377 protein-coding genes, 1 tRNA gene and 13 pseudogenes (2 of these 391 running past the window's edge) are annotated in these 459,351 nt (G+C 72.2%); 151 read left to right on the top strand and 240 right to left on the bottom strand.

Features of this window, described 5'->3' with window-relative positions; translation table 11 throughout:
• The 4 genes in view from ACLIN4_RS30385 to ACLIN4_RS30370 are tightly spaced (each overlapping or abutting the next) and all read right to left on the bottom strand, a layout consistent with a single transcriptional unit that may run on beyond the window.
• Positions 1-54, bottom strand: partial view of a CDP-alcohol phosphatidyltransferase family protein gene (locus ACLIN4_RS30385; protein WP_107479460.1) — the beginning only. 726 nt of this gene lie to the left of the window's left edge; the window shows 54 of its 780 coding nt (coding positions 1-54); its start codon is at positions 52-54; its stop codon lies beyond the left edge, outside the window.
• Entirely contained in the window at positions 32-1,093 is a 1,062-nt protein-coding gene (locus ACLIN4_RS30380; RefSeq protein WP_269957408.1) for an iron-containing alcohol dehydrogenase family protein, read from the bottom strand. The genes ACLIN4_RS30385 and ACLIN4_RS30380 overlap by 23 nt, the downstream gene beginning before the upstream one ends.
• Positions 1,081-1,833 (bottom strand): sugar phosphate nucleotidyltransferase, encoded by a 753-nt coding sequence (locus ACLIN4_RS30375; protein WP_107479461.1) that lies wholly within the window; start codon positions 1,831-1,833, stop codon positions 1,081-1,083. The genes ACLIN4_RS30380 and ACLIN4_RS30375 overlap by 13 nt, the downstream gene beginning before the upstream one ends.
• On the bottom strand, positions 1,830-3,683 hold the full coding sequence (locus ACLIN4_RS30370) for a DUF5941 domain-containing protein (RefSeq protein ID WP_307651778.1): 1,854 nt from the start codon (positions 3,681-3,683) through the stop codon (positions 1,830-1,832). Before ACLIN4_RS30370 ends, ACLIN4_RS30375 begins: the two co-directional genes overlap by 4 nt.
• 465 nt (positions 3,684-4,148) lie before the next feature.
• Here ACLIN4_RS30370 and ACLIN4_RS30365 point away from each other — a divergent pair, with 465 nt between their 5' ends.
• Both ACLIN4_RS30365 and idi read left to right on the top strand, forming a co-directional pair.
• Positions 4,149-5,087: a cation diffusion facilitator family transporter gene (locus ACLIN4_RS30365; RefSeq protein WP_100048380.1), complete on the top strand. Its 939-nt coding sequence runs from the start codon at positions 4,149-4,151 to the stop codon at positions 5,085-5,087.
• Between the two features lie 299 nt (positions 5,088-5,386).
• The gene (gene idi, locus ACLIN4_RS30360; protein ID WP_043377593.1) at positions 5,387-5,980 is read left to right on the top strand and encodes an isopentenyl-diphosphate Delta-isomerase; all 594 of its coding nucleotides are present in this window, start codon (positions 5,387-5,389) and stop codon (positions 5,978-5,980) included.
• 6 nt (positions 5,981-5,986) lie between these two features.
• Here idi and ACLIN4_RS30355 read toward each other — a convergent pair whose 3' ends face one another.
• A complete protein-coding gene (locus ACLIN4_RS30355; protein ID WP_100048379.1) occupies positions 5,987-6,439 on the bottom strand; it encodes an ATP-binding protein in 453 nt (150 codons plus the stop codon).
• 205 nt (positions 6,440-6,644) lie between these two features.
• Here ACLIN4_RS30355 and ACLIN4_RS30350 point away from each other — a divergent pair, with 205 nt between their 5' ends.
• Entirely contained in the window at positions 6,645-7,412 is a 768-nt protein-coding gene (locus ACLIN4_RS30350) for an enoyl-CoA hydratase/isomerase family protein (RefSeq protein ID WP_107477175.1), read from the top strand.
• On the opposite strand, the gene ACLIN4_RS30345 is transcribed toward ACLIN4_RS30350, so the two are convergent.
• Positions 7,399-8,034 carry a DJ-1/PfpI family protein gene (locus tag ACLIN4_RS30345; protein ID WP_289907659.1) on the bottom strand — a complete coding sequence of 212 codons (636 nt, stop codon included), beginning with the start codon at positions 8,032-8,034 and terminating at the stop codon, positions 7,399-7,401. The genes ACLIN4_RS30350 and ACLIN4_RS30345 overlap by 14 nt on opposite strands.
• A gap of 38 nt (positions 8,035-8,072) precedes the next feature.
• Complete coding sequence (locus ACLIN4_RS30340) at positions 8,073-9,035, bottom strand: GlxA family transcriptional regulator (protein WP_289907658.1); 963 nt, start codon at positions 9,033-9,035, stop codon at positions 8,073-8,075.
• A 126-nt stretch (positions 9,036-9,161) separates the two neighbouring features.
• Between ACLIN4_RS30340 and ACLIN4_RS30335 the strand changes: the two genes are divergently transcribed.
• From ACLIN4_RS30335 to ACLIN4_RS30325, 3 genes are all read left to right on the top strand, one after another.
• Entirely contained in the window at positions 9,162-10,031 is an 870-nt protein-coding gene (locus ACLIN4_RS30335) for an SCO6745 family protein (protein WP_289907657.1), read from the top strand.
• Between the two features lie 139 nt (positions 10,032-10,170).
• Complete coding sequence (locus tag ACLIN4_RS30330) at positions 10,171-10,302, top strand: LPFR motif small protein (RefSeq protein WP_257101505.1); 132 nt, start codon at positions 10,171-10,173, stop codon at positions 10,300-10,302.
• 115 nt (positions 10,303-10,417) lie between these two features.
• Positions 10,418-12,778, top strand: a complete 2,361-nt coding sequence (locus tag ACLIN4_RS30325) for a Tex family protein (RefSeq protein ID WP_107477171.1) — start codon at positions 10,418-10,420, stop codon at positions 12,776-12,778.
• Between the two features lie 188 nt (positions 12,779-12,966).
• Here ACLIN4_RS30325 and ACLIN4_RS30320 read toward each other — a convergent pair whose 3' ends face one another.
• Together ACLIN4_RS30320 and ACLIN4_RS30315 are read right to left on the bottom strand one after the other, a co-directional pair.
• Positions 12,967-14,610 (bottom strand): ABC-F family ATP-binding cassette domain-containing protein, encoded by a 1,644-nt coding sequence (locus ACLIN4_RS30320; protein WP_289907655.1) that lies wholly within the window; start codon positions 14,608-14,610, stop codon positions 12,967-12,969.
• A gap of 35 nt (positions 14,611-14,645) precedes the next feature.
• Positions 14,646-15,683, bottom strand: a complete 1,038-nt coding sequence (locus ACLIN4_RS30315; protein ID WP_290013065.1) for an oxidoreductase — start codon at positions 15,681-15,683, stop codon at positions 14,646-14,648.
• A 66-nt stretch (positions 15,684-15,749) separates the two neighbouring features.
• Here ACLIN4_RS30315 and ACLIN4_RS30310 point away from each other — a divergent pair, with 66 nt between their 5' ends.
• Positions 15,750-16,703: an FAD-dependent oxidoreductase gene (locus tag ACLIN4_RS30310; protein WP_411576444.1), complete on the top strand. Its 954-nt coding sequence runs from the start codon at positions 15,750-15,752 to the stop codon at positions 16,701-16,703.
• Between the two features lie 112 nt (positions 16,704-16,815).
• On the opposite strand, the gene ACLIN4_RS30305 is transcribed toward ACLIN4_RS30310, so the two are convergent.
• From ACLIN4_RS30305 to ACLIN4_RS30295, 3 genes are all read right to left on the bottom strand, one after another.
• A complete protein-coding gene (locus tag ACLIN4_RS30305; protein WP_107477167.1) occupies positions 16,816-18,546 on the bottom strand; it encodes a BCCT family transporter in 1,731 nt (576 codons plus the stop codon).
• Positions 18,547-18,626: 80 nt separating this feature from the next.
• Positions 18,627-19,919, bottom strand: a complete 1,293-nt coding sequence (locus ACLIN4_RS30300; protein ID WP_290013063.1) for a M14 family metallopeptidase — start codon at positions 19,917-19,919, stop codon at positions 18,627-18,629.
• Entirely contained in the window at positions 19,916-21,877 is a 1,962-nt protein-coding gene (locus tag ACLIN4_RS30295) for a Xaa-Pro dipeptidyl-peptidase (protein WP_307651781.1), read from the bottom strand. The genes ACLIN4_RS30300 and ACLIN4_RS30295 overlap by 4 nt, the downstream gene beginning before the upstream one ends.
• Before the next feature lie 164 nt (positions 21,878-22,041).
• Here ACLIN4_RS30295 and ACLIN4_RS30290 point away from each other — a divergent pair, with 164 nt between their 5' ends.
• Positions 22,042-23,535, top strand: a complete 1,494-nt coding sequence (locus tag ACLIN4_RS30290; RefSeq protein WP_289907650.1) for a M1 family metallopeptidase — start codon at positions 22,042-22,044, stop codon at positions 23,533-23,535.
• A gap of 16 nt (positions 23,536-23,551) precedes the next feature.
• Here ACLIN4_RS30290 and ACLIN4_RS30285 read toward each other — a convergent pair whose 3' ends face one another.
• Together ACLIN4_RS30285 and ACLIN4_RS30280 are read right to left on the bottom strand one after the other, a co-directional pair.
• Positions 23,552-24,037: a macro domain-containing protein gene (locus tag ACLIN4_RS30285; protein ID WP_289907649.1), complete on the bottom strand. Its 486-nt coding sequence runs from the start codon at positions 24,035-24,037 to the stop codon at positions 23,552-23,554.
• Positions 24,038-24,109: 72 nt separating this feature from the next.
• Positions 24,110-25,573 carry an amino acid permease gene (locus tag ACLIN4_RS30280; RefSeq protein WP_107477163.1) on the bottom strand — a complete coding sequence of 488 codons (1,464 nt, stop codon included), beginning with the start codon at positions 25,571-25,573 and terminating at the stop codon, positions 24,110-24,112.
• Positions 25,574-25,816: 243 nt separating this feature from the next.
• On the opposite strand from ACLIN4_RS30280, the gene ACLIN4_RS30275 reads away from it, so the two are divergent.
• The gene (locus ACLIN4_RS30275) at positions 25,817-26,620 is read left to right on the top strand and encodes a MerR family transcriptional regulator (RefSeq protein ID WP_289907648.1); all 804 of its coding nucleotides are present in this window, start codon (positions 25,817-25,819) and stop codon (positions 26,618-26,620) included.
• A gap of 9 nt (positions 26,621-26,629) precedes the next feature.
• Here the strand turns inward: ACLIN4_RS30275 and ACLIN4_RS30270 are convergent, their stop codons facing one another.
• The 3 genes from ACLIN4_RS30270 to ACLIN4_RS30260 are packed head-to-tail and all read right to left on the bottom strand — an operon-like array spanning position 26,630 to position 31,244.
• Positions 26,630-28,807: a 3-hydroxyacyl-CoA dehydrogenase NAD-binding domain-containing protein gene (locus ACLIN4_RS30270; protein ID WP_289907647.1), complete on the bottom strand. Its 2,178-nt coding sequence runs from the start codon at positions 28,805-28,807 to the stop codon at positions 26,630-26,632.
• A 53-nt stretch (positions 28,808-28,860) separates the two neighbouring features.
• Entirely contained in the window at positions 28,861-30,075 is a 1,215-nt protein-coding gene (locus tag ACLIN4_RS30265) for an acetyl-CoA C-acetyltransferase (RefSeq protein ID WP_257101506.1), read from the bottom strand.
• Between the two features lie 11 nt (positions 30,076-30,086).
• Positions 30,087-31,244, bottom strand: a complete 1,158-nt coding sequence (locus ACLIN4_RS30260) for a CaiB/BaiF CoA transferase family protein (protein ID WP_289907646.1) — start codon at positions 31,242-31,244, stop codon at positions 30,087-30,089.
• A 240-nt stretch (positions 31,245-31,484) separates the two neighbouring features.
• Between ACLIN4_RS30260 and ACLIN4_RS30255 the strand changes: the two genes are divergently transcribed.
• Positions 31,485-32,663, top strand: a complete 1,179-nt coding sequence (locus ACLIN4_RS30255) for a saccharopine dehydrogenase family protein (RefSeq protein WP_307651784.1) — start codon at positions 31,485-31,487, stop codon at positions 32,661-32,663.
• Positions 32,664-32,840: 177 nt separating this feature from the next.
• Here the strand turns inward: ACLIN4_RS30255 and mmpA are convergent, their stop codons facing one another.
• Positions 32,841-32,990 (bottom strand): morphogenic membrane protein MmpA, encoded by a 150-nt coding sequence (gene mmpA / locus ACLIN4_RS30250; protein WP_100045570.1) that lies wholly within the window; start codon positions 32,988-32,990, stop codon positions 32,841-32,843.
• Between the two features lie 182 nt (positions 32,991-33,172).
• On the opposite strand from mmpA, the gene ACLIN4_RS30245 reads away from it, so the two are divergent.
• A complete protein-coding gene (locus ACLIN4_RS30245) occupies positions 33,173-33,367 on the top strand; it encodes a hypothetical protein (protein ID WP_107477160.1) in 195 nt (64 codons plus the stop codon).
• Here the strand turns inward: ACLIN4_RS30245 and ACLIN4_RS30240 are convergent.
• Positions 33,355-34,056 (bottom strand): endonuclease V, encoded by a 702-nt coding sequence (locus tag ACLIN4_RS30240; RefSeq protein ID WP_411576443.1) that lies wholly within the window; start codon positions 34,054-34,056, stop codon positions 33,355-33,357. The genes ACLIN4_RS30245 and ACLIN4_RS30240 overlap by 13 nt on opposite strands.
• A gap of 42 nt (positions 34,057-34,098) precedes the next feature.
• Between ACLIN4_RS30240 and ACLIN4_RS30235 the strand changes: the two genes are divergently transcribed.
• The gene (locus tag ACLIN4_RS30235; protein ID WP_107477158.1) at positions 34,099-34,395 is read left to right on the top strand and encodes a YciI family protein; all 297 of its coding nucleotides are present in this window, start codon (positions 34,099-34,101) and stop codon (positions 34,393-34,395) included.
• A gap of 12 nt (positions 34,396-34,407) precedes the next feature.
• Here the strand turns inward: ACLIN4_RS30235 and ACLIN4_RS30230 are convergent, their stop codons facing one another.
• Complete coding sequence (locus tag ACLIN4_RS30230; RefSeq protein WP_100045574.1) at positions 34,408-34,737, bottom strand: plasmid stabilization protein; 330 nt, start codon at positions 34,735-34,737, stop codon at positions 34,408-34,410.
• Positions 34,738-34,808: 71 nt separating this feature from the next.
• Positions 34,809-35,786 carry a WD40/YVTN/BNR-like repeat-containing protein gene (locus tag ACLIN4_RS30225; RefSeq protein ID WP_411576442.1) on the bottom strand — a complete coding sequence of 326 codons (978 nt, stop codon included), beginning with the start codon at positions 35,784-35,786 and terminating at the stop codon, positions 34,809-34,811.
• A gap of 262 nt (positions 35,787-36,048) precedes the next feature.
• Between ACLIN4_RS30225 and ACLIN4_RS30220 the strand changes: the two genes are divergently transcribed.
• A complete protein-coding gene (locus ACLIN4_RS30220; protein ID WP_107477157.1) occupies positions 36,049-36,465 on the top strand; it encodes an SsgA family sporulation/cell division regulator in 417 nt (138 codons plus the stop codon).
• Positions 36,466-36,522: 57 nt separating this feature from the next.
• Here the strand turns inward: ACLIN4_RS30220 and ACLIN4_RS30215 are convergent, their stop codons facing one another.
• A complete protein-coding gene (locus tag ACLIN4_RS30215; RefSeq protein WP_107477156.1) occupies positions 36,523-37,185 on the bottom strand; it encodes a GOLPH3/VPS74 family protein in 663 nt (220 codons plus the stop codon).
• Between the two features lie 338 nt (positions 37,186-37,523).
• Here ACLIN4_RS30215 and ACLIN4_RS30210 point away from each other — a divergent pair, with 338 nt between their 5' ends.
• The 4 genes from ACLIN4_RS30210 to ACLIN4_RS30195 all read left to right on the top strand — a co-directional run bounded on the left by ACLIN4_RS30210 (position 37,524) and on the right by ACLIN4_RS30195 (position 43,482).
• Positions 37,524-39,146, top strand: a complete 1,623-nt coding sequence (locus tag ACLIN4_RS30210) for an ABC-F family ATP-binding cassette domain-containing protein (RefSeq protein ID WP_411576441.1) — start codon at positions 37,524-37,526, stop codon at positions 39,144-39,146.
• A 10-nt stretch (positions 39,147-39,156) separates the two neighbouring features.
• The gene (locus tag ACLIN4_RS30205; protein WP_107477154.1) at positions 39,157-41,415 is read left to right on the top strand and encodes an ATP-binding cassette domain-containing protein; all 2,259 of its coding nucleotides are present in this window, start codon (positions 39,157-39,159) and stop codon (positions 41,413-41,415) included.
• 104 nt (positions 41,416-41,519) lie between these two features.
• Positions 41,520-42,296, top strand: coding sequence for a dimethylargininase (gene ddaH / locus ACLIN4_RS30200; protein WP_107477153.1), 777 nt, complete (start codon positions 41,520-41,522; stop codon positions 42,294-42,296).
• A 211-nt stretch (positions 42,297-42,507) separates the two neighbouring features.
• Complete coding sequence (locus ACLIN4_RS30195; RefSeq protein WP_107477152.1) at positions 42,508-43,482, top strand: acyl-ACP desaturase; 975 nt, start codon at positions 42,508-42,510, stop codon at positions 43,480-43,482.
• Between the two features lie 306 nt (positions 43,483-43,788).
• On the opposite strand, the gene ACLIN4_RS30190 is transcribed toward ACLIN4_RS30195, so the two are convergent.
• From ACLIN4_RS30190 to ACLIN4_RS30170, 5 genes are all read right to left on the bottom strand, one after another.
• Positions 43,789-47,148 carry a hypothetical protein gene (locus ACLIN4_RS30190; RefSeq protein WP_411576440.1) on the bottom strand — a complete coding sequence of 1,120 codons (3,360 nt, stop codon included), beginning with the start codon at positions 47,146-47,148 and terminating at the stop codon, positions 43,789-43,791.
• A gap of 40 nt (positions 47,149-47,188) precedes the next feature.
• The gene (locus ACLIN4_RS30185) at positions 47,189-47,446 is read right to left on the bottom strand and encodes a WhiB family transcriptional regulator (RefSeq protein WP_100045581.1); all 258 of its coding nucleotides are present in this window, start codon (positions 47,444-47,446) and stop codon (positions 47,189-47,191) included.
• Positions 47,447-47,596: 150 nt separating this feature from the next.
• Positions 47,597-48,301, bottom strand: a complete 705-nt coding sequence (locus ACLIN4_RS30180; RefSeq protein WP_107477007.1) for a B3/4 domain-containing protein — start codon at positions 48,299-48,301, stop codon at positions 47,597-47,599.
• Between the two features lie 50 nt (positions 48,302-48,351).
• Positions 48,352-48,999: an FMN-binding negative transcriptional regulator gene (locus ACLIN4_RS30175; protein WP_107477006.1), complete on the bottom strand. Its 648-nt coding sequence runs from the start codon at positions 48,997-48,999 to the stop codon at positions 48,352-48,354.
• 27 nt (positions 49,000-49,026) lie between these two features.
• Positions 49,027-49,863: a DMT family transporter gene (locus tag ACLIN4_RS30170; protein WP_107477005.1), complete on the bottom strand. Its 837-nt coding sequence runs from the start codon at positions 49,861-49,863 to the stop codon at positions 49,027-49,029.
• A gap of 118 nt (positions 49,864-49,981) precedes the next feature.
• On the opposite strand from ACLIN4_RS30170, the gene ACLIN4_RS30165 reads away from it, so the two are divergent.
• Positions 49,982-50,566 (top strand): helix-turn-helix domain-containing protein, encoded by a 585-nt coding sequence (locus ACLIN4_RS30165; protein WP_107477004.1) that lies wholly within the window; start codon positions 49,982-49,984, stop codon positions 50,564-50,566.
• Between the two features lie 319 nt (positions 50,567-50,885).
• Here ACLIN4_RS30165 and ACLIN4_RS30160 read toward each other — a convergent pair whose 3' ends face one another.
• The gene (locus ACLIN4_RS30160; RefSeq protein ID WP_290013053.1) at positions 50,886-51,935 is read right to left on the bottom strand and encodes a LacI family DNA-binding transcriptional regulator; all 1,050 of its coding nucleotides are present in this window, start codon (positions 51,933-51,935) and stop codon (positions 50,886-50,888) included.
• A gap of 216 nt (positions 51,936-52,151) precedes the next feature.
• Positions 52,152-53,159, bottom strand: coding sequence for a multicopper oxidase domain-containing protein (locus tag ACLIN4_RS30155; protein ID WP_289907638.1), 1,008 nt, complete (start codon positions 53,157-53,159; stop codon positions 52,152-52,154).
• A 209-nt stretch (positions 53,160-53,368) separates the two neighbouring features.
• Here ACLIN4_RS30155 and ACLIN4_RS30150 point away from each other — a divergent pair, with 209 nt between their 5' ends.
• Both ACLIN4_RS30150 and ACLIN4_RS30145 read left to right on the top strand, forming a co-directional pair.
• The gene (locus tag ACLIN4_RS30150) at positions 53,369-55,846 is read left to right on the top strand and encodes a ThuA domain-containing protein (protein WP_411576439.1); all 2,478 of its coding nucleotides are present in this window, start codon (positions 53,369-53,371) and stop codon (positions 55,844-55,846) included.
• Positions 55,847-55,860: 14 nt separating this feature from the next.
• A complete protein-coding gene (locus ACLIN4_RS30145; protein ID WP_307653534.1) occupies positions 55,861-58,053 on the top strand; it encodes an OmpL47-type beta-barrel domain-containing protein in 2,193 nt (730 codons plus the stop codon).
• 1 nt (position 58,054) lies between these two features.
• On the opposite strand, the gene ligD (ACLIN4_RS30140) is transcribed toward ACLIN4_RS30145, so the two are convergent.
• Complete coding sequence (gene ligD / locus ACLIN4_RS30140; RefSeq protein ID WP_100045587.1) at positions 58,055-59,080, bottom strand: non-homologous end-joining DNA ligase; 1,026 nt, start codon at positions 59,078-59,080, stop codon at positions 58,055-58,057.
• A gap of 94 nt (positions 59,081-59,174) precedes the next feature.
• The gene (locus ACLIN4_RS30135; protein ID WP_411576438.1) at positions 59,175-60,869 is read right to left on the bottom strand and encodes a TlrC/CarA/OleB/SrmB family ABC-F type ribosomal protection protein; all 1,695 of its coding nucleotides are present in this window, start codon (positions 60,867-60,869) and stop codon (positions 59,175-59,177) included.
• A 256-nt stretch (positions 60,870-61,125) separates the two neighbouring features.
• Between ACLIN4_RS30135 and ACLIN4_RS30130 the strand changes: the two genes are divergently transcribed.
• The gene (locus ACLIN4_RS30130; protein WP_107476998.1) at positions 61,126-62,193 is read left to right on the top strand and encodes an ATP-dependent DNA ligase; all 1,068 of its coding nucleotides are present in this window, start codon (positions 61,126-61,128) and stop codon (positions 62,191-62,193) included.
• A 36-nt stretch (positions 62,194-62,229) separates the two neighbouring features.
• Here ACLIN4_RS30130 and ACLIN4_RS30125 read toward each other — a convergent pair whose 3' ends face one another.
• Complete coding sequence (locus tag ACLIN4_RS30125; RefSeq protein ID WP_411576437.1) at positions 62,230-63,420, bottom strand: zinc-dependent alcohol dehydrogenase; 1,191 nt, start codon at positions 63,418-63,420, stop codon at positions 62,230-62,232.
• Positions 63,421-63,630: 210 nt separating this feature from the next.
• Here ACLIN4_RS30125 and ACLIN4_RS30120 point away from each other — a divergent pair, with 210 nt between their 5' ends.
• On the top strand, positions 63,631-64,617 hold the full coding sequence (locus ACLIN4_RS30120; RefSeq protein ID WP_290013045.1) for a DUF3048 domain-containing protein: 987 nt from the start codon (positions 63,631-63,633) through the stop codon (positions 64,615-64,617).
• A gap of 26 nt (positions 64,618-64,643) precedes the next feature.
• Here ACLIN4_RS30120 and ACLIN4_RS30115 read toward each other — a convergent pair whose 3' ends face one another.
• The gene (locus tag ACLIN4_RS30115; protein ID WP_107476996.1) at positions 64,644-65,108 is read right to left on the bottom strand and encodes a MarR family winged helix-turn-helix transcriptional regulator; all 465 of its coding nucleotides are present in this window, start codon (positions 65,106-65,108) and stop codon (positions 64,644-64,646) included.
• Positions 65,109-65,354: 246 nt separating this feature from the next.
• Here ACLIN4_RS30115 and ACLIN4_RS30110 point away from each other — a divergent pair, with 246 nt between their 5' ends.
• From ACLIN4_RS30110 to pcaD, 7 genes are read left to right on the top strand one after another with little or no spacing between them, the layout of a single operon-like run.
• Positions 65,355-66,110, top strand: coding sequence for a CoA transferase subunit A (locus ACLIN4_RS30110; protein WP_107476995.1), 756 nt, complete (start codon positions 65,355-65,357; stop codon positions 66,108-66,110).
• The gene (locus ACLIN4_RS30105; protein WP_107476994.1) at positions 66,110-66,754 is read left to right on the top strand and encodes a CoA transferase subunit B; all 645 of its coding nucleotides are present in this window, start codon (positions 66,110-66,112) and stop codon (positions 66,752-66,754) included. Before ACLIN4_RS30110 ends, ACLIN4_RS30105 begins: the two co-directional genes overlap by 1 nt.
• Entirely contained in the window at positions 66,751-67,953 is a 1,203-nt protein-coding gene (locus ACLIN4_RS30100; protein WP_289907631.1) for a thiolase family protein, read from the top strand. Before ACLIN4_RS30105 ends, ACLIN4_RS30100 begins: the two co-directional genes overlap by 4 nt.
• Positions 67,954-67,971: 18 nt before the next feature.
• The gene (pcaH, locus tag ACLIN4_RS30095; protein ID WP_100049295.1) at positions 67,972-68,745 is read left to right on the top strand and encodes a protocatechuate 3,4-dioxygenase subunit beta; all 774 of its coding nucleotides are present in this window, start codon (positions 67,972-67,974) and stop codon (positions 68,743-68,745) included.
• A gap of 4 nt (positions 68,746-68,749) precedes the next feature.
• A complete protein-coding gene (gene pcaG / locus ACLIN4_RS30090) occupies positions 68,750-69,355 on the top strand; it encodes a protocatechuate 3,4-dioxygenase subunit alpha (protein WP_382087824.1) in 606 nt (201 codons plus the stop codon).
• A complete protein-coding gene (pcaB, locus tag ACLIN4_RS30085; protein WP_107476991.1) occupies positions 69,352-70,689 on the top strand; it encodes a 3-carboxy-cis,cis-muconate cycloisomerase in 1,338 nt (445 codons plus the stop codon). Before pcaG ends, pcaB begins: the two co-directional genes overlap by 4 nt.
• Positions 70,686-71,807, top strand: coding sequence for a 3-oxoadipate enol-lactonase (pcaD, locus tag ACLIN4_RS30080; RefSeq protein ID WP_289907633.1), 1,122 nt, complete (start codon positions 70,686-70,688; stop codon positions 71,805-71,807). Before pcaB ends, pcaD begins: the two co-directional genes overlap by 4 nt.
• Positions 71,808-71,809: 2 nt before the next feature.
• On the opposite strand, the gene ACLIN4_RS30075 is transcribed toward pcaD, so the two are convergent.
• On the bottom strand, positions 71,810-74,488 hold the full coding sequence (locus tag ACLIN4_RS30075; protein ID WP_411576436.1) for an ATP-binding protein: 2,679 nt from the start codon (positions 74,486-74,488) through the stop codon (positions 71,810-71,812).
• A 275-nt stretch (positions 74,489-74,763) separates the two neighbouring features.
• On the opposite strand from ACLIN4_RS30075, the gene ACLIN4_RS30070 reads away from it, so the two are divergent.
• Positions 74,764-75,798 (top strand): DUF2510 domain-containing protein, encoded by a 1,035-nt coding sequence (locus tag ACLIN4_RS30070; RefSeq protein ID WP_107476988.1) that lies wholly within the window; start codon positions 74,764-74,766, stop codon positions 75,796-75,798.
• Positions 75,799-76,004: 206 nt separating this feature from the next.
• Here the strand turns inward: ACLIN4_RS30070 and ACLIN4_RS30065 are convergent, their stop codons facing one another.
• Entirely contained in the window at positions 76,005-76,619 is a 615-nt protein-coding gene (locus ACLIN4_RS30065; protein WP_269957209.1) for a TetR/AcrR family transcriptional regulator, read from the bottom strand.
• A 211-nt stretch (positions 76,620-76,830) separates the two neighbouring features.
• Between ACLIN4_RS30065 and ACLIN4_RS30060 the strand changes: the two genes are divergently transcribed.
• Both ACLIN4_RS30060 and ACLIN4_RS30055 read left to right on the top strand, forming a co-directional pair.
• A complete protein-coding gene (locus ACLIN4_RS30060) occupies positions 76,831-77,634 on the top strand; it encodes a phosphatase PAP2 family protein (protein ID WP_107476986.1) in 804 nt (267 codons plus the stop codon).
• The gene (locus ACLIN4_RS30055) at positions 77,631-78,620 is read left to right on the top strand and encodes a hypothetical protein (protein WP_290013038.1); all 990 of its coding nucleotides are present in this window, start codon (positions 77,631-77,633) and stop codon (positions 78,618-78,620) included. Before ACLIN4_RS30060 ends, ACLIN4_RS30055 begins: the two co-directional genes overlap by 4 nt.
• Positions 78,621-78,651: 31 nt before the next feature.
• On the opposite strand, the gene ACLIN4_RS30050 is transcribed toward ACLIN4_RS30055, so the two are convergent.
• Complete coding sequence (locus ACLIN4_RS30050) at positions 78,652-80,706, bottom strand: phosphocholine-specific phospholipase C (protein ID WP_411576435.1); 2,055 nt, start codon at positions 80,704-80,706, stop codon at positions 78,652-78,654.
• Between the two features lie 172 nt (positions 80,707-80,878).
• Here ACLIN4_RS30050 and ACLIN4_RS30045 point away from each other — a divergent pair.
• From ACLIN4_RS30045 to ACLIN4_RS30030, 4 genes and pseudogenes are all read left to right on the top strand, one after another.
• Positions 80,879-82,154 (top strand): annotated as a pseudogene (locus tag ACLIN4_RS30045) (MFS transporter).
• A gap of 96 nt (positions 82,155-82,250) precedes the next feature.
• Positions 82,251-83,324, top strand: a complete 1,074-nt coding sequence (locus ACLIN4_RS30040) for an aromatic ring-hydroxylating dioxygenase subunit alpha (protein WP_107476984.1) — start codon at positions 82,251-82,253, stop codon at positions 83,322-83,324.
• Positions 83,321-83,494, top strand: a complete 174-nt coding sequence (locus ACLIN4_RS30035; RefSeq protein WP_411576434.1) for a hypothetical protein — start codon at positions 83,321-83,323, stop codon at positions 83,492-83,494. The genes ACLIN4_RS30040 and ACLIN4_RS30035 overlap by 4 nt, the downstream gene beginning before the upstream one ends.
• A complete protein-coding gene (locus ACLIN4_RS30030; RefSeq protein ID WP_411576433.1) occupies positions 83,491-84,429 on the top strand; it encodes a PDR/VanB family oxidoreductase in 939 nt (312 codons plus the stop codon). Before ACLIN4_RS30035 ends, ACLIN4_RS30030 begins: the two co-directional genes overlap by 4 nt.
• Here the strand turns inward: ACLIN4_RS30030 and ACLIN4_RS30025 are convergent.
• Positions 84,380-85,210, bottom strand: coding sequence for an IclR family transcriptional regulator domain-containing protein (locus ACLIN4_RS30025; protein ID WP_289907555.1), 831 nt, complete (start codon positions 85,208-85,210; stop codon positions 84,380-84,382). The two genes, ACLIN4_RS30030 and ACLIN4_RS30025, sit on opposite strands and share 50 nt — an antisense overlap.
• A gap of 235 nt (positions 85,211-85,445) precedes the next feature.
• Between ACLIN4_RS30025 and ACLIN4_RS30020 the strand changes: the two genes are divergently transcribed.
• Genes ACLIN4_RS30020 through ACLIN4_RS30005 form a run of 4 tightly spaced genes read left to right on the top strand, consistent with a single transcriptional unit; the run spans position 85,446 to position 88,790 of the window.
• Entirely contained in the window at positions 85,446-86,417 is a 972-nt protein-coding gene (locus ACLIN4_RS30020; RefSeq protein ID WP_411576432.1) for an ABC transporter substrate-binding protein, read from the top strand.
• Entirely contained in the window at positions 86,414-87,187 is a 774-nt protein-coding gene (locus tag ACLIN4_RS30015; RefSeq protein ID WP_307651796.1) for an ABC transporter permease, read from the top strand. Before ACLIN4_RS30020 ends, ACLIN4_RS30015 begins: the two co-directional genes overlap by 4 nt.
• Positions 87,184-87,963: an ABC transporter permease gene (locus ACLIN4_RS30010; RefSeq protein ID WP_307651797.1), complete on the top strand. Its 780-nt coding sequence runs from the start codon at positions 87,184-87,186 to the stop codon at positions 87,961-87,963. Before ACLIN4_RS30015 ends, ACLIN4_RS30010 begins: the two co-directional genes overlap by 4 nt.
• 20 nt (positions 87,964-87,983) lie before the next feature.
• Positions 87,984-88,790, top strand: coding sequence for an ABC transporter ATP-binding protein (locus ACLIN4_RS30005; protein ID WP_290013035.1), 807 nt, complete (start codon positions 87,984-87,986; stop codon positions 88,788-88,790).
• 45 nt (positions 88,791-88,835) lie between these two features.
• Here the strand turns inward: ACLIN4_RS30005 and ACLIN4_RS30000 are convergent, their stop codons facing one another.
• A complete protein-coding gene (locus ACLIN4_RS30000) occupies positions 88,836-89,495 on the bottom strand; it encodes a hypothetical protein (protein ID WP_289907558.1) in 660 nt (219 codons plus the stop codon).
• Between the two features lie 225 nt (positions 89,496-89,720).
• On the opposite strand from ACLIN4_RS30000, the gene ACLIN4_RS29995 reads away from it, so the two are divergent.
• The 3 genes from ACLIN4_RS29995 to ACLIN4_RS29985 all read left to right on the top strand — a co-directional run bounded on the left by ACLIN4_RS29995 (position 89,721) and on the right by ACLIN4_RS29985 (position 91,321).
• Positions 89,721-90,377, top strand: a complete 657-nt coding sequence (locus ACLIN4_RS29995) for a helix-turn-helix domain-containing protein (protein ID WP_411576791.1) — start codon at positions 89,721-89,723, stop codon at positions 90,375-90,377.
• 32 nt (positions 90,378-90,409) lie between these two features.
• On the top strand, positions 90,410-90,949 hold the full coding sequence (locus tag ACLIN4_RS29990; protein ID WP_179342340.1) for a toxin-antitoxin system, toxin component: 540 nt from the start codon (positions 90,410-90,412) through the stop codon (positions 90,947-90,949).
• A 135-nt stretch (positions 90,950-91,084) separates the two neighbouring features.
• Positions 91,085-91,321, top strand: a complete 237-nt coding sequence (locus ACLIN4_RS29985; RefSeq protein WP_107476977.1) for a hypothetical protein — start codon at positions 91,085-91,087, stop codon at positions 91,319-91,321.
• Positions 91,322-91,369: 48 nt separating this feature from the next.
• On the opposite strand, the gene ACLIN4_RS29980 is transcribed toward ACLIN4_RS29985, so the two are convergent.
• Both ACLIN4_RS29980 and ACLIN4_RS29975 read right to left on the bottom strand, forming a co-directional pair.
• The gene (locus ACLIN4_RS29980; RefSeq protein ID WP_107476976.1) at positions 91,370-92,050 is read right to left on the bottom strand and encodes a 4'-phosphopantetheinyl transferase family protein; all 681 of its coding nucleotides are present in this window, start codon (positions 92,048-92,050) and stop codon (positions 91,370-91,372) included.
• Complete coding sequence (locus ACLIN4_RS29975) at positions 92,047-92,916, bottom strand: metallophosphoesterase family protein (RefSeq protein ID WP_107476975.1); 870 nt, start codon at positions 92,914-92,916, stop codon at positions 92,047-92,049. The genes ACLIN4_RS29980 and ACLIN4_RS29975 overlap by 4 nt, the downstream gene beginning before the upstream one ends.
• 281 nt (positions 92,917-93,197) lie before the next feature.
• Between ACLIN4_RS29975 and ACLIN4_RS29970 the strand changes: the two genes are divergently transcribed.
• On the top strand, positions 93,198-94,355 hold the full coding sequence (locus ACLIN4_RS29970) for an ATP-grasp domain-containing protein (protein WP_411576431.1): 1,158 nt from the start codon (positions 93,198-93,200) through the stop codon (positions 94,353-94,355).
• Between the two features lie 211 nt (positions 94,356-94,566).
• Here the strand turns inward: ACLIN4_RS29970 and ACLIN4_RS29965 are convergent, their stop codons facing one another.
• Positions 94,567-95,904 (bottom strand): 6-phospho-beta-glucosidase, encoded by a 1,338-nt coding sequence (locus ACLIN4_RS29965; RefSeq protein WP_290013030.1) that lies wholly within the window; start codon positions 95,902-95,904, stop codon positions 94,567-94,569.
• Between the two features lie 162 nt (positions 95,905-96,066).
• Between ACLIN4_RS29965 and ACLIN4_RS29960 the strand changes: the two genes are divergently transcribed.
• The 5 genes from ACLIN4_RS29960 (at position 96,067) to ACLIN4_RS29940 (ending at position 102,990) form a co-directional block, all read left to right on the top strand.
• Positions 96,067-97,026: an IclR family transcriptional regulator gene (locus ACLIN4_RS29960; RefSeq protein ID WP_290013028.1), complete on the top strand. Its 960-nt coding sequence runs from the start codon at positions 96,067-96,069 to the stop codon at positions 97,024-97,026.
• A 33-nt stretch (positions 97,027-97,059) separates the two neighbouring features.
• Complete coding sequence (locus ACLIN4_RS29955; RefSeq protein ID WP_411576430.1) at positions 97,060-98,268, top strand: sensor histidine kinase; 1,209 nt, start codon at positions 97,060-97,062, stop codon at positions 98,266-98,268.
• Positions 98,265-98,933: a response regulator gene (locus tag ACLIN4_RS29950; RefSeq protein ID WP_100049441.1), complete on the top strand. Its 669-nt coding sequence runs from the start codon at positions 98,265-98,267 to the stop codon at positions 98,931-98,933. Before ACLIN4_RS29955 ends, ACLIN4_RS29950 begins: the two co-directional genes overlap by 4 nt.
• A 166-nt stretch (positions 98,934-99,099) precedes the next feature.
• Positions 99,100-101,205: an MMPL family transporter gene (locus ACLIN4_RS29945; RefSeq protein ID WP_382087404.1), complete on the top strand. Its 2,106-nt coding sequence runs from the start codon at positions 99,100-99,102 to the stop codon at positions 101,203-101,205.
• A 387-nt stretch (positions 101,206-101,592) separates the two neighbouring features.
• A complete protein-coding gene (locus tag ACLIN4_RS29940) occupies positions 101,593-102,990 on the top strand; it encodes a glycoside hydrolase family 16 protein (RefSeq protein ID WP_107480041.1) in 1,398 nt (465 codons plus the stop codon).
• A gap of 72 nt (positions 102,991-103,062) precedes the next feature.
• On the opposite strand, the gene ACLIN4_RS29935 is transcribed toward ACLIN4_RS29940, so the two are convergent.
• On the bottom strand, positions 103,063-103,980 hold the full coding sequence (locus ACLIN4_RS29935) for a helix-turn-helix transcriptional regulator (RefSeq protein WP_107480042.1): 918 nt from the start codon (positions 103,978-103,980) through the stop codon (positions 103,063-103,065).
• Between the two features lie 156 nt (positions 103,981-104,136).
• Here ACLIN4_RS29935 and tkt point away from each other — a divergent pair, with 156 nt between their 5' ends.
• The 7 genes from tkt to ACLIN4_RS29900 all read left to right on the top strand — a co-directional run bounded on the left by tkt (position 104,137) and on the right by ACLIN4_RS29900 (position 114,157).
• Positions 104,137-106,221 (top strand): transketolase, encoded by a 2,085-nt coding sequence (gene tkt / locus ACLIN4_RS29930; protein WP_411576429.1) that lies wholly within the window; start codon positions 104,137-104,139, stop codon positions 106,219-106,221.
• A gap of 30 nt (positions 106,222-106,251) precedes the next feature.
• The gene (tal, locus tag ACLIN4_RS29925) at positions 106,252-107,397 is read left to right on the top strand and encodes a transaldolase (RefSeq protein WP_100049537.1); all 1,146 of its coding nucleotides are present in this window, start codon (positions 106,252-106,254) and stop codon (positions 107,395-107,397) included.
• Positions 107,394-109,163, top strand: coding sequence for a glucose-6-phosphate dehydrogenase (gene zwf, locus ACLIN4_RS29920; RefSeq protein ID WP_289907565.1), 1,770 nt, complete (start codon positions 107,394-107,396; stop codon positions 109,161-109,163). The genes tal and zwf overlap by 4 nt, the downstream gene beginning before the upstream one ends.
• Positions 109,160-110,095, top strand: a complete 936-nt coding sequence (gene opcA / locus ACLIN4_RS29915) for a glucose-6-phosphate dehydrogenase assembly protein OpcA (RefSeq protein WP_019330299.1) — start codon at positions 109,160-109,162, stop codon at positions 110,093-110,095. The genes zwf and opcA overlap by 4 nt, the downstream gene beginning before the upstream one ends.
• Entirely contained in the window at positions 110,088-111,746 is a 1,659-nt protein-coding gene (gene pgi / locus ACLIN4_RS29910; RefSeq protein ID WP_411576428.1) for a glucose-6-phosphate isomerase, read from the top strand. Before opcA ends, pgi begins: the two co-directional genes overlap by 8 nt.
• Before the next feature lies 1 nt (position 111,747).
• On the top strand, positions 111,748-112,629 hold the full coding sequence (gene gnd / locus ACLIN4_RS29905; RefSeq protein ID WP_100049190.1) for a phosphogluconate dehydrogenase (NAD(+)-dependent, decarboxylating): 882 nt from the start codon (positions 111,748-111,750) through the stop codon (positions 112,627-112,629).
• 67 nt (positions 112,630-112,696) lie between these two features.
• Positions 112,697-114,157 carry a membrane-associated oxidoreductase gene (locus tag ACLIN4_RS29900; protein ID WP_411576427.1) on the top strand — a complete coding sequence of 487 codons (1,461 nt, stop codon included), beginning with the start codon at positions 112,697-112,699 and terminating at the stop codon, positions 114,155-114,157.
• On the opposite strand, the gene ACLIN4_RS29895 is transcribed toward ACLIN4_RS29900, so the two are convergent.
• Together ACLIN4_RS29895 and ACLIN4_RS29890 are read right to left on the bottom strand one after the other, a co-directional pair.
• Complete coding sequence (locus tag ACLIN4_RS29895) at positions 114,144-115,940, bottom strand: bifunctional sugar phosphate isomerase/epimerase/4-hydroxyphenylpyruvate dioxygenase family protein (RefSeq protein ID WP_289907568.1); 1,797 nt, start codon at positions 115,938-115,940, stop codon at positions 114,144-114,146. The two genes, ACLIN4_RS29900 and ACLIN4_RS29895, sit on opposite strands and share 14 nt — an antisense overlap.
• 14 nt (positions 115,941-115,954) lie before the next feature.
• Positions 115,955-116,833, bottom strand: coding sequence for a shikimate dehydrogenase (locus tag ACLIN4_RS29890; RefSeq protein ID WP_307651802.1), 879 nt, complete (start codon positions 116,831-116,833; stop codon positions 115,955-115,957).
• Between the two features lie 160 nt (positions 116,834-116,993).
• Here ACLIN4_RS29890 and ACLIN4_RS29885 point away from each other — a divergent pair, with 160 nt between their 5' ends.
• Positions 116,994-117,659: a TetR/AcrR family transcriptional regulator gene (locus ACLIN4_RS29885; RefSeq protein WP_107480095.1), complete on the top strand. Its 666-nt coding sequence runs from the start codon at positions 116,994-116,996 to the stop codon at positions 117,657-117,659.
• Between the two features lie 230 nt (positions 117,660-117,889).
• Positions 117,890-119,248 (top strand): MFS transporter, encoded by a 1,359-nt coding sequence (locus ACLIN4_RS29880; protein WP_411576426.1) that lies wholly within the window; start codon positions 117,890-117,892, stop codon positions 119,246-119,248.
• Positions 119,249-119,311: 63 nt separating this feature from the next.
• Here the strand turns inward: ACLIN4_RS29880 and ACLIN4_RS29875 are convergent, their stop codons facing one another.
• The gene (locus ACLIN4_RS29875; protein ID WP_107480097.1) at positions 119,312-119,920 is read right to left on the bottom strand and encodes a TetR/AcrR family transcriptional regulator; all 609 of its coding nucleotides are present in this window, start codon (positions 119,918-119,920) and stop codon (positions 119,312-119,314) included.
• 142 nt (positions 119,921-120,062) lie between these two features.
• Between ACLIN4_RS29875 and ACLIN4_RS29870 the strand changes: the two genes are divergently transcribed.
• Complete coding sequence (locus ACLIN4_RS29870; protein WP_289907572.1) at positions 120,063-120,947, top strand: NAD(P)-dependent oxidoreductase; 885 nt, start codon at positions 120,063-120,065, stop codon at positions 120,945-120,947.
• Positions 120,948-121,013: 66 nt separating this feature from the next.
• Positions 121,014-122,243, top strand: coding sequence for a serine hydrolase domain-containing protein (locus ACLIN4_RS29865; protein WP_411576425.1), 1,230 nt, complete (start codon positions 121,014-121,016; stop codon positions 122,241-122,243).
• A gap of 15 nt (positions 122,244-122,258) precedes the next feature.
• On the opposite strand, the gene ribA is transcribed toward ACLIN4_RS29865, so the two are convergent.
• On the bottom strand, positions 122,259-122,921 hold the full coding sequence (gene ribA / locus ACLIN4_RS29860) for a GTP cyclohydrolase II (RefSeq protein ID WP_289907666.1): 663 nt from the start codon (positions 122,919-122,921) through the stop codon (positions 122,259-122,261).
• An 81-nt stretch (positions 122,922-123,002) separates the two neighbouring features.
• Between ribA and ACLIN4_RS29855 the strand changes: the two genes are divergently transcribed.
• Positions 123,003-123,761: a creatininase family protein gene (locus tag ACLIN4_RS29855; RefSeq protein WP_411576424.1), complete on the top strand. Its 759-nt coding sequence runs from the start codon at positions 123,003-123,005 to the stop codon at positions 123,759-123,761.
• A 323-nt stretch (positions 123,762-124,084) separates the two neighbouring features.
• Here ACLIN4_RS29855 and ACLIN4_RS29850 read toward each other — a convergent pair.
• The 5 genes and pseudogenes from ACLIN4_RS29850 to ACLIN4_RS29830 form a co-directional block, all read right to left on the bottom strand.
• Positions 124,085-124,843 (bottom strand): annotated as a pseudogene (locus ACLIN4_RS29850) (lysylphosphatidylglycerol synthase transmembrane domain-containing protein); the annotation flags it as partial.
• Between the two features lie 149 nt (positions 124,844-124,992).
• Positions 124,993-126,252 (bottom strand): hypothetical protein, encoded by a 1,260-nt coding sequence (locus tag ACLIN4_RS29845; protein ID WP_411576423.1) that lies wholly within the window; start codon positions 126,250-126,252, stop codon positions 124,993-124,995.
• Positions 126,249-127,433 (bottom strand): glycosyltransferase family 4 protein, encoded by a 1,185-nt coding sequence (locus ACLIN4_RS29840; protein ID WP_411576790.1) that lies wholly within the window; start codon positions 127,431-127,433, stop codon positions 126,249-126,251. The genes ACLIN4_RS29845 and ACLIN4_RS29840 overlap by 4 nt, the downstream gene beginning before the upstream one ends.
• 20 nt (positions 127,434-127,453) lie before the next feature.
• Positions 127,454-127,852, bottom strand: a complete 399-nt coding sequence (locus ACLIN4_RS29835) for a 6-pyruvoyl trahydropterin synthase family protein (protein ID WP_381911579.1) — start codon at positions 127,850-127,852, stop codon at positions 127,454-127,456.
• 142 nt (positions 127,853-127,994) lie between these two features.
• Positions 127,995-128,981: a zinc-dependent alcohol dehydrogenase gene (locus ACLIN4_RS29830; protein WP_411576422.1), complete on the bottom strand. Its 987-nt coding sequence runs from the start codon at positions 128,979-128,981 to the stop codon at positions 127,995-127,997.
• Between the two features lie 108 nt (positions 128,982-129,089).
• Here ACLIN4_RS29830 and ACLIN4_RS29825 point away from each other — a divergent pair, with 108 nt between their 5' ends.
• Positions 129,090-129,881: a CDP-alcohol phosphatidyltransferase family protein gene (locus ACLIN4_RS29825; protein WP_381911314.1), complete on the top strand. Its 792-nt coding sequence runs from the start codon at positions 129,090-129,092 to the stop codon at positions 129,879-129,881.
• A gap of 90 nt (positions 129,882-129,971) precedes the next feature.
• On the opposite strand, the gene ACLIN4_RS29820 is transcribed toward ACLIN4_RS29825, so the two are convergent.
• From ACLIN4_RS29820 to ACLIN4_RS29800, 5 genes are all read right to left on the bottom strand, one after another.
• Entirely contained in the window at positions 129,972-131,207 is a 1,236-nt protein-coding gene (locus ACLIN4_RS29820; protein WP_381911317.1) for an MDR family MFS transporter, read from the bottom strand.
• Positions 131,204-132,988, bottom strand: coding sequence for an ABC transporter permease subunit (locus ACLIN4_RS29815; RefSeq protein ID WP_411576421.1), 1,785 nt, complete (start codon positions 132,986-132,988; stop codon positions 131,204-131,206). Before ACLIN4_RS29815 ends, ACLIN4_RS29820 begins: the two co-directional genes overlap by 4 nt.
• 3 nt (positions 132,989-132,991) lie before the next feature.
• The gene (locus ACLIN4_RS29810) at positions 132,992-134,500 is read right to left on the bottom strand and encodes an ABC transporter substrate-binding protein (RefSeq protein ID WP_411576420.1); all 1,509 of its coding nucleotides are present in this window, start codon (positions 134,498-134,500) and stop codon (positions 132,992-132,994) included.
• Positions 134,501-134,615: 115 nt separating this feature from the next.
• Positions 134,616-135,152, bottom strand: coding sequence for a GNAT family N-acetyltransferase (locus ACLIN4_RS29805; protein WP_411576419.1), 537 nt, complete (start codon positions 135,150-135,152; stop codon positions 134,616-134,618).
• Positions 135,153-135,320: 168 nt separating this feature from the next.
• Positions 135,321-137,090, bottom strand: a complete 1,770-nt coding sequence (locus ACLIN4_RS29800) for a hypothetical protein (RefSeq protein WP_290012996.1) — start codon at positions 137,088-137,090, stop codon at positions 135,321-135,323.
• 592 nt (positions 137,091-137,682) lie between these two features.
• On the opposite strand from ACLIN4_RS29800, the gene ACLIN4_RS29795 reads away from it, so the two are divergent.
• The 3 genes from ACLIN4_RS29795 to ACLIN4_RS29785 all read left to right on the top strand — a co-directional run bounded on the left by ACLIN4_RS29795 (position 137,683) and on the right by ACLIN4_RS29785 (position 140,039).
• Positions 137,683-138,255, top strand: coding sequence for an RNA polymerase sigma factor (locus tag ACLIN4_RS29795; protein WP_107478765.1), 573 nt, complete (start codon positions 137,683-137,685; stop codon positions 138,253-138,255).
• A complete protein-coding gene (locus tag ACLIN4_RS29790; protein WP_257101724.1) occupies positions 138,252-138,629 on the top strand; it encodes a hypothetical protein in 378 nt (125 codons plus the stop codon). The genes ACLIN4_RS29795 and ACLIN4_RS29790 overlap by 4 nt, the downstream gene beginning before the upstream one ends.
• Before the next feature lie 324 nt (positions 138,630-138,953).
• Positions 138,954-140,039, top strand: coding sequence for a trypsin-like serine peptidase (locus tag ACLIN4_RS29785; RefSeq protein WP_219179241.1), 1,086 nt, complete (start codon positions 138,954-138,956; stop codon positions 140,037-140,039).
• A 64-nt stretch (positions 140,040-140,103) separates the two neighbouring features.
• Here ACLIN4_RS29785 and ACLIN4_RS29780 read toward each other — a convergent pair whose 3' ends face one another.
• From ACLIN4_RS29780 to ACLIN4_RS29770, 3 genes are all read right to left on the bottom strand, one after another.
• Positions 140,104-140,403: a hypothetical protein gene (locus ACLIN4_RS29780; RefSeq protein WP_411576418.1), complete on the bottom strand. Its 300-nt coding sequence runs from the start codon at positions 140,401-140,403 to the stop codon at positions 140,104-140,106.
• Positions 140,404-140,655: 252 nt separating this feature from the next.
• Positions 140,656-141,675 carry an alpha/beta hydrolase gene (locus ACLIN4_RS29775; RefSeq protein WP_411576417.1) on the bottom strand — a complete coding sequence of 340 codons (1,020 nt, stop codon included), beginning with the start codon at positions 141,673-141,675 and terminating at the stop codon, positions 140,656-140,658.
• A gap of 71 nt (positions 141,676-141,746) precedes the next feature.
• Entirely contained in the window at positions 141,747-143,387 is a 1,641-nt protein-coding gene (locus ACLIN4_RS29770) for a phosphodiester glycosidase family protein (protein WP_411576789.1), read from the bottom strand.
• A 219-nt stretch (positions 143,388-143,606) separates the two neighbouring features.
• Between ACLIN4_RS29770 and ACLIN4_RS29765 the strand changes: the two genes are divergently transcribed.
• Genes ACLIN4_RS29765 through ACLIN4_RS29745 form a run of 5 tightly spaced genes read left to right on the top strand, consistent with a single transcriptional unit; the run spans position 143,607 to position 151,096 of the window.
• A complete protein-coding gene (locus ACLIN4_RS29765) occupies positions 143,607-144,125 on the top strand; it encodes a hypothetical protein (RefSeq protein ID WP_100047408.1) in 519 nt (172 codons plus the stop codon).
• Complete coding sequence (locus ACLIN4_RS29760) at positions 144,125-145,528, top strand: hypothetical protein (RefSeq protein ID WP_289907614.1); 1,404 nt, start codon at positions 144,125-144,127, stop codon at positions 145,526-145,528. Before ACLIN4_RS29765 ends, ACLIN4_RS29760 begins: the two co-directional genes overlap by 1 nt.
• Positions 145,525-146,985 (top strand): VWA domain-containing protein, encoded by a 1,461-nt coding sequence (locus ACLIN4_RS29755; protein WP_289907615.1) that lies wholly within the window; start codon positions 145,525-145,527, stop codon positions 146,983-146,985. The genes ACLIN4_RS29760 and ACLIN4_RS29755 overlap by 4 nt, the downstream gene beginning before the upstream one ends.
• 59 nt (positions 146,986-147,044) lie before the next feature.
• A complete protein-coding gene (locus tag ACLIN4_RS29750) occupies positions 147,045-148,169 on the top strand; it encodes an ATP-binding protein (RefSeq protein WP_100047407.1) in 1,125 nt (374 codons plus the stop codon).
• Positions 148,166-151,096: a hypothetical protein gene (locus ACLIN4_RS29745; RefSeq protein ID WP_307651819.1), complete on the top strand. Its 2,931-nt coding sequence runs from the start codon at positions 148,166-148,168 to the stop codon at positions 151,094-151,096. Before ACLIN4_RS29750 ends, ACLIN4_RS29745 begins: the two co-directional genes overlap by 4 nt.
• A gap of 233 nt (positions 151,097-151,329) precedes the next feature.
• Here ACLIN4_RS29745 and fusA read toward each other — a convergent pair whose 3' ends face one another.
• Entirely contained in the window at positions 151,330-153,375 is a 2,046-nt protein-coding gene (fusA, locus tag ACLIN4_RS29740; RefSeq protein WP_307651820.1) for an elongation factor G, read from the bottom strand.
• A 427-nt stretch (positions 153,376-153,802) separates the two neighbouring features.
• Positions 153,803-153,887, bottom strand: a tRNA-Leu gene (locus ACLIN4_RS29735).
• A 141-nt stretch (positions 153,888-154,028) separates the two neighbouring features.
• Between ACLIN4_RS29735 and ACLIN4_RS29730 the strand changes: the two genes are divergently transcribed.
• On the top strand, positions 154,029-155,387 hold the full coding sequence (locus ACLIN4_RS29730; protein WP_290012251.1) for a DUF2254 domain-containing protein: 1,359 nt from the start codon (positions 154,029-154,031) through the stop codon (positions 155,385-155,387).
• A gap of 36 nt (positions 155,388-155,423) precedes the next feature.
• Here the strand turns inward: ACLIN4_RS29730 and ACLIN4_RS29725 are convergent, their stop codons facing one another.
• Genes ACLIN4_RS29725 through sucC form a run of 3 tightly spaced genes read right to left on the bottom strand, consistent with a single transcriptional unit; the run spans position 155,424 to position 159,048 of the window.
• Positions 155,424-157,004, bottom strand: coding sequence for an aldehyde dehydrogenase family protein (locus tag ACLIN4_RS29725; RefSeq protein ID WP_290012250.1), 1,581 nt, complete (start codon positions 157,002-157,004; stop codon positions 155,424-155,426).
• Entirely contained in the window at positions 157,001-157,903 is a 903-nt protein-coding gene (gene sucD / locus ACLIN4_RS29720) for a succinate--CoA ligase subunit alpha (RefSeq protein ID WP_107479098.1), read from the bottom strand. Before sucD ends, ACLIN4_RS29725 begins: the two co-directional genes overlap by 4 nt.
• 14 nt (positions 157,904-157,917) lie before the next feature.
• Positions 157,918-159,048, bottom strand: a complete 1,131-nt coding sequence (gene sucC, locus ACLIN4_RS29715; RefSeq protein ID WP_381911392.1) for an ADP-forming succinate--CoA ligase subunit beta — start codon at positions 159,046-159,048, stop codon at positions 157,918-157,920.
• Between the two features lie 142 nt (positions 159,049-159,190).
• Between sucC and ACLIN4_RS29710 the strand changes: the two genes are divergently transcribed.
• The 4 genes from ACLIN4_RS29710 to ACLIN4_RS29695 all read left to right on the top strand — a co-directional run bounded on the left by ACLIN4_RS29710 (position 159,191) and on the right by ACLIN4_RS29695 (position 165,769).
• Positions 159,191-160,873: a thiamine pyrophosphate-binding protein gene (locus ACLIN4_RS29710; RefSeq protein ID WP_100049095.1), complete on the top strand. Its 1,683-nt coding sequence runs from the start codon at positions 159,191-159,193 to the stop codon at positions 160,871-160,873.
• An 11-nt stretch (positions 160,874-160,884) separates the two neighbouring features.
• Entirely contained in the window at positions 160,885-162,117 is a 1,233-nt protein-coding gene (frc, locus tag ACLIN4_RS29705; protein WP_382019471.1) for a formyl-CoA transferase, read from the top strand.
• Positions 162,118-162,121: 4 nt separating this feature from the next.
• Positions 162,122-164,266 carry an acetate--CoA ligase family protein gene (locus ACLIN4_RS29700; RefSeq protein ID WP_411576416.1) on the top strand — a complete coding sequence of 715 codons (2,145 nt, stop codon included), beginning with the start codon at positions 162,122-162,124 and terminating at the stop codon, positions 164,264-164,266.
• Between the two features lie 123 nt (positions 164,267-164,389).
• A complete protein-coding gene (locus ACLIN4_RS29695) occupies positions 164,390-165,769 on the top strand; it encodes an OFA family MFS transporter (RefSeq protein WP_107479109.1) in 1,380 nt (459 codons plus the stop codon).
• A gap of 79 nt (positions 165,770-165,848) precedes the next feature.
• Here the strand turns inward: ACLIN4_RS29695 and ACLIN4_RS29690 are convergent, their stop codons facing one another.
• From ACLIN4_RS29690 to ACLIN4_RS29600, 19 genes and pseudogenes are all read right to left on the bottom strand, one after another.
• Positions 165,849-167,051 (bottom strand): sugar phosphate isomerase/epimerase family protein, encoded by a 1,203-nt coding sequence (locus tag ACLIN4_RS29690; RefSeq protein WP_307651826.1) that lies wholly within the window; start codon positions 167,049-167,051, stop codon positions 165,849-165,851.
• A 115-nt stretch (positions 167,052-167,166) separates the two neighbouring features.
• Positions 167,167-168,582 (bottom strand): nucleotide pyrophosphatase/phosphodiesterase family protein, encoded by a 1,416-nt coding sequence (locus ACLIN4_RS29685; protein ID WP_381911400.1) that lies wholly within the window; start codon positions 168,580-168,582, stop codon positions 167,167-167,169.
• Complete coding sequence (gene eboE, locus ACLIN4_RS29680; protein WP_289907625.1) at positions 168,579-169,823, bottom strand: metabolite traffic protein EboE; 1,245 nt, start codon at positions 169,821-169,823, stop codon at positions 168,579-168,581. Before eboE ends, ACLIN4_RS29685 begins: the two co-directional genes overlap by 4 nt.
• A gap of 3 nt (positions 169,824-169,826) precedes the next feature.
• Positions 169,827-170,675 (bottom strand): TatD family hydrolase, encoded by an 849-nt coding sequence (locus tag ACLIN4_RS29675; RefSeq protein WP_411576415.1) that lies wholly within the window; start codon positions 170,673-170,675, stop codon positions 169,827-169,829.
• A complete protein-coding gene (locus ACLIN4_RS29670; RefSeq protein ID WP_107480545.1) occupies positions 170,675-171,346 on the bottom strand; it encodes an EboA domain-containing protein in 672 nt (223 codons plus the stop codon). Before ACLIN4_RS29670 ends, ACLIN4_RS29675 begins: the two co-directional genes overlap by 1 nt.
• Complete coding sequence (locus tag ACLIN4_RS29665) at positions 171,343-172,323, bottom strand: sugar phosphate isomerase/epimerase family protein (RefSeq protein WP_257101979.1); 981 nt, start codon at positions 172,321-172,323, stop codon at positions 171,343-171,345. The genes ACLIN4_RS29670 and ACLIN4_RS29665 overlap by 4 nt, the downstream gene beginning before the upstream one ends.
• On the bottom strand, positions 172,320-173,444 hold the full coding sequence (locus ACLIN4_RS29660; protein WP_373428982.1) for an SCO3242 family prenyltransferase: 1,125 nt from the start codon (positions 173,442-173,444) through the stop codon (positions 172,320-172,322). Before ACLIN4_RS29660 ends, ACLIN4_RS29665 begins: the two co-directional genes overlap by 4 nt.
• A complete protein-coding gene (locus ACLIN4_RS29655; RefSeq protein ID WP_107478926.1) occupies positions 173,441-174,736 on the bottom strand; it encodes an inositol-3-phosphate synthase in 1,296 nt (431 codons plus the stop codon). Before ACLIN4_RS29655 ends, ACLIN4_RS29660 begins: the two co-directional genes overlap by 4 nt.
• A gap of 224 nt (positions 174,737-174,960) precedes the next feature.
• Positions 174,961-178,664 (bottom strand): annotated as a pseudogene (locus ACLIN4_RS29650) (ThuA domain-containing protein).
• A 307-nt stretch (positions 178,665-178,971) separates the two neighbouring features.
• Complete coding sequence (locus ACLIN4_RS29645; protein ID WP_100048062.1) at positions 178,972-179,970, bottom strand: sugar phosphate isomerase/epimerase family protein; 999 nt, start codon at positions 179,968-179,970, stop codon at positions 178,972-178,974.
• 16 nt (positions 179,971-179,986) lie between these two features.
• Complete coding sequence (locus ACLIN4_RS29640; RefSeq protein WP_289907630.1) at positions 179,987-181,282, bottom strand: Gfo/Idh/MocA family protein; 1,296 nt, start codon at positions 181,280-181,282, stop codon at positions 179,987-179,989.
• A gap of 84 nt (positions 181,283-181,366) precedes the next feature.
• Entirely contained in the window at positions 181,367-182,410 is a 1,044-nt protein-coding gene (locus ACLIN4_RS29635; RefSeq protein WP_100048064.1) for a substrate-binding domain-containing protein, read from the bottom strand.
• 17 nt (positions 182,411-182,427) lie between these two features.
• Positions 182,428-183,447, bottom strand: coding sequence for an ABC transporter permease (locus tag ACLIN4_RS29630; protein ID WP_100048065.1), 1,020 nt, complete (start codon positions 183,445-183,447; stop codon positions 182,428-182,430).
• Positions 183,444-184,961 carry a sugar ABC transporter ATP-binding protein gene (locus tag ACLIN4_RS29625; RefSeq protein ID WP_100048066.1) on the bottom strand — a complete coding sequence of 506 codons (1,518 nt, stop codon included), beginning with the start codon at positions 184,959-184,961 and terminating at the stop codon, positions 183,444-183,446. The genes ACLIN4_RS29630 and ACLIN4_RS29625 overlap by 4 nt, the downstream gene beginning before the upstream one ends.
• Before the next feature lie 142 nt (positions 184,962-185,103).
• Complete coding sequence (locus ACLIN4_RS29620) at positions 185,104-186,285, bottom strand: ROK family transcriptional regulator (RefSeq protein ID WP_100048067.1); 1,182 nt, start codon at positions 186,283-186,285, stop codon at positions 185,104-185,106.
• Between the two features lie 260 nt (positions 186,286-186,545).
• Positions 186,546-187,223 (bottom strand): GntR family transcriptional regulator, encoded by a 678-nt coding sequence (locus ACLIN4_RS29615; RefSeq protein ID WP_411576414.1) that lies wholly within the window; start codon positions 187,221-187,223, stop codon positions 186,546-186,548.
• A gap of 134 nt (positions 187,224-187,357) precedes the next feature.
• Positions 187,358-188,308, bottom strand: a complete 951-nt coding sequence (locus ACLIN4_RS29610; RefSeq protein WP_307651829.1) for a beta-ketoacyl-ACP synthase III — start codon at positions 188,306-188,308, stop codon at positions 187,358-187,360.
• A gap of 138 nt (positions 188,309-188,446) precedes the next feature.
• A complete protein-coding gene (locus ACLIN4_RS29605) occupies positions 188,447-188,590 on the bottom strand; it encodes an MFS transporter small subunit (RefSeq protein ID WP_167343782.1) in 144 nt (47 codons plus the stop codon).
• Positions 188,559-189,899, bottom strand: a complete 1,341-nt coding sequence (locus tag ACLIN4_RS29600) for an OFA family MFS transporter (protein WP_107478923.1) — start codon at positions 189,897-189,899, stop codon at positions 188,559-188,561. The genes ACLIN4_RS29605 and ACLIN4_RS29600 overlap by 32 nt, the downstream gene beginning before the upstream one ends.
• 218 nt (positions 189,900-190,117) lie before the next feature.
• Between ACLIN4_RS29600 and ACLIN4_RS29595 the strand changes: the two genes are divergently transcribed.
• From ACLIN4_RS29595 to ACLIN4_RS29570, 6 genes are all read left to right on the top strand, one after another.
• Complete coding sequence (locus tag ACLIN4_RS29595; protein ID WP_411576413.1) at positions 190,118-191,089, top strand: 2-dehydropantoate 2-reductase; 972 nt, start codon at positions 190,118-190,120, stop codon at positions 191,087-191,089.
• A complete protein-coding gene (locus ACLIN4_RS29590) occupies positions 191,086-193,008 on the top strand; it encodes a molybdopterin oxidoreductase family protein (protein ID WP_307651830.1) in 1,923 nt (640 codons plus the stop codon). The genes ACLIN4_RS29595 and ACLIN4_RS29590 overlap by 4 nt, the downstream gene beginning before the upstream one ends.
• Positions 192,989-194,917, top strand: a complete 1,929-nt coding sequence (locus tag ACLIN4_RS29585) for an NAD(P)H-dependent oxidoreductase subunit E (protein ID WP_411576412.1) — start codon at positions 192,989-192,991, stop codon at positions 194,915-194,917. The genes ACLIN4_RS29590 and ACLIN4_RS29585 overlap by 20 nt, the downstream gene beginning before the upstream one ends.
• Positions 194,914-195,774: a 2Fe-2S iron-sulfur cluster-binding protein gene (locus ACLIN4_RS29580; RefSeq protein WP_289907544.1), complete on the top strand. Its 861-nt coding sequence runs from the start codon at positions 194,914-194,916 to the stop codon at positions 195,772-195,774. Before ACLIN4_RS29585 ends, ACLIN4_RS29580 begins: the two co-directional genes overlap by 4 nt.
• Before the next feature lie 5 nt (positions 195,775-195,779).
• Positions 195,780-196,628, top strand: coding sequence for a formate dehydrogenase accessory sulfurtransferase FdhD (gene fdhD / locus ACLIN4_RS29575; RefSeq protein ID WP_100045243.1), 849 nt, complete (start codon positions 195,780-195,782; stop codon positions 196,626-196,628).
• A gap of 217 nt (positions 196,629-196,845) precedes the next feature.
• Positions 196,846-198,759 (top strand): exo-alpha-sialidase, encoded by a 1,914-nt coding sequence (locus ACLIN4_RS29570; protein ID WP_411576411.1) that lies wholly within the window; start codon positions 196,846-196,848, stop codon positions 198,757-198,759.
• Positions 198,760-198,810: 51 nt separating this feature from the next.
• On the opposite strand, the gene ACLIN4_RS29565 is transcribed toward ACLIN4_RS29570, so the two are convergent.
• Positions 198,811-199,815 (bottom strand): bile acid:sodium symporter family protein, encoded by a 1,005-nt coding sequence (locus tag ACLIN4_RS29565; protein WP_179342388.1) that lies wholly within the window; start codon positions 199,813-199,815, stop codon positions 198,811-198,813.
• Positions 199,816-199,982: 167 nt separating this feature from the next.
• On the opposite strand from ACLIN4_RS29565, the gene ACLIN4_RS29560 reads away from it, so the two are divergent.
• The 3 genes from ACLIN4_RS29560 (at position 199,983) to ACLIN4_RS29550 (ending at position 203,916) form a co-directional block, all read left to right on the top strand.
• Positions 199,983-200,867, top strand: a complete 885-nt coding sequence (locus ACLIN4_RS29560) for a LysR substrate-binding domain-containing protein (protein ID WP_107477418.1) — start codon at positions 199,983-199,985, stop codon at positions 200,865-200,867.
• Positions 200,868-201,169: 302 nt separating this feature from the next.
• Positions 201,170-202,996 carry an AMP-dependent synthetase/ligase gene (locus tag ACLIN4_RS29555; RefSeq protein ID WP_381940883.1) on the top strand — a complete coding sequence of 609 codons (1,827 nt, stop codon included), beginning with the start codon at positions 201,170-201,172 and terminating at the stop codon, positions 202,994-202,996.
• An 83-nt stretch (positions 202,997-203,079) separates the two neighbouring features.
• On the top strand, positions 203,080-203,916 hold the full coding sequence (locus tag ACLIN4_RS29550) for an aldo/keto reductase (RefSeq protein WP_289907542.1): 837 nt from the start codon (positions 203,080-203,082) through the stop codon (positions 203,914-203,916).
• A 51-nt stretch (positions 203,917-203,967) separates the two neighbouring features.
• On the opposite strand, the pseudogene ACLIN4_RS29545 reads toward ACLIN4_RS29550, so the two are convergent.
• The 3 genes and pseudogenes from ACLIN4_RS29545 to ACLIN4_RS29535 all read right to left on the bottom strand — a co-directional run bounded on the left by ACLIN4_RS29545 (position 203,968) and on the right by ACLIN4_RS29535 (position 207,322).
• Positions 203,968-204,431, bottom strand: a pseudogene (locus ACLIN4_RS29545) (SDR family oxidoreductase).
• 90 nt (positions 204,432-204,521) lie between these two features.
• The gene (locus tag ACLIN4_RS29540; protein ID WP_289907541.1) at positions 204,522-205,436 is read right to left on the bottom strand and encodes a class I SAM-dependent methyltransferase; all 915 of its coding nucleotides are present in this window, start codon (positions 205,434-205,436) and stop codon (positions 204,522-204,524) included.
• Between the two features lie 149 nt (positions 205,437-205,585).
• Positions 205,586-207,322: a glycoside hydrolase family 6 protein gene (locus ACLIN4_RS29535; RefSeq protein ID WP_411576410.1), complete on the bottom strand. Its 1,737-nt coding sequence runs from the start codon at positions 207,320-207,322 to the stop codon at positions 205,586-205,588.
• 510 nt (positions 207,323-207,832) lie between these two features.
• On the opposite strand from ACLIN4_RS29535, the gene ACLIN4_RS29530 reads away from it, so the two are divergent.
• From ACLIN4_RS29530 to ACLIN4_RS29520, 3 genes are all read left to right on the top strand, one after another.
• A complete protein-coding gene (locus ACLIN4_RS29530; protein ID WP_411576409.1) occupies positions 207,833-210,754 on the top strand; it encodes a glycoside hydrolase family 48 protein in 2,922 nt (973 codons plus the stop codon).
• A 245-nt stretch (positions 210,755-210,999) separates the two neighbouring features.
• Positions 211,000-213,654, top strand: coding sequence for a cellulose binding domain-containing protein (locus ACLIN4_RS29525; protein WP_381911441.1), 2,655 nt, complete (start codon positions 211,000-211,002; stop codon positions 213,652-213,654).
• Between the two features lie 140 nt (positions 213,655-213,794).
• Complete coding sequence (locus tag ACLIN4_RS29520) at positions 213,795-214,040, top strand: hypothetical protein (protein WP_107477411.1); 246 nt, start codon at positions 213,795-213,797, stop codon at positions 214,038-214,040.
• Positions 214,041-214,056: 16 nt separating this feature from the next.
• Here the strand turns inward: ACLIN4_RS29520 and ACLIN4_RS29515 are convergent, their stop codons facing one another.
• The 3 genes from ACLIN4_RS29515 to ACLIN4_RS29505 form a co-directional block, all read right to left on the bottom strand.
• Positions 214,057-215,934, bottom strand: a complete 1,878-nt coding sequence (locus ACLIN4_RS29515) for a rhamnogalacturonan lyase (RefSeq protein WP_411576408.1) — start codon at positions 215,932-215,934, stop codon at positions 214,057-214,059.
• A gap of 86 nt (positions 215,935-216,020) precedes the next feature.
• Positions 216,021-216,761 (bottom strand): class I SAM-dependent methyltransferase, encoded by a 741-nt coding sequence (locus ACLIN4_RS29510; protein ID WP_411576407.1) that lies wholly within the window; start codon positions 216,759-216,761, stop codon positions 216,021-216,023.
• A gap of 5 nt (positions 216,762-216,766) precedes the next feature.
• On the bottom strand, positions 216,767-217,072 hold the full coding sequence (locus ACLIN4_RS29505) for a 4a-hydroxytetrahydrobiopterin dehydratase (RefSeq protein ID WP_107477409.1): 306 nt from the start codon (positions 217,070-217,072) through the stop codon (positions 216,767-216,769).
• Positions 217,073-217,194: 122 nt separating this feature from the next.
• Here ACLIN4_RS29505 and ACLIN4_RS29500 point away from each other — a divergent pair, with 122 nt between their 5' ends.
• A complete protein-coding gene (locus ACLIN4_RS29500) occupies positions 217,195-218,010 on the top strand; it encodes a helix-turn-helix domain-containing protein (RefSeq protein ID WP_100045230.1) in 816 nt (271 codons plus the stop codon).
• On the opposite strand, the gene ACLIN4_RS29495 is transcribed toward ACLIN4_RS29500, so the two are convergent.
• Positions 217,992-218,417, bottom strand: a complete 426-nt coding sequence (locus ACLIN4_RS29495; protein WP_100045229.1) for a hypothetical protein — start codon at positions 218,415-218,417, stop codon at positions 217,992-217,994. The two genes, ACLIN4_RS29500 and ACLIN4_RS29495, sit on opposite strands and share 19 nt — an antisense overlap.
• A gap of 218 nt (positions 218,418-218,635) precedes the next feature.
• Here ACLIN4_RS29495 and ACLIN4_RS29490 point away from each other — a divergent pair, with 218 nt between their 5' ends.
• From ACLIN4_RS29490 to narI, 6 genes are all read left to right on the top strand, one after another.
• On the top strand, positions 218,636-219,499 hold the full coding sequence (locus ACLIN4_RS29490) for a helix-turn-helix domain-containing protein (protein WP_107477407.1): 864 nt from the start codon (positions 218,636-218,638) through the stop codon (positions 219,497-219,499).
• A gap of 47 nt (positions 219,500-219,546) precedes the next feature.
• Positions 219,547-220,362 carry an SAM-dependent methyltransferase gene (locus ACLIN4_RS29485; protein WP_100045227.1) on the top strand — a complete coding sequence of 272 codons (816 nt, stop codon included), beginning with the start codon at positions 219,547-219,549 and terminating at the stop codon, positions 220,360-220,362.
• Between the two features lie 105 nt (positions 220,363-220,467).
• Positions 220,468-224,163: a nitrate reductase subunit alpha gene (locus tag ACLIN4_RS29480; RefSeq protein ID WP_411576406.1), complete on the top strand. Its 3,696-nt coding sequence runs from the start codon at positions 220,468-220,470 to the stop codon at positions 224,161-224,163.
• A complete protein-coding gene (narH, locus tag ACLIN4_RS29475) occupies positions 224,163-225,758 on the top strand; it encodes a nitrate reductase subunit beta (RefSeq protein WP_411576405.1) in 1,596 nt (531 codons plus the stop codon). The genes ACLIN4_RS29480 and narH overlap by 1 nt, the downstream gene beginning before the upstream one ends.
• Before the next feature lie 4 nt (positions 225,759-225,762).
• A complete protein-coding gene (gene narJ / locus ACLIN4_RS29470) occupies positions 225,763-226,257 on the top strand; it encodes a nitrate reductase molybdenum cofactor assembly chaperone (protein WP_107477405.1) in 495 nt (164 codons plus the stop codon).
• Positions 226,254-226,976, top strand: a complete 723-nt coding sequence (gene narI / locus ACLIN4_RS29465; protein WP_107477420.1) for a respiratory nitrate reductase subunit gamma — start codon at positions 226,254-226,256, stop codon at positions 226,974-226,976. Before narJ ends, narI begins: the two co-directional genes overlap by 4 nt.
• 12 nt (positions 226,977-226,988) lie before the next feature.
• On the opposite strand, the gene ACLIN4_RS29460 is transcribed toward narI, so the two are convergent.
• From ACLIN4_RS29460 to ACLIN4_RS29435, 6 genes are all read right to left on the bottom strand, one after another.
• Positions 226,989-227,414: an OsmC family protein gene (locus ACLIN4_RS29460; protein ID WP_043377849.1), complete on the bottom strand. Its 426-nt coding sequence runs from the start codon at positions 227,412-227,414 to the stop codon at positions 226,989-226,991.
• Positions 227,415-227,499: 85 nt separating this feature from the next.
• Entirely contained in the window at positions 227,500-229,311 is a 1,812-nt protein-coding gene (locus tag ACLIN4_RS29455) for a DUF2201 family putative metallopeptidase (RefSeq protein ID WP_411576404.1), read from the bottom strand.
• Complete coding sequence (locus tag ACLIN4_RS29450) at positions 229,308-230,369, bottom strand: ATP-binding protein (protein ID WP_411576403.1); 1,062 nt, start codon at positions 230,367-230,369, stop codon at positions 229,308-229,310. The genes ACLIN4_RS29455 and ACLIN4_RS29450 overlap by 4 nt, the downstream gene beginning before the upstream one ends.
• Before the next feature lie 77 nt (positions 230,370-230,446).
• Complete coding sequence (locus ACLIN4_RS29445; RefSeq protein ID WP_107477402.1) at positions 230,447-231,859, bottom strand: amino acid permease; 1,413 nt, start codon at positions 231,857-231,859, stop codon at positions 230,447-230,449.
• Between the two features lie 84 nt (positions 231,860-231,943).
• Positions 231,944-234,088: a phage holin family protein gene (locus ACLIN4_RS29440; RefSeq protein WP_381940853.1), complete on the bottom strand. Its 2,145-nt coding sequence runs from the start codon at positions 234,086-234,088 to the stop codon at positions 231,944-231,946.
• Between the two features lie 129 nt (positions 234,089-234,217).
• A complete protein-coding gene (locus ACLIN4_RS29435; protein ID WP_100045218.1) occupies positions 234,218-234,619 on the bottom strand; it encodes a hypothetical protein in 402 nt (133 codons plus the stop codon).
• 82 nt (positions 234,620-234,701) lie between these two features.
• On the opposite strand from ACLIN4_RS29435, the gene ACLIN4_RS29430 reads away from it, so the two are divergent.
• Together ACLIN4_RS29430 and ACLIN4_RS29425 are read left to right on the top strand one after the other, a co-directional pair.
• Positions 234,702-235,475, top strand: coding sequence for an MBL fold metallo-hydrolase (locus ACLIN4_RS29430; RefSeq protein WP_179342387.1), 774 nt, complete (start codon positions 234,702-234,704; stop codon positions 235,473-235,475).
• Complete coding sequence (locus ACLIN4_RS29425; protein WP_107477401.1) at positions 235,472-236,098, top strand: DedA family protein; 627 nt, start codon at positions 235,472-235,474, stop codon at positions 236,096-236,098. Before ACLIN4_RS29430 ends, ACLIN4_RS29425 begins: the two co-directional genes overlap by 4 nt.
• 50 nt (positions 236,099-236,148) lie before the next feature.
• Here ACLIN4_RS29425 and ACLIN4_RS29420 read toward each other — a convergent pair whose 3' ends face one another.
• The 8 genes from ACLIN4_RS29420 to ACLIN4_RS29385 form a co-directional block, all read right to left on the bottom strand.
• Positions 236,149-237,210, bottom strand: coding sequence for an MBL fold metallo-hydrolase (locus ACLIN4_RS29420; RefSeq protein WP_107477400.1), 1,062 nt, complete (start codon positions 237,208-237,210; stop codon positions 236,149-236,151).
• The gene (locus tag ACLIN4_RS29415; protein WP_381940850.1) at positions 237,207-238,487 is read right to left on the bottom strand and encodes an aminotransferase class I/II-fold pyridoxal phosphate-dependent enzyme; all 1,281 of its coding nucleotides are present in this window, start codon (positions 238,485-238,487) and stop codon (positions 237,207-237,209) included. The genes ACLIN4_RS29420 and ACLIN4_RS29415 overlap by 4 nt, the downstream gene beginning before the upstream one ends.
• A 146-nt stretch (positions 238,488-238,633) precedes the next feature.
• Complete coding sequence (locus tag ACLIN4_RS29410) at positions 238,634-239,509, bottom strand: hypothetical protein (RefSeq protein WP_290012232.1); 876 nt, start codon at positions 239,507-239,509, stop codon at positions 238,634-238,636.
• A 381-nt stretch (positions 239,510-239,890) separates the two neighbouring features.
• Positions 239,891-240,685 carry an RNA polymerase sigma factor SigF gene (locus tag ACLIN4_RS29405; protein ID WP_100045215.1) on the bottom strand — a complete coding sequence of 265 codons (795 nt, stop codon included), beginning with the start codon at positions 240,683-240,685 and terminating at the stop codon, positions 239,891-239,893.
• A gap of 374 nt (positions 240,686-241,059) precedes the next feature.
• A complete protein-coding gene (locus ACLIN4_RS29400; protein WP_143657632.1) occupies positions 241,060-241,476 on the bottom strand; it encodes a VOC family protein in 417 nt (138 codons plus the stop codon).
• A 5-nt stretch (positions 241,477-241,481) separates the two neighbouring features.
• Positions 241,482-241,910, bottom strand: a complete 429-nt coding sequence (locus ACLIN4_RS29395; protein WP_043377867.1) for a helix-turn-helix transcriptional regulator — start codon at positions 241,908-241,910, stop codon at positions 241,482-241,484.
• A 62-nt stretch (positions 241,911-241,972) separates the two neighbouring features.
• On the bottom strand, positions 241,973-244,363 hold the full coding sequence (locus ACLIN4_RS29390) for an excinuclease ABC subunit UvrA (RefSeq protein WP_289907527.1): 2,391 nt from the start codon (positions 244,361-244,363) through the stop codon (positions 241,973-241,975).
• Positions 244,364-244,470: 107 nt separating this feature from the next.
• Positions 244,471-244,611, bottom strand: a complete 141-nt coding sequence (locus ACLIN4_RS29385; RefSeq protein WP_179342767.1) for a hypothetical protein — start codon at positions 244,609-244,611, stop codon at positions 244,471-244,473.
• 201 nt (positions 244,612-244,812) lie between these two features.
• Between ACLIN4_RS29385 and ACLIN4_RS29380 the strand changes: the two genes are divergently transcribed.
• Genes ACLIN4_RS29380 through ACLIN4_RS29370 form a run of 3 tightly spaced genes read left to right on the top strand, consistent with a single transcriptional unit; the run spans position 244,813 to position 246,081 of the window.
• A complete protein-coding gene (locus ACLIN4_RS29380) occupies positions 244,813-245,220 on the top strand; it encodes a DUF2795 domain-containing protein (protein WP_100045213.1) in 408 nt (135 codons plus the stop codon).
• 20 nt (positions 245,221-245,240) lie between these two features.
• Positions 245,241-245,483, top strand: coding sequence for a CBS domain-containing protein (locus tag ACLIN4_RS29375; RefSeq protein ID WP_381911464.1), 243 nt, complete (start codon positions 245,241-245,243; stop codon positions 245,481-245,483).
• 55 nt (positions 245,484-245,538) lie between these two features.
• Complete coding sequence (locus tag ACLIN4_RS29370) at positions 245,539-246,081, top strand: type 1 glutamine amidotransferase domain-containing protein (RefSeq protein ID WP_100045211.1); 543 nt, start codon at positions 245,539-245,541, stop codon at positions 246,079-246,081.
• Between the two features lie 234 nt (positions 246,082-246,315).
• Here ACLIN4_RS29370 and ACLIN4_RS29365 read toward each other — a convergent pair whose 3' ends face one another.
• Entirely contained in the window at positions 246,316-246,594 is a 279-nt protein-coding gene (locus ACLIN4_RS29365; RefSeq protein WP_100045210.1) for a DUF6158 family protein, read from the bottom strand.
• 63 nt (positions 246,595-246,657) lie between these two features.
• Between ACLIN4_RS29365 and ACLIN4_RS29360 the strand changes: the two genes are divergently transcribed.
• Positions 246,658-247,779, top strand: a complete 1,122-nt coding sequence (locus tag ACLIN4_RS29360; protein ID WP_107479226.1) for a Vms1/Ankzf1 family peptidyl-tRNA hydrolase — start codon at positions 246,658-246,660, stop codon at positions 247,777-247,779.
• Positions 247,780-247,814: 35 nt separating this feature from the next.
• On the opposite strand, the gene ACLIN4_RS29355 is transcribed toward ACLIN4_RS29360, so the two are convergent.
• The gene (locus ACLIN4_RS29355; RefSeq protein WP_107479227.1) at positions 247,815-249,434 is read right to left on the bottom strand and encodes an ABC-F family ATP-binding cassette domain-containing protein; all 1,620 of its coding nucleotides are present in this window, start codon (positions 249,432-249,434) and stop codon (positions 247,815-247,817) included.
• 111 nt (positions 249,435-249,545) lie between these two features.
• Here ACLIN4_RS29355 and ACLIN4_RS29350 point away from each other — a divergent pair, with 111 nt between their 5' ends.
• The 3 genes from ACLIN4_RS29350 (at position 249,546) to ACLIN4_RS29340 (ending at position 252,195) form a co-directional block, all read left to right on the top strand.
• Positions 249,546-251,051 carry a bifunctional phosphatase PAP2/diacylglycerol kinase family protein gene (locus tag ACLIN4_RS29350; protein ID WP_382024434.1) on the top strand — a complete coding sequence of 502 codons (1,506 nt, stop codon included), beginning with the start codon at positions 249,546-249,548 and terminating at the stop codon, positions 251,049-251,051.
• A 97-nt stretch (positions 251,052-251,148) separates the two neighbouring features.
• Positions 251,149-251,988, top strand: coding sequence for a class I SAM-dependent methyltransferase (locus tag ACLIN4_RS29345; protein ID WP_107479228.1), 840 nt, complete (start codon positions 251,149-251,151; stop codon positions 251,986-251,988).
• Between the two features lie 36 nt (positions 251,989-252,024).
• The gene (locus ACLIN4_RS29340; protein WP_019328661.1) at positions 252,025-252,195 is read left to right on the top strand and encodes a hypothetical protein; all 171 of its coding nucleotides are present in this window, start codon (positions 252,025-252,027) and stop codon (positions 252,193-252,195) included.
• Positions 252,196-252,266: 71 nt separating this feature from the next.
• Here ACLIN4_RS29340 and ACLIN4_RS29335 read toward each other — a convergent pair whose 3' ends face one another.
• The 13 genes from ACLIN4_RS29335 to ACLIN4_RS29275 form a co-directional block, all read right to left on the bottom strand.
• Positions 252,267-252,551: a gas vesicle protein K gene (locus tag ACLIN4_RS29335; protein ID WP_257003004.1), complete on the bottom strand. Its 285-nt coding sequence runs from the start codon at positions 252,549-252,551 to the stop codon at positions 252,267-252,269.
• 5 nt (positions 252,552-252,556) lie between these two features.
• Positions 252,557-252,739: a gas vesicle protein gene (locus ACLIN4_RS29330; RefSeq protein ID WP_003972471.1), complete on the bottom strand. Its 183-nt coding sequence runs from the start codon at positions 252,737-252,739 to the stop codon at positions 252,557-252,559.
• Positions 252,736-253,515: a GvpL/GvpF family gas vesicle protein gene (locus tag ACLIN4_RS29325; RefSeq protein ID WP_107479229.1), complete on the bottom strand. Its 780-nt coding sequence runs from the start codon at positions 253,513-253,515 to the stop codon at positions 252,736-252,738. The genes ACLIN4_RS29330 and ACLIN4_RS29325 overlap by 4 nt, the downstream gene beginning before the upstream one ends.
• Entirely contained in the window at positions 253,512-253,838 is a 327-nt protein-coding gene (locus tag ACLIN4_RS29320; RefSeq protein WP_100045204.1) for a gas vesicle protein, read from the bottom strand. Before ACLIN4_RS29320 ends, ACLIN4_RS29325 begins: the two co-directional genes overlap by 4 nt.
• On the bottom strand, positions 253,835-255,031 hold the full coding sequence (locus ACLIN4_RS29315) for an SRPBCC family protein (protein ID WP_411576402.1): 1,197 nt from the start codon (positions 255,029-255,031) through the stop codon (positions 253,835-253,837). Before ACLIN4_RS29315 ends, ACLIN4_RS29320 begins: the two co-directional genes overlap by 4 nt.
• A complete protein-coding gene (locus ACLIN4_RS29310; protein ID WP_100045202.1) occupies positions 255,028-255,747 on the bottom strand; it encodes a DNA primase in 720 nt (239 codons plus the stop codon). Before ACLIN4_RS29310 ends, ACLIN4_RS29315 begins: the two co-directional genes overlap by 4 nt.
• Positions 255,744-256,007 carry a gas vesicle protein GvpG gene (locus ACLIN4_RS29305; RefSeq protein WP_073730587.1) on the bottom strand — a complete coding sequence of 88 codons (264 nt, stop codon included), beginning with the start codon at positions 256,005-256,007 and terminating at the stop codon, positions 255,744-255,746. Before ACLIN4_RS29305 ends, ACLIN4_RS29310 begins: the two co-directional genes overlap by 4 nt.
• Positions 256,008-256,011: 4 nt before the next feature.
• The gene (locus ACLIN4_RS29300) at positions 256,012-256,785 is read right to left on the bottom strand and encodes a GvpL/GvpF family gas vesicle protein (RefSeq protein WP_100045201.1); all 774 of its coding nucleotides are present in this window, start codon (positions 256,783-256,785) and stop codon (positions 256,012-256,014) included.
• Positions 256,782-257,219, bottom strand: coding sequence for a gas vesicle structural protein GvpA (locus tag ACLIN4_RS29295; RefSeq protein ID WP_100045200.1), 438 nt, complete (start codon positions 257,217-257,219; stop codon positions 256,782-256,784). The genes ACLIN4_RS29300 and ACLIN4_RS29295 overlap by 4 nt, the downstream gene beginning before the upstream one ends.
• Before the next feature lie 124 nt (positions 257,220-257,343).
• Complete coding sequence (locus tag ACLIN4_RS29290; protein ID WP_289907514.1) at positions 257,344-257,736, bottom strand: gas vesicle protein; 393 nt, start codon at positions 257,734-257,736, stop codon at positions 257,344-257,346.
• Positions 257,737-257,847: 111 nt separating this feature from the next.
• Positions 257,848-258,777 carry a non-homologous end-joining DNA ligase gene (gene ligD, locus ACLIN4_RS29285; RefSeq protein ID WP_289907513.1) on the bottom strand — a complete coding sequence of 310 codons (930 nt, stop codon included), beginning with the start codon at positions 258,775-258,777 and terminating at the stop codon, positions 257,848-257,850.
• Positions 258,774-260,621, bottom strand: a complete 1,848-nt coding sequence (locus ACLIN4_RS29280) for a transketolase (RefSeq protein WP_289907512.1) — start codon at positions 260,619-260,621, stop codon at positions 258,774-258,776. The genes ligD (ACLIN4_RS29285) and ACLIN4_RS29280 overlap by 4 nt, the downstream gene beginning before the upstream one ends.
• Entirely contained in the window at positions 260,618-262,576 is a 1,959-nt protein-coding gene (locus ACLIN4_RS29275; protein WP_411576401.1) for an FAD-dependent oxidoreductase, read from the bottom strand. Before ACLIN4_RS29275 ends, ACLIN4_RS29280 begins: the two co-directional genes overlap by 4 nt.
• 159 nt (positions 262,577-262,735) lie before the next feature.
• Between ACLIN4_RS29275 and ACLIN4_RS29270 the strand changes: the two genes are divergently transcribed.
• Complete coding sequence (locus tag ACLIN4_RS29270) at positions 262,736-263,698, top strand: LLM class F420-dependent oxidoreductase (RefSeq protein WP_289907508.1); 963 nt, start codon at positions 262,736-262,738, stop codon at positions 263,696-263,698.
• 70 nt (positions 263,699-263,768) lie between these two features.
• On the opposite strand, the gene ACLIN4_RS29265 is transcribed toward ACLIN4_RS29270, so the two are convergent.
• Positions 263,769-264,284 carry a phage holin family protein gene (locus ACLIN4_RS29265; RefSeq protein ID WP_289907506.1) on the bottom strand — a complete coding sequence of 172 codons (516 nt, stop codon included), beginning with the start codon at positions 264,282-264,284 and terminating at the stop codon, positions 263,769-263,771.
• An 81-nt stretch (positions 264,285-264,365) separates the two neighbouring features.
• On the opposite strand from ACLIN4_RS29265, the gene ACLIN4_RS29260 reads away from it, so the two are divergent.
• Positions 264,366-264,713 (top strand): VOC family protein, encoded by a 348-nt coding sequence (locus tag ACLIN4_RS29260; RefSeq protein WP_100045515.1) that lies wholly within the window; start codon positions 264,366-264,368, stop codon positions 264,711-264,713.
• A gap of 18 nt (positions 264,714-264,731) precedes the next feature.
• Here the strand turns inward: ACLIN4_RS29260 and ACLIN4_RS29255 are convergent, their stop codons facing one another.
• Entirely contained in the window at positions 264,732-266,774 is a 2,043-nt protein-coding gene (locus ACLIN4_RS29255; protein ID WP_289907503.1) for a DUF5107 domain-containing protein, read from the bottom strand.
• Between the two features lie 120 nt (positions 266,775-266,894).
• Between ACLIN4_RS29255 and ACLIN4_RS29250 the strand changes: the two genes are divergently transcribed.
• Positions 266,895-267,242, top strand: a complete 348-nt coding sequence (locus tag ACLIN4_RS29250; protein WP_100045516.1) for a DUF6204 family protein — start codon at positions 266,895-266,897, stop codon at positions 267,240-267,242.
• On the opposite strand, the gene ACLIN4_RS29245 is transcribed toward ACLIN4_RS29250, so the two are convergent.
• From ACLIN4_RS29245 to ACLIN4_RS29205, 9 genes are all read right to left on the bottom strand, one after another.
• Entirely contained in the window at positions 267,214-267,780 is a 567-nt protein-coding gene (locus ACLIN4_RS29245) for a GNAT family N-acetyltransferase (RefSeq protein ID WP_107479202.1), read from the bottom strand. The genes ACLIN4_RS29250 and ACLIN4_RS29245 overlap by 29 nt on opposite strands.
• A gap of 36 nt (positions 267,781-267,816) precedes the next feature.
• Positions 267,817-268,740: a S66 peptidase family protein gene (locus tag ACLIN4_RS29240; protein ID WP_289907499.1), complete on the bottom strand. Its 924-nt coding sequence runs from the start codon at positions 268,738-268,740 to the stop codon at positions 267,817-267,819.
• A complete protein-coding gene (locus ACLIN4_RS29235) occupies positions 268,737-270,692 on the bottom strand; it encodes a S9 family peptidase (protein ID WP_290012220.1) in 1,956 nt (651 codons plus the stop codon). Before ACLIN4_RS29235 ends, ACLIN4_RS29240 begins: the two co-directional genes overlap by 4 nt.
• Positions 270,693-270,747: 55 nt before the next feature.
• Entirely contained in the window at positions 270,748-272,073 is a 1,326-nt protein-coding gene (locus tag ACLIN4_RS29230) for a M20/M25/M40 family metallo-hydrolase (RefSeq protein ID WP_411576400.1), read from the bottom strand.
• Positions 272,066-272,899, bottom strand: a complete 834-nt coding sequence (locus ACLIN4_RS29225) for a M55 family metallopeptidase (RefSeq protein WP_100045521.1) — start codon at positions 272,897-272,899, stop codon at positions 272,066-272,068. Before ACLIN4_RS29225 ends, ACLIN4_RS29230 begins: the two co-directional genes overlap by 8 nt.
• A 90-nt stretch (positions 272,900-272,989) precedes the next feature.
• Complete coding sequence (locus tag ACLIN4_RS29220; protein ID WP_100045552.1) at positions 272,990-273,715, bottom strand: class I SAM-dependent methyltransferase; 726 nt, start codon at positions 273,713-273,715, stop codon at positions 272,990-272,992.
• 162 nt (positions 273,716-273,877) lie between these two features.
• Positions 273,878-276,361 carry a SpoIIE family protein phosphatase gene (locus tag ACLIN4_RS29215; protein WP_411576399.1) on the bottom strand — a complete coding sequence of 828 codons (2,484 nt, stop codon included), beginning with the start codon at positions 276,359-276,361 and terminating at the stop codon, positions 273,878-273,880.
• 144 nt (positions 276,362-276,505) lie between these two features.
• Positions 276,506-278,914, bottom strand: coding sequence for an MFS transporter (locus tag ACLIN4_RS29210; RefSeq protein ID WP_411576398.1), 2,409 nt, complete (start codon positions 278,912-278,914; stop codon positions 276,506-276,508).
• Between the two features lie 177 nt (positions 278,915-279,091).
• Positions 279,092-279,535: an SRPBCC family protein gene (locus ACLIN4_RS29205; RefSeq protein WP_100045523.1), complete on the bottom strand. Its 444-nt coding sequence runs from the start codon at positions 279,533-279,535 to the stop codon at positions 279,092-279,094.
• A gap of 184 nt (positions 279,536-279,719) precedes the next feature.
• Here ACLIN4_RS29205 and ACLIN4_RS29200 point away from each other — a divergent pair, with 184 nt between their 5' ends.
• The 4 genes from ACLIN4_RS29200 (at position 279,720) to ACLIN4_RS29185 (ending at position 283,421) form a co-directional block, all read left to right on the top strand.
• Positions 279,720-280,763, top strand: coding sequence for an Rv2578c family radical SAM protein (locus tag ACLIN4_RS29200; RefSeq protein ID WP_289907485.1), 1,044 nt, complete (start codon positions 279,720-279,722; stop codon positions 280,761-280,763).
• A gap of 119 nt (positions 280,764-280,882) precedes the next feature.
• Positions 280,883-282,460, top strand: a complete 1,578-nt coding sequence (locus ACLIN4_RS29195) for an alpha/beta hydrolase (RefSeq protein WP_290012217.1) — start codon at positions 280,883-280,885, stop codon at positions 282,458-282,460.
• 38 nt (positions 282,461-282,498) lie between these two features.
• Positions 282,499-282,897, top strand: a complete 399-nt coding sequence (locus tag ACLIN4_RS29190) for a RidA family protein (protein ID WP_107478526.1) — start codon at positions 282,499-282,501, stop codon at positions 282,895-282,897.
• Positions 282,898-282,917: 20 nt separating this feature from the next.
• Entirely contained in the window at positions 282,918-283,421 is a 504-nt protein-coding gene (locus ACLIN4_RS29185) for a GNAT family N-acetyltransferase (protein WP_289907481.1), read from the top strand.
• 106 nt (positions 283,422-283,527) lie between these two features.
• On the opposite strand, the gene ACLIN4_RS29180 is transcribed toward ACLIN4_RS29185, so the two are convergent.
• Positions 283,528-284,121, bottom strand: coding sequence for an adenylosuccinate lyase (locus ACLIN4_RS29180; RefSeq protein ID WP_107478525.1), 594 nt, complete (start codon positions 284,119-284,121; stop codon positions 283,528-283,530).
• Between the two features lie 383 nt (positions 284,122-284,504).
• On the opposite strand from ACLIN4_RS29180, the gene ACLIN4_RS29175 reads away from it, so the two are divergent.
• The 9 genes from ACLIN4_RS29175 to pssA all read left to right on the top strand — a co-directional run bounded on the left by ACLIN4_RS29175 (position 284,505) and on the right by pssA (position 295,357).
• The gene (locus tag ACLIN4_RS29175; protein WP_289907478.1) at positions 284,505-286,310 is read left to right on the top strand and encodes a 3-hydroxyacyl-CoA dehydrogenase family protein; all 1,806 of its coding nucleotides are present in this window, start codon (positions 284,505-284,507) and stop codon (positions 286,308-286,310) included.
• 160 nt (positions 286,311-286,470) lie between these two features.
• Positions 286,471-287,286, top strand: a complete 816-nt coding sequence (locus ACLIN4_RS29170; RefSeq protein ID WP_100045528.1) for a TetR family transcriptional regulator — start codon at positions 286,471-286,473, stop codon at positions 287,284-287,286.
• A gap of 342 nt (positions 287,287-287,628) precedes the next feature.
• The gene (gene ccrA / locus ACLIN4_RS29165; protein WP_179342538.1) at positions 287,629-288,966 is read left to right on the top strand and encodes a crotonyl-CoA carboxylase/reductase; all 1,338 of its coding nucleotides are present in this window, start codon (positions 287,629-287,631) and stop codon (positions 288,964-288,966) included.
• Between the two features lie 12 nt (positions 288,967-288,978).
• Positions 288,979-291,006 carry a protein meaA gene (locus ACLIN4_RS29160; protein ID WP_290012216.1) on the top strand — a complete coding sequence of 676 codons (2,028 nt, stop codon included), beginning with the start codon at positions 288,979-288,981 and terminating at the stop codon, positions 291,004-291,006.
• Complete coding sequence (locus ACLIN4_RS29155) at positions 291,003-291,965, top strand: HpcH/HpaI aldolase/citrate lyase family protein (RefSeq protein WP_290012215.1); 963 nt, start codon at positions 291,003-291,005, stop codon at positions 291,963-291,965. Before ACLIN4_RS29160 ends, ACLIN4_RS29155 begins: the two co-directional genes overlap by 4 nt.
• 5 nt (positions 291,966-291,970) lie before the next feature.
• Positions 291,971-292,483 carry a MaoC family dehydratase gene (locus ACLIN4_RS29150; protein WP_019328623.1) on the top strand — a complete coding sequence of 171 codons (513 nt, stop codon included), beginning with the start codon at positions 291,971-291,973 and terminating at the stop codon, positions 292,481-292,483.
• A complete protein-coding gene (locus ACLIN4_RS29145) occupies positions 292,484-293,689 on the top strand; it encodes an acyl-CoA dehydrogenase family protein (protein ID WP_100045532.1) in 1,206 nt (401 codons plus the stop codon).
• A gap of 170 nt (positions 293,690-293,859) precedes the next feature.
• A complete protein-coding gene (locus tag ACLIN4_RS29140) occupies positions 293,860-294,516 on the top strand; it encodes a phosphatidylserine decarboxylase (RefSeq protein ID WP_043377941.1) in 657 nt (218 codons plus the stop codon).
• A gap of 22 nt (positions 294,517-294,538) precedes the next feature.
• Positions 294,539-295,357, top strand: a complete 819-nt coding sequence (pssA, locus tag ACLIN4_RS29135; RefSeq protein ID WP_019328620.1) for a CDP-diacylglycerol--serine O-phosphatidyltransferase — start codon at positions 294,539-294,541, stop codon at positions 295,355-295,357.
• A 211-nt stretch (positions 295,358-295,568) separates the two neighbouring features.
• On the opposite strand, the gene ACLIN4_RS29130 is transcribed toward pssA, so the two are convergent.
• Positions 295,569-296,711, bottom strand: coding sequence for a glycerate kinase (locus ACLIN4_RS29130; protein ID WP_411576788.1), 1,143 nt, complete (start codon positions 296,709-296,711; stop codon positions 295,569-295,571).
• Between the two features lie 161 nt (positions 296,712-296,872).
• Here ACLIN4_RS29130 and ACLIN4_RS29125 point away from each other — a divergent pair, with 161 nt between their 5' ends.
• Both ACLIN4_RS29125 and ACLIN4_RS29120 read left to right on the top strand, forming a co-directional pair.
• Complete coding sequence (locus ACLIN4_RS29125; protein WP_100045534.1) at positions 296,873-297,367, top strand: NUDIX domain-containing protein; 495 nt, start codon at positions 296,873-296,875, stop codon at positions 297,365-297,367.
• Positions 297,368-297,431: 64 nt separating this feature from the next.
• The gene (locus tag ACLIN4_RS29120; protein ID WP_411576397.1) at positions 297,432-298,157 is read left to right on the top strand and encodes an SIR2 family NAD-dependent protein deacylase; all 726 of its coding nucleotides are present in this window, start codon (positions 297,432-297,434) and stop codon (positions 298,155-298,157) included.
• A gap of 87 nt (positions 298,158-298,244) precedes the next feature.
• On the opposite strand, the gene ACLIN4_RS29115 is transcribed toward ACLIN4_RS29120, so the two are convergent.
• The 3 genes and pseudogenes from ACLIN4_RS29115 to ACLIN4_RS29105 form a co-directional block, all read right to left on the bottom strand.
• Entirely contained in the window at positions 298,245-298,736 is a 492-nt protein-coding gene (locus tag ACLIN4_RS29115) for a methylated-DNA--[protein]-cysteine S-methyltransferase (RefSeq protein WP_411576396.1), read from the bottom strand.
• A gap of 19 nt (positions 298,737-298,755) precedes the next feature.
• Positions 298,756-300,240: an AlkA N-terminal domain-containing protein gene (locus ACLIN4_RS29110; protein ID WP_307651855.1), complete on the bottom strand. Its 1,485-nt coding sequence runs from the start codon at positions 300,238-300,240 to the stop codon at positions 298,756-298,758.
• A 55-nt stretch (positions 300,241-300,295) separates the two neighbouring features.
• Positions 300,296-302,229: pseudogene (locus ACLIN4_RS29105) on the bottom strand (heavy metal translocating P-type ATPase).
• Positions 302,230-302,285: 56 nt separating this feature from the next.
• Here ACLIN4_RS29105 and ACLIN4_RS29100 point away from each other — a divergent pair.
• On the top strand, positions 302,286-302,648 hold the full coding sequence (locus ACLIN4_RS29100; protein ID WP_043377953.1) for an ArsR/SmtB family transcription factor: 363 nt from the start codon (positions 302,286-302,288) through the stop codon (positions 302,646-302,648).
• Here the strand turns inward: ACLIN4_RS29100 and ACLIN4_RS29095 are convergent.
• From ACLIN4_RS29095 to ACLIN4_RS29085, 3 genes are all read right to left on the bottom strand, one after another.
• On the bottom strand, positions 302,629-303,507 hold the full coding sequence (locus ACLIN4_RS29095) for a DUF72 domain-containing protein (protein WP_107478521.1): 879 nt from the start codon (positions 303,505-303,507) through the stop codon (positions 302,629-302,631). The two genes, ACLIN4_RS29100 and ACLIN4_RS29095, sit on opposite strands and share 20 nt — an antisense overlap.
• A gap of 39 nt (positions 303,508-303,546) precedes the next feature.
• On the bottom strand, positions 303,547-307,467 hold the full coding sequence (locus tag ACLIN4_RS29090; RefSeq protein WP_411576395.1) for a glycoside hydrolase family 2 TIM barrel-domain containing protein: 3,921 nt from the start codon (positions 307,465-307,467) through the stop codon (positions 303,547-303,549).
• Positions 307,468-308,028: 561 nt separating this feature from the next.
• Positions 308,029-309,072 (bottom strand): saccharopine dehydrogenase NADP-binding domain-containing protein, encoded by a 1,044-nt coding sequence (locus tag ACLIN4_RS29085; RefSeq protein WP_411576394.1) that lies wholly within the window; start codon positions 309,070-309,072, stop codon positions 308,029-308,031.
• An 81-nt stretch (positions 309,073-309,153) separates the two neighbouring features.
• Between ACLIN4_RS29085 and ACLIN4_RS29080 the strand changes: the two genes are divergently transcribed.
• Entirely contained in the window at positions 309,154-309,783 is a 630-nt protein-coding gene (locus tag ACLIN4_RS29080) for a TetR/AcrR family transcriptional regulator (RefSeq protein ID WP_269959637.1), read from the top strand.
• A 13-nt stretch (positions 309,784-309,796) separates the two neighbouring features.
• Here the strand turns inward: ACLIN4_RS29080 and ACLIN4_RS29075 are convergent, their stop codons facing one another.
• The 9 genes from ACLIN4_RS29075 to ACLIN4_RS29035 all read right to left on the bottom strand — a co-directional run bounded on the left by ACLIN4_RS29075 (position 309,797) and on the right by ACLIN4_RS29035 (position 319,954).
• Entirely contained in the window at positions 309,797-311,392 is a 1,596-nt protein-coding gene (locus tag ACLIN4_RS29075) for an alkaline phosphatase D family protein (RefSeq protein ID WP_269959638.1), read from the bottom strand.
• 146 nt (positions 311,393-311,538) lie between these two features.
• Positions 311,539-312,198: an ABC transporter ATP-binding protein gene (locus ACLIN4_RS29070; protein WP_289907437.1), complete on the bottom strand. Its 660-nt coding sequence runs from the start codon at positions 312,196-312,198 to the stop codon at positions 311,539-311,541.
• Complete coding sequence (locus tag ACLIN4_RS29065; RefSeq protein WP_289907436.1) at positions 312,191-313,228, bottom strand: ABC transporter ATP-binding protein; 1,038 nt, start codon at positions 313,226-313,228, stop codon at positions 312,191-312,193. The genes ACLIN4_RS29070 and ACLIN4_RS29065 overlap by 8 nt, the downstream gene beginning before the upstream one ends.
• Entirely contained in the window at positions 313,225-314,121 is an 897-nt protein-coding gene (locus ACLIN4_RS29060) for an ABC transporter permease (RefSeq protein WP_290012210.1), read from the bottom strand. The genes ACLIN4_RS29065 and ACLIN4_RS29060 overlap by 4 nt, the downstream gene beginning before the upstream one ends.
• Positions 314,122-314,126: 5 nt before the next feature.
• Positions 314,127-315,095: an ABC transporter permease gene (locus ACLIN4_RS29055; protein ID WP_411576393.1), complete on the bottom strand. Its 969-nt coding sequence runs from the start codon at positions 315,093-315,095 to the stop codon at positions 314,127-314,129.
• Positions 315,096-315,127: 32 nt separating this feature from the next.
• The gene (locus tag ACLIN4_RS29050; RefSeq protein WP_411576392.1) at positions 315,128-316,720 is read right to left on the bottom strand and encodes an ABC transporter substrate-binding protein; all 1,593 of its coding nucleotides are present in this window, start codon (positions 316,718-316,720) and stop codon (positions 315,128-315,130) included.
• A gap of 111 nt (positions 316,721-316,831) precedes the next feature.
• Positions 316,832-317,344, bottom strand: a complete 513-nt coding sequence (locus ACLIN4_RS29045; RefSeq protein ID WP_382052716.1) for an O-acetyl-ADP-ribose deacetylase — start codon at positions 317,342-317,344, stop codon at positions 316,832-316,834.
• Between the two features lie 31 nt (positions 317,345-317,375).
• A complete protein-coding gene (locus ACLIN4_RS29040; RefSeq protein WP_107476252.1) occupies positions 317,376-318,785 on the bottom strand; it encodes a phytoene desaturase family protein in 1,410 nt (469 codons plus the stop codon).
• 239 nt (positions 318,786-319,024) lie between these two features.
• A complete protein-coding gene (locus ACLIN4_RS29035) occupies positions 319,025-319,954 on the bottom strand; it encodes an AraC family transcriptional regulator (RefSeq protein ID WP_179342250.1) in 930 nt (309 codons plus the stop codon).
• A gap of 118 nt (positions 319,955-320,072) precedes the next feature.
• Between ACLIN4_RS29035 and ACLIN4_RS29030 the strand changes: the two genes are divergently transcribed.
• The gene (locus ACLIN4_RS29030; protein WP_257002924.1) at positions 320,073-320,753 is read left to right on the top strand and encodes an NAD(P)H oxidoreductase; all 681 of its coding nucleotides are present in this window, start codon (positions 320,073-320,075) and stop codon (positions 320,751-320,753) included.
• A gap of 58 nt (positions 320,754-320,811) precedes the next feature.
• On the opposite strand, the gene ACLIN4_RS29025 is transcribed toward ACLIN4_RS29030, so the two are convergent.
• The 36 genes from ACLIN4_RS29025 to ACLIN4_RS28850 form a co-directional block, all read right to left on the bottom strand.
• On the bottom strand, positions 320,812-321,660 hold the full coding sequence (locus ACLIN4_RS29025) for an inositol monophosphatase family protein (RefSeq protein WP_307651862.1): 849 nt from the start codon (positions 321,658-321,660) through the stop codon (positions 320,812-320,814).
• A 121-nt stretch (positions 321,661-321,781) separates the two neighbouring features.
• On the bottom strand, positions 321,782-323,641 hold the full coding sequence (locus tag ACLIN4_RS29020; RefSeq protein WP_411576391.1) for a gamma-glutamyltransferase family protein: 1,860 nt from the start codon (positions 323,639-323,641) through the stop codon (positions 321,782-321,784).
• Between the two features lie 225 nt (positions 323,642-323,866).
• Complete coding sequence (locus tag ACLIN4_RS29015; RefSeq protein WP_107476247.1) at positions 323,867-324,853, bottom strand: BtrH N-terminal domain-containing protein; 987 nt, start codon at positions 324,851-324,853, stop codon at positions 323,867-323,869.
• A gap of 89 nt (positions 324,854-324,942) precedes the next feature.
• Positions 324,943-326,721 (bottom strand): carbamoyltransferase, encoded by a 1,779-nt coding sequence (locus ACLIN4_RS29010; RefSeq protein ID WP_381911547.1) that lies wholly within the window; start codon positions 326,719-326,721, stop codon positions 324,943-324,945.
• Between the two features lie 15 nt (positions 326,722-326,736).
• Entirely contained in the window at positions 326,737-327,132 is a 396-nt protein-coding gene (locus ACLIN4_RS29005; RefSeq protein WP_100044370.1) for a pentapeptide repeat-containing protein, read from the bottom strand.
• A 15-nt stretch (positions 327,133-327,147) separates the two neighbouring features.
• Positions 327,148-328,185, bottom strand: coding sequence for a BtrH N-terminal domain-containing protein (locus tag ACLIN4_RS29000; RefSeq protein WP_107476243.1), 1,038 nt, complete (start codon positions 328,183-328,185; stop codon positions 327,148-327,150).
• A gap of 4 nt (positions 328,186-328,189) precedes the next feature.
• Positions 328,190-328,942 (bottom strand): DNA alkylation repair protein, encoded by a 753-nt coding sequence (locus ACLIN4_RS28995; protein WP_257002928.1) that lies wholly within the window; start codon positions 328,940-328,942, stop codon positions 328,190-328,192.
• Positions 328,939-330,438, bottom strand: a complete 1,500-nt coding sequence (locus ACLIN4_RS28990) for a B12-binding domain-containing radical SAM protein (protein WP_100044371.1) — start codon at positions 330,436-330,438, stop codon at positions 328,939-328,941. The genes ACLIN4_RS28995 and ACLIN4_RS28990 overlap by 4 nt, the downstream gene beginning before the upstream one ends.
• Before the next feature lie 6 nt (positions 330,439-330,444).
• Positions 330,445-331,287 carry a carbon-nitrogen hydrolase family protein gene (locus ACLIN4_RS28985; protein ID WP_100044372.1) on the bottom strand — a complete coding sequence of 281 codons (843 nt, stop codon included), beginning with the start codon at positions 331,285-331,287 and terminating at the stop codon, positions 330,445-330,447.
• Entirely contained in the window at positions 331,287-331,991 is a 705-nt protein-coding gene (locus ACLIN4_RS28980; protein ID WP_269959654.1) for a class I SAM-dependent methyltransferase, read from the bottom strand. Before ACLIN4_RS28980 ends, ACLIN4_RS28985 begins: the two co-directional genes overlap by 1 nt.
• Positions 331,981-333,360 (bottom strand): coproporphyrinogen-III oxidase family protein, encoded by a 1,380-nt coding sequence (locus ACLIN4_RS28975; protein ID WP_290012205.1) that lies wholly within the window; start codon positions 333,358-333,360, stop codon positions 331,981-331,983. Before ACLIN4_RS28975 ends, ACLIN4_RS28980 begins: the two co-directional genes overlap by 11 nt.
• Complete coding sequence (locus ACLIN4_RS28970; protein WP_107476240.1) at positions 333,357-334,331, bottom strand: ABC transporter ATP-binding protein; 975 nt, start codon at positions 334,329-334,331, stop codon at positions 333,357-333,359. The genes ACLIN4_RS28975 and ACLIN4_RS28970 overlap by 4 nt, the downstream gene beginning before the upstream one ends.
• The gene (locus ACLIN4_RS28965) at positions 334,324-335,100 is read right to left on the bottom strand and encodes an ABC transporter permease (protein ID WP_257002931.1); all 777 of its coding nucleotides are present in this window, start codon (positions 335,098-335,100) and stop codon (positions 334,324-334,326) included. The genes ACLIN4_RS28970 and ACLIN4_RS28965 overlap by 8 nt, the downstream gene beginning before the upstream one ends.
• A complete protein-coding gene (locus tag ACLIN4_RS28960; RefSeq protein WP_290012204.1) occupies positions 335,100-335,951 on the bottom strand; it encodes a carbon-nitrogen hydrolase family protein in 852 nt (283 codons plus the stop codon). Before ACLIN4_RS28960 ends, ACLIN4_RS28965 begins: the two co-directional genes overlap by 1 nt.
• Positions 335,948-337,129: a tyrosine decarboxylase MfnA gene (mfnA, locus tag ACLIN4_RS28955; RefSeq protein WP_289907408.1), complete on the bottom strand. Its 1,182-nt coding sequence runs from the start codon at positions 337,127-337,129 to the stop codon at positions 335,948-335,950. The genes ACLIN4_RS28960 and mfnA overlap by 4 nt, the downstream gene beginning before the upstream one ends.
• A 1-nt stretch (position 337,130) precedes the next feature.
• On the bottom strand, positions 337,131-337,919 hold the full coding sequence (locus ACLIN4_RS28950; protein ID WP_411576390.1) for a carbon-nitrogen hydrolase family protein: 789 nt from the start codon (positions 337,917-337,919) through the stop codon (positions 337,131-337,133).
• Positions 337,916-338,851, bottom strand: a complete 936-nt coding sequence (locus ACLIN4_RS28945) for a carbon-nitrogen hydrolase family protein (protein ID WP_100044380.1) — start codon at positions 338,849-338,851, stop codon at positions 337,916-337,918. The genes ACLIN4_RS28950 and ACLIN4_RS28945 overlap by 4 nt, the downstream gene beginning before the upstream one ends.
• A gap of 69 nt (positions 338,852-338,920) precedes the next feature.
• Complete coding sequence (locus tag ACLIN4_RS28940; protein ID WP_411576389.1) at positions 338,921-339,973, bottom strand: hypothetical protein; 1,053 nt, start codon at positions 339,971-339,973, stop codon at positions 338,921-338,923.
• On the bottom strand, positions 339,970-343,005 hold the full coding sequence (locus ACLIN4_RS28935; protein ID WP_411576388.1) for a flavin reductase: 3,036 nt from the start codon (positions 343,003-343,005) through the stop codon (positions 339,970-339,972). Before ACLIN4_RS28935 ends, ACLIN4_RS28940 begins: the two co-directional genes overlap by 4 nt.
• Positions 343,002-344,504, bottom strand: coding sequence for a 4-hydroxyphenylacetate 3-hydroxylase family protein (locus ACLIN4_RS28930; protein WP_289907400.1), 1,503 nt, complete (start codon positions 344,502-344,504; stop codon positions 343,002-343,004). The genes ACLIN4_RS28935 and ACLIN4_RS28930 overlap by 4 nt, the downstream gene beginning before the upstream one ends.
• Before the next feature lie 11 nt (positions 344,505-344,515).
• Complete coding sequence (locus ACLIN4_RS28925; protein ID WP_107476232.1) at positions 344,516-345,985, bottom strand: hypothetical protein; 1,470 nt, start codon at positions 345,983-345,985, stop codon at positions 344,516-344,518.
• 7 nt (positions 345,986-345,992) lie between these two features.
• Complete coding sequence (locus ACLIN4_RS28920) at positions 345,993-346,241, bottom strand: ferredoxin (protein ID WP_107476231.1); 249 nt, start codon at positions 346,239-346,241, stop codon at positions 345,993-345,995.
• Positions 346,231-347,607, bottom strand: a complete 1,377-nt coding sequence (locus tag ACLIN4_RS28915; RefSeq protein WP_289907399.1) for a phenylacetate--CoA ligase family protein — start codon at positions 347,605-347,607, stop codon at positions 346,231-346,233. Before ACLIN4_RS28915 ends, ACLIN4_RS28920 begins: the two co-directional genes overlap by 11 nt.
• Complete coding sequence (locus ACLIN4_RS28910; protein ID WP_411576387.1) at positions 347,604-348,590, bottom strand: BtrH N-terminal domain-containing protein; 987 nt, start codon at positions 348,588-348,590, stop codon at positions 347,604-347,606. Before ACLIN4_RS28910 ends, ACLIN4_RS28915 begins: the two co-directional genes overlap by 4 nt.
• Entirely contained in the window at positions 348,577-349,254 is a 678-nt protein-coding gene (locus tag ACLIN4_RS28905) for a hypothetical protein (RefSeq protein WP_411576386.1), read from the bottom strand. Before ACLIN4_RS28905 ends, ACLIN4_RS28910 begins: the two co-directional genes overlap by 14 nt.
• The gene (locus tag ACLIN4_RS28900) at positions 349,251-349,940 is read right to left on the bottom strand and encodes a class I SAM-dependent methyltransferase (protein WP_289907395.1); all 690 of its coding nucleotides are present in this window, start codon (positions 349,938-349,940) and stop codon (positions 349,251-349,253) included. Before ACLIN4_RS28900 ends, ACLIN4_RS28905 begins: the two co-directional genes overlap by 4 nt.
• Positions 349,933-352,005: a molybdopterin-containing oxidoreductase family protein gene (locus tag ACLIN4_RS28895; protein ID WP_257101397.1), complete on the bottom strand. Its 2,073-nt coding sequence runs from the start codon at positions 352,003-352,005 to the stop codon at positions 349,933-349,935. Before ACLIN4_RS28895 ends, ACLIN4_RS28900 begins: the two co-directional genes overlap by 8 nt.
• Positions 352,002-353,036, bottom strand: coding sequence for a BtrH N-terminal domain-containing protein (locus ACLIN4_RS28890; protein WP_289907393.1), 1,035 nt, complete (start codon positions 353,034-353,036; stop codon positions 352,002-352,004). Before ACLIN4_RS28890 ends, ACLIN4_RS28895 begins: the two co-directional genes overlap by 4 nt.
• Positions 353,037-353,085: 49 nt before the next feature.
• Entirely contained in the window at positions 353,086-354,357 is a 1,272-nt protein-coding gene (locus ACLIN4_RS28885; protein ID WP_289907392.1) for a TrpB-like pyridoxal phosphate-dependent enzyme, read from the bottom strand.
• 306 nt (positions 354,358-354,663) lie between these two features.
• Positions 354,664-355,587, bottom strand: a complete 924-nt coding sequence (locus tag ACLIN4_RS28880) for a ParB/RepB/Spo0J family partition protein (RefSeq protein WP_289907390.1) — start codon at positions 355,585-355,587, stop codon at positions 354,664-354,666.
• 502 nt (positions 355,588-356,089) lie between these two features.
• Positions 356,090-357,448, bottom strand: coding sequence for an MFS transporter (locus ACLIN4_RS28875; RefSeq protein ID WP_289907388.1), 1,359 nt, complete (start codon positions 357,446-357,448; stop codon positions 356,090-356,092).
• A gap of 3 nt (positions 357,449-357,451) precedes the next feature.
• A complete protein-coding gene (locus ACLIN4_RS28870; RefSeq protein WP_382022184.1) occupies positions 357,452-358,315 on the bottom strand; it encodes an ABC transporter ATP-binding protein in 864 nt (287 codons plus the stop codon).
• Entirely contained in the window at positions 358,312-359,364 is a 1,053-nt protein-coding gene (locus ACLIN4_RS28865) for a FecCD family ABC transporter permease (RefSeq protein WP_382022187.1), read from the bottom strand. The genes ACLIN4_RS28870 and ACLIN4_RS28865 overlap by 4 nt, the downstream gene beginning before the upstream one ends.
• Complete coding sequence (locus tag ACLIN4_RS28860; protein ID WP_382022190.1) at positions 359,361-360,404, bottom strand: FecCD family ABC transporter permease; 1,044 nt, start codon at positions 360,402-360,404, stop codon at positions 359,361-359,363. Before ACLIN4_RS28860 ends, ACLIN4_RS28865 begins: the two co-directional genes overlap by 4 nt.
• A complete protein-coding gene (locus tag ACLIN4_RS28855) occupies positions 360,401-361,450 on the bottom strand; it encodes an iron-siderophore ABC transporter substrate-binding protein (RefSeq protein ID WP_289907382.1) in 1,050 nt (349 codons plus the stop codon). Before ACLIN4_RS28855 ends, ACLIN4_RS28860 begins: the two co-directional genes overlap by 4 nt.
• A 227-nt stretch (positions 361,451-361,677) precedes the next feature.
• The gene (locus tag ACLIN4_RS28850) at positions 361,678-362,448 is read right to left on the bottom strand and encodes a helix-turn-helix transcriptional regulator (RefSeq protein ID WP_107476216.1); all 771 of its coding nucleotides are present in this window, start codon (positions 362,446-362,448) and stop codon (positions 361,678-361,680) included.
• A gap of 120 nt (positions 362,449-362,568) precedes the next feature.
• Here ACLIN4_RS28850 and ACLIN4_RS28845 point away from each other — a divergent pair, with 120 nt between their 5' ends.
• The gene (locus tag ACLIN4_RS28845) at positions 362,569-363,633 is read left to right on the top strand and encodes a lipoate--protein ligase family protein (RefSeq protein WP_382022193.1); all 1,065 of its coding nucleotides are present in this window, start codon (positions 362,569-362,571) and stop codon (positions 363,631-363,633) included.
• Positions 363,634-363,659: 26 nt separating this feature from the next.
• Here ACLIN4_RS28845 and ACLIN4_RS28840 read toward each other — a convergent pair whose 3' ends face one another.
• Together ACLIN4_RS28840 and ACLIN4_RS28835 are read right to left on the bottom strand one after the other, a co-directional pair.
• Positions 363,660-364,331 carry a response regulator gene (locus tag ACLIN4_RS28840; RefSeq protein WP_107476213.1) on the bottom strand — a complete coding sequence of 224 codons (672 nt, stop codon included), beginning with the start codon at positions 364,329-364,331 and terminating at the stop codon, positions 363,660-363,662.
• Entirely contained in the window at positions 364,328-365,449 is a 1,122-nt protein-coding gene (locus ACLIN4_RS28835) for a sensor histidine kinase (protein ID WP_289907378.1), read from the bottom strand. Before ACLIN4_RS28835 ends, ACLIN4_RS28840 begins: the two co-directional genes overlap by 4 nt.
• 167 nt (positions 365,450-365,616) lie before the next feature.
• Between ACLIN4_RS28835 and ACLIN4_RS28830 the strand changes: the two genes are divergently transcribed.
• The 3 genes from ACLIN4_RS28830 to ACLIN4_RS28820 all read left to right on the top strand — a co-directional run bounded on the left by ACLIN4_RS28830 (position 365,617) and on the right by ACLIN4_RS28820 (position 367,744).
• Entirely contained in the window at positions 365,617-366,618 is a 1,002-nt protein-coding gene (locus ACLIN4_RS28830) for a carboxymuconolactone decarboxylase family protein (protein WP_289907377.1), read from the top strand.
• Positions 366,615-366,905 carry a hypothetical protein gene (locus tag ACLIN4_RS28825; RefSeq protein ID WP_107476208.1) on the top strand — a complete coding sequence of 97 codons (291 nt, stop codon included), beginning with the start codon at positions 366,615-366,617 and terminating at the stop codon, positions 366,903-366,905. Before ACLIN4_RS28830 ends, ACLIN4_RS28825 begins: the two co-directional genes overlap by 4 nt.
• A gap of 176 nt (positions 366,906-367,081) precedes the next feature.
• On the top strand, positions 367,082-367,744 hold the full coding sequence (locus ACLIN4_RS28820) for a hypothetical protein (RefSeq protein ID WP_100044400.1): 663 nt from the start codon (positions 367,082-367,084) through the stop codon (positions 367,742-367,744).
• Here ACLIN4_RS28820 and ACLIN4_RS28815 read toward each other — a convergent pair.
• From ACLIN4_RS28815 to ACLIN4_RS28780, 8 genes are all read right to left on the bottom strand, one after another.
• Complete coding sequence (locus ACLIN4_RS28815) at positions 367,735-369,279, bottom strand: NCS1 family nucleobase:cation symporter-1 (RefSeq protein WP_107476207.1); 1,545 nt, start codon at positions 369,277-369,279, stop codon at positions 367,735-367,737. The genes ACLIN4_RS28820 and ACLIN4_RS28815 overlap by 10 nt on opposite strands.
• Positions 369,280-369,394: 115 nt before the next feature.
• Complete coding sequence (locus ACLIN4_RS28810) at positions 369,395-370,417, bottom strand: TIGR03842 family LLM class F420-dependent oxidoreductase (protein WP_289907372.1); 1,023 nt, start codon at positions 370,415-370,417, stop codon at positions 369,395-369,397.
• Positions 370,418-370,428: 11 nt separating this feature from the next.
• Positions 370,429-371,832, bottom strand: coding sequence for a dihydropyrimidinase (gene hydA, locus ACLIN4_RS28805; protein ID WP_219179103.1), 1,404 nt, complete (start codon positions 371,830-371,832; stop codon positions 370,429-370,431).
• Positions 371,833-371,866: 34 nt separating this feature from the next.
• Complete coding sequence (locus ACLIN4_RS28800) at positions 371,867-372,709, bottom strand: nitrilase-related carbon-nitrogen hydrolase (RefSeq protein ID WP_107476204.1); 843 nt, start codon at positions 372,707-372,709, stop codon at positions 371,867-371,869.
• 114 nt (positions 372,710-372,823) lie between these two features.
• Complete coding sequence (locus ACLIN4_RS28795; RefSeq protein WP_100044404.1) at positions 372,824-374,422, bottom strand: PucR family transcriptional regulator; 1,599 nt, start codon at positions 374,420-374,422, stop codon at positions 372,824-372,826.
• Between the two features lie 108 nt (positions 374,423-374,530).
• Positions 374,531-375,814 carry an aspartate aminotransferase family protein gene (locus ACLIN4_RS28790; RefSeq protein ID WP_107476201.1) on the bottom strand — a complete coding sequence of 428 codons (1,284 nt, stop codon included), beginning with the start codon at positions 375,812-375,814 and terminating at the stop codon, positions 374,531-374,533.
• Positions 375,811-376,653 carry a nitrilase-related carbon-nitrogen hydrolase gene (locus ACLIN4_RS28785; RefSeq protein ID WP_411576385.1) on the bottom strand — a complete coding sequence of 281 codons (843 nt, stop codon included), beginning with the start codon at positions 376,651-376,653 and terminating at the stop codon, positions 375,811-375,813. Before ACLIN4_RS28785 ends, ACLIN4_RS28790 begins: the two co-directional genes overlap by 4 nt.
• A gap of 156 nt (positions 376,654-376,809) precedes the next feature.
• Positions 376,810-377,073 (bottom strand): helix-turn-helix domain-containing protein, encoded by a 264-nt coding sequence (locus ACLIN4_RS28780; RefSeq protein WP_107476198.1) that lies wholly within the window; start codon positions 377,071-377,073, stop codon positions 376,810-376,812.
• Positions 377,074-377,136: 63 nt separating this feature from the next.
• Here ACLIN4_RS28780 and map point away from each other — a divergent pair, with 63 nt between their 5' ends.
• Complete coding sequence (gene map / locus ACLIN4_RS28775) at positions 377,137-377,913, top strand: type I methionyl aminopeptidase (RefSeq protein ID WP_382022203.1); 777 nt, start codon at positions 377,137-377,139, stop codon at positions 377,911-377,913.
• 166 nt (positions 377,914-378,079) lie between these two features.
• Positions 378,080-380,614 (top strand): ATP-dependent Clp protease ATP-binding subunit, encoded by a 2,535-nt coding sequence (locus ACLIN4_RS28770; RefSeq protein ID WP_289907362.1) that lies wholly within the window; start codon positions 378,080-378,082, stop codon positions 380,612-380,614.
• Between the two features lie 6 nt (positions 380,615-380,620).
• Here ACLIN4_RS28770 and ggt read toward each other — a convergent pair whose 3' ends face one another.
• Positions 380,621-382,423 (bottom strand): gamma-glutamyltransferase, encoded by a 1,803-nt coding sequence (ggt, locus tag ACLIN4_RS28765; RefSeq protein WP_411576384.1) that lies wholly within the window; start codon positions 382,421-382,423, stop codon positions 380,621-380,623.
• 235 nt (positions 382,424-382,658) lie between these two features.
• Between ggt and ACLIN4_RS28760 the strand changes: the two genes are divergently transcribed.
• Complete coding sequence (locus ACLIN4_RS28760; protein ID WP_411576383.1) at positions 382,659-384,104, top strand: aldehyde dehydrogenase family protein; 1,446 nt, start codon at positions 382,659-382,661, stop codon at positions 384,102-384,104.
• A 125-nt stretch (positions 384,105-384,229) separates the two neighbouring features.
• Here the strand turns inward: ACLIN4_RS28760 and ACLIN4_RS28755 are convergent, their stop codons facing one another.
• The 8 genes and pseudogenes from ACLIN4_RS28755 to ACLIN4_RS28720 form a co-directional block, all read right to left on the bottom strand.
• Entirely contained in the window at positions 384,230-385,204 is a 975-nt protein-coding gene (locus ACLIN4_RS28755) for a hypothetical protein (RefSeq protein ID WP_290012192.1), read from the bottom strand.
• Between the two features lie 336 nt (positions 385,205-385,540).
• Positions 385,541-385,948, bottom strand: coding sequence for a DUF6278 family protein (locus ACLIN4_RS28750; RefSeq protein WP_100044412.1), 408 nt, complete (start codon positions 385,946-385,948; stop codon positions 385,541-385,543).
• A 109-nt stretch (positions 385,949-386,057) separates the two neighbouring features.
• Positions 386,058-386,837: an exodeoxyribonuclease III gene (locus tag ACLIN4_RS28745; RefSeq protein WP_411576382.1), complete on the bottom strand. Its 780-nt coding sequence runs from the start codon at positions 386,835-386,837 to the stop codon at positions 386,058-386,060.
• A gap of 65 nt (positions 386,838-386,902) precedes the next feature.
• Positions 386,903-387,538, bottom strand: coding sequence for an MBL fold metallo-hydrolase (locus tag ACLIN4_RS28740; protein ID WP_107476192.1), 636 nt, complete (start codon positions 387,536-387,538; stop codon positions 386,903-386,905).
• Positions 387,539-387,582: 44 nt separating this feature from the next.
• The gene (locus tag ACLIN4_RS28735; protein WP_381914677.1) at positions 387,583-388,944 is read right to left on the bottom strand and encodes an alpha/beta fold hydrolase; all 1,362 of its coding nucleotides are present in this window, start codon (positions 388,942-388,944) and stop codon (positions 387,583-387,585) included.
• Positions 388,923-389,180, bottom strand: coding sequence for a hypothetical protein (locus ACLIN4_RS28730; RefSeq protein ID WP_257101596.1), 258 nt, complete (start codon positions 389,178-389,180; stop codon positions 388,923-388,925). The genes ACLIN4_RS28735 and ACLIN4_RS28730 overlap by 22 nt, the downstream gene beginning before the upstream one ends.
• Positions 389,181-389,223: 43 nt before the next feature.
• A pseudogene (locus ACLIN4_RS28725) lies at positions 389,224-389,989 on the bottom strand (alcohol dehydrogenase catalytic domain-containing protein); the annotation flags it as partial.
• 79 nt (positions 389,990-390,068) lie between these two features.
• Positions 390,069-390,261, bottom strand: a pseudogene (locus ACLIN4_RS28720) (MFS transporter); the annotation flags it as partial.
• Positions 390,262-390,515: 254 nt separating this feature from the next.
• Between ACLIN4_RS28720 and ACLIN4_RS28715 the strand changes: the two are divergent.
• Entirely contained in the window at positions 390,516-391,427 is a 912-nt protein-coding gene (locus ACLIN4_RS28715; RefSeq protein ID WP_107477698.1) for a helix-turn-helix domain-containing protein, read from the top strand.
• Between the two features lie 196 nt (positions 391,428-391,623).
• Here the strand turns inward: ACLIN4_RS28715 and ACLIN4_RS28710 are convergent, their stop codons facing one another.
• The 5 genes and pseudogenes from ACLIN4_RS28710 to ACLIN4_RS28690 form a co-directional block, all read right to left on the bottom strand.
• Positions 391,624-391,752, bottom strand: coding sequence for a hypothetical protein (locus ACLIN4_RS28710; RefSeq protein WP_257101597.1), 129 nt, complete (start codon positions 391,750-391,752; stop codon positions 391,624-391,626).
• A 363-nt stretch (positions 391,753-392,115) separates the two neighbouring features.
• The gene (locus tag ACLIN4_RS28705; protein WP_289907340.1) at positions 392,116-393,243 is read right to left on the bottom strand and encodes an alpha/beta hydrolase; all 1,128 of its coding nucleotides are present in this window, start codon (positions 393,241-393,243) and stop codon (positions 392,116-392,118) included.
• Positions 393,244-393,372: 129 nt separating this feature from the next.
• Positions 393,373-393,573 (bottom strand): annotated as a pseudogene (locus ACLIN4_RS28700) (MBL fold metallo-hydrolase); the annotation flags it as partial.
• On the bottom strand, positions 393,521-393,910 hold the full coding sequence (locus tag ACLIN4_RS28695; RefSeq protein ID WP_411576381.1) for an IclR family transcriptional regulator domain-containing protein: 390 nt from the start codon (positions 393,908-393,910) through the stop codon (positions 393,521-393,523). The pseudogene ACLIN4_RS28700 and the gene ACLIN4_RS28695, both read right to left, overlap by 53 nt.
• A gap of 346 nt (positions 393,911-394,256) precedes the next feature.
• Positions 394,257-394,574: pseudogene (locus ACLIN4_RS28690) on the bottom strand (VOC family protein); the annotation flags it as partial.
• 47 nt (positions 394,575-394,621) lie between these two features.
• Here ACLIN4_RS28690 and ACLIN4_RS28685 point away from each other — a divergent pair.
• Together ACLIN4_RS28685 and ACLIN4_RS28680 are read left to right on the top strand one after the other, a co-directional pair.
• Positions 394,622-395,041: pseudogene (locus tag ACLIN4_RS28685) on the top strand (CoA-transferase); the annotation flags it as partial.
• A 179-nt stretch (positions 395,042-395,220) separates the two neighbouring features.
• Positions 395,221-395,433: pseudogene (locus tag ACLIN4_RS28680) on the top strand (CoA-transferase); the annotation flags it as partial.
• 338 nt (positions 395,434-395,771) lie between these two features.
• On the opposite strand, the gene ACLIN4_RS28675 reads toward ACLIN4_RS28680, so the two are convergent.
• Positions 395,772-396,659, bottom strand: a complete 888-nt coding sequence (locus ACLIN4_RS28675) for a helix-turn-helix transcriptional regulator (RefSeq protein ID WP_107477701.1) — start codon at positions 396,657-396,659, stop codon at positions 395,772-395,774.
• Between the two features lie 216 nt (positions 396,660-396,875).
• Here ACLIN4_RS28675 and ACLIN4_RS28670 point away from each other — a divergent pair, with 216 nt between their 5' ends.
• The 3 genes from ACLIN4_RS28670 (at position 396,876) to ACLIN4_RS28660 (ending at position 398,554) form a co-directional block, all read left to right on the top strand.
• Positions 396,876-397,196 (top strand): carboxymuconolactone decarboxylase family protein, encoded by a 321-nt coding sequence (locus ACLIN4_RS28670; RefSeq protein WP_107477702.1) that lies wholly within the window; start codon positions 396,876-396,878, stop codon positions 397,194-397,196.
• 69 nt (positions 397,197-397,265) lie between these two features.
• The gene (locus ACLIN4_RS28665; RefSeq protein WP_107477703.1) at positions 397,266-397,700 is read left to right on the top strand and encodes a cupin domain-containing protein; all 435 of its coding nucleotides are present in this window, start codon (positions 397,266-397,268) and stop codon (positions 397,698-397,700) included.
• Positions 397,697-398,554, top strand: a complete 858-nt coding sequence (locus tag ACLIN4_RS28660) for an aldo/keto reductase (RefSeq protein ID WP_289907330.1) — start codon at positions 397,697-397,699, stop codon at positions 398,552-398,554. Before ACLIN4_RS28665 ends, ACLIN4_RS28660 begins: the two co-directional genes overlap by 4 nt.
• Positions 398,555-399,149: 595 nt before the next feature.
• Here ACLIN4_RS28660 and ACLIN4_RS28655 read toward each other — a convergent pair.
• Positions 399,150-399,932, bottom strand: a complete 783-nt coding sequence (locus ACLIN4_RS28655) for an MBL fold metallo-hydrolase (protein WP_373428986.1) — start codon at positions 399,930-399,932, stop codon at positions 399,150-399,152.
• Positions 399,933-400,047: 115 nt separating this feature from the next.
• Between ACLIN4_RS28655 and ACLIN4_RS28650 the strand changes: the two genes are divergently transcribed.
• Positions 400,048-400,641, top strand: coding sequence for a CGNR zinc finger domain-containing protein (locus ACLIN4_RS28650; protein WP_289907324.1), 594 nt, complete (start codon positions 400,048-400,050; stop codon positions 400,639-400,641).
• A gap of 619 nt (positions 400,642-401,260) precedes the next feature.
• On the opposite strand, the gene ACLIN4_RS28645 is transcribed toward ACLIN4_RS28650, so the two are convergent.
• The 6 genes from ACLIN4_RS28645 to ACLIN4_RS28620 all read right to left on the bottom strand — a co-directional run bounded on the left by ACLIN4_RS28645 (position 401,261) and on the right by ACLIN4_RS28620 (position 408,313).
• Complete coding sequence (locus ACLIN4_RS28645; protein WP_307651884.1) at positions 401,261-402,229, bottom strand: carbohydrate kinase family protein; 969 nt, start codon at positions 402,227-402,229, stop codon at positions 401,261-401,263.
• A gap of 181 nt (positions 402,230-402,410) precedes the next feature.
• Entirely contained in the window at positions 402,411-403,877 is a 1,467-nt protein-coding gene (locus ACLIN4_RS28640; RefSeq protein WP_411576380.1) for a glycoside hydrolase family 32 protein, read from the bottom strand.
• 76 nt (positions 403,878-403,953) lie between these two features.
• Positions 403,954-404,826 (bottom strand): carbohydrate ABC transporter permease, encoded by an 873-nt coding sequence (locus tag ACLIN4_RS28635; RefSeq protein ID WP_107477708.1) that lies wholly within the window; start codon positions 404,824-404,826, stop codon positions 403,954-403,956.
• A gap of 1 nt (position 404,827) precedes the next feature.
• On the bottom strand, positions 404,828-405,763 hold the full coding sequence (locus tag ACLIN4_RS28630; RefSeq protein WP_382020652.1) for a carbohydrate ABC transporter permease: 936 nt from the start codon (positions 405,761-405,763) through the stop codon (positions 404,828-404,830).
• Between the two features lie 65 nt (positions 405,764-405,828).
• Positions 405,829-407,130: an ABC transporter substrate-binding protein gene (locus tag ACLIN4_RS28625; protein WP_290012188.1), complete on the bottom strand. Its 1,302-nt coding sequence runs from the start codon at positions 407,128-407,130 to the stop codon at positions 405,829-405,831.
• A gap of 148 nt (positions 407,131-407,278) precedes the next feature.
• Positions 407,279-408,313 (bottom strand): LacI family DNA-binding transcriptional regulator, encoded by a 1,035-nt coding sequence (locus tag ACLIN4_RS28620; RefSeq protein WP_193777900.1) that lies wholly within the window; start codon positions 408,311-408,313, stop codon positions 407,279-407,281.
• 269 nt (positions 408,314-408,582) lie between these two features.
• Here ACLIN4_RS28620 and ACLIN4_RS28615 point away from each other — a divergent pair, with 269 nt between their 5' ends.
• Both ACLIN4_RS28615 and ACLIN4_RS28610 read left to right on the top strand, forming a co-directional pair.
• Positions 408,583-411,516, top strand: a complete 2,934-nt coding sequence (locus ACLIN4_RS28615; protein WP_411576379.1) for a GH32 C-terminal domain-containing protein — start codon at positions 408,583-408,585, stop codon at positions 411,514-411,516.
• Between the two features lie 202 nt (positions 411,517-411,718).
• A complete protein-coding gene (locus ACLIN4_RS28610; protein WP_411576378.1) occupies positions 411,719-414,508 on the top strand; it encodes a GH32 C-terminal domain-containing protein in 2,790 nt (929 codons plus the stop codon).
• Between the two features lie 526 nt (positions 414,509-415,034).
• Here the strand turns inward: ACLIN4_RS28610 and ACLIN4_RS28605 are convergent.
• The 5 genes and pseudogenes from ACLIN4_RS28605 to ACLIN4_RS28585 all read right to left on the bottom strand — a co-directional run.
• Positions 415,035-415,802 carry an SDR family NAD(P)-dependent oxidoreductase gene (locus ACLIN4_RS28605; RefSeq protein ID WP_107477713.1) on the bottom strand — a complete coding sequence of 256 codons (768 nt, stop codon included), beginning with the start codon at positions 415,800-415,802 and terminating at the stop codon, positions 415,035-415,037.
• 38 nt (positions 415,803-415,840) lie between these two features.
• On the bottom strand, positions 415,841-417,115 hold the full coding sequence (locus ACLIN4_RS28600) for an MFS transporter (RefSeq protein ID WP_411576377.1): 1,275 nt from the start codon (positions 417,113-417,115) through the stop codon (positions 415,841-415,843).
• Positions 417,116-417,155: 40 nt separating this feature from the next.
• Entirely contained in the window at positions 417,156-417,689 is a 534-nt protein-coding gene (locus tag ACLIN4_RS28595; RefSeq protein WP_307651889.1) for a cyclophilin-like fold protein, read from the bottom strand.
• A pseudogene (locus ACLIN4_RS28590) lies at positions 417,686-418,027 on the bottom strand (dehydrogenase); the annotation flags it as partial. The gene ACLIN4_RS28595 and the pseudogene ACLIN4_RS28590, both read right to left, overlap by 4 nt.
• A 9-nt stretch (positions 418,028-418,036) precedes the next feature.
• Positions 418,037-418,147 (bottom strand): annotated as a pseudogene (locus ACLIN4_RS28585) (IMP dehydrogenase); the annotation flags it as partial.
• Positions 418,148-418,369: 222 nt separating this feature from the next.
• On the opposite strand from ACLIN4_RS28585, the gene ACLIN4_RS28580 reads away from it, so the two are divergent.
• From ACLIN4_RS28580 to ACLIN4_RS28570, 3 genes are all read left to right on the top strand, one after another.
• Positions 418,370-419,263 carry a helix-turn-helix transcriptional regulator gene (locus ACLIN4_RS28580; RefSeq protein WP_107477715.1) on the top strand — a complete coding sequence of 298 codons (894 nt, stop codon included), beginning with the start codon at positions 418,370-418,372 and terminating at the stop codon, positions 419,261-419,263.
• Positions 419,264-419,577: 314 nt separating this feature from the next.
• On the top strand, positions 419,578-420,297 hold the full coding sequence (locus tag ACLIN4_RS28575) for a DUF6152 family protein (protein WP_179342434.1): 720 nt from the start codon (positions 419,578-419,580) through the stop codon (positions 420,295-420,297).
• 11 nt (positions 420,298-420,308) lie between these two features.
• Entirely contained in the window at positions 420,309-420,791 is a 483-nt protein-coding gene (locus tag ACLIN4_RS28570) for a DUF6644 family protein (RefSeq protein ID WP_257101601.1), read from the top strand.
• A gap of 604 nt (positions 420,792-421,395) precedes the next feature.
• Here ACLIN4_RS28570 and ACLIN4_RS28565 read toward each other — a convergent pair.
• Complete coding sequence (locus ACLIN4_RS28565; RefSeq protein WP_257101602.1) at positions 421,396-421,959, bottom strand: hypothetical protein; 564 nt, start codon at positions 421,957-421,959, stop codon at positions 421,396-421,398.
• An 846-nt stretch (positions 421,960-422,805) separates the two neighbouring features.
• Here ACLIN4_RS28565 and ACLIN4_RS28560 point away from each other — a divergent pair.
• The 3 genes from ACLIN4_RS28560 to ACLIN4_RS28550 all read left to right on the top strand — a co-directional run bounded on the left by ACLIN4_RS28560 (position 422,806) and on the right by ACLIN4_RS28550 (position 426,515).
• Entirely contained in the window at positions 422,806-424,533 is a 1,728-nt protein-coding gene (locus ACLIN4_RS28560; RefSeq protein ID WP_107477717.1) for a SpoIIE family protein phosphatase, read from the top strand.
• Positions 424,534-424,870: 337 nt separating this feature from the next.
• Entirely contained in the window at positions 424,871-425,374 is a 504-nt protein-coding gene (locus ACLIN4_RS28555) for a DUF5994 family protein (protein ID WP_107477719.1), read from the top strand.
• 100 nt (positions 425,375-425,474) lie between these two features.
• Positions 425,475-426,515 (top strand): fatty acid desaturase family protein, encoded by a 1,041-nt coding sequence (locus ACLIN4_RS28550; protein WP_107477720.1) that lies wholly within the window; start codon positions 425,475-425,477, stop codon positions 426,513-426,515.
• Here the strand turns inward: ACLIN4_RS28550 and ACLIN4_RS28545 are convergent.
• From ACLIN4_RS28545 to ACLIN4_RS28510, 8 genes are all read right to left on the bottom strand, one after another.
• Positions 426,460-426,786, bottom strand: coding sequence for a hypothetical protein (locus tag ACLIN4_RS28545; protein WP_289907297.1), 327 nt, complete (start codon positions 426,784-426,786; stop codon positions 426,460-426,462). The two genes, ACLIN4_RS28550 and ACLIN4_RS28545, sit on opposite strands and share 56 nt — an antisense overlap.
• Positions 426,787-426,791: 5 nt before the next feature.
• Positions 426,792-427,382, bottom strand: a complete 591-nt coding sequence (locus tag ACLIN4_RS28540) for a DUF5994 family protein (protein WP_107480582.1) — start codon at positions 427,380-427,382, stop codon at positions 426,792-426,794.
• Between the two features lie 468 nt (positions 427,383-427,850).
• Positions 427,851-429,296 carry a class II 3-deoxy-7-phosphoheptulonate synthase gene (locus tag ACLIN4_RS28535; protein WP_382088375.1) on the bottom strand — a complete coding sequence of 482 codons (1,446 nt, stop codon included), beginning with the start codon at positions 429,294-429,296 and terminating at the stop codon, positions 427,851-427,853.
• A complete protein-coding gene (trpC, locus tag ACLIN4_RS28530; RefSeq protein WP_107480536.1) occupies positions 429,293-430,069 on the bottom strand; it encodes an indole-3-glycerol phosphate synthase TrpC in 777 nt (258 codons plus the stop codon). The genes ACLIN4_RS28535 and trpC overlap by 4 nt, the downstream gene beginning before the upstream one ends.
• The gene (gene trpD, locus ACLIN4_RS28525) at positions 430,066-431,091 is read right to left on the bottom strand and encodes an anthranilate phosphoribosyltransferase (protein WP_382088379.1); all 1,026 of its coding nucleotides are present in this window, start codon (positions 431,089-431,091) and stop codon (positions 430,066-430,068) included. Before trpD ends, trpC begins: the two co-directional genes overlap by 4 nt.
• The gene (locus ACLIN4_RS28520; RefSeq protein WP_411576376.1) at positions 431,084-431,686 is read right to left on the bottom strand and encodes an anthranilate synthase component II; all 603 of its coding nucleotides are present in this window, start codon (positions 431,684-431,686) and stop codon (positions 431,084-431,086) included. The genes trpD and ACLIN4_RS28520 overlap by 8 nt, the downstream gene beginning before the upstream one ends.
• Positions 431,683-433,218: an anthranilate synthase component I family protein gene (locus ACLIN4_RS28515; protein WP_411576375.1), complete on the bottom strand. Its 1,536-nt coding sequence runs from the start codon at positions 433,216-433,218 to the stop codon at positions 431,683-431,685. Before ACLIN4_RS28515 ends, ACLIN4_RS28520 begins: the two co-directional genes overlap by 4 nt.
• Positions 433,215-434,261, bottom strand: coding sequence for a methyltransferase domain-containing protein (locus ACLIN4_RS28510; protein WP_411576374.1), 1,047 nt, complete (start codon positions 434,259-434,261; stop codon positions 433,215-433,217). The genes ACLIN4_RS28515 and ACLIN4_RS28510 overlap by 4 nt, the downstream gene beginning before the upstream one ends.
• A gap of 267 nt (positions 434,262-434,528) precedes the next feature.
• Between ACLIN4_RS28510 and ACLIN4_RS28505 the strand changes: the two genes are divergently transcribed.
• Both ACLIN4_RS28505 and ACLIN4_RS28500 read left to right on the top strand, forming a co-directional pair.
• Complete coding sequence (locus ACLIN4_RS28505; protein ID WP_107480009.1) at positions 434,529-436,919, top strand: HAD-IC family P-type ATPase; 2,391 nt, start codon at positions 434,529-434,531, stop codon at positions 436,917-436,919.
• A 730-nt stretch (positions 436,920-437,649) separates the two neighbouring features.
• On the top strand, positions 437,650-439,551 hold the full coding sequence (locus tag ACLIN4_RS28500; protein ID WP_107480008.1) for an AfsR/SARP family transcriptional regulator: 1,902 nt from the start codon (positions 437,650-437,652) through the stop codon (positions 439,549-439,551).
• Between the two features lie 66 nt (positions 439,552-439,617).
• On the opposite strand, the gene ACLIN4_RS28495 is transcribed toward ACLIN4_RS28500, so the two are convergent.
• The 7 genes from ACLIN4_RS28495 to ACLIN4_RS28465 form a co-directional block, all read right to left on the bottom strand.
• On the bottom strand, positions 439,618-439,833 hold the full coding sequence (locus tag ACLIN4_RS28495; protein WP_019328564.1) for an MbtH family protein: 216 nt from the start codon (positions 439,831-439,833) through the stop codon (positions 439,618-439,620).
• A 130-nt stretch (positions 439,834-439,963) separates the two neighbouring features.
• Positions 439,964-441,130 carry a lipase gene (locus tag ACLIN4_RS28490; protein ID WP_289907275.1) on the bottom strand — a complete coding sequence of 389 codons (1,167 nt, stop codon included), beginning with the start codon at positions 441,128-441,130 and terminating at the stop codon, positions 439,964-439,966.
• Between the two features lie 230 nt (positions 441,131-441,360).
• Complete coding sequence (locus tag ACLIN4_RS28485; protein ID WP_381943135.1) at positions 441,361-441,792, bottom strand: hypothetical protein; 432 nt, start codon at positions 441,790-441,792, stop codon at positions 441,361-441,363.
• Positions 441,793-441,865: 73 nt separating this feature from the next.
• Complete coding sequence (locus ACLIN4_RS28480) at positions 441,866-442,723, bottom strand: prephenate dehydrogenase (protein ID WP_107480459.1); 858 nt, start codon at positions 442,721-442,723, stop codon at positions 441,866-441,868.
• An 80-nt stretch (positions 442,724-442,803) separates the two neighbouring features.
• Complete coding sequence (locus ACLIN4_RS28475) at positions 442,804-443,259, bottom strand: phospholipase (RefSeq protein WP_019328560.1); 456 nt, start codon at positions 443,257-443,259, stop codon at positions 442,804-442,806.
• Between the two features lie 176 nt (positions 443,260-443,435).
• Positions 443,436-444,233 carry an ABC transporter gene (locus ACLIN4_RS28470; RefSeq protein WP_289907265.1) on the bottom strand — a complete coding sequence of 266 codons (798 nt, stop codon included), beginning with the start codon at positions 444,231-444,233 and terminating at the stop codon, positions 443,436-443,438.
• Between the two features lie 6 nt (positions 444,234-444,239).
• Entirely contained in the window at positions 444,240-445,193 is a 954-nt protein-coding gene (locus tag ACLIN4_RS28465) for an ABC transporter ATP-binding protein (RefSeq protein WP_289907262.1), read from the bottom strand.
• 136 nt (positions 445,194-445,329) lie between these two features.
• Between ACLIN4_RS28465 and ACLIN4_RS28460 the strand changes: the two genes are divergently transcribed.
• Positions 445,330-447,069, top strand: coding sequence for a sensor histidine kinase (locus ACLIN4_RS28460; RefSeq protein WP_381915487.1), 1,740 nt, complete (start codon positions 445,330-445,332; stop codon positions 447,067-447,069).
• An 18-nt stretch (positions 447,070-447,087) separates the two neighbouring features.
• Complete coding sequence (absA2, locus tag ACLIN4_RS28455; protein WP_107479253.1) at positions 447,088-447,756, top strand: two component system response regulator; 669 nt, start codon at positions 447,088-447,090, stop codon at positions 447,754-447,756.
• A gap of 14 nt (positions 447,757-447,770) precedes the next feature.
• Here the strand turns inward: absA2 and ACLIN4_RS28450 are convergent, their stop codons facing one another.
• From ACLIN4_RS28450 to hppD, 3 genes are read right to left on the bottom strand one after another with little or no spacing between them, the layout of a single operon-like run.
• Positions 447,771-449,096, bottom strand: a complete 1,326-nt coding sequence (locus ACLIN4_RS28450) for a PLP-dependent aminotransferase family protein (RefSeq protein WP_411576373.1) — start codon at positions 449,094-449,096, stop codon at positions 447,771-447,773.
• On the bottom strand, positions 449,093-450,274 hold the full coding sequence (locus ACLIN4_RS28445) for an alpha-hydroxy acid oxidase (protein ID WP_382020697.1): 1,182 nt from the start codon (positions 450,272-450,274) through the stop codon (positions 449,093-449,095). Before ACLIN4_RS28445 ends, ACLIN4_RS28450 begins: the two co-directional genes overlap by 4 nt.
• Positions 450,271-451,344, bottom strand: a complete 1,074-nt coding sequence (gene hppD, locus ACLIN4_RS28440; protein WP_289907248.1) for a 4-hydroxyphenylpyruvate dioxygenase — start codon at positions 451,342-451,344, stop codon at positions 450,271-450,273. Before hppD ends, ACLIN4_RS28445 begins: the two co-directional genes overlap by 4 nt.
• A 312-nt stretch (positions 451,345-451,656) precedes the next feature.
• On the opposite strand from hppD, the gene ACLIN4_RS28435 reads away from it, so the two are divergent.
• Positions 451,657-459,351 carry the start of a non-ribosomal peptide synthase/polyketide synthase gene (locus ACLIN4_RS28435; protein ID WP_411576372.1) on the top strand. 14,187 nt of this gene lie beyond the right edge of the window, so the window shows 7,695 of its 21,882 coding nt (coding positions 1-7,695); the start codon lies at positions 451,657-451,659; its stop codon lies beyond the right edge, outside the window.

Genomic DNA, 459,351 nt, shown 5'->3' with positions numbered 1-459,351 from the left:
GACCCCGGCGGGGTGGACGACCGGACGTAGTTCAGCTACCGATGGCCTTGACATAGTCGGCGTACAGGTCCTTGATCTGGTCGGTTTTCAGGTCGAGGTGCTCGAGGATCGTGTAGCGGCCGGGCCGCGTCTGCGGGGCGAACTCCACGGCCCGGACGAACTCGTCCGGCGTGAACCCGATCTCCTCGGACAGCACCGGCAGTCCGTGCCGGCGCAGCACCGAGGCCATGTGGGCGGACTCCTCGTGGGCCCCGCGCAGGTACATCGCGAAGGCCGCGCCCAGGCCGCACTGCTCGCCGTGGGCGGCGGCGCGGGTGGGGTAGAGCAGGTCGAAGGCGTGGTTGATCTCGTGGCAGGCGCCGGAGGCGGGCCGCGAGTCACCGGAGACCGACATGGCGATGCCGGTCAGGACCAGGCCCTCGGCGAGGACCTGGAGGAAGTCGTTGTCGCCGACGCCGCCGGGGTGCCGGAGCACGGCCTCGCCCGCCTGGCGGGCCATCGCCGCGGCCAGGCCGTCGATCCGCTCGCCCTTGACGCGGTTGGCCAGCTCCCAGTCCGCGATCGCGGAGACGTTGGAGACCGCGTCCCCGATGCCGGCGCGGACGAACCGCACCGGGGCCTCGCGGATGACGTCCAGGTCGATGACGACCGCGATCGGGTTCGGGACGCCGTAGGAGCCGCGGCCCGCGTCGTTGTCGAGGGTGGCGACCGGCGAGCACAGGCCGTCGTGCGCGAGGTTCGTGGGCACGGCGACCAGCGGCAGGCCGACGCGCGCCGCGGCGAACTTGGCGCAGTCGATGATCTTGCCGCCGCCGAGGCCGACGACCGCGTCGTAGTGGCCGCCCTTCATGGCACCGGCCAGCTTGATCGCGTCGTCCAGGGTGCCGCCGCCGACCTCGTACCAGTCGGCGCCGGGCAGGGACGGGGCGACGCGCTCGCGCAGCCGGGCGCCCGAGCCGCCGCTGACGGCGACGGCGAGCTTGCCCGAGTGGGAGATGCGCTCGTCGGCGAGCACACATCCCAGGTCGTCGAGGGCACCCGCGCGGATGTCCACGACGACCGGCGACGGGATGAGCCTCGTCAGTACTGGCACGCGATCTCCCGGCCCTTGGCGAGGTCGTCGTGGTTGTCGATCTCGACCCACTTGACGTCGCCGATCGGTGCCACGTCGATCTTGAAGCCGCGGTCGACCAGCTCCTGGTAGCCGTCCTCGTAGTAGAGCTGCGGGTCGCGCTCGAAGGTGGTCTTCAGGGCGTCGGCCAGGTCGGCGGCGGCCTCGCCCTCGATGAGGGTGACGCCGATGTACTCACCGGTCGCCTCGGCGGGGTCCATGAGCTTGGTGATGCGCTGGACGCCCTTGTCGGGGTCGACGACGACCTTCATCTCCTCGTCGGCGAGGTTCTTCACCGTGTCGAGGGCGAGGATGATCTTCTTGCCGTCGCCGCGGGCGGCGAGCAGGGTCTTCTCGACGGAGACCGGGTGGACGGTGTCGCCGTTGGCGAGGATCACGCCGTCCTTGAGGGCGTCACGGCCGCACCACAGGGAGTAGGCGTTGTTCCACTCCTCGGCCTTGTCGTTGTCGATGAGGGTGAGCTTGACGCCGTACTTCTGCTCCAGCGCCTCCTTGCGCTCGTACACGGCCTCCTTGCGGTAGCCGACGATGATCCCGACCTCGGTCAGGCCGACCTCGGCGAAGTTCGCCAGGGTCAGGTCCAGCACCGTGATGCTGTCCTCCGCCCCCTCGGGGCCGACCGGCACCAGTGCCTTGGGCAGGGTGTCGGTGTAGGGGCGCAGACGCCGGCCGGCGCCGGCCGCCAGCACGAGGCCGATCATGCGGTTTCTCCTTCGTCGTGTACGGCGGGTGCGCCGCCCTTGTGGGCGGCGACCCAGAAGCGGATGCTCTCGACGAGCACCACGAGTGCCACGGCCACGGCGAGGACCGTGAGCGCGAGCTTGAACTGTGTGGCGGTGAGCAGCACGGCGAGCACGGTGATCACCAGCGTGCGGCCCTCGTGCCCCCCGATCGTCCGCACCAGCCACGCGGGCGGCGCGCCCGCACCGCCGCGGATGCGGTAGACCGTGTCGTAGTGATGGTAGGCGACCGCGGCCACCAGCCCGAAAGCCGCCGGAAGGGCGCCGTTCACGTCCGCTTTCGCCGCCAGTACCAGGACGGTGCCGTACTCGGCGGCGCGGAAGAAGGGCGGGACCAGCCAGTCGAGGGCGCCCTTGAGGGGGCGCGCGACGGCGAGGGCGGAGGTCAGGACGTGGGCGACCGCGGCGACGAGCGGCCAGGGGCCCCCGAAGTCGGTGAGCGCGGCCGTGGCGACGACGGCGAGGCCGCCGAGCAGGGCGACGGCCGGGGCGGTGAAGCCGGGCAGGCGGCGGGCCGGCTTCCCGAAGCCCTTGGCGGCGGCCTCGGCGAGCGGTCCCGAGTCCGCCAGGTCGGCCAGCGCCTTCGCCGCCCGGTCCGTCCTCGTCGCCTTCCGGGTCAGCGAGCGCAGCACCCGGCCGGCCGTGGTGTACGTCGCGGCGAAGGCGCAGCCGATCAGCAGCGCGTAGAAGGTGATCCGCGGGGTGGCGACGGCGGTGAGTACGGCGATCATGGCCCAGCGTTCGCCGATGGGCAGGACGATCATGCGGCGCACCCAGACCGTCCAGCCGACGCTGTCGAGCCGGTCGGAGAGGGCGGCGGTGGGGCTGGTGTTGGCGGCGGCGTCGTGGTTGGCCTCGTTGAAGGAGAAGTCGACGACGTGCCGGCAGGTCTGGAGGACCATCGCGCCGAGGGCGAGGGCCCACACGTCGTCGCCGCCGCGGGCGGCGCCGAGGGCGAGGCCCGCGTAGTAGGCGTACTCCTTGGCGCGGTCGAAGGTGGCGTCCAGCCAGGCGCCGAGCGTGGAGTACTGCAGGGAGTAGCGGGCGAGCTGCCCGTCGGTGCAGTCGAGGACGAAGGAGGCGATGAGCAGCACGCCGGCGGCGACGAAGCCGCCGCGGGTGCCGGTGGCGGCGCAGCCCGCCGCTATGAGCGCGGTGATCAGCGAGGCGGTGGTGACCTGGTTGGGGGTCAGTCCGCGGCGTGCGCACCAGCGGGCGATGTAGCGGGAGTACGGGCTGATGAAGAAGGTGGTGACGAAGCCGTCGCGGGCCTTGACGGCCGACTTCAGACGTACGGCCTCGTCGTCCACGGCGGCGACGGCCTGCCGGGCCTCGTTGCGGGCCTGCGGGTCGGCGGGGACGGTGGCGACGAGGCTGCCCAGCTCGGGCCGGTGCACGTCGGCGCCGTCGGCGTCGAGGGCGGCGGTGATGCGGTCGGCGAGGCTGTCGGCGTCTCCCGCGTACGGCTCGGTCCGCGCGAGGGCGGCCCCGTGTGCGGTGCCGCCGGCCGCGGAGTGCTCCCGGGCCATGGCGCGGGTCAGGGCCTGGCGGGCCTCCGGCTGAGCGGTCACCGCACCCGGGATCGCGGCGAGCGGGAAGCGCGGGTCGGTGAGACCGAGGCGCAGGGCGTGCACGTGGCCGACGAAGCGGGTGTCGACCACCGCGACGCGCTCCCCGGCCGGCACCCGGGCCAGCGCCGCCTCGGTGTCGGCGGCGTCCGGGGCGAGCTCCACGTCGAAGCCCAGGGACCGCAGCTCGCTCTCGATCGACGAACCGGGGACCAGCTGACCGGTGAGGATGGCGGTCGACAACCGAACTCACTCCCTGGGTGCCGACACCGGAGCGTCGGTCCTGTACATGGTGGGGCGCCCGCGCCTGCGGCACCCGGGCGGCATGTCGGCCGAGGTTATCGGATGCCGGGAACGCCGTGTTCACCGCCTGTTTCACGGACGGTCGACGTCACTTGCACCCGCCTTGGCCGCGATCATCATCGTGGATGCGGGGCCCGCCCCACAAACCGCGCCCCCAGAGCGGACATCCCGGGCATCGCGCAGGGTCTACAGGCGTGCGCCCTGCGTCAGGGCCGCCTCCCCGCAGCCGCCCGCCGGCCTCCTCCGGACGGACCCCGCACGCCACTTCGAACGCCCTGACCTGCACACCGTTTCCGCAGGTCAGGGCACATGACAACGGTGTTCAGTGCCGCGTTGCCCGATACCCCCTACCCGTAGTTCACTGTGGTCCGACGCCGGACGACCGACACGGAGAGGCGGCTTCCCATGGGGGCTGGGCACGATCACGGCCACGCGCACGGGGCGCGCGGCGGCGGGACGGCGAGCGCCGCGTACCGGGGCAGGCTCCGGGTGGCGCTGGCGATCACCGTCTTCGTCATGGTCGTCCAGATCGTCGGCGGCCTGCTCGCCGACTCGCTCGCCCTGGTCGCCGACGCGGCGCACATGGCCACCGACGCGCTGGGCCTCGGCATGGCGCTGCTGGCCATCCACTTCGCCAACCGGCCGCCGAGCGACCGGCGGACCTTCGGGTACGCCCGCGCGGAGATCCTGGCCGCCCTGGCCAACTGTCTGCTGCTGCTCGGGGTCGGGGGTTACATCCTGTTCGAGGCGGTCGAGCGGTTCGTCACGCCCGCCGGTACCGACGGCGGGCTGGCCGTCGTCTTCGGCGTGATCGGCCTGGTCGCCAACATGGTGTCGCTCACCCTGCTGATGCGGGGGCAGAAGGAGAGCCTCAACGTGCGCGGCGCCTTCCTGGAGGTGGCGGCCGACGCGCTGGGCTCGCTGACCGTGATCGTCTCCGCGCTGGTGATCCTGGCCACCGGCTGGCAGGCGGCCGACCCGATCGCCTCGCTGGTCATCGGCCTGATGATCGTGCCGCGCACGGTACGGCTGCTGCGCGAGACGCTGGACGTGCTGCTGGAGGCCGCGCCCAAGGACGTCGACATCGCCGAGGTGCGCGCCCACATACTGGCGCTGGACGGCGTCGAGGACGTGCACGACCTGCACGCCTGGACTATCACCTCGGGCATGCCGGTGCTGTCGGCGCACGTGGTGGTCAGCGGCGAGGTGCTGAGCGCGATCGGCCACGAGAAGATGCTGCACGAGTTGCAGGGCTGCCTGGGCGACCACTTCGACGTGGAGCACTGCACCTTCCAGCTGGAGCCCGGCGGGCACGCGGAGCACGAGGCCAGGTTGTGCCACTGAACCCGCCCGGCCCCGGTGAGCGGGACCAGGGGGCGCCCGCACAGGGGGTGCGCGCCGTGGAGTGCGGCCGCCCGCCGCCCGAGCGCCTCCCGTCCTCCGCCCCACCCTTCCGGGACACGTTCCCGACGGTTCCCGGACCGCGCCGCCGGGAATGATCAACCCTCGGGCCCCTCCTCGGCGTCCGACCGGTCAGACCGCCACCCGCCCGCCGCGCGGGACATGCGGAGTGCCGGGAAGTGCCGAGAGTGCCGGATTCGTACGGCACACTTGGGGCGCGAGGACCGAGTTGAAGGATGGGTATGCCGATCACTCCTGCCACCGAGACGCACAGTTCGTCGAACGGCACCGCGGACGCGATCTTGCTGGAACTGGTCGACGAGCACGGTGTGACGATCGGCACCGCGGAGAAGCTCTCCGCGCACCAGCCGCCGGGACGGCTGCACCGCGCCTTCTCCGTGTTCCTCTTCGACGAGCGGGGCCGGCTGCTGCTCCAGCAGCGGGCGCTGGGCAAGTACCACTCCCCCGGTGTGTGGTCCAACACCTGCTGCGGTCACCCCTACCCCGGTGAGGCGCCGTTCGCGGCGGCGGCCCGGCGGACGTACGAGGAGCTGGGCGTCTCCCCCTCGCTGCTCGCCGAGGCGGGCACGGTGCGCTACAACCACCCCGACCCGGCCTCCGGGCTGGTGGAGCAGGAGTACAACCACCTCTTCGTCGGCCTGGTGCAGGCCGGGCCGCGGCCCGACCCGGAGGAGGTGGCCGAGACGGCCTTCGTGGACCCGGCCGAGCTGGCCGAGCGGCACGCGAAGGACACCTTCTCGGCGTGGTTCATGACGGTGCTGGACGCGGCCCGGCCCGCCGTCCGGGAGCTGACGGGCCCGTCGGCCGGGTGGTGAGCGGCCCTACCGCAGGGCGTGCTTGAGCGGCAGGGCGACCCAGATCACCTTGCCGCCGCTCGGCGTGTGGGCCACGTCGCAGGCTCCGCCCGCCTCCCGGGTGATCTCCCGGACCAGCAGCAGCCCGCGCCCGCCCGTCTGCCCGTGGTCGGCCTCCAGTGCGGTCGGGCGGTAGGGGTGGCTGTCCTCCACGGACACCCGCACCCACTCGGGGCCGACGGCGACCTCCACGGCGAGCACCGGCGACAGCACCGCCGCGTGCCGGACGGCGTTCGTGACCAGCTCCGAGACGATCAGCAGCAGTCCCTGCGTCACGTCGTCGGAGACCGGCACGCCCTGGCGCACCAGCAGGTCCCGCACGGCGTGCCGCGCCTGCGGGACCGACGCCTCCACGGCGGGGGCGGTGAACCGCCAGACGCCTTCGTACGGCAGCGGCCCGGCGGGCCCGGTCTCGTCCATCGTCCGGTCGCCACCCCTGGGCTCGATTGTGACCACACCCCTGAGTGTTGGTAACGCGTCGCTCCGTTCCGGATGTCTGAACACAAGTCAGCTGGTATCGAACGGTTCTGACCGTTGGCGTATGACACGGTCAGTTGTGGGACCGTTCCTGTCCCGCTCCTACCGCCCGTACGAACCCAACGGGTCGGCGGATAGCATCCGGCCCATGGAGCCCCAGCTGCGCCACCGGGTCGCCGACTCGGTCGCGACCGTCGTCGTCCACCACCCGGCCAAGCGCAACGCCATGACGGCGGCGATGTGGCGGGCGCTGCCGCCGCTGCTCGACGCCCTGGCCGGCGACCCGGCGGTGCGGGCGCTGGTGCTCACCGGTGAGGGCGGCACGTTCTGCGCGGGGGCCGACATCTCGACTTTGCGGGAGTCCGCGGAGGAGGCGCAGGGGCTCGCGGTGCGCGCCGAGGAGGCCATGGCGGCCTTCCCCAAGCCGACGCTGGCGGCGGTCCGCGGTCACTGCGTGGGCGGCGGGGCGCAGTTGGCGGTGGCCTGCGACCTGCGGTTCGCCGAGGAGTCGGCGCTGTTCGGGGTGACTCCGGCCAAGCTCGGGGTCGTCTATCCGGCGTCCTCGACCCGGCGGCTGGTCGGCCTGACCGGACCGTCCGCCGCCAAGTACCTTCTGTTCTCCGGAGAGTTGATCGACGCCCGGCGTGCGTTGCGCACCGGCCTGGTCGACGAGGTGCTGCCGGAGGGGAAACTCGGCGAGCGGGTGGCGGAGTTCGCCCGTGTTCTCGCGTCCCGGTCGCGGCTGACCCAGGCCGCGGCGAAGGAGTTCGCGGACGGGCGTACCGACCGTGACGCGTACTGGACAGCGCAGGCACGCGGCAGCGGCGACCTCGCGGAGGGGGTCGCCGCCTTCCTGGAGCGCAGACAGCCGAGCTTCGGCTGGGACGTGCCGGGGAACGCGCCTACGTCAGGATGAACCGGCTCCCGCTCCGGAACTCCTCGACGAGGTGCGCGGGAGCCTTGTCGGGCGAGCCCGCGTCGTAGGGCGGCTGCGGATCGTACTCGGTCAGCAGCTGGACCGCCCGCGCGTGGTCGTCGCCGGCGATCCGGCCGAGCAGGGTCAGGCCCATGTCGATGCCGGAGGAGACGCCGGCCGCGGTGACGTACTTGCCGTCGGTGACCACCCGTTCCCCGGTCGGTTCGGCGCCGAACCGCTCGAGGAAGTCCAGGGCCAGCCAGTGCGAGGTGGCGCGGCGGCCCTCCAGGAGTCCCGCGGCGGCGAGCAGCAGGGAGCCGGTGCACACGGAGGTCGTCCAGGTGCTGGTGGCGTCGGCGGTGCGCAGCCAGTCCAGCAGGGTCTCGTTCTCCATCTGCGGGCTCTGGCCGGGACCGCCGGGGACGACGACGATGTCCGGGGCCGGTACGTCGGCCAGGGTCCGGTCGGCGGTGAGCGCGAGGTTCCCGGTGTCGGTGCGCACCGGGCCCGCCTGTTCGGCGACGAAGACGGTCTCCGCGTCCGGGAGCCTGCCGAGGGTCTCGTACGGGCCCACGGCGTCCAGCGCGGTGAAGCGGTCGAAGAGGACGACGGCGATCTGCACGGGTTTCCTTCCGGTCGGTGTCGTGGTGGCAAGGGGACTCACTGGACGGGCGCCGGGCGGAAGCGGCGGCGGTACTCGGCCGGTGAGGCTCCGAGGCTTCTGACGAAGGCGCGCCGCATGGCCTCCGGCGTGCCGTAGCCGCTGACGCGGGAGACCTCCTCGATGCCGTCCCCGGTGTCCTCCAGCAGCCGGCGGGCGTGTTCCAGCCGGACCCGGTCGACGTAGCGGCCCGGTGTCGTGCCGGTCTCCGCCTGGAAGGACCGGGCGAAGTGGCGGGGCGAGAAGCCGGCACGGGCGGCGAGCGACTCGACGCTCAGGTCGGCCCCGGGATGCTCGGTGATCCACTGCTGGACCTCGCGCAGGGGCTCGCGCCGTGCGGTCTGTGCGGCCAGCTGTGCGCTGAACTGGGCCTGGTTGCCGGGCCGGCGCAGGAACACCACGAGGTGGCGGGCGACGGTCAGGGCCGCGTCCCGGCCCAAGTCCTCCTCGATCAGGGCGAGGGCGAGGTCGATGCCGGAGGTGACACCGGCGGACGTGGCGACGTGGCCGTCGCGGATGTAGATCGGGTCGGGGTCGACGTCCACGGCCGGGTGGTCGCGGGCGAGCCGGTCCGAGTACGCCCAGTGGGTGGTCGCGCGGCGGCCGTCCAGCAGCCCCGCCCGGGCGAGCAGGATCGCTCCCGTGCACACGGAGACCAGGCGCCGGGCGCGAGGGCCGTGCCCGCGCAGCCATTCGACCAGGTGCCGGTCGGGGCGCCGGGTGCCCTGACCACCCGGGACGATCAGGGTGTCCGGGTCCTCCGAGGCCGAGGTGAGGGCCTGGTCCGGTACGACGGTCAGACCGCTGGACGTGCGCACGGGCGCGCCGTCCAGCGAGGCCGTACGGATGCGGTACGTCCCCGGCGTGTGCTTCTCCGCTCCGGCGAAGACCTCCACGGGGCCGGTGACATCGAGGCTCTGGACGTCGTCGAAGAGGACGACCAGGACGGTTCGCTGCGCCATGGCGTCGATTCTTCGCCCGGCACCGGACGGCCGCAATGACGAGCACCCCACCTTTCCTGCCATGCCGCATACGGACGGAGAACGCGACCCTGGAGGACATACTGAGCGGTTGGTAACGTGCCGGGCATGACCACTGCCGCCATCGACGCACGCGCCGGCCGCCGCTGCCACAACGCGCTCAACTCACTGCATTCGACGCACTACTTCTCACCCGACACGGGCCGGGAACTGGGCGCTCTCGGGGTCACCGACCCCCGGGCGGTCAACTTCGCGGTGCGCGCCGCCGCGCTGGGTCCGGTCGGCGCCGGCACGGTGACGGCGACGTTCTACAACTACAAGCACGATCTCGTCGCCCGGCACGTGCCCGCCGTGTGGGAGACCGTCACCCCCGCGCAGGCGCTGGCGGCACGCGCGCGTGCCGTCGACTCGACCCTGCGCCGCCTGCTGGGCGAGGAGGCCCTGGGGTCCCCGGAAATGTCGGAGGCGGCCGGCCTGGCGCTGCGCGCCGCCGAGGGCTGCTCGCGCAGCGCGCGCCCGCTGTACTCGGCCCACGCCGACCTGCCCGTGCCCGAGGCACCGCACCTGGCGTTGTGGCACGCGGCGACCCTGCTGCGCGAGCACCGGGGCGACGGCCACCTCGCGGCGCTGGCGGCGGCGGAGCTCGACGGTCTCGAGGCGCTGGTGACGCACACCGCGACCGGCAAGGGCATGACACCGAAGTGGATCTTCAGTACCCGCGGCTGGAACCGGGAGGAATGGGAAGCGGCGACCGACCGGCTGCGCGGGCGCGGGCTCGTCGACGACGCCGGAGAGCTGACCGAGCGCGGGGTGGCGCTGCGCGACGGGATCGAGCGGGAGACGGACCGGCTCGACGCGGCCCCCTACGCGCACCTGGGACCGGACGGCGTGGCGCGCCTCACGGAGATCGCGACGGCCTTCGCCCGTACGGCACTCGGCGCGGGCGCCTTCCCCGCGGATCTGCTCGGCAAGCGCTGAGCGGGGGTTCGCGCGTCGCGGGTCACCGGTCTCACGTCGCGTGTCGCGGATCTCGGGCCGCCTGCGGGCATGCCGCGCCGATGAGGAGGTACCCGTACTCTCCCGGCCGGAGGGGCCGGGGAGACGAGAGGGGCTTTTCGTGTTCCGTGCCATCGCAGACGTACTGCGCCAGATCGGTGGCGCCATCGCCACCGTGGTGACGCTTCCCTTCCGGGCCCTGGCCCGGCTCTTCGGCGGCGCCTCGTCCGCCGGCCGCGGCCGCAGGGTGTGACACCGGCCGCGGTGCGACCCGGCCGCGACGGGCCCGGGTGCCGCCCTGATCCCCGATTGTCGGTGCCACCTGCCACAATTGCCGCGCAACCTCAGTGAGAAGGCGGTACGGGATCGTGACGACACCCGGGTCCAGCGCGTCCAGCGACGTGAGGTCCATCGAAGGCAGGATCGCCGAGGAACTCGGCGTGCGGGAGCGGCAGGTGAAGGCCGCGGTGGAGCTGCTCGACGGCGGCTCGACGGTGCCCTTCATCGCCCGCTACCGCAAGGAAGCGACCGAGATGCTCGACGACGCGCAGCTGCGCACGCTCGAGGAACGGCTGCGTTATCTGCGGGAGCTGGAGGAGCGGCGCACGGCGATCCTCGACTCGGTGCGCGAGCAGGGCAAGCTCACCGAGGAGCTGGAGGCGCGCATCCGGACGGCCGAGACAAAGGCCCGCCTGGAGGACATCTACCTGCCGTTCAAGCCGAAGCGGCGGACGAAGGCGCAGATCGCGCGCGAGGCGGGTCTCGAACCGCTGGCCGAGGGCCTGCTCGCCGACCCGACGGTGGACCCGTTGGCCGCGGCCGCCGCTTTCGTGGACGCGGACAAGGGCGTGGCCGATCCGCAGGCGGCCCTCGACGGTGCCCGCTCGATCCTCACCGAGAAGTTCTCGGAGGACGCCGACCTGATCGGCGAGCTGCGCGAGCGGATGTGGGGTCGCGGACGGCTCGCCGCCAAGGTGAAGGAGGGCAAGGAGGAGGCCGGCGCCAAGTTCGCCGACTACTTCGACTTCGCCGAGCCGTTCACCGAGCTGCCCTCGCACCGCGTCCTCGCCATGCTGCGGGGCGAGAAGGAGGGCGTGCTCGACCTCGTCCTGGAGCCCGAGGAGGCCACCGACGGCCCGTCCTCGTACGAGGGGATCGTCGCGAGCCGCTTCGGGATCGCCGACCGCGGCCGGCCCGGCGACAAGTGGCTGAAGGACACGGTCCGCTGGGCCTGGCGCACCCGCATCCTGGTGCACCTCGGCATCGACCTGAGGCTGCGCCTGCGCACGGCCGCCGAGGACGAGGCGGTGAACGTCTTCGCCGCGAACCTGCGCGACCTGCTGCTGGCCGCCCCGGCGGGCACCCGCGCGACGCTCGGCCTGGACCCGGGCTTCCGTACCGGCGTGAAGGTCGCCGTGATCGACGCGACCGGCAAGGTCGTGGCCACCGACGTGATCCACCCGCACGTCCCCGCCAACCGCTGGGACGAGGCGATCGCCAAGCTGGCGCGGCTCGCGAAGGAGCACGCGGTCGAGCTGATCGCGATCGGCAACGGCACGGCGTCCCGCGAGACCGACAAGCTCGCCGGAGAGCTCATCGCGAAGCACCCGGAGCTGAAGCTGACCAAGGTGATGGTGTCCGAGGCGGGTGCCTCCGTGTACTCGGCCTCCGCCTTCGCCTCGCAGGAGCTGCCGGACATGGACGTCTCGCTGCGCGGCGCGGTGTCGATCGCCCGCCGGCTCCAGGACCCGCTGGCCGAGCTGGTGAAGATCGACCCGAAGTCGATCGGCGTGGGCCAGTACCAGCACGACCTGTCCGAGGTGAAGCTGTCCCGCTCGCTGGACGCGGTGGTCGAGGACTGTGTGAACGGCGTGGGCGTGGACGTCAACACCGCGTCGGCGCCGCTGCTCGCCCGCGTGTCCGGCATCACCTCCGGGCTCGCCGAGAACATCGTCGCGCACCGGGACGCCAACGGGCCGTTCACGTCGCGGACCGAGCTGAAGAAGGTGTCGCGGCTCGGCCCCAAGGCGTACGAGCAGTGCGCGGGCTTCCTGCGGATCCGGGGCGGCAGCGACCCGCTGGACGCCTCCAGCGTGCACCCCGAGGCGTACCCCGTGGTGCGCAGGATGGTGAAGACCGCCGGGCAGGAGGTGGCCGGGCTGATCGGCAACACGTCCGTGCTGCGGTCGCTGAAGCCGGCGGACTTCGTGGACGAGACGTTCGGTCTGCCGACGGTCTCGGACATCCTGCGGGAGCTGGAGAAACCGGGGCGCGACCCGCGGCCTGCCTTCAAGACGGCCACCTTTAAGGAGGGCGTGGAGAAGATCTCCGACCTGTCGTCCGGGATGGTGCTGGAGGGGGTCGTCACGAACGTGGCCGCCTTCGGGGCGTTCGTGGACGTCGGTGTGCACCAGGACGGGCTGGTGCACGTGTCGGCGATGTCCAAGACGTTCGTGAAGGATCCGCGGGATGTGGTGAAGCCCGGGGACATCGTGAAGGTGAAGGTGCTGGACGTCGACATTCCGCGGAAGCGGATCTCGCTGACGCTGCGCTTGGACGACGAGGCCGCTGCGCAGGGGGCTCCTCAGCGGGAGCGGGGAGGTAAGCCGCCTCGGCAGCGGCAGCAGCGGTCCGGGGGTGCCGGCGGCGGGAAGGGACGCGGTTCGGCCGCCCCTGCGCCGTCGAACGGGGCGATGGCTGACGCATTGCGGCGGGCCGGGTTGGCGTAGGCGCCCGGAGGAGTGGGCGGGGGGCGGTGCGCAGCCCGGCGTTTGCGGGGCTGCGCACCGCCCCCACCCGTGCCGCCCCTCGGGGCACCTTCCAGGCCGTTCAGGCACTCGGGGAGGCACGACTGGCTCGGGAGGGGCCCCGGCATCCGAGGCCGGTGCCTGATCCACGAAGTTCCGGACGACGCCTCCTAGGTGCGCTCCACGACCTTCCCGTCCGTTACCTCCAGGCGGCGAGTCACCCTCACCGCGTCCAGCATGCGGCGGTCGTGGGTGATCAGGAGAAGGGTGCCCTCGTAGGCGTCCAGGGCCGATTCGAGTTGTTCGATGGCCGGGAGGTCGAGGTGGTTGGTCGGCTCGTCGAGGACCAGGAGGTTGACGCCTCGGCCCTGGAGGAGGGCGAGGGCCGCCCTGGTGCGTTCGCCCGGTGAGAGGGTCGAGGCGGGGCGCGTGACGTGGTGCGCCTTCAGACCGAACTTGGCCAGCAGGGTGCGGAGGTCCGCCGGTTCCGTGTCGGGGACGGCGGCGCGGAAGGCGTCCAGCAGCAGCTCGGGCCCGTGGAACAGCTCGCGGGCCTGGTCGACCTCGCCCAGCAGGACGCCGGAGCCGAGCGCGGCGTGCCCGGCGTCGAGCGGCACGCGGCCCAGGAGGGCGCCGAGCAGCGTGGACTTGCCCGCGCCGTTGGCTCCCGTCACCGCGACCCGGTCCGCCCAGTCGATCTGGAGGGACACCGGGCCGAGGACGAAGTCGCCCCGCCTGACCTCGGCGTCGCGCAGGGTGGCGACCACGGCACCGGAGCGGGGCGCCGACGCGATCTCCATGCGCAGTTCCCACTCCTTGCGCGGCTCCTCGACGACCTCGAGGCGCTCGATCATGCGCTGGGTCTGGCGGGCCTTGGCAGCCTGCTTCTCGCTGGCCTCGCTGCGGAACTTGCGGCCGATCTTGTCGTTGTCGTTGCCCGCCTTGCGCCGGGCGTTCTTGACGCCCTTGTCCATCCAGGCGCGCTGCGTCTGGGCCCGGTCCTGGAGGGCGGCCCGCTTGTCGGCGTACTCCTCGTACTCGTCGCGGGCGTGCCGGCGGGCCACCTCGCGTTCCTCCAGGTAGCCCTGGTAGCCGCCGCCGTAGAGGTTGATCTGCCGCTGGGCGAGGTCGAGTTCGAGGACCTTGGTGACGGTGCGGGTGAGGAACTCGCGGTCGTGGCTGACGACGACGGTGCCGGCACGCAGACCGGTGACGAAGCGTTCGAGGCGTTCCAGGCCGTCCAGGTCGAGGTCGTTGGTCGGCTCGTCGAGCAGGAAGACGTCGTAGCGGGACAGGAGCAGGGAGGCGAGGCCGACGCGGGCGGCCTGGCCGCCGGAGAGCGACGTCATGGGCTGGTCGAGGCCGACCGTCAGGCCCAGGGCGTCGGCGGTCTCCTCGGCGCGTTCGTCGAGGTCGGCTCCGCCGAGGGCCAGCCAGCGCTCCAGGCTCGTGGCGTAGGCGTCGTCGGCGCCGGGCGCGGCGTCGACCAGGGCCTGGGTGGCCTCGTCCATGGCCCGCTGGGCCTCGGTGACGCCGGTGCGGCGGGCCAGGAAGGCCCGGACGGTCTCGCCGGGCCGGCGTTCCGGCTCCTGCGGGAGGTGGCCGACGGTGGCGGTGGGCGGGGACAGGCGCAGCTCGCCCTCTTCCGGCGCGGTCAGCCCGGCGAACATCCGCAGCAGGGTGGACTTGCCCGCGCCGTTGGCTCCGACGAGACCGATCACGTCGCCGGGGGCCACGACGAGGTCGAGTCCGGTGAACAGGGAGCGGTCGCCGTGGCCGGCGGCGAGGTTCTTGGCGACGAGGGTGGCAGTCATCAGACCGTCGATCCTAGCGGCGGTCCGGCGCCCTCTCAGCCTGGTTTCCCGTGGGTCACCGCCGTCACCAGCACGCTTCCCGGGGCTCGCGCCACCAGGTAGGACTCCCCCTTCACCGTCCCGGCGTCCAGGGCGACGCGGTGGACGCCCGGGTCGAGGACGCCGTCGAAGACCTCGTGGGTGCGGGTGCGGTGGAGGCGGTCGAGACGGTACGCGGTGAGCCGCACCCGGCAGGGCGAGGTGACCTCGACGTCCGCGGCGGCGCCGGTCGCCGACAGGCGGGTCAGCCGGCGCCGGCCGGCCGGGCCGTCGTCCAGGGCGTGTTCGATCTGGGCGACGAGGAGCGGGACGATCGGGGCGAGGCCGTCGACGTGGGGCACGTCCACCCCCGCGTCCGCGAAGGCACGGCGCACGGCCGCCCGCTGCTCGTCGCCGACCGCGGAACCGAAGGCGACCGCGCCGTAGGCCCGCAGCTCGTCGGCCGGTACGGCACCGGCGTCCTGGGTGATGTCGGCGCCGATGCCGATGGTGCGCAGCGCGGCGGCGAGCCTGGCGAGCAGGGCGACGCGGGCGCCGATGAGCAGGACCCGGCGCGGGGTGCGCGCGGTGCGGTCGCCGTCGAGCAGGGCGGCGAGGGCGGCCCGGTACTCGGCGCCGGGGAAGCGGTACGGGCCGATGCCGTGGTAGCCGTTGAACTCCAGGTCGGCCTGTTCGCCCGTCTGCCAGGCGAAGTCCCGCCAGACGAAGTCGTCGCCGTCCCTGAGGATCACGGCGGTCACCGCGCCGCAGGCGAGGTCCGCGCACTCGGGGCAGCCGTAGATGACGTAGCGGCCGCCGGGCAGGGGTGCGTCGGTCTCCAGGAGCAGGCTGCGGACCTGCGCGGTGAAGATCGCGGGGGGCACGTCGGAGGCGAGCGGGGAGACGGCGTCGAGGTCGGACAGGCGGAACAGCAGGGAGCGCCCGTCGACGATGAAGTCCGTGAAGTCGCGGTGGACCTGATAGTCACCGTCGGCGAGGACCCCGCCCGCCCGCATCGCCGGTGCCAGGCCGAAGGTCGCGTACTCGGCTGCCATGCGGTGAGTATTCCCGGCGCGGAGCCGGTCTGCGCACGGCATGCCATGATCCGCTAACGTCCCCGGATGGAAACCGAACTGGGTGACGAAGTCGTCGTGGTCGGCGGCGGGGTGGTCGGGCTGACGACGGCCGTCGTTCTCGCCGAGAGCGGCAGGCGGGTACGGCTGTGGACGCGGGAGGCCGCCGAGCGGACCACCTCGGCGGTAGCGGGTGGCCTCTGGTGGCCGTACCGCATCGACCCGCCGGCGCTGGCACGGGCGTGGGCGCTGCAATCGCTGGACGTGTACGAGGAGTTGGCGGCGCGGCCGGAGGTGAGCGGCGTACGCATGGTCGAAGGGGTGCTGGGCGAGACGGGCCTGGACGAGGTGGACGCGTGGGCCGCCGCCCGGCTGCCGGGACTGCGCGCGGCGACCGCCGAGGAGTACGGCGGGACGGGGCTGTGGGCGCGGCTGCCGCTCATCGACATGCCGGCACATCTGTCGTGGCTGCGGGAGCGGTTCACGGCGGCGGGCGGGGTGCTGGAGACCCGCGCGGTGGACCGTCTCGAAAAGGTCGAGGCGCCGGTGGTGGTCAACTGCACGGGGCTGGGCGCCCGGGAGCTGGTGCCGGACCCGTCGGTGCGCCCGGTGCGCGGTCAGCTGGTCGTCGTGGAGAACCCCGGCGTCGACACCTGGTTGGTCTCCACCGACCCGGTGTCCGGGGAGATGGCGTACTTCCTGCCGCAGCCGGGCCGGCTCCTGCTGGGCGGCACGGCCGAGGAGGACGCCTGGTCGACCGAGCCGGACCCGGCGGTCGCGGAGGCGATCGTACGGCGGTGTGCGGCGCTGCGGCCGGAGATCGCGGGGGCGCGGGTGCTCGACCACCTCGTGGGGCTGCGGCCCGCCCGTGACTCGGTGCGACTGGAGCGCGAGCAGTTGCGGGACGGGCGGCTGCTGGTGCACAACTACGGCCACGGCGGCGGGGGCGTCACCGTGGCCTGGGGCTGCGCGCGGGAGGCGGCCCGGCTCGCGACGTACTGAGGGCGACGGCCGACCGGACGCGACGTGTCCCACGGGGAAGGGGCCGGCACTTCGGTGCGTGCCGGCCCCTTTCCGTACCCCGTCCCCGGTTCACCGGCCGGGGCCGCGTGGGTCAGTGGTGCTTGCCGATCGGGTCTCCCTCCACGTCCGGGCCGGCGCCCGGTCCGATGCGGATCTCGAACTCGCCCTCGTAGCGCTTGTGGCCCTCGATGACGGCCATCTCGACGGCTTCGGAGGCCATCTCGCCGCGCACGATGAGCGGGTCGCGGCGCAGGTCGCGCATGAGGGCGACGCACATGCCGATCATCACGATGACGAAGGGCGCCGCCGCGAGGATCGTGAGGTTCTGCAGTCCGGTCAGCGCGTCTCCTTCGCCGCTGCCGACCAGGAGCATGATGGCGGCGACCGCGCCCGTGACCACACCCCAGAACACGACGGCCCAGCGGCTGGGTTCCAGCGCGCCCTTCTGCGAGAGGGTGCCCATCACGATGGAGGCCGCGTCGGCGCCCGAGACGAAGAAGATACCGACGAGGATCATCACCAGCAGGCTGGTGACGGTGGCGATGGGGTACTCCTGGAGCACGGCGAAGAGCCGTCCCTCGGGAGTCGTCTCGTCACCGAGCCGGTTCTGCTCCTGGAGCCGCATCGCCGAGCCGCCGAAGATCGCGAACCAGATCAGGCTGACCGTGCTGGGGACGAGGATGACGCCGCCGATGAACTGGCGGATGGTCCGGCCCCGGCTGATGCGGGCGATGAACATGCCCACGAAGGGTGTCCAGGAGATCCACCACGCCCAGTAGAAGACGGTCCAGCTGCTCAGCCAGTCCGCGACGCCCTCACCGCCGCTGATCTCGGTGCGGCCGGCCATTTCGGGCAGGTCGCCGAGGTAGGTGAAGACCGAGGTCGGCAGCAGGTCGAGGATGAGGATGGTGGGTCCGGCCACGAACACGAACACGACCAGGAGCAGGGCCAGCACCATGTTGGTGTTGGACAGCCACTGGATGCCCTTCTCGACGCCGGAGATCGCGGAGGCCACGAACGCCACGGTGAGCACCGCGATGATGCCGACCAGCAGCCCGGTGCTCACCTTGTCCATCCAGTCGAGCTTCTCGACGCCGGAGCCGATCTGGAGGGCGCCGAGCCCGAGGGAGGCCGCGGAGCCGAAGACCGTCGCGATGATCGCCAGGATGTCGATGACCCGGCCGCCGGTGCCGTTGGCGTGCTTCTCGCCGATGAGCGGGGTGAACACGGCGCTGATGGTCTGCCTGCGACGCCTGCGGAAGGTGCTGTAGGCGATGCCGAGGCCGACCACCGCGTAGATCGCCCACGGATGGAGCGTCCAGTGGAACAGGGTGGTGGCCATGGCCGTCGCCATGCGGTCGCCGGTGTCGGCGGGGCTGCTGCCGGGCGGGGCGGTGTCGAAGTGCGCCAGCGGTTCGCTCACGCCCCAGAACATCAGACCGATGCCCATGCCCGCGCTGAACATCATGGCGACCCAGGACACCGTGCGGAACTCGGGCTGCTCGCCCTCGGCGCCGAGGTGGATGCGGCCGTAGCGGCTGGCCGCGAGCCAGAGGGCGAAGACGACGAACCCGGAGGCCGCCAGCACGAAGGCCCAGCCGCCGTTGTGCATCAGGCCGCTGAGCATCGTGCCGGAGGCGTCTTCCAGCGAGTCGGTGCCGATGGCGCCCCAGAGGACGAAGGCGAGGGTCAGGACGGCGGTGACGCCGAAGACGACGCGGTCGGTCCGCGGCTTGTGCTCCTGGCCCGGCAGGCCCGCTTCCGAGCCCGGCAGCGTGCCTCTTTCGTGGTGTTCCTTGTCGCTTGGTCGGTCCTGCGTCACAGGCGGCACCTTTCAAGTCGGTGAGGCTGAAAATACTCCTCCGCTACGCCCTTACCACGTGCGACGCAGAACTCACCCCTTCAGCAGCGGGTGTCGGGTTCACCCACCGTCAGGTGGTACGTCGCCCGCTCGTCGAGGAGCAAGGGCACGAGGGCGCGCAGCGGCTGGCGCAGCGGTACGTAGGCGCCCTCCTCCCCGGCCGAGCGCGCGTGTACACCGTGCAGGGCCAGTTCATCCCGAATGTCCGTGTACTGGGCAGCGGTCAGCCGGTAGCCGCAGGGCGGGTCCTGGATCACCTCGTCGGGCCCGGCCGGGTCGTTGTCCGCGCCGCCGACGTACACGGGACCGGTGTCGGCCAGGCCGGACCACCGGGCGGTCGCGGTGGCCGACTCGACGCGGCCGCGCCGCTGGTCCGCGTAGCGGAACATGCCGTCGAGGGCGGCGAGCTGGGAGTTCACCCGGCGCCGGTTGTTCAGGGCCTCGTCCGCGCGCTCGGCGTCGGTGAGCGCGTCGACACGGCTCTCGATGAGCAGGCCGACCGCGTGTTTCACGCCGGACATGTTCCGCAGGATGCGTTCCTGGCCGTCGCCGGCGGTCTGCTTGATCGGGTCGCCGGTCTCCGGGTCGGTCCAGATGCCGTACGTCCCCGTCGAGTGGCCGGCGTCCTCGGCAGCCGGGCGGACGTACGCCCCGGACAAGGTGCGGGCCTCGTCGTGGACCCCGGCGTGCGTGTTGAGGTTGCGGGGCCAGAGGTCGAAGAGGTCCTTGTCGTAGTACGGGGGCGTGGCGCCGTACTCGTGCAGGTCGTAGAGGACGTCGGGGCGCCGGTCGCGGACGACGGCGGCCAGGGCGCGTGCCTCGGCGGTCTTCAGGGAGAGGTGGTCGCGGTTGATGTCCACGCCGTCGCTGTTGCCGCGGGTGTCGGCGGCCCGGCCGTCGGGGTTGGCGGTGGGCAGGACCAGCACGGTGGTGCGATCCAGGAAGTTCCGGGTCCGCCGGTCCTCGGCCCAGGCCAGGTCACGGACGGTCGACAGGCAGGCCTCGCGGCCGGAGGGCTCGTCACCGTGCTGGCTGCACACGAGGAGCACCTTGCTCGGGGCGGTGGGCCTGCCGATGGTCACGAGCTGGAGGGGGCGGTTCTGCTTCGTGGTGCCGATGCGGTCGACGGCGACGCGGTCGCTCGCCCGGTCGGCGGCGGCCAGCAGTGCCTGCTCCTCGGGCTGGGTGGTCCAGCGGGCGCCGTGCGTCTTCTCGAAGCCGGTGCGGGGCGGTTCGGGGGCGGTGCCGGCGTGGGCCGGGGCGGTGAGGAGGGACGCGGCGAGGGCCGCGGTGGCTGCCGCGGTGGTCACGGTGAGGGTGCGCAGGTGGTTCATCGGGCTCCCTTCGGGACGCGGTGCGTGGTGTGCGGCGCGGTCACGCCGTCGAGGGGCGTGGGTGCGGGGGCGGCGGTGGCCGCACCGGCGGTGGCCTTGGCGAACGCGGCGGTACCGCCGACGAACGGTACGCGTGCCGACGTGCGGGAGAGGTCCAGCGTGAGCGTCGGCGTGTCGGCGGGCGGGTCGATGAGGTCCTTGTCGGTGCCGGCGACGATCAGCGCGAGGCGGTGGCCGGCGGGGACGACGTGGTCGGTGGCCGCCAGGTCCAGGGTGATGGTGTATGCCTTGCCCGGAGTGAGCGGGCGGCCCCGCCACTTGGAGGCGTGGTTGCCGAGGTCGGCCCAGCCGCGGCTGACGACCGTGTAGTCCACGTCGGTGCTCTTCGCGGCCGTTTCCAGGTAGCAGGAGGAGTCGCCCGGGGTGCTCGGGCCCCAGCAGGTGCGGTCGGTGCGGGTGGTGACGCCCTCGCCGCGGTCGGCGTAGTCGCGGATCGTGGCGGGGCCGAGGTCGACGAGTACGGCGGAGAGGTGGGCCGTGGGGGTGCTGGAGCGCGCGGTGACGGTGACCTCGGATGCGCCGGACAGGCGCAGGTCGCCGGTGAGGGGGCGGGTGACGAAGCCGGCCTTGCCCGGCGTCGGCTCGTCGATGTGCGCCGCCCAGTCGGTCTCGCTCAGTGCCGGGTCGTCGGTGAAGGTCTCGGTGCCGTGGTCGCGGCGCAGGCCGAGGGTGCCGACGCCGTCCCGGGTGCCTTCGGCGGGGCGCAGGGTCGTGGCGGACGTGGAGCGCGGGGGCCAGGTCCGGGAGGTCTCCCACTGGTCCGGGTGGCGTTCGATGTCGGCCATCGGTTCGCGGTCGATGCCGTTGTCGTAGCCGAGCAGTTCGTGGTCGAACCAGCGGTGGAGGGTGTCGACCCACTCGGCGCGGCGGAAGTCGAAGGGATCGACGTGGCCGGTCTGGGAGAGCCAGATCTTGCGGTCGACGCCGTTCTTCGCGAGGGCGTCCCACCACGGACCGACGTGCTGCATGCGGACGTTGAGGTCCTGCATGCCGTGGATCAGGAAGACGCTCGCCTTCACCTTGCTCGCGGCCTTCACGTAGTCGCGCTCGGACCACAGCTTCGTCCAGTCGCCGGTGCGCGGGGCGCCGTCGACGAGCTTCTGCTGGACGGCGTCGCACTCGGCGCGGGCGTCGGGGCTGTTGACGTAGTCGGACAGCCAGTCGGGGCCGGAGCCGTAGAGCGGGGCGCCCTGGCTGAAGTAGTAGTCGTACCAGGAGGAGATCGCGGCGATCGGGACGATGGTCTCCAGGCCCTCGACGCCGGTGGCGGCCACGCCGTTGGCGATGGTGCCGTCCCAGCTCTTGCCGATCATGCCCGTCTTGCCGTTGGTCCAGTCGGCGTCGGCGCGCTCGTCGCCGGTGCGGGTGGTGTACGCCTTCGCGCGGCCGTTGAGCCAGTCGACGACGGCTTTGGCCGACTGGACGTCGGAGCGGCCACCGACGTCGACGCAGCCGTCGGAGCGGTTGGTGCCGGCCAGGTCGACTCCGACGAAGGCGTAGCCGCGCGGCACGAAGTAGTTGTCGTAGTACAGCGGCATCCCGACGACGTTCCCGTCGGCGTCGTACGTCTTCTTCTGGCTCTCGTTGCCGCGCCCGCAGCAGGAGTAGTACGGGCTGGCGTCCATGATGACGGGGATCTTCCGGCCCTGGGCGGCGGGTTCCCGGGGACGGACTATGTCGACGGCGACGCGGTCGTCCTCGCCGTCGCCGTCCCCGTCGTAGCCGGTGTCCACCCAGACGGCCTCGCGGACTGCGTCCTCGTAGGAGTGGACCGGTTCGCTCTGCCGCGGGGTTGCGGGGTGCGCAGCCGCGACGGGGGTGAGGAGGGTTGCCATGAGTGCGGCCGTGGCCGCCGTCGCGAGCGGTCTCCAGATCGTGAAGCGCGTGCGTATCGGCATGCGCGGGACGGTACACAGGTCAACTGCCGTACAGAAGAGGGCAACCCGGGTCTCGTGACGGCCGAATGGCGATCGTGTGACAGGCGTGGCCGTGGACACCACGGCACGCACAGGGACTGAATAGGCTGCGGACAGACTTCGTGCCCCTACGACTTGGAGCTTGCGTGCACCGCAGAATCATCGTGCCGGGCGCACTGGGCGCCGCCCTGTTCATGCTGGCGATCCCGGCGTCGGCGGCGGCCCACTCCCCCGGCGCTCCGGGCATCGGCGACCCCTACTACCCGGCGTACGGCAACGGCGGATACGACGTCTCCCACTACGACCTGCGCCTGAAGTACCGGCCGGACTCGGACCGGCTGGAAGGGACGGCGACGATCCTCGCCCGCACCACCGAGGACCTGTCGCGGTTCAACCTGGACTTCCTGCTGGACGTCGGCGAGGTGCGGGTGAACGGCACGAAGGCGTCGTTCACCACCTCGGGCGAGCACGAGCTGGAGATCACCCCGAAGCGCCCGCTGCCCAAGGGCACGCCGGTCACCGTCGTCGTCCGCTACAGCGGGGTGCCGTCCGCGAAGGAGGCGTACGGCTTCACCAGCTGGCACCGCACCCCGGACGGCGGTGTCGCCGCCAACGAGCCGGAGGCCGCCTGGTGGTGGTTCCCCAGCAACGACCACCCCCTCGACAAGGCCACCTACGACGTGTCGGTGCAGGTGCCCGACGGCACCCAGGCCATCTCCAACGGCACGCTCCAGTCGAAGAGCTCACGGCTCGGCTGGACCCGCTGGAACTGGCGGTCCGACAAGCCGCAGGCCACCTACCTGGCCACGCTGGCCGTCGGCAGGTTCGACCTCACCACCGGCACCACCGAGAGCGGCATCCCGGTCGTCAACGCCTACAGCGAGGACCTCGGCGCGAACGACGGCGCGGCGCGGGCCAGTCTGGAACGCACCGGGGAGGTCGCCGACTGGCTGGCCGGGTACTTCGGTCCCTACCCGTTCGACGCGCTCGGCGGGTACGTGCCGAACACGGACACCGGGTACGCGCTGGAGACGCAGACCCGGCCGTTCTACAGCCCTCGGCAGTTCGCGAACGGCTCCAACGTGTCCGTCGTCGTGCACGAGCTGGCCCACCAGTGGTACGGCGACCTGGTGTCCGTGCGCGGATGGAAGGACATCTGGATCAACGAGGGCTTCGCGCGGTACGCCCAGTGGCTGTGGTCCGAGCACGAGGGCGAGGGCACGGCGCAGGAGCTGGCCGACTACACGTACGCCTCGCACCCGGCCGACGACCCGTTCTGGACGGTGCGCCCCGGTGACCCGGGGCCGGAGAACCAGTTCGACATCGCGGTCTACGACCGGGGCGCGCTGGCCGTGCACGCGCTGCGCAACGAGGTCGGGGACGAGGACTTCTTCGCGATCCTGAAGGGCTGGCCCGCGAAGTACGCCCACGGCAACGCGTCGGTCGCCGACTTCCGCCGGTACGCCGAGGAGGTGTCCGGCGAGCCGCTGGCCGCGCTGTTCGACACCTGGCTGTTCCAGCCGTCGAAGCCGGACGCGCCGGCGGCGCGCGCGGCCTCGCTCGCGAAGGCGGCGGACGCGCCCGCGCAGCCCCGGTCGTGGCGGAAGATCGCCGCGACGAACGACGTGCACGCGCACTGACCGGCGGGACCCGGGCTCAGGCGCCGTCCCCGTGGTCGTAGACGGTCACGGGGACACCGCGCCGCGCGAGGCGCTCGGTGACCAGCGGCTCGACCCGGGACCACTTGCCGCCGGCCAGCCCGCAGCCTATGCGGGGCATGTGCACCGACGCGTCCAGCTCGGCCGCCTTGTCGGCGAGGCGGCCGAGCGCGGTGTCGATCGCCTCGTAGCGCACGGGCACGCCCTTGCTGCCGGTCCTCGTGCCGCGCTGGCCGATCATGTTGGCGACCCAGACGTACGGCTCGACCTGGACGAACTGGACCGCGCCGAGCCCGAAGTCGTTGGACGCGCGGTCACGGTGCCAGGCGCGGTAGGCCGCCTCCGGCTGGGGCCAGCGGCGCGACAGGGCCAGGACGAAGCCCTTGCCCCAGCCGCCGAGGTCGTTGCAGACGTGGGCTATCACCTTGACGCCCTTGACCGACGGGACGGTGGCGTCACCCCGGACATACCTGATCTCCGACATGACGCCACCGTAGAGGCCGCCACTGACAACGGTCCTGGGGCGTCGGCCGCGCCCACGGCCGGTGCTTCCCGGCTACTTGGTGAGGCGGCTCAGCTCCTGCTCGGCGTTGTGCGCCACCCGGCGGCGGACGCCGAACCAGCCGGCGACCAGCATGACCGCGAGCACGGGGATGAGCAGGAGGGTCTTGCGGCCCACCTCGGGGTCGTTCCACATCATGCCGAGGCAGGCCAGCAGGAAGGCGATCGTGGCGATCTCCGTGACCGGACTGCCGGGCAGGCGGAAGTGGGGCCGGGCCACCAGGCCCGCCCGGGACCGGCGCACGAAGACCAGGTGGCAGATCATGATGATCACCCAGGTGCTGATGATGCCCAGGGAGGCGACGTTCAGCACGATCTCGAAGGCCTGGCTCGGCACCAGGTAGTTCAGGCCGACGCCGAGGACGCAGATGCCGCAGGTCAGCAGGATGCCGCCGTAGGGGACCTGGCTGCGACTCATCACGCTGGTGAACTTGGGCGCGGAGCCCGCCATCGCCATGGAACGCAGGATGCGGCCGGTGGAGTACAGGCCGGAGTTCAGGGACGACATGGCGGCGGTGAGGACCACGAGGTTCATCACGTCACCGGCCGCCGGGACACCGATCTTGGACAGGACGGTGACGAAGGGGCTCTCGTCGCCGGAGTAGAGCGAGCTGGGCAGCAGCAGGGCCAGCAGGACGACCGAACCGACGTAGAACAGGGCGACCCGCCACATGATCGAGTTCACCGCGCGCGGGACGACCTTCTCCGGCTCGGCGGTCTCGCCGGCGGCGACGCCGACCAGCTCCAGGGCCGCGTAGGCGAAGATCACGCCCTGCATCACCAGGACGACCGGCATCACACCGTGCGGGACGACGCCGCCGTTGTCGGCGATGACGCCGATGCCGGGGGTCTGGCCCCCCACGTCGTGCTGGGTGGCCAGCAGGAAGATGCCGATCAGCATGAAGCCGATCAGTGTGGCGACCTTGATGATCGCGAACCAGAACTCCATCTCGCCGAAGATCTTCACCGAGATGAGGTTCACGGCCAGGACCACCGCGAGGGCGATCAGCGCCAGCACCCATTGGGGGATGCTCGTGAACATGCTCCAGTAGTGCGTGTACAGCGCGATGGCGGTGATGTCCGCGATGCCGGTGGTCGACCAGTTCAGGAAGTACATCCAGCCGGCGACATAGGCGCCCTTCTCGCCGAGGAACTCGCGCGCGTACGAGACGAAGGACCCGGAGGAGGGCCGGTAGAGCACGAGCTCGCCGAGCGCCCGGACCACGAAGAAGGCGAAGACGCCGCAGACCAGGTAGGCGATCGCGAGCGCCGGGCCGGCGTCGCGCAGGCGCCCGCCGGCGCCGAGGAAGAGGCCGGTGCCGATCGCGCCGCCGATGGCGATCATGTTGACGTGGCGGGCCTTGAGGCCCTTGCTGTAGCCGGCGTCGCCCGCGTCCGCGGGTCGTTCGGCCGCCTGTGGGTCGGCGGCCTGTGCCGTGGCGACGGCGTCCTTGCTCACGGGTGGTTCCACTCTCTGGTGCCCCGGGCGGGATACGCCCAGGTCGTCCGTACAGTGACACGGCCCGCACCACCCTTCGCGGCACAGACCAAGGCAGCACCTTCCCACGACGCTGCGTCGTCATGCGGTGGTTCAAGTCACACAGCGTGACTTCTCACATGATCCGCCACCGGTCTGCACCCGGTGCACAAGAGGTGCCGGAGCAGGTGTCACAGCATTGGTGAGACAGCGATACTGCTGCACATGACGACGAGCGACACCGGGGCCGGCACCGAGGACCCGACCCTCACCATCGACGAACTGGCCGCGCGGGCCGGTGTCACGGTGCGCACGGTCCGCTTCTACGGCACCAAGGGGCTGCTGCCGCCGCCGGTGATCGGCCCGCGCCGGGTGGGGCACTACGGCGGGGAGCACCTGGCCAGGCTGGCGCTGATCGAGGAGCTGCAGCACCAGGGCATGACGCTGGCCGCGATCGAAAGGTACCTGAACCAGCTGCCCCCGGACCTGAGCGCGCACGACCTCGCGCTGCACCGCGCGGTGGTGGCCTCCTGGGCGCCGGAGACGGTGGAGCGCGTCACGCGCGAGGAGCTGGGCAGACGGGCGGGCCGGCCGCTGACCGACGAGGAGGTGGGGCGGCTCACGGCGATGGACGTCGTCGCGCGCGACGGTGACCGCTACCGCGTCGACGCCGGGCTGCTGCGGCTCGGCGTCGAACTGCTCGACGTGCCCTTCTCCCCCGCGACGGTCCTCGCCGCCCGCACCGCGCTCCTCGAGCACTCCCGCGCCGCCGCGCGCGACCTGTCGCGGCTGCTGCGCGACGCGGTCGCCGAACGCGACGCGCGGGACGTGCGGTCCCTGTCCGCCCACATGCACCCGCTCGTGGTGCAGGCGCTGCTGACCACGTTCCAGCGGTCGCTGCGCCAGGAGCTGCGGGCGTGGCTCGACAGGGACACCGGCAACGGCACGGGCGAGGCCACCGGCGAGGACGTCGGCACGGGCCCGGGCGGGGACACCGGTAAGGGCCCGGGCGAGGACGCCTCCGGGTGACCCGGCGGCTCAGCGGCCGTCCGTGAAGACCTCCCCCTTCTCCGCCTTCTCCACCAGCAGTGCGGGCGGCGTGAAGCGCTCGCCGTAGCGGTCGGCCAGCTCGCGCGCGCGGGCGACGAAGCCGGGCAGGCCGCCTTCGTAGCCGTTGATGTACTGGAGGACGCCGCCGGTCCAGCCTGGGAAGCCGATGCCGAAGATCGAGCCGATGTTGGCGTCGGCGACGGAGGTCAGTACGCCCTCCTCCAGGAGCTTCACGGTGTCGAGCGCCTCCGAGAAGAGCATGCGCTCCCGCATGTCCTCGAAGGGGATCGTGTGGCCGGGCCGGGTGAAGTGCTCGCGCAGGCCCGGCCAGAGTCCCGCCCGCTTGCCGTCGACGTAGTCGTAGAAGCCCGCGCCGCCCGAGCGGCCGGGGCGCTCGAACTCGTCGACCATGCGGTCGATGACGGCCTCGGCGGGGTGCGCGGTCCAGGTGCCGCCGGCCTCCTCGACGGCCCGCTTCGTCTCGTTGCGGATCTTGCGGGGCAGGGTGAGGGTCAGTTCGTCCATCAGGGACAGGACCTTGGCCGGGTAACCGGCCTGGGCCGCGGCCTGCTCGACGGAGGCCGGCTCGATGCCCTCGCCGACCATCGCCACACCCTCGTTGATGAAGTGGCCGATGACCCGGGAGGTGAAGAAGCCGCGCGAGTCGTTGACCACGATCGGCGTCTTGTTGATCTGCCGGACCAGGTCGAAGGCGCGCGCCAGCGCCTCGTCACCGGTCCGCCCGCCCTTGATGATCTCGACCAGCGGCATCTTGTCGACCGGCGAGAAGAAGTGCAGCCCGATGAAGTCGGCCTGCCGGTCGACGCCCTCGGCCAGCGCGGTGATGGGCAGGGTGGAGGTGTTGGAGCACAGCAGCGCGTCCGGGGCGACGACGTCCTGGATCTCCTGGAAGACCTTGTGCTTGAGGGAGGTGTCCTCGAAGACGGCCTCGATGACCGCGTCGCAGCCCGCGAGGTCGGCCACCTCGGCGGTCGGCGTGATCCGGGCGAGCAGCGCGTCGGCCTTCTCCCGCGTCGTACGGCCCTTGGCGACGGCCTTGGCGCACAGCTTCTCGGAGTAGCCCTTGCCCTTGAGGGCCGATTCGAGGGACACGTCCTTGAGGACGACGTCGATGCCCGCGCGGGCACACGAGTAGGCGATGCCCGCGCCCATCATCCCGGCGCCGAGGACGGCGACCCTGGTGACCTTGCGGGACTCGACGCCCTGGGGACGGTTCGCACCGGAATTGACGGCCTGGAGGTCGAAGAAGAACGCCTGGATCATGTTCTTCGAGGTCTGTCCGGCGGCCAGCTCGACGAAGTAGCGGGCCTCGATGACCTGGGCGGTCTCGAAGTCGACCTGGGAGCCCTCGACGGCGGCGGCCATGATGTTGCGCGGCGCCGGGTAGGGGGCGCCGTTCGTCTGCTTGCGCAGGTTGGCCGGGAAGGCGGGCAGGTTGGCGGCGAACTTGGGGTGGGACGGGGTGCCGCCGGGGATGCGGTAGCCGGGCTTGTCCCAGGGCTGGGCGGACTCCGGGTTGGCGTCGATGAAGGCGCGGGCCTTGGCGAGCATGTCCTCGCGGCTGTCGGCGACCTCGTCGACAAGGCCGTTCTCCAGGGCCCGGCGCGGGTTGTACTGGGTGCCCTGGAGGAGGACCTTGAGCAGCGCGTCGGTGATGCCGAGCATCCGGACGGTGCGGACGACGCCGCCGCCCCCGGGGAGCAGACCGAGGGTGACCTCGGGGCAGCCGATCTTGGAGCCGGGCGCGTCGAGGGCGACGCGGTGGTGGCAGGCGAGGGCGATCTCGTAGCCGCCGCCGAGGGCCGCGCCGTTCATGGCGGCGACGACGGGCTTGCCGAGGGTCTCGATGCGGCGCAGGTTCCGCTTGATCGCCATGCCGCCGTCGAAGAGGTCCTGGGCGGTCTCCGGCGTGACGCGGATCAGGTCGCGCAGGTCGCCGCCGGCGAAGAAGGTCTTCTTTGCGGAGGTGACGATGACGCCGCGGATCGAGTCCTTCTCGGCCTCCAGGCGGTCCGTGATCACCGCGAGGGACTCGCGGAACGCCTGGTTCATGGTGTTGGCGGACTGGTCGGGGTCGTCGAGGACGAGGGTGACGATCCCGGTGTCGTCCTGCTCCCAGCGGATGGTGGTGCTCTCGGTGCTCATGACAGGGGTCTCCAGTGAGGTCTTCGGTGGCCGGGGTGGCGCTTCCGCGGGGATCAGACGCGCTCGACGATCGTGGCGATGCCCATGCCGCCGCCCACGCACAGGGTGGCCAGGCCGTAGCGCTTGTCCTGGCGCTCCAGTTCGTCGACGAGCGTGCCCAGGATCATCGCGCCGGTCGCCCCGAGGGGGTGGCCCAGCGCGATCGCGCCGCCGTTGACGTTGACCTTGTCCAGCGACAGGCCCATGTCCTTCACGAACCGCAGGACCACCGCCGCGAACGCCTCGTTGATCTCCACCAGGTCGATGTCCTCGATGCTCAGCCCGGCCTTGGCGAGCGCCTTGCGGGTCGCCGGAGCGGGACCCGTCAGCATGATCGTGGGCTCCGACCCGGACACGGCGGCGGAGACGATCCGGGCCCGGGGCCTGAGGCCGTAGCGCTCACCGACCTCCTTCGAGCCGACGGCGACCAAGGAAGCGCCGTCGACGATCCCGGAGGAGTTGCCCGCGTGGTGCACGTGATCGATCTTCTCGACCCAGTGGTACTTCTGCAGCGCCACCGCGTCGAAACCGCCCAGCTCCCCGATGTCGGCGAAGGACGGCTTCAGCTTCGCCAGCGAGTCGGCGGTGGTGCCCGGACGCAGGTGCTCGTCGTGGTCGAGGACGGTGAGGCCGGCCCGGTCCTTCACCGGTACGACGGACCGCTCGAAGCGGTTCTCCTTCCAGGCGGTGGCCGCACGCTCCTGGGAGAGGGCCGCGTACTCGTCGACGTCACGGCGCGAGAAGCCCTCGATGGTGGCGATCAGGTCGGCACCGATGCCCTGGGGGACGAAGTTGGTGGCGAGGTTGGTCATCGGATCGTTGAACCAGGCACCGCCGTCCGAGGCCATGGGCACCCGGGACATCGACTCGACACCGCCCGCCAGAACCAGGTCCTCCCAGCCGGAACGGACCTTCGCGGCGGCCAGATTGACCGCCTCCAGACCCGAGGCACAGAAGCGGTTCTCCTGGACGCCCGCCACGGTGTCCGGCAACCCCGCCGCGATCGCCGCGATCCGCGCGATGTCGGAACCCTGATCACCGACCGGACCGACGACACCGAGCACGATGTCGTCCACGGCGGCCGGGTCGAGATCCGGGAAACGGGCGCGGATCTCGTGGATCAGGCCGACGACCAGATCGACGGGCTTCGTGCCGTGCAGGGCGCCGTTCGCCTTGCCGCGTCCGCGCGGGGTGCGGATCGCGTCGTACACGTACGCTTCGGTGCTCACTGGCAGGCCTTTCACTGAGGGTTTCGGGATGGGGTCGCGAGCCGGGGGACGTCCCAGTCGCGGGCAACCGCGTCGGTGTCGGCGCCCGGCAGCGCGGGCCCGGTGCGGACGGTGGTGGGGGTCGCGGAGAAGCGGGGGGCCGGGGCGGGCTGGGTGATGCCGTCGTGGTCGGTGAAGGTGGAGCGGGCGGCGAGGTGCGGGTGGTGCGGAGCCTCACGCAGCGTCAGTACGGGCGCCGCGCAGGCGTCGGAGTCCGCGAAGACCGCCGCCCACTCGTCGCGGGTACGGGACTTGAAACGGGCGGCGACGGCCTCGCGCAGCTCCGCCCAGCGCGCCATGTCGTCGCGGGCGGGCGCGTGCTCGGGGATGCCCAGGAGTTCCATGAACTCGGCGTAGAACCGGGGCTCCAGGGCGCCGACCGCCATGTACCGGCCGTCGGCGGTCTCGTAGGTGCCGTAGAAGGGGCAGCCGCCGTCGAGGAGGTTGGCGCCGCGCCGGTCCTGCCAGGTGCCGGCGGCCAGCATTCCGTGGATCATCGAGGAGAGGTGGGCGGTGCCGTCCACGATGGCGGCGTCCACGACCTGTCCGGTGCCGGTCGCACGGGCGTGGTGCAGGGCGGCGAGGACGCCGACGACCAGGTAGAGGGAGCCGCCCGCGTAGTCGCCGAGGAGGTTGGCCGGGGCGGCCGGCGGCCGGTCGGGGACGCCGATCATGCCGAGGGCGCCGGTGAGCGCGATGTACCCGATGTCGTGCCCGGCGCGCTGGGCGAGCGGCCCGTCCTGGCCCCAGCCGGTCATGCGGCCGTAGACGAGGCGCGGGTTGCGGGCGTGGCAGTCGTCCGGGCCGACGCCGAGCCGTTCCGCGACACCGGGGCGGTAGCCCTCGATCAGCACGTCGGCGCGTGCGGCCAGGTCGAGGACGAGGGCGGGGCCGTCGGGCGCCTTCAGGTCGATGACCACGGACCGCTTGTTGCGGTTGGTGACGTCGTGGGCGGGGTCGATCGCGAGGCCCGGGCCGCCGGGGCGGTCGACGCGGACGACGTCGGCGCCCAGGTCGGCCAGGAGCATGGCGGCGAAGGGTCCCGGTCCGATGCCGGCCAGCTCGACCACCCGCACGCCGGTGAGCGGACCGTCGCCCGGCGACCGCGTCTGCCTCTTCGCTTCCGACATCGAGCCCCCAGCTCCGCGATGCTCTGCTCTGATTCCGCTCTGCCACCTCTGTGACACAACTGATGTAACACCAGTGATGCTAAGAACGTGTTCCACTGGGCACAAGACCCGGGCGAGCAAGCGCTTAGCCCATTATGGGGCGACCCCTCTTCGGGCCGGCAGTCCTCACGCTAGCCTCAGCCACCGGCAACGGCGCGTGCTGCGGGCCCAGGGGTTGCCGACGGGTGACGAAGGGGTGTCATGAGCGGGCAGAACAAGGCCGACCGGCCGTACGACATCGTGCTCTTCGGAGCGACGGGTTTCGTCGGCGAACTCACCGCGCGGTACCTCGCCGCGCACGCGCCCGAGGGGCTGCGCTGGGCGATCGCCGGCCGCAGCGAGGAGAAACTGAACCGGCTGCGGGAACTGCTGCCCGGCGCACCGGACGTGGGGGTGCTGCGCGCCGACGTGTCCGAGCCGGGCTCGGTGCGCGAACTCGCCCGGCAGGCGCGCGTGGTGGCCACGACGGTGGGCCCGTACGTCCGGTACGGCGACGCGCTGGTCGGTGCGTGCGCGGAGGCGGGCACCGACTACCTCGACCTCACCGGTGAGCCCGAGTTCGTGGACCTGACGTACGTCCGCCATGACGCGCGGGCGCGGGAGACCGGGGCGCGGCTGGTGCACGCCTGTGGCTTCGACTCCGTTCCGCACGACCTCGGCGTGTACTTCACGGTCCGGCAGCTGCCCGAGGACGTGCCGCTGACCGTGGACGGCTACGTGAGCGTCGACGCCGCCTTCTCCGGCGGAACGTTCGCGTCGGCGCTGGGCCAGTTCGCGCGCGGTCGGCAGCTGCGCGCCGCCGCTCTGGAGCGCCGGCGGCACGAGCCCCGGCTGGTGGGCCGCCGCGCGGTGACGCCGACGGGCGCGCCGAGGTTCGCCGGGGAGGTGGGCGCGTGGGTGCTTCCGCTGCCGACCGTGGACGCGCAGATCGTGCGCCGCTCCGCGAAGGCCCTGGACCGCTACGGCCCCGACTTCCGCTACCGCCACTACGCGGCCGTCCGACGGCTGCCCGTCGCGGTGGGCGGCGTGGCGGCGGTGGGCGCGCTGGTGGCGGCGGCCCAGGTGCCGCCCGCGCGGCGGTGGCTGGCGGCCCGGCTGGAGCCCGGTGAGGGGCCGAGCCCGGAGAAGCGGGCGAAGAGCTGGTTCTCGGTCCGCTTCGTGGGCGAGGGCGGCGGCCGGAAGGTGTTCACCGAGGTCGCGGGCGGCGACCCCGGCTACGACGAGACGGCGAAGATGTTCGCCGAGGCGGCGCTCTCCCTCGCCCTCGACGACCTTCCCCCGACGGCGGGGCAGGTCACGACGGCGGTGGCGATGGGTGACGCGCTGACCGGGCGCCTGCGTGCCGCGGGCATCCGCTTCCGCGTGGCGGCCGACCGCTGACCGGCCCTTACGGAGCTGTCCAGACCGGGCTTCCTCACTGGGCTGCCTCGACCGGGCTTCCTCACCGAACAGCCCCGATCGGCTGTCTTCCGGGCGGTCCGGGCGGCCTTCGTCCTGGGCTGTCCCGGTCGGTCTTCCTCCTCGGCTGTCCCGGTCGGTCTTCCCCCTGGTGGCGCCCTAGCCCGACCAGCCGACGATCGTGTAGATCATCCCGCCGACCCAGGCCAGTCCCGCACCCACGGCGAGCACCAGCCCGGCGACCACCGCCCGCTCAGTGGGCTGTGCGGGCCGGCGGGCGGACTGCTCGGGTGTGCGGTGCGTCGTCATGCCCTCCAGCCTGCCGCCGCCGCGACGCGGGCACATCCGTACGGGTACTCAGCCGACGGCTGAGCACCGGCGCGCGCCTGCCGTCCCCACACGATTTGAGACTTTTCCCGCCGATGGACGGCCCCACGTGCGGCCGTGCACGGCAGAGTCCCAAGAAGGAGTTCAATGAAACCCTTGAAGTCATGAAGTTCCTTCTCGAAGTCACGATGGACGAGGGCGCGCTCGCCGAGGACCCCACGGCCGAGTTGCAGCGGATCCTGCGCTACTGGGGCGGCAATCTGACCCACTACGGACTGCGGCCCGGCGACGGATCGGTGATCTACGACTCGGCCTACCGGGAGGTGGGCCGCTGGAGCATCGAGGGTCAGGCCGAGTAGGTGGCCGCCCGCAGGGCCTCGCGGCACAGGGCGTCGGCCCTGCGGGTGGTTTCCGGCAGGCGGTACGCCGGGGCCAGCGCCAGGGTGTGGGCGCAGGCGTTGTCCAGGCTGATCCGATGGCCGACGGAGACGAAGACCGGCTTGACGCCGGCACGTGTGCGCACGGCCCGCCCGACCTCCTCGGCACCGTCCAGCAGCGGCGACGTGCTGCCGCGCGGTGGGTCCGGTTCGCCGTGGGCGAAGGTGAACGGGTTCTTGGCGACGCCGATCGTGGGCAGGCCGGTGAGCACTCCGAGGTGACTGGCGAGACCGAATCGGCGCGGGTGGGCCAGGCCGTAGCCGTCGCAGACGACCAGGCCGGGCGGGCAGGGCAGCGCGTCCAGGGCGGCGAGGACGGTCGGGATCTCACGGAAGGCGAGCAGACCGGGCACGTACGGGAAGGAGATCCGCCCGACGGCCTTGGCCTGCGCCACGACGGTGAGGGTCGCGGCGTCGAGGACGACGGCCGCCGCCGCCACGACGTCGCGTTCGTCGTCGTAGGCGACGTCCACGCCGGTCACCCGGCCGGTGCCGGGCGGCGGGCCCGGCTCGTCGAGCACCACGCGGACCCGCAGGTCGTCCTGGACGGCGCGGGCCCGCTCCTCGGTCGCGGGCCAGTCGGCGGGCGTCTGCGCGGTCACGGTCGTCATGGTGGCCGCAAGCCTACGGGAGCCACGAGTAGGCTCGCGATCATGTTCGTACTGGAACTGTCCTACACCGCCCCGCTGGAAGCCGTCGACGCCCTGCTGGCGGACCACGTGGCGTGGCTCGACGAGCTGTACGAGCGGGGGGTGTTCCTGGCCTCCGGACGCAAGGAACCCCGCGACGGCGGAGTGATCATCGCCGTCGCGGAGGACCGTGCGCGGATCGAGGCGATCACGGCGGGCGACCCCTTCGTCAGGGCGGGTGTGTGCGCCTACCGCGTCACCGAGTTCGTCGCCACGAAGACGGCGCCGGCCCTGGCGCCGTACCGGGAGACGGTCGCCTGAGGGCGGTGCGGCTCACTTACCGAGCGCGCGCTGGAGCTCGCCCTTGTTCATGTTCGAACGGCCGCTGATGTCCCGGCGCTTGGCTTCCTGGTACAGCTGGTCGTAGGTGGGCCCCTGTGGGCCCTGCCGGTTCCCGGAACGCTCGCCGCCGCGCTTGCTCGGCGACTTGTCCCGCGTGGACGTCCGGCTCGCGGTCTTCGACTCGCCGGACTGCGCGCGCTCCTTGTTGACCGTCCGGGCCGCGATCTCCTTGGCGCGCTTCGTGCTCGCGCCACGGTCCTCGGCACTGTCCTTGATGTGCTCGTACTGCCGCTCCCGCTTCGAGCTGGAACCGCGTGGCATGTCCGTTCACTCCTCTCACGTTCGGTGAACGGGTACCCACGTTACGGACGGACACCCGTCCCCGCGCGGCGTCAGCGCTCCAGCCGGGCGACCCGCCCCTGCTCGCCGGCCGCCCAACAGCCCAGGTCGGCCGTGCAGTCCACGGTGTCGTACGAGCCCGTGTCGACCGTCCGCCAGGTGCGGCCGCCGTCCGTGGTGAGGTCCGTGCCGGTGGGGCCGACCGCGAGGGCCGCCGTGCGGCTGTGCGGGAGCCAGGCGACGCCGGAACGGTAGGCGTCGGGCGAGCGCTCGGCGGACCGCCAGGTGCGGCCGCCGTCGGTGGTCCGCGCCGCCGCTCTCGGGGAGGTCCGGTCGGGGCGGAAGTCACCGCCGACCGCGAGGCCGTGGAGGCGGTCGCGGAAGGCGAGGGCGAACACGCCCCGGGCCGGGTCGCCCGCCGGGACCGGGGCGTCGGACGCCGTCCAGGTGAGGCCGCGGTCGGCGGAGTGCAGCACGCGCGCGCGTGCCGCGCCGCCGGTGGCCAGCCAGACGTCCTCGGGCCCCGAGGCGACCAGGCACTGGCCACTGGCCGCGAACCCGGCCTCGCCGTCCTGCGCGGCGGGCATCCCCCGGCTCGGCAGCACCTTCCAGGAGCGTCCGCCGTCGTCGGTGCGGTAGACGCGGGACGCCTCGCCCTCGCCGATGGCCAGGACCACGGCCCGACGGGCGTCGAACGCCTCGACGTCCCGGAACTCCAGCTCCCCGGCGCCCGGCGGCGACACGTTCCGCCAGGTGTCGCCGCCGTCGGTGGTGCGCAGGACGGTGCCCCGGGAGCCGGCCACCCAGGCGGTGTGCCTGCTGACGGCCGCCAGGCCGCGGAAGTGGACGTCGGACGCCCCGGCGGCCCCGGTGTCCTTCAGGTCCCAGTGCGGGCGCTGGTGTGCCTGCGCGGGCGCAGCGGCCGTCAGCGCGGCGAGGGCGGCCGCGCACACCGCCCCCGCGATCACCGCCCGTCCCGTGCGCCCGCCGCCCGTGCGGGCGGAGCGTGCCGTGCGGACCGTACGTCGCATGCTTCCCGAGCGCCTCATGGCGGGCGAAGCCAGCCCACCGCTCCCACGCCGTCCAGAGGGCCGGGGACGGCACGCGCGCGTGAGCACGAGGGGCCCAAGTGCCGTGCGTGGCACGCGAGGAGAGTCACGTCACTCCCGTGCATGAACGCGGTGACAGAGGTCACTCGCACATCGTGTGCACGGATTGGCTGATTCCGTCGTCTCTTCAAGTGCCCGGCCCTACCACCCCCCGCCCGTCCAGCCGTCACGAGGGAGCAAGGCGTTGTCCACCGTCATCGAACAGCCGGTCGAGGCGCGTCTCGTCGCCGCCGCGCCGCGTATGCCGAGCATTCCCGCCACGCTGCGCTACGACCGCGGCGACCCGTTCGCCGTCCGCATGACCTTCCCGGCCCCGGCCACCCTCGAAGGGGTGGAAGTGTGCTGGACGTTCTCCCGCGAGCTGCTCATCTCGGGCATGCAGGAGCCGGACGGCCACGGCGACGTGCGCGTGCGGCCGTACGGGTACGACCGCACCGTCCTGGAGTTCCACGCACCCGAGGGCACCGCCGTGATCCACGTCCGCTCGGGAGAGCTGCGCCGGTTCCTCCAGGCCACCGGCGAGCTGGTGCCGGTGGGCCTTGAGCACCTCCAGCTGGACCTGGACCACGACCTGGCCGAGCTCATGCGCGGCACCTGCTGAGGACACCCGGGGCCGCCCGCCCGCGGTGGCCCGCCCCGGACCGTCTCAACCGCCGCCCTACGAGGCCACGGCGTCCGCCGTCTGAGCACGCAACGCGCCCGCCACCTCGGCCATGATCTTCCGCAGGCCGGGCGCCGACGCCGCGCCGCGCTCGGTCAGCTCGGCGATCCGGGCCTCTCCGCCCGCGCCGGCCCCGGCGGGCGCGACGGTGCGCGGTTCCGCGGCTGCCGCCAGTACGGCCACGGCCGCGTCCCGCTCGGGGATCTCACCGGCCGGCACCGCGCCCTCCAGGACGGAGCGCGTCCGCGCACGGAGAGCCCGCCCCGCAGCCGGGCCCGCCAGGACGTACTCCACGGACGGGAAGACGCCGAGGACCCGCTTCCTCTCGGCGCGCAGGTGACCCTCGGCCACCAGCTGCTCCCGGACGGCGTCGAAGGTGACCCGGGCGTACCGCCGCACCCAGGTCCGCCACCGGTGCGGCATGGACTCGCGGACGAGTTCCAGCAGCCCGTCCAGGACGGCGTCCCCGGTACGGGAGTCTAGGTCGACAGGGGTGGCGACGCCGTCGTCGTCGGTGAGCAGACCTCGTCGCGCCAGCTCGACGAGGGCACCCGCGCGCACGAGGTGGTGGACCCGGGCGGTGTCGGTGGCGCCGGGCCGCGCGGGGTCCCAGGCCAGCAGGCAGAGCCGGGCCGGCAGTGAGAGCGAGCCGTCGGGCACGGGGGCCTCCCAGGGGCCGTGAGACCGGTTCCACGAAATGGCGTTGACAGCCCGACCGGCCTCTTCTACGGTCTACAACGCTTCTGTTGCCGCCGATTGGAGAAGGACGTTGCTCGTCTGAGGTCCTGAGACACCGCGTCACACATGTCGATGTCTGCCACATGTGTACGCCGCGTGCGACCTCGGCGTTCGAGCCGTCCCTTGCGGAACAGGGCATTCTTCGTGCCGTGCCCCGCGCTCCTCGGGACCTCCTTCCCTCGCCCGACGGCGGTCGCCGCCTCCCGGTGTCTCGATACGCGTTTGCCCCTGACCGCTTCGAGCAACCGCGGAGACCCCGTATGTCTATGTCGATCACCTGTACGTCCCTCTCCTTCGCCTGGCCCGACGGCACCCCCGTCTTCGAGGGACTGGACACCTCCTTCGGCCCCGGCAGGACCGGGCTCGTCGGCGCCAACGGGTCGGGAAAGTCCACCCTGTTGAAGCTGATCGCCGGGCGGCTCGCTCCGGCCGACGGCGCCGTCCGCGTGGCCGGTGAGGTCGGCTACCTGCCGCAGAACGTCACGCTCGACACCGCGCTGCGGGTCGACGAGGTGCTCGGCATCGCCGGGCGCCGGGCCGCGCTGCACGCCATCGAGGCCGGTGACGTGGCCGAGGAGCACTTCGAGACCGTCGGCGACGACTGGGACGTCGAGGAACGCGCCCTCGCCGCGCTCGGTGAACTCGGACTCGGCCACGTGGGTCTCGACCGCACCGTCGGCGAGGTCTCGGGCGGCGAGTCGGTGCTGCTGCGGCTGGCCGCGCTGCTGCTGCGCCGGCCCGACGTGCTGCTCCTGGACGAGCCGACCAACAACCTCGACCTGTACGCGCGCAGGCGGCTGTACGCGGCCGTCGAGTCCTGGCCGGGCGTGCTGGTCGTGGTCAGCCACGACCGGGAGCTGCTGGACCTCGTCGACCAGATCGCCGACCTGCGGTCCGGGCGGATCACCTGGTACGGCGGCAACTTCACGGCGTACGAGGAGGCGCTGGCCGTCGAGCAGGAGGCCGCCGAGCGGATGGTCCGCGTCGCCGAGTCGGACCTGCGCAGGCAGAAGCGCGAGCTGACCGAGGCCCAGGTGACGCTGGCCCGGCGCAAGCGGTACGGGCAGAAGATGTACGACACCAAGCGCGAGCCGCGGGCGGTGATGAAGCTGCGCAAACGCTCGGAGCAGGAGTCGGCCGGCAAGTACCGCATCATGCACGAGGAGAAGCTCGCCGAGGCCAAGGAGCGGCTCGACGACGCGGTGGAGGCCGTGCGGGACGACGACGAGATCCGCGTCGACCTGCCGTACACGGCCGTGCCACCGGGCCGGACCGTGCTCACCCTGCGGGACCTGGAGCTGCGGTACGGGGCCCGGGTGGGCGGTTTCGACCTGCACGGTCCCGAGCGGATCGCGCTGATCGGCCGCAACGGCGCGGGCAAGACCACGCTGCTGCGGACGGTCGCCGGTGAGCTGGAGCCGGTGGCGGGCGAGGCGACGGCGCACGTTCCGCTGCGGTTCCTGCCGCAGCGTCTCGACGTCCTCGACGGCGAGCTGACCGTCGCCCAGAACGTGGCCCGGTTCGCGCCGGGTGCCACCCACAACCGGATCCGGGCGCGGCTGGCGCGGTTCCTGTTCCGGGGCGCCCGCGCCGACCAGCAGGCGTCGACGCTGTCCGGCGGCGAACGCTTCCGGGCGGCGCTGGCCGCGCTGATGCTGGCGGAGCCCGCGCCGCAGCTGCTGATGCTGGACGAGCCCACGAACAACCTGGACATGGCGAGCGTCCGGCAGCTCACCACGGCGCTGGAGTCCTACGAGGGGGCGCTGATCGTGGCCAGTCACGACATGCCGTTCCTGAAGTCGATCGGCATCACCCGGTGGCTGCGGATGGAGGGGGGAGAACTGCGGGAAATCACGCCAGAAGCTGTCGGGTATCCCGCCTAGCGTCGCCCGCATGAGCGAGTTCATCACCATCACCGGAGCCAGGGAGAACAACCTCCAGGACGTCACCCTCCGCATCCCGAAGGGCCGGCTGACCGTGTTCACCGGCGTCTCGGGGTCGGGGAAGTCGTCGGTCGTGTTCGACACGATCGCGGTCGAGTCGCAGCGCCAGCTGAACGAGACGTTCACCTGGTTCGTCCGCAACCGGCTGCCCAAGTACGAACGCCCGCACGCGGAGGCCTTGGAGGACCTCTCCCCCGCGATCGTCGTCGACCAGCGGCCGGTCGGCGGCCACTCCCGCTCCACCGTCGGCACCATGACCGACATCCACTCGGTGCTGCGGGTGCTGTTCTCGCGGCACGGCACGCCCAGTGCCGGGGCGGCGACGGCCTACTCGTTCAACGACCCGTCGGGCATGTGCCCCGGCTGCGACGGCCTGGGCCGCACGGTGCGGCCCGACTGGGACCGCATCCTCGACCCGGGCAGGTCGCTGGCGCAGGGGGCGGTCCGCTTCCCGCCGTTCGCGGCCGGGACCTGGCAGGGGCAGGCGTACACCAACACCGACGAGCTGGACCCGGACAAGCCGGTCGGCGACTTCACGGACGACGAGCGGGCGTTCCTGATGCGCGGGCGGCCCGGCAGCAAGGTCACCGTCAGCGGCACGGGCGGCACCTGGACGACCGAGTACGAGGGGCTGGCCGACCGTTTCGAGCGGCTGTACCTCAAGCGGGACCTGTCCGGGATGAGTGAGAAGACCCGGAACCTGGTGCGGGAGTACCTGGTCGAGGGCAGCTGCCCCGACTGCGGCGGCGCCCGGCTCAACGCGGCGGCGCTCGCGACCCGGATCGACGGGCACTCCATCGCCGACTGTTCCCGCATGCAGGTCACCGATCTGATCGCCGTGCTCAAGGAGATCGACGACCCGGTGGCCCGGCCGGTCGCCGCTGCCGCCGTGGCCGCGCTGGAGCGCATCGAGGCGATCGGCCTCGGCTACCTCAGTCTCGACCGGGAGACGTCCACACTCTCCGGGGGCGAGGGGCAGCGGCTGAAGACCGTGCGGCACCTGGGCTCCAGCCTGACCGGGATGACGTACATCTTCGACGAGCCCAGCGTCGGTCTGCACCCGCGTGACGTCGGCCGCCTCGGCGACCTGCTGCTGCGGCTGCGCGACAAGGGCAACACCGTGCTGGTCGTCGAGCACGACCCGGACGTCATCGCGCTGGCGGACCACGTCGTCGACATGGGACCGCGGGCGGGCGCCGACGGCGGCCGGGTGGTGTTCGAGGGCACTCCGGGCGAACTGGCCGCGGCGGACACGCTCACCGGCCGCTGCCTCCGGCGCCGTACGGCGGTGAAGGCGGACCCGCGCACGCCGACCGGCGAGCTGTGGGTGAAGGGCGCCGACCGGCACAACCTGCGGGACGTGACGGTCGCCTTCCCGACCGGGGTGCTGACGGCGGTCACCGGGGTCGCAGGGTCGGGCAAGAGCACGCTGGTCGCGGAACTCGTCGCCGCGCACCCGGACGCGGTGGTCGTCGACCAGTCGGCGATCGGCATCTCGGCACGCTCCACCCCGGCGACGTACCTCGGGATCATGGACACGGTGCGGAAGATCTTCGCACGGGGGACGGGCGCCGATCCGGGGTCCTTCAGCTTCAACTCGGCGGGCGCGTGCGGCACCTGCGAGGGACGAGGCGTCATCCACACGGACCTGGCCTTCATGGACCCGGTGACCACGACCTGCGGCGACTGCGAGGGCCGGCGCTTCCGGGAGGAGGTGCTGCGGCTGACGGTCGACGGCCGCTCCGTCGCCGACGTGCTGGCGATGACCGCCGGCCAGGCCCTGGACTTCTTCACCGACTCGGGCGTACGGCGGCGGCTGCGCGCCCTGCGCGACGTGGGCCTCACCTACCTGACTCTCGGGCAGCCGCTGTCCACGCTCTCCGGCGGCGAACGCCAGCGCATCAAGCTGGCCACCCGGCTGCACCGCACCGGCGCCGTGTACGTCCTGGACGAACCGACCACCGGGCTGCACATGTCGGACGTCGAGGGACTGCTCGCCCTGCTGGACCGGCTGGTCGACACCGGCAACACCGTCGTGGTCGTCGAGCACAACCTGGACGTGGTGGCGCACGCCGACCGGGTGATCGACCTCGGCCCGGACGGGGGCCGGGACGGCGGCCGGGTGATCTTCGAGGGCACCCCGCGACAACTGCTCGCGGCCCGGGACTCCAGTACGGCGGAGCATCTCAGGAGGGCCACGGGACACTGACGGGGGTTCCGTCCGCGCGGCCCCGCCCTGCATGATGGCCAGCCGGCGCCACGACACGGGCGCCGGACAGCCAGCACCGATTCGGAGACCCCGGAGACCCCCTCGTGCCCAGCAAGAAGGCCCTCGTCCGCCGCCCGAGCCCCCGCCTCGCCGAGGGGCTGGTGACCCACATCGAACGCGAGCGGGTCGATCACGGCCTCGCCGTCGAGCAGTGGGAGGCGTACGTCGAGGCACTGCGCGCGCACGGCTGGGAGACGCTGGAGGTGGACCCGGCCGACGACTGCCCGGACTCGGTCTTCGTCGAGGACACCGTCGTCATGTACCGGAACGTCGCCCTGATCACGCGGCCCGGCGCCGAGTCGCGGCGCGCGGAGACGGCGGGTGTCGAGGAGGCCGTGGCGCGGCTGGGCTGCTCGGTCAACTGGATCTGGGAGCCGGGCACTCTGGACGGCGGTGACGTCCTGAAGGTCGGCGACACGATCTACGTGGGGCGCGGCGGGCGCACCAACGCGGCCGGCGTCCAGCAGCTGCGGGCGGCGTTCGAGCCGCTGGGCGCCCGGGTGGTCGCCGTGCCGGTCAGCAAGGTGCTGCACCTGAAGTCGGCGGTCACCGCACTGCCGGACGGCACGGTGATCGGGCACATCCCGATGACGGACGTGCCGTCGCTGTTCCCCCGGTTCCTGCCGGTGCCGGAGGAGTCCGGGGCCCACGTGGTGCTGCTCGGCGGCGGGAAACTGCTGATGGCGGCGAGCGCTCCGGAGACCGCGGACCTGCTCGCCGGCCTCGGCCACGAGCCGGTGGTCGTGGACATCAGTGAGTTCGAGAAGCTCGAAGGCTGTGTGACGTGCCTCTCGGTCCGACTGCGCGAGCTGTACGCCTGAGCGTCCGGCACCTCACGCCCTCCGGCCCCGGGACCTGCGGGTCCCGGGGCCTTCGCGTGCCCGGGGCGGGGACAGTGCTGATCAGGGGCCTTTACGGTGTGTTTAACCTACGCTCTCGTAACCTACGGTTTCGTAGCCTACGATCCCGTAGGTTCACCGGCACCGCTCGCCGGTCGCTTTCCGCTCTGTCGCACGTCCCCTGGAGTTATTCGTGACGATCGTCTCCCCGCACCTCGGCAGTTCCGCCGAATGGACCGACGCCCGGCTGCTGTACGCGCTCGAGGAAGTCGTCGAGAAGGAACTGAACCGGCATCTCAAGGTCGCCAAGGACTGGATGCCGCACGAGTACGTGCCGTGGACCGACGGCCGCAACTTCCCGGGCCTCTTCGAGGACGGCGAGGCCTGGGAGAAGGACCAGTCGAAGGTCACCGAGATCGGGCGCATCGCCCTCGTGGTGAACCTGCTGACCGAGGACAACCTCCCCAGCTACCACCACGAGATCGCCAGCCTCTTCGGCCGCGACGGCGCCTGGGGCACCTGGGTGCACCGCTGGACCGCCGAAGAGGGCCGGCACGGCATCGTGATGCGCGACTACCTGCTCGCCTCGCGCGCGGTCGACCCGGACAAGCTGGAGCAGTTCCGCATGGCCCACATGAGCGAGGGCTTCGAGTCGGACAACCGGCACTCGATGCTGCACTCGGTGGCGTACGTCGCCTTCCAGGAGCTGGCCACCCGCATCTCGCACCGCAACACCGGCCACCAGTCCGGCGACCCGGTCTGCGACCGCATGCTGGCCCGCATCGCGACCGACGAGAACCTGCACATGGTCTTCTACCGGAACCTGCTGAAGGCCGCCTTCGATCTCGCGCCCGACCTCACCATGCAGGCGGTGCGGGATGTGGTCGTGAACTTCCGGATGCCCGGCCACGGCATGCCCGGCTTCGAGCGGGCCGCCGCGCAGATGGCGATCGGCGAGGTCTACAACCTGCGCATCCACCACGACGACGTGATCCAGCCCGTGCTGCGCTTCCTGAAGATCATGGAGATCGACGGCCTCGGCCCGGAGGGACAGCAGGCGCAGGAGGAGCTGGGGCTGTACATGAGCGGGCTGGACTCGGAGGCCGCCAAGTTCGACGAGAAGCTGGCGGCACGCAAGGCACGGATGGCGGCCCGGGCGGCGGGCTGACCCACCCGCCTCCCCGCGCGTGGCCGCACCCGGCCGCCGGGCTGTCGGGGCAGGCCTCGACGGCCGCTGTCACGCGCAGCGGCCGTCGCCCGTGGAGGACCGGCGGCGTCCGGGGCGCCGGACCGCGATTCCAGGGGGGCGCCCGAACCCCGGGGGCGCCTCCGTCCCGCCCGCACGGTCGCCGTCACGCGCAGGCCCCCACCGCCCGCCGCGCACAGCCGTCGCGGGCGGTGGTGCGTCGGCCGCCGTCGCCCGTGGGCCGGAACGGAACGCGGGTCGTAGGCGGCGAGACGGGTCGGTTCGCCGTCACTCGTAGGCCGTCGTTTCCTCCAGTGCCGCGTCGCGTACGTCGGGGACCGGATGGCGGCGCAGGGCCCGCAGCCCTTCGCGCCACGGTTCCGGCCAGTCCTCGCGGCTGCCCAGCGCGCCGGTGACCGCGACGGCCATCAGTCCCTCGGCGTGTCCGCCGTGCGAGGCCAGTGCCGCGGCCTCCACGCGCAGTGCCTCGGCGTCTCCGGGCTGTTCCCGGCTCTCCAGCCGGCCGCGCACGGTGTCGGCGACCCGGGCGGCGAGTACGGGCCGGCCGGGACCGGCCAGGGCGGTCACCCGGTCCAGGCGCGGCGGTACGGCGGCCAGGTCGACGCACTCGGCCGCGAGCACGGCGGCCTGCGCGGCGTAGGCGTCGTTCGCACCGAGGAGTTCGGCGGCCGCCAGTGCGACGGGGCGGCGGGCGGCCTCGGAGCCGAGGCCCGATCCGCCGAGCTGCTCCGCGAGGAGCACGACGCGCTGTCGTGCCGGGCGGTCGCGCCGCTCCCCCGCGTCGTCGTCCTCGTCGGCCGTCGATCCGGCGAGCGTGCGCAGGGTGTCGAGGAGCGCGGCCAGGCCGTGCGGTGCGCCGGACGCCGCCTCGATGAGGGCGCTCGCCGCCGAGCGCCACGTCTCGCGGTTCGTGAGGTCCGTGACGGCCGCGGCCAGCACTCCGGGCGCCTCGGCCGACCACGGGGTCCAACGGGCCAGCGCCCGCAGGGCGCTGCCCGCCGTGGCGGGGTCGTCGGTCGCGGCGACCCCGCGCACCAGCCGCGCGTACCGCGCGCGATGGGTCTCGGGCAGATCCAGCGGCGACACCCGCAGCAGCGCCGCCCGCAGGACCGGCGCACCGCCCGCGGCGTCGTGCAGCAGCTCCCAGACCTCCTCGTGCCCGAGCAGCCCGCCGGCGGCCGCGACACAGGCGGCGCGTACGTCGGGATGGGTGCCCTGACCGGCGTACACCTCGGTGACCAGCACGGCCGCCTCCGGTACGGGAAGCCGGGCGGCGGCGATCCGGACCGCCTCCTTCTGGCTGGTCACCTTGGCGTCCGGCGCCCGCAGTACGTCCTTCAGCTGAGCGGCGAGCCGCGACGGCGGTGCGTGCCGGGACGCCCGTGCGGCGGCGTACACGGCGACGCGGGCCCGGTCGCCGCCGGCCTGCGCCAGCAGCTCGGGCAGCGCCTCGGCGGCCCGGTCGGTGCGGGCGAGGGCGGCGAGCGCGGCCTCGGCGATCTCGACGTCCGGCGACGCCGTCCAGCGGCGTGCGACGTCGGCGCCGCCGTCGGGCACCCCGGCGGCCTCGGTGACGGCCTCGGCACGCTCGCAGTGCGGCAGCGAGGTGTCCGCCGCCCGCGCCGACAGGCGCCGCAGCAGCAGTGCCCGCTGACGCGGTACCCAGCGCCGCGCGTCCGCGGCTTCCACCCACATGGTGGGCTGCCTGCCCTCGGGCAGGAACCGACCGTGCGGCGGGGTGTCGGCGAGCAGCACGCCGAGCAGGTCGGTGCGGCGCCGCACGAGCAGCGACCACACCACCGGCAGGTCGGCCGCCGACGGGTCGTGGGCCAGGACGCGCGCCACCCGTTCGTCGCGTGTGCGGACCGGCTTCAGCCACTCCAGCAGCGCACTGCTCGCGGCCGTGACGTCGCCGTCCCGGAACGCCCGCCACAGCATCTCCTGGAGGGCGCTCATGCCCTCGGCCCGGCGGCCGACGGACTCGGCGAGGGCCAGGACCGGACGGTGGTCGCCCTTGCCGGCACGGGCGTCGAGCCACGGCCGCAGGGCCTCGAACACGAGGTGTTCCTGACCGCGCCGCAGGGTGCGGTCGAGGCGGCCGAGGTCCACGCGGCCGGCGCTCTCGGCCAGGCGGACCAGGGTGCGCAGCGACCAGTCGACCAGCGCGCCCGGGCCGCCCGCCGCGTGCTCACCGAGCACGGCGAGCGCCAGATCCGTCAGCGGCCGACGGGTCTCGCCGGAACAGTCACGGGCCTCGACGGCGTCGGCGGCGACGCGCTCCAGGTGCGGGACCGACTCCTCGGTGAACAGCGCGGCACGGGTGCCGGCCAGGGCCCGCAGGGCGGCCGACCGCACGGGGTCCTGTTCGTTGCGCAACCGCGCCATGTCCCGCAGGGCGGCGGTGACGGCGGCCGGGTCGCCGGAGCGCGCGGCGTTGCCGATCAGCATGGGCCAGACCCGGGCGCGGTCCTCGGCGTCCGGGCGCGCGGTGGCGGCCAGCAGCCCGTCGCGGACCTCGGCCACCGGCAGGAAGGACTCGGCGGTGAGGACCGTGACCGCGTAGGCCCCCGTCTCACGCGCGCGGGCCGCGGTCTCCCGGGCCTCCTGGGCCGCGTGGCGGCGCGGCAGCACTTCGAGCAGCTGCGCGTCGACGACCACCGCTCCGGTTCCGCGTCCCTCGCGGACGGCCGTGTACAGGGCGTGGCGCCGCGCGGGCGGGAGCGCCTTCAGCAGCCGCGGCAGGCCGCCGTACGGCATCAGGGTCCGGCCGTAGGCGACGAGTTCGGGCGAGTGGGTGCGGGTCAGCCGGTACAGCGCCGTGCGCCCCAGCCGGTGGACGCCCACGACGGAGTTCCAGGCGGGTGTGGGCAGCAGCCGAAGTACCCGCTGCGGGTCGGCGGCGGCGAACGCGGGGAGGTGGACGCGCAGCCCGGCCGGCAGCCGGCTCGGCCCCTGCCGGTCCAGCAGTCCGAGCACCCGTCCGGGCGCGAGGGGGGCGAGGGTCGCCATGGCCTGCGCGTACCGGTGCCACCAGGTGTCGTGCAGGGCTTCGGGCAGCGCGGTCAGCTCCCCTTCCAGCACGTCGAGCAGCGCCGTGCGGTGCCGCTCGGCGAGCGTGCGCCAGGCCAGGACGGCGTGCAGCAGGCCGGGCAGCAGCCGGGCGACCACCGGCGCGGAGCAGCCCGGCAGCAGGCGGGCCGCCTCGGCGTCGCCCCGGTCGCGCCGGAGCCCGTCGACCAAGCGGTCGGCGAGCGCGGTGCGGCGGCCGGCCACGACGGCGCGCAGGAGGTCACGGCGGGCCGCCTCGGGGGCGTCGGCGAGCGCGGCCTCGAACGCCGCGTCCGGTATGCGCAGGCTGTCGGCGACCCGCAGGGCGTGGCCACGCACGTACGGGTCGGTGTCCGCGATGCGGTCCGCGATCCACCCGGCGTCGCCCGTGGCGGACGCGGCGACCACGGCGAGCCCGCGCCCGTAGGCTCCGTGCCGCTCCAGTTCGACGAGAACGGGCCGAGGAGTATTCAACTCCCTCGCACGGACGAGGAGTTCCCGCATGCGGCGCGGGTGGTCGAGCGGGTCGAGGGCGTGCAGCAAGCTCTCGGCCTCGTGCTGTGCGGAGGTCGGCGACATGCGGGGATTGTGCCTGCCGTGGCGGGCGGGGCACAGCGAATTAACCGCGACGCAGGGCCAGTCTCTCCTTCTCCGACAGCCCGCCCCAGACGCCGAACCGCTCGTCGTGGCTCAGGGCGTACTCCAGGCAGACCGAGCGGATCGGGCACAGGGCGCAGATCCGCTTCGCGTCCCGTACGGAGCTGCCGGGCTCGGGGAAGAAGAAGTCGCCCCCGGTCTGTGCGCACAACGCCTCCTCCTGCCAGGCGAGGTCGGGCGTCGCGATGGTGTCGGGCGTCGCGATGGTGTCGATGTGCATGGCAGGAGCGTGCCTGGCGGCGAAAAACGTTCGATCAACGCGCGATCAACGGCGCGCCGCCTGGCTCCCCGGCCGACCCGATGGTCCCCTGCCCGGTGCTTCGTCGCACGGCGGCGCGCGCAGGCGTCTTTTGTCAGTGGACGGTGCGGGTCAGGCGGCCCGGTGGTTCTCCCGGTGGAGGTGGAGGACCTGCGTCCGGTCGGCGTGCGGGGTGAGCAGTTCCCGCAGCTCCGCGACGGCGGTCTCCAGGAGGTGTCCGTCGCGGTCGGCGTGGAGGGTCTCGAGGACGAAGGCGACCTGGGTGGAGTCCTCGGTGACGCGGGTGCGGTGGGCGTCGCGGTGGTTCCAGTGGCGGGTCAGTACGTCGGTGGTGTCGGTGTAGATGATCTCCCCCGGCTTGGGGTGTTCGGTGGTGTCGGGCTCGCCGAGCGGGGTGAAGGTCTCGGTGCCGTCGGCGTGGCGGATCTCCACGTCGCCGGTGACGTGGTCGAGGTCGAAGGCGCCGGCGGGCAGACCGTGGCGGACGGAGACCGCGTTGTAGGAGTCGACGGCCGGGTTGATCCGGGGCAGGGTGCCCTTCTTCGCCATGCGGCGGCCGAGGGCGTCGACGCTGGGCCGGATGCGGCGGGGGTTGGTGCCGAAGGAGCGGTAGGCGGTGTGCCATGCCTCGATGCGCGGGTCGTTCTCGTCGGCTGGCTGCCAGGTGCCGTCGGCGAGCTCCCGTTCCAGGTTCTCCAGGGCGCTGGTGGTGGCCGGCCAGTGTTCGTGGCCGCGCAGGCCGGTCGCGGTGACGACGGCGATGAGGGTGTCGGGGAAGGCGTCGGTGACGGCGGGGCTGATGCGGAAGGAGGTCACAGGGGGTCCGTTCGAGATCGGGGTGCGGTGGCGAGGGCGGGGCGTGGGGGTCAGGGCTTCCAGGGGCCGATGCGGTCCAGGCGGCGCAGCTGCTGACCGGCGGTCGGCGCGTCCAGGGGCCGGCCGCGTTCGGTGAGCCGGCGGGCGGTGTCGGCGCGCTGCTCGACGGGCTTGTGGTCGTCGTACTTGAACTTCGCGCGGACCTCGGTGATGTCCAGGCGCAGGCCGCGGATGCCGGGCAGCATCCGTCCGTACGGGGGCTGGTCGGCCTCGATGGGGGCGTGGTCGCCCTCGGGCTGGAAGTGCGCCATCTGCCGGCGCAGCAGCTCGGCCTTGTCCGCGGGGTCGTCGACGACCATGGCCCGGCAGGTGAACTGGACGGCCGCGTAGTAGCTGGTCGGGACGCCTTCGGTGGGAGGGGTGCCGGGCTTGGCGCGCCAGGGGCCGGGGACGAAGGCGTAGTCGCCGGTGACGGTGAAGGTGACGTTCGGGTCGGTCTCGATCGGCTTCCAGACGGGGTTGGGGCGGGCGAGGTGGATCAGCAGGGTGCCGCCGTCGACGGCGAAGTGGGTGGGCACGACGATCGGCGCGTGTCCGGGCGGGCCGTTGACGGCGAGGAGGCCGAAGTCGTGCCCGTCGGCGATCCAGGCCCGCCACTCGGCGTCGTCGAGGGCGGCGTCCCAGGGCTGGATGAACATGCCGGTATCCCTTCGGGGGTGTGGGGGTCAGGTGAGGGCGAGGAGGCTGACGGCTACGGCAGCGGTGCCCAGACCGATCAGCTGGCCCCGGTGGATCCGCTCGGCGAGGACGCCGCGGGCGAGCAGGACGGTGCCGGCCGGGTACAGGGCGGTGATCACGGCGACGACGGCCAGGTCGCCGCTGCGGGCGGCGAGCAGGAAGAGCAGGTTGGCCACCGAGTCCAGCACACCGGCCGTCGCCGACACGGCGTACGCGGGCCTCTCGGGACCCAGCCGCCGGAACATCAGGCCGGCGGCGGCCAGCGTGACCGCGGAGGACACGGCCCGGCCGACGATCAGCGGGCCGACGCCGCTGTCGGACGGCGCCTGGTGCAGGAAGACCAGTTGCAGGGCGATGGCGGCGCCGGCACCGAAGGCCAGGAGCAGCGCGGTCCGCGACGGCCGGGCGCTGCCGGCGCCGTGCCCGGCGCTGACCAGCACCACCGCCGCCAGCGCCAGCGGCAGGCCGATCAGCCCGGCCGGGCCCAGGTGCTCGCCCTGCACCAGTCCCACGCCTACCGGCAGCATCGCCGAGACCAGTGCGGTGACCGGGGACAGGACGTTCATCGGTCCGATCGCGAGCGTGCGGTAGAGAAGGGCGAACGCGGCGGCCGACGCGACACCGGAGGCGGCGCCCCAGGCGAGGGTGGCCGGGGAGAAGGAGGCGCCGAGGAAGGGCCACAGCAGCAGCTCCACGGTGAGCGAGGCCGGGGCGGCGATCATCACGGTGCGCAGGACGTGGGCCTTGCGGGCGCCGAGACCGCCGAGGAAGTCGGCGCATCCGTAGGCGAGGGAGCTGCCCAGGGCCAGCAGCAGAGCGATCACGGGGACATCCCTTACTATCAATGGAACGACCACACCGTACAACGCACCGACCGGAAGTCGTCAACCGAACGACCGCGCGGTGCAATGCACTGACTCACTGCCTGGAGGGGTGACAGCGATGGCCGAGACCGAGGCGGCCTTGCGGACGCTCGCGCACAACGTCCGCGCGGCCCGCACCCGCGCCGGACTGTCCCTGGACGAACTCGGCCGCCGCGCCAAGGTCAGCAAGGGCGCCCTGGTCGGCTTGGAGAGGGCCCAGGGCAATCCGAACTTCGCCACGCTGGTCCGCCTCGCCGACACGCTCGGCGTCTCGGTGTCGGCGCTGATGGAAGGGCCCGCCGAAGGCCGTGTCCGGGTCGTGTCGGCCGACGCCGTCATGCCCTTGTGGGCCGGGGAGAAGGGCGGCGAGGCGCGGCTCATGCTGACCACGACGGGACCGGCCCCGGTCGAGGTCTGGCGCTGGAGACTCGAACCGGGCGAGGAGTACCCCAGCCACCCGCACCAGAGCGGCGTCGTGGAGACCGTCAGCGTCACCGCCGGGCAGATGGTGCTCGTCGTCGACGGCACCGAGCACGCGGTCGAGGCCGGGCAGACCGCCACGTTCGACGGCGACGCCCCCCACACCTACCGCGGCTCGGGCTCCGGGACGTGCCACCTGATCATGACCGTCCACATCCCGCCCGGCCCCGTCTCCCCGGCTTGACCGGCGGGTCGTTCGCCGCCTGCCGCCGGTCGTCATCGATGACCGGCGGGGCGTTCACCCCTTGCCCGGCCGGTCGTCGCTGATGACTGGCGGGGCGATCACTCTTACCGCCCGGTCGTCATCGATGACCGGCAGGTCGATCACCTCTTGCCGCCCGGTCGTCACTGACGACCGACAGGGCGATCACCCCTTGCCGCCCGGTCGTCGCTGATGACCGGCGGTCCGGGCCCGGTGCCGGTCGTCCGTCGCCGTGGCGACCGCCCGGCAGCCGTGGGGCGGGCCAGGGGCCTCGCCCCGGCGGCCGTCTCCGCCGCCCGCCTCACGCGCTGGCGCGGCGGACCAGGGTCGTCGGCAGGATCACACCCGACGGCGCACCGGCCGATGCCCCGTCGGTGGGCTCGGCCGCGGTCCCCCGGTCCAGGCCGCGCAGCAGCAGACGGGCCATCAGCCTCCCCATTCCCTCGATGTCCTGACGAACCGTGGTCAGCGGCGGGTCGGTCTCCTCGGCGACGGGCAGCATGTCGTCGAAGCCGACCACGGCCACGTCATCGGGCACCCTGCGTCCGCGCTCGCGCAGCACCCTGAGGGCGCCCGCCGCGGTGAGGTCGTTGGCGGCGAAGACGGCGTCCAGGTCGGGATTGCGGTCGAGCAGTTCCCGCATCGCCCGCTCGCCGCCGCCCGAGGTGAAGTCCCCGCGCGCGACCAGCCCCGCGTCGGCGTCCGCGCGGACGTCGCGGAAGCCGGCCAGCCGGTCGGCGGCGGAGGTCTGGTCGAGCGGGCCGGTGATGTGCGCGATCCGGGTGCGGCCGAGGCCGGCCAGGTGACGCACGGCGGCGCGGGCACCGCCGCGGTTGTCGCTGTCCACGTAGACCACGCCGTCCCGGCCGTCGTCCCAGCCGGGGCGCCCGCCGAACACGGTCGGCACACCGGCGCCGCGGACGAGGCCGGGCAGCGGGTCGTCGAGGTGCAGGGAGAAGACCAGCGCGCCGTCGACGTGGCCGCCGGCCAGGTAGCGGCCGACGCGGGCGTGGTCCTCGCGGCCCTCCGTGAGCAGCAGCACGAGCTGGTTGTCGTGGGCCGTCAGTTCCTTGCTGATGCCGCGCAGTTGCTGGGCGAAGTAGGGGTCGGCGAAGACCCTGGTCTCCGGCTCGGCGGCGACGACGGCGACGGCGTCGTGGCGTCTGGTCACGAGGGAGCGGGCGGCCTGGTTGGGCACGTACCCGAGTTCCTCCACCGCGCGCCGGACCCGGTCGGCCAGCGCGTCCCGAACCCCCTGCGCACCGTTGACCACCCGGGAGACGGTGGCCCGCGAGACCCCGGCCCGCTCGGCCACGGCCTCCAGCGTGGGACGCGGCGCTGTGTCGGTCACTTCGGGGCTCCTCGTCGGCGGCTGCGGCCCAGAATAGCGGCAGCCGCCGCGGCACGAAGAGCGCTCTCGGCGCGGAAACCGGCTTGCCCGGCACGTCCGCGCGGCGGGACGATCGGCGCATGTTCCCGAGAACGGCCCACCACTCCTGACCGTCCCGTTCCGACGGCGGGACCGGCCGTCCCCGCCCCGACGACGGCGGGCACGGCCGGGTCTCCCTCAGTGCTGGTGCGCGGGCGCCTCCGCGGTCTGCTCGCCACCGCCGTGCGCGTGCTCGTGCGGGTCGTAGCCGGGAATCGTGCCGTCCGGCTTCTTCACCAGGAACAGCCCCACCATCCCCATGTCGGAGTGGCTCTGCACGTGGCAGTGGTACATCCACGCCCCGGCGCCCACCCCCTCCCCCGCGATGATCTGGAAGCCGAAGGAGTCCGCCGGCCCGGTGATCTTGTTGTCGATGACCTGGCTCGGGTCGTCGGGGCCGGTGAGCATGCCGGTGCGGTTGTCGGCCCAGCGGTGACCGTGCATGTGGAAGGTGTGGTAGTACTCGCCGTGCGTGATCATCACGATCTCGACGCGGTCACCCACGGTGGCCTCGAAGTTCGGCCCGGTGTGCGGGTCGCGGTTGTTGATGAGCATGTCGTTGAAGACGATCGTGTGCGTCGCGTCCGGCAGCACGTCGCCCTTGCGGCGCACGATCACCGGGCCGTACAGGCCCTTGCGGATGCCTCCCGTGCCGTGCTCGGTGCCGACGACGTGGTCGTGGTAGTGCCAGTAACCGGCGCTGCCCGCCCGCCAGGTGCCGTCCGCGCGGCGGCCGGGCTTGTGGGTGCGCCAGGTGTAGGTGCGGGTGCCGCCGGGCTCGACGTCGCTCTTGTTCATCGCGGTGCCGTCGCTGGAGATCTCGTAGTCCAGGCCGTGGACGTGCAGGCTGGCGCGCACGTCCATGGTGTTGGTGAACTCGATGTGCAGCGTGTCGCCCTCGTTCAGCTCGATCAGCGGGCCGGGGACGGACGCCTTGCCCTTCTCGAGGCCGTAGCCCATCTGGCCGTCGGGCAGCTTCTCGGCGTACATCTTGATGTGTCTCACCTCGCCGCCCGCCGGTGCCGTCCTGGCGGTGACCCCCTTGGGCTCACCGGCCGCGCCCGCGGTCTCCGGCGCCATGGACAACGATGTCGCGACGGCCGCGCCGCCCAGCAGTACCCGTCGGTTGAAGCCTCGCCTGTCCATGCCGAACTCCCCACGCTGATACGGAAATTGCGGAGACGCACCAATGGATGGTCCTGATTGGCTGTGATGAACCTGTGGGACCGTACCGGCTGCCGACTGGTTTATCCACACTCAGGACAAAGTTCGTTGGATCCCGGTCATACCTATTGGCGAACCGCGCAAAGAGGTCTAGCTTCCTTGGCGCTGCTGCCGTGACCTAGGAGGTGCCCATGCCCTTAAGAGGGTTGAGCGCGAGAAGTAGAGGCTGGGCGGCGTTCGCCACCGCCGGTTTCGTCGCCGCGGGACTGCTGGCCGGCCCGGCCGCCAGCGCGCGTCCGGCGCCGGATCCGTCCCTGACAACGATGTCGATCAAGTCGCCCCCGGGCGGCGCGAACGTACGGGTGCTGATCTTCTACGGGTCCGCCGCGGCGGGCGACGAGTCACCGGTCGTGAACGCCGGTATCTCGGCCATCGAGCGGATCGGGCTGTCCGGCCCGGCGAAGGAACGCTTCCAGGTCGAGGCCACGGACAACGCCAACGTCTTCACCAACGACAAGAGGCTGAGCCGCTTCAACGCGGTCGTGTTCCTGACCGGCGGCGGCGACGTCCTGACGCCGGCGCAGGAAGCGGGCCTGGAGGCGTACATGGAGGCCGGCGGCGGTTTCGTCGGCATCCACGACGCGGCCCGCGCGGAGCCGTACTCGGACTGGTTCACCGGTCTGGTCGGCGCCCGCCCGGCCGCCTCCAGCCCGACCAAGGTCCAGCGGGCCACCGTCGAGGTCGGTGACCGGCGCCATCCGGCCACCAAGGACCTGCCGATGGAGTGGAAGCGGCCCGACGCATGGCTGAACTGGCAGAAGAACCCGTCCGGTGAGGTCCACACCGTGGCCCGGGTGCGCGAGTCGACCTACGCGCCCGGAGCGAGCGCCAACGGAGCGGACCACCCGGTCAGCTGGTGCCGGGACTACGACGGCGGCCGGTCGTTCTACACCGGCATGGGCGGCACGGTGTCGTCGTACGACGAGACCGACTTCCGCGCCCACCTGCGCGGCGCCCTGATGTGGACGACGCGGCTGGCTCAGGCCGACTGCAAGGCCACCATCACCGGCAACTACAAGGCCGAGCGCCTGACCAAGCCCAACCAGGCGGGCCAGAACGACCAGATCGGCGAACCGCACGGCCTGGTCACCGCCCCCGACGGCCGCGTCTTCTACATCGGCCGCGGCGGCGCCGACTCCTCCCAGCCCGTGATCACCGACTGGAACGACCCGGACATCGGCAAGGGCAAGGGCGAGATCCACGTCTGGGACCCGAAGACGAAGGAGGTCACCCTCGCCGGTGAGCTGACTGTCTTCGGCAACAAGGGCGGCGGCGACGAGCTGACCAAGGTCGAGGAGGGCCTGCTCGGCATCGAACTGGACCCGAAGTTCTCCGAGAACGGCTGGGTGTACCTGCACTACACACCCCACTCCGAGATCAACCGCGAGACCCACATGGCCGAGCGCCGTGTCTCCCGCTTCACGCTCGACCGGGCCACCAACAAGCTGGACCTGGACAGCGAGAAGGTGCTGCTGAAGTGGCCGGTGCAGATCCACAGCTGCTGCCACGCGGGCGGCGGGATGGCCTGGGACCCCAAGGGCAACCTGTACATCGCGACCGGTGACAACAACTCCAGCGGCTTCAGCGACGGTTACTCGGGCAACAACCCGGAGCCCAACTTCAAGGGCGTGTCCTTCGCCGACGCCCGCCGCACCGCCGGCAACACCAACAACCTCAACGGCAAGATCCTGCGCATCCACCCGGAGCCGGACGGGACGTACACGCTCCCCGAGGGCAATCTCTTCACCGGCAAGGAGACCGCCGAGGGCGGCGGCAAGACGCGCGGCGAGATCTACGTGATGGGCGTCCGCAACCCGGCGCGCATCTCCGTCGACAAGCAGACCGACACCCTCTACGCGGGCTGGGTCGGACCGGACGCCGGCGCCCCGTCGCCGACGTGGGGTCCGGCCAAGTACGACACCTTCGCCGTGATCACCGAGGCGAGCAACCGCGGGTGGCCGTACTGCATGGGCAACAAGCAGCCCTACCGGGACCGGAACCTGCCGGACCCGTCGAAGCCGCTGGGCTGGTACGACTGCGACGCCCCGAAGAACGAGTCGCCGAACAACGACGGCCTGGTCAACCTGCCGCCGGTGACCGGCAACAACATCTGGTACTCGCCGCAGGGCGGCGGCCCCGACTTCCCGCGCGACGAGAACGGCGTCCCCTCGTACAAGCAGGAGGAGGGCACGTACAGGCTGCCCTGGCTCAAGGGCGGCGGCCAGGCCGCGATGAACGGCCCGCTCTACCGCTACGACGCCGACAGCACGAGTGACACCAAGTGGCCCGCGTACTGGGACGGCAAGTGGTTCGTCGGTGACTTCTACGACGCCGACCAGCCGCGCAACGCGGTGCTGATGGACCCGAGGACGCAGGGCGACGGCGGTCTGCCGGTGCACTCGGAGTCCCTGAAGAAGATCGTGCCCGTCGGCAACGACGGCATCAAGAACCTGATGGGCTGGAAGTTCGGCCCGGACGGCGCGCTGTACGTCCTCGACTACGGCCGCGGCTTCTTCACCTCGGACTCCAAGTCGGCCCTGTGGCGGGTCACCTACGAGGGCGGCGGCCCGACGCCGGCCGCCGGACAGCTGGCGAGGGGGACCGAGTGATACGTGGACGAAGAATGTGGGCCGCGCTGCTGGCCGGCCTGCTGATGATGCTCGGACTGCAGGCGACGTCCGCCTCCGGGCAGACCGGGACCGAGGCGAAGGCCGCCGCGGCGGACCAGGTCCTCACCTGGACCGCCGGAAACGACATCACCAAGTACACGTCGGCGCCGGAGACGGCGGTGGCGGGTCCCGCCACGATCGTCTTCGAGAACAGTGAGGCGACCGGCAACACCACCGGCATGCCGCACACGCTGACGTTCGTGACCAGCGACCCCGAGTACAACCAGGACGTGCAGCTCAACATCCTGGCCAACCCCTTCGACGACCAGGGCGGCAAGCACACCGCCGAGGTCACCCTCTCCCCCGGCCGCTACCTCTACCACTGCACCATCCCCGGCCACGGGGAGATGAAGGGCGTGCTCGTGGTGACCGAGGGCGGCGGTGGCGAGGACACCACGGCCCCCGCGACGTCGGCGGAGGTCGGCGGCGTGCAGAACGCCGACGGCGCCTACGTCGGCTCGGCGACCGTGACGCTCGCCGCCACCGACGAGGGCGGCTCCGGCGTCGAGCGGATCGAGTACGCGATCGGCGCCGACGGCGCCTGGCAGCCGTACACCACGCCGGTCGTGGTCGACCAGGTCGGCGAGCACACGGTGCGCTACCGGGCGTTCGACAAGGCGGGCAACGCCGCCGAGGAGAAGAGCGTCACCTTCGCCGTGGCCGCGCCGGACACCGACGACACGACCGCGCCGGAGACCTCGGCGACGGTCAGCGGCGAGAAGAACCCGGACGGTGCCTACATCGACATGGCGACGGTGACCGTCACCGCCTCCGACACCGGTTCCGGCGTCAACACCATCGAGTACGCCGTCGGCGCCGACGGCGCCTGGCAGCCGTACACCGCGCCGGTCATGGTGCACGCGGTCGGTGAGCACACCGTGCGCTACCGCGCCACCGACAAGGCGGGCAACGTCGCGGCGGAGAAGAACGTCTCCTTCACCGTCGTCGCCGCTCCCCCGCAGGACACCGTGCCGCCGGTGACCGGCGCGACCGTGGAGGGCACCAAGGACTCCGACGGCGCGTACGTCGGCAGCGCCAAGGTGACCGTCAGCGCCACCGACGAGGGCGGCTCCGGGGTGGCCGGCATCGAGTACTCCCTGGACGCCGGGCCCTACCTGGCGTACACCGGGCCGGTCGTCGTCGACCGGGTGGGCCGGCACACCGTGAGCTACCGGGCGAGCGACAAGGCGGGCAACACCTCCGCGCCGCTGACCGTGAGCTTCACGGTGGTGTCGGGCCAGGTGCCGCCGCCGCCCTGCCCGGAGTACGACGAACGGCTCACGGTGATCGTGGGCACGGTCGACACGGGTGTGCCGAACCGGGTCACGAACAACCGGTGCCGGATCAACGAGCTGATCGAGGACGAGAAGGACTGGTCGTCGCAGCAGCTCTTCCTCAAGCACGTCCGCGAGGTCACGGACGCGCTGCTGGACGAGGGCGTCGTCGACCGACGGGAGTACCGGGCCATCAACAAGGCCGCCCGCCAGTCGAAGATCGGCGTGCCCGGCCAGACCGAGGGCTACCGCGCGATCCTGGACGGCTCCCAGGAGTCCTTCGCCAAGTGGCAGCAGGTGGGCGGCGGTTCGTTCGCGCTGAACGAGGACGGCTCGATCACCTCCAGCACCAGCACGCCCGGCATGGGCATGCTGTGGTTCCCGGAGCGCAAGTACGGGGACTTCTCGCTGAAGCTCCAGTGGCGGGACGACGCGCCCGGCACGGCGAACACCAACGGCGGCGTCTTCGTGCGCTTCCCGCAGGTCCACGACCACCCGGAGGAGTCCCGGCCGGAGTGGGTCGCCATCAAGTACGGGCACGAGGTGCAGGTGTTCGACAGCCCGACCGGCGACATGTACAAGTCGGGGTCGATCTACGGCTTCGACCGGGTGGGCCTGGCCGGCGCCGGGGTGACGGAGAAGGGCACCTGGAACGACTACGAGATTCGCGTGGTCGACCAGCACTACTCCATCTACCGCAACGGCGTGCTGATCAACGAGTTCGACAACACCGGCGGCCAGGACTTCTACCCGCCGCGCTCGGACGACCCGGGCACGGACGGGCGGCGGTACGCCTCCGGCTACATCGGGCTCCAGGTCCACGGCACCACGGACGTGGTCTCGTACCGGGACGTGAGGATCAGGGAGCTGTAGCTCAGCTCTTCCGAGGGCGCGGCTTCTTCGCGCGGCTCGGCTGTACCCGGCTGGGTTCCCCCGGCATCTTCGGATACTCGGGCGGGTACGGCAGATCACCGAGCCCGTGGTCGTGCTCGTCCTTCGTCGCCAGCTCCAGCAGGGCGTCGAGGGAGTAGGAACGGTCGTCCATGCCCGCGTGCACGTCGCCGAGTTCGGCGAAGCGCGCGGGCATGGTCGTGATGTCGAAGTCCTGCGGGTGGGCGACGCCCACCTCGTCCCAGGTCAGCGGCGCGGAGACCGGGGCGTGCGGGCGGGGGCGCACCGAGTACGCGGAGGCGATGGTGCGGTCCCGGGCGGTCTGGTTGTAGTCGATGAAGATGCGCTCGCCGCGCTCCTCCTTCCACCACTTGATGGTGACCTGATCGGGCATCCGGCGTTCCATCTCGCGTCCGACGGCGATGGCGGCGCGCCGCACCTGGGTGAAGGTCCAGCGGGGCTCGATCGGCACGAAGACGTGGATGCCGCGTCCGCCGGAGGTCTTGGGCCAGCCGCGAAGCCCGCCGAACTCCTCCAGTACGGCGCGGAGTTCGTGGGCGGCGCGGGCGGCGTCGTCGTAGTCGGTGCCGGGCTGCGGGTCGAGGTCGATGCGCAGCTCGTCGGGGTGGTCGACGTCGTCGCGGCGCACCGGCCAGGGGTGGAAGGTGAGGGTGCCGTACTGGGCGGCCCACAGGACGGCGGCCTCCTCGGTGGGGCACATCTCGTCGGCGCTGCGACCGCTCGGGAAGGTGATGTGCGCGGTGGGGATCCAGTCGGGCATGCCCTTGGGGGCGCGCTTCTGGTAGAACCACTCGCCGGTGATGCCGTCGGGGTAGCGCTGGAGGGTGGTGGGCCGGTCGCGCAGGGCGCGCAGGATGCCGGGGGCGACGGCCTGGTAGTAGCGGGCCAGGTCGAGCTTGGTGTAGCCGTGCTCGGGGAAGAAGACCTTGCCCGGGCTGGACAGCCGCACGGTCCGTCCGCCCGCTTCCAGTTCCACCGCTTCCGCCATGCGAGCCACGGTAGGCGCAGCCGGGCGACCTCGCACATCAGGCGGCGGGCCGCCCGGGGCCCGTCCCGACGGACGTCCCGGGCGGCGCCGCGCGCTACCCGGTCAGGGTCCCGCCGCTCATCCTGACCCGGCGGCCGGTGAACCGCCGGGCGACCATGCGGTCGTGCGAGACCATCACCAGGGCGCCGCGGTAGTGGTGCAGGGCGTCCTCGAAGTCCTCCACCAGGGCGGGTGAGAGGTGATTGGTGGGTTCGTCCAGGAGCAGCAGGTCCACCGGGTCGCGCAGCAGCCGGGCCAGCGCGAGCCGGCGCAGCTGTCCGGTGGACAGGTCACCGACCGCCGTCGTCAGGTCGGGGACGCGGAACAGACCGAGGCCCAGCAGGGCACCGCGGTGCTCGGCCGGAGCGCCCGGCAGTCCGGCCGCGTAGGTGTCCAGCAGGGTCCGCCGCGGGTGGGTGACCGGGGTCTCCTGGGGCAGCCAGCCGATGCGTTCGGGGCGTGCGCACGTGCCCCGGTCGGGTCGCAGGTCGCCGGCGAGGACCCGCAGCAGCGTGCTCTTGCCGGCGCCGTTGGCGCCGGTGATCAGGATCCGTTCGCCCGGGTCGACGGTGAAGCCGTGGACGTCGAGCCGGTCGCCGACGGCGACCCGGTGCAGGTCGGCGAGCGGGCCCTTGCGGTCGGCCTCGCCGCCCTCGACGCGCACCCGGAAGCGCAGGGGCGCCGGGGGCGGCGGTACCGGGTTCTCCTCCAGGCGCCGGACCCGCTCCTTGGCCTGCCGGACGCGCGCGGAGATCTGCTTCTCCACGCTGCGCTGGTGGCGCTGGCCCTCGCGGTCGGCGTTGGCCCGGCGCCGGGGTCCCGCGGCCATGGTGTCGGCGGCGCGGCGGGCCAGGGCGCGCTGCTCCGCCAACTCCCGCTGCCAGTCCGCGTACTCCTGTTCCCAGCGGCGCCGGGCGCCCGCCTTGGCGCGCAGGTAGCCCGCGTAGCCGCCGCCGTGCCGGTGCACGGTGCGGCGCTCGCCGTCCACCTCCCACAGGGCGGTGGCGACGCGTTCCAGGAAGACGCGGTCGTGGGAGACGGCCAGGACGCTGCCGCGGTGGGCGCGCAGGTGGTCCTCCAGCCATTCCACGGCCGGTACGTCGAGGTGGTTGGTCGGCTCGTCGAGCAGGAGGAGCTGGGGTGCGGCCGCCAGCAGGCAGGCCAGGTTGAGACGGGCCTGTTCGCCGCCCGAGAGGCTGCCGAGGCGCCGGTCGGGCGTGATGTGGCGCAGGCCCAGTCCGTGCAGGGCGGACTCGACGCGGGCGTCGGCCGCGTAGCCGTCGCGGGCCTCGAACGCCTCCAGGAGTTCGCCGTACGTGGCGAGCAGACCGTCGAGCTCGTCGGGCCCGGCCTCCGTCAGCGCCTCTTCGGCCCGGCGCAGGGCGGCCTCCAGGGCCCGCAGGTCGGCGAGGGCGTGGTCGACGGCGTCCTGGACGGTGTCGTCCGGGGGGAGGTCGGGGGTCTGCGGGAGGTATCCGGCGCCGCCGGGGGCGTGGACGCGGACGTGTCCGGCGTCGGGCCGGTCGGCGCCGGCCAGGAGCCGCAGCAGGGTCGACTTGCCGGTGCCGTTCTCGCCGATGACGCCGATGCGCTCGCCGAGGGACACCGACTGGTGCACGCCGTCCAGGAGCGGCCGGCCGCCGGGGGCGCGGACGACGTCGTCCAGGACGACCTGGAAGGCGCCCGAGCCGGGCGTGGACCGGGCAGGGGTGGTGGGGCAGGTGGGGGCGTCAGAGGTACGCCGATGCATGGGTGATCCGCCATATCGGAAGACGTGAACAGGTGGCCGATACGGAGGGAGGGGTCACCGGCGGGCGGTCGGACGGTGTGAGAGCGGCACGACGGCCTGGCCCGGGGACCCTGACGGGCAGCCGGAATCACGCCGCTTGCGCGCGGCGGCATCGGCGCCCGGTCTCCCGGGGCGGTATCAGATGTAGAAGTAGTAGAACCTGATCACCAGGCAAGCTTAACAGGCGAGGTCCCCTGCCCGCTCATACAGTCGGACCATGGATCTGCCCGTCATGCCGCCCGTGAAGCCGATGCTCGCCAAGTCCGTGGCGAAGATCCCGCCGGGGATGCACTACGAGGCCAAGTGGGACGGGTTCCGGTCGATCGTGTTCCGCGACGGCGCCGAGGTCGAGCTCGGCAGCCGCACCGGCAAGCCGTTGACGAGGTACTTTCCGGAGCTGGTGGCGGCGGTGCGCGAACGGTTGCCCGAGCGGTGCGTGGTGGACGGCGAGATCGTCATCGCACGGGAGGGGCACCTCGACTTCGACGCGCTCACCGAGCGGATCCATCCGGCGGACTCCCGGGTGCGGATGCTGGCCGAGAGGACGCCCGCCTCGCTCGTGGCCTTCGACCTGCTGGCGCTGGACGACGAGTCCCTGCTCGACGTACCCCTCGCCGACCGGCGGGCGCGCCTGGTGCGGGCGCTGTCCGGGGTCACGCCGCCGGTGCACGTGGCGCCGGCGACGGACGACATCGAGGTGGCCCGGCGGTGGTTCGAGCAGTACGAGGGCGCGGGTCTGGACGGTGTCGTCGCCAAGCCGCTCGACCTGCGTTACCGGCAGGACGAACGCGCCATGTACAAGATCAAGCACGAGCGCACCGCGGACGTGGTCGTCGCCGGTTACCGCCTGCACAAGAGCGGCCCGGTGGTCGGTTCGCTGCTGCTCGGCCTGTACGACGACAAGGGCGTCCTCCAGCACGTCGGGGTGAGCGCCGCGTTCACCATGAAGCGGCGCGCCGAGCTGGTGGAGGAGCTGGAGCCGCTGCGCATGGACGACGTCGGGGGTCATCCGTGGGCCGCGTGGGCCGAGGAGTCGGCGCACGAGGGGGCGCGGCTGCCCGGCGCGCCCAGCCGCTGGTCGGGCAAGAAGGACCTGTCCTGGGTGCCGCTGCGGCCGGAGCGGGTGGTCGAGGTGGCGTACGACCACATGGAGAACGGCGCGCGCTTCCGGCACACGGCCCGCTTCCGCCGGTGGCGCCCGGACCGGACGCCGGAGAGCTGCACCTACGCCCAGTTGGAGGAGCCGGTCCGCTACGACCTGGCGGAGATCCTCGGCGGCCCCTGACGGACCCGGTCCGGGGCTGCCGGCCCACCACGGCCCTCACGGCTTCATGAGCACCTTGACCGCGCCGTCCTGCTTCTTCTGGAACATCTCGTACGCGTGCGGCGCCTCGGTCAGCGGCACCCGGTGGGTGGCGAAGTCGTCGACGCCGAGCGGGTCCTCGTCCGTGAGGTACGGGATGATCTCGTCGCTCCAGCGGCGTACGTTGGCCTGGCCCATCCGCAGCTGGATCTGCTTGTCGAACAGGGTGAGCAGCGGCATCGGGTCGGCCATGCCGCCGTAGACGCCGGACAGCGAGATCGTGCCGCCGCGCCGCACCAGGTCGATGGCGGTGTAGAGGGCGGCGAGCCGGTCGATGCTGAACCGTTCCGCCAGCGGACCGCCGATGGCCCGGGGCATCACCGCGGCGGCCTGTTGCACCATCTTCGCGGCGGCGCTGCCGTGCGCCTCGGTGCCGACCGCGTCGATCACGGCGTCGGGTCCGCGGCCGTCGGTCTCGTCCTGGATCGCCGCGACGAGTTCCTTCTCCTTGTCGAAGGACCGCAGGTCGTACGTCTCCACGCCCCGCTCGCGGGCCCGCCGCAGCCGTTCCGGCACCAGATCGATGCCGAAGACCCGCCCGGCGCCCTTGGCCCGGGCGACCCGGCAGGCCATGTCGCCGATCGGGCCGAGGCCGAGCACGGCCACGGTGCCGCCCTGCGGGACGGCGGCGTACTCGACCGCCTGCCAGGCGGTGGGCAGGACGTCGGAGAGGTAGACGAAGCGGTCGTCGGCCGGGCCCTCGGGCACCTTGATCGGGCCGTACTGCGCCTGCGGCACGCGCAGGTACTCGGCCTGACCGCCGGGGACCGCGCCGTACAGGCGGGTGTAGCCGAAGAGCGGGGCACCCATGCCCTCCCCGGTGACCTGGGTGGTCTCGCACTGGGTCGGCAGTCCGGTGCCGCACATGTAGCAGTGCCCGCACGCGATCTGGAACGGCACGACGACCCGGTCGCCGGGCCTCAGTCCGGTCACCTCGGGGCCGACCTCCTCCACGATGCCCATGGGCTCGTGTCCGAGGATGTCGCCCGGCGTCATGAACGGCGTGAGCACCTCGTACAGGTGCAGGTCGGAGCCGCACAGTCCGGAGGACGTGACGCGGATGACGGCGTCCGTCGGTTCCTGGATCCTCGGGTCGGGCACCTCCTCCACCCGCACGTCCCGCTTGCCCTGCCACGTCACTGCCTTCATCGCCTCGCGCTCCCTCCGTCGCCCGTGCACGTCGGTCCTACGTGGCGGCCGGGTACCCGAGGGGCGCTCCACCGAACCGCCGCCGGTTTCGTCCGAACAGCGGATCATGTACCGCTCTCCGCGTGCCGTATCAGATTCGGTCAGGTATCGCACTAAAAGCTTCTAGAAGCGCACAATCAATGACAGAGGATGGGCGGGCGGGTGGTCGGAATGCGACGAAGGACGCGCAGGTGGCGCGGCGGCGCGCTGCTGACGGCGGCGGTTGCGGTCTCGCTGGCGGCGGGCTGCACGCCCGGGCCCGGGGCCCCGGAGGACGGTAGGGCACCGCACCCGGAGTCCTCTTCCAGCACGCGGTCCGGCCACCCGGCCTCGGTACTCGCCGTGAAGGTGGACAACGTGCGCGCGGCCCGTCCGCAGACCGGCCTGGACGCGGCGGACGTGGTCTACGTGGAGCCGGTGGAGGGCGGGCTGAGCCGCCTGATGGCGGTCTACGCGACCGAGCTGCCGAAGTCGGTCGGACCGGTGCGCAGCGCCCGCGAGTCGGACCTGGAACTGCTGCGCCAGTTCGACCGGCCGACGCTGGCGTTCTCCGGCGCGCAGGGCAAGCTGCTGCCCCTCATCGACAAGGCGCCCCTGCGTGCGGAGCCGCCGGGCGAGAAGTCCGACGCCTACGTCCGCGACGCGGACCGGCCCGCCCCGCACAATCTCTATGTGCGCCCCGGCGAGCTGCTGTCACGGCCTCCCGGCGCAGACGCCCTGACCACGGGCTACCACTACGGCGAGGCTCCCGAGGGCGGCCGGACCGTGTCGTCGCGCACGGTGCGCTATCCGTCGGCGTCCTTCGCCTTCACCTGGTCCGAGAGCCGTGACCGCTGGCTGGTCGGCATGGACGGCGACCCGGCCCGCACGGCCGAGGGCGGGCGCCTGGCCCCGGCGACGGTCGTCGTGCAGCACGTGGACGTGCGCGAGTCGGAGTTCCACGACTCCCGGGGCAACTACTCGCCCTACGTCGAGACGGTCGGCTCCGGGGAGGCGGAGGTGCTGCGGGACGGGCGCGTGTACGACGCGACCTGGAAGCGCGGCGCGGCGACGGACGGCACCGCCTTCACCGCGCGGAACGGCACGCCGCTGAACTTCGCGGAGGGCCAGGTGTGGGTGGTGTTCGTCGACTCGACGAACTCGGCGGACAAGCCCTGATCTGCGGTCCTGACCAGCGGACCCGATCAGCTCGGCGCGGTCGCGGGTTCCGCCGGGTTGCGGAGCCCTTCGGCGGCGTCCGCGACCCGGCGGATGAGGTCGAAGAAGACGGTCTGCTCGTCGGCGGAGAGCGGGGCGAGGAAGACCTGGTTCATGCGAGCCGTCCGCACGGCGAGCTTGCGGTGGACGCGCAGGCCCTCCTCGGTCGGACGCAACAGGAAACGGCGGCCGTCCTGCGGGTCGCGGACCTTGTCCAGCAGCCCCCGGCGGCCGAGCCGGCTGATCACCTCGGCGATGGTGGACCGGTCCAGGCCGACCCGCTCCCCGGCGGTGCGCTGGTCCACCCCCGGCTCGGCGACCAGGGCGTTGAGGACCGCGAACTGCGGTGACGTGATCTCCTCCGAGACCATCGTGTTCCACAGCAGGTAGTGCGCCTGCTGAAGCCGCCGGGCCAGATGCCCGGGATGGGTGGTCAGGTCGACCGCGGCCATGTGCACTCCTGGGGTCCACTTTGGTTAGTGCACTGACGATACATGGGTCCGGTGGCGGTTGTCCGACGCCTCGCCAGACGATCTACCTCGCACTTCTCCGGGTCTTGACGCCCCGGGCGTCCAGTGGCAGCGTGTGGGAAACCTCGCTGAAATACTCAGTGCCCTGATTAATTCGCGGTCGGTGCGGCCGACCACGACACGGACCGACACGGACCCGGGGCGCTCGGAAGAGATGGGGCTTCTCGGATGGACAAGGTGGTGGCCACCGCCGCTGAGGCAGTGGCCGATGTGCCGGACGGTGCGTCGCTGGCGGTGGGCGGTTTCGGACTGAGTGGCGTGCCGAACGTGCTGATCCAGGCGTTGTACGAGCGCGGGACGGGTGGGCTGTCCGTCGTCTCCAACAACTGCGGGGCGATGGAGTCGGGTCTGGCGGTGCTGCTGGCCGCGGGGCGGATCGCCCGCGTGACCGGTTCCTACATCGGGGCGAACAAGGAGTTCGCGCGGCAGTACCTCGGTGGTGAGCTCGAGGTAGAGATGATCCCGCAGGGCACGCTGGCCGAGCGGCTGCGGGCCGGCGGGGCCGGCATCCCCGCCTTCTACACACCGGCCGGTGTCGGCACGCAGGTCGCCGACGGCGGGCTGCCGTGGCGCTACGACGGCTCCGGCGGGGTCGCGCTGGCCTCACCGCCGAAGGAGGTCCGGGAGTTCGACGGCACCGAGTACGTGCTGGAGCGCGGAATCCGCACCGACTTCGCGCTGGTGCGCGCCTGGAAGGGCGACCGGCACGGGAACCTGGTGTTCAACAAGTCCTCGCGGAACTTCAACCCGCTCGCGGCGATGGCCGGACGGGTGACGGTCGCCGAGGTGGAGGAACTGGTCGAGCCCGGCGAGATCGACCCGGACGCGGTGCACCTGCCGGGGATCTTCGTGCAGCGGGTGGTCGCGCTGACGCCCGAGCAGGCGGCGGACAAGAAGATCGAGCGGCGGACGGTGAGTTCCTGATGGCCTGGACGCGTGAACAGATGGCCGCGCGGGCGGCCCGGGAACTGCGGGACGGTCAGTACGTCAACCTGGGCATCGGCCTGCCGACCCTGATCCCGAACTACCTCCCCGAGGGCGTCGAGGTCACCCTGGAGTCCGAGAACGGGATCCTGGGCACCGGCCGCTACCCCACCGAGGACGAGGTGGACCCCGACCTGATCAACGCGGGGAAGGAGACGGTGACGGTCCTGCCGGGCGCCTCGTTCTTCGACTCGGCGCTCTCCTTCGGGATGATCCGGGGCGGGCACATCGACGTCGCCGTACTGGGCGCGATGCAGGTCTCGGCCTGCGGTGACCTGGCGAACTGGGCGATCCCGGGGAAGATGATCACCGGGATCGGCGGGGCGATGGACCTCGTCCACGGCGCCCGCACCGTGATCGTGGTGATGACCCACACCGCCAAGGACGGCAGCCCGAAGATCCTCCAGGAGTGCGCCCTGCCGCTCACGGGCAAGGCGTGCGTGAACCGTGTCATCACCGACCTCGGTGTCCTCGACGTCACCGACGACGGCCTCCTCCTCGTGGAGTGCGCGCCGGGCGTGAGCGTCGACGAGATCACCGCGAAGACCGATGCCGAGCTGACCGTCGCGGAGGACCTGAAGTGAAGGACGTCTACGTAGTCGACGCGGTCCGCACCCCGTTCGGCAAGTACAACGGCTCCCTGGCGGGCGTGCGCCCGGACGACCTGGCCGCCCACGCCGTCCGCGCCCTCCTCGACCGCACGCCCTCCCTGGACCCCGCGCGCATCGAGGACGTGTACTTCGGCAACGCCAACGGCGCCGGCGAGGAGAACCGCAACGTCGCCCGCATGGCCGCCCTCCTGGCCGGCCTGCCCACCACCGTCCCCGGCGTCACCGTGAACCGGCTGTGCGCCTCCGGCCTCGAAGCGGTGATCCAGGCCGCCCGCGCCATCGCCCTCGGCGACGCGTCGATCGCGCTGGCGGGCGGCGTGGAGTCGATGACCCGGGCGCCGTACGTGCTGCCGAAGTCGGACCGGCCCTTCCCCGCCGGGCACACCGAGCTGTACTCCACCACCCTGGGCTGGCGCATGACCAACCCGCGGATGGACCCCCAGTGGACCATCCCCCTCGGGGAGTCGGCGGAACTCATCGCGGACAAGCACGAGATCTCCCGCGAGCAGCAGGACGAGTTCGCCCTCGCCTCCCACCACAAGGCCGCCCGCGCCCAGGCCGACGGCCTGCTGGACGTGGAACTCGCGCCCGTCCCGGTGCCGCAGCGCAAGGGCGACCCGGTGGACTTCGCCGCCGACGAGTGCGTACGCCCCACGGCCTCCCTCGAAGCGATGGCCAAGCTCAAGCCGTCGTTCCGCAAGACCGACGGCACCGTCACCGCCGGGAACGCCTCCCCGCTCAACGACGGCGCCGCCGCGCTCCTCCTCGTCGACGACGAGGGGCTGAGGGCCACCGGCCGCGAACCCCTCGCCCGGATCTCGGCCACCGGCGTCTCGGCGACCGACCCGCACTGGTTCGGGCTCGCCCCCGTCGAGGCCGTGAACCGCGCCCTCGCCAAGGCCGGCCGCACCTTCGCCGACCTGGACGTCCTGGAACTCAACGAGGCCTTCGCCGCCCAGGTGCTGGGCTGCGTCGCCGAGTGGCCCGAGTTCGACCCCGCGATCCTCAACCCCCAGGGCGGAGCCATCGCGCTGGGCCACCCCCTGGGCGCCTCCGGTGCCCGCCTCGCCGGCACCGTCGCCCACCAGCTCGCCCGCAAGGGAAGCGGAACCGGCATCGCCACCCTCTGCATCGGCGTCGGCCAGGGCCTCGCCCTGGTCCTCGACCGCTAGTCACCCACGGGAACCCTGATGACTCTCACCCAGCACGACATCGACGCGGAGATCGCGGCCGAGCACGCCGCGTACGAGAAGCGGGTGGCCGACGGCGGGCCCGTCGAGCACCACCCGCGCCGCGACTACGCCCCGTACCGCTCCTCGGTACTGCGCCACCCCAAGCAGCCGCCGATCGCCATCGACGTCACCAAGGACCCGGAGCTGGTCGAGCTGTCCTCCCCCGCCTTCGGGGAGCGGGACATCACCGAGATCGACAACGACCTGACCCGGCAGCACACCGGGGAGCCGGTCGGCGAGCGCATCACCGTCTCCGGCCGCCTCCTCGACCGCAACGGCAAGCCCGTGCGCGGACAGCTCGTGGAGATCTGGCAGGCCAACTCGGCCGGCCGCTACGCCCACCAGCGCGAGCAGCACGACGCCCCGCTCGACCCGAACTTCACCGGCGTCGGCCGCACGCTCTCCGACGACGACGGCTTCTACCGCTTCACCACCGTCCAGCCGGGCCCCTACCCGTGGCGCAACCACGTCAACGCCTGGCGCCCGGCGCACATCCACTTCTCGGTGTTCGGCTCGGCGTTCACGCAGCGGCTGGTGACCCAGATGTACTTCCCGAACGACCCGTTGTTCCCGTACGACCCGATCCTGCAGTCCGTGACGGACGACGCGGCGCGGCAGCGGCTGATCGCGACCTACGACCACAGCCTGTCCGTGCCCGAGTTCTCGCTCGGCTACCACTGGGACATCGTGCTCGACGGCCCGAACGCCACCTGGATCGAAGAAGGACGCTGACCCCATGACGAAGATCGACACCAGCAGCCCGGAGAACGTGCTGCCCACGCCGTCGCACACGGTCGGCCCGTTCTACGGGTACGCGCTGCCCTTCAGGGGCGGCGAGGACATCGCGCCCCTCGGGCACCCGGACACGATCACCGTGCACGGGTACGTGCTCGACGGCGAGGGCGGCCCGCTGCCGGACGCCCTCGTGGAGCTGTGGGGTCCGGGCCCGGACGGCGAGCTGCCGACGGCCGACGGCTCGATGCGCCGCGACCCGGCCTCCGGCGGCTTCCTCGGCCGCAACGGCGTGGAGTTCACCGGCTTCGGCCGCATCCAGACCGACGCGAACGGCCACTGGTACGCGCGGACGCTGCGGCCCGGGGCACGCGGGAAGAGCGCGCCGTACGTCAGCGTGTGCGTGTTCGCGCGCGGGCTGCTCGTGCACCTGTACACCCGGATCTACCTGCCGGGCGACCGGGCGGCGCTCGCCGCGGACCCGCTGCTGTCCCGGGTGGACGCGGAGCGCCGGGACACGCTGATCGCCGCGGACGAGGGCAACGGCACGTACCGTTTCGACATCCGCCTTCAGGGCGAAGGCGAGACGGTCTTCCTGGAGTTCAAGTGACATCAGCTCCCGAGGCCTCCGACGCGGGCCTGCTCGCCCCCGGGCGGGCGGGCTCCCCGGCCGCCGAGGCGACCGACGACCGCGCCGTCCTGCGGGCGCTGCTGGACGCGGAGGCGGCCCTCACCCGGGCACAGGCCGGGCTGGGACTCGCCCCGGCCCGGGCGGCGGACGCCGTGACCGAGGCCGCCGACCCGGCCCGCTTCGACGCGCGCTCCCTGGCCGAACGCGCCCGGGGCGGCGGGAACCCGGTCATCCCGCTGGTGGCCGACCTGACCGAGGCGGTCGGCGAGGAGTACGGGCCGTACGTCCACCGTGGCGCGACCAGCCAGGACATCATGGACTCGGCGCTGATGCTGGTCGCCGCCCGCACCCTGGACCTGCTGCTCGCCGATCTGGCCCGCACGGAACGGGCGTCGGCCCGGCTTGCCGCCGAGCACCGGGACACCGTGATGCCGGGCCGCACGCTCACCCAGCACGCCGTGCCGACGACCTTCGGGCTGAAGGCGGCCGGCTGGCGCACGCTGGTGCTGGACGCGCGGGACCGGATCGGCGCCGTACGCGACGCCCTGCCGGCCCAGCTCGGCGGTGCTGTGGGCACCCTGGCCGCGTTCGAGGCGTACGGCGCGGCGGACCCGACCGCGCTGCCGGCGGCGTACGCACGCGAACTCGGGCTGTGCGCGCCTGCGCTGCCCTGGCACACCCTGCGCACCCCGGTGGCCGACCTGGCCGGCTGCCTCGCCTTCGCCGCCGGGGCGCTCGGGAAGATCGCCGCGGACGTGCTGACGCTGTCCCGCACCGAGATCGGCGAGGTCGCCGAGGGCAGCGGCGGCGGTTCGTCGGCGATGCCGCACAAGGCCAACCCCGTACGGTCCACGCTGATCGCGGCGGCCGCCCGGCGTGCCCCGCAGCTCGCGGCCACGCTGTACGGCTCCCTGTCCGCCGAGGACGAGCGGCCGGCCGGCTCCTGGCACGCCGAGTGGGAGCCGCTGCGCGACCTGCTGCGGCTGACCGCCGGCGCGGCCCGTGACGCCGCCGAGCTGACCGAGGACCTCCGGGTGCGCCCGGACGTGATGCGCGCGCACCTCGGCCTGACGCACGGGCTGATCGTGTCCGAGCGGCTCTCGGCCGAACTGGCACCGGTGCTCGGGCGGGCCCGCGCCAAGGCCCTGCTCACCGAGCTGGCCGGGCGGACCTACGAGGAGGGCCGAAGCATGGGCGAACTGCTGGCCGAGGTACCGGAGTTGAAGGACCTGGACCTCGCTGCCCTGACCGACCCCACCTGTTACACCGGCTCCGCGGGAGCCCTGACCGATCGTGCTCTGGAGCGACGTTGACCCTCCTCAACCACCTGGCCGAAGGCCCCGCCTCCGCTCCCCCGCTGCTGCTCGGGCCCTCGCTGGGCACCTCGTACGCGCTGTGGGACAAGGTGGCGCCGGAACTGTCCATCGGGCACCGGGTGATCCGCTGGGACCTGCCCGGGCACGGGGGTTCGGCGGCGGAGCTGATCGGGCCGGGGGCCACCGTCGGTGACCTGGCGGACCTGGTGCTCGCGCTCGCCGACTCGCTCGGGGTGGAGCGGTTCGCGTACGCGGGCGTGTCGCTCGGCGGCGCGGTGGGGCTGCATCTGGCCGTGCACCATCCGCAGCGGGTGTCGTCGCTGGCCGTCCTGTGTTCGTCGGCGCACTTCAACGGTGCCAAGGCCTGGGAGGAGCGGGCCGCGACGGTGCGCGCGGAAGGGCTGGCGAAGCTCGCCGAGGGCGCGGACGGGCGGTGGTTCACGCCCGGCTTCACCGTGCCGCGGCTGGTCCAGGACCACCGGGACGCCGACCCGGGGGCGTACGCCGCCTGCTGCGACGCGCTGGCCGCCTTCGACCTGCGGGACCGGCTCGGCGAGATCGACGTGCCGACGCTGCTGATCGCGGGCCGCGAGGACCCGGCGACGCCGCCCGCGCATCTGCGGGAGATCGCCGACGCGGTGCCGGGCGCGACGCTGACCGAGCTGCCGGGCGCCTCGCACCTGGCGCCGGCGGAGCGGCCCGAGGCGGTGCTGACCGCGCTGCGGGCGCACTTCGACGGCGGCGCCCGGCGGGGCATGGCGGTGCGGCGCGAGGTGCTGGGCGATGCGCACGTGGACCGGGCGCAGGGGCGGCAGACCCCGTTCACGGCCCGCTTCCAGGACTTCATCTCCCGCTACGCCTGGGGTGAGATCTGGACGGACGAGACCCTCTCGCGCCGCGAACGCAGCATGATCACGCTGACCGCGCTGGTCGCGCACGGCCACTACGAGGAGCTGGCCATGCACGTACGGGCGGCGCGGCGCAACGGGCTGACGCCGGACGAGATCGGCGCGGTGCTGCTCCAGACCGCGGTGTACTGCGGCGTGCCGGCGGCGAATTCGGCGTTCGCGGCGGCCCAGCGGGTGCTGGCCGAGGAGGACGGCGCGACCGGCTGACCTCAGCCCACGTGCCCCGCCGCCAGTGCCTCGCGGGCCCGTGCCACCAGTCCGTCGGCACCGCACGAGTCCGCCAGGTCCAGGCCGCGGCGCAGTTCGGCCTCCGAGCGGGCGGCGATGCCGTACTCGACGCGGGCGGCGGCGTGCTCGTACTGGCAGGGCGATGCCTCCAGGTAGGCGACGGCCTGTGCGGCGAGCCGGACCGCGCGCTGGCCCGTCTCCAGTGCGGCGGCGCAGCGCAGGGCCTCCCCTATCGCGGTGTCCGTGCCGAAGCGTTCGGCGTGGCGGCGGGCGTCGGTGACGAGCCGGGCGGCGCGGCCGGGGTCCTCCGTGGCGAGGGCGCGGGCCAGCTCGGTCGCCCAGGGGTGCACCACCGGGTTGTGCCGGCCGCGTGCCGCTGCCGCCTTCTCGGCGGTCTCCAGCTCGTTGACGCCCTCTTCGGTGCGGCCGGTCGCGAGCAGCAGCCGGGCCCGCACGGGGCGCGGGTCGGGCAGCACGATGGTGGACGGGTAGGGCGGGTCGAACCCGTACCGGTCGGCGACGGACCGGGCCTCCTCCACGTGGCCGCGGGCGAGCAGCGTGTCGATCAGGTTGCAGACCGCGGACCAGTACAACGGCAGTCCGCGGCCGACCCGTTCGGCGATGCGCAGCGATTCGCGCAGGGACTTCTCGGCCTCCCGGCGCCGTCCTCGCCTGCGGTGGCCGAGGCCGACGTAGGTGTGGGCGAGGGCGAGGTGGCCGCCGCTCCAGCCGGCGGTCTCGTACGTGTTCAGCGCCTCGGTGAACAGCGCCTCCGCGCGGTCGAGCCGGTCGGTGTAGGCGTAGGAGGTCGCCAGCATCATCGGCAGTTCGAGGCCCCACTCGGTGTCGGTCCAGCCGAGCCCGGGGGCGAGGCGGCCGTTGACGAGGGCCCGGTCGCACAGCTCGACGACCTCTTCGGCGTTCTCGCCGCGGGTCATGGCGTCGAAGCCGCGCAGGATGAGCAGGGCGCGCTCCGCGTTGTCGCGGCCGGTGCAGGTGGCGGCGAGTTCGGCGAGGCGTTCGGACCGTCCGGGTGAGGAGGTCTCGCCGGGGTGGATGCCCTCCCACATGTACTGGACGGCCTGGAGCCGCAGCCGGACGGACGGGTCCGGGTTGCGGGCGGCCTCCGCCTGGACGGTGCGGACGGCCTCCTCCAGCTGGTTGTTGTGGAGCAGTGCCTCGGAGAGCCGGAAGACCGCGTTGACGCGCTGCTCCCCGTCCAGGCCGGGCAGGGCGAGGGCGGTGCGCAGGTGGCCGATGGTCGTGGCGGGCGCGGTGAGCAGGGTGGCGCAGCCCAGTTCGTACAGCACCCGGGCGTGGATGTCGGGCAGGGGCGGTTCCTTCAGGGCCCGTTCGAGGCAGCGGCGGGCCGCCTCGGGGGCGCCGACGGCGAGGTGTTCGCGGGCGGCGTCGCGCAGTTGGGCGACGACTTCCGGGTCGTCGTCGGGGTGCACCTGGAGGAGGTGGCGGGAGGCGGCCGCCGCTCCGAGGCCGGAGTCGGTGACCAGCTGGGCCGCTATGCCGTGCATCGCCGTGCGCAGCGCGTCGGGGATGGAGTTGTAGACGGCGGTGGCGATCAGGGGGTGGACGAACTCCAGGTCGTCCGCGTCCGGTTGCCCCGACGCGGGGTCGGGCGCGGTGAGGATGCGGGCGCCTCGCAGCAGTTCGGCGCAGCGGGCGGCGTCGGCGCGGTCGAGGGTGGCGAGCCGCGCCACCATGTCCACGGTGATGCCGTCGCCGAGGACGGCGGCGGCCCAGGCGAACCGGGTGGAGTCGACGCCGAGTTGCTCCAGGCGGGCCACGAGGCCGCCGCCCCGGGCGGAGCGGTTCAGCTCGCGCAGTTCGGCGGCCTCCGCCTCGACCGGTTGGAGTTCGCTGTCCTGGACCTTGGCGAGGAGTTCGACGGTCTCGTAGGGGTTGCCGCCGGTGACGGCCCACACCTCACGGCAGAACGCGGCGTCCGCGTGGTCGCCCAGGGTGGCCCGGGTGAGGCCGGCGGTGGCGTCGGGGCTGAGGACGTTCATCGGGAGGAGGGGCCGGCCCGCGGCGGCGGCCGCGTCCAGGAGGCGGGCGCTGTCGCCGCTGACGTCGCCGGGGCGGCGGGCGACGACGACCAGGGCGGAGGTCTCGTCGAGCCGTTCGGCGAGCGCGGCGAGCCAGCGCAGGGTCTCCTGGTCGGCCCAGTGGGCGTCGTCGATCAGCAGGACCAGGGGCCATTCCCGGCGGGCGAGCCGGCGCACGGCGGCGACCAGGCCGTCGCACACGCCCTGCGGGTCGGCCTGCCGCTCGCCCGGGTCCGCTATGCCGAGGGCGGGGCCGGCGATGCCGTACCAGTCGCCGAGGTACTCGCGCGCCTCCTCGGGGAGCATGGAGACCAGCGCGGGCTGGAGCAGTTGCCGTACGACGTTGAAGGGGACGGACCTGAGGGTCTCGCCGCCGCGCGCGGACCAGACGGTGCAGCCCCGCGCCTCGGCGATGCGGCGGGTCTCGGCGAGCAGCGCGGTCTTGCCCAGTCCGGCCTCGCCCCGTGCCACCAGGAGGGTGCCGGGCGAGGAGCGGTCCGCGCACAGGGTGTCGACGGCCCGCGTGATGGTGGCGATCTCCTCGTCGCGCTCCCAGAGGGAGGCCGAGGCGGCGGCCGTCCGCCCTACCTCCGTCATCCCGCTACCTCCCCATGTCGCCCGAATGACGTACAGAGCCCGAGCCTATCCGTCCGGGAGGCCGAGTGGTGGGCGGTCCGGACAGCAGTTGCCGTGATGGGTGACATGCGGTAAAGCGCGGGCGACGCACCGGGTCCGTCATCAGGCGCGGTGCCCGCCGGCGGCGTCAACTCGTCGCGGTGGCACCGCCGGCCGGGGGGGGCGGTCGTCCCGCCGGTTCTCCTTGCGGCCGGGCCTCTCATCCCGCTTTCACCGACGCCTCATACGGTGGCCCCATGACGCAGGCGACTCCTCCCGGGTGGTACCCGGACCCCGGACAGAAGCAGGACGGTCCCGCCACCGAGCGCTGGTGGGACGGCAAGGCGTGGACGGACCAGGTCCGTCCCGCGGGGCCGGCAGCCGCGGCGGGGCCGCCGCCCGAACAGCCTCCCGCGCAGCCGGCGGCGCCCGCGACCGCGGCCGGGCCGTACTCTGTGCCGCCCGGTTATCCCGTGCACCCGGGCTATCCCGGGTTCCCCGTCCAGCCGCCGTCCGCGCGGCGGCGACGGCTGCGGACCGGCATAGCCGTCGCGGCGGCCGTGGCCGTGCTGGCCGGGATCGGGGTCGGCGTGTACGTGCTGACCGACGACGGTTCGGGCGGCGGCAGCGCGTCGTCGCAGCAGGACCGGCGCGGCCCCGGTGGCCAGAACGATCCCTTCGGCGGCGAAGGCGGCGGGGGCGGGGACGGCGAGTCGCCCGCGCCCGACTCCCCGGGCGCCTCGGAGCCGCCCACGATCGACAGCGGCACGGTGACGGACCCGGTCAACGACATCAGCCTGCCCATCCCGGACGGCTGGTCCGGCCAGCAGCTCTCGGTCGGTGCGCAGGTGACCTCCGACGACAGCTACCAGTGCCCCGGCGACCCCGCCGAGACCTGCACCAAGGGCGGCGCGTACTCGGCACCCCAGGAGGTGCTGGGCACGAAGGGCGGTACCGCGGAGGAGGTCGCGAAGGCCGACATCGAGGTGAACGCCAAGGAGTCCTACGGCGACGCCTACGGCGGGATCACCTCGCACGAGGAGCTGGCGTCGAAGGCGGTCACGGTCGCCGGGCAGAAGGGCTACCTGGTCCGCTGGAAGGCGGTCACCAAGGAGGGCTCGGACGGCTACGTCGAGTCGCTCGCCTTCCCGGCGCCCGGCCATCCCGAGCGCATCGTCCTGGTCCGCTTCGGCGTCGACGTCGAGGAGGGCCTGTCGGTGATCGACGAGATCACCGAGGGCATCGAGGTGGACTCCTCGGGCGGCGGGGGCGGAAGCGGCCAGGACGTCTGACCGGCGCTCAGCAACCGGCGGTCGGCCTCCGGAACGCCCCGCGAGGTCCGGCCCCCTCCCGGGGCCCGGCCGGAGAACGGTCGGCCGGGCGGGGCCCCCTCCGCTCAAAGGGGCCCCGCCCGGCCGGGGGTGCGCGCCGCCCCCGTCCCCACGGTGCGGCGCGGGCAGGCCACCGTCCAGTCATCCCGTGGACGGCGGCCTGAGTCTCAGGGGAGGCCGAGCGCCGGCAGCACGACGGCCTCCACGAACCGGACGAGGTACTCCCCGTCGGCCTGCTCGCCCTCGACGACGGGCCGCATCCGCAGCATGCCGAAGAGCTGCGTCGGCACGTACTCCAGCGCCGGACAGCCGGCCGGGACCTCTCCCCGGGCGACGCCGCGCTCGAGGATCCCGCGGAGCGCGGCGATCTCCGGCTCGACGAGTGCCTCGCGCAGCGCGCACTTGAGTTCCGGGTCCTCCATGACCGCGTGGCCGAGCGCCTGGAGCAGCCCCGTGTCCTTGCCCGCTCCCTCCCCCGCGGCCCGGGCCGCCTGGCGCAGGTCCTCGGCGAGGGAGCCCGTGTCGATGTCGGCGAAGCGCACCCGGCGGTGGGAGCGCAGCGCCGCGGCCACGAACTGGGGCTTGGTCTTCCACTGCCGGTAGAGCGTGGACTTGCTGCACCGGGTGCTGGCGGCGATGCCCTCCATGGTGACGGCGTCGTAGCCGCAGGACCGGATCTGTTCGAGCACGGCGTCGAAGAACTCCTGCTCACGCTCGGGCGTGATCTTGGAGCGGCGCGAGGCGCCGGCCGTGTCCGGTCGGTCCGCGTCCTGCGACGTCATCGGCTCTGCTCCTCACCAGGTCCAGCGGCTCTACGGCGGGGTTCGAGGACCCCGTAGTCCAGTGTGTCGTAAGTCTATCGATACGCCAGTGTACCGGTACATCACCGTATCGGTACACTGGCGTATCGGAACGGGGTCGTATCGATGAGAACCGTCACACGGCCCCGCACCTGTGAACCACACGCACCGCCGTCAGTGAAGGGGCCGGGGGATGAATGCCCGCACCGAGCCTGCAGAAGCGGGACCGGGCGCACCCGCGCGCCCGCCGCTCGTCCGTGAGCTCCTGCTCGTCGCAGGGCTCTTCCTCGTCTACAAATTCGGCCGGCAGCTGGCGACCGGACACACCGCCGAGGCCTTCCGCAACGCCCACCGCGTGTGGGACTGGGAGCGCGCGCTCCGGCTGCCCGACGAGGGCAGCGTGCAGTCGCTGCTCCTGCACGGCGACACCCTGATACACACGGCGAACACCTACTACGCCGTCGTCCACTTCCCGGCCACCGCGGCCTTCCTCGTCTGGCTGTACCTGCGCCGGCCGGCGCACTACGTCTGGGCCCGGCGGGTACTGGCCGCCCTGACCGGCGCGGCGCTGGTGCTGCACCTGGTCTTCCCGCTGGCGCCGCCGCGCATGCTGGGGGCCGTCGGCCTGATCGACACGGCGCGGATCTTCGGCCCCTCGGTCTACGGCCCGCCGCGCACCGACGAGTTGTCGAACCAGTTCGCGGCGATGCCCTCGCTGCACTTCGGCTGGGCCCTGATGGTGGCGGTCGGCCTGGTCGTCGCGACGCGGTCGCGATGGCGGTGGCTGTGGCTGCTGCATCCGCTGCTGACGCTGCTGGTGATCGTGGGCACCGCCAACCACTACTGGCTCGACGTGATCGTGGCGACCGCCCTGCTCGGCCTCGCCCTGGCCGTGCTCCGCCCGCCGCACCCGCCGCGGCGCCCCGTGCCCCGCCGCCACCCGGAGCTTCGGCGCCGGACGGCCGAGCGGCGCGAGCTGGTGGGGGCGGGCCGATGAACGCCGCGCTCCTCGCCGTCCTGCTGTCCCTGGTCTCCGCGTGCGCGTACGCCGCCGCGGCGGTCGCCCAGGAGCGGCTGGCCGCCCGCCATTCCGGGTCGGGCGCGCTGCGGCTGCTGGGCTCCGGCGCCTGGTGGTGGTCGGTGGCGCTCAACGCCTCGGCCGCGCTGCTGCACGTCGTGGCCCTCAAGTACGGGCCGCTGACCGTGGTCCAGCCGCTCGGTGCACTCACTCTGGTCGCGGCGGTGCCCCTGGGGGCGCGGCTGGCGGGCCGGCGGGTCAGTGCGGTCGAGTGGCGGGGCACCGGGCTGACGCTGCTCGGTCTCGGCGCGCTGCTGCTCACCGCGTCGGGACCGGCGCCCGACGACGTGCTGAGCACGCCGGAGGCGCTGGCGGTGTCCGGCGCGACGGCGGCGCTGATCGCACTGCTGTCCCGGCCCGGCGCCCGGCCGGGACTGCGGCACGCGACGGCGTCCGGCATCGCCTCGGGTGTCGCCTCGGCGCTCACCCAGACGGTGACGGTGGCCGCCACGGACCGCTCGGGCCCGCTGCTCAGCGCCCAGGTGATCGGGGTGGCGGTGCTGGTGGCCGCGTTCGCGGCGGGCGGTCTGCTGCTGTCGCAGACGGCGTACCGGGGCGGTCTGGGTGCCCCGCTGGCGGTGGTGACCCTGGCCAACCCGGTGGCCGCCGCGGTGATCGGGCTCTCCCTGCTCGGTGAGCGGCTGCGGGGCGGCGCGGGCGGAGTGCTGCTCGCGCTCGCCGGCGCGGCGCTGGCCGCCTGGGGCGTGGTCCAGCTGAGCCGGGCGACGCCGCCCCGGATCGACGACGCGGGTCCGGTGGCGGCCGGGGCGTCGCTCGACCCCCGGTGGAGCGGGTCGCCATCGGCAGGACGGCCATCGGTGGGACCGCTGCCGACGGGACCGGAATTGGTCGGGCCGGCCCCGGTGCCCCGGCAGCCCGTGCCGGGGCACCTCACGCGGCTGTAGGCCGTCGCCGGTCACACGACCGCGAGCGACGTCAGTCGGTGACGATCGCCGGGTCGCTCACCCCCGGCCGCCCGTTCTCCACGTGTCCGGCCAGGCGCCGCAGGAAGGCCGGGTCGGACTCGGACGTCACCGTCACGTCGTACCAGCGCCGGCTCCGCGCGAGGCCGACGGTGTGGTGCACGGTGGCGCCGGGTCGCACGGTGACGGTCCGGCTCCGGCCGCCGTAGGCGTCGGCCACGCGGAGACGGGCGGTGCCGCTCCCGGCGTTGGTGAACGTGAGCCGGAGGTCGTCGCCGGTGTGCCGGGCGGTGACCTCGGCTCCGGTGGCCCTGCCGGCGCCCCGGAAGGCGCGCAGGAAGCCGTTGGGGCCGTGCACGGTCAGGTCGTAGGAGCCGCCCGAGTACACCGAGTTCCAGGTGTCCGCGATGGTCTTGCCGGCCTCGGTGGTGTACGTCCAGGGGCCGTCGGTGCGGTTGCCGGAGGTGACCAGGAAGGCGGCACCCGCCCGCGGGCCGGAGGCGAAGGTCAGCGTGAACTTCCCGGCCGCCGCGTCCACGGCCCCGTCCACGTACGGGACGTACCTCAGGGGACGGGCGGGGCGCAGGCCGCGTTCCTGGCGGGGCATGTCCGGGTCGGCGGGGGGCGTGGGGCGGTAGTCGGGGTGGCGTTCGCGGTCCGGCGGCTCGTAGGCGTCCGTGTCCGGCAGGCGGGCGGGGCGGCTGTCCTTGCGGGAGAAGTCGAAGGCGCTGGTCAGGTCGCCGCAGACGGTGCGCCGCCAGGGCGAGATGTTCGGTTCGCGCACACCGAAGCGGCGCTCCATGAATCGGATGACCGAGGTGTGGTCGAAGGTCTCGGAGCAGACGAAGCCGCCCTTGCTCCAGGGCGAGACGACCAGCATGGGCACGCGCGGGCCGAGCCCGTAGAAGCCCTCCCGGTGCTTCGCGCCGCCCTCGTAGACGTCCAGCGAGACGTCCACGGTGGACCGGCCCTGCGCTGCCGACTTCGGCGGCAGCGGCGGCACCAGGTGGTCGAAGAAGCCGTCGTTCTCGTCGTAGGTGATGAACAGGGCGGTCTTCGCCCAGACCGCGGGGTTGGAGGTGAGCGCGTCCAGGACCTGGGAGATGTACCAGGCGCCGTAGTTGGACGGCCAGTTGGAGTGCTCGGAGAACGCCTCGGGGGCGGCTATCCAGGAGATCTTCGGCAGCCGGTCCGCCTTGACGTCGGCGCGCAGCCGGTCGAAGTACCCGTCGCCGTTCTTCACGTCGGTGCCGGTGCGGGCCTTGTCGTACCAGGGGTCGCCGGGCTTCGCGTTCCGGTACTTGTTGAAGTACAGCAGGGAGTTGTCGCCGTAGTTGCCGCGGTAGGCGTCGTCGATCCAGCCCCAGGAACCGGCCGCGTCGAGGCCGTCGCCGATGTCCTGGTAGATCTTCCAGGAGATCCCGGCTTCCTCCAGCCGCTCGGGGTACGTCGTCCAGTCGTAGCCGAGTTCGTCGTTGCCGAGGACCGGGCCGCCGCCCTCTCCGTCGTTGCCCGTGTGTCCCGACCACAGGTAGTAGCGGTTGGGGTCGGTGGAGCCGATGAAGGAGCAGTGGTAGGCGTCGCAGACGGTGAAGGTGTCGGCGAGCGCGTAGTGGAAGGGGATGTCCTCGCGGGTCAGGTACGCCATGGTGGTGGTGCCCTTGGCGGGCAGCCAGCGGTCGTACTTGCCGTTGTGGTAGGCGTCCTGGCCGTCGGACCAGCCGTGCGGCAGCCCTTCCAGGAACTGCATGCCGAGGTCGTCGGCCTCCGGGTGGAAGGGCAGCACCTCCGTGCCGTCGCCCTTGGCCTGGTGCCACACCGACTTGCCGCTGTCCAGCCGCACCGGGTGCGGGTCGCCGAAGCCCCGGACGCCGCGCAGCTTGCCGAAGTAGTGGTCGAAGGACCGGTTCTCCTGCATCAGGACGACGATGTGCTCGACGTCCTCGATCGTCCCCGAGCGGTGGTTGGCGGGGAGCGCGGCGGCGCGCTCGATGCTCGCGGACAGTGCGCTGAACGCCGCCGTCGCGCCCGCGACTTGGAGGAATCTGCGCCGGTTGACATCGGGCATGGGGTGAAGGACCTCTCGCCTTGGTGGGGGTTCAACCGGCCGGACGGTGCCGGGTGATGACGTAATGCGCGCGAAAGGAGTGTTCCAGGAGCTCCAAACGTCAGGGAAGGGTCCGGTGGCGCCCGTGTGAAACTCCTCGGTACGTGAGGTGTGACGGGTCCGCCGCCCGGGGATGGTCGCGATCATGACAGGCATGCACGTGGATTCCCCGCCCACCCGACGGCCCGTACGCCAGCTCCTCGCCGCCTCGGTGGGCAACGCCGTGGAGTGGTACGACTGGTACGCGTACACCTTCCTGGCCACCTACATCGCCGACCAGGTGTTCCCGAAGAGCGCGGACAACTCGCTGGTGCCGCTGCTGTCGACGTTCGCCGTGTTCGCGGTGGGGTTCTTCATGCGGCCCGTCGGCGGACTGCTGATGGGGGCGATCGCCGACCGGCGCGGACGGCGCGCCGCCCTGACGGTCACCATCCTGCTGATGGGCGGCAGCAGCCTGCTGGTCGGCCTGACCCCGACCTACGCGGCGGCCGGCGTGCTGGCCCCGGTGATCCTGGTCGCCGCCCGGCTGCTCCAGGGCCTTTCGGTGGGCGGCGAGTTCGCGGCCTCGACGACCTTCCTGGTGGAGTCCGCGGGGCCCGGCCGGCGCGGGCTGTTCTCCAGCTTCCAGTACGTCTCCACGACGGCCGGGCAGCTGGTCGCGTCGGGCGTGGCGACGGTGCTGGTGGACACGCTGAGCGAGGACCGGATGAACGGCTGGGGCTGGCGCCGTGCTCAGCCTGGTCGGCTTCTGGATCCGGCAGGGCGCCGAGGAGACCCGCAGCGCCGAGCAGCGGCGGGCGCCGCGTCCGGGCCTGTTCGAGGCGCTGCGGCGCCATCCGCGCGAGTCGCTGCTGATCTGCGGCATCACGGCGGGCGGCACCATCGCCTACTACACCTGGACGTCGTACCTGCCGACGTACGCGGAGCTCAACACCGGGCTGGACAAGTCGGACGCGCTGCTCGTGGGCACCATCTCGCTGGCCTTCTTCGCGCTGCTCCAGCCGCTCGGCGGGATGCTGTCGGACCGGTTCGGCCGCCGGCCGCTGCTGCTGTTCTTCGGGGTGGGCTTCGCCCTGCTCAGCGTGCCGCTGCTGCACGCCCTGCGTGACTCGTTCGCCGTCCTGCTGCTCGTGCAGTGCGCCGGCATGATCCTGCTCACCGGCTTCACCTCGATCAGCGCGGCCGTCAACGCCGAGATCTTCCCGCCCCGGGTCCGGGCGGCGGGCATCGGCTTCCCCTACTCCCTCACCGTCGCCCTGTTCGGCGGCACGGCGCCGTACGTGGGCACCCTGTTCAAGGACCTGGGCCACTCCGGGCTTTTCCCCTGGTACGTCGCCGTGCTGTGCCTGCTGTCCTCGCTGGTGTACCTGCGGCTGCCGGAGACGGCGCACAAGGAGCTGGCGCGCTGACGGGCGTCGTCCCTTCCGTGGGACGGAAGCGGCGTTGCCGCCCCGCGAGGCGCTGTCCGACGATGCCGGCATCCACGACGGACGGGAGCCGCAACGATGCCGCACATGACCGCCTTCGCAAGGAACCAGTGGTACGTCGCCGCCTACAGCCACGAGGTAGGGCGGGACCTGCTCGGCCGGACGATCCTCGGAGAGCCGCTCGTCCTCTACCGCACCGAAGAGGGCGGCACCCCGGTCGTCCTGCACGACCGCTGCGTGCACCGCCGCTATCCGCTGTCCGAGCCGCCGACGCGCCTCGACGGTGACCGGATCGTGTGCGGCTACCACGGGTTCACCTACGACACGACCGGCACCTGCGTGTACGTGCCGGGGCAGAAGCGCGTCCCGCGCACGGCGCGCGTCGCCTCCTACCCGGTCCTCGAGCAGGACTCCCTGGTGTGGGTGTGGATCGGCGACCCGGCCCTGGCCGACCCCGGAGCCGTGCCGCGCGCCCGGCACCTGGACTCCCCCGGCTGGGTCACGGTCCGCGGCATGGAGCCGATCGACGCCGACTACGGCCTGCTGGTCGACAACCTCCTGGACCTCTCCCACGAGACCTATCTGCACGGCGGTTACATCGGCACGCCCGAGGTCGCCGAGACGCCGATCACCACCGAGGTCGACGAGGGCGCGGGGATCGTCCGGGTCAGCCGGCACATGGACGACGCCGAGTGCCCGCCGTTCTACGCCAAGTCCACCGGCGTGGAAGGCCGCATCGACCGCTGGCAGGACATCGAGTACCACGCGCCCTGTCTGTACCTGCTGCACAGCAGGGTCGCCCCGACCGGTGTGCTGCCCGCGGCCGACGGCAGCGATCCGGACGGCTTCCACACCGAGATCACCTACGCCATCACGCCGTCCGGCGACGGCAAGGTGTACGACTTCTGGGCGGTCTCCCGGGACTGGGCGACGGACGACGCCGAAGTCACCGAGTTCCTGCGGAAGAACAACCACACGGTGGTCATGCAGGACGTCGACGCGCTCAACCTGCTCCAGCGCACGCTCGGCACCGAACGCACCGGCTACCAGGAGCTGAGCATCAACATCGACACCGGCGGGCTGGCCGCCCGCCGCATCCTCGCCCGGCTGGTCGAGGAGGGCGACACGCCCGTCGAGCGGGCGGCCCGGTGAGCGCGCCCGCCGGCGAGGTCTACCGCATCGACTGGCTCCCGGGCACCGACCTGCTGCACGGCATCTGCCACTGCGGCGCCCGGCACACCGCCGAGGACCCGGTCGCCATGTGGGACTGGATGCTCGCCCATCCGCAAGGACACCACCACCCCCGGGAAAGCGGCTCATGACCCCGTACGAGACCGAACTCGTCGTCGGCCGCCGGGAGAGGGCCGCCGACGGCGTACTCGTCCTCTCCCTGCGCCATCCGCTGGGCGAACCACTGCCCCTCTGGGAGGCCGGCGCCCACATCGACGTCGCGCTGGGCCCGGACCTGGAACGGCAGTACTCGCTGTGCGGCGACCCCGCCGACCGGGAGACGTGGCGGATCGCCGTGCTGCGCGAGGCGGAGGGACGGGGCGGATCCGCGTACGTGCACGAGGAGTTGCGGACCGGGGACAAGGTCCGGGTGCGGGGTCCGCGCAATCACTTCCGGCTGGAGCGGGCCGCCCGCTACCACTTCGTCGCGGGCGGCATCGGCATCACCCCGATCCTGCCGATGCTGGCCGCCGCCGACCGTGCGGGGGCCGAGTGGACGCTGCTCTACGGCGGCCGGACCCGCGCCACGATGGCGTTCACCGGGGAACTGGAGCGCCACGGCGACCGGGTCACCCTCGCTCCCGAGGACGAGACCGGGCTGCTGGACCTGGCGTCCGTGCTCGACGACGTGCCCGAGGACACCCTGGTCTACTGCTGCGGGCCCGCAGCGCTGCTGGACGCGGTCGAGTCGCGCTGCCCGCCCGGGCGCCTGCGCGTGGAGCGGTTCAGCCCGAAACAGGCGGAACCGGACGTCTCCGACGGGGAGTTCGACGTCGTACTCGCCCGCAGCGGGCGCACGATCACCGTCCCGCCCGGCGTCTCGGTCCTGGACGCCGTCCGCACCGCCGGCGTCGAGGTGCTCTACTCGTGCACCGAGGGCACCTGCGGCACCTGCGAGACCGACGTCGTCGAGGGCGAGCCCGACCACCGGGACTCGGTGCTCACCGACGAGGAGCGGGCCGCCGGGGAGACGATGCTCATCTGCGTGTCGCGCTGCCGTGGCCGGCGGCTGGTGCTGGACCTGTGATTCCCGCGCCGGTGATCCGGAGGTCGGCGTCGATCCGGGCGACCGTCGCCAGCAGGTGCGGCAGCAGGTCCCGGCGCACGGACTCCACCGAGTTGCGGCCGGCGTGCACCGCGATGTTCACGCCGGCCACCACCGCGCCGTCCCGGTCCCGCACCGGCGCGGCGACCGACCTGAGGCCGTCCTCCAGTTCCTGGTCGACGAGGGCGTAGCCCTGCCGGCGCACCCGGCGCAGTTCCGCGCGCAGGGCGTCCGCCGAGGCGAGGGTGCGCGCGGTGTGCGGGCGCAGGTCGGCCCGGGCGAGCCGGGTCTCGATCTCGGCGTCCGGCAGGTCGGCGAGGATCACCCGGCCCACGGAGGTGAGGTGCGCCGGGAAGCGGGTGCCGACCGTGATCGACGCGGTCATGATCCGGCTGGTCGGCACCCGCGCGACGTACACCACGTCGTCACCGTCCAGGACGCACAGCGAGGACGACTCCCGTACCTGGGCGACCAGTTGCTCCAGGTACGGCTCGGCGATCTGCGGCAGCGTGAAGCCGGCCAGGTAGGAGTAGCCGAGCTCCAGCACGCGCGGGGTGAGCCGGAAGAGCCGGCCGTCGGTGTGGACGTAACCGAGGTCGGCCAGGGTGAGCAGGAAGCGGCGGGCCGCCGCGCGGGTCAGCTCGGCGGCACGGGCGACCTCGCTCAGGGTCAGCGCCGGATGGTCGGCGTCGAAGGCCCGGATGACGGCGAGGCCCCGTTCGAAGGACCTCACGAAGTGCGGTGCGCGGGCTGCATCGGGCATCTGGCCTCCGGCGAAAGCCTCACGGCAGGACGTACGGCACGGACGGCCGTACGCAGTGCGCACGCTACGAGTGCCCGACTCGCACTGTCAACGACGCTCGTCGCCCTTCCCAACGGCCCATGTCTGCAAGGGCATTGACCGCGCCACGACGCGAGCCCTACGTTCCCGCTGAGCACGTTCGTGCTGTCTGCGCACAGCCTGTCGGAGTACCTGGTCCGGTCCCACAGGGGGAGTCATGCGTCGTCTGTTCGTCGGCCTCACGGCCGTGTCCGTCCTGGCCGCCGCGACGGCGTGCGGCTCGTCCGACTCGGGAGGGCCGGACGACTCCGGGTCGTCCGGCGGCGGCACCACCACGGTGAAGGTGGGCCTCATCCCCATCGTCGACGTGGCGCCCCTGTACCTGGGTCAGAAGAAGGGCTTCTTCGAGGAACGCGGGCTGAAGCTGGAGTTCTCCAGCGCGCAGGGCGGGGCGGCGATCGTGCCCGGCGTGGTGAGCGGCCAGTTCCAGTTCGGGTTCTCCAACATGACCTCCCTCATGATCGCCCGGTCCAACGACGTACCGGTGAAGGCGGTGGCCAACGGCATCGCCTCGACCGGCGTGGCGGGCAAGGACTTCGAGGCGCTCACCGTCAAGGGCGACAGTCCGATCAAGTCGCCGAAGGAGCTGGAGGGCAAGAAGGTCGCGATCAACACGCTCAAGAACATCAACGAGACCGCGGTGCGGGCCTCGGTGCGCAAGGCGGGCGGCGACCCGGACGCCGTGGAGCTGGTCGAGCTGGCCTTCGACCAGATGCCGGCGGCGCTCGACGCCGGGCGGGTCGACGCGGCGATGGTGGTGGAACCGGCGCTGGCCACCGTCAAGAGCCAGGGCGGCCGGGAGATCGCCAGCCCCATGATCGACATCGCGCCGAAGCTCACGGTCGCCATGTACTTCACCTCCACCCGGTACGCGCAGGAGAACCCGGAGACGGTGAAGAAGTTCCAGGAGGCCACCGCCGAGTCCCTGGCGTACGCCGACGCCCACCCCGACGAGGTCCGCGAGATCGTCACCACGTACACGAAGATTCCGGCGGACGTGCTGGCGAAGGTGACGCTGCCGAAGTGGCCGGCCGAGCCGGACCGCGCCGGGATCGAGGAGCTGGCGAAGCTCGGCCGGGAGGACGGCCTGTTCGAGAAGGCGCCGGACCTGGACGAGCTGCTGCCGTGAGGGGTGCGAACGCCGCACTCGGGGCGGCCGGTCTCGCGGCCTTCCTCGCCCTGGGCGAGGCGGTGCCGCGGCTCGGTCTGGTCGAGGAGGACTACTTCCCGCCGACCAGCCGCATCGCCGACGCGCTCGGCACGGAGATCGCGGACGGCGCCTTCTGGACCGCGCTCGGCGACACCCTCACCGGGTGGGCGCTGGGCCTGGCGATCGCGGTCGGCGCGGGGATCGTCATCGGGGTGGTCCTCTCCGTGGTGCCGTACCTGCGCGAGGCGACGGCGTCCACGATCGAGTTCCTGCGCCCGATCCCGTCGGTGGCGCTGATCCCGCTGGCGGTCCTGCTGTACGGCACCGAGCTGAGGTCGGTGCTGCTCCTGGTCGTGTACGCCTCCTTCTGGCAGGTGCTGATCCAGGTCCTCTACGGCGTCCAGGACGTCGACCCGGTAGCCGAGGAGACGGCGCGGTCCTACGGTCTCGGCCCCTGGGCGCGGGTCCGGCACGTGCTGTGGCCGACCGCGCTGCCGTACGTCATGACCGGCGTGCGCCTCGCGGCGGCCGTCGCGCTGATCCTCGCCATCACCGCCGAACTGGTCATCGGCGCGCCCGGACTCGGCGCCCGGATCGCCGTGGCGCAGACCTCGCAGGCGGTGCCCGAGATGTACGCGCTGATCGTGGTCGCCGGCCTGCTGGGGCTGCTGATCAACGTCGGCGCCCGGTCGGTGGAGCGACGGGCGCTGGCCTGGCACCAGTCGGTGCGCGGGGAGGTGGCGGTGTGAGGCGGGTGCTGCTGCGGCTGGTCTTCGTGTTCGCGCTGCCGGCCGTGCTGGTGACCGTGTGGTGGGTGGCCTCGGCGGGCAGCGAGGACGTGTACTGGCCGCCGCTCGCCACCGTCCTGGAGACCTTCCCGGACGTGTGGACGGGCGAGCGGTGGCGCGGTGACGTACTGCCCAGCGTGCTGCGGCTCGCGGCCGGCTACGCGCTGGCGGCGGTCGTGGGCGTCGCGCTGGGCACGCTGGTCGGCTCCTACCCGCGGGTGCGGGCGGTGTGCGAGCCGGTGCTGGAGTTCCTGCGGGCGGTGCCGCCGCCGGTGCTGGTGCCGGTGATCATGCTCTTCGCGGGCATCGGCGACACCATGAAGATCGTCGTCATCGCCGCCGGCTGTGTGTGGCCTGTACTGCTCAACACCGTGGAGGGGGTCCGGGCGGTCGACGCGGTGACGGCCGAGACGGCCCGCTCCTACGGGGTCACGGGCGTGGCGTGGCTGCGGCACGTGGTGCTGCTCTCGGCCGGCCCGCAGATCTTCGCCGGTCTGCGCCAGGCGCTGTCGATCGGCATCATCCTGATGGTGATCAGCGAGATGTTCGCCGCCAGCAACGGGCTCGGCTTCACCATCGTGCAGTTCCAGCGTTCCTTCGCGATCCCCGGCATGTGGACCGGCATCCTGCTGCTCGGTCTGCTCGGCTTCGTGCTGTCGGTCCTCTTCCGGCTGGTCGAGCGGCGCGCGCTCGGCTGGTACCACGGTCTGCGCGCCGCCGCCCGGCGGCCCGGGTGAAGCTCCTGAAAGGGCGGTCCATGCTCGACGTACGCGGCCTGAAGAAGGTGTACGAGGGATCGGGGCGGCGCGTCGAGGCGGTGCGCGACCTGACCTTCTCCGTGGCGGCCGGCGAACTGGTCTGCCTGGTCGGCCCGTCCGGGTGCGGCAAGACGACGCTGCTGAAGTGCGTGGGCGGGCTGCTCCGGCCGACGGCCGGCGAGGTGTTCCTGGCGGGGCGGAAGGTGGACGGCCCGCCGCCGGGGATGGCGTTCGTCTTCCAGGAGTACGGGCGCAGTCTGTTCCCGTGGATGCGGGTCGGCGAGAACGTCGAACTGCCGCTCAGGCAGAAGGGTCTGGGCAAGGCGCGGCGCCGGGAGCTGGTCGCGGACGCGCTCGGCTCGGTGGGGCTCGCGGACGCCGCCGGGGCGTACCCGTGGCAGCTGTCCGGGGGCATGCAGCAGCGGGTGGCCATCGCCCGGGCGCTGGCCTACGAGCCCGAAGTGCTGCTGATGGACGAGCCGTTCGCCGCGGTGGACGCGCAGACCCGCGCCGACCTGGAGGACCTGGTGCGGCGGCTGTGGCGGGAGCGCTCGATGACGATCCTCTTCGTCACGCACGACATCGACGAGGCCGTCTACCTGGGCGAACGGGTGGTCGTGCTGTCCGCCTCCCCCACCGTCGTCAGGGAGCAGCTGAAGGTCGACCTGCCGGACGGGCGGGACCAGGTGCACACGCGGGTGGCCCCGCGCTTCGCCGAGCTGCGCACCCGTGTGTACGAGCAGATCCAGGCGGCGAAACGCGGGACGGAACGGACGGTCAAGTCGGACCTGCCCCGGCAGGGGTGACGCTCCCCGCGACGGCCTCCGGCTCCGGACGGCCCGCGCGGTGGGTCACTCGGGGGCCGGGACCACCCTCAGGTGGGCGGCCGCGGTGCGGCGGGGGCGCCCGGCACGGGGCGTGCGGCGCGGCTCGCGAAGGACCAGGGTCAACCGGGTGCAGCCCAGCTCCTCCAGGACCCTGGGCGTCTCCACCACGACCCGGCAGTCGGTGGTGCCCCAGCGCGGGTCCGGGTGGTGCAGCGGGCGTACTGCGCCGTCGTGTTCGACGGCCTCCGCGCCGACGGCACGGATCCAGTGCGGCAGGCCCTGGCGGTAGGCCGCCTCCATGATCGGGTCCTGGGCGATGTCGCGGCGGACGGCCTGCAGGCCCGGGTCGTGGCCGTACCGCTCCAGGGCGGCGGCGAAGTGCGCCAGCATGGGCAGGCACCAGCTCGACTCGTGCTCCCCGAGGACCGCGGACGCGTCCGGGTGGAACAGCACGAACCTGAGGAAGTTGTCGCCCGGCATGGCCGTCGGGTGCGGTCCGGCGCCCCGGAAAAGTGTCCGGAAGGCGCCGTTGGTCAGCACCACGTCCCAGCGGTGGTCGACGACGAGCGAGGGAAAGGGGACGGCCTCCAGGAGGGCCGTGTAGTCCTGGAGATACGCCTGGACCTCGGGGGTCGCGGGAGCGGGCCGCGGCGCCGGCCGCTGCCCTCCTGCCTGAAATGCCATCGGGAGGTCACCCCTCTTGCCTATGCGGCCTTCTCGCGGCGTCCCGATCCTGGTGCCCCGACGCGAGGCGTGTCAACTATCGTGGCATTTCGTGCCTGTTGACGGCTGAAATAGGCCACAGTTGTGGCGATACCTGGATGTGAGTTCGAGCGGCAGGCTACTCTCCGGGAAGTTCACGGCAATCGCTTGTGAGAAGCCTGTGAGAGAGACGTGGGAGAGCTGTCGGTGACGGGTGGCTTCGAGGGTCCGGGTGCCCTGCCGACGGCCGCGCTGCCCGCCGTCGTCGCCCGCGTCACCGCGCTCGCGGACCGGCTCGGCGTACCGCACGCCGAGGTCTTCGACATCGGCCGCCTGTCCGCCGCCTCCGGTGTCCCCGAGCCCGTGGTGGTGGCGCTCCTGAGCGGTCGGCCCGCCGGTGAACCCGACGTGCAGGCGCGGTTCGTGCAGCGCCTGGACCTGCTGCGCCGCACCCGGCTCAAGCCCAACGGCCGCAGGTACACCCAGCAGGAGATCGCCGACGGCGCCGGAATGTCCCGGCAGCAGGCGGGCGCCCTCATCAACGGCGACCGGCGGCCCACCATGGAGCACTGCGACGCCATCCAGCGGTTCTTCCGGGTGCACGCCGGTTTCCTGACCGCCGAGGACCCCGAGGCGCTGGCGGTCGCGCTCCAGCACACCGAGCAGGAACTGCTCCAGCAGCTCGCCGACCGGGAGCGGGCGGCTACGGCCGCCGCCGAGGACCCCCTGGAGCGGCTGCTCCAGGACCATGGTGTGCGCGGCATCGCCTGGCGGGCCGCTCAACTGCCCACCGACCAGCACCGCGACAAGGTCGCCGAGTGGCTGGACATGCTCCTGGAGAGCGTCAAGCGGCCCGAGTCGTGAGCGTGGGGAGAGACGTGGGCATCGGCAAGGAGATGCGCCGCCTGTGCGGCGAACTGGTCGAGGAGCTGACGCTTCCCGCCCCGGCGCCGCCCGCCGAGCTGTACGGGGCGCTGTGCGAGGCGATGAGCAGACGCCGGGGCCGTCCGGTGCTGTTCCGCACGGCCGTCTTCCCGCCCGGGACCGCCAGCGGCCTGTGGCTCGACATGGCCGAGCAGGATCTGGTCGTGGTCGAGGAACGCACCGCGCCCGACCACCAGTTGGTGATCCTCGGGCACGAGCTGTGGCACATGAAGGCCGGCCACCGCGGTCACCACGTCGAGGGCGGCGCGGTCGCGGCGCGGCTGCTGGAGGGGGACGGCCCGGACCGGGACGAGGAGGCCTTGCGCGCCACCGTGCGCACGGTCGCCGCGCGCTCCCGCTTCGACCTCGCCGAGGAGAAGGACGCGGAGACCTTCGGGCTGCTGCTGGCCAGCAAGTGCCGGACGTGGCTGGACGGTTCGCCGCTGCGCGGGCCGGTGCAGCGGGACCACCTGGCGGGCCGGATCGGCGCCTCGCTGGGGTACCCGGGCTGATGCCTCGATCGGTTCGTACGGGCCGGGTGCGGGGCGCGTCTCGGTCCGATTGTCAGTGGTGGACGGCAAGCTGGGGATGTGCCGCCGCCGGGCGGCGGCGCGTGACCGCTGACGTCGTTGTGGGGAGACCGACCGATGACCACCGCCGTACTGACCGATCACGAGCGCGCGGCCGTGCAGGCCTACCTGCGGCTGCTGCACACCGTACGGGCCGGGTTCGACGCCGCGCCGGGTCCGGCCGGTGCGCCCCGTCCGGCCGTCGTCCCGCCCTCCGTACTGGCCGAGGCGGAGCAGGCACTGCGGGCCGCGGGGCTGGCGGGGAACGAGGAGGCGTTCTTCCGGCTGCTGCGGAGCTGGTGCCCGGCCTCCTGACGGGCCGGGTGTGCTCTCGGGGGGCCGGGGCGCGGGCGTCTTGACGACTCAGGCGTGCGGGACCGTGACGGCCGTCGCGAGCAGGCCGTGCCGGGCGGTCCAGCGGCCGTCGAAACGGGACAGGCGCCGGCCGCCCACGGTCGGTCCCGGCACCAGGAGCGCGGCGTGCAGGGTGCCGCCTCGCGGGTCCCCGGGGTCCACGGAGATCTCGATGTCGGCCTCGGTGAAGTCCAGCCACCGCCCGGTGAGGGGGAACCACGCCTTGTAGACGGACTCCTTGGCGCTGAACAGCAGCCGGTCCCAGTGGACACCGGGACGCTCCTCGGCCAGCCGGCGCAGCCGCTCCGCCTCGGCGGGCAGCGAGACGCTGGGCAGGACACCCTCCGGGAGCGGCCCGTCGGGTTCGGCGTCGATGCCGAGCGAGGCCAGGTCGGCGGCGCGGACCAGGGCGGCGGCGCAGTAGCCGTCGCAGTGGGTCATGCTGCCGGTCAGCCCCGCGGGCCAGATGGGCGCACCGCGCTCGCCGTTCAGCACGGGCTGCGCGGGCACGCCCAGCTTCTCCATGGCCCGGCGGGCGCACGAGCGCACCGCGGTGAACTCCCGGCGCCGTTTGGCGACCGCCCGCGCCACGAGCGGCTCCTCCTGCGGGAGGAGGGGCAGATGTCCGGCGTCGTCGTTGCCGTGGGCCTCCACGGCGACGACCGTGTCGGGGAGCAGTTCCTCGATCACCGGCCCGCCTCCTGACGGGCCGGCGCGGGCAGGACGCGGCGCAGTGCGCCCGGCGGCCCGCTTCGCCTGCGCCATTCGCGGGGGTAACCCACCGAGACCTCCTCGAAGCGGACCCCCTCGTGCCAGGTGGTCCGGGGGATGTGCAGATGGCCGTAGACCATGGTGGCGACACGGAACCTGCGGTGCCAGTCGGCGGTCAGGCGGGTGCCGCACCACATGGCGAACTCGGGGTACCACAGGACGTCGGTGGGGTGCCGGTCCAGCGGGTAGTGGTTGACGAGGACGGTCGGCAGGTCGTCGGGAAGCTCGGCGAGCCTGCGCTCGGTCTCGGCGACGCGGGCCCGGCACCAGGCCTCGCGGCTCGGGTACGGGTCGGGGTGCAGCAGGAACTCGTCGTTGCACACGACGCCGGTGCCGTGGGCGTAGGCCAGTCCCTCCTCCTTGGTCGCGCACCCTGCGGGCAGGAACGAGTAGTCGTAGAGGAGGAACAGCGGCGCGACCACCGCCGGGCCGCCGTCTCCGTCCCACACGGGGTACGGGTCCTCGGGCGTCGTCACGCCCAGTTCCCGGCACACGTGGACCAGGTGCTCGTAGCGGGCGGCGCCGCGGAGGGTGACGGGATCCTTGGGGTGGGTCCACAGCTCGTGGTTGCCGGGGACCCACACGACCCGGCGGAAACGGTCCGAGAGGGTGCCGAGGGCCCAGCGGATGTCGGAGACGGTCTCCGCGACGTCACCTGCCACCAGGAGCCAGTCGTCGTCGGAGCCGGGGCGCATGCCCTCCACGAGCTCGCGGTTCTCCGGGTATCCGATGTGCAGGTCGCTGATGGCCCACATGCGGCCCGGCCCACCGGTCGTCGACGTCATACCCACCCCTCACGGACGCGCGTTCGACGCCACGAGATCACATCCCGGCCCGGGTCACAAGCACGGCCCCGCGCGCCCGGCCGGGGCCTTGCGGCCGCCCCGCACCGGCGCCGGTGCGTCCGCGCGGCGCACTTTGCACCCGCAGGCGTGCGTACCCCTATGATCGCCCCAACACCACCGCCCCGATTCACCCCTTCGCGCAGGGCGGCTCGGTGTCCCTCCAACCCCTGGCCGGGCACGGCCCGCTTCGCCCTGCCCGCGAACCGTGAAAGGCGGCCTGCATGGTTTCTCCCGTACGCGTCTGGCTCAACCGCACGTACGCGGAGAACGTCTTCTTCATGGATCAGCTGCGGCGAAATCCCGCCGACCGGGCCGTCGAGATCCACGCCACGCACGGCGACCCGGACTCCCCCGTACTGGCCGCCGCGGACACCGCCGACCTGGAGCCGGAGGGCCTGTCCGCGGCCGGCTACGTCGAGTACGCCCTGGACCAGTGCGCGCGGCGCGGCATCGACGTGTTCGTGCCGCGCCTCCACCAGACCGCGATCGTGGCCCACCGCGCCGAGTTCGAGGCCGCCGGTACGGCCCTGCTGGCACCGCCGCCGGAGGCGGTGGCCGTCTTCCAGGACAAGGTGATCGCCTACGAGGCGGTCCGGGCGATCGGTGTGCCGGTGCCCCCGTGGTGGCGGGTCCGCACGGCCGACGAGCTCGTGGCGGCCGTGGAGGAGCTGGAGGCGCACGGCCACCGGGCCTGCTTCAAGCCGGCGTCCGGCGCGGGCGGCGTGGGCTTCCGGATGGTCACTCGGGAGTCCTTCTCCCTGACGCAGCTGGACGGCTTCCCGAGCCCGTACGTCCCGTTGCCCCTGGTCGTCGAGGCGCTGCGGGCGGCCGACGGTCCCGTCGACTGGCTGGTGATGCCCCGGCTGGAGGAGCCGGAGGTGTCGGTGGACTGCCTCACCGGTCCCGACGACCGGGTGCGACTGGCCGTGGGCCGCACCAAGAACGGCCGCCGCCGCGGGTTCACTCTCCAGGACCAGTGGCTGGCGCCGGCCCGGCGGATCGCCGAGGCGTTCGGGCTGCACCACCTGTCCAACGTGCAGTTCCGGATGTACGGGGACCGGCCCGTCCTGATGGACGTCAACACCCGACCGGCCGGAGGGCTGCACCAGCTGGCCCTGTGCGGGATCAACGCGCCGTGGGCGGCCGTTCGGCTGGCCCTCGGAGACGATCCGGGCGAGATGACACCGCCCTTCCTGGGCCAGGACTACGCGGTGGTGTCCGGGCCGCGTCCCTTGCGCCCGGTCCCCGCGCCCCACTCCCGCACGGACCTCGCCGCAGCCCCGCCCCCGGCCCCGGTGACCCGCCGCACGCCCACCGCGCCGGCCACCGCCCCTGTGGGCACCGTCGCCCACGATCCGGCCGCCGGCGCTCCCGCGTAGGCGCTGCGCGCGGGCACGAGCAGCCGCCGGGAGACGCCGGGGGCCGGCCGGCGCACGCCGGGCTTCCCGGGCGGAAGACCCCGCCTGCCGCGCCGGCTCCGGCAGCCGCACGCCGTCACGGCGTTCGCCGCCGGGCGAGCGCGGACGCCGGAGGGGGCCCGCGCCGGGACCGCGCGGCACGGTGCCCGCCCGGTCCGGCGGTCCCGGGGTTCTACCGGAGGTACGCCAGACCCGGATGTACCGCCGTGTAGCCCTCGACGAGGCGATGGGCCACGTTGACCGAGTCGACCAGGGGGTGCAGGGCGAAGGCGCGGACCGCCGACGCGCGGGAGCCCGAGTCGGCCGCCGCCAGGACTTCGCGCTCGACGGCCTTGACGGCGCAGACCAGGCCCGTGGCGTGACCCGGCAGCGGGTCCACGGCCAGCGGGTGGGCGCCGTTCGCGTCGACCAGGCACGGGACCTCGACCACGGCGTCGGCGTCGAGGACGGCGAGCGTGCCGCGGTTGCGGACGTTCAGGATAAGGGTGGCGCGCTCGTCGCGGGCGACGGCCCGCATCAGCGCCAGCGCCACCTTCTCGTAGCCGCCGGACAGGTCGTCGGCCTCGCGTTCGCCCGCGCCCGCCGCCTCCCGGTTCTCGGCCATGTAGGTGGCCTCGCGTTCGGCGCGGGTCCGGTCCCAGGTGGCCAGCGCCGGGGCGTCCGGGTGGCGCATCTCCTCGTAGAAACGGGCCTGCTGGTCGCGCAGGAACGCACCGCGGGTCCGGTCGGCCTCCCGGTAGGCGCGGACGGTCTCGCGGTTGAAGTAGTAGTAGTGCAGGTACTCGTTGGGGACCGCGCCGAGCGAGCGCAGCCAGTCGGGGCCGAAGAGCCGGCCTTCCTCGAAGGAGCCGAGCAGCGCCGGGTCGGCGAGCAGCCGCGGGAGTTCGTCGCGGCCGGCCACGCGCAGGCCGCGGACCCAGCCGAGGTGGTTGAGGCCGACGTAGTCGATGAAGGCCCGGCCCGGGTCGGCGCCCAGCACACGGGCGATACGGCGGCCGAGGCCGACCGGCGAGTCGCAGATGCCGATGACGCGGTCGCCGAGGTACCGGGACATGGCCTCGGTGACCAGGCCGGCCGGGTTGGTGAAGTTGATGACCCAGGCGTCCGGCGCCAGCCGGGCCACGCGGCGCGCGATGTCGACGGCGACCGGGACGGTCCGCAGGCCGTAGGCGATGCCGCCCGCGCCGACCGTCTCCTGGCCCAGGACGCCCTCGGCGAGCGCCACCCGCTCGTCGTCGGCCCGCCCCTGCAGACCGCCGACGCGGATCGCGGAGAACACGAAGTCGGCGCCGCGCAGCGCCTCGTCCAGGTCGGTCGTGGCGGTGACCGCGGGCGCGTCCGGCACCCCCGCCGCCTGCTCGGCCAGCACCCGGGTCACCGCCGACAGCCGGTCCGCGTCGAGGTCGTGCAGGACGACGTCGGTCACCCGCCCCTCGGCGCGGTCCCCGAGGAGCGCCCCGTACACGAGCGGCACCCGGAATCCGCCGCCGCCCAGAATCGTCAGCCTCACGCCCGTGCCCTTCCGTCGCCGGCCCCATGTGTGCGTCCGGCGCCGATCATGGCACGCCCGGCCCGGCCTCCGGCCGACCGCACCACCCCTGTGCGGGGCCCGGCGCGGACCGTACCCTCTGCGGGAACGCTGCCCCGCCCCTGCCTGGGAGGTGCCCCCGCCATGACCGCCGCCCCCGAGTCCCCGTCCCTCCCTCCGTCCCGGTCCCTCCCCCGCTCCCGGCGCCGTTCGAGCGGGCGGACTCCCCCGCCCGGGGGTGCCCCCACCGCCGCCGACCGGCTGCTGTCCGTGCTGGCCGCGTTCGACCACGAGCATCCGGCGCTGTGCCTGACCGACATCGGCCGCCGGGCCGGACTGAGCCTGACCACCGCGCACCGGCTGGTGGGCGCGCTGACCGAGTGGGGCGCACTGGAGCGGGACGACTCGGGCGTCTACCACGTGGGGCTGCGGCTGTGGGAGGTCGCCGCGCTCGCCCCGCGCGGCCTCGCGCTGCGGCAGGTCGCCCTGCCGTACCTGGAGGACCTGTACGAGGCGACCCACGAGAACGTGCAGCTGGCGGTGCGGGACGGCGACGAGGTCGTCTACACCGAGTGGCTGGCGGCCCGGTCGTCGGTCGGCGTGCACATCCGCGTCGGCGCACGCTGGCCGCTGCACGCCACCGGCGTCGGCCTGGCCCTGCTCGCGCACGCCGGGCCCGAGTTCCAGCGGGCGTACCTCGCGGGCCCGCTCGCGTCGTTCACCGCGTACACCGTCACCGATCCGGGCCGGCTGCGCCGGGTGCTGGCGGAGGTGCGGCGCGCCGGAGTCGCGGTGAGCGACCGTCAGGTGACCGACGACGCCCTGTCGGTGGCCGCGCCGGTGCACGGCCCGGACGGCACGGTGACCGCCGCCGTCTCGGTCGTCGTCCCGTACGCGGGCGCGCGGGTGCCTGCGCTGGTCCCCGCCGTGCGGCTGGCGGGGCGGGGGATGTCCCGGGCACTGGGGTGGCGCCCGTCGGACGCGGGACCGGCCGAGGCCGGCAGGCCGCTGCCCAAACGTGCGGTCGGTGAGGACCGTGGACAGGCCGACCGCGCACCGGATATCCCTCGCACCGGTGAGGACGTACCCCCGGGCGCCTCCTGATACTGGGACGGCCCTTGCCCCGAGGAGCCGCCCATGACCGCCCGGTCCCCGTTCGCTCCGCTCGCCCCCGCCGTCGCGCGGCTGCGCACGACGAATCCGTACGCCGTCGACGCGGCCGTCGCCGTGCTGGTGCTGTTCGCCGTCTCCCTGCAGTGGCTCTTCCCGGACGAGGGCGACGATCCGCTGTCCTGGCAGGGCTGGCTGCTCGGGGCCGCCACGGCGCTGCCGCTGGTGTGGCGCCGCGCGGCGCCCTTCGCGACCGCCTGCGCCGTGTCGGTGGCCACCCCGACGCAGGCGATGTACCACGCGCCGCCGCCCGACCTGATGTACGGCGGGTTCGTCGTCCTGTACACGCTGGCCGCCCTCGGCCGGCCCTGGCAGCGGCGGCTGATGCTGGCGGGCTGGCTGATCGGGGTGGCCGTCACCATCCGGCACAACGAGGACGCCGATCCCTTCGAGTACGCCTTCCAACTGCTGAGCATCGTGGGCGCGTACGCCCTGGGTGTGCTCGCCCGGACGCAGCGGGCCTACACGGCCGAGCTGGAGGACCGGGCCCGGCGGCTGGAGCGCGAGCGGGCCGCCGACACCGCGCGGGCCACGGCGCAGGAACGCGCCCGCATCGCCCGCGACATGCACGACGTCCTGGCGCACGCGGTGAGCCTGATGGTGGTGCAGGCGGAGGCGGGTCCGGTGGTGGTGCGCAGTGATCCCGCGCGTGCCGAGGCCGCGTTCGACGCGATCGCCACCACCGGGCGGGACGCGATGACCCAACTGCGGCGCATCCTCGGTGTACTGAAGGAGGAGCGGCCGGACGCCGAACCGCGGCGGCTGCCGCAGCCGGGCGTGGACGGGCTGCCCGGCCTGGTCCGGCAGGTCGCCGGATCGACCGGCCTGCGTGTGGAGTTATGCGTCACGGGCGAGCCCCGGCCGCTGGCGCCGGACACCGGGGTCGCCGCCTACCGGATCGCTCAGGAAGCCCTCACCAACACGGTCAAGCACGCGTACGCTTCCTCCGCGACGGTCGGACTGGACTGGGGGGACGCCGAAGTGACGCTGACGGTGACGGACGACGGACGGGGGCCGTCCCCGGCGCCCGGGGGCGGCGGGCACGGGCTCATCGGCATCCGGGAGCGGGCCGCCGCCTGCGGGGGCGACGCCGTCACCGGCGGCGGGCCGGACGGCGGCTTCCGCGTCGCCGTGCGCCTGCCGGTCGCGGCCGGACGGCGGGCGGCGCTCGGGTGAGCGTCCGGGTGGTCGTCGCCGACGACCAGGAGCTGGTCCGCAGCGGGTTCAGCATGATCCTGGAGGCCCAGCCCGACATCGAGGTCGTCGCCGAGGCGGGGGACGGCGCCGAGGCGGTCGCCGCGGTCGAGGCGCACACGCCGGACGTGCTGCTCCTGGACATCCGCATGCCGGTCATGGACGGCCTCGAAGCGGCCCGGCGGGTGTGCGCGCGGTCCGACTGCAAGGTCGTCATGCTCACCACGTTCGACCTGGACGAGTACGTGTACGAGGCGTTGTACGCGGGCGCCAGCGGCTTCCTGCTCAAGGACGTGCGCCGGGACGACCTGGTGCACGCGGTGCGGGTGGTCGCGGCCGGCGACTCGCTGCTGGCGCCCGCGGTGACGCGCCGGCTGGTCGCGGACATCGTGCGGCGCCGGCGGGAGGCTGCCGCCTCGGACGTCACTCCGAGGCGCCTGGAGGTGCTGACCGCCCGCGAGGTGGAGACGCTGCGGCTGCTGGCGCGCGGCCTGTCCAACTCCGAGATCGCCACGACCCTGTTCGTGAGCGAGCACACGGTCAAGACCCACGTCAGCAATGTCCTGAGCAAGCTCGCTCTGAGGGACCGGGTGCAGGCCGTGATCTGCGCGTACGAGACGGGCCTGGTGGCCCCCGGCTCCCCCTGACGGGTGAGGCGGGCGCCGGTCTCACCCGTGCGGGCGAGCCCGGCAAACCGCTCTTCCCGGCGATCCGGCGCCCCACCTGTCGGCACGAGTCTGTTGGCGGTGCCCAACGACGCGTCCCGTGCCGAACGACGCGTCCCGTACCGTACGACGATCGCCGGGAGGGACCGTGCTGTCCACACTCGCCCGGGCGGCGACCCGCCGCCCCTTGACCGTGATGCTCCTGTGGGGCCTGTTCCTGCTGCTCGGCTTCGGCCTCGGGACGGGCGTCTTCGGGAAGCTCTCCGACGACGTGCCCGACGTGCCCGGCACCGAGTCGGAGATCGCCGCCGAGTACCTGGACGATGTCGACCCCTCGGGGGAGTCGGTCACCGCGGTCGTCGAGGCCGCCGCCGTCGACGACCCCCGGGTGCGCGCCGAGGTGGGGCGGGCCGTCGCCGACCTGAGGGAGATCGCGGGCGTCGCCGCCGTGCCCGACCCGTACGCCACGCGCGGCCTGGTCGCCGAGGACGGGCGGGCGCTGATCGTGCCCGTCGAGTTCAAGGGCGGTCTGGGAGACGACGCCGAGGAGGACGCCGTGGAGGCGGCGGCCGGCCGACTGCACGGGATCGACGCGTCCGGGGTCCACGTCAGCGGCGGGCCGCTGCTGGGAGAGCAGCTCGGTGAGCGGGCCCAGGAGGACGTGAAGAACGCGGAGTTGATCTCGCTGCCGGTGGTCCTGGTGCTGCTGTTGGTGATCTTCGGTGGGCTGCGCGCGGCCGGGCTGCCGCTGCTGGTCGCGGTGGCGGGCATCGCGGGCGCCTTCCTCGGCCTGTTCGCCTTCAGCCAGGTCACCGACATCTCCGTCTACGCGATCCAGGTCACGACGATGCTCGGGCTCGGCCTCGCCGTGGACTACGCCCTGCTGATGCTGGTCCGCTTCCGCGAGGAGCGGCGGGAGGTCCCGGACGTGGTGGAGGCCGTGCACCGGACGGTCGCGGCGGCCGGACGGACCGTGCTCTTCTCGGGGTTGACGGTGGCGGTGAGCCTGGCCGGACTGCTGGTCTTCCCGAGCACGTTCCTGCGCAGCATGGGCCTGGCGGTGGCCGCGGTGGTCGTCGTCGACATGCTCGCCGCGCTGACCCTGCTGCCGGCGCTGCTCACCCGGTTCGGCGGGAAGATCGCCCCGGCGAAGGCGCGGGCGGACGGCGAGGAGGGCCGGCTCTTCGGCCGCCTGGCCCGCTTCGCCGCCCGCCGGCGCGTGGCCGTCCTCGCGGTGGCCGTCCCGGCGCTGCTGGTGCTGGCGCTGCCCGTCACCGGCATGCGCGTCAACATCGGTGACGCGCAACAGCTCCCGAAGAGCACCGAGGCACGGCGGCTGTACGACGCCGTCGACGCGCACTTCCCGCCGGGCACCGGGGTCTCGCCGGTCACCGTGGTCCTGCGGCCCGGCACCGACGCCGCGACGGCCGACCGGATCGGCGCGCTCGCGCCGGGCACCGAGCGCCGTGAGCTGCCCGGCGGCGCCACCGTCCTCGAACTGCGTCCGGCGGGCACGGTCGACGGAGCGGCGGCCACCGCACTGGTCGAGCGGGTACGGGAGCTGCGCGGTGACGCTCCCGTCCAGGTCACCGGCACCGCCGCCCAGTTGGTCGACTTCCGGCAGATGCTGGCCGACCGCGCGCCCTGGGCCGCGCTGACCGTGCTGGCCGGGATCTTCGTGCTGCTGTTCGCATTCACCGGGTCGGTGCTGCTGCCGCTGCGCACGATCGCCACCACGCTGCTCTCGCTCGCCGCCGCGCTCGGCGCCGTCGTCTGGGTGTTCCAGGACGGCCATCTGGCCGGGCTGCTCGGTGCGGAGGGGCTGGGCGCGCTGAGTCTGACGGCCCCACCGCTGATCATCGCGATCGCGTTCGGACTCGCCATGGACTACGAGTTGTTCATCCTGGCGCGGATGCGCGAGGCCCGGGAGCAGACCGGCGACGACCGGGAGGCCGTGGTGACCGGACTGCGCCGCTCGGGCCGGGTGGTGACCTGCGCCGCGCTGCTCCTCGCGGTGGTGTTCGGCGCCTTCATGACGGGTGGCTTCTCACCCATCCTTCAGATCGGACTGGGCCTCACCCTGGCGGTGCTGATCGACGCGACGATCGTGCGGATGCTGCTGGTGCCGGCGACCATGGCGCTGCTGGGGCGGCACGCCTGGTGGGCGCCGAAGCCGCTGCGCCGGGCGCACGAGCGGTTCGGGGTGCGCGAGGAGGCGGCCGCCCCGGAGCTGCCCCAGCCGGCGCACCGCTGAGGCCGGGACGGCGTGGTCCCGCTCCGGCGCGGGGAGGGACCACGGCCGCCGCGCCCGATTTCAGCACGGGCGACGACGGCCGCGGCGCACTGCGGCCCGGGCGACGACGGCCGTGGCACGCCCGGCCCGGGGAGTCCCAGGGCCGTGGCGCGCTCGGCCCGGAGAGGACGCTCCCGGCCGTGGCGCGCTTCGGCGCTTTCGCCTCGTTCGTGGGCGTTCACGGGGTGAACTCCCCAGCCTCGTAAGGACTTTCTCGGCTTCACCTCTTGACGACCGCTGCGCCGGGGAGCACATTGGCCGCACTCTGAGAGCGCTCTCATCGGCACACCGGGAGCGTGCTCGGGGCCACTCCCGCTTCCCACCCCGCACCCGAGAGGCGACCCCCACATGAGAGAAACCTCCGGCAACCCGCCCGGGCGACGGCGACTGCGCCGCGCGCTGGTGGCCGTCGTCGGCACGCTCGGCCTCGCCGCGGCGGCCACCGCCGTCACCGGCCCGCCCGCGAACGCCACCGCCCCTCCGCCCCCGTCCGGCTGGACGCAGGTCTTCGCCGACGACTTCGACGGCGCCGCCGGCTCGGGCGTGAACACCGCGAACTGGCAGTACGCGACCGGCACCGGGTACCCGGGCGGCCCCGCCAACTGGGGCACCGGTGAGATCGAGACGATGACGTCCTCGCCGAGCAACGTCTCCCTCGACGGCAACGGCAACCTGCGCATCACCCCGCAGCGCGACGCCGCCGGCAACTGGACCTCGGGCCGCGTCGAGACCAAGCGCGCCGACTTCGAACCCCCGGCGGGCGGCAAACTGCGCGTGGAGGCCCGCATCCAGGTCCCGAACGTCACCGGGGCCGCGGCGAAGGGCTACTGGCCGGCGTTCTGGATGCTGGGCGCGCCCTACCGCGGCAACTACTGGAACTGGCCCGCGGTCGGCGAGATCGACATCATGGAGAACACGCAGGGCCTCAACACCGTCTGGGCCACCATGCACTGCGGCACCTCGCCGGGCGGCCCGTGCAACGAGACCAGCGGCATCGGCGGCAGCACCGCGTGCCCCGGCGCCACCTGCCAGGCGGCCTTCCACACCTACCGGGTGGAGTGGGACCGCTCGACGAGCGTGGAGGAGATCCGCTTCTACGTCGACGGCAACAACTTCCACACGGTGCGCGCCGATCAGGTCGACGCCGCGACGTGGGAGAACGCCACGAACCACGGCTACTTCATCATCCTCAACGTGGCGATGGGCGGCGGTTTCCCGAACGCCTTCGGCGGCGGCCCGGACGCCGGCACGCAGCCCGGCCACTCCATGCTGGTGGACTACGTCCAGGTGCTGTCGGCCGGTGGGAGCGGTACCACGCCCCCGACCGAGGGTGACCGGGACGCGTACAGCGCCATCGAGGCCGAGTCGTACGACGCCCAGTCCGGCACGATGACCGAGGGCACCTCGGACTCGGGCGGCGGCCGGAACCTCGGCGCGCTCGCCAACGGCGACTGGGTCCAGTACAAGGGCGTGAAGTTCGGTTCGAGCCCGGCGACGCAGTTCAAGGCGCGGGTGGCGAGCGGTGCGCCCGCCGGCGTCAGCGGTCTGGTGGAGGTGCGTCTGGACAGTCGTACCAGCACGCCGGTCGGCAGCTTCGCCGTGGGCAACACGGGCGGCTGGCAGTCGTGGCGGACGATTCCGGCGAACATCGGCGCGGTGACGGGCACGCACGACGTGTACCTGACCTTCACCAGCGGTCAGCCCGCGGACTTCGTGAACGTGAACTGGTTCGGCTTCGGCCGCTGAGCGGCAACCGGCCCCCCGCAGGAGGACGCAGGGGCTCCACGCGCGCGTGGAGCCCCTGCGTCGTGCGCGTGCTCAGCGCAGCTCCGCCCGGAACGCCGCCGGCGTCTGGTCCGTGTGCTGCTGGAAGAACTTGGAGAAGTTCGCCGCGTCCGGGAAGCCGACCGCCGCGCCGACCCGGCCGATCGGCATGTCGGTGTGGGCCAGGAGGCGTTTGGCCTCCAGGACGACGCGCTTGTCGATGAAGCCTTTGGGCGTCTGACCGGTGGCGGCGCGCACCGCGCGGACGAGGGTGCGGCGGGAGTAACCGAGCGCGTCGGCGTAGGCGCTGACGCTGTGATTGGCGGCGAAGCCCCGCTCGACGGCGTCCCGGAAGAGGGTGAACGTCGTGTCCCCGGGCGCCGGTCCCTGGTGCGCCTCCTGGGCGGAACTGACCGCGAGGTGCGCGAGCCGCAGCAGGAACGCGGAGAGCGTGTGGCGCAGTACGGCGGTGTGCAGGCTCAGGGGCAGGGTGGTGGCGTCCTCGTACTCGCGGCGGAGCTGGTCGAGGGAGGCGGTGAGTCCGGCGAGGCGCGCCGCGTCGGGGCGGAGCAGGGGCGGCAGGTCGTAGCGGTACAGGCCGGTGGCCTCCACGGTGGCGCGGGGCAGGAAGCCGGGCTGCATGGTCAGCACCGTTCCGCGGTACTCGCAGTCCGGCGAGAAGCGGTGGACCTGTCCTGGCCGGATCCACAGCAGATCGCCGGCCGTCGCCTCGTACTCGGCGAAGTCGACCATGTGACGGACCGGGCCGCCGGTGAAGAGCATGACGACGTGGAAGTCGATGCGGTGCACGCGGTGCAGCGGGGCGTGCGCGTGCCAGGTGCGGCCGGCGCCCATGGGGCCGACCTGCATGCCGACGCCGAGGAGGCTGAGATCGACCGGGAAGGGGAACGTTCTGATCCCGTCGCCGTCCTTCGGGCCACCACCGCCGTCTTGTCGGTTTTCGTCTGCCATGTCCTTCTCGTGCCGTCCCACCCGTGCGCCCGCGCGCCGGGGCATGTCCCAGTTTCACCACAGGCTGGCACACCACGACCTTCACTCTCAAAAGTCAGACTTTTAGGTTTGAACACGTCAGCCAGATACTTCGCTCCGATCGAGGATTTCTTGAAGATGAGCACGCAGACAGTGGACAGCGCGGACCGCTTCGAATGGACCGACCTCGACCGGCGTGCCGTCGACACCGCCCGCGTTCTGGCGGCCGACGCGGTGCAGAAGGTCGGAAACGGTCACCCGGGCACGGCGATGGCTCTGGCCCCGGCCGCGTACACGATCTTTCAGAAGGTGATGCGGCACGACCCCGCCGACCCGGAGTGGACCGGTCGTGACCGCTTCGTCCTCTCCCCCGGCCACACCTCGCTGACCCTCTACACCCAGCTCTACCTCGCCGGGTACGAGCTGGAGCTGGACGACCTCAAGGCCTTCCGCACGCACGGTTCGAAGACGCCCGGGCACCCCGAGTACGGGCACACCGCGGGCGTGGAGACGACGACCGGCCCGCTCGGCCAGGGCGTCGCCAACGCGGTGGGCATGGCGATGGCCGCCCGCTACGAGCGCGGCCTGTTCGACCCCGAGGCGCCCGAGGGCGAGTCCCCCTTCGACCACACGATCTGGGCGATCGTCTCCGACGGCGACCTCCAGGAAGGCGTCTCCGCCGAGGCGTCCTCGCTCGCCGGTCACCAGAAGCTCGGCAACCTCGTCTTCCTCTACGACGACAACCACATCTCCATCGAGGGCGACACCGCGACCGCGTTCTCCGAGGACGTGCTGGGGCGGTACGAGGCGTACGGCTGGCACGTGCAGCGCATCGAGCCCGCCGACAACGGTGACGTCGACGTGCACGCGCTGTACGCGGCCCTGACGGCGGCGAAGGCCGAGACCGGCCGTCCCTCCATCATCGCCATGCGCACGATCATCGCCTGGCCCGCCCCGAACGCGCAGAACACCGAGGCCTCCCACGGCTCGGCGCTCGGTGACGACGAGGTCGCCGCCACCAAGCGTGTCCTGGGCTTCGACCCGGCCCAGTCCTTCGAGGTCGCCGACGACGTCCTCGCCCACACCCGCAAGGCCCTGGACCGGGGCGCCGAGGCGCACGCCGCCTGGGGCAAGCGGATCGACAAGTGGCGGGGCGCCCAGCCGGAGCGCGCGGCGCTGTTCGACCGTGTGGTCGCGGGCCGACTGCCCGAGGGCTGGGAGGACGCCCTGCCGGTGTTCGAGACCGGCAAGGCCGTCGCCACCCGCGCCGCCTCCGGCAAGGTGCTCCAGGCGCTCGGCCCGGTGCTGCCCGAGCTGTGGGGCGGCTCCGCCGACCTGGCCGGCTCCAACAACACCACCATCGACAAGACCAGCTCCTTCCTCCCCGAGGGCAACCCGCTGCCGGAGGCCGACCCGTACGGGCGCACCGTGCACTTCGGCATCCGCGAGTTCTCGATGGCCGCGGAGATGAACGGCATCGCGCTCCACGGCAACACCCGGATCTACGGGGGAACGTTCCTGGTGTTCTCCGACTACATGCGCAACGCGGTACGCATGTCGGCGCTGATGCAGCTGCCGGTGACGTACGTGTGGACGCACGACTCCGTCGGCCTGGGCGAGGACGGCCCGACCCACCAGCCGGTCGAGCACCTGGCCGCCCTCCGCGCCATCCCGGGCCTGAACGTGGTCCGCCCGGCCGACGCCAACGAGACCGCGACCGCCTGGGCGGAGATCCTCAGGCGGCACTCCACCCACCCGGCCCCGCACGGTCTGGCCCTCACCCGCCAGGGCGTGCCGACCTACGAGCCGAACCCGGACGCGGCGCGGGGCGGGTACGTCCTCGCCGAGGCCTCCATCGGCTCCCCCGAGGTCGTCCTGATCGCCACCGGCTCCGAGGTGCAGCTCGCCGTCGCCGCACGGGAGGCGCTGGAGGCGGAGGGAACGCCCGCGCGGGTGGTCTCGATGCCGTCCGTGGAGTGGTTCGAGGAGCAGCCGCGCGAGTACCGCGAGAGCGTGCTGCCGCCGTCCGTGAAGGCCCGGGTGGCCGTGGAGGCCGGGATCGGCCTGACCTGGCACCGGTTCGTCGGCGACGCGGGCCGCATCGTCTCGCTGGAGCACTTCGGGGCCTCCGCCGACGCCAAGACCCTGTTCACCGAGTACGGCTTCACCGCCGAGCACGTGGCCGCCGCCGCCAGGGAGTCCCTGGCCGCCGCCCGCGGCTGAGCCGAACACACAGAGAAGCAGAAAGAGAAGATGATCACTGTGACCGAAGCAACCGCGACCGCGGGAGCGCTGCGACGCCTGTCCGAGGCGGGCGTCTCCATCTGGCTGGACGACCTGTCGCGGCGGCGGATCGAGTCCGGCAACCTGGCCGAGCTGATCGAGACGAAGCACGTCGTCGGCGTCACCACCAACCCGTCGATCTTCCAGGCCGCCATCGGCTCCGGCGAGGGCTACGAGGAGCAGCTCGCCGACCTCGCGACCCGGGGCGTCACCGTCGACGAGGCGGTCCGCATGATGACCACCGCCGACGTCCGCGCAGCCGCCGACGTGCTGCGCCCGGTGTACGAGGCGACCGGCGGCCGGGACGGGTGGGTCTCCATCGAGGTCGACCCGCGCCTCGCCCACGACACCCGGGCCACGGTCGCCGAGGCCCGTCAGCTGGCCTGGCTGGTCGACCGCCCCAACGTGATGATCAAGATCCCGGCGACCAAGGCGGGTCTCCCGGCGATCACCGAGGTCATCGGCGCCGGCATCAGCGTGAACGTCACGCTGATCTTCTCCCTGGAGCGCTACCGCGAGGTCATGGACGCCTACCTCGCCGGTCTGGAGAAGGCGCAGGCCGCCGGGCTGGACCTGTCGGGCATCCACTCCGTCGCCTCCTTCTTCGTCTCCCGCGTCGACAGCGAGATCGACAAGCGGCTGACGCTGCTGGGCACGGACGAGGCCCTGGCCCTGAAGGGGAAGGCGGCGCTGGCCAACGCGCGACTGGCCTACGAGGCGTACGAGAACGTCTTCGCGGGCGACCGCTTCACCGCCCTCGCCGGGGCCCGGGCGAACACCCAGCGTCCCCTGTGGGCGTCGACCGGGGTGAAGGACCCGGCATTCCGGGACACCCTGTACGTGGAGGAGCTGGTCGCTCCCGGCACCGTGAACACGATGCCGGAGGCCACCCTGAACGCCGCCGCCGATCACGGTGACGTCCAGGGCGACACGGTCACCGGCGGTTACGCCCAAGCCCGGGCGGACCTCGCGGCCGTGGAGCGGCTCGGCATCTCGTACGACGAGGTGGTGGAGCAGCTGGAGCAGGAGGGCGTGGCCAAGTTCGAGGTGGCCTGGCAGGACCTGCTGGACGCCGTGACGAAGTCCCTCGACAGCAAGGGAGTTGACGGGGAATGAGCGAGGACCTTCCCGCTGAGCCGGTCGGCGAGACCAAGGCGACGAAGGAGGCCAAGGAGACCGGGGCGGCCCGGGAGGCGGCGGGACCGCTGCACGCCCAGGAGACCGAGGAGTCGCGGGCCGCCGGGGCGCCGAAGGCCGGCAAGTCGTCCAGGTCCGCCCGGGCCGGGAAGAAGTCGGGGGCGGCCGGCGCCACGAAGGGCGCGAAGGCGGACGAGAAGCCCGTCGAGCCGGTGGCGCCCCTCGACTGGAGCAACCCCCTGCGCGATCCCCAGGACCGCCGCCTCCCCCGGATCGCCGGCCCCTCGGGTCTGGTCATCTTCGGCGTCACCGGCGACCTCTCCCGCCGCAAGCTGATGCCGGCCGTCTACGACCTGGCCAACCGCGGTCTGCTGCCGCCGGGCTTCTCCCTGGTCGGCTTCGCCCGCCGCGACTGGGAGAACCAGGACTTCGCCGAGGTCGTGCACGACGCGGTCAAGGAGCACGCGCGCACTCCGTTCCGCGAGGAGGTCTGGCAGCAGCTCGCCGAGGGCATGCGCTTCATCCCCGGCGACTTCGACGACGACGAGGCGTTCGAGCAGCTGCGCAAGGCCGTGCAGGAGCTGGACACCTCGCGCGGGACGAGCGGCAACTACGCCTTCTATCTGTCGGTGCCGCCGAAGTTCTTCCCGAAGGTCGTCCAGCAGCTCAAGAAGCACGGCCTGACCGACGCCCCGGAGGGCTCCTGGCGCCGCGCGGTGATCGAGAAGCCGTTCGGGCACGACCTGGGCAGCGCCCGCGAGCTGAACGCGCTCGTGCACGAGGTCTTCGACCCGGAGCAGGTCTTCCGCATCGACCACTACCTGGGCAAGGAGACCGTCCAGAACATCCTGGCGCTGCGCTTCGCCAACCAGATGTACGAGCCGATCTGGAACCGGTCCTACGTGGACCACGTGCAGATCACCATGGCCGAGGACATCGGCATCGGCGGCCGGGCCGGCTACTACGACGGCATCGGCGCCGCCCGCGACGTCATCCAGAACCACCTGCTCCAGCTCCTCGCGCTGACCGCGATGGAGGAGCCGGCCTCCTTCGACGCCCCGTCGCTGCTCACCGAGAAGCTGAAGGTGCTGCGGGCGGTACGGCTGCCCGACGACCTGGGCCTGCACACCGTGCGCGGGCAGTACGAGGGCGGCTGGCAGGGCGGCGCTCAGGTGCCCGGCTACCTGGAGGAGGAGGGCATCGACCCGGCCTCCGTCACCGACACCTACGCGGCGATCAAGCTGGGCATCGACAACCGCCGCTGGGCGGGCGTCCCCTTCTACCTGCGCACCGGCAAGCGCCTGGGCCGCCGGGTCACGGAGATCGCGGTCGTCTTCCAGCGCGCCCCGCACTCCCCCTTCGACTCCACCGCGACGGAGGAGCTGGGCGAGAACGCGATCGTCATCCGCGTCCAGCCCGACGAGGGCATGACGGTGCGGTTCGGCTCCAAGGTGCCGGGCACGTCGATGGAGATCCGGGACGTGTCCATGGACTTCGCGTACGGCGAGTCCTTCACGGAGTCCAGCCCGGAGGCGTACGAACGGCTGATCCTGGACGTCCTCCTGGGCGACGCCAACCTGTTCCCCCGTCACCAGGAAGTGGAAGAGTCCTGGCGGATCCTCGACCCGATCGAGGAGTACTGGGGCACGCACGGGAAGCCCGCGCAGTACGCCTCGGGCGGCTGGGGACCGCGGGAAGCCGACGAGATGCTCGCACGAGACGGACGGAGCTGGCGCAGGCCATGAGGATCGACCTGACCGACACCACGGCAAGCAAGATCAACAAGGCGCTGGTCCAGGGCCGCCGCGCCATCGGCACACCGGCCGTGGGCATGGTGCTCACGCTGGTGATCGTCACCGACGAGGAGAACGCCTACGACTCGATCAAGGCGGCCGAGGAGGCCTCGCACGAGCACCCCTCGCGCACCCTGGTCGTGATCAAGCGGCACCCGCGCAATCTGCGCGACCGCACCCGCTCGCACCTCGACGCCGAGGTCCGGGTGGGCTCGGAGGCCGGCACCGGCGAGACGGTGGTGCTGCGCATGTACGGGGAGGTGTCGGAGCACGCCGACTCGGTCGTGCTGCCGCTGCTGCTCCCGGACGCCCCGGTCGTCGTGTGGTGGCCGGTGGACGCGCCCGACGACCCCGCCGGTGACCCGCTGGGCGCGCTGGCGCAGCGCCGCATCACCGACCTGTACGCGGTGGAGCGCCCGATGGAGACCCTGGAGCGCCGGGTCCGCACCTACGCGCCCGGCGACACCGACCTGGCCTGGACCCGGCTGACGCTGTGGCGTTCCATGCTGGCCGCCGCCCTCGACCAGGCCCGGGTGCCGGTGACCTCGGCGACCGTGGAGGCCGAGGCGGACAACCCGGCCGCCGAGCTGCTGGCCCGCTGGCTGGAGGCACGGCTGCACGTCACGGTCGACCGTGTGATCACCGACGGTCCGGTCGTCACGGCCGTCCGGCTCGGGACCGCGAACGGGGAGATCGTCATCGACCGGCCCGAGGGACCGATCGCCACGATGACCCTGCCCGACCAGCCCCCGCGCTCCCTCGCACTGAAGGTCCGCTCCACCTCCGAACTGATCGCCGAGGAGCTCAGGCGCCTCGACGCGGACGAGATGTACGCCATCGCCCTGCGCGGCGAGGCCGGCAAGGAGACCCCTGTCCATGTCTGAGACCGACACCCCGAAGCTCGACCGGCGGCCCGAGTGGACCGCGCTGGCGGACCACCGCAAGGACGCGCTGGCACGCCCCGACCTGCGCGAGCTGTTCGCCGACGACCCCGGGCGGGCCGAGCGGTACGTCGTGCGCGTGGGCGACCTGCGCATCGACTACTCCAAGAACCTGGTCACCGACGAGACGCTGACCCTGCTGCGGGAGCTGGCCGCCGCGACCGGCGTGTTCGAACTGCGCGACGCGATGTTCCGCGGCGAGCGCATCAACATCACCGAGGACCGGGCGGTGCTGCACACCGCGCTGCGGGCGCCGCGGGACGCGGTGATCGAGGTCGACGGCGAGAACGTCGTGCCCAAGGTGCACGCCGTGCTGGACAGGATGACCGACTTCGCCGACCGGGTCCGTTCCGGCGAGTGGACCGGCCACACCGGCAAGCGCATCAGGAACGTCGTCAACATCGGCATCGGCGGCTCCGACCTCGGTCCGGCGATGGCCTACGAGGCGCTGCGGGCGTTCACCGACCGCTCGCTGACCTTCCGCTTCGTGTCGAACGTGGACGGCGCCGACCTGCACGAGGCGGTCCGGGACCTGGACCTGGCCGAGACGCTGTTCATCGTGGCGTCCAAGACGTTCACCACGATCGAGACGATCACGAACGCGACGTCGGCGCGCTCCTGGCTGCTGGCCGGTCTGGGCGGCGACGAGAAGGCGGTCGCCAAGCACTTCGTCGCGCTGTCGACGAACGCCGAGAAGGTCGCCGACTTCGGCATCGACACGGCCAACATGTTCGAGTTCTGGGACTGGGTCGGCGGCCGCTACTCGTACGACTCGGCGATCGGGCTGTCCCTGATGATCGCCATCGGCCCGGACCGCTTCCGGGAGATGCTCGACGGCTTCCGCATCGTCGACGAGCACTTCCAGAACGCCGAGGCCCCGGCCAACGCCCCGCTGGTCCTGGGCCTGCTGGGCGTCTGGTACGGCAACTTCATGGGCGCCCAGTCGCACGCGGTCCTGCCGTACAGCCACTACCTGTCGAAGTTCACGGCCTACCTCCAGCAGCTGGACATGGAGTCCAACGGCAAGTCGGTCGACCGCGAGGGGCGCCCGGTTCAGTGGGAGACCGGGCCGGTGGTCTGGGGCACGCCGGGGACGAACGGCCAGCACGCCTACTACCAGCTCATCCACCAGGGCACCAAGCTCATCCCGGCCGACCTGATCGGCTTCGCCCGGCCCGTCGCCGAGCTGAGCGACGAGCTGAAGGCGCAGCACGACCTGCTGATGGCCAACCTGTTCGCGCAGGGCCAGGCGCTGGCCTTCGGCAAGACCTCCGACGAGGTCCGCGCGGAGGGCGTGCCCGAGGAGCAGGTGCCGCACCGCACCTTCAAGGGCAACCATCCGACGACCACGATCCTGGCCGGTGAACTGACCCCCTCCGTCCTCGGCCAGCTGATCGCGCTGTACGAGCACAAGGTGTTCGTGCAGGGCGCCATCTGGAACATCGACTCCTTCGACCAGTGGGGCGTCGAGCTCGGCAAGGTCCTCGCCAAGCGCGTCGAGCCGGCCCTCACCGAGGGCGCCGACGTACCCGGCCTCGATCCGTCCACGGCCGCGCTGGTGGCCGCCTACCGCGAACTGAAGGAAGTGCACTGACATGCAGATCGGTCTTGTGGGTCTCGGCAAGATGGGCGGCAACATGCGCGAGCGTCTGCGCAACGCCGGCCACACGGTCGTCGGATACGACACCAATCCCGAGCTGGCCGACGTGAACAGCCTCGTCGACCTCGTCGAGCAGCTGGAGCGGCCCCGCGCGGTCTGGGTGATGGTCCCGGCCGGCGCCGCCACCCAGGGCGTCATCGACCAGCTGGCGACCCTTCTCCGGCACGGCGACACCGTCATCGACGGCGGCAACTCCCGCTGGACGGACGACGAGAAGCACGCCGAGGAGCTGGCCAAGCACGGCATCAACTTCGTCGACGCCGGCGTCTCGGGCGGCGTGTGGGGTCTGAAGAACGGCTACGCGCTGATGGTCGGCGGCGACAAGGAGGTCGTCGACGACCTCAAGCCGATCTTCGACGCGCTCAAGCCCGAGGGCCCCTACGGATACGTCCACGCGGGCAAGGTCGGCGCCGGGCACTTCTCCAAGATGGTCCACAACGGCATCGAGTACGCCATGATGCAGGCCTACGCCGAGGGCTGGGAGCTGCTGGAGAAGGTCGACTCCGTGGACAACGTCCGCGAGGTCTTCCGCTCCTGGCAGGAGGGCACGGTCATCCGCTCCTGGCTCCTCGACCTGGCCGTCAACGCCCTCGACGAGGACCACCACCTGGACAACCTGCGCGGTTACGCCCAGGACTCCGGCGAGGGCCGCTGGACCGTCGAGGCGGCCATCGACAACGCCGTGCCGCTGCCCGCGATCACGGCGTCCCTCTTCGCGCGGTTCGCGTCCCGGCAGGAGGACTCGCCGCAGATGAAGATGATCGCCGCGCTGCGCAACCAGTTCGGCGGCCACGCGGTGGAGTCCGCCAAGAAGTAGGCGCTCTTCGGGCGGTCCGGAAAGCGCGTTGACGTGATCGGCCGGTTCGGGTCAGAGTCCATCCCTGATGGAGATCGACGACCTGACACCGGCCGAGACGCGCGTCTGGCGGGCGTTCGCCACGGGCACCCTCGTGGACTTCCGCGCGGCCGACGACGAGGACCCCTCCGACGGCGGCGCCTGGGGCGCCGAACGGTCCGTCCGCGCCCATGTGCTGAGGGCGCTGCTGCTGGACGGCCCGCGCGCGGAGGGCGAGGTGCCCGCGCTCAATCTGGCGGGGGTACGCGTCACCGGGGTCCTGGAACTCCAGTACGCGACGGTCGACCACCCGGTGCGGCTGCGGCACTGTCACTTCGAGGACGTGCCGCGCCTGTACGGAGCGCGGCTGCGCGAGGTGAACCTGAGCGAGTCCGTGCTGCCCGGGCTGGTCTCGCACGCCGTCCGGGTGGAGGGCGTGCTGCGGCTGACCCGCGCCCGGTTCGGCGGGACGGTGCGGCTCGGGGGCGCGGAGGTCACCGGGAGCCTGTATCTCGAGAGCACGCGGATCCACGCGCCGGACACCGAGGGGCCGGTGCTCCAGCTCAACCAGGCGGTGCTCGGCGCCGACCTGTGGGCACCGGGCCTCGTGGCGCGGGGCGAGGTGCGGCTCGACGGCGCCCGGGTGGCCGGGACCGTCAACCTCACCGACGCACTGCTCGACCGGCCGGGCGGCACCGCGCTGAAGGCCGAGACCCTGGCGGCCGAGTCCGACGTGCTGATGCGGAACGCCGAGGTGCGGGGCCGGCTGGAACTGCGCGGGGCGCGCATACCCGGGCGGCTGGACCTGTCGCACGCGCGTCTGGCCAACCCGGGCGGAACCGCGCTGCGGGCCAGCAGCTGCGTCATCGGTGAACTGTGGCTGCGGCAGGGCCCGGTGGTGGAGGGTGTCCTCAATCTGCGTCGCACCCAGGTGGACGTGCTGTTCCTCGAACCGGAGGTCGTACCGGCCTGGGTCCAGCTCAACGACCTCACGTACACGTCGCTCATACCGCACGAGCCCGCCGAGCGGCGGCTGCCGATGCTGGAGAAGGGCGACAGCTATCTCCCCTTCATCTACGAGCAGTTGACCGCCTCCTACCGCAGGATCGGCGACGACGACGCGGCCCGGATGGTCCAGCTCGCCAAGCAGCGGCGGCACCGGCGCACGCTGCCCTGGTACGGCCGGCTGTGGGGCCACCTCCAGGACGTCACGGTCGGCTACGGCTTCCGGCCGCTGCGCGCGGGCGGCTGGCTGCTGTCGCTGCTCGCGGTCGGCTCGGTGGCGTACGGACTGCACCACCCGCCGCCGCTCAAGCCCGCCGAGTCCCCCGACTTCAACCCGGTGTTCTACACCCTGGACCTGCTGCTGCCGGTGATCTCCTTCGGGCAGGAGAACGCCTTCGCCCCCGAAGGCGGCTACCAGACGCTGGCGTACGTCCTCATCATCACGGGGTGGATTCTGGCCACGACGGTGATCGCGGGCCTGACCCGCACCGTCAGCCGCCAGTGAACCCCCGCACCGCGTGCTGCGCCGCCAGCCGGACCGGCGCGTTCGCCGCGCCGTAGCCCCGGTAGCCGCCGTCGCGCTGGACGAGTTCGAAGAAGACCCGGCCGACGGTGTGCGTGTAGCAGTGCCGGAAGGTGCCGTGGGCGTCGCGGTCGTAGAGGATGCCCAGCTCCCGGTACGTGTCCAGCTCCCCGTCGGCGAACTCGAAACGGGCGGCGAGGTCGTCGTAGTAGTTGGCGGGGATCGGCAGCAGCGGCCCGCCGGCCTCCCGGTAGCGGCGCGCGGCGGCGACCACGTCGCCGGTGGCCAGGGCGATGTGCTGGGCGTGCGCGGTGTCGTCCGTGGGTGCCGGTCCGACGGTCAGGACGATGCGGACGGCGCCGTCGTCGGTGCTGACGGCGCGGCTGCGCAGCAGGCCGTAGGGGTCGGCGACGTCCACGCTCTCCTGCGGGCGCAGCCCGAGCACGGCCCGGTGGAAGAGCGCCGCCTCGTCGAACTGGTGCCAGGGCTGGGTGAGGGAGAGGTGGTCGACGCGCCAGGGTTCGCCGTCGTGGAAGGGGTGGGCGACGTCCTCGAAGTCGGCGCGCCAGTCGGGCAGTCCGGGACGCCCGGTGGCGCAGAAGAACAGCTCCGTGCCGTCGGGCGCGGCGACCGCCTCCAGGGCCGCGTCCCCGGGCGCGCGGCGGCGCGGCAGCACCGGGGCGAGCAGGGCCTCGGCGCGGCGGGCCGCGCCGGCGGGGTCGGGCGACTCCAGGCCGACGGCGGCCAGCCGGGTGCCGTCGCGGCGTTCGGCCGGGCCGGTGTTCACCAGGACGCGGGCGTCGCCGCGCTGCCACAGGTCGACGGGTTTCCCGCGGTGCCGTGCGGTCCGGCTGAAGCCCAGCGCGCCGAGCACGGCGGAGACGGGTGCCGCGTCGGGCGTGACCAGTTCGGCGAAGGCGATCCCGGTGGGCGCGGCGGGCGCGGGCGGGGTCGCGAGGCCGACGGTCTCCTGGAGGGTCAGCAGGGAGCGCCGGGCGTCCACGGCCGTGGGGCCCGCCTCGGACTGGCGGAAGACGTCGTTGAAGACCTCCAGGGAGAGCGGGCCCTCGTAGCCCGCGCGCAGGACGTGCCGCACCAGCCCGGCGACGTCGAAGCCGCCCTGGCCGGGGAAGCAGCGGTAGTGGCGGCTCCACTGGAGGACGTCCATCGCGAGCAGCGGCGCGTCGGCGAGCTGGAGGAAGAAGATCTTCTCGCCGGGGATGTCCTCGATGCCCTTGGGGTCGCTGCCCCGGGAGAGGATGTGGAAGCTGTCGAGGCAGGTGCCGAGCGAGGGGTGGTCGGCGCTCTCGACGACGCGCCAGGCGTGGTCGTAGGTGCTGATGTGCCGGCCCCAGGCGAGCGCTTCGTAGGCGACGCGGACGCCGTGGTCCTCGGCCAGGCCGGCGAGGCGGCTCAGCTGCTCGGCGGCGAGGGCGTCGTCGTCCAGGGCGTGCGGGGAGACGCTGGAGCAGACCAGGACGGTGTCCGCGCCGAGCCTGCGCATCAGCTCGAACTTGTGCCGGGCGCGGCGCAGGGCCCTGGTGAACTCCTCCTCGGGCAGCGCCTCGATGTCCCGCACGGGCTGGTAGAGGTCGATGGTGAGGCCGAGGTCGGCGCAGCGGGCGCGGATCTCCTCGGGGGTCAGGGGGCTGGCCAGCAGGTCGTTCTCGAAGATCTCCACGCCGTCGAAGCCGGCCCGGGAGGCGGCGGTGAGCTTCTCGGTGAGCGAGCCGCTGAGGGAGACGGTGGCGATGGACGTCCGCACGTCGGTACCTCTTCCTACTTCGGGGCGCCGACCACGCCGGCCAGGTCGGTGATGTCGGCGAGCATCCGTACGGCGTCGGGTTCCCGCCCGGTGAACAGCCGGAACGCGTCGGCGGCCTGGAAGACGGCCATGCCGCCGCCGTCGAGGGTGGCGCAGCCCAGGGCGCGGGCGGTGCGCAGCAGTTCGGTCTCCAGCGGGCGGTAGACGACCTCGGCGACCCACAGCCCGGGGTGGAGCAGGCCGGCGGGCAGGGGCAGGCCGGGGTGGGCGGCCATGCCGGTGGGGGTGGCGTGGACGATGCCGTCGGCCGTGCTCAGCAGCGCCGACAGCCCATCGGGGCCGGCGTGGGCGGCGCGCCCCGGACCGAAGTGCCGGTTCAGCTGGGCGGCGAGGGCGGCGGCCCGCTCGGGCAGCGCGTCGACGACGGTGACCCGACCGGCGCCCAGGGTGAGCGTGGCGTGGGCGACGGCCGCGCCCGCGCCGCCGGCGCCGAGCTGCACGATCCGCTCCAGTGGCGCGTCGGGCAGTCCCCGGGCGAAGGACGCGGCGAAGCCGGTGACGTCGGTGTTGTGACCGGTCGCCCGGCCGGTGTCGTCGAAGACGACCGTGTTGACCGCGCCGAGCGCCTCGGCCTGCGGGGCGAGCGCGTCCAGGTGCTCGATGACGAGCTGCTTGCAGGGGTGGGTGATGTTCAGCCCGTCGAAGCCGAGGTCCCGGGCCGCGCGCAGCAGGTCGCCCACCGCCTCGGGCGGCACCCCGAGGGTGTCGATGTCGATCAGCCGGTACAGGTAGCGCAGGCCCTGCCGGTCGGCCTCCCGCTGGTGCAGTGCCGGGCTGAGCGACGGGCCGATGCCGGAGCCGATCAGTCCGACGAGATACGAGTCCTTGGCCACCGGGGACCTCCTGAGCGGCTCGGGTCCACGCCCGAGCGACCAATGTACGAACCAGTACGTTAGTCATAGCAGGAGGTCGGGGCGGGTGGGAAGGGCGAGGCTTCTACAATCACCGCACGTCCTCCGCCCGCAGCTCCGCCACGGCCCCCGAAGGAACCCGATGACCAGCGTCGACGAACCGGCACGATCCGGCACCCGCACCCGCGACGCCGCCCGCACCCGGGCCGAGATCCTCGACGTGGCGACGCGGGAGTTCGCCCGGGCCGGCTACGACGGGGCCCGTGTCGACGAGATCGCCGCCCGCACCCGCACCACGAAGCGGATGATCTACTACTACTTCGGCGGCAAGGAGCAGCTGTTCACGGCCGTGCTGGAGCGGGCGTACGGCGTGATCCGGGAGGCCGAGCAGCAGCTCGACGTCGAGCACCTGGACCCGGTGGCGGCCATCCGGCGCCTCGCGGAGGTGACCTTCGACCACCACGAGCGGCACCCCGACTTCATCCGCCTGGTCTCCATCGAGAACATCCACGACGCCGAGCACATCGCCTCCTCGGAGATGCTGGCCAGCATCGGCTCCCCGGCCCTCGACGTGATCCGCCGCATCCTCGAGGAGGGCCGGCGCTCGGGCCTGTTCACGGCCGATGTCGACGCCGTCGACCTGCACGCGATGATCAGCTCCTTCTGCTTCTTCCGGGTCGCCAACCGGCACACCTTCGGCGCCCTGTTCGGCCGCGACCTGGTCGCCGAGGACCAGCGCGAGCACTACCGGACCATGCTCGGCGACATGGTGATCGCGTACCTGACGGCGGAGCGCGCGGCGGACTGAGCGGCCCGGCCCCCGGAGCGGCGCGGACCTCTCGACGGGCGGGCGCGGACCTCGCGGCGGAGCGGGCGCGGACCTCGCGACGGGCCGACGGGACCTCTTGACACAAGGGAAACGTGCGCGCAACATCCCTTCCCAACCGCGACTAACTACCCAGTGGGTTAATTAGCCGATCGGCACTTCTCCCCTCCGCTCACTCCGCCTACCGTGGAGTCCCCCGAAGGAGCAACGCCGTGTCCGTCCCCGCCCCCGCGCCCCAGGGCGCCGCCCCGCCCGGCCAGCCGAAGAAGGCGGCGACCGCCGCCTGGATCGGCAGCGCGCTGGAGTACTACGACTTCTTCATCTACGGCAGCGCCGCCGCCCTGATCTTCCCCGAGGTCTTCTTCGACGAGTCCGACCCGGCCACCGCGACCCTGCTGTCGCTGGCCACGTTCGGTGTCGCCTACGCCGCCCGCCCGATCGGTGCGTTCTTCCTCGGCCACATCGGTGACCGCATGGGCCGCAAGAAGATCATGGTGTTCACCCTGATCCTGATGGGCGTGTCGACGTTCCTCATCGGCTGCCTGCCCACGCGCGACCAGGTCGGCACGCTCGCCCCGGTCCTGCTGGTGCTGTGCCGGATCCTTCAGGGCATATCGGCGGCCGGCGAGCAGGCCAGCGCCAACTCGATGACCCTGGAACACGCGCCACCGCACAAACGCGGATTCTTCACCAGCTTCACCCTCAGCGGCACCCAGGGCGGGCAGCTGCTCGCCACCCTGGTCTTCCTCCCCATCGCCGCGCTCCCCGAGGAACACCTGCTGACCTGGGGCTGGCGCGTGCCGTTCTGGCTGAGCGTCGTGGTCGCCGTCGTCGGCTACGTCATCCGCCGCAAGCTCGACGAGACGCCGGCCTTCGCCCAGCAGGCGGCCACCGAGGGCGTCGCGAAGATGCCGCTGGCCGTGCTGGCACGCGACCACTGGGCGGACGTGCTGCGGGTGGTCGCGGGCGCGCTGATCGCCTCGGTCAGCACGATCTTCACCGTGTGGGCACTGGCGTACGCCACCAGCGACTCGGTCGGCATGTCCCGTACCGCCATGCTGTGGGTGGGGGCGCTCGCCAACGTCGTCGCGCTCGCCGCGATCCCGCTGTGGGCGACGCTGTCCGACCGGATCGGCCGGCGGCCGGTGTACCTGATCGGCGCGGTGGGCAGCGCGGTGACGATGTTCCTGTACCTGTGGGCGATCTCGACCGGTTCGTACGCGCTCACCTTCCTCACCGGCATCATCGCCTTCGGTGTCGTCTACAGCGCCGCGAACGGCGTGTGGCCCGCCTTCTACGGCGAGATGTTCTCCACCCGGGTCCGGCTGTCCGGCGTGGCGATCGGCACGCAGATCGGCTTCGCGGTGGCCGGGTTCGCGGTGACGTTCGCGGCGCAGATCGCCGGTCCGGACGGCGACGACTGGTTCGCGGTGGCGCTGTTCACTGCGGCGCTGTGCGTCCCGCCGGTGATCGCCGCGCTGTCGGCCCGGGAGACCCACCGGGTACCGACGGACGAGCTGGGCGAACGGGCCCGCGGCGAGGCGGCACGGCCGGAGACGGTGACGGCCTGAGCCGGTGGCCGTCGGACCGCCGCCCGTGTCCGTCGGGCCGCCGGCCGCTGAGCCGCCCCGGCCTCAGACTCGGGGGGCGGCGGCGTCCAGGAGCGGCCCGAGTTCGCGGGCGACGGTCGTCAGGGCCCGTACGTCCCGTTCGGCGCGGGCGACGACGATCGCCCCTTCCAGGGCGCTGATCATCAGCGTGGCGAGCGGCTCGGACCGCGCCTCGGGCACGCCCATGCCGGTCAGCGCGTCGGCGACCGGCCGGATCCAGGTGGCGAAGGCGTCGGCGGCGGCCTTCCGGGTGGCCTCGCTGCTCTCGGCGCAGTCCACGGTGGCCGCCGCGACCGGGCACCCGGCGGCGAAGCCGGCTCTCTCGTACTCGTCCGTCCACTGGCCCACCATCGCGTCGAACAGCCCGCTCGGCGTCGGCCGCTCCATCGCCGCCAGGAAGCGCGCGACCCGGTCGGCCGCGTACCGCCCCGCCCAGCGCAGGGCCTCTCCGACGAGCTGCTCCTTGCCTCCGGGGAAGTAGTGCTGGAGCGATCCCCGAGGCGCCCCGGCGTGTGCGGCGACGTCGCGCATCCCGGTCGCGTCCACGCCGTGGCGGCGGATCAGCTGGGCGGCGCTGAAGACCATCCGCTCCCGCGGCCCCCGCTCGGACCCCGCCTTCGCCGACCCCGCCATCGCCGACCTCCCGTCGCACCGTCCGCCGCGCGTTCGGCGGCGCGACCACTCTATGACGGCCGTCATAAACGGAGCTACTATGACGACTGTCATAGCGAGGGTCTCGCCGAGAGGCGTACCCAGGGACGGACGGCGGTGCGTCATGCGGGTCGGTTTCATCGGTCTCGGCGTCATGGGTCAGCCGATGGCCCTCCGCCTGGCGGCTGCCGGGACACCGCTCGTGGTGTTCAACCGCACCCCCGCCCGGGCCGAGCCCCTGCGCGCGGCCGGCGCCGAGGTGGCGGCCGCTCCCGCCGAGGTCTTCGAGCGGGCCGGCACGGTGATCCTCATGCTGGCCGACGAGGCGGCGACGGACGCCGTGCTGGCCCGCGGCACTCCGGAGTTCGCCTCGCGCGCCGCCGGCCACGTGGTCGTCCACATGGGCACCACGTCGCCCGCGTACTCGCGCGGACTCGAGGCCGACGTCCGCGCGGCGGGCGGACGCTATGTGGAGGCGCCCGTCTCCGGCTCCCGCGTACCGGCGGAGAACGGCACGCTGGTGGCGATGCTGGCCGGCGAGGAGGGTGCGGTGGCCGAGGTGGCTCCGCTCCTCGCTCCCCTGTGCCACGAGTCGTTCGTGTGCGGCCCGGTGCCGGACGCCCTGCTGACGAAGCTGTCCGTGAACCTGTTCCTGATCACCCAGGTGACCGGTCTCGTCGAGGCCTTCCACTTCGCCGAACGCCAGGGCCTGGACCGGGCCCGCTTCCTCGCCGTCCTCGCAGCCGGCCCCATGTCCAGCGCCGTCTCCCGGATGAAGGCGCCGAAGCTGCTGGAGGGTGACTTCAGCGTGCAGGCCGCGGCACTGGACGTACTGAAGAACAACCGGCTGATCGCCGAGGCCGCCCGCGGGGCGGGCCTCGCCTCACCCCTCCTCGACGCCGCCCACGCCCTGTTCGAGGAGACAGTGGCCCTCGGGCACGGCGGTGAGGACATGGTGGCGGTCCTGCGCGCGATCGAGGCGCGCACCGGCGGGGGCGGCGGGTCCTGAGGTCTGAAGGCGCCCCGGCGGGGTATGCCGGACCCACCCCGACCTACGACCAGGGAGGCGATGGGCATGGCACCGCTGCGGCAGGAGGCCGACCCGGGCGCGGCCGGACTGGACGCGCAGGCACTGGACCGGCTCGACCGGCACTTCGCCGGGCAGGTCGACGAGGGGCGGCTGCCCGGGTTCCTGGTGGCCGTCGCCCGCGGCGGACGCGTCGCCCACCTGACCGCGCACGGCCTGCGGGACGTCGCGGCCGGGCTGCCGGTGACGGCCGACACCCTGTGGCGGATCTACTCCATGACGAAACCGGTCACGTCCGTGGCCGCGCTGATGCTCGTGGAGGAGGGACGGTTGTCGCTCGACGACCCGGTGCGGCGGTACATTCCCGCGTTCGCCGAGCCCCGGGTGTACGTGGAAGGGCCCGCGGACGACGCCGTCACGCGGCCGGCCGCCGGGCCGATCCTCGTCCGGCACCTGATGACCCACACCGCCGGACTGACCTTCGGCTTCTACCACGCCCACCCGGTCGACGCGCTGTACCGCGCGGCCGGCCTGGAGTCGTCGGTGCGGCCGGGCGCGGACCTGGCCGAGACCGTCGACCTGTACGCGAGCCTGCCGCTCCAGTTCGAGCCGGGCACGCAGTGGAACTACTCAGTGGCCAGCAACGTGCTCGGGCGGCTCGTGGAGGTGGTGTCCGGGCAGCCGCTCGACGCGTTCCTCGACGAGCGGATCTTCGGCCCGCTCGGCATGACGGACACCGGGTTCCACGTCACGGACGAGCAGGCGGACCGGCTGGCCGAGCTCTACGGCGAGACGGACGACGGCGGCATCGAGCCGGTGCCGGGGCTGCCGCTGCGGGGCCGGCCGCGGTTCCTGTCGGGCAGCGGTGGCCTGGTCTCCTCGGCGTACGACGTGCACCGCTTCGCGGAACTGCTGCGGCGCCGGGGCGAACTCGACGGTGTCCGCCTGCTCGACCCCGCGACGGTCGACCTGATGACCCGCAACCACCTGCCCGGCGACGCCGACCTGCGCGCCTTCGGCAGCCGCCCGGCGCACGACCGGCCCGGCAACGACGGTGTCGGTTTCGGACTCGGGGTCTCCGTGGTGATCGACCCGAGCCGCACCGAGGCGCCCTCCGGGCTCGGCACGTACGGCTGGAGCGGGGTGGCGACGACCACCTTCTGGGTCGACCCGGGCCGTGATCTGACGGTCCTGTTCATGACCCAGGTGCGGCCGAAGTCGTCACACACGGTCTACCCGGACCTCAAGCGGTTGGTGGACGCCGCCCTGACGGACTGACTCCCACCCCTGCCCTCAGGACGACAGGTGCGCCACCGCGTCCAGGTGGGGCAGGTGGTGGTCGAGCCGTTCCCGCTTGGTGCGGAGATAGGTGATGTTGCTCTCGCACGGCGGTATCAGCAGCGGCACCTGCTCGGTGACCTCGATCCCGTGCCGCACCAACGCCTCCCGCTTGCGCGGGTTGTTGGACATCAGACGCACCGAACGCACCCCGAGGTCGGCCAGGATGCGGGCGGCCACGCCGTAGTCGCGGGCGTCCACCGGCAGGCCGAGGGCGAGGTTCGCCTCCACCGTGTCCAGTCCCCCCGCCTGCAACGCCATCGCACGCAGCTTGGCCAGCAGCCCGATGCCGCGCCCCTCGTGCCCGCGCAGGTAGACCACGACACCGCTGCCCACGGCCGCCACCTCCCGCAGCGCGGTGGCGAGTTGGGCGCCGCACTCGCAGTGCCGGGAGCCGAAGGCGTCACCGGTCAGGCACTCCGAGTGCAGCCGGGTGAGCACGCCGTCGGCGCCCGGATCACCGTGGACGAGGGCCACTTGCTCGTCACCGCGCTCATGGTCGAAATATCCGTACGCCCGGAATTCCCCGTACACGGTGGGCAACGGCGTCACCACGACGCGCTCCACGTCCGTGCACTGGGTTCCCTTTTTACCGAGTACACCAATTTTTTCGGTCATCATTCTCGCGTTCCTCAACAGATGCTCTAATGACTCGACAGTTCTTTGGACCGAATCGACCGATACGAAAGGCCGTGCGGAATGGATGTCTCACTGGTGCCGGCGGACACGACCGAGGACGTGCGCGGGCGGAGCGCCGGAGTGCCACGCCAGGTCGCGGTGCTGCCGGTGGGCAGTTACGAGCAGCACGGCGCCCACCTGCCGCTGGCGACCGACACCCTCGTCGCGTGCGCCATCGCCCGCGAGATCACCGCCGCGTACCCGGTGCACCCGCTCCCGCCGGTGACGATCGGCTGCTCGCACGAGCACGCGGACTGGCCGGGGTCCGTCAGCATCTCCTCGGTGACCCTGCACGCGGTGGTGCGGGACATAGCGGACTCCCTGCGCCGCTCGGGTGTCGAAGCCCTGGTGGTGGTGAACGGCCACGGCGGCAACTACGTCCTGGGCAACGTCGTCCAGGAGGCATCCGCGCGCGGCGAGCGGATGGCGCTTTTTCCTGCCGTGGAGGACTGGGAGACGGCGCGGGAGCGGGCGGGGGTGGTGACCTCGCTGCTCACCGACATGCACGCGGGGGAAATCGAGACCTCCGTTCTTCTGCACGCGCATCCCGAATTGGTCCGGCCCGGTCACGAGGCCGCCGATTTCGTCGCTGACGACCGGCGTCATCTGCTCTCCCTCGGTATGTCCGCCTATACCGATTCCGGTGTCATCGGGCGGCCTTCACTGGGTTCGGCGGAAAAGGGGAAGGAACTGCTGGCGAGCCTCGCGGATTCCTTCGGAGCGTATTTCTCGGTCCTGACGGCGGGGGGCGTGCCGCGGCAGGGGGGCGAGCGAGGGTAGTGCCCGCCTGGGGCGCGGGGCGGCTGCGGGTCCGGTACGACGGCGGGGGCGGGGGTGCTGCCGGCGGGGCTGTCGGTGGTGCCGGCGGCTCGGGTGGGGGCGCCGGAGGCTGGAGTGGGAGTGCCCACGGCTCGGGTGGGAGTGCCGACGGCTCGGGTGGGGGTGCGCGCGCCGCTGTCGGTGGTGCTCCCACCCGCCGCGCCCGCAGCGGCTGCCGCCCCCGCCCGCATCCCCCCGTACCAGCGCACGACCAGCACGACGGCGCCCGGCAGGCTCGCCACGAAGCTGAGCACCCCGTACACCACCGCCACGCCGAGCCCGGTGCCGGCACCGAGCCCGGCCGCGCCGAACGCCCAGGCGGTGACGCCCTCCCGGGGGCCCCAGCCGCCGACGTTCAGCGGCAGCGTCATGGCGAGCAGCGCGAGCACGGCCAGCGGTGTCAGTACGGCGAGGGAGGCGCCGCTGCCGGCCACCCGGGCGGCGAGGACGAACATCGCGAGGTACCCGGCCAGGACGATGGCCGAGGACGCCGCGACCCCAGGCAGGTTCCGCCTGGACAACAGCGCTTCGCGCGCCTCGGCGAGCATCGCCCGCAGAGCCCGCCGCCTGCGTGCGGGCGCCCGGTTCATGCGCAGTGCCAGGACGACGGCGAGCGCCCCGACCAGTGCCATCCCCACGAGCGGTGCCGCGTGCCGGGCGCCGGTCAGCACCGGGGACGGCATCGTGAGCAGCACCACGACCGCGACGAGGGCCAACGCGACCTGACCGGCGGCGCGTTCGAGTACGACGGACCGCACTCCGCGCCCCAGGTCGCCGGCGCTCCGCCCGTGCCGCACCGCGCGGTGCACGTCACCGAGGACCCCGCCGGGGAGGGCGGCGTTCAGGAACAGCGCGCGGTAGTAGTCGGCGACGGCCGGTCCGAGCGGCAGCCGGATGCGCAGTCCTCGGGCCACCAGGGCCCAGCGCCAGGCGCTGAACACGGTGGTGACGAGCCCGATGCCGAGCGCCGCCAGGAGCGTGGGCCCGTCGATCCCGCGCAGTCCGCCGAGGAGGGGGCCGGTCCCCGTCCGCCACAGGAGCACGCCGAGGACGGCGACGCCGGTGAGCGTCCCCAGGTGGGTGCGCAGGGCCCGGCGACGGGGAGGGTTGTCGCCGTTGCCGTCGGTCGCCGTGGCGTCCCGGCGCTTCGCGGTCGGCGAGGGCTCCGCTCCCGCCACCACCGTCGGTGCGCTCACGGGGTACCGCCCGTCGGCCGGCACAGCGCCAGCAGGTCGGTGTGGTGGACGACGACGCTCAACTCCCCCGCGGCACAGGCGGCGAGTCGCTCCTCCAGGTACCGGCCGGCCGGCTCGCGCAGCTCCGGTCGCTGTTCCACCGCGGCGCCGACCCAGCCGCGCAGCCACTGGTCGGCGAGCGCTGCCTCGCCCGGACCGAGCCGCCAGGGGCTGGGGTGGGCCCGCACGGTGGCACCGTGTGCGGCGAAGGCCTCCGCCGTCGTGGTCACCGCGTCCGGACCGAGCATGCCGGTGCGCCGCTGGTGCTCGTTGAACGCCTCGGTGATCCCGGCGTCCAGGGGATGGGCGGGGGTGAGTTCGACGCGCCCGGCGACGGACAGCGTCAGCAGAGCCGGGCAGCCGGCCGTGGCGCAGGCGGCGGCGAGGGCGCCCACCTCCTCGGCGGTGAGCACGTCCAGCAGCGCGGACGCCGTGACCAGCCCGGCGCCGGCCAGCGCGTCCGGCGTGAGCCGGGCGAGATCGCCGCGCCGGGTCTCGACGGTGACGCGGCTTCCGTCCGCCGCCGAACGCGGGGCGGCGACGGCCGCGAAGTGCAGGAGGTAGGGGTCGCGGTCGTGCAGCACCCAGTGCTGGGCGCCGTCGAGCAACGGGGCGAGCCAGCGCCCCATCGAGCCGGTGCCGCAGCCCACGTCGTGCACGACCCGCCCGTCCGCCCGGCTCGGGAGGTTGGCGAGGCGGATGCGGAGCGGATCGAGCAGATCGTGCGCCCGCGCGGCGGCGTCGGCGGGCTCACGGAGCCGCAGCCACTCCGGCGCGTAGCGCGGCGGGTCGTCGGGGTGCGCGGGTGCGGGCCGGGCGGTGTCGCGGAGGCGGAGGGTCGCTCGCTCGGCGGCGGGGCGGCCGGGGGCGTCGGTGAGGTGCTCGGTGCCCGGCCGGGCGGCCGGTGGTGCGGCGCCCTCCTCGCGTGCTCCGGGCCGATCGGCGGCCCAGGCGGCCGGCCAACCGGTGGACGCGGTGGGGCCGATGGGCTCCGTGAGCTCAGGCTCCGAATGCTCCGGCTTCGTGGGCACCGGCACAGTGGGCAGGTCCACGCCCCGCCCCCGCTCCTGACGGCCCCTGGCCGGTCCCGTCGCTCGCGGTGCGGGCCGGCCGGTCGGTCCGGCGCCGGGAATCACGCCGTTCGTCGACTCGGCGGCGTCCTGGGGGCCGGGCTGCGCCGGGATCGCTCCCGCGGCCGGTGCCGTCGTCCTCCTCATGCCGCCCTCCGGGGTCCGCTCGCCAGTCGGTGCAGTACCGCGGCCAGGCTCCGGGCCGTGGCCGCCCAGCCGTTCAGGGCCGCACGGCGGCCTCGTGCCGCCGCCTTGAGCCGGCGTCGTACGTCCGGCTCCCCGAACCAGCCGCGCAGTTCGGCGGCGAGCGCGCCGGGGTCCTCCGGGGGCACGAGGATCCCGGGCACACCGCCGTCGGGCGCGCGCCCCACCGCCTCCGGGAGACCGCCGACGTCCGTTGCCAGTACGGGGATGCCGCGCGCGAGGGCCTCCGTCACCGCTATGCCGTACGTCTCGGCGTACGAGGTGAGGACCATGAGGTCGGCGGTGGCGTAGGTGGCGTCGAGATCCGCGCCGGACCGCGGCCCGGCGAGCACCAGCCGTTCCCGGAGGCCGTGCCGCGCGATCAGTGCCCGCAGCCGGCCGACGTACTCCGGGTCGTGCCCGAGCCCGCCGACGCACACGCAGCTCCACGGCAGGTCGGCGACCGTGGCCAGCGCCTCCACGAGCCGGTGCTGGCCCTTGCGCGGCGTGACGGCGGCGACGCACACCAGCCGTGAGACGCCGTCGGTGCCGGGCGCGAGGGGCGCGATGTCGGCGCCGGGCGCGGCGACGTGGACGCGGGCCGGGTCGAGTCCGTGATGGGCGACGAGCCGGCGCACCGCCCAGTCGCTGGTGGCGACGACCGCCGGGACGGCCCGCAGCACCGCACGCTCGTGGGCGTCCAGGTCGGCGGCGACGGCGGGGGCGAGGCCGGTCTCGTCGCCGAGCGGCAGGTGGACGAGGACGGCCATGCGCAGCCGCTCCGCCTCCGGGACGACGACCTCCGGGACGCCGCAGGCGACCAGCCCGTCGAGCAGTACGACGGCACCGTCCGGCAACCGGCGCAGGAGACGGGCGAGTTCGGTGCGCGCGGCGTCGTCCGGCCGGGGCCAGGACCCGGCGACGGCCAGTCCGCGCACCCGCCAGCCGAAGCCGGGCAGGTCCAGCCGTACGCGCCGGTCGTAGGCATTGCCGCCGCTGGGCGCCGCCGGATCGTCGACCCCGCCGGGCATGACGAAGTGCACGGAGCGCAGGGCCATGGGGACGATCCCGCCGTTCCTCGACGCGGCCGACGTCTGTGCCGGCACATGGGCGAGACGAGCGCGCCCCGGCGTCGCGGCCGCCATCGGTTCGATGGAGGTGTCGGTCACAGCGCACGCTCGTAACTGGCCCACGCGATGTGCGACTCGTGCAGGGTGACGGTGAGGCCGGCCAGGCCCTTGGCCCCCTCACCGAGCGCGCCCTTGTGCACGCGTTCGGCGAGCCGGTCGGCGATGACCTTCGCCAGGAACTCGGTCGAGGTGTTGACACCGGCGAAGTCCGGTTCGTTGTCGAGGTTGCGGTAGTTCAGTTCGCTGACGACGGCGCCCAGTTCACGGGTGGCCAGTCCGATGTCGACGACGATGTTGTCGTCGTCCAGCTGCTCGCGCCGGAAAGTGGCGTCCACCAGGAACGTCGCGCCGTGCAGGCGCTGCGCCGGCCCGAAGACCTCGCCGCGGAAGCTGTGGGCGATCATGATGTGATCGCGGACGGTGATGCTGAACAACGGACGACCCTCCAGGTGTGGCACGTCTGGTCCTCCCCCGCCTGTCCCTGCGCGGGGTACCGTCCATTACGGCCGGATGCCTTCCCGTGTTCAGCGGCCGCCCCTCTTTCTCAAGGTCAGGCGCCGATGACTCGGCACCGCCTCAGTGGTCGTCCCCGGCGTAGCTGATCCGGTGGCAGAGGGCGGGGATCTCGCCGGACGCCAACCCCGGCATGACGTCCGGCAGTTCCGTGAACGCGGACTCGCCGGTGACGAGCGCGTCCAGCGCCGGGTCGGCGAGCAGGTCGAGGGCGAGGGCGAGCCGGTCGGCGTAGGTGCGGGTGGCGCCGCGCGCCGGGGAGACGGTGCCGACCTGGCTGCTGCGCAGGGTCAGGCGGCGGGAGTGGAAGGCCTCGCCGAGCGGGAGGGCGACGCGCCGGTCGCCGTACCAGCTCAGTTCGACGACGGTGCCCTCCGGCCGCAGCAGCTCCAGTGACCGGGCGAGGCCCGCTTCCGTCGCACTGGCGTGCACGACGAGATCGAGACCGTCGAGGGCGTCGGCGGGGGACGCGAAACCGACGCCCAGCGCGTCGGCGACCTTCGCCCGGTCCGGGTCGGCGTCGACCAACTGGACGCAGACGCCGGGGAAACGGGCCAGCAGCGCGGCCACCGAGCAGCCGACCATGCCACCGCCGACCACGGCGATCCGGTCACCGACCAGCGGCGCCGCGTCCCACAGCGCGTTGACGGCGGTCTCGACGGTACCGGCGAGCACGGCCCGCCCGGCGGGGACGGCCGGGGGTACCGGGGTGACGGCGGCGGCCGGGACGACGTAGCGCGTCTGGTGCGGGTACAGGCAGAAGACGGTCCTGCCGACGAGCTCCCCCGGCCCCGCCTCCACAACGCCCACGTTGAGGTAGCCGTACTTCACCGGCCCCGGGAAGTCGCCCTCCTGGAACGGCGCGCGCATCGCCGCGTACTGACTCTCCGGCACCCGGCCGCGGAAGACCAGCGTCTCCGTGCCCCGGCTGACGCCGCTGAAGAGCGTGCGCACGAGCACGTCACCCGCCCCCGGCTCGGGCAGCCGCACCTCGCGGATCACGCCCCGGCCGGGCGAGTCGAGCCAGAACGCACGTGCGGTGCCTGTCATCGATGTCCTCCTGAACGATCGGGAAGCCGCCCACGTACCGAGGGATGCACGAGCCGCGCACAAGGTAGCGGCGTTGATCGACTCTGTCACTCGGCCGGAGGGTGTTCGGTGGCCCTGAACAACACGTACGACGCCTACGACGCTTACGACGCGAGGCCCGTTCAGCAGGAGACAGCAATGGGGGCGGCCGTACAGCTCCTCCTGCTCACGCTGCTCGGTACCGCGGTCGGCATGGGCACCGCGGGCTGGCTGACCGGCCTGGCCTTCGCACTCGCGTCCTGGGCGGTGCTCTCCCGGGCCCTGCACCGCTCCCGGCTGCCGTCGTTCGGCCCGGCCAACCGGGTCACCCTCGGCCGGACCGCCCTGGTCGGCGGCGTGACGGCACTGGTCGCGGACTCCTTCAGCGGAGCACCGCCCGTCTCCCTCCTCGTCGGCCTGACGGCCGTGGCCCTGCTCCTGGACGGCGTGGACGGCAAGGTCGCCCGCCGTACCGGCACCTGCTCCTCACTGGGCGCCCGCTTCGACATGGAGGTCGACGCGTTCCTGATCCTGGTGCTCAGTGTGTACGTCGCGCTGGACCTGGGCCCGTGGGTGCTGCTGATCGGCGCGATGCGCTACGTCTTCGTCGCGGCGGCCCGTGTGTGGCCATGGCTGACCGCCCCGCTGCCGCCGAGCACGGCCCGCAAGACGGTGGCCGCGTTGCAGGGCGTGTTGCTGCTGGTGGCGGGCGCGGACCTGCTGCCGCGGCCGGCCAACACGGGCGTGGTGGTGCTGGCGTTGGGGCTGCTGGTCTGGTCGTTCGGGCGGGACGTGGTGTGGCTGTGGCGTTCGTCGCGGACGGCCGCAGGGCCGCCTGCGTCCGGGCGAGCGGCGGCGGCGCGGGAGCTGGTGGCCCGGTGAGGGTCAACAGGGCATGGCCCGGGCCCGACAGGGCGTGGGCGCTAGGCTCGACGGGGCGTGGGCTCCAGGCCCGAACGGCCGGTTCGGGCCCTACGTCCGCCGGGGCAGCAGCGTCACCGCCGCCAGCGGTACGGCGGCCAGCACCAGCCACGGCACGGCGGCCGGCAGCCCGCTGTCCAGCAGCAGCCCGGTCGCGGAGCTGCCCGCCAGCACGATGAGCCCGGAGACCGAGGACAGGGCTCCCGTATAGAGCCCGAGCCGTCCGTCCTCGGCGAGGTCCGGCACCCAGGCACGTGCCACCGGGGCTACGAGCATCTGCCCCAGCGTGAGCAGCACGACGAACCCGGCGGCGGGCGCCAGCCCACCCGTCCCCGTCCACCCGGCGGGCCGCGCGACCGCCACGACACCGAACCCGGCCGCGACCAGCCCCAGCCCCGCCACCATCGACCGGCGCGGCGCCAGCCGCTCCCCCGCCCACCGCGTGACCGGCAACTGCGCGGTCACCACCAGCAGCGACGAGAGCGCGAACAGCCAGGCCAGCGGTGCCTGCGAACCGGCCGCCCGCTCCACCTCGGCGGGCAGGGCGAGGTAGAGCTGGTTGTAGGCCAGCAGATAGGCGCCGTACGCACAGCACAGCGCGAGGAAGGGTCGGTTGCGCAGCAGCAGCCGAGCCCCGCCCTTGACCCGGACCCGCTCCCGCCCCGGAATGTGCTGCGGCAGCAGCCAGGCGTGCCCGGCGAGGACGAGGACGAAGACACCGGCCCCGGCCAGACACGCCGTACGGAAGTCGACGGCCAGCAGCAGCGCACCCAGCAGCGGCCCGACGAAGGCACCCGCCTGCCCGGCCACGGTGAACAGCGCGAGCACGCGGGTCCGGTCCCCGCCCCCCGCCGCCTCCCATACGACGGCCTGCCGCGCCACCTCGGACTCGACGGCCGGGGAGAACAGCGCGGCGGCGAACCCGATGAGCAGCACGGCCCCCACGACGGCCCAGGTCCGTTCGGCGAACCCCAGCCAGACGAACCCGGCGATCCTCAGCACACACCCGGCGAGCACGACGGGCCGGATGCCGTACCGGTCGGCGAGCGCCCCGCCCACGACGAACAGCCCCTGCTGACTGAAGGTCCGCAGCCCGAGCACGAACCCGACCAGCCATCCCGCCATGCCGACGGACTGCCCCAGGTGCTCGGAGAGGAAGGGCAGCACGGCGAAGAAGCCGATGTTGAAGGCGAGCTGGGTGAGGACGAGGAGGCGGAGCAGTGGGGAGAGCGGGGCGGCCGCACGGCCGCGGGTGTTCGCGCCCCGACCGGTAAAGAGCGAGGTCATCGTGCGGCGACCAGTTCCTTCTCCACGGTGGGCTGTTCGGGGACGACCGGTCCGGCCGCGCCGCGCCGCCGCCGGCGCAGTCCGCCCGCCGCGGTGACGGCCAGCGCGCCGAGCAGGGCGAGGACGGCGGCGGGTGCGAGGACGGCCCAGGGGGCGCGTTCGGCGTAGGGCTGGTTCTCGGCGAGGAGCAGGCCCCACTCGGGCGACGGCGGCTGGGCGCCCAGCCCGAGGAACCCGAGGGAGGCGAGGGAGAGGGCGACGCCGGGAAGCCGCAGCAGCGCGTGACGCAGCACGGGCGGCAGTACGGCCGGCAGAAGCTCTCGGCGCAGCAGGTACCACCGTCCGGCGCCCAGCCCCCGGGTGGCCGTGATGTGCAGAGTGGCGCGTTCCTGCCGCAGCAGCGCCGAGGTGTGCGCGGCGAGCGGCGCCCAGGCCACTGCGCCCACGGCGAGGGCGGGCGTGGCCGTGCCGCTGCCCGCGACGGCGGTGACGAGAAGGGCGGCTAGTACTGGCGGCACGGCGTTGACCGTGTCGACGAGCGGCGCGGACACGCGGGGCACGAGCCCGAGGAGTACGCCCGCGACGAGGACGGCGGCCGTGATGGCGGAGGCGAGCAGCAGCGTGTCGAACGCCCCGTGCCCGATGCGGGCGAGCAGGTCGCGGCCGAGGGAGTCGGTGCCGAAGGGATGGTCGAGGGAGGGCGCCAGCAGCCGCGCTCCCGTGTCGAGAGCGAGCGGATCGCGGGTCAGCCCGACCCCGACGACGGCGAGCAGGACGGCGCCGTAGAGGAGGGGCAGCAGTCCGCCGGCGGGCGGTGCGGGCCGGTGCAGGGAGGACAGGGCTCCGTCGCGAAGGGCGGGCCCGGTCAGGAGGCGTGCGGCGAGGCGGGTGGCGCCGGTGGCGAGCGCGGCCAGGAGTACCAGGGCGAGGGTGCCGGCCTGGAGGACGGGCAGGTCCTGGGCGAGAGCGGCCTGGAGGGTGGTGCGGCCGAGGCCGGGGATGTCGAAGACCTGCTCGACGGCGACGGCCCCGCCCGTGAGCCCCACGACGAAGAGCCCGAGGTTGGGCAGCAGCGCGGGCACGCACCGTCGCAGCGCCTGCCGGGCGATGCGGCGCCCGGTCAGTCCCCGGGCGGCGGCGGCCAGCGCCCACGGCTCACCGAAGGCACCGGGCAGCAGATCATCCAGCAGCCGCCCGAGCACGGCCCCGGCGGGCAGCCCGAGGGCGAGCGCGGGCAGCACGGTCCACTGGGGCCCGTACCACCCCAGCGCGGGCAGCCACCCCAGCTGCACCCCGACGACGGTCGCGAGCACGGAGGCGACGAGGAACTCGGGCAGCGAGGCGATCACGGCGGACCCGGTCCCCCCGCGCCGCCGTCCACCGAGCCGCCGCCGGGCGCCCAGCCGCAGTGTGCGGGCGCAGACGATCCCGGCGGTGAGGGCGGCGACGAGCAGCGCGACGGACATGAGCAGCAGCGAGGCCCCGAGCGCTTGCAGGACGTCGGGCAGGACCTCGCTCCCGGAGATCCACGACTGCCCGGCGTCGCCGCGCACCAGCCCGCCGAGCCACCGCCCGAGCACGTGCAGCGGACCGCCGTCGAGCCCGAGCTGCGCACGGATGTCGGCGAGCACCTCGGGCGTGGGATCGCGTTCGGCGGACCGTGCCTTGAGCACGGTGTACGCCGGATCGGTCTGCGTGAGCCACGGCAGCAGCCCGATGCCGCACACCAGTCCCGCCGCCAGCACGACCCGCCACACCGCGGTGGCCACCCGCTGCCGCACGGCTCAGCGCCGGGTGCCGGTGCCGACGAGGGTGCGCTCGTACGGGTCGAGGATCACGCCCTGCACGGAGTCGGCGACGCCGGTGATGATCCGCTGGTGCACGAGCGGCACCACGGCGTCACTGCCGAGGATGCGGGCCTCGGCGGCCATGGCGGCGTCCTGCCGCTTCGCGGTGTCGGCGATCTTCTCGGCCTCGCCGACGGCGCGGTCGACGTCCTTGTCGCAGAGCTGGGCGATGTTGAAGCCGCCGTCGCAGGTGTAGTCGCTGGCGAGGACGGCGACGGGGTCACCGGTGTCGAGGAGGGTGTTGCGCGCGAGCACGAAGGCGTCGAACTTGCCCGCCAGGGCGTCTCCCTCCAACCGCGAGTACTCCCGCACGGTGAGCTTCACCTTGAACCCGGCCTTCTCCAGCTGCTGCTTCACCACCTGGGCGACCTCGGGCAGCTCGGGCCGGTTGTCGTAGGTGGCGAGGTTGACGGCGGCGCCACTGGGCTTCTCGGCCTCCGCCCGCCCTACGGGCGCGGTCCGCTTCCCCTCGGCCCAGGTCACGGCGGGCCCGTAGATCCCGGCGCTGGGGTCGGCGTACCCCTCGTACACGTCCTTGGCGAACACGGAGGTGTCGACGGCGGCACGCGCGGCGGCACGCTGCCCGGCGTCCTGGAACGTCCCGGAGGAGGCGTTGAGGAGCAGGCTGGTGGTCCGGGTGGTGGCGGTGTCGCGCCGCGTCTTCTCGTCGAGCGTCGCCGCCTGAGCCACCGGAACGGCCTCGGCGATGTCGAGCTCCCCGGTGCGCAGGGCGTTGGCGCGGGCGGTGCCGTCGGCGATGAAACGGGCGTCGATGCCGGAGGCCTGGGCGCGGCCGCCCCAGTAGTCGCCGAACCGGTCGAGGGTGGCGGAGGTCGCGCCGTTGACCTTGGTCAGCTCGAAGGGGCCGGTGGCGTGGCCGACGGGGTCGACACGGTTCTTGTCGGCGTAGGCCTTGCCGGACAGGACGGCGAGGCTCGGGCTGGACAGCCGCAGCGGCAGTACGGGGTCGGGCTCGGCGGTGGTGATGCGGACCACCCGCTCTCCCTGAGCCTTGGCACTGAGGGTGACACCGGCGAGGGCGGCGGGCGCGGGCTTCGCGTCGGTGGCGTGGGTGAGGGATTCGGCGACTGCGGCCGGGGTGACGTCGCCGCCGTCATGGAAGGTGGCGTCGCGGAGGGTGAACTCCCAGGTCTTCTCCCCGTCCCTGCGCCAGGACTCGGCGAGCGCGGGGGCGGCGGAGCCGTTGGCGTCGAGGGCGGTGAGGCCCTCGGTGACACCGAGGCGGCTGAGGAGGGTGGCGTCGGCGCCGTACGGGGAGAGGTTCTCGGCGGGCGGGAAGGCGAGGGCCACGCGGAGCCTGTCCCCGTCGCCGCTTCCCTCCCCGCCGGACCCGGAGTCGTCACCACCTCCGGAGGCGAAGCAGCCGGCTATCAGCGGGATGAGCAGGAAGGGGGCGAGCAGCCAGGAGGGGCGGTGGGAGCGCATGGTCCTCGGATCGGTCGGGTGCGTGCGTGGCGCGGGGGGGGGGAGGGGGTCGGGACTGGAGCGGCAGCGAACAGGATCCTACATGACAATCATTTCCATGATCGCGTGTCCTCTCTCACGCCATCGGCACATCGAAGTGCACGATTCCCTGCCCGCCACCGGCGTCCTCCCGCTCGTCGTGCACGACCTTGGCGAGCGACCGCCAGAAGGGCTCGGCCCCGGTGACGGCGGGGTCGGTGTGCAGGTAGACGGCCCGGTACCCGCCGTCCGCGGCGGCGAAGGCGAGCAGCTCGTCGACGAGCCGCCGGGCGAGGCCGCGCCGACGATGCTCGGGCCTGACGTACACACGGCGCAGCTGCGCGGTCACGCCCGAGGGGTACTTCTCGGCGACGTGCAGGGGGTTCGGGGGGTGCGCGGGGCCACGGGAGTCGAGGGCGGCGGTGGCGACGACCTCGCCCTCCGCGTCGACGGCGACGAGGAGGGTGTGCCGCGCGGGGGTTACGTACGCCCCGGCCAGGTCAATGATGTCGCCGTGCCAACGGGGGACGTACCCGGTGCCGAAGTCCCGGTAGACGGTGTCGAGCATGACGGCTCGGGCGGCGTCCAGGTCGGCCGGGGCTGCTGTCCTGATGCTGTAGTCACGTTCGCGCACTTGCACATGGTACGCAATAGCGACTTGCTGCTGGTCAGGTGGGGGGCAGCATTCTGAGTACGCCAAGACGCTGGAGTTTCCACGATGTGCTCCGCTGCTCTCCGGGGTGCCTCAAGGGAGACAAAGCCGCCGAGTGTTCCTTCCGAGTCCGGCACCGCGGCCGCGCTCCTAATCGACTTCGCTGGTCGTGGCGTCGGATCCAACCGGCCTCGCAGCCTTCGTGCCAGTACTGTCGCCGTCACCGCCCGCCTCGATGGGGGCGTGAAGCCGCTTACTAAGCGCTTCTCGTTCACCGTCGGGGATCGTCATCGACTCGGCGAGCACGGCGGCGAGCGCGTCCACTTGCGCTTTCTCGGTGTCGGCGTGGAAGAGCCACCGGATGTTCTCGTCACGCGTGATGAGATCGATCGCCAAGCGAGCGCCTCTGTCCTGCGTGCTCGCTGCTCGGACGTATCGCACTCGGTCGATCGGAATGTCTTGACCGATCTCGCCCTGCTCGAGGAAGGCGTTCGTCCTGGCTGTGATGATGCGGCGATCCGTGACAGCGACCAGTTCCCTTGCCGCGGTCTTGTCCCGCGCTGCCGCCAACTTCTCCTTCGCTCCGCCGAGGATCGCGGAAATGGGACCGAAAGCGTCGAACGGGTCGGGGAAGCCGAGGACACGCAGGGTCTCACCGTCCTCGAGGAACCATCGCAGGACGCGAAGGTACGGCTCGAGCTCCAGCGACGCGGGTGCGCAGACGACACCGGGAGTCTCGAGCACAGGGGCCGGTGGCCGGAGAGCGTCGGCCAGCGGCTCGATCGCCTCCAGGAGGCGGGCGGAGGTTTCGCGAGCCGCCTTCACCTCCTTCCGCTTCCCCGGGAGCGGCCAGCTGTCGGGGCCGGGTAGCTCTGCGGTGATGCGCAGCTCCCGTGTCAGCGCGTCGACGAGGCTCGTCGTCTCGGCGAGAACGGAGTCGAACTCCGCGCGGGTGTCACGCGCGATGACCTCGGCGTACTGCGCCTCGGCCGCGTCTTCGCGGCCGGCGGCTCTCGCCCTCGCGGCGCGGAGCGCCTGGTACCCGGTCCATGCCTTGAGGGAGGACAGGAGGGCGTGGGCGTCGAAGGCGATCGCCTCGGCGTTCGTCTGCAGATACTCACGGTGGCTGCGCGCGTCGAGCCGACCGATCTGCCTGACGTGGTCGCGCACGTTCCCTTGGAAGAGCTCGAGCTGCTTCTGCAGCAGCGCTCCACTCCCTGCGACGTCGTCCCACAAGGACGCCGGGACGGATTCGATCTCTCGCGCCTGGTCGACCGCGCGATCGATGGCGGCGACGAGCCCCGTCAGTTCGGCCCACTGATCCTTGCGGATGGTCGTGAGGACCTGGTTTGTCACCGCGAGGTTGGTCCTGACGATGCCCGAGACCTCGCTCAGCATCATTTGAAGGCCGACCATGGCCAGCGCCGGCCCGATCGAGGCCGCGGTCTGTGTCTTGCTGACGGCGTTCACGGGGTAGAAGCGGGCCTGGTGCAGGAAGCGGCCCGGAAGCATCACCGTCCCCAGGTTTCCGCCGTCCTTGACGGCGAGCGTCGCGCCGCTCTTCAACAGGGCCTGAGCCGTGTCACCGATCCTGTAGAGCCCCTGCACCCCAGCGAACGCGTTCCCGAGGTTGCCGGCCACGGTCGCCGCGTTCCCGATCGAGGCGAGGACCGCGGAGATCTGCTTGCGGTCGGCAGCCGGCACGATCCCGAAGTCGATCAGATCGGGTTTCAGCTCCGGGGGAACTTCACCGGCGACGACGGCCACCCCGGGGAGCACCTCCACCAGGACCGTCGACGCCGCCGCCGAGTCGTTGTCGGCGCCGGATGTCGGACCATCCTCCACAGATGAGTCGGCCGTAGTGCTCCGGCCGTTCTCCTGGGGCTCGGCGACGCCGGTCGAGTCCGAAGTTCCCTGCATGCGATCTCCTCCCCGCAAGGGCGCGCGACGGCCAGACACCGTCGGCGAACCCTGGCGAAGTCTACGGCTCGACGTCCTGCGGTTCGGTCCGGATCCACGGGCACTGTGATGCCTGCGTGATCCAGCTCGGACCGGCACCAATTGCAGGTCGTCGAAGCACACCCGCGGTCATGCGGGCCCGCCTCGGCCGTGCGTTCCTGTGGGCGTCACCCACGGCGAGCGAGGCACTCCGCCGGAAACCAGGCGGACCACGGCGCCTCATGATGGCGTTGGCCTGCCGGCTCGGCCGTGAACGAGAGCAAGGGATTCCGTACGGGCGATGCAGGGCCCGGCGGATACGGACGGGCACCGCGCTCCGGTGCCGGCCGCGACGGCGCTGAATCCTTTTCCGTCTCCGCCGCCTCTTGTCCATGGACCGGCCGCGTGGGCCGGCGAGTACCGAGAGGAGCGAAAGATGATGATCGGGATCATCACCGCGGCCGGTGTACTGCTGGTCTGCGTGTGCAGCGTGACACTGCTCAAGCGGAGGAACCGGAACCGTGGTTGATCCGCACCGGCCGACACGGCGGATCCCCGGACACGAGCAGAGCACATGAGTCGATACCCTTCTTGGCCTGACGATCGGCTGGTCAAAGCGGCCCAGGACGGCAACATCAGCTCACTGACCGCTGTGATCATGGAGTCACAGCCCCATGTGCGCAGGTTCGCTCTGTCCTTGTGCGCCACACCGCAGGATGCCGAGGACGCGGCTCAGGAAGCGCTGATCATCCTCTACCGGAAGATCGGCACACTCCGCGCATCCGGCGCCCTGGCCTCCTGGATGTTCCGCATCGTGCGCAACGAATGCCTGCGGCACCTACGACTGCTCACCTCCCGCTCCGCCTCCGTCACGGAAGAGGCCGGCAGCGAACCGGTGCCGTCCGCGGAGACCTCGGTGCTGCGACGACTGGACGCCGAGCGGATCGCCGCCGCGGTCAGCGGTCTTCCCCGTGACCAGCGGCAGGTCCTGATCATGAGAGACGTCCAGGGGTATCCGGGCCGCCTCGTCGCACAGTCGCTCGGCCTGAGCAACGCGGCCATGAAATCGAGACTCCACCGCGCCCGGGCCGCTTTGCGGCAAGCCCTGGCGACCGATGAAGCAGCCGAAGGAGAGACACGATCGTGAAGACCTCCGAAACGGGCAAGCCCGTCCGCGCGGAGGAGAACTTCGCCAGCGCCTCCGTCCTCCAGCACCTGCTGCGCGGTGTTGTGGGATTCGGAGTGATCACCGGATCGATCGCCCTGGTGCCCTTCGCCGGCCCCGCCACCCTGCTGGCCGCACCCCTGGGCCTGGTCGCCCTCCGCGGCTGCCCGACCTGCTGGGTGATCGGTCTGGCGCAAACCGTCTCCCGCGGCCGTCTGAATCGCAGCTGCGCGGACGGCGCCTGCACCCTGACAACTGCGGGCGGCACTGCCTCGATCGACCGGGCCGAAGAGCTCGGCAGAGGACCGGCGGACCACGTGGACGACCGGCTCGCTGCGGGCGGACACTTCCCCTGATCGCGACAGGGACCTTCATCGGGGCCCGCCCGGCTTCCGCCTCTGGATGGACGGCCGCCCCGTCGCCGGCGACCAGGCGGGAGACCCCCGGCGACCGGGAGTCCCGTTGCGCTGATCCTCGGGTCCGACAAGACCCCCGCACCGACCGGCGACCGACTCCCGTGCGCGTCAACTACAGGATGTTCACGGAGAGTCCACAGGTCAATACGGTGATTATGGTTCACTACCGGGGCGCGACAGAACGTGACGATCTGTCAACTGAAAGGTACTGGACCAGTGCACATACGCCGCACTCGCAGTGCTGTCACGGCCTTACTGCTCGCGGTGGCGCTGATACCCGCCACCCTCACGACCGCGTCAGCGGACGAGAAGCCCGCGCCCGCCGGACCGGACGTGACCATCGGCAAGCAGACCACCGATCCGCAGAAGGTCCGTGACTTCTGGACTCCCGAGAGAGTCGCCCGCGCCCTGGCGAACGAGAAGAAGGACCAGGCAGGCGTCGCCCGCGACGCCGCGCTCGCCAAGGCGGCGGCCGAAGCGAACGAAGAGAAGGCCAAGAGCTCGGCCTCCGCCAGCCACCTGACGGCTGAGGCTCCACGGATCCTCCCCGCGAAGAAGTCCGGCGTGTCGACGATGGCGGCGGCAGCCGACGTCCCCGAGATGCCCGTCGCGCAGGAAGTCCCGTTCCCGCAGAACGCCCCCGCGATCGTCGTCGGCAAGATCCTCTACATCGACGACGCCGGCGAGGAGCACGGGTGCAGCGGCGCCTCGATCGCCGCCGACGGCAAGAACACCGTCTGGACGGCGGGTCACTGCGTACACCCGGGCGACGGACGCGGATCGGACGGCTTCTACGACCTGGTGCTCTTCATCCCGGGGTACAAGGAAAGCCTCGACACCCCCGGCGAGTACGACGCTCCATGGGGCGAGTGGGTCGCCCAGTCGTTCGTCGCCCCGGAGGCGTGGACCCAGGACAAGGACTACAACGAGGCTGATCTGGCCGCCTTCACCGTCCGGGCCCCGTCGGGCTACACGAACCTGACCGACACCGTGGGCGCGCTCGGCTACAAGTTCGGGTACGGCTCGGACTGGCCGGACATCATCGACTCCGGGTTCCCCGGCGAGGGCTACAACCGCACCGACATGGACGGCTACACGCAGTTCTACTGCACCGGTGACGTGGTGGACGCCATGAACTGGAACCCGTTGGACAACCGGCTCGAGATGAACTGCGACATGGGAGCCGGCGCGAGCGGCGGTCCCATGGCCACCACCGAGGGAGAGATCGTCGGGGCCAACTCCCACGTCGACATCGACGACCAGGACCAGCGGATCAACGATCACCTGTACTCGTCCGACCACGGCGACCAGGCCGTAGCGGTGATCAACGCGATCAACGACGCGAACTGATCCGCTCGGCGGACGCAGACGGACCCAGGCGGGCCCGGTGCCATCTTGGCCTGGGTCCGTCCCGTTAGTCGTTCACGCGGCGCTCCATGCCCGGGTCGATGTCCTCGGCACTCGGGGCATTGACCATCCGCTGGTGCACGTAGCGGCCCCGGATCTCGTCCGTGGTCAGCGCTTCCCACCCCTCCGGCAGCTGTTTGCCCGCCTGCTCGAGCTCGGCAGACCACGCCTCGACCAATTCCGCCCGGGACTCCGGCACCTGCGACACCGCCGGGCTCGCTGCCGCGGTCGTCACCGGGGGTGACTCGTCCTCCGCCACGGTCATCACCGCTACCGCCAGCGCAGCGCCCGCCACGAACGCCACCACGGCAACGGTCCATATCCGCCTGCGAGTCATCCTGCTCCCCTCACGAACCGCGTCCCTTGTACCGTGCCACAGCCCTGTGGGGAGGACGACACCGTGGTGCACAGATCCTGTCAGGGCCCCGGGGAGACGCGCGAGAGTGGTCCGGCGAAGCGGGCGTACCTCGCGCTGCCGCGCTGCCCTCGCGCGGGGACGGCCCCCGGCATGAGCAGGGCTGTCCGCGCGTTGCCGTCGTCGAACGGTGGCAGAGTCGGTTCAGTCGTCGCCGTCGGCCTTCAACGCCCCCAGCAACATCGGCAGTGAAGCGTGCAGCTCCCGCTCCCAGTACGCCCAGGTGTGCGTGCCCGCACCGTAGAAGTGGGTCGTCAGATGCCGAGCCCCCACCCGGCGCAACTCCTCCGCCAGCGCCAGATTCTGCCGCTCGAAGTCCGCCTCCAACGCGCTCGTACTGCCGGGCGCGTCCAACGGCCCCGTCGTCCCGTCCCCGCAGGACAGGTACACCGGGATGGAGCGGAGTCGCTTGGCGAGGTGGAAGGGGTCGTGGGCCTCCCAGATGCGGCGTTGGGCTACCGGGTCGCCCCAGACGCGCAGGGGGTCGTTGTTCTGGCCGGCGAAGAAGCCCATGATGCGGGCCACCGACTCGTCGTTGAGGAGGGGGTGGGCCGAGCCGGAGTAGGAGGCTGCGGCCTTGAACATGCCCGGGTGGCGGGCGGCGTAGAGGAGGGAGCCCTGGCCGCCCATCGACAGGCCCGCCACGACGCGGTCGCGGCCGGCGCCCCAGTCGCGTTCGAGGAGGTGGCGCAGTTCCTTGGTGTGGAAGGTCTCCCAGGCCGGGTCGCCGCCCCGGCCGTGGTTCCACCAGTCGCTGTACCAGCCGTTCCAGCCGGCCTCCGGCATGACGACGAGGACGTCGCGGAGCGCTTCGGTTCGCGCCACGTCCGTCTTTGCGGTCCATGACGTGTAGTCGCCGCAGCAGCCGTGGAGGAGCCACAGGGTCGGCCAGTGCTGTCGGCGCCGGTCGTGGGGGTTCCAGCCGTCGGGGGTCAGGAGGCGGACCTTGACCGTGCGGCCGCCGAGGGCCGGCGAGCGGACCGAGAGGTCGAGCTGCCGGTCCGCGACTTGGGTGACGGCTACTACCTCCGCGCCGTGGGAGGAGCCGGAGGAGCGGGCGGCGGCCAGGGCCGGGGCGGTGGGGGTCAGGGTGGCGAGCAGGACGGCCAGGACGAGCAGTACTCGGGCTCGTAGGGTCAGGGCGGTGGGCACGTTCGCGAACACGGCGGCTCCCTGTGGTGGGTTGCGGTTCTTCGCTGCGGTGCTGTTCTTGCGTGCGGGGGGGGCGGTCGGCGTCAGTGGGTGTGCCTGCGGGGCAGGATCAGTAGTGCGTCGCCCACCGGGCGTTCGCCGGCGGCGTCGGACGGGTCGTTGATCACCGTGCCGTCGGTCACCATCGTCGTGGAGCCGCCGCCGTCGAGGTTGACGGCGTCGCGCAGGCCCAGGGACTTCGCGACCTCGGCGCTCTCGCCGATGCTCAGGCCGAGTGACTCGGTGCTGCGGCCGTCGGCCGTGACGAGGACGGTTCGGCCTGCCGCGTCCACGCCGGCCAGGGTGCGTGGGTTGCGCTTGTGGACCCAGCCGTAGTACCAGCTCGGGTCGCCCGGGTGGACCATGCCGTCGGTGGCGGGGGTGATGTGCAGGCGTCCGTCGCGGACGAGTTCCGGGCCGGCGTTGAGGATGTCCGTCTTCGGCGTGGGCGAGACGCGGTGGCCTCGTTCGTCCAGGAGGGTCGTGCTGATCCGGAGGCGGTCGCCGATGTGTGCCAGGGCTGTCAGGTCGGCGACGCGTCGGCCCGTCGCCTGGACAGAGCTGCCGCCGGGCGGGAGCGTTCCGCCTCGTGGGGAGCGCAGTTCGGTCACCCGGTCGTGGGCGTCCAGTACGGCTTCCAGGCCCTCGCCGGTGGGTGTGCCGCTTCCGTACTCGGGTGTGAAGGTGACCAGTTCGTCGGGGTTGGTGCAGGTGACGTCGTGGAGGGGCAGGGAGGTCGGGGCGTCGCCCGTGGTGCCGCCGCAGTTTCTGATCAGGCCCGGTACTCGGTTGATGCCGTTGAGGGGGAGGGAGGTCGCTCCTGTGCTGACCCGGCCCTGCCAGGTGAGGCGGGTGACCTCCGTGCGGCGGCCGTTGTCGTGGAGCACCAGGCCGGGGCGGCCGGCGACGGGTTCGCTCAGGAGGCGTCCGTCGTATACGCCTACGCCTGCCGGGTCGCCCGGGGCGCCCGCCTTGGGGTCGAGGACGAAGAAGCCGGCGTTGACCGCGGCCGTCGCGCCGGCCCGCGTGGACAGGTCGCTGGTCGTTTCGCGGTTCTCCAGGTCCGGGCCGTACGACGCGTCGAGGCTGCCGCGGAACTCGCGCGGGTCGATGGTGAGCACGTCCACGTGCCATGGGCCGCGTGCGTCGGCGACTCCGTCCCAGCCGGTGTAGACGGCGGATCCCGCGTGGCCGGCGGTCCTCAGGCGTGTTCGCTCGGCGTTCGCCGCGGACTGCGAGTCGAACGTCCCTACGCGGACCCGCCAGCCGAGGGTGCCGCCCGCGTAGTCGGCCGTGCGTGGTGTGGTGACCTTCTCCGCGCGGGCCTGGAAGCCCCGCGCCTTCAGCTCGGCGGTCAGTTCGTCGGCGCTCGCCCGGTCCTTCAGGGCGGTCGGCGGCGCGTCGGGGTCCGGGGAGGTGTCGCCGCCGGGGATGGAGACCTCGACCGTCCAGTGCAGGGCCGGGTCGGGGCTCTCGCCGCCGCCCCGCACGATGCGGGTGAGCGTCACGCCGGGCTGGAGGGTGGTGACGGTACGGGTCTCGGTGAGGTCGGCGGGGCCGAGGGGCAGTGCCTGCCGAGTCGGCTGGGGTCCTGGCGGGGAGGCCTGTGCCGGCGGTGCGCCCACCGTGACGAGGACGCCGAGGACGCCGAAAGCGGCGCCCGCACCGCACAGTCTCTTCTTCATCTGCACCGCCTGGATCGTGGACCGGTGACGAACATGCGCCATCCTCTCCGCTCTCTGCTGACACAGAAGTGGACAACCGCCCAACGCCCACTGCACAAGTAGCGACCGGTTCCGAGCTGCCGTCAAGAGCGCGGCGGCGGACGCGGAGGCCGTTGTCAGTGGTCGCCGATAGATTCGATCTCGTTCCGCCGAGGTGGCGTGAACTACCCCTTCGCATGCATGGGAGATGGTGCGTTGTCGGTCCGGGAGAAGTCGAGCACGGCGCGGGTGGTGCCGTCCGCGCGGCCGAGGAAGCTCGCCAAGGTGCCGTTCGTCGAGTTGGCCGACGGGCGGTTGCAGGGTGTGGTGTCCAGCGGTTCGGACATCGGGCGCGTGTACGTGTCGTCGGTCGCCGCGGGGTCGTACGCGTATGCGTGCAGTACCAACAACAACCGTCCGTGCGGCGGGGCGCGCGGCTCGTTCTGCAATCACATCCGGGCGCTCGTCGGTGAGGCCGTGCTGCAGTACGGGGCCGAGCGGGTGGCCCGCTATCTGAAGGTCGACGCCGAGGGCGCCGCCGACGCACACGCCCTCACGTCCGTCATGACGGGCTCGCGGCCCGGGCCGGGCGACGGTTCCGCGGCGGCGCAGGTGTTCAGTCGGTTCCTGCGGCATCTCGCCTATCTCGAACTTCCGGCGAGCACTGATCCGTTGCCGGAGATGCAGTGGTTCCCGACGACCGGGGCGGTGGCGGCCTGATGCGTGCCGATCTGCTTTCCGACGCCGTGGACGGGCTCGACGAGGCCCTTGCCGCCGTGGACGGTTTCGACGCCGCTCTCGTGGGTGGACTGCTGCGTCCGCAGCCCGGCCAGGCCGGGGGGCTGGCCGGGCTCGCCGACGCCGTCGCGGGGACGCCGCTCGCCTCACGGGTCGCCGAGGCCGCCGACAAGACGGCCGCCGGGGCCGGTGACGAGGGACACTTCGTCGCGCTCGCCGCCGCCCGTACGGCGTTGCTCGGGTCCGTGCACGACGCGCTCACCGCACGGGTGGAGGAGGCCACCGGCAGGCCGGCGGCAGCCGATGAGGCCGGGGGCCCGGTCGCCGGTGAGGAGCACGCGGCGAACCTGTGTGCCGCCGCCCGCAGTTGGCTGTGCGACCTGGCGCGAGCCGGCTGGCAGGGCATGGACCACGAACTCGTCGGCGGGGCCTCGCCCGTCGTCTCCGCGATGCTGCCCGACCCGGCGCTGCGTCGGCTCGCGACGCTCCTCGACGGCTTCGCCGCCGAGCTTGCCGCGTCCTGTCCCGGGGCGTCCCTGGAGCGGGTGCCGGTACGGCGGTGGGCGGACCTGTGGTCGCGGGCCATGCTGTTGACGTTGCCCGGGGCGGGCTCCGCGCCCGCGGTGGGCGAGGTGACCGGCCGTCTGCTTCCGCTCGGTGTCGATGTGCAGGAGCACGCCACCGCCGTTCAGGCGCAGGTGCACGCGGTGTTCGAGCCCTCCGACGGGGGTGCGTCACGGCTGGTGCGGGCCTCGGTGTCCGCGCCGAAGCCGGACACGGTCGTCGGGGCCGGTCTGTGGCAGTTGCTGCGGCCGCACATGTCGCTGCTGGCCGCCGTGAGCGAGGGCCGCTCCATGGAACTCGACGCGATGCCCGTCACCGCCGAGGGCGACCTGATATGGGACGACGGCCGGGCGCGGCCCGGCGAGCCCGCCGACGCGTTCGTCACCGCCCGGGTGGCGCTGCCGGCCGCCGCCGCGTCCGCCGTGTCCCCGCTCGACCGGCATCCGGCCCGGATCGCGGTGCCCGTCCTGCTGGAGGGGTACGGCGTGGAGGAAGAGGAAGAAGGGGACGGCGGGGCCGTGTTCGAGGTCGCCGGGTGCCGTATCGGCGTCGACACCGACCGGGTGCCCGCCGCCGGGCCGCTCACTGCGGAGGCCGTGGCCTCGTCGGGGGCCTGCCTCGGGTTGCTGCGCTGGGATGCCGGGCGCTTCCTGCTCCAGCCGCTCGCCGTCGAGCGGACCGTGCGGAAGAAGGCCGTCGCCGTGCACGCCGGGGCCTGGGCCGGGGGCACGACCGACAAGGCGGGGGTGCGGGCCGAGAAGGCCGCCACCGACGCCGTCAAGGTGCTGCGCGAACGCGCGGGGAAGCTGCTGCGCAAATGACGACCCACCAGAACGCGGAACACAGCTCACGCTTCGGCGCCGGATCCGAGACCGGTGCCGACGTTCCCGACGCGAACGACAACCGTCGGCAGGTCCTCTACTGGCGCCTGCTCGCCCGGCTCTTCGACCACGAGGAGCAGCCCGCTCTCGAGTCGGCGAGTCTCGCCGTCGTCGAGGACATCGGTCTGCCGTCCGCCCTGCTCGACCCGGGGACGTCGGTCGACTCCGTCGTGCAGCGGCATCCGGAACTGGCCCCGGAGTTCGACGGGCTGATGACGCCCGCGCCGGAGGAGGACGGCGACCGTGACCGCGCCGCCGAAGTGCGGCGGGCGGCGCTGGCGTCGAAGGTGCTGCTGAACGTGTTCGCCTCCGGTTCCGGCACCGTCACCGCCGAGCAGCTGGCCCGCTGGCAGTCCGACGCCGAGTGGTTCGAGCGTGCCCTCGGCTGCCGGCCCGGCGAGCTGCGGGGCGGGCGGGGCAGCGCGGGCCGGGCCGGAGCCGGTGGCGGTGTCAGTCCGACAGGCACCGGTGTCGGCGGGCCCGCTCCCGACCTCAGCCGGCTGATCCCCGCGATCGGCCCGGAACTCGGTTCCATCGAGGCCGGGCTCGTCAAGCGCATGCACCTGCGCGAGGTGCTGGCCGATCCCGCGCTGGCGGCGCGGCTGACGCCGAGCATGTCCCTCATCGAGCAGTTGCTGCGGGACAAGGACAACCTCTCAGGTGTGGCCCTCGCCAACGCCAAGGCGCTGATCCGGCGTTACGTCGACGAGGTCACCGAGGTGCTGCGCACCCAGGTGGAGAAGTCCACGGTGGGCGAGCTGGACCGGTCCGTCCCGCCCAAGCGGGTCTTCCGCAACCTCGACATCGACCGCACCATCTGGAAGAACCTCACCAACTGGAGTCCGGAGGAGGAGCGGCTCTACGTCGACCGTCTCTACTACCGGCACACCAGCCGCAAGACGACGCCCCAGCGGCTGATCGTCGTCGTGGACCAGTCGGGGTCGATGGTCGACTCGATGGTCAACTGCACCATCCTGGCGTCGATCTTCGCCGGGTTGCCGAAGGTGGACGTCCACCTGATCGCATACGACACGCAGGCACTGGATCTCACGCCGTGGGCGCACGACCCGTTCGAGACGCTGCTGCGCACCAAGCTCGGCGGCGGCACCGACGGCACGGTCGCCATGGCGCTCGCCCAGCCGAAGATCGCCGAGCCGCGCAACACCGTCGTGGTGTGGATCTCCGACTTCTACGAGTGGCGGCACCAGGAGCTGTTCGACAGCATGGCCGCCGTTCACCGCTCCGGGGCCAAGTTCATCCCGGTCGGATCGGTGACCAGCTCCGGGCGCGGCAGCGTCAACCCGTGGTTCCGGGAGCGGTTCAAGGACCTGGGCGCGCCGGTGATCTCCGGTCACATCAAGAAGCTCGTGCACGAACTCAAGACGTTTCTCACCTGATCACCGAGTACAGCTCTCTCACCTCGTAGTGATCACCGTACGGAAAGGCCCTTCACCTCATGTCCGACCTGCTGCGCGCGCCCGCCGAGATCAAGTACGCGGAGGAACTCGACTGGCTGGAGTCGATCGACGACAACCCCAAGCCGTTCTCGTGGCGCCTGTCGCCGAAGATGGTCCGTCTGTTCATCCTCGGCTCCGAGCGCGCTGACGGCCTGGACCGGGAGGTCTCGCAGAAGTGGTTCGGTGACCGCAGTTTCGTGGAGCGGTCGATCGTCACCCTCGCCTCCGACCGCGGGCTGCTGCTCATCGGCGACCCCGGTACCGGCAAGAGCTGGCTGGCCGAGCTGCTGTCCGCCGCGATCTGCCGCAACTCCACGCTGGTGGTTCAGGGCACGGCCGGCACCACCGAGGACCACATCAAGTACTCCTGGAACGTCTCCATGGTGATCGCCAAGGGGCAGTCGCGCGAGTCGATGATCCCCTCGCCGATCATGACCGCGATGGAGGCCGGTTCCATCGGCCGCTTCGAGGAGCTGACCCGGTCGACCAGTGACGTCCAGGACGCGTTGATCTCGATCCTCTCCGAGAAGTACATCTCCGTGCCCGAACTGGAGAGCGGAAGCGGTGACGACAACATCGTCTTCGCCAAGCCCGGCTTCTCGATCATCGCCACGGCCAACAGCCGCGACCGGGGCGTCAACGACCTGTCGTCCGCGCTCAAGCGCCGATTCAACTTCGTGCGCATCCCGGTCGTGACGAACAAGAAGAGCGAGGCGGAGATCGTCCGCTTCCGCACCGAGGAACTGCTGCGCCGGCACTCCATCGACCTGGACGTGCCGCCGACCCTCCTCGACGTGCTCCTGCAGAGCTTCGCCGACCTGCGCGCCTCCGCCGCCGCGGCCGGCAGCGACGACGAGAAGCTGGAGTCCGCGCTGTCCACCGCCGAGCAGATCGGTGTGCTGGAGGACGCCGTCCTGCACAGCAACTTCTTCGGCGAGCGCGCCCTGACCGCCCGTACGCTCGCCTCCTCGCTGGTCGGCTCCCTCACCCGCCGCGAGCCCGAGGACCTGGCCATCCTCAACAAGTACCTGCACGGCGTCGTCGAGCCGCGCAGCAAGGAGGAGGGCGGCTCCTGGCCCGAGTTCCTGGAGGGCGGCCGCGACGCGATCGCCACGCTGTCATGAGCGGGCCCCAGGAGAGCACGTCGTTCGCGGCGCTCCGCGGGCAGTTGCAGGAGGCCGCTGCGGCCTTCGCGGGCGGGCGGGACGCGCTGGAGGACATCCTCCTCGGGCTGGTCGACGACGTCGACCGCGCGGTGCGCGAGCCGCTGGAGATATTCCCCGTCTGCCACCACTCCCCCGCCTCGGCGACCGCCATGGCCCGCCGGCTGCGGGAGAAGCAGCCCAAGGTGGTGTACCTGGAGCTGTGCGAGGACATGGCGCCGCTGCTGACCGAGCTGCGCAACTGCCGGCTGCCGGTGGCCGTGCAGGCGTTCGCCGGTGACGTCGACGGCTTCCCGCAGGAGTGGGCGCCGTTGTCGGTCGTCGCGCCGATCACCGAGGCGTCCGCCGAGTACCAGGCCATCGCATACGCCCTCGACACCCCGGGAGTGGAGCTGGTCCTCGTCGACCGGTCGGCGGACCACGTCTTCCAGTGGGACAACAGGGGTGAGAGGGCCACCGAGGATGCCGAGGCCCCGGAGGAGCCCGAGGCCGCGCTGCACGGCGAGGCCGTCGGCGTCGAGATCGGCGACCTGCGTCCGCGCTTCGCCGAGCTGGAGGAGCACCTGCTGCGCCACGGCAAGGTGCGGCACTGGTCGGAGTGGTGGCACCAGTACGTCGAGGTGCCGCTCGGTGACGGCGCGGCCGACCACGACACCTACCGCCAGGTCATGTTCCTCATCGGCAGCCTCTTCCGGCGGCTCGCCCCCGGTGACGGGGCCCGGGTCCGGGTGGACGAGGACCGCGAGCGGTACATGTGGACCCGGATGCGTGAGCACATGGACGCGACGGGGACCGATCCGGCGGACGCGCTGTACGTGTGCGGGGCCTTCCACGCGGCCAGCCGGGTGGCGGAGTTCGGTGTGGACGGCAGCGACACGTTCACCGTCTCGCCGCGTTCCGGCACCACCTGGCAGTACGGGCTGATCCCGTCCAGTCACGCGGCGATCGAGGCGCAGTTCGGCCTCGCGGCCGGCTCGGTGTCGATCGCGGCGACGGAGTGGGCGAAGAGCCTCAAGCGCACGCGTGTGCAGCCGTACCGGCTGGCGGGTCAGACGGGTGGGAAGAAGCGCCCCGCGAAGAAGGCCGCTACGGCTCAGCGGGCCGACGTCTCCTCCGTCCCGGCGGCGGACTCCGCCGCCGGGGACCGGCTGTCCGGGTTCCTGCGCAGGCCGCCCGTGATCGACACGCTGGACGAGGCGGAACTGCTCGGCTGGTCCGTGGACATCGTGCGCGCCGCCCGGCGCAACGGGTACCTCGCCTCCACCGCCGACGCCATCGCGGTCTTCGAGACGTCGATCCTGCTCGCCGGCATGCGGGACCGGGCCAAGCCGACGCCGTACGACTTCCAGGACGCGGCGGTCACGTGCATCGAGAAGGACGTCGTGCCCGGGCGGCGGGACGTGCGGCGGCTCGTCGAGATCATGATGGGCGGCGACCGGATCGGCCAGGTCGGCTACGAGGCGCTGCCGCCGCTCGCCCGCGACGTGCACGACCGGCTGGCGCCGCTCGGGCTGAAGCTCCAGCAGCGAGGTGTGCAGCGGGCGCTGCTCGACATGGCGTCGCGGCCGGAGCTTCAGGCGTGTTCCGATGTGCTGTGGATGCTGCGGCGCCTGATGCCGCACGGTGCGGCGCGGCCGATCATGGGCGAGCGGAAGCTCGGCGAGCGGTCCATCCAGGAGTCCTGGGACGTGGCGCTCGGCACCCACCAGCGGGCGCTCATCGAGCTCGGCTACGAGGGCGTCAGCATCGAGCAGGTCCTGGAGCAGCGGCTGCGGCGCGACGCCTACGGGCCGCGGGCGACGACGGCGACCGTGCTGGCCGCCGTGGAGGACGCGACCCTGTACCTGGGCAGCCGGCGCCTCGCCGACGAGCTCGGTACCCACGCGCTGAAGGTGCTCGCCACCGAACGCAGCGTCGACGGCGCCCCTCAGGTGCTGCGGCGGGTGCGGGCCTTGCTGGCGTACTACCGGACCAGCGAGCCGGTGCTGCCGGCGTGGATCGAGTCGTTCGTCAAGACCGGGTACGCGCACTACTGCACGCTGCTGCCGACGGCGTTCCGGGACGAGGACGCGACGGTCGGGCAGGTCGCGGCGATGCTGGGCTTCCTGTTCAGCATGGAGAGCCTTGCTCTGTCGCTCGGCTGCGACCGGGCGCAGCTGGAGCTGGCGGTCGCCCAGTCGCATCCCGAGGACCCGTCCAAGACGGCCCTGCTGTGGGCGGCGCAGGTGCAGCTGGGCACGCTGTCGCGGGCCGAGCTGCGGGCCCGGTGCGACGAGCTGCTGGACAACCCCCTGGTGGTGCCTTCCTATCCGCGCTACCTCAGCGGCTTCGTCCATGCGCTGGAGCCCGTGCCGGGGCTGGCGGACGTGGTCGTGGAGGCGGTGTCGAACGCATTTGGGCGGCTGCCGGACGCGGTGCTGCTGCCGTGGCTGCCGCTGCTGATCACGACCCTGCGGTCCGGCGCCGCGGATCTCGCCCCGCTGCTGATCCGCGAGGCCGGGCGGATCTTCCCCGGCCGGCTGGAGGCGCTGGACGCGTGGGTGCCGCCGTGGCGGGCGCCCGTGGCGACGTCCGGGGCCGTGCGGGCCGACGTCGGCCGCCGGGGGGCGGAGCTGCTTCCGGCGCACCCGGCTACCTGCGACGCGGTGGCCGACCTGCTGGGCTGCACCGAGGGGTGGGCGCGCCCCGGGGGCCCGGTGGGAGCGGCGCGGTCGGGAGTCGAGCTGCTGGCCGCCCATCCGGCGACCTGCGACGCGGTGGCGGAGCTGCTCGGCTGCGACGGGGAGTGGGCGGCGCGGGCGGGCGGCGCCCGATCGCCGGGGGCCTCGCTGCCGAGCCGTCACCCCGCGACGTCGGTGGCGCTCGAGGCGCTTCTGGCGGGCGGGTGACGTACGGGCGGCGGGCCGGCCGGGCTTCGGTACCGGCCGCACCCGCCATGTGCCCGCCGGCCTTCCCGCGCTGCTCGGCGTGGGAAGGCCGGCCACCGGCTGAGCATCCAAACCCGCGGGCGCGGGCCGTCGTATTCCTCTCCGGGGCTTCGACAGCCCGCGCCCGTTGCCGGTGCCCTGAGCGGACCCGGGGGCTGCCCCCGCCCGGGATCAGGCGGAGACAGCCCCGTGCCCTACCGCGCCGGCACCGCGGACGGCGCCGGGGCGTAGCCGGTCGGGCGGGCCGTGAACGTGCCGCGGCCCTGGGTGCGGCTGCGCAGCCGGGTCGCGTAGCCGAACAGTTCGGCCAGCGGCACGGTGGCCGTGACGACCGCCGCACCGCCCCGCGTGTCGGAACCGGTGACCCGGCCGCGGCGGGCGGCGAGGTCCCCCAGCACGCCGCCGACCGCGTCCTCGGGCACGGTGACCGTGACCTCGACGACCGGTTCCAGCAGGACCATCTCCGAGACGCGCAGGGCGTCGCGGAGACCGAACCGGCCGGCGGTGCGGAAGGCCGTGTCCGAGGAGTCCTTCACATGGGTCTGGCCGTCGGTGAGCGTGACCCGGAGGCCGGTCACCGGATGCCCGCCGAGGGGGCCCTCGGCCAGGGCGTCCCTGCAGCCCACCTCGACGGCCCGCACGAACTCCTGGGGCACGCGCCCGCCGACCACCGTGGAACGGAACTCGAAACCGCCTTCCGCCAACGGCTCCACGTCGAGGACGACATGCGCGAACTGCCCGGACCCACCGTCCTGCTTGACGTGCCGGTACACGAAGCCGGTCACGCCCTCGCCGACCGTCTCGCGGTAGGCCACGCCCGGTCGCCCGACGGTGACCTCGAGGCCGTGCTCACGGCGTACCCGCTCCACCGCGACCTCCAGGTGCAGTTCACCCATGCCCGACAGGACGGTCTGCCCGGTCTCCGGGTCGGTCCGGACGGCCAGCGAGGGGTCCTCCTCGGTCAGCCGTGCCAGCGCCGAGGCCAGCCGGTCCGTGTCGGTGGCGCGCCGGGCCTCCACCGCGACGTGCACGACCGGCTCGGCGACGCCCGGAGGCTCCAGGACGAGCGGGGCGCCGGGCGCGCACAGGGTGGAACCGGCGCGGGCGGTCTTCAGCCCGACCACCGCGACGATGTCCCCGGCCACCGCGCGTTCCAGCGGGTCGTGGCGGTCGGCCCGTACCCGCAGGAGGCGGCCGACGCGCTCGGTGCGTCCGGTGCCCGTGTCCCGCACGGTGTCTCCCTTCTCGATCGTGCCCGAGTACACCCGCAGGTACGTCAGCCGTCCTGTCGGGGTGGCGTTCACCTTGAACGCCAGTGCCGCCATCGGCGCCGCCGGGTCGGCGGGCCGTTCCTGCTCCGTGCCGTCGTGTGTGCCGCGTACCGCCGGTACGTCCAGCGGCGAGGGCAGGTACGCCACCACGGCGTCCAGCAGCGGTTCGACACCGCGGTTGCGGTAGGCCGAGCCGCACAGCACCACCACGCCGTCGCCGGCGCGGGTCAGGTCGCGCAGGGCGCCGGCGAGGGTGGCCGCGCTGAGCGTCTCCCGGTCGCAGAACTCCTCCAGCGCGGCCGGGTGCCGTTCCGCCACCGCCTCCTCCAGCAGTCGCCGCCTGCGGGCCGCCTCCTCCCGAAGGGCGTCGGGCACCGGGCCCTCCTCGGCGGTCTCCTCGCCGTCCGTCCACACCAGGGCGCGCATGCGCAGCAGGTCGACGACGCCGGTGAAGGCGTCCTCGGCACCGATCGGCAGTTGCACGACCAGGGGCACCGGGTGCAGGCGCTCCCGGATCGAGTCGACCGCGGTGTCGAGGTCGGCGCCGGCGCGGTCCATCTTGTTGACGAACGCGATCCTCGGCACCCCGTGCCGGTCGGCCTGCCGCCACACGGACTCGCTCTGCGGCTCCACGCCCGCGACGGCGTCGAACACGGCGACCGCGCCGTCCAGCACGCGCAGGGAGCGCTCGACCTCGTCGGCGAAGTCGACGTGCCCCGGGGTGTCGATCAGGTTGATCCGGTGGCCGTCCCAGGAGCAGCTGACGGCCGCGGCGAAGATGGTGATGCCGCGGTCGCGCTCCTGCGGGTCGAAGTCCGTGACGGTCGTGCCGTCGTGGACCTCGCCGCGCTTGTGGGTGGTGCCGGTGGTGTAGAGGATCCGCTCGGTGACGGTGGTCTTGCCGGCGTCGACGTGGGCGAGGATGCCCAGGTTGCGGACGGCGGTGAGGGGGTTTGTGTCGGTGCGCACGGCCCGTGGCCTTTCGCTGGTGTGTGAGCAGGGCGGCGCGATTCCCGGGAGGAGGAGGACGGAACGAGACGAGGGCTCGCCGCACGGCGGCGGGAGCGGTCTCTCGATGTTCGTTGCTCGGTGCTCGTTGCTCGTCAGCTGCTCGTCGCGGGCTTCCGGTGCCGGCCGCGCTGCGGACACCGGACCGCCGGAGACACGAGGATCACCTCGTACCGGGACGGGGGAACGACGGCAGCGGTGCGGATGCGCACGGCCCGGCTCCCCTCACTCGATCTCGATGTCGTGGTGAGTGTAGGGAAGCCGGGAGGGGTTCCGCAGCGCATTTTCGGCACCCCGCACGGGGCTCGACACACCGCCGCGTACCGCCGCACAACGCGAGATGCCGACCGGGATCTCTCCCGGTCGGCATCTCGCTCGACCTGCTCTGTGTCCGAGGGGGGACTTGAACCCCCACGCCCGATAAAGGGCACTAGCACCTCAAGCTAGCGCGTCTGCCATTCCGCCACCCGGACTAGGTGTCTGCCGCCTGCGCGGGCTTTCCCTCGCGGCGACATGGACAACCATACCAAGGTTTCGCAGTGCCTTTCACCTGCGTTTCCTTCCCCTGAGCGCCGGTCCGGGGCCGACGGCCCCATTGCGCCTAAGGTCGCACCATGAGTGACTGGACGGTTACCCGGAGCCCGCTTCCGCGTCGTCGGCCGCGCGCGTTGTCGCCGCTCAGGGAGCATCTGCGGGACACGTTCTGGTTCGCGCCCACCGCGGCCATGGTGGGCGTCTTCGTGGTGTGGCTGGTGGCCCAGGAGCTCGACGCCGCTCTCGTCCGGTCGTTGCAGGACGACGGTGACTACGGGACGGTCGCCGAGCTGCTGCGGTTCGCGGACGACGCGAAGACGGTGGTGTCCGCGGTCGGCTCGGCGATGATGACGTTCATCGGTGTGGTGTTCAGCATCTCGCTGGTGGCCGTGCAGATGGCGAGCGGGCAGTTCACCCCGCGGGTGGTGCGGCTCTTCGTGCGCAGCCGGATCACGAAGGCGACCTTCGCCGTCTTCCTCGCCACCTTCGTGCTGACGCTGCTCGTCCTGACCAGCTACGACAGCACCCCCGATCCCCGGGTCACGACCTCCGTCCCGCTGGTGCAGTCGGTGCTCACGCTCGTCATGGTCGCACTGAGCCTGCTGTTGTTCGTGATGTACGTGAACGGGACGCTGCGTCTGATGCGGGTCAGTCATGTGATCGCCCGGATCGCCGCGGAGTCCTTCCGGGCGGCGGCGCTGATGCCGGCCCCGGCGGACGCCGAGGGGGTGCCGGCCCCGGCGGACGGCGGGCGGGTGCCGGGTCTCGGGCCGGTGACCGCGTGGGTCGCCCACGACGCGCAGGCGGGTGTGCTGCGGGACGTGCACATCGCACGCTTGGTGCGGGTGGCCCGCAAGCACGGGGTGGTGCTGCGGCTGGTCCCCCGCATCGGTGACTTCCTGGTGCCCGGGACTCCGGTCCTGGCGGTGCACGGCGGGCAGGCGCCACCGCGCCGGGTGCTGCGGTACGCCCTGAGCGTGGGGGTGGAGCGCACCTTCCACCAGGACCTCGGGCTCGGACTGCGCCAGCTGTCGGACATCGCGCTGCGAGCCCTGTCCAGCGCGGTCAACGACCCCACGACCGCCGTCCAGGCCCTGGACCGGATCGTGCAGATCCTGGCCGCCCTCTCCCGCCGGCCGCTGGACGCCGCCGTGCACCGGGACCGGCGCGGTGCCGTCCGGCTGGTGCAGCCCGTGCCGGGCTGGACGGAGCTGGTGGACCTCGGTTTCGCCGAGGTGCGGGCCTGCGCCGTGGGGTCTCCGCAGGTCACGCGGCGGATGCTGGCCGGTCTCGACGACCTGTTGCTGCTCGCCCCGCCGGAGCGGCGCGAACCGCTGCGGCGCCACCGCGAGCTGCTGCAGCAGGCCGTCGAGCGGGTCGCGCCGACGCCGGCGGACCGGGCCTTCGCCCTGTCACCGGACCGGCAGGGCATCGGCTGACCGGCGGACGTCCCTCGCGGAAGGGCGAGGTGGCCGTCACGGCATGAGGTGGTGGTCCGGGAAGTTCCCGGGCAGCCGCTCCCCGGCCGGTCCCTTGGTGACGGCGCGCACCAGCAGCTCGCCGCCGACGAAGGCGCCGCGCCAGGAGGCCCCGTGCCCGCCGAACAGTTCGTCGCGGTCGCCGCGGGAGCGGGGCACGCCGTGACCGACCTTGAACGCGCGGATCTGCGGCGCCAGCCTGTCGTACGTCGCCCGGTCGTCCGTGGAGAGCGTGGCGACCAGCGCGCCGTTGGAGGCGTTCATCGCGGCGAGCAGCTCGGCCTCGGTGTCGACGAGGACGACGGTGTCGACCGGGCCGAACGGTTCGGCGTGGTGCAGCGGTGAGGACCGGGGCGGGTTCAGGAGGGTGACCGGCTGGACGTAGGCGGAGGTGTCCTGGCCGGGCAGGAACCGTGCGTCGGACGCGCTGCCGCGGTGCAGGGGTACGGCGCCGCGGTCGACGGCCTCGGCGACCTGGTCCCGCAGCTCCTTGGCCTTGGCCGCGTTGATCACCGGTCCGAAGTCCAGCTCCGGGTACGGGTCGTCCGGCGCGGCGACGGCGAGCGGGTGGCCGACGCGCAGTGTGCGGACCGCCGGGAGGTAGGCCGCGAGGAAGGCGTCGAACAGCTGCCGCTGGACGACGAAGCGCGGGTAGGCGGTACAGCGTTGCTTGCCGTAGTCGAAGAGCTTGGGGACGACCGCGGTGAGCGTGTCCCAGTCCGTGAAGTTCCAGATGCCCCAGGTGTTGAGTCCTTCCTGTTCGAGGATGTGCCGTTTGCCGAGGTCGGCGACGGCCGTGGCGACGGCGGCACCGGTGTCCCGGCCGCCGACGAAGGAGACGCAGCCGATCTCGGGCGCCCGGACCAGCGCCTGGGACAGCTCGCCTCCACTGCCGCTGACGAGGGTGACGGGGATGCCCTCGCGGGCGGCGAGTGCGCAGGCCAGGGTGAGGCAGGCGACACCGCCGTCGGTCGGGGTCTTGGCGATGACCGCGTTGCCCGCCAGGGCCTGTACCAGCAATGCGTGAACGAGCACGCTCATCGGGTAGTTCCAGCTCGCGATGTTCGAGACCGGGCCGTCCAGCGGGGCCCGCCCGTCGAGCATGGTGTCGATGCCGTCGGCGTACCAGCGCACGCCGTCCACCGCCCGGTCGACGTCGGCCTGAGCGAGCCGCCAGGGCTTGCCGATCTCCCGGACGAGCAGCAGCGCGAGGAGTTCGCGGTGGTGGGCGAGGGTGTCGAGGGCGGCGGCGACGCGGGCGCGGCGTTCGGGCAGGGGGACGTGGCGCCAGGCGCGGTGCTGGTCGAGCGCGGCGCGTACGGCTTTGTGGGCCGTGGCCCGGTCCAGCCGGGGCGGGCCGGCGATCGGCGTGCCGTCGACGGGGCTGGTGGCGGGGAGGACCCGGCCGTCGGCCTGCCACCTGGCGTCCCAGAGGTTGAGGACGCGGTCGTCCCGGAACGCCTCGGGGGCGGCGGTGACGCAGCGCTGCCAGGCGTCGGCCCAGGAAGTGCCGGACTTGAGGGTGAGGGCGGCGGGGCCCTCGGCGTCGGTCGTCGTGCCGGTGCGTCGTGTCGTCATGCGCGGACTCCGTCCCCGTCCTCGCCGCCGAGTACGGCGAGGACGTGCCGTGCCGTCTCGGTCGGGGTGGAGCCGACGCGTACGCCGGCCGCCTCCAGCGCCTCCTTCTTGGCCCGGGCCGTCCCCGAGGATCCGGAGACGATGGCGCCGGCGTGTCCCATGGTCCGCCCCTCGGGTGCGGTGAATCCGGCGACGTAGCCGACGACCGGCTTGGTGACGTGGTCGCGGATGTAGGCCGCGGCGCGTTCCTCGGCGTCGCCGCCGATCTCGCCGATGAGGACGATCAGTTCGGTGTCGGGGTCGTCCTGGAAGGCGGCGAGGCAGTCGGTGTGGGTGGTGCCCGTGACCGGGTCGCCGCCGATGCCGACGCAGGTGGTGAAGCCGGTGTCGCGCAGTTCGTGCATGAGCTGGTAGGTGAGCGTGCCCGACTTGGAGACCAGGCCGATGGGGCCGGGTTTGGTGATGTCGGGCGGGATGATCCCGGCGTTGGACTGGCCGGGGCTGATCAGGCCGGGGCAGTTGGGGCCGATGACCCGGGTGCCCCTGGTCCTGGCGTACGCGGTGAAGGCGACGGAGTCGTGGACGGGGATGCCCTCGGTGATGACGACGGCGAGGCCGATGCCGGCGTCGGCGGCCTCGACGACCGCGGTCTTCGCGAAGGCGGGAGGGACGAAGACCACGGTGACGTCCGCGCCGGTGTGCTCCATCCCTTCGTGCACCGAGCCGAACACGGGTACGGCCCGTTCGTCGAAGTTCACGGTGCGGCCGGCCTTGCGCGGGTTGACGCCGCCGACCACGTCGGTGCCGGCGGCCAGCATGCGTCGGGTGTGCCTCATGCCCTCGGCTCCGGTCATGCCCTGGACGAGGACCCTGCTCTCCTTGGTGAGATAGATCGCCATGTCGGTTCGTCTCCTCACGCCGCGGTGGCGAGTCGGGCGGCACGGCGGGCGGCGCCGTCCATGGTGGTGGCCTGTTCGACCAGCGGATGCGCGTGGGCATCGAGGACGGCCCGGCCGCGCGCGGCGTTGTTGCCGTCGAGGCGCACGACGATCGGTTTGGTCGGCCGGACCTCCTCCAGGGCCCGGACGATGCCGTCGGCGACCGCGTCGCAGGCGGTGATGCCGCCGAAGACGTTGACCAGGACGGACTTCACGGCCGGGTCGGAGAGGACGACCGCCAGCCCGTCTGCCATGACGCGTGCGGAGGCGCCGCCGCCGATGTCGAGGAAGTTCGCGGGGCGGGCGCCGCAGCCGGCGACCACGTCGAGCGTCGACATGACCAGTCCGGCGCCGTTGCCGACGACGCCGACCTCGCCGTCGAGCTTGACGTAGTTGAGGCCCTTGGCCGCGGCCCGCGCCTCCAGCGGGTCAGCGGAGGCCGCCCGTTCGTCTCCCCAGCGCGCCTGGCGGAAGAGGGCGTTGTCGTCGAGGGTGACTTTGCCGTCGAGTGCCACCGTCCTCCCGTCGGCCGTCCGGACCAGCGGGTTCACCTCCACGAGCAGGGCGTCCTCGCGGACCAGTACCTGCCACAGCCGTACGAGGGTGTCGACGGTCTGCGGGGGCAGGCCGGCGGCGTCCGCGATCCGTACCGCCGTGGCCGTGTTCACCCCCACGGCCGGGTCGACGGGGATACGGGCCACGGCCTCGGGCCGCTCGGCCGCGACTTCCTCGATCTCCATGCCGCCCTCGGCACTGGCGATGGCGACGAATCGGCCGGCGGCGCGGTCCAGGACGTAGGAGACGTAGAACTCGCGCTCGATGTCGACCGGTTCGGCGAGCATGACCGTGCCGACCGCGTGGCCCTTGATGTCCATGCCGAGAATGCGCCGGGCGGCTTCCTCGGCGGCGGCCGGGTCGGCGGCGAGCCGCACTCCGCCCGCCCTGCCCCGCCCGCCGGTCTTCACCTGCGCCTTGACCACGGCGCGTCCGCCGAGTGCGCGGGCGATCTCGCGGGCGCGTTCGGGCGAGGCGGTGACCTCGGCCCTCGGCACCGGTATGCCGTGTTTCTCGAAGAGTTCCCTTGCCTGGTGTTCGTACAGGTCCATTCCGGCTCCTGACTGAAAGTGCCGCACGCCCCCTGGACACCGCCCACCGGATGCGGGATAACAAGCTTCATACAGTATTCGTCGACTGTATGCAATCTACCGCGAGACGCCCCAACCCCTCGTGAAGGGACAGGACTTCGCCATGCCCGACGACACCCAGGACGTCATCTCCGGCGGTCACCTCGTCGCCAAGGCACTCAAGGCCGAGGGGGTCGACCGCATCTACACCCTGTGCGGCGGCCACATCATCGACATCTACGACGGTTGCGTCGACGAGGGCATCGAGGTCGTCGACGTACGCCACGAGCAGGTCGCCGCGCACGCCGCCGACGGTTACGCCCGTATCACCGGCAAGCCCGGCTGCGCGGTGGTCACCGCGGGACCGGGTACGACCGACGCCGTCACCGGTGTCGCCAACGCCTTCCGCGCCGAGTCCCCGATGCTGCTGATCGGCGGTCAGGGCGCCCACACCCAGCACAAGATGGGGTCACTCCAGGACCTGCCGCACGTCGACATGATGACGCCGATCACCAAGTTCGCGGCGACCGTGCCGGACACCGCGCGGGCCGCGGACATGGTGTCGATGGCGTTCCGCGAGTGCTACCACGGCGCGCCCGGCCCCTCCTTCCTGGAGATCCCGCGCGACGTGCTGGACGCCAAGGTGGCGACGGACAAGGCGCGGGTGCCGAAGGCAGGGGCCTACCGTGCCTCGACCCGCTCCGGCGGCGACCCCGAGGCCGTCGAGCGACTGGCCGACCTGCTGGTGCACGCCGAGAAGCCGGCCGTCCTGCTCGGCAGCCAGGTGTGGACGACGCGCGCGACGGAGGCCGCCGTCGAGCTGGTCCGCACGCTCAACATCCCGGCGTACATGAACGGCGCAGGACGCGGCACCCTGCCGCCCGGCGACCCGCACCACTTCCAGCTGTCGCGCCGGTACGCCTTCTCCAACGCCGACGTCATCGTCATCGTCGGTACGCCCTTCGACTTCCGCATGGGCTACGGCAAGCGGCTCTCCCCCGACGCGACCGTCGTGCAGATCGACCTCGACTACCGCACCGTCGGCAAGAACCGCGACATCGACCTCGGCATCGTCGGCGACGCCGGCCTCGTACTGAAGTCGGTGACCGATGCGGCCTCCGGACGGGTCAACGGAGGCGCGTCGAAGCGCAAGGAGTGGCTGGACGAGCTGCGCGCGGCCGAGCAGACGGCGCTGGACAAGCGGCTGCCGCAGCTGAGGTCGGACGCCTGCCCCATCCACCCGTACCGGCTGGTCAGCGAGATCAACGACTTCCTCACCGAGGACTCCGTCTACATCGGCGACGGCGGCGACATCGTCACCTTCTCCGGGCAGGTCGTGCAGCCCAAGGCCCCGGGCCACTGGATGGACCCGGGTCCGCTCGGCACGCTCGGGGTCGGTGTCCCCTTCGTGCTCGCGGCCAAGCAGGCCCGGCCCGACAAGGAGGTCGTCGCGCTCTTCGGAGACGGCGCCTTCTCCCTCACCGGCTGGGACTTCGAGACCCTCGTCCGCTACGACCTCCCCTTCGTCGGCATCGTCGGCAACAACTCCTCCATGAACCAGATCCGCTACGGCCAGGCCGCGAAGTACGGCAAGGAGCGCGAGCGGGTCGGCAACACCCTCGGTGACGTGCCCTACGACCAGTTCGCACGGATGCTGGGCGGTCACGGCGAGGAGGTCCGCGACCCCGCCGACATCGGGCCTGCCCTGCGGCGCGCCCGCGAGTCCGGCAAGCCGTCCCTGGTCAACGTCTGGGTCGACCCGGACGCGTACGCCCCCGGAACCATGAACCAGACGATGTACAAGTGAGGTGATCGCCCATGACAGCCAAGGCTCTTGAGGGCATCCGCGTCCTGGACATGACGCACGTGCAGTCCGGTCCCTCGGCGACCCAGCTGCTCGCCTGGCTCGGCGCTGACGTCGTCAAGCTGGAGGCGCCGAGCGGTGACATCACGCGGGGGCAGTTGCGCGACCTGCCGGACGTCGACTCCCTCTACTTCACGATGCTCAACTGCAACAAGCGGAGCATCACCCTCAACACCAAGACCGAGCGGGGCAAGGAGATCCTCACCGAGCTGATCCGGCGCTCGGACGTCATGGTCGAGAACTTCGGGCCGGGCGCGGTCGACCGGATGGGGTTCACCTGGGACCGCATCAAGGAGATCAATCCACGGATCGTCTACGCCTCCGTCAAGGGGTTCGGCGAGGGCCCGTACACCAACTTCAAGGCGTACGAGGTCGTCGCGCAGGCCATGGGCGGATCGATGTCCACCACCGGTTTCGAGGACGGGCCGCCGCTGGCGACGGGGGCCCAGATCGGGGACTCGGGCACGGGCGTCCACGTCGTGGCGGGCATCCTCGCCGCGCTGTACCAGCGGGAGCGCACCGGACGCGGTCAGCGGGTGAACGTGGCCATGCAGCACGCGGTGCTCAACCTCTGCCGGGTGAAGCTGCGCGACCAGCAGCGCCTGACCCATGGTCCACTCGCCGAATATCCCAACGAGGACTTCGGCGACGAGGTTCCCAGGTCCGGCAACGCGTCCGGCGGCGGGCAGCCCGGCTGGGCGGTCAAGTGCGCGCCGGGCGGCCCGAACGACTACGTGTACGTGATCGTCCAGCCGGTCGGCTGGCAGCCGCTGAGCGAGCTGATCGGCCGGCCCGAGCTGGCCGACGACCCCGAGTGGGCGACGCCCCGGGCGCGACTGCCGAAGCTGAACAAGATGTTCCAGCTGATCGAGGAGTGGTCGTCCACCCTTCCCAAGTGGGAGGTGCTGGAGCGGCTCAACGCCCACAACATCCCGTGCGGGCCGATCCTGTCCACCAAGGAGATCATCGAGGACCGTTCGCTGGCGGCCAACGAGATGATCGTCACCGTGCCGCACCCCGAGCGGGGCGAGTTCGTGACGGTCGGCAGTCCACTCAAGCTCTCCGACTCGCCGGTGGAGGTCACCAGTTCCCCGCTGCTCGGCCAGCACAACGAAGAGGTCTACGTCGGCGAGCTGGGCCTCGGCGACGAGGAGCTGCGCCTGCTCAAGTCGAACGGGGTGATCTGAGGTGATGGCCGAGGACCGCGCGCAACGGGTGCGCCGGCTGCTGGACTCCGTGCGGGCCGACGGGCGCACCGCCCTGACCGCTCCCGAGGGCAAGATCCTCGCCGACGCCTACGGGATCGCCGTGCCCGGCGAGGAGCTGGCGCGGGACGTGGACGAGGCGGTGGCCTGCGCGGCACGCCTCGGCGGACCGGTTGTGATGAAGATCGTGTCGCCGGACATCCTGCACAAGACCGACGTCGGCGGCGTGGTCGTCGGGGTGGAGGGCGCGGCGGACGTGCGGGCCGCGTTCTGCCGGATCGTCGACAACGCGCGCGCGTACGACGCCTCGGCGCGCATCGAGGGCGTGCAGGTGCAGGAGCTGGTGCCCGAGGGGCAGGAGGTCATCGTCGGCGCGGTCACCGATCCGACGTTCGGGAAGGTGGTGGCGTTCGGGCTGGGCGGAGTTCTGGTCGAGGTGCTCAAGGACGTCACCTTCCGCCTCGCGCCCGTGGCCGTCGACGAAGCGCTGTCCATGCTGGACTCGATCCGGGCCGCGGAGGTGCTGCGCGGGGTACGCGGGCGGGCCGGCGTGGACCGGTGGGCCCTGGCCGAGCAGATCCGGCGGGTCTCCGAACTCGTCGCGGACTTCCCCGAGATCGCCGAGGTGGACCTCAACCCGGTGATCGCCACACCCGAGGGGGCGGTCGCGGCCGACATCCGGGTGATCCTGGCCACCGGCACCCCCAGGGAGCGCCGTCGGTACACGCGCGAGGAGATCCTCACCTCGATGCGCCGCCTGATGCAGCCCTCGTCGGTCGCCGTGATCGGCGCGTCGGGCGAGCCGGGGAAGATCGGCAACTCGGTGATGCGCAACCTCGTCGACGGCGGCTTCGCGGGCGAGATCCACCCGGTGAACCCCAAGGCCGATGACATCTTGGGCCGCAAGGCGTACAAGAGTGTCACCGACGTTCCCGGTGAGGTGGATGTGGCGGTCTTCGCGATCCCCGCGCGGTTCGTGGCGGCGGCACTGGAAGAGGTGGGGCGCAAGAAGATACCCAACGCCGTGCTGATCCCCTCCGGGTTCGCGGAGACCGGCGAACACGCCCTCCAGGAGGAGATCGTGGCGGTCGCCGAGCGGTACGGCATCCGGCTGCTGGGACCGAACATCTACGGCTACTACTCCACCTGGCAGGACCTGTGCGCCACGTTCTGCACGCCGTACGACGTGAAGGGCGGCGTCGCGCTGACCTCGCAGTCGGGCGGCATCGGAATGGCGATCCTGGGCTTCGCACGGACCACGAAGACCGGCGTGTCGGCGATCGTCGGCCTCGGCAACAAGTCGGACCTGGACGAGGACGACCTGCTGACCTGGTTCGCCGAGGACCCGCACACCGAGTGCGTGGCGATGCACCTGGAGGACCTCAAGGACGGGCGCGCCTTCGTGGAGGCCGCGCGGGCGACCGTGCCGAGGAAACCGGTCGTGGTGCTCAAGGCGGGGCGTACGGCGGCGGGCGCGAAGGCCGCGGGCTCGCACACCGGGGCGCTCGCCGGGGACGACGCCGTCTACGACGACATCCTCAGGCAGGCCGGCGTCATCCGGGCGCCCGGGCTCAACGAGATGCTGGAGTACGCGCGCGCGTTGCCGGTGCTGCCCGTCCCGAAGGGCGACAACGTGGTGATCATCACCGGTGCCGGCGGCAGCGGGGTGCTGCTCTCCGACGCGGTGACGGACAACGGGCTGTCGCTGATGGAGATACCGCCGGACCTGGACGCGGCGTTCCGCGCGTTCATCCCGCCGTTCGGCGCGGCGGGCAACCCGGTCGACATCACCGGGGGCGAGCCGCCGTCGACGTACGAGGCGACGATCCGGCTCGGTCTGGAGGATCCGCGCATCCACGCGCTGGTCCTCGGCTACTGGCACACCATCGTCACGCCTCCCATGGTGTTCGCCGAGCTCACCGCGCGCGTGGTGGCCGAGTTCCGCGCGCGCGGGATCGAGAAGCCCGTGGTGGCCTCCCTCGCGGGTGACGTGGAGGTGGAGGAGGCGTGCCAGTACCTCTTCGAGCGCGGGGTCGTGGCGTACCCGTACACGACCGAGAAGCCGGTGGCCGTGCTGGGTGCGAAGTACCGGTGGGCGCGGGCCGCGGGCTTGTTGGGGGGCGGTTCATGAGCTGAGGGAGCACGGGACCGGCTGACGGTGCGCGTCGGCCGGTCCCAGGACCCGCGCGCGCACGAAAGGAAATGGACAGGGGGCGCTGGCCAGATCTTTCGAACGCAAGGGGTGCGAGACGACATGACGACGACCGACCTGCGGACCTCGGCTTCGTACCGAGAGGTGACCGACGCGAACGGACGCGTCTACCGCGTCGGTGAGACCGACATCGACATCATGGGCCGCAAACGCAAGTGGATGGTCATCCTGCCGTGGATCGGCATGATGGGCATCAGCTCGGCGGAGTACGCGTTCGCGTCCGCCGAGGACACGCTCCACGAGGCCCACCACTGGTCCAGCGGCAGCATCTACTGGATGATGACCGCCTGGGTGTTCTGCCAGGCCGCGGTCGCCTTTCCGGCGGGGCGGCTGCGTGAGAGCGGCAAACTGCCGGCGCGTTGGGCGATGATGCTCGGATCGGCCGGCACGCTGCTCGGCTATCTGTCGCTGGCGTTCGCTCCGCATGTCACGCTCGCCTTCATCGGGTTCGGCGTGTTCAGCGGCATGGGCGCGGGCATGGTGTACGCGACCTGCGTCAACATGGTCGGCAAGTGGTACCCGGAGCGCAGGGGAGGGAAGACCGGCTTCGTCAACGGCGGTTTCGCCTACGGCTCGGTGCCGTTCGTCTTCATCTTCCACGGCTACATGGACACGTCCAACTTCCGCTGGGTACTGGTCTCGGCCGGTGTCTTCCTCGCCGCGACCGTGGCGATCGCCGGCTTCTACTTCCGGGACCCGCCGAAGAACTGGTGGCCGGCCGCCGTCGACCCGCTGAACCCGCCGGCCGACCCGCGGGCCCGGCGTTCGCTGGAGAAGAACCCGCCGGCCGTCAAGCAGTACTCCCCGATGGAGGCGTGGAAGACCGGCCGGGTGGCGCTGATGTGGTTCTGTCTCGCCTGCACCTCCGGCGTGAACATCTTCGGTATCGCCTTCCAGGTCGACATCGGCGAGGAGGCGGGCTTCGCGGCCGGCATCGTGGCCACCGCGATGTCGCTGAAGGCGATCGTCAACGGCACCGGACGCGGCGTCATCGGCTGGCTCTCCGACCTCTACGGCCGCAAGCAGTGCCTGCTCTACGTGTGCGCGATCCTGGGCCTCGCCCAGTTCGGCATCATCTGGTCGGCCGAGATCAAGAACCTGCCGCTGTTCCTGGTCTTCTCCGCCATCTCCGGTTTCGGCGGCGGTGCGATCTTCCCGATGTTCGCGGCGCTGACGGCGGACTACTTCGGCGAGAACAACAACGCCACGAACTACGGAATGGTCTACAGCTCCAAGCTCGTCTCCGGCCTGGGCGCGGGCATGGGCTCCGTGGTCGTCGCCGCCTGGGGCTACAACGGCGCCTTCACCCTGGCGGGCTGCATATCGATCTTCGCCGGCTTCATGGCGCTGTTCCTGCGGCCTCCGGGCCGCCCGAAGAACAAGCGCGTCACGCCCAATCCCCGGCCACTGGGTGAGGGATGACCTGACGGAACTTTCCTCGCACGGACCGGGCGGCCCCTCCCCCAGCACGCGGGAAGGGCCGCCCGGTCCGTCTTCCGGGTCAGCGACGGCGCTTGCGCAGGGCCGCCAGGTTGTCGTAGCTGATCTTGGCCTCGCGCAGCGACTGCGCCGGGTCGGTGGCGCTCGGGGAGTTGTCGTCCTCGACCATCGGGTTGTGGTAGTTCCGCTGGCCGACCCGCGAGAAGAACGTCGTGTAGTCGATGACGCCCGTTCCGAAGGGCACCATGTCGTAGCCCATGCCGTTGGTCGTGCTGACCACGCCGTCCTTGGCGTGGAACAGCGGGTAGCGCTTGTTGTGGCGGGCGACGAGACCGGCCGGGTCGAAGACGTTCTTCCGGGTGGAACCGTCGTGGGCGGTGTAGGTGTGGAACTTGTACTGGGCGACGTGTGCCCAGAAGATGTCCATCTCCAGCCAGACGAGCCTCGGGTCGGTGACCTTCAGGAAGTACTCGAGCTTCCGGATGCCCGAGCTGCGGGTCGGCCGGCCCTGGTCGTCCAGCGGGCCCCCGTCGAGCAGGAAGCCGTAGGCGCTGTCGTGGTTGTGGGTGTAGAGCTTGATGCCCTCGCGGCGGGCGATCTCACCGAGCGCGTTCCACTTGTCGGCGGCCACGTCCCAGTCGGCGCGGTAGGAGCTGCCGGTGGGGTCGCCGCCGGTGCCCATGTGGTCCATGCCGATGATGTTGGCGATCTCCAGGTGCTTCTTGAAGGTGTCCTTGTCCGCCGTGGTCAGCGGCCAGGACGGCGGGATGAAGCCGTGGTTGCCCTGGGCCCGCAGTCCGTAGTCGTCCAGCCAGGAGCGCAGCAGCTTCGCGCCCGCGACGGACTCCAGGTCGGCGCCCCCGGGCGCGTTGGCGTGCTGGCGGTAGCCCGCGAACTCGACCTGGCGGTAGCCGTGGCGGGCGAGCTGCTTGAAGACCTCGCGGAAACCGGAGGGCAGGTCACTGGCGAGCGGGTCGCGGGCCGTGGCGTCACGGACGGTGTAGAGGATGATGCCGCGCTTGTCCGCCGGGACGAGGACGTGCCCGCGTCCGTGACCGCGGTCGTGGTCTGCGTCCCGGTCGTGGGCCAGGGCGGGTGCGGCGCCGAAGACGGGTGCCGCGACCGCGCCGGCGGCGACGGCGGTGCAGGTGCTGAGGAAGCGGCGCCGGTCCACGCCGAGGGTGCGGCGCAGGCCCTCGTCCGGGCCGTCGGCGGACGGGGCCGTGGTGGCTCTGGTGCCGGAGGGGTCTGAGAACAGGGTCACGGGTGCCTGCCTTCTGGGTCGTGGCCTGCGCCGATGCGGCTGGGGCGGGCCGTTGTCAGTGCCGTGTGTTTCACTCTCAGTAGTCGGATCTCGGCGGCGTTGCCGGGTGGTGCGTTCAGCCGAGTCCGGCCAGCCGGAGCAGGAGTTGTTTCACGTCGGTGGCCGCGACGCGGTCTCCGACAGCGCGGGGGGTGGAGCAGATGAGGAGCGGACCGTCGTCGTCGCTCGCGGGGAGGCGGCCGTGGCTGCCTCGAATAGGTGACGCGTCCAGGGGCACGACCGCCATGCGGTAGCGCATGCCGAGCTTCTTGCGGGCCAGGGCGGTGGCCGCCTTGACCTTGACGTAGGGGTCGTGGGGGTCCATGAACAGCTCGACCGGGTCGTAGCCGGGTTTGCGGTGGATCTCGACGAGCTGCGCGAAGTCGGGTGCGCGGTCGTCGTCGAGCCAGTAGTAGTACGTGAACCAGGCGTCGGGTTCCGCGACGGCGACGAGTTCGCCGGCGCGGGGGTGGTCGAGGCGGTGGGCCTTCTTGCCCTCGTCGTCGAGGAGTTGTTCGATCCCGGGGAGTCCGTCGAGGGCGGCTCGGGTGGCGTCCAGGTCCTCGGGGCGCCGGACGTACACGTGGGCGATCTGGTGGTCGGCGACCGCGAAGGCGCGGGAGGCCATCGGGTCGAGGTACTCCATGCCGTCCTGGGTGTGCACCTCGAGCAGGCCGGCGCGGCGCAGGGCACGGTTGATGTCCACGGGCCGGCTGACGGGGGTGATGCCGTACTCGGAGAGTGCGACGACGGTGCGTCCCTCGGCGCGGGCGTCGTCGAGGAGCGGGGCCAGGGCCGCGTCCAGGTCGGCCGCCGCCTTCAGGGAGCGCGGGTCGTCGGGGCCGAAGCGCTGCAGGTCGTAGTCGAGGTGAGGGAGGTAGCAGAGCGTCAGGTCGGGGTGCCGGGTCGCCATGATGTGCCGGGTGGCGTCGATGATCCACTGGCTGGAGACCAGGTCCGCGCCGGGTCCCCAGAAGTGGAAGAGGGGGAAGGTGCCGAGCTTTTCGGTGAGTTCGTCGTGCAGGGCCGGGGGCCTGGTGTAGCAGTCGGGTTCCTTGCGGCCGTCGGCGTAGTAGACGGGGCGGGGGGTGACGGTGATGTCGGTGTCGGCGCCCATGGCGTACCACCAGCAGATGTTGGCGACGGTGTAGCCGGGGTGGGCGCGGCGGGCGGCGTCCCAGAGCTTGTCGCCGGTGACGAGTCCGTTGTGCTGGCGCCAGAGGAGGACGTCGCCGAGTTCGCGGAAGTACCAGCCGTTGCCGACGATGCCGTGTTCGGACGGGTGGGTGCCGGTGAGGAAGGTGGACTGGGCGGCGCAGGTGACGGCGGGCAGGACGGTGCCCAGCGGCGCGCGGGAGCCGGACTGGCCGAGCTGTTTGAGGTGGGGCATGTGGTCGAGGAGACGGGGGGTGAGGCCGACGACGTCCAGGACCAGGAGGGGCGTCGGTCCCTCGGAGGGGGCCGGTGCGCCGGAGGAGGTGGTTCGGGTCATGGCAGTTCCTTCAGGCCGAGGTCGGTCAGCAGGTCGCGGGCGAGGGTGAGCTCGGCGGCGATGCCGTCGGTGAGCTGGGCGCGGGCGCGGGGCCGCAGCTCGGGCGGGAGGGCCTGCCAGGTGTAGGTCTCGACCTCCAGGTGGCGGGTGAGCGGGTGCGGGCCGCCGACGAGGCGGGTCAGGGCGGTCTTGAGCACGGGGAGGGTGGAGGTGAGGGGCGCGGCGGGGGCCGCGTGCAGGGGGACGTGGAAGTGGGCGCGCCAGGGCGTGGTGTCGGGCAGGGGGCCGGCGTCGGCCAGGGCCTCGTCGAGGTCGTCGGTGCCGTGCAGGGCGACGGTGGCCGCGGTGGCGGGGGTGGCCGGCGCGGTCGCGGTGGTGGCCGGCGCGGTCGCGGTGGCGGGGGCCGTCGGGGTGAGGGTGCGGGTCTGGTGGAGGAAGCGGGGTTCGGCGAAGGCGGCGAGGGCGTCGCGTACTTCGGGGTGAGAAGGGTGTTCGGCGTGCAGGGCGGCGGAGAGCTGGGACTTGACGACGGGGACGCGGGCCGCGGTCAGGGCGTCCAGGGCGGTGTGCGGGTCTTCGAAGGAGGTGGCGAGGTGGCAGGTGTCGACGCAGATGCCGATGCGGTCGTGGGCGATCGCGGTCAGCGGTGCGATGGCGTCCCGGGTGGTCTCCACGACGCAGCCGGGTTCGGGTTCCAGGCCGATGCGGATGGAGCGGCCGGTCAGCTCGTGGAGGGCGTCGAGGCGTTCGGCGAGGGTGACCAGGGCGGTACGGGCCTTGTCGGCGCGGGTGTCGTCGTAGGCGGTGCGCCAGGCGAGCGGCAGGGTGGAGATGGTGCCGTCCGTGACGTCGTCGGGCAGCAGCCCGGCGAGGACGCGGGCCAGGGAGGTGGTGTGCTCGAGGCGTTCGGGGTCGGCCCAGTCCGGCTTGTAGACGCGGTACTTGACCTCTTCGGCGCCGAAGCCCTCGTAGGGGAAGCCGTTGAGGGTGACGACCTCCAGTCCGCGCCGGTCGAGTTCGGTGCGCAGCCCGCGCAGTGCGGACGGGTCGGTGACCAGGGCGTGGGCCGCGTCCCTGGCCAGCCACAGCCCGATGCCGAGGCGGTCACGGCCGAGACGGCGCCGGACCGGCTCGCAGTGGTCGCGGAGCTGGGCGAGGACGCCGTCGAGGGTCTCGGCGGGATGGACGTTGGTGCAGTAGGCGAGGTGGACGGTGGAGCCGTCGGGGTGCCGGAAGCGCATGGCTCACTCACCGCCCCGCAGGATGGAGTTGCCCTCGTGCGTGGCGTCCTGCGAGGCGACGTCCAGGCTCAGGCGTCCGCTGAGGCCGTAGAAGGCGACGGGGTTGCGCCACAGCACGCGGTCCACGTCGTCCTCGCTGAAGCCCTCGTCGAGCATCAGGTCGCCGACCTTGCGGGTCTTGAGCGGGTCGCTCTTGCCCCAGTCGGCGGCGGAGTTCACCAGGACCCGCTCCGGGCCGTACTCGCGCAGGAGCGCGACCATGCGGGCCTCGTCCATCTTGGTGTCCGGATAGACGGAGAAGCCGAGCCAGGCGCCGCTGTCCTTGGCCTCCTTGACGGTGGTCTCGTTGAGGTGGTCGACCAGCACCCGGTCGGTGGGCAGCGCGGACTCGCGCACCACGTCCAGGGTGCGGCGCAGGCCGGCGAGTTTGTCGCGGTGCGGGGTGTGCACCAGGGCGGGCAGGCCGTGGTCGGCGGCGAGCTGGAGCTGGGCGGCCAGGGCGGCGTCCTCGGCGGGGGTCATCGAGTCGTAGCCGATCTCGCCGACGGCCACGACGCGGTCCTTGACGAGATAGCGGGGCAGTTCGTCGAGGACGGGGGCGCACCGCGGGTCGTTCGCCTCCTTGGGGTTGAGGGCGATCGTGCAGTGGTGGGCGATGCCGTACTGGGCGGCGCGGAAGGGTTCCCAGCCGAGCAGGGCGTCGAAGTAGTCGCGGAAGGAGTCGGGAGAGGTACGGGGCTGCCCCAGCCAGAAGGAGGGTTCGACGACGGCGCGGACGCCGGCGGCGTACATGGCCTCGTAGTCGTCGGTGGTGCGGGAGGTCATGTGGATGTGGGGGTCGAAGATGCGCATCAGGACTCCTTGCCGTGGGGGTCGACCGGGCCGGGAGCGGGAGGCTCGGACTCGGTCAGGGCCAGGACGCGGTGGAGGTCTTCGGGGACGGGGCGGCCCGCGGCCGTGCGTTCGGCGGCGTAGTCGGCGAGCATGCGGGCGAGTTCCGCGTCGCCTGCGGCCCGTCGGCCGAGGTCCGCCACCCGGTCGACGGGGACGCCGGTGAACAGGCACTTCAGTACGGCGTGCCGCCACTGGTGGGCGTCGAGGTGCCGGGCGGCGTACGGGCCCAGGGCGGCGGCGACCAGCCGGGTGTCGTTGGTGCGCAGGGCGTCCTCGACGAGCGGGAGACCGTCCGGGCCGGGCACGAGGTGGGGCAGCGCGTGGAGGACGGCGCGGCGTTCGTCGGCGGTGCCCTGGGAGTAGACGCGGGTCAGGGCGTCGGTGCCGGCGCGTGCGGCGTGCAGGACGAGGACGCGGGCGGCGTCGGCGTGGGCGGGGCCGCAGCGGCGTCCGGCTTCGGCCAGACGCAGCTCCCACACCGAGATGGGGCCGTGGGCGCCGGGGTGGGCGGCGGCCTCGTCCAGGGCCTGGTCCAGCCAGGCGCGGGCGGCTCCGCCGAGTTCGGCGGTGAGGGCGGCGCGCAGGTCGGCGGGCGGCAGGTGGGCGTGGGTGGCGTGCGGCTGCGTCATGGGTGTGGCTCCCTTCGATGGGTGGCGGAGGGCTCGCCCGAGCGGTTCGTGCGGGGTGCCGCCGCCGCGGCCCGGCGGAGGAACGGAAGGGAGCGTTCGGCGAAGTGGGGGCCCGCGTGGGAATGGCGGGGGAGTTCGACGACGGTCAGGCCCTGGTAGCCGGTGGCGGCGAGGGCCTCGAGGACGGGCGGGAAGTCGATCTCGCCGTCACCGAAGGGGAGGTGTTCGTGGACACCGCGGCGCATGTCCTCGATCTGCACGTGACGCAGCCAGGGGGCGGCGGCGCGTACGCAGTCGGCGGGAGGGAGGGGTTCGAGACACTGGCAGTGACCGATGTCGAGGGTGAGGCCGAGGTTCTCGGGGTCACCGAGGGTGCGGCGCAGCCGGTGGAAGCCGTCGAGGTCGCCCAGGAGGTGACCCGGCTCGGGCTCCACCGCGAGCGGCACACCGGCGTCCGCTGCGGCGTCCAGGACCGGGGCCAGGGCTTCCGCCAGGCGCTTCCAGGCCGTCTCCTCGTCCGTTCCGGGCGGGGTGACGCCGCTGAAGCAGTGCACGGCGTGGGCACCGAGGTCGGCGGCGACGCGAACGGCCCTCAGCAGCAGGTCGGCGCGGCGGGCCCGGTCGTCGGCGTCGGGGTCGAGGAGCGAGGGGCCGTGCTTGCGGCGCGGGTCGAGGACGTAGCGGGCCCCGGTCTCCACGGTGACGCCGAGCCCGAGCTCGGCCAGCCGGTGCGCGACCCGTCGGGTACGGGCGGCCAGGTCCGGAGCGAGCGGGTCGAGGTGCATGTGGTCGAGGGTCAGGCCGACGCCGTCGTAACCGAGGTCGGCGAGGAGGGCGAGGGCGTCGTCGAGTCGGAGGTCGGCGAGGCCGTTGGTGCCGTAGCCGAAGCGGAGGGAGGGTGCGGGTTCTCCGTCCCTGTGCGTGCGCGGGTCCGGGGCCGCCTGATCGCGCGGGGGCTGATGGGTGTGCGGGTTCACGTGATGCTCACCTTCCTCATGGCCGCCCTCTTCGCGAACATCCGCCCCGCCGGTGCCAGGGCGGCGACCAGCAGGGACGTGACGGGCGCCCCGGAGCGGGCGGCGAGCGCCGCCTGGAGCGGGACGGTGGCCCGGATGCCGCCGCCTACGGCGCGTTGGACGAGTGGGGGTGAGGGGTTGAGCGTGGCGTGGAAGTAGGGGCGGGCGGCCGTGGCGGCGTAGGCGGCGGCCAGTGCGGTGGTGAGGGCGCCGGTGGTCCGCGACGGCTGAGCGGCCGGCGCGGAGCCCGGCAGGCCGGTGGTCCGGTACGGCTGAGCGGCCGGGTTGGAGCCCGGCAGGCCGGGGGCGGCTGCTGCCCGCCGGCCTGCCGGGAGTCGGATGCGGCCGGCGGTGACCAGCCGCGTCAGCGCGCCCGTTGTCGCCAGGGCGGCCAGCGGGGCCAGGACCGAACCGCCGGTGGTCTCCCGGCGGGAGACCGCCGTGACCGCGAGGGTGTGGCTGCCGAGCAGCGCGGCGGAGGGCAGTGCGGCCCGGGTGCCGCCACTGGTGGCGGCCGCGCCCAGGAGCAGGTCCAGTCCGCGTGCCGCGGCCATGGCCGCCGGTCCGGCGGGCGTGTGCTTCAGGGTGAGGTCGTAGGCCCAGACGGTCGCCGCCAGGGGCGCGGCCACCGCGAGGGCGGGGCGTCCCGCGCCGGCGGCCAGTGCCAGTCCGGCGCCGGTGAGGGCACCGGCCGCCGCGAGGGCCGCCGCCGGTCGGATGCGGCCGGACGGAAGCGGGCGGTGCGGGCGTTCCACGGCGTCCTCGGCACGGTCGGCCCAGTCGTTCAGGGCCATGCCGGCCTCGTACAGGCACAGGGAGGAACCGATGGCGAGCAGCGTGCGGGGGCCGGGCCGCGCACCGGCCGCCGCCGCGCCGGCCAGGGCGTCGCCCGGCACGGTGAACAGGGCGGGCAGGCGCAGCAGTTCGGCCCAGGCGCCCGCGCGGCCGGAGCGGGGGCCGGAAGCGCGGGGTAGGGAGCCGGAGGAGGCCGCCGGGGCGACGGCCCCGGCAGCCGAGCGCTGCTCCGGCGCGGGCGGGCCCGCCTCGGACGCGGCCCGCGCCGCGGCTGCCGTGCCGCTCAACGCTGCCTCCCGTGCTCGTCGGCGTCCTGTCGGGCCCCACCGGCTACGCCGCGGTCGGCCGCACTCCCGCCGGAGGCGTCCCGGTGCGCCTCGGTGCCGACGGCGGGGGCCTCCGGGGGCCCGTCGTCGCCCTGGACGCCCGCGCCGTCCCGCAACAACCCGGCGAAGCGTTTCAGCTCGGCGTACTGCTCGGCCAGTGACGACGGGCCCTCCCCGACCGGGTCCTTGAAGTAGAAGCCCAGTTCGCTCAGGGGTCCGGACAGGCCCCGCTCCTGGGCGCGGGCGGCCAGACGGGCGAGGTCGAGGACGAGCGGGGCGGCGAGCGCCGAGTCGCAGCCCTGCCAGGTGGTCTGGAGGATCATGCGGGCGCCCAGGAAGCCGTCGAAGGCGATGTGGTCCCAGGCGGTCTTCCAGTCGCCGAGGGAGGGCACGTCGTCGATGTGGACCTCGCCCTCGGGCACGGCACCGAGGGTGTCGGCGAGGACGCGTTCCTTGCCGGCGTTCTTGGCGGCGGCGGCCGCGGGGTCGGCGAGGGCGGCTCCGTCACCGCCGCCCAGCAGGTTGGTGCCGGACCAGGCGCGCACGGCGAGGGCGCGTTGCAGGAACATCGGGCCGAGCACGGAGCGCAGCAGGGTCTGCCCGGTCTTGCCGTCGCGGCCCGCGTACGGCAGGCCCGATGCCTCGGCGAGCGGGGCCAGCGCCGGGTGGTGCAGGCCCGTGGAGGGGGTGAAGTTCACGTAGGGGCAGCCGGCCCGCAGGGCGGCCGCCGCGTAGAGGGAACTGGGCGGCAGCGAGCCGTCGGTCGGCGCGGGCTCGGTCGAGGCGACGTTCACCACGACGGCGCCCGCGAGGTCCTGGCGGCGCACGAAGTCGCGGATGTCGGCGGCGAACACGTCGATCCACTCGTCGTCGGTGCGGTCGGGACCGTCGTCCGTGTCACGGGGCTGGGGGCCGCCGGGCCGGATCTCGCGGTCGGCGGCGACGAGTTCGGCGTGCACGGCGGACGGCAGCCCGTGCGGCAGGACGCCGCCGGCGGCGAGGTGCTCGGCACGCTTGGGCAGCGGACAGTCGAGGGTGTCGTGGCCACCGAAGACGAGGGACGACAGCGACGGCAGACCGCACGAGGCGAAGTCGGGGGTCTCGGTGACCATGCCGGTCGGCGGGTGGAGCCCGGCGGCGACGGCGGCGCAGCCCGCGATCGCGGTCGTGGCCACGGAGCCGCGCGCCCCGATGAGCCAGACGCCGAAGCGCGGGGCCGTGGAGGGGATGGGCAGGGACGGTTCGGCGGACATGGGCAGCCTCCTTGTCGTACGCGAACCGGACGCGAGTGCCGGAAGGGGGGTGCCGGTGCGCAGGCCCCGGCGGGACGGCGGGCGGAGGTCCGGCGTCCTCCGCCCGCCGCCGTTCCGATTGCCCCGGAGGGGCGGGTCACCCCGGGGCAGGACGCCCCGGGGGGTCAAGCGGTCCTGGGGTCAAGCACCCCGAGGTGTCTCGGCGCCCAGGGGGTGGGGCGCCCCTAGGAGGTCAGTTCCTTCAGCTGGATGTTGCGGAAGGAGACCTGGTCCTCGGCTCCGTGGTTCTGGAGGCCGATGTAGCCGTCGGTCAGGCTCCGCTCGGGGTCCTTGTTGGTGAAGTCGTTGATCTTGACTCCGTTGAGGAACACCTGGAGGCGTTCGCCCTGGACCTTGATCTCGTAGGAGTTCCACTGGCCGGGCGGCCGCAGGACCTGGTCACGGGCCTTGATGTTCGCCGACTTGAAGGAGTAGACGGAGCCCGTGGTGCGGTCCGGCGCGTCCGTGGCGTCGATCTGGATCTCGTAGCCCTTGTTCACGGCGGACCAGGGGTCGTCGGAGGCGGGGAAGCCCACGAAGATCCCGGAGTTGTCGTCGCCCTGCATCTTCCAGTCGAGCTTCAGGGAGTACGACTTCAGCTCCTTGGCCTGGTACCAGAGCAGCCCCATGCCGCCCTCGGACTCCATGGTGCCGTCCTTGACGACGAACTTGCCGGGGCCGGCCTGCTTCCAGCCGTTCAGGGTCTCGCCGTTGAAGATGTCCCGGTAGCCCTTGCCCGGCTTGCAGTCCGCCTTGACCTGACCGGTCGCGTACTGCATGCCGCCGAGCAGGTGGGCGCGGAAGGCCTCGTCCGCGTAGGACTCCTTGGTGTGACCGCCGCCGGTGTAGAAGGAGCGGCCGCCGCCGTAGTTCTGGCACCAGGCGATCGGGTGGTCGCCCTTCATGTTCCCGCCGTCGTAGGTGGTCTCGTCGAGGGTGGCGAGCACCTTGGCCTGCTCACGCGGGTTGGTGCGGTAGTTGTACCACTCGTCGGTGCGCTCCCAGGTGTCGCCGAGGTGCGCGGTGGACGGGTGGTCGTGGTCGTGGACGCGCACCGTGGCCTTCTGGATGGCCGGGTGCGAGTCGAAGTAGGCGCCGACGAGGCCGCCGTAGAACTCCCAGTCGTACTCGGTGTCGGCGGCGGCGTGGATACCCATGTAGCCGCCGCCGTTCGCGACGTAGTTCTCGAACGCCTTCTGCTGGTCGGTGTTGAGGACGTCACCGGTGGTGGACAGGAAGGCGACCGCGTCGTACTTGGCGAGGTTGGCCGTGGTGAACTGTCCGGCTTCCTCGGTCGCGGTGACGGAGATGCCCGCCGGGGTGCCGAGCTCCTTCAGGGCGGCGATACCCTCCGGGATGGAGTCGTGGCGGAAGCCGGCCGTCTTGGAGAAGACCAGGACCTTCTTTCCGGCCTTGAACGGCTCCTTGGAGAACTCGAAGTCGTCCACGTCGTACAGCGCGCCGTCGCCGCCCCGGAAGACCAGGTAGATATCCGAGGTCCGCTTGGGCAGCGACCGCAGCGGCACGTCGACGTCCTGGAACTTCTCCCAGCCGCCGGTCGGCGGGATGTACGCGGAGCCGTGCAGCTTGCCCGTGGGCGAGCCGGTGCGCAGCTCGATGAACCCGCCCGCGCCGCCGGAGGAGGCACGCACGGTCAGCTTCTTCTGCCCGTCGAACTTGTAGGGGCTGAAGGAGATCCAGTCGCCGTCGTGGATGTCGCCGACGGTCTTGCCGCCGTTGGCGCCGGTCTTGTCGATGACCGAGACGCCCTGCTGGGTGCCGAAGTGCTCGGCCTGGCGGTGCGGCGGCTGGATCACGGTGCGCGCGGTGCCGGTGAGGGCCTCCTGGCCGTTGGCCCCGCCGTCCGTGTAACTGGCGCCGACGACGCCGTAGATGTTGGCGTTGGGGTCGTGACCGCCGTCGCCCGGCGGCGGGTTGAGGGTGCCCTCACAGCCCATCTCGCTGGTCAGCTCGTGGGCGTGGGAGTCGTGGCCGAGGCTGTAGGCGACCTTGACCTTGGAGCAGTCGACGGTCTCGTCGGGGTCGGTGACGGTCACCTTGAAGGGAACGGGCTCGCCCATCGGTGCCAGACTGCCGTTGCCCGGGACCTCGATCTTCACCTTGGGCTCGGTGTTGCCGACCACGATCCGGACGCTGGCGTTGCCGGTGTTGCCCTCGGGGTCCTTGGCCGTGAAGGTGGCGGTGTAGGTGCCGACCTTCTTGTACTTGTGGGTGGGGGTCAGCCCCTCGCCCTTGGTGCCGTCGCCGAAGTCCCAGCTGTAGGTGAGGTCCGGGGAGTCGGCGTCCTTGGCGGTGGCGGTGAACTTGACCTTGAGGCCGGCCGCACCGGACGTCTTGTCGGCGCTGACCTCGGCGATCGGGGAGAAGCCGTCCTCGGCGTTCTCGATCCGGTACAGCGCGGAGTTCTCGTCGCCCTGGAACCAGGAGACGCCGTAGTCCAGGACGTAGAGCGCGCCGTCGGGACCGAACTCCATGTCCATGATCTGCGTGCCGGTCCACGGGAAGTCGTTGATCTTCGCGACGGTGCCGTCGGCGTTCTGCTCGATCCGCTTGATCCAGCGGCGGCCGAACTCACCCGCGAAGAAGTCGCCGTCGAACTCCTCGGGGAACTTCACGGAGGAGTCGAGCTCGGGGTCGTAGCGGTAGACCGGGCCGGCCATCGGGACTCGGAGCCGCTGCCGAACTCGGGCACGCTGCCGCCGTCGTACGGGATCCAGGCGGGCTGGGCGGGCGGCAGGTCGACCAGGCCGGTGTTGTGCGGCGAGGTGTTCTTCGGGGCGGCGCAGTCGAACTTGTCGCCGGAGGCGCCGGTGGCGAAGTCGTAGTCGACGTAGGCGTCGTTGGCGCCGGTGCAGAACGGCCAGCCGAAGTTGGCGGGCTCGGTGACCTTGGCGAACTCGACCTGTCCCGCCGGTCCGCGGTTCGGGTCGGCGGAGCCGGCGTCGGGGCCGTAGTCGCCGACGTAGACCGTGCCGGTCTTGTCGTCGACGCTCATCCGGAACGGGTTGCGGAAGCCCATCGCGTAGATCTCGGGACGGGTCTTGTCGGTGCCCGGCGGGAAGAGGTTGCCCTCCGGGACGGTGTAGGAGCCGTCCTCGGCGACCTTGATGCGCAGGATCTTGCCGCGCAGGTCGTTGGTGTTGCCGGAGCTGCGGCGGGCGTCGAAGGCCGGGTTTCGGTTCTCCCGCTCGTCGATCGGCGTGTAGCCGTCGGAGGCGAAGGGGTTGGTGTCGTCGCCGGTGGACAGGTAGAGGTTGCCCTCGGCGTCGAAGTCTATGTCGCCGCCGACGTGGCAGCAGGTGCCGCGGGAGGCCGCGACGTCCAGGACCTTCTTCTCGCTGGCCATGTCCAGCGTGCCGTTGGGGTTGAGGACGAAGCGGGAGAGGCGGTTGACGCCGTCGAACTTCTTGAAGTCCTCGGCGGTGCCGGTCTCGGGCGCGTCGCCCGCGGGGGTGTCGAGCGGCGGGGCGTAGTACAGGTAGATCGCCCGGTTGTTCTCGAAGTCCGGGTCGACGCCGACGCCCTGCAGGCCCTCCTCGTCGTGGCTGTAGACGTCGAGCCTGCCGGCGACCTTGGTGACGCCGCCCTGGTCGGTGAGGCGCAGGGTGCCGTCGCGCGAGGTGTGCAGGACGCTGCGGTCCGGGAGCACGGCGAGCGACATCGGCTCGCCCGTCTCGGGCTCGCCCTTGGCGAGCGGCACCTGCTGGAACTGCCCCTCGGCGGCGGCCGGCTCGTCCGCCGCCGACTGGGCTCCGGCGACGGTCGCCGGGGTGCCCACGGTCAGCATCAGGCCGGTGACCAGGGCGAGGACGGTGCGAAGTCCGGTGCGTCCCGTGGTGCGGGTGCCTTTGGGTCTGCTTCTGTGCACGAAGTCCCTCCGGGAACGGAATGGGCCGTACGGGATGGTGCGGGTACGTGCGGTACATGCGTGAGGAGACGTGCGGTGCGGGCGCCGGGGTGCGCCGTCACCCCGGAGGCGTGTGTGTCCTGAACACTTCAGCGACGGTAGCCCCGTTCGTCCTGGGCCAACACCCCTTGGACCCCGGATAGTTGAACTTCATCCCATCGCAGGACAAAGCGGCATCCGGGCAGGCGGGACCGGGGGCCGGCGGTCCGGGCGACGGCGTACCGTCCCGGCCCCGGCCCCCGTCCCGACCTGCTGCCGGGGGCGTGGGTCAGCTGTTGAACGCGGCGTCGAAGGAGGCGCTGGGCGGCTCGAAGTCGAAGGCCTTGAGGCGGGTGAGGGCCTCGGGGGCGCCCTGGAGCCGGTCCATGCCGGCGTCCTCCCACTCGACGGAGACGGGACCCTGGTAGTCGATGGAGCGCAGCATGCGGAAGACGTCCTCCCAGGGGACGTCTCCGTGGCCGGCCGACACGAAGTCCCAGCCGCGGCGCGGGTCGCCCCACGGCAGGTGGGAGCCGAGCCGTCCGTTGCGGCCGTCGAGGCGCCTGCGGGCCTCCTTGCAGTCGACGTGGTAGATCCGGTCCCGGAAGTCCCACAGGAACCCGACCGGGTCGAGGTCCTGCCACACGAAGTGCGAGGGGTCGAAGTTGAGGCCGAAGGCCGGCCGGTGGTCCACCGCCTCCAGGGCCCGCTGGGTGGTCCAGTAGTCGTAGGCGATCTCGCTGGGGTGGACCTCGTGCGCGAAGCGCACGCCCTCCGCGTCGAAGACGTCGAGGATCGGGTTCCAGCGGTCGGCGAAGTCCTGGTAGCCGCGTTCGATCATGGACTCCGGGGCGGGCGGGAACATGGCCACCAGGTGCCAGATGGCCGAGCCGGTGAAGCCGATGACGGTGTCCACGCCGAAGCGTGCGGCGGCCCGCGCGGTGTCCTTGATCTCGGCCGCGGCCCGCTGCCGTACGCCCTCCGCGTCGCCGTCCCCCCAGATCCGGGCGGGCAGGATGGCCTCGTGGCGTTCGTCGATGATGGCGTCGCACACCGCCTGGCCGACGAGGTGGTTGGAGATCGCCCAGCACTTCAGCCCGTACTTGTCGAGCAGCTGGTGGCGCGAGTCCACGTACGAGGGGTCGGCGAGTGCCTTGTCGACCTCGAAGTGGTCGCCCCAGCAGGCGAGTTCCAGTCCGTCGTAGCCGAAGTCGCGGGCGAGCCGGCAGACCTCCTCCAGTGGCAGGTCCGCCCACTGGCCGGTGAAGAGAGTGAAGTTGCGTGGCATGTCGCTGCCGGCCTCCTCAGAGGGCGTCGGGGGCGATGGGGGTGATCGGGGTGTAGACGGAGTTCTTCTCTGCGCTCTCCTCCACCGCCGCCAGCACGCGCTGGACCTGGAGCCCGTCGGCGAAGGACGGTTCGGGCCTGCGGCCCTCGGCGATTGCGTGGACGAGGTCGCGCACCTGGTGGACGAAGGTGTGCTCGTAGCCGAGGCCGTGGCCCGGCGGCCACCAGGCGTCCAGGTAGGGGTGTTCGGGTTCGGTGACGAGGATGCGGCGGAAGCCGGCGTGCTCCCCCGGTTCCGTACCGTCGTGGTACTCCAGCTCATTGAGCCGTTCCAGGTCGAAGGCGAGCGAGCCGTGCTCCCCGTTGAGTTCGATGCGCAGGGCGTTCTTGCGGCCGGTGGCGTACCGGGTGGCCTCGAAGGAGACCAGGGCACCGGAGGTGAGGCGGCCGGTGAAGACGGCGGCGTCGTCCACGGTGACCTGGCCCGTGGTGCCGTCCGACGAGCCCGCCGACAGGCCCCGGGCGGCGCCCTCGGGCAGCGGGCGCTCCCGTACGAAGGTCTCGGTGAGCGCGGAGACGCCCGCGATCCGCTCCCCCGTCAGGTACTGCGCGAGGTCGACGATGTGGGCGCCCAGGTCGCCGAGGGCTCCCGAGCCGGCCAGTTCCTTGCGCAGCCGCCAGGTCAGCGGGGCCTTGGGGTCCACCAGCCAGTCCTGGAGGTACGTCACCCGCACGTGCCGCAGCCGGCCGACGCGGCCCTCGGCGACCATCCGGCGGGCCAGGGCGGTGGCCGGCACCCGGCGGTAGTTGAAGCCGACCATCGCGATCTGGCCGCGTGCGTCCGCCTCCTGGGCGGCCCGGGTCATCGCCTCGGCCTCGGCGACGGTGTTGGCCAGCGGCTTCTCGCACAGGACGTGCTTGCCCGCGGCGAGGGCGGCCAGCGCGATCTCGGCGTGGCTGTCGCCGGGGGTGCAGATGTCGACGAGGTCGATGTCGTCCCGTTCGACCAGGGCCCGCCAGTCGGTCTCGGTGCTCGCCCAGCCGTGGCGGTCGGCCGCCGTGCGGACGGCGTCGGCGTCCCGGCCGCAGATGGCCGCCGGCACCGGGTTCAGCGGCAGGTCGAAGACCCGGCCGGCGGTGCGCCAGCCCTGGGAGTGTGCGGCGCCCATGAAGGCGTAGCCGACCATGCCGACGCGCAGCGGCGGTCTGGTCGCGGATGCCCCCGTCGCCCCGGTCCCGGTCCCGTTGCCGGTCCCGCTCCCGGCGGCCGGTCGGTGCTCCCCGGCCCCCTCGGGCTGCTGCGGCTGTCCCATGCGGATGTCCTCCTCGTCGTCGTGCGCGGTGGGGGGTGGGCCCCGCCCCGGTCGGCTGGTCGGGCCGCTCCGGGGCGGCGGCCCTCACTTGAAGCCCGTGGACATGTACTGGTCGACGTTCTCCTTGTCGACGACGGCCGAGTAGCAGGTGACGGTCGAGGGGATCTCGAACTCGGCGAGGCCGCTGATCCCCTTGCCCTGGCCGAGGGCGCGGGCGAGGTCGATCGCGGAGGCGGCCATGGTCGGCGGGTAGAGCACGGTCGCCTTCAGCACGCCGCTGTCCGCCTTGATCGCCTGGAAGGCGGAGAGCGCTCCCGCGCCGCCGACCATCAGGAAGTCGTCGCGCCCGGCCTGCTCGATGGCGCGCAGCGCGCCCACGCCCTGGTCGTCGTCGTGGTTCCACAGGGCGTCGAACTGGGACTGGGCCTGGAGCAGCTGCGACATCTTGGCCTGGCCCGACTCGACCGTGAACTCGGCGGCCTGGCGGGCCACCTTCTGGATGTTCGGGTAGTTCTTCAGGCCGTCGTCGAAGCCCTTGGTGCGCTGCTGGGTCAGCTCCAGGTTGTCCAGCCCCGCCAGCTCGATGACCTTGGCGCCCTGCTTGTCCTTGAGCTTCTCGCCTATGTAGTGGGCGGCGTTGAGGCCCATGCCGTAGTTGTCGCCGCCGACCCAGCAGCGGTAGGCCTGCGGGCTGTTGAAGATGCGGTCGAGGTTGACGACCGGGATGCCGGCGCGCATCGCCTTCAGTCCGACCTGGGTGAGGGCCTTGCCGTCGGCGGGCAGGACGACCAGGACGTCGACCTTCTTGTTGATGAGGGTCTCGATCTGGCCGATCTGCTGGGCGGTGTCGTTGGAGCCCTCGGTGACCTCCAGGGTGACGTCCGAGTACTTCTCGGCGCGCTTCTGGGCCTGGTCGTTGACGGCGTTGAGCCAGCCGTGGTCGGCCTGCGGGCCGGCGTAGCCGATGGTGACCGGCTTGCCCGGCTTGTCGTCGGCGGCCGGCTGCGTGTCCGCGGCCTTGTCGCCGCCGTCGTCGGTCTCGTTGCTCGTGCACCCGGTGAGGACGGCACCGGCGGACACGGCGGCGGCTCCGAAGAGCAGCCCTCTGCGGCTCGTGAGGTTCGTCATGACGGTGGACCCTTTCCTCAGTGCGTGCTTGCGGTACGGCGCTGGACCAGCACGGCGGCGACGATGATCGCGCCCTTGGCGATCTGCTGCACGTCGGTCTGCAGGTTGTTCAGGGCGAAGATGTTGGTGATGGTGGTGAAGATCAGGACGCCGAGCACGGAGCCGACGATGGTGCCCCGGCCGCCGGTGAGCAGGGTGCCGCCGATGATCGCCGCGGCGATGGCGTCGAGTTCGTAGAGGTTGCCGTTGGTGTTCTGGCCGGAGCCGGCCAGGACGATCAGCAGGAAGGCGGCGATGCCGCAGCACAGCCCGGACAGCAGGTAGAGGTAGAGCCGCTGGCGGCGGACGTCGATGCCCGCGAGGCGGGCGGCCTCGGCGTTGCCGCCGACGGCGACGGTGCGGCGTCCGAAGGTGGTCCGGTTGAGCACCAGCCAGCCGATGACGGTGACCGCCGCGAAGACCAGGACCAGGGGCGGGATGCCGAGGATGTAGGAGTCGCGCTCGCCGAGGTCCAGGACGCTGGGCACGGTGACGACCTGGGTGCGGCCGTCGGTGATCTGGAGCGCGAGGCCGCGGGCCGAGGCCAGCATGGCGAGGGTGGCGATGAACGGGACCATCTGGCCGAAGGCTATGAGCACCCCGTTGACCAGTCCGCAGCCCACTCCCACCACGATCGCCGTGAAGAGGATGCCGACGAAACCGAATTCCTGGGTGGCGACGGTGGTCGCCCACACCGACGCCAGGGCGACGATCGCGCCCACGGACAGGTCGATGCCCCCGGAGATGATCACGAAGGTCATGCCGACGGTGACGACGCCGATCACGGACGCCTGGGTCAGCACCAGCTGGAGGTTGCGGGTGTCGAGGAACGAGTCGGGCTGGGTGATGCCGCCGATGAGGACCAGTGCGGCGAGCACGCCGAGCAGGGTGAGGGTGCGGACGTCGGCGCGGCCCAACTGGACCCGCCAGGCGGGCGGACCGTCCACCGGTGCCGCCTTGCCGGTGCCGTCCCGCGGCGGGGACACGTGCTGCGTCATGACGCCGGGCTTCCTTCCATCACGAGGTCGAGTACGCGGTGTTCGTCGAGTTCGCGGGCGGGGGCCTCGTGCACGACCCGGCCCTCGCGCAGCACCAGCACGCGGTCGGCGAGGCCGAGCACCTCGGGCACCTCGCTGGAGACCAGCAGCACGGCGAGGCCCTCGTCGGCGAGGCGGCGGATGACCGCGTAGAGCTCGGCGCGGGCGCCGACGTCGACGCCGCGGGTGGGTTCGTCGAGGAGCAGTACCTTGCAGCCGCGCAGCAACCAGCGGGCCAGGACCGCCTTCTGCTGGTTGCCGCCGGACAGGGTGCGCACGGGCACGGAGGGGTTGTCGGGCCGCAGGGACAGCTCGCGGGTCGCCGCGCGGGCCGCCTCCAGTTCGGCGCCCCGGTCGAGCCAGCCGCCGCGCGAGAAGCGGGACATGGCGGAGACCGACACGTTGCGGGTGACGGACTCCAGCATCAGCAGGGCCTGCGCCTTGCGCTCCTCGGGGGCGAGTCCGAGCCCGGCGCGGACGGCGGCGCGGACACTGCCCGGCCTGAGCGGGCGTCCTTCGACGAGCACCTCGCCCGTGCTCGCCTTGCGGGCCCCGTAGATCGTCTCCAGGATCTCGGAGCGGCCGGAGCCGACGAGTCCGGCGAGGCCGACGATCTCCCCGGGGCGGACCTCCAGGTCGAGGGTGTCGAACTCGCCCTGGCGGGACAGCCCCTTGACGCTCAGCACGGGCTCACCCCCGGGTGGCGCGGCCGGCCGCTCCGGGAAGACGTATTCGACGTTGCGCCCGGTCATCAGCGCCACCACGTCGCGGGTGGGCGTCGACTCGGCGGGCAGCCCGCCGGCGACGGCCCGGCCGTCCTTGAGGACGGTGACCCGGTCGCCGATGCGGCGGATCTCCTCCAGGCGGTGCGAGATGTAGACGACGGCGACGCCTTCGGCGGTGAGGTCGGCGACGATGCGGAAGAGGTTGTCGACCTCGTCCGGGTCGAGCGCGGCGGACGGTTCGTCCATCACGATCAGCCGTACCTCGTGCGACAGCGCCCGCGCCATGGACACGATCTGCTGCTGCGCCGCCGAGAGTTCCCCGACCAGCCGCCCCGGATCGACCTCGGGGTGGCCGAGCCGTTTGAGGAGCTGGGCCGTCGACTCCTTGGCGGTCCGGCCCCGTACGACGAAGCCGGCGGTGGTCGGTTCGTGGCCGAGGTGGACGTTCTCGGCGACCGACATGTGTTCCACCAGGTCGAGTTCCTGGTAGATGGTGGCGATGCCGAGGCGCATGGCCGCGATGGGCGAGCGCAGGGTGACGTCCTCGCCGCGCCAGCGGATGGTGCCGGTGTCGGGCTGGTGGGCACCGGCCAGCACCTTGATGAGGGTGGACTTGCCGGCGCCGTTCTGGCCGAGCAGGCAGTGCACCTCGCCCGCCTGGACGTCGAGGTCGACGCCGTCCAGGGCCCGGACTCCGGGGAAGGACTTGGTGATGCCGGACATGCTGAGCAGCGGTGGTTCTGGTGCCATGTGAGGTCCCCTCGGCGGGCGTGCGGGCCGGTGTCAGGGCAGAGCGGGGCAGGGCTGTGCAGAACTGGGCTATACGGAAAAGGGCATATCGGGGTAGAGCGCTGGGCCGGGTGACGCTGTGGCCCGTGAAGGCGGGTGGTGCCTACGCGGGTGAGAACAGGTGGTCGCTGATCAGCCGGGCTCCGCCGATGACTCCGGCGGTGGGGCCCAGCTCCCCGAGGACGATGGGCAGGTTGCCGGTCGCCAGCGGCAGCGACTGACGGTAGACCTGGGTGCGGATCGCGGCGAGCAGGTTGTGGCCGAGGCCGGTCACCCCGCCGCCGATCACCACCAGGCCCGGGTTGAAGAAGCTGACCAGACCGGCGATGACCTGGCCGGTGCTCCGGCCGCCCTCCCGGATCAGGTCGAGCGCGGTGGCGTCACCCGCCGCGGCCGCGGCGGCGACGTCGGCGGCGCTGAGGCCCCCGTTCGCCTCCAGCCGGCCCGCGAGTTCGGCCGACAGTCCCTGCTGGGCGGCCTCCGTGGCGTCGCGGGCCAGGGCCGCGCCGCTGAAGTGGGCCTCCAGGCAGCCCCGGTTGCCGCAGGCGCACGGGCGCCCGTCGGGCACGGCCTGGATGTGCCCGATGTCGCCCGCGCTGCCCGTCGTACCGCGGTAGACCTCACCGCCGACGACGATGCCGCAGCCGATGCCGGTACCGATCTTGACGACGAGGAAGTCGTGCACGGTGCGGGCGACGCCCGCGTGCTGCTCCCCCAGCGCCATCAGGTTCACGTCGTTGTCGACCATGACCGGGCAGCCGAGTTCCTGGCTGAGCGCCTCCCGCACGGGGAAGCCGTCCCAGCCCGGCATGATCGGCGGAGCCACCGGCACACCCTCGGGGAAGCGGACCGGCCCCGGGACGCCGATGCCGGCGCCGTCGAAGCCCTCCGCGAGCCCCGAGGCACGCAACTTGGCCGCCATGGACAGTACTTGCTCGAAGACCGCGACCGGTCCCTCGCGTACGTCCATGGGCTGGTTGATGTGCCCGAGGATCTCCAGCTCGGCGTTGGTGACGGCGACGTCGACCGAGGTCGCGCCGATGTCGACGCCGAGGAAGCGCAGTTCGGGATTGAGACGGACGTTGTGGCTGCGCCGTCCGCCGCGCGAGGCGGCGAGTCCGTCGGCCACGACGAGCCCCGTCTCCAGCAGCCGGTCCACCTCGACGGCCAGCTTCGACCGGGAGAGGTCGACCTGGTCGCCGAGCTGGGCGCGGGAGTTGGGACCCCCGTCGCGCAGCAGCTGGAGCAGTCGGGCCTGGTGGGTGTTGGCGGGACGTGCGGTCATGCGTCTCACGTGCCCCTCCCCGCCTCGATCGGCCTTGAGTGTGCCGGTTACCGGTCACGTTCCTTGGCTTGCTTTCGGAGGGAACGTAGCAGCGGGCGCCCGGTGTGGGAAGAAGTCACGCACGAATTGCTGCGAACTTTCTCCACTGAGTGGACAAAGGTGTGCGGCAAGCTCACCGGCCGAGGACGTGGCAAGGCCGCCCGGCCATCGCGCCGGGCGGCCCCTGAACAGCCACTGACCTCGCGTTCTCCGTGCGACCCCTACGACTCGCCGCGTGCGTGGTACGAACGCCGGGTGTGTTCGGTGTGCTCGCGCATCAGCCGGGTCGCCGCCTGCTCGTCCCGGTCGGTGATGGCGGCGATCAGCCGCCGGTGCTCGATCCAGGACTGCCGGCCGCGCTGCCGGGCGACGGGCGTGTAGTACCAGCGGACCCGGCGGTCGACCTGCGCGGCGAGTTCGGCGAGGACGGTGTTGCCGGCCAGCTCCATGACCTTCGCGTGGAAGCGGGCGTTGGCGGCGACGGCGGCGTCCACGTCGTCCGCCGCGATGGCGCCCTCCCCTTCCTCGCACAGCTCCTCCAGGGCGGCCACTCCCGCACTCGACGCGTTGGCGGCGGCGAGTCGGGCGGCCTCGGCCTCCAGCAGCGTACGGACCGTCAGCAGCTGGTCGGCCTCCTCCTCCGTCGGCTCGTGCACGAAGGCGCCCTGCGCGGGGCGCAGATCGACCCAGCCCTCGGTGTTGAGCCGCTGCAGCGCCTCCCGTACGGGCTGCCTCGAGACCCCGAGGTGACCGGCGAGTTCGCTTTCGACGAGGTGCTGGCCGGGCTGGAGGGCCCGGGTCGTGATGAGTTCCAGCAGCGCCTCGTAGACACGGTCGCGCAGCGGACCGGGCCGTTCGAGTCTGGGCACCGCGCCCTGCGGCAGTCCTGCGGACAACATCGGTCCCCCTCGGAAGCGGTACGACGAGCACGACGAGTACACCGAGTATCGATTGTCTTTCGTCTACAGTCTACGGCTCGCAGGGCCCTGCCATGAGGGTGGGCCACGTCACATCGCGGTTCCGGCAGGGGCGTTCAGGGGCAGCGGACGACCTGTCCGGCGTAGGAGAGGTTGCCGCCGAAGCCGAAGAGCAGCACCGGGTCGCCGGTGGTGATCTCGCCCCGCTCCACGAGTTTGGAGAGCGCGAGGGGGATGCTCGCCGCCGAGGTGTTGCCGGACTCCACGACATCGCGGGCGACGACGGCGTTCACGGCGCCGATCTTCGCGGCGAGGGGTTCGATGATGCGCAGGTTGGCCTGGTGCAGGACGACCGCGGCGAGGTCGGCGGGTGCGAGACCGGACCGTTCGCAGGCCTGGCGGGCGATGGCGGGCAGCTTGGTGGTCGCCCAGCGGTAGACGCTCTGGCCCTCCTGCGCGAACCTCGGCGGGGTGCCCTCGATGCGGACCGCGTTGCCCATCTCGGGAACCGACCCCCACAGCACGGGCCCGATACCGGCCTCCTCGCCCGGCGCGCAGGCCTCCACGACGGCCGCCCCCGCCCCGTCGCCGACCAGCACGCAGGTGGTGCGGTCGGACCAGTCGGTCACCTCGGACATCTTGTCGGCGCCGATGACCAGCGCCCGGCTCGACGAGCCGGCCCGCACGGCGTGGTCGGCGGTGGCCAGGGCGTGCGTGAAGCCGGCGCACACCACGTTGACGTCCAGCGCGGCGGGCCCGGGGATGCCGAGGCGGGCGGCGACGCGGGCGGCGGTGTTCGGGGAGCGGTCGATCGCGGTGGAGGTGGCGACCACGACCATGTCCACGTCGGCGGGGGTCGCCCCGGCCGACGCGAGGGCCTTCGCGGCGGCGTGGCCCGCCAGCTCGTCGACCGGCTCGTCGGGCCCGGCGATGCGGCGGGAACGAATGCCGACGCGGCTCCTGATCCACTCGTCGCTGGTGTCGACCATGCCCGCCAGGTCCTCGTTGGTGAGGACGCCGGCGGGCTGGTAGTGGCCGACGGCGGTGATCCGGGAGCCGTGGTGCATGGGTGGAGTCCTCGCTGCCTCGGGGTACGGGATCCACCAGTGTGATCAGTGACCGACGGGTACGACGGCAGGTGAAGCGACAGGAAACCGGCGCCCGCCTTGTCGGCTTCGGTCAGCACCCCGGGCGCCCTCCACGCGTCACCCGGTGAACAGCTGGGTCGCCTTGCGGACGAGTTCGTACAGCCCGTAGGCGAGCGGCGCGCCCACCCACAGCCAGGTGAAGGCGATCAGTGGCCGCCGGGAGGGCGGGTCAGGCGGACTCTGGCTGCTGTCGTGGGACATCGGTGGCCTCCTTCCGGGCCGGCGCGGCGGGCAGGTGGTGGCGGGGATGGACGGGGCGGACGAGTTCGTTGGCGACGAAGCCGACGACGAGCAGCCCGATCATGATGACGAAGGACGTCCCGTACAGGGCGGAGCCGTGCTTCCCGGCCTCCTCCTGCCGGTCGGCGATCCAGTTCACGATCAGCGGCCCGAGGACGCCGGCCGTGGACCAGGCGGTGAGCAGCCGGCCGTGGATCGCGCCCACCTGGTAGGTGCCGAAGAGGTCCTTGAGGTAGGCGGGGACCGTGGCGAAGCCGCCGCCGTAGAAGGAGAGGACGACGAGGGCGCACAGGACGAACAGCGGCTTGGAGGAGTCGCCGAACAGGGCGATGAGCGCGTACATCAGCGCGCCGACGCCGAGGTAGACGCGGTAGATGTTCTTGCGCCCGATCAGGTCGGAGGTCGAGGACCAGCCGATCCGGCCCGCCATGTTGGCCGCGGACAGCAGCGCCACGAACCCGGCGGCGGCCGTCACGGACACCGGTGTGGAGGTGTCGGCGAAGAAGTCGGTGATCATCGGCGCGGCCTTCTCCAGGATGCCGATGCCGGCCGTGACGTTCATGCAGAGCACCACCCACAGCAGCCAGAACTGCGGCGTGCGCATGGCGTCGCGCGCCGAGACCTGGACGCCTTCGAGGGCGGCCGGGCCGCCGTCCGCCCGTTCCTTCGGGCGCGGCACCCGCACCAGCAGCACGCCCAGCAGCATGAAGACGGCGTACGCGAGTCCGTGCACGAGGAAGGCGAGGGCGATCCCGGAGTTGTCGGTGCCGAAGGACTTCAGCATCTGCGCCGACCAGGGCGAGGCGATGAGCGCGCCGCCGCCGAAGCCCATGATGGCGATGCCGGTGGCCATGCCGGGCCGGTCCGGGAACCACTTGATGAGCGTCGAGACCGGTGAGATGTAGCCGATGCCGAGGCCGATCCCGCCGACGAAGCCGTAGCCGAGGACGATCAGCCAGTACTGCTCCACGGCCGCGCCGAGCGCGGAGAGCAGGAAGCCGGACGAGAAGCAGACCAGGGCGACGGTCATCGCCCAGCGCGGCCCGTGACGCTCCACGAGGGTGCCGCCGAAGGCCGCGGACAGCCCGAGCATGACGATCCCGAGCTGGAAGGGCAGCGCGCTCTGCGTGCCGCTGAGGCCGAGGGCGGACTCCAGGGGCGGTTTGAACACGGACCACGCGTACGCCTGGCCGATGGAGAGGTGGACGGAGAGTGCGGCGGGGGGAACGAGCCAGCGACTCCAGCCCGGGGGTGCGACGGGGGGACTCATGATTCCCCAACCGTAGGGACGCGCGGGGCGGTTGAGAAGACAGTTGAGCAGACAACCACTGGTGCTCCACAAAGCTTGCCGCGCGCCTTGTCGGCCCCCTCTCCATACTGTAGACAATATTTCGTCGACAGGGCATCGGATCCGGGTCCGCGTTCGCGTTCGCGCCGGGCTCGTCGGCAGTTCCGCGGTATCCCTCGACCGAACGGAGCTCCCTCGCCATGAAAGTCGCAGTCCTCGGCGCCGGGGCGATCGGCGCCTACGTCGGCGCCGCGCTCCACCGCGCGGGCGCCGACGTGCACCTCATCGCCCGTGGACCGCATCTGGCGGCCATGAGGCGGTACGGAGTACGGGTGCGCAGTCCGCGCGGCGACTTCACCGCGCACCCCCGCGCCACCGACGACCCGGCCGAAGTCGGGCCGTCCGACTATGTGTTCCTGGGCCTCAAGGCGACCTCGTACGCGGCGTGCGGGCCGCTGATCGAGCCGCTGCTGCACGGCACCACGGCGATCGTGGCCGCCCAGAACGGCATCCCGTGGTGGTACTTCCACCGGCACGGCGGGCCCTGGGACGGCCGCCGGCTGGAGAGTGTCGACCCGCAGGGCGCGGTCAGTGCGGTGCTCGCGCCCGACCGGGCCGTCGGCTGCGTGGTCTACGCGGCCACCGAACTGGAACGGCCCGGCGTCGTACGGCACGTGGAGGGCACCCGCTTCTCGATCGGCGAGCCCGGCCGCGGTGTCTCCGCACGCTGCCTGACGCTGAGCGAGGCGATGCGCGCGGGCGGCCTGAAGTGCCCGGTCGAACCGGACCTGCGCCGGGACATCTGGCTGAAGCTGCTGGGCAACATCTCCTTCAACCCGATCAGCGCCCTCGCGCGCGCCACCATGCGGCAGATGTGCCTGCACGGCGGCACCCGCCAGGTCATCGAGACGATGATGACCGAGACGCTGGCGGTCGCCGCGGCCCTCGGCTGCGAGGTCGGCGTCTCCATCGAGCGCCGGCTCGCGGGCGCCGAACGCGTCGGCGACCACCGCACCTCCACGCTCCAGGACCTGGAGCGCGGCAAGCCGCTCGAACTCGACGTACTGCTCGCGGCGGTGGTCGAACTGGCGGAGATCACCGGGGTCCCGGTGCCCACCCTGCGCACCGTGCACGCCCTGTCGGACCTGCTCGCGCTGAGGAGCGCCGCATGAGGAAACGGCAACCGAAGACCTACACCCGTCTCACCCACCCCCTGGTCCGCGACTCGCGCGACCAGCCCTTCCGCCGCGCGACCTGGGACGAGGCCCTGGACCGAACCGCCCGGGGCCTGGCGGCGGCGCGCGGCGCGTTCGGGATGTTCTCCTGCGCCCGCGCGACCAACGAGATGAACTACGTCGCCCAGAAGTTCGCCCGGGTGGTGATGGGCACCCACAACGTCGACTCCTGCAACCGCACCTGCCACGCCCCGAGCGTCGCCGGCCTCTCGGCCGCCTTCGGCTCGGGCGGCGGCACCTCCTCGTACGAGGAGATCGAGCACACCGACGTCATCGTCATGTGGGGCTCCAACGCCCGTTTCGCCCACCCCATCTTCTTCCAGCACGTGCTCAAGGGCATCCGGGCCGGCGCCCGCATGTACGCCGTCGACCCGCGCCGCACCTCCACCGCCGAGTGGGCGGAGAGCTGGCTCGGCCCGAACGTCGGCACCGACATCCCGCTCGCGCACGCGGTCGGCCGCGAGATCATCCACGCGGGGCTCGTCAACGAGGCGTTCGTCGAGCGGGCCACCACCGGCTACGAGGAGTACCGGGCCCTGGTCGAGCCGTGGACGCTCTCGCTCGCCGAGAAGGTGACCGGCGTACCGGCCGCCGCGATCCGGGACCTGGCCCACGCCTACGCCCGCGCCGAGCGCGCCCAGCTCTGCTGGACCCTCGGCATCACCGAGCACCACAACGGCACCGACAACGTGCGCGCACTGATCAACCTCTCCCTGCTCACCGGCCACGTCGGCCGCTACGGCTCCGGGCTCCAGCCGCTGCGCGGACAGAACAACGTGCAGGGCGGCGGCGACATGGGTGCGATCCCCAACCGGCTGCCCGGCTTCCAGGACGTCCTCGACCCGGCGGTCCGGCTGAAGTTCGAGTCGGCCTGGGACACGGTCATCGAGCCGCACCACGGCCTCACCCTCACGCAGATGTTCGAGGCCATGGACGAGGGCACGCTGCGGGCCGTGTACTGCATCGGCGAGAACCCCGCGCAGTCCGAGGCGGACAGCGAACAGGCGGTACGCCGCCTGCGGGCACTGGACTTCCTCGTCGTGCAGGACATCTTCCTGACGAAGACCGCCGAGCTGGCCGACGTCGTCCTTCCCGCCACCGCCGGCTGGGCGGAGACCGAGGGCACCACCACCAACAGCGAACGGCGCGTCCAGCGCGTGCGCCGGGCCGTGACCCCGCCGGGTGAGGCACGGGAGGACATCGACATCCTCTGCGACCTGGCGGCCCGCCTCGGCCACGACTGGAAGTACGCCGACGCCGAGGCGGTCTGGAACGAGCTGCGCTCCCTGTCGCCGGACCACCACGGGATGACGTACGCGCGCCTGGAGGAGCACCAGGGCATCCAGTGGCCGTGCCCCAGCACCGAGGAGCTGGAACCCACCTACCTGCACGGCAGGTTGTGGGACACCGACCCGGCGCGACGCGGCCGACGCGCGCCGTTCGGCATCGTCCGGCACGACCCGCCCGTGGACCTCACCGACGAGGAGTACCCGATCCGCCTGACCACCGGACGCCGCCTCGACTCCTACAACACCGGCGTCCAGAGCGGCGGTTACGCCTCCCCGCTGCGGCGCGGCGAGTCCGTCGAGCTGTGCCCGGAGGACGCCGAGCGCTACGGCGTGGCCGTCGGCGAGGAGGTGCGGGTCACCTCGCGGCGCGGGTCGCTGGTCGCGCCCGTGTGGGTCGACACCGCGCTGCGGCCCGGGCTCGCCTTCATGAGCTTCCACTTCCCCGACGAGGTGGACACCAACCAGCTGACCATCGAGGCCAACTGCCCGATCGCCGGGACGGCGGAGTTCAAGGCCTCGGCGATCCGGATCGAGAAGGTGAGCAGCGGTGGACCTGCGCTTCGGTGACAGCAAGCCCACGGACGAGGAGCGCGAGGCCGTCGACGCCCTGCTCGGCGCTCCCGAGTCGTCGTGGGAGGGCGCCGACCGCTCCGACGCCGACCTCAGGTGGGCCCGGGGCGGCCGGGCGGCCCGCGACCGCCGCGACCTGCTCCTCCCGGCGCTGCACGCGGTCAACGACCGGGTCGGCTGGATCAGCGAGGGCGCCCTGGACTACGTGTGCCGGCGCCTGACGGTGCCCCCCGCCGAGGCGTACGGCGTCGCCACCTTCTACGCCATGTTCTCTGTCCGCCCCCGCCCGGCCACGGTCCTCCACGTCTGCACGGACCTGGCGTGCACGGCGGCGGGAGCGAGTGAGTTGTGCGCGGCGGTGGAGGCGAGGCTGGGCCCGGAGAGCGGGGCGAAGGTCGAACGCAGCCCGTGCCTGGGCCTGTGCGAACGCGCACCCGCGGCCTTGGTCGTACGCGCGGGCCATCCAGCCCGTTCGGCGTTTGAGGACGAGGCTGTCCAGGCCGAAGGGGGGTCCGGGGGCGCAGCCCCCGAGGCCGGGAATGGGAAGGGGCGGCGGGGGCGAAACACACCCCACGCCACCGCCGTATGCGCCCCCGCGGCCCCCGACACCACCGTCCACGCGGCCACCGCTCCCGAAACCGCCCCCGCCGAACCCGCCCCCCAGGCCGCCGTCCCCCAGGCCGGCGACCCCGCCCTCACCCTCCTCCACCGCATCGGCACCACCGACCCCGCCTCCCTCGACGACTACCGCGCCCACGGCGGCTACACCGCCCTGCGCCGCGCCTTCGCCCTCGGCCCCGCCGGCGTCATCCGCGAGGTCACCGACGCCGGCCTGGTCGGCCGCGGCGGCGCCGCCTTCCCGACCGGACGCAAGTGGCAGGCCACCGCCGCCCAGCCCGACCGCCCGCACTACCTCGTCTGCAACGCCGACGAATCCGAACCGGGCACCTTCAAGGACCGCGTGCTCATGGAGGGAGACCCGTACGCGCTCGTCGAGGCGATGACCGTCGCGGCCTACGCGACCGGCGCGCACAAGGGCTACCTCTACCTCCGCGGCGAGTACCCGCGCGCCCTCGCCCGCCTCACCCACGCGATCGCGCAGGCCCGCGCCCGCGGCCTGCTCGGCGACGACGTCATGGGCCAGGGCTACGCCTTCGACATCGAGATCCGGCGCGGGGCGGGCGCGTACATCTGCGGCGAGGAGACCGCCCTGTTCAACTCCATCGAGGGCCACCGGGGCGAGCCCCGCTCCAAACCGCCGTTCCCCGTCGAGAAGGGCCTGTTCGGCAAGCCCACGGCGGCGAACAACGTGGAGACGCTGGTCAACGTACTGCCCATCCTCACCATGGGCGCCGAGGCGTACGCGGCGATCGGCACCCCCGGCTCCCCCGGCCCGAAACTGTTCTGCGTGTCGGGCAGCGTGACCCGCCCCGGCGTCTACGAGCTCCCCTTCGGCGCGACGCTGGGCGAACTGCTCACCCTCGCCGGTGTCCGGGACGGCCTCAGGGCGGTCCTGCTCGGCGGAGCCGCCGGCGGCTTCGTACGCCCCGACGAGCTAGACATCCCCCTCACCTTCGAGGGCACCCGCGAGGCGGGCACGACCCTCGGCTCCGGAGTGGTGATGGCCTTCGACGACACGGTCCCGCTCCCCCGCCTTCTCCTGCGCATCGCCGAGTTCTTCCGCGACGAGTCGTGCGGACAGTGCGTGCCCTGCCGGGTCGGGACCGTCCGCCAGGAGGAGGCGCTGCACCGGATCGCCGAGCGCACGGGTGCCGCCGCGGCCGGGGACATCGCCCTGCTGCGGGAGGTGGGCCGCGCGATGCGGGACGCCTCGATCTGCGGCCTGGGGCAGACCGCGTGGAACGCCGTGGAATCCGCCATCGACCGTCTGGGGGCGTACGAATGACCGCGATACCGCTCGGCGTGCCGCGCCGGCTGGTGGAGTTCACCCTCGACGGGCAGGAGGCCCGCGTCCCCGAGGGTTCCACGATCCTCGACGCCTGCCGGGCCGCCGGGAAGGACGTCCCGACCCTGTGCGAGGGCGACACGCTCACCCCGAAGAACGCCTGCCGGGTCTGCGTGGTGGAGGTCGAGGGCGCCCGTACCCTCGCCCCCGCGTGCTCCCGCCGGGCGGAGCCGGGCATGGTGGTGCGCACGGACACCGAGCGCGCCCGGCACAGCCGCAAGGTCGTCCTCGAACTGCTGGCGTCGTCGGTCGACCTGTCCACGACCCCGGCGGTCGCGGGGTGGCTGAAGGAGTACGAGGCGAAACCCGACCGCTTCGGCCCCGACGCCGCCCGGGTCGACGAGGAACCCCGGATCGACAACGACCTGTACGTCCGCGACTACGGCAAGTGCATCCTCTGCTACAAGTGCGTGGACGCCTGCGGCGACCAGTGGCAGAACTCCTTCGCGATCTCCGTCTCGGGGCGCGGTTTCGACGCCCGGATCTCCGTCGAGCACGACGCCCCGCTGACCGACTCGGCGTGCGTCTACTGCGGCAACTGCATCGAGGTCTGCCCCACGGGCGCGTTGTCCTTCAAGTCCGAGTTCGACATGCGGGCGGCCGGCACCTGGGACGAGGAGCGGCAGACGGAGACGACCACGGTGTGCGCGTACTGCGGAGTGGGCTGCAACCTCACCCTCCACGTGCAGGACAATGAGATCGTGAAGGTCACCTCCCCGCACGACAACCCGGTGACCCACGGCAACCTCTGCATCAAGGGCCGCTTCGGCTACCAGCACGTACAGAACCGGGACTGACACACATGGGACGAGTCACGGAACGACGCAAGGTCATCCGCATTCGGGACGGGGCGGTCTCCACCCGGCCGGACACGCTCGTCGCCGAGGAACCGCTGGAGATCCGGCTGAACGGCAAGCCGCTGGCGATCACGATGCGCACCCCGGGCGACGACTTCGCGCTGGCGGCCGGTTTCCTGGTGAGCGAGGGCGTGCTCGCCGAGCAGGGCGACCTCCAGAACATCGTGTACTGCGCGGGCGCGACGGACGACGGCTCGAACACGTACAACGTGGTGGACGTGCGGACGGCCGCGCACGTCCGGGCCCCGGACATCACCCTGGAGCGCAACGTCTACACCACGTCCTCCTGCGGCCTGTGCGGAAAGGCCAGCCTGGACGCGGTGCGCACGACCGCCCGCTGGCCCATCGCCGACACTCCCCCGGTCCGCGTCACCCCGGAACTGCTGGCGAGCCTGCCCGACCGGCTGCGCGCCGCCCAGCGGGTCTTCGACCGGACCGGCGGCCTGCACGCGGCGGCCCTGTTCGACGAGGGCGGCGAACTGGTCGACGTACGGGAGGACGTGGGCCGGCACAACGCGGTCGACAAGCTGGTCGGCCGCGCCCTGCAGAACGGGGACCTCCCGCTGTCCCGCTCGGTGCTGCTGGTGTCCGGCCGGGCGTCCTTCGAGTTGGCGCAGAAGGCCGTGATGGCGGGCATCCCGGTGCTGGCCGCCGTCTCGGCGCCGTCCTCGCTCGCGGTGGACCTGGCCGCCGAGACGGGACTGACCCTGGTGGGCTTCCTGCGCGGCACCTCCATGAACGTGTACGCGGGTGAGGACCGCGTCGCCCTCCGGGCCGCGGCCGCCCGGGGCTGACCGGCTCCCCGCGACACGGCGGCGGGGCCCCGACCGGCGGGGAGCGCCCCCTGCGTCGCCGGGGCCCCGCCGTGATCCCGGACCCGTGCGCGGCCGGGCTCCGGTGAGCGCCGTCCGGCGACACGCGCGTGATCGAATGGGGAGTATCAGGCACGGAACCTCCTGATGTACTGATGTCCTGATGACCGGCTCAGCCGCCTGAAGGGCAGACCGCTCCATGCCGTCACCTCCCCGTACGCGTCCGCGCTCCCCCCTGCTCGCCCTCGCGTCCCTGTTCGCCCTGGCCGCCTCCGCGCTGCCGGCCCACGCGGAACCGAAGGGCCGGGCCGCGGAGTTCGAGCAGCAGGTCCTCTTCCGGGCCGACCAGGACCCGGGCGGTTACGCCTGCTTCCGCATCCCGGCGATCGTGCGGACGACCGAGGGCACCCTGCTGGCCTTCGCCGAGGGCCGCGTCCTCGACTGCGGGGACGCCGGCGACATCGACCTCGTCGTCAAGCGCTCCACCGACGGCGGGCGCACCTGGAGCCCGCTCCAGGTCGTCAACGAGGGCGGCGGCGACACCCACGGCAACCCGGCGCCGGTCGTGGACCGCGCCACCGGTCGCGTCCTGCTGGTCGAGACGTACAACGAGGGCCGCACCGACGGCGGCAACTGCGCGGTGCCCTGCGCCCGCACGCCCCACCTCCAGTACAGCGACGACGACGGCCGCACCTGGTCCGCGCCCCGCGACCTGAGCGCTGAGATCCAGCCGCCCGACTGGGACTCCTGGTACGCGACCGGCCCCGTGCACGGCGTCCAGCTGACCGGCGGCGACCACGCCGGGCGCCTCGTGGTCGGCGTCAACGCCGAGACCTGGGACGGCGAGCGAAGCGAGATGGGGGTCCCCCCGGCCGGAGGCTGGGGGAGGGTCACCGCCAACCACGCGGCGCTCGTGGTCAGCGACGACGGCGGCGAGAACTGGCGGATCGGGGCCACCGACACCTGGCCCGTCGCCGCCGACGGCACCTTCCGGCAGAAGCCGTCCGAGCTCACCCTCACCGAACGCGCCGACGGCTCGCTCCTGGTCAGCGGCCGGGAGGAGAACGGCACCGACCTCGGACACCGCACCCAGGCCGTCAGCCGCGACGGCGGCGACAGCTTCGCCGCGCCGTTCCGGGCCCTGCCGGACCTGTACACCCCGCAGGTGCAGGGGGCCGTGCTCCGCCTCGGCGACCGGATGCTGCTGTCCGCCCCCGCCGACCCCGACCGCCGCCGCACGATGTCGGTCCGCTCCTCCTACGACGGCGGCGCGACCTGGGACAGCGTGGACCGCGGCACGGTCGTCACCCGGGACTGGTCCGGCTACTCCGACATGGTGGCCGTCGACGACGCGACGGTGGGCCTGATGTACGAGGCCGGGCCGGTGGACGCCCGCGACGAGATCCGCTTCGCCCGCTTCACCGAGGACTGGCTCCAGCCGCGCCGGGGCGCCGGTCCGACCACTCCCGACCTCGCGCCGGGCGCCGCGCCCGCGGTCGTGCTCGGCGGCGCCGGGACGACGGACGGCGCGGTGGGCGGCGCGCTCTCCTTCGACGGCGTCGACGACGCCGTACGGCTGCCGTACGACGAGCGGCTGCCGCTGGGGGCCGGGGACTTCACGGCGTCGCTGTGGTTCCGGTACTCGGCGGACGGCGGGGAGCAGCCGCTGCTGTGGATGGGCGGGGTCGGCACCCGCCAGCCCCAGGTGTGGCTGCGCGCCGAGCCCGGCAACGGCCGGGTCCAGGGCCTGATCACCACGCGTGAGGGCGGAGCGGCCCCGCGCTCGGCGTGGGTGCGCACCGACGGCGCCTACAACGACGGCCGCTGGCACCACCTGGCGCTGCGCCGCGGCGGGGGCCGGCTGACGCTGTCCGTCGATGGTACGACGGTCGGCGCGGCGGACGTCCCCGGCTCGGTGAGCCGCAATTCGCCGTTCGGCGTGCACATCGGGGAGCGGGTGGACGGCCGGGCCCGCTTCACCGGCGCGATCGACGAGGTGCACGTGTGGAACCGGGCGCTGACCGACGCGGAGATCGCCGCCGGGAACCCGCCCTCGGCTGCCGGGAACACCGTGCTGCACCTGCCGCTGGACGGGGTGGCGGCGGGCGGCTGAGGGCTGAGGGGGGACGGCTGACGGCTGACGGCTGGACGGCGCCCGACCGGCTCAGCGGCTGCCGGTGCCGACCGTGGCGCGCCCCGCGGCGGCGGGCTCCCCGGGAGCCTCCGCCTCCGGGTCGTGGGAGCGGCGCTTGGCGATGACCGCGCAGACCATCAGCTGCATCTGGTGGAAGAGCATCAGCGGCAGCACGGCCAGCGAGGCCTGGGCGCCGAACAGGACGCTCGCCATCGGCAGCCCGGCGGCGAGGGACTTCTTCGACCCGGCGAACTGGATCGCGATCCGGTCCGCCCGGTCGAAGCGCAGCGCCTTCGCCCCGTACCAGGTCAGCAGCAGCATCACGGCGAGCAGCACGGCCTCGACCGCCAGCAGCCCGGCCAGCCGGACCGGGCTGACCTGGTGCCAGACGCCCTCGACCATGCCCTCGCTGAACGCCGTGTAGACGACGAGGAGGATCGAGCCCCGGTCGACGAGCCCGAGGACCTTCTTGTGCCGGGCGACGAAGCCCCCGATCCAGCGGCGCAGCAGCTGCCCGGCGACGAACGGCACCAGCAGTTGCAGCACGATCTCGACCACCGAGTCGGCGGAGAACCCGCCACCGTCACCGCCCAGCAGCGCGGCCGCCAGCAACGGCGTCACGACGATGCCCACCAGCGAGGAGAAGGACCCGGCGCAGATGGCGGCGGGCACGTTGCCGCGGGCGATCGAGGTGAAGGCGATCGACGACTGGATGGTGGACGGCACCAGGGTCAGGAAGAGCAGGCCCTGGTAGAGCGGGTCGGTCAGGAAGACCGGGACGAGTCCGCGCGAGGCGAGACCGAGCAGCGGGAAGACCACGAAGGTGCAGGCGAGCACGGTGACGTGGAGCCGCCAGTGCCGCACGCCGTCCATCGCCTCACGGGTGGAGAGCCGGGCGCCGTAGAGGAAGAAGAGGAAGGCGATCGCGACGGTGGAGGCTCCGGAGGCCACGTCCGCACCCGTGCCGCGGGCCGGGAGCAGTGCCGCGAGGCCCACCGTCCCGAGCAGCAGCAGGATGTACGGGTCGACCGGCATCCAACGCGGCCATCGCAGGCGTCTCACGGTGCTCCACTTGCTCGTCGTGCTCATTCGTCGTGTTCGCGGGGCTCACGGGTCCCCGCTCCATCCTGCTCCCTCACCGCGCGATCGGGAATCCGGTACACCGCTCTGACTGTCATCACGTACCGCGATAGCCTTGCGGTGTGTACGACCCCTCTCACCTGCGCACCTTCCTGTCGGTGGCCCAGACGCTGAGTTTCACGCAGGCCGCCCGGCGGCTCGGGCTGCGCCAGTCGACGGTGAGCCAGCACGTGCGGCGGCTGGAGGACGCCACCGGCCGGCAGCTCTTCAGCCGCGACACGCACTCCGTGGAGCTGACGGAGGACGGGGAGGCGATGCTCGGGTTCGCGCGGCGGATCCTGGAGGTGCACGAGCAGGCGACGGCCTTCTTCACCGGCACCCGGCTGCGCGGGCGGCTGCGGTTCGGGGCCTCGGAGGACTTCGTGCTGACCCGGCTGCCGGAGATCCTCGAGGGGTTCCGGCACGACCATCCCGAGGTCGACCTGGAGCTGACCGTGGAGCTGTCGGGGACGCTGCACGAGCAGCTGGCCGCCGGGAAACTGGACCTGGTGCTGGCCAAGCGGCGCCCGCAGGACCCACGGGGCGAGCCGGTCTGGCGCGACCGTCTGGTGTGGATCGGCGCCGAACGCCTGCGCCTCGACCCCGACCGTCCGGTGCCGCTCATCGTCTATCCCCCGCCGGGCATCACCCGCGCGCTCGCCATCGACGCCCTGCAACGGCAGGGCCGCGACTGGCGCATCGCGTGCACCAGCGGCAGTCTCAACGGACTGATCGCGGCGGCTCGCGCGGGCCTCGGCGTGATGGCGCACTCGCGCGGGCTGATCCCGCCCGGCCTGGTACGGGTGCCGGACCGGGCGGGACTGCCGGAGCTGGGCCGGGTCGACTTCGTGCTCGTGCACGGCCGGCGCCACCCGTCGGCGCAGGGCGCGGCGGATGCCCTGGCCTCGGCGATCCTGGCGGGCGGCGACCGCCTGCACCCGCCTCAACGGGCGGGCCTCGGCAGGTGAGCCACCCGAAGCGGCACCGGGTGTGACGCTTTCCGCGGCGCCCGCGCTGGAGGAGGAGAGGGCGGCTTCGACAGCCCCGTACCGACGGTAAGCGGGTCGTACAGATTCGGTGGAGATTACGGCACCGAAACTTACTCAACCGTCAGGAACGTGTCCGCCCTTTCCCCATGTGAGCGCATTTCCTCCCGCTGACCAGCGCGGACATGAGCACTGCTCGCGTTTGACGCCCCTCCCGCCTCCGTTCCGCGTGGGGTAGCTTTCACCGCGCTGTGCGGGGCGTCACAAGGAACGGGGAGCGGGGTTTGCGGGAATTCACCAGTCCTCCGTCGACGTCGGCACCACCGGTGGGCGGTCTGGCCGATGTCGTCTTCCGGCATGCCCAGGAGGATCCGGGCCACATCGCTCTCGGCCGCAAGGACGACGCCGGGCGGTGGCGGGACGTGAGCGCCGGCGCGTTCCGCGACGAAGTACTGGCCCTCGCCAAGGGCCTGCTCGCCCAGGGCATCCGCTTCGGCGACCGGGTCGCCATCATGTCCCGCACCCGCTACGAGTGGACGCTCTTCGACTTCGCCCTGTGGACCATCGGCGCCCAGGTGGTGCCGGTCTACCCGACCTCCTCGGCCGAGCAGTGCCTGTGGATGCTCCACGACGCCGAGGTGACGGCCGCGGTCGTGGAGCACGAGGACCACGCGATGACGATCGCCACCGTCATCGACCGGCTGCCGTACCTGCGCGGCCTGTGGCAGCTCGACTCCGGCGCCGTCCAGGAGCTGTACGACGCGGGCGCCCACCTCGACGACGAGGTGGTGCACCGGCACCGCAAGGCGGTCACGCCGGACACGGTCGCCACCGTCATCTACACCTCGGGCACCACGGGCCGCCCCAAGGGCTGCGTCCTGACGCACGGCAACTTCATGTACGAGGCGGACACCGTCATCGAGCGTTGGGAGCCGGTGTTCCACTCCAAGAAGGGCGACGAGGCGGCGACCCTGCTGTTCCTGCCGCTCGCCCACGTCTTCGGACGGATGGTGGAGGTCGCGGCGATCCGCGGCAAGGTCCGCTTCGGCCACCAGCCGCAGCTCAACGCCGCCGCGCTCCTGCCCGACCTGGCCGCCTTCAGGCCGACCTTCATCCTGGCCGTGCCGTACATCTTCGAGAAGGTGTTCAACGCGGCGCGGCGCAAGGCCGAGAAGGAGGGGAAGGGCGGCCCCTTCGAGAAGGCCGTCGACGTGGCCGTGCGGTACGCGGAGGCGGTGGAGGCGAAGGCCTGGGGCATCGGTCCGGGCCCGTCGGCGGGCCTGCGGATGCAGCACCAGCTCTTCGACAAGCTCGTCTACACCAAGGTCCGGGCCGCGATGGGCGGACGCATCCGCAACGCCATGTCGGGCGGCTCGGCGATGGACCGGCGGCTCGGGCTGTTCTTCGCTGGCGCGGGCGTGCAGATCTACGAGGGTTACGGCCTGACCGAGTCCACGGCGGCGGCCACCGCCAACCCGCCCGAGCGCACCCGCTACGGCACCGTCGGCCGGCCCGTCCCGGGCGTCACCGTGCACATCGCGGACGACGGCGAGATCTGGCTGAACGGCGACAACGTCTTCCAGGGCTACCTCAACAACCCCAAGGCCACCGACGAGACCCTGCACGAGGGCTGGCTCGCCACCGGTGACCTGGGCGCGCTGGACGAGGACGGCTACCTCACCATCACCGGCCGCAAGAAGGAGATCCTGGTGACCTCCGGCGGCAAGAGCGTCTCCCCCGGCCTGCTGGAGGAGCGCGTCCGGGACCATCCGCTGGTCAACCAGTGCATCGTCGTCGGCAACGACCGCCCCTACGTCGCCGCCCTGATCACCCTCGACACCGAGGCGGTCGACCACTGGCTGACGATGCGCAACAAGCCCCGGATGTCCCCGGCCGAGCTGGTGCACGACGCCGACCTGGAGACGGAGGTGCGGCGCGCGGTCATCGCCGCCAACACGCTGGTCTCCCAGGCCGAGTCGATCCGCACCTTCCGCATCCTGGCCCAGCCGTTCACCGAGGAGCACGGCCTGCTCACGCCCTCGCTGAAGCTGAAGCGCAAGGCCATCGAGAACGCCTACGGCGCCGAGGTCGAGGCCCTTTACAGAGCGTGAGTTCGCCGGTCAGGAATGCGTCACGGCCCGTGATCGTTGACCATGTGAGTACCACCTGACCACTACCGAAGGATCAAGAGCTCGTGAGCAGCAAGGTCCCCCCGATCATCCTGAACAACGGCGTCGAGATGCCCCAGCTGGGCTTCGGCGTCTGGCAGGTGCCGGACGACGAGGCGCAGACGGCCGTCGCCCAGGCGCTGGAGTCCGGGTACCGCAGCATCGACACAGCGGCGATCTACGGCAACGAAGAGGGCACCGGCCGGGCGATCGCCGCCTCCGGTGTGCCCCGCGAGGATCTGTTCGTCACCACCAAGCTCTGGAACAAGGACCAGGGGTACGACTCCACGCTCCGCGCCTTCGACACGTCGCTGACGAAGCTGGGCCTGGAGTACGTGGACCTGTACCTGATCCACTGGCCGATGCCGGCCAAGGAGCGCTACGTCGACACGTACAAGGCGTTCGAGAAGCTGCACGCCGACGGCCGCGTCCGGGCCATCGGCGTCTCCAACTTCCTGCCGGAGCACCTGGAGCGGCTGATCGGCGAGACGTCGGTCATCCCGGCCGTCAACCAGATCGAGCTGCACCCGCACCTCCAGCAGCACGCCGCCCGCGAGTACCACGCGGAGCAGGGCATCGCCACCGAGGCGTGGTCGCCGCTCGGCTCCGGCAAGGGCATCCTGGAGATCCCGGCGATCGTGGCGATCGCGCAGAAGCACGGCCGCACCCCGGCCCAGGTCGTGCTGCGCTGGCACCTCCAGCTCGGCAACGTGGTGATCCCGAAGTCCGTGACGCCGTCGCGGATCAAGGAGAACATCGAGGTGTTCGACTTCAGTCTGGACACCGAGGACCTCGCCGCGATCAGCGCGCTCAACGAGGACCGGCGTACGGGCCCGGACCCGGCGGAGTTCAACGGCGAGTGAGACGACGCACGTGAGGGGCCCGGTCGCTGCGACCGGGCCCCCTCGCGTGCCTCAGTTGGGCTGTCCCAGCGGGCGTACGACCACGGTGTTGACGTCGACTCCGGCGGGCTGGGTCATGGCCCGGACCATCGAGTCGGCGATCTGGTCGGCGGTCAGCAGTTCGCCGTCCGGCAGGCTGCCGTAGGCCTCCCAGAACGGTGTCTCCACCCGGCCGGGTCGCCCTCGGCGACCGAGTCGTGGGTGGCGAACCCGGCGTTGGCGACGACCGTGTCGAGCCGGCCGAACTCCTTGAGCGTGGCCTCGACGGCGGAGCGCACCTGCGTGTGGTCGGCGGCGTCGCCGACGAGCGTCAGCAGACCCTCCGGGTCACCGAGTTCCTCACGGAACGCGCGCAGCCTCGCCTCGCCGCGGCCGGTGACGGCCACCCGCTGCCCCGCCTCCAGCAACCGCCGTGCGACGGCGGCCCCGATCCCGCTGCCGCCGCCGGTGATGAGCGCCACCGATGAGTCGGTCATGGTCCCCCCCTGTGTGTCCGCGCTGCCCGGATCCCTTCCGGACAGCGGGGAGTCCATGACTTGGAGCGCTCTCCAAGTCAAGGGTCCGGGTCAGACCGGGCGGACCGCCGTGTAGACCGTGTGCGCGACCAGCACGAACACGTCCTGCCGCCGGTGCGCGCCCGCCTCGTCGGCGGGGTCGAGCAGCCGGTCGAGGGTGGCCCGGTCGGTGGCGTCGAGGCCGTCGCCGATCCGGTCGCGCAGCCGGGACAGGGACGTGGTGACGTAGGCGCGGGCCTCGTCCGTCAGGGGCGCCGGCAGGTCCAGCAGGAAGCTGCGGGTGCCGGTGTGCTTCAGGCCCGCCGCGGTCAGCATCGCCGGCCAGTCCTCGGTCTCGGCTACGGAACCGGGCGTGTTCGCGCGCATCTCGGCGAACGCGTCCTCCTCCACCGCGTGCATCCTGGCCTGCAGCCCGGGACGCCCGATGCCGATGTCGCGGGGCAGGAACCGGGCGGGCAGACCGCCCTCCAGGACGGCCAGCGTGCCGCCCGGTGCGAGGTGCCCGGCGAGTGCGGCCACGGCCGCGCGCTGGTCGCCGAGGTGGTGCAGGCTCTGGCTCGCCCACATCAGGTCGGCCGGGTAGTCGAGTTCGTCCAGCACGCCGGGCAGGTCGCCGGCGAGGGTGCCGAAGCGGTCGGCGGCGCCCTGGCGGGCGGCGCGGTCGCGGGCCCGCTCCAGCAGAGGTGCGGCGCCGTCGACGGCGACGACGCGGGCGCCGGGGAAGGCGTCGGCGAAAAGGCAGGAGACGACGCCGGGGCCGCTGCCGACGTCGACGACCAGGCCGGGGTCGGTCACCTCCCGCGCCAGCCAGGTCATGGCCTGCCGGTACAGCGGTGTGTACAGCTCGGCCTGCGCCTCCAGCAGCGGGGCCATTTCGGCCCAGTCCATGTCGGCGTGGCCGTGGCCGTGCTTGTGCTCGTGCTCGTGGCTGTGCTGATGGTGTGGTTCGTGGTGGTCGTGCGCCATGGTGTCAGCCTCCCGTTCGCGGTGCCGTCAGAGTGCGACGACTCACCGGTCCGGGGCAAACGAAGTTGCCGACACCGCAAAAGGAACGGCCGGTCGGGGCCCGGCCGGGCAGGCCGGACCCCGACGGCGTCACCTACGCCGGAGTCCGCTCAGGACAGCGGCGGGTAGGCGTTCTTCATCAGCTCCTGGAACTGCGCGGAGAACCAGTGCCCGGAGACCGGCGCGTCGGGCAGCGCGCCGGAGGGGTTGTTGCCGTTGCGCGCGTTGCCCTCGTAGGTGGGGTCGCACATCCGGTCGAAGCCCTTGCCCTCGTCGTTCGGGATCTCCTTGCTCGCCCCGTCGGACTCGCCCGGCGGCTTCATCCACACGTACGCGTCGATCCCGGCGGCGGGGCTGGCCTGCGGACGCTCGCCGAGGCCGGCTCCGGACTGGTTGCACCAGTTGCCGAGGTGGATGCGGCGGTCGTAGCGGCCCCCGTCCACGTAGGCGTCGACGCTGGTCTGCGGGCCGGGACCGGCGGGCCGGGCCGTGCCGCCCCAGCCGTTGCGGGAGGTGTCGATCAGCATGCCGAGGTTCTGGTCGAAGCCGATCGAGACCAGCTTGTCGCGCATGGCCTGGGCGTAGGACAGCTCGTCGGTGTACTGGTTCCAGTCGACCCACTTGGACTGGCGCACGGAGGTTCCGTTCACCGAGTCCGTGATCTTGAAGTTCTCCTCCTTCAGGGCGCTGTAGTTGGCGGTGTTGACGATGAAGCCGTGCACGTCGTCGACGGTCGCGCCCTCGGTGGTGGCGGCGGTCTTGAACATCTCGGCGGAGGGACCGAAGTTGCTGTCCCAGCCGAGCCAGCCGTGGTGGCCGGCGTCGACGTAGTTGTAGACGTTGGCGATGTCGCCGAGCTTGTTCAGGGCGTAGCCGACGCCCTTCTGGTAGTTGCCGTTGGCCTTCATCACGTCGCAGTTGGGCGTGGCGGTCGGCCGCCCGGAGACGTTGGTGACCAGGTTGGGCAGCGAGTCGATCTCGACCGTGGTGACGATCCGGAGGTCCGCGTACTTGGGGTCGGCGAGGATCTCGGCGATCGGGTCGATGTACTCGGTCTTGTACCGGTCGATCTCCGTCGGCCCGAGCTCGCCGTTGGAGGCGAGGGCGGCGCAGTCGCGTCCGGGCAGGTTGTAGATGACGAGCTGGACGGCGAGCTCGCCGGAGCCCTTCTGCGTCAGCGCCTCGTCGAGGTGGTCGCGCAGGCCCATGCCGCCGTTGACGCCCTCGATGGCGGCGATCCGGTCGAGCCACACGCCGGTGGGCTGGTCGGCGACGCGGTCGCCGCCGGGCTCGGCCGCCGCCTTGGCGCTCCACTCGGGGTTCACGTAGACCTTGGCGCCGTCGTAGGGGTTGTCCACCCGCTCGCCCTCCACGGGCGGGTCCGTCGGGTCCGGCGGGTCGGTCGGGTCGGGGCCGGTGGAGCCGCCGTCGTCGACGTTGCAGGTCACGCCGTTGAGGGTGAAGGCGGCCGGGATCGCGTTGCTGCCGCTGTAGGTGCCCTGGAAGCCGAAGCTCGCCGAACCACCCGTGGAGAGCGTGCCGTTGTAGGTCTCGTTGGTCGCGGTGACGGCGGCGCCGCTCTGGCTGACCTTCGCGTTCCAGCTGTTGGCGACCTTCTGGCTGCCCGCGTACGTCCATCCCAGTGACCAACCGGAAGTGGCGGCGCCGTTGTTGGTGACGGTCACGGCGGCGGTGAATCCGCTGCCCCAGTCGTTCTGGACCTTGTAGTCGACGGTGCAGGGCACGGCCGCCGCGCCGGCGCTGGCGGAATGCGCGGCGAGCGCCGTGCCGGAGGCCCCGGCGACCAGCGCCAGGGCAGCGAGCATCGCGGTTCTGCTACGGGTCATGAGTGCGGGTTCCTTCTTTCGTCAGGGGTGCGCGTGCTGTACGTCCGGGGCCGTGCACACGGAGCGCGGCCCGCTTCCGGACGGCATGGGGGTGCCGTCGCGGACGGAGGTCAGGAACGGCCCGCGGGCACGGTGCGGATGCCCGGGGGGTGTGCGAGCCGGCACGCCGGCCGATGACGCGTCGGACGAGCCGCGAGGGCGGCTAAAAGTCCTGAACGCGGAAGGTGGTGCGGGGGGTGACGCATGAGCGACTCCTCGCAGTTCGGACGCGCCGTGACGGACGCGTCGACTGATGGAACCGCTCCCACTGGTGCCGATGAAGGTAGCGCCAAGTGACGGTAAAGAACAGGGGAGTCACCGACTTTCTCTCGACGGGACCCGTCGAATCTTTTCGACTCTCCACACATCTTGACCGCTGTGCACCCCCTCTCCACTATGGGAGCGCTCCCACTGGTTCAAGGCTTGTTGCTCCTCCCCCACCTCCCCGAGCCACAAGGAGGAACCAGCACCATGCACCCCACACGCAGACGCAGACGCCGCACCGCGCGGCGACTGTGGACCGCCGCCCTGGCGGCACTCGCGTTACCCCTCACCGTGCTGGGCACCGGTTCGACTCCCGCCCAGGCGGCCGCACTTCAGTGCAGCGTCGACTACAGGACCAACGACTGGGGCTCCGGCTTCACCGCGGAGCTGACGCTCACCAACCGCGGCAGCGACGCCATCGACGGCTGGACGCTGACGTACGACTACGCGGGCGACCAGAGGCTGACCAACGGCTGGAACGGCAGCTGGAGCCAGTCCGGGAAGACCGTCACCGTCAAGAACGCCGCGTACAACGCCCGGGTCGCGGCCGGTGCCGCCGTCACCACCGGCGGGCAGTTCACCTACAGCGGCACCAACACCGCGCCGACGAACTTCGCCGTCAACGGCACCACCTGTGCCGGCGCGCACCAGCCGCCGATCACTGTGCTGACCAGCCCGGAGCCGGGGTCGGTCTACTCGCAGGGCGAGGCCGTCCCGCTGGCCGCCACGGCCGCCGCGGCCGACGACGCCACCATCAGCAAGGTGGAGTTCTACGACGACACCACGCTGCTGGGCACCGACACCAGCGCGCCCTACACGCACTCCGCCTCTGGCTTGACCGTGGGCAGTCATTCCCTGGTGGCGAAGGCGTACGACAGCATGGGCGCCTCCGCCGCCTCCACGCCGGTCGGCATCACGGTCGCCTCGGGACCGACCGTGGTCGCCACACCCGGGCAGCTGGGCGTCCAGCAGGGCGAGTCGGGAAGCTACGAGGTCAAGCTGTCGAAGCAGCCGACCGCGAACGTCACCGTGACGACGGCCCGCGCGAGCGGGAACACCGGCCTGTCGGTCTCCGCCGGGGCGAGCCTCACCTTCACCCCGGCGAACTGGGACACCGCCCAGGAGGTGACCGTCGCGGCCGACGCCTCCGGCACCGGCTCGGCGGTCTTCGAGTCGACGGCCCCCGGCCACGGCAAGGCCACGGTCACCGTGACCCAGCTGGCCGCGGCCAAGGACTACGACGCCCGCTTCCTGGAGCTGTACGGGAAGATCACCGACCCGGCGAACGGCTACTTCTCCCCGGAGGGCATCCCGTACCACTCGGTCGAGACGCTGATCGTGGAGGCGCCGGACCACGGGCACGAGACCACGTCCGAGGCGTACAGCTACCTGCTGTGGCTCCAGGCCATGTACGGCAAGGTCACCGGCGACTGGTCCCGGTTCAACAACGCCTGGGAGATCATGGAGACGTACATGATCCCCACGCACGCCGACCAGCCGACCAACTCCTCCTACAACGCGTCCAAGCCGGCGACCTACGCCCCCGAGTTGGACACGCCGCAGGAGTACCCGGCGCAGCTGGACGGCACCGTCTCCGTCGGCCCGGACCCGATCGCCGCCGAGCTGAAGTCGGCGTACGGCACGGACGACGTGTACGGCATGCACTGGCTCCAGGACGTCGACAACACCTACGGCTACGGCAACTCGCCCGGCAAGTGCGAGGCGGGTCCCTCGGACACCGGCCCCTCGTACATCAACACCTTCCAGCGCGGCGCGCAGGAGTCGGTGTGGGAGACGGTGCCGCAGCCGACCTGCGACGCCTTCAAGTACGGCGGCAAGAACGGCTACCTGGACCTCTTCACGGGTGACGCTTCCTACGCGAAGCAGTGGAAGTTCACCAACGCCCCGGACGCCGACGCGCGTGCCGTGCAGGCCGCGTACTGGGCGGACAAGTGGGCCGAGGAGCAGGGCAAGGGCGACGAGATCGCCGGCACCCTGGACAAGGCCGCCAAGATGGGCGACTACCTGCGCTACGCCATGTTCGACAAGTACTTCAAGAAGGTCGGGAACTGCGTGGGGCCGTCGAGCTGCCCGGCGGGCACCGGCAAGGACTCCTCGCACTACCTGCTGTCCTGGTACTACGCCTGGGGCGGCGCGGTGGACACCTCGGCTGGCTGGGCCTGGCGCATCGGCTCCAGCCACACCCACGGCGGCTACCAGAACCCGCTGGCCGCGTACGCGCTGAGCACGTACGACGACCTGAAGCCGAAGTCGGCGACGGGCGCGTCCGACTGGGCCAAGTCCCTGGACCGGCAGGTGGAGTTCTACCGCTGGCTCCAGTCCGACGAGGGCGCCATCGCGGGCGGCGCGACCAACAGCTGGGCGGGCCGGTACGCGACCCCGCCGGCCGGTACGCCGACCTTCTACGGCATGTACTACGACGAGAAGCCGGTGTACCACGACCCGCCGTCCAACCAGTGGTTCGGCTTCCAGGCGTGGTCCATGGAGCGGGTCGCCGAGTACTACCAGCAGAGCGGCGACGCGCGGGCCGAGGAGGTCCTGGACAAGTGGGTCGACTGGGCGCTGTCGGAGACGACGGTCAACCCGGACGGCAGCTTCCTGATGCCCTCGACGCTGAAGTGGTCGGGGCAGCCGGACACCTGGGACGCGGCCTCCCCCGGTGACAACGCCGGCCTGCACGTCACGGTCGCGGACTACACCAACGACGTCGGCGTGGCGGCGGCGTACGCCAAGACCCTGACGTACTACGCCGACCGCTCGGGCGACACCGAGGCGGCGGCGACCGCGAAGGCGCTGCTGGACGGCATGTGGGAGAACAACCAGACGGCGCTCGGCATCGCCGTCCCGGAGACCCGCGCCGACTACAACCGCTTCGACGACCCGGTGCACGTCCCCAGCGGCTGGACCGGGACCATGCCGAACGGCGACACGATCGACGCGTCGTCGACCTTCTCCTCGATCCGCTCCTTCTACCAGGACGACCCCGCCTGGTCGAAGATCGAGAGCTACCTCGCGGGCGGTGCCGCGCCCACGTTCACGTACCACCGGTTCTGGGCGCAGGCGGACATCGCCCTCGCCATGGGTTCGTACGCGGAGCTTCTCGAATAGCCCCCGCGGAGCGCCGGGCGGGTTCGGCGGTTCCTCGACTGCGGGCCGTGTGTGGCCGGTCGCGCAGTTCCCCGCGCCCCTGACGGGGCGCGGGGGCACCGCTCCTCCCCCGTGGCGCTCGACGGCTCCGCGTGCTCGGTCCCGCCACCGGACGGCGGGACAACCTGCCGGGCGGCCCTCGTCCACGCCGAGGGCCGCCCGGCCTCGCATGTGTTCTGTTCCTGACGGAAGGACGGTTCCCCACCGTGCGAAGAACCCGGCTCCTCACAGCCCTGCTGGCCCTGGCGGCCGGCCTCCTCACCGGTGGCCCGCCGGCCGCGCTGGCCGCCGAGTCACCGAGGCCGGCCGCCGTGTCCGCCGACACCTACACCTGGAAGAACGCGCGCGTCGACGGGGGCGGCTTCGTCCCCGGCATCGTCTTCAACCGCTCCGAGAAGGACCTGGCCTACGCCCGCACCGACATCGGCGGGGCCTACCGCTGGCAGGAGGGGACGAAGTCCTGGACCCCGCTGCTGGACCACGTCGGCTGGGACGACTGGGGTCACACGGGCGTGGTCAGCCTCGCCTCCGACGCCGTCGATCCCGACCGGGTGTACGCGGCGGTCGGCACGTACACCAACGACTGGGACCCGGGCAACGGCGCGGTGCTGCGCTCCGCCGACCGGGGCGCCACCTGGGAGAAGGCCGACCTGCCGTTCAAGCTGGGCGGCAACATGCCGGGCCGCGGCATGGGCGAGCGGCTGGCCGTCGACCCGCACGACAACGACGTGCTGTACCTGGGCGCGCCCAGCGGCCACGGCCTGTGGCGCTCGACGGACGCGGGCGTGACCTGGTCCGAGGTGACGGCCTTCCCGAACCCCGGGAACTACGCGCAGGACCCGACGGACACCAGCGGCTACGCCTCCGACAACCAGGGCATCGTCTGGGTGACCTTCGACGAGTCCACGGGCACGGCGGGCACACCCACGAAGACGGTCTACGTGGGGGTCGCCGACAAGGAGAACGCCGTCTACCGCTCGACCGACGCGGGCGCGACCTGGCAGCGGGTCGCCGGGCAGCCCACCGGCTACCTGGCGCACAAGGGCGTCCTGGACGCGGAGAACGGCTACCTCTACCTCGCCTACAGCGACACCGGCGGCCCCTACGACGGCGGCAAGGGCCGGCTGTACCGGTACGCGACGGGGACGGGCACCTGGACGGACATCAGCCCGGTCGCGGAGGCCGACACCTACTTCGGCTTCAGCGGACTGACCGTCGACCGGCAGAACCCCGGCACGGTGATGGCGACGGCGTACAGCTCCTGGTGGCCGGACACGCAGATCTACCGGTCCACGGACAGCGGCGCGACCTGGACGCAGGCGTGGGAGTACACGTCGTACCCGACGCGCGAGAACCGCTACACCATGGACGTCTCCTCGTCCCCGTGGCTGACCTGGGGCGCGAACCCGGCGCCGCCCGAGCAGACGCCGAAGCTGGGCTGGATGACGGAGGCGCTGGAGATCGACCCGTTCGACTCGGACCGGATGATGTACGGCACCGGGGCGACGATCTACGGCACGGAGAACCTCACGGACTGGGACGACGAGGGCGGAAAGTTCGCCATCGAGCCCATGGTCCGCGGGCTGGAGGAGACGGCGGTGAACGACCTGGCCGCTCCCCCGTCGGGTGCCCCGCTGCTCAGCGCGCTCGGTGACATCGGCGGCTTCCGGCACACGAGCCTGACCGAGGTGCCGTCGATGATGTTCACCTCCCCGAACTTCACCTCCACCACCAGCCTGGACTTCGCGGAGTCGAACCCGGACGTCGTCGTGCGGGCCGGCAACCTGGACGCGGGCCCGCACATCGCCTTCTCCACGGACAACGGCGCCAACTGGTTCGGCGGGACCGACCCGGCGGGCGTGAGCGGCGGCGGCACGGTGGCCGCGGGCGCGGACGGCAAGCGCTTCGTGTGGAGCCCGCAGGGCGCCGGCGTCCACTTCACCCACGGCTTCGGCACGTCCTGGCAGGCGTCGAGCGGCATCCCGGCCGGGGCGGTCGTCGAGTCCGACCGGGTCGACCCGAACACCTTCTACGCCTTCAAGTCCGGGAAGTTCTACGTCAGTACGGACGGCGGCGCGACCTTCACCGCGTCGGCGGCCACCGGACTGCCCGCCGGGGACAGCGTCCGCTTCAAGGCGCTGCCGGGGGCGAAGGGCGACATCTGGCTGGCCGGCGGGGCGGCGGACGGCCCGTACGGGCTGTGGCACTCCACGGACGGCGGCGCGAGCTTCACCGAGCTGCCGAACGTCGAGGAGGCCGACACGGTGGGCTTCGGCAAGGCGGCGCCGGGCGCCTCCTACCAGACCCTGTACACCAGCGCGAAGATCGCCGGGGTCCGCGGCATCTTCCGCTCCACCGACCGGGGCGCCACCTGGACCCGCGTCAACGACGACGCCCACCAGTGGGGCTGGACCGGCGCGGCCATCACGGGCGACCCGCGGGTGTACGGGCGGGTGTACGTGGCGACCAACGGGCGCGGGATCGTCTACGGCGACACCGCCGGTACCGGCCCCGGTCCGGGACCGGACCCGGAGCCGGCCGGCACCTGCGCGGTGACGTACAAGGTCACCAACCAGTGGGCGGGCGGCTTCCAGGCCGATGTGCGGCTCACCAACACGGGCACCGCCGCGTGGCGGGGCTGGTCCCTGGACTGGTCGTTCCCGGGCGGCCAGGAGGTGACGCAGATGTGGAACGCCGAGCACACCCGGTCGGGCACGGGGGTGACGGCGAGGAACGTCGGCTGGAACGCCGACGTGGCACCGGGCGCTTCGGTGAGCTTCGGCTTCACCGGGAGCTGGTCGGGGACGAACGCGGCACCGGCGTCGTTCGCGATGGGTGACCGGATCTGCGGTCGGGCGTGACATCGCGGGAGGGGCGCGTGCGTACGGCGCGCCCCTCCCGCTTCCGGGACCTGTGCGCCCGTTTCACGCCCTTGTGGCCGCGCTGCACTTCTTCGACCGTTGTGTCAGCAGGAGTGGGTGGCGAGGACAGGGGGCGCCGCATGGCGCGGACATGGGAGGGCGCGGCGGGGCGGCTGATGCTCGCACTGGCGGCGCTGCTGCACCGGACGGTCACGGGAAAGGCCGCGAGGAAGAGACTGCACGACTGCCGGGACGCGGCCCTGCGCGCCGCGTACCGGCGGGGCGTACCGCTGGAGGTGCTCGCCTCCCGGACGCGGCTGACGCAGGGGCGGGTCAGGGAGGTGGTCACCGGCGGGAAGCGCCCGCCGGTGGACAAGGCCGCGTGAGGACGCGGGCCCCGGATCAGGGCGTGTACACCGTCGGCCTGGGCGCCGTCGGCATGCCGCTGCCGAGGAAGAAGCTCGGGTGCGGCGGCTGGTTGTAGGCGGTGTTCTGCCAGGCCAGGGCCGTGCGGTACTGGGTGTCGTGGAGGAGGGTCGTGATGCGGCGGTCCGTGTCGTGCGGGGTGGAGTAGATGCGCAGGGCCGTGTTGTTCGCCGTACGCCAGACGACCTCTTCCCGCCAGTCGCCGAGGATGTCGCCGGACAGGACCGGGGTGGCCTTCGTGCCGTTGTTGGAGGCCACGCCGGAGCCGGTGAGCAGGCGGGTGTCGCCGGAGGTGCCGTACTTGTCGATCCGGGTGCCGTCGAGGAGTTCGCGGACGGGGTCGCCGTCCCACCAGGACAGGAAGTTGGTGCTGGAGGGCTTGCGGCTGTTGACCACGGTGCCCTTCGGGTTGCGGATGCCGCTCTCGACCGACGACCAGGACTCGGCGCCCGCGCTGCCGGACCAGATGTCGGCGGAGACGCCCCGGCCGTTGTCGCCGTTCGCACCCGTGGACCAGATGACCTGGCCGGTGCGCGCGTCCGCCATCCACGACGAGGGCTTCGAGCTGTCCTCGTCGACCTTGAACGCCTCCAGCCCCGCGCGGGACGGGTCGAGGTCGCCGACGTGCATGGCGTCGCCGTGGCCGTTCCTGGTGGTCCACAGGGCGTTGCCGTTGTCGTCGACGGCCATCGCGCCGTAGACGATCTCGTCCTTGCCGTCGCCGTCGACGTCCGCGACGGACAGCTGGTGGTTGCCCTGGCCGTCGTAGCCCTTGCCGGCGTTGGTGGAGGAGTTGGTGTCGAAGGTCCAGCGGCGGGTGAAGCGGCCGTCGCGCCAGTCCCAGGCGGCGATGACGGAGCGGGTGTAGTAGCCGCGCGCCATGATCAGGGAGGGCCGGGAGCCGTCCAGGTAGGCGGTGCCGGCCAGGAAGCGGTCGACGCGGTTGCCGTAGGAGTCGCCCCACGAGGAGACGTTGCCGCGTGCGGGGACGTAGTCGACGGTGCCCATGGCCTTGCCGGTCCGCCCGTCGAACATGGTCAGGTACTCGGGGCCGGACAGGACGTAGCCGCCCGAGTTGCGGTGGTCGGCCGAGGAGCTGCCGATGACCGCGCCGGTGCCGTCCTTGGTGCCGTCGGCGGTCTTCATGGCGACCTCGGCCTTGCCGTCGCCGTCGTAGTCGTACACCTGGAACTGCGTGTAGTGGGCGCCGGAGCGGATGTTGCGGCCGAGGTCGACACGCCACAGGCGGGTGCCGTCGAGTCTGATGCCGTCGACGATCGTGTTGCCGGTGTAACCGGACTGGGAGTTGTCCTTGGCGTTGGTCGGCTGCCACTTGAGGACGAGGTCGAGGGCGCCGTCGCCGTCGAGGTCGCCGACGGAGGCGTCGTTGGCCTCGTAGGTGTAGGAGACGCCGTCGGGGGTGGTGCCGCCGGCCGGCGGGGTGATCGGCACGTCCTTGTAGCCGGCCCGGAACTGGACCGCGTGGACCGAGTCGCCCTGTTCCGTGCCGTTCACGACCGCGCGGACGGTGTAGTCGGCGTGGGAGGGGGCGCCGGAGTGGAAGAAGGTCGTGGAGCCGGTGACCGGCGCGGAGTTGACCTTGGTGCCGGCCCGGTAGACGTTGAACGAGACGTCGTCCGGGTCGGTGCCGAGCCAGCGCCAGCTGACCAGATTGCCGTCGCCGGTGTGGACGCTGACCACGCCCCGGTCGAGGGCCTCGACCTGCCGGCCGGTGGCGGCCTCGGCGGTGTCGGTGGTGAGCGCGGTCAGGCCGGTGCCGACCAGCCCTGCGGCGGCGAGGGCCGCGCCGATGACGAGCGGACGGCGTCTGCGGTGCTTGCGGGGGTGCCTCACGGGACGAACCTCCTGGAGGACGGATGGATTCCGCCTCTTGGTCGCCGCCCGGGGCTGCCGGGTTGCCGCCCGTCGACCACTGTTTCCTACGGCTTCACGAACGCCCGCAGCGTGAACACCGGGTCGGGCCGGGGCCGGTCCTGGTCGGGCAGCGCCGCGAGGCGGGCCGCGAACTCCTCCGCGCGCGGGTCGCCCGGTGGCAGCGTGACGAACCAGCCGCGCCCGAGGTCGGCGATCGTGCGGCGCGGGCTGCGGCCCTGGCCGTGGCCGGTGAAGCGGGCGTGCCCGGCGGGGACCAGACCGTGGGCGCGGGCATGGGTCTCGACGAGCTCCGCCGCGTCGTGCGCGGTGCTCGGCGGACGGGTCGCGAGGACGGCGTCGATGTCGCTGCCCACGTTGTGCGAGGCGCCTTTGTCGACCGTGGTCACGTACACCCCGCCGGGGCGCAGCACGCGGGCGCACTCGCCGACGATCGCCCGCGCGTTCGCGTCGCTGCCCGCCAGGTGGAGCAGCCACACGCTGCTGACGGCGTCGAACTCGCCGTCCCGGAAGGGCAGTCGGCGGCTGTCGGCCAGCACCACGGCGCCGGGCAGCCGGGCGGCGGCGCGGCGGGTCATGGCGTGCGCGAGGTCGACGCCGGTCACCCGAAGGGTCTCCCGGCCGGTCGCGAGCCGCCGGGTGACGATGCCGGTGCCGCAGGCGACGTCGAGCAGGCTGCGCGCCCGGGGCGGTAGGAGGCTCAGTACGGCGCGTGCGGCGGCCTCGGCGCGGGGCTCGCCGCCGCGGGAGGCGTCGTAGACTTCCGCTTCCTTGTCGTAGTCGAGCACACCCGTCAGTGTGCCCCGTGGCCGGCGGCCAGGTCCTCCACCCTGCGGGCGAGCTCCACGTCCTTCTCGGTGACGGCGCCGCCGGCGCTGTGGGTGTGCACGGCCAGGGACACCGTGTTGTAGCCGAGGGTCAGGTCGGAGTGGTGGTCGAGCTCCTCCTGCACCTGGGAGACGTGGACGACCATCGCGGTCGCCGCGAAGTGCGAGCCCAGCCGGTAGGTGCGGGTGAGGCGGCCGTCGTCGAGGGACCAGCCCGGCAGCTCGGCCAGCCGCTCCTCGATCTCCTTCTGCGACAGCGGTTCGACGGGCATGGGTCGCGCTCCTCTCCTCGGCGGCGGCACCCCTTCAGCCTGCCACAGGATCACCCCGCGGGCCCTGGTCAGGAGTGCCCGCCGGACCCGGTTCGGGCCCACCGTCGGCTACGGTTCGGCGTATGACCGCACTCATGTCCGGTACCGCCCCCACCGCCCAGGGCGTGGGTCCGCTGCTGCGGGCCTGGCGGGAGCGGCGGCGGGTCAGCCAGCTGGAGCTGGCGCTGCGCGCCGACTCCTCCGCCCGGCACATCAGCTTCATCGAGACGGGGCGTTCCCGGCCCAGCGAGGAGATGGTGCTGCGGCTCGCCGAGCACCTGGACGTCCCCGTGCGCGAACGCAACGCGCTGCTGCTCGCGGCCGGTTACGCCCCGCACTACCCGGAGACCCCGCTGGACGACCCGGCGCTGGACGCCCTGCGCGAGGGCATGGAGCGGCTGATCCGGGGCTACGAGCCGTACCCCGCGCTGGTCGTGGACGCGACGTACCGGGTGCTCGCCGCCAACCGGGGCATCCTGATGCTGCTGGACGGGCTCCCCGAGCACCTGCTGGAGCCGCCCGTCAACGCGATGCGGCTGACCCTGCACCCGGAGGGCCTGGCGCCGCGCATCCGCAACCTGCGCGAGTGGCGCGGGCACCTGCTGGAGCAGATGGAGCGGCAGATCGCCCTGCACCGTTCGGAGCCGCTCCGGGCCCTGTACGAGGAGGTGGCGGCCTACCCGGTGCCGGTCAGCGGTGCGGGCGAGGAGCCGGCCGAGCCGGTGCCGTACTTCGCGCTGCCGATGCAGATCGAGCACGAGGGCCGGACCCTGTCGTTCATCTCGTCCATCTCCACCTTCAACACGCCGATGGACGTGACGGTCGCCGAGCTGGCCATCGAGACGCTGCTCCCGGCCGACCCGGCGACGGTCAAGTACCTTCACACACTGGTCTCCTGACGCTGCCTCAGTGAGGCGTACTGGAGCAGCGCGAACCCGGCGACGGTGAGCGCCTGGAGCACCGTCCACACCGCACCGGCCGTGGTGGGCGTAAGCCACAGGCCGAGGGCGACGAGGCTGACCGCCGCCCAGGCGAGGTTGGCCTCGACGACGGCCCGTACCGCGAGGGCCGGCGGCCGGGACCGCGCGGCGACCAGGGCGACGCACCCGGCGTACACCGCGAGGAACGCGCCGAGGGCGAGGAGCAGCCCGGAGCCGGCGCCGAGGAACCGGCCGAGCGGCCCGGGGAGCGCGAGGTAGGCGACCGCGTTGGCGCCGGTCACCACCGCGTCGAGGGCGAGGAAGCGGCGCAGCATCAGCTGCGGTTCGGCGGTGCGGGCGAGGACGGCCAGCTGGTTCGTGGACATGACGAGTCACCCTCCGTCGGGGTCGGTGCACGGTTGCGGGGCCCGGGTTCCGGGCCGGAGTGCGCCGGCCCGGAACCCGGTGACTCCACGATCGCGCTCCTCTCGCGCACGGTCGATTACCCGACGGGTAATGATGTTGATCCACGACCACCCCTGTGAGACTGACAGGGGAACATGACAGACTGCGGTGAGACTTGGGCGCGTTGGGGAGGCGTGGCGTGAGTGAGCGGCGGGCCGCACCCACCGTGGGCCAGGTGGTCCTGGGCAGGCGGCTGCAGGAACTGCGGGAGTCGGCGGGCCTCAAGCGCGAGGAGGCCGCCAAGGTGCTCCGGGTGGCCCCGGCGACCGTGCGACGCATGGAGATGGCCGAGGTCGCGCTGAAAATACCGTACGTCCAGATCCTGCTGACGGCGTACGGGGTGCCCGCGGCCGAGGTCTCGGCGTTCGTGGCCCTGGCCGAGGAGGCGAACCAGCCGGGCTGGTGGCAGCGGTACCACGACGTGCTGCCGGACTGGTTCAGCATGTACGTGAGCCTGGAGGGCGCCGCGCGGATCGTCCGCTCCTACGAGCCGCACTTCATACCGGGGCTGCTCCAGACCGAGGACTACGCGCGCGCGGTCCTGGAGGCGGGGACGATCGGGAACGCGGGCGGCGACGCGGTCGAGCGGCACGTGTCCCTGCGGATGGAGCGGCAGCGGCTGCTGGAGCGCGCGGACCCGCCGCACCTGTGGGTGGTGATGGACGAGACGGTGCTGCGGCGGCCGGTGAGCATCGACGGCCGGGTGATGCGCGACCAGCTGGACAAGCTGCTGGAGTTCGCGGTCCGGGACCGGGTGACGCTCCAGGTCGCCGAGTTCGACGACGGGCCGCACCCCGGGACGTACGCGCCGTTCACCCTGTTCCGGTTCGCGGAGCCGGAGCTGCCCGACATGGTCTTCACCGAGTACCTGACGGGCGCCCTCTACCTGGACTCCCGTACGGAGGTCTCCGCGCACCTGGAGGTCCTGGACCACATGACGGCGCGTGCCGCCTCGACCCAGCGCACCGAGAAGATCCTGCGCCGGTACCGCGAGAACTTCTGACCCGGCGATCCCGAAGCACCCACGCCTCTGTGAGGAGACCACACCGCATGACCGGACCCGGTGCCACCCCCGCCCCCGTCGACACCAGCCGGCCGCACCCGGCGCGCGTGTACGACTGGTGGCTGGGCGGCAAGGACAACTACCCGGTGGACGAGGAGCTCGCCCGCAGGATCCTCGCCGCGGACAGCACCGCGGTGCGCGGTGCGCGGGCCAACCGCCGGTTCATGCACCGGGCGGTCCGCACGCTCGCCGAGGCCGGGGTGCGCCAGTTCCTGGACATCGGCACGGGTATCCCCACCGAGCCGAACCTGCACCAGGTGGCCCAGGCGGTGGCGCCCGAGTCCCGGGTGGTCTACGCCGACAACGACCCGATCGTGCTGCGGCACGCCGAGGCGCTGCTGCACGGCTCCGCCGAGGGCTCCACGGACTACGTCCACGCGGACGTCCGCGACCCGGACACCATTCTGCGGCTGGCGGGCGAGTCCCTGGACTTCGACCGGCCGGTGGCCCTGTCGCTGGTGGCGCTGACGCACTACCTCGGTGACGCGGCCGACGGCGACGACGTGCACGGGCTGCTGAAGCGGTACGTCGACGCCCTCGCCCCCGGCAGTCACCTGGTCCTCTCCCAGGTCACGCCCGACCTGAACCCGGAGGCCGTGGGCAAGGCCGCCGGCCTGTTCGCCCGCAGCGGCACGCCGTTCTATCCGCGTTCCCTCAGCGAGTTCTCCCGCTTCTTCGACGGCCTGGAACTGCTGGGCCCGGGCGTCATCCCGGTCACCGGGTGGCGGCCGGACCCGGAGGACGTGGCCGTGCAGGCGGAGGGCATCGTGCCGGTGTACGCGGGGGTGGCGCGCAAGGTCTGACGCGGGACCGGGCGGCCCGTCCTGACCCGTACGGGCCCCGCGAACGGGTGCGCTCCCGCGCCCGCCCCTAGGTTCGAAGGAGCCAGGGCGATCAAGGGAGCGCATGTGACCGACACACGGACACCGCCCACCGAGCCGGGCGCGGCGCTGCTGCGGGCGGGGCGGTTCTTCCGGCCCGGCACCGCCGCGCCCGACCTGCACAGCATCAGGCTGGTCGGCGGCCGGGAGTCGGACGCGTTCTACCGGGACCGGTGGAGCCACGACAAGGTCGTGACCTCCACGCACGGTGTGAACTGCACCGGCTCCTGCCGCTGGAACGTGTTCGTCAAGGACGGCATCATCACCTGGGAGACCCAGGCGACGGACTACCCGTCGGTCGGCGCGGACCGCCCCGAGTACGAGCCGCGCGGCTGCCCCCGCGGCGCCGCGTTCTCCTGGTACACGTACTCGCCGACCCGGGTGCGCTACCCGTACGTGCGCGGCGTGCTGCTGGAGATGTACCGGGAGGCGAAGGCGCGGCTGTCGGACCCGGTGCTGGCCTGGGCCGACATCCAGGGCGACCCCGAGCGGCGGCGACGGTACCAGCGGGCGCGCGGCAAGGGCGGTCTGGTCCGGGCGAGCTGGGACGAGGCGGTCGAGATGGTCGCCGCGGCCCACGTGCACACCATCCGCACGCAGGGGCCGGACCGTATCGCGGGCTTCTCCCCCATCCCGGCGATGTCGATGGTGTCGCACGCGGCGGGCGCCCGTTTCCACTCCCTCATCGGTGCCCCGATGCTGTCGTTCTACGACTGGTACGCCGACCTGCCGGTGGCGTCCCCACAGGTCTTCGGCGACCAGACGGACGTGCCGGAGTCGGGCGACTGGTGGGACGCGGCGTACCTGATCATGTGGGGGTCGAACGTCCCGGTGACTCGCACCCCGGACGCGCACTGGATGGCGGAGGCCCGCTACCGGGGCCAGAAGGTCGTGGTCGTCTCCCCCGACTACGCCGACAACACCAAGTTCGCCGACCAGTGGCTGCACCCGCATCCGGGCACGGACGGCGCCCTGGCCCTGGCGATGGGGCACGTGGTGCTCAAGGAGTTCTTCGTCGACCGGTCGACGCCCTTCTTCGACGACTACGTACGGCGCTTCACCGACCTGCCGTTCCTGGTGACGCTGACCGAGCGGGACGGGGCGTACGTCCCGGCGAAGTTCCTCCGCGCCGCCGACCTGGGACAGGAGGGCGCGGACGCCGCCTGGAAGACGGTCGTGCTGGACGACGCGTCGGGCCGCGCGGTCGTGCCGAACGGCTCGCTGGGTTTCCGCTGGAACGAGGCCGACCGGGGCAGATGGAACCTCGACCTGGGCGACGTGCGCCCTCGGCTGAGCCTGCACGGACACGAGATGGCGTCGGGCGTTCAGGTGCTGCTCCCCCGCTTCGACACCGAGGGCGGCGCGCACGCGCAGGGCCGCGGGGAGGTCGTCCGGCGGGGCGTGCCGGCGACCCGGCTGGGCGGGGCGACCGGGCCGCTGGTGACGACGGTGTTCGACCTGCTGCTGGCGCAGTACGGGGTCGCTCGGCCCGGGGTGCCGGGCCAGTGGCCGACGTCGTACGAGGACGCGGACGCGCCCGGCACCCCGGCCTGGCAGGAGACGCACACCTCGGTGCCGGCGGCGGCCTGTGTGCGGATCGCCCGTGAGTTCGCGCGGACCGCCGAGCGCTCGAAGGGGCGCTGCATGATCCTGATGGGCGCCGGCACCAACCACTGGTTCCACTCCGAGACGATCTACCGGGCCTTCCTCGCCCTGCTCCAGCTCACCGGCTGCCAGGGCCGCAACGGCGGCGGCTGGGCGCACTACGTGGGCCAGGAGAAGTGCCGTCCGGTCACCGGCTGGGCGTCGCTGGCCGCCGCGGCGGACTGGTCGCGCCCGCCGCGCCAGATGATCGGCACCGCGTACTGGTACCTCAACACCGACCAGTTCCGCTACGACCGGTTCGGCGCCGACGTGCTGGCCTCGCCGCTGGGCGAGGGCAGGTTCGCGGGGATGACGGGCGCGGACTGCCTGGCGCTGTCGGCGCGGACGGGGTGGATGCCGTCGTACCCGACCTTCGACCGCAACCCGCTGGAGCTGGGCGAGACGTTCGGCGACCCGGTGGCGAACGCGGTGGCCGAACTGCGCGCCGGGACCCTGAAGTTCGCGTGCGAGGACCCGGACGCGCCGGAGAACTGGCCGCGCATCGTGACCCTGTGGCGGGCCAACCTGCTGGGCTCCTCGGCGAAGGGCGCCGAGTACTTCACCAAGCACCTGCTGGGCACCCACTCCTCGCTGCGCGCCGAGGAGGCCGCGCCGGGCGAGCGGCCCCGGGACGTGGTGTGGCACGAGGAGGCGCCCGAGGGGAAGCTCGACCTGCTGCTGTCGCTGGACTTCCGGCACACCTCGTCCACGCTGCTCTCCGACGTGGTGCTGCCCGCCGCGACCTGGTACGAGAAGCACGATCTGTCCAGCACGGACATGCACCCCTACGTGCACGCCTTCTCTCCGGCCGTGAGCCCGCCGTGGCAGACGCGCACCGACTTCGACACGTTCAAGGTGCTCGCGGAGAAGCTGAGCGAGCTGGCCGCCGGCCATCTCGGGGTACGCAGGGACCTGGTGGCGGCGCCGCTCCAGCACGACACCCCGGGCGAGATCGCCCAGCCGGGCGGGGTGGTACGGGACTGGCGGCGCGGGGAGTGCGATCCGGAGCCGGGGAAGACCATGCCGAACCTGGTCGTCGTGGAGCGCGACTACACGGCGATCGGCGCGAAGTTCGCGGCGCTGGGCCCGCTGGTGGAGGCCAAGGGCCTGCCCGCGAAGGGGATCACGCTGAAGCCGGACGAGGAGGTGGCGCGGCTGCGGGAGCTGAACGGCGCGGTACGCGGCGGCCCGGCCGACGGGCGCCCGGCACTGGACACGGCGGTGAAGGCGGCCAACACCATCCTGGCCCTCTCCGGCACCACCAACGGCCGCCTGGCCACCCAGGGCTTCCACACCCTGGAGGCGAAGACCGGGCAGGAGATGGCCCACCTGGCCGCCGAGCACGAGGGCAAGCGCGTCACCTACGCGGACACCCAGGCGGCTCCCGTGCCGGTGATCACCTCGCCGGAGTGGTCCGGCAGCGAGGCCGGCGGGCGGCGGTACACGGCGTTCACGCTCAACACCGAGCACCTCAAGCCCTGGCACACCCTCACCGGCCGGCAGCACTTCTTCCTCGACCACGACTGGATGCACGAGCTGGGCGAGGCGCTGCCCGTCTACCGGCCGCCGCTGGACATGAGCCGGCTGTTCGGCGAGCCGCGGCTCGGCCCCGACGGGCACCGCGAGGTGACGGTCCGCTACCTGACCCCGCACAACAAGTGGTCCATCCACTCCGAGTACCAGGACAACCTGTTCATGCTGGCGCTCTCCCGCGGCGGCCAGACCATCTGGATGTCGGCGAAGGACGCGGAGGCGATCGGGATCGCCGACGACGACTGGATCGAGGCGGTCAACCGCAACGGCGTGGTGGTGGCCCGCGCGATCGTCTCGCACCGCATGCCGCCCGGCACCGTCTACATGCACCACGCGCAGGAACGCACGGTCAACGTGCCCCTCGCGGAGACGACCGGGAAGCGCGGCGGCATCCACAACTCGCTCACCCGCCTGCTCCTCAAACCGAGCCATCTCATCGGCGGCTACGCCCAGTTGTCGTGGGCGTTCAACTACCTGGGCCCGACGGGCAACCAGCGCGACGAGGTGACGGTGATCCGCCGCCGCTCCCAGGAGGTCGAGTACTGATGCGCCCGATGGCCCAGGTCGCCATGGTCATGAACCTCGACAAGTGCATCGGCTGCCACACCTGCTCGGTCACCTGCAAGCAGGCGTGGACCAACCGGCGCGGCATGGAGTACGTCTGGTTCAACAACGTCGAGACCCGTCCCGGACAGGGGTATCCGCGCCGCTACGAGGACCAGGAGAAGTGGAAGGGCGGCTGGGAGCTGAACCGGCGCGGGGCGCTGAAACTCAAGGCGGGCGGCCGGTTCAAGAAGCTCGCCGGGATCTTCTCCAACCCCCGGCTCCCGGAGATCAAGGACTACTACGAGCCCTGGACGTACGACTACAAGAACCTCACCGACGCCCCGCTCGGCTCCGACTACCCGGTCGCCCGGCCCGTCTCGCAGCTCGACGGCAAGCCGATGAAGATCGGCTGGTCCTCGAACTGGGACGACAACCTGGGCGGCGCGCCCGCCTACGGCGACCTCGACCCGATGGTGGAGCGCACGCGGCAGCAGGCGTCGGAGAAGGTGCGGTTCGCGTACGAAGAGACGTTCATGTTCTACCTGCCGCGCATCTGCGAGCACTGCCTCAACCCGTCGTGCGTGGCGTCGTGCCCGTCCGGGGCGATGTACAAGCGCTCGGAGGACGGCATCGTCCTGGTCGACCAGGACCGCTGCCGGGGCTGGCGGATGTGCGTGACCGGATGCCCGTACAAGAAGGTGTACTTCAACCACCGCACCGGCAAGGCCGAGAAGTGCACCTTCTGCTACCCGCGCATCGAGATCGGTCAGCCGACGGTCTGTTCGGAGACCTGCGTCGGCCGGCTGAGGTACCTGGGCGTGGTGCTGTACGACGCCGACAAGGTGACCGAGGCGGCCTCGACGCCGAACGAACAGGACCTGTACGAGGCCCAGCTGGGCGTCTTCCTCGACCCCGAGGACCCCGCGGTGCGGCGGGCCGCACAGGAGGCGGGCATCCCGTTCGACTGGATCGAGGCGGCCCGGCGCTCCCCCGTGCACGCGCTGGTGAGCAAGTACCGTGTCGCCCTGCCCCTGCACCCGGAGTACCGCACCCTGCCGATGGTCTGGTACATCCCGCCGCTGTCACCCGTGGTGGACGCGCTGACGGAGACCGGGCACGACGGCGAGGACGCGGACAACCTCTTCGGCGCGATCGACACGCTGCGCATCCCGCTGGAGTACCTGGCGGAGGTGTTCACGGCGGGCGACACCGGCCCGGTGCGGGCGTCGCTGGAGAAGCTGGCGGCGATGCGGGCCCACATGCGGGCGATCAACCTCGGGGAGGAACCGGACCCGGCCGTCTGCGCGGGCGTCGGGATGCGCCCGCAGGAGGTCGAGGACATGTACCGGCTGCTGGCGATCGCCAAGTACGAGGAGCGGTACGTGATCCCGACGGCGGCCGTCGGCGACGCGCACCGGCTGGAGGCGTCGGCGCTGCCGGACACGTGCAGCCTGGACACCGACGGCGGCCCGGGCATGGGCGGGGACGGGCCGTTCGGCCAGGACTCGGGACGCAAGCGGCTGCCGCTGGTGCCCGTGGAGAACTTCCACATCCTGCGCAGACGGCAGACCGCGGACGACGAGAGGGAGGTCTGATCCCATGCCCGGCTTCGAGGTGCTGTACCAGGCGGCGGCGCTCTGTCTGACGTATCCCGACGACGACTTCCGCGCCCGGCTGCCGCTGCTGCGCGAGGCCGCGCCGCAACTGCGCGGCTTCACCGACCACGCGGCGGCGACCGAGCAGGGCGAGCTCCAGGCGCACTACGTGGAGGTCTTCGACTTCAAGAACCGGCACAGCCTGTACTTGAGCTGGTGGACCGACGGCGACACCCGCAACCGCGGCATGTCGCTGGTCCGCTTCAAGGAGCTGTACCGGGCCCACGGGCTGGAGTTCACCGACGAGGAGCTGCCCGACTTCCTGCCCGCGGTCCTGGAGTTCGCCTCCCGCACCGGGAACATCGGCATGCTCACCGAGCACCGCGACGCCCTGGACCAGCTCCGTTCCCGGCTCACCGCCTTCGGGACGCCCTACGCCTGCGTCCTGGACGCGGTGTGCGCCACCCTGCCGCCCGCACCCACCGGAGCCCGCCCGTGACCGTCTTCCTCTGGGGTGTGCTGCCCTACGCCGCCTTCGCCCTGCTGATCGCGGGCCTGGTCTGGCGGCACCGCTACGACCGGTTCGGCTGGACGACCCGCTCCTCGCAGGTCTACGAGTCGAAGCTGCTGAACATCGCGTCGCCGGTGTTCCACTACGGCATCCTGTTCGTGCTCGTCGGCCATCTCGTCGGGCTGTTCATCCCCGAGTCGTGGACGGACGCGCTGGGCGTGAGCGAGCACGCGTACCACCTGCTGTCGCTGTACGGCGGCACGCTGGCCGGGGTGCTCGCCGTCGCGGGCATCTTCATCCTGATCTACCGGCGGCGCACCAACGCCCCCGTCTTCCGGGCGACGACCGCCAACGACAAGGTCATGTACCTCTTCCTGCTCGCGGCGATCGTCCTCGGCATGGTCGCCAAGCTGGCGCACTCCTCGGGCACCGGCTACGACTACCGGCACACCATCGCGCCCTGGTCGCGCAGCCTGTTCACCCTCCAGCCGAAGACGGAGCTGATGGTGGGGGTGCCGGTGCTGTACCAGGTGCACGCGGTGGTGGGGATGCTGCTGATCGCCCTGGTGCCGTACACCCGGTTGGTGCACATGTTCAGCGCGCCGGTGCAGTACCTGACCCGCCCGTACGTGGTGTACCGGTCGCGCGACCCCAGGCAGCTGGGGCCGCGCCCGGACCGGCGGGGCTGGGAGCGCGCGGGCTCCTAGCGCCCTGTCCGACTAGGCCAGCTTGGCCGTCAGGGTGATGGTCGTGCCGGTCAGGGCCTGGCTGACCGGGCAGTTCTTCTTGGCGTCCTCGGCGGCGGCGACGAACGCGTCGTTGTCGAGGCCGGGGACGGTGCCCTCCACGGTGAGGTGGATGCCCTTGATGCCCTCACCCGGCTGGAAGGTGACGTCGGCCGAGGTGGTGAGCTTGGTGGGCGGGGTGCCGGCGCCGGCCAGGCCGTGCGACAGCGCCATGGAGAAGCAGCTGGAGTGGGCGGCGGCGATCAGCTCCTCCGGGCTGGTCTTGCCGTTCGCCTGCTCGGCGCGCGACGGCCACGACACCGGCTGCTCGCCGATGCCGGACGAGTCGAAGGTGACGACACCGTTGCCCTCGAGCAGGTTGCCTTCCCAGACGGTGTGTGCGGAGCGCGTGGTTGCCACGGCGGGTCCTCTCGAATTCTCTTGCTGTACTGGGGCGGTGGGAGCCCGTGACCGGGTTCCCGCCCCCATCCGATCACACTCCGGCTCAGCTCACCCGGAAGACCGGTCCCCGGGCGGTGAACGGCAGTCGCGCGCCCTTGGGGATCAGGTAGGCGTGCTCACGCCGCACCCTCAGCACGTCGCACCAGCCGTCGGTGATGAGGAGGACCGGCGCGGTGGGCGGGAAGTCGTCGGCGCGCAGCAGCAGGTCCACGCCGGGCTGGAGGACGGTGCCGCCGCGGCCGTGCACCCGCACCCGGCCCGCGATGTCCGTCACGGGCAGGTACCCGGCGTCGTGGGGTGCCGCGTCGCAGAAGACGACGCGGGCGGCGGGCACGTCGCGGGCCTCGGCGTAGGAGGCGATGGCACCGAGCGCCTTGCCGAGCAGCGTGCGGTCCATGGAGCCGGAGGTGTCGAGGACGACGCCGAAGGTGCAGCGCGCGACCTCCTCGGGCGGGAAGTACCGCCCGGCGCGCGGGATGTCGGGGGTGGCCGCCTGGCGTCGGGAGGGACGGGCGTACGACCTTACGGGCTCCGGGCGGGGCACGAACTCGTCGAACCAGCGGGCGAGGCGGGCGTCCCAGGGCAGCGGCGGGTGGCTGAGGGCGCGGATCTCCTGGACCAGGCCGCCGGGCAGGAAGCCGCGTTCCTGCTGCTGGTGCAGGTCCAGGCCCTGGGCGAGGCCGCGCCGGTAGAAGCCGTCGAGGTCGACGTGGTCGCGGGGCGGGCCGAGCGGGCCGCCGAGGATGTCGCCGACGCCCTTGCCGCGCAGGGTGGACAGGCGGCGCATGCGGCGCAGGTCGCCGACCATGCGGTCGTAGACCTCCTCGGCGGACAGGCCGGCCAGTGCCGGGTCGTGCAGGAGGCCCTCGGGCATGGTGCCGACCTGCATCTCGACGAGCCAGCCGTTGATGACGTAGTCGCACGCGACGTTGAAGAGGTAGGGGTCGCGGGTGCCGCGGCGGTCGCCGTGGCGCAGGGCGGCGTGCAGCATCTCGTGGGCGAGGACGAACCGCCACTCCTCGTCGTCGAAGCGCCGCAGCGGGTTGACGTAGATCTCACCGGCCTCGGCGTCGACGGCGGCGACGGAGATGCCGTGGGCGCGGGCCAGTTCGGCGTCGGCGACGAGGGTGATGCCGGCCGCGATGCCGCCGAGGAGCGGGTAGGAGGAGACGAACCAGCTCAGGGCCTGCTGCCAGGGGTGCAGGCGGGTGGGGCCGCCCAGCATGTCGTCACGCCGGCCGCCCGCGAGGTCGAGGGCGGTGGACATGGTGCGGGTCAGCGCGTGGGCGAAGGCGAGCTGCCAGTCGGGGGCCTGCCCGTTCCAGGTGTCCCACGGCGCGAGCAGTTGGTCGGGTTCGTGGCCGGCGGTCCCGCAGTGCTCGTAGGCGGCCGGGATGCCGCCCTCGCGGCGCCAGGCGGCGGCGATGCGCTCCTCGTCGCCGTCGGGGTAGGCCGGCGGCAGGTCGTCCGGGGTGCGGCCGACCGGGAAGGTCTGGAGGAAGCGGTTGACGACGACGCAGCGGGCGGCGAGGTCGTAGCGGTCGGGCTGGACGCGCTCCCCGGTCGCGGCGGGTACGTGGCCGAAGCCGAGGTGGATCAGCGCGTGCGCGATGGCCCACGCCCACTCGGCGGGCTCCGCGTGGCGGGTGGGGTGCAGGTGGAGCCGGCCGTTGGAGCTGACGCGGACGAGCCCCTGCCGGGGTGCGACCCGGCACTCCTCCTCCCGGCACAGCTTGACCTCCATCGCGGCCAGTGCCGGGTTGGCCCAGGCCAGCTGCACGCCCTTGGCGCAGTTCTCGGCGGCCGGGTCCTTCTTCTTCTTCTTCTGCTGCTTCTGTCCCGCGGCCCGGCTCATCGTCGCGCCTCCACCAGCCGGGGCATGTCGCGGGCGGCCTCGACGAGGAACCAGGCGGGCAGCACCGGGTTGCCGTCGGCGTCGGAGGCGATGACGCTCTGGGCGACCTCGACGGAGATCTCGGCGAGCTGGACGAGCAGCGACTTGGCGCGGTAGGCGGTCTGGCGGCCGTTCGCCGACATGTGCTCCTTGCTCGCGGGCAGTTCCTTGACCAGCCGGCCGCGGAAGGACTCGGCGAGGTAGTAGAGCAGGTCCCGGTCCTGGAGGCGGTTGGGCCAGCGGGCCTCGCCCTTGAGGATCGCCTCGATGCCGAAGCGGCTGCGGACGATCTTGACGTAGCCGCAGAAGGCGGTGGCGTGGGCGGGGGTCAGCGTGCCGTGCGCGAGGACCTTCAGGGTCTCCTCGTCGAGATCCGGGCCGAAGGAGTGCAGGGCGTCGGAGAGCATGTGCCAGGAGCGCGGGGTGGAGAACGGTTCCTCGGTCTTGGGCGGCTTGGACCACAGGTGGTCGGGGCGGTCGGTGAGGTGGTCCGTGATCCAGGGGTGGATGCCGTTCTCGGCGGCCCAGGCCAGCCAGTCCTTCGCGGAGGCGTCCAGGTGGACGTGGGTGAGGCGGTTGACCAACGCGGAGGCGATGGGGCGGGCCAGGGCGTTGTCGGTGGCGCGGTTGCCGGCGCCGATGACGATGGAGCCCTTGGGCAGCTCGTAGCTGCCGATGCGGCGGTCCAGGATGAGCGAGTAGAACGCCTTCTGCACGTCCGGTGTGGCCGCGTTCAGCTCGTCCAGGAACAGGCAGTACGGCTCGTCGCGGGCGATGGACTCGGGCGGGCAGAACACCGACCGGCCGTCCCGGATCTGCGGTACGCCGATCAGGTCCTCGGGCGCGAGCTGGGTGCCGAGCAGGCTCACGCACTCCAGGCCCAGCGAGTCGGCGAAGTTCCTCACCAGGGAGGACTTGCCGATGCCGGGTGCGCCCCACAGGAAGACCGGCCGCACGGTGGCCAGACCGAGCAGCAGTTCCGGGAGTCGGGCGGGAGTGACGGTGACGGCTGCCTGCACGCAGGGGCTCCTCGGAAGGGGGATGTCGGGAGGGGACCGCACCAGTGTGGGTCCCCTGCCGCCCGCGCGCAGCCGAATTACGGTGCGGAGGACCCCTCCGCGCGCCGCCTGCGGGCCGCCATCACCGCGTAGACCAGCACGCCCGCGAAGAGGAACAGCACGCCCTGGTAGACCGCCGCGTAGCCGGCGCCGGCGACGAGCCAGAGGGAGAAGCCGGCCGCGACCGCCGCGATCACGCCGTCGCGGACGAGCCGGGCGCGGTCGACCTTCTCGCCCTGCCCGGAGACCAGGTGGAAGATCTGCGCGGCGGTGGCCAGCAGGTAGGGCACGGTCGCGGTGAAGGTGGTGACGAGGACCAGGACTTCGAAGACCTTCGCCGAGCCGGCGGTGTAGTTGTAGACGGTGAGCAGGGAGGCGAGGACGACGGTGACGGCGACGCCGGTCGTCGGAACGCCGCGCCGCCGGCGCGCGAAGGCCGCCGGGAAGAGGCCGTCCTTGGCGGCGGCGTAGGGGGTCTGGGCGCTGAGCAGCGTCCAGCCGTTGAGGCAGCCGGTCATCGAGACCAGGGCGGCGAGCGCCACGGCCCAGCCGCCCCAGGTGCCGCCGAACATGGCGTCGACCGCGTCGGAGAAGGGGGCGGTGGAGTCCACCAGCCGGTCGTGGGCGACCGTGCCGAAGACCGAGAGGGTGCCGAGCAGGTAGACGAGGGCGGCGCCCGCCGTGCCGATGACCGTGGCCCGGCCGACGGTGCGGCGGGGGTCCTTCACCTCGCCGGCGCTGACGGCGGCGGACTCCACGCCGAGGTAGGAGAAGAGCAGGATCGCGGCGGCGGCCGAGACCGCGCCGATGCCGCTGCCGCCGGTGGCGTTGAACGGGCCGAGGTTGTCGGCGTCGAAGAAGAACAGGCCGCCGACCGCGACCAGCAGCAGCGGGGCGAACTTCAGGACGGTGGCGACGAGCTGGACGGCGCCGACGTAGCGGGTGCCGGCGAAGTTGGCGAGCGCGGGCAGCCACTGGATGACGAGGGCGGCCAGGCACGCGGTCCAGCGGTGGTCGCCCACCGGGATCAGGACGTCGAGGTAGCCGACGGCGGCGACGGCGAGGGCCGCGTTGGACACCCAGGTGGTGATCCAGTACGCCCAGGCGGCGAGGAAACCGGCGAAGTCGCCGAAGGCCTCGCGGGCGTAGACGTAGGGGCCGCCGGTGCGCGGGTCGCGCTGGGCGAGCCGGCCGAAGACCAGCGCGAGCGCGATGGCGCCGACGGTGAGGACGCCGAAGGCGAGCAGGCTGACGGTGCCGAAGGGGGCGACGGAGGCCGGGAGCAGGAAGATGCCGCCGCCGATGATGTTGCCCATGACCAGGGCGGTGGCGACGGGGAGCCCGAAGCGGCGGGCGTGCCTGCCGCCCTCGGCCGCGGGGGCGGAACCGGGGGCCGCGGGGGTCTCCTGCGGGGCCGGAGCCGGTGGGGGGACGGTCCCGGTGACGTGCATGGGGTGGTGCGCCTTCCTTGGAACTGGTGCCCGGGATCGCCGGGACGGCGCCCATGGTCCGGCACGGCCGGGCGCGGCTCCAAATCAGGCGCTTTTGTCCTGCACGACCGGGTCCGGGACGGGAAAAGGTCCGCCGCGGACGGTCCCCGGCCGGGGATCCTCCACGGGCACCTGCGGGCCGTTCGACTCGCGCAGCCAGCGGCGGAGCACCCGGTGGACGTGCTCCGCGCCGACGATCTCCGCGCCGTCCTCGGCCGGCGCCGACAGGACGACGGGTGACAGCAGGAAGGCGCGGGACTGGGCGCCGCCGAGACCGCCGTGGGAGCCGATCTGCTCCTCGAAGGCGAGCACCTCGCCGTCGACCGGGTCGTGGAAGGAGTTGACCATGATGTCGGCGGTGTGCGGGAAGGAGTGCGTGCGGCGTACGGCGTCGGCGGCGCCTGGTCCGAACGGGGCGAGCGGCCCGGGTTCCTCGTCGAGCCGGTCCAGCGGGATCTCCGCGCCGCGAGCGCCGAGCACCACACCGCCGTGTCTCTTGCTGCGGACCAGCAGGAAGCCGATACCGGGGTGGTTGGCAAGGGTCGGCAGCAGGGCGGGATAGCGGGCGTCGATCTCCTCGCGGGTCATCCGGTGCCGTACGTCCGGGAAGGAGACCAGGCCCAGGTTGCCGGAGGCCAGCACGATCGGCTCCGAGCGGCGGCCGGCGGGGGTGTCGGCGGGGCGCTGCTGCTCGGCTCCCTCCTCCACCGGCCGGTGCAGGGCGGCCCGTACGGTGTTGCGGGCCTCGGCGCCGCTGCGGGTGCGCTGCGCCCGGCGCGGCACGGGCAGTCCGCAGCCGGCCCGGACCAGGTCGCCGAGGGTGAGGCCGTAGCGGGCGCGGAAGGTCTCGCCGGGGCTCTGGCCGTGGTCGGACAGGACGACGATCCGGTACTTGCGGGGGGCGTGCTCGGCGCACTTCTCGATCAGCGCGAGGGACCGGTCGAGCCGCTGGAGGACCTTCGCGGCGTCCCGGCTGCGCGGCCCGGAGTGGTGCGAGACCTCGTCGTACGCCACCAGGTCGGCGTAGACGGCGGTGCGGCCGGCGAGCATGTCGCCCATCACCGCGGCGACGACGACGTCCCGTTCGACGACGGTCGCGAAGGCGCGGACGAAGGGGTAGAGGCCGCCGCGGGAGACGCGCGGGCGGACCTTGTGCACGCGGGCGCGGGTGGACTGGCCGATCTCCCGGCAGACCTCGGCGACGAAGGACATCGCGGTGCGGACGGCGTTGGCCGGGTCGGAGAAGTAGGCGAAGTAGCCGGAGCGGGAGCGGTTCTCCTTGCTGCGGCGGCGGGTGGCGATGGAGAGGACGAGGGCCTGCTCGTCGGCGCCGCCGCTGAACAGGTTGCCGCGGCTGGCGCCGTCGAAGGTCAGCAGCCCGCCGTCGCCGGTGTGCTCGATGGCGCGGCGCTGGAGCTGGGCGGCGCTGGTGGGGCGGTTGCAGACCACGACCTCGCCGCTGTCCTTCTCGAACCAGCGGAAGGCGGGGACGTCGTGGTTGGAGCCGTGCAGGATGCCGAGCTGGCTGGCGCCGGTCTGGCTGGACCAGTCGGTGCGCCACGGGGCGAGGCGGTGGGTCGCGGAGGAGCCGTCGCGGCCGAGCCAGCGGGCCACTGTGGGCATGGCGCCGGCGTCGACCGCGTCCAGCAGGACGTCGTGGCCGACGCCGTCCAGTTGCAGGAAGACGGTGCCGGGGCCGTGCGGGCAGGGCGGGCCGGATCTGCGGCGGCGGTCGGCGAGGCGGTAGAGCCGGCGCCGATAGGCGTCGTCGTCGCGCACGGCCAGGGCACCGCCCGTCGCCGAGGCGACCGCGGACATGACGGCGGCCACCACGACCGCCGTCTCGGGGGCGACGCCGCCGCGCCCGGCCGGATTGACGTCGATGGCGAGGAGCAGCAGCCCGCCGTTGAGGAAGAAGACCAGCAGGCCCAGGACGAGTGCCGGCACCAGGAGCAGCAGCCGTACCAGCAGCGGCCACACCAGGGCGGACAGCAGACCGAAGGCTCCGGCGCCGACCGCCGCGGTCACGGCGATGTCGGTGGCGCTGTCCCCGTCGGGCGACTGGAGCCGGAAGTCCGGCAGGATCCCGGCGAGCACGAGCATGGTCAGGGTGGACACGGCCCACACCGTGACACTCCGGCCGATCTGACTGGCGACCCGGCGCCAACGCCCTCCACCCACGCTCCGCACACCTCACGTCCCGGCCCGTCGTCGGCACGGGCCTTCCCCACCCTGCCACAACGCTCCGGGACGCCCGTTTGTCCCCCCGGGTCCGCTTCACCCCCCAGGGCCGGGTTTCGCACACCTCGCCGCCGGGTGTCAGCGGCCGTCGTAACCGGCCGTCGGCATCGACAGGCGCCGGTGCACGCACGCCTTCATCCGGGCGTCGTACGCCGGTTCGGCGTGGCCGACCGTCTCCACGCGGACGCCGCGCCGCGCGCACTCCGCGGTGAACTCGTCCACGGACGACAGCGCGCTCTCCAGCACCCGGCGGCTGGGCGCGACGAACAGGTCCCGCCCCGGGCGGACGCCGTCCCACAGGGCGTCGTGGTCGGGCCGCAGTCCGCGGACCAGCAGCTCCCGCGCGACGACGTACCCCTGTTCCACGGCCCAGCGGGCGCACATGGCGTGCTGGCTGCGCGAGTCGACCAGGAAGGGGTCGTCGTCCAGCTGCTCCAGCGGCGTCAGACTCGCGATCGCCGTCACCCTCAACAGCCCCATGGTGTCCCCCTCACCTCCCGTTTCGCCGCCGACCCTACTCCTGGACGTAGGCTTCGGGGAGTCGCGCGAAGGAGGCAAAGGAGTGCCGGTGGAGCTCACGTGGTGGGGTCACGCCACCTGCACGGTCGAGGACTCGGACACGCGTGTGCTCACCGATCCGCTGTTCGTCCGCCGGCTCGCGCACCTGCGCCGCAGGCGGGGTGCGGTGCCGCCGCCGGAGGCCTGGCGGGCGGACGTGGCGCTGGTGTCCCATCTGCACGCCGACCATCTGCACGTGCCGTCGCTCGCGCGGCTCGCGCCGGGCACGCGCCTGCTCGTGCCCCGGGGCGCGCCGCGGGCGGTGCCGGGGATGCGCCGGCTCGGCCACCTGAAGCTGACCGAGGTGGCGCCCGGTGACGAGATGACCATCGGTGACCTGCGCGTACGGGCGGTGCCCGCCCGGCACGACGGTCGTCGGCTGCCGGTCGGCCCGCACCGCTCCCCCGCCCTCGGGTACGTGGTCGAGGGTGAGGCCCGGACGTACTTCGCCGGGGACACCGGCCTGTTCGACGGCATGGAGAAGGAGGTCGGGCCGGTCGACGCGGCGCTGCTGCCGGTGGGCGGCTGGGGGCCTTTCCTGGGCGCGGAGCACCTGGACGCGGGGCGCGCGGCCGAGGCGCTGGCGCGGCTGGCGCCGGGCACGGCGGTGCCGGTGCACTACGGCACGTACTGGCCGATCGGGATGGACGCCGTGCGCCCGCACGAGTTCCACACGCCGGGTGACGAGTTCGTGCGCCTGGCGGCGCTGCGCGCGCCGGGGGTGGCGGTGCACCGGCTGGGGCACGGTGCGAGTGTGCGCGTGGAGGTCGCGCGGTGAACTCGCTGGGTGCCGCCGTGACGAGCATTCCGACCGAGCCGACCCAGCAGGCGTTCGGCTATCCCTCGCTGTTCCTGCTGGTGTTCATCGGGGCGCTGGTACCGGTGGTGCCGACCGGGGCGCTGGTGAGTTCGGCGGCCGTGGTGGCGATGCACCAGACGCTGCCCTTCTCGATGCTGATGGTGTTCGCGACGGGGTCGCTCGCCGCGTTCTGCGGGGACATGGCGCTGTACTGGCTGGGGCGGCGCGGGGTCGGTTCGAAGAACGGCTCGCGCTGGCTGGAGGCGATCCGGTCCCGGGCGCCCGAGGACCGGCTGGAGCAGGCGCAGGAGAAGCTCGCCGAGCACGACGTCGCGGTGCTGGTGCTGTCCCGGCTCGTGCCGGCGGGCCGCATACCGGTGATGCTGGCCTGCCTGCTGGCGAAGTGGCCGCTGCGCCGCTTCGCCCGGGGCAACCTCCCGGCCTGCCTGGCCTGGGCGGTGACGTACCAGCTGATCGGTGTCCTGAGCGGCGCGCTGTTCAGCAAGCCGTGGGAGGGCGTGGCCGCGGCGATCGTCCTGACCGTCGTGGTCAGCACGGCGCCGGGCCTGTGGCGGCGGTTCCGGGGGCCCGCCAAGGCGTAGCCGCCGGTGGGGCGGGGGCGCGGCGGTGGCGTGCGTTCGGCTCCGCCGGGTCACTCCAGTACGCGGGAGCCGCCCACCGGGAGGTCCCACAGGTGCTCGCGGGGCAGGCCGGCACGTTGCCAGGCGGTGCGTACGCGGTTGAGTGGTTCCAGGACCGGTTCCGCGGACAGCACGAACGTGCCCCAGTGCATCGGCGCCATCCGGCGGGCGCCGACGTCCTGGGCGGCCCGCACCGCCTCCTCCGGGTCGCAGTGGACGTCCCGGAGCCACCAGCGGGGGTCGTAGGCGCCGATGGGGAGCAGGGCGAGGTCGATGCCCGGGTAGCGGCGGCCGATGCGGGCGAACCAGTGGCCGTACCCGGTGTCGCCGGCGAAGTAGACGCGCCGGCCGTCGGGCGCGGTGAGGACCCAGCCGCCCCACAGGGTGCGGCAGGTGTCGGTGAGGGTGCGCTTGGACCAGTGGTGGGCCGGTACGAAGTCGAACCGGACGCCGTTCAGCTCCGTCGCCTCCCACCAGTCCAGTTCGGTGACGCGGGTGAAGCGGCGGCGGTGGAACCAGCGGCCGAGCCCGGCGGGCGCGAGGACGGGGGTGTCGCGCGGGAGCCTGCGCAGGGTCGGGGCGTCCAGGTGGTCGTAGTGGTTGTGGCTGATGACGACCGCGTCGACGCGGGGCAGGGCGCTCCAGGGGACGCCCACGGGGGTGACGCGGGCCGGGGTGCCGAGGATGCGGCGGGACCAGACCGGGTCGGTGAGCACGGTGAGCCCGCCGATCCGGACCACCCAGCTGGCGTGTCCCGCCCAGGTGACGGCGACGGTGCGGGCGTCCACGCGGGGCAGCGGGCCGGGCTCGTACGGCAGCCGGGGGATGTCGGCGAGACCCTCGGGGCCGGGTCTGACCGCTCCTTCGCGGGCGAATCTCGCGAAGGCCTTGAGGCCGGGCAGCGGTGCGGTCAGCCGGTCGTGGAAGGTGCGCGGCCACACCCGGTGCTCGGCCGGCGGCCTGGGGTCGGCGAGCGGCGGGTACGAGGGCGCCGGGGAGGAATCGGACTGCGGCGCGTCGTCGTTCTCGGCGGGGGCGGGGGTGCTCGTGGTCGACCGGGGCTGCTGCGTCATCGAGGAGGCTCCCATCGCTGAGCGTCGCGGAGATCACCGAAGACCGACTTCAGGGTGATCAACGCGCGTTGCACCTGTGGCAGTTCCAACGGGTCGGGGGCGGTGAGGCATTCCGCGCGCCGCTCACCGCCGGTGCCGCCGCCGAGCAGGGGGCCGGTGGCGAGCCGTACGCGCAGGGCCGGCAGGTCGTCGCCGAAGCGGTGGCCGCCGGGGGCGGGCATGCCGAGCCGGTCGGTGAGGAAGTCCTCCAGTTCCTGGGCGTCGCCGACACCCTCGGCGGCGAGCGCGTCGCGCAGCGGGCCGAGGTCGGCGTAGAGGTGGCGGCCGGCCTGCGGGGGCCGGGCGGTGGCGCCCGAGGCGACGACGGCGGCGTGCGCGGCGGCGGCCACGCGTGCGTGCAGGCGGACCGCGGCGGACCGGCGGGCGGTGACCGGTTCGGGTTCGCCGAGCGCGTACCCGGCCGCGGCGGCGACGGGCGCGGCGACGCGGGCGCCGAGCGCGGTGAGCACGTCCAGCACGCGCGCGTGCAGACCGTCTCCGGCGGCGGACGCGGGGAAGCGGGCCACGGCGGCGGGCCAGGCCGGCGGCAGCAGCGCGCCGGCCAGGTCGGTGACGACGGTGACCCGCTCGGGCAGCATCTCGGCGGGGCTGAGGAGCACGGTGGCGTGCGGATCGTGCAGAGTGTCGCGCCAGGTCTCGTCGCTGACCAGGTGCAGTCCCTCGCCGGCGGCCGCCTCCACGGTCTCGTGCAGCAGTTCGGGCGGCGCGACGGTGCCGGACGGGTCGTCGGCGACGGACAGGACGAGCAGGCGGGGGTCACCGCCCTCGGCGCGGACCCGGCGGACGGTCTCCAGGAGCGCGTACGGGTCCGGTACGCCGCCGGACTCGGCCGGGGTCGGCACGTGGAAGACGGGCCTGCCCAGCAGCCGCGCGTACGGCGCCCACCAGGCGGCGCAGGGCCGGGGCACCAGGACGTCGCCGCCGAGCGCGGCGGTCAGCGCCAGCAGCAGGGCGTTGGCACCGGGGGCGGCGGCCGCGTGGCCGGGGTCGGTGGGCAGACCGCGCCGGTCCCAGTAGCCGCAGGCGGCCTCCAGGAGGGCGGGTGCGCCGCCGGCCGGTTCCTCGTGGGCGCGGCCCGCCGCGGCGGCGAGGACGGCGGACAGTTCGGGCAGCACGGGCAGTCCGTCGTCGGGCAGGTGCGGGCCGTAGCGGACGGGGCCGTGTCCCACGGGGTCATGGCCTTCGGGGGCGTGCCCCACGGGGTCCGTCCGCCGCATGCGTGCCTCCGCGCTGTCCGTGGTGCCGTGTCCCGTCGCCGCCGGCACACCTTGTCCGGTCGTTGCTCCACGTACCCATCGGGGCGCCCGGCCATGGCTGTGGCCCCGGTGGGTACGGATCACGCGCGGGCCGGGCGCGGTGCGGGTCAGCGGTGCGCGGCGTCCCCGCGCAGCCGGAGCCGGAGCAGTCGGTGCGCGGCCGCGCCGCACGCCCCGGCGATCAGGACGCCGCCGGCGACCAGGGCGGGCACCGAGTCGGTGAAGGCTCCCCCCGCGCCGGCGTGCACACCGTGCTCCACGGTCGCGCCGCCGCAGTTCCTCCGCTGCGCGGAGGTCTCGCCGTGCGGTGCGGCGGGTTCGGGGCACGCGGGTTCGGTGGCGCAGGAGGTACCGCGGGAGGAGGTCTTGCCGTGCGGGGCGGTCGGCTGCGGGCAGGGCGGTGCGACGGCGCCGCCGCCCTCCTCCGGCGCGGCCATCGGCTCGTCCGGCGCGGTCATCGGATCCTCGGGCACCGTCAGTGGCGCTTCCGGCGCGCTCATCGGCTCCTCGGGCACCGTCATCGGTGCCTCCGGTGCGGTCATCGTGGCGCTCCAGGGGTCGCCCTCCTCGCCGGACGCCTCGGGGCAGGCGCCGTCGACGGTCCACGCGTCCTCGGAGCCCGCCGCCTCCGGGTCGCTCCCCGGGTCCTCGGCGGCCGTTGTACGGGCGGTGCCGCGGTAGGCGGGTCCGGACGTCGCCTCGTTCTCACCTCCCACCTTGCGCAGCTCGACCGTGCCCCCGTCGAAGGCCGGTGAGGTGGCGTCGAGGGTCGCGGGTGCGGAACGGCCGGTCGGGGCGCAGGTCACGGAGACGGTGACCGTGCCGCCGGGGGTCACACCGGCCGGGCTGACCTCGGCGACGGGTTCGGTGACGCCGATGGGGGGCGGGGGCACGCCGGGCTCGGCCGAGGCGGGCGCCGCGAAGACGCCGAGGGCGGCACTGGCCAGGGCGGCGGTGGACAGGGCGCGGGCGGTGCGGCGCATGGGTCGGGCTCCTTCGAGCGACGGCTGCGGGGGCACGGCACTCGCGCCCCTCGGCCATCACAGCCCGCCCGGCGCGAGCCCGCGCGTCGCCGTGCGCCGTTCGCGGGAACGGAGCGCCCGAGCGGGTGACGGGGCAGGTTTGGCCGCACTCGGCACCGGCCCCGCCGGGATGCTCGCCGCACCGCGCGGCAGCGGCCGGGCGAGTCGGTGACGAGGCGGGGCGATTGCGACGGCCCCCGGAATCCCGTCACCGACCCTCGGGGTACCTCGCGGCAGCGGCCGGGCCGCGCGGGCGAGGACGGACGGCGGGGGCCGCTCCGGGTCGCCGCCGAGCAGGCGCCCGCCCGCTTCCCTGCCTGCTGCCCGCGCCGGCCTCCCGTTTCAGGCCGCCGGGTCCCGCAGCACCTGCTCCCGCACCCGGTTGCAGCAGCGGCTGATCAGGCGGGAGACGTGCATCTGGGAGATGCCGAGCTGTTCGGCGATGTGGCTTTGGGTCATGTCGTCGAAGAAGCGCATGTAGAGGATGGCGCGTTCGCGTTCGGGCAGGGCGGCCAGGCGCTCCTTGACGGCCTCACGGTCGACGACCGTGTCGAGGGCCGGGTCGGGGGCGCCGAGGGCGTCGCCGAGGGAGTAGCCGTCCTCGCCGCCGGGGAGTTCGGCGTCCAGGGACAGGGCCGTGAAGCTCTCCAGGGCCTCCAGGCCGACCCGGGCGTCCTCCTCGCTCATGTCGGCGTGCTCGGCGATCTCGGCGACGGTGGGCCTGCGGCCCGAGATGGTCTGGGACAGGTCCTGCCCGGCGAAGCGGACGCGGTTGCGCAGCTCCTGCACCCGGCGCGGCACGTGGAGGGTCCACATGTGGTCCCGGAAGTGCCGCTTGATCTCGCCGGTGATCGTCGGCACGGCGTAGCTCTCGAAGGCGTTGCCGCGCTCGGGGTCGTACCGGTCGACGGCCTTGACCAGGCCGAGGGCGGCGACCTGGCGCAGGTCGTCGTAGCTCTCGCCGCGGCTGCGGAAGCGACCGGCGAGCCGTTCGGCCATGGGGAGCCAGGCCTCGACGATCCGGTCGCGGACCGCGTCGCGCTCCGGGCCGGCGGGGAGGGTGGTGAGCCTGCGGAAGGCGTCGGCGGTGTCGGGGGCGTCGTCGTGCGGGTGCTTCACGCTGGCGTGGATCGGCATGGTGCGTCGCAACTCCCTCGGAGCGCGGGGTCCCGTCGTCGCGCCGGGCGGCGGCCCGGTCGGCACGTTCGGCACCCGGGGCTCGGGGAACCTCCGGGGCGACGTCACCGGTGCGACGGCACGGCCCTTGGGTCGGGCGGTCACCGTGGGAGGGCGTCCGGCGTACGGACGGACGCGTCCATGGCGGCGCCCCGCCGCTCCCACGGACGTGCCTCCTGTCCGAAGCACTGAACTTGCGCCTGCCCCCGCCGCCCCACGCCAAACACCCCGACTTCCCGGCCGCTGCCGCCCGCCTCATCCCCGTCGCTCCGGGGCCCGACCCAGGAGCCACGGGGGCCCCTCTTCAGGCGCTCACCTCGGCCGCGCGGCGCTGGTCATCGCTTGCGCGGCTGGTGGAAGCGGAGCATGTTGCCGGCCGGGTCGCGGAAGGCGCAGTCGCGGACGCCGTAGGGCTGGTCGACCGGCTCCTGGAGGACCTCGGCGCCCGCCGCGCTGACGCGTTCGAAAGTGGCGTCGACGTCGTCGGTGCTGAAGATGACGCCGCGCAGCAGGCCCTTGGCCAGCAGTTCGGCCATGGCTTCCTTGTCGGAGGCCGAGGCGTTGGGGTCGGCGAGCGGGGGTTCGAGGACGATGTCCACGTCGGGCTGGGCCGGGGAGCCGACGGTCACCCAGCGCATCCCTTCGAAGCCGACGTCGTTGCGGACCTCCATGCCGAGCACGTCCCGGTAGAAGGCGAGCGCCTTGTCGTGGTCGTCCACTGCGATGAAGCACTGCGAGAGGTTGATGTCCATGCGCCTCACGCTAGGGGGCCGGGCGCGGGCCTCGCTTCTCCGTTCCTGACCGGCCGGGTGTAGATCTTGGCGACGCAGGCCGGGACTGCGGCGCCGTCGGCGTGGTCGCGGGCCCGGTAGGCGCTCGGGCTCTCGCCGACCAGTTCGGTGAAGCGGGAGCTGAAAGAGCCCAGTGAGGTACAGCCGACCGCGAAGCACACCTCCGTGACCGACATGTCGCCCCGCCGCAGCAGGGCCTTGGCCCGCTCGATGCGGCGCGTCATCAGGTAGCTGTAGGGCGTCTCGCCGTAGGCGGCGCGGAAGCTGCGGGAGAAGTGGCCCGCCGACATGAGGGCGACTCGCGCCAACGCCGCGACGTCGAGCGGCTTGTCGTACTCCCGGTCCATCAGGTCGCGGGCGCGGCGCAGCCGTGCCAGGTCCTCCAGCGTCGTCACCCCACCACGATCCCACAGCGCCGTACGTCTGCGGTACGGCGCCGCGGGAACCGTGGCCCGGGTCAGGTGCCGACGTAGGCGGCGAGGTGTTCGCCGGTGAGGGTGGAACGGTCGGCGACGAGGTCGGCGGGCGTGCCCTCGAAGACGATCCGGCCGCCGTCGTGGCCGGCGCCGGGGCCGAGGTCGATGATCCAGTCGGCGTGCGCCATGACGGCCTGGTGGTGCTCGATGACGATGACCGACTTGCCGGCGTCGACCAGGCGGTCGAGCAGGCCGAGCAGTTGCTCGACGTCGGCGAGGTGCAGGCCGGTGGTGGGCTCGTCGAGGACGTACACGCCGCCCTTCTCGCCCATGTGCGTGGCCAGCTTCAGCCGCTGGCGCTCGCCGCCGGAGAGTGTGGTGAGCGGCTGGCCCAGGGTGAGGTAGCCGAGTCCCACGTCGGCGAGCCGCTGAAGGATCTTGTGAGCGGCCGGCGTGCGTGCCTCGCCGGCGCCGAAGAACTCCTCCGCCTGGGCCACCGACATCGCGAGCACCTCGCTGATGTCCCGGCCGCCGAACCGGTACTCCAGTACCGAGGGCTGGAACCGCTTGCCCTCGCAGTCCTCGCAGGGGCTGGCGACGCCGGCCATCATGGCCAGGTCCGTGTAGATGACGCCGGCGCCGTTGCAGGTGGGGCAGGCGCCCTCGGAGTTGGCGCTGAACAGGGCCGGCTTCACGCCGTTGGCCTTGGCGAAGGCCTTGCGGATCGGGTCGAGCAGTCCGGTGTACGTCGCCGGGTTGCTGCGCCGGGAGCCCTTGATGGGGCTCTGGTCGACGGCGACGACGTCCGCGCCGGCCGGGACCGAGCCGTGGATCAGCGAACTCTTGCCGGAGCCCGCCACGCCGGTGACGACGCAGAGTACGCCGAGCGGGATGTCGACGTCGACGTCCTGGAGGTTGTGCGTGTTCGCGCCGCGGATCTCCAGGGCGCCGGTGGGCTTGCGCACCGTCTCCTTGAGCGAGGACCGGTCGTCGAGGTGGCGTCCGGTGACGGTGCCGGCGGACCGCAGGTCCTCGACGGTGCCCTCGAAGCAGACGGTGCCGCCCGCCGTGCCCGCGCCGGGGCCGAGGTCGACGACGTGGTCGGCGATCGCGATCGCCTCCGGCTTGTGCTCGACGACGAGCACCGTGTTGCCCTTGTCCCGCAGGCGCAGCAGCAGGTCGTTCATCCGCTGGATGTCGTGCGGGTGCAGGCCGATGGTGGGCTCGTCGAAGACGTAGGTCGTGTCGGTGAGCGAGGAGCCGAGGTGGCGGATCATCTTGACGCGCTGCGCCTCGCCGCCCGACAGCGTGCCCGCCGGACGGTCCAGCGAGAGGTAGCCGAGGCCGATCTCCACGAACGAGTCCAGGGTGTCCCGCAGCGCGGTGAGCAGCGGCGCGACCGAGGGCTCGTCGAGGCCGCGGGCCCATTCGGCCAGGTCGCGGATCTCCATGGCGCAGGCGTCGGCGATGCTGATCTTGCCGATCCTGGACGACCTGGCACCCTCGCTGAGCCGGGTGCCGTCGCACTCGGGGCAGGTGGTGAAGGTGACGGCCCGCTCGACGAACGCCCGGATGTGCGGCTGCATCGACTCCTTGTCCTTGGACAGGAACGACTTCTGGATCTTCGGGATCAGGCCCTCGTAGGTGAGGTTGACGCCGTTGACCTTGACCTTGACCGGCTCGCCGTAGAGGAAGTCCCGCAGTTCCTTCTCGGTGTACTCGCGGATCGGCTTGTGCGGGTCGACGAAGCCGGACTGGGCGTAGACCTGCACGGTCCACTGGCTGTCCGACTTCCAGCCGGGGATGGTGAACGCGCCCTCGGCGAGCGACTTGGAGTCGTCGTAGAGCTGGGAGAGGTCGATGTCGGAGACCTTGCCCCGGCCCTCGCAGTTCGTGCACATGCCGCCGGTGCGCTCGTAGGTCGCCTTCACCGCCTTCTTGCTGCCGCGTTCGACGGTGATCGCGCCGCTGGCGCGGACGGAGGCGGTGTTGAAGGAGTACGCGCTGGGCGGGCCGATGTGCGGGTCGCCGAGCCGGCTGAAGAGGATGCGCAGCATCGCGTTGGCGTCGGTGGCGGTGCCGACGGTGGAGCGGGGGTCGGCGCCCATCCGCTGCTGGTCCACGATGATCGCGGTGGTCAGGCCGTCGAGGACGTCGACCTCGGGGCGGGCCAGGGTCGGCATGAAGCCCTGCACGAAGGCGCTGTAGGTCTCGTTGATCAGCCGCTGGGACTCGGCGGCGATGGTGTTGAACACCAGGGAGCTCTTGCCCGAACCGGAGACTCCGGTGAAGACGGTCAGCCGGCGCTTGGGGATCTCGATGCTGACGTCCTTGAGGTTGTTCTCGCGGGCGCCGTGCACACGGATCATGTCGTGGCTGTCGGCGGCATGGGGCGCGGCCGGCCGTGTGTCCGTCCTCTTGGCGCTGCTCATCGTCTCTCCATCCGTCGGGCGGGTCGGCAGGGCCACGCTAGACGGGGCGGGGCGAGCGGCGCTTCTCGATTACTGATCCGTCCGGCTGCGGATCCGGACGGCCCTTGTCACGGCTCCGCCCGGCCTGTCGCCTCGGCGTCGTCGGACGGCGGCGCGGTGCCCGGCAGCACCAGTTCCTCGTAGCGGCCCAGGGCCAGCACCACGCCGAGCATGAGGACCGGAATGCACACAGCGAGCAGCACCGCCATGATCCGTCCTTCCCGATGAAGGGTGGGCGTGGGGGGTGGTGGCGCGGGCCGGGTTCCCCGCCCAGGGCGGGCAAACCCGCCGTGCACGAGGGAGCACGCGCTGTGTCCGCAGGAATCGGAGTAGACCCATCCGGATGAATCCGTGTCGGCCTCAGGTGTCCGGGTACGCGGTCGGCACCCCCGAAGGACCTGGAGGGAGACATGCAGCGAGGCAGTGACCGGATGAGCGTCCACCGCGACGACGAGATGAAGCACGAACTGCAGGGTCTGCTCAGGTCCGGGCACCCCACCCGGACCGAGGAGTGGCACGACCCGGAACCGGCCGCAGAGGACGATCCCGATGTCACCCGCGGACCGGTGACCCCCGGTCGCGGACCGACGTATCTGGAGGCCCTCCGGCTCGAACTGGCCCGGAACCTGACCCGGGGCACCTTCCCCGCCGGCCCGCGGGAACTGACCCGGGCGCTGCGCCGCGGCAACGCACCGGACGCCCTCGTCGAGGGACTGGAACGACTGCCGCACAAGGCGCGCTACGACAACGTCCAGGAACTGGCGATGGCCCTGACCGAGAGCGGCGGGCCCGGATCCGCCGGTGCGCGGGGCGCGTAGGCGACGGGAGGGTGGCCCCCGTGGCCGAGTACGTGAGGGAGGTCATGACCCGGGGTGTGGCCGCCGTCCGTCCGGACTCCTCCGTCGTCGAGGCGGCGCAGCCCATGCGCACGCAGAACATCGGCGACATGGTGGTCGCGGACGGGCAGGACGTCGTGGGCCTGGTCACCGACCCCCACGACCCGGCCCCGGCGCTCGCCGACACCAGCCGTGCGGAACCGGATGCCCGGTCCGTACCGGGCAGGCCCCCGCTGACCGAATGACGCGTGCGCGCCGGGCCGCACGGGCCCGGCGCGCCGGGAAAGGAATCCGAACCACATGCGCATCGCATTTCTGACCGCTCCCGAGGGCGTGGAGCAGGTCGAGCTGACCGAACCGTGGCAGGCGGCGAAGGACGCGGGGCACGAACCCGTGCTGGTCTCCACCCAGTCCGGTGAGATCCAGGGCTTCGACCACCTCGACAAGGCGGACACGTTCCCGGTGGACGAGGTGGTGGGCGACACGTCGGCCGACTCGTTCGGCGGGCTGGTGCTGCCCGGCGGCGTGGCCAACCCGGACTTCCTGCGGATGGACGAGAAGGCCGTGGCGTTCGTCAAGGACTTCTTCGAGCAGGGCCGGCCGGTGGCCGCCATCTGCCACGCCCCGTGGACGCTCGTCGAGGCCGACGTCGTGCGCGGCCGGGTCGTGACCTCGTGGCCGAGCCTGCGGACCGATCTCCGCAACGCGGGCGCCACCTGGGTCGACGAACAGGTGAAGGTCTGCGACCACGGGAACAACGTCCTGATCACCAGCCGCAAGCCGGACGACCTCAAGGCGTTCTGCGAGACGTACCTCGCGGAGTTCGCCAAGGCGGGCGGCTGAGCGACCGGCCGTCGTACCGGGCGGGCCCGGCCCCGTGGTGCGCCCCGCGCGCGCCGCGGGGCCGGGCCCGCCGTCCCGACCCGCGGGAGGACACGTCGAGCCGTCCCGGCTCCGCGTACGGAGAGACGCCCCGCCGTCTCTCCATGAACAGGGAGAGCGCACGCCCGCCGCTCCCCGCCGGGCGCACCCTGCGGTCGTCCCGTCCTGCGCGGCCCGCGCGGGCCGCGTCCGTGCTCAGCCGCCGGGCGCCGCCGACCCCCCGCAGCCCCGTTCCCGGGCCCCCTCGCGGGTGCGGCCCGCGGCCACCGGGCGTCGCGGGTTGCGGCGCAGCCACTCGCCCTCCAACTGCGCCATGCGATCGTTGTGGGCCCGCAGCGCGTCGTTCGACCCGTAGAGCAGGGTGTCGTGGCGCGTGCGGTGGATGGTCTCCAGCTCCTTCATGAGCTGCTGGTCGTCCAGGCGACCCGGGTCCACTCCGGTCATCGTGTCGTCCCGCGTGTCGTGTTCGTTCATGCGGTCCGGGTACCCGCCCCCGCAGCACTACCACCCCCGAGCGGCACCCGGGAGGGAGCCACCATGGATCTCGCGTTTCTGCACCCCCTCTACGAGCATCAGGGGCCCTGGGCCTCCGTGTACGTCGATCTCTCCCGGCACACGGAGGACACCCCCCACGAGCGTGAGCTGACGGCCGCCGCGGTGGCCCGGGAGCTGGCGGAGCAGGGCGCGGACGACGCGACCTGCCGTGCCGTGCGGGAGGCGGTGGAGGAACTGCGCCACGCCACCGACCCGCACGGGCGGGCCCTGTTCGCGCGCGGCGGACAGGTGGTCCTCGACCCGCCGCTGGCCCGGCCCCCGTACGGCGGGACCACCGCCGACTGGGCACCGCTGCCGCACGTCGCGCCGCTGCTGGACCTGGCCGGCGAGGACCCGGTGTGCGTGGTGGCGTACATCGACCGCAAGGGCGCCGACTTCGAGCTGCGCAGCGCGCTGGGGAGCTCGGACGCGGGCGGCGTGACCGGCCGGCAGTGGCCGGTGCACCGCACGAGCAGCGTCGACTGGTCGGAGCGCCACTTCCAGCTGCGGGTGGAGAACACCTGGGAGCACAACGCGGCGGAGATCGCGGACGCGCTCGCCGTGTGCCAGGAGGAGACGCACGCCGACCTGCTGATCCTCGTGGGCGACGACCGGGAGCGGCGGTCCGTGCACGAGCGGCTGCCGAAGCGGCTCCAGGAGCGGATCGCCGAGGCCTCGCGCGGCGCCGGCAGCAGGCTGCTGGACGACGAGGTGGAGCAGCTGCGCGACGACCACGTGCGCTCGCGCGCCCAGGAGGACCTGGACCGGTTCCTGGCCGCCCGCACACCGGACGGCGAGGGCCGGGCAGGTGCGGCGGAGGGCGTGCCCGCGCTGGTGGAGGCCGCCCGGGAGCACCGCATCGACGAACTGCTGGTCATCCCGGACGCCCCCGACACCCACCGCGAGGTGTGGATCGGGGAGGACGCCGACCAGCTCGCGGTGCGGCGTACGGAGCTGAAGACGCTCGGCGAGCAGAACTCCTGGTCGGCCCGCGCGGACGACGCCCTGCTGCGCTCGGCGGTGATGACCGGCGCCCCCGCGATCTCGGTGACGCCGGCGCTGCCGTCGAAGGCGTCGGAGGACGCGCCGGTGGGCGGACTGGGTGCGCTGCTGCGCTGGAAATGACCTCCGCCCGCCGGCGCCCGGCCTCCGCGTGAGCGTCAGCGGGCCCGCTCCACCCGCCGTTCGTCCCAGACCGGCTCCGGCGTCTCGCGCACGCGCCCGTCGCTGCCGAAGACGAGGTACCGGTCGAAGGAGCGGGCGAACCAGCGGTCGTGGGTGACCGCGAGGACCGTGCCCTCGAAGCCCTCCAGGCCCTCCTGGAGGGCTTCGGCCGATTCCAGGTCGAGGTTGTCGGTCGGCTCGTCGAGCAGCAGTGCGGTGACGCCCTGGAGTTCCAGCAGGAGGATCTGGAAGCGGGCCTGCTGGCCGCCGGAGAGCCGGTCGAAGGTCTGCTCGGCCTGCTGGGTCAGTTCGTAGCGGCGCAGCCTGGACATGGCGGCGCCCCGGTCCTGGGAGTGCTCGGTCCACAGGATGTCCAGGAGGGTGCGGCCCAGCAGTTCGGGGTGGGCGTGGGTCTGCGCGAAGTGTCCGGGTACCACGCGCGCGCCGAGCTTCCAGTTCCCGGTGTGGGCCACCTCGTCCCCGGCGAGGAGGCGCAGGAAGTGCGACTTGCCGGAGCCGTTGGAGCCGAGGACGGCCACCCGTTCGCCGTAGAAGACCTCCAGGTCGAAGGGTTTCATCAGGCCGGTGAGTTCCAACTGCTCGCAGGTGACGGCGCGGACGCCGGTGCGGCCGCCCTTCAGGCGCATCCTGATGTCCTGCTCGCGCGGCGGCTCGGGCGGCGGGCCCGCCTCCTCGAACTTGCGCAGCCGGGTCTGCGCGGCGGCGTAGCGGGAGGCCATCTCGTGGCTCACCGCGGCGGCCTGACGCAGCGTCAGCACCAGCTTCTTCAGCTGCGCGTGCTTCTCGTCCCAGCGGCGGCGCAGTTCCTCGAAGCGGGCGAAGCGCTCGCGCCGGGCCTCGTGGAAGGTGGCGAAGCCGCCGCCGTGCACCCAGGCGTCGGCGCCCGCGGGGCCGGGCTCGACGGAGACGATCTTCTGGGCGGAGCGGGCGAGGAGTTCCCGGTCGTGGGAGACGAAGAGCACCGTCTTGCGGGTCTCCTTCAGCCGCTCCTCCAGCCAGCGCTTGCCGGGTACGTCGAGGTAGTTGTCCGGCTCGTCGAGCAGCAGCACCTCGTCGTTGCCGCGCAGCAGCGCCTCCAGGACGAGGCGTTTCTGCTCGCCGCCGGACAGGGTGCTCACCTGCCGCCACTGGGCCTTGTCGTACGGCACCCCGAGCGCGGCCGTGGTGCAGATGTCCCACAGCGTCTCGGCCTCGTAGCCCTGGGCCTCGGCCCAGTCGGCGAGGGCCTGCGCGTAGCGCATCTGGGCGGCCTCGTCGTCGACCGTCATGATCGCGTGCTCGGCGGCGTCGACGGCCCGGGCGGCCTCGCGGATACGGGGCGGCGCCACGGACACCAGCAGGTCCCGTACGGTCGTCTCGTCCCGGACGGAGCCGACGAACTGCCGCATCACCCCGAGTCCGCCGCCGACGGTGACGGTCCCGCCGTGCGGTTTCAGCTCCCCGGACAGCAGGCGCAGCAGGGTGGTCTTGCCCGCCCCATTGGGACCTACGAGGGCCACGACGGCCCCCTCCCCCACCCGGAAGGAGACGTCGCCGAGCAGCGCCCTCCCGTCGGGGAGGTAGTACTCCAGGTGCGCGGCTTCGAGGTGTCCCATGGGACCGGATTCTCCAGCTCCGGCCGTGCTCCGGGCAAACGCGTTTTCCCGGTGCCGTGACGCGGGACACCCCGACCGCAGGAAAAGCCGTCGGCAGGGTAGGTGGTGGGCATGAGCCCCGACGTAGACCTCACCGCCCCGACGCCCCGCCCGCATCCGTTCCGCAGCGGTTTCCTGCGGCTGGACCAGCGGGTGTTCGAGGCCGTCGCCGCCCGGACCTGGCCCGGCGCCGACCCCCTGCTTCCCCGGCTGAGCCGCAGCGCCAACCACGGCGTGCTGTGGTTCGGGGCGGCCGCCGCGCTGGCCGCCTCCCGCACCCCGAGGGCGCGTCGTGCCGCCGCCCGGGGGCTGGCCTCGCTGGGCCTGGCCTCCCTGACCATCAACACCCTCGGCAAGCGCTCGGTCCGCCGTCCCCGGCCGGTCCTCGACCCGGTGCCGCTGGTCCGGCAGCTGAAACGGCAGCCGATCACCACGTCCTTCCCGTCGGGGCACGCCGCCTCGGCCGCCGCGTTCGCGACCGGCGTCGCCCTGGAGTCCCCGGCGTGGGGTGCGGCGGTGGCTCCGGTGGCCGCCGCGGTCGTGCTCTCCCGCGTCTACACCGGCGTCCACTTCCCGAGCGACGTGCTGGCCGGCGCGGCGCTCGGGGCGGGCGCCGCGTTCGCCGTGCGGGGCATGGTGCCGACGCGCGCCCAGCACACCCCGCCGGCCCGGCCGCGCGCCGACGTACCGGCACTGCCCAACGGTGCGGGCCTGGTCATGGTGGCAAACGTCGGCTCGGGCACCTCCGACCGGGTGCGGGCGCTGTGCGACGCGCTGCCCGACGCGGAGGTGGTGGAGTGCGACCCCAAGGACATCCGGTCGGAACTGGAGCGGGCCGCGGGTCACGCCCGGGTGCTCGGCGTGTGCGGCGGTGACGGCACCGTGAACGCCGCCGCCGAGATCGCCCTGCGGCACGGGCTGCCGCTGGCCGTGCTGCCCGGCGGCACGCTCAACCACTTCGCCTACGACCTCGGTGTGGAGGACGTCCGGGATCTGTGCCGGGCGCTGGAGCGCGGTGAGGGCGTGCGGGTGGACGTGGGCCGGTTCGCCTCCGGCGGGCGGCGCGGGATCTTCCTGAACACCTTCAGCCTGGGTGTGTACCCCGAGTTGGTCAGCGAGCGGGAGCGCTGGTCGCCGCGGATCGGCGGCTGGCCGGCCGGGGTGCTGGCGGCGGTGCGGGTGCTGCGTGCCGACCGGCACCCGCTGGAGGCGGAGGTGCGGGGCCGCCGGCGTCCGCTGTGGATGCTGTTCGCGGGCAACGGCACGTACCACCGCAGGGGCATCGCCTCCGGGCGCCGCCTCGACCTGGCGGACGGGCAGCTGGACGTACGGGTGGTGCACGGTGGCCGCCGGCCCGCCCTGCGGCTGCTGTCCGCGGCGCTCGCGGGTCCGCTGACGCGCTCCCCCGCACACGCGGCGGTGCAGGTTCACCGGCTGCGGCTGTCCGGCGTCGCGCCCGGGACGTTGATGGCGTACGACGGCGAACTGACCGAGACGGAGGGCGATCTGACGCTGGAGAAGCTGCCCGAGGCGCTCACGGTGTACCGCCCGCTGCCCGGCGACGGGTTCTTCTCCTGATGCTCCGTCAGACCACACTGTGATACGGGCGTCTCACAATCCGGCAGGCGGGCGTACGGTGACCACACCGTCGGGAGAGCCGGAAGAGGGACCCAGCATGCCGAAGCCGCAGGAGACCGCCGTCTACACGCACGGGCACCACGAGTCCGTGCTGCGCTCGCACACCTGGCGCACCGCCGCCAATTCCGCGGCGTATCTGCTCGGGTCGCTCAAGCCCCACATGAAGATCCTGGACGTCGGCTGCGGCCCGGGCACCATCACCGCGGACCTGGCCGAACTGGTTCCGGACGGGCACGTCACCGGCGTCGACCGGGCCCCGGAGATCGTGGAGCGGGCCCGGGCCACGGCAGCCGGGCGCGGGCTCGCCAACACCGAGTTCGCCGTCGCGGACGTGCACGCGCTGGACTACCCGGACGACACGTTCTGCGTCGTCCACGCCCACCAGGTGCTCCAGCACGTGGGCGACCCGGTGCGGGCCCTGCGCGAGATGCGCAGGGTCGCGAAGCCGAACGGGATCGTCGCCGTGCGCGACTCCGACTACGCCGCCATGACCTGGTACCCCGCCTCCCCGGGCATGGACGACTGGCTGGACCTGTACCGTCGGGTGGCCCGCGCCAACGGCGGCGAGCCGGACGCGGGACGGCGGCTGAAGGCCTGGGCCCTCGAAGCGGGGTTCACGGACATCACGGCGACCTCCGCCACCTGGACCTTCTCCACCCCCGACGAGCGGGAGTGGTGGAGCGGTCTGTGGGCGGACCGCACCCTGGCGTCGGCGTACGCGGAACGGGCCACCGGGGGCGGCCACGCGACGACGGAGCGGCTGCGGGCCGTGTCGGCGGCCTGGCGGGAATGGGGAGAGCGGCCGGACGGCTGGTTCAGCGTCCTGCACGGAGAAATTCTGTGCCGAAAGGAAGCCCGACCCACGTCTGATCGGTGAATTCCGGGAAACCAGTACGACAGGAGGTTCAACGTTATGGTTCCGCTTCTGCTCGTACTGCTTCTCGCAATCGTTCTTTTCGGCGCCGGATTCGCCGTGAAGATTCTCTGGTGGATTGCCTTGGCAGTCCTGGTCCTGTGGTTGGTGGGCTTCCTGGCCCGCGGGACGACGGCCGGCGGCGGAAGGGGCCGCTGGTACAGGTGGTGAACGACGGGTGACGAAGCCGCTGCCCCGGGAGTCCGACTCCCGGGGCAGCGGCCTTCCCGGCTCCGGGAGGCTCATTCCCGGGGCAGCAGCGGTCCCAGCGGCCCGAGGTCCAGGTTCAGGTCCTCGGGCCGCAGGCCGTAGCGGTCGCGCAGTTCGGTCATGCGGTCGTCGAGGAGCATCAGGGTCAGTCCGATCCGCTCCTCCTGCTCCTCGCTCAGGTCGCCCTCGTCGACGCGGCGCAACGCCTGGCGCTCCATGAGCTGGCGCAGCAGCTCGACGACGGTCAGCACCAGCTTGATCAGGTCGCGCTCGACGGTGTCGGGCTCCAGGTCGAGACGCTTGCGGGGTTCGGTCACGTCTATCAGTCTCCGAACGGCGACGGGACATTGCGGTTGACCGAGCTGATCAGCGCGTTGAGGTCGATGCGCACCAGATCGACGTCCGCGATGCGCAGGGTGACGTCGCCGGTGATGACGACGCCACCGGCCAGCAGCCGGTCGAGGAGGTCCACGAGGGCGATCTCGCGGCGTTCGACGACGGTCATGATCCCTCCCTCGTTCCTTCCTCACCGGCGAATGAATACGCCGCCCACGGCCCGGTGAGTTCCACCCGAATTCCGGGGGCGTCGTCCTTGGTCCGGTCCACCATTTCCACGAATTCCTCGGACACGTCGCGCCGCACCAAATAGGCGGCGTTGAGGACGTTCCGTCCGGCGGCACCGGAAAGGCTGGGATTCTGCGGCGCGTGCAGGCGGGCGTCGTCGGCCCGCGAGGACAGCGTCTCGTGCAGGCGGTTCGCGAACTCCTCGGCCCTGCTCCACAGGTCGTCGCTCGCCCGCGTCTGCCGGCGCCGCTGCCGAAGGTAGTCCCGGCCCGAGGCGGGCTTCGGGGCGGGCTCGGCCTGCCCGGCGGCCTGGTCGGAGCCCGCCTCGACATAGATCTTGACGCCCCATTCCACGCGCCCTTCCAGCCGGTCGAGCGTGCGCCGGAAGGATTCCTCGCGCTCCTCCATCATCACGCGCACGCCGCTGTCGTCCCGGAAGACGGTGGCCAGCCGGAGCGGCAGCGGGGTGGTGACGGCGGTGAGCGCGTCGATGACCTGCTGGTGGGCACGGGCGGTCCCGGCGAGCCAGTCCAGGTCCTCCAGGTGGGCGCGCAGCGCCTCCTCGCCGAAGTCGGCCTCCGGCACGTGGCTGACGACGGCGACCAGGCCGCTGTGGGCCAGCAGCCGGGGCGGGTCGCCCGCCACCCCGGTCAGCTGGGACTGGAGAGCCGCGTCGAAAGGGCGGCAGACGGCGTAGACGTACCGCAGTCCGGTCACGATGTCTCCCTCGGTACCCGGCCCGGGTCCAGCTCGCGCAGGCGTTCGCGCAGGGCGGCGTTCTCCCGGGTCAGCTCGTCGTGCCGGGCGCGGGAGGAGAGCGCGGGGTCGCTCTCCCACCAGTCGATGCCCATTTCCTTGGCCTTGTCGACGGAGGCGACGACGAGCCGCAGCTTGATGGTGAGCAGCTCTATGTCGAGCAGGTTGATCCGGATGTCGCCCGCGATCACGACTCCCTTGTCGAGGACCCGCTCCAGGATGTCGGCGAGGTTGGCGCTCTGTCCCTGGCCATAGGGATCGGGCAGCCGGCTGGGTGTGGTCATCGACGGCTCCCGCGGTCGGCGTCCTCGTGCTCGTCGCGCTCGTCGCGCTCGTCGCGCTCGTCGCGCTCGTCACGGGACGCGTACTCGTCCTCTCCGGCTTCCTTGTCCTCCTCCTCGTACTCGTCCTCAGGTACTTCCTCTTCCTCGTCCTCGGGTTCTTCCTCGTCCTCGTCCTCGGGTGCTTCCTCGTCCTCGTACTCGGCCTCGGGGTACTCGCTCTCGGGCTCTTCCCCGTACTCGCCCTCGGGTTCCTCGTCGTAGCCGGCCTCGTCCTCCGCCTCGGGGTGCTCCTCTCCTTCCTGTGCCTGCTGTTCCTCCTCCGCGAGGGCGTCCTCGTGGCTGCGGACGACCTCGCCGTCGCGGATCTCGCCGCGCCAGCCGTCGTCGGCCTCGCCCTTGAGGGTGATGTGGCGGACGTAGTTCTTGAGGTCGAGACGGGCCCGGCGTCCCTGGGCGCGCCAGATGTTGCCGGTCTTCTCGAAGAGGCCCTTGGGGTAGTACTCGATGACGAGGATCACGCGGGTGAGGTTGTCGGCGAGCTTGTGGAAGCTGACGACGCCCTTGGTGGTGCCCTTGGCGCCCTCCGACGTCCAGGAGATCCGGTCGTCGGGGACCTGCTCGGTGGTCTTCGCCTTCCAGCTGCGGTTGGACCAGAAGACCTTCAGCTGCCAGTCCGAGGACGTGTCGTCGGCGCGGTTCGCGCTCTTGACACCCTTGGCGAATGTGCTGAAGTCCTGGTACTGGGTCCACTGGTCGTAGGCGGTGCGCAGCGGCACGCCGACGTCGACGTACTCGATGATGACCGTCGGCTTCTGACCGCCGCCGCCCTTCTTCCGGCCCTTGCCGCCGCCGAGGTTCTTGAAGGCGCCGACCACGTTGTCCTTCACCTTGCCGGCCCCGACCTCGAACGCGGCCCGCACCGGGCTCTTGCCCTCGGCGAGCTTGCGTCCGCCGTCCAGGGCGAGCTTGGCGAAGCCGGGGCTGTTTCCCTCGGCGATGTCGTTGAGCTTGCCGGTGGTCTCGCCGAGCTTGGTGCCGACGCCGGTCAGCAGCCGCGTGGCCTGGGCGGCGAGGTAGTCCTGCACCTCCGCCTTGAGGCGGTCGGCCGCCTCGCTCCGCGCCACGTCGGCGAGGGGGTTCTTCTTCGCGGCCTTGCCCGCCGTGGAGGCCGCGGAACCGAGGGTGTCGGTCATCGCTCACCACCGCCCTTCGACTGCCGGCCGGTGGCACCGCGGGCGGCGCCCCTGGCTCCCGCGGCCTTCTTGCCGGCCGCCTTCTTGGCGGGCTGGGCCCGCTTCGTGGCCGCCTTCTTGGCGGGGGCCTTGGCGGCGGCCTTCTTCGCCGGTGCCTTCTTGGCCGCCTTCCGCGCCTGGGGCGGAGCCTTCTTCGCGGCTCGCTCGCTCCGCCCCTCGTGCTCGTCGGGCTCCTCGTCGTGGCGTTCGCCGCGAGGCTCGTCGTCGTGGCGCTCGTCGCCGCGACCGCCCTCGTCCGCGTCCTCCTCGTACTCGTCGTACTCCTCGTACGGCTCCGAGTCCTCCGAGTCCTCGGAGTCGCGCGAGTCATCGGTCCCCACGCCCGGCGCGCGGGACGCCACGCCGGAGAGCTGGTCGCGGACCTGTGCCGTGCGCCCGTGCAGACGGTCGGCGAGCGCGTCGATCTGCCGCTCGACCAGCGCGCCCGAGGCCGCCTTGCCGACGCCCTGAAGGTCCGTGCGCAGCTGGTCCCCGATCTCCTTGAACTGGGGGTTGTTCTGCAGCTGCGAGTTGACCAGCTCCGCTATGCCCTTCGGCGTCAGGTTCAGCTTCTTGCCGGCCACCATGGTGCCCACGGCGACCGCTAGTTTCAGTTTCTTCGTGCGTCCCAGCAGATATCCGGCCCCTACTGCGAGGCCCAGTCCGACTCGGTTCATGGTGCCGTCCCGTTGCCCAATCCCGCGCTCGTGCGCGAAGCGATCTCCAGCCGGTCCAGAAGCCCGTCCTCCTGTCGGTCGAACTCCTCCTCGGTGATCTCACCGGCCTCAAGCTGCTCCTCCAGGCGGGCCAGTTCGGCTCGGACCGTGGCGGGGTCGTAGTAGATCCGCTCGGCCTCGTTCAGCACCTGTCTGATGGCCCAGGCGCTGCCGCGCACCGGGGCGAACGGCAGCAGCAGGACCTCGGAGATCAGTCCCACGTCCTCACTCCGTTCCGGCGTCCATACCGCCGGCCGCCGTGCCCGCGGGCTCGGCCGGGCCGGGCTCGACGAAGCTGTACGGCGGCAGCGGTCCGTTCACCCGCACCTCCAGGTGCGGCATGTCCCTGCGGGCCCGCTCCACGGCGGCCAGGAACTCCTCGGCCGACTCCCGGTTCACCAGGAACGACACGTTGGCCAGCCAGCCGGTGGACTCGGGGCCCGCGCTCACGGCGTCTGCGGCCGGCTCCAGGGCCCGTTCCAGCGTGGTGGCGTCCTGCGCCTCCTTGTCCTTCACCGCGGCCGCGACCATCTCACCGAGCTGGATCTTGTTCTCGTAGCTCCCGCCGCCCTGCTGCCGGTTGGCCTCGGCGAGGGCCCGGATCTCCGGGTTCTCGGCCATCACGTGGTGCAGGACCGCCTCCTCCACGTGATTGGCCTTGATGTTGTACTCCACCCGGCCGTCCAGCGCGCCGAGGCGTTCCCGGTAGTGCTCCGCCCGCTCGGCGAGCACCGAGGTGACCGCGTCGTCGTCCGGGGCGATGCTGCCGAAGCGCATGGGCAGCACGCAGCCGGCCGCTCCCACCTCGCTCAGGACGTTCTGGTGGGCGAGCAGCTCCCGGCGCTTGGGGCGCAGCCCCTCGGGCGCGTCGCTCACCACTGCGGCCAGCTCGCCCGCCTTCAGGACGCGCACCCGGCCCGGCGGGTCGCCGACGCCGGTCAGGCCCTCGGGAAGCGAGGGGTGCGAGACGGCGGTGATGCCGTAGACGTACGTACTCACTCCTGCTCCTCCTTCCGGCGCGAGGGCGCGGCCTTGCGGGCCCTGGGACGGGACGCGGTCTCGCGCTCGGAGCCGCTCTCGTCACGGGCCTGCTTGAACGCGTCGGAAATGGTCTCGGCGGCGCCGGACAGCGCCCCCTTGGACTTGCCGCGGGCGCCGGACTCGGTCATCTCCCCGACCAGGTCGGGCAGGCCGGGGTCCTTGCGCGGCCCGGCCTCCAGGTCGAGCCGGTTGCACGCCTCGGCGAAGCGCAGATAGGTGTCGACGCTGGCGACGACGACGCGGACGTCGATCTTCAGGATCTCGATGCCGACCAGGGAGACGCGCACGAATGCGTCGATGACGAGCCCCCTGTCCAGAACAAGCTCAAGCACGTCGTAAAGGCCGCTGCTGCCGCCTCCGCCGCCGGTCTGTTGTGCCGGTACGACAGTCATGCCAGCTGTTCCTCCATCTTGTCTGTGGGTGTCTGCTTGTCTGTGGGTGTGTGTACGGGTGTGTGGGTGTGTACGGGTGTAGGTGTGTGTACGGGTGTGGGTGCGGTCGGGCCGGCCGGCCGGTCTAACGGCCGCCGCGCGAGTCGGCCCGGCCACGCTCGTAACGCCGGACGCGTCGGTAGCCCATGAGCTGCCCCTCGGAGTCGAGCTCCACCTGATAGCTCGCCATCAGGCTCATCGTGTCCGGCACGCGCTCGAGCTCGAGCACCTCGACCTCCAGCGACCAGCCCTCCTCCGTCTGCTCGAAGGACGACACGGTCTCCGCCGTCATGCCGGTGAGGTCCGCGAGTTGGGCGCGCGCCTCACGCAGCACCTCCATCGGCCGGGGCCGACGCGACTCCTGCGAATCCTGCGAGTCTTGTGACTTCTGTGACTTCTGTGCTTTGTGTGAGCCCTGTGAGTTCTGTGAACTCTGTTGTGTGCCTTGTGATTCGGACGTGTTGTTCGTGTTCGACATGGCCACCTCCCCCTCCGTGTGGCCGCAAGAGTGTTCGCCAAACCTCCACCGGCGCAGGCATGTGCCCCGCACCCGATCCCGCACCGCGCCGGGGCCGGGTGCGGGGCCGGCTCAGCCGCGCAGGGCGTCCAGGCGCCGCCGGGCGGGACCCAGGCTCCGGGAGCGGCCGGTGATTTCGGCCCAGGGCCGGGTACGCGCCTGGTCGACGGCGTCCGCGATCGTCCAGCGGCGGGCGTGCAGCGCGGGGTCGTCCAACTGGTCCCAGGAGAAGGGGGTGGCGACGGGAGCGCCGGGCAGGGCCCGCACGGTGAAGGGGGCGACCGCGGTCTGCGCGTAGGCGTTGCGCTGGATGTCGAGGTAGAGCCGGTCGCCCCGGTCCTTCTTGCGGGCGGCGGTGGTGAGACGGTCGGGACGTTCCGCGGCCAGCACCTCGGCGACGTCCCGGGCGAACTCCCGAACGTCGTCGAAGTCCTGACGACCGTTCAGTGGCACGACCACGTGGAGTCCCCGGGACCCGGTGGTCATGAGCGCCGAGGGCAGCTCCAGCTCGTCGAGCAGTTCGCCCAGCAGCCCGGCCGCCTCCCGGACCGCCGGGAAGTCGTCGCCGGCCGGGTCGAGGTCGAAGACCATGCGGTCCGGCCGGTCCACGTCCCCGACCCGGGACAGCCAGCGGTGCAGGGTGAGGGCGGCCTGGTCGGCGAGGTAGAGGAGGGTGGCGGTGTCGTCGCAGACGGTGTGGCGGACGGTGCCGCCCTCCTTGCCCACTTCCACGCGGCCGATCCAGTCCGGATAGTGCTCCGGGGTGTTCTTCTGCATGAAGCGGGGGCCTTCCACACCGTCCGGGTGCCGCTCCAGCATCAGCGGACGGCCCCGCAGGTGCGGCAGCATGAAGGGGGCGACGGCACGGTAGTAGTCGACGAGGTCGGCCTTGGTGTACTCCTCCGCGCCGCCCTCGCCCCCGGGGAACAGCACCTTGTCCGGCCGGTGCACCTCCACCGTGCGCCGCCCGGCCCGGACGGTCCGTACGGCGTCCCGGCTCACCGGACGATCGCCTGCTCCACGAGCATCCGGCCGGCCGCCTCGATGGACTCGGCGTCGATCCCGGCGGCGTGCAGTTCCTCGGCCGGGCTCGCGGAGCCGGGCATCGTCTCGACGGCGAGCCGGACCAGGCGGGGCACGGGCCGCCCGTCGGCGAACGCGTCGAGGACCGCGTCCCCGATGCCGCCCTCCCTGCGGTGGTCCTCCACGGTCAGCAGGCAGCCGGTCTCCTCGGCGGCCCGGCGCAGGGTGGCCCGGTCGACGGGCTTGACCGAGTACAGGTCGATCACCCGGATCCGGATGCCGTCCTGCTCCAGTGCGTCGGCCGCGGCGAGCGCCTCGTGCACGGTGACGCCGGCCGCGACGACGGTGAGCCGGTCGCGGTCGGAGGAGCGCAGGACCTTGCTGCCGCCGACGGGGAACTCCTCGTCGGGGCCGTAAATGACCTTGCTGCCGCCGCGCGAGGTGCGCAGGTAGCGGATGCCCTCCAGGCCGGCCATCTCGGCGACGAGCCGGGCGGTCTGGTTGGCGTCGCACGGGTACAGCACGGTCGAGCCGTGGATGGCCCGCATCATCGCGATGTCCTCCAGGCCCATCTGGCTGGGCCCGTCCTGGCCGATCGCGACGCCCGCGTGGGAGCCGACCAGATTGATGCCGGAGCCGCTGACGGACGCCATGCGCACGAAGTCGTAGGCACGGGTCAGGAAGGCCGCGAAGGACGTGGCGAAGGGCACCCAGCCCCGCGCCGCCATCCCGACCGCGGCGGCGACCATCTGCTGCTCGGCGATGTAGCACTCGAAGTAGCGCTCGGGGTGCTCCTTGGCGAAGAACTCGGCGCGCGTGGAGTCGCCGACCTCGCCGTCGAGGGCCACGACGTCGCCGCGGGCGGTGCCGAGCGCGGCGAGCGCCTCGCCGAAGGCGTTGCGGGTGGCGACCTCGTCGTCCTTGTCGTAGCGGGGCAGCTCGATCTCCCCGGTGCCGGCGGAGTGCAGTGCCCGCGCCGCCGGGGGCTCCTGCACCCGGACGCGGAGGTCGCGCGGGCCGCCCAGCTCGGCGATGGCCTCCTCCGCCTCCGGCAGCGGTTTGCCGTGCTGGCCCTCGCGGTCCTCGACGGCCTCGACGCCCTTGCCCTTGAGGGTGCGGGCGATGACGGCCGTGGGCTGGCCCTTGGTGGACAAGGCCTCGCCGTACGCGCGGTCGATGGCGTCCACGTCGTGGCCGTCGATCTCGACGGTGTGCCAGCCGAAGGCCCGGAAGCGGCGCGCGTACGCGTCGAGGTCGTGTCCGTGCCGGGTCGGACCGCGCTGTCCGAGGCGGTTGACGTCGACGATCACGGTGAGGTTGTCGAGCTGCTCGTACCCGGCGTGCTCCGCGGCCTCCCACACCGACCCTTCGGCCATCTCACTGTCGCCGCACAGCACCCACACTCGGTAGTCGGTGCGGTCCAGCCGCTTGCCGGACAGCGCGATACCCACGCCTACGGGCAACCCCTGGCCGAGCGAGCCGGTGGCCGTCTCGACCCACGGCAGCCGCTGCGGGGTGGGGTGCCCCTCCAGGCGGCTGCCGAGCTTGCGGAAGGTGAGCAGTTCCTCGTCGTCGATGGCGCCGGCCGCCTTGTAGGCGGAGTAGAGGAGGGGCGACGCGTGTCCCTTGGACAGGACGAAGCGGTCGTTGCCGGGGTGGGCGGGGCGTTCGAAGTCGTAGCGGAGGTGGTTGGCGAGGAGTACGGCCATCAGGTCCGCGGCGGACATCGAGGACGTCGGGTGCCCCGAGCCCGCGGCGGCGGACGCCCGCACGCTGTCGACGCGCAGTTGCTGTCCGAGGTCGACGAGTTCACCGGTGTTCATGAGTCTCCTTCCGCGGCGCGGCCGTCGGTTCGCTTGACGGGGCCGGGGGCGATGTCGGGTCCGGGAGGCGGCTGGTTCGCCGGGGGTTCGGGTCCCGGGTCGGCGGGCGGGCGGGCGGAGCGGCTCGGTGCGGGCGCGCCGGGGGCCCGGGCTCCGGGTGGCCTGGAGGATTTGGGCATGGCGGACGGCTTGGGCGTGGTGGGCGTGGTGGAGGGCTTGGTCGCCCTGGGTGGCTCGGAGGTCTTGCGGGGCTTGCCCGGCGCGCGGTCCGGACGGGACTCGGCCGCCTCGGCGGGGCGGCGCTGCCGACCGGAACCACCAGCGGCGGACTGCGCCTCGCCGGGCTGCTTCTCGGCGGGCTGGTTCTTCGGGGGCTGGTGCTTCGCCGGCTCACCGCCCGGTTGTCCCTTGGCGGGCTCACGGCCCGGCTGGTTCTTCGCGGGCTCACGACCTGGCTGATTCTTCGCGGGCTCACGGCCCGGCTGATTCGCGGCGGGCTCACCCTGCCGCCCCCGCGCGGGCCCACCACCCGGCCGGTGTGCCCCGGCCTCTGCCCCTGCCCCGGATCGCCCCGCGGCCGAGTCGCCGCCGGACCGTGCCCCGGCGGGGGCGCCGTCTGCCGGTCCGCCGGCCGCGTCGTTGTCCGGCCGTCCCGGCACCCTGGCCACCTCCGGCGACGCCGACTCCAGGGGCACGGACCAGGACCGTACGAGACCCAGCTGGACGGCCTGCCGGGGCAGCACCGCGTCGAGCAGCCAGTCCGCGGCCACCCGCACGCGATTGCCCGGCATCGCCGCCAGGTGGTAGCCCCGGGTGACCGCGCCCGCCGCCGGGCCGGACATCGGCACCCCCAGCGGGTTGGCGGCGGCCTTGGCGCCGCCCAGATCCACGACGAACCCCATGTCCCGGTGCCGGTAGGCCCGCCGCTCACCGCCGACGCCGAGCGACGCGGCGACGTTCTGGGCGCAGACCTTGCCGTGCCGCCAGGCGTGCTGCGCGGTCATCGGCGTGTACTGGCCGGGCCGGTTCAGGTCGGGCACGGCGGCCACGTCACCGCACGCGAACAGCTCGGGCCGCCCCGGCACCTGGAGGTGCGGGTCGACGAGCAGCCGACCGCGTTCCATGGGCAGCCCCAGGGACTCCACCAGCGGGTCGGGCCGCACGCCCACGCACCACACCAGCGTCCGGGTGTCCACGGTCGTACCGTCGGTCAGCAGGACCCCGTCGTGCGTGGCCTCCTTCACGGAGGTCCCCATCCGCACGTCGACGCCCCGCTGCCGCAGCACCCGCTCAGCGGTGCGGGAGAGCCGTTCGTCCATCTCGGGCAGCACCCGTTCCGCCACGTCCAGCAGCATCCAGCGGGGCCGCATGCCGGTGCGCATCGGATGCCTGCGGACCTGGGCGTCGGTGTACATCTGGCCGTGCGCGGCGACCTCGGTGCCGGTGTATCCGGCGCCGACCACGACGAAGGTGCACCGGGCCGCGCACTCCGCGCGGTCACCGGCCGCCGCCGCCAACTCCACCTGCCGGGTCACGTGGTCGCGCAGGTACAGCGCCTCCGGCAGCCCGCGGAAGCCGTGCGCGTGCTCGGCCACGCCGGGGATGGGCAGCAGCTTGTTGACGCTGCCCGCGGCGAGCACCAGCCGGTCGTAGCGCAGGGTGCCCTCGCCGCCCTCCGGGTCCGTGTAGTGCACGGTGCGCCCGTCGAGGTCGATGCCGTCGGCCTCACCGAGCACCAGCCGGACGCGGGGCAGGGTGCCCGACAGGGACACGCTGACCCGGCGCGGTTCCAGGATTCCGGCGGCGACCTGCGGCAGCAGGGGCAGGTAGAGGAAGTAGTCGGTCGGGTTGAGCAGGGTGATGTCGGCCTGGTGCCGGGTGAGCCGGGACAGGGTGCGGGCCGTCCGGTACCCGGCGAAGCCGGCACCGACGATCACGATGCGGGGTCGGCTCACGGTTCGCCTCCGGGCTGTCGCGTACCTCGGGAGCCTTCCGCGTCCCCTTGACCAGGGCGCCCAAACGTCCGGCGGGCGGCCGCCGCCCCCGGTTTCCCCCCGTACGCCCGGGTACTCGCCCCCGGACCCGCCCGCCCCATGTTCCGGAGGCAACCCCCCATGCCCGAGTACGGCTATTTCCTCTCCTGCGAGCAGTACGGTCCCGCGGAGCTGATCGAACAGGCGCGGATGGCCGAGCAGGCCGGTTTCCAGGCGCTGTGGATCTCGGACCACTACCACCCGTGGAACGGCGAGCAGGGGCAGAGCCCGTTCGTGTGGTCGGTGATCGGCGCGCTGTCCGACGCGGTGTCCCTGCCCGTCGAGACGGCCGTGACCTGCCCGACCGTGCGCATCCACCCGGCGGTGGTGGCGCAGGCCGCGGCGACCAGTGCGGTGATGACGGACGGCCGCTTCCGGCTCGGCGTCGGCACCGGGGAGGCGCTCAACGAGCACATCCTCGGCGACGCCTGGCCGGCCGCGCACGTACGCCTGGAGATGCTGGAGGAGGCCATCCTCATCATGCGCCGGCTGTTCACCGGCGAGGAGGTCAACCACCACGGCACGCACTACACGGTCGAGAACGCCCGCCTCTACACCGTCCCGGACGAGCCCGTCCCGATCGACATCTCCGGCTTCGGCCCGGCGGCGACCAAGCTGGCGTCCCGGGTGGGCGACGGCTACATCACGATGATGCCGGACAGCTCGATGGTGGAGCAGTACCGCAAGGGCGGGGGCGGCGGGAAGCTGGTCAGCGGCGGCACCAAGGTCTGCTACGACACCGACCGGGACGAGGCGGTACGGACCGTGCACCGGCTGTGGGCCAACGAACTGCTGCCGGGCGAGCTGGGCCAGGTGCTGCCCTCGCCGAAGCACTTCGAGCAGGCGCAGACCCTGGTCACCGAGGACATGGTCCGCGACAGCCGGGTCTGCGGCGACGCCGCGGACGAACACGTCGCGGAACTCAGGCGGTTCGCCGACGCCGGTTTCGACCGGGTCTACGTCAACCAGATCGGTCCCGACCTGCGCGGCTTCTTCGACTTCTACCGCACCAAGGTGCTGCCGCAGTTGCAGCAGAGCGCCTGACCCGCGCACACAGGACGGCACCCCCCGAACCGCGTTCGGGGGGTGCCGTCCTGTCAGGTGCCGCTACCGGTCAGCCGCGGCGGTGCGGAGCCTCGGGGTCGATGTCGTCCCGGCGCGGCGCCACGGGCCCGGTGGCACCCGGTGCGGGCGTGCCCGCCCCCGGGGCGCCGGTCGCGCCGCCGGCACCGCCGGGCGCGACCGGCGGCATCGGCGGGTACGGCACGCCCAGCCCGTTCGGCGGCGCGCTCGGCGCGTCACCACCGCGTGCGTGGTCGTGTCCCGGGCGGTGGGCGGACCCCGGCCGGGCCGCACCGCGCAGCAGGTACGCCGCGACGCCCAGGAGGGCGGCCGTGATCAGCGCGGCGGCCCAGTCCGGCAGGCCGACGGCGAGGGCCAGGCCCACGGTGAGCGCGAGGGCCGCCCCGGCGTACAGGGCGGCGGCACCGGACGCGGCGTACAGCGTGGCCTTGCGGCGCTGCTTCCGCGTCTGCTGACGCAGCTCGTCGCGCACGGTCTCGCGTGCCACCTGCGCCAGTTCGTCGACCAGATGCTTGTCCAGGTGTTCCAAGTGATCCATGCGGTCCATGCGTTGCGGGTACCCTCGGGCCCGGCATCCATGGGCGGGACGGTGGACCCGGCCACTCCGCTCCCAACTAGGCTCGTCGGCATGGACATTCTGGGAGCCACACTGCGCATCTATGTCGACGACCTGGAGAAGGCGATCCCCTTCTACGAAGGCCTGGCCGGCGGCCAGGCGCTCCGCTTCGAACGCGGCGGCGTCCAAGTCGCCGCGGTCGGCTGCTTCCTGCTGATGAGCGGACCCGAGTCCCAGCTCGAGGTACTGCGCAAGGTGACCGCGACGATCGCCGTGACGGACGTCGAGGAGACCCATCGTGTCCTCAGCTCGCTGGGTGCGGACATCATCGCGGGGCCGGTTCCGACGCCCGCGGGCCGCAATCTGATCGCCCGCCACCCGGATGGCGTGATCTACGAGTACGTGGACCGGCGGGCGTAGCGCCGGGCCGGGCGGGGCTCAATCCCCGTCCGGCCGCATCCTGAAGTCGTGCCGGGCCGGGAGCGGTTCGTCGGCGAGCCGGGCCCACAGCCGGCCTATGATCTCATCGCCCTCCCGCAGGTCGGCCACCTCGAAGCCCTCGTCGAAGACGGCCCGTGCCTCCGCACGCCGGCCCTCGGCGGCCAGCAGCGCCGCCTCGGCCAGCCGGAACCGGCCACGGGCCCGGACGGAGGGGGCCAGCCGCTCCCACACGGCCCGGGCGTCCGCCGTGCGCCCCACCGCGAGCAGCGCCCCGATCGCCTCGCCGCCGAGGGCCGCCGTGGCGGCCGTCCACGAGGTCTCGCCGCCGGAACCGGGCAGAGCCTCCCGAGCGCCCGCCTCGCCCCCACCGGACGCGTCGGACGTGCCGGACGCGCATGGGGAGCCTTCCGCCCCGTCCCGCACCCGTGCGCACAGGTCGTCGAAGGCCTCCGCGTACCGGTCGGCGGCCCGCTCGTGATGGCCGTCCTCCTGGTCGGCGACGGCGAGGCAGCGCAGCAGCGGCCAACGGGCGGCGGCGTTCTTCAGGCCCCGCTCCCAGCTGCGCACCGCCTGTGCCCGGTCGCCTTCGTGCCACTGGGCGACACCGAGGTGGTACTCGGCGACGGGTGTGGCGGCAGTGGTCTCCAGCATGTCCCGCCAGGGCCGGGCGACCAGCGTGCCCCCGGGCGGTGCGCCGGGGTCCGGCTCGGGCAGCGACCCGGCGTGCAGGAGGTGCAGCCAGGGCCGCTGCTCGTCACCGAGGGTGGCCTCCTCGAAGGGGGTGCCGGGCAGCTTCCAGCCCGCGCGGAGCACTTCGAGGGCGCCCCAGCCCGATCCGGTGGCCAGGCGCTCGCCGGGCTCCGCGTCCGCGTGGGGGCGCCAGGCCTCGTACGCCGCGTCCACGCCGGTGCGCGGGAGGACCGCCTCCAGCCGGTCCTCGGCTCCGCGCAGTACGGTGTGCCACTCCCCTTCCGGGTCCGCGTCGAGCGGCCCGTACGCCTCCAGCCAGGACACCTCGCTCTCCGCCTCCAGCTTGACGTGCTCCAGCTGGGTGCGGGCGAGCCCGGCCTGGATCTCGCAGTAGCCGCCGGTGCCGGGTTCGGTGAGCCACTCCTGCCAGCGCCGCCCGCCCGGTCCCGTGCCCCACACGAACAGCTTCCGGCCGCGCAGCACGTCCGTCGACGTCTGCACCAGCCCGTGCCCGTGTTCGTCGAGCGCGGCGATCCAGCGCCGCCGGCCGTCCGGCACCTCGTAGAACCAGTCGGCGGCGTACGCGCTGTTGCGCGGGTACGTCCGGTCGGCTCCGTCGTAGGTGGGGACGGGGACGCGGCGCAGCCGCCGCTCGTAGCCGAAGAGCCAGGCCTCGTCGGCGGGCGCGAGGACACGGCGGTCCTCCGGGACGGCGATGTTGGACCACCAGTACGTGGGCACGGGGCGCTCGTGCGGGTTGCGGACGCGGACGCCGACGTGCAGGAAGTCCGAGTCCCGCGGGAGCCACAGGTCGACCTGGAAGGGCAGGTCGCGCAGCCGCTCCCACTCCCACAGGCGCAGCATCTCCCCGCCGTCGGGGGCGGGGACGCGGGCGGCGTGCACGGGCGAGCAGGACAGGGTGGTGTGTCCGGTGGCGCCGATGTTCCACTCGATGCCGCCGGAGAACCAGGCGCCGTTGAGGGCGAAGTTGGCGGGCTGGAGGACCGGGTTGACGTAGAGCAGTTCGCGGTCGGTCGGCTTGTGGAAGAGGGAGGTGACGCGGCCGCCCAGGGCGGGCAGGACGGTGGCCCGCAGCCGGTCGTTCTCGATGACCAGGGTGTCGAACTCGCGAGGTTCGCGCACCCGCCCGTAGCCGTCCCGGACGGGCGCGGGCAGCAGGCTGCGCAGTGGTTCGTAGCCGACCTGGCGGGCCATGTCGCGGGGCAGGCCGGCCCGGTCGCGTTCGTCGATGCGGTGGGCCTCGTCCAGGGGGCGCAGCGGCGGCAGGGGGTTGTCCGGTCCCAGCGGGGCGGCGGGCAGCGTCAGTACCTCACGTCGGATCGTCGTCACGCTTCCCCATGGAAGCCGCTCCCGGGCCCGCTGAACAGGGCGCCCACCGATATTCGATGGGCCTCGGTCCGGGGTCGACGTACAGTCGGGCGGTCGGCGGAGAGCGCGAAGGAGCGGCACGTGAGTGAGCAGCACACCTACCGGGTGATCGTCCGGGGCACCTGGGAGGGGCTGACCGAGGAGGCCCGGTCCCGGCTGCTCGCCGAGGCGGCGGACCACGGGATGGCGAGCATGCGGTTCACCGAGGAGGGTTCGCTGTCGTACGAGCCCGCGCCGCTGAAGCACTTCTCGATGCGGTTCGTCGTGGTGTCCGACGCGGCGGACGGCGAGGAGATGGCGGGCGCGATCGCCGAGGACCGGGCTGAGACGGCGCTGCGCGCGCTGGGCTACGGGTTCCGCGATCTGAGGTCGGCGGTGACGGACCTGGACACGATGAAGATCAACCGGAAGTCACGCTCTCGGCGGTGATGGCCCAGCGCTGGTGGTCACGCCAGGCGCCGTCGATGTGCAGCATCCGCGGTGAGAAGCCCTCCAGGTGGAAGCCGCAGGCACGGGCCAGCGCGATGGAGGCGGCGTTGCCCGGCTGCACGTTGATCTCCAGCCGGTGCAGCCGCATCGGCCCGAAGGCGTACCGCACGACGAGGTCCAGGCCCTCGCGCATCAGCCCCCGCCCGGCCGCGTGGGCGAACGCGCCGTAGCCGAGCGCGCCGCTGAGGAAGCCGCCGTGGACGATGTTGTTGATGTTGACGAACCCGGCGATGGAGCCGCCGTCCGTCGTGCCCGCGTCCTTCTCGCAGATCAGGAACCCGGCCTTGGCGGGATCCTCGATCAGCCGGCCCGCGTAGGCCTCGTACGCCTGGACGCTGTCCGGCGGGAAGAGCCACGGGTGGTGCAGGTCCTTGCTCTCCCTGGCCCGGGCGGTGAACTCGGCGCCGTCCTCGTAGGTGAAGTGTCTGATGCCCACGCGGGGGCCCTCGGCGAGGTGGCGGGACGCGTTGTGCGGCATTCGGCCAGCCTACGACGGTGGGGCGCGGGACGCGGGTCAGCGCAGGGCAGGTTCGTCCAGCGTGAGGGTGCCCGCGTCCGCGTCGAGTTCCGCCGCCACGCCGAACGGTATGGTCAGCGCGCCCTCGCAGTGCCCGAAGCCGAAGTCCTCGACGACCGGCACGCCGAGGCCGCCGAGCCGGTCGGCCAGCATCGGCCGCAGCCGTTCCGGCGGTTCGCACTCCTGCCAGGACCCGAGCAGCACTCCGGCGACCCCGTCGAGCAGGCCGGCCCGCAGCAGCTGGGTGAGGTAGCGGTCCAGGCGGTACGTCTCCTCCCCCACGTCCTCCAGGCACAGCAGCCCGCCGCGCGCGGAGGAGCGGGCGTGCGGGGTGCCCAGTTCGGCGGCGAGCAGGGCGAGGCAGCCGCCGAGGGTGACGCCCCGCGCCCGGCCCGGCACCATGGGCGTACCGCCGGAAGCGATCACGCGGACCGTCTCCGGGGTGAACAGGGTGGCCTTCAGGTGCTCCTGCGCCCGTGCGTTCTTGAGGAAGTCGACCCCGGCGGCCATCGGCCCGTGCAGGGTGACCAGGCCCAGCCTGGTGGCGAACGCCTCGTGCAGCGCCGTGATGTCGCTGAAGCCGACGAAGACCTTCGGCCCGGCCGCGCGCATCGCCTCCCAGTCGAGCAGGTCGGCCATGCGCTGGACGCCGTACCCGCCGCGGGCGCACAGCACGGCGTCGACGGACGGGTCGCACCAGGCGGCCTGGAGGTCGGCGGCCCGGTCGGCGTCGGTGCCGGCGAGGTAGTCGAACGAGGGGTGCCGGTCCAGGACGTGCGGTGCGACGACCGGGTCGAGGTCCCAGCCGCGCAGCACGTCCAGGCCCGCCTCCAGCCGCTCCTCGGGCACGGGCCCGCTGGGCGCGACGACGGCCACCCGGGCGCCGGGGGCGAGCCGGTCCGGCCGGTTCAGGGGCTTCATCGGGTCAGCTCCAGAGCCGGGACGTTCGGCGCGTTCAGGCCGAAGACCTGGGAGTACAGGGAGAGTTCCGCCTCCAGGGCGCGCACCATGGTCTCCGCGCGCCGGAATCCGTGTCCCTCGCCCTCGAAGGCGAGGTACGCGTGCGGCACCCCCCGGCCCGCCATGCGGGCGAGGAACCGCTCGCACTGCACGGGCGGGCAGATCACGTCGTCCAGCCCCTGGAGCAGCAGGAACGGTGCGGTGACCCGGTCGGCGTGGGTGACGGGCGACCGCTCGGCGTACCGGTCGGGCACCTCGGAGTGGGGTCCGATCAGGCTCTCCAGGTACTGCGACTCGAAGTCGTGGGTCCCGCCCGTGGCCCAGCCGGTCAGGTCGAGGACGGGATAGATGACGGTGCCGCAGGCGTAGACGTCGGTGGTGGCCAGGGAGGCGGCGGCGGTCCAGCCGCCCGCGCTGCCGCCCCGCACGGCGAGCCGCTTCCGGTCGGCGGCGCCCTCCTCGGCGAGGGCGAGGGCGACGGCTGCGCAGTCCTCGACGTCGACCACGCCCCACTGCTCGCGCAGCCGGTCGCGGTACTCCCGGCCGTACCCGGTGGAGCCGCCGTAGTTGACCTCCGCGACGCCGATGCCGCGGGAGGTGAAGTAGGCGATCTCCAGGTCCAGGACGAGGGGTGACCGGCTGGTGGGGCCACCGTGCGCCCAGACGACGTACGGCGGCAGCTCGCCCTCCGGGGCACGGCAGCCGGGGTTGTGCGGCGGGTGGACGTGGGCGTGGATCTCGCGGCCGTCGGGACCGGTGAAGGTGCGGCTGCGCGGTTCGGGGTAGTACGCCGGGTCCACGGCGTCCTCGTGCGGGGCGCCGATCACCCGGGCCCGGCCGGTGCGGGTGTCCAGCTCGACCACCTCAAAGGCGCTGCGCGGACTCGCGCCGACGGCCACCACGCGCTCGCCGTGGACGGCGAGCGTCGCGGCGAACTCGGTCCAGGGTCCCACCGCGTCGACGACTTCTCCGGTCTCGGGGTCGAGTATGCCGAGGGCGGTGGCGCCGCGGCCGTGCACGACGGCGATCAGGCCGCTGTCCAGCGGGGCGAACCAGCGCTGCCCGAGCTTCCACAGCGGTCCGCCGAATTCCTCCTGTCGCGCGCACAGCGCCCGTCCGTCGCGGTAGAGGTTCCACCAGCCGGTGCGGTCGGAGGCGTACAGCAGGGCGCCGTCGGGCGCCCAGTCGACCTGGGCGATCGACTCCTCGGGCCCGCCGGCGACGGTCCGGGCGTCCAGGAAGGTGCCGTCGGGGCCGACCTCCGCCACGACCAGCTCGGTGCCGTCCCAGGGCATGCGCGGGTGGTCCCAGCCGAGCCAGGCCGCGCGCCGCCCGTCGGGCGAGAGGCGGGGCCCGGTGACGAACCGGTGGCGCTCGCCGGTGAGTTCGCGCACCGCGGTCCGGTCGTCGGCCGCCGAGCCGTCCAGCGGCACCGCGACGGGGACACGTCGCACGTCGGTGGGCCCCTCGCCGGTGAACTCCTCCAGGACGCACCACACCTCGCCGCGCTCGGGACGGGGCTCCGGCTCGGCCCAGCGCAGTCCGCCGCCCACCGGGGAGACGGGCGTCAACGGACGCGGTTCGCCGCCGCCCGGCCGGTAGGAGTACAGCCGCTGGTCGGCGAAGTTCACGAAGACGACCAGCGGCCCGGCGTCGGTCATGTGCGCGGCCCAGGGCCGGCCGCCGTACTCGAGGACGCGGGTGCGCACGTTCCACGGCGCGGGCAGCACCGGTTCCTCGGTGCCGTCGGGGTACCGCCGCACCAGCGTGCGCCGGCCGCCCTCGGTGGGCCGGGGCGCGGTCCACCACACCTCGTCGCCGACGAAGCCCACGTCGTCCGGCCGTCCGTCGTGCGCGGCGGCGAGGGCCGCGTCGACGGGCGAGGGCCACGATCCGTACGACAGAGTCTGCACCGACTCCCCCACTTCTCCTCCAGTTACTCGTCGGGCGGGCCCGGGGGCCTGTCTGCTAGGCGGTGCGCAGGAACCGGTCGAGGACGCGGACGCCGAAGTGCAGCGCCTCGACGGGAACGCGTTCGTCGACGCCGTGGAACAGGGCCTGGTAGTCGAAGCCCTCGGGCAGCTTCAGCGGCGCGAACCCGTACCCGGTGATCCCCAGCCGGGAGAACTGCTTGGCGTCCGTCCCGCCGGACATGCAGTACGGCACCACGTGCCCCTCCGGGGCGAACTCCTCGACGGCCGCGCGCATCCTGGCGTACGTCGGCGAGTCCACCGGCGCCTGGAGCGCGACCTCGCGGTGGGCGAACTCCCAGGCCACGTCCGGGCCGGTGAGCCGGTCGAGGGTGGCGCGGAACTCGTCCTCGCAGCCGTGCAGGAACCGCCCGTCGACGTACGCGACGGCCTCTCCGGGGATGACGTTGACCTTGTAACCGGCTTCCAGCATGGTCGGGTTGCTGCTGTTGCGGACGGTGGACTCGACCAACTCGGCCGCGGGCCCCAGCTTGTCCAGCAGCGCGTCGACGTCGTGCAGATCGGCCTCGATGCCGTAGACGGCGGCGAGTTCGCTCAGCGCGGCGCGCACGGTCGGGGTCAGGCGCAGCGGCCACTCGTGGTCGCCGATGCGGGTGATCGCCGCGGCGAGGCGGGTGACCGCGTTCTCCCCGTTCACCTTGGACCCGTGGCCGGCCCGCCCGCGCGCGGTGAGCTTGAGCCAGCCCGTGCCCCGCTCACCGGCGGCGATGGGGTAGAACTGCCGCCCGGCGCCGTCGTGGAAGGTGAACGCCCCCGACTCGCTGACGCCCTCGGCGCAGCCCTCGAACAGGCCGGCGTGCCGGTCGGCGAGGAAGCCGGAGCCGTCCTCGGCGCTGGCCTCCTCGTCCGCCGTGAACGCGATCACGATGTCCCGCCGGGGCCGTACTCCCTGCCGGGCCCAGTCGCGCACGACGGCCAGGATCATCGCGTCCATGTTCTTCATGTCGACGGCGCCGCGACCCCACACGACCCCGTCGCGGATCTCCCCGGAGAACGGGTCCACGCTCCAGTCGGCGGCCTCTGCGGGCACCACGTCCAGGTGCCCGTGCACGAGGAGCGCGCCGGCCGACGGGTCGGTGCCCTCGACGCGGGCGACGACGTTGGTCCGGCCCTCGGTCCGCTCCAGCAGCGTGGGCTCGATCCCGGCCTCGGCGAGCCGCGCGGCGGCGTACTCGGCGGCCGGGCGCTCCCGGCAGTCGCCGCCGCCCCGGTTGGTCGTGTCGATCCGGATGAGGTCGGACGTGAACCGCACGACCTCGTCCAGCGCCTGTGCGCCCGTCTGCCCGGACTGCTGCTCAGCCATACTGCTCCTCCACGGCGGCCGAGACGATCGTGGTGACCGCCTTGAAGGTACGGATCGCCTCGAACATGGTGTCGTGGGTGTACGCCACCTTGCGCTCGCCGACACGGGCCACACCCGGCACGACGGTCGAGGCGTCCGCCAGGTGCTCGGCGTCGAACTCCACGGCGACGGTGAAGGGCCCGCCGCTCACCGGTTCATGCCGTACCGCGAGCGCCGCCGCCTCCTTTGCGGCCGCCCGGATGTCGGCGGCGGTCCTGGCCGGCGTACGGCACACGGCGGCATACCGCGACACATGGTCCTTGACCGCGACCTTCAGCGCCTCGGGCGCGTACCCGAGCGCGTCCTCGCAGGCCACGTCGTCCCCGGTGACCAGCACCACCGGCACCCCGTACTCGGCGACGACGTGCGCGTTGAGCAGACCCTCACTGGCCCGTACGTCGTTCAGCCAGACACCGGTGATCTGGTTGGCGAGGTAGGTGTGCGCGAGGACGCCTTCCATGCCGGCGCCCGCGTGGTACCCGATGAAGGCGATGCCGTCCACGTCCCCGTGCTGGACGCCCTCCACCATCGACAGCGCCTTGTGCCGGCCGGTGAGCATCTGCGTCCGCTCGTCGAGCTGCTCCAGGAGCAGGTTGCGCATGGTCCAGTGCGCCTCGTTGACCAGCACCTCGTCGGCCCCGCCGTCGAGGAAGCCCAGCACGGCCGCGTTCACGTCCGAGGTGAACATCGACCGGCACCGCTCCCACTGCGGAGTCCCCGGCAGCACGTCGGCCGGCCAGGTGACACCGGTGGCGCCTTCCATGTCGGCGCTGATGAGGATCTTCATGCTGCGCCACGTTACGCGGTCGTACCGACTCCCAGCCAGGCCTGTGGATAACTCTCACCGGCGCAGACCAATGGCTGGTGGGAGCCCTGGTCACCGTGCCCTGCCCGCCACCACCCAGGTCGACGGCAGCTCGATCCGGGTGCCGTCCGCCGTGTACTCCGTGGAGATCAGCGGGAGTTCACCGCTCGCCAGGACGCTGAGCCCGGCGGCGCGAAGGTACTCGGGCACCGCCTCCTCGGGGACCGAGCCGGGGGTCAGTCCGTGCCGGAGGACGGGGGCGAGTTTCGCGGGCGGGCCCTCGGGCCCCTGCACCAGGTCCATCAGGACCGCCTTGGACTCCTGGGTCGGCTCCACCAGGAAGGCGCGGCCGCGCTCGCCGAGGAGCGCCGCGAGGGCGTCGGCCAGTGGCTGGCGGTCGTCGGGTTCGCACTGGTGCAGGACGCCCCGCACGTAGAGGTTGGCGTCGCCCAGTTCGGCGTGCAGCGTCTCGGCCTCGGCCTTGTCGGTGGCGTCCAGCTGCCGGTAGGCGGCCTGGCCGCCGGGGTCGGCACGGCGGGCGTGGTCGAGGGCGGCGGCGGACAGGTCGGCGCCGACGACGTGCCCGAAGCGCTCGGCGAGGTAGCGGGTCTGGGTGCCGTTGCCGCAGCCGAGGTCGATCATGGGCAGGCCGGGGTCGACGACGTGCGGCTCGAAGTGGGCCAGGTGACGCCCGGCGGTCAGCATCGGCTCCGCGTCCCAGAACACCGCCCCCGGTCCCTCGGGTGCCTCGCTCCAGAAACTCTCCCAGGCGTTCCGGTACCGACTCGTCACGCTCATGCGCGTCTCCCCAGGTGCGACGACGTACGGCCCGTCGGCGGTGACGGGCTCGTACGGTCTACCGCGCCCGGCGTACGGCCACAAGCGCCCCGCGCATTCCTTCACCGGACGTGCGAAGGACTCGGGCTCCCGGCGGCACCGGCGACCGGCCGATCGGACGGCTCAGCGACGCGGCAGCGTCAGTTCGAACCAGACTGTCTTGCCCGCCCTGGTGCGGCTCGCGCCCCATTCGCGGGCGAGGGTGCTGACCACGCGCAGGCCCCGCCCGGTCTCGTCGGCGGGGCCGGCGCCGCTCAGTGCCGGCAGTTCGTGGTCGTCGTCGTCCACCTCGCACAGCAGCGTGTCGGCACGTACCAGGCGCAGTTCCACGGGCCGGGCGTGGGCGTGCCGTACGGCGTTGGTGACGAGTTCGCTGACCATGAGCTCGGTGGCGTCGGCCAGTTTCCCGAGGCCCCAGTCGTGGAGCTGTTCGCGGACGGCCGCGCGGGCCCGGCCGACCTCGGCGGGGTCGCGGGCGAGGCGCCACTCGGCGACCGAGTCGGTGTCGATGCCGCCGAGCCTGGCCATCAGCAGGGCCACGTCGTCCTTGCGGCCGCCGCGCGTGCCCAGCGCGCGGATGATGGTGTCGCAGGCGTCGTCCATGGAGGCGGCCGGGTGGGCGGCGGACTCGCACAGGGTCGCGAGGCCGATGCCGATGTCCTCGCCGCGCACCTCCACCAGGCCGTCGGTGCACATCACCAGCCGGTCGCCCGGCGCCACCGGCACCCGCACCGCCTCGAAGGGCACCCCGCCGACGCCGATGGGCGCCCCCGTGGGCAGGTCGATCAGCTCGCTGCCGCCGTCCGCCGCACGGACCAGGACGGGCGGGATGTGGCCCGCGTTGGCGAGGTTCAGTTCACCGGCGATGGGGTCGTAGACGGCGTAGAGGCAGGTCGCCAGGTAGGTGTCGCCGAGCCGCTGGGCGAGGTCGTCGAGGTTGCGCAGCAGCTGTGCGGGAGGCAGGTCGAGCCCGGCCATGGTCTGCACGGCGGTGCGCAACTGGCCCATCATGGCGGCGGAGTTGAGTCCGTGGCCCATGACGTCGCCGACGACGAGGGCGGTGCGGGCGCCGGGCAGCTTCACCGCGTCGAACCAGTCGCCGCCGACCCGGCCCAGGAGGGTGCCGGGCAGGTAGCGGGTGGAGATGTCGCAGCCGGCCATGCGCGCGGGGATGTGCGGCAGCATGCTGTCCTGGAGCGTCTCGGCGACGTTCTCCTGGTACGTGTACATGCGCGCGTTGTCGAGCACGAGTCCCGCGCGGGCGGCGAGTTCGGCGCCGGTGACGCGGTCCATGTCGTTGAAGACGGGGCGCTCCGGGTGGCGCAGCAGGATCATGAACCCGAGGACGACGGTGCGCGCCTTCAGGGGCACCAGCAGCATCGAGCGGCCGGTGATGAGCGGCCTGATGTCCCGCTTCTCGAACTGCGAGGCGATGGCGTGGCCCATCTCCTCGGTGATGCGGGGCACGAGGACCGGCTCGCCGCTGGTCATGCACTGGAAGAAGGGGGTGTGCGCCGGGAACGGCATGGCCTCGCCGACCGGTACGACGTCGTCCCAGCGGCCGGGTTCGTCGGTGTGTTCCAGGGCCACCCGGTGCCACATCGTGGTGGTGTCCGGCACGCCGTCGGGGAAGCCCTCACCGGCGACGATCTGTTCGCGCAGATAGGTACCGGCGACGTCGGTGAAGCGGGGGACGACGGCCCGGCTCACCTCGACGATGGTCCGCGAGAGGTCGAGGGAGGTGCCGATCCGCCCGCTGACCTCGTTGAGGAATTCCAGGCGTTCGCGGACGGCGGCGTACTCCAGGTCCTCGGCCTCGTCGCGCAGGTCGTCCGGCACCGGTTCGCCGGCCGCGAGCGCCCGTGCCGCCCGCTCCCGCCGCGCTCTGCGCTCGGCGCGCCGGGGCACGCCCCAGTCGGGGGTGACGGGCACCCGGTCGTTCTGGCTGAACTCGAGGACCGGGTAGCCCAGTTCGAGGACCTGGGCGACTATGCGGGCGCTCTCACCGACGCTCATGCTGGGCAGGATCTCGGGGAGGCGGCGGGCGAGTTCGTCGGCGCCGGGGAAGTCGGTGTGCAGGGCGAAGCCGGGGGCGATCCGCTCGACGGTCGTCGCCGTGGCACCGCGGCCGGCGTTCTCTGGGGCGTGCTCCCGGCTCAGGGCGTCCGCGTCGGCCGCCAGCACGAGCAGGCGCTCGGGGCCCGGACCGACCAGGGGGTACGCCCACCAGAGCACGTCGACCCGGTCGTCGTCCGGCACGGTCAGGCGGGCGCGGCCCGCCGCCGGGTAGGAGAGCCCTCCGTCGAGGGAGGATTCCAGGTCCGGTCCGAGCCCGTCGCAGTCCGCGTGGCTGTCGTGGTCGCCGGCGTCGTCGGTCCCGGGCAGCACGCCCGAGACGGGCAGCAGGTCGGCGGCGGGCCGGCCGATCGCCTCCTCCTTGGGCAGGGCGAACAGTCGCCGCGCGCCGCGGCTCCAGTGGGAGACCAGCCCGTCGCGGTCCACCACGACCACGGCCAGCGGGACACGGCCCGCCATGGGGTCGCCCGACACGGCGCGGGGTCCGGCTCCGCGGCCGGGAGGTGCGTCCCGCTCGGTGCCATGGTCCATGGCGTCAGGCCCTTTCTCCCACGGCTCCCATGATCTGTGTCACCGTCAGCCACGGTACGGCGGTGGCCGGTGGCCGTGTGCGGCAACGGGGGAATTGGTGGCACGCGAGCACACCGGCGCGCGTGCGCGCGCCGGTGTCCGGTCTCAGTCCTCGTGCCCGAGCTGGAGGTCGCGTTCGGTACGGCCGCCGCCGGCCACCTGGAGCACGGTGGCGACGGGCGGGTAGCCGGCTGCGATGACGGTGTACTCGCCGGACGACAGGTCGACGAACCGGAAGGTGCCGTCCGGGCCGGTGGTCAGGGTGTCCACCACGTTGCCGGCCGCGTCGAGGAGCGTCACGCGCGCGTCCTCGACGACCCGTCCGGCACTGGCGCGCACGGTGCCGCGCAGCACGGCACCACCGGCCAGCTCGACGTCCTGCCGGGTCTCCCGCGCGGCCTGGACGCTGACCGGCAGCGCGGCCGGGCGGAAGGCGGGGGCGCTGGCGGCGAGGGTGTACTCGCCGGCCACCAGCTCGGTGATGACGTAGCCGCCCTCCCGGCCGCTGCGGGTGGTGGAGACGACCTCGCCGTGGACGTTGGTGAGGGTGACGATGGCGTCGCGCACGGGGCTGCCGTCGGCGGTGAGCACGCTGCCGGCGAGGCGGCCGGCGCCGCCGAGGACGACGTCGAGTTCCACGGGGCGTTCGCCGACGGTCACGGAGACCGCCTGCGGCTGGTGGCCGCCGGCCGCCGCGATCAGGACGTACGACCCGGAGCCGGGCGTGGCCAACGCGTACCGTCCGTCGTCGCCGCTGGCTCCCCGGCCGATCTGCTGACCGCCGACGTCGATGAGGGTGAGCGCCGCGCGGGGGACGACGGTGCCGTCGGGGTGCTGCACGGTGCCGCAGACCGGGATGCCGGCGGCGTACGGCGACCGGGCCTGCGGGACGGGGGCGACGGGCTGCGCGGTCTGAGCGGTTTCCTGCTCGGTGACGGGGGCGTTGTGGGACACCAGGGGTTTCTCCTTGAGGAAGAAGGCGATGAGCAGCCCGAGGACGAGCACCGGCACCAGGTAGAGGAAGATCCGCGGCATGGCGTCGGCGTACGCCCCGATGTAGGCGTCGCGCAGCGCCGGGGGCAGGGAGTGGACGAGCTGTGGGGTGATGGCCTCGGCGTCGGGGAGTCCGGCGCCCGCCTCGGCGGGGACGCGCTCGGCCAGGGAGTCGGTGAGGCGGTCGGCGAACAGGGTCCCGAAGATCGCCGCGCCGACGCTGCCGCCGATCTGCCGGAAGTAGTTGTTGGCGCTGGTGGCGGTGCCGAGGTCGGCGGGGCGTACGGAGTTCTGCACGGCGAGGATCAGGACGGGCATCACCATGCCGATGCCGGCGCCGAGGACGGCCATCCAGATGCTGTACTGCAGCCGGGGCGTGTCGGCGTCGAGCCGGGACAGCAGCCACATGCCGACGACGGACAGGGCGCTGCCGAGGATCGGGTGGGACCGGTAGTGCCCGGTGCGGCTGATGAGCTGTCCGGAGATGATCGAGGTGCCGACGATGCCGCCCATCATCGGCAGCATCAGCAGACCGGACTCGGTGGCGGTGGCGCCGTCGACCATCTGGAGGAAGGTCGGCAGGTAGCTGGCGGCGCCGAACAGGGCGATGCCGATGACGAGGCCCACCAGGCCGGTGACGTTGAAGACGGAGTCACGGAACAGGCGCAGCGGGATCAGTGGTTCGGGCGCGAAGTGTTCGGCGATCAGGAAGAGGACGGTGGCGGCGACCGCTCCGGCGGCGAGGCCGAGGATGACCTTCGAGCCCCACTCGTACTCGGTGCCGCCCCAACTGGTCAGCAGCACCAGGCAGGTGGACGCGGCGGCGAGCAGCAGCGCGCCGAGGATGTCGAGGCGGGGCTTGGCCGTCGGCCTGGGCAGCTTCAGGACCACGGCCACGACGGCCATGGTGACCAGCCCGAAGGGGACGTTGATGTAGAAGCACCAGCGCCAGGAGAGGTGGTCGGTGAAGTAGCCGCCCAGCAGGGGGCCGGCGACCGAGGCCAGGCCGAAGGCGGCGCCGATCAGGCCCATGAACCGGCCGCGCTCGCGGGGCGGCACGATGTCCGCGATGATCGCCTGCACGCCGATCATCAGGCCGCCCGCGCCGACACCCTGCACCGCGCGGAAGGCGATCAGCTGGTCCATGGTCTGGGCCCGGCCGGCGAGCGCCGAGCCGGCGATGAACACCAGGATCGCGAACTGGAAGACGCCCTTGCGGCCGAAGAGGTCGCCGAGCTTGCCGTAGATCGGCAGGCCGACGGTGGAGGTGAGCAGGTAGGCGGTGATCGCCCAGGACATCTTGTCCAGGCCGTGCAGCTCGCCGACGATCTTCGGCAGCGCGGTGGCGACGATCATCTGCTCGAGCGCGGCGAGCAGCAGCGCCAGCATCAGCCCGACGAAGACCAGCCGCACCCGGCGCGGGCTCAGCCCGGCTCCGGGCGCCGGGTCGGGTGCGGGTGGCTCGGGGGGCGTCGGTGGTGCGGTGACCGGTTCGTCCTGCACCAGAGTGATCCCGCCCATGTTCCGCTCCCCTCGTCACACCTGCTCACAATTGCCGCCTGATGCGGCAACTGCGAACAAGTGCGACGAGTTACGGAAGTGCGGTGGTTTCGGGCGGAGATCACTCGAACCGGTGAGGCGGCCAACGGCCGTCCGGGGCTTGGCCTTTGGCCGTTTCCGGCCGAGGCCCCGGGTCGGCTACTTCTCGACCTCGGCCGCGAGCTTGGCGAGCATGGCGTCGTAGATGCGGGCGAGCCCCTTGGGCGCGAAGGTCTTCTCGAAGAAGCCGCCGATCCCGCCGGCGCCCTGCCAGGTGGTGAGGACGACCACCCGGGACTTGCCCTCACCCGCCGGCGTGACCCGCCAGGTGGTGACCATGGAGGAGTTGCGGTCCTTCTCCACCAGCTCGCCGTCGGACGGCTCGGTGACCTCCAGCAGGCAGTCGCGGACGCGCTTGCTGGTGGCCTGGAGCTTCCAGTGCACGAGGGTGCCCTCGCCGTCGCCGCCCTCGCGGACCTCGTACTCGCTGAAGTGCTCGGGCAGCAGCTTCGCGCGGGTGCCGCTGTAGTCGGCGAGGGTGTCGAACACCGTCTCCGCGTCCGCCGCGACGATCCGCTCCGTCTCCGCCTCGACCTGCGCCATCGGGTTCCTCCAGGGCCTGGTTCTCGGGGTCGGGGCAAGCCAACCACCCCGCCGCCCGGCCACCAAATCGGGGGGCGCGAAGCGGCCCCGTGCGACGGGCCCCGCGGCCGCGGGACGACTGGTCCGCACGATCAAGGGAACATGTGTTCTATTGTGGCGTTCGCAGCACTATCGAGGAGGCGCCATGCGCTGGGAGAACCTCACGGACTCCGATCACGCCCGGGCCGCCGACCCCGCACTGTTCGGCGCGGACGCGGTCACCACCCGTACCTTCGACACGCCCGAGTTCCGGGGCATCACCTTCCACGAGGTGCGGGCCCGCTCGATCCTCAACCGGGTGCCGGGCGCCTCCCGCATGCCGTTCGAATGGACGGTGAACCCCTATCGGGGCTGCACGCACGCGTGCGTGTATTGCTTCGCCCGCAAGACGCACAGCTACCTGGACCTCGACACCGGCCTCGGCTTCGACTCCCAGATCGTCGTCAAGGTGAACGCGCCGGAGCTGCTGCGGCGCCAGCTGGCCTCGCGACGCTGGCAGGGGGAGCACGTCGCGATGGGCACCAACGTCGACTGCTACCAGCGCGCGGAGGGCCGCTACCGGCTGATGCCGGGGATCATCGAGGCACTCACCGAGCGGGCGAACCCCTTCTCCATCCTCACCAAGGGCACGCTGATCCTGCGCGACCTGGAGGCGCTGACGCGCGCCGCGCGGGTGACGGATGTGGGGATCTCCGTCTCGGTCGGCTTCACCGATCCCGAGCTGTGGCGCACCGTCGAGCCGGGCACGCCCGCGCCGGAGCGCCGCCTGGAGGTCGTGCGGACCCTCGGCGAACACGGGATCGGCTGCGGGGTGCTGATGGCGCCGGTCATCCCGTTCCTCGGCGACGAGCCCGCCCAACTGCGCGCGACGGTACGGGCGATCGCGGCCGCCGGCGCCACCTCGGTGACACCCCTGGTGCTGCATCTGCGGCCGGGCGCGCGGGAATGGTTCATGGCCTGGCTCGGCCGGCACCACCCGCATCTGGTACGCCGCTACGAGCGGCTCTACGCGGAGGGCGCCTACGCCCCGCGGTGGTACCAGCGCCGGATCACGCGCCAGGTGCACGAACTGGCTCAGGAGTACGGCGTCGGCCCCACGCGCGCGGGGATGCCACGGCGGATCGCGGAGCCGCAGGTGGCACCCGCTCCGAGTGAGCCGGTCGAACCGGTGCAACTTTCGCTCATCTGAGGCGGCTTGTCCGAGCCCCGCCGAGCCCTGAGAGCATTCGAGGGCACCTACCGGCCCAATTGGGTCAAGTATGAACAGAACGCGTTCGTCCGGCGACGCTTCCCGGGACGATGAACGCCATGAGACAACGCGCAGCCGCGCTGTGCGGCGCCGTCGTGATCGCCGCCGCGACGGCCGTTCCCGCCGAGGCGAGCGCGCCGCTCCCCGGGGCGGCCCCGGGCGCCGCGGCACTCGACTGGAGGAAGTGCGGCACGTCCGAGTATCCGACGCTCCAGTGCGCGTCCCTCTCGGTGCCGCTGGACCACGCCCGTCCGGAAGGGAGGCGGATCACGCTGGCGCTGTCCCGCGTCCCGCACACCTCCCGGAAGTACCAGGGGCCGTTGATGGTCAACCCCGGCGGGCCCGGCGGCAGCGGGCTGACGCTCGCCGGGTTCGTGGCGTCCTCGCTGCCCGCGGAGGTGGCCGCCCAGTACGACGTCATCGGCTTCGACCCGCGCGGCGTGGGCGGGAGCGAGCCCGCCCTGAACTGCCGACCGGGCCACTTCGCCCCGGTGCGGCCCGACTCCCTGCCGGCCACCCCGGCCGTCGAGCAGGCCAACCTCGCCCGCGCGAAGTCCTTCGCCGAGGCGTGCGGCGAGAAGTACGGGGACGTGCTGCCGCACATCGACACGGTGAGCGCCGCGCGGGACGTGGACGCCGTCCGCGCGGCGCTCGGCGCCTCGAAGGTGAACTACTTCGGCTACTCGTACGGCACCTACCTGGGCGCCGTCTACGCCAAGCTGTACCCGGACCGGGTCCGGCGCCTGGTCCTGGACTCCGTCGTCGACCCGACCGACGTGTGGCACGACGCCAACCTCAACCAGGACCTCGCCTTCGACGACCGCCACCGCGCCTTCCTGGCCTGGGTCGCGGAGCACGACGCGACGTACGGGCTGGGCACCGACCCGGAGCGGGTGGAGGCGGCCTGGTACGACATGCGGACGGCGCTGGCGAAGGAGCCGGCGGGCGGGAAGGTGGGTGCCTCCGAACTCGAGGACACCTTCATCCCCGGCGGCTACTACAACGGCTACTGGCCCTATCTGGCGGAGGCGTTCGCCGCGTACGCGAACGACGCGGACACCGGCCCGCTGGTCGAGGCGTACGAGGACTTCGCCGCCGTGGACGCCGCCGGGGAGAACGGCTACAGCGTCTACACCTCGGTGCTGTGCCGCGACGCCGGCTGGCCGCGGGACTGGGACGAGTGGCGCGACGCCAACTGGACGGTGCACGAGAAGGCACCCTTCATGGCGTGGAACAACGCCTGGTACAACGCGCCGTGCGCGTTCTGGCCCACGGGGTCGCGACGGCCGGTGGACGTCGCCAACGACGAGGTGCCGCCGGCCCTGCTGTTCCAGGCGACCGACGACGCGGCCACCCCGTACGGGGGCGGCGTCACGGTGCACCGCCTGTTGCGCGGTTCGAGCCTGGTCGTCGAGGAGGGCGGCGGGAACCACGGCATCACGCTGAGCGGGAACACGTGCCTGGACCGGCATCTGGCCGCCTACTTGGCCGACGGCACCGTGCCCAGCGGTACCGGGACCGGCGAGGCGGACGCGGTCTGCGGAGCGCTGCCGGACCCGAAGCCGCTGGAGTCGAAGGCGGCGTCGACGTCCTCGCGGGGATCGACGCTGCACGGGCTGCTCGGATTCCGGAGTTAGGACCGGGCGTTGTCAGTGCCATGGTTCACCATGGACGCATGAGTGAGCTGACCAGGATTCCCGCCCCCGACGGCGTCGCGCCCGCCGCCCAGTACACCCATGTCGTCCTCGGCACCGGGCGGTTCGTGGCCGTCTCCGGCCAGCTCGCGCTGGACGAGGACGGCAAGCCGGTCGGCGAGGGCGACGCGGAGGCCCAGGCCCGCCAGGTCTTCGAGAATCTGCGCCGGTGCCTGGCGGCGGCCGGTGCGACCTTCGACGACGTGGTGAAGCTGACCTTCTTCGTCACGGACATGGCGCACATGTCCGCGATCCGGGCGGCACGCGCCGAGCACATACCCGACGACCGCCTGCCCGCCGCCTCGGCCGTGCAGGTCGCCGCGCTGGTCCGGCCGGAGTTCCTGATGGAGATCGAGGCGTTCGCGGTCGTGTCCCCGTGAGCGGGCCGCTGGTGCGGCCGATGACGGCCGACGACTGCGGGCACGTGTCCGACATCCGCATCCGGGGCTGGCGGACCGCCTATCGCGGTCTGATGCCGCAGTCCTACCTCGACGGTCTCGACGTCGCCGAGGACGCCGAGCGGCGCCGCGCGCTCTTCGCCCGGACCCCGGTCGGCACGGTGAACCTCGTCGCCGAGGACGACGACGGCAAGGTCGTCGGCTGGGCCTGCCACGGCCCGTACCGGGACGGTGAATCGCTCACCGAGGACGCGGAGTTGTACGCGCTCTACGTCGACGCGGCACGCTTCGGCACCGGTATCGGGCGGGCGCTGCTCCAGGAGTCGGTGCGCGCGTGCGCGGAGGCCGGGCGGAGACGCATGCTCCTGTGGGTGGTCGAGGGCAACGCCCGCGCCCGGCGCTTCTACGAGCGGGCGGGTTTCCGCGCGGACGGCGCCGAGGAGCCCTTCGAGGTGGCGGGGGCCGTGGTGCCCGAGGTGCGGTACGCCAGGGCCCTGACCGGCTGACGGCTCATCGCCGCCGAGGCCCGGCCCATGGGCATCCACCACCCGTCCGGCCCATGGACATCCACCACCGGGACCGGCCCCATGGACGTCCACCGCCGGACGACGGTCACCGCTGCCCGGGAATCCGCGCCAGCGCCCGCACCGCGGCCTGGGCCAGCGCCGGGTGGGCCAGGGCGTCGTTCAGGACGGGCGCGGCCCGGTCGTCGCCCAGCGCGCCGAGTCCCTCGACGCAGGCGAGCGCCACGCGCCGGTACGGGTCGTGCGGGCGCAGCCGCCGCTCCAGCGTGGTGACGAGGGCGGGCACCGCCTCGGGCGCCCGCAGTTCGACCAGCAGCCGCACCGGGTGCAGGGCGTAGGCGACCCGGAGTTCGTTGGTGGCGAGGGCGGCGGCGGCGCGGGCGGTGCGGGGGTCGCCGAGACGGGCGAGGGCGTGGGCGGCGGAAGCGCAGCGCGGCGGGTCGCGGTGGTTCAGAAGCAGCACGAGGGACTCGAAGGCCCGCCGGTCCCCCGCCACGCCCAGCCGGAACGCGGCCAGTTCGCGTGCCCAGAGAGGCTGTCCCGGCTCGGTGAGCACGGCGGCCAGCTCGTCCAGGTCCCCGGTCGCCGTCAGACGGTCGCAGGCCTCCGGGGCCCCCGGCGCGCCCGATGCCGCCGCCTCCGCCCGTAAACGCTCCGTGAGCGTTCGCAACTCTTCGTCCATGACACCGAGGTTAGAGGCGTCACAGCGCGTGTGGGACCTACATCACGAACACCGGGGGCTGGCGCGCTCGTTACCCGCGGGTTAATCTCAAACGAGCGAGTCACCCACTCGCGATTCCTCACGCCGGTCTGGTGACGCGGCCGGTGTGAGAGCAGAGCAGTCGGTTCGGTACCGGATGTTCGGGTACCGCAGTGCGACTCGGCCTCGGGACAGGGCCGGTCGGCAACCGCCGCCGGGCGGGCGTGTGCACGCCCCCCGTCGCGGCACCGGGCGTGTGCGCGAGTCAGCCCGGCAACACCCGCACTCCTTCCACACGCACCCGGTGCGCCCCTCGGCGCATCCGGGCGTGTTCCCGTCGTCACCCTCATTCCTGGAGTCCCGCGATGGCCACTCCCCTGTCCGACACCCCTCTGTCCCCGCTGCGGACCATTGCCGTCGTCGGCCTAGGCACGATGGGCACCGGCATCGCCGAAGTGCTCGCCCGGGCCGGCCGCGACGTCGTCGGCATCGACATCAGTGAGGCGCAGGCCGCGACGGCCGTCGCCGCGCTGGAGTCCTCCACCGCCCGTTCCGTCGAGCGCGGACGTCTCACCGAGCAGGAGCGCGCCGACGCCCTCGCCCGCGTCCGCACCTCCACCGACCTGCGCGCGGCGGCCGACGCCGATCTGGTGATCGAGGTGGTCCCGGAGTCGTACGAGATCAAGCAGCAGGTCTTCCGGGAGCTGGACGGCATCGTGCGCCCCGAGACGATCCTGGCGACCGGCACGAACGCCCTGTCCGTGACGCGGCTGGCCGCCGACTCGGCCCGCCCGGAGCGGGTGCTGGGTCTGCACTTCTTCAACCCGGCTCCGGCGATGAAGCTGGTGGAGGTCGTCTCCTCCGTGCTGACCGGGCCGGGCGCCGTCACGGCCGTCACCAACCTCGCCCTCGACCTCGGCAAGGAGCCCGTCGCGGTCGGTGACCGGCCCGGATTCGTCGCCGACGGGCTGCTGTTCGGGTACCTGAACCAGGCCGCGGCGATGTACGAGGCGAACTACGCCTCACGCGAGGACATCGACGCCGCGATGCGGCTCGGCTGCGGTCTGCCGATGGGCCCGCTGGCCCTGCTGGACCTGATCGGCGTGGACACCGCGCGCACGGTGCTGGAGGCCATGTACGCCGCCTCCCACGACCGGCTGCACGCTCCCGCGCCGATCCTGCGGCAGCTCAGCGAGGCGGGCCTGACGGGCCGCAAGGCCGGGCGCGGCTTCTACACCTACGAGGCGCCGGGCAGTGCGGTCGTGGTGCCGGACTCCCTGACCCCGGGCGCGGGCGGCACGGAGGTTCCCGGCCGTCCCGTGCGCGCCGTGGGCGTCGCCGGGTCGGGCACGATGGCGTCCGGCATCGCGGAGGTGTTCGCCAAGGCCGGGTACGAGGTGGTGCTCGCCGCCCGCAGCGCGGAGAAGGCCCAGACGGCCAAGGCCCGGATCGGGAAGTCGCTGGCCCGCAGCGTCGACAAGGGCCGGCTGACCGCCGAGGCCGCCGCGCGGACGCTGGACCTGATCACTCCCACGGGCAGCTACGACGACTTCGCCGACGTGGACCTGGCCGTGGAGGCGGTCGCCGAGGACCTGGAGGTCAAGCGGCAGCTGTTCGCGACCCTGGACAAGGTGTGCAAGCCCGGCGCGGTGCTGGCCACCACCACCTCCTCGCTGCCCGTCGTCGCCTGCGCCCGCGCCACCTCGCGCCCGCAGGACGTGATCGGCATGCACTTCTTCAACCCGGCGCCGGCCATGAAGCTGGTCGAGGTGGTCCGCACGGTGCTGACGGCGGACGACGTGCACGCCACCGTCCGGGAGGTCTGCACCAAGGTCAGGAAGCACGCCGTGGACTGCGGCGACCGGGCCGGCTTCATCGTGAACGCGCTGCTGTTCCCGTACCTCAACAACGCCGTGAAGATGGTCCAGGAGCACTACGCGACGCTCGACGACATCGACGCGGCGATGAAGCTCGGCGGCGGCTACCCCATGGGTCCCTTCGAACTGCTGGACGTGGTCGGGCTGGACGTCTCGCTCGCCATCGAGAAGGTCCTGCACCGCGAGTTCCGCGACCCGGGCCTGGCCCCGGCGCCGCTCCTGGAGCACCTGGTGGCCGCGGGCTGCCTCGGCCGCAAGACGGGTCGCGGCTTCCGCGAGTATGCCCGCCGCTGAGGGAGTGGGCGACTGGTTCCGGACCGAGGAGGACTGGGGCGGACTGCTCGATCCGGCCGGGTTCCCCCCGCCCTCCCCGGCCGGGCCTCCCCCGCCCACCACGGGCGGGGGAATCCCCGGTCACGCGCATGATTGCGGGAGCATGCAGTACGTTCATGGCATGTCCCAGCCCGCCAAGTCCTCACGTACACCAGCAACGCCCGACGCGCCGGAGAGCGCGGCCGGCAGCCGAGCCGCCGCCCAGCGGCTCAAAATGCGCCGGGAACTGGCGGCAGCGGCGATGGAGCTGTTCGCGACCAAGGGGTACGAGGCGACCACCGTCGACGAGATCGCGGCCCAGGCCGGGGTCGCCCGCCGCACCTTCTTCCGGCACTTCCGCTCCAAGGAAGAGGCGATCTTCCCGGACCACGACGACACCCTGGTCCGCGCGGAGGCCGTGCTCAACGCGGCGCCCGCGCACGAGCACCCGCTCGACACGGTGTGCCGCGGCATCAAAGAGGTCATGAAGATGTACGCGGCCCGGCCGGAGATCTCGGTCGCCCGCTACAAGCTGACCCGCGAGGTACCCACCTTGCGCGAGGCGGAGATCGCGTCGGTGGCCCGCTACGAGCGCCTGTTCACCCGCTACCTCCTCGGCCACTTCGACGAGCACGCGCACGACGACGACGCCAACGACGACCCGCTGCTGGCGGAGGTCGCCGCCTCGGCCGTGGTCACCGCCCACAACCACGTGCTGCGGCGCTGGCTCAGGGCGGGCGGCCAGGGGGACGTGGAGTCCCAGCTGGACCACGCCTTCGCGATCGTGCGCCGGACGTTCGGCACCGGGATCGGCGCCGGACGCTCCACGGCCTCCGCCGCGCGGCCGGCGGCGTCGTCGGCCTCCGTGCAGGGCGAGGTGCTGGTGACGGTCGCGCGCACCGACGCGCCGCTGCACGAGGTCATGCGCACCATCGAGCAGGCCCTCAAGGAGCGCTGACCGGCGCTCCCCGCTCGTTCCACGCTGTGACAACGGCCACCCACCGGGTGGCCGTTTTTGCACGTCAACGCCCCTTTCCCACCCCTCGTAGACCCCCATTCGATCGATCATCGCTCATCTGAAGCGTAAAGATTTCATCTGAGTGGATTTTCTGGCACTCAGTGCCTTGCGGGGTGACACGCGGTGTCATACGTTGAAGGTGTCCGGGCTGTCCCCGCACCCATCCCCTGCGCGCCCGAACGCCTGCGTCACAGGCACTTTCACACCAACCCTCAGCAGCACCGACGTACCCATCGGCGCCCCTCCCTCAGGGCGCTCATCGCCGGAGGCAACACCGTGACCGTGAAGGACATCCTGGACGCGATCCAGTCGCCCGAATCCACGCCGGCCGACATCGCCGCCCTGCCGATCCCCGAGTCGTACCGCGCGATCACCGTGCACAAGGACGAGACGGAGATGTTCGCGGGCCTGGAGACCCGCGACAAGGACCCGCGCAAGTCGATCCACCTCGACGAGGTGCCGGTGCCCGAGCTGGGCCCGGGCGAGGCCCTGGTGGCCGTCATGGCCTCCTCGGTCAACTACAACTCGGTGTGGACCTCGATCTTCGAGCCGCTGTCCACCTTCGGGTTCCTGGAGCGCTACGGCCGCACCAACGAGCTGGCCAAGCGCCACGACCTCCCGTACCACATCATCGGCTCCGACCTCGCGGGCGTCGTCCTGCGCACCGGCCCGGGCGTCAACGCCTGGCAGCCCGGCGACGAGGTCGTCGCGCACTGCCTCTCCGTCGAACTGGAGTCGTCCGACGGCCACAACGACACGATGCTCGACCCCGAGCAGCGGATCTGGGGCTTCGAGACCAACTTCGGCGGCCTCGCCGAGATCGCGCTGGTGAAGTCCAACCAGCTGATGCCGAAGCCGGACCACCTCAGCTGGGAGGAGGCCGCCGCCCCCGGCCTGGTCAACTCCACCGCGTACCGGCAGCTGGTCTCCCGCAACGGCGCCGGCATGAAGCAGGGCGACAACGTCCTCATCTGGGGCGCGAGCGGTGGCCTCGGCTCCTACGCCACCCAGTTCGCGCTGGCCGGCGGCGCCAACCCGATCTGCGTCGTCTCCTCGCCGCAGAAGGCGGAGATCTGCCGCTCGATGGGCGCCGAGGCGATCATCGACCGCAACGCCGAGGGCTACAGGTTCTGGAAGGACGAGCAGACCCAGGACCCCAAGGAGTGGAAGCGCTTCGGCAAGCGCATCCGCGAACTCACCGGCGGCGAGGACATCGACATCGTCTTCGAGCACCCCGGCCGCGAGACCTTCGGCGCCTCCGTCTTCGTCACCCGCAAGGGCGGCACCATCACCACCTGCGCCTCGACCTCGGGCTACATGCACGAGTACGACAACCGCTACCTGTGGATGTCCCTGAAGCGCATCATCGGCTCCCACTTCGCCAACTACCGCGAGGCGTGGGAGGCCAACCGCCTGATCGCCAAGGGCAAGATCCACCCCACCCTCTCCAAGGTGTACTCCCTGGAGGACACCGGCCAGGCCGCCCACGACGTCCACCGCAACGCCCACCAGGGCAAGGTCGGCGTGCTCTGCATGGCCCCCGAGGAGGGACTGGGCGTGCGCGACCACGAGAAGCGCGCCAAGCACCTCGACGCCATCAACCGCTTCCGGAACATCTGAGGACGGTCGTAGATGACTGAGCGTCAGAAGGACCGGCCGTGGCTCATGCGCACCTACGCCGGTCACTCCACGGCCGAGGCGTCCAACGAGCTGTACCGGCGCAACCTCGCCAAGGGCCAGACCGGTCTGTCGGTCGCCTTCGACCTGCCGACCCAGACCGGCTACGACTCCGACCACATCCTCGCCCGCGGCGAGGTGGGCCGGGTCGGCGTGCCGGTCGCGCACCTCGGTGACATGCGCCGGCTGTTCCAGGACATCCCCCTGGAGCAGATGAACACCTCGATGACCATCAACGCCACGGCCATGTGGCTGCTGGCGCTCTACCAGGTCGTCGCCGAGGAGCAGGGCGCGGACATCACCCGGCTCAGCGGCACGACCCAGAACGACATCGTCAAGGAGTACCTGTCCCGCGGGACGCACGTCTTCCCGCCGGGCCCCTCGCTCCGCCTGACGACGGACATGATCGCGTACACGGTCTCCCACCTCCCGAAGTGGAACCCGATCAACATCTGCAGCTACCACCTGCAGGAGGCGGGCGCCACACCGGTGCAGGAGATCGCGTACGCGATGTCCACCGCGATCGCCGTCCTCGACGCCGTGCGCGACAGCGGCCAGGTGCCCGAGGAGCGCATGGGCGACGTGGTCGGCCGTATCTCCTTCTTCGTGAACGCGGGCGTCCGCTTCGTCGAGGAGATGTGCAAGATGCGGGCCTTCGGGCAGATCTGGGACCGCATCACACGCGAGCGGTACGGCATCGAGAACCCCAAGCACCGCCGTTTCCGCTACGGCGTCCAGGTCAACTCCCTCGGGCTGACCGAGGCGCAGCCGGAGAACAACGTCCAGCGGATCGTGCTGGAGATGCTGGCGGTCACCCTCTCCAAGGACGCCCGCGCGCGTGCCGTGCAGCTCCCGGCCTGGAACGAGGCGCTGGGCCTGCCCCGGCCCTGGGACCAGCAGTGGTCGCTGCGCATCCAGCAGGTGCTGGCGTACGAGAGCGACCTGCTGGAGTACGGCGACCTCTTCGAGGGCTCGAAGGTGGTCGAGGCGAAGGTGGCCGAGCTGGTCGAGGAGGCGTTCGCGGAGATCGAGCGCATCCAGGAGATGGGCGGCGCGATGGCGGCCGTCGAGTCCGGCTACCTCAAGTCGCAGCTGGTCGCCTCGCACGCCGAGCGCCGGGCCCGGATCGAGTCCGGCGAGGAGAAGATCATCGGTGTCAACGCCTTCGAGGGCACCGAGCCCAACCCGCTGACCGCCGACCTGGACACCGCCATCCAGACGGTGGACCCGGCGGTGGAGGCCCGTGTCATCGCCTCGCTCCAGCAATGGCGGGACACCCGGTACCAGCCGCCCTTCAACCACCCGCGCCCCTGCAAGGCGCTGGAGAAGCTGAAGGAGGCCGCCAAGGGCACCGACAACCTCATGGAGGCCACCCTGGAGTGCGCCCGCGCCGGCGTCACGACCGGCGAGTGGGCGGGGGCGCTGCGCGAGGTGTTCGGCGAGTTCCGCGCGCCCACGGGGGTGTCGTCGGCGCCGGTCGCGGTCGCCGCCGAGGAGGGCTCCGCCCTCTCCGAGGTACGCCGGAAGGTGGATCTGACGGCGAAGGACCTCGGCGTCGGCAAGCTGCGCTTCCTGGTCGGCAAGCCCGGCCTGGACGGTCACTCCAACGGCGCCGAGCAGATCGCCGTGCGGGCCCGCGACGCCGGGTTCGAGGTGGTCTACCAGGGCATCCGGCTCACCCCGGAGCAGATCGTGGACGCCGCCCTCGCCGAGGACGTGCACGCGGTGGGCCTGTCCATCCTCTCCGGCTCGCACGCCCAGCTCGTCCCGGACGTGCTGGAACGACTCCGTGTGGCCGGTGCCACAGACATCCCGGTGATCGCCGGTGGCATCATCCCGAACGGTGACGCCGAAGAACTGCGGGCCGCGGGAGTGGCCGCGGTCTTCACCCCGAAGGATTTCGACATCACCGGCATCATCGGCCGGATCGTCGACGAGATCCGGAACGCGAACAAGCTCGACCCCCTGGAGGTCCCCGCATGACGACCGTCGACCGCCTTCGCCCCCGCCGCTCCTGCCTGGCGGTCCCGGGAAGCAACCCGCGTTTCCTGGAGAAGGCCCAGGGCCTCCCCGCGGACCAGGTCTTCCTGGACCTGGAGGACGCCTGCGCGCCGCTCGCCAAGCCGGAGGCGCGGCACACCATCGTGAAGTTCCTCAACGAGGGCGACTGGACCGGCAAGACCCGCGTCGTGCGCGTCAACGACTGGACCACCGAGTGGACGTACCGCGACGTCGTCACGGTCGTCGAGGGCGCCGGCCAGAACCTCGACTGCATCATGCTGCCGAAGGTCCAGGACGCCCAGCAGATCGTCGCCCTCGACCTCCTGCTCACCCAGATCGAGAAGACGATGGGCTTCGAGGTCGGCCGGATCGGCATCGAGGCGCAGATCGAGAACGCGCAGGGCCTGAACAACGTCAACGAGATCGCGCAGGCCAGCCCGCGCGTGGAGACCATCATCTTCGGCCCGGCCGACTTCATGGCGTCCATCAACATGAAGTCCCTGGTCGTGGGCGAGCAGCCGCCCGGCTACCCGGCGGACGCCTACCACTACATCCTGATGAAGATCCTGATGGCCGCCCGCGCCAACAACCTCCAGGCGATCGACGGCCCCTACCTCCAGATCCGCAACGTCGACGGCTACCGCGAGGTCGCCCGGCGCGCCGCCGCGCTCGGCTTCGACGGCAAGTGGGTGCTGCACCCGGGCCAGGTCGAGGCGTCCAACGAGATCTTCTCGCCCTCCCAGGAGGACTACGACCACGCCGAGCTGATCCTGGACGCGTACGACTACTACACGTCCGAGGCGGGCGGCAAGAAGGGCTCCGCGATGCTCGGCGACGAGATGATCGACGAGGCCAGCCGCAAGATGGCGCTGGTGATCTCCGGCAAGGGACGTGCGGCCGGGATGCGGCGCACCAGCAAGTTCGAGATCCCGGAGGGCTGAGGGCGATGCAGTTCGGACGCACCTACGAGGAGTTCGAGGTCGGGGCGGTCTACAAGCACTGGCCCGGGAAGACGGTCACCGAGTACGACGACCACCTCTTCTGTCTCCTCACCATGAACCACCACCCGCTCCACATGGACACGAACTACGCCGAGAAGACGACGGACTTCGGCAAGAACGTGGTGGTCGGCAACTACGTCTACTCGCTCCTGCTCGGCATGTCGGTCCCCGACATCTCCGGCAAGGCGATCGCCAACCTGGAGATCGAGTCGCTCAAGCACGTGGCGCCGACCTTCCACGGCGACACGATCTACGGCCAGACGACCGTGCTCGACAAGTGGCCGTCGAAGTCGAAGAACGACCGCGGCATCGTGCACGTCGAGACCAAGGGCTACAAGCAGGACGGCACGCTGGTCTGCGTCTTCCGCCGCAAGGTGATGGTGCCCACCGAGACGTACATCAAGGAGCGCGGCGGCGAGCAGCCCGGCCGGCCCGAGCTGAAGGAACAGGGGAAGTAGATGAGCCGCCTCGCCCAGACCCACGGCCTCACGGACGTCCAGCGGGAGATCCTCTCCACCGTCCGCGACTTCGTGGACAAGGAGATCATCCCGGTCGCCACCGAGCTGGAGCACCGGGACGAGTACCCGCAGGACATCGTCGACGGGCTGAAGGAGCTCGGCCTGTTCGGCCTGATGATCCCGGAGGAGTACGGGGGCCTGGGCGAGTCGCTCCTCACCTACGCGCTGTGCGTGGAGGAGATCGCCCGGGGCTGGATGTCGGTGTCCGGCATCATCAACACGCACTTCATCGTGGCGTACATGCTCAAGCAGCACGGCACGCAGGAGCAGAAGGACCACTTCCTCCCCCGTATGGCCGCCGGGGACATCCGGGGCGCCTTCTCGATGTCCGAGCCCGCGCTCGGCTCGGACGTGTCGGCGATCTCCTCGAAGGCGGTGAAGGACGGCGAGGAGTACGTCCTGAACGGCCAGAAGATGTGGCTGACGAACGGCGGTACGTCGTCCCTGGTGGCCGTTCTGGTGAAAAGTGACGAGGGTCACCCCGAGGGCACGGCCCCGCACAAGTCGATGACGACCTTCCTGGTGGAGAAGGAGCCCGGCTTCGGCGAGGTCCGCCCCGGCCTGACCATCCCCGGCAAGATCGACAAGATGGGCTACAAGGGCGTCGACACGACCGAGCTCATCATGGACGGCCTGCGCGTTCCGGCCGACCGGGTGCTCGGCGGGGTCACCGGCCGAGGTTTTTACCAAATGATGGACGGCGTCGAGGTGGGCCGCGTCAATGTGGCGGCCCGTGGCTGCGGCGTCGCTCAGCGTGCCTTCGAGCTCGGTGTCCGGTACGCCCAGCAGCGTCACACTTTCGGCAAGCAGATCGCCCAGCATCAGGCCATTCAGTTCAAGCTCGCGGAGATGGCTACCAAGGTCGAGGCGGCGCATGCGATGATGGTGAACGCTGCACGCAAAAAGGACTCGGGCGAACGAAACGACCTGGAAGCGGGGATGGCCAAGTACCTCGCTTCCGAGTATTGCAAGGAGGTCGTGGAGGACGCCTTCCGGATCCACGGCGGGTACGGCTTCTCCAAGGAGTACGAGATCGAGCGCCTCTACCGCGAGGCTCCGATGCTCCTGATCGGTGAAGGCACCGCCGAGATCCAGAAAATGATCATCGGCCGCCGACTGCTCGAAGAGTATCGATTCCAGGGTTAGATGTCCGGATACGGGGTGTTTTCTTGGAGAACAAGGTCACACCCCGTAGGCATTGTTCGGCCGCCGACTCGGCTTCCTGGCTTACCCAGTTGCGGCAGGAAGCCGCTACGATCGCCGGAAAGCCGCCGTCCCCCGTCATAGCGCGGCATCATCCGCTACGAAGGTCATCCATGCCCCACAGCCAAACCTCTGCATCTCGCGACAGCCTGGCCGGCGTACGCCTCGCGCGCGGAGCATCGCCGTGGCTTCTGCCGACCGTCGCCACCGCAGCCGTCAGTCTGGTCCGTGCCCGCCGCTCGGGCGTGGCCAAGGCCGTCGCCGTCCCCGCCACCGCGCTCGCGGCGGGAATGCTGTGGTTCTTCCGCGACCCCGAGCGCGAGATCACCCAGGGCCGGGTCGTCTCGCCCGCCGACGGAGTGGTGCAGAGCATCATGCCGTGGAAGGACGGCCGCACCCGCGTCGCCATCTTCATGAGCCCGCTCAACGTCCACGTGAACCGCGCGCCGCTGTCCGGCACCGTCACGTCGGTCGAGCACGTGCCCGGCGGCTTCGTTCCCGCTTTCAACAAGGAGAGCGAGAACAACGAGCGGGTCGTGTGGCACTTCGACACCGAGCTGGGCGACATCGAGATGATCCAGATCGCCGGCGCGGTGGCCCGCCGCATCGTCCCCTACGTGCCGCAGGGCACCAAGGTCGAGCAGGGCGAGAGGGTCGGCCTGATCCGTTTCGGCTCGCGCGTCGACCTGTACCTGCCGGAGGGCGTCGAGGTGGATGTCGAGGTGGGTCAGAAGACGGTGGCTGGGGTGACTCGAATTGACCGTGATTGATCCACAGACCCAGGCAGGGTGGGTGCCCGAGGCCGACGAGGTGGACGAAGAGGAGGAGATGCCGCTCTCGCTCCGCCTGTCGATAGCGGACACCCTCACCCTCGGCAACGCCACGTGCGGCTTCATGGCGGTGTACTTCACCACCACCGGCATCCTGATCCCGCACCTCATGGGCAGCGAAGAGTCCGGCATGGCCCGCCACAGCGCGGCCACGGCGGTCATCCTGATGCTGTGCGCCGCGATCTTCGACCTGTTCGACGGCCTGGTGGCCCGCAAGCTGCGCTCGTCCCCCATGGGCGCGGAGCTGGACAACCTGTCCGACCTGATCAGCTTCGGCCTGGCCCCGGCGTACTTCGTCCTCGTCTACGGCATGGTCGCGGACGACGCCTACCAGCGGGTGGCGGCGGTGGGGGCGATCGTGGTCCTGCTGGCGGTGGTGCTGCGGCTTGCCCGGTTCTCCTGCGTCACCGTCAAGGACGGCACCTTCCAGGGCATGCCGTCCCCCTTCGGGGCGCTGACGGTGGTCTCGATCGTGCTGCTGGAGCTGCCCTTCGTGGCGACGCTGCTGGCGATCATCGGCACCGCCTGGCTGATGGTGAGCCGGGTCGAGTACCCGAAGCCGCGGGGACGCCTCGCGGTGGCGATGCTGTCGTGGATCGTCCTGTCGATGGGGCTGCTGGCCGCGTGGGCCTTCGACGCGCCGAGCGGGCAGCTGCTGCTGCAGACGGGGTGTGCGCTGCAGCTGGTGATGGGGGCGGTGATCCCGCTGTTCGCCACGGCTCGCCGGGTGAACAACTTCAGGGACAACCGGCGGGAGGCGCGGGCGGCCCAGTTGCCGTAGCGCTCCGCTGAGAAGGGCCCCGGACCCGGGTCGGGTTCGGGGCCCTTGCTGTTTGTGCGCGTCCGGTACAGGCCCGGATCGGTTGAGACAGAGGTGAGGTATCCAGCCCGTCCGGCGTTCGAGGACGAGGCCCGTTCAGGGCCGATGCGGGGGTCCGGGGGCGGCAGCCCCCCGGGTCGGGAACGGGAAGGGGCGGCGGGGCGGGACTCCCCTACGCCAGGAAGTCCCGCCCGATGCGCTCCGCGACCCGCTCCAGGATCGGCCCCGCATCCGCGATGCACTTCGCCACGTCCGGCTCCACGTCCGTCAGCGGATACGCCCGCCGGATCCCGGCCCGCCCCAGCGCCTCCGGCGCCAGCGCCAGCCGCCCGCACACCGCGACGACCTCCTTGCCCGCCGCCCGCGCCGCCGACGCCACGCCCGCCGGTGCCTTGCCGTGCAGCGTCTGCTCGTCCAGCGAGCCCTCCCCCGTGATCACGAGGTCCGCCCGCTCCAGCGCCGGCGCGAAGCCGAGCACGTCCAGCATCACCTCGATGCCGGGCCGGAACCGCGCGCCCAGCAGCATCGCGCCGAACCCGATGCCGCCCGCGGCACCCGCACCCGGCGAGGCCGCGTACTCGGCGGCCCGAGCGCCCACGGTCTCCGTTCCCTCCAGCACCTTCGCGAAGTGCGCGAGCGCCGCGTCGAGGGTCTCCACGTCCTGCGGCGAGGCACCCTTCTGCGGGCCGTACACGGCGGGCGCGCCCTTCGGCCCGGTCAGCGGATTGTCGACGTCGCTCGCGAGCACCAGCTCGACGTCCGTCAGCCGCGGGTCCAGACCCGACAGGTCGGCCGACGCCACGTCGGCGAGGCCGCCACCGCCCGGGGCGACCGGCTCCCCGTTCCCGTCCAGGAACCGTGCGCCCAGCGCGGACAGCATCCCGGCACCGCCGTCGGTGGTGGCGCTGCCGCCGACCCCGAAGACGATCGTCCGCGCCCCCGCGTCCAGCGCGGCCCGCAGCAGCTCGCCGGAGCCGTACGTGGACGACGTCAGCGGCGCCAGGACGCCCTCCGGGAGCCGCTGGAGGCCACTGGCCTCGGCCATCTCCACCACCGCGGTGCCGTCGCGCAGCGCGAACGCCGCCGTCACCTCGTCGCCGAGGGGACCTGCGACCCGGACCTCCCGGCGCTCGAACCCGGCCGCGACCGCCGCGGCCACGGTGCCGTCACCGCCGTCGGCGACGGGCAGCGCCTCCACCGCGAGGTCCGGCACGACACGGCGCAGTCCGGCGGTCACCCGCTCGGCGACCTCGACGGCCGTCAGCGACCCCTTGAACTTGTCCGCGGCGACGAGCACCCTGCGGGCCCCGTCCACTGCAGCGTCAGCCACCTTGCTCTCCCCTTGCTCTCCGAGCCTTGCGCACGTCAAGGCAGTCGCGCCGCTGCGACCTTAACCGGAGGACGCCCACGCCGTCATGCCCCTGCCCGCACCGTGGAACGGGAGGGGCCGGGCCGGGCCCTCGTTACGCTTTCGCAATGACCACTGCTGACTACGCCGCCTACATCGCCGGGCTCCCCCGTGTCCTCGCCGGTGCCGCCGCCGTCTTCCGGGATGCCGAGGGGCGGGTGCTGCTCGTCGAGCCCAACTACCGCGAGGGCTGGACGCTGCCCGGCGGAACGATCGAATCGGAGGACGGGGAGACACCCCGGCAGGGCGCGCGGCGCGAGACCGCCGAGGAGATCGGGCTGGACGTCCGGCTCGGCCGGCTGCTCGTCGTGGACTGGTCGCACGGGGCGGGCCGGCCGCCGATCGTGGCGTACCTGTACGACGGCGGGGTCCTCGGCGAGGACGACCTCAAGGCGATCCGGTTGCAGGAGGAGGAGCTGCTGTCCTGGCGCCTGGTGCCCCGCGAGGAGCTGGGCGACCATCTGATCGGTGCCCTGCACGGCCGGGTCCTGGCCGCGCTGGACGTTCTGGCGGAGGGGGCCGGCACCGCCGAGCTGGAGAACGGCCGCCGGGTCGACGTGTGACGGCGCGCCCCGAGCCGGAACAAACCGCTCGCCCGCCGGCCCCGGGCGCCCTACCCTCGACCGCATGACCGGCAAGCCCCTCGTCGCCGTCCTCAGTGGCGCCGGCGTCTCGACCGACTCCGGCATACCCGACTACCGCGGGCCGGCCGGGCTGTGGCGGAGCGACCCGGAGGCCGAGAAGCTCGTCACGTACGAGTACTACATGGGCGATCCGGAGATCCGGCGCTGCTCCTGGCGGATGCGGCGGGACACCGGGGTGCTGCGGGCGGAGCCGAACGCCGCGCACCGCGCGGTGGCCGGGCTGGAGCGGTCCGGGGTGCCGGTGCGGGTGATCACGCAGAACGTGGACGGACTGCACCAGCTCGCCGGTCTCCCCGCCCGCAAGGTCCTCGAACTGCACGGCACCGCACGCAGCTACGTGTGCACGGACTGCCACGTCCGGGGGCCGATGGAGGACGCGCTCGCCCGGATCGAGGCCGGCGAGGACGATCCGCCGTGCCCGGAGTGCGGCGGCATCCTGAAGCCGGCGACCGTGATGTTCGGCGAGCGCCTCGACCCGGTCGTGCTCGGTGACGCGCTCGCGATCGCCAAGGCGTGCCAGGTCTTCATCGCCGTCGGCACCAGCCTCCAGGTCCAGCCCGCCGCCGGACTGGCCGGCGTGGCCGCCGACCACGGCGCCCGCCTGATCGTCGTCAACGCCGAGCCGACGCCGTACGACGATCTCGCGGACGAGGTCGTCCGGGAGCCGATCGGCACCGCCCTGCCCGCGCTGCTGCGCGGGCTCGGCTGAGGCACGGCGGGCCGGGGGCGCGGGCGACCGTCGCGGAGTACGGGCAGCGCCCCCTCCGGCCGGGCGGGGGCCGGTCCCCCGCTGCTTCTAGAAGAGCGTCGGACCCGCCGGCCCCCGCTCGAAGTCCAGCAGCCGCTGCTTGCGCTCCAGGCCGCCGCCGTAGCCGGTCAGGCCGCCGCTCGCGCCGATGACGCGGTGGCAGGGGACGATGATGCCGATCGGGTTGCGGCCGTTGGCCAGGCCCACGGCGCGGGAGGCGGCCGGTTTGCCGAGGGCGTCGGCGAGTTGGCCGTAGGTTCGGGTCTCGCCGTAGGGGATCCTGCGGAGCTGGTCCCAGACCGTGCGCTGGAACGGGGTGCCGTTCAGGCGCAGGTCGAGGGTGAAGTCCTTCAGTTCGCCGGCGAAGTACGCCGCCAGTTGCTCCTCCGCCCGGGCGAAGGGGCCGTCGTCGGGCGTGCCGAAGGTCTCCTCCGGCGGGCGGTGGCGCTGGTCGGTCATGTAGAGGCCGCACAGGACGCCGTCCTCGGCGACGAGGGTGAGGGCGCCGTAGGGGCTGTCGATCCCGGTGTGCTGTTTCACGTCGGTTCCTCGCACGGAGTCATACGGGCAGGAAGTTGATCGGGTGGCTGTCGGTCGCCCACAGGTACTGGACGGCGTACGCCCGCCAGGGCCGCCAGGTGGCCGCGCGGGCGGTGAGCGCCGCCGGGGTCGAGGGCAGGCCCAGTTCGGCGGCGGCGCGGCGGATGCCGAGGTCGGTGGGGAGGAAGGCGTCGGGGTCGCCGAGGGCGCGCATGGCGATGACGTCGGCGGTCCAGGGGCCGAAGCCGGGGAGGGCGAGGAGCCGGGCGCGGGTCTCGGCCCAGTCGCACTCGACACCCAGGTTGAGCGAGCCGTCGGCCAGGCGGGAGACGAGGGTCGTGAAGGTCGTGCGGCGGGTGCGGGGCATGGCCAGCGTCTCGGGGTCCACCGAGGCCAGCGCCGCCGCGGACGGGAAGAGGTGGGTCAGGCCGCCCTCGGGATCGTCGACCGGGTCGCCGTGCGCCGCGACCAGGCGGGCGGCGTGGGTGCGGGCGGCGGCGGTGGAGACCTGCTGGCCGAGCACGGCCCGTACGGCGAACTCCGCCTCGTCGACCGTGCGCGGAACGCGCCGGCCGGGGGCCTTGTCGACGAGCGGCGCCAGCAGCGGGTCGGCGCGCAGCTGGTCGTCGACGGCCGCCGGGTCGGCGTCCAGGTCGAGCAGGCGCCGGCAGCGGCTGATGGCGACGGTCAGGTCGCGCAGGTCGCTCAGGGTGAGGCGGCAGGCGATGTGGTCGGGCTTCGGGGTGAGGGACACGATGCCGTGACCGTAGGGGAGGCGCAGAGTGCGCCGGTACGCGCCGTCCCGCCACTCCTCCACGCCGGGTACGGCGGTGGCGGCGAGGTGGCCGAAGAGGTTGTCGGGGTTGAGGGGGGCGCGGAAGGGGAGGCGGAGGGACAGGGTGCCGGGCGCGTTGCCCGTGGGCCGGTCCTCGGGGGCGCGGGCGCGCAGTTCGCTCGGGGAGAGCGCGTAGACCTCGCGGACCGTGTCGTTGAAGGTGCGGATGGAGGAGAAGCCGGCCGCGAAGGCGATGTCCGCCATCGGAAGCGGGGTGGTCTCGATGAGCAGCCGGGCGGTCTGGGCGCGTTGCGCGCGGGCGAGGGCGAGCGGGCCAGCGCCCAGTTCGGCGAGGAGCTGGCGTTCCACCTGCCGGGTGCTGTAGCCGAGCCGGGCGGCGAGGCCGGGCACGCCCTCGCGGTCCACGACGCCGTCGGCGATCAGGCGCATCGCGCGGGCGGTGAGGTCGGCGCGGCGGTTCCACTCCGGGGAGCCGGGGCTGGTGTCCGGGCGGCAGCGCTTGCACGCCCGGAACCCCGCCTGCTGGCAGGCCGCCGCGCTCGGGTAGAAGGTCATGTTCGCGGGCTTGGGCGGCACCACCGGGCAGCTGGGCCGGCAGTAGATGCGGGTCGTGACGACGGCCGTGAAGAACCAGCCGTCGAACCGCGCGTCCTTCGACTGCACGGCGCGCACGCAGCGCTCGGTGTCGGTGTGCATTCCCGTCTGCATGCGTCCAGGATGGCCCGCCGGCCCGGCTGGGGCTGGCGGGAATCCGACATGGACGTCACGCTTGCTGGGCTTCTCCGGATCGCCTCGGTCGCCACGCCGACTCGCGCAGCAGCCGCAGCCCGTTGAGGCCGACCAGCACGGTCGATCCCTCGTGGCCGGCGACGCCGAGCGGCAGCGGGAGGTGTCCGATCAGGTCCCACAGGACGAGGACGGTGATGAACGTACCGGCGATGACCAGGTTCTGGAGGACCAGCCTGCGGGCGCGCCGGGACAGGTCCACGACGGCGGGTACGGCGGCCAGTTCATCGCGCACCACGACCGCGTCCGCCGTCTCCAGGGCGAGGTCGGAGCCTGCCCGGCCCATGGCGACGCCGGCGTGCGCGGCGGCGAGGGCGGGCGCGTCGTTGACGCCGTCGCCGACGAAGAGCACCTTGCGGCCGGCCCGCTCCAGTTCCCGTACGGCCTCGACCTTGCCCTCGGGGAGCAGGTCGGCGCGGACGTCGGTGATGCCGGTCGCCGTGGCCACGCGGGCGGCGGCGGGTGCGTTGTCGCCGGTGAGGAGGGCGGGGGCGGTGCCGGTGAGGGCGGTGAGCCCGGCGGCGGCCCCGGCGGCGTCGGCGCGCAGGCGGTCAGTGAGGGCGAGAGTGCCGACGGGGGTGCCGTCCCGGGTGACCTGGACGGTGGTCTCGGCGCCCTCGGGGGTCTCGGCGCGGCCGACGTGCACCTCGTGGCCGTCGACGACCGCCCTGACGCCGCGGCCCGGGGTCGCCGCGAAGTCCTGCGCGGGTGCGATACGCAGTTCCCGGGCGCGGGCGGCGGACACGATCGCACGGGCGAGGGGGTGTTCGCTGGGGTGCTCGGCCGCTGCGGCGAGCGCGAGGAGGGCGTCCTCGTCGAGGCCGCTGCCCGGCAGCGGGCGTACGGCGGTGACCTCGGGGGTGCCCTCGGTGAGGGTGCCGGTCTTGTCGAGGGCGACGCTGTCGATCTCGCCGAGGCGTTCCATGGCGACCGCCGACTTCACCAGGACGCCGTGGCGCCCGGCGTTGGCGATGGCGGAGAGCAGGGGCGGCATCGTCGCGAGGACGACCGCGCAGGGCGAGGCGACGATCATGAAGGTCATGGCGCGCAGCAGGGCGTCGGTGAGGTCGGCGCCGAAGGCGAGCGGGATACCGAAGACCGCGAGGGTGGCGACCACCACGCCGACGGCGTAGCGCTGCTCGATCTTCTCGATGAACAGCTGTGTCGGCGCCTTGGTGCGGGACGCCTCCTCGACGAGGGTCACGATGCGGGCGATCACCGAGTCGGCGGGGTCGCGGTCGACGCGTACGCGCAGGGAACCGGTGCCGTTGAGGGTGCCCGCGAAGACGTCGTCGCCGGGGCGCTTGAGGACGGGGACGGACTCGCCGGTGATGGTGGCCTGGTCGACCTCGCCCTCGCCGCCGAGGACCGTGCCGTCGGCGCCGATCCGCTCCCCGGGCCGGACCAGGAGGACGTCGCCGACGGCGAGGTCGGCGGTGGGCACGGTCTCCTCGCGGTCACCGGTCACGCGGGTGGCGGTGGTGGGCGCGAGGTCGAGCAGGCCGCGCACGGAGTCGGCGGTGCGGGCGGTGGCCAGGGCCTCCAGGGCGCCGGAGGTGGCGAAGATGACGATCAGCAGGGCGCCGTCGAGGACCTGTCCGATGGACGCCGCGCCGAGCGCCGCGACGATCATCAGCAGGTCGACGTCCAGGGTCTTCTCGCGCAGCGCCCGCAGGCCTTCCAGGGCCGGTTCCCAGCCGCCGGCGGCGTAGGCGAGGACGTACAGCGGGCCGTACGTCCAGGCGGGGGCGCCGCCGAGGTCGAGGGGCAGCGCGAGCAGGAACGCGACGAGCGAGACGAGCGCCCAGCGGGCCTCGGGCAGGGCGAGGACGCGGGTGCGGCGGCGGGGCGCCCGGCTGACGGGCGCGGGGACGGGGGTCGGGCAAGCGTGGTGGACACGCGGCACACCATACAGGAACAGATGAAGACTCGTTCATGTGTTCATCCGAGGTGAGTAGGATGAGCGCATGGGTCACGGAGCCGCCACCACCGCGCAGGACGCCGCCGCACGCGTGCGGCTGGACGCGGACAACGTCGCCAACGTCGCCACCACGCTCCAGGCCCTGTCGACGCCCTCCCGGCTGCTGATCCTGGCCCGCCTGCGCGAAGGCCCGCTGCCGGCCACCGAGTTGGCGGCGGAGGTCGGCATGGAGCAGTCGGCCTGCTCGCACCAGCTGCGGCTGCTGCGCAACCTGGGCCTCGTGGTGGGTGAGCGGCGCGGCCGTTCGGTGGTGTACGCGCTCCACGACCACCATGTCGCCGAGCTGCTCGACCAGGCCGTCTACCACGTGGAGCACCTGCGGCTGGGGATCAGCGACGCGGCGGAGTGAGCAGCTCCCGCATGGTCTCGGCGGCGCGCACGGCGGCGTCGGCGCAGCAGTTGTTGAAGAGCACGTGCAGCTCGTCCGCCAGGTCGGCGGCCCGCCGCAGCCGGGGCACCCGGGCGGCCAGTTCGGCGACGGAGTAGTCGTGGCGGAAGCGGTCCTCCTTGCTGCCCCTCCCCCACGCCCGGCTGCGCCCGTGGAAGCGGACGACGGCGAGCGAAGGCCGGGTGACCGGCGTGACGGGCGGCAGGGCGCCGGGCACGTCCTGGGCCATGTCGGTGCCGACGGCCGAGGCGCCCAGCGCGGACAGCAGGGCGTGGGTCGCGTCCGCCCGTTCCGCCGCCCACCACCCGGGGTGCCGGAACTCCACGGCGATCGGCCGGCCCTCCGTACGCCGGGCGCACGCTTCGAGCACCTCCTCGGCCCGGGAACCCGGTGCGAACCAGGGCGGGAACTGGAACAGCACGGTGCCGAGCCGGCCGGCCTTCCGCAGCGGCTCGACCGCCTCGGCGAAACGCCCCCACACCTCGTCCAGCAGGCCGTCGCTCGCCTGCCCGCGCCGCAGCCGGTCCGGGTCGGCACCGCGCAGGTCGGCGGGGAGCGCCTCCGGCCGTGTCGGGTGGCCGGTCAGCAGGGAGAACGCCTTGACGTCGAAGCGGAAGCCCTCGGGCGTGCGCTCCAGCCACAGTTCGCTGTTGCGCCGGCTCGGCAACGCGTAGTACCCCGCGTCCACTTCGACGACGGGCAGCCGCGAGGCGTAGTGCCGCAGCCGCCCCTCGGCGTCCCGTCGTCCGCGCGGGTACCAGCCGCTCGCGACCAGTTGCCGGTCCGTCCAGGAACACGCTCCGACCAGTACGTCACCCATGGGAGCCCGGGTTGCCCCGGACTCCCCGTTCATCCCCGGCTATTCGGTCGCCGTGGGCCGCCGCGAGGCCGCCGTCGCCTCCTTCACGTCCGTCAGCGGGCGCAGCCGGTAGGTGTAGGAATAGTCCCGGTCGGCGAAGAGCTTGAATTCGTCGTGGGTGTGCGCGCCCCAGCTGTTGTCGCCGCCGACACCCATCTGGCGGTGGCTCAGGCGCAGGACGACCGCGTCCCTCGGGGTGAGCTGGTAGTCGTGCCGTACCCCGCCGGACAGGTCCTCCGGGGTGAAGTGCGAGGCGTTGACCTCCAGCAGCGGCTCACCGGAGGCGAGCAGACCGACGCCGCGGGAGTCGGTGAGGGCGACCCAGCGGACGTCGGTCTTGTTGCCGTTCTCCTGCGGGCGGATGTACGGCGTCCACTGCCCGGCGACGGTCCCGGAGTGGAGGCCCACGTCGGTCCCGGTGTTGCGGTCCCAGTGGTTCTCCTCGGGACCTCGGCCGTACCAGTGCATCCGGTCCAGGCCGCGCGGCAGGAACAGCATCGTCCCGACCTCGGGGATGTAGGGCAGGTTCGCGGCACCGGGGTGCAGGGTGTTGTCGACCTTGATCTCGCCGTTGCCGAACACCGTGTACGTGGTGGAGTACGCCGACTCCACGGTGGTGGGCAATGTGCCGGTGACCTTGATCTCGACGGCCCGGTCGGCCAGGGCCCGCACGGTGACGTCCGTGACCTCGCGGCGGGCGCCCGCGTCGCGCCAGGTCTGGTTGCGGGTGTGCTGGCCGTTGCCGTGGTCGTTGTCGGTGGGGGCCCGCCAGAAGTTGGGCACGGGGCCGGAGGTGATCAGCCGCCGGCCGTTCACCTCGTACGAGGTGATGGTGCCGGTGCGCTTGTCGACGGTGACCGAGAAGTCGCGGCCGTCGACCTCGACCTCCTCCTCGCCGTCGCGGTGACGCAGGGACGGCACCCGGTCCAGGGGCACGGGGGTCACGGCCGGGACGCCCGCGTCGAGGGCGAGCTGCTGCCGGGCGACCTCGAATCCCGCCTTCGCCCAGGGGGTGTCGTCCTTGGTGGTGAAGGACAGCTCCAGGAAGTACTCGGTGCCCGGTGCCGGGTCGTCCGGCAGCCGTACGGGCACGGTGATGTCCTTGCGGGACAGCGGCTCCACGTCCAGCTGGTCGCGGGTGAGCCGCCCGCGCCGTACGGCCCTGCCGTCGGCGACGAGTTCCCAGTGGCCGTCGAACTCGCGGAGGTTGGTGAACAGGTACTCGTTGACAAGGGTGACCGCGCCCGCGCCGCCGGACCGCCGCTCGACGCCCACCGCCTGGTAGACGCGCTTGATCTCGGCGGCCTTGCCGGTGTGGCCGCGGTCGGCGAGGACGATGCCGTCGGCGACGAAGTTGCCGTCGTTGGGGTTGTCGCCCCAGTCGCCGCCGTACGCGAAGAAGGTCTTCTCCTTCGTCCGCTTCTTCTCCGCCTTCACGGTCGCCGCGTCGAACCAGAACCGCACGCCGTCGTCGCCGGGTCCCCGGTCGTCCCGGGCCAGCTCGCCGGCGGCCAGCGCGCGGGCGTAGACGCGCGCCCGGCGGATGACGCCGCTGAACTCGCGGACCTGGTTGTCCGAGTCGGTGGCCAGGGACAGGGAGGCCGTGTTGCCGGTGGGCCGCCGGTCGGTGGTGCGGGTCGCCCGGCGCTCGCCGTCGACGTACAGGGTGAGGGTGCCGGCGTCCGCGTCGAAGACGCCCGCGATGTGGTGTTCGCGGCCGGTCCAGTCCTCGGGCACGGTCCAGGTGGCGGTGATCCACTGGCCGCCGGAGTGGATGAAGAACTCCAGGGTGCGGTTGTTCTGCTTCAGGGCGTACTGGGTGTCGCCCTTGGCGATGATCGGCTGGTGGTAGCCGGTGAAGTGCGGGGTGACCCAGGCCTCCAGGGTCAGTGAGCCGGTGAGGTCCAGGCCCTCGTCGCGGGCGAAGACCGTGCCGCCGGACAGCCCCTTGCCGCGCTCGAAGGTGCCGGACGCGGCGAGGATCTCGCCGCGCAGTCCGGCGGGCCCCTCCTCGGTCAGCAGGGTGCGCCGCGGGACCGGCCAGGTGAGCGACTGGTCGACGAAGTCCCAGATCCAGCCGCCCTGGAGCACGTCGTAGCGGCGGATCAGGTCCCAGTACTTCTTGAAGTTGCCGTTGGAGTTCCCCATCGCGTGGGAGTACTCGATCATCACGTACGGCCGGGTGTCCGAGGTGTCCTTCGCCCGCTGCTCGACGCGCTGCGGGGTGTCGTACATCTCGGAGCGGATGTCGCTGACGCCGGGCCGGTCGTCACCCTCGTACTGGATGACGCGGGTGGGGTCGTAGGAGCGGATCCAGTCGTGCATGGCGGTGAAGGTGGAGCCGCCGCCCGCCTCGTTGCCGAGCGACCAGATGACGACCGAGGCGTGGTTCTTGTCCCGGTGGACCATGTTCTGGGCGCGGACCACGCATGCCTTCGTCCACTCGGGGTGGTCGCCGGGGTACTCGTCGCGGATGCCGTGGGTCTCCAGGTTGGTCTCGTCGACGAGGTAGAGGCCGTACTCGTCGGCGAGTTCGTACCACAGCGTGTTGTTCGGGTAGTGCGAGGTGCGGACGCTGTTCATGTTCATCCGCTTGATGATCTGGATGTCCTCGATCATGTCCTCGCGGGTGAGCGCCATGCCGCGGTCGGGGTGCATCTCGTGCCGGTTGGTGCCGCGGAAGGAGACGGGCTTGCCGTTGATCCGCATCAGCCCGTCCTTGAGGGCGAACTCGCGGATGCCGACCCGGTGGGACAGCGTCTCGACGACCTTGCCCGCCGGGTCGCGCAGGCGCAGTACGGCCGTGTAGAGGTACGGGTGCTCGGCGGACCACAGCCGGGGCTTCGGCACCGCCTTCGCCGCCCGTACGGTGACGTCCTGGCCGGCGCCCACCGTCCCGAGGTCGGCGGACTGCTCCAGCGGCCGGGACCAGACGGCGTGGCCGCGGGCGTCGTACAGCTGGGTCTCGACGGTGTAGCGGCCGACGTCCTTCACCGCGCCGCCGTACGCGCGCACGCTCGCGGTGACCGCCAGCTCGGCGGCCGTGTACGCGTCGCTGAGCGGGGTGTCCAGCTTGAAGTCGCGCAGGTGCACGGCCGGGGTGGAGAACAGGTGGACCGAGCGGAAGATGCCGCTCAGCCGGATCATGTCCTGGTCCTCCAGCCAGTCGCCGTCGGCGTAGCGGTAGACCTCCACGGCGATCTGGTTGGTGCCGGGCCTCAGGTGGTCGGTGATGTCGTACTCGGACGGGGTGAAGGAGTCCTCGTCGTAGCCGACCAGTTCGCCGTTGATCCACACGTAGTGGGCGGACTTGACGCCCTCGAAGTGGAGGAAGGTGCGGCGGCCGTCCCAGTCGCGGGGGACGGTGAAGGTGCGCCGGTACTGGCCGACCGGGTTGTAGCGGGTGGGCGCGGCGGGCGGCTGCGGGTCCTCGCCACGGCCGTTGGGGCCCCAGTACGGGTAGGTGATGTTGAGGTAGATCGGGAAGTCGTGGCCGTGCAGCTGCCACACGGACGGCACCGGGACGGTCTCCCAGTCGCCGTCGTCCAGGTCCGTGCGGTGGAAGTCGGCGTCCCGGTCCTCGGGCCGGTCGGCGTAGGCGAACTTCCACTTGCCGTCGAGGCTGAGCCGGTACGGCGAGCGGGTGCGGTCCCCGGCGAGGGCCTGTCTCACGTCCGCGTACGGCGTGAGGGTGGTGTGCGGCGGCTCGGTACCGACCCGGAAGACGCCGAAGTCGTTCCACTCCGGGGTCGCTTCGGCCGCGGGCCGGCGGCCGGTCGCCTGCACCACGAGGGGCGACGAGGACGACAGGGCGAGCGCGCCGAGGACGGCGGCGCCGCCCTCCAGAAGACGGCGGCGGCTGACGAGCGGACGGGGACGGGGGGCCGGGAGTCCGGCGGGTGACACGGGCGAGTGCGGCATGACCGTGGCCTTCCGTGGGCTTCGGGGGCGGCTCAACGCACGGTGCTGTGAGAGCAGTTGACGTGGGGGTGGAGCACAACTGCCGGTGACGCGGCGACTACTGAGTCAGGCACACCCTAGGACCCGAACACAACCGAATCAATTACCCCGTCTGACTTTGTTGGTTCCTGATGAACGGTGCGGCTCAGGCTCCGCACGGACCTCCGCGTGCACCAGGAGGTAAGGGACGTCCAGCCGGACGCTGCCGTCGGTGGCCCGGTTGTGCTCCTCGAACAGCGCGGCCGGCGAGGCACGGGCGCGGCCCCAGCGTCCGGCGGCTTCCAGGGCCGAGCGATGGGCGCGCAGCGGCCCCGGCTTGTTCTCCGGCCCCGGCGGCGGCGAGCGCGGCGGGACCGGAACCGGTGCCCACGTCCAGGACCCGGGGTGCGGGAGAGCCCGGCCGGCCGTACCGGGCGAGCGCCCCGTGCACCACGTCGTCCGCCGCGTGCGCCCACGCGTCCCCAGCGGCCGCGTAGTCGCCGCCGGCCCAGCCGCCGCTCCTGCCGCCGCTCCTGCCGCCGGTCACCGCCGCCCCCGAGCGGCCGGACGGCGCAGGGTGACGCCGTGGGCGGCCAGCGTGCCGGGCAGCCCCTCCAGGGCGGGGACCTGCTCGATGTGATGGACGCCGGGCGGAACCGATCCGGTGAGCAGTTCGCGCGTGACGCGGGCGGCCACGAGAGCGGTGACGCGGCTCTGTTCGCGGCCGGTGAGGGCGTACGCCGCGTGCCGGTCGCCGCGCCACGCGTCCACCCGCACCGCGAATCCGTCCCGCCCCAGGTGGACGCGGTGGAGTGCGCCGGTCAGCGACCGCAGCACCCGGGGCCGTCCGACGGCTCGGAGCAGACCCGTGCGGCGCAGCCCGAACAGCGCGGCGGTCAGCGCTCGGGAGTCCAGGCACAACCGGGTGGTGACGTCCGCGACGCCCAGCGTGTGCGGCAGGGTGTGCTGGTCGGAGAACGGAAACGGATGCGCGGTGCGGGTGCCGTAACCGGGCAGGCCCGTCCTGCGCGGCGCCGCCCGGACGGGATCGGCCAGGCCCGCGACGGTCCAGCGCAGGGCGTCGGCGCCGTGCCGGTCGCCGGTGCCCAGCAACAACGTGATGTCGATGCGCTCGGCGCCACCCACGGTCTCGTGGGCGCGGCGGGCGAGCAGGTTGGTCAGTCCGGGGGCTACACCCACACTGAGCACGGCGACGGCCCCGCCGGCGGCGGCCGTGCGGGACAGGGCCGCCACCGCGTCCAGGTGACGGGCGCCGGCCCCCACGTCCACCAGGTGCACTCCGCGTCCCAGGCAGAGGCGGGCGACGGACTCGTCGGGGGGTTCGACGCACAGCACGACGGCCGCCACGTCGCCCAGTTCGTCCAGCGCGCGCCGGAAGGCGGCCGTGTCGGTGACGTCGACGCGCACTCCCCCGAGCCGCCGGACCTTGGCCTCGTCCCGTCCGGCGGGCACCACGCGGCCGGGGAATCGAGCGGCGAGGCAGGAGGTCACGCCGGCACCGACGGCGCCGTAGCCCCCGACGACCAGGATCCGCCCGGCGGGACCGTCGCATCTCACTGTAGTCATACTCCAGTGATTACACTGGAGTATGACTACAGTCAAAGTCCGATGGCACCAGGCCGCTCCGCGCGGCGGAGAGGACACGGCATGACGCCACCCGTCACCCGCGCCGAGAAGGCACGCCGCACCCGGCAGCGGATGCTGGACGCCGCCGGGCGGCTGTTCACCGAACGCGGCTGGGCGGGGACGACCGTCGAGGACATCGCCCGCGGCGCCGAAGTGGCGGTCCAGACCGTCTACTTCACCTTCGGGACCAAGCGGGCGGTGCTCAAGGAGCTGCTGGACACCGCCGTCGCCGGGGATCTCGACCCGGTCGCGACGCTGGACCGGCCCTGGGCGCGGGAGGTGCTCGACGCTCCGGATCCCGCCGCCCAGTTGGCCCTCCAGGCGGCGGGTGCGCGAGCCGTTCTGGAGCGGGCCGCGCCCGTGCTCGAGGTGGTGCACGCCGCCGCTGCGGCCGACCGGGAGCTGGCCGAGCTGTGGCAGCTCAACCGGCGCCAGCGGCACGCCGTGCAGCTGGCCTTCGCCGAGGCGCTGGTGGCCAAGTCCGGTGGTGCGCTGCGCGACGGCGTCGACGCCGCGACGGCCGCCGACATCTGCCTGGCCGTCCTCGGCCCGGAGACGTACGGCCTGCTGGTCACCGGGCGGGGATGGTCTCCCGCCCGGTGGCAGCACTGGGCGGAAGACGCTCTGGCGCGGCAGCTGCTGCCCCGGTGAACCGGGGCGGTGCTCAGACCGCCTGCACCCCGGGCACGCCGGTCTCGATCACGAACGACTTGTCGGTGCGGACCGGGGCGCCGGGCCGGGTGACGTAGTCGACCACGCGGTAGTCGGCCGTGTACTGCTGCTTGGAGACGGAGCAGCGGACGTAGCCCCGGCGGCTGCTGTAGTACTTGGTGTGCGGGTTCTCGTCCCAGTACACCTGGCCGGGGTCGTGGGTGGCCGATCCGTCGCCGCCCGAGGTGATCGAGGTGGTGACGAACTCGCTGCCCAGCAGCCGGGTCTCGGGGCGCTCGAAGTCGCGGCGCAGGTCGTTGGTCCAGTTGTTGTGCACGTCTCCGGTGAGGACCACGAAGTTGTCGATACGGCGCTCCTCGACGTAGCCGAGGACCCGGTCGCGGGAGGCGCGGTAGCCGTCCCAGCCGTCGTTGTAACCGCCGTCGTCCGGGCCGGCGACGGCATCCCAGTTGGCGAAGTAGATCTGCTGCGGGACCACGTTCCAGGTGGAGCGCGACCGGGCGAGGCTCCGCTCCAGCCAGGCGTGCTGCTCGTCGCCGAGGATGGTGGCCTTCGGGTCCCACTGGTCCGGGCCGGAGACCTGCCACTTGTCGCCGTAGGGCTGGTTCGTGCGGTACTGGCGGGTGTCCAGCACGCTGAAGGTCGCGGTGGCGCCGTACTCCAGGCGCCGGTACAGCGGCAGCGCGGTGTCCACCGGCTTGCGCAGGCGGCGCAGCGGCATGTGCTCCCAGTACGCCTGGTAGGCGGCGCGGCGGCGGGCGGCGAAGCGGGCGGTGGTGTCGTTGCCCTGGCCGGCGTCGTTGTTCTCCGGGCTCAGGTCGGCGTAGTTGTTGTCGGTCTCGTGGTCGTCCCAGGTGACGACGAACGGCGCGGTGGCGTGCAGCAGCCTGAGGTCGGGGTCGGTCTTGTACTGGGCGTGGCGCGCGCGGTACTCGGCGAGGGTGTTCATCTCGTCGCCGTGGTGGGTGCGCACCTTGCCGTTGACGCCGGCGGCGTACTCGTACAGGTAGTCGCCGAGGTGGAAGACCACGTCGGGGCGCTCCTCGGCCATGTGCCGGTACGCCGTGAAGTGGCCCTGCTCCCAGTTGGCGCAGGAGGCGAAGGCGAAGTCGACCGTCGGCGAGGTGCCGGGGGCCGGGGCGGTGCGGGTGCGGCCGACGGGGGAGACCGCGTCGCCGGCGCGGAAGCGGTAGTAGTACTCGTGGTGCGGGCGCAGGCCGCGTACGTCGGCGTGGACGGTGTGCGCCTCCGCGGGCACGGCGTGCTCGACACCGCGCCGGACGACCTTCCGGAACCGCTCGTCGAGGGCAATCTCCCAGCGCACGGCGACGGGTCGGTCGGGCATGCCGCCGTCGTCGTCGAGCGGCTTGGGCGCCAGGCGGGTCCAGAGCACCACGCCGTCGGGGAGCGGGTCGCCGGACGCGACGCCGAGCTGGAACGGGTCGCCCGGGACACGTCCCGGCGCGGCGGAAGCGACGGGCGCGGCACCGGTGCCGAGCAGCACCGCGCCGGCGCCGGCGGCGCCCGCGATGCCGAGGAACCCCCTTCTCTTCAGCGAGTTCGGGGAGCTGGTGCGCGGCGGGGTCATCGAACCTCCAGAGGACGGACGGCCGGACGACAACCAGGCAAACGGCAGTGGGTGAACCCCGGCTGCTGTGCTCATGGACCGCGCTTGACCGATACATGTCCAGAGGTTCGGGGGGTGGTTCGGACGGGGGTGGTTCGGACGGAGGCTCAGCCGCTGGTCAGGGTCCCCCACTCGACGGTGCGGTCGCACCAGCGGTCCAGGAGCACGCGGTCGTGGCCGACGGCCAGCAACCCCGCGCCCGTGGACGCCCGGTAGTCCTCCACCACCCGGACGAGGGCGGCGGTGGTCGAGGCGTCGAGCATCGCCGTCATCTCGTCGCAGACCAGCCAGCGCGGGCGCAGTACGAGGGCGCGGGCGAGGCAGGCGCGCTGCAACTGGCCGTCGCTGACCTCGTGCGGTCGCCTGCTCAGCAGGTCCGCGGTCAGCCCCACCGTGGCGGCCAGTTCCGCGACGCGGCCGGTGACGTCCGCGCGCCGGCCGGTGGCCCGCAGCGGCTCGGCGATCAGGTCGGTGAGCGCGAGGCGGGGGTCGGCGGAGAGCCTGGCCTGCTGGAAGACGACGCCGAAGGCGGTGCGCTGTTCGCGCGGCGCCCGGTGCCGCCAGCGCCGTACGGGGGTGCCGTCGACCGTCAGGGAACCGGCGTCGGGGTGGTGGAGCAGGGCGGCGACACGGGCGAGGGTGGACTTGCCGCAGCCGCTGGGGCCGAGCAGTCCGAGGGCCTCCCCCGGCTCCAGGGACAGGGAGACGTTCCGGAACACGGGCGCGTTCCTCGCGTATCCGGCGGTGATGGCGCGCATCTCAAGCACGGTCGGCGGCCTCCGTGAGCGCGGCGTGCGGGTGGTGGCAGGCGACGGTGGCGGCCGGAGCGCCGGCCGGCGGCGGCACGGTGTCCGACGACGGCGGTACGGCGGTCAGGGGCGGCAGCGCGTCGCAGGCGTCGGTCACGCGGTCGCAGCGGGCGGCGAAGGCGCAGCCGTCGGGAAGGGCCCCGAGTTCCGGCGGCAGGCCCGGGATGGGGGTGAAGGCACGGTCGGGCAGGGCGTCGAGCAGGCCCCGGCTGTAGGGGTGGCGAGGGCCTGGGGTGCCGAAGAAGTCGGTGGCGTCGGCGAGTTCGACGATGCGGCCCGCGTACATCACGGCGATCCGGTCGGCGATGCGTTCGGCGGCGGCGAGGTCGTGGGTGATCATCAGCAGGGCGCGGCTCCGGCCGCCTGTCGTGTTGTCGACATGTCGCCTCAACTCGTCGACGGTGCGGTCCACCAGGTCCCGGTCGAGTCCGGTGGTCGGCTCGTCGGCGAGCAGCAGCGGGGCGTCGCCGACGAGGGCGAGGGCGGTGGCGGCGCGCTGGGCCAGGCCTCCGGAGAGTTCGTGCGGGTGGTGGTCGAGGTGGTCCACCGGGAAGGCGGCGCGCTCGGCGGCGGCCTCGGCGGCCACACGCAGGGCGACGCGACCGCGGACGTCGGTGAGTTCCGCGACCGTCTCCTCCAGCTGCGAGCGGATGGTGCGCACGGGCGTCAGGTGCGCGGCCGGGCTCTGCGGGACGAGGCCGATGAGCCGGCCCCGTACGGTGCGGGCGAAGGTCCGCTCGTCCGCGGTGAGCAGGTCGAGGTCGCCCAGCAGGGCGGCGCCGGCGGTCCGGGCGTTGCCGGGCAGCAGCCCGAGCAGGGCGGAGGCGAGGACGGACTTGCCGCAGCCGCTCTCGCCGATCAGGGCCAGGCACTCGCCGGCCGCCACGTCGAAGTGCGCGTCGGTGACGGCGGCGACGCGGCGCCCGCCCGGCATCAGGAAGCGCACCGACAGACCGCGTACCGACAGCACGGGGGCTCGCTCGGTCACAGCATCAGCTCCGATCGGCGGCGGGGGTTGATCCGCTCCCGCCAGGCGCCCGCGAGGCCGGCGACGGCGAGGGTGGGGACGATGATGAACAGGCCCGGGAAGAGGGTCGGCCACCACTGCCCGGCGAGCAGCGAGCCCCGCGCCTCCTGGATGAGGTTGCCGAGGCTGGCGGTGTGGGTGGGCAGGCCGAGGCCGAGGAAGGACAGCGCCGACTCGTGCCACATGGCGTGCGGCACCATCAGTACGGCGGCCAGCGCGGCCTGGGGCAGCACGCCCGGCAGCAGGTGCCGTACGGCCACCCGCCACCGGGAGGCGCCGCCGGAGACGGCCGCGTCGACGTAGGGGCGCGAGCGCAGGGACAGCACCTCGGCGCGGACGATGCGGGCGGTGGACAGCCAGTGGGTCAGCGCGACGGAGATCACCACCGGCCACACTCCCGGCCGGAACATCGCCACGATGAAGATGCCGAGCAGCAGGTGGGGAACGGAGGAGATGGTGTCGACGACCCGCATGACGGCGCGGTCGACCCAGCCGCCCAGCGCCCCGGCGGTGGCGCCCACGGCGGTGCCGACGACCGTCGCCGTCAGGGCCGCCGCGACCCCGACGAGCAGGGAGACCCGCAGCCCGTACACGCAGCGCAACAGCAGGTCCCGGCCGACGTCGTCGGTGCCGAAGGGGTGGGCCCAGCTGGGCGGCTGCAGCTTGGCGGCCAGGTCGACGGCCTGCTGGTCCAGCTGCGCCAGCGGTGGCACGAGCAGCACCGCGAGGACGGTCAGGGTCAGCAGCGCGGCGGAGACGCGCAGGCGCAGGGTGCGGGTGGAGCGGCGGTCGGTGCCGTGGGCGCGCCACACGGGGCCGGTCTTCTCGGCCTTCTGAACGGCGACGTCAGCCATGGGAGTCACATTTCACTGAGCTTCACCCTCGGGTCGAACAGTCCGTAGAGCAGGTCGGCGAGCAGGTTGCCGGCGAGGACGGCGGCGGTGGCGAGGACGGTCAGCGCGGCCAGCAGCGGGAAGTCGACGGCGGTGGCGGCCTCGACGGTGGCCGCGGCGATGCCGGGCCAGCTGAACACGGTCTCCACCAGCAGAGCGCCGGTGATGAGTTCGGGGACGCGGGAGCCGATCAGGGTGAGCACCGGGAGCAGGCCCGAGCGCAGCGAGTGCCCGAACAGGACGGTGCGCTCGCCGATGCCGCGGGCCCGTGCGCCGCGCACCGGGTCCTCCGCGAGGGCGTCGCCCACGCCCTGGCGCACGTACAGCGTGAACCAGGGCAGCTGGGAGACGGCGAGCACACCGGCGGGCAGCACGATGTGGCTCGCGACCTGGCCCGGGGTGACCTGCTCGCTGGCGGTGTCCGTCAGCCCGCCGGCCGGCAGGACGTCCCACTGCAGGGCGAAGAGCCACACCGCGAGCAGCGCGATCCAGAAGACCGGCGCGGCCTCCAGGGTGTACGCGAGGGAGGTGACGGCCCGGTCGAGCATCGAACCGGGGCGGCGGGCGGCCAGCACGCCGAGGAACGTGCCGACCAGGACCGCGACGGCGAAGGCGACCGCGCACAGCAGCGCGGACCACACGAGGCGTTCGCCGATCACCTCGGCCACCGGCTGGCGCATGACCGGCGAGTGGCCGAGGTCTCCGGTGAGGGCGGCGGTCAGCCAGTCCCACCAGCGGACGACGAACGACTGGTCCACGCCGAGGTTGTCGCGCAGCCGGTCCAGGGTCTCCTGGTCGGCGCCGAGCGCGGCGGTGCCGGCGTACGCCTTGACGGGGTCGAACGGGGAGGCGGCGGCGATGGCGAAGACGCCGAACGTGACGACGAGGACGACGGGGACGGCGAACAGCGCCCGCCTCCCCGCCAGTCGTGCCATCGCTCCCCAGGGCAGCCTCCGGGGCGATCGGGTCATTTCTTCGGCTGCCAGTCCTCGATGTTCCACCAGGGCCCGCTGGCGAAGCCGTGCTCGTGCGGCTCCAGCTGCGTGGTCAGCCCGTCCCAGCGGTCGGCGAGGACGTAGAGGTGATCGATGTGGGTGAGGAAGGTGTAGCCGGGGTCCTCGACCAAGGCCTGCTGGACCTGGTCGTAGGCGGCGGCGCGCTGCTCCGGGTCCTGGGTGCGGCGACCGGCGTCCAGGGCCTTGTCCACGGCGGGGTTGTCGTAACCGGCCATGTTGTTGAAGCCGTCGTTGGCGAGGGAGGAGTGCAGCAGGGTGTAGAGACCGAAGTCGGGGTCACCGACGCTGCCGAAGCCCGCCAGGACCGCGTCGTTCTTCATCCGCGGCTCGATGACCTCCCAGGTGGCGCCCTCCACCTTCACCTCGATGCCGGCCTTCTTGGCGTCGGAGGCGTAGGCGAGGGCGTGGTCCTGGCGGACCTTGTCGCCCGAGGGGTAGTACAGGGTGAAGGAGGCGCGCTGTCCGTCCTTGGCACGGATGCCGCCGGAGCCGGTCTTCCAGCCGGCCTCGTCGAGGATGCGCTTCGCCTCGGCGAGGTCGTGCGGGCGCTCGATGCCGCGCTTGTACCAGGGGTCGTCGACGGGCAGCGGTCCGTACGCGGGTCGGCCGGCGCCGTCGAGGATCTTGTCGACCATGGCCTGGCGGTCCACGGCGGCGTCCAGGGCCTGCCGGATCGCGCGGTCGCCGGTGACCTTGCCGGAGGTGGGCAGGGTGACGGCGCGGAAGTCGTAGGACTTGGCCTCGTACGTGCGCCGGCCGTCGTCCTTCTCGAAGGTGGCGGCGAGGTTGGGCGGCAGGACCGCACCGTCGAGGTCGCCGGAGCGCAGCCGGGTGGCGCGGACGTTGTCGTCGGCGATGATCGCCATGGTGAACGACTTCACCGCGGGCTTGCCGCCCCAGTAGTGCGGGTTGGCCTTGAAGGTGAGCTTCTCGCCCTTGCTCCAGTCGGCGAGGACGTACGGGCCGGTGCCGACCGGCGCGGTGTTGAAGGTGCCGGTGTTGGGGTCCTGGCCCCCGGCGACGTGCTCGGGGACGATGGGCAGCACCGTGCGGGCGGCGAAGGCCGCGTACGGGTACTTGAGGGAGAAGACGACGGTGTCGTCGCCCTTCGCGCTGACGCCCTCGATGGCGTCCAGTTCGCTGCGGGCGGTGTTGTTGGTCTTCTCGTCGAGGACGGTGCGGTACGTGTAGACCACGTCCTGGGCCGTCAGCGGTTCGCCGTCGCTGAACTTCACGCCGTCGCGCAGGGTGTACGTGTACGTCCTGCCGCCGTCCGCGATCTTCGGCAACGCGGTCGCGAGCGCGGGCTTCAGTTTCAGGTCGGTGTCGCGGGCGAGCAGCCCGTCGAAGATCTTGGAGTTTCCGTCCTTGCCGTAGCCGAGCAGCGGGCTGAGGGTGTCCGGCTCGGAGGCCACCCCGATCACCACGGACTCGGCCGCCTTGGCGTCACCGCCCGCTCCGCCGCCCCCGGGCGCGGAGCAGGCGGTGACGCCGGCGGCGAACGCCGCCGCGGCGGCGGCACTTCGTATCCGACGGGTTGTCATGTCTCCCCCACGCTTGTTGTTGGTGCGGGGTTATTGCACATCAGTCGCAATAGAAGCGTCAAGCCAGGTGGGGGAGCGTGCGGGGGCGCGACGACTCGGCTGGGGGGTCTTTCAGCACGCTTGCGCCGCGAACGCCCGGTAAGCCCGGTCGTCGAACAGGACGAACCGGACCTCCGTCACCGACGTCGCGGTGCCGCGCACCGTCTCGACGGCGATGCGGGCCGCGTCGTCCATCGGCCAGTGGTAGACGCCGGTGGAGACGGCCGGGAAGGCGACCGTGCGGGCGCCCAGTTCGTCGGCGACGCGGAGGGATTCGCGGTAGCAGGACGCGAGGAGGTCGGAGCGGTCCTCCGTCGGGCTGTGCACCGGGCCGACCGTGTGGATCACCCAGCGGGCGTCCAGGTTGCCCGCGGTGGTGGCGACCGCCTTGCCGGTGGGGAGGCCCTTGCCGTAATGCGAGGCGCGGAGCCTGCGGCACTCCGCGAGGATCTCGGGGCCGCCCCGCCGGTGGATGGCGCCGTCGACGCCGCCTCCGCCGAGCAGGGAGGAGTTGGCCGCGTTGACGATCGCGTCGACGCTCTCGCGGGTGATGTCGCCCTGGACGAGGGTGATGGTGGTGGTCATGTCCGGCCCCCGGTGCGGCTCGGTTCGGTGGTCAGGTCCGGCGCAGTCTGCGCCACACGGCCTTCGCCGCGTTGTGCCCCGACATGCCGTGCACGCCGGGGCCCGGCGGGGTGGCCGACGAGCAGATGTAGACGGCCGGGTGCGGCGTGGCGTACGGGAACAGGGACAGCTTGGGACGCAGCAGGAGCTGGAGGCCGGACACCGCGCCGGCGGCGATGTCGCCGCCGACGTAGTTGGCGTTGCGGGCGGCGAGTTCGGGCGGGCCCGCGGTGGCGCGGGCGAGGACGCGGTCGCGGAAGCCGGGGGCGAAGCGCTCCAATTGGCGCTCCACGGCCTCGGTGAGGTCGCCGGTCCAGCCGTTGGGGACGTGGCCGTACGCCCAGAAGACGTGCTTGCCCTCCGGGGCGCGGGTGGGGTCGACGACGCTGGGCTGCGTGGTGATGAGGAACGGCGCGTCGGGGGCGCGGCCCTCGCGGGAGGCCGCGTTCAGCGCGGCGCCGATCTCCGCGCTGTCGGCGCCGACCTGCACGGTGCCCGCGGTGCGGGGCTCCTCGGCGGTCCACGGGACGGGGCCGTCCAGCGCGTAGTCGATCTTGAAGACGCCGGGGCCGTACCGGTAGTCGGCGTAGTGGTTGCCGAGGCCGGCGATGCGGGCCAGGGCGGTGGGCGAGGTGTCGAAGACGTAGGCGCGGGCGGGCGGCAGGTCGTCGAGGCGCTTGACCTCGAAGTCGGTGTGCACGGTGCCGCCGAGGTCCTTGAGGTATGCGGCGAGGGCGTCCGAGATGGCCTGGGAGCCGCCGCGGGCCACGGGCCAGCCGCGGGCGTGTGCGGCGAGGGCGAAGACCAGGCCTATGGCGCCGGTGGCGAAGCCGTTGAGCGGGGCCATGACGTGCGCGACGAGGCCGGCGAAGAGGGTCCTGGCCTTCTCGTCGCGGAAGCGGCGCATCAGCCACGTCGACGGGGGCAGCCCGACCAGGCCGAACCGGGCGAGGGTGACCGGGTCGCGGGGCAGCGCGGTCAGCGGCAGGGACATGAAGTCGCGGGCGAGAGTGTCCCAGTGGGGCAGGAAGCGCTCGACCAGACGGCGGTAGGCACCGGCGTCGCGCGCTCCGAAGGAGGCGGCCGTCTCACCGACCGACCGGGAGAGTACGGCCGCCGAGCCGTCCGGGAAGGGGTGCGCCATGGGCAGCGGGGCGTGCAGCCACTCCAGGCCGTACCGCTCCAGGGGGAGGTCGCGGAAGGCGGGTGAGTTGATGCCGAGCGGGTGCGCGGCGGAGCACGGGTCGTGCCGGAAGCCCGGCAGGGTCAGCTCCTCGGTGCGGGCGCCGCCGCCCACGGTGTCCCGGGCCTCGAACACGGCGACCGAGAAGCCGCGGCGGGCCAGCTCAACGGCAGCGGTCAGCCCGTTCGGCCCCGCACCCACCACGACCGCATCGAGCATCGACGGCACCTTCGGACCCCTTCGTCAGCCGATGGCCACTCGGGATCAGGATATGCCCGGGGTCCGACAGCCCGTGGTCTCGGGTGGGCGGCAGCGTGCCGGGCATCGCGGGCAGTGCGCCGGTACGGCGGGCAGTGCGCCGGTGCCGCGGGCAGTCGGCGGTCGGGTGCCTCGCGCGGCCCTCGGCGAAGGCGGCCTCTCCCCGCTTCTCCCCCGCCCCCGCGGCCGGCCCGTCCGGATCAGGCCGCCGCGGCGCGGAACGTGCTGGGGCTCCGGCCCTTGTGGCGTTTGAAGGCGGCGCTGAAGCCGAAGGCGTCTGCATAGCCGACGGACTTGGCGATCTGGGCGATGCTGAGGTCGGTGTCGGTCAGGAGCGCCTCGGCGTCGGCCATGCGGCATTCGGTGAGGTAGGCGAGGGGTGGGCGGCCCATCAGCTCGGTGAAGCGCTTGGCGAACAGCGCCCGGGAGACACCCGCCTGACGAGCCAGCGACGCCACCGTCCAGGGCTCGGCGGGGCGGCCGTGGAAGGCCTGCAGAGCGGGACCGAGCACCGGGTCGGCCAGGCCGCGGTACCAGCTGGGCGCGTCCGCGCCCGCCTCGTCGAACCAGTTGCGCAGCGTGCACACCAGAGCCCAGTCGAGGAGCCGGTCCATCAACGCCTGCGAACCGGCCGTGAGCCGTGCGGCGTCGGCGGCGGCCGTCTCCAGCCAGGCGCAGACCTCGACGTCCTCGTTGATCACCAGGACCGGCGGCAGGGCGCGCAGGAGCCGCTCGTGCCGATGGCCCGAGGCGCGGTAGGCGCCCACGATCAGCGCGGTCGCTCCGTCCGGATCGGTGCCCCAGCGGATGCCGCCGAGTTCCTGGCCGGTGCACTCGGCGTCCGGGGTGAAGCAGGCGATCTCGTACTCGGTGTGCGGGCGGTCGAGGGTGGTGGGGCCGTCCACGAGACGGAACGGCGCGGGGCCGCGCACGATGGCCGTGTCACCCACGCCGACCGCCCGCTCGGTGCCGTCGGACAGCAGCAGGGTGCCGCCGCCGCGCAGCACGCTGACCATGGTGAGCGGGGCGTCGTCGGTGAAGCGGATGGACCAGGGTGCCGTCAGTACGGCGTGGCTGACGACCGAGCCCTCGGCCCGGATGCCGCTCAGCAGTGAACTCAGGGGATCCACGGAACCATCGTAGACGATCTCCTATGTTTCGGAGCGTTTCTGCCATGGATCATCTATGCGGCTGTGGCTGTACTGGACTCATCGCATTGATCGAGCCCGCATCGAACCAGGAGTCACCGTGACGCAGCCCAGCAGCGACGCCCGGACGGCCCTCGTGGTCGTCGCGCACCACCGCGCCGATTCCCTCACGGCGCACACCGCCCGTCGTACCGCCGCCCGGCTCGAGGCCGCCGGGTTCCGTGTCGACCTGCTCGATCTGCACGCCGAGGGATTCGACCCGCGGATGAACGTGGCGGATCAGCCGGACTGGGGCAACCGGGAGAAGGCGTACTCGGACGAGACGCACGCCCACATGCGGCGCATTCTCGACGCCGATGTCCTCGTCGCCGTCTTCCCGGTGTACTGGCAGAGCGTGCCCGCCGTCCTCAAGGGGTGGATCGACCGCGTGTGGAACTACGGGTTCGCCTACGGCCGCAGCAAGCCCCGCCTCGCGGGCAAGCGCATCCTGTGGCTGGGCCTGGCCGGGGCCGCCGCCGACGACCCCGTCATGGAGGGGATGCAGTCCCTCATGGAGACCAGCCTCAGTGAGGGCATCGCCTATTACTGCGGCTTCTCCCACTCGGCCGTCGGTCTGCTCCCCGACGCGGAAGAGCGCCCGCAGCGCGTCGACGCCGAGGGCAATCTCCTGGTCGGCGACGCGGTCTCGGGTGCCGAGCGCGAGGCGCAGTACGCCGACTTCGACCGTCGTGCACGGGAGTTGCTGGAGAAGTTCCTCGCCGAGGAGCCGGTGGCGGCCTGACGGCGGCCGTCCGGGCCACGGCACGCGCCGTGCGGTCGCGGGAGCACTCCCCCGGCGGTCAGGCCGCCTCGCCCGCCAGCAGGGCCACCACCCGGCGTGCGGTGGCGGCGTCGCGGGCCGCGGTGAACGGCAGGTCGTTGTCGCCCGTGATGCGGAACGGCTCGCCGGTGCGGGTCAGGTGGGTGCCGCCCGCCTCCTCCACCAGGAGCAGGCCGGCCGCGTGGTCCCAGGCGGCCTCCCAGGAGAACGCGGTGGCGTCGAGCTCACCGCGGGCCACGGCGAGGTACTCCAGGCCCGCCGAGCCGCAGGCCCGGGGCGCCACGCCCGGGGTGCGCAGGCCGAGCAGGGCGTGCTTCTGCTCGTCCGTCGTGTAGTCCGGGTGGGAGGTGGCGACCCGCAGCTCACGGCCGGGCTCGGGCGGTCCGGCGTGCAGCCGCTCGCCGTCCAGGAAGGCGCCCCGGCCCTTAATCGCCGTGGCCATCCGGTCGGGAACGGGGGCATAGGTCCACGAGGCCCGCACGACCCCGTGGTGGGCGAGCGCGACCAGGGTGCAGAAGCCCGGGTCGCCGTGCACGAACTGCCGCGTCCCGTCGACCGGGTCGACGATCCACACCGGCGCCTCGCCGTGCAGCGCCTCGTACGAGGCGGGGTTGGCGTGCACCGCCTCCTCGCCGACCACGACCGATCCGGGCAGCAGGGCGGACAGGGCCTCGGTGAGGAACAGCTCGGCCTTGCGGTCGGCGTCCGTCACCAGGTCGTGCGGGCCGGTCTTCTCGTCGACCTCGTGGGCCTCGAGCCGGCGCCGGCGCGGCATGATCTCCTGCGCGGCCGCCTTGCGGACGGCCTCCTCCACGTCGTCGGCGTGCCGGGCGAGAAACTCGTCGATGGTTTCGTTGTTCTCGATCATGACTCCATGAGAGCACGCGCCACTGACAATCCCCACCCGGGTGGTGTACTCCGGGTGGAATCGGCGCGAACAGGCGGTGCGGGGCCGTCCCGCGGTGCCGGGACCGGCCCGACCGTCCGGGTCAGCGCCCGACCGCGTACCCCTGCATTCCGCGCGGGTTCGCCGCCGCCGACAGCACACCCGTCTCCGGATCCCGCGCGACCGCGCACAGCCGGCCCTCCGACCAGGCCTCGCCGACCGTCACGTCGTGCCCGCGCCGGCGCAGTTCCCCGACGACCTCGGCCGGCGTGCGGGACTCGACGGTGACGCTGCCCGCCCGCATGCCGCGCGGGAAGAAGGAGCCGGGGAAGCTGTCGTTGTGCCAGTTCGGGGCGTCGACGGCGCCCTGGAGGTCGAGGCCGCCGCGCACCTGCGCGCGCAGGGCGACCGCGAGGAAGAAGTGCGTCTGCCACTGGTCCTGCTGGTCGCCGCCGGGGGTGCCGAAGGCCATGACCGGCATCCCGTCGCGCAGGGCGAGGGACGGCGTGAGCGTGGTGCGCGGCCGGCGGCCCGGCGTGAGCGAGTTGGGCAGGCCCTCCTCCAGCCAGGTCATCTGCAGCCGGGTGCCGAGCGGGAAGCCCAGTTCGGGTACGACGGGGTTGGACTGGAGCCAGCCGCCGCTGGGGGTGGCCGAGACCATGTTGCCCCAGCGGTCGACGACGTCCAGGTGGCAGGTGTCGCCACGGGTGCCTCCGTCGGCGGCGACGTCCGGTTCGCCCGGCACCGGCGACGTCGGGCTCTTGGCCACCGTCGGCTCACCGACGCCCAGGGCGTCGAAACCCTCCCCCTCCACGGCCGCCACGCGCGCGTGCGCGCTGAGCCGCGGGACGCGTCCGCCCGGACTGCCGGGCCGCAGTTCGAAGGACGCCTTCTCGCCGATGAGCGCCCGCCGTGCCGCGTTGTACTCCGGCGACAGCAGGTCGTCGAGCGGCACCTCGTCGGCGCCGTGCGCGTCCCCGTACCAGGCCTCCCGGTCGGCCATGGCGAGCTTGCAGCCCTCGATCAGCAGGTGGACGTAGTCGGCGGAGCCGTACCGGGGCAGCTCGGGCGGGAGCAGCGCCAGTTGCTGGAGCAGGACCGGGCCCTGGCTCCAGGGGCCGGCCTTGCACAGGGTCCAGCCGTTCCAGTCGTACGTGGCGGGAGCCTCGTAGTGCGCCGACCAGCCGGCGAGGTCGGCGGCCGTGAGGGTGCCGGTGTGGCGCACGCCGCTGGTGTCCATGGTGGGCCGGCCGGCCTGCCGTACCAGGGCCTCGGCGACGAACCCGGTGCGCCAGACCTCCCGCGCCGCGTCGATCCGCGCTTCCCGGTCCCCCGCGCCGGCGGTCTCGGCGAGCAGCCGTTTCCAGGTGGCGGCGAGGGCGGGGTTGCGGAAGGGCACGCCGGGGCGGGGCGGACGGCCGTCCGGGAGGTAGACCGCGGCCGAGGACGTCCACTCCGTCTCGAAGAGTTCCCGTACGGTCTGCACGGTCTCCGTCATGCGCTCCACGGGCGGGTGACCGTGTTCGGCGTAGCCGATGGCGTACTTCAGGACATCGGCCAGTGTCTTGGTGCCGTGGTCGCGCAGCAGGAGCAGCCAGGCGTCGAAGGCGCCGGGGACGGCGGCGGCGAGCGGGCCGGTGCCGGGGACGAGGTCGAGGCCGAGTCCCTTGTAGTGCGCGACGGTCGCCCCGGCCGGGGCCACGCCCTGCCCGCACAGCACGCGCACCTCGCCGCCCGCCGGGGCGAGCAGGATCGGCACCTCCCCGGCGGGTCCGTTCAGGTGCGGCTCGACGACGTGCAGCACGAAGGCACCCGCCACGGCGGCGTCGTAGGCGTTGCCTCCGTCCTCCAGCACCGCCATGGCCGACTGCGAGGCCAGCCAGTGGGTGGAGGAGACCATGCCGAAGGTGCCCTGGAGCGTGGGCCGGGTAGTGAACACAGGGCCTCTCACCTCGCTGTTCATATGTATCGGCCCGAGTGATGGGCGCTCAGGGCGAACCGTGGGCAGAGCCTGGGGGCTTGCCCTCGGTGCTCACCGACCGGCGCTTCCATCTCGGGAGTCACAGCGATCACCGTACAGACCCCGGCCCACGGCGCCACGGTGCGAGGGGGCTTCGCGGGGACACCCGGGCGGCGCCCCACGTGAGTCTCCGCTCTCATGGGACGACGACCTGCGTGCGTGTGCTCCTCAGCCCGACAGTTCCAGCAGGCGTCGCATCAGCTGCTGCTCCTTGTCCGCGGCCTCACGGACGATCTTCGACGCGCTGTTGAGGGATTCCCGGGAGGACGAGGCTCCCGCCTCGTTCACGAGTGCGGCCACTTCGGTCCACTTGTTCGACACCTCGCGGTAGGCGTCCGAGGTTTCCTGGAATTCATCGATCCCGGTGATCTCGGCGGTCTCCGCGAGGAATTCCGCCCACATCTTGCGGAACAGGCCCCCGCCTGTTCCGGCGTCCTCCATGACCGTGCTGATCTCGGAAAGGCCGTCGGCGGGCGAATCGAGGTCGTCCAGCCACTTCGGCATCAGGTCGGCGACTTTGTGCATTCCCTTGTACCCGAAATTGGAAATCGGCGGGTTGAGGAAGTTCTCCGCCGCTGTTCTGATGCCGTTGCGCGCCGCTCTCCCCAGGTCGGGGAGGCCGGCCTTCGGAAGGTCGAGGGTGAAGGCGCGGTTGCGTGAACTCATCGGACCGCGGGGGTTCCGCGCGGTCGCGAGGGACTCGCCGGAGGCCCATTGCAGGCCGAGCGGCCGGGTCTCGACCAAGGCGAAACGGTCGTCGTCATAGCCGACGCAGGCGACGTAGTGGGCCGCGAACCGGAAGTCGTCGGTGGAGTAGTCGAGGCAGTAGCGGTCGAGTTTGAGCCCCACGACGGTACCGGAGTCGAGCTCGGCCAGCAGGTGGTCCCGCGCCCGCTTCGCCGATGACGTCTCGTGGACGGACAGCCTCAATCTCAAGGCGTCCGCGAGATTGTCCGTCAGCGTGTCGGGCTTGATGCGGCCACCGACGAACGGCGTCGGCATCTGCTTCGTCCGCCAGTAGATGAACGACAGGCCACCGGCGAGCCCGAAGACGAACGACTCCGACAAGTCGACCTCTCGCTGCCGCAACAGATTCACGAGCGTGGTCGACTCGCAATGCCGGCCGACGTACGGCTCTTCTTCTAATAGCGACACTTTTCCACGTCTCCCTTCCGTCGCGTAGAGCGTAGCGCAACCCTCAGAAGTTCGATTGCGGACGCCAAGATCAGGAAGGGTTCACCCACTCACATTCGCGACACCAGGAAGTTGCCGAGGAACAGATGATCCATTTCGGTTTTGAGGAAGCAGGACAGCGCGTCCGCGGGTGAGCAGACGATGGGTTCGCCGGCGACGTTGAACGAGGTGTTGATCAGGCAGGGAATCCCGGTCAGCTCGTTGAACTCACGCAGGAGCCGGGCGAGGAGGGGGTTGCTCTCCTCGGTGACGGTCTGGATCCGGGAGGTGGCGTCGACGTGGCAGGCGCCCTGGATCCTGTCCCGGTATTCGGGCCGTACCGGCACCACGAACGTCATGTAGGGCGAGGACTTCTTCTTGCCGAGTTCGAAGACCTCGGGCGCGAGGTGCTCCAGGACCACGGGGGCGAAGGGCCGGAACTGCTCGCGGTGCTTGATGCGTTCGTTGATGATGTCCTTGATGTCCGGGAACTTCGGGTTGGCGAGGATGCTGCGGTTGCCCAGGGCGCGCGGGCCGTACTCCATTCGCCCCTGGAACCATCCGATGACGCACCGCTCCTGCATGAGGGCGGCGGCCTCGCGCGGCACGTCCGCAGGGTCCAGCTCCCGCCAGACAACCCGGTCGGCGTACTGCTCGAGGGCCGACTGGATCTCCTGGCCGTCGTAGCTGGGGCCCAGGTACGGCGATGCACTGACCCTGGGCGGTGCGCCGGCCCGCCCGCAGGCGTACAGGGCCGCCCCGATGGCCACGCCGACATCGCTGGCGCCGAAGCTGACGTCCATCTCCGTGAAGCGTGAACGCTCGAGCAGCTTGCTGTTGTTGACGCAGTTCAGGGCCAGCCCGCCCTCGAAGATCACGCGGGGGAGGTCGCTGCGGGCCTCGAGTGTCCGGATCTGGCCGGCGGTCACCGTCTCCAGCATGTGCTGGGCGGCGCTGGCCACCCGTACCCGGTAGTCGAACTCCTCCCGGCACTGCTCGTCCCCGCCGAAGACGCGGTCGAAGAGTTCGTAGTAGTCCGGCACGGCGTGGGCCGGGTAGGGGATCCTGTACGTGCCGTCGGGGCCCATCTCGACCACGTGCGTCAGGAACGGGTTCGGCTCGGGAGGCGCGCCGTAGCCGGCGAGCCCCATGACCTTGTATTCGTCGTTGTTCGGGACGAATCCGAGGTAGCGCGTCACCACGGAGAAGAGCATCGCCAGTGAGTGCCGCGAGTCGACGGTCATGTCGTCGAAGACCTTCACCTCCCCGGCGCGCACCTCCCCCGCTATCGCGGACAGCCATTCGGCGCGGCCGTCGCTGACCAGGAAGGCCGCGTCCCCGCCACCCGACAGGTGGTACCCCGTCATCAGATGCGCGATGTGGTGCGGGACCCGGACCAGCTTCGCCGGGTCCAGCCGGTGGCCCGTGTGCTCGAGGAAGTCGGCTTCGGTCGCGGCCTGGCTGAACATCGCCGCGTGCGTCTCCTCCAGACGCCGCAGGCGCGCGAACTTCTGCTCGACGGACGCGGCCGGGTCGTCGGTGATCTCGGCGATCATCTTGTTCAGCACGTCCTCGGAGAACTGCCAGGAGAAGGCGAAGGTGTCGACGTCGTCGAGGGTCATTCCGGCCGATTCCAGGCACCAGCGGATCGCGTTGACCGGGAAGCTGGACGTCTTCTTCTCCCGGTTGAGCCGTTCCTCCTCGACGGCGGCGACCAGTTTCCCGTCGACGACGAGGGCGGCGGACGAGTCGTGGCCGTACAGCAGGTGGCGGTCGATGCCGGTGGCGCGAAAGAGGCGTCCGAAGATTTCCGCAGACCTGCCGAACCCGTTGTAGCCCAGAACGATCATGAGGAGCTCCTTTCGCTATGGCCAGATCGTGAGGTAGTCCGAGATCACGGCGGAGCGCCGGAAGCCCGGGTCGAGGACCGCGCCGGTCAGATCGGCGCCGCTGAGGTCCGCGCCGTCCAGGTTCGCGCCCACCAGGCGGCAGCCGTTCAGCTCGGCCAGGATGAGGTACGCCTCGCACAGATCGGCGCCCTCCAGATTCGCGCCCCTCAGGTCCGCGGAGATCAGATACGACTCGGTCAGCACGGCGTCGGTGAAGTCCGCGTCGGCGAGTTCGGCGCCCTGCAGGTCGGCGCCGTGCAGCTCCGCCTTGCGCAGGTCGGGGCGGAAGGGGCCCTGCGCCCGACGCCGGCGGGCGTGCTCGTTCCAGTGGCGGGGGCCCTGGAGCAGTACGGTCTCGTCCTCGGTCGGCATGTCTCGGCCTCGCGTCTACAGAGGGGTGAGGGCGGTCAGCGCCCGCTTCTCGACGTCCATCGCGGACCGCGCCGTGTCCGCCACGGCGTCCACGAGCGTTTTGAGATCGCCGCGCGCGGTGACGGTCCCCGCCGTCAGGAGTGCGGATCCCAGGTTCGACCACAGCCGGCCGCTGTCGAGGAACCGTTCGGCCGCCTCGGCGTAGCGTGCCTCGCCGGTGCTGTCGGCGACCCTGTGCAGGTAGCGGCCGATCATCGGGCGGAACAGTCCGCCGCCGGTGCCGAACGACTCGATCTGCCGGCCCAGGTGCAGCAGCTGGCGCGCCAGCGCGTCGGTGTGGATCACCCGGCCGTACAGGTCCACGTCCTCGACCTCACCGCGTTTGGACTCCGGCCAGGACGGCGCCGTCGTGGCCAGTGACCTCATGCCGGGTATGCCGAGGTTCCGGCTGCCCGGCTTGAGGATCTCGCGGCACAGAGTACGCACGGCCACCGGGCCGACCCGGTCCAGCTGCGGAGTGCGCCGCGGCGCGCCGAAGACGTACACCTTCCAGTCCGGATTGAGCGGCGGCGAGTCGCGGCTGGACCGGGCCGCCTGCAGCTCGGCCGCGCTCACCGGGACGGGCTCGTCGAACGCCGGATCCGACACCTCGAACGCGTCGTCCCCGAGGGGGCGGACCACGTTCACGAAGTACCCGCCGAAGGAGGAGCGCCCCGCCAGACCCCAGTACGGCAGCAGGCCGAGGTCGACCCGGGTCATGACGGCCGGCGCGGTTTCGAGCAGCTCGGCCAGGCCCGCTCCGGACTTCGGCGTGTGCGTGGCGACCTCGACGCCCATCAGCCGCGACGCGCGCAGCGGCATGATCGCCTGCTTGCCGACGACGATGTCCGGCGTGTTGCCGTTGGCCGGGAAGAAAGAGAACCCGAAGCCCCCGTCCAGCCCGAACACAGTCTCCTCGTCCGCCTCGTACCCGCCGGCCGCGAGAACGGCGCACTGGCAGGCCGACTCGCAGTGGATGCCGCGCCGGTGGACGTAGCGGCCGGTCGCTTTCATGGCGTCACCTCTGTCCCAGTTCCATCAAGGACCGCCGCAGCCGCGGGTCCATCTTCTCCACCGCGTACCGGAACGTGTCGCGGGGCATCTCCTCGTGCCAGGTGCGCAGGAACTCGGCCACCTCGTCGGGATGTACCTCCGCGGTGACCTTGAGCAGCCAGCCCGAGCCCTTCTGCACGTAGGCGTCGTCGTCGTGCATCAGCCGGACGCAGTTGTCGAAGACGTGCGACGTCGGCAGCTCGAAGACCGTCCGGCCCACCTTGCGCCGGACGAACTTCACGACGGCCACGTTCGCCGCGCGTCTGGCCCACGGGGCGTCCGATCCGACCCAGTCCCGGGTGCGCGGGATCAGCTCCAGGTGACCGAGGAAGAACGGGTACAGCAGCTTCAGGCACAGGTCGTCGCACTGCGCCCAGTTGGACACGTACGTGCGCAGCCAGTGCTCGCAGCGTTCCAGCAGTTCGCCGCCGAGTCCGGTCCTGGCGACCCGGTGCAGCACCGCGAAGCCCAGCAGCACCTCCTCGTGGTACTCGGCGCGCGCCAGCACCTCCTCCGCCAGGAGCAGCCGCGTCGCCGCTGGGGTCTCGGGCCGCTCGCGGAAGTAGTGCGTGGCGGTCTCGACCACCGCGGCGTTGCTGACGCCGAGGGCCCGGATCTCGTGCGGGAAGTACCGTTGCATACGCGTCGCGAAGTCCGGGTCGGCCTTCGCCGCGAGTGTCTTCGCCAGTTCGTCGGCGGCGGCTGGAACATGGATCACGGGGTGCCGATCGTGAGTTTCAGCGGCTGGGTCGGCAGCGGCTTCGGTGCGCGTTCCAGCCGGGGCTTGCCTTGCATGACGTACTCGTACTCCTGTTGCATGTCGGCCACGGCCTGGATGGTCTCCCTCGAACGGTCCGCCAGGTTCTGCCCGCCCAGGCCCCACCACAGGTACCAGTTCTTGTGGCTCAGGTAGGCGTTGCGGACGAAGTCCAGTGTGTCCCGGTCGGCCAGGATCGCCGGCTCCACGTAGAAGGCGGGGACGAAGGTGCCCTGGCCCTCGCGCAGGATGCCCGCCTTGACGGCCTGGCGCTGCAGTTTGGTGCCGCTGAGGATCCGGATGCCGAGGTTGGCGTAGATCTGGGCCGGATTGAGGTACCGCTCGGTGAAGCGGATGGACTCCCTCAGCGCCTGCGGGGTCTCGCCCGGCCCGCCGAGGAAGACGCAGTGGGTGTGCTCGATGGGGCTGGCCGTGAACAGGCGGTCGATCTCCAGGACCCGGGCCATGTCGAAGCCCTTCATCAGGTCCGCCAGGGCCTCGTCGGTGAGCGCGTCGGTGCCGAGGTCCACCCGTATGCAGCCGGCCGCGTGCAGCAGGTCGACGAACTCCGGCGTGACCGCGTTCGGTGTCAACTGGCAGTACCAGGGCACGTCGAGCTTGGCGCGGATCATCTCCTCGCAGACCTCGGCGGCGTACTCCATCGGGTAGTTGAAGGTCGCGTCGACGATCTCGAACTCGCGCACGGCGGGGTTGTCCGCCATCGCCCGCTGGATCTCACCGACGACCTCGGCCGGTTCCTTGAACCGGTCGCCCTTGCCCTCGGTCTTGCGGATGATGCAGTAGGAGCAGAAGAGCTTGCAGCCCCGCTTGGTCTGAAGGGTCTCGATGGCCGGCTGGTGATCGCGGGTGAGGTCGGAGGCCGCCGAGACGCCCTCCTCGAAGTAGCGGGGGTCGTACACGGACCGGTCGGGCTCCAGCGCGCCCAGGTCGAAGGCCTGGCTCGACTGGTTCTGGCAGAACCTGCCGTTCTCGTCGAGGTAGCAGAGCCCGGAGATCGACTCCAGTGGCCCGCCGGACTCCAGGTGGTCCAGCAGTTGGACGATGCCGGCCTCGCCCTCACCCGCGATGCCGTAGTCCGGCTGGGCGTACTCGAAGAACGACAGCGGCTCGACCGAGAAGCCTGATCCGCCGAGGACGACCTTGGCGCTGGTGTACTTGCGGACGCACTGGACGATCTTCTCGGTCATCGGGCCGAAGAAGACCGGATCGATGAAGGTCAGGTTGTCCAGGTTCCGCACGGCGATGCCGACCACGTCGTACGTCTCGGCGGTCAGCTTCTCCCGGACCGCCTTGAGTTCCCGGGACTCCCAGAGCAGGTCCAGGACGTCGACCTGGTGCCCGGCGTGTTTGAGCGCGGCGCTGATGTAGGCCATGCCGATGGGCAGCGCCGGCCGCGGTACCCGGATCTTGTTGGTGGAGATGAGCAGTACGCGCATGGGCCTTCACTCTCGTTCGAGCTGCCAGTACGTCGCCGGCTTCAGGTCGCCGCTGAGGGTGGCCTTCGCGCGGTAGCGGCGCATGCGGTCCAGGTCGACCTCGACCACGCCGACGCCCGGTTCCGTGCCCAGGTCCACCATCCGTTCGTCGCCGTCGACGAAGTCGAACCGTTCGGCCTCGAGGAACAGCGGATCCGCCAGGATCTGGCTGCGCCCCATGTAGCCGAATCCGGCGAACAGGTTGGTGCCGATGCCGGAGGCGAACGCGACGACGCATTCGGCGTCCACCGCCCGGACCGGCAGTCGCATGTTCGCCACGTACGCGAACATCTCCGGCACCAGCGCCGAGCACACGATGACGTCGACTCCGCGGCGGCAGTACTCCCGCGCGACCTCCGGGAAGTTGACGTCGTAGCCCTGCATCAGGCCGATGCGTCCGAACTCGACGTCGAAGACGGGGTACTCCGTTCCGCCGGTGAGGTAGCGGGCCTCCAGTTCGTGGCAGTGCACGCGCCGGTACCGGCCGAGCATCGTGCCGTCGGGGCCGCACAGCACCGATGTGCTGTAGTACTTGCCGTCGTCGCCGCGCTCCAGCAGTCCGGCCACGAGGTATGCGTCGGCCTGCTTCGCCTGCTCGCACAGGAACTCGGTCTCCGGCCCCGGGACGGGCACCGAGACGTCCGCGACCTCGAGGATGTTGCCGGACGTGGAGAACGCCTCCGGCAGGCAGATCAGGTTCGCCCCCTGCCCGGCGGCCTCGCGGATGTAGTGCTCGGCGCGGCGCAGGTTCTGGGCCGGCTTGCCGAGCTTCGACTCCATCTGGACCACCGCGATCTTCATCCCGGGCATCACATGCTCACCGGTTCGAGGGGACGCGAGGAGATCACCAGGCCGAGGTCCTCCTCGACCACCTGCCAGTCCGTCAGGCCTGCCTCCCGGAGCAGCTCGGCCGCCTCGTCCCGGGTGTAGGCGGCCTGCAACGAGCGCATGAACTCCTCGCCGCCCTCCTTCACGAACTGGAGGATGAAGGTGATGTGCCCTTCCTCCGCGTGCCGGTTCATGTCCTCGATGATCACCACGCCGTCGGGCTTGCAGATGCGGGCGCACTCCTTCAGCGTCTCGACCGGCCGGCGCCAGCGGTGCAGCGAGGAGAACGAGAAGACGACGTCGGCGGAGTCGTCCGGGAAGGGCAGCCGGTTCAGCTTGGCCATCTCGAACTCCACGTCACCGGCGCTGTTCGCCCACACGGCCAGCGTCAGGTTGTCCTCGGCCACGTCCACGAGGTTCTGGTTCTCCTCCACCCCGGACACGGCCAGGTCCGGCAGCTTGCCGGCCACGTGCAGCGAGAGCAGACCGGTGTTGAAGCCGACCTCGACCAGGTCGGTCATCCCCTCGCGGACGTTGGCCAGGATGCGGTCGCTCGGCCGCTTGTACGCCATCAGCGCGGACCGGCGCATGCCGAGGTCGTAGAAGCGGACCTTGTCGATGTCGTCGTGCGGTGACGCCTGCGGTACTCGCTCGCTCAGGTTCAGCAGTCGGGTCTCAGTGGTCACAGCCGGTCTCCTCGTCCTTGGGCCGCGTGGTGAGCTGCAGGGGGATCGGCTGGCGCGAGATGAAGTCGGAGATGTCCGCTCCCAGGTGCTGCGGGTAGCGCCGGTACTCCGGCGAGTAGAACGCCTTGGAGATGTTGTCCAGGTAGTACCAGCCCTTCGGACCGGTCACCTCGATGCCGTTCTCGTCGGCGGTGATCAGTTCCTTCTCGATCAGGTCGTCGATCTCGGTGCGGAACATCTCCATGAAGTCGACGCCGTGGATGCGGCGGAACCGCTCCCGGTCGACCCGCCCGGCCTTGACGCCCAGGACCATCGACCGCCGGATCGCCTCCGGCTTGGTGATGTGCTTGCCCATGGAGATCGGCAGGCGGCCCTCCATCACCGTCTGGATGTAGCGGCCGATGTCGGGCTCGTTGAAGTACCAGTGATCGCGCAGGTGGCCGGTGGCGGTGGGGCCGAGCGGGATGATGGGGATGTCCTCGCTCCAGGACGTCTCGCCGTACTTGGGCTGGTAGCCGGGCTTGGCGAAGCAGTCGCCGTAGTAGCCAAGGAAGCCGTTTCGGGTCAGCTTCTCCGCGGCGAACAGGAACATGTCGTCGACCACGGCCTTCTCCGGGACCGGCGGCAGCTTCCTGCGCTTGGTGGACACCTGCGCGAACTCCATGTACGTGTAGAACGAGACGCAGGTGACGCCGAGTTCGATGGCGACGTCGAGGCTGTGCTCCCAGCTCTCCATCGTCTGCCCGTTGATGCCGTGCATCAGGTCGATGTTGATGTTCTCGAAGCCGCACCGCCGCAGCAGCCGGATGCTCTCCTTGAGCATCTCGGGGTCGTTCGGGCGGCCGATGTTCTTCAGTTCCTCCGGCACGAACGTCTGCACCCCGAGGCTGATGCGCCGGATGCCGCGTTCCAGCAGGACGGTGGCCTTGCGCTCGGTGATGTCGACGGGGGTGGTCTCGATGGAGAAGTCCGCGCCCTCCTCGACGTTCAGGCTGCTGAACATGTGGCCCAGCAGGTCGTCGAGCTGAGGGGCGGTCAGCGCGGTCGGGGTACCGCCGCCGATGTAGCCGAGGGTGATGACGTGGTCCTGGATGTAGGGCCGCTCGGCGTAGTTGGTGATCTCCGTCTTCAGCGCTTCCAGGTAGGTGCGGGTCAGGTCCCGGTCGGTCTGGTGCTTGATGTACGGGCAGCTGAAGCAGAGCCGGTTGCAGAACGGGATGTGGACGTACACGCCCATGGGTTTGCGGGCGAAGACCTCCTCCTCGTCGACCGGCACGTGCTTCGTCGGGTACTGCCGCACCCACTCGCTGTCGCGCTCCGGGTACTCCTTCCAGAACGGCATGCTCGTGGTCGTGGTGGTGATGCTCATGCGATGTCCTCCGGTTCGACTCGGTCGACGATGGAACGGACGACGTCCGCCAGAGTGGGCTGGAAGTAGGAGGCGGAGCGCAGTGCGAGGCCGGCGGCGTGGGCCCGGGCGACCACCTCGGCCAGGGTGCCCCGGTGGTCACCGCCGGTCAGGTCGAGACGCACGCCCCGGTCGTCGGTGCGGACGCAGCGGATCGGCCCGCCGGTCCGTGCCTGCTGCCCGGCCCAGTCGTGCAGCGGTGCGAGGTGCGCGTCGGTGAAGGCTTCGAGGACCAGGCTGGAGCGCTCGCCCCACCGGGTGACGGCGTCGAGCGAGGCGTCCTGGATCTGGCGGCCCTGGTGGAGCACGACGACGGAGTCGGCCAGCGCGACCAGTTCGTCGCGGTGGTGGCTGGCGAACAGCACGCCGACGCCGTCCTTCTTCAGGCTGCCCAGCAGCTCCAGCAGCGTCTCGCGTGCCGTGGGGTCCAGGCCCGTGGTCGGCTCGTCGAGGATCAGCAGGTCGGGCCGGTGGGCCACGGCGCAGATGACGTGCAGCTTGCGCTGGCTGCCGCCGGAGAGACTGCGCACGTACCGGTGGCGGTACTGCTCCAGATCGGCCAGGGCGATCAGCTCCTCGTACCGGCCGGGGTCGGCCCGCCGGAGCTTGAGCTGATGCTTGACGTACGTCTCCACGCTGACGCCGTCCGGGAGGTCCTTGGCCTGCTGGACGTACCCGATGTGGCGGCCGACCTGCCCCCAGCGGCGGGGCGGGGTGCCGCAGACGCGCACCTCGCCGCCGGACGGGCGCAGCAGGCCGGCGACGAGCCGGATGAGCGTCGTCTTCCCGGCGCCGTTGGTGCCGATGACGGCCACGCCCTCGCCGGCGTGCACCGAGAAGGTGAGGGAGCACAAGGCGAAGTCGGGGCTCACCCGGTGGTCGAGCCGGGACACGGACAGGACCGGCGCTGTGGTCCTCGTGCTGTCAGCCATGGCCGATCCTCCTGCGGAAGGCCCAGGCGGCGACACCGAGGGCCAGGAACGAGTAGGCCACCGCCAGCACCGACGCCCCGGTGGCCGAGACGTCCGGCGAGGTGGCGGCGCGGAAGATGTCGACGTGCACCGAGAGGGGGAGCTTGTCGAACACGTCGCCCAGCGTCCCGAGGTTGTCCAGCGGGAAGAAGATGCCGGCGAAGTACATGAGCGGGATGACGATGATGTTCACGACCGCCGGGAACGAGATCTCGTTGGTGTACGTCGCGATGAGGATCCCGAGCCCGGCGAAGGCCGTGCACGCGGTGAGGAAGCCCAGTACGAACAGCGGCACCGACTCGATCCGGGCGTCGAAGACCCCGACGCCGAGCAGGAGCACCAGCACGAACTGGAACAGGCACTTGAGCACCACACCGACGATCCGGGCCAGCAGGAACCCCGAGTACGACAGCGGTGAGAGGATCAGGTCCTCGATCGTGCGGCGGTTGCGGTCGATGATGACCGTGTAGCCGACGGTGTAGGTGCAGCTGAACATGATCCCGGCGCCGATGATGCCGGGGAAGACGAAGCCGAAGTAGTTGGCGGCCGTCGGCGCCGGGCTCACCATCTGGTCGGTCGCCGCCCCGAACGCCAGCACCATCGACACCGACGTCAGCAGCGTCGACACCGCGAAGAGACGGTTGTCGAAGAACTGCCGCATGTCCATGACGACAAGGCCGAGCACGTCGCCGAGCCACCCGGACTCCGGCTGCATACGCGTTGCCCTCATCAGGCGCGCCCCCTGTGGATCGTGGTCCAGGTCGAGCGCAGGTCGTCGTGGAAGGGCAGCCCGGCGCGGACCTTCCGGCGCTGCCGCCAGTGGACGTCCGCGTCGATCACCGCTTCCCGGCCGCCCGGGGCGGCCTCGGCGAGGACGTCCGCCTCCGGGTCCTGCCGGGCGTCCTGCACCAGACCGTCGACGATCATGCTGCGGCCGACGTAGGGCATGTTCGCGAAGCGGTTCTCCCCCACCCCGCTGGCCAGCACCAGCGCGCACTCGTTGTCGGCGGCCCGCGCCCGGCACAGGGAGCGCAACGGGTGCGAGAACGGCCCGAAGAGGTTCGCCACGCAGACGACGAGGTCGGCGTCCTGGGCGAGGTACTGCCGGCTCGCCTCGGGGAACCGCAGGTCGTAGCTCACCAGCAGGCCGATCCGCCCGACGGGTGTGTCGATCACCTCGCCGGGTGAGCCGGTGGAGATGTACTCGGACTCGCCCGCCCATACGCAGGCACGGTGGTACCAGCCGAGCGGGGAGCCGCCGGGACCGACGAGCACGGCGGCGTCGAAGACGTCCCGCCCGGCCGACAGCAGCACGCCCGCCGCGATGTGCATGCCGAGGGTGCGGGCCTGCTCCGCGAGGAACTCGACGACCGGACCGTCCTCGGCGGTCGCGTCGGTACGCAGCGTGGGGAAGTTGAGGCCGGTGGCGAAGGTGGCCGGCAGGCACGCCAGGTCGGCCTCGCGTTCCCGCGCGGCGGACAGCAGCTTCGCGGCCCGGGCCAGGTTGTCGTCCCGCTGCCCGGGCTCGATGCGCATCTGCAGGGCGGCGAGCCGGGTACGGGCGCCACGGAAGAGGCTCATCGCAGCGCCACCTCGGCGGCGACGTCGCGACAGGCCCGCTCCAGCTCGGGCAGGAACTCGTCCACCATCTCGGCCGTCACATGCCGGGTGACGACCAGCCGGAGGGTCTCGCCGAACCGCTTCGAGGTGGAGACGATCCAGCCCCGCGACTCCAGCAGCTGCGAGATCCGCGCCGCGTGCGGCATCTGGACCACCACGATGTTCAGTTGCGGTTCGGTGAACAGCTCGTGCCCCGCCGCGCGCAACCCGTCCACCAGGTACTTCGTCACCTCGTAGTTGATACGGGTGAGGTCGCGGAAGCCGTCGCGCCCCAGGTGCTCCAGCACCGCGTAGGTCGACACCGCGGCGGAGCCCGGCCGGGTGCCGAGGAAGGTGTGGTGGACCGGCGTGTCGATGAAGAACGAATCGACCGCGAACCGTCCGGCGTCCTGTGCGCCCCGGAACAGGATCGCCCCGGCCGGCACGTTGGCCAGTCCGTACTTGTGCGGGTCGATGGTGATCGAGTCGACGCCGTCGACGGTGAAGTCGAACTGGGGGAGGTCGTGGCCGAGTTCCCGGGCGAACGGGATGATGAAACCGCCGGTGGCCGCGTCCACGTGCAGGTGCACGCCCCGTCCCGCCACCACCGGTCCGATCTCGTCGACCGCGTCGACGACGCCGAACTCACTGCTGCCCGCCGTCGCCACGACCGCCACGGTGTGCTCGCCGATGCGCCGGGCCACCTCGCCGGCCGGCAGCCGCAGGGTGTCGTCGACCGGCACGACGACCGGGGTCAGCCCCAGCAGGCCGAAGACCTTGGTGAAGGAGAAGTGCACGGTGCTGCTGACGACGACTTCGGGCCGGTCGGTCAGCCGGCCCCGGGCACGCGCCGACTCACGGGCCACCAGCATCGCGATCAGGTTCGCCTCGGTCCCTCCGGAGACCAGGCTTCCCGACCCCGCGGGGTTGCCGAGCAGATCGAGCAACGACTCGACGACCTTGCGCTCGATCCGCTTGGTGCCGCGGAAGATGCGCACGTCCCCGAGGTTGGTGTGTGCCGTGGCGGACGCCATCTCCACACCCAGCGGATGGGGTTCCGTGCAGATCGAATTGAGCACCCTGTTCCACGGCACGTCGTCCGCCAGCTCCGTCGCGATCCGCCGTCGGACCTCGGAGGCGGGAGCACCGGCTTCTCGCATCTCAACTCACCTGCGCCGTCAGGTCCGTGTACAGCTCCGTCCGGCGCGCCCACAGCCCGAACCAGAGGGTCTGCTGGAAACGCAGGTCGGGTTCGCGCAGCCGCCGGATCCGCTCGACGTCCCAGGGCGCCTCGATGACGCCCTCGTCGGCGCCCGCCTCGGCGACGAACCCCTCGGGCGCCGCCACGGCGCTGCCCCCGCCGCAGCCTTCGCTCAGCGCACCGGCGAAGGCGACCGCGACGGTGTTGAGGGTCGCGATGCCCCACACCGCGGCGCGCTGCGACGCCTGCTGCCCGCCGTCGAGGGATCCGGCGGCCAGCAGCAGTTCCGCTCCGGCCAGGCATTCGATGCGCGGCGGTTCGACCAGCCAGAAGTCGGGTCCGAGGAGCACCCCGACCTTGCCGAACGACGTCTCGACGACCGGGAAGTCGTCGCCGGTGCCGGTCGTACCGTCGGCGAGGACGGGCCGCTCCACCCGGGCGCACTCCGATCCGCTCGGGTCCAGGAGCCTGGACACCTGCGCCAGGGTGCCACCGGGCCGTTCCTCGGCCCAGGAGCCGGTGAGCACGTAGGCACCGCGGGTCCGCGCCAGTGCCGTCAGTCGTTCCAGACACCGCTCCCGCAGCGGTGAGGGCAGCGCCTGGACGTCGCCGCCGGTGGTGAAGGCGTTCTCGGGCAGGACGACGAACGACGCCTCGTCGGTCACCCGGCCGTCGAGGTCGTCGAGTACGGCGGTGGCCGTCGCCTCAGGGGTCGCCCGGCGGGCGTGCTGCGCTACGAAGATGGTCACGGACGAGTCCCCTCACGTGTGCTGGTCGCGGCGGCGGGCCGTCCCCGGTCCGGGCCGCCGCCGGTCAGGCTCGCCCGCAGTTCGGCCGCGAGATCCCGGTCCGCTCCGGCGTACGGGGTGAGCAGCGCCCGGTAGGCGTCGGGCCGTCGCAGTCGTTGCCAGCGGCGGCCGTCGCCGCCGGCGGGCGCGTCGATGTCGGCGACGAGGGTCTCGGGCCGGTCGCTGCCGGCCTGCGCGATGACGCCCTCCGGGGTGGCGACCAGGCTGGTGCCGGCGAAGTGGATCTCCACGAGCCGGTCGCCGCGCTTGCCGCGGACGACGCCGACGGAACTCGCGTAGACGATGTTGACGTCGTTCAGGTACGCCGTCGTGCGCAGGGCGTTGACCATCAGGGGCTGGTTCTGCCCCAGCGTCCCGCCCGGCACGAAGACCGTGCGCGCCCCGGCGAGCGCCAGCATCCGGACGACCTCGGGGATCCAGAAGTCCGAGCACACGGCGATGCCGATCCGCCCGAACTCGGTCGACAGCACGCCGAGCGAGTCCGCCTGGCGGCACACCACCATCTCGTTGCCGAAGGCGTGTGCCTTGACGGCGCGCCCGGTGATGACACCCTGCCGGCCGATCAGCAGGGACGTGTTCCGATACATGCCGTCCTGCATGTCCTCGACGAGCGATCCCAGCAGGATGTACGTGTTCAGTTTGCGGGCCAGGGACTGGAAGCCGTCGACGACCGGTCCCGGGATCGGGGTGTCGGTCCGCCCTTTCAGGCCGTCCTGCCCCGGCATGTACCACGGCGGGCCGAGCAGGAACTCGGGAAAGCACACCAGATCGATGTCGCCGGCGCCGCAGACGTCCTCGATGGCCTGGTAGGCGTTGCGCAGGCCGTCTTCGTGATCGTCGACCCACTGGGTCTGTACTACCGCTACCCTCATGCGTCTTGTCTCCTCGAGATGCCACCGGTGGATCGGCCGCGGCGACTGGGTGCCACGGCCGGGTGCGGGTCATGACGTGGCGGTACTCCAGTCCTGCACGCCGACGACCGTGACCTCGGCCTCGACCCCGAGCGCCTCGCCGATGCCGCTGCGGATCGCGCGCCGCAGCGCGCCCTCGTCGACCGCCCGACGGTCGGCCACGGCACAGGTCACGTGGAAGACGCCGTCCCGGACGGCGCAGGCGAAGTGCGGTGCGAGCCTTCTGTGGCCGAACACGATCCGCTCCACGTCCAGCGCCGAGACCAGCCCGTCCGGCCCGCGTACCACGGAGGCCGCGCTGCCCAGGGGCACCAGGACGCGGCTCGCGGAGCCGCAGTCGCAGCGGCGGTCCGCCGGCCACAGCTCGACGGCCTCGCCGGTCGGTACGCCGTCCAGCAGCAGCTCGCCGCGCGGGCCGCCGCGGACCTCCGCCCGGAGCCGGTGGTCGCACAGGTGCAGCGCGCCGCGGTCGCACGCGACGGCGACCGTCGGCGCTGACGGCGTCCCGTACAGCGCCGATGTCCTCGCCGCCCAGGCGGTTCCGATGCGGTCGAGGCGCTCGGTGGAGCAGGCCTCGCCCGCGCAGACGATCGTCCGGATCGTCGAGTCCTCCGGCCGTTTCCCCAGCGACACCGCGAGGCTCGCCAGCTCCGCGGCGAAGCCGGCCGAGCACACCAGGACCGTCACCCGGTACTGCTCGATCAGCCCGAGCAGCCGGGACATCGGGCAGATGGTCCCGCTCGTCCCGACGCTGATCACCGAGGCGCCGACCATCTCGACCACACGGTCCACCTCGGCGCCGATGAACGACAGTTCGTAGGGCACCGCCGAGACCACGACGTCGTCGTCGGTCAGCAGCCGTCCCAGCGCCAGCGTGAGGTCGATCTGGTTCCGTATCCACTCGTCACGGGTCAGCAGGATCGGCTGTGCTCCGCCCGAGGGATCGACCCGTTCGCCGTAGCGGGCGCGGACCGTGTCACGGCCGGCCGCCGCGGCGGGGGTCCGCGCCGGGTCGGGGGCGTCACTGGTGAGCAGTCGCAGGAACTGCTCGTAGTGCGTCGCGATGGACGTGGCCGTCGTCACCTGGCCTCCGCTTCCCGGGCGAACCGGCGCCACCCGTAGTCGTCGAGGGCGCTGTCGCCCTGTTCGCCCCGCAGCAGGGGCCGGCGGCCGGTGCCGGACTCCATGTCGATGCTGACGACCGTGGCCAGGACGAACTCGTGGTCGCCGATCCGGTAGACCGACTTCAGGCTGCAGTCGATGGCGCCGAGGGCGCCGGACAGCCGGGGGCAGCCGTTGGCCGACGGCGTCCACGCCAGCGCGTCGAAGCGGCCGTCCGGCCTGCCCTGGGAGAAGGCCTCGGACACCGCGTGCTGGTCCTCGCCGAGGATGTTGACGCAGAACCGGCCGCTGTCCGCGATGGCGTTCCAGCTGGTGCTGTCCGAGCGCACCAGGAAGCCGATCAGGGCGAGTTCGTCGGAGACGACCGTCAGCGAGCCGATCACCAGCCCGTACGGTGTGGGCCCCTGCCGCCGGGAGTGCCGTGCCGTGCCGGCGACCACCGTCACGGCCCGCGGCAGAAGCTCGCCGATGACCCCGAGGTCCGGTGCCGTGTCCGGCCGCCCGCTTGCCGCGGGTCCGTGCGTCGTCGTCTCCGCCACGGGTTCCTCACCCGGCCGGCGGACGAACCGGCCGGTCACGCTGTCCGGGTTGTCGGCGAGTTCCTCCGGCGTCCCGCTGTGCACCACCCGGCCGCCCTCGCGGCCGGCGCCGGGGCCCAGGTCGATCACCCAGTCGGCGATCGCGATCACCTTCACGTCGTGCTCGATGACCACGATGGTGTTGCCGGTGGAGATCAACCGCTCGAAGAGGGCCAGCAGATGGCGGATGTCGGCGCTGTGCAGGCCCCGGGTCGGCTCGTCGAAGATGAACAGCGTCCGGCTGCGGCGCTGTTTGAGCAGCTCACCGGCCAGGTTGAGCCGTTGCGCCTCGCCACCGGACAGTGTGGTCGTCGAGCAGCCGAGTTGCAGATACCCCAGGCCGAACTCGCTGAGCACGCCGAGCGCCTGGACGACCTTGGCGCTGTTCGTGGCGTCGAACCATTCGAGGGCGTCCTCGACGGTCATCGACAGCACGTCGTGGATGTTCCTGCCGTCCAACCGCACCTCGAGTACGTGCTCCTGGAAGCGGCGGCCCTCGCACTCCGGGCAGACGATGAACTCGCTCTTGAACAGGGTCATCTCGATCTCGGCCAGCCCGAGCCCCTTGCAGGACTCACACCGTCCGCCGGCGACGTTCGGGCTGAACTCGCCGCGCCCGAGCCCGCGTTCGACCGCGTCCGGGCTGGCGGCGAAGGCGTCGCGGATGTGGTCGCTGACCCCGATGTAGGTGACGAGCGTGCTCCGGCTGGAGCGGCCGATCGGGCGCTGCTCGACGTAGATGACGTCGTCAAGCGCTTCGGCGCCCTCGATACCGGAGGTCTCGGCGTCCGTGCCCGTCGACCGGTGGGCGAGGGCCCGGGAGACCGCGGCGTGGACGCCGGCCACCAGTGAACTCTTGCCCGCGCCGGACACGCCGGAGACGCACGTCAGGGCGCCGAGCGGGAACTTCGCCGTCTGGTCGACCACGTTGTTGCGCGTGATGCCGCTTATCTCCAGCCAGGACGCGCCGGTGAGGTCGGTCCTCGTGCGCGCCGGTCCGTCCGACGCCATCGCGGTGGCCGTCGGTGAGTCACCGGACTTCAGCAGGTCGGCGAAGCGGCCCTCGAAGACGATCTCGCCGCCGCGCGATCCGGCTCCGGGTCCCAGCTCGACGATCCAGTCGGCGGCGCGGATCACCGACTCGTCGTGTTCGATGACGATGACCGTGTTGCCGAGGTCGCGCAGCCGCCGCAGTGAGTCGAGGATCTTCCCGGTGTCGGCCTCGTGCAGGCCGGCGGTCGGCTCGTCGAGTACGTACATGACCCCGGTCAGGTCGCTGGCCAGGTGCTGAGCGAGCAGCAGCCGCTGCAGCTCACCGCCGGAGAGCGTGGTCACCGGCCGGCGCAGTTGCAGGTGGCCGAGGCCGACGTCCTCGATGTTCGCGCTCTGTTTGACGATCGCGGTGGCCAGCTCACGGACCTGCGCGGGTACGTCACCGGAGGCGAGCCCTTCGCGCAACCGGGCGATGGACCGGGACAGTTCGTCGCCCTGGAAGTCGGGAAAGGTGTGCCCGGCCACCGTCGCCCTGAGCGATTCGGGACGCAGCCTCCCCCCGTTGCACGCGGGACAGACGTCCCGTCCGAGGTAGTTGGTGAAGGCGTTCTTGCGGGCGGCCGACGATGCGTTGCGGTACGCCCGTTCCAGGAAGCCCAGAATGCCCTCGAAGCGGAAGTCGTTGGTGACCTTGCGGATCTTGAGCGTGTAGACGGTGTCCGAGCCGTGCAGCACCCGCTCGGTCTGCTCGGGGCTCAGCTTCTCGAACGGCAGGTCGAGGTCGAGGCCGATGTCCGCGGCCATCGCCTCGAATGCCTTGCGCACGTTGGGAACGGCGAACGTTCCGGGGTCGGCGCCGTCCCAGATCTCGGTGAGCGTCTTCGACCGGTCCGGAATGATCTTGTCCAGTGAGAAGCCGACGAGTTCGCCGATGCCGTCGCACTGGAGGCACTTGCCTTCCTTGCGGTTGGGGCTGAAGTGCTTCGCGGAGTGCGGTTCGGCGAAGCAGCCGCAGTCGTCGCAGAACAGGTCCGCGCCGGTCGGACCGAGACAGGCCGGGCAGACCGGCCGTGAGCCGGCGCCGAACAGCAACCGGTACAGACCGTCGAGTCCGGTCAGGGTCCCCACGGTCGAGCGGGGGTTGGAGTAGCCCCCGTCGCGCTGGCGCAGTGCCACCGGCGGCTGTGCCCCCGCGATCCGGTCGAACTGGTAGTCGCCGTCGCCCATGTCGAGGGACTTGCTGGACAGGGCCCCCAGATAGAGCGTCTTCGAGTGCTCGAAGAGTGTGTCGATGACCAGGGAGGACTTGCCCGACCCCGAGACGCCCGCCGCGACGACCAGCTTTCCCTTGGGGAAGGAGACGTCTACCGACTTGAGGTTGTGGGTCGTGACTCCCTCGAGCCGAATGCTGTCCGGAATCATGTGGTGTCGTTCCGCCCTTCGGCCAGGTCGCGGGCCTGGGTCTCGCAGCGCCGCAGGTCGGGATACCGGGCGTAGAGCATGGAGCGCACCCGGGCGGGATCACCGCGGTTCCACGTCTCGTACAGCTCCTGGCGCATCCCGAACCGGTCGACGGTCAGATCCGCGGCGAGCCGGAAGATCCGGGACTTCTCGTCCACGCCCATGTCGCGTCCGCACATGTAGGTGTCCAGCACCGTGCGCAGCTCGGACGTGCCCAGGTCGGCCTCCGAGGGCTGCATGATCAGACCTGACGCGCCGATCTGCCGGATGATCTCCGAGGCCCGCGTCGAGAAGCGGCCGGCCACGGCGTCGAGCGCGGCCGTCGAGCCGGGGGCGAGCAGGCCCGAGGGGGTGGGCCGGGCCTCGTCGTCGATGGCGGCCAGGCCCAGCCGTACGATCTCGACGTACGAGGTGAGTTCGCCCAGGAGATCCGTGACCTGCCGGAACTTGTCGACGCCGATCGCCTGGGCCAGCAGCGACGCGACACCGAGCATGGTGCGCAGCCGGTGGTAGTAGCGCAGTTGACCGGTGTACAGCGACCACTTGTTCAGCTCGCCGAAGCCGCGGACGGCCGCCTGGGCGTCGTCGAGCAGGAACACCCGGTCCATCGGGACGAACACGTCGTCGAACACCAGCATGGCGTCCTGCTCGTCGTAGTGCGCGGACAGGCCGCCCGAGCCGTCGACGTACGACTTGCGGCACAGGACGCGCAGGCCCGGCGTCGCCAGTGGGGCGGCGAACCAGCAGACGTAGCTGGGGTCCTCGCGCAGGTAGTTCGCGGGCGAGAGGTAGATGAGCACCTCGTGGGCGTAGGGCGCCAGGGTGGCGATCTGCTTGGCTCCCCGCACGACGATGCCGTCGGCGCCCCGTCGCACCACCCGCAGACCCAGTTCCGGCCGGTCCGCCGGGGTCGAGGAACGGTCGATCTGGGGGTCGCCCAGGCCGTGCGTCAGCGTGAGGTCGTGCTCACGGCAGTAGTGGTAGTAGTTCTCCGCGTTGCTCCCGAACTCCGGGTTCACCTCGGCCAGTTCGTACCGGTAGTCGTACAGGCCGACCACAACGTTCGACATGAAGTCGGGTATCCGGGAGAGCTGACCGTAGGAGGCCTGTGCCCACCGGTGGGAGTTGCCCCACTTGCGGCTGAGGTCGTCCCGGTCGGCCGGCGCCGAGTACGACAGGCTGACGAGGTTGCCGGAGGTCTTGGACCGGTGGAGCATCTCGTCCGCCCGGTCGGGCAGGTGCTGGGCGTCGTAGAGGCCGGCCAGCGTGGTGAGCATGGGCCGGAAGCCCGGGTCCGAGGTCACGTCGACCCGGCGTCCGTCGCACCAGACCTCCCGGTCGTCCTTGAGGCTGGCGATGTACTCGGCCCCCCGCCGGGCTCCGGCGGGGGAACCGGGCACGAGGGTGGTCTCGTCGGTGGGCATGACGTTGTCAGAGGCCGTGGGTCCTGTGGTGGTCACCGTCCGCGCTCCTACGGGTTCCGCTCGGCCGCTCCCGACCGGAAGGGCTGGTAGCTCTGCTCCTGCACTTGCGGGAAGTACTCGCGTGTCGCCTCGCCCACGACCCGCATCAGCTCGGAGTCGAGGGAGCTGGGATCGGTGATGAGCTTGGCCAGGGGCGAGTCCGGCACGGCGTTCGTCAGGGGTGTCCGGCGTGCCCGGTGGATCGTGGCCAGGGAGTGCTGGGCGTTGGCCGCGTCCCGCATCTTGTAGACGGCCTGGGGCCCGTCCGGAATGCCGATCATGGACTTGGTGCCGCCGCTGCCCAGGCAGTTGCGCGGCATGTGCAGGTGCTCGTGCCGCCACTGCTGATGGGCGGAGTGCAGCTTGAACGCCTGGTCGACCAGGGTGTGCCGCTGCCACGCCTCGGGGTCGTCGTGGCGGCGTGCGTCGATGTCCCGGAGGGTCTCCTCGAGCGACGACTCGCCGAGCGAGCGCAGCCATGCTTCGAGGTCGTTCCACATGTGCTTGAACAGGTCCCGGAACATGTGCTGCTTGATCGCCAGGGAGTGGGTTCCGCTCGCGGGCCCCAGGTTGGTCCGGAAGCCGTGGTACTCCCCCGTCGCCAGGTGCTCGGCCATCACCCGCTGCGCCTCGACCACCGGATCGAGCAGCTCCCGGCAGGCCATCAGGTGCTGCGCCGCCCGGCTCAGCTCCTTGGCGCGGATCGCCCGGACGGCGACTTCGAGGTGGTCGTTCGCCTCGGCGCACAGGATCTCCGGGACCTGGTGGAGGGCGACGAACTCACCGTGCATGGTGGCCGCGTTCAGCTCCGTCGCGGCGACCGCCCGCGCCAGGGTCTCGGCGGAGATCAGCTCGTCGGTGCTCCGGCTCACCCCGATGGGTACGGCGGTGAGGTCGCTCTCCCACTTGGTCGCGTCGTGACAGCCGGTCCGGATGCCGTGCAGCACCCGGTACAGCGAGTCGTCGATGCTCTTGGTGGCGATGGTGGTGCGGGTCAGCTCGGGCGCGCCTGCCAGCAGCGAGCCCTTGGCCACGTCCTCCAGTCCCCGCAGCGACTCCACGTAGGCCGCGTAGCCGGCGGACTCGGAGATGCTCACGGCCGCGGTCCCGACGGTCGCGCCGGCTCCGAAGACGCTGCGGGCGTCGAACATCACCGTGCCGAGCCTGCGCAGCAGCCGGTGGAACCCGACGGCCCACTGCACATAGCGGGAGGCGGCCGGGATGTCGTCGGCCAGGAGGCACCGCTGCGTCCGTCCGGCCAGCCGGGCCAGGTTGAGCAGACACACCTCCGACGCCTGGAGGACGGCGCACACCGTCGAGTCGTAGGTGCCCTCGGGCACTCCTCGTGCGGCCCGCGCCTCACCGAGCAGGTCGATGCGGTGCAGCTGGTCGTAGCTCTCGGCCACCGGTCCCAGTTCGGTCGTCTTCCGTCCGCCGGCGCACGTGTCGGCCGCTACCGGGTCGTCCAGGCTTGACATTGCGCCATCACTCCTCGCTGGGTGCCGCTGAGTACCGGATCGATTCGGTGGGGCAGGAGTCGAATGCGTCGAGGACCCGTTCGAGCTCGTCGGTCGTCTCTGGTTGTTTGCACACGTAGTGGACGTCGTTGTCGAGGTCCGCGTCGAAGTTGTCGGGCGCCAGGTCGTTGCAGAGCTTGCAGTCGATGCAGGTGTCGTCGATCTCGAAGCGCCCGTCGATCGGAACGCGCGTGGGAAGCGGCAGTTCAACCCTCACCGGCAGCCCCTCCTCCCCCGTAGGCACTGAAGTTGCGCATCGTCGGTTTGGCCGAGGTGCGCAGCGTCGTCTCGAACCGGTCGGTGTCCAGTGGGCCGAATCGGGTGGACGCACCGAGACGGTCCCGGACACCGGCCGTGATCGCCGCCCGGGTCGCCTCGTCGGCGCTGGAGGGCGGCAGGGCGATCTCCAGGACGTCGCCGTCGATGTCGAAGGCGAAGTAGTACGGCCCGGTGGTCATGGCGCTCAGGACGATGTCCTCGATCTCCAGCTGGGAGGTCCAGCGGTCACCGACCGGGATCCGGTCACCGATCCGGCCGCGGTGCTGCAGCCGGCGCAGCGGGGATCCGCAGCGGCACGGCGCCGCCTCGATCCGGCATACGTCACCGGTGCGGTAGCGCAGCAGCGGCATGGCCCGGCTCGCCAGCGTGGTCACGGCCAGCTCACCGACGGAGCCGTCCGGCAGCCGCCGGCCTGATTCGGGATCGACCACCTCGAAGAACGTCCGTGTCTCGACCAGGTGCAGCTCGCGCTCGCGGCAGAACATGGCCAGCGTGTTGGTCTCGGTCATGCCGAACATCGAGTACGCGACGGCGTCCCACTGGTCGGCCAGGCGCCGCTTCTTGGCCGGCGACGCCCCCTCCCCCGCCATGAGGATCTTCGAGACGGCGAGGTCGCGCCGCGGGTCGATGCCGCGGCGGCGGGCGATCTCGCCGAGGAACAGGGCGCGCGTTCCGGAGCACACGAGTGTGGTCGCGCCCGAACGCCGCAGGGCGTCGACCATCCGGTCCGGAGTGCAGGACGGGGAGGCCGCACCGAGCGGCACGATCGTGCAGCCGAGGATCTCGATGGCACGGTCGAGGTCCTGGCCCACCCCGGCCAGCTCGTAGGGGACGGCTATGGCCGCGACGTCCCGCTCGTCGAGCACGGCGGACAGCAGCCCGGCGACAGTGAGGTTGTTCTCCAGCCAGTCCGCCATCGTGAAGAACGCGGCGATCGGGCGCCCGTTGCCGGTACCGGAGCTCTCGTCGAACCGGATCACCTCGCGCCGCGGCACGGCGAGCATGCCGAGCGGGTAGGCGGCCGAGAGGTGCTCCCGCCTGGTGAACGGGAGGGCCTCGAACGCGTCCGGACGGCCCTGCACGGCCGCTCGGGCGACGTCGGCCGGGACGGAACCGGCGTAGAACGGTGAGTTGCGGCAGGCGTGCTCCACGGTCGCGGCGAGTGCCTCCGCCACCCACGCGTCGAGTCCCTTCCGGTCCAGCGAGGTGACCGCGGCGACCTTGTGCGCGATGTCGACGCGGGAGACGAGGGTGTCGCGCAGTCTGCTGCGCGGGTCGTGCGTCCGCTGGGCGAGGGTGGTCATCGGGACGTCTCCTCCAGCCGCGCCATCGCCGTGCGTTCCTCGGCCGCGAGGCCCGCCACGATCGACGCCGCCTCGTCGAGTGAGCGCCGGGCGCCGGCTTCGTCTGCGTCGCGCAGCAGGTCGGCCACGTCCGTCCAGCATCCGGCGATGCGCCGGTACTCGACGGCGAGTTCGTCGTAGGCCTCGATGCCGGTCAGCTCGTGCGCCTCCTCGAGGAACTGCGCCCACAGCGTCCGGAAGAGGCCACCGCCCGTTCCGCCTTCCTCCATGCTGGTGCCGACGGCGGCCATCCCCTCGACGGGACGGTCGAGCCGGTCGTGCCACCCCCGCATGAGCGAGCCGGCCTTCGCGATGCCCTTGTAGCCCATGTTGGTGATCGGCGGGGTCAGGAACTCCCGTGCGGTGGCCAGGATCGAGGTCTGGCAGGCCTTGGCGAGGACCGACTCGTCGTACCCGCTCGGATCCACCCGGACCGACAGGTTGCGCGAGGACATCGGCCCCTTGGCGCACCGGGCGCGGGCCAGGCTCTCCCGTGACGTCGACCGGACACCGAGTGTCCGGGTCTCGACGACGACGAACCTGTCTCCCTCGTAGCCGATGCAGGCGACGTAGTGCGCGGCGAAGTGGTGGTTCTCCCGGGCGTAGTCGAGGTGGTAGCGGTCGAGCTTGAGCCCCACCACATCGCCCTCGTCGAGCGCCTTCACCAGCGTGGCCTCGGCCTTCGCCGCCGAGGTCGTCTCCTGGGACCGCAGCTCCAGCGAGAGTGCCTCGGCCACGTTGCGCATGAGGTGGTCGGGTTTGACCCGGCCGGCGAGGAACGGGCTCGGCATCTGCTTCGAGTGCCAGTACAGGAACGACAGGCCTTGGCCCAGCCCGAAGATCAGCGGCTCGCTCAGCTCGATGTCGTGGTTGCGGAGCATGTTGAGCAGCGCGGTGGATTCGCAGTGCTCACCGGAGTACGGCGAGATCTCAATGAGAGCCATCGCCGTGCCCCGTTCCGCCGCGCGGCGCCTGGTGGACGATCTCGAGCACGGAGCCGCTGTCGTTGTTGCGGACGTGCCCGTAGGTGTGGCCGAGTTCGTCCGCCTCGGTGAACGCGATGTTCTCGAGTTGGTCGACGTCTCGGTCGAGGACGTCCAGGAGGTAGCGGACATCGGCGTCGGTGTGCACGTCGATGGCGACGTGCGACATGAGACGCCCCCGCTCGCCCGCGGGGCGCTCTGCCCAGGGACCGAACCGGCGGCAGGCGAACATCTCGATGACCCGTCCGTCGGAGAGCACGATCGAGTTCCACCATCCCGGCGTGCCGTACTGCCGGGGGGAGATGTACGACGGACCCATCTCGACCGTGGTGACCAGTCCGGACGCCCGGTGGTCGTTCAGGTAGGCGTTCCAGGCGAACACCTCGTCGTCGTTGTCGTAGTCGCCCATGTAGATGCCCACGTGGTTGACGCCCGCGAACTTCTCGACGACGTGATCCGGTGCGTATCCGCACCAGGCCGACAGGTACCGGCCGCAGTCGAGGTCGCGCCACAGGCTCGACGCCTGGAGGATCTCTTCCCAGGAGCGGTCGAAACCGGCGCGGTCGGGGAAGCGACCGTCGCGCGTGGCGGTGATGGCCGGCGAACTTCCCGCGAGTGCGTTCATGGCGCTTCCTTCCTGCCTGTGATGACGATCCCCATCTGCACTTCCGTCACGACGGCCGTGTCGAGCGCGGTGCCCCGCAGCAGTTCCTCGATCTCGCTCTTGACGTACGAGGACCGGATCGAGGTGCGAAAGCCCGGCCGCATGTCGGCCGCGATGTTCGCCTTCATGAACTGGAACGTCGTCCGGTCGACGTCCCGGCGCAGGTCGGAGACGCAGTACCGTCCGCCCGGCCTGAGCACGCGGTGCAGCTCCGACAGGGCGGTCACCGGATCCGCCCACTCGTGCAGCGAGGACGCGCTGATGACGTGGTCGAAACGCCGGTCCTCGAACGGCAGGGCGAGCACGGTGCCGCCCGTGTAGGCGCAGCGCTCGGCGACGCCGTACCGGGCCGCGTTGGCGCTCGCCCGGCGGAGCATCGCCGGGGAGATGTCCAGGCCGACGAGCCGGGCGGACCGCTGGGCCTGGGTGATCCATTCCAGGCCCAGGTAGCCCGGACCGCACCCCAGCTCCAGGACCTCCCCGGAGTCGATCTCCGCCGCCAGGATGTCGTCGATCTTCTCCTGCAACCAGCCGTTGTCCCGGATGTGGCGCTGCATCTCGTCGTACTTGAGGGCCAGTTCGTCGCCCTGCAGGCCTTCGTCGGTCTCCGGCACCCGGGCGGCGACGGTGCCCCGCGCGCTAGCCACGGTCCGGTCCCGGCCGCCGTATTCCCACTGCTACACCTCTCATCGTCGCGCTCCCCATGTGCACGTCGGAACGGTCGTTGCCCGTCAGGAGATTGACCGAGGATCTGAGCGACTCGTCGATCGAGGGCTCGCCCGGATACCACCAGCCGGCGTCCGCCATCACGACGTTCGGTGCGACGGAGTCGGAGATCTTGACCGTCATGCGCACCCCGCGCGCACCGGTCCGCGTGAAGAGGTCCACTTCCTCGCCGTCCGACAGCCCTTCCCGCTTCGCGGTGTCCGGGTGGACGGTCACCCGTGCCGTCGTCCGGCCGCGCGAGGTTGTCGGCAGTTGGTGGAACTCGGTGTTGTAGAACTGGTGCGGATGGGCGCTGGTCATCACGTACGGCAGGGCCGGGTCCGTCCGGGGCGGGTGCCGGAAGACCGGGAACGGCTCGTAGCCCATGGCCCGCAGCCCGTCGTTCATCAGGTTCACGCGCCCGGACCGGGTACGGAATCCGCCGTCGCGGTACTTGCGGTACCTCTTCTCGTTCCGGATGTAGCCGATCTCGGTGAACCGTTCCCAGGTGAGACCGATGCCGGCCAGTTTGGCGTCGAGGGCGGCTTCCACGGAGGGGAAGAAGTGCCGGCCCAGACCGAGCCGTTCGGCGAGTTCCAGGATGATCTCCTCGTCCGAGCGGCAGCCGTCGACCGTCGCGATCTTCTGCCGGGCCGCGATGTAGGAGTTGAACTCGACGACCTGGTCCCGCTCGAGCCAGCTGGAGGTGGGCAGGACCACGTCGGCGTACCGGGCGGTCGGCGTCATGAACAGGTCGCACACGACGACCAGATCCAGCTTCTCGAGCGCGGTGCGGACCAGTTCGGTGTTCTCGTGGCTGGCCAGGATGTTGCTGCCGAAGATCACCATCGAGGTGACCGGGTACGGCGCCCCGGTCACGATGGCCTCGTGCAGGTCTCCCGGCGCGACCCAGCCGGACATCGAGAGGATCTTGTGCTTGTCGCCGCCGATCCGCTTCCTCGCCTGCTCCTCGACGAGCAGGTCCGAGCGGGGGAAGGCACGCCGGCCTTCGATGGGCATGGGTTCCCAGATCACGTCGCCGCCGGGGGCGTCGATGTTGCCGCAGATCGCGGCGAGCAGGGCGATGGCGCGGTGGGTGTCGAAGGAGTTCTCGTTCTGCGACAGGCCGGTTCCGGCCTCGATGCACGCCCTGGAGGCGAGAGCGTAGGAGCGCGTAGCCTCCTGGATGATCTCGGGTGTCAGACCGGTGATCCGCGCGACCCGCTCGATGTCGTACGCCTGGACGTGTTCGGCGAGTTCGTCGAACCCGGAGGTGTGCGCGGCGACGAAGTCGTGGTCGTACCAGCCCTCCTCGATGACGATCCTGATCATGCCGAGTGCCAGTGCGCAGTCGGTCCCCGGCTGGATCGCCAGGTGGAGGCTGGAGCGGGCGGCGGTCTGCGTACGCCGTGGATCGACGGTGACGACGCGGCTGCCCCGTTCCACGGCCCGCAGCAGTTTGACCCCGATCACGCCGTCCGAGTGGGTGTTGGGCTTGTTGCTGCCCCAGAGCAGGATCACCTCGGGGTCGCCGTCGTAGTCGCAGAACGTGAACGCGCCGTACGTCATGATCGAGGCCATGACCCGCGGATAGAAGCAGACGTGCGCCGGGCCGACCACGTTCGGCGTCCCGAGCGCGTTCGCGAGCCGGAACACCCACTCCTGGTAGTTGCGGTCGGTGCCTTGGCCGAGGACCACGGACTCGGGCCCGTGCCGGCCGATGGCCGCGGTCAGCCCTGCGGCCACCCGGTCGAGGGCGGCGTCCCAGCTGACCGGCTCGAACTTCCCCGAGCCGCGCGGTCCGGACCGTACCAGCGGCGTGGTCAGCCGGTCGGGGCTGTGCAGGAGGTCCAGTGACGCCTTTCCCTTGATGCAGAAGTAGCCCTCGCTGGTGGGGTTGTCCGGGTCCCCGTGTATGTCGGTGGGGACACCGTCCACGAGTTCGACGACGGCGCCGCATCCGCCGTGGCACATACGGCAGACGGACTTCACCCGGGTGATCGTCAAGCCGGCTCACCCGCCCGCTTCTCGGCCGACGCCAGCAGCCCCTCGAAGAGGGCCTGTTCGGCGTCGGCGATCGCGTTGAGCCGGGCCGCGACGGCTGCCAGCCGCTCTCGCCGGTCCGCACCGGGGTAGGCCATCAGCAGCTCGATGGCCTCGTCCCACCGCCGCTGCACGTCCCCGAGATCGTCGGCGAACGCGCCCAGTTCGCCGTCCCCGCACCGCTGCCGCGCCTCCAGCAGGAACTCGCGGTAGAGCTTGCGGAAGTTCGCTCCCCCGGTTCCCGCGAAGCGCCAGAAGCGGCCGACACCCGGCACCGTCTCGTCCGGGGAGGCGAGGGTGTCGTTCCACCCCGCGATCTCGGTGGCGGCCCGCCGCATGGCGCGTGGGCCGAACCGCGGTCCGCGGTCACCGGTCATCCGCTCCGCGGTCAGCCGGACGGCGTTCCAGATCCGCTCGCGCACGACCGCGTCGGTGTCGGCGGTCAGCCGCGCCGGCAGCCCTTCGACGTACAGGTACAGGTGGGGCGACGGCATGAATCCCTCGTCCGAGGCGCGGGCACGGCGCAGCGACTCCGCCGGAAGGGTCTGCGCGCCGCCCTGCTGTTCGGTGTCGACGACGTGGGCGAGGGTGTCGTCGAGCCCGTACAGCGCGATGTAGTGCGACGCGAAATGGCTCCGGGACTTGAAGTAGTCGAGGTGGTAGATGTCGACGGAGACTCCCACGACATGTCCCGCCTCCAGCAGTTCCGCCGCACTCGCGGATGCCGATTCCGCGTCGGGCGCCCGGGCTTCGCGCAGTTCCGCACCCAGGGCCGAGCAGGCGTTGCGGGACAGCTGGGCGGGCTCGATCCGTCCGGTGAGCATCGGCGTGAGGCGGCCGGGGTCCGGAGCGTCCCAGTACTGGAAGTCGATGCCCTGACCGAGGCCGAACAGCATGGCTTCGGATATGTCGACACCGGCGTGGTGGAGCATGTTGCGAAGGGTGGTCGTCTCGCAGTGAACGCCGAGCTGGGGCTGGAATGTCGCCAAGCGCATATGGCTTTCCCATCGCAGGGTGCGAAGAATGCCGTGGACGAGGGTGCGGCTAGGTGTCGAGCAGAACTTCGTCGTAACCCCGCAGATCCAGGAAGCCGGAGCCACTGGCCAGGATCACGATCACCGGTTCGAGGTTCTCCGCGTCCGCCTTGGCCACCACGTCCAGCGCCGCGGCGACCGCGTGGCCGGCCTCGGGGGCGAGCAGCAGGCCTTCGGTCCGCAGCAGCAGCCGGCCGGCCTCTAGCGCCGTCCGCTGGTCGAAGGCGACGGCGTCCAGGACGCCCTCGCGCCGCAGCAGGCTGACCAGGGCGGAGCTGTGGTGGTTGCGCAGGCCGCCGACATGGGTGGGCGGTGGGACGAAGCTCTCGCCCATCGTGTAGCCCAGCACCTCGGGGGTGAATCCGCCCAGGTCGGTACGGCCGTACTCGTAGACGCCCCGGGTCAGCCGGGGCGCCGCCGTGGACTCCGCGGCGAGGAAGCGGAGGTCCGCCCCGTCGGCCTTGGCGCGCAGGTGGGGGCCGATGAGGCCGCAGAGGTTGCTTCCGCCGCCCGAGCACGCGATGAGGTGGTCGCCACGCCCGTCGACACCCAGGTCCTCGCCGTGGACGTCCTTCAACTGCTCGGCCACTTCGAGCCCGAGCAGTGTCTGATGGAGGTAGACGTGCGGCATCCCACTGCCGGCGAGATAGGCCGCGGAGGGATTGCCCAGGGCGTGCTCGATCGCGTCGCTGATCGCGGTGCCGAGACTGCCGGGATGGCCCGGGTTCTCCCCGAGGATCTTTCGTCCGATCGCCGTCCGGGGTGACGGTGACGGCCCCACCTCGGCTCCGAGGAGCTCCATGTAGTGACGCCGGTAGGGCTTCTGCTCGAGCGAGCACCTCACCATGAAGATCTCGGCCCGCAGACCGAACATCTGGGCCGCCAGCGCGACACTCATGCCCCATTGGCCCGCTCCCGTCTCGGTGACGAGAGTGGTCCGTCCTTCTTCGGCCGCGTAGTACGCCTGCGCGATCGCGGTGTTCAGCTTGAAGCTGCCGCTGGGGAGGACGTCTTCACGCTTTAGGTAGATCCTCGCGCCCGTACCGAGATGCTTCTCGAGCCGGTGTGCCCGGTGCAGCGGCGTCGGCCGGCCGCATTGCCGCAGCCATTCCGCGACCGGTTCCGGTATCGCGACCCATTGCTTGTCGGAAGCATTCTGTTCAATGAGGGTCCGCGGTCGGATCTTGGCGGAGATCTCCGCGGCGGTAGGACTTCCGGAGTCCCTGGCCTCGGGCATGGGGGCAGGCAGGTCCCGCAGGAAGTTGTACCAATGGGTCGGCATCCCCGGTAATGGGCTGTACGAAGTCACTTTCCCCCCGCTCCCCCGCTTCGAGAATTTTCGAGAGTCAGCGTACAAAGCGGCCCAGGGCCGCGCAACTGTTTGACCGTAATCGCACTGTGGATCAAGTTCAGGAAATCTTCGGGAATGAAAAGCAGCACCCTCATGAAAGTGCGAGGGTGTGCCGATTCCGTCGCGGCGGCGATTCTCGAAAAGCCCGCAAAAGGCGACGACGCGCAGTCAGTGAAATGATCAGTGGACGCCGAACGACGGGCGCCGGCAAGGGCTGTGTGCCGGACCGGTCGAACCCTATGCGTCAGCCTCCCGCGAATTGATCCGTTCCGTCAACGACTCCGCCAGGTGCTGCCAGCTCTCGGCATGGTGCCGTGCCAGCTCGGCGATCAGCGGCGCGCAGTGCATCGGGAGGCTGCTCGCCATCGCGGCCCAGTCGTGGGGCTGCGGGGCCGAGGGATCCAGTGTCCGCAGCAGCTTCCGGCCCACCTCGGTGAAGCGGAGCGAGGGATCGGCCCGCAGGCGCCGGACCGCCGCTGACAGGTCCGCGCACGCCGGGTGCGCCCTGGCACGTTCCACGGGCGCGGCGTGGCCGGCCCCGCTCTCCCGAACCGGTCCGTGGCTCGGCTGCGCCCCGCTCCGCGGCTCTTCCCGCCCCTCGCGCGCCCGCTTCCGGGCGTCCTTCGCAGTGGTCAGGGAGATGCCCGCGGCGCGGGCCACCTCCTGCGCGGACGCGTCGGGGTTCTCGGCGAGGTACGCCAGTGCGCGGCTGCGGCCCTCGGCCGCGACCAGTGGGTAGGCCACCCCGTCACGCCCCAGTCGCACGGTGGTCGGGTGCGGAAATTCCGCACCCGACCGTCGCCTCAGCGCCGCGACGGTCTTGTCCGACAGGCCGACGACACTCGCCAGCCGCCGGTTGGACCACTCGGGGAAGTCGGCGAGCATTTGGAGGGCGGCGGCCTTCCGATCGGCCAGGGACAGGGGAAGTCCGTGATTGCTGTTCAGCTTGACGGCGAGCACGAAGGCCTGTCGTTCGTCGCCGTTGAAGAACACGGCGCTGATGTGCGTGGCGCCGCTCCGCTCCACCGCCCGGAGCCGGTGCACGCCGTCGATGACGGTCATCGTCTTCCGGTGGATCACTATCGGCGGGAGTTCGGTGCACACCTCGGCGAGCGCGCTGATGTGCCTCGGGTCCTCCCCGCCTCCGCGAAGCGAACCCACGACCTTGATTTCACTTATCGGCACCCGCGTGATCTCCGACAAGAGCCCAGCGAAGTACAATTCTGAACTACTTGAGTGCTGCTGCATCGGCTTCTGCATGGAAGTCGAAGTATGATCCAATGCTCTTCCTCCCCAGCGATCTCCCGGTGGACCTCGCGGCTGTCCTACGACTCATCCGGTTGCGGATGGCGTCAGGCAGCGCGGCGAACCAGGGATCTAGGAAGGAAGGGGCTGTCAAGTGTCATCGGAATGGTGGGCAACATCGAGTCTCCCCCGTGACGCAATGCCGGACCGATTCCCGAACCCTGCCAGGAGGATGCTTTTCACGCAAGGGCCTCTCCGTCGGTCCGGTCGCGACGGCCGCTTCTTTTTCTTGATCGCCGAATGAGTGGCGGCGGAAGGAGCAAATCTGTCCCTGAGCCGGAATGATCTGCTCCCCCGGGACCTGGACGGGAGAAGGCCGGAACTCCCCCCGAAGCCTCTCTCGACGACACCCGCGGTCTCAGGGGCGCGGCGGGTCTTCGGCGGTCAGGACGTCGTCGGCGGTCAGGACGTCGTCGGCGGTGAGGGACGACGCCGTGGCCGGAGAGCCGGGCCGGTCGTCCTCGGCGGCGCGACGGCGGGCGTCCTCGTCGGTGCCGGCGTCGTAGGCGACGAGCCTCGGCAGTGCGGCGGCGAGCAGCCCCACCGCGGCCACGCAGGCGAGTCCGCCGGTCCAGATCGCCGGGCGCGCGCCGGTCCAGCCGGCCATGGCACCGGCGCGGACCTGGCCGAGCTGGGGACCGACGCTGTAGGAGAGGACCTCGATGCCGGCGAGCCGGCCGCGCAGCCGGTCCGGGACGGTCTGGTTCCAGATGGTGGAGCGGCCCAGTCCGCTCAGCATGTCCCCCGCTCCCGCGAGGCCGAGGCAGACCAGCACCAGCCAGACGTTCGACGTCCAGCCGGCCGCCGCCATGGCCAGGCCCCAGCCGGTGGCGCCGAACACCACGAGCAGGCCGTGCCGCCGGGTCCGGGAGACCCAGCCACTGGTCAGGCTGACCAGCAGCGAACCGACCGACCCCGCCGCGTACATGAGGCCCAGCGACCAGTCGGCGTCCAGCTCGTCGGCGAGGAAGGGGAAGACGGTGTTGGGGAAGGCGAAGAGCATCGCCGCGAGGTCGATGGCGTAGGTGCCGAGCAGCACCGGCCTGGACCAGGCGTACCGCGCCCCTTCGACGATGCCGCGCAGTGAGGGCCGGGTGGCCTTGTCGCGGGGCGGCACGGGCGAGAGCCGACGGCACATCAGGACCGACGCGGCGAAGCAGACCACGGTGGTGGCGTACGCGGGACCGTTGCCCGTGTAGGCCACCACCAGGCCGGCCAGCGCGGGCCCGGCGATGGCGCCGGCCTGCCAGCGCAGGGCGTTGAGCGCGGCTGCCGCGGCGAGCTGGTCGTGCGGGACGATCCGGGCCAGCAGCGAGTCCACGGCGGGCCGTTGGAGTCCGGCGAGGGCGGCGACGCCGGCGGCCACCACGTACAACGGCCACAGCATGGGGCTGGGCAGCAGGGCGTTCACCAGGAGGATCAGGGCCAGCAGACCGAGTCCCGCCTCGGTCAGGACGATGACCCTGCGGCGGTCCACCGCGTCCGCGAGTGCGCCGCCGTACAGGCCGAAGACCACCAGCGGCACGAGTTCGACCGCGCCCATGGCGCCCACCGCGAGGGGCGAACCGGTCAGGTCCTTGATCTGGAGCGGCAGCGCGATCAGCGCCATCACGCTGCCGAGGTAGGTGACCAGGCCCTGCACCCACAGGAGGCGGAAGTCGCGGGAGGAGCGCCAGGGTGCCAGGTCGGGCAGTACCGCGGCGAGCTTGGAGGTCATGGTTCAGCGGCTCCCGGCGGGCCCGGACACGTGGGACGGTACCGGGTGCTCGACCCCGTCCCGCGGGGGCGTCGAGTGGTGACGGCCGATCGGCAGGACGAGGGGTCTGCCCGAGACCGGGTCGTCGACGACGCGGCTCTCCATGCCGTACACGGCCCGGACGGTGTCCTCGGTCATCACCTCCGCGGGTGTTCCGGCGGCGTGCAGGCGTCCGGAGGCCAGGGCGACGAGCCGGTCGGCGTAGCGCGCGGCCAGGTTGAGGTCGTGCAGGACCATGACGATCGTGGTGCCGCGGGTCCGGTTGAGGTCGGTCAGCAGGTCGAGGACCTCGATCTGGTGGCTGATGTCGAGGAACGTGGTGGGCTCGTCGAGCAGCAGCAGGTCGGTCTGCTGAGCCAGTGCCATCGCGATCCACACGCGCTGGCGCTGGCCGCCGGAGAGTTCGTCGACCGCCCGGTCCGCCAGGTCCGTGGTGTGGGTGGCCTCCAGGGCGGCGGCGACCGCGGCGTCGTCCTTCGCCGTCCAGCGGGCGAAGGCGCGCTGGTGGGGGTGGCGGCCCCGGCCGACCAGGTCGAGGACGGTGATGCCCTCGGGGGTGACCGGGGACTGCGGCAACAGGCCGAGGGTGCGGGCGAGTTCCTTGGCGGGGGTGCGGTGCACCTCCTTGCCGTCCAGGACGACCCGTCCCTCGCGCGGGACGAGGAGCCGGGACATCGAACGCAGCAGCGTCGACTTGCCGCAGGCGTTGGCGCCGACGATCACGGTGATGCTCCCGGCCGCCAGGGTCAGGTCCAGGCCCTCGATGACGGCACGGTCGCCGTAGCCGAGTGTCAGGTTCTCGGTGGCGAGGGTGTGCGACGCGGTCACAGTGAGCCTCCGGCCCGGTTGGTGCGGACGATCAGGTAGACGAGGTAGGGGGCGCCGAGGACGCCGGTGACGACGCCCACCGGGTAGCGGGTGTCGAAGGCGTACTGGCCGGTGAAGTCGGCGACCAGGACCAGCAGGGAGCCGACCAGGCCGGCGGGCACCAGCAGGGAGCCGCCGGTTCCGGTCAGCCGGGCGGCGATCGGGCCGGAGAGGAACGCGACGAAGGCGATCGGGCCGGCGGCCGCCGTGGCGAACGCGATCAGACCGACGGCCGCGACGATCACGGTGACGCGGGTGCGTTCGACGCGGACGCCGAGCGCGGACGCCGTGTCGTCGCCGAGGCTGAGCGAGCTCAGGTTGCGGGCCTGGGACAGCAGCACCGGGGCGAGGACGAGCACGGCCAGTACGGCGGGCACGGTCTCCTCCCACGTGGTGCCGTTGAGGCTGCCGGTGAGCCAGCGCATCGCCTCCTGGAGGTCCCATTCGGCGGCCTGCGACAGGACGTAGGAGGTGACGCTGTCGAGCAGGGCGGCCATGCCGATGCCGATCAGAATGAGCCGGGTGCCGGCGACCCCGTCCCGGAAGGCGAGGGTGTACACCAGCAGCGCCACCCCGAGCGCGGCGGCGATCGCCAGCACGGACACCTCGGCCCCGCTCAGCGAGAAGGTCACGATGGCGATGGCCGCCGCCGCGCTCGCTCCCGCGCTGATGCCGATGACGTCGGGGCTGGCGAGCGGGTTGCGGAGCATGGTCTGGAAGGTGACGCCGGCCATGCCGAAGCTGAAGCCGGCGGTCAGGGCGAGCACGGCCCTCGGCAGCCGCAGCGTGCCGACGGTGAACGACGCGCCGGGGACCTGCTCGCCCATGACGACGCGCAGCACGTCGCCGGGCGGGTAGAAGGTGTGGCCGGCCATGAGCGTCGTGACGAAGGCGGCGACGACCAGGAGCAGCAGCGTCAGGACGAGCAGCCGTCGCCGGTACGCGCGGCGGCCCCGGGCGCGCGTGACGGCGCGCAGCGTGGGTGAGTCGGGGACGACGGGGGCGCTCACAGGGATCTGACCTTCTGCCGGCGGACGAGGTGGATGAAGAAGGGGGCGCCGACGATGGCGGTGACGATGCCCACGTCGATCTCGGCCGGCCGGGCCACGACCCGCCCCACCACGTCCGCGGCCGTCAGCAGGACCGCGCCGCCCAGTGCGGAGAACGGCAGCAGCCATCGGTGGTCCACGCCCACCAGCAGCCGGAAGGTGTGCGGTACGACGAGTCCGACGAAGACGATCGGTCCGGCGACGGCGGTGGACGCGCCGCACAGCACGACCGCGCCGAGCGCGGCGCCGGCCCGGACGAGCGCCACCCTTTCACCGAGCCCGGCGGCCAGGTCGTCGCCGAGGGCCAGCGAGTTGAGCGCACGGGCGGAGGCCAGGCAGATCACGAACCCGGCGGCGAGGAACGGTACGACGCTGCCGAGCTGCGCGTAGGAGGCGCCTCCGACGCCGCCGATCTGCCACAGCCGGAAGGTGTCGGAGATGTCGTTGCGCGGCAGGACCACGGCGCTGACCAGGGAGGCGAGGGCGGCCGAGATGGCGGCCCCGGCGAGGGCCAGCTTCAGCGGGGTGGCGCCGCCGCGCCCCAGCGAGCCGACGGCGTACACGAACCCCGCGGTCAGGGCCGCTCCGGTCATCGCCACCCAGATGTATCCGGACACCGACGCGAGACCGAAGTACGCGATGGCGGTGACCACGGCCAGTGAGGCGCCCATGTTGACGCCGAGGATGCCGGGGTCGGCGAGCGGATTGCGGGTCACGCCCTGCATGACCGCGCCGGAGAGCCCGAGGGCGGCGCCTACGGCGACGGCCATGAGTGTGCGCGGTACGCGCTTGGCGACCGCCGCCTCCTCGAGGGTCTGTTCCGCCCCGCCGAGCGCCGACCACACGTCGGCCCAGGCGACGTCGCGGGAGCCGAGGGCGAGGGAGGCCGTCATGGCGGCGGCCAGGACCGCGACGACCACGAGGAGCCAGGTCACCCGCGTGCGCGCCGGACGCCGTACGGGGGCGGCGTCCGGCGCGGGCGGGGTTTCGGTGAGGGTCACTTGACCTTGTCCGCGGCCTCGGCGAGCGCCGTCACGTAGTCGTCGAGGACGTACGGGATGGACAGCGGGGTCGGGTTGGCGGCGGTGGCGAGCGGGGTGCTGCCGGGCAGCAGGTACACGGAGTCCCGCTCGACGGCGGCCAGCTTGGAGGTGAGCGGGTCGTTCTTGAGGGCCTTGAGCAGTTCGCCCTTGTCGTCCCCGTAGCCGACGATGATGTCGACGTCGTTGAAGTCGTCGATGCGCTCGGCGCTCTTGGTGAGGACGAACTTCTTCGTCGACCCGGACGGACCGGAGACGCTGGCGGGGATCTTCATGCCGAGGTCGGTGAAGAACTGGGTGCGGGTGTCGTGGGTGGTGTAGAAGCCGACCTGGCTGACGTCCTTGGCCGACACGTGCGTCATGAACATCGCCGTCTTCCCCTTGAGTCCGGGGTGCTCGGCGACGGTCTGCTCGATCCGCCCTTCGAGGTCGGTGATCAGCTTGTCGCCCTCGTCGGCCAGTCCGATGGCCTCGCTGTTGAGGCGGATGATGTCGCGCCACGGGGTCGCCCAGGCGGCCTCGGGGTAGGCGACCACGGGAGCGATCTGGCTGAGGGTCTCGTAGTCCTGCTCGGTCAGTCCGGAGTACGAGGCGAGGATGACATCCGGCCGGGTGTCGGCGACCGCCTCGAAGTCGATGCCGTCGGTCTCGTCGAAGAGGACGGGCGTCTTGGCGTTCAGCTCCTCGAGGCGCTTCTCCACCCAGGGGAGCACGCCGTCCCCGTCGTCGTCGCCGAAGTTGGCCTTGGCCATGCCGACGGGCACGACGCCGAGGGCGAGCGGCACTTCGTCGTTGGCCCAGTTGACGGTGGCGACCCGCTCGGGCTTCTCGGGGATGACGGTGGTCCCCAGCGCGTGCTCGATCGTCACGGGGAACTGGCCGGCGCCGTCGGCACCTGCGCCGGCGGCACCGCTGTCGTCCTTGTCACCGGACTCGCCACCGCACGCGGTGAGTCCGACCAGGAGGGCCGCCGCGAGGGCGAGCGCGCGAAGGCGTGGGGTTCTCATCGACCCGGTTCCACTTTCGGTAGGGGCGCCGGGCTCACACGTCCGGAACCTCGGGGACCGCGGGGGCGTGGAGCGGGGCACCTGACCTGCTACGGCAAGTTAGGTAAGGCTTGGCTTGCCTGCATAGCGTATGGAGCCTCGGCGACCGGATCAATCGAGCCTTTTCGACAGCCCTTGTAGCGATCGGGACATCCGTCGGGACGCCCCCGCCCCACCGTCCGCGTCCCTCAGCGCGCCCGGAACCGGCCGGGGGTCATTCCGGTGGTCCGCCGGAAGGCCGCGCCGAAGGCACTCGCCGAGCGGTAGCCGACCGCTTCCGCCACCACGTCGACCTCGAAACCCTGGGCGAGGAGCCGCACGGCGTGCTGGGCGCGTACCGAGGCGACCCACCGAGCGAAACTCGTGCCCGTCTCCGCCCGGAACGCGCGGGTCAGCGTGCGTGTGCTGCACCCGAGGGCGGTCGCCCAGCCGGTCAGCGTCCGCTGGTCGGCGGGGTCGGCCCGCACCACGTCCACGATGGGCCGCAGCAACGGCGAGGTGGGCAACTGCACCAGCAGCGCCCGGGGCGACGGCCGCAGCACGTCGAGGACCATCGCCTCGGTCACGGCCCGGGAGTCCGTCGACAGGTCCGGCTCCTCGAGCCGTTCCATGAGGAGCCGGAGCAGCGGGGTGATCTCCACGGCCACCGGCTCGTCGGGCAGGGCCGAGACCGTGCCGTGGCGGAAGAAGTGGGCACGGTAGGAGGTGCCGGCGACCGCGGAGGCCGAGTGCAGCTGCCCGGCCGGCATCCACAGCCCCAGCGTCGGCGTGATGCACCATACCTGGGTGCCCACCACGGCCGTGGACGTGCCGTGCTCGTTCCAGAGGAGTTCGTGCCACGGGTGCGAGTGCTCGTTCCACGCCGTGTCGGTGGCGACGACCTCCTCGTACCCCTTGATCACGAAGGACACGTCCAGCTCGCCCGCGGCGAGCGTCGGAAGGTCCCTGGTGACACGCATGCGCTCAGGCTAGCGGGCACCGCGTGGTCCCTGACGGTCCCGACGGCGCCGCGACCGCCCCGGGGAACAGCACGTCCCGTCCCGCTGTTGGCTCCGACGTACGGAAACGGAGGCAAACCGGTGCACGGTGAATACAAGATCCCCGGCGGCAAGCTGGTCGTCGTGGACGTGGCGGTCGAGGACGGTGTGCTGCGGCACGTACGCGTGGCGGGCGACTTCTTCCTCGAACCGGACGAGGCGCTGGACGCCGTGAACCGCGCGCTGGAGGGCGCCCCGGCCGACACCGACGCGGCGGGACTGGCCGCCCGGATCGACGCGGCGCTGCCGGAGGGCACCGTGATGTACGGGCTGACCTCGGAGGGCGTCGGGATCGCCGTGCGCCGCGCGCTCGCGCAGGCCACCGACTGGACGGACTACGACTGGCAGCTGATCCACGAGGGTCCGCAGCCGCCCGCCCTGCACATGGCCCTGGACGAGGTGCTGACCGCCGAGGTCGCCGCGGGCCGGCGTCCGCCGACGCTGCGGGTGTGGGAGTGGGGTGCCCCGGCGGTGATCATCGGCAGTTTCCAGTCGCTGCGCAACGAGGTGGACGCCGAGGGGGCCGCCCGCCACGGCATCGAGGTGGTGCGCCGGATCTCCGGCGGCGGCGCCATGTTCGTGGAGCCCGGCAACACCATCACCTACTCGCTGTCGGTGCCGGACGCGCTGGTGCAGGGGCTCTCCTTCCAGGACAGTTACGCCTACCTCGACGACTGGGTGCTCGGCGCGCTCGGCGAGATGGGCATCCGCGCCTGGTACCAGCCGCTGAACGACATCGCCACCGACCAGGGCAAGATCGCGGGCGCCGCGCAGAAGCGCGTGGTCGGGCCGGGCGGCGGCCCCGGCGCCGTGCTGCACCACGTGACCATGTCGTACGACATCGACGCCGACAAGATGCTGGAGGTGCTCCGCATCGGGCGGGAGAAGATGTCGGACAAGGGCACCAAGAGCGCGAAGAAGCGGGTGGACCCGCTGCGCCGGCAGACGGGGCTGCCGCGCGAGGCCGTGATCGAGCGGATGATCACCTCGTTCGGCGGCCGGTACGGGCTCACCCAGGGCAAGGTGACCGACGAGGAGCTGGCCCGGGCCAGGGAGCTGGCACGCACCAAGTTCGGCTCCGCGGAGTGGACCGCGCGGGTGCCCTGAGCGGTCGGAGAGCCGGGCGGTGTGCGTCAGCGCCGCCGCGCCTCCACCAGCCCCGACTCGTAGGCGAAGACCACCAGTTGCGCCCGGTCCCGAGCGCCGAGCTTGGTCATCGCCCGGCTGACGTGCGTCTTGGCGGTCAGCGGGCTGATCACCATGTGCGCGGCGATCTCCTCGTTGCTCAGGCCGCGCGCGGCGAGCGCGGTGACCTCGCGCTCGCGGCGGGTGAGGCAGTCGAGGCCGGGTGCGGTGGCCCGGTCCGGGGGCCGGGCGACGAACTCGCCGATCAGGGTGCGGGTGACCGACGGGGAGAGCAGCGCCTCGCCGCGCGCCACCACGGCGATGGCCTGGAGCAGGTCGGCCGGCTCGGTGTCCTTGAGGAGGAAGCCGCTCGCGCCCGCGCGCAGCGCCTCGAAGACGTACTCGTCCAGGCCGTAGTTGGTGAGGATGACCACGCGTACGGCGGCCAGGGCGGGGTCGGAGGCGATGCGGCGGGTGGCCTCGATGCCCGACATCACCGGCATCTGCACGTCGACCAGCGCGATGTCGGGCACCCGGTCGCGCACCAGTGCCACGCCCCGCTCCCCGTCGGCGGCCTCGCCGACCACCTCGATGCCGTCCTCGGCGTCGAGGAGGGCCCGGAAGCCGGCCCGCATCAGCGCCTGGTCGTCGACGAGCACGACCCGGAGCACCTCGCTCATCCCGTCTCCCCCAGCGGCAGCCCTGCCCGCACCGAGAAGCCGCCCTGAGGGCGCGGGGCGGCGTGCAGGGTGCCGCCGAGGGCCGTGACGCGCTCGCGCATGCCGGTCAGACCGGTGCCGGGCGTCGGGGGCCGGGCCGGGTCGCCGGCCCCGTCGTCCTCCACCGCGATCGCCAACTCGCCCTCGTTTCCCGTGCCGTAGTCGATGCGCACCGTCACCTTCGCCGGTCCCGCGTGCCGTGCCGCGTTGGTCAGGGCCTCCTGGACGATGCGGTAGGCGGTCCGGTCGACGGCCTCGGGCAGCCGGCGCTCCTCTCCGGTGACCGTCAGGTCGACGGCGAGGCCGGCCGCGCGGGCCCGCTCCACGAGCAGCGCCGGGGTCCCGGCCGGCTCGTCGGCGCGCAGCACCTGGAGGGCCGAGCGCAGCTCGCGCATCGCCTCGCCGCTCGCCTCCTGGATGGCGAGCAGCGCGGGCGGCACCTCCTCGCCGCGTTTGCGCGCGAGGTGGACGGCGACGCCCGCCTGGAGCTTGACGATGGAGATGCTGTGCGTGAGCGAGTCGTGCAACTCGCGGGCGATGCGCAGGCGTTCCTCGCCGGCCCGGCGCAGGGCCGCCTCCTCCCGGGTGCGCTCCGCCTCCAGGGCCCGCTGTTCGGTCTGGCGCAGGTACGCCTGCCAGTTGCGGTCGGCGAGCCCGGTGACCACCGCGCACAGGAACCAGCCGGCCAGCAGCCCGGCCCGCTCGGCCACGTCCTGCGTCCCGGGCCCGGTCACCGCGTATCCCGCCAGGAACACCGCGCCGCCGGCCGCCGCGACGCCCCGGTGGCCGACCCGGGCGGCGGTGTGCACGGCGGCGAGGACGGGCAGTGCGGACAGCGGTCCCGGGTGGGCGTGCACCACGTACGCCGTGCCGAGCACGGTGGCGACGGCCAGCACCGCGCGCGGTGCGGTGCGGTGGAAGGCGAGGGACGCCGAGGCCAGGCCGATGAGCACGTGGTCGAGGGCCGTGGTGTCGTCGTCGAGGGCGGCGACGGTCATGCCGAGCGCGCCGACGACCACCGCGAGGATCGCGTCGGCGAGCCGATCGCGACCGGTCTGTCCCGTCCGACGCCCACTCATGCCCGCACCCTAGACGGCCCCGCCGACGGCCGCGTCCGCCCTGTGGACGGCTTGCGGACTACTCCCGGCGAAGTAGTGAGCGCCCGGGACGGGCTCCGGCGGCGCAGCGCGGACCGTATCCGGCCGTACGACGACCGCGGGCGCCCCGGCACCGCACTCTGCTGTCCATGCCCACACCCTTCCGTCACACCGAACCGCTGCCCCCGAAGGCGGCCACCGGCCGCGTCGCGGAGCTGTACGAGCAGATCGCGCGGGACTTCGGCATCCCCGAGCCCGCCCCCTTCGTGGTCCTGTCCTCCGCTCCCGCGCTCCTCGCCCCGGCCTGGGCGCTGATGCGCGAGTCCCTGATCGCCGGCCCCGGCGACCGGACCGGCAAGGAGGTCGCCGCCTTCGGGGTGTCGCAGGCCAATGGCTGCCGGTTCTGCGTGGACGCGCACACGATGCTGCTGCACGCGACCGGCGACCACGCCCTGGCCGAGCGGCTGGCCCGGGGCAGGGAGCCCGCGGGCGAGCGGCACGCGCGCGTGCTCGACTGGGCGCGGCGCACCCGGATTCCGGGCGCCGCGCGGGAGCCGTACCCCTTCCCGCGCGAGGAGGCACCCGGCTATCTGGGCACCGCGCTGGCCTTCCACTTCATCAACCGGATCGTGTCGGCCCTGGTGACCGAGAAGCTGCTCCCGGCCGACGCGCAACGGCTGCGTCCGGTGCAGAGCCTGGCGGGCCGATCGCTGTCCCGCACCGTGCGCCGTCCCGCCGTGCCCGGCGCGTCCCTGCCCCTGCTCGACGACCCCGGCCCGGGGCCGGCGTGGGCGGCGGGCACGCCGGTCGGCCCCGCGTACGCGGCACTGCGCACGGCGGCCGTGATGGGCGCGGGCCTCCTCGACGCCGACGACCAGGCCCTCGTACGCACCGCCCTGCGTGCCTGGGACGGGTCCCATCCGCCGCTCACGCCGGACCCGTTCCCCGGCCGCGAGGAGCGGCCCGGCGCCCGGCTGGCGCTGCTGGCCGCGCTCGCGCCGTCCCGGATCACGGAGGCGGACGTCGCGGCCTGGCGCGGGCCCGAGCACACCGACCACTGCCTGGTGCACCTCGTCGCCTACGGCGCGTTCGCCGCCGTGGACCGCGTCGAAGGCGCCCTGTCCGCGACCACCCCACAGGAGACCTCATGACCGTCGTCGCCAACTCCCGCCGGGCCGCGGCCCGGAACCACCCCGTCGGCGCCCACCCGGCCCGTCACGACGCCGTGCCGGCCGACGCACACGAAACCCATGAGGTGACCGTCGCGCCGGTCACCGCCGGGGCGGCCCGGGGCCGGGACCTCCCGGACGCCGCCGAGCTCCTCCTGTCGCCGCTGCCGGGCGGCTCGCTTCCCGCCTCGCGGCTCGCCGGCCCGGAGGAGCTGCTGCTCCCGTTCGCCTCCGGCACCGGGGCGCGGCGGGCACGGGCGGACGGGTGACCGGTGACGGCCGTCCGGCCACGACCTGACGCGGACGCACGGGCGCACCGGTACGTCTGCGTCACCGGGCGGCCACGCACCGAGTTCGCCCTTCCGCCCCACAGGGACTCGTGTGACACTGGCGTCCCGTCCGCAGTGCGGACCCCCTCCGCACCGTCCCCCACGAGAAGTGCGCCGTGCGTTCTCTTCCCCTGCCGCTCGCCCTCACCGCGCGTCTGGCGCCGGTCGCCGTGCTCGCCACGGCGGGCTGGGCACTGTCGTCCGGGCCGGACACGACACCGGCCGCCAAGGACAAGACGCCGCCCGACACCACGAACCGGTCCGCTTCCGCCCCCGCGACCGAGGCGGTGACGAAGACGTACGCCACCGCCCCGGCGCCCTGCGAGAGCCTGGCCGAGAAGACGGTCACCTCGCTGGTGCCGGGGGCGAAGGAGGCCGGCAAGGAGATCCCGTCGACGGACACCGAGGTGCGCCGCACCTGTTCCTGGAACGCGCTCAAGGGCTACGACTACCGCTGGCTCGACGTCTCCTACGAGGTGATGAAGTCGGACGAGGCGGCGAAGAAGTCGTACCAGGAGCGGGTGGCCGACCGGAGCGGCGGCGGGGAGGTCCCCGGGCTCGGCGACGCGGCGTACTCCGTCGTGAACCTCACCACGGAGGACAAGCAGCAGACGCGCGAGGGCACCGTGCTGGTCCGCGCCGCCAACGCCCTGGTGATGATCACGTACAACGGCAGCGACTTCGAGTCGAAGAAGGCGCCGAGTACGGAAGAGATCAACAAGGGTGCCATCAAGGCGGCCAAGGAGGCGGTGGCCGCCCTGGAGGACGGTCAGGGCTGAGCCGGTCCGGCAGCCGTGCGGGGCCGGGTCGCGGGCAGCAGCATCAGCGCCAGGTACAGCACCATCGAGGTGCCGAGGCCCACCGCCCAGCCGTAGTCGGCGAGCGGTTCGAGGAAGGGCACGGGCCGGCCGTCGATCAGCGGGTGGAAGTCGGCGCCGCCGATGGCCAGGACCCCTCCGACGGCGAAGGCGAGTACCGCCCGCCAGTTCCAGCCCCTGCCGTACCAGTAGCGTCCGCCCGGGCGGTACAGGTCGACGAGGTCCAGGCGGGCGCGGCGCAGGATCCAGTAGTCCGCGATGAGGATGCCGGCGACCGTGCCGAGCAGTCCGCCGACCAGGCCGAGCCAGGTGAAGATGTAGCCCTCGGGGTCGGAGTACAGCTTCCACGGGAAGATCAGCACGGCGAGGACACAGGTGACGATCGCGCCGGCCCGGAAACTGACCTTGCGCGGCGCGACGTTGGAGAAGTCGAAGGCCGGTGAGACCAGGTTGGCCGCGATGTTCACGGACAGGGTCGCCACCAGGACGGTGACCAGGGCGAAGAGCAGCCCGACCACGTTGTCCGTCTTCGCGGCGAGCTTCACCGGGTCCCAGATCGGCTCCCCGTACACCGCCTGCGAGCCGGAGGTGACCATCACGGACAGGAAGGCGAACAGCGTCATCGTGGTCGGCAGGCCCAGGGCCTGGCCGCGGGTCTGGGCCTTCTGGCTGCTCCCGTAGCGGGTGAAGTCGGGGATGTTGAGCGACAGCGTGGACCAGAAGCCGATCATGCCCATGAGCGAGGGCCAGAACAGCGCCCAGAAGTCCGCGCCCCAGCCGAGCTTCGACGGCTGGTCGAAGAGCGGGCCGAAGCCGCCCGCCTTGTCGGTCATCCACCACAGCATCACGAACGCGCCGACCAGCACGAAGGGCGCCGCCCAGTTCTCGAAGCGGCGGATGGTCTCCATGCCCCGGTAGATGATGACGACCTGGATCGCCCAGAAGATCGCGAACGACAGCCACATGGTCCAGGGGTGACCGCCGAAGGACCCCGCGTCCGTCCAGCCGTCGCCGATCAGCTTGCCGGCCAGGAAGTAGATCGCCTCGCCGCCGATCCAGGTCTGGATGCCGAACCAGCCGCAGGCCACCAGCGCCCGCACCACCGCGGGCAGGTTGGCGCCGCGGATGCCGAAGGAGGCTCGGGCGAACACCGGGAACGGGATGCCGTACTTGGGTCCCGCGTGCCCGGTGAGCAGCATCGGCACGAGCACGATCACGTTGGCCAGGGCGATGGTGAAGACCGCCTGTTTCCAGTCCATGCCGACGGCTATGAGGCCGGAGGCCAGGGTCCAGGAGGCCGTGTTGTGGGCCATGCCGACCCACAGGGCGGAGAAGTTGTACGTGGTCCAGGTGCGCTTGTCCACGGGGACCGGCAGCAGGTCCTCGTTGGCGTACGGGCCGCTCGGCGGCGGGGAGCCCGGGGCGAGCTCCACGCGCCCGTCGGGGAGGGTGACTTGGGCGGACGGCGGTATCGCCGTGGGCGCGGTGTCGGTCATGGGCAGGCCAATCGTGCGGTGGGACGGGAGAGGCCGTGCGGGCGGTGCCGAGGGGGGTGCGCGGGTGCGTCCTGGGCCCCCTTCCCCGAGGGCGGGGAAAGGGGGGAAGGGAGAGTCAGGCGTTGACGGCCGGGATGATCCGCGTGCCGTAGGCGTCGATCACGGCTTCCTGCGCGTCGTGCATGTCGTAGAGCGCGAACTGGTCGACTCCGAGGGCACGCAGGGCCTTGAGCTTCTCGATGTGCTTCTCGGCCGGCCCGATCAGGCAGAACCGGTCGACGATCTCGTCCGGCACGAACCGGGTGTCCGGGTTGCCGCTGCGCCCGTGGTGGGCGTAGTCGTAGCCCTCGCGGGCCTTGATGTAGTCGGTGAGTTCACCGGGGACCGCGCCGGTGTGGGCGCCGTACTTGTCGACGAGGTCGGCGACGTGGTTGCCGACCATGCCGCCGAACCAGCGGCACTGCTCGCGCGCGTGGGCGAGCGCCTCGGGCGAGTCGTCCGCGGTGACGTAGGCCGGGGCGGCCACGCAGATCGTCACCTCGTCGGGGTCGCGCCCGGCGGCCGCGGCGGCGTCCTTGACGGCCTTGACCATGTACTGGGTCAGGTAGAGGTCGGCGAGCTGGAGGATGAAGCCGTCGGCCTCCTCGCCGGTCATCTTCAGGGCCTTCGGGCCGTACGCCGCCATCCACACGGGGACTTCGGCGCCCGGCTTGATCCAGGGGAACCGGACGGCGGTGCCGCCGCCGAGGTCGGCCTCCTCTCCCCTGCCCAGCGCCCGGATGACGTGCATGGCCTCGCTGATCCGGGCCAGGGTGTTGGGTTTGCGGCCGGCGACGCGCATCGCGGAGTCGCCGCGTCCGATGCCGCAGACGGTGCGGTTGCCGAACATGTCGTTGAGGGTGGCGAAGGTGGAGGCGGTCACCTCCCAGGTGCGGGTGCCCGGGTTGGTGACCATCGGGCCGACGATGAGCCGCTCGGTGTGGGCCAGGATCTGGCTGTAGATGACGAACGGTTCCTGCCACAGCACGGAGGAGTCGAAGGTCCAGCCGTAGTCGAAGCCGTTGTCCTCCGCCCGTTTCATCAGCTCGACGACGCGGGTGGCCGGCGGGTCGGTCTGCAGGACGAGTCCGAAGTCCATGGGCACCGCTCCTAGTTCAGGTACTGACAGGTGGCGCGCGGGGTGTAGACGCCGTGGCCCTTGCGCCCGGTGTACTCCCGCTCGGTGACGACCGGCACGCCGCGCGAGAGCACGGTCTCCACGCGGCCGGTGATCCGCTTGCCCTCGTACGCCGAGTAGTCGACGTTCATGTGGTGGGTCTCGGCCGAGATGACCTGCTCGGCGTGCGGGTCGTAGACGACGATGTCGGCGTCGGCGCCGGGCGCGATGGTGCCCTTCTTCGGGTACAGGCCGAACATGCGGGCCGGGGTCGCGCAGGCGATCTCGATCCAGCGGCGGCGGCTGATGTGGCCGTCGACGACGGCCTGGTGGAGCAGGTCCATGCGGTTCTCGACGCCGGGCATGCCGTTGGGGATCTTGGAGAAGTCGCCGCGGCCCAGTTCCTTCTGGCCGGTGAAGCAGAAGGGGCAGTGGTCGGTGGAGACCACCTGGAGGTCGTTGGTGCGCAGGCCGCGCCACAGGGCCGCCTGGTGTTCCCTGGGCCTCAGCGGGGTGCTGCACACGTACTTGGCGCCCTCGAAGTCCGGCTCGGCGAGGTTGTCGGTGGACAGGAACAGGTACTGCGGGCAGGTCTCGCCGAAGACGTTCAGGCCCTCGTCCCGGGCCCGGGTCAGCTCCGCGACCGCCTCCGTCGCCGAGACGTGCACGACGTAGAGGGGCGCGCCGGCCACCTGCGCGAGCTTGATGGCGCGGTGGGTCGCCTCCGCCTCCAGGAGCGCCTTGCGGACCTCGCCGTGGTAGCGGGGGTCGGTCTCGCCCCGGGCGAGGGCCTGTTCCACGAGCACGTCGATCGCGATGCCGTTCTCGGCGTGCATCATGATCAGTCCGCCGTTGTCGGCGGCGCGCTGCATGGCCCGCAGGATCTGCCCGTCATCGGAGTAGAAGACGCCCGGGTAGGCCATGAACTGCTTGAAGGAGGTGACGCCCTCCTCCACCAGCAGGTCCATCTCCTTGAGCGTCTTCTGGTTCACGTCCGAGACGATCATGTGGAAGGCGTAGTCGATGGCGCAGTTGCCCTCGGCCTTGGCGTGCCAGGCGTCCAGGCCGGAGCGCAGTGAGTGCCCGACGCTCTGGATGGCGAAGTCGACGATGGTGGTCGTACCGCCCCAGGCGGCGGCCCGGGTGCCGGTCTCGAAGGTGTCCGCGGCGTAGGTGCCGCCGAAGGGCATCTCCATGTGGGTGTGGCCGTCGACGCCGCCCGGGATGACGTACTTGCCGCTCGCGTCGATGGTCCGCTCGGCCGTGAAGGCGTCGGCGGCCGGGGTGCCGGTGGCGGCGAGGGCGGCGACGCGGCCGTCCTCGATCAGGACGTCGGCGTGGATCTCGTCGGACGCGGTGACGACGAGGCCACCGCGGACGACGGTACGGCTGCTCATGCTGCTGTTCCCTCCTGTCAGGGGCCCCGGTCGGTCAGGGCGCGGTCAGCGGGGAGTACGCGCCCGGCGCGCGGTCGCGGTAGAACTGCCAGCGGTCGCGGACCTCGCGCAGCTTGCCCATGTCGAGGTCGCGGACGACGAGTTCGGTCTCCTTGTCGCTCGCCACCTCGCCGACGAACTGCGCCTCCGGGTCGACGAAGTAGGAGGTGCCGTAGAAGTCGTTGTCGCCGTACTCCTCCACTCCGACCCGGTTGATGGCGCCGACGAAGTACTCGTTGGCCACGGCCGCCGCCGGCTGCTCCAGCTGCCACAGGTAGCCGGACAGGCCGCGCGAGGTGGCCGACGGGTTGAAGACGACCTCCGCGCCCTGGAGGCCCAGCGCCCGCCAGCCCTCGGGGAAGTGCCGGTCGTAGCAGATGTAGACGCCGACCTTGCCGACGGCGGTGTCGAAGACCGGCCAGCCGGAGTTGCCGGGGCGGAAGTAGAACTTCTCCCAGAAGCCGCGCACCTGCGGGATGTGCGTCTTGCGGTACTTGCCGAGGTAGGAGCCGTCGGCGTCGATGACGGCGGCGGTGTTGTAGAGGACGCCGGGCTGCTCCTCCTCGTACATCGGCAGCACCAGGACGATGCCGTGTTCGCGGGCCAGGCGCTGGAAGCGCTCGACGATCGGCCCGTCGGGGACGCGTTCGGCGTAGGCGTAGAACTCGGGGTCCTGGACCTGGCAGAAGTACGGCCCGTAGAACAGCTCCTGGAAGCACATGACCTGTGCGCCCTGGGCGGCGGCGTCGCGCACCGCCTGTTCGTGGACCTGGATCATCGATTCCTTGTCGCCCGTCCATGCGGTCTGGAAGAGCGCGGCGCGGATCACTCGGCTCATCTTCGGCCTCCACTCGCTCGGTGTGGCGCTCGGTGTACGGCGAGACTAGGGACGGCGGCCGGCCGGTTTGAGTGGCACGGTGTCACGTCTGCCGGGGTCGGGCATTGCACGGTGTCACCCCTGCTGCGCGTCGTGGGCGAGGAGCGCGATGTGCACGGAGGCGGCCTGTTCGAAGTCGTCGAGGTCCACACCGAGGCGTCCCTGTATGGCTTCCAGGCGGCGGTAGAGGGCGGGGCGGGAGACGTGGTGGAGCTGGGCGGTGCGGGACTTGTTGCGGCCGGTGGCGAGGTAGGTGCGCAGGACGGCGAGCAGGTCCTCGTCGGGGCCGCCGAGCAGGCCGTCCAGCTCGCGTTCGGCGAAGGACTGCACGCGCGGGTCGTCGCGCAGCAGCCGGACCAGGCCGCGCAGGTGGATGTCGCGCAGCCGCACGACGGGCGGCAGGTCGAGGCCGGGCGCGGAGCCGGCGACGGCGTCGGCCACGTGCCGGGCCTCGCGCAGACCCGCGGGGACGTCGTCCCAGGCGGCGCGGGCGTCGGCCGCCGCCACCACGGCGCGGGAGGCGTCGGGCTCCGAGCGCAGCCGGGCCGCGAGGTGGGCGGTGAGTGCCCTGGCGTCCTGGTCGGGGGCGAGGCTGAGCAGCACGGTGACGCAGTCGTCCCCGAGGTCGGCGGCGACCCCCGGCAGGCCCAGCAGCCGCAGGACGCGGTCCAGCAGGACGGCATCGCCGCCGCGCACGACCAGGGGGACGAAGACGCGCCGGTTGACCGGCAGCCCGGCGGCCCGCGCCCGGGGCAGCAGCTGCCGCGCCGGTACGGCCCCGCTGACCAGGTCGGTGAGCAGGTTCCGCGCGGACTGCTCCTCCCAGGAGTGCCAGGAGCCGCCGGGGCCCTGGGTGTGCGCGCCGTCGCCGCCGAGCATGCGGTGCAGGACCAGCGCCTCGGCGGCGCGGTCGGCGAGCAGACGCCCGGCGGCCCTCTCGCCCCGGTACCCGCACAGCACCAGCCGTCCCCAGCGCTCCCCGCGGCAGCTCAGCTCGGCGCGGACCCAGCCGTCGGCCGATCCGGCACCGGCCTGGCGGGCGATGCGCTCCCAGTCCCGCAGCACGTCGTCGACCGCCGCCCGCTCCCCCGCCGTGGCGAGGACGCGGTGGGCGAGGTTGGTGACGACGACCGGGCAGCCGCCGTGCCGGGCCACCTCGTCGAGCAGGCGCTGCACGGGGGCGCCGGCGGTGATCAGGCCGGTCAGTTCGGTGCGTACGGCCTCGGAGAGGCTGACGGCGGCGAACTTGCGCCGCAGCAGCCGGGACTGCACCTCCTCGGTGAGTTCGGCGAAGGGGAACGGGCGGTGCAGGACGACCATGGGCAGCCCGCAGCGCTCGGCCGCCCGGCGCATCCCGTCCGGCGGGGCGGGGAAGGCCCGGCCGAGGCCCAGCACGACGGCGGACGCCTCGGCGCGGTGCAGGGAGCGGACGTACTCGCCCTGCTTGTCCTCGTCGCCGGCGAGCAGCACCCCGGTGGTGAGGACCATCTCGCCGCCCGTGAGCATCACTCCGACGTCGGCGGCCTCGGCGACGTGCACCCAGCGCACGGGCCGGTCGAGCCGGTGGGCGCCGGCCACCACCTCGGGCTGCCCGGCGAGCACCCGCTCCAGGGTGAGGACCTGCCGGACCGACAGGGCGGGTTCCCAGGGCTGCTGCCCCAAGGCGGTGGTCATGGCGGCGCCTCCTCGGCTCGGGACGCGGCGGTCGGGTGCTGTGCGGGCGCGCGTTCGTCAGGGACGGTGCGTGGGGCACGTTCGTCAGGGTGCCGGGCAGGGCGGCCGTCAGATGCTCCGCAGGGCGCGCTCCAGGATCGCGGCGCCCTCCTCGGCCTCCGCGACGGTGAGGGACATCGGCGGCGCGATCCGCAGGACGCTGGTGCTGTGGCCGCCGCCCTTGCCGACGAGCAGCCCGCCGGCGCGGGCCTCCTCCAGGACGGCGGACGCGGCCTCGGGGGCGGCCTCGTCGGTGCCGGGCCTGGTCAGCTCGACACCGATCATCAGCCCTCGCCCGCGTACCTCGCGTACGTGCGGCACCTGGGCGGCGACGGCCCGCAGCCGTTCGATGAGCAGTCCGCCGACGCGCCGGGCGTTGCCCTGGAGGTCGTGCTCCAGGAGGTGGTTGAGGTTGGCGAGGCCGGCGGCCATGGTGACCTGGGTGCCGCCGAAGGTGGAGATGCTGTTGGCGTCGAGGCAGTTCATGATCTCGGCGCGGGCGATGACACCGCCGACCGACATGCCGTTGCCGATGCCCTTGGCGAAGGTCACGATGTCGGGCGGGCCGCTGCGTCCGTGGGCCTGCCAGCCCCAGAAGTGGTCGCCGGTGCGGCCCCAGCCGGTCTGCACCTCATCGGCGATCCACAGGATGCCCCGCTCGTGCAGCACCTCGCGGAAGGCGGCGTACAGGCCGTCCGGCGGGGAGGTGAAGCCGCCGACGCCCTGGACGGGTTCGGCGATCAGCGCGGCGGGCGGGCGGGTGTGGCCGAGGAGGTCCAACAGGTCGGCGACGCAGGCGTCGATGAAGTCCCGGTCGTCGAGGTGGGCGTAGGGGCCGCGGGTGCGGACGCCGCCGTGGACGTAGAGCGTCTGGAGCGGGGACAGCGAGGTCGGGGACCAGCCGCGGTTGCCGGTGATGCCGACGGAGCCGAAGGAGCGGCCGTGGTAGCTGTTGCGCATCGCCAGGATCGTGTTGCTGCGCCGGTGGGCGGTGGCGAGCAGCAGGGCGGTGTCGTTGGCCTCGGTGCCGGAGGTGGTGAAGAAGACGCGGGCGTCCGGGATGCCGGAGACGTGGGCGATCCGTTCGGCGAGTTCGACCATGGGCCGGTTGAGGTACAGGGTCGAGGAGTGGATGATCCGCCCGGCCTGCTCGCTCACCGCCTTGGTCACCTCGGGCAGGGCGTGCGCGGTCATCGTGGTGAGGATGCCGCCGAAGAAGTCGAGGTACTTGTTGCCGGCGGAGTCCCAGACGTGCCGGCCCTCGCCGTGGGTGATCTCCAGCGGGTCCTCGTAGTAGAGGGCGAGCCAGTCGGGCAGGACGGAGCGGTGCCGGGCGTAGAGGTCCTTGGTCACGGCTGCACCAGCCCTTCGTAGGCGTCGGGGCGGCGGTCGCGGTAGAAGGCCCACTGCTGCCGCACCTGCTCGATGAGGTCGAAGTCCAGGTCGCGGACGACCAGTTCCTCCTCGGTGTCACTGGCGACGTCGCCGACGAACTGGCCGCGCGGGTCGACGAAGTACGACGTGCCGTAGAAGTCGTTGTCGCCGTACTCCTCCTGGCCGACCCGGTTGATCGCGGCGACGAAGTACTCGTTGGCGACGGCCGCCGCGGGCTGCTCCAGGCGCCACAGGTGGGCGGAGAGGCTGCGGTGGGTGGCGGAGGGGTTGTAGACGAGCTGGGCGCCGCCGAGCCCGAGTTGGCGCCAGCCCTCCGGGAAGTGCCGGTCGTAGCAGATGTAGACGCCGACCTTGCCGACGGCGGTGTCGAAGACGGGCCAGCCGAGATTGCCGGGGCGGAAGTAGAACTTCTCCCAGAACCCCTTGACCTGCGGGATGTGGTGCTTGCGGTACGTCCCGAGGACGGTGCCGTCGGCGTCGATCACGGCCGCGGTGTTGTAGTAGAAGCCGGACTGCTCGACCTCGAAGACGGGGACGACGATCACCATGCCGGTCTCGCGGGCGAGGGCCTGCATGCGCCGGGTGGTCGGGCCGTCGGGCACGGGCTCGGCCCAGCGGTAGTGCTCCGGGTCCTGGACCTGGCAGAAGTACGGTGCGTTGAAGACTTCCTGGAAGCCGATGACCTGGGCACCCTGCCGGGCCGCCGCGCGGGCGTGCTCCTCGTGTTTCGCCACCATGGACTCGGTGTCGCCGGTCCAGGTGGCCTGGACGAGAGCGGCGCGTACGACGTTGGCCATGAGCTGCTCCTTCGACACGACGTCAGAGCCTCTACGCCCGTAGAGCAGGCCGTAGAGGGACGAACGTAAGCCTGGCCGGAGGGGCTTGCCAAGACCATCGTCGTCAAGGCGCGGTGTCGATCGTGTTTCGCACTCCTGTGGGTGAGTGCGGGAGCCTCAGGCCGCCGCGGGCTCGTACCTCCGGACCAACTCGTCCACCAGCTCGTCCATGGACAGCCCCAGCGCGCCGGCCAGCGCGGCCACGGTGAAGAACGCCGGGGTGGGCGCCCGGCCGGTCTCGATCTTGCGCAGGGTCTCGGCGGAGACGCCGGCCACCGCGGCGACCTCCGTCATGCTCCGTTCGCCGCGGGCCGCGCGGAGCAGGCGGCCGAGCCGTTCGCCGCGCTCGCGCTCTTCAGGGGTCAGGGGGGTGCGCACCATGCCGTCATTCTAATACCGGTCCCGCGTGATCGACCCAATTCAAATACCGGTATAGTAATTGGCATGGTGGAACTGAAGACAGACACATCGATCGACGCCATGCACGCGGCCGGCCAGGTCGTCGCGCGCGCCCTGACCGCCGTACGCAAGGCGGCGGACGTGGGCGTGTCCCTGCTGGAGCTGGACGCGGTGGCGCGCGAGGTGCTGCGGGAGGCGGGCGCCGGGTCGCCGTTCCTCGGCTACCGGCCCTCCTTCGCGCCCACGCCGTTCCCGGGCGTCATCTGCGCGTCGGTGAACGACGCGATCGTGCACGGCATCCCCGACGGCTACCGGCTGCACGACGGCGACCTCGTCTCCATCGACTGCGGGGCGACGCTGGACGGCTGGGCCGGCGACTCGGCGGTCAGCTTCGTCGTGGGCACCCCTCGCGCGGCCGACGTGGCCCTGATCGAGACGGCGGAACGGGCGCTGGCCGCGGGCATCGGGGCGGCCGTGGTCGGCAACCGCATCGGCGACATCGCGCACGCCATCGGCACTGTGTGCCGGTCGGCGGGCTACGGCATCATGGAGGACTTCGGCGGCCACGGCATCGGCCGGCACATGCACGAGGACCCGGGGGTGCCCAACGAGGGCCGTCCGGGGCGCGGGCTTCCCCTGCGGCACGGCATGGTCCTCGCCATCGAGCCCATGCTGATCGGCAGCGGCCGGGACGACTACCACCCCGCCCCGGACGGCTGGACCCTGCGCACGAACGACGGCTCGCGGGCGGCCCACGTGGAGCACACGGTGGCGATCACGGACGCCGGCCCCCGCGTCCTGACGTCGCGGGACGGCCTCTGAGGCGCCGCACGACCCGGGCGTGAAGCCCTCCGCCCGCCCGGGTCCCGCCCTCGGGGTCCAGGACATGCCCGACGGAACAGAACGTGTCATGTTGGGCATGACCGCGCCCCGTCCGGGTTACCCGGCCCCGGCACGTCGACAGCGATGCAGCGGAGGTCCGTACACGATGACCAGCGGCTACATGGGCCCGGAGGGCGACCCGTTCGCGGAATTCCTGGCACGCTTCTTCGGCGGGCCCAGGCCGAGGCAGATCGACATCGGCCGGCTGCTGAGCCAGCCCGCCCGGGAGCTGGTGCGGGGGGCCGCGCAGTACGCCGCCGAGCACGGCAGCCGGGACCTGGACACCGAGCACCTGCTGCGGGCCGCGCTCTCCACCGAACCGACCCGGGGTCTGCTCAGCCGCGCCGGCGCCGACCCCGACTCGCTGGCGTCGCAGATCGACGAGCGCAGCGGCCCCGTGCAGCACCCGCCGGGCGAGGCCCCGCCGCCCACCTCCCTGTCCCTCACCCCGGCCGTCAAGCGCGCCCTGCTGGACGCCCACGAACTGGCCCGCTCGACCGGCACCGGCTACATCGGCCCGGAGCACGTGCTCAGCGCCCTGGCCGCCAACCCGGACTCCGCCGCCGGGCACATCCTGAACGCGGCCCGGTTCGCCCCCTCGTCGGGTCTGCCGACGGAGACGCCGGACGCGGCGGCGAAGGGGCGTACGGAGGGACCGAAGGCCACCAACACGCCGACCCTCGACAAGTACGGCCGCGATCTCACCGACCTGGCCCAGCAGGGCCGGATCGACCCGGTGATCGGGCGCGAGGACGAGATCGAGCAGACCGTCGAGGTGCTCTCCCGCCGCGGCAAGAACAACCCGGTGCTGATCGGTGACGCGGGCGTGGGCAAGACCGCCGTCGTCGAGGGGCTGGCCCAGCGCATCACGGACGGCGACGTCCCCGACGTGCTGGTCGGGCGCCGGGTGGTCGCGCTGGACCTGACCGGCGTGGTCGCCGGCACCCGCTACCGGGGCGACTTCGAGGAGCGGATGAACAACATCGTGGGCGAGATCCGCGCCCACTCCGACCAGCTGATCATCTTCATCGACGAGCTGCACACCGTCGTCGGCGCGGGCGGTGGCGGCGAGAGCGGGTCGATGGACGCCGGGAACATCCTCAAGCCGGCCCTGGCCCGCGGCGAGCTGCACATCGTGGGCGCCACCACGCTGGAGGAGTACCGCAGGATCGAGAAGGACGCCGCCCTCGCCCGCCGCTTCCAGCCGATCCTGGTCCCCGAGCCCACGACCGCGGACGCCGTCGAGATCCTGCGCGGCCTGCGCGACCGCTACGAGGCCCACCACCAGGTCCGCTACACCGACGAGGCACTGGTGGCGGCCGTGGAGATGTCCGACCGCTACCTCACCGACCGCCGGCTCCCGGACAAGGCGATCGACCTGATCGACCAGGCCGGCGCCCGGGTCCGGCTGCGGGCGCGCACCAAGGGCACGGACGTACGGGCCATGGAGCGCGAGGTCGACCAGCTGATCCGGGACAAGGACCAGGCGGTCGCGGACGAGCAGTACGAGCAGGCCACGCAGCTGCGCGACCGGATCGTCGAGCTGAAGCAGCGGATCACCGAGGCCGACGGCGGCGGCGAGGCCGACGAGGGCCTGAACCTGGTGGTCGGCACCGAGTCCATCGCCGAGGTGGTGTCCCGGCAGACCGGCATCCCGGTCAGCAGCCTCACCCAGGAGGAGAAGGACCGCCTGCTGGGCCTGGAGGCCCACCTGCACCAGCGGGTGGTCGGCCAGGACGAGGCCGTACGGGTCGTCTCCGACGCGGTGCTGCGCTCCCGCGCGGGGCTGGCGAGCCCGGACCGGCCCATCGGCAGCTTCCTCTTCCTCGGCCCGACCGGCGTCGGCAAGACCGAACTGGCCCGCGCGCTGGCGGAGGCGCTGTTCGGCAGCGAGGACCGGATGGTGCGGCTCGACATGAGCGAGTACCAGGAGCGGCACACCGTCAGCCGCCTGGTCGGCGCCCCGCCCGGCTACGTCGGGCACGAGGAGGCCGGTCAGCTCACCGAGGTGGTGCGCCGGCACCCGTACTCGCTGCTCCTGCTGGACGAGGTCGAGAAGGCGCACCCGGACGTCTTCAACATCCTGCTCCAGGTCCTGGACGACGGCCGGCTGACCGACTCGCAGGGCCGGACAGTGGACTTCTCCAACGCGGTCATCGTGATGACCAGCAACCTGGGCTCCGACGTCATCACCAGGCGGGGCGCGGGCATCGGCTTCGGGGCCGGCGGCTCGGAGGCGGACGAGGAGGCCCGGCGCGAGCAGGTCCTGCGCCCGCTGCGCGAGCACTTCCGGCCCGAGTTCCTCAACCGCATCGACGAGATCGTGGTCTTCCGCCAGCTCAGCGGCGAACAACTGCGGCAGATCACCAGCCTGCTCCTGGAGCAGACCCGCCGCATGGTGCACGCCCAGGGAGTCACCGTCGAGTTCACCGACGCGGCCGTGGACTGGCTCGCCGAGCGCGGCTACCAGCCCGAGTACGGCGCCCGTCCGCTACGCCGCACCATCCAGCGCGAGGTCGACAACGAACTCTCGCGGCTGCTCCTCGACGGCCGCATCGCGGAGGGCGGCCGGGTGACGGTCGACGTCGAGGACGGGCGGCTGGCGTTCCGGACGCCGCAGCAGCCCGTCCCCGAGCTGTGACCCGCGCTATCGGGCGGGCCTGACCACCATCGCCGAGCCGCCGCCGCGCCGTTCCTTCTCCGCCGCGGCCAGCCACTTGCCGCCCGGCAGCCGCTGCACGCCGGTCGCCGCGCCGATCTCGGGGTTGCGTTTGAAGGAGTGCCCGATGGCCTCCAGTTCCTCCCGCAGGCCGCTGTCGTAGAGACCGGGTTCGAGTTCGGTCTGTGCGGCGTTGCGCTGGCTGGCGCGCGGGGCGGCGATCGCGTCGACGAGCGGGAGGCCGCGGTCGATGACGCCGGTGAGGGTCTGGAGCACGGTGGTGATGATGGTGGCGCCGCCGGGCGAACCGACGGCCACGACCGGCTTGTGGTGCTGGTCGAGGACGATCGTGGGCGCGATCGACGACCGGGGGCGCTTGCCGGGGCCGGGCAGGTTCGGGTCGTGGACCGCCGGGTTGGCCGGGGCGAAGGAGAAGTCGGTCAGCTCGTTGTTGAGCAGGAAGCCGCGGCCGGGCACGGTGATGCCGCTGCCGCCGGTCTGCTCGATGGTGAGCGTGTAGGCGACGACGTTCCCCCACTTGTCGGCCACGGTCAGGTGCGTGGTGTTCTCGCCCTCGTACGTCGTCGGCGCCGCCGTGCCGCCGTCCGCGCAGGGGGCGGGATCGCGGGGGTCACCGGGCGCGAGGGGACTGGTGAGGACCGCGTCGTCCTTGATCAGGCACTCGCGGGAGTCGGCGTACCGCTGCGACAGCAGCTCCTTCGTCGGTACGTCCTCGAAGGCCGGATCGCCGACCCAGCGCCCCCGGTCGGCGAAGGCGATGCGGCTGGCCTCGATGAAGCGGTGCAGGTAGCGGGCCTTGCTCGCCTTGGAGAGGTCGGTGCGCTCCAGGATGTTGAGCGCCTCGCCGACCGTGGTGCCGCCGGATGAGGAGGGGGCGATCGAGTAGACGTTCAGGCCGCGGTACGAGGTCCTGGTGGGTGCCTGGAACTTGGTCTCGTAGGCCGCGAGGTCCTTGGCGGTCAGGTCGCCGGGGCGGGCGTTCCAGCCGGAGTCGGGGTCGACGGGCGGCTCGTTGACGGTGGCGACGATGTCCTCGCCGAGTTCGCCGTGGTAGACGGCGTCGACGCCCTCGCGGCCGAGTTCCTTGTAGGTGCGCGCGAGGTCCGGGTTCTTGAACGTGGAGCCGACGGCCGGGAGTTCGCCGCCGGGGAGGAAGAGTTCGGCGGTGTCCGGGAAGTAGCGGAACCGCTGCTCGTTCGCGGCGGTCTGGGAGCGGAAGGTGTCGTCGACGGTGAAGCCGTGCCGGGCCAGACGCTCGGCGGGCTCGAGCACGGAGCCGAGCTTCCGGCTGCCCCACTTGTCGAGGGCGGCCTGCCAGGTGGCGGGCGTGCCCGGGGTGCCGACGGCGAGACCGCTGCTGACGGCGTCGGCGAAGGGGATGGGCTTGCCGTTCTCCGTGAACAGGTCCTCGTCGGCGGTCAGCGGCGCGGTCTCACGGCCGTCGATCGTGCGCACGGTACGGGACTCGGCGTCGTAGTAGACGAAGTAGCCGCCCCCGCCGATGCCGGCGGAGTAGGGCTCGGTGACGCCCAGGGCGGCCGCGGTGGCCACCGCGGCGTCGACGGCGTTGCCGCCCTTGCGCAGCACTTCGATGCCGGCGGCGGAGGCGTCCGGGTCGACGCTGGCCACCGCGCCGCCGTACCCGACGGCGACCGGCGTCTTGGGGACGGCGGGTCTGCTCTGCGCGGCGGGTGGCGCCGCCGCCCCCACCGACACCACAGCGGCCGAGACCGCCAGGACCGTCAGATTCCGTGCGACAGGGCGACGCATCCGCACCTCCAGGGAAAGGCCGTTCGGGCAGCTTAGTTGATCGTCATGATCGCGTCAGGAACGCCGCGGGAACGCGTACGACACGCCCCGCCGAGCACCGGCCCACCGACGCCCGCCGGCACGCGTGCCGCATCGGCGGGTACCGGTCACCGGCTTGTCTGTTTCGTGTGTCTTGACGGTGAAAAGTTGCTGCTGTTTGATCCGCCGCAACGACCGCCACGTCGAGAGGACCTCCATGGCCACGCCTCCTCCGTCCCAGCAGCTGTTCCTCGCCGGCGTCTTCCGCGACGGGGCGGGCAGCGACACGTACGACGTGATCAGCCCCGCCACCGGCGAGCACGTCGGCACGGTCCCGCTGCCCGTGGCGGCCGACCTGGACGCGGCGGTCACCGCCGCCCACGCCGCACAGGCCGCGTGGGCCAAGGTCAACGTCTGGGAGCGCGCGGCGCTGTGCCACCGGATCGCGGACGAGATCGACCGGCGCCGTGACGAACTCGCCCGGCTGCAGACCTTGGAGCAGGGCAAGCCGCTGGCGGAGTCGGTCGCCGACGTGACGGAGGCCGCCGAGCTGTTCCACCTGCACGCCGAGGACGCGGTCCGCCTCAACGGCGAGACGCTGCCCTCCCGCGACAGCTCCAAGCGGATGTTCACCTTCCACCGTCCGGTGGGCACCTGGGCGGTCATCACGCCCTGGAACTTCCCGCTGCTGATGTTCACCGAGTTCGCCGCTCCGGGCCTGGCCACGGGCAACGCACTGGTGGTCAAGCCCCCGACGAACACGCCGCTGACCGTGCTGAAGGCCATGGAGGCCCTCAGCGCCGCCGGGGTCCCCGAGGGCCTGGTGAGCGTCCTTCCCGGCGACGGCGCCTTCGGTGACGCCCTCGTCCGCCACCCCGGCATCCACGCCATCGGATTCATCGGCTCGTCCGCCACCGGCGCGAAGATCCAGTCCGCCGCCGGTCTGAAGCGGTCGCTGATGGAGTGCTCCGGCAACGGCCCCCTGGTCGTCCTCGCCGACGCCGACGTCGAGGCCGCCGCCAAGGCCGCGGTCGACGGCGCCTACCCCTGCGCCGGACAGGTCTGCTGCGCCACCGAGCGGGTCGTCGTGCACACCGCCGTCCACGACGCGTTCGTCGAGGCCGTCCTGCGCGAGGCCGAGCGCGTCCGCCTCGGCGACCCGTTCGACGACAAGACCGTCCTCGGCCCCCTCAACAACGAGGGTGTCGCGGCCAAGATGGACCGCCACATGGAGGACGCCCGGGCCCGTGGCGCGCGCGTCCTCACCGGCGGCCGGCGCCGCGGGGGCATGCCCACCGACCTCTACTACGAGTTCACGGTGGTCGACGGCGTCCCCGAGGACAGCCTGCTGTCCAAGGAGGAGTCCTTCGGCCCGGTCGTCCCGATCATCACCGGGCGCGACGAGGACGACCTGCTGCGCATCGCCAACGACGACGCCCTCGGTCTCCAGGGGGCCGTCTTCACCCGCAGCATGACCTCCGCGTTCCGCTTCATGGAGGAGATGGAGGTCGGCCAGGTCGTCGTCAACGAGTCCAACAACTGGTGGGACATCAACATGCCCTTCGGCGGCGCGGGTTCCCGTGGCACCGGCTGGGGCCGTATCGGCGGCAAGTGGACCCTGCTGGACATGACCGACACGCGTACGGGCGTGATCAGCCTCTGACCGCGCCGGGGACGAGCGGCGGGTGGTGGGACCGCCACCCGGAGACGGCCGTCAGCTCGTGCGCGAAGGGCGGCTCGGCGCCGGCCCGTGCCCAGGGGCTCTGTGACGTCAGGGCCTCTGCGACGTCAGGGCCTCGGCGAAGTCAGGGCCTCGGCAAGGCGGTCGACGCCGAAACCGCTGATCAGCAGACGTTCTTTGCGGTTGCCGGTGAGCAGTTGGCTCCACTCGACGAAGCCGCCGTCGCCGACTTCCAGCCGGTGGCCACCGATGCTGGTGTAGATCTTGAAGCAGACGCCGGTGTAGTAGCCGCGTCCGGTGGTCCGGTCGGGGTCCTCGCACACCTGGACACCTGGCAGACCGGCGAGGTCGTGGCGCATCCGCTCGGCGGCCGGGCCGGTCGCGTCCTCCAGGAAGGTCAGCCCGACCTGCGTGTCCTGCGCCCCGATGCCGGCCATCGCCCGGGCGGCGAACCGCAGGTGCTCGGCCAAGTGACGGCGCTCGAAGAGTTGGTTGCCGGTGTCCCGGCCGGCGGTCACCAGGCCGAAGAGCTGGAAGTGGGCGAGGTTCCTCGGACCGTTGAAGTTCTGGGCGCGAGTCACTCGCTGGCCGGCCGCCAGCCGGACCGTCGCGTCGGAACGCGGATCGGCGGCCAGGGCCAGGGAGCGCCGGTGCGCTGCCTCCAGCGCCAGTGCGTTCGTCGGATCGGCCGCCACCTCGCTGCCGCGCACAGTCGCGATCACCTTGCGCGGATCGACGGTCGCCACGGCCGAATGCGCGGCCAGCGGCACGACGGGAGCGAGCACGAGGACCTCGAAGTCCTCGGGCAACGCCGACAGCAACACGTCCTCCGCGCGCCGCAGTGCGGCGAACTCGACCGGCGCCGGGGCCACGAACCGATCGCTGCGGTAGCGCCGCATCACCTCGGCCGGCGAGAGCCGCTCCGCGCGGCGCCGGAACACCTCCAGCAGCAGGGTGGTCAGATCCGCGCCCGACATTCCGTCGGCCAGCAGTTCCAACAGTTCCGGTTCGTCGGCCCGTGCCAGCACCCGACGCAATGCCGGGTCGACCGGGGTGTCTGCGGTGAGGTCATCGTGTGTCATGACCATCGAGTATCGCGGTGCGGAGATCAGCCCGGCCGGGACTTCCGTCGAACTCGCCGGGCACGCGACCCCGGCGGCGGCGAGTCCCCCGCCGGCACCGACGCAGACGGCTCGCAACGCCCACCGGGTTTCCTGCACCCGGTGTGCAGCTGACCTTCTCCTCGGCCGCGGACGCACCTTCGTGGTGTCCGTCGCGCCGCGCGAGCAGTGATCTCCGGCTGCACCTTGCGTGTGCCCCCTGCGCGTTCGTGTGGTCCGACGACTGCAACGTACCGAGACGGACGGCATGTTTGCCGACGACACGCACCTCCGGGCATTAGCCCTATTTACGGCAATTCACGCTTCCGCGACTTCGCCGTACACCTGCGAGAGTTCGGGCGCCCCGTCCGCCGCCCAGGCGTGGCCGGAGGCCACCACGTCGAACTCCCGGCCGGAGGCCAGCCGGACCACGGGCTGCCCGTCGGACCGGATGGACCAGACGGCACCCGGCACGGTACGCACGATCACGGTGCCGAGGTACAGGCCGGCGTCGTTGCCGAGCCAGTCCAGGATCTCGTCGTCGCCGCGCCATCGGGGCAGCATCTGGTCGAGTCGCTCCAGGGAGACCTCGGAGTCGTCGAGTCGGACACCCTCCCGCAGTGCCTGCGAGCGCAGCAGGTCGCAGTCGGCGAGCAGGTCGCCGATTCCCTCGGCGTCGTGAGCCCGTGGATCTGCGCGCCGCCTGCCCAGGAAGGGGAAATTCATACCTCCAGACTGTCATTCGTACCGCCCCGCGCACCACAGGGCGCGCAGGGGCGGCGGACAGCGGGAGAGGCCGCGCTCGGGACGACCGGGTGACGAGGCGACCGGGTGACTACACCTCCAGGTCCACCACGACCGGTGCGTGGTCCGACGCGCCCTTGCCCTTGCGCTCCTCACGGTCGACGTAGGAGTCGGTGACGGCCTTGGCGAAGGGCTCGTTGCCGTAGACCAGGTCGATGCGCATGCCGCGGTTCTTGGGGAAGCAGAGCTGGCGGTAGTCCCAGTAGGTGAAGGGGTGGTCGTACTTCAGCGGGCGCGGCACCACGTCGGACAGGCCGGCGCCGCGCAGCGAGGCGAGGGCGGCGCGCTCGGCGGCGGTGACGTGGGTGGAGCCCTCGAAGGCGGCGCGGTCGTAGACGTCGTCGTCCGTCGGCGCGACGTTGTAGTCGCCCATCACCGCGAACGGGCGGCTGCCGGCCGCGTCACCCTCGACGGCCGCGCGCAGCGCCTCGAACCACTGGAGCTTGTAGGCGTAGTGCGCGTGCTCCACCTCGCGGCCGTTGGGCACGTACACCGACCAGACGCGGACCGGACCGCAGGTGGCGGAGATCGCGCGGGGCTCCTGGACGCCGTCGTAGCCCGGGTCGCCGGGCAGGCCCTTGACGACATCCTCGAGGCCGACGCGGGAGAGCACCGCCACGCCGTTCCACCGGCCGGTGGCGTGCACCGCCGCCTCGTAGCCCTTCTCGCGCAGCTCGTCGAAGGGGAACTGCTCCTCGGCGACCTTGGCCTCCTGGAGGCACAGCACGTCGCTGCCGCTGCTCTCCAGCCAGGCGAGGAGCCTCGGCAGGCGGGCGGTGATCGAGTTCACGTTCCAGGTCGCGATGCGCATGTCCACAACTTACCGGGCGGCACCGACAACCCCGCCCCGCCCCGGAAGAGACCAGGTCACCGGCGTTACACCCGGGCGGAGTCCCCCGGCGTCAGCCGCAGGTGTTCGGCGCCGCCGAGCTGACCGATCTGGCGGTCGTAGATCGGCCGGGCGAGGTCGGTCAGCAAGGCGTCGTGGATGTCGTAGGCCCGCTGCGGCTTGACCTCGCGCACGTAGTCGATGACCTCGGAGATCTTGTTCCACGGCGCCATGACGGGGAGCATCAGCGTCTCGACCGGGTGGTCGGGGACGGTGAGGGCGTCGCCGGGGTGGAACACCTTGCCGCCGTCGACGAGGAACCCGATGTTGGTGACGCGCGGGATGTCCGGGTGGATCACCGCGTGCAGTTCACCGTGGACCTGTACGTCGAAACCGGCGGCGGTGAAGGTGTCGCCGTGACCGACGGTGTGCACGCGGCCGGGGAAGGCCGCCGCGACCTTCTCGGCGACGGACCTGAGCGTCCAGATCTCGGCGGCCGGGTTGTCCTCCATCGCGGCGCGCAGCCGCAGCTCGTCGAAGTGGTCCGGGTGCTCGTGGGTGACGAGGACGGCATCCGCGCCGAGCGCGGCGTCCTCCTCGCTGAATCCGCCGGGGTCCAGGACGAGCGTGCGCCCGTCCTTCTCGAGGCGGACGCAGGCGTGCGACTTCTTGGTGAGCTTCATGACTCCATCCTGCCGCCGCACGCCGGCCCCCGGCTCGCCGGGACTCACTCCGGCGGCGTGGTCTCCTCGCGGATGACCTGCTGCGCCACCCGGAAGGCGCCGCTCGCGGCCGGTACGCCGCAGTAGACGGCCGCCTGGAGCAGTACTTCCTTGATCTCGGACGGGGTGAGCCCGTTGCGCAGGGCGGCCCTCAGGTGGGGCGGCAGTTCGTCGAGGTGGCCGCCGGCCACCAGGGCGGTGAGGGCGACGCAGCTGCGGGTGCGCCGGTCCAGGCCCGGGCGGTCCCAGATCTCGCCCCACGCGTACCGGGTGAGGAACTCCTGGAAGTCACCGGAGAACTCGTCGGCCTGCTCCAGCGCCTGGTCGACGTGCGCGTCGCCGAGCACTTCGCGGCGCACCTTGAGGCCGGCGTCGTACGGATCGGGCCGTCCCTGTGCCGGTACCGCGGGGGCCGGGGCGATCTCGGCGATGGGCGCGCTCTGCGGCGGGGGCGGCGCCATGGCGGGCTGGACGGGGGCGGCGGAGGCCGCGGGCGCGGGCGGCACGGCCGCGGGGGCGGCGGGAACGGCCGGGATCGCGATCTGCCCGGTGGAGGTGTCGTGGGCGGTCTGCCAGGCGGTGGAGAAGTGCCGCACCAGCAGGTCGGTGACGGCTCCGGGCTGCTCCACCGGGACCAGGTGGGAGGCGCCCGGGACGACGGCGAGGCGGGCGTCCGGGATACCGGCGACCAGCGTACGGGCCTCGGCGGGGCCGGTGACCTGGTCGTCGGAGCCGACGAGGACCAGGGTGGGCACGCCGACCTGCCCGAGTTCGCCGCGCACGTCGAACGCGGCGAGCGCCTCGCAGGCGGCGATGTAGCAGCCGGGGTCGGTGGTCCGGACCATCTGCACGGCCCACTCGGTGATCGCGGGCTGGGCGGCGGCGAAGCCCCCGGTGAACCACCTCTCCGGCGCGCTGCGGGCGATCGGGTCGAGCCCGTTCGTACGGACGATCACCCCGCGCTGGCGGAACTCGTCGGCGGTGCCGAAGCGGGGCGAGGCGGCGATCAGCGCGAGGGAGGCGAGACGCTCGGGGTGGCGCAGGGCCAGTTCGGTACCGACGGCACCGCCGAGCGCACAGCCCGCGTATCCGAACCGCTGCACGCCGAGTCCGTCGAGCGTGGCCAGCAGGCGCGAGGTGAGCTCGGCGACGGAACCCGCCGGGTGGGCGGGAGCGCCGCCGTGCCCGGGCAGGTCGAAACGGAGGACCCGCCACTGCTGCGCCAGCTCGGGCACCTGGCGGTCCCACATGTGCCATGTAGCACCGAGGGACGGCCCCATGACCAGGACCGGGGCCTGTTCCGGCCCGTCAAAGCGGTATTGCAGGGTGTCGACGTTCTTCTCACTCACCCGTTCACGCTCCCACATCTCACATTCTCTTCGTGAACGGGGGCGGAGCCACCCGCCAGACCTCCCCACGTGTCCGCCGCCGGCCGCAGGTCCTCCACACCCGGTTTCACGTACCAGCGCTTCGTGGTCCGTACGTCGGTGTGCCCGGCCCACCGGGCTAGGAGGTGGTCCGGGACCCCGTGGTTCGCCAGGTACGTCAGGCAGCTCGCCCGGGCGTCGTACAGGCGGACCCGGCGCAGCCCGCTGCGGTCCATGACCTTGTAGGCCCGCTCACGCAGCTGGCGTCCGTTGAGCGCCGCCCAGGTGCCCGCCGCCGCGAGCGGCGCTGATGGCCTGCATGAACGACTCCTGGGTGCCGACCGCCTCGACCACCGAGTGCGCACCGAGCCCGCTCGTCAGCTCCTTGATCTTCGCGACGCCCTCCTCGCCGCGCTCCTCGACGATGTCCGTGGCGCCGTAGAAGCGGGCCAGCTTCTGCCGCTCGGGGTGGCCGGACATGACGATGATGCGCTCCGCGCCGAGCTGCTCGGCAGCCAAGATCGCCCTCAGGCCGACCGCGCCGTCGCCGACGACCGCGACGGTCTTGCCGGGCCCGGCCTCGGCCGCGACGGCTGCGTACCAGCCGGTGCCGAGCACGTCGGAGGCGGCCAGCAGGGAGGGGATCAACTCCGGTCGGGCTGCCCCGGGGTGGCGACGAGGGTGCCGTCGGCGTGCGGGATGCGAGCCTTCTCGGCCTGGGTGCCGATCGTCTGCGCGACGAACTCGGCGCGCACGCACTTGGACTGGAAGCCGGTCTGGCAGATCTCGCAGGTGTTGTCGGAGATGACGAACGACCCGACGACGAAGTCGCCGACCTTGACGTTCTTGACCCTGGAGCCGACTTCCTCCACGACGCCCACGTACTCATGTCCCATGACCTGGTGGTCGGCGGGCTCGACGCCGCGGTACGGCCACAGGTCCGAGCCGCAGATGCAGGTCGCCGTCAGCCTCACGATGGCGTCGGTGGGCTCGATGATCTCCGGATCCTCGCGGCCCCCACCCGGACGTCGCCGGCGGTATACATCACTACTCCACGCCTGGTGGGTTCTCCTTGTTCTGTATGCCGGCGCCTGTGGCGCCGGTTCGTGTACAGAGAGGCACAGGCATCCCGCGGCCAGGGCCAGGAGCAGTGTCCACCGTTGAGGCAGCCGTAGTGTCAGCATCGCCATCAGCGGCGCGCCGACGATCATGCCGACCGCGAACAGTGATCAGCAGGCCGGCCTGTGCCACGCTGACCTGGAGGTCAGCCGATATCACCGGAAGCAGACCCGCCACCACGAACTCCGTGGTGCCCATCAAGAACGTGCCCAGGGCGAGCACGTACACGATGAGGGGAAGCCGGACGGGTGGACGCTCGAGGTCACCGGCGCGGGCATCGCTGGAGGCGTGGAGTGTTGCTCCTCGCGTGGTCATACAGCGTCTCCGTGGTGGATCGAGAAGGTGAACTTCTCCCACGAAACCGCTTCTCCCGCGTATACGGGAGGCTGCGTATATGGGGGGGCACAAGCTCGACCCCCCTCCCTGGCGGCGAGGATCGTAGCGTGGAAGGCATGGAACGCCTCCCGGACAACCGCGCCGATATCCGTGACTTCCTCGCCACCCGGCGCGCCAAGATCACCCCGGAGCAGGCCGGACTGCCTACGAGCGGGCGGCGCCGGGTTCCGGGGTTGCGGCGCGAGGAGGTCGCCGTCCTCGCCGGCGTGAGCACTGAGTGGTACACGCGGCTGGAGAAGGGCCACATCGCCGGCGTGTCCGAAGACGTCCTCGATGCGGTCGCCCGCGCGCTGCAGCTGGACGAGGACGAACGCATCTACTTGTTCGACCTGGCCAGGGCGGCACAGCCGCCCAGCCGGACGCCTCGCCGCCGCAAGGCCGTCGACATCCCGCCCCGCGTCCAGTGGCTGCTCGACTCCATGACTCTTTCCGCGGCGTTCGTCACCAACGGCCGCTTGGACATGGTCGCCTGCAACGCGCTCACCCGCGCCCTGTTCGCCCCATTGTTCGAAAGCGAAACCACCGACGAACGCGGCCGTCCGAACTTCGCCCGGTACTGGTTCCTCGACCGAGGCGCACCCGACTTCGTCGCTGACTGGGACGGTGCCCTGGGCGCCACCGTCGCTCTGCTGCGCGCCGAGGCGGGGCGCTACCCGCGCGACAAGGACCTGCGTGAACTGATCGGTGAGCTGTCCACGACGAGCGCCGAGTTCCGCACCCGGTGGGCGGCCCACGACGTACGCATCCACCACGGTGGGGTCAAACAGTTCCAGCACCCTGACGCCGGACCTCTGAAACTCGTCTACCAGCCGTTGGACCTGACCGTTTCCCCCCGGGAGGCACACTCTCTGACCATCTACACGGCCGAGCCGGGCACCCCCGACGAGGACCGGCTCAAGGTCCTCTCCAGCTGGGCAGCGACCCGGCTCAAGGAAACTGAAGCCACCGGCGACAGAGAAGTGCCCTGATGGTCCGGGCCCGTCGGCGGGAGATCCGTCAGGCGGGCCGGCAGATGACCTGCACGGCCGTGTCGTGCGGTTCGAACAGGTTGGCCCGCCCGCCGAGGCGCTCCTCCTCGTTCGCTCCTGCAGGCACGTGATCGCCGCACCGCGATAGCGCGCGTCTGGAGGGCGCGATGGTCGGACTCCGGCAAGCGCGGCTCGATCAGTGGTGCGAGCAAGTCCCGCCGGCGAGCTTGCTTCTCGGCGTGGCCGGGGCGCGCGGCTGGTTGCCGAACGGCAGTGTGGCTATCTCGAGCTGGTGCTCGAGCGTGGCCTCGATCTCCTCGATCACTCGGAACGCCGCGCGCGGCGAGGCCCAGCAGCTCGTCGCCGGCTGGGCGGACCGGCTGCAGAGCCTGGCCGAAGAACTCACTCGCCCCCATGGCGTCACGGTGACCGTCATGGCCCGCGACCGCGGACTGGTCGACGCCGCCGCACCCTGCGCCCCGAACTCGATGCCCGCGGCATCCACGGTTCGTCGCGCTTGCGCAGTCCGGATCCAGCGAGTCTGTGCGCGAGGTAGGCAATCCGTTGCTGACCACGGTGGCATCGGGGAGGCTCCGCGGGACGACCGTCGCGACCGTTCCCGAGAGGCCGCCACCCCTGGGTGCTCCCCGACAGGCCGGTGGCAGTACCGGCCTGTCGAGGGCTGCCGTCAGGCGAGGTTCTTGGTGAAGAACTCGTCGAGCCTGTCGAAGGGGATGAGGTCCTTGCGGTCGTACAGGTCGACGTGGTCCGAGCCCGGGACGATCACGAGGTCGACGGCGTCGGGGGCCTTCGCCCGGACGTCCTCGGAGTAGTAGCGGGAGTGCGCGTCGGCGCCGGCCACCAGGAGCGCCTTGCTGGGCGCCAGCATGTCGAGATTCGTCATCAGCGGGAAGGCGAAGAACGACATCGGCGTGGTCGCGGTCCACGCGGTGGTGGAGTTGATCGAGCGCGGGTGATAGCCGCGCTCGGTGCGGTAGTAGTCGAAGAAGCTCGCCGTGACCGGGTCGGCGTCCGCCGGGAGGGTCTTGGGCAGGACGCGGTTCGACGGGGCGACATCGCCGTTCTCGTCAAAGGGCACCTCGTGGGATCCCCGGGCGAAGGTACCGTTCTGGGTGTCGATCCAGCGCTGCCGGCTGAGGTAGTCCACGACCTTCCGGCGCTGTCCGAGCGTGTAACTGTCCTTATGGCCGCGAGACATGCTGCGCGACATGTCGTACATCGAGGCCGTGGCGACCGCCTTGATACGGCTGTCCGCGGCCGCCGCGGTGAGCGCCATGCCGCTCAATCCGCAGATGGCCTGGGCGCCGATCCGCTCGCGGTCGACGAACTTCCGCAGGCCGAGGAAGTCGACGGCGGCGCTGAAGTCCTCAGTGCAGATGTCGGGCGATGCCACGTCGCGCACCGTGCCGCCGCTCTCTCCGGTGAAGGAGGGATCGAAAGCGAGGGCGACGTAGCCGCGGCGCGCGAACTCGTTGGCGTAGAGTCCCGAGGACTGTTCCTTGACCGCGCCGAACGGGCCGCTGACCACCAGGGCGGGAAGCTTGCCCCGGGCGTTCTTCGGCACGTAGAGGTCCCCGGCGACCTCGATGCCGTAGCGGTTCTCGAACCGCACCGAGGTCCGCTCGACGTTCTTGTCCAGCGCGAAGGTGTAGCCGCCCTTGGCCGTGGCCCTGCGCTGTGCCGGGGCACCCGCGGTGCGGCCGGTCTCCGCACCGAAGGCAGGCAGAGCCGTGAAGGAGGAGGAGGCGGCGGCGCCAGTGGCGGCGATCAGGCCGAGCGCTTTGCGACGTTCCATGGAGTGGACCTCATATTCGATCGGTGACGGACAGGGCGGCACGGTCGGTGGTGTCATGACCGAGGCGCTCCTCCAGGCAACCGTTTCCACCCCAGGCGTGACAGGTCGGGTTTATGGGGGCACCAGCTCGCCCCCCCCCCACAGGGTGTCGTCGGTGAAGACGGTGGCGAGATCCGGCAGGTGGAAGCAGACGGCTCCCGGGGTGTGTCCGGGGGTGTGGAGCACGCGCAGCTGCGTACCGGCGATCTCGATGCGCTGGTTGTCGGAAAGGTAGCCGTCAGGGTCGCGGTCGGGGTGGGTGTGCTTCCACAAGAGCCGGTCGGCTTCGTGGTCGTCGCCGACGATCCGCGTGGACGTAGCCGGGGCAGTAGGCATAACCCTGCTGCCGGACTTCGGCCAACGTCGCCCGCAGCCGGCTGGGTGTGGCAGGGGTTGCCGGGGCGTAGGCGGTGAGGGGGCCGGCCAGCATCCGTTCCCTGAGGCCCACCGGGCCTTGGGCCAGCAGCACCAGGCCGCTGGAGGAAGCGTACAGGGGCAGGCGGCCGGCGGTCCGGGTGTAGTTGATCACCGCGTTCGGCGCCGAGAGGCGCTCGAGGAACAGCACCTCGTCGCCGTCGAGTACCCCCAACTGCACATGGTGGCCCACCACGTCGTGCACGCCCTCCATGAACGGCGACACCCGCTTCGGCGAGCAGGATCGCGGCAGCGGTACCGGCTGTGCCACCTCCCACAACAAGTACGGTGCTGACTGCGGGCATCGTCGTGCTCCCTCCGGGCCGGTTCGTTGTCATGCGCGGTGTGTACGGTGCGCGGCCGTGGTACTGGCGGCCCGGAGTACGTGATCCTCCGGGCCGGGGCCAGGGCTGGTAGGGCTTGACCGTCTCGTTGGGCTGGAAGCGGAACTTGTGCCCCCACATCTCCGGCCTCTTGCCCTTGCGCACGTTGATGAAGTGCGGTGAACGGCGCTCCAGGTCGTCGATGGCCAGGCCGTCCCAGCCGTATTCGATGAAGAAGCCGGCGGGCGAGTGGATGTAGAAGGAGACCGTCTGGTCCCCGATGTGCCGGCCGAGGTTCATCAGCAGGTCGGGGTTCTCGTCGCCGCCCAGGACGTCGTAGTAGGAGTAGCCGACGTCGTCCAGGGTGCGGGATTCCAGGTAGACGTGGTGCAGCCCGAGGGAGCCCGGGACTTCGAGCAGGGCGACGCTGTGGTGGCGCGGGTTGGCCCGGAGGAACCACATCTCGCCGAGCGGCTCGTTGAGCGTGATGATGTCGCTGGTGAGGAAGCCCATGGCGTCGATGTAGAAGTCGACCGCCTTGCGGACGTCGGGCACGGCGAAGACGACGGCGCCGTCCCCAACGCGAATCAGGAAGGTTCCCTATCCCTGGACAAGGTCATCGGCAGCCCCGCCGAAGCGGTCGAGGACGTACCCGACGGCGCGTCTCCCGCCGTCGGTGGCTTCGGGCTCTCCGGCATCCCCGCCTGCGGGCCGGAGGCGCGGGTATCCCCGCCTTCTACACGCCGGCAGGCGTGGGCACTCAGGTGGCCGGTGGTGGCCTGCCCTGGCGGTATGCACCCGACGGCTCGATCGCTGTGGCGTCTGCGCCCAAGGAGATGCGCGAGTTCGCCGGCCAGCTGCACGTCATGGAGGAGTGCATCACCACGGACTACGCCCTGGTCCGGGCCTGGCGCGGCGACCGTCACGGCAATTTGGTCTTCTGTCGCGCCGCCGCCGATTTCGACCCGCTCACCGCGACGGCCGGTCGGATCACGATCGCCGAGGTCGAAGAACTCGTCGAACCCGGCGAGCTGGATCCGGACACCGTCCACCTTCCGGGCATCTTCGTGCAGAGAGTCATCCTGCTCACTCAGAACAAGCCGCCGTCAAGCACATCGGGAAGAGGACGGTACGTTCCTGATGGCGTGGACCCGCGACCAGATGGCCGCCCGCGGCAAGGAGACGGTCACCGTGCTGCCCGGCGCCTCCTTCTTCGACGAAGGTCCTCAAGGACTGCGCCCTCCCACTCACCGGCGAACGGTGCGTCCACCGCATCATCACCGACCTCGGCGTCCTCGACATCACCGATGCCGGCCTCGCCCTGATCGAAACGGCGCCCGGCGTCACCGTCGAGGAGCTGGTTTCCCACACCGGAGCCCCGATCCACTTCGACAACACCAGGATCGCCTGCTGAACCGTCGCGCTCGATCGGGATCCGCCGTGCCGGGATGCGGTGAGGACGTCCCGCCGGCCACCTTGGTGAGAGCGCACGCCGTGCCGTACACGTTTCCCGTCGACCCCGCAGAGCTCAACTACACAACCGTCCCATCGCCTCCGGCACACCAGTGTGGTCCGACCACAGCCGGATGACTTCGTCCGAACCGGCGCCCAACCCGAAGCGCGGTCTGGCCATTCGGTACGACAAGACCGCCGCCATCTGTCTGGCTGGACTCCACAACGCCGCCATCTTCATCTGGTCAATGAGACGACTCGGACGGACGTCCCGGGCGAACAACGTTCGACAAGGGCCGGTTAGGGGCGGGACGCGTCCTGGTGGGCTTCGTCCGAGCTGGTTGCGGCCCAGGAGGCGAGCAGTATGAGGGCGTCGTGGTCGGGGGTGCCTGGTTCGGCGCTGTAGGCGGTCAGCGTGAGGCCGGGGTGGGCAGGCAGTTCCATGGCGTCGAAGTCGAGCGCGATCTCGCCGATGGCCGGGTGGCGGAACGCCTTGCGGCCGGTGCGGTGCAGGCGCACATTGTGCTTGGCCCAGGCCGCACGGAACTCGTCGCTGCGAGTGACGAGCTCGCCGATCAGTCCGGTGAGTTCGGTATCGCCCGGAGCTCGGCCGGCTTCGGTGCGCAGCAGGGACACGGTGGTGTTGACCGAGGCGTTCCAGTCGGGGAAGAAGCCGTGGCTGGTGGGATCCAGGAACTGGAAGCGGGCGATATTCACCGGGGTGGGAGCCGCGGCGGTGAACAGGGGTGCGTACAGCGCGCGACCGAGGTCATTGACGGCGAGGATGTCGAGGCGGCCGTTGCGGATGAAGGCCGGTGAGCCGGTCATGGACTCCAGGACCCGCTTGAGGCTGGCAGGAACGGCGTCCTTGGCCCGGCGAGCGGTGCGGCGGGCCGGACGCTGACGCTGGGCGGCGGCCAGGTCGTGCAGGTGGGAGCGTTCGGCGTCGTCGAGCTGGAGGGCGCGGCAGAGTGCGTCGAGGACTTCTTCCGAGGCGCCGGCGAGCTGACCGCGTTCCAGACGGACGTAGTAGTCGATGCTGACACCGGCGAGCAGGGCGACTTCCTCGCGGCGCAGTCCGGGGACCCTGCGCTTGCCGTTCCCGAAGGCGGGCAGGCCGGCCTGCTCCGGGGTGATCTTGGCGCGGCGGGTGGCGAGGAAGTCCCGGATCTCGCGGCTGGTGTCCATGTTGTCCAGGTTAGGAGGAGCGGGGGGCGGCTGGGAGGTTCTGCCAGTACCTGGAAAGGCAGAGCCTTCCGCACGCCTGTGAGCTGCGGTTTCCTCGGTGGTGTCAGCAGATGCGGCCCCGGCCCGGAAGGCGTGAGCAGGTGCTCTCCGGCCCCGGGTGGCCGACAGTGGGCAATGCCGCATCCTCGTGTCCGCGCCATCACAAGGAGTCACCTCATGGCGACGCAGTCCGCACCGCAGGAGCTGGCCGGTATCGCGCCGAAGCTGGTCGAGGTCACCAACGAAGTCCTGTTCCAGGATGTGTGGGAGCGCCCCGGCCTCTCCCCGCGGGACCGCAGCCTGGTCACGGTCAGTGTGCTGGCCGCCCTCTACCGCAGCGAGCAGCTGCCCTACCACCTGGGTGTGGCCCTGGACAACGGGCTCACGGTCGAGGAGCTGTCCGAGGCGATCACGCACCTGGCGTTCTACGCCGGATGGCCCAACGCCATGAGCACGATCACCCTGCTGAAGAAGATCGCGGACGAGCGCTCCGCCTGATCCCTGGCGCGAGCAGCAAACCGGCCCCGCACGCTCAGCGGGGCGTAGTGAACCAAGGAAGAGAACAAGATGGCTGGCAACGGATTCGACCAGATCTTCCCGCTCGGCGAGAAGAACGACGCCTTCGCGCAGTACTTCATCGGCCAGAGCTACTTGGCTCCGCTCGCCTCGGGCAGCGTCCCGGTCAGCAACGTTTCCTTCGAGCCGGGATGCCGCAACAACTGGCACATCCACCACGGCACGGCCGGCGGCGGTGACCAGATCCTGCTGTGCACGGCTGGCAGCGGCTGGTACCAGGCCGAGGGCGAGGACCCCATCAGTATGGAGCCGGGCACGGTGATCCGCGTCCCCGCAGGCACGAAGCACTGGCACGGCGCGAAGGCCGACGCGTGGTTCTCCCACCTCGCCTTCATCACCCCGGGCGAAGGTGTCAGCAACGAATGGCTGGAGCCGGTCACCGACGAGGTGTACGGCAAGCTGCCGAAGAACGGAGCGAACGCATGACCGTCCTGAAGGAGACCTGCACGCTGTCGAACGGCGTCGAGATCCCCAGGCTGGGGCTCGGCACCTGGTTCATCGACGACGACAAGGCGGCCGAAGCGGTCCGCGCGGCCGTACAGATCGGCTACCGCAACATCGACACCGCCCAGGCGTACGGCAACGAGCGCGGCGTCGGTGAGGGCGTGCGCACCTCGGGCGTGCCGCGCGAGGAGCTGTTCGTCTCGACCAAGCTCGCCGCGGAGATCAAGGACTACGACCAGGCGCTGGCCGCGATCGACGGCTCTCTGGAGAAGCTGGGCCTGGACCACGTCGACCTGATGCTGATCCACAGCCCGCAGCCGTGGAACGACTTCCGCGGCGGCGACTACGCCCAAGGCAATCGCGCCGCGTGGCGTGCCATGGAGAAGGCCCACCAGGGGGGAAAGATCCGGGCGATCGGCGTCTCCAACTTCCAGCAGCACGACCTCGCGAACATCCTCCAGGACGCGACCGTCGTCCCGCACGTGAACCAGCTGCTCGTACACGCCGGGAACACCCCCGCCGAACTACTGGCCTACTGCGCCGGCCAACAGATCCTCGTCGAGGCGTACTCGCCGATCGCCCACGGCGCGATCCTGAAGAACACCGAAGTCCAGGCGATGGCCGAGAAGTACGGCGTGTCCGTCCCCCAGCTCTGCATCCGCTACACCCTCCAGCTGGGCACGGTGTCACTGCCCAAGACGGCAAACCCCGAGCACATGCGCTCCAATGCCAACGTCGACTTCGAGATCTCCGACGCGGACATGGACGCTCTGCGGGGCCTGCGCGATGTGGACTACGGCGACCACAGCGCCTTCCCCGTCTTCAGCGGCAAGTGACGCCGCAGGTGCGCTACCTCGATCCTGCACGACGTGTCGGGCAGGACCGAGGTAACGGTGTCGGTGGCGCCGAACCAGGCAGTCAGCCACTGCCAGGCTTCACGGCAGGCCAGGGTGCCGGTGCCCTACACGCCGGCCCGGCGCACCGCCCCCGCTTGCGGGCCCAGACAAGCAGCTGTCGTAGCCGGCCGTCGTGGCCGGAAAGTACTCGGTCCCCAAGATCTTCCCGAGTAGGGAGATCACGGCGGCGACGTGCCAGTGCGGAGTAGCCGGCAGCGGCGACGACGAGGCCGGAGGCCGTGCCGCCTGCCGCGCCGGCGATGGCTACGGCGACGTCGACGAGTCCCTGGGTTTTGGCGCGGGTGGCCAGGGGGCCGGCGGCGGCGCCGAGTGCGCCGACGAGGTAGCCGGTGGCCGGCCCGGGGCGTCGGCCACGAGCCTGGGAGAGGCGGCCGACGGCGAGGACGTGGGCGGGGAAGCAGGGGTGTCCCGTTCACGCGCGCCTGCACGAGAGGGCGGGATAGGGCGTTTGTGGCCTGTGGGGGTGCCCGGCTCGCCGGGCACCCCCACAGGACGGGGAGAGGGTTGGTCGCGCTCAGCTCAGCTGCAGGCGGTCGGCCAGACCTGCGGCGGTGAAGGCCGCCTCGAGCGCGTCGCGGCCCTCGGTGAAGTGCGACCAACTGTCGAAGTGGACGGGCACCACGCGTCGGGCACCGAGGATCTCGGTGGCCTCGGCGGCCTGGGCGCTGTCCAGGACGATCAGTGCGCCGTCGAAGATCTCGGCGAACCGGGGAGCACCGGCGAAGAGGATCGCGGTGTCGATGGGGGCGAAGCGTTCGGCGATCTCCCTGACGGCGTCGAGGGAGGCGTTGTCGCCGCTGACGTAAACGGTGGGCAGATCCTCGCCGGTGAGGACGAAGCCGATGACCTGTCCGGCGATCGGTTCGACTTCTTCGCGGGTGCCGGGGCCGTGGATGGCGGGGACGGCGGTCACCGTGAGCGTGCCGCCGCCGGGGCGGTCCAGCACGACGGACTCCCAGTCGGCAAGACCGGTGGCCTTCCGGCCGAGGCGTTCACCGCCGCCGGTGGTGGTGAGGGTGAGCGGGACGTCGGCGAGCAGGGCGCGGCCGGCGTTGTCGAGGTTGTCGTCGTGCTCGTCGTGGGAGAGCAGGACGACATCGACGGGGCCGAGGTCGGCGGGGGTGCCGGTGGAGGGGGCGGTCTTGGTCAGGGCCGGGGCGCCGGGAGGGGCGGGGTAGGTGCGGGGGGCGTCGAAGGTGGGGTCGGTCAGAAAGCGCAGGCCGCCGTACTCGAACAGGGCCGTGGGCCCGCCGAAGACGCGGACGGGGAGCTGCGGGGTCGAAGGAGAAGTAGACACCAAAGGTCCTCACGGATAGAACTGATTGAACCGTGATGAGACCATAAGCAGATATCACGGATAATGACAAGCTCAACCGTGAGTCACGCTTGTGGGCAGGCCGTACCATGAGGGTGTGGAAGAGAGCGTCATCACCGAGTCCGGGCTGCCGCCGGCCCCGGGGGCGGAGCAGCACCCCTCGCTCGCCCTGGTCAACAGCGCCGTCGCGCTGCCGGGCGGACACTTCGTCGACCAGCTCGGCACGCCCGCCGGGGCCGACCAGTGGCTGACGCAGCAGGGCCTCACCCCGGTCGACGCGGGCATGCTCGACATGTGCGCCGCGCAGCTACGCTCCCTGCGCGAGCAGGTCCGGGCACTGTTCGGGTCCCGTGTCGCGGGGCTTCCCGCCCTGCCCGCCGCCGTCGACGCGATCAACGACGCCCTGACCCGCGTACCGACCGCCCCGCTGCTGGCCTGGGACGACAAGGGCGGCCCCTACCGCGCGATGTCCAATCCCACCTCGGAACTCGTCGACCACGCCCTGGCGGCCCTGGCCGCCGACGCCGCCGACCTCCTCACCGGGCCCGAAGCCGAACGTCTCACCGCCTGCGCCTCCACGCCCTGCAACCGCTACCTGCTGCGCCACGGCCGCCGCCACTGGTGCTCCACCCGCTGCGGCGACCGCGCCCGCGCCGCCCGCGCCTACGCCCGCCGCACCGGACGCACCTGACACCTCAAACCAGACGCCGCCGGGACAGCCCGGCACACCGCACACCAACCACTTCCATGTGCGGGATCGTGCGGAGGCGTCGGCAGCAGCCTCACGGACTTCGAGGCTTCCCTGCGCCGATGCCGGGAGATCGGCGTCCTAGGTACGGCACGGCTCACCAGAAGGGTGTGATCGAGGGCGTGGAGAGTGCACCAGCCGGCTCGACGCCTTCGTGGGGGGTGGTGGAGAAGTGGCGTGGGGTGTCAGGGCCGGGTCGGCCGACGGCGGCTCGTCTGACGTTCACTCGACCGTGCAGCGGTCACACGAGCCGCCCGCGACCCAGGGGGCCGACGGTGGTCAGCCGAGCGTGAGGGCACGCTGTGCGGTGACGATGCGGGAGGAACGCGCCGTCGCGAAGGTGTGGACACCCGGGGTGGGCGTCATTGCTTCCGACGACCAGACGCTGAGGTCCTGGACCGGAGTCGTCAGGCTCAGTCGATTGGAGCAGGCCGCTGGAAGGGTGACCTTCTGTGCCCTACCGGGTGGGCCGCACCATCGCCCCCCGGTGAGCGGGAAAACATTTCGGACCGGGCCGGGTCACGGTCAGCTGCGTTGCCGGCGAATGGTGCCAACGTTCCGGTCAGCGTCGAATCGCAGTGGCGAGATCGTCCGCCCAGGGTGGATTCGCACCGGGGACCGAAACCGTCAGGGTGGCGACTTGAGCGGCGAACGAGCAGGCATCAGCGACGTCTTCGAGGGTCAGCTCGTTGAGTCGGCCGCCCAGGTGTCCGGCATCGGCAAGGCGGTGCAGCAGGCCCGCGGTGAAGGAGTCGCCGGCACCGACGGTGTCGATGACCACCGCAGGAGGGGCTGGGACGGTGACGCGCGCACCGTCGAGGGACGCGAGGGCGCCGCGTCCGCCGAGGGTGATGACGACGAGGCGGGCTCCTGCGGTGTGCCAGGTGTCGCAGGCTTCTTCGAGGCCGGCACCGGGCGCCAGGAAGGTGCAGTCGTCTTCGCTGAGGCGGAGAATGTCGGCGACGGCGCACCAGTGGGCCAGCCGTTCGCGGTAGGCGGAGGGCGGTACGAGCAGGGGGCGGACGTTGGGGTCGATGGATACGGTGGTGCGCTCGCGCACCTGAGCGAGGTGTTCCTCGATTCGGCTGCCGCCGGGCCGGCGGATCAGCGCGAGAGAACCGGTGTGCAGGCAGACCGCGTCGTCGTTCCGCGTCGCGGCGAGTTCGCTGTCGGTCCACTGCCAGTCGGCGGCGCCGTCGGCATAGAAGCCATAGGTGGCTTGGCCGGTCGCGTCGAGGTCGGCGACGGCGAGCGTGCTGGGCTCGGAGGTGGTCACGCTGCTGGTCAGGTCGACGCCGGAGGCGTTGAGGCGGGCGCGGAAGAGAGTGCCGAAGGCGTCGTTGGAGAAGCGTCCGAGGAAGCGGGTGGGGGTGCCGAGCCGGGCGAGGGCGACGGCGGTGTTGGCCGGGCCGCCACCGGCCAGCGCCCGTAGGGCCAGACCGTCGGGATCGGACCGGTCGCGGTCCTCGAAGATGTCGGCGACGCACTCGCCGAGGACGTCGACGCTGCCGGGGGACCCGGGTCGGGCCATGGTGACTGTCTGCCTCTCAGGTAGGGCGCGGGGCCGTAGCCCCGCGCCACGGAACGCAGCCCGCGGGCCCGTGAGGGCGTGGGGTGCTGCGATGGCCATGTCTGCCGCACACGGTGCGAGGCCACGGGGGCCTGTCAGTGTGCGGGTGGGTCAGCCTTCGGGCCGCGTGCGGCCCAGGGCGTCAAGCACGCTGTGCTGTCCGAGGCGCCGGCTGGGCTTCCTGCCGGATGTCCTGCGGGTTCAGGTCCCAGGCCGCGACGGCGAACTCGCTGCGCCCTGACCCTGTCGTACGGGCCTGCAGCCGCCACGGTCCCTCGGTGGACGGGTAGAACCTCAGGGTGAGGACCTGCTCGTCGGCCAGGTAGACCTCGGCTATCGAGCGGTCCACGATCACACGGAGTTCGACGGGGACGCCGGGGCGTGCCGCGGCCGGGCACGGTGCGGTGTAGGCCCCGCCCCGTGCCCGCGTGTCCAGTGAGGCGTGGGTGCGGTCGACGGCGAGGCGGCCTGCCGTGGGGTCGAGGCTGATGTCGAGGTACTCGGAGCCGTCGGTCGACGTGATCAGGCGCAGCCCACTGGTACCGGTGGTGTCCGGGACGAGGGTGGCGGTGAGGTCGAAGGTGTGGCTGACCTGGCCGAGTTCGGCGGGCTCGGTCCGGATGACGTGTCCGGTTCCGTGCAGGACGCGCGGGCCGCGCAGGGCCAGCAGTTCGCCGGCGGGGCGCTGGGCGACCGTGCCGTCGGCGGTGAGGCTGACCTCTCGGGGAAGCGTGAGGACGCCTGCCCAGCCCGCTTCGTGCGCCCAGGCGTCGTCCCGGGCTTCCCAGGCCCAGCCCCACATCAGCCAGCGGTCTTCTCCTGGGGCCTTCAGCAGGGCGGGGGCGTAGAAGTCGGGTCCGTGGTCCAGCGGCACGAGGGCCGTGGCCGCCGTGAAGCGTCCGTCTCTCTCCCGGCCGGTGATGACGCTGGTGTGGCTGGGTCCGCCCTGAGGGGTCCAGTCGCTGAGGATCAGAACACCTTGGTCGCCGAACGTGGCGTACTGGGGGCATTCCCAGCCGACCGGGTCCGTGCCGGTCGCGGCGTCGCTGGCGTGGAAGGGGCCGCGGTAGGTCCAGTGTTCCAGGTCGTCGGACTCGTACAGCAGAGCCGCGGCGCGGCCGTCGTCGAGGGCGGAGCCGACCAGCATCCGCCAGCGCTCGTCCTGCCGCCAGACGTAGGGGTCCCGGTACATGGTGGTGCCGGCGGGCGGTTCGGGGATGAGCAGGTTAGGACGTTTGGTCCAGGTGCGGCCGTTGTCGTGCGACTCGGCGGTGGTGACCGGCTGCCACCAGCGGTCGTCGCGGTGGGCGGAGTAGAAGGCCACCATGCGGTTGCCGTCGGAGACGGCGTTGCCCGAGTAGCAGCCGTCGGCGTCGTAGCCGCCCGGGGTGGGGGTGATTGCGACGGGGAGGGGTTCCCAGGTGATCAGGTCGGGGCTGCGGTAGTGGCCCCAGTGCATGTTCGCGTGCTGGGGGCCGTGCGGGTTGTACTGGAAGAAGACGTGGTAGTGGCCGTCGTGGAAGACCAGGCCGTTGGGGTCGTTGATCCAGTTGCGGGGCGGTCGCAGATGGACGGTGGGCAGGTGGGGGTCGGCAGGCGACGTGGACACACGGGGCCTTTCTCAGGGCGTGCGAAGCGCACGGAAGTCATGAGGACGAGGCGGGATCGCAAGTGCGGTGCGGGGGTCAGCCCTTGACGCCGGTGGAGGCGATGCTGTTGACGAACGACCGCTGGAACGCCACGAACAGGGCGAGGATCGGCACGGTGATCATGGAGGAGTAGGCCATGATCTGGCCCCAGCCCACGTTCAGCTGGAAGAAGTAGGAGATGCCGACCATCACCGGTCGCAGCTCTTCGCTCTGCACGACCATCAGCGGCCACAGGTAGGAGTTCCAGGCGGGCAGGAAGGTGAGGATGGCGACGGTGGCGACCGCCGGGCCGGACAGCGGCATCACGATGCGCCGGTAGATGGTGAACCAGCCGGCGCCGTCCATGATCGCTGCCTCGTCGAGTTCCTTGGGGATGCTCTGGAAGAACTGGTGGAAGAAGAAGATCGAGAAGGCGTTGGCGACGAACGGCAGGATCTGCACCTGGTAGGTGTCCATCCAGCCGGTGGTCCACTCCAGGTGGAAGCCGTTCACGCGGAGCAGCGGCAGCTGGTTGACCCACCACACCAGCGGCAGCGCGAAGGTCTCGAACGGCACGATAAGGGTGGCGATGACCGTCGTCAGGACGAGTTTGCGGCCCGACCACCGCATCCGCGCGAGCGCGAAGGCGGCCAGGCTGTTGACGACGATGCCGAGCACCACGGTGACCGACGAGATCAGCACGGAGTTCAGCAGGAACTGTGCCGCCGGGACCCGTTCGAACATGCCGGTGTAGTTGTCCAGCGACAGGGCGCCGACCGGCAGGAAGGCGCGCAGTGAGCCCAGGTCGCCGAAGATCTGGTCGTCCGATTTGAACGACGAGACCAGCATGAAGAGGAGCGGCAGCGCGAAGACCAGGGCCAGCACGATGCGGCCGGCGTGACCGCCGAACCGCTTGAGGAGGGAGGTCATGTCAGTCCTTCTCCCGGGTCAGGAAGCGCTGGACGAGCGACACGGTCAGGACGAGTACGAAGAAGACCAGCGAGATGGCTGCCGCGTAGGCGGTCTGCTGCTGGTCGTAGCCGGTGCGTACGGCCTGGTAGACGACGGTGGTGGTGGAGTCGAGCGGACCGCCCTGCGTCATGACCCTGATCTGGGTGAAGAGGCTGAACGCCGCGATCGTGATGGTCACGAGCACGAAGGTGCGCGTGGCGCGCAGCCCCGGCCAGGTGACATGGCAGAAGCGGTGCCAGGGTGTGGCGCCGTCGATCTCGGCGGCTTCGTACAGCTCGGCGGGGATGGTCTGCAGGCCGGCCAACCAGATGATCATGTGGAAGCCGACGCCCTGCCACACCGACATCAGGATGATGGCGGGCATCGCGGTGGCCGGGTCGCCCAGCCAGTCCGGGCCCTGGAAGTGGCCGAGGGTGAGTGTCGAGATGACGTGGTTGACCAGGCCGTCCTTCCGGTAGAGGAAGGTCCACAGGAGGGACACCACGACCATCGAGGTGACGACGGGCAGGAAGTAGACGGTGCGGAAGAAGTTGACACCTCGCACCTTCGCGTTGACCAGCAGCGCCAGGACCAGGGCGAGGCCGGCCTGGAGCGGGACGACGACGGCGGCGAAGTACGCGGTGTTGCGCAGGGACTTGTAGAAGACCGGGTCTTCGAAAAGCCGGGTGAAGTTGCGCAGGCCCACGAAGCGGGCCGGGGTGGGCGAGATGAGCCTCGCGTCGGTGAAGGCCAGGGCGAAGGCGAGGGCGACCGGTACGACGAGAAAGACGATCAGCAGCACGACGGCCGGGGTGGCCATGCCGAGGGCGGTGAGGCTCTCACGGCGACGGGTGTTGGTCGTTCGGGTTCGCCGGACCGGGCGCAGCCGCTGAGGGGCTGCGGTTCTGGTGGTCACGGTATCTCCAGGGAGCCGGTCCGGTTCGGACGGCGCGGTCGGGGACCGAACCGGACCGGGGCGGGTCAGCCTGCGTAGTTGTTGTTCGTCTTCAGGTTGTTGTCGATGTTCTTCGCGGCCTGGCCGAGAGCGTCCTCGGGGTCGGCGCCGGCCAGGATGTCCTGGGCGGCCTTCTGGAACTCGGTGGAGATGTACGGGTAGGCCGGGGTGACCGGTCGCACCGCGGCGTACTCGCGCGCGAACTGGACGAGTACCTCGAACTTGCCGCCCGGCTGGTAGTCCGCGATCTGCCGCGCGGCGGCGTCCGTGGCGGGGATGGTGCTGGTGGCCTTGGCGTAGTCGACGAAGTACTTGGTCTGGCGGGAGAACTTCAGCCACTCCTGCGCGCCGTCCTTGTTGGAGCAGGTGGAGCTCATCGCCCACTGCCAGGAGGCGCCGCCGATCTTGGGCCCGTCGCCGAAGTCGACCGGCGGGATGATCGCCAGGTCGTCGCCGAGCTTGTCGGCGTTCTTGGCCGCGTTCCAGCTGCCGTCCCACTGGATAGCGCTCTTGCCGGCCAGGAAGTCCTTGTTGGGGTCGGCTCCGGACTTCTTCGCCATGTACCCCTTGGTCACCAGCGAGCGGAACCAGTTGCCCCACTCGACGGCCTCCTTGCCGTCGAGACTGCCGGAGGCGGTCTTGTAACCGTTGCGGTCGATGAGGTCGCCGCCGAAACTCTGCAACTGCGGGGAATAGGCGTACGGCCACCACTCGCCGCTGCCACCGGTACCCATCTCCAGCGGGTAAGCGAACTTGCCGCTCTTCTTCAGCTTGGCCAGCGCGGCGTCGAACTCGTCCTTGGTCCAGGGCTTGTCCATGGTGGGTATGCGGATGCCGTGCTCGTTCAGGACGGACTTGCGGGCGAAGAAGGCCAGGGAGACGTCGTAGAAACCGAAGGAGTACAGCTGGTCCTTGTACGTTCCGACGGTGCTGGCGAGCTGGTCTTTCACCGGCACCTCGCTGCCGGAGACGTCGATGGGAGCCAGGTAGCCGCCCCAGGCCCAGTTCGCCACGTTGGGGCCGTCCACGTCGAGCAGGCAGGGCAGCTTGCGGGCCGAGGCGGCGGCCACGACGGAGTTGTTGTAGTCGGTCTGCGGGAACGACTGGAGCTCGACCGTGTACTTGTCCTGGGAGCCGTTGAAGTCCTCGATGATCTTCTTGACGACATCGAGTTCGGCCGAGTTGCCGGCGTTGTGCGTCCACAGGGTCAGCGTGTCGCCGCTGGCTCCGGACGAGCTCCCGCCACTGCCGGACGCGCACCCGGCGACGAGCGCGGTCGCCGCCGCGGCGGCTACACTCGCAAGCGCGAGGCGCCTTCTTCTGAACACCACGAGGTTCCTCCATCTCACGGAGGCGGGTCTTGCCGGACCCGCCCTTGGCGACCGGTTGCGACGGTCGCCGTTCTTGGTGGCCGTCCCGCCGTCCGCGCCGGAATCATCGGAGCGGCGGCGGGACGGCTGTCTTCGGATGCCGGTGTCACTCCCCGGCGGGGGCACCGAGGGAGGCGCGCTCCCGCAGTGGCATGGGCACGCGGTGTACGGCCGCTTCGAGCGGCCCGCCGCGGAGGATCAGCTCCACGGCGAGGCGTCCGAGCTGGTAGTGCGGCAGCTTCAATGTGGTGAGGGCCGGACGCAGCACGGACGCGATGTCCTGGTCGTCGAAGGAGATCACCGACACGTCGCCGGGCACCGAAAGCCCCGCCTCACCGAGCGCCTGGTAGGCGCCGAAGGACACCCGGTCGGCCAGGCACACCAGCGCCCGGGGACGGGTCCCAGCCGCCAGCAGGGCGGACACCTCCCGGTAGCCGTCCAGCGTGTCCCAGTCGCACTCGATGACGCCGTCCAGGTGGGCGCCGCCCTCGCGCAGTACTTCCTCCAGGCCGCGCATGCGCTCGTTGCCGGCGATGATCCCCTCCGGCGTGGCCGGGACGGCCTGGTGGCCGCCGATCGCCCAGATGCCCCCGGTGTGGCCGGCCGCGAGCAGGGCGCGGGCCGCGTCCCGGCCGGCCTCCAGTTCGTCCGGGACGACGGAGGGGGCGTCGAAACCCGGGGCCAGGCAGTTCAGCAGCACCACCGGGCGGCCGAACAACTCCTTCGGCGGGGTCACGTAGCGGGTGAACATGGATGCGTAGATCACGGCGTCGACCTGGCGGTCCAGCAGGGCGTGGACCAGGGACGACTCGGCGGCGCGGTCGCCGCCGGCCTCTGTGATGAACAGCAGGTGGTCCTGCTCGCGGGCGGCCTCCATGGCGCCGCGGATGACGTCGCCGGCGAACGGCGTGGTGGTGATCCGGTCCGATACGAGCCCGATGGTCTGCGTGGACTTCGTCCGGAGGCTGCGCGCGGTGACGTTCGGACGGTAGCCCAGTCGCCTGGCCGCTTCCAGAACCCGTTCCCGGGAGGCGTCCGAGATGCGCATGTCGGTGCGGCCGGACAGGGCGAACGACGCGGTCGTCGGCGACACGCCCGCCTCGCGGGCGACGTCGGCCATGGTCACGCGGCGTTCGGACATCAGTGGATCAGCTCCGCTCGGCTAAATCGGATTAGCAGGACGCGATGAGAGTGCTCCACCTGTCATGCGCTGTCAATACCCCGGACATCTCGCCTACGTAACAGTGGCGATCTATGGCGATTCATCCGCTGTTGGGCAACGCGAAGTTGAGATCCGTGTGCGTTAGCTCTTGCTTTAGCGGAGACGGCGCGCGAACCATGCCGATCCATCACCTAAATCGAATTGGCATCCCGTCAGGTCGCCGTCCGTCACCCATCCCAGGAGCCAGCATGAGGAGAAGAACCGCGCTCGCGGTCGTGTCCGCCGCCGTCGGCGGCGCCGTCGTGCCCCTCTCGTTCTCGCCCGCTTTCGCCGCCGCCGGCGGTCGGTCCGGCCCGCAGAAGCCCACCGCCCGCTGGGATTTCGACGAGCGGTCCGGCACGGTCGCCCGCGAGGCGGTCTCCGGATCGGCCGCCCCGGTGGAGTACGTCTTCAACGACGCCCGGTACAAGCCCGACAGCGACCCCGTACGCCGCCGTGGCGTACGCGGCCGGGCCCTGTACTTCGACGGCTGCTCCACCTACGTCACCGCCGAAGGGCCGGGCAAGCTCGACCTCGCCGACGGCGTGACCGTCGACGTGTGGATCGCCCCGTACGCCTACGAGCACGGCATCGACGGCAAGCCCCAGGCCCTGGTCAACCAGCACGACCCGGGCGCCAGGATCGGCTTCCTGCTCGGCCTGCGCCGCTTCGGGCAGATCGTCTTCCAGCTCGGCTTCGGCACCGACCTGATCGAGGTCAAGGGCGCCCCGGACCGTCCGGCCGCCAAAGGCCGGTGGAGCCACGTCGCGGCCACCTACGACCCGGCCGCCCACCAGCTGCGCCTCTACCTCGACGGCCGCCTGATCGGCACCGTCACCACCCCGGACAAGGCCCCCGAACCGGCGCCCGGCGAACCCCTCCTCATCGGGAAGCACAACCACCCGACCCTGCTCAACGGCGAGTTCCACGCCAACATGTACATGGGCCTCATGGACAGCCTCGTCATCCGCCCGGGCGCCCTGGACGACGCGACCGCGCAGCGCGAGCACGCCGAGAGGACCGCCGCCCTGCCCGGTCACCGCGTGCCCCGCCCGGACCTGACCCCCCACCGGACCCGCTTCGACGGCGACCGGCACCGCCCCCAGTTCCACATGCTGCCGCCCTGGCACTGGATGAACGAGCCGCACGCGCCCGTGTACTTCAAGGGCAAGTACCACATCTTCTACCAGCACGACCCGCTCGGACCGTACTGGGGCCAGATCCACTGGGGGCACGCTGTCAGCACCGACATGGTGCACTGGCGCGACCTTCCCATCGCCCTCGCCCCGACTGCGGACTCGCCCGGCCCGGACGGCATCTGGTCGGGCTCCGCCTGCGCCGACGGCGACCGCGGACCGGTCCTCTTCTTCACCGGCGGCGACGACCGCCTGCCCCACCGCCAGCGCACCGGCCTCGCCCTGTCCACCTACCAGGCCGACGGTGACACCGACCTGCCCACCTGGACGATGCGCTCCGAACCGGTCACCGAAGCCCCGGCCGGTCTGCCGGCCGGCCCGGGAACCGCGTGGGCGGAGAACTTCCGCGACCCGTTCGTCTGGGAGGAGGACGGCGTCTGGTACCAGCTCGTCGGCAGCGGCATCGTCGACTACGACGGCGCTCAGGTCACCCGCAAGCATGGCGGAACCGCTCTCCTCTACACGGCCCGCCGGCCCGAGGGTCCCTGGACCTACCAGGGTCCACTGCACTGGAACGACCTCGCCAAGGTGCCCGAGCCCGGTGAGGTGTGGGAGCTGCCGGTGCTCCTCCCGCTTCCCGGCCCCCGCGGCCGGCGCACCGGAAAGCACATCCTGCTGATCTGTCCGTGGTGGGAGGCGTTCAACCCGAACGCCGTCAAGCACACGTACTACTGGATCGGCACCTTCGACAAGCGCGAGCACCGCTTCGTGCCCGACCACGACAAGCCCCGCGAGTTCGACTTCGGCGAGCACTTCACCGGCCCCTCCGGCTTCGTCACCCCCGACGGCCGCTCCGTGGTCTTCAGCATCACCCAGGACCGCCGCACCGAGCAGCAGCACGCCCAGTCCGGCTGGGCCCACAACGCCGGCATGCCCGTGTCCCTCTCCCTGCGCCAGGACGGCGCCCTCGGGGTCGAACCGATCGCCGAGGCCGCCGGTCTGCGGGGCAAGCGACTCGCCCGCATCCGGCAGACCTCGGTGGCGGAAGCGAACCGGCGGCTCGCCGGAGTCTCCGGCGACCTGCTCGACATCAGCGCCGTCATCGAACCGCGCGGCGCGCGCACGATCACCCTGGCGGTACGGGCCTGCGCCGACGGCACCGAACAGACCCTGCTGACCTACGACACGGCCGAGCACCGCTTCCTGATCGACCGCGGTCGCTCCAGCCTCGACCCGGACGTCCGCAAGGGCGTCCACGGAGGCAACGTCGCACTCGACGGCGGGCGCCTCACGCTCAGGGTCCTGCTCGACCGCTCGATGCTGGAGGCGTACGTCAACGGCACCCACAGCATCACCAGCCGCGTCTATCCCACCCGCGAGGACGCCACCGGTCTGCGCCTGACCAGCGAGGGCGGATCGGCCCGTGTCGTGTCCCTGGACGTCTGGCGCATGAACGGCGCCTACGACACGCCGGCCGTGCCCGCCGCGTACGACCCGCCGCGCCCGGCGGACGTCGACGCGCTGCCCAACCACGACTTCGCCACCGGCGACCTCACCGGATGGACTGTCGTCTCCGGTACGACCTTCGGCGACGCCAACGTCACCACCCGCACCGACTGGGGCTGGGGCGGCCCCTTCTACCAGGCCGAGACCGAAGACGACCCGGCAGGCCACCACCTGTGGGGCTTCAACCCCTCCGCAGGCGGAGACGACGCCACCGGCGTCCTGCGCTCCACCACCGTGATCCTCGGCGGAGACGGTGTGATCGACCTGCTCGTGTCCGGCGGCAACGACCCCGACCGGCTCTACGCGGCCGCCGTCCGCGCCGACGACGGCAAGGTCCTGGCCAAGGCCACCGGCCGTAGCACCGAGCAGTACCGCCGCGTCGTCTTCGACCTCTCCGCCCACATCGGCGACCGGATCCACATCGAGGTGGTCGACCGGGCCGACGGGGGCTGGGGTCACATCAACGTCGCCGACGTCAACGTCCCCGTCCGGCGCTCCTGACCTCCGATTCCGGCCCGATGCACGCACCGGCGGGCGGACCGTGCCGCGCCGAGGGCCGACGTCCTTTCCACCCGATCAACCCAACCCCACACCCACGGAGGTTCCCATGCGAACCCGTGCACCATCGAGAGCCGCGACCAGACACAGTCTGGTGCGTCTGCTGCTCGCACTCGCGATATGCCTGGGCCTGACATCGCCCCTGATGACGCAGACCGCAGACGCGGCCGAGACCAGCCTGTCCAACCCCGACTTCGAGTCCGGCGACCTCAGCGGCTGGACCACCACCGGAACCGCCTTCACCGGAGCGGTCACCGACGACCCGGGCTGGGGCTGGGGCTGCTGCTTCAACCAGCAGGGCTCCTACCACCTGTGGGGATTCGCCGCGGGCGGTGACGCCGCCACCGGGACGGTGACGTCCGAGCCGTTCACCCTGACCGGTACCGGCATGGTCAGCGTCCTGGTCTCCGGCGGCCGCAACGAGAACGACCTGTACGCGGCCCTGACGACCCTCGACGGAACCATTCTGCACAAGGCCACCGGGACCGACGACGAGGCGTACCGACGCGTCACCTGGGACGCCCGCGAGCACCTGGGCGAGCAGCTGCGCGTCACCGTCGTGGACAAGGCCACCGGCGGCTGGGGCCACATCAACCTCGACGACGTCCGCGTCGGCACCGACCCCGCACCCGATCCCTCTCAGCGGGGACTCGCCGCTCACTGGGACTTCAGCGAGGGGAAGGGCACCACGACCAGGGAGAAGGTCAGCCAGGCCGCCGACCCCATCAGCTACGTCTTCAACGACGCGCAGTACAAGCCCGACAGCGACCCGCTCTGGCGTCCGAAGGACGAAGGCGACGGCGTGCTCTCCGGCGCCCTGTTGTTCGACGGCTACTCCACCTGGGTCACCCGCGCCGCAGCCCAGACGCAGCTGCCCACCGACGGCCTGACCGTCGAGGCGTGGGTCGCACCGCGTGCGTTCGAGTGGGGAGACGAAGGCAAGCCTTCCGCCGTCGTGAACCAGCAGGACAAGGCGGCCAAGCGGGGCTTCTCCCTCGGTGTCGGCCGGCACGGCAGGTGGCAGTTCGGCATCGGAACCGGCGACGCGTGGCACGAGGTGACGGTCCCGAAGCAGGCGGCCCTGACCGCGGGCGAGTGGGCGCACCTGTCCGCCGTGTTCGCGCCGGGCGAGGGCGCGATCAGACTCTTCCTCGACGGCGAACAGGTCGCCCAGACCACCGTCCCCACCGGCGCACGGCTGGCCAAGGCCGACGTCCCCCTGATCATCGGCCGTCACAACCAGCCCGCCATCATCAACGGCACGTTCGCCGTCAACATGTTCAACGGGCTCATCGACGAGGTGAAGGTCCACAACAGCGCCCTCACTCCGGCTTCGGTCACGGCCGGCCACCAGAAGGACGTACAGACCTTCGCGGGCGGAACCACCCCCAAGGCCCGGATGGAGATGGACCGCTCCCGGTACGACGGTGACCGCTACCGTCCCGGCTACCACTTCACCGCCCCGAACCACTGGATGAACGAACCCCACGCCCCCATCCAGTACAAGGGCAAGTACCACCTCTTCTACCAGCACAATTCCCACGGCCCCTACTGGCACAACATCGCCTGGGGACACGCGGTGAGCGAGGACCTGGTCCACTGGCGCGACCTGCCCGTCGCCCTCGCACCCACCGAGGACAGCGTGGCCCCCGACGGGGTCTGGTCAGGCGACGCCGCCTACGACGAGAACGGCGTGCCCGTCCTGCTGTTCACCGCCGGCAACGACTCCCAGCGCCCCAACCAGGCGACCGGCCTCGCCCGCCCCGTCGACCCCGACGACAGCGACCTGGTCGAGTGGAAGATGCACCCCACCCTCGTCACCAGCCAGACCGCCGACCTGAACGTCGGTGCCGGACGCAAGGTCCGCTTCGGCGACTTCCGCGACCCCTTCGTCTGGAAGGAGGGAGACACCTGGTTCCAACTGATGGGCTCCGGCGTCCAGACCACCGACGGCAAGGACATCGGCGGCACTGCCCTCCTCTACACCTCCAAGAACCTCACCGACTGGACCTACTCGGGCCCCCTGATGACCGGTGACGTGGCGGCCCACCCCAAGACCGGCCAGGTTTGGGAGCTGCCCACCTTCCTGCCCATCGGAAAGGACGCCCAGGGCCGCGAACGCCGGGCCCTGCTCGTCAACCCGGCCTTCCCCGCCGGCCCCGGCGAGTACAGCAGCAAGTACGTCTACTACTGGGTCGGCACCTGGGACGCCCAGGCCCGCCGCTGGTCCCCCGACACCACCGAACCCCGGCTCATGGACTACGGCGACCACTTCACCGGCCCCAGCGGAACGGTGGACGACGAGGGCCGTTCCCTCGTCTTCAGCATCGCCCAGGACCGTCGCACCGAACGCGCCCACTACGACGCCGGCTGGGCCCACAACGCGGGCCTGCCCATCGAACTGTCCATGCGACCCGACGGCGACCTCGGATTCCGCCCCGTGGAGGAGGTCTCCCGCCTCCACACCGGCGAACCGCTCCTGGACATCAGCACGCCGACCTCTCTCACCGACGCCAACACCCGACTGGCCGGCATCAAGGGGGACATGCTCCACATCGAGCTCACCTTGGAACGCGGCAGCGCCGACACCTTCGGACTCGACGTGCTCCGCAGCCCCGGGGACGAAGAACGCACCCGTCTCTTCTACGACGCCCCCGCCGGACAGCTGGGCGTCGACCGGACACGCTCCGGGAACAACTCCAGCGCCGAACCCGGCTTCGGCATCCACAAGGGCCCGCTGGCGCTTTCCAACGGCACCCTGACGCTCGACGTGTTCGTCGACCGCTCGATGGTCGAGGCGTACGCGAACAACCACAAGTCCATCACCACCCGCGCCTACCCCTTCCGCCCGGACTCCCTCGGCCTGCGCCTCTTCGGCGACGGCAGCACCGTCAAGTCCATGACCGTCTGGAAGATGGGCAACATGACCGACTGACCCAGGCGCACAACCACACACTGGGACGACAGCCCGGCCCATAACGGCCGGCGCAGCCCCGAGCTCCTGGGCTCGGGGCTGCAGGCGTTCATTGGTCGCGTAGTTCACGGCTTGAACAGCGTCCTGCTCGGCGACCAAGAGGTCACACTCCGCGGCGAAGCCGCCGCTGCCTGTTCCACCCTGCGCCCCGACCCTCCTGCACGGGAAGACGGCCTTGTCCCCCAAGCCCCCATGGTTCGTCACCAACCGCACCCCGGCCGACACGGGCCGCCTCCTCGCCGACTTCGCAGCGGCTCCCCGCTGGGCGGCGCTGCCGAAGAACTTCGCCTCGCGCTGCGCGGCTGATTTCGCACCCCGCTCCGGACGCCGCTCATCGCCGTCAGCGCCGGCACGCCACTGGGCCTGTCCAGATACCCCACGGGCCACGTCGATTGAGGCATGGGCCTGTCTCGCATACTTCCGATGTCCGAGGCGACGCCCTTCTGGTACGGGTCGCTCCGACGGACCCCGCCCGCGGGTCCTGTGGCTACTGGGCGGTGTAGCCGCCGTCCACAGGGAGGGCGATGCCGGTGACGTAGCCGGCGCCGTCGCTGCACAGCCACAGGACGGCCTGGGCGATCTCGTCGGCGGTGCCGAGCCGGTCGATGGCCTGGCCCGCTTCGGCCTGGCCGCGGTCGAGTTCTCCGCCTTCGACCATGGCGTCGACCATGGGGGTGGCGATGGTGCCGGGGCAGACGGCGTTGACGCGGACGCCTCGGGAGCCGTATTCGAGGGCGGCGCTCTTGGTCAGGCCGATCACGCCGTGCTTGGTGGCGTGATACGCGGCGCGGCCGGGGTTGCCGACGAGCCCACCGAGGGAGGAGCAGTTGACGATGGTGCCGCTGCCCTGCTCCCGCATGTGGCGCAGTTCGTGCTTCATGCTCGCCCAGATCCCGCGCAGGTTGATGGCCTGGACGCGGTCGAACTGCTCGGCGCTCTCGTCGGCGGCGTCGGTGGGCGGGGGCATGATGCCGGCGTTGTTGTAGGCCATGTCGAGGCGGCCGAAGGCTTCCACGGTGCGGTCGACGGCGGCGGCGACCTGGTCCTCGTTGCTGACGTCGCAGACCAGGGCGAGGGCCCGGTGGCCCGCGTCGGTGAGCCGCTTCGCAGCGGCGTTGACGGCGTTCTCGTTGATGTCGGCGAGGCCGACGGCCGCACCCGATTCGGCAAAGGCGCGGGCGGTGGCCAGACCCATGCCGGAGGAGGCGCCGGTCACGAAGGCGACCTGGCCGGTGAAGTCATAGGTGGGGTTCATGACGGTTGCTCCCAACGAAGTTGCAAGGACGGGGAAGTTCAGCGCGTGGAGGTCATGGTGGCGTTCGCGGCTTGTTGCTCGGCGGTGTCAGCGCCGGCGGTGTGCTGGGCGACGATGCGGGAGGAGTCGGCCGCGTTGCTGAGGGCGAGGGCGATGAGCGGCAGCAGGGTGAGCGCGGCGAAGGCGGCGCCGACCACAGACGGACCGGTCAGGCCGAGCGAGGAGTCCAGGGCCCGGCCCGCGGCAAGGGAACCGGCGGCGATGCCGGTGTTGTAGGCGGAGGTGGTCAGGGCCGAGGTGAGGGTGGGCGCGTCGCCGGCGAAGCGGACGGCGAGGGAGGTGACGACTGGGTTGACGGTGAACCCGGTCAGCGCCATCAGGAAGACCAGGACCACGGCGGTCACCGGGCTGTTCGAGGCCGGGATCAGCGCCAGGAGGGTCAGGGCGGTGGCGGCGGCGGCGGTGATCGTCGTGGCCATCGGGCGACGGTCCCCCCAACGGCCGCCGATGGCGGTGCCGCCGAGCGCACCGATTCCGAAGACGATCAGCACCAGCGGCACGGCTCCGGCCGGGATGCCCGCCCGGTCGGTCAGCAGCGGCGTGATGTATGTGTAGGTCGCCAGGACTCCGCCCATGATCAGCACGGCGGCGGCGAGCGCGAGCCACAGCCGACTCTGTCGAAGGGCGCGGATCTCGGCCCGTACCGACACCTCGGCCCGCTGGTCGGTGCGGGGGATGAATCGGCCGACGAACGCGGCGGCCAGGGCGGCGAGGACGGCGAGCGCCCAGAAGGGACCTCGCCAGCCGGTGTACTGGCCGACGAACGAGCCGATCGGCACGCCGACGACGTTGGCGAGGGTCAGGCCGCCCATCATGACGCCGACCGCCCGAGTGGACCGCGCCGGGCCCGCTGCGCTGGTGGCGATGACGAAGCCGACGGCCCAGAACGCACCGGTCGCCAGGGCGGTCACCACGCGGGCGCTCAGCACCACGGTGAAGGAGGTGCTCAGGGCCGCGATCCCGTGCCCGAGCGCGAAGACGGTGAGGGCGCCGACGAGGGTGTGCCGCTGGGGCAGGCGCAAGGTGGCCATGGCCATCGTGGGCCCGCCCACGATCATGCCGACGGCGAACGCGGTGATCAGCAGTCCGGCATGCGACACGCTGACGTTCAGGTCGGCGGCCATCTCGGGCAGCAGTCCGGCGATGACGAACTCGGTGGTGCCCATCAGGAAGGTGCCGGCGGCGAGCACCCAGACGACGAAGGGCAGTCGGTTGGTCGCGGGTCCGGTGACGGACCCGGTGACGGAGGGCATGCGAAAGCTTCTTCCCGTACGAGGAGTGCGGTGGGCGGGGTCAGGAGGCGGCCTCGATGGTGATGCGGTCGGCCCCGGAGAGCCGGTCGGTGTCGGCATCGATGTGGCCGAGGACCAGGAGATCGGAGGAGGCGGAGGGGCCGTCCTTGTAGAAGAGGGCGAGGTTCCCCCAGGGGACGTAGTAGGTGAGGTCCCCGGTCTTCGGCGCCTGCGGTTCGGGCGCGTTCTCGGTGGTCAGCTTCCTGGGCGGGTCGGCGATCCACTCGGTTCCGTGGAAGTCCTCCAGGTCCAGGGTGAGCGGGAGCAGGGAGGCCAGGTCGCGGGCGGCGGGGCTGTCGTTCAGGGTCGCCTCGACCTTCTGCCCGTCGATGGTGACGCGGATGTCCATCGGGATCCTCCTGTCTGATCTGGTCGGGCTCGCCGAAGCCGGTGTGGAGGCCGGGGCGGACGACGAGGCTGAGGTGGTGGGGGCCTGCTCGGCGGGCGAGTCGTCGGAGCAGGCGGTCGCGGCCAGCAGCAGCACGCCGACGGCGGCAGTGGCGGTAAGGGCCCGGCGGAGGGTGAGGGCGGTCATGGGATGCTGTCCTGCGGGTCGGGCATGGGCTCTGCGTAGCGGCGGAAGCCGTCACGGTCGGTGTGCAGGCCGTACAGCAGCTCGGCCAGCTTCTCGGGGCTGGAGGTCGCGGAGTCGGGGCTGATCGCCCCGGGCACGATGAGCTGCGCGACGTGGATGTTCTCCGGCGTGAGGGCGGTATGGAGCATCTGCGCGTACGCGCTCTCGGCGGCGAATGCGATCGAGGTGCCGGCGACCTTGGGGTTCGGGCGTACGGCGCTGCCGCCGTTGACGAACAGCAGGCTGCCCCGGCCCAACGTGCGCATGCCGGGCAGGACCGCGTTCACGCAGGTGAGCGGATCTATGAACACGCGGGTCACGGCCGTGCGGATGATCGCGTCGGTCGGCTTGAGGATCTTGGGGTCCTCCAGGTTCTCGAAGCGGATGTCGCCGGGGGCGTGGATCACTGCGCCGCGCATGAGAGGGGATCCTTCGCGTTGCCGGGTACAGAGTGCGAGCCCCGGAGCACGGGCGGCGAACCGCCCACGCTCCGGGCGGGGAGCCCCCGTCGGCCCGGGGGAGGCCAAAGGGAGCACCACGCTGTCCAGGAGACTCCCTCGTCACGCGCGGAGCGAGTCACTGACAAGGGATGTACTGGCAGTACATCCCTATGGCCGCGTGCGGCACGTACCGTCGAAGGCATGGACAACAGTGAGGAGGTCCGCGAGTTCCTCACCTCGCGGCGCGCGAAGATCACCCCCGATCAGGTCGGGCTCCCCGCAGGCTCCCGGCGCCGGGTGCCGGGCCTGCGCCGCAGCGAGGTCGCCGCGCTCGCCGACGTGAGCGTGGAGTACTACTCCAAACTGGAGCGCGGCAACCTGGCCGGGGTTTCCCCCTCCGTGCTGGACGCCCTTGCCCGGGCCCTCCAGCTCGACGACGCCGAGCGTGCCCACCTGGTGAACCTGGCCCAGGTCGCCGACGGCTCCGACGTCCTCACCCGCCCCCGCCGCCGGCGCACGAAGGAGCAGTGGAAGCCGCACCGCAGCCTGCAGTGGGTCCTGGACGCGGTCACCGCCGGACCGGCGTTCGTCCGCAACGGCCGGATGGACGTCCTCGCCGCCAACCAGCTTTTCCGTGCCTTCTACACCGATCTCTACGCCACACCGGGCAATCAGCAGAACCTGGCCCGCTTCACCTTCCTCGACCCCGCCGCCCGCCGCTTCTACCCCGACTGGGACTCCTTCGCCGACATCACCGTGGCCATCGTGCGCACGGAGGCCGGCCGCAACCCCCACGACAAGGACCTGCACGACCTGGTCGGGGAGCTGTCCACCCGAAGCGACGCCTTCCGCACCCGCTGGGGCGCGCACAACGTCCGCCACCACGGCACCGGCACCAAACACTTCCATCACACGGCCGTCGGCGACCTCACCCTCGCCTTCGAGGGCCTGGAGATGGCAGCTGCCCCCGGTCTCACCCTCACCGTCTACACCGCCGAACCCGGCTCCCCCTCCGAGGAAGGACTGCGCCTCCTCGCCACCTGGGCCGCCACCAACGAAGCCAGCCCGGACACTGAACGGTCGGCCGCCGGCTGACGGACGGCGGTGCTGTCGCCGTACATCTCTTCTTCTCGTCGCCGGACCCGCTCGCCGGCTTCTCGAGCACGGCGGGCTTGCAGGGGTACTACGGGGCGACGCGGGTGTGCGTGCGAAGGGCGTCGAGCAGCCGTTCTGCGCACGGGTGCCGCCCGCTGAGAAGTGCCCATCCGAGGGCCAGTATCCGCAACTCGCGCCGATCCCCCATGGAGGGATGCCCTGCCAGTACATCCCTCAACAGGAACTCCCTGCGTCCCGCGGCAGGAGGTTCGCTGGCCTCAACACCGCCAGATGCCTGGAAGGACCGACTCGACATGCGCTCCACCACCACCGCGGCACCGCGGGCCCGCACCGGCATCCGTCGCACAAGGCTGGCGACGGCGTCGCTGGCCTCCGCGACCGCACTCCTCGTCTTCTCGGCAGGTGCCGCGCAGGCGCACCACGGGTTCGACGACTTCGACACCGACCGCCTCTACTACATCGCCGGCACGGTCTCGCAGGTCCGCTGGGGCGAACCGCACTCCTACTTCACCGTGACCGTCGAGGACGACCTCCCCGCTGACACTCCCGAGCACGATCTGCCGGACGGACTGCGCGACGCCGCCGACAGCGACCCGATCAACGCCGCACCCTCCTACGACGGTTCGCACGACGAGCTGGCCGTCACCATCGCCCCGCCGAGCTTCACCTCGATGTGGGGCCTGGACCGCGAGCTCGACGACGGCGAACGGGTCGAAGCCGTCGGCTACATCGGCAAGAGCCACAACGACGAGTTCCGCCCCGTCGTGTTCTGGGTCAACGACGGGCAGCCCGTCAACCAAGTACTCAACGAAGAACTCCCGGCGGAACCGCTGCCGGTCCCGTACCCGCAGGGCGACGCGTCCCCCTCCGACGCCGACCAGGATGCGCCGTCGGCCTCGGCGGACTCCGCGGGCACGTCACCGGTGGCGGTGTGGGCCGCGCTCGGCACCGTAGTGGTCGCCGTCATCACCGGTGGGGCCTTCTACCTGCGCGCCCGCTCGCGCCGGACGTGATGGTGCCCGTCATGGACAACGTCTTCTCCTGGCTGGAAGACACCTGGCTCGCTGAGGTCATCCGCAGCACGGCCTACCTCTATCCGGTGCTCGAAAGCGTCCACATCGTCGGCATCGCTCTCCTCATCGGCCCGGCCGCAGCCTTCGACCTCCGCCTCCTCGGCGTCGGCCGACGAACGCTGCGGGTGACGATCGCGGCCAGCCACCTCCTGCGCCTGTCCCGCCTCGGCTTGGTGATCGCGGCCGCCACCGGCGTGGCCATGTTCCTGCCCGGCGCGAACCTCATCGCCGACCGGGGCAGTGCCCCGTGGAAACTCGGCCTCATCCTCCTCGCCGGCCTGAACATCCTGATCTTCCACCGGCGGACTTACCGAAGTGTGGCCGACTGGGACGCGGACCAGCCAACCCCTGTCGCCGCCCGCTGCGCTGCGGTCATCTCCCTCGCCTCGTGGACGGGAGTCACGATCGCCGGGAGACTCCTGGCCTACACCTGACCGCCGAGGTCGCGCCCCGCGCAGCCCGTGCGGCGGGCGCCACCAGAGTCGGCACCCCGTACACAGCCAGTGCCGACCAAGGTCCCTGCGGGCACCACCGGGAAGTCGTAGTCGGTCCTCGTGTGTTCCCGCCGCCCCGCAGCCTGCTCACTCGAGGGCGTCCTGCGGGGCGGCCGGTTCAGCCGCACGCTCCGTTCCCGCCCGCGGCCATCCGACTCCCCGAGGCGTCAGCCTGATCGTCGTGGGCCTGTCGCCGGGTCGCCATGACATGCCATCGGGTCGCCCTCGCCCTCGCCCTCGCCGCGATCCTTGGTCTCCCCCGTGGGTGCCGCGATCGGAGGCCGTACCGCGGCCGGTCCCTTGCGCCCGGGCCGGGATGACGCGCGGCCCGCCCCACCGTCGGTCTCCCACGCTTCCTCCCGGCTGCGGGCATCGGCCGCGTCCACTGCACGCTCCCGGTGCGGGACCGCGGCAGGGCCCATCATCTGCGCTGCGGCAGCCGCTCCGGTCTTCGGCGGGATCACCAGCATGTCCCTACGGCCACCGGCGGACACCAGGGGCCCATGGGATCGGTCACCGACACATGCAAGGTGTCACGGTCCAGCTAGTAGTCGAAGGAGTCCCCGCTGAGGTCCTCGGAGGGCTCAAGATTCCCGCAGAGGGTGAACTGCGCAGCCTCGCACGACAGTGACGGAGGCAGTAGCTGGTACTGGATCTCGGCCGCCAGCGTGGGAGGCCGGGAGCGTTTCCCCCAGGTGTAGAGGTCGGTGAAGCGCCCATTGGCGATCACGACGTAAGCCAGGATGTGAGCGGCCTCCCCGACTTCGTCGAGGACGTCCTCGCCTGGGGCCGTCGGCAGGAGCAGTTCCAGCAGCCCGATCGCATCCCCCCGGTTGGTGACGGGCGAGATCACCCGCTGCCCCTGGCCGGTCGCCTCTTGATACAGCCGCTGGGTGCGGATGACCTTTTCGTAGACGCTGCCGAACAGGGGGATCCGCTCCGTCTCCCGCTCGCTCTCCGCGGCAGCGGTGGACAGCCGCGCCACCGCTTTGCCTGTCAGGTCCACAATGAGGAAGGAGACCCTCGTGGCGTCGAAACGCCGTCGCAGATCCTCCGCGATCACGTCGACGGCGTCCGCCGGCGCCGCCGTCTCCGCTGCCGTCGGCAATCGGGGAAGTCCACTCTGTTCACCACTCACGACCGTGGACCCTTCCACCAGCCCCTCCGACCAGCTTGGGAACCGCCGCCGTCGGCGTCGATCTGCGAGGGGACCACAGTCCGGCATCGCGGACGCGGTTGCCCTGCTCGGGCCCGGACCCGATGAAAAGTCGGGACGACTGCGCCTCCCCCTCGGGCAGCGAGTGCCGAAGCTCTCGACAGCCTGTCGTCTCGACGGGTGCCGTCCTCGGGGCAGGGCAGGGACGTGACCGAGGAGTAGCCCCTCGCCCGCGACGGCAGACTCCTTGGGATCAGTCCTGGCCAAGGTGTGCGCGGTGGTTCCCGGCTCGTCTTCACCGTCCGGAACTCCCAGACAGCGGGCGGCGCAACTGTGCCGTGGTCAAGTGGACCGCACGGTGGCCAGTGCCTTGTCCAGAGCGGCGCGGATCTCGTCGGACAACTACAGACACCCACCGGCCGTTCCACTCCGCACCCCGTCGCGTCTCCCCATGAGCCGAGCATGCCGGTGCCTGAACCGGTTGGGGGGTACGAGTCCAAGCCGTTGCTCACTCCGCCCCTGCCCGAAACCTGGCACCCCGAGCCGGCTTGATCGAGATTTCTCTGCCCGAGCCCTCGCGGACCGCGGCGAGGACGGCGCAGGGTACGGCTCCGCCGGAGAACGGCCGGCCGTCCGGGAGACGCGGAGTCCGGACAGACGGCGGGATGACGGCTGGCCCGGTCCGGACACTCCTTGCCGGCCGGTGGGCCGTGCCCGCGTGCGCCGAGTGCCCCCGTCGCCCTGCGAGCAGGACCGCGTCGGAGCACCATCGACGGGAAGGCAGCCTCTGGAGGGTCCGTGCGGGATGCGGTGGGTGATGACGTGGGGTCGTGGCCGGTGGGCGAGCCGGGTTTCTGGCGGCAGGTCGTCGAGCGGCTGGTCACGGCGGTGCTGGTGCTTGACACAGCCGGACGGGTGACCGCCGCGAACGCGGCGGCCGAGCGGCTGCTGGGCCGCACCACCGCGGCGATGCGGGGCGCTGACGCCCACGATCTGCTGCACCGGGACGCCGACGGCAATCGGGTGCCGCGGGGCCGGTGCTCGCTGCTCCGCGCGCTGGCCGAGGGGAAGGAGGCGCGAGGGGAGGGAGGTACATATCTGCGAGGTGACGGTCGCCTGCTGGCAGTCTCCTGGTCCGCGTCCCCCTTGACGGAGGACGGCTCGGTGAAGGGCATGGCACTGCTGTTCACGGACGCCACGGGGGACCGCCACGTCCACCGGGAGCGAACGGCACGCACACGCGCTCTGGAGGACCTCAACGAGCGGCTGTCCCTGGTCGCAGAGATCACGGACGTCCTGGGGCAGACCCTTGAGACCGACGAGGCGCTGGCCCGCCTGGTGCGCCTGCTGGTGCCCCGCCTCGCCGACTGGGCGGCGGTGGACCTGCGGACCGGTTCCGGCGAGGTCCACCGGGTGGCGGTGACCGGTCCGGAGGGACGGGACGCCGGATTCCAGGGCCGGCGCGGCCCCGCCCCGGCGGAGGCCGGTGAGGGGCAGGACTCGCCACTGGACCGGGCGCTGACCGATGGCGAATCCGTGCTCCAGGAGCGGGTCGCTGCCGTGTCCCCGGCCGCCGGACACCCTCCCCTGGCGGCTCTCCACAGTGGCTTCCTGGCGGCGGTGGGCGCGAGTTCCGCCGTCACGGTGCCACTCGGCACCCGGGACCGGATCACCGGGGCACTGACGGTGGTGCGCACCGACCCGGCGCATCCCTTCGACGAAGGCGATCTGGTCGCCGTGAGTGACGTCGGCCGCCGGGTCGGCGTGGTCATCGACAACACCCGCCGCTACGGCCGTCAGCGTGCCGTCGCCGAGGCCATGCAGCGCAACCTGCTCGCCCCGCTGCCCCGGCCCGGCCACCTCCGGCTGGCCGCCCGCTACCAGCCCGCCCCGGCGGGCTCGCAGGTCGGCGGGGACTGGTACGACGCCTTCACGCTGAAGGACGGCGCGCTCGCCCTGGTCATCGGTGACGTCGTGGGCCATGACCTGACCGCGGCCGCCGGCATGGCGCAACTGCACGGCATCCTGCGCTCACTGGCCTGGGACCACACGGGACCGCCCGGCGCCGTCGTCGACCGCCTCGACGCCGCCATGCCCGTCATCACCACCGTGCCGCTGGCCACCCTGATCCTCGCCCGCGTCGAGGGCGACCCGGACACGGGACCGTGGACGCTCCACTGGACCAGTGCGGGACACCCGCCTCCGCTGCTCCTCTCCCCGGACGGCACCGCGTGCTATCTGGAAGCCGGCCAAGGACTGCTCCTCGGCACCGGTCCGGCCACCGGCGCGGGCCGGCCGGACGCCACGCATCCCCTGGAGCCCGGCTCCACCCTGCTGCTGTACACCGACGGGCTGGTCGAGACACCGGGCAGTGACCTCGACACGGGGCTGGACCGGCTGCGCCGCCACGCCCTCGCGCACGCCCCCGAACCGCTGGACACGCTGTGCGACCGCGTACTCGCCGACGTGCCTCCCGGCAGCACCGACGACGTGGCCCTGCTCGCCCTGCGCGTACCGCCGCCATGAGATGTGGTGGCCGTCGGTCCGGGCCGGTGGCACAGAGGCGCCCATCGCTCCCAGGGCACCGATGACCGGCTGTCACGCCGCCTTTACGCGCCGAGGAGTAGGCTGACGAGACCAAGGGCATCAGGCACCCACTTCATCCCGCGTGCGCCCGCCGACTCCCCTCCCCCGAACTCGCGGTGGTCGTCGGCACCTTCCTCCGGCAAGAGCGGCCAGGCACGACCTCCAGAACCGACCCCCACCGGCCACGTCCGGCGCTGCCCCGGCAGGGCCGGCGGACCGCCGGCCGCCGTGCCCTGCCGAACCGGCCGGCACCCCACCTCGTCAGAGAGAACCCAACGTGAACACCGCAGTTCCACCGGCACCGTCCACCCCGCCCCTTCCCCTCGTCCGCCTGCGTCTCGCGCCGCACGGCGCGCTGCCGCGCCGGATCGACGGAGTGTGGTGGCCGCACTCGCGCGACCTTCTGACCCAGCTCCCGAAGATGCTCGCCGCGCTGCCGAGCGCGTGGGGCGACATCACCGGCGTCACCGTGGACGCCGCGGCCTGGTCGGCGGCACCGGGGCGCATGTTCGTCGCCGAGCAGGTCGTACGCCTGCACAAGGCCCCCGCGTCGCCGCACGTTCCGGACCGGGTCGTTCTGCTCTCCCCCGGGCTCGGCCGTTGGGACCTGCAGGTGATCCCGCCGAATGCGACGGAGGAAGCCGCCGCTCTCCTCATGGCCGCCGCACTGGGCGACCGACCGCCCGGCGTCGACGGAGTAGCCCGGCCCTCGTCCCCGACGACGGTGGCGCGTCCGCGCGGCCGTGCCGCCGGGCGGGGAACCCGTGCCCCCCGGTGGTAGGAGCCGCCGCGGGCACGTCCGTGTACGCGCCCGATCCCCGCGCCCGACTCGCCCTGGGGCCGATCCGAGTCATCCGCCCGCTTCTCAGAGAGACCTCCTCATGACCATGGCCCCCACCACGGCCACGCGTTCCGACACACCCGGCAGCGACTTCGCCCGGCTGTCGAAGAAGATCGCGGATGCCGGACTGCTGGGGCGTCGCCCCGGCTACTACATGTCACGGATCACCGCGGTGACCGGGCTGTACGCCACCGGATGGGCCGCGTTCGTCGTCGTCGGCGCCTCGTGGTGGACATTGGCGATCGCCGCGTTCCTGGCCGTCATGTACGGGCAAGTCGCCCTGGTCGCCCACGACATGGCCCACCGGCAGGTGTTCCGCCGCCGACGGGCCAGCGAGGTGTCGGGCCGGATCGCCGGCGCGTCGATCGGCATGAGTTACGGCTGGTGGCAGGACAAACACACGCGTCACCACGCCAACCCCAACACCGAGGACCTCGACCCCGACATCGGGCCCGACCTGCTCGTCTGGTCCCCGGACCAGGCCCGCGCCGCCACCGGGCTGCCCCGCCTGGTCGGCCGCTGGCAGGCGTTCCTGTTCTTCCCCCTGCTCACGCTGGAGGGCTTCAACCTGCACGTGTCGAGCGGCAGGGCCATGGCCGACCGCCGGCTCAAGCGCCGGGCCCTCGACGGCGCCCTGCTGTTGGGGCACTGCGCGGTCTACCTGACCGCCCTGTTCTGGGTCCTGCCGCCCGGGATGGCGATCGCCTTCCTCGCCGTCCACCAGTGCCTGTTCGGCGTCTACCTGGGGGCGATCTTCGCACCCAACCACAAGGGGATGCCGATCCTGAAGGCCGACGACCGCCCCGACTTCCTCCGCCGCCAGGTGCTCACCTCGCGCAACGTCAACGGCGGCCGGCTCACCGACCTGGCGCTCGGCGGGCTGAACCACCAGATCGAGCACCACCTGTTCCCGAGCATGCCCAGCCCCAACCTGCGCAAGGCCCGCGCCATCGTCCGACGGTACTGCCGGGACCTGGGCGTGGACTACGCGGAGACGGGCTTGGTCGCCTCCTACCGGCTGGCGCTCACCAGCCTCCACAACGCCGGCGCCCCGCTCCGGCGGACCCGTGTCCGCGCCTGAGGGCCTGTACGTCGCGGGTACGGCGTCGAGGGCGCAGCCGTCCGCGTCCGCCGTCCCGGCGGCCCCGGCGCCGGTCGGCGTCGCTCGCGACGGCGGCCCGTCGGCGTGCGGCCGGCCCGTCGTCGGTCTTCCGGTCCGGTGCGACCACACCGCCACGGCCGTAGTGGAAGGCGGCGCTCCTGTCCCCGTGCTGAGAGTTCAGCCGGTGGATGAGGAACGCGCCTGCCGCGATCACCGCCAGCAGCACGATCACCGTCACGAGGATGTCCACCGTCCTCACACCCTTTCCGGCCGTTCCGTCGGCGCCTCGGTGACTGCCCGGTCCCGCGCGGGAACGACGAGGGCACCGGCTCCGTGTCCCCCTTCGGACTCCCACACCGCTTCCCCGGTACGGTCGGCCTCGGCGGTCACCGTCGGACGCGCGGCATCCGCCACCAGGCGGCTCGCGGTCGCGGTCCGGCGCGGGTCGCTCGCCGCGGTCATCAGCCACGCGGCCTCAGCCGGAGGCATCCACGAGGGAACGACCAGCAGGTTCCAGCGCCCCACGTGGTAGGAGAGCAAGAGCAGTTCGTGCTCGTCCTGCTCGGAGCGGAACCAGCCCACCTTCACCACGTGCCCGGCGACAGGCACCTTGCGCGGGACGACCGGCCACTGGGCGGGATGCACCGTGACCCGGGTGATCCGTCCCCACAGCGGATCGAGAACGGACGCCAGGGCGGGCAGTTCGGCGGTGAGATCGCGAGAACGCGGCCACCACGCGCCGTCCAGCAGGAGCGGTGCCGAACCCTCTGGAACCAGCGAGAGACGCACGGGAGACGTGGGACGCCGGTCTTCGGTCGTCAGCGGAGGGGAGACGGTCGCAGTCATGACGCGAACCCTGCCCCGGGCGGGCCTGAGCCGACCCGGCGTATTCGATCACCGAGAACGGCACAGGCGCGAATGTCCGTGCACGGAGTGTCCACCGGTTCGTTCAGCCTACTCTTCGCGGCGCCCAAGCGGGCCGTGGAGGAACCGGTCCGGTCGTGGTCGGAGTCCAGCCGATGAGGCCGATGCCTCCTCTCGCCGGGGCGCATCCCGGCGTCGGCCCGCCAGCGCCCGGCGCGACCTGGCGAGGCTCATCCCGGAGGGCTCTCGGCCGGACCGGGCGGCTCAGGTGATCCCGGTCGCCGGCCGACGGCCCGGGGGCGGCGGTCCGCAGAGGTAGGACCGCCGCCCCCGGGCCGGTTCGCCGGGGCCTGCGGGGGATTCAGGCCCCTGCGTTCCGAGGTTACGCAGACGGCTCCCGCGCCACACCTGGCGTTCGTCAGGCGCGGAACTTACCTTCGACAGTGCGGCTCACGCCCCGCTGCGCTGTTCGCGCAGGAACTCCGCCACCCGGAAGGCGAGTTCGATGGACTGGGCGGCGTTCAGCCGCGGGTCGCAGGCGGTCTCGTAGCGGCTGGCCAGGTGGGTGTCCAGCACCTCGTCGAGGTCGCCGCCGAGGCATTCGGTGACGTCGTCGCCGGTGAGTTCGAGGTGGATGCCGCCCGGGTGCAGGCCTTCCTCGCGGTGTACGGCGAAGAACTCGGCCACCTCGGTGGTGATGTCGGACAGCCGGCGGGTCTTGTAGCCGCTCTCCGAGACGAAGGTGTTGCCGTGCATGGGGTCGCAGGCCCACACCGGGGTGTGCCCGGCGTCCCGCACGGCCCGGAGCAACGGCGGCAGCAGTTCCGCGCCGCGTCCCGCGCCGAGCCGGCTGATCAGGACGAGGCGGCCCGGGGCGCGGTCCGGGTCGAGCCGCTCGCACAGCTCGCGCAGGTCGGCGGCGCCGGTGGACGGCCCCACCTTGACGCCGACCGGGTTGTCCACCCCGGCCAGCAGCTCCACGTGCGCCCCGTCGAGCCGGCGGGTGCGGTCGCCGATCCACAGCATGTGCGCACTGGTGTCGAACCAGCCGCGCCGCTTCTCGTCGTACCGGATGAGTGCCTGTTCGTACTGCGGCAGCAGTGCCTCGTGCGAGGTGTAGAGCTGCACCTGGTGCAGGGCCGCCTGGGAGCGGGTGTCCACGCCGCACGCGGCCATGAACCTGAGGGCCCGGGTGATGTCGTCGGCGGCCTTCTCGTACCGCTGTCCGGCGGCGCTGCGCCGGACGAACGCCTGGTTCCAGTCGTGGACCTGGCCCAGATCGGCGTAGCCGCCCAGCGTCAGCGCGCGCAGCACGTTCAGGGCCGCCGACGCGTGGTGGTAGGCGCTCAGCAGCCGGCCCGCGTCCGGGCGGCGGGCCTCGGCGGTGAACTCGGGCCGGTTGACGATGTCGCCGCGGAAGGCGGGCAGTTCGACGCCGTCGACGGTCTCCGTGGGCCGGCTGCGGGGCTTGCCGAACTGGCCGGCGATGCGGCCCACCTTCACCACCGGCAGTCCGGATCCGTAGGTGAGCAGGATGGCCACCTGGAGGATCACCCGCAGCTTGCCGCGCACCCCGGCCTCGGTGCAGGAGCCGAAACGTTCCGCGCAGTCGCCCGCCTGGAGCAGGAAGCCCTCCCCCGCCGCTACCTGGGCCAGGGAGCGGCGCAGGTCGAGGATCTCCTCGGGGAGCACCAGCGGCGGGCGCAGCGCGAGGGTGTTCTCCACCCCGCGCAGTTCCTCGGGATCGGGCCAGTCCGGTTGCTGGGCGGCCGGGCGGCCGCGCCACGAGTCCGGGCTCCACGAGTCCGGGCTCCACGCGGCCGGTCCACCGCCGCCCGCCGTCCGGGTCCCGTCCGGGACCGCCCGTCGTGTCGTGTGGGTGTCGCTCGCCGTCATCCGACCAGTTCCTTGATCGTGGCACCGGGATCCCCGGCCCGCATGAGCAGTTCTCCGACCAGGACCGCGTCCACTCCGGCCCCTTCCAGTGCGCGGGCGTCCGCCGCGCCGCGGACTCCGCTCTCCCCGACCATGACGCGTCCGGTGCCCACCCGCCCGCGCAGCCGGGCCGACAGTGTCCGGTCGATCGAGAAGTCCCGCAGGTCGCGGTGGTTGACGCCGATGATGTCGGCGCCCGCGGCGAGGGCCACGTCCACCTCGCGCTCGTCGTGCACCTCGACCAGTGCCGCCATGCCCTGGGCCCGGGTGCGGGCGAGGAGTTCGGTGAGCCGTTCGGGACTGAGTACGGCGACGATCAGCAGCAGGGCGTCGGCGCCGAGCGCGCGGGCCTCCAGGATCTGGTACTCGTCGGTGATGAAGTCCTTGCGCAGCACGGGCAGGTCGCAGGCGGCGCGGGCGACGGCCAGGTGCTCGGGGCTGCCGCCGAAGCCGGCCTCGTGGGTGAGTACCGACAGGGCGTGGGCGCCGCCTTCCTGGTAGGCGCGGGCCAGTTCGGCGGGCCGGTAGTCGTCGGTGAGCGGCCCCTTGGAGGGGCTGCGCGGCTTCATCTCCGCTATGACCCCGAGGCCCGGTCCGCGCAGGGCGGCGGCGAAGTCCCGGGCCGGGGGTGCGGCGGCGGCCAGGGCGGTCAGTTCCGCCTCGGGACGTGCCGCGCGCCGGCGTCGCGTCTGGAGTTCCGCGTCGGCGACGAGGGTGTCGAGGATGCCGCTCATGCCGGCACCTCCACGTCCGCGCGCTGCCATGAGGCGCGGGTCCAGCGGTCGAGCAGGTCGGCGGCGGCACCGTCGTCCACGGCGGACCCGGCCAGCCGCAGCGCGTCGGGCCAGGTGCCGGCCAGGTCGGCGACGCGCAGGGCCGCCGCCGCGTTGAGCAGCACGACGTCCCGGGCGGGCCCGCGTTCGCCGGCCAGGACGCGGCGGACGACGGCCGCGTTGACGGCGCGGTCGCCGCCGGCCAGGTCGCCGGGGCGGGACCTGGCCAGCCCGTACTCGGCGGGGTCGAAGCGGTGGGCGGTGCGGCGGCCGTCGCGCAGCTCGACCATGTGGGCCGGCGCGCCGGTGCTCAGTTCGTCCATGCCGTCCTCGCTGTGGAAGACCAGGGCGCTCCTGACGCCGAGCCGGTCGAGGACCTCGGTCATCGGTTCCACCAGGTCGCGGCTCGGCACACCCAGGGTGCGCAGCCGGGCACCCGAGGGGTTGCACAGCGGCCCGAGCAGGTTGAAGACGGTGCGCGCGCCCAGTTCCCGGCGCGGGCCTGCCGTGTGCCGGAAGGCCGGGTGGAAGACCGGGGCGAACAGGAAGGTGATCCCGGCGCGGTCCAGGCAGGCCGCGGCCTCCTCGGCGCCGAGGTCGATGCGGATGCCCAGTTCCTCCAGCACGTCGGCGCTGCCGCAGGCGGAGGAGGCGCTGCGGTTGCCGTGCTTGGCGACCCGCACCCCACAGGCGGCGGCGACGATCGCGGACGTGGTGGAGATGTTGAAGGTGTTCAGACCGTCGCCACCGGTTCCGCAGGTGTCGAGCAGGTCACCCTCGCACGGTACGGGCGTGGCGAATTCCTGGGCGGCGCGGGCCATGCCGGCCAGGTCGTCCACGGACGCGCCGCGCACCGTCACGGCCAGCGCGAATCCGGCGATCTGGGCCGCCGTCGCCTCGCCGCGCATGATCACGCGCATCGCCTCGGCGGCCTCGCTCTCGGTGAGGGGCCGTCGTACGAGCGTTCTCAGTGCCTCAATCATCAGCGCACTCCAGGAAGTTCGCGATCAGCTGCTTGCCCTCGGGGCTGAGCACCGACTCGGGGTGGAACTGCACCCCGTGGACGGGGTGTTCGCGGTGGCGCAGGCCCATGATCGTGCCGTCCGCCGTGCGGGCGGTGACGACCAGTTCGTCCGGCAGACCGGTGGGCGCGACCACGAGCGAGTGGTACCGGGTGGCGGTGAACGGGTCGGGCAGGCCGGCGAGGACGCCGCTGCCGTCGTGGTGCACCGCCGAGGCCTTGCCGTGCACCTGCTCGCCGCGCACCACCGAGCCGCCGAAGGCGGTGGCGATGCTCTGGTGCCCCAGGCACACGCCGAGGATCGGCAGCCGTGCGCCCAGCTCGCGGACCGCCTCGACGCAGATCCCCGCCTCGGCGGGCGTGCCGGGTCCCGGTGAGAGCAGCAGCAGGTCGAACGCCGCGAGGTCGGCGAGGCCGACGGCGTCGTTGCGGAAGACGGTGGGTCGGCCGCCCTGTTCAGCGACGTAGTGGACGAGGTTGTAGGTGAACGAGTCGTAGTTGTCGACGACCGCGACCCCTGGCCCGGGACCCGGTCGGGCTCCCCGCGGCGCGCTCATGTCGCGGCCTCCGCCCGCCGTACGGCCGTGAGCATGGCCCGCGACTTGTGGAGTGTCTCGCGGAACTCGGCGGCGGGGTCGGAGTCGGCGACGATCCCGGCGCCCGCCTGTACGTGCACCTGTCCGTCGGCGACGACCATGGTGCGCAGCGCGATGGCGAAGTCGGTCAGCCCGTCCGCGCCGACGAACCCGAGGGCGCCGCCGTACACGCCGCGCCGCTCGGGCTCCAGCTCGGCGATGATCTCCATCGCCCGGATCTTGGGTGCTCCGGAGAGCGTGCCGGCGGGAAAGGCGGAGCGCAGGGCGTCCAGCGCGTCCCGGCCCGGTGCGAGCCGGCCGGCGACCGTGGACGACAGGTGCATCACGTGGGAGAAGCGCTCGACCCGCATGAGCCGCTCCACCCGGACGGTGCCCGGTTCGGTGACCCGGCCGAGGTCGTTGCGTCCGAGGTCGACCAGCATCACGTGCTCGGCGCGTTCCTTCTCGTCGGCGAGCAGTTCCCGCTCCAACCGCAGGTCCTCCTGCGGGTCGGGGTGCCGGGGCCGGGTGCCGGCCAAGGGACGGGTGCGTACCGTGCGGCCGGTCGCCTTGACGAGGAGTTCGGGCGAGGCGCCGATGATGTGCCGGCCGCCGCCGAGGCTCAGGTGGTACATGTACGGCGAGGGGTTGGTCGCCCGCAGGTGCCGGTACAGGTCGAGCGGTGCGGCGCGCAGGGGTCTGCTGAGCCGCCGGGAGAGCACGATCTGGAAGGCGTCGCCGGCGGCGATGTGCTCGCGGGCGCGGGCGACGCGGTCCGTGAACTCCGCCTCGGTGAGGTTGGCGGTCCAGCCGTCCGTGTCGGTGCCCGCCGGAGCGGTGTCGGCGAGCGGGCGGCCGGCGAACCCGGCGGGCCGGTCCGCGTCGCGGAGCCTGCGGTTGAGGTGCGTGATCCGGGCGACGGCGTCGTCGTAGGACTCCAGGGCCGGGCGGTAGAGGGTCATCAGCAGGATCCGCCGGGTGGCGTGGTCGAAGACGACGAGGTCGTCGGCGGCCAGGAAGGCGGACTCGGGCAGGCCGGGCGGCTCTCCCGCCGCGAGGGGCAGGTCCTCGAAGTGGCGGGCCACCTCGTAGCCGAGGTAGCCGACGATCCCGCCGTGGAAGGGCGGCAGTCCGTGCACCGGGGCCGCGGAGCGGGCCAGGAAGGCGCGCAGCGCGGTCAGCGGGTCGCCGCCGGGCAGATCCAGCGGTACCGGGCGGTGGCCGACGTACGAGTAGCGTGCCACCCCGCCGGAGACCGGCACGCTCTCCAGCAGGAAGCCCGCATCGTCCGGTCCGCACAGCTGGGAGAAGGCGGTGACGGGGCTGACGGCGTCGTCCAGGAACTCCTGGTGGAGCGGGATGACGTCGTGCTCCCGGGCCAGTGCGGCGGCGGTGGAGCGGTCCGGGACGGTGGCGCGGGCCGCCTCGGCCGCCTCCCGTGCCTCCTGTGCCTCCTGTGCCTCCTGTGCGTCCCGTGCGTCTGCGGTGCGCGGCTCGGCGGCCTGGGCGGTCATGCCGCTTTCCCGGCGGCGGAGGAGATCCGGCCCACGCCGACGACGGCGCGCCGGGGGATGGTGACGCGCCACCCGCCGGTGGCCTCCTCCCGGCGCAGTTCGCAGGAGGCGAGGCTCCCCGGGGTGTCCGGGTAGCGGAAGACGGCCTTGGCGGTCTCGGCCACCCAGCGGTACGCCTCGGTCTCGGTGCGGCCCTCGAAGACCTTGACCAGGCCGTACATGTTGAGCAGGTATCGGCCGATCTCCAGCTCGGCCTCCTCGGGGGTGGCGCCGACGGCGGTGTACGGGTCGTCGATCTCCACCACCTCGCGGTGGTCGTATCCGGCCTTCTCCAGGTATCCGTCGATCTCGTCCCGGGTGAAGTGCAGGAACTTGTGGCCGGTCGCCGAGTACACGTCGGTGATCTCCTCGAACCACACGTCCACGGGCGAGCCGACGAGGAAGTCGTGCAGGACGAACGCCCCGCCGGGGCGGAGCATCCGGTGTGCCTCGGTGGCCACCGTCTGGCGGTCCGAGGGCGGCACGTGGTGCGAGCCGTAGGCCAGGAGCACGGCCTCCACGCTGCGGTCGCGCAGCAACGGCTGCTCGGCCCGCTGGAGCAGGGCGGGTACGCCCGCCGCCCACGCCGTCGTCACCATGTGGGGGGACGCGTCGCAGGTGAGGATGTTGAAGTCGCCGATGCCCAGGTCGTCGCAGACCTTGCGGACCAGCCCGTCCCCGCCCAGCAGGTCGACCAGGACGGGCCGCTCGCCGTACGGCGAGCGGCGGGCGGTGTCGGCGAATCCCAGGAGCTTCCTGATACCGGTCTCGCGGGCCCGCCGGTTGAGGGTCTGTGCCTGCACGTACTCCACGCCCCGGCTGCCCTCGCCGTCGGCGCCGAAGTCATCGTGCCGCGGTGGGGCGTTGTCCGTGGCCGCCTCCCAGGCGGCGACCCTGCGCGGGTCGGCGAGGGCGTGCAACTCGGGGTGGTTCCGCCGCAGTTCCGCCAGCTGTCCCCGCACGTCGTCCCCGGCCACGGGGCGTCCGCTCGTCTGTGCGTGCATGCGTCGGGATCTCCTCGGGTGGGGGTGAACGCGGGCCTAGGCGATGCCCGCCGAACGTGCGGGCACGACCCTAGGAGCGTCGTCTTTCTCCTCGATATCGATCGGTTTTCGCCCCGCCGGGCCAAGATCCGTCCCTGTCGAAAGTAAGGCGGAAGAGACGTCGTTCGTGCCTGGTGACGGTGGATGACGGGCTCCTACAGTCACTTCGCGGGGGATGCAGCCAAGACCGGAACTGAGCGCGGAGTCGAGCCCGGGAGGGCGTCAGGGATGAAGAACCAGTTGGACGAGCCGGGGGGCACGACACGCGTCGGCGGGAGAGGCGGCCTCACCGCGGCCGAGGTCGCCGAACGGGTCGCGGCGGGACAGGTCAACGATGTGCCGGCCCGGTCGAGCCGCAGCATCGGCGAGATCGTCCGCAGCAACCTGTTCACGCGCATCAACGCGATCATCGGCGTGCTGTTCGTCATCGTGATGATCGTCGGACCGGTGCAGGACGGGCTGTTCGGCGGGGTCATCCTCGCCAACACGCTGATCGGCATCATCCAGGAGGTACGCGCCAAGCGGACCCTGGACCAGCTCGCGATCGTCGGCGAGAGCCGGCCCCGCGTCTGGCGGGACGGGCAGCGGGTCGAGCTCAGCGCCTCCGACATCGTCATCGACGACACCATCGACCTCGGCCAGGGCGACAAGATCGTGGTGGACGGCACGGTCACCTCGGGCGACAACCTGGAGGTCGACGAATCGCTGCTCACCGGCGAGGCCGACCCGGTGGTCAAGCAACCCGGCGACCCGGTGATGTCCGGCAGCTTCGTGGTCGCCGGGTCGGGGACGTTCACCGCCACCCGGGTGGGCCGGGAGGCGTACGCCTCGCAGCTCGCCGAGGAGGCGAAGCGCTTCAGCCTCGTCAACTCCGAGCTGCGCAACGGCATCGACCGGATCCTGAAGTTCGTCACCTACGCGATCATCCCGGCGGGTGTCGCGCTGATCATCACGCAGTTCGTGGTGAACGACGACAACTTCTCGGAGGCGATCCGCCGCATGGTGGGCGGTCTCGTCCCCATGGTCCCCGAGGGCTTGGTGCTGCTGACCTCCCTGGCCTTCGCGGTCGGCGTGGTCCGGCTCGGCAAGAAGCAGTGCCTCGTGCAGGAGCTGCCCGCGATCGAGGGGCTGGCCCGGGTGGACACGGTCTGCCTGGACAAGACGGGGACGCTCACCGAGGCCTCGATGGACGTCGACGAGGTCCTGAAACTGCTGCCGGACGTGCCGGCCGAGGCGGTGCTCGGCGCCCTCGGCGCCGCCGACGAGCGCCCCAACGCCAGCCTCCAGGCGATCATCGAGTCCTACCCCGCGCCCGAGGACTGGCGGCGCACCGCCACCGCGCCCTTCTCGTCCGCGCGGCGCTGGAGCGGCGCCTCCTTCGTCGAGCCGTCCGGCGCCGAGTCGGCATGGCTGCTCGGAGCCCCGGACACGATGCTGCCGGCCGGCCACTCGGTGCTCACCGCCGCTGACTCCTACGGGGCGCGGGGGCTGCGCGTGCTGCTCCTCGCACGCTGTTCGCGACCGCTGGACCTGCTCATGGAGGACCCCGGCGCCGTACCCGACGCGGTCACTCCGGCCGCGCTCGTCGTCATCAAGCAGCGGGTGCGGCAGGAGGCGCCGGCCACCCTCCGGTACTTCGCCGACCAGGGCGTGACGGCGAAGGTGATCTCGGGCGACAACGCCGTCTCGGTGGGCGCCGTCGCGTCCAGCCTGTCGCTGCCGGGAGCGGAGCGGCCGGTGGACGCCCGGTTCCTGCCCGAGGACCCGAGGGAACTCGCCGACGCCGTCGAGGAGAACTCCATCTTCGGGCGGGTGGGGCCGCAGCAGAAGCGGGACATGGTGGGCGCCCTGCAGTCGCGCGGCCACACGGTGGCGATGACCGGCGACGGCGTCAACGACGTCCTCGCGCTCAAGGACGCGGACATCGGCGTGGGGATGGGATCGGGCAGCCCGGCCACGCGGGCGGTCGCGCAGATCGTCCTGCTGAACAACAACTTCTCCGCGCTGCCCTCGGTGGTCGCGGAGGGGCGCCGGGTCATCGGCAACATCGAGCGGGTGGCCAACCTGTTCCTCACCAAGACCGTGTACTCGGTGCTGATGGCGCTGGTCGTCGTGATCGCCCAGGTGCCCTACCCGTTCCTGCCGCGCCACATCACCCTGGTCGGCTCCCTCACCATCGGCATCCCCGCGTTCTTCATCGCGCTCGCCCCCAACCATGAGCGTGCCCGGCCCGACTTCGTCGGCCGCGTCCTCAGGTTCGCGGTCCCGGCCGGCGCGCTGGCGGCCACCGCGACCTCGGTCGCCTACCTGATCGCCCGGTCCGTGTACGACGACAACCTGGACGCCGAGACCTCGGCAGCGACCCTCGCGCTCTTCCTGACCGCGCTGTGGGCCCTGGCCATCATCGCCCGCCCGTACACCTGGTGGCGGGTGCTGCTGGTGCTGGCCATGGCGGTGAGCTTCGCCGTGGTGCTGGTGGTGCCGTGGCTCCAGGAGTTCTTCCAGCTGAAGCTTGTCGGTGTCGCGGCCCCGTGGGCGGCGGTCGCCTGTGCGGCGGTCGCCGGACTGATCCTGGAGGTGGTCTGGGCCCGGATGCGGCGCAGGCTCGACGCCAAGTGAGCGACCGGGCGGTCGTCCCCCGTACCGCCCGGTGAGAGGAAGGGACGCCCGGTCCGTGCCGGGCGTCCCTTCCGTTTGTACGGCTTCCTGTCGCCGCGAGCGTGCGGATCCAGCCAAAGTCCCTCCGGTTCGACCGGACGCGACGCCTCCGGCCCACCCCGGTCCCGTCGGTCGCAGCGCACCGCAAGATCCGCCGCGACCAGCGGACTTCGCATTTTCCGGCTATCCACGGGGAAGGTGACCGACGGGTAACCACGGGGCCGGATCCAAGCCTCGAGGGAATGGGAAACGCCGCACTGACCAAAGCCAGGGCAGAGACCTGACGAAAGTTGAGTGTTGGAGTTGAAGAAGATCCGTATTATTCGACTGCAGGCAGGGGGGAGCCGGCTACGACGGTAAAAATACGCAGGTCACATTGGGCCGAACCGCAGGCAGCGCGGCGCCGGCGACCACGACCGCGACATTCGCACCGCTCCCCCTCACACTGCCGCCCGGCCACCGGGCCCGGACGTACGGCACCGAACGGAAGTGAGGAACTCACGCAGACCAGGAACCGCTGACGCACAGAGACCGGATCCGGAGGTGAGCGACATGGCAACGAGGGCCCTACCAGCGGTGAACCCGGCTGACTCGGCCTACGCACAGATTTCATGTCCACGACATGTAACGGATTCGGAGAGTCACAGCACGCAGACATCAGCACAACTTGACGCGGGGGTATCAAGAGGTCATGAATCTTCGGCTGATAGAACCGATAAACAAGGGAATCGGCAATGCGGAGAATTCCCAAAAGGAGTTTCCCGCAGTCGGTCTCGAATTCGGAGTGCTCGGGCCGCTCGAAGTGAGCATGAACGGCCGAGGCCTTACCGTGGGCGGCCCCAGGCAACGTGCCGTACTTTCCGCACTGCTTCTCTCGTTCAATCAGGTGGTCTCTTTTGATGCCCTGATAGAAAAGGTCTGGAACGGCCGTCCGCCGAGCACGGCGCGCACTCAGGTGGCCATTTGCATCGCCACTCTGCGCAAGATCTTCCGCACCGCCGGCCTGGACCGGGAAACCATCATCACGGCCACGCCCGGCTACATGCTCAGCCTCACCGGCCACTCGCTGGACTCGCTCCGCTTCGAACAACTGGTCGCCCGGGCCACGGAGCTGACGGCCGAGAACCGCCCGGCGCCCGCGGCTGATGCGCTGCGCCAGGCGCTGGCCCTGTGGCGCGGCCCCGCGCTCGGCGGCGTCTACGCGCCGTTCGCCGAGACCGAGGCGGCCCGCCTCGACGAACAGCGGATGCTGGCCGTGGAACAGCTCACGGCGCTGCGCCTCCAACTCGGCGAGCACCAGGCCGTGCTGGGCGAACTCCAGGCACTGGTCGGCGCCTGTCCACTGCGGGACCGGCTGCGCTACTACCTGATGCTCGCCCAGTACCGTTCGGGCCGGCGTGCGGAGGCGCTGACGACATTTCGCGACGGAATGCGCCACTCCATCGAAGAGATCGGTCTTGAACTGGGCACCGACCTCCAGGCGCTGCACGACTCGATCCTCCGGGACGAATTCCCCCAGCTCGACGTCCCGGGCATAACGATGCAGCAAAGAGACAGACAGCAGACCGTTCCCAGTCAGCTTCCGGAAAGCGACGCCTACTTCATCGGGCGTAGTCGAGAGCAGTGGCTGATGGATGACGTGCTGCTCGACGGATCCGCGCAGAATCCCTCCCCCATCGCCTACATCACCGGAAGTCCCGGAATCGGAAAGACGAGCCTCGCCGTCAACTGGGCGCACCGCGCGGCCCACAGATTCCCCGACGGGCAGTTGTTCGCCGACCTCCGGGAGGGAGACACCCTGGGGGTGCTCCACCAGTTCCTGCGCCAGCTGGGAGCCGAGGGCCCGCTGCCCGCCGAGCCCGCGGACGCGGCCGAGCGGTATCGCGGGATGCTGGAGGGCAGGCGCGTCCTGATCGTGCTCGACCACGCCTCGTCGTACACCCAGGTACGTCATCTGCTGCCCACGAGCGGCGGGTGCTGCGTCCTCATCACCGGCCGGGCCAACCTGGACGAGCTGATGCAGAAGTACCGCGCCCTGCGCCTGCGCGTGGCGCCGCTGTCGGACGACGAGTCCCGCGAGACGCTGACCAGCGTGCTGCGGGACGCCAGGGCGGAGGAATCCCCCGAGGCGACCAGCCGGCTCGCCGCGCTGTGCGGGCACACTCCCCTCGCGCTGCGGGCCGCCGCGGCCCGGCTGCTCACCAAGACGCACTGGCGGGTCCTCGATCTGGTGCGCCGCCTGGAGCGCTCGGGCGACCGGCTGGCGGAACTCAGCATCGGGGACGACTCGCTGCGCGCCCGGCTGGACCGCAGCATGCGGGAGCTGGACCCCAGGGTGGCCTACGCCTACCGGGAGTTGAGCCGTCTCGACGACACGGACTTCGACGCCGCCCAGGCGGCGCAGGTGCTCGGCACGGACCTGCTGGAGGCCGAGGACCTGATCGAGACCCTGGTCGACGCCCAGCTCCTGGAGGCGGTGGGCCGCGGCGGCGCCTGGGGCGAGATGCGCTACCGGTGGCAGGAGTTGGTGCGGCTGCACGCCTTCCACTGCCTGACGGCCGCCACCCCGTGCGGGGCGGCGCTCACCGACTGAGCCGGGACACGACAACGGCCCGTACACCCCGGCCGGGGTGGTACGGGCCGTCGCGTTCGCCAGGCGTCAGTTGCCGGCGCTCATCGCCTCGACGAGGCTCCTGGGCCGCATGTCGGTCCAGTTCTTCTCCACGTACTCCAGGCACGCCTCCCGGTCGGACTCGCCGAAGGCGACCGTCCACCCCGCGGGCACGTCCACGAACGAGGGCCACAGCGAGTGCTGCCCCTCCTCATTGACCAGCACGAGGTAGCGGCCGTCTGCGTCTTCGAACGGATTGGTCACGTCTTCATTCCTTCCGGGAGCGTCGGGTGAACTCTGCGCGAGTCGCGGACCCTGCCGACTCCGGTCAAGGTACGGGGACCGTCTTTCCTTCCGATATCGATCCGTTTTTCCACGGGCCGCCGCGGACTGTTCAGCGGCCGTGGTCGACGACCTCCGGGGCGTGCCGGACCGCCGCGTCGAGACGGGGGCCGTGCTGCCGCAGCCGCTCGTCGAGGTGGGCGACCACCAGCTCCCGGGTGATCCGCTGGGCGTCCGCCGCGCCGAGCGTGACCTCGGGGCCGGCCGCTCCGGTCCGCTCCAGGAGCGGGGCGTAGTCGGTGAAGGAGAGGTGCCCCGCGCCGCGCACCGACAGCCAGCGGCGCGGGCCGGACAGGTCCCGCCAGGTCCGCCCCCAGGTGGCGTCGGCGCCGGGGCGGCCGTGCCCGCCCGCGCCGAGCAGCAGGAACGGCCGGTCCACCGGGCTCTTCCCGGCCGTGTGCACGGTGCCGTCCAGATTGACCGCGGCGGCGAAGCCCGCATCGGTGCGCAGTGCCTCGAAGGCCGCGGCACCGCCCATGGAGTGGCCCACCACCGCCACCCGCGACGGGTCCAGGGGCGGCAGCCCCGCGGTGCCGGGCGACCGGAGCAGCCGCTCGCGCAGGAAGCGGAGGTCGGCGGCGCGGACGGCGGCCACCCGGGCGCCCTCGGGACGCCGTTCGCAGGCCAGACAGCCGGTGACGCGGCCGTCGGGGTGGCTGATGGCCGGGGCCTCGTAGGCGTGGTCCACGGCGGCGACGGCGTAACCCCGGCTCGCCAGCTCCTCGGCCAGTCCGGTCAGCGAGGTACGGGGCAGCGCGAAGCCCGGTGACAGCAGCACGAGGGGCAGGCCGCGCGCGGGCCCGGGGAGCGGCGGCGGGGCCAGGCGCGCGTGGACGCGGGTGCGGCTGAGCAGGTCGGCGGGTACGCCGCGCACGCGGTGGAAGCGCAGGATCAGCTCCGACTCCCGCGCGGTGACGTAGGAGGCGTGCGGCGCGCGGGAGGGCAGTGCGGGGTACCAGAGCGAGACCGTCAGCTCGCGGTGCCGGTCGGGGTTCCAGGGGTCGGGCCGGGAGGTGTCGCTCAACTGCGTCGTGCGCATACCGACCGGCAGGGCGCCGGTCGGCGCGGGCAGGGCCGGCGCGGGCAGGGCCGCCTCGGGTGCCGGGGCTGCCGCCGCGCTCCGCCCGCCCTCGCAGGAGGGCGCGACGGCCAGCAGCAGGGCGGCCGCGAGGGCCGCGCATCGACGCCCCGCACGGCCGGCTCCGGTCACTTTCGTCATCAGCGCTCACTTCGTCGGAAGCAGGAACACTGATGACGTTAGGAGGGGAAACCGCGAGGTGACAGCGGGGACGGCGCTTTCATGACCTTGGTCGACAGAAGTCTGTGCGATCTCCGTGGGCCGAACGGTGCCACGCCTGGACCTTGGTCGTCCGCTTCGCCGCTTTCCCCTTTCTTACGGCAGGGGTTCTTCCGGCCGGGGGTTCTTCCGGGGGCTCTTGGGCAGGGCCGTCACATGAAGACCAGCGCGAGGCTCGTGTCCCGCACACCGGTGACGTCCTTCGGGCCGTACTCCGACTCGGTCGGGTCGTAGTCGAACTCGACGTACGCCTCGCCGCCCGGGAAGTGCGGGCAGGCCATGTGGCTGCTGCTGGAGTCGGCTCCGGTGGCGGTCTGCCAGTCGATGGACCAGGCGACGCAGCCGGAGTCGCCACCCGTGAAGGGGCCGCCGGGCTTGAGGTCCTCGACGTACCCGGTCACGCGCACGCCGCCGTCGTCGACGCATACGGTGATCTCGCCCCTGCCGAAGTCCTCGGCCTCACTGTCCGTCAGGCAGCCGGGGGCCGCCGGCCCGTCGGGCGTGGCGGAGGCCGTCGTCGGCGGGAGCAGGGCGGCCGCGCCGATGGCCCCGGCGAGAGCCGCGGCGCGCAGGATTCCGCGCATGGTGGTGTCCTTTCCGTCGGTGTTGCCGGTCCGTGTCGGTGGTGCTGTCCGCGCGCTGGTCCTTCGGCCCGGCTCAGGGCCGGGGCGTGTCCGGCTCCCGGATGCGGGCCCGTCCCGCCGCACCGAAGCGCAGGGTCTCCCGCAGCCGGACCGGGCCGGTCGCGTCCCCGGACCGGGCGGCGTCCCGCAGTTCGCGGGCCATCACCTGCGCCTCGGCCGCCCAGTCGTCCAACTGGTCGGCCACGGGACCGGCGTTGGCGGTCAGGATCTCCGCCCAGCGCTCCGGGTCGCCGTCCGCGGTCCTGGTCACGTCGCGCAGGTCCTGGCCGGCCAGCCGTACGGCAGACTCGTCGCCGCCCAGCAGGCGCGCGGCGACCAGGCTCGCGACCAGGTGCGGGGCGTGCGAGACGAGTGCCACGGCGCGGTCGTGTGCCTCGGGGGCCAGCAGCACCGAGACCGCCCCGCACAGTGCGACCAGTTCCAGCGCGCAGTTCAGGGCGAGGTTCCCGGTGGCCTCGGTGGGGGTGAGCGCCCAGGGCCTGCCGTCGAAGAGGTCGGCCCGCGGCTGGGCCGGGCCTTGTCCGCCCCCGACCACGGGGGCGCCGCTGACCAGCGAGGTCAGGTCGCAGCCGTAGGCCCGGACCTCACGGTGCAGGGGCACCTTGACGCCGAAGACATCGGTGTAGCAGCGGGCGGTGCCGAGCTTCTGGTGCTCGGCGAGGGCCGGGGCCACCTGATCGGGCGGCACCGCGAGGACCGCGATGTCGGCCTGCCTCGGAGGGCGCGCGGCGAAGCCCGCGCCGCACCGTTCGCCGGCCAGCGCCGCCTCGGGGTCGGCGTCGGTCAGGTAGGTGGTCACGCCGTGCCGTCGCAGTGCGAGTCCCACGGATCGGCCGATCACTCCGGCACCCACGATGACGACGCTGCGCATGCGCCTTCCTCTCCTCGGCTCGGACCCTCTCCGGCGGGGCTCGGGCCGGCTCCCGCCGGAGGGCCGGCCCGTGCCGCGGGTCAGCCGAAGATCTTGACGGCCTGGTAGTACGTCCAGGCGGTGCTGTTGCAGGCCGTGTTCTTCTCGCCGGTGTAGCCGGTGCAGACGCGCTTCATGTCCTCGTAGAAGGCGCTGTCGAGGCGGCTCTTGTTGGCGTCGAACTGGCCGGCCGCCTTGTAGTTGCGGTAGCCGAAGTCATGGCGCGCGCAGGCGTTGTCGAACGGGAAGCCGAAGGGGTTGTCGGGCGCCTGGGTGCAGCCGTCGGTCGACCAGTCGAACCCGTAGGCGGCCCAGGCGGACTGGTTGCGGTTGGCCGCGAGCCACGCGTTCTGGCTGGTCGCGCTGGTCTGCGTGAACGAGGAGAGCACCTGCGGCTTGTCCGCGGGGGCCGCCTGGGCGGGGGCGGCGGCGACGCCGAGCGCGAGCGCCGAACCGAGGACGGCGAGGGTGGTCCTGGTCTTCGTCGTGGTGCGCATGAACGGCCTCCAAGGTGGGGTGAGGATGCGGCTCCACCACCTTGGCGAGGCCCGCTATGGGCCCCTTATCGCACCGCTATCGCTCGTCCGGCCCCGCTCGTGCGGACACGGCGAAGGGGCCGCACACCGACGGGCGGAGTGCGGCCCCTTCGTGTTCCGTGGGGGGTACGGACTTCCTAGGCGTCCCGGCGGCGCAGGACCGCGGAGCCGGCGACGTATGCGGCCAGTGCCCACAGCACGAGGACCAGCAGGGCGACTCCGCCGCCGTAGGGGTCGCTGTCCTGGGTCAGCAGGACGGTGCCGGCGACGCTGGGCATGTAGTCGGAGGCGGTCTCCAGCCACTTGGCGCCTACGACGCCCATCAGCTGCGGCAGCGCGAGCAGCACCATGATGAGGGTGGTGATGGTGCCCGCCGCGCTGCGCAGGACGGTGCCGAGTCCGATGGCCATCACGGCGAGGAGCCCGAGGTAGACCCCGGCGCCCAGTGCGGTGCCGAGCAACTGGCCGCCGGTGTAGTCGCCGTGCTCGCCCATCAGGGGCGCGGCCACCATGGTGCCCAGCAGGCTGAAGACGAAGCCCGCGGCGACCACGACGGCGCCGATCACCAGGGTCTTGCACCGGAGCATCCGGCCGCGCTTGGGCACGCTCTGGAGCGTGGTGCGGATGGAGCCGCTGGAGTACTCGCTGGTGAGGGCGAGGGTGGCGAGGACCACGATGGCCAGCTGGGAGATGAGGAAGGCCTGGGACGCGTGGTGCGGGGCCGGCATCGTGACGTCGACGCCCTTCTTCGCACTGGCGTCGGCCGACGCGCCGACCATGGCGGCGAAGCCCACCGTGAGCAGCAGACCGACGGTCAGGTTCCACCAAGTGGCCCGGACACTCCAGAACTTGGTCCACTCGAACGCGACGGCGCCCTTGAAGCCGCCGCCCTTCACGGGGCCCACGAGCTTGGGGGCGGTTGCAGTAGTAGTCATGTCCAGTTACGCCTTCTGGTGGTCCGGAGCTTCGGTGACCTGGGCGAGCGCGGGAGAGCCGTACTCCACGCTCGCGGCGGTGAGTTCCATGTACGCCTGTTCCAGGCTGGCCTTGCGCATGCTGAGTTCGTGGATGGGGACACGGTGGTGGAACGCCAGGTCGCCGATCTCCTCCAGCGTGCCGCCGACGACGAGGAGCTCGTCGGGCGTGGAGTCCACGCCGGGCTCGACTCGCAATCCGGACTCCAGCAGCTGCCGCCTCAGCACGTCGGGCTGCGGGGTCCGGACCCGGACGGCGGTCAGCGAGCTGCCCGCGATGACCTCTTCGATCGGCGCGTCCGCGATGATCTTCCCGCGGCCGATGACCAGGAGGTGGTCGGCGGTCTCCTGCATCTCGCTCATCAGGTGACTGGAGACGAAGATCGTCCTGCCCTCCGCGGCCAGGGAGCGCATCAGCTCGCGGACCCAGCGCACACCGTCCGGGTCCAGTCCGTTGACCGGCTCGTCGAAGAGCAGCACCTTGGGGTCGCCCAGCAGAGCCGCGGCGATCCCGAGCCGCTGCCCCATGCCGAGGGAGAAGGAGCCGATGCGCTTCTTCGCCACCTCGGTCAGGCCCACGGTCTCCAGGACCTCGGCGACCCGGGAGGCCGGGATGCCGTTGCTGCGGGCCATACCGAGCAGGTGGTGGTAGGCCGAGCGGCCGGGGTGGCCGGCGCGGGCGTCGAGCAGGGCGCCGACCTCGCGCAAGGGGTGCCGCAGCTCCTCGTAGCGCTTGCCCCTCAGCAGGGCCCGCCCCGACGTCGGCGCGTCCAGACCGACGATCATGCGCATGGTCGTCGACTTCCCCGCGCCGTTCGGGCCGAGGAATCCGGTGACCTTTCCCGGTTTGATCTCGAACGAGAGGTCCGAGACGGCCGTCTTGTCGCCGTACCGCTTGGTCAGTCGGTCCAAAGTGATCATCGCCTGGTGGCTCCTTCCAAAGTCACGTGTTCAACGCTAGGGAGAGGAGAAGGCCGAAGACATCTGGCGATCGGCAACGACCGCATTCGACTTTCGGCAGATCCGCAGGCCGCGACCCTTCTTGTACCGTGCTGGAATGCACCGATGGCAGGCCGTGCGCCGACGAATCCGATCGCTCCTGCGGGTCCTGTGCTCCGAGCGCCCTTTCGCCCGGCGCGGCGATCTGGTGCTGGTCCTGGTGCTGCTGGCGCCCTCCGCGTTCAGTACGGAGGCGCTGGTGACCACGCCGGTCAGCTGGCTGACCGCCTGCCTGGTCATCACGGCCGCGGTCGTGGTGCAGCGCACCGCGCCCCTGTTGTCTCTGCTGTTGGCGGCGCTCCTCACCCTGTTCTATCCGTGGTTCGGCGCGAGTCTGTGGCCGGCGATGGCCACGGTGGTGCTCAGCTGCCTCGCGGGCCGCAGACTGACCCGGCTGTGGCCCGCGCACCTGGTGTTCCTCTGTGTCGCGGTGACCGGACTCCTGCTCGTGAGCACGGTCGCCCAGACCAAGGACTGGCTGAGCCTGCTGATGACCGAGTTCGTCACCTGCGTGCTGCCCTGGTGGGCGGGGAACTGGTGGAGCCAGCGCACCGCGCTGGCCCATGCCGGCTGGGAGCACGCCGAGCAACTCGAGTGGCGCCAGCGCTACATCGCCGACCAGGCCAGGATGAAGGAGCGGGCCCGGATCGCGCAGGACATCCACGACTCCCTCGGTCACGAGCTGAGCGTGATGGCCCTGCTCGCCGGCGGGCTGGAACTGGCCCCCGGGCTGTCGGAGCAGCACCGTGAGTCCGTCGGGCAGTTGCGCGAGCGGTGCACGATGGCCACCGAGCGGCTGCACGAGGTGATCGGGCTGCTGCGGGAGGATCCCACGCCCTCCCTGACTCCCGCCCACGAGTCCATCGCCCAGCTCGTGCGCCGGTTCCAGCTCTCGGGCACGCCGGTGACGTTCCAGGAGGACGGGGCTCGGGACCGGCCGGGCACACCGCTGCTGTCCGACCTCGCGGCCTACCGGGTGGTGCAGGAGGCGCTGACCAACGCGGCCAAGCACGCGCCGGGCGCCCCCATCACCGTCCAGGTGACGCACACGGCGGACGAGACCGTGGTCTCGGTCCTCAACGAACGGCCGGAGCACGGCCTGGACACGCCGGCGACGGGCAGCGGGTCCGGGCTGATCGGCCTCGACGAGCGCGTCCGGCTCGCGGGCGGCACGCTGCGGACGGGCCCGCGGTCCGGTGGTTTCGAAGTACACGCGCGACTGCCGCGCAGCGCCTCCTCGACGTCGCGGTCCACCGAGCCGCCGAGCGGCGGCACCGGGACCGGTGCCCCGGGGCCGTACACCGGGGAAGGCGGCGCGGGCGGCGTCGGCACGGACGCGGACCACGGGGCCGGCCCGGCCGGGCACGGCTCCGGCCCCACGACCGACGCGGCCCGGCCCGCGTCCGCCGCGCCGTGGCTCAGCGCCTCGCGGACCGCGCTGCTGCGCACCCGGGCCCGGCTCAGGCGCGACGCGCGCCGGGCCGCGCTGATCCCGGTGGTGGTCGGTGCCGCCATCGTGGCGTTCCTCGGCGGACTTTACGTCTTCACCTCGGCGACGACGTCGGTCAGCCCCGAGGACTACGCCGGGATACGGGTCGGGGAGACCCGTGACGAGTTGACGCCGGTCCTGCCGGACCGGCGGATCAGGAAGCCGCCGCCGGTCATCTCCGAGCCGACCGTGCCGGCCGGCGCGACGTGCGAGTACTACCGGGCGAGCAGAAGTCTCCTCGACTTCGGCGACACGATGTACCGGTTGTGCTTCAAGGATGATGTCCTGATGGCCAAGGACACGCTCTGACCACCAGGGAAGGATCGGATGATTCGCGTACTGCTCGCCGACGACGAGACCATCATCAGGGCCGGGGTTCGCTCCATCCTGACAACCGAACCGGGCATCGAGGTGGTCGCCGAGGCGTCCGACGGGCGTAAGGCGGTCGAGCTGGCCCGCAAGCACCGGCCCGACGTGGCCCTGCTCGACATCAGGATGCCGGAGATGGACGGCCTGACGGCCGCGGGGGAACTGCGGACCACCAACCCGGACACCGCGGTGGTCGTCCTCACCACCTTCGGCGAGGACAAGTACATCGAGCGCGCCCTCGACCAGGGAGTGGCCGGCTTCCTGCTCAAGGCGTCCGACCCGCGGGACCTGATCTCGGGCGTGCGGGCCGTGGCGTCCGGGGGGTCCTGTCTCTCGCCGCTGGTGGCGCGGCGGCTGATGACCGAGCTGCGCCGGGCGCCGTCGCCGCGCTCGCAGTTGTCCGGGGAGCGCACCATGCTGCTGACCAAGCGGGAGCAGGAGGTCCTCGGCATGCTGGGGGCCGGGATGTCGAACGCGGAGATCGCGCAGCGGCTGCACCTGGTCGAGGGCACGATCAAGACGTATGTCAGCGCCATCTTCACCCAGTTGGAGGTCCGCAACCGGGTGCAGGCGGCGATCATCGCCTACGAGGCGGGGCTGGTGACGCGGAGCGACCTCGGCAGTTGAGTGGCCCGGGCGGGTCAGGCGCCCGCCCGGTCCTTGACGAAGCGGGCCAGCCGCGCCGCTCCCTCGGCGGCCCGGTCGGTGGTGAGGTAGCTGCACGAGAGCCGGATCTGCCGGTCGCCCGCGTCGTCCAGGTGGAAGTGGCGCATCGGCGTCCAGATGACGCCGTACTTCTCCGCGGAGACGTCCAGCGCGGCCTCGTCCGCCTCGAACGGCACGTCGAGGGTGAGGAAGAAGCCGCCGTCGGGGTCGTTCCAGCGCACCCCGTCCGTCTCCGGTGAGCCGGGCGGGAGTTCGGCGGCGAGGGTCTCCCTCAGGCACCTCATGGTGGCCTGGTAGTGGCGTGCGGAGGTCTCGTTGGCCGACCGCAGTCCACCGCCGTTCTGGAGGAGCAGTCCGGCGACGGCGGCCTGGCTCAGGCTGGAGGTGTTGACGGTGACCATGCTCTTGACCTTGGCCAGTTCCTCGGCGAGCAGTCCCGGCGGCCGGCCGTCCGCGCCCGCCACGAGTTGGTCCGCGACGACGAAGCCGACCCGGGCGCCCGGGAAGGCGGTCTTCGCGAAGGAGCCCAGGTAGACGACGCGCCGTTGGGTGTCGAGGGACTTGAGGGTGGGGCGGCGCACCGAGCTGAACACGCCGTAGGGGTTGTCCTCCAGGAGCAGCAGCCCCAGCCGGCCCGCGGCGTCGAGCAGGGCGGTGCGGTCCTCCCGGCGCATGCTGACGCCGGTCGGGTTGGAGCAGTCGGGTACCACGTACAGGCACCTGGCGCGCCGGCCGCTCGCCTCGATCTCCCGGACGGTGCGTTCGAGCCCTTCCAGGCTCGGGCCGTTCGGGGTACCGGGCACCGGTACGACGGGGATGTCCAGCAGGCTCGCGGCGCCGGTGATGCCGACGTAGGCGGGGCTGTCGACGAGGAGCACGTCGTCCGGGCCGGTGAACAGAGCGCGGAGGGTGAGGAGGACGGCCTCCTGGCAGCCGACCGTCACGACCACGGCGGCGGGGTCGACCGTCATGTCCTCGTCGACTTCGAGCATGCGCGCGACGATGTCCCTGATCTGGCCGGCGGTCTCGCCGTACTGGTACAGCGCCGTGCGCACGCGTTCCTCGGAAAGGCCGCGCCCGCGCAGGTGGTCGAGGTAGGTCTCGATGAGCCCGGGGACGCGCGCGACGTCGAAGTCGCCCTCGTACGGCCGTCCCGGGGCGAAGGAGATCGCCTGCGGGTACCGGAGGGTGACCTCGTTGAGGAAGGTCATCGTGTCGAGCAGCGGAGCGGAGAGGCTGGGGTGCAGGGCGGTCCGCGGCAGCACCCCTTCGGGATCCGCGCTCGCTCGGGTGGTCGTCATCCGTGGCTCCTGTCTGTGTGCGGCGCCGTGCGGGGCACGGTGGTTGGGCCCGGGGGCGGCGGGCCCGGACGTGGCGGAGACAGCGTGTCCGGGCCGATCGTGCCGGTGGTGGCGTGGCCCGTGAGGACCATGGTGTCGGCGAACTCCGCGGTCAGCAGGGCGAGCATCCGGCGTACGCCCGGGCCGCCGCCGGCCGCGAGCGCGTACAGTGCCGGCCGCCCGACGAGGACGGCGCGGGCGCCGAGGGCCAGCGCGGCGAGGATGTCGGCGCCGGTGCGGACGCCGCCGTCGAGGAGGACCGGGACGCGTCCGCGCACGGCGGCCACCACCTCGGGCAGCGCCTCCAGCGTGGCCGGTACGCCGTCGAGTTGGCGGCCCCCGTGGTTGGAGACGACGACGCCGGCGACGCCCGCCCGCACCGCTGCCTCGGCGTCCGGGGCCGTCAGGACGCCCTTGGCCAGCACCGGGAGCCCGCTCACCGAAGCCAGCCGGGCCACGAAGGACCAGTCCAGGCCGCGGTCGAAGGCCAGCCTGCTGTGCGCTCCCGGGGTGGCGCTGCCGGCCGCCGCCGAACCGGCCAGGTTGGCCGGGGTGATGTGGGCGGGGACCGCGAACCCGTTGCGCAGGTCGCGCAGCCGACGGCCGGTGAACGGGGTGTCGACGGTGAGCACCAGCGCCTGGTAGCCGCTGTCGCGCGCCCGGCGGGCCAGGTCCAGGGTGGTGCCGTGGTCGCGGAAGCAGTACAGCTGGAGCCACAGCGGTGCGCTCGCGGCGTGCGCCACCTCTTCGAGGGTCCGGCTCGCGAAGGTGCTCACGACGAGCGGGAGGCCGAGGGCGCCCGCGGCGGCGGCGGTGCCCGGTTCGCCGTCGGGGTGGGCGAGTTCGTGGTAGGCCACCGGCGCGATGCCCACCGGCGCCGCCCACCGGGCGCCCAGCAGTTCCACGGAGGTGTCCGGCTCGTCGACGCCGGGCAGCGCCCGGGGCCGCAGCCGCACGGCGTCGAAGACGGCCTCGTTGGCGGCGAGGGTCCGCTCCCGTCCGGCACCTCCGGCGATGAAGTCCCACACCTCGGGGGGCAGTCGCCGGCGCGCGAGCCGGGCGAAGTCGTCGAGCGTGAGCGGCTCCGGATCCGGCTCCCCGGAGGCGGCGCCGGCGGGCCCACGGGTGGCGGACGTCATCGACCGGCCACTTCCCGCTCCCTCTCGACGGCCTCGTAGAGCGCCTTGATGTTGGAACTGCCGAAGCCGCGGGCTCCGTTGCGCTGGATGTACTCGTAGAAGAGCGTGCCGCGCGGGTAGGGCGAGCGGGTGAAGATCTGCAGCAGGTAGCCCCACTCGTCGCGGTCCGCGAGGACGTTGGTCTCGCGCAGATCGCTGATGGCGTCGGCCATGGCGCCGACCCGCTCGGTGAGCAGGTCGTAGTAGGCGCCCGGGGTGCGCAGGAAGGCGACGCCGCGGTTGCCGAGCGAGCGGACGGAGTCGACGATGTCGTCCACCAGGAAGGCCAGGTGCTGGACGCCCGGACCGTCGTGGGCGGTCAGGAACTGGTTGATCTGCCCCGGCAGTCGGGTGTCGTCCGGCTCGATGAGCGTGAAGGTGATGCCGCCGTCGGCGTTGCGCACGACGATCGAGTCCATCGCCTGCTCGCCCACCTCGATGTACTCGGAGGAGTAGTAGGGCATGTCGAAGGCCGCCTCGTAGAACTCGGCGGTACTCCGCAGCGTGCCGGCCTCCAGGCAGACGGCGACGTGGTCGAGGAAGGGCCGGGGGCCCGCGTGGTCCGTGGCGGCCGGCAGCAGTGCCCAGTCGCGGTCGGGCGGCAGCGGTGCCGCGCCGTCGCCGGTGGCGGCGACCAGCGTGTGCCGGATCTCCCCGAAGCCGGAGACGGCGGCGAACCACGCGTCCTGGCCCGTCCGCCGCGAGGGGGTCGGCGTCTGCACCGCCCGGGCGCCGGCGACGACCGCGCGGTCGAAGCAGGAACGTACGTCGTCACAGGTGAAGGCCAGGTCCGCGATGGAGTCACCGTGCCGCTCCACGTACCGGGCGACATCGGTGTCCGGCCGCAGCGCCTGGGTGACCACGAGGGTGACCTCACCGCTGCGCAGCACGGTGGACCGGCGGTCGTGCGTGCCGGTGGCGGGCCCCGCCACGGCCAGGGGGACGAAGCCGAGGCTGTCGACGAGGAAGCCGGCGGCGTCCCGGTCGTCCGCGACGTACAGCTCGGCGTACGCAATGGCACTGGGCGGCATGCGGATCTCCAATGAATGAAGGGGAGAATTACGGGAGCGCCCGCGGGAAAGAGGGGCGGCGCATTTTCGGGGCAGCAATGAGAAATGCGCGTGGCTACACTCTACAAATCACCCGTATAACCTCGCTATCGGCTGGTTATCAACCTTCCTACCTGCGGTTATCTACTCGGATAACGATATTGACCATCTCGTCGCGGCCTTGCTAGCGTCCCAGTTCGCCCTTAGTCGAAAGCCATCCGGGCTACACCGTATTTGTTTTACCGCGCGCCACTGCGAGGCCGGGGGTTCCGGCAGAGGATTGTGAGGAGACAGGTGTCTGAGAAGTCTTCGGTCCGGCACGGTCTGACCAGCGCGCAGCACGAGGTGTGGCTCGCGCAGCAGCTGGATCCGCGCGGCACGCACTACAAGACGGGATCCTGCCTGGAGATCGACGGGCCGCTGGACCACGCGCTGCTGAGCACGGCCCTGCGGCACACCGTGACCGAGACGGAGACGCTCTGCTCCCGCTTCCTCACCGACGAGGACGGCCACCCGTACCGCGCGTACTGCCCGCCCGCGCCGGAGGGTTCGGACGCCGTCGAGGGCCCGGACGGAGTGCCGTACACGCCCGTGCTGCTGCACCACATCGACCTCTCGGACCACCCGGACCCCGAGGGCGAGGCCCAGCGGTGGATGGAGCGGGACCGTGCGACGCCGGTGTCCCTGGACCGGCCCGGCCTCAGCAGCCACGCGCTGTTCACGCTGGGCGGCGGCCGGCACGTGTACTACCTGGGCGTCCACCACATCGTGATCGACGGCACCAGCATGGCGCTGTTCTACGAGCGGCTGGCCGAGGTGTACCGGGCGCTGCGGGACGGGCACGAGGTCCCCGCCCACTCCTTCGGGGACACGGACCGGATGGTCGCCGGTGAGGAGGCCTACCGCGGCTCGGCGCGGCACGAGCGGGACCGGGCGTACTGGACCGGCCTGTTCGCCGACCGCCCCGAGCCCGTCTCGCTCACCGGCCGGGTCGGCGCCCGGGCACTGGCGCCGACCGTGCGGAGCCTGACCCTCGGCCCGGAGCGCACGGGCGTGCTCGGCCGGGCCGCCGAGGCGACCGGCGCACACTGGGCGCGCGTGGTGATCGCCGGCGTGGGCGCCTTCGTGCACCGGATGACGGGCGCCCGGGACATCGTGGTGTCCGTGCCGGTCACCGGCCGCTACGGCGCGAACGCCCGGACGACGCCCGGCATGGTCTCCAACCGGCTGCCGCTGCGACTGGCCGTGGACCCCGGCGACAGCTTCGCGCGGGTGGTCGAGAACGTGTCCGGGGCGATGAGCGGCCTGATGGCGCACAGCCGCTACCGCGGCGAGGACCTCGACCGGGAGCTGGGCGGCTCGGGGGTGTCGGGACCCTCCGTCAACGTCATGCCGTACATCAGGCCGGTGGACTTCGGCGGTCCGGTCGGCCTGATGCGCAGCATCAGTTCGGGTCCGACGACCGACCTGACCATCGTGCTGTCCGGCACCCCCGAGACCGGCCTCCGCGTCGACTTCGAGGGCAACCCGCAGGTGTACGGCGTCCAGGACCTGGACTCGTTGCAGGAACGCTTCGTCCGGTTCCTGGCCGACCTGGCGGCGGACCCCGCGGCCAGGGTCGACGACGTCGCGCTGCTCACGCCCGACGAGCGGGACCTCGTCCTCGACGGATGGAACGACACCGCGCGCGAGGTGCCCGCCGCGACCCTGCCCGAACTGCTCGCCGCGCGGGCCGCGCGCACCCCGGAGCACGAGGCCGTCGTCTACGAGGGCACCTCCCTGACGTACGCCGAACTCGACGCACGCGCCGAGCGGCTGGCCCGTGCGCTGACCGCCCGGGGCGCGGGCCCGGAGCGCTTCGTCGCGGTCGCCGTGCCCCGGTCGGCCGAGCTGGTCGTGGCGCTCCTCGCGGTGCTCAGGTCGGGCGCGGCGTACGTGCCCGTCGACCCCGGCTATCCGGCCGACCGCATCGCGCACATCCTGCGGGACGCGGGCGCGATGCTCGTCCTGACCACGCGGGACGCCGAGGAGCGGCTGCCGCAGGACGGCACGCCCCGGCTGCTCCTCGACGACCCGGCCGCCGTCCCGGAAACCGCCGCGACCGCACCCGCGACCGCGACCGCACCCGCGACCGCGCCCGGCCCCGACCACCCGGCCTACGTCATCTACACCTCCGGGTCCACGGGGCGCCCCAAGGGCGTGGTCGTCTCCCACCGGGCAATCGTCAACCGCCTGGCGTGGATGCAGGACACCTACGGCCTCGAACCGTCCGACCGGGTGCTGCAGAAGACGCCCTCCGGCTTCGACGTGTCCGTGTGGGAGTTCTTCTGGCCCCTCGTCCAGGGCGCCACGCTGGTCGTGGCCCGGCCCGAGGGCCACCTGGACCCGGTCTACCTGGCCGACACCGTCCGACGCGCGGGCGTGACCACCCTGCACTTCGTGCCGTCGATGCTCGACGTGTTCCTGCGGGAGCCGTCCGCGGCCTCGCTGAACGGACTGCGCCGGGTGTTCTGCAGCGGCGAGGCCCTCTCGGCGGAGCTGCGCGCCCGCTTCCGCTCCGTGTCGGACGTACCGCTGCACAACCTGTACGGGCCCACCGAGGCCGCCGTCGACGTGACGTACTGGCCGTGCGCCGAGGACACCGGCGACGGTCCGGTGCCGATCGGGCGCCCGGTGTGGAACACCCGGATGTACGTGCTCGACGCCGCGCTGCGCCCGGTCCCGGCCGGTGTGCCCGGCGAGCTGTACATCGCCGGCGTGCAGCTCGCCCGCGGCTACCTGGGCCGCCCCGGCCTCAGCGCCGAACGCTTCACCGCCGACCCGCACGGAGTTCCCGGCAGCCGGATGTACCGCACCGGCGACCTCGCGCGCTGGAACCACGACGGCAGCCTCGACTACCTCGGCCGCGCCGACCACCAGGTGAAGCTGCGCGGCTTCCGGATCGAACTCGGCGAGATCGAGGCGGCGCTGGTACGGCAGCCGGAGGTCGACCAGGCCGCCGTCCTGCTGCGCGAGGACCGGCCCGGCGACCAGCGTCTCGTCGCCTACACCGTTCCCGCGCCCGGCTCGGAGGCGGACGCCGCCCCGCTCACCGCGCGCCTGCGCGAGCTGCTGCCCGGCTACATGGTGCCCGCCGCCTTCGTCACCCTGCCCCGGCTGCCGGTCACCCCCAACGGCAAGCTCGACCGCCGGGCCCTGCCCGCACCCGCGCGCACCGAGCGGTCCGGCGGACGGGCCCCGCGCACGCCGGACGAGGAGCTGCTGCGCACGCTGTTCGCCGAGGTGCTGGGCGTCGACGAGGTCGGCGTGGACGACAACTTCTTCGAACTGGGCGGCCACTCGCTGCTCGCCACCCGGCTGATCAGCCGCATCCGCTCCACCGCCGGCGCGGAGGTGCCGATCCAGCGGGTCTTCGAGTCGCCGAGCGTGGCGGAGCTGGCCCCGGCGCTGGAGGAGACCGGGCGGGCCCGCGCGGCGGTCACCGCCCGGCCGCGCCCCGAGCGGCTGCCGCTGTCCTTCGCGCAGCGGCGCCTGTGGTTCATCCACCAGTACGAGGGGCCCTCGCCGCTGTACAACATCCCGGCGGCGCTTCGGCTTTCCGGCCGGGTGGACGAGGCCGCGCTCTCCGAGGCCCTCGCGGACGTGGTGGCCCGGCACGAGAGCCTGCGCACGGTCTTCGCCGAGGACGCGCACGGCCCCCACCAGGTGATCCTGGCCCCCGAACAGGTCCCGTCCCGCCTGGAGACGCTGGACAGCGCCCCGGAGCGGCTGGCCGACGACCTCGCGCGCACCGCGCGGCACTGCTTCGACCTCACGCGGGACGTGCCGCTGCGGGCCACGCTGCTGCGGGTGGCGCCCGAGGAGCACGTCCTGCTGCTCGTCCTGCACCACATCGCGGGCGACGGCTGGTCGCTGGCGCCCCTCGCCCGTGACCTCGGCACCGCCTACGCCGCCCGGTCGGCCGGCCGGGCCCCCGACTGGGCGCCGCTGCCGGTGCAGTACGCCGACTACACGCTCTGGCAGCGCGAACTGCTCGGCACGGGCGACGACGAGACGGGGAGCGAGGCCGGGGGCGAGGGCGCCCGGCAGCTCGCGCACTGGCGCGCGGCGCTCGCCGGACTGCCGGAGGCGCTGGAGCTGCCCACCGACCGGCCGCGCCCCGTGCGCCGCGACAACTCCGGCGCCCGCCTCGACGTGACGGTGCCCGCCGGCCTGCACCGCTCGCTCGCCGCGCTGGCCGGCGAGACCCGGACCAGCGTCTTCATGGTGCTCCAGGCCGCGCTCGCGGGGCTGCTGACGCGGCTCGGCGCCGGCACGGACGTACCGATCGGCTCGACCATCGCGGGACGCACCGACGCGGCGGTGGAGAACCTGGTCGGCTTCTTCGTCAACACGCTCGTGCTGCGCACCGACACCGGCGGCGACCCCACCTTCCGCGAACTGCTCGGCCGCGTCCGCGAGCGCGACCTGGCCGCCTACGCCCACCAGGACGTGCCCTTCGAGCGACTCGTGGAGGCGGTCAACCCGGACCGGGCCACCTCCCACCACCCGCTGTTCCAGGTGATGCTGACCTTCGACACCAACCGGCAGGACGCCTTGGGCGAGCTCGGCCGGCTGCCCGGGATCAGCACGTCTCTGCTGCCGGTGCACACCGGGCTGTCCCGGTTCGACCTCGTGTTCGCCTTCGACGAGCGGCGGGACGCGGAGGGCGGGCACGCCGGGCTGGACCTCGCGGTGGAGTTCAGCACCGAACTGTTCGACACCGGGACCGTCCGCACCCTCACCGAGCGGCTGCTGCGGCTGCTCACGGAGGTCGCCGCCGACCCGGGCGCACGGCTCGGCGACGTCGACGTGCTCCTCCCCGGCGAACACCACGACCTGCTGGTGGCGGCCAACCGGCCGGACGGCGTCCCCGTTTCCCCCACACCCGTCACCGCCACGCTGCCCGAGCTGTTCGAGCGGCAGGCCGCCCGGCACCCGGGTCGCACCGCGCTGACCTTCGAAGGCACCTCGCTCTCCTACGCCGACCTCAACGCCCGGGCCAACCGCCTGGCCCGGCTGCTGACGGCGCGCGGCATCGGCCCCGACGCGCTGGTCGCCCTCGCCCTGCCCCGCTCGGCCGAGCTGGTCGTGGCGCTGCTCGCGGTGGTCAAGTCGGGCGCCGCCTACGTCCCGCTGGACCCCGGCTACCCGGCCGACCGGCTCGCCCACGCGCTGTCCGACTCCGCGCCCGCCGCCCTGCTCACCGACCGCGCCACCGCCGACCGGCTGCCCGCCCACGAGGTGCCCCTCGTCGTCCTCGGCGACGACCCGGCGCACCCGGACGGCGACGCGACGCGGGCGTACCCCGCCACCGACCTCGCGCAGAGCGAGCGGATCAGGCCCCTCGACCCGAGGGACACCGCCTACGTCATCTACACCTCCGGCTCGACCGGCCGCCCCAAGGGTGTGGCCGTGCCGCACCGCAACGTCGTGCGGCTCTTCTCCGCCACCGAGCAGTGGTTCGGCTTCGACGAGCACGACGTGTGGACGCTGTTCCACTCGTACGCCTTCGACTTCTCGGTGTGGGAGCTGTGGGGTCCGCTGCTGCACGGCGGCCGGCTCGTCGTCGTCCCGCACGACGTCAGCCGGGACCCCGCCGCCTTCCTGTCCCTGCTCGCCCGCGAGCGGGTCACCGTCCTCAACCAGACGCCGTCCGCGTTCCACCAACTGGCCGCCGCAGACCGGGAGAGGCGCGACGAACTCGCCCTGCGCACGGTGGTGTTCGGCGGTGAGGCCCTGGACCTGTCCCGGCTGGCCGACTGGTACGAACGGCACGCCGATGACGCGCCGGCCCTGGTCAACATGTACGGCATCACCGAGACCACCGTGCACGTCTCGCACTTCGCCCTGGACCGGGCCACGGCCGCGGCCGCGTCGGCGAGCACGATCGGCGTCAACATCCCCGACCTGCGCGTCTACGTCCTCGACGACCGGCTGCGCCCCACCGCGCCCGGCGTCACCGGCGAGATGTACGTGGCCGGCGCGGGACTGGCCCGCGGCTACCTGGGCCGCCCGGCGCTCACCGCGGACCGCTTCCCCGCCGACCCGTACGCCGCCCTGTTCGGCGAGCACGGCACCCGCATGTACCGCACCGGCGACCTGGCCCGGCGCCGCACCGACGGCGGCCTGGACTACCTGGGCCGCGCCGACCAGCAGGTGAAGATCCGCGGCTTCCGCATCGAGCCCGGCGAGATCGAGGCCGTGCTCGCCGCCCACCCCGCCGTCGACGACGTCGCCGTGGTGGCGCGGGAGGACGTCCAGGGCGACCCGCGGCTCGTCGCGTACGTGGTGACCGGCACCGGCACGACCGCCCGCGCACTGCACGACCACGCCGCCGGGCACCTCCCCGACCACATGCTGCCGTCGGCGTTCGTCACCCTGGACGCACTCCCGCTGACACCCAACGGCAAGCTCGACGCCAAGGCGCTGCCCGCCCCCGCCCACGCGGGGCAGATCACCGGACGCGCCCCGCGCGGGCCGCGCGAGGAGATCCTGTGCTCGCTGTTCGCCGAGGTCCTCGGGGTGCCCCGGCTGACCGTGGACGACAACTTCTTCGACCTCGGCGGCCACTCCCTGCTCGCGACCCGGCTGGCCGCCCGCATCCGCAGCACCCTGGGTGTCGAACTGTCCGTGCGCCGGCTGTTCGAGAGCCCGACCGTCGCCGGGCTCTCCGCCGCCCTCGACGGGGCCGAGCGGGCCGGGGCGGCGCCGACGGCCGGGGCGCGCCCGGAGCGGCTGCCCCTGTCCTACGCCCAGCAGCGGCTGTGGTTCCTGCACCAGCTCGAGGGCCCCTCCCCCACCTACAACATCACCGGCGCGCTGCGGCTGACGGGCGCCCTCGTCCCCCAGGCGCTGCGCGCGGCCTTCCAGGACGTCGTCGTACGCCACGAGAGCCTGCGGACCGTCTTCGCGGAGGACGCGCGGGGCGCCCGGCAGACCGTCCTCGACGCCGCGTCCGTACGCTTCGAACTGCCGGTCACCGACCTGACCGAGGACCTGCTCGGCCGCCGGCTCGAAGAGGCCGCCCGGCACTGCTTCGACCTGACGGCCGACATCCCGGTGCGCGCGGAGCTGTTCCGGCTCGGCGTCGACGAGCACGTGCTGCTGCTGATGGTCCACCACATCGCCGGTGACGGCTGGTCCCTCGGCCCGCTGGTCCGCGACCTGGCCGCCGCCTACACGGCCCGCGCGGCCGGCCACGCCCCCGACTGGGCGCCGCTGCCCGTGCAGTACGCGGACTTCGCCCTGTGGCAGCGCGCCTCGCTCGGGGACGCCTCGGACGCCACCAGCCCCGCCGGCCGGCAGCTCGCGTACTGGAAGCAGGCCCTGGCCGGACTGCCCGACCGGCTCGAACTGCCCGCGGACCGGCCGCTGCCGGCCGTCGCCTCGCACCGCGGCGGCCGGGTCCCGCTGACCGTCCCCGCCGACCTGCACCGTGGCGCGGTGGCTCTGGCCAGGGAGTCCCGCACCAGTGTCTTCATGGTGCTCCAGGCGGCCCTGGCGGCCCTGCTGACCCGGCTGGGCGCGGGCGACGACATCCCCCTGGGCACACCGGTGGCGGGCCGCGGCGACGACGCCGTGGACCAGGTCGTCGGCTTCTTCGTCAACACCCTGGTGCTGCGCACCGACACGAGCGGCGACCCCACCTTCCGGGAGCTCCTCGACCGGGTGCGGGACACCGACCTGAGCGCCTACGACCACCAGGACCTGCCCTTCGAGCACTTGGTGGACGTCCTCTCGCCGACCAGGTCGCTCTCCCACAACCCGCTCTTCCAGGTGCTGCTGAGCCTGGACACCACCCAGCAGGACGCCCTCGCGGCGCTCGCCACCACCGGCCTCGGCGTGCGCCTGCTGGACGTGACCACCGGCGTCGCCAAGCTGGACCTCGCCCTGGAACTCGCCGAGCACCGCGACGCCGACGGCACCCCCGCCGGACTGGTGGGCGCG

The organism is Streptomyces mutabilis, from assembly GCF_046628145.1.
GTDB lineage: Bacteria > Actinomycetota > Actinomycetes > Streptomycetales > Streptomycetaceae > Streptomyces > Streptomyces mutabilis.
This window is presented reverse-complemented; position numbering and strand designations above follow the sequence as displayed.

Coding starts and splice junctions, on each gene's coding strand:
- ACLIN4_RS30375 (WP_107479461.1), bottom strand. CDS start 1,833: ATGATCGGCCTCGTGCTGGCGGCCGGCGCCGGCCGGCGTCTGCGCCCC.
- ACLIN4_RS30365 (WP_100048380.1), top strand. CDS start 4,149: ATGGGGGCTGGGCACGATCACGGCCACGCGCACGGGGCGCGCGGCGGC.
- idi (WP_043377593.1), top strand. CDS start 5,387: ATGCCGATCACTCCTGCCACCGAGACGCACAGTTCGTCGAACGGCACC.
- ACLIN4_RS30355 (WP_100048379.1), bottom strand. CDS start 6,439: ATGGACGAGACCGGGCCCGCCGGGCCGCTGCCGTACGAAGGCGTCTGG.
- ACLIN4_RS30350 (WP_107477175.1), top strand. CDS start 6,645: ATGGAGCCCCAGCTGCGCCACCGGGTCGCCGACTCGGTCGCGACCGTC.
- ACLIN4_RS30340 (WP_289907658.1), bottom strand. CDS start 9,035: ATGGCGCAGCGAACCGTCCTGGTCGTCCTCTTCGACGACGTCCAGAGC.
- ACLIN4_RS30335 (WP_289907657.1), top strand. CDS start 9,162: ATGACCACTGCCGCCATCGACGCACGCGCCGGCCGCCGCTGCCACAAC.
- ACLIN4_RS30320 (WP_289907655.1), bottom strand. CDS start 14,610: ATGACTGCCACCCTCGTCGCCAAGAACCTCGCCGCCGGCCACGGCGAC.
- ACLIN4_RS30315 (WP_290013065.1), bottom strand. CDS start 15,683: ATGGCAGCCGAGTACGCGACCTTCGGCCTGGCACCGGCGATGCGGGCG.
- ACLIN4_RS30310 (WP_411576444.1), top strand. CDS start 15,750: ATGGAAACCGAACTGGGTGACGAAGTCGTCGTGGTCGGCGGCGGGGTG.
- ACLIN4_RS30300 (WP_290013063.1), bottom strand. CDS start 19,919: ATGAACCACCTGCGCACCCTCACCGTGACCACCGCGGCAGCCACCGCG.
- ACLIN4_RS30295 (WP_307651781.1), bottom strand. CDS start 21,877: ATGCCGATACGCACGCGCTTCACGATCTGGAGACCGCTCGCGACGGCG.
- ACLIN4_RS30285 (WP_289907649.1), bottom strand. CDS start 24,037: ATGTCGGAGATCAGGTATGTCCGGGGTGACGCCACCGTCCCGTCGGTC.
- ACLIN4_RS30275 (WP_289907648.1), top strand. CDS start 25,817: ATGACGACGAGCGACACCGGGGCCGGCACCGAGGACCCGACCCTCACC.
- ACLIN4_RS30270 (WP_289907647.1), bottom strand. CDS start 28,807: ATGAGCACCGAGAGCACCACCATCCGCTGGGAGCAGGACGACACCGGG.
- ACLIN4_RS30260 (WP_289907646.1), bottom strand. CDS start 31,244: ATGTCGGAAGCGAAGAGGCAGACGCGGTCGCCGGGCGACGGTCCGCTC.
- ACLIN4_RS30255 (WP_307651784.1), top strand. CDS start 31,485: ATGAGCGGGCAGAACAAGGCCGACCGGCCGTACGACATCGTGCTCTTC.
- mmpA (WP_100045570.1), bottom strand. CDS start 32,990: ATGACGACGCACCGCACACCCGAGCAGTCCGCCCGCCGGCCCGCACAG.
- ACLIN4_RS30245 (WP_107477160.1), top strand. CDS start 33,173: ATGAAGTTCCTTCTCGAAGTCACGATGGACGAGGGCGCGCTCGCCGAG.
- ACLIN4_RS30240 (WP_411576443.1), bottom strand. CDS start 34,056: ATGACGACCGTGACCGCGCAGACGCCCGCCGACTGGCCCGCGACCGAG.
- ACLIN4_RS30235 (WP_107477158.1), top strand. CDS start 34,099: ATGTTCGTACTGGAACTGTCCTACACCGCCCCGCTGGAAGCCGTCGAC.
- ACLIN4_RS30230 (WP_100045574.1), bottom strand. CDS start 34,737: ATGCCACGCGGTTCCAGCTCGAAGCGGGAGCGGCAGTACGAGCACATC.
- ACLIN4_RS30225 (WP_411576442.1), bottom strand. CDS start 35,786: ATGCGACGTACGGTCCGCACGGCACGCTCCGCCCGCACGGGCGGCGGG.
- ACLIN4_RS30210 (WP_411576441.1), top strand. CDS start 37,524: ATGTCTATGTCGATCACCTGTACGTCCCTCTCCTTCGCCTGGCCCGAC.
- ACLIN4_RS30205 (WP_107477154.1), top strand. CDS start 39,157: ATGAGCGAGTTCATCACCATCACCGGAGCCAGGGAGAACAACCTCCAG.
- ACLIN4_RS30190 (WP_411576440.1), bottom strand. CDS start 47,148: ATGTCGCCGACCTCCGCACAGCACGAGGCCGAGAGCTTGCTGCACGCC.
- ACLIN4_RS30185 (WP_100045581.1), bottom strand. CDS start 47,446: ATGCACATCGACACCATCGCGACGCCCGACACCATCGCGACGCCCGAC.
- ACLIN4_RS30175 (WP_107477006.1), bottom strand. CDS start 48,999: ATGTTCATCCAGCCCTGGGACGCCGCCCTCGACGACGCCGAGTGGCGG.
- ACLIN4_RS30165 (WP_107477004.1), top strand. CDS start 49,982: ATGGCCGAGACCGAGGCGGCCTTGCGGACGCTCGCGCACAACGTCCGC.
- ACLIN4_RS30155 (WP_289907638.1), bottom strand. CDS start 53,159: ATGGACAGGCGAGGCTTCAACCGACGGGTACTGCTGGGCGGCGCGGCC.
- ACLIN4_RS30150 (WP_411576439.1), top strand. CDS start 53,369: ATGCCCTTAAGAGGGTTGAGCGCGAGAAGTAGAGGCTGGGCGGCGTTC.
- ACLIN4_RS30145 (WP_307653534.1), top strand. CDS start 55,861: ATGTGGGCCGCGCTGCTGGCCGGCCTGCTGATGATGCTCGGACTGCAG.
- ligD (WP_100045587.1), bottom strand. CDS start 59,080: ATGGCGGAAGCGGTGGAACTGGAAGCGGGCGGACGGACCGTGCGGCTG.
- ACLIN4_RS30135 (WP_411576438.1), bottom strand. CDS start 60,869: ATGCATCGGCGTACCTCTGACGCCCCCACCTGCCCCACCACCCCTGCC.
- ACLIN4_RS30130 (WP_107476998.1), top strand. CDS start 61,126: ATGGATCTGCCCGTCATGCCGCCCGTGAAGCCGATGCTCGCCAAGTCC.
- ACLIN4_RS30125 (WP_411576437.1), bottom strand. CDS start 63,420: ATGAAGGCAGTGACGTGGCAGGGCAAGCGGGACGTGCGGGTGGAGGAG.
- ACLIN4_RS30120 (WP_290013045.1), top strand. CDS start 63,631: ATGCGACGAAGGACGCGCAGGTGGCGCGGCGGCGCGCTGCTGACGGCG.
- ACLIN4_RS30115 (WP_107476996.1), bottom strand. CDS start 65,108: ATGGCCGCGGTCGACCTGACCACCCATCCCGGGCATCTGGCCCGGCGG.
- ACLIN4_RS30110 (WP_107476995.1), top strand. CDS start 65,355: ATGGACAAGGTGGTGGCCACCGCCGCTGAGGCAGTGGCCGATGTGCCG.
- ACLIN4_RS30105 (WP_107476994.1), top strand. CDS start 66,110: ATGGCCTGGACGCGTGAACAGATGGCCGCGCGGGCGGCCCGGGAACTG.
- pcaH (WP_100049295.1), top strand. CDS start 67,972: ATGACTCTCACCCAGCACGACATCGACGCGGAGATCGCGGCCGAGCAC.
- pcaG (WP_382087824.1), top strand. CDS start 68,750: ATGACGAAGATCGACACCAGCAGCCCGGAGAACGTGCTGCCCACGCCG.
- ACLIN4_RS30075 (WP_411576436.1), bottom strand. CDS start 74,488: ATGACGGAGGTAGGGCGGACGGCCGCCGCCTCGGCCTCCCTCTGGGAG.
- ACLIN4_RS30070 (WP_107476988.1), top strand. CDS start 74,764: ATGACGCAGGCGACTCCTCCCGGGTGGTACCCGGACCCCGGACAGAAG.
- ACLIN4_RS30065 (WP_269957209.1), bottom strand. CDS start 76,619: ATGACGTCGCAGGACGCGGACCGACCGGACACGGCCGGCGCCTCGCGC.
- ACLIN4_RS30060 (WP_107476986.1), top strand. CDS start 76,831: ATGAATGCCCGCACCGAGCCTGCAGAAGCGGGACCGGGCGCACCCGCG.
- ACLIN4_RS30055 (WP_290013038.1), top strand. CDS start 77,631: ATGAACGCCGCGCTCCTCGCCGTCCTGCTGTCCCTGGTCTCCGCGTGC.
- ACLIN4_RS30050 (WP_411576435.1), bottom strand. CDS start 80,706: ATGCCCGATGTCAACCGGCGCAGATTCCTCCAAGTCGCGGGCGCGACG.
- ACLIN4_RS30040 (WP_107476984.1), top strand. CDS start 82,251: ATGCCGCACATGACCGCCTTCGCAAGGAACCAGTGGTACGTCGCCGCC.
- ACLIN4_RS30030 (WP_411576433.1), top strand. CDS start 83,491: ATGACCCCGTACGAGACCGAACTCGTCGTCGGCCGCCGGGAGAGGGCC.
- ACLIN4_RS30025 (WP_289907555.1), bottom strand. CDS start 85,210: ATGCCCGATGCAGCCCGCGCACCGCACTTCGTGAGGTCCTTCGAACGG.
- ACLIN4_RS30020 (WP_411576432.1), top strand. CDS start 85,446: ATGCGTCGTCTGTTCGTCGGCCTCACGGCCGTGTCCGTCCTGGCCGCC.
- ACLIN4_RS30005 (WP_290013035.1), top strand. CDS start 87,984: ATGCTCGACGTACGCGGCCTGAAGAAGGTGTACGAGGGATCGGGGCGG.
- ACLIN4_RS30000 (WP_289907558.1), bottom strand. CDS start 89,495: ATGGCATTTCAGGCAGGAGGGCAGCGGCCGGCGCCGCGGCCCGCTCCC.
- ACLIN4_RS29990 (WP_179342340.1), top strand. CDS start 90,410: ATGCGCCGCCTGTGCGGCGAACTGGTCGAGGAGCTGACGCTTCCCGCC.
- ACLIN4_RS29985 (WP_107476977.1), top strand. CDS start 91,085: ATGACCACCGCCGTACTGACCGATCACGAGCGCGCGGCCGTGCAGGCC.
- ACLIN4_RS29975 (WP_107476975.1), bottom strand. CDS start 92,916: ATGACGTCGACGACCGGTGGGCCGGGCCGCATGTGGGCCATCAGCGAC.
- ACLIN4_RS29970 (WP_411576431.1), top strand. CDS start 93,198: ATGGTTTCTCCCGTACGCGTCTGGCTCAACCGCACGTACGCGGAGAAC.
- ACLIN4_RS29960 (WP_290013028.1), top strand. CDS start 96,067: ATGACCGCCGCCCCCGAGTCCCCGTCCCTCCCTCCGTCCCGGTCCCTC.
- ACLIN4_RS29955 (WP_411576430.1), top strand. CDS start 97,060: ATGACCGCCCGGTCCCCGTTCGCTCCGCTCGCCCCCGCCGTCGCGCGG.
- ACLIN4_RS29940 (WP_107480041.1), top strand. CDS start 101,593: ATGAGAGAAACCTCCGGCAACCCGCCCGGGCGACGGCGACTGCGCCGC.
- ACLIN4_RS29935 (WP_107480042.1), bottom strand. CDS start 103,980: ATGGCAGACGAAAACCGACAAGACGGCGGTGGTGGCCCGAAGGACGGC.
- tkt (WP_411576429.1), top strand. CDS start 104,137: ATGAGCACGCAGACAGTGGACAGCGCGGACCGCTTCGAATGGACCGAC.
- tal (WP_100049537.1), top strand. CDS start 106,252: ATGATCACTGTGACCGAAGCAACCGCGACCGCGGGAGCGCTGCGACGC.
- zwf (WP_289907565.1), top strand. CDS start 107,394: ATGAGCGAGGACCTTCCCGCTGAGCCGGTCGGCGAGACCAAGGCGACG.
- opcA (WP_019330299.1), top strand. CDS start 109,160: ATGAGGATCGACCTGACCGACACCACGGCAAGCAAGATCAACAAGGCG.
- pgi (WP_411576428.1), top strand. CDS start 110,088: ATGTCTGAGACCGACACCCCGAAGCTCGACCGGCGGCCCGAGTGGACC.
- gnd (WP_100049190.1), top strand. CDS start 111,748: ATGCAGATCGGTCTTGTGGGTCTCGGCAAGATGGGCGGCAACATGCGC.
- ACLIN4_RS29900 (WP_411576427.1), top strand. CDS start 112,697: ATGGAGATCGACGACCTGACACCGGCCGAGACGCGCGTCTGGCGGGCG.
- ACLIN4_RS29885 (WP_107480095.1), top strand. CDS start 116,994: ATGACCAGCGTCGACGAACCGGCACGATCCGGCACCCGCACCCGCGAC.
- ACLIN4_RS29875 (WP_107480097.1), bottom strand. CDS start 119,920: ATGGCGGGGTCGGCGAAGGCGGGGTCCGAGCGGGGGCCGCGGGAGCGG.
- ACLIN4_RS29870 (WP_289907572.1), top strand. CDS start 120,063: ATGCGGGTCGGTTTCATCGGTCTCGGCGTCATGGGTCAGCCGATGGCC.
- ACLIN4_RS29865 (WP_411576425.1), top strand. CDS start 121,014: ATGGCACCGCTGCGGCAGGAGGCCGACCCGGGCGCGGCCGGACTGGAC.
- ribA (WP_289907666.1), bottom strand. CDS start 122,921: ATGACCGAAAAAATTGGTGTACTCGGTAAAAAGGGAACCCAGTGCACG.
- ACLIN4_RS29855 (WP_411576424.1), top strand. CDS start 123,003: ATGGATGTCTCACTGGTGCCGGCGGACACGACCGAGGACGTGCGCGGG.
- ACLIN4_RS29845 (WP_411576423.1), bottom strand. CDS start 126,252: ATGAGGAGGACGACGGCACCGGCCGCGGGAGCGATCCCGGCGCAGCCC.
- ACLIN4_RS29840 (WP_411576790.1), bottom strand. CDS start 127,433: ATGGCGGCCGCGACGCCGGGGCGCGCTCGTCTCGCCCATGTGCCGGCA.
- ACLIN4_RS29830 (WP_411576422.1), bottom strand. CDS start 128,981: ATGACAGGCACCGCACGTGCGTTCTGGCTCGACTCGCCCGGCCGGGGC.
- ACLIN4_RS29820 (WP_381911317.1), bottom strand. CDS start 131,207: ATGACCTCGCTCTTTACCGGTCGGGGCGCGAACACCCGCGGCCGTGCG.
- ACLIN4_RS29810 (WP_411576420.1), bottom strand. CDS start 134,500: ATGCGCTCCCACCGCCCCTCCTGGCTGCTCGCCCCCTTCCTGCTCATC.
- ACLIN4_RS29800 (WP_290012996.1), bottom strand. CDS start 137,090: ATGCAGGGAACTTCGGACTCGACCGGCGTCGCCGAGCCCCAGGAGAAC.
- ACLIN4_RS29795 (WP_107478765.1), top strand. CDS start 137,683: ATGAGTCGATACCCTTCTTGGCCTGACGATCGGCTGGTCAAAGCGGCC.
- ACLIN4_RS29770 (WP_411576789.1), bottom strand. CDS start 143,387: ATGAAGAAGAGACTGTGCGGTGCGGGCGCCGCTTTCGGCGTCCTCGGC.
- ACLIN4_RS29765 (WP_100047408.1), top strand. CDS start 143,607: ATGGGAGATGGTGCGTTGTCGGTCCGGGAGAAGTCGAGCACGGCGCGG.
- ACLIN4_RS29760 (WP_289907614.1), top strand. CDS start 144,125: ATGCGTGCCGATCTGCTTTCCGACGCCGTGGACGGGCTCGACGAGGCC.
- ACLIN4_RS29755 (WP_289907615.1), top strand. CDS start 145,525: ATGACGACCCACCAGAACGCGGAACACAGCTCACGCTTCGGCGCCGGA.
- ACLIN4_RS29750 (WP_100047407.1), top strand. CDS start 147,045: ATGTCCGACCTGCTGCGCGCGCCCGCCGAGATCAAGTACGCGGAGGAA.
- ACLIN4_RS29745 (WP_307651819.1), top strand. CDS start 148,166: ATGAGCGGGCCCCAGGAGAGCACGTCGTTCGCGGCGCTCCGCGGGCAG.
- ACLIN4_RS29730 (WP_290012251.1), top strand. CDS start 154,029: ATGAGTGACTGGACGGTTACCCGGAGCCCGCTTCCGCGTCGTCGGCCG.
- ACLIN4_RS29725 (WP_290012250.1), bottom strand. CDS start 157,004: ATGACGACACGACGCACCGGCACGACGACCGACGCCGAGGGCCCCGCC.
- sucD (WP_107479098.1), bottom strand. CDS start 157,903: ATGGCGATCTATCTCACCAAGGAGAGCAGGGTCCTCGTCCAGGGCATG.
- sucC (WP_381911392.1), bottom strand. CDS start 159,048: ATGGACCTGTACGAACACCAGGCAAGGGAACTCTTCGAGAAACACGGC.
- ACLIN4_RS29710 (WP_100049095.1), top strand. CDS start 159,191: ATGCCCGACGACACCCAGGACGTCATCTCCGGCGGTCACCTCGTCGCC.
- frc (WP_382019471.1), top strand. CDS start 160,885: ATGACAGCCAAGGCTCTTGAGGGCATCCGCGTCCTGGACATGACGCAC.
- ACLIN4_RS29700 (WP_411576416.1), top strand. CDS start 162,122: ATGGCCGAGGACCGCGCGCAACGGGTGCGCCGGCTGCTGGACTCCGTG.
- ACLIN4_RS29695 (WP_107479109.1), top strand. CDS start 164,390: ATGACGACGACCGACCTGCGGACCTCGGCTTCGTACCGAGAGGTGACC.
- ACLIN4_RS29685 (WP_381911400.1), bottom strand. CDS start 168,582: ATGACCCGAACCACCTCCTCCGGCGCACCGGCCCCCTCCGAGGGACCG.
- eboE (WP_289907625.1), bottom strand. CDS start 169,823: ATGCGCTTCCGGCACCCCGACGGCTCCACCGTCCACCTCGCCTACTGC.
- ACLIN4_RS29675 (WP_411576415.1), bottom strand. CDS start 170,675: ATGCGCATCTTCGACCCCCACATCCACATGACCTCCCGCACCACCGAC.
- ACLIN4_RS29670 (WP_107480545.1), bottom strand. CDS start 171,346: ATGACGCAGCCGCACGCCACCCACGCCCACCTGCCGCCCGCCGACCTG.
- ACLIN4_RS29655 (WP_107478926.1), bottom strand. CDS start 174,736: ATGTCCGCCGAACCGTCCCTGCCCATCCCCTCCACGGCCCCGCGCTTC.
- ACLIN4_RS29645 (WP_100048062.1), bottom strand. CDS start 179,970: ATGCCACGCAACTTCACTCTCTTCACCGGCCAGTGGGCGGACCTGCCA.
- ACLIN4_RS29640 (WP_289907630.1), bottom strand. CDS start 181,282: ATGGGACAGCCGCAGCAGCCCGAGGGGGCCGGGGAGCACCGACCGGCC.
- ACLIN4_RS29635 (WP_100048064.1), bottom strand. CDS start 182,410: ATGACGAACCTCACGAGCCGCAGAGGGCTGCTCTTCGGAGCCGCCGCC.
- ACLIN4_RS29630 (WP_100048065.1), bottom strand. CDS start 183,447: ATGACGCAGCACGTGTCCCCGCCGCGGGACGGCACCGGCAAGGCGGCA.
- ACLIN4_RS29625 (WP_100048066.1), bottom strand. CDS start 184,961: ATGGCACCAGAACCACCGCTGCTCAGCATGTCCGGCATCACCAAGTCC.
- ACLIN4_RS29620 (WP_100048067.1), bottom strand. CDS start 186,285: ATGACCGCACGTCCCGCCAACACCCACCAGGCCCGACTGCTCCAGCTG.
- ACLIN4_RS29615 (WP_411576414.1), bottom strand. CDS start 187,223: ATGTTGTCCGCAGGACTGCCGCAGGGCGCGGTGCCCAGACTCGAACGG.
- ACLIN4_RS29610 (WP_307651829.1), bottom strand. CDS start 188,308: ATGCACCACGGCTCCCGGATCACCGCCGTCGGCCACTACCAGCCCGCC.
- ACLIN4_RS29605 (WP_167343782.1), bottom strand. CDS start 188,590: ATGTCCCACGACAGCAGCCAGAGTCCGCCTGACCCGCCCTCCCGGCGG.
- ACLIN4_RS29600 (WP_107478923.1), bottom strand. CDS start 189,899: ATGAGTCCCCCCGTCGCACCCCCGGGCTGGAGTCGCTGGCTCGTTCCC.
- ACLIN4_RS29595 (WP_411576413.1), top strand. CDS start 190,118: ATGAAAGTCGCAGTCCTCGGCGCCGGGGCGATCGGCGCCTACGTCGGC.
- ACLIN4_RS29590 (WP_307651830.1), top strand. CDS start 191,086: ATGAGGAAACGGCAACCGAAGACCTACACCCGTCTCACCCACCCCCTG.
- ACLIN4_RS29580 (WP_289907544.1), top strand. CDS start 194,914: ATGACCGCGATACCGCTCGGCGTGCCGCGCCGGCTGGTGGAGTTCACC.
- fdhD (WP_100045243.1), top strand. CDS start 195,780: ATGGGACGAGTCACGGAACGACGCAAGGTCATCCGCATTCGGGACGGG.
- ACLIN4_RS29570 (WP_411576411.1), top strand. CDS start 196,846: ATGCCGTCACCTCCCCGTACGCGTCCGCGCTCCCCCCTGCTCGCCCTC.
- ACLIN4_RS29565 (WP_179342388.1), bottom strand. CDS start 199,815: ATGCCGGTCGACCCGTACATCCTGCTGCTGCTCGGGACGGTGGGCCTC.
- ACLIN4_RS29540 (WP_289907541.1), bottom strand. CDS start 205,436: ATGGCGCACGACCACCACGAACCACACCATCAGCACAGCCACGAGCAC.
- ACLIN4_RS29535 (WP_411576410.1), bottom strand. CDS start 207,322: ATGACCCGTAGCAGAACCGCGATGCTCGCTGCCCTGGCGCTGGTCGCC.
- ACLIN4_RS29530 (WP_411576409.1), top strand. CDS start 207,833: ATGCACCCCACACGCAGACGCAGACGCCGCACCGCGCGGCGACTGTGG.
- ACLIN4_RS29520 (WP_107477411.1), top strand. CDS start 213,795: ATGGCGCGGACATGGGAGGGCGCGGCGGGGCGGCTGATGCTCGCACTG.
- ACLIN4_RS29505 (WP_107477409.1), bottom strand. CDS start 217,072: ATGCCCGTCGAACCGCTGTCGCAGAAGGAGATCGAGGAGCGGCTGGCC.
- ACLIN4_RS29500 (WP_100045230.1), top strand. CDS start 217,195: ATGACCGCACTCATGTCCGGTACCGCCCCCACCGCCCAGGGCGTGGGT.
- ACLIN4_RS29495 (WP_100045229.1), bottom strand. CDS start 218,417: ATGTCCACGAACCAGCTGGCCGTCCTCGCCCGCACCGCCGAACCGCAG.
- ACLIN4_RS29485 (WP_100045227.1), top strand. CDS start 219,547: ATGACCGGACCCGGTGCCACCCCCGCCCCCGTCGACACCAGCCGGCCG.
- narH (WP_411576405.1), top strand. CDS start 224,163: ATGCGCCCGATGGCCCAGGTCGCCATGGTCATGAACCTCGACAAGTGC.
- narJ (WP_107477405.1), top strand. CDS start 225,763: ATGCCCGGCTTCGAGGTGCTGTACCAGGCGGCGGCGCTCTGTCTGACG.
- ACLIN4_RS29455 (WP_411576404.1), bottom strand. CDS start 229,311: ATGAGCCGGGCCGCGGGACAGAAGCAGCAGAAGAAGAAGAAGAAGGAC.
- ACLIN4_RS29445 (WP_107477402.1), bottom strand. CDS start 231,859: ATGCACGTCACCGGGACCGTCCCCCCACCGGCTCCGGCCCCGCAGGAG.
- ACLIN4_RS29435 (WP_100045218.1), bottom strand. CDS start 234,619: ATGGGGCTGTTGAGGGTGACGGCGATCGCGAGTCTGACGCCGCTGGAG.
- ACLIN4_RS29420 (WP_107477400.1), bottom strand. CDS start 237,210: ATGACGCAGCAGCCCCGGTCGACCACGAGCACCCCCGCCCCCGCCGAG.
- ACLIN4_RS29415 (WP_381940850.1), bottom strand. CDS start 238,487: ATGCGGCGGACGGACCCCGTGGGGCACGCCCCCGAAGGCCATGACCCC.
- ACLIN4_RS29410 (WP_290012232.1), bottom strand. CDS start 239,509: ATGCGCCGCACCGCCCGCGCCCTGTCCACCGCCGCCCTGGCCAGTGCC.
- ACLIN4_RS29405 (WP_100045215.1), bottom strand. CDS start 240,685: ATGCCGATCCACGCCAGCGTGAAGCACCCGCACGACGACGCCCCCGAC.
- ACLIN4_RS29400 (WP_143657632.1), bottom strand. CDS start 241,476: ATGGACATCAACCTCTCGCAGTGCTTCATCGCAGTGGACGACCACGAC.
- ACLIN4_RS29390 (WP_289907527.1), bottom strand. CDS start 244,363: ATGAGCAGCGCCAAGAGGACGGACACACGGCCGGCCGCGCCCCATGCC.
- ACLIN4_RS29385 (WP_179342767.1), bottom strand. CDS start 244,611: ATGGCGGTGCTGCTCGCTGTGTGCATTCCGGTCCTCATGCTCGGCGTG.
- ACLIN4_RS29380 (WP_100045213.1), top strand. CDS start 244,813: ATGCAGCGAGGCAGTGACCGGATGAGCGTCCACCGCGACGACGAGATG.
- ACLIN4_RS29370 (WP_100045211.1), top strand. CDS start 245,539: ATGCGCATCGCATTTCTGACCGCTCCCGAGGGCGTGGAGCAGGTCGAG.
- ACLIN4_RS29365 (WP_100045210.1), bottom strand. CDS start 246,594: ATGAACGAACACGACACGCGGGACGACACGATGACCGGAGTGGACCCG.
- ACLIN4_RS29360 (WP_107479226.1), top strand. CDS start 246,658: ATGGATCTCGCGTTTCTGCACCCCCTCTACGAGCATCAGGGGCCCTGG.
- ACLIN4_RS29355 (WP_107479227.1), bottom strand. CDS start 249,434: ATGGGACACCTCGAAGCCGCGCACCTGGAGTACTACCTCCCCGACGGG.
- ACLIN4_RS29350 (WP_382024434.1), top strand. CDS start 249,546: ATGAGCCCCGACGTAGACCTCACCGCCCCGACGCCCCGCCCGCATCCG.
- ACLIN4_RS29345 (WP_107479228.1), top strand. CDS start 251,149: ATGCCGAAGCCGCAGGAGACCGCCGTCTACACGCACGGGCACCACGAG.
- ACLIN4_RS29340 (WP_019328661.1), top strand. CDS start 252,025: ATGGTTCCGCTTCTGCTCGTACTGCTTCTCGCAATCGTTCTTTTCGGC.
- ACLIN4_RS29330 (WP_003972471.1), bottom strand. CDS start 252,739: ATGACCGTCGTCGAACGCCGCGAGATCGCCCTCGTGGACCTCCTCGAC.
- ACLIN4_RS29320 (WP_100045204.1), bottom strand. CDS start 253,838: ATGACCACACCCAGCCGGCTGCCCGATCCCTATGGCCAGGGACAGAGC.
- ACLIN4_RS29315 (WP_411576402.1), bottom strand. CDS start 255,031: ATGACCGACACCCTCGGTTCCGCGGCCTCCACGGCGGGCAAGGCCGCG.
- ACLIN4_RS29310 (WP_100045202.1), bottom strand. CDS start 255,747: ATGAACCGAGTCGGACTGGGCCTCGCAGTAGGGGCCGGATATCTGCTG.
- ACLIN4_RS29295 (WP_100045200.1), bottom strand. CDS start 257,219: ATGACTGTCGTACCGGCACAACAGACCGGCGGCGGAGGCGGCAGCAGC.
- ACLIN4_RS29290 (WP_289907514.1), bottom strand. CDS start 257,736: ATGTCGAACACGAACAACACGTCCGAATCACAAGGCACACAACAGAGT.
- ACLIN4_RS29280 (WP_289907512.1), bottom strand. CDS start 260,621: ATGAACACCGGTGAACTCGTCGACCTCGGACAGCAACTGCGCGTCGAC.
- ACLIN4_RS29270 (WP_289907508.1), top strand. CDS start 262,736: ATGCCCGAGTACGGCTATTTCCTCTCCTGCGAGCAGTACGGTCCCGCG.
- ACLIN4_RS29265 (WP_289907506.1), bottom strand. CDS start 264,284: ATGGACCGCATGGATCACTTGGAACACCTGGACAAGCATCTGGTCGAC.
- ACLIN4_RS29260 (WP_100045515.1), top strand. CDS start 264,366: ATGGACATTCTGGGAGCCACACTGCGCATCTATGTCGACGACCTGGAG.
- ACLIN4_RS29245 (WP_107479202.1), bottom strand. CDS start 267,780: ATGCCGCACAACGCGTCCCGCCACCTCGCCGAGGGCCCCCGCGTGGGC.
- ACLIN4_RS29240 (WP_289907499.1), bottom strand. CDS start 268,740: ATGAAGCCCCTGAACCGGCCGGACCGGCTCGCCCCCGGCGCCCGGGTG.
- ACLIN4_RS29230 (WP_411576400.1), bottom strand. CDS start 272,073: ATGGCTGAGCAGCAGTCCGGGCAGACGGGCGCACAGGCGCTGGACGAG.
- ACLIN4_RS29225 (WP_100045521.1), bottom strand. CDS start 272,899: ATGAAGATCCTCATCAGCGCCGACATGGAAGGCGCCACCGGTGTCACC.
- ACLIN4_RS29220 (WP_100045552.1), bottom strand. CDS start 273,715: ATGAGCGTGACGAGTCGGTACCGGAACGCCTGGGAGAGTTTCTGGAGC.
- ACLIN4_RS29215 (WP_411576399.1), bottom strand. CDS start 276,361: ATGGACCATGGCACCGAGCGGGACGCACCTCCCGGCCGCGGAGCCGGA.
- ACLIN4_RS29210 (WP_411576398.1), bottom strand. CDS start 278,914: ATGGGCGGGATCACTCTGGTGCAGGACGAACCGGTCACCGCACCACCG.
- ACLIN4_RS29205 (WP_100045523.1), bottom strand. CDS start 279,535: ATGGCGCAGGTCGAGGCGGAGACGGAGCGGATCGTCGCGGCGGACGCG.
- ACLIN4_RS29200 (WP_289907485.1), top strand. CDS start 279,720: ATGCGCTGGGAGAACCTCACGGACTCCGATCACGCCCGGGCCGCCGAC.
- ACLIN4_RS29195 (WP_290012217.1), top strand. CDS start 280,883: ATGAGACAACGCGCAGCCGCGCTGTGCGGCGCCGTCGTGATCGCCGCC.
- ACLIN4_RS29190 (WP_107478526.1), top strand. CDS start 282,499: ATGAGTGAGCTGACCAGGATTCCCGCCCCCGACGGCGTCGCGCCCGCC.
- ACLIN4_RS29185 (WP_289907481.1), top strand. CDS start 282,918: ATGACGGCCGACGACTGCGGGCACGTGTCCGACATCCGCATCCGGGGC.
- ACLIN4_RS29180 (WP_107478525.1), bottom strand. CDS start 284,121: ATGGACGAAGAGTTGCGAACGCTCACGGAGCGTTTACGGGCGGAGGCG.
- ACLIN4_RS29175 (WP_289907478.1), top strand. CDS start 284,505: ATGGCCACTCCCCTGTCCGACACCCCTCTGTCCCCGCTGCGGACCATT.
- ACLIN4_RS29170 (WP_100045528.1), top strand. CDS start 286,471: ATGTCCCAGCCCGCCAAGTCCTCACGTACACCAGCAACGCCCGACGCG.
- ACLIN4_RS29160 (WP_290012216.1), top strand. CDS start 288,979: ATGACTGAGCGTCAGAAGGACCGGCCGTGGCTCATGCGCACCTACGCC.
- ACLIN4_RS29155 (WP_290012215.1), top strand. CDS start 291,003: ATGACGACCGTCGACCGCCTTCGCCCCCGCCGCTCCTGCCTGGCGGTC.
- ACLIN4_RS29150 (WP_019328623.1), top strand. CDS start 291,971: ATGCAGTTCGGACGCACCTACGAGGAGTTCGAGGTCGGGGCGGTCTAC.
- ACLIN4_RS29145 (WP_100045532.1), top strand. CDS start 292,484: ATGAGCCGCCTCGCCCAGACCCACGGCCTCACGGACGTCCAGCGGGAG.
- ACLIN4_RS29140 (WP_043377941.1), top strand. CDS start 293,860: ATGCCCCACAGCCAAACCTCTGCATCTCGCGACAGCCTGGCCGGCGTA.
- ACLIN4_RS29125 (WP_100045534.1), top strand. CDS start 296,873: ATGACCACTGCTGACTACGCCGCCTACATCGCCGGGCTCCCCCGTGTC.
- ACLIN4_RS29120 (WP_411576397.1), top strand. CDS start 297,432: ATGACCGGCAAGCCCCTCGTCGCCGTCCTCAGTGGCGCCGGCGTCTCG.
- ACLIN4_RS29110 (WP_307651855.1), bottom strand. CDS start 300,240: ATGCAGACGGGAATGCACACCGACACCGAGCGCTGCGTGCGCGCCGTG.
- ACLIN4_RS29100 (WP_043377953.1), top strand. CDS start 302,286: ATGGGTCACGGAGCCGCCACCACCGCGCAGGACGCCGCCGCACGCGTG.
- ACLIN4_RS29095 (WP_107478521.1), bottom strand. CDS start 303,507: ATGGGTGACGTACTGGTCGGAGCGTGTTCCTGGACGGACCGGCAACTG.
- ACLIN4_RS29090 (WP_411576395.1), bottom strand. CDS start 307,467: ATGCCGCACTCGCCCGTGTCACCCGCCGGACTCCCGGCCCCCCGTCCC.
- ACLIN4_RS29085 (WP_411576394.1), bottom strand. CDS start 309,072: ATGACTACAGTGAGATGCGACGGTCCCGCCGGGCGGATCCTGGTCGTC.
- ACLIN4_RS29080 (WP_269959637.1), top strand. CDS start 309,154: ATGACGCCACCCGTCACCCGCGCCGAGAAGGCACGCCGCACCCGGCAG.
- ACLIN4_RS29075 (WP_269959638.1), bottom strand. CDS start 311,392: ATGACCCCGCCGCGCACCAGCTCCCCGAACTCGCTGAAGAGAAGGGGG.
- ACLIN4_RS29060 (WP_290012210.1), bottom strand. CDS start 314,121: ATGGCTGACGTCGCCGTTCAGAAGGCCGAGAAGACCGGCCCCGTGTGG.
- ACLIN4_RS29055 (WP_411576393.1), bottom strand. CDS start 315,095: ATGGCACGACTGGCGGGGAGGCGGGCGCTGTTCGCCGTCCCCGTCGTC.
- ACLIN4_RS29050 (WP_411576392.1), bottom strand. CDS start 316,720: ATGACAACCCGTCGGATACGAAGTGCCGCCGCCGCGGCGGCGTTCGCC.
- ACLIN4_RS29045 (WP_382052716.1), bottom strand. CDS start 317,344: ATGACCACCACCATCACCCTCGTCCAGGGCGACATCACCCGCGAGAGC.
- ACLIN4_RS29040 (WP_107476252.1), bottom strand. CDS start 318,785: ATGCTCGATGCGGTCGTGGTGGGTGCGGGGCCGAACGGGCTGACCGCT.
- ACLIN4_RS29025 (WP_307651862.1), bottom strand. CDS start 321,660: ATGATCGAGAACAACGAAACCATCGACGAGTTTCTCGCCCGGCACGCC.
- ACLIN4_RS29020 (WP_411576391.1), bottom strand. CDS start 323,641: ATGAACAGCGAGGTGAGAGGCCCTGTGTTCACTACCCGGCCCACGCTC.
- ACLIN4_RS29010 (WP_381911547.1), bottom strand. CDS start 326,721: ATGATCGTTCTGGGCTACAACGGGTTCGGCAGGTCTGCGGAAATCTTC.
- ACLIN4_RS29005 (WP_100044370.1), bottom strand. CDS start 327,132: ATGCCGACCGAGGACGAGACCGTACTGCTCCAGGGCCCCCGCCACTGG.
- ACLIN4_RS29000 (WP_107476243.1), bottom strand. CDS start 328,185: ATGAAAGCGACCGGCCGCTACGTCCACCGGCGCGGCATCCACTGCGAG.
- ACLIN4_RS28990 (WP_100044371.1), bottom strand. CDS start 330,438: ATGCGCGTACTGCTCATCTCCACCAACAAGATCCGGGTACCGCGGCCG.
- ACLIN4_RS28985 (WP_100044372.1), bottom strand. CDS start 331,287: ATGCCCGGGATGAAGATCGCGGTGGTCCAGATGGAGTCGAAGCTCGGC.
- ACLIN4_RS28975 (WP_290012205.1), bottom strand. CDS start 333,360: ATGAGCATCACCACCACGACCACGAGCATGCCGTTCTGGAAGGAGTAC.
- ACLIN4_RS28970 (WP_107476240.1), bottom strand. CDS start 334,331: ATGGCTGACAGCACGAGGACCACAGCGCCGGTCCTGTCCGTGTCCCGG.
- ACLIN4_RS28965 (WP_257002931.1), bottom strand. CDS start 335,100: ATGAGGGCAACGCGTATGCAGCCGGAGTCCGGGTGGCTCGGCGACGTG.
- ACLIN4_RS28960 (WP_290012204.1), bottom strand. CDS start 335,951: ATGAGCCTCTTCCGTGGCGCCCGTACCCGGCTCGCCGCCCTGCAGATG.
- mfnA (WP_289907408.1), bottom strand. CDS start 337,129: ATGCGAGAAGCCGGTGCTCCCGCCTCCGAGGTCCGACGGCGGATCGCG.
- ACLIN4_RS28945 (WP_100044380.1), bottom strand. CDS start 338,851: ATGAGGGTAGCGGTAGTACAGACCCAGTGGGTCGACGATCACGAAGAC.
- ACLIN4_RS28935 (WP_411576388.1), bottom strand. CDS start 343,005: ATGATTCCGGACAGCATTCGGCTCGAGGGAGTCACGACCCACAACCTC.
- ACLIN4_RS28925 (WP_107476232.1), bottom strand. CDS start 345,985: ATGTCAAGCCTGGACGACCCGGTAGCGGCCGACACGTGCGCCGGCGGA.
- ACLIN4_RS28915 (WP_289907399.1), bottom strand. CDS start 347,607: ATGACCACCCTCGCCCAGCGGACGCACGACCCGCGCAGCAGACTGCGC.
- ACLIN4_RS28910 (WP_411576387.1), bottom strand. CDS start 348,590: ATGGCTCTCATTGAGATCTCGCCGTACTCCGGTGAGCACTGCGAATCC.
- ACLIN4_RS28905 (WP_411576386.1), bottom strand. CDS start 349,254: ATGAACGCACTCGCGGGAAGTTCGCCGGCCATCACCGCCACGCGCGAC.
- ACLIN4_RS28890 (WP_289907393.1), bottom strand. CDS start 353,036: ATGCGCTTGGCGACATTCCAGCCCCAGCTCGGCGTTCACTGCGAGACG.
- ACLIN4_RS28885 (WP_289907392.1), bottom strand. CDS start 354,357: ATGCCGACCCATTGGTACAACTTCCTGCGGGACCTGCCTGCCCCCATG.
- ACLIN4_RS28875 (WP_289907388.1), bottom strand. CDS start 357,448: ATGACCTCCAAGCTCGCCGCGGTACTGCCCGACCTGGCACCCTGGCGC.
- ACLIN4_RS28855 (WP_289907382.1), bottom strand. CDS start 361,450: ATGAGAACCCCACGCCTTCGCGCGCTCGCCCTCGCGGCGGCCCTCCTG.
- ACLIN4_RS28850 (WP_107476216.1), bottom strand. CDS start 362,448: ATGCGTGTCACCAGGGACCTTCCGACGCTCGCCGCGGGCGAGCTGGAC.
- ACLIN4_RS28840 (WP_107476213.1), bottom strand. CDS start 364,331: ATGAGCGAGGTGCTCCGGGTCGTGCTCGTCGACGACCAGGCGCTGATG.
- ACLIN4_RS28835 (WP_289907378.1), bottom strand. CDS start 365,449: ATGAGTGGGCGTCGGACGGGACAGACCGGTCGCGATCGGCTCGCCGAC.
- ACLIN4_RS28830 (WP_289907377.1), top strand. CDS start 365,617: ATGCCCACACCCTTCCGTCACACCGAACCGCTGCCCCCGAAGGCGGCC.
- ACLIN4_RS28825 (WP_107476208.1), top strand. CDS start 366,615: ATGACCGTCGTCGCCAACTCCCGCCGGGCCGCGGCCCGGAACCACCCC.
- ACLIN4_RS28815 (WP_107476207.1), bottom strand. CDS start 369,279: ATGACCGACACCGCGCCCACGGCGATACCGCCGTCCGCCCAAGTCACC.
- ACLIN4_RS28810 (WP_289907372.1), bottom strand. CDS start 370,417: ATGGACTTCGGACTCGTCCTGCAGACCGACCCGCCGGCCACCCGCGTC.
- hydA (WP_219179103.1), bottom strand. CDS start 371,832: ATGAGCAGCCGTACCGTCGTCCGCGGTGGCCTCGTCGTCACCGCGTCC.
- ACLIN4_RS28800 (WP_107476204.1), bottom strand. CDS start 372,709: ATGAGCCGAGTGATCCGCGCCGCGCTCTTCCAGACCGCATGGACGGGC.
- ACLIN4_RS28795 (WP_100044404.1), bottom strand. CDS start 374,422: ATGACCACCGCCTTGGGGCAGCAGCCCTGGGAACCCGCCCTGTCGGTC.
- ACLIN4_RS28785 (WP_411576385.1), bottom strand. CDS start 376,653: ATGGCCAACGTCGTACGCGCCGCTCTCGTCCAGGCCACCTGGACCGGC.
- ACLIN4_RS28780 (WP_107476198.1), bottom strand. CDS start 377,073: ATGGTGCGCACCCCCCTGACCCCTGAAGAGCGCGAGCGCGGCGAACGG.
- map (WP_382022203.1), top strand. CDS start 377,137: ATGGTGGAACTGAAGACAGACACATCGATCGACGCCATGCACGCGGCC.
- ACLIN4_RS28770 (WP_289907362.1), top strand. CDS start 378,080: ATGACCAGCGGCTACATGGGCCCGGAGGGCGACCCGTTCGCGGAATTC.
- ggt (WP_411576384.1), bottom strand. CDS start 382,423: ATGCGTCGCCCTGTCGCACGGAATCTGACGGTCCTGGCGGTCTCGGCC.
- ACLIN4_RS28760 (WP_411576383.1), top strand. CDS start 382,659: ATGGCCACGCCTCCTCCGTCCCAGCAGCTGTTCCTCGCCGGCGTCTTC.
- ACLIN4_RS28755 (WP_290012192.1), bottom strand. CDS start 385,204: ATGACACACGATGACCTCACCGCAGACACCCCGGTCGACCCGGCATTG.
- ACLIN4_RS28750 (WP_100044412.1), bottom strand. CDS start 385,948: ATGAATTTCCCCTTCCTGGGCAGGCGGCGCGCAGATCCACGGGCTCAC.
- ACLIN4_RS28745 (WP_411576382.1), bottom strand. CDS start 386,837: ATGCGCATCGCGACCTGGAACGTGAACTCGATCACCGCCCGCCTGCCG.
- ACLIN4_RS28740 (WP_107476192.1), bottom strand. CDS start 387,538: ATGAAGCTCACCAAGAAGTCGCACGCCTGCGTCCGCCTCGAGAAGGAC.
- ACLIN4_RS28735 (WP_381914677.1), bottom strand. CDS start 388,944: ATGTGGGAGCGTGAACGGGTGAGTGAGAAGAACGTCGACACCCTGCAA.
- ACLIN4_RS28730 (WP_257101596.1), bottom strand. CDS start 389,180: ATGGACCGCAGCGGGCTGCGCCGGGTCCGCCTGTACGACGCCCGGGCG.
- ACLIN4_RS28715 (WP_107477698.1), top strand. CDS start 390,516: ATGGAACGCCTCCCGGACAACCGCGCCGATATCCGTGACTTCCTCGCC.
- ACLIN4_RS28705 (WP_289907340.1), bottom strand. CDS start 393,243: ATGGAACGTCGCAAAGCGCTCGGCCTGATCGCCGCCACTGGCGCCGCC.
- ACLIN4_RS28695 (WP_411576381.1), bottom strand. CDS start 393,910: ATGGAGGGCGTGCACGACGTGGTGGGCCACCATGTGCAGTTGGGGGTA.
- ACLIN4_RS28675 (WP_107477701.1), bottom strand. CDS start 396,659: ATGGACACCAGCCGCGAGATCCGGGACTTCCTCGCCACCCGCCGCGCC.
- ACLIN4_RS28670 (WP_107477702.1), top strand. CDS start 396,876: ATGGCGACGCAGTCCGCACCGCAGGAGCTGGCCGGTATCGCGCCGAAG.
- ACLIN4_RS28665 (WP_107477703.1), top strand. CDS start 397,266: ATGGCTGGCAACGGATTCGACCAGATCTTCCCGCTCGGCGAGAAGAAC.
- ACLIN4_RS28660 (WP_289907330.1), top strand. CDS start 397,697: ATGACCGTCCTGAAGGAGACCTGCACGCTGTCGAACGGCGTCGAGATC.
- ACLIN4_RS28645 (WP_307651884.1), bottom strand. CDS start 402,229: ATGGCCCGACCCGGGTCCCCCGGCAGCGTCGACGTCCTCGGCGAGTGC.
- ACLIN4_RS28635 (WP_107477708.1), bottom strand. CDS start 404,826: ATGACCTCCCTCCTCAAGCGGTTCGGCGGTCACGCCGGCCGCATCGTG.
- ACLIN4_RS28620 (WP_193777900.1), bottom strand. CDS start 408,313: ATGTCCGAACGCCGCGTGACCATGGCCGACGTCGCCCGCGAGGCGGGC.
- ACLIN4_RS28615 (WP_411576379.1), top strand. CDS start 408,583: ATGAGGAGAAGAACCGCGCTCGCGGTCGTGTCCGCCGCCGTCGGCGGC.
- ACLIN4_RS28610 (WP_411576378.1), top strand. CDS start 411,719: ATGACGCAGACCGCAGACGCGGCCGAGACCAGCCTGTCCAACCCCGAC.
- ACLIN4_RS28605 (WP_107477713.1), bottom strand. CDS start 415,802: ATGAACCCCACCTATGACTTCACCGGCCAGGTCGCCTTCGTGACCGGC.
- ACLIN4_RS28600 (WP_411576377.1), bottom strand. CDS start 417,115: ATGCCCTCCGTCACCGGGTCCGTCACCGGACCCGCGACCAACCGACTG.
- ACLIN4_RS28595 (WP_307651889.1), bottom strand. CDS start 417,689: ATGACCGCCCTCACCCTCCGCCGGGCCCTTACCGCCACTGCCGCCGTC.
- ACLIN4_RS28580 (WP_107477715.1), top strand. CDS start 418,370: ATGGACAACAGTGAGGAGGTCCGCGAGTTCCTCACCTCGCGGCGCGCG.
- ACLIN4_RS28575 (WP_179342434.1), top strand. CDS start 419,578: ATGCGCTCCACCACCACCGCGGCACCGCGGGCCCGCACCGGCATCCGT.
- ACLIN4_RS28570 (WP_257101601.1), top strand. CDS start 420,309: ATGGACAACGTCTTCTCCTGGCTGGAAGACACCTGGCTCGCTGAGGTC.
- ACLIN4_RS28550 (WP_107477720.1), top strand. CDS start 425,475: ATGACCATGGCCCCCACCACGGCCACGCGTTCCGACACACCCGGCAGC.
- ACLIN4_RS28540 (WP_107480582.1), bottom strand. CDS start 427,382: ATGACTGCGACCGTCTCCCCTCCGCTGACGACCGAAGACCGGCGTCCC.
- ACLIN4_RS28535 (WP_382088375.1), bottom strand. CDS start 429,296: ATGACGGCGAGCGACACCCACACGACACGACGGGCGGTCCCGGACGGG.
- trpC (WP_107480536.1), bottom strand. CDS start 430,069: ATGAGCGGCATCCTCGACACCCTCGTCGCCGACGCGGAACTCCAGACG.
- trpD (WP_382088379.1), bottom strand. CDS start 431,091: ATGATTGAGGCACTGAGAACGCTCGTACGACGGCCCCTCACCGAGAGC.
- ACLIN4_RS28520 (WP_411576376.1), bottom strand. CDS start 431,686: ATGAGCGCGCCGCGGGGAGCCCGACCGGGTCCCGGGCCAGGGGTCGCG.
- ACLIN4_RS28515 (WP_411576375.1), bottom strand. CDS start 433,218: ATGACCGCCCAGGCCGCCGAGCCGCGCACCGCAGACGCACGGGACGCA.
- ACLIN4_RS28510 (WP_411576374.1), bottom strand. CDS start 434,261: ATGCACGCACAGACGAGCGGACGCCCCGTGGCCGGGGACGACGTGCGG.
- ACLIN4_RS28505 (WP_107480009.1), top strand. CDS start 434,529: ATGAAGAACCAGTTGGACGAGCCGGGGGGCACGACACGCGTCGGCGGG.
- ACLIN4_RS28500 (WP_107480008.1), top strand. CDS start 437,650: ATGAATCTTCGGCTGATAGAACCGATAAACAAGGGAATCGGCAATGCG.
- ACLIN4_RS28490 (WP_289907275.1), bottom strand. CDS start 441,130: ATGACGAAAGTGACCGGAGCCGGCCGTGCGGGGCGTCGATGCGCGGCC.
- ACLIN4_RS28485 (WP_381943135.1), bottom strand. CDS start 441,792: ATGCGCGGAATCCTGCGCGCCGCGGCTCTCGCCGGGGCCATCGGCGCG.
- ACLIN4_RS28480 (WP_107480459.1), bottom strand. CDS start 442,723: ATGCGCAGCGTCGTCATCGTGGGTGCCGGAGTGATCGGCCGATCCGTG.
- ACLIN4_RS28475 (WP_019328560.1), bottom strand. CDS start 443,259: ATGCGCACCACGACGAAGACCAGGACCACCCTCGCCGTCCTCGGTTCG.
- ACLIN4_RS28470 (WP_289907265.1), bottom strand. CDS start 444,233: ATGACTACTACTGCAACCGCCCCCAAGCTCGTGGGCCCCGTGAAGGGC.
- ACLIN4_RS28465 (WP_289907262.1), bottom strand. CDS start 445,193: ATGATCACTTTGGACCGACTGACCAAGCGGTACGGCGACAAGACGGCC.
- ACLIN4_RS28460 (WP_381915487.1), top strand. CDS start 445,330: ATGCACCGATGGCAGGCCGTGCGCCGACGAATCCGATCGCTCCTGCGG.
- absA2 (WP_107479253.1), top strand. CDS start 447,088: ATGATTCGCGTACTGCTCGCCGACGACGAGACCATCATCAGGGCCGGG.
- ACLIN4_RS28450 (WP_411576373.1), bottom strand. CDS start 449,096: ATGACGACCACCCGAGCGAGCGCGGATCCCGAAGGGGTGCTGCCGCGG.
- ACLIN4_RS28445 (WP_382020697.1), bottom strand. CDS start 450,274: ATGACGTCCGCCACCCGTGGGCCCGCCGGCGCCGCCTCCGGGGAGCCG.
- hppD (WP_289907248.1), bottom strand. CDS start 451,344: ATGCCGCCCAGTGCCATTGCGTACGCCGAGCTGTACGTCGCGGACGAC.